At 51.8% G+C, this 461,373-nt stretch carries 407 protein-coding genes, 4 tRNA genes, 1 pseudogene and 1 riboswitch (1 of these 413 cut by a window edge); of the genes and pseudogenes, 240 read left to right on the forward strand and 172 right to left on the reverse strand.

Annotated features, from left to right (window positions below; genetic code table 11):
* Nucleotides 1-56 precede the first annotated feature (56 nt).
* Together ABDW36_RS03275 and ABDW36_RS03280 are read right to left on the reverse strand one after the other, a co-directional pair.
* Entirely contained in the window at nucleotides 57-1,196 is a 1,140-nt protein-coding gene (locus ABDW36_RS03275) for a formimidoylglutamase (RefSeq protein ID WP_343700446.1), read from the reverse strand.
* A gap of 164 nt (nucleotides 1,197-1,360) precedes the next feature.
* Nucleotides 1,361-1,609, reverse strand: a complete 249-nt coding sequence (locus ABDW36_RS03280; protein WP_123864809.1) for a hypothetical protein — start codon at nucleotides 1,607-1,609, stop codon at nucleotides 1,361-1,363.
* Between the two features lie 338 nt (nucleotides 1,610-1,947).
* On the opposite strand from ABDW36_RS03280, the gene ABDW36_RS03285 reads away from it, so the two are divergent.
* Nucleotides 1,948-3,048, forward strand: a complete 1,101-nt coding sequence (locus ABDW36_RS03285) for a glycosyltransferase (RefSeq protein WP_343700447.1) — start codon at nucleotides 1,948-1,950, stop codon at nucleotides 3,046-3,048.
* A 9-nt stretch (nucleotides 3,049-3,057) separates the two neighbouring features.
* Here the strand turns inward: ABDW36_RS03285 and ABDW36_RS03290 are convergent, their stop codons facing one another.
* Nucleotides 3,058-3,423, reverse strand: coding sequence for an ArsC/Spx/MgsR family protein (locus tag ABDW36_RS03290; RefSeq protein WP_343700448.1), 366 nt, complete (start codon nucleotides 3,421-3,423; stop codon nucleotides 3,058-3,060).
* A gap of 58 nt (nucleotides 3,424-3,481) precedes the next feature.
* Between ABDW36_RS03290 and polA the strand changes: the two genes are divergently transcribed.
* The 3 genes from polA to ABDW36_RS03305 all read left to right on the forward strand — a co-directional run bounded on the left by polA (nucleotide 3,482) and on the right by ABDW36_RS03305 (nucleotide 8,157).
* The gene (polA, locus tag ABDW36_RS03295) at nucleotides 3,482-6,304 is read left to right on the forward strand and encodes a DNA polymerase I (protein ID WP_343700449.1); all 2,823 of its coding nucleotides are present in this window, start codon (nucleotides 3,482-3,484) and stop codon (nucleotides 6,302-6,304) included.
* Between the two features lie 99 nt (nucleotides 6,305-6,403).
* The gene (locus ABDW36_RS03300; RefSeq protein ID WP_343700450.1) at nucleotides 6,404-6,958 is read left to right on the forward strand and encodes a GNAT family N-acetyltransferase; all 555 of its coding nucleotides are present in this window, start codon (nucleotides 6,404-6,406) and stop codon (nucleotides 6,956-6,958) included.
* Nucleotides 6,959-7,011: 53 nt separating this feature from the next.
* Complete coding sequence (locus tag ABDW36_RS03305; protein WP_343700451.1) at nucleotides 7,012-8,157, forward strand: C1 family peptidase; 1,146 nt, start codon at nucleotides 7,012-7,014, stop codon at nucleotides 8,155-8,157.
* Between the two features lie 58 nt (nucleotides 8,158-8,215).
* On the opposite strand, the gene ABDW36_RS03310 is transcribed toward ABDW36_RS03305, so the two are convergent.
* Complete coding sequence (locus tag ABDW36_RS03310; protein WP_343700452.1) at nucleotides 8,216-8,833, reverse strand: L-threonylcarbamoyladenylate synthase; 618 nt, start codon at nucleotides 8,831-8,833, stop codon at nucleotides 8,216-8,218.
* Nucleotides 8,834-8,940: 107 nt separating this feature from the next.
* Here ABDW36_RS03310 and mtgA point away from each other — a divergent pair, with 107 nt between their 5' ends.
* A complete protein-coding gene (mtgA, locus tag ABDW36_RS03315) occupies nucleotides 8,941-9,648 on the forward strand; it encodes a monofunctional biosynthetic peptidoglycan transglycosylase (RefSeq protein WP_343700453.1) in 708 nt (235 codons plus the stop codon).
* Nucleotides 9,649-9,655: 7 nt separating this feature from the next.
* On the opposite strand, the gene ABDW36_RS03320 is transcribed toward mtgA, so the two are convergent.
* From ABDW36_RS03320 to ABDW36_RS03335, 4 genes are all read right to left on the reverse strand, one after another.
* A complete protein-coding gene (locus ABDW36_RS03320) occupies nucleotides 9,656-10,174 on the reverse strand; it encodes an ATP-binding protein (RefSeq protein ID WP_343700454.1) in 519 nt (172 codons plus the stop codon).
* The gene (gene pnuC, locus ABDW36_RS03325; protein ID WP_343700455.1) at nucleotides 10,171-10,794 is read right to left on the reverse strand and encodes a nicotinamide riboside transporter PnuC; all 624 of its coding nucleotides are present in this window, start codon (nucleotides 10,792-10,794) and stop codon (nucleotides 10,171-10,173) included. Before pnuC ends, ABDW36_RS03320 begins: the two co-directional genes overlap by 4 nt.
* A gap of 45 nt (nucleotides 10,795-10,839) precedes the next feature.
* Nucleotides 10,840-12,495, reverse strand: a complete 1,656-nt coding sequence (locus tag ABDW36_RS03330; protein WP_343700456.1) for a PNGase F N-terminal domain-containing protein — start codon at nucleotides 12,493-12,495, stop codon at nucleotides 10,840-10,842.
* An 85-nt stretch (nucleotides 12,496-12,580) separates the two neighbouring features.
* The gene (locus ABDW36_RS03335; protein ID WP_343700457.1) at nucleotides 12,581-13,162 is read right to left on the reverse strand and encodes a NifU family protein; all 582 of its coding nucleotides are present in this window, start codon (nucleotides 13,160-13,162) and stop codon (nucleotides 12,581-12,583) included.
* 118 nt (nucleotides 13,163-13,280) lie between these two features.
* Between ABDW36_RS03335 and ABDW36_RS03340 the strand changes: the two genes are divergently transcribed.
* Nucleotides 13,281-13,733, forward strand: a complete 453-nt coding sequence (locus ABDW36_RS03340; protein WP_343700458.1) for a methylglyoxal synthase — start codon at nucleotides 13,281-13,283, stop codon at nucleotides 13,731-13,733.
* A gap of 105 nt (nucleotides 13,734-13,838) precedes the next feature.
* Here ABDW36_RS03340 and ABDW36_RS03345 read toward each other — a convergent pair whose 3' ends face one another.
* On the reverse strand, nucleotides 13,839-14,864 hold the full coding sequence (locus tag ABDW36_RS03345) for a DUF3500 domain-containing protein (protein WP_343700459.1): 1,026 nt from the start codon (nucleotides 14,862-14,864) through the stop codon (nucleotides 13,839-13,841).
* A 449-nt stretch (nucleotides 14,865-15,313) separates the two neighbouring features.
* Between ABDW36_RS03345 and ABDW36_RS03350 the strand changes: the two genes are divergently transcribed.
* The 4 genes from ABDW36_RS03350 to ABDW36_RS03365 all read left to right on the forward strand — a co-directional run bounded on the left by ABDW36_RS03350 (nucleotide 15,314) and on the right by ABDW36_RS03365 (nucleotide 24,572).
* A complete protein-coding gene (locus ABDW36_RS03350) occupies nucleotides 15,314-16,852 on the forward strand; it encodes a family 10 glycosylhydrolase (protein WP_343700460.1) in 1,539 nt (512 codons plus the stop codon).
* A 270-nt stretch (nucleotides 16,853-17,122) separates the two neighbouring features.
* Entirely contained in the window at nucleotides 17,123-21,655 is a 4,533-nt protein-coding gene (gene gltB / locus ABDW36_RS03355; protein ID WP_343700461.1) for a glutamate synthase large subunit, read from the forward strand.
* Nucleotides 21,656-21,690: 35 nt separating this feature from the next.
* A complete protein-coding gene (locus ABDW36_RS03360) occupies nucleotides 21,691-23,166 on the forward strand; it encodes a glutamate synthase subunit beta (protein ID WP_343700462.1) in 1,476 nt (491 codons plus the stop codon).
* A gap of 272 nt (nucleotides 23,167-23,438) precedes the next feature.
* Nucleotides 23,439-24,572: a hypothetical protein gene (locus tag ABDW36_RS03365; RefSeq protein WP_343700463.1), complete on the forward strand. Its 1,134-nt coding sequence runs from the start codon at nucleotides 23,439-23,441 to the stop codon at nucleotides 24,570-24,572.
* Between the two features lie 12 nt (nucleotides 24,573-24,584).
* Here the strand turns inward: ABDW36_RS03365 and ABDW36_RS03370 are convergent, their stop codons facing one another.
* Nucleotides 24,585-26,345, reverse strand: coding sequence for a hybrid sensor histidine kinase/response regulator (locus tag ABDW36_RS03370; protein WP_343700464.1), 1,761 nt, complete (start codon nucleotides 26,343-26,345; stop codon nucleotides 24,585-24,587).
* Nucleotides 26,346-26,523: 178 nt separating this feature from the next.
* Between ABDW36_RS03370 and ABDW36_RS03375 the strand changes: the two genes are divergently transcribed.
* Both ABDW36_RS03375 and ABDW36_RS03380 read left to right on the forward strand, forming a co-directional pair.
* The gene (locus ABDW36_RS03375; protein ID WP_343700465.1) at nucleotides 26,524-27,363 is read left to right on the forward strand and encodes a neutral zinc metallopeptidase; all 840 of its coding nucleotides are present in this window, start codon (nucleotides 26,524-26,526) and stop codon (nucleotides 27,361-27,363) included.
* Nucleotides 27,364-27,369: 6 nt separating this feature from the next.
* The gene (locus ABDW36_RS03380; protein ID WP_343700466.1) at nucleotides 27,370-27,924 is read left to right on the forward strand and encodes a putative glycolipid-binding domain-containing protein; all 555 of its coding nucleotides are present in this window, start codon (nucleotides 27,370-27,372) and stop codon (nucleotides 27,922-27,924) included.
* On the opposite strand, the gene ABDW36_RS03385 is transcribed toward ABDW36_RS03380, so the two are convergent.
* Entirely contained in the window at nucleotides 27,915-28,943 is a 1,029-nt protein-coding gene (locus ABDW36_RS03385; protein ID WP_343700467.1) for a lipase family protein, read from the reverse strand. The genes ABDW36_RS03380 and ABDW36_RS03385 overlap by 10 nt on opposite strands.
* A gap of 101 nt (nucleotides 28,944-29,044) precedes the next feature.
* Here ABDW36_RS03385 and ABDW36_RS03390 point away from each other — a divergent pair, with 101 nt between their 5' ends.
* The 5 genes from ABDW36_RS03390 to corA all read left to right on the forward strand — a co-directional run bounded on the left by ABDW36_RS03390 (nucleotide 29,045) and on the right by corA (nucleotide 33,107).
* A complete protein-coding gene (locus tag ABDW36_RS03390; RefSeq protein ID WP_343700468.1) occupies nucleotides 29,045-29,542 on the forward strand; it encodes a GNAT family N-acetyltransferase in 498 nt (165 codons plus the stop codon).
* Between the two features lie 11 nt (nucleotides 29,543-29,553).
* On the forward strand, nucleotides 29,554-29,934 hold the full coding sequence (locus tag ABDW36_RS03395) for a septal ring lytic transglycosylase RlpA family protein (protein ID WP_343700469.1): 381 nt from the start codon (nucleotides 29,554-29,556) through the stop codon (nucleotides 29,932-29,934).
* Nucleotides 29,935-30,055: 121 nt separating this feature from the next.
* Nucleotides 30,056-30,538: a hypothetical protein gene (locus ABDW36_RS03400; protein ID WP_343700470.1), complete on the forward strand. Its 483-nt coding sequence runs from the start codon at nucleotides 30,056-30,058 to the stop codon at nucleotides 30,536-30,538.
* A 98-nt stretch (nucleotides 30,539-30,636) separates the two neighbouring features.
* Complete coding sequence (locus ABDW36_RS03405) at nucleotides 30,637-31,896, forward strand: DUF3472 domain-containing protein (RefSeq protein WP_343700471.1); 1,260 nt, start codon at nucleotides 30,637-30,639, stop codon at nucleotides 31,894-31,896.
* A 113-nt stretch (nucleotides 31,897-32,009) separates the two neighbouring features.
* Nucleotides 32,010-33,107 (forward strand): magnesium/cobalt transporter CorA, encoded by a 1,098-nt coding sequence (gene corA, locus ABDW36_RS03410; protein ID WP_343700472.1) that lies wholly within the window; start codon nucleotides 32,010-32,012, stop codon nucleotides 33,105-33,107.
* Between the two features lie 3 nt (nucleotides 33,108-33,110).
* On the opposite strand, the gene ABDW36_RS03415 is transcribed toward corA, so the two are convergent.
* Both ABDW36_RS03415 and ABDW36_RS03420 read right to left on the reverse strand, forming a co-directional pair.
* Nucleotides 33,111-33,614, reverse strand: a complete 504-nt coding sequence (locus ABDW36_RS03415; protein ID WP_343700473.1) for a DUF2480 family protein — start codon at nucleotides 33,612-33,614, stop codon at nucleotides 33,111-33,113.
* Nucleotides 33,615-33,754: 140 nt separating this feature from the next.
* Nucleotides 33,755-35,872: a SurA N-terminal domain-containing protein gene (locus tag ABDW36_RS03420; RefSeq protein WP_343700474.1), complete on the reverse strand. Its 2,118-nt coding sequence runs from the start codon at nucleotides 35,870-35,872 to the stop codon at nucleotides 33,755-33,757.
* A gap of 752 nt (nucleotides 35,873-36,624) precedes the next feature.
* Here ABDW36_RS03420 and nadA point away from each other — a divergent pair.
* On the forward strand, nucleotides 36,625-37,632 hold the full coding sequence (gene nadA, locus ABDW36_RS03425; protein ID WP_343700475.1) for a quinolinate synthase NadA: 1,008 nt from the start codon (nucleotides 36,625-36,627) through the stop codon (nucleotides 37,630-37,632).
* A 426-nt stretch (nucleotides 37,633-38,058) separates the two neighbouring features.
* On the opposite strand, the gene ABDW36_RS03430 is transcribed toward nadA, so the two are convergent.
* The gene (locus tag ABDW36_RS03430; protein WP_343700476.1) at nucleotides 38,059-38,289 is read right to left on the reverse strand and encodes a FeoA family protein; all 231 of its coding nucleotides are present in this window, start codon (nucleotides 38,287-38,289) and stop codon (nucleotides 38,059-38,061) included.
* 133 nt (nucleotides 38,290-38,422) lie between these two features.
* Between ABDW36_RS03430 and ybeY the strand changes: the two genes are divergently transcribed.
* The 4 genes from ybeY (at nucleotide 38,423) to ABDW36_RS03450 (ending at nucleotide 44,194) form a co-directional block, all read left to right on the forward strand.
* On the forward strand, nucleotides 38,423-38,848 hold the full coding sequence (gene ybeY, locus ABDW36_RS03435; RefSeq protein ID WP_343700477.1) for an rRNA maturation RNase YbeY: 426 nt from the start codon (nucleotides 38,423-38,425) through the stop codon (nucleotides 38,846-38,848).
* A gap of 1,243 nt (nucleotides 38,849-40,091) precedes the next feature.
* Complete coding sequence (gene mnmG, locus ABDW36_RS03440) at nucleotides 40,092-41,960, forward strand: tRNA uridine-5-carboxymethylaminomethyl(34) synthesis enzyme MnmG (protein WP_343700478.1); 1,869 nt, start codon at nucleotides 40,092-40,094, stop codon at nucleotides 41,958-41,960.
* A gap of 348 nt (nucleotides 41,961-42,308) precedes the next feature.
* Nucleotides 42,309-42,947 (forward strand): RNA polymerase sigma factor, encoded by a 639-nt coding sequence (locus ABDW36_RS03445; RefSeq protein ID WP_343700479.1) that lies wholly within the window; start codon nucleotides 42,309-42,311, stop codon nucleotides 42,945-42,947.
* On the forward strand, nucleotides 42,944-44,194 hold the full coding sequence (locus ABDW36_RS03450; protein ID WP_343700480.1) for a porin family protein: 1,251 nt from the start codon (nucleotides 42,944-42,946) through the stop codon (nucleotides 44,192-44,194). Before ABDW36_RS03445 ends, ABDW36_RS03450 begins: the two co-directional genes overlap by 4 nt.
* A gap of 3 nt (nucleotides 44,195-44,197) precedes the next feature.
* Here ABDW36_RS03450 and ABDW36_RS03455 read toward each other — a convergent pair whose 3' ends face one another.
* From ABDW36_RS03455 to ABDW36_RS03470, 4 genes are read right to left on the reverse strand one after another with little or no spacing between them, the layout of a single operon-like run.
* Complete coding sequence (locus ABDW36_RS03455; RefSeq protein WP_343700481.1) at nucleotides 44,198-44,725, reverse strand: CopD family protein; 528 nt, start codon at nucleotides 44,723-44,725, stop codon at nucleotides 44,198-44,200.
* Between the two features lie 26 nt (nucleotides 44,726-44,751).
* On the reverse strand, nucleotides 44,752-45,705 hold the full coding sequence (locus ABDW36_RS03460; RefSeq protein WP_343700482.1) for a carotenoid biosynthesis protein: 954 nt from the start codon (nucleotides 45,703-45,705) through the stop codon (nucleotides 44,752-44,754).
* A 10-nt stretch (nucleotides 45,706-45,715) separates the two neighbouring features.
* A complete protein-coding gene (locus tag ABDW36_RS03465; protein ID WP_343700483.1) occupies nucleotides 45,716-47,017 on the reverse strand; it encodes an MFS transporter in 1,302 nt (433 codons plus the stop codon).
* A 19-nt stretch (nucleotides 47,018-47,036) separates the two neighbouring features.
* Nucleotides 47,037-48,110, reverse strand: a complete 1,074-nt coding sequence (locus ABDW36_RS03470; protein ID WP_343700484.1) for a winged helix DNA-binding domain-containing protein — start codon at nucleotides 48,108-48,110, stop codon at nucleotides 47,037-47,039.
* Nucleotides 48,111-48,155: 45 nt separating this feature from the next.
* Here ABDW36_RS03470 and ABDW36_RS03475 point away from each other — a divergent pair, with 45 nt between their 5' ends.
* Nucleotides 48,156-49,433, forward strand: a complete 1,278-nt coding sequence (locus tag ABDW36_RS03475; RefSeq protein ID WP_343700485.1) for a hypothetical protein — start codon at nucleotides 48,156-48,158, stop codon at nucleotides 49,431-49,433.
* Nucleotides 49,434-49,489: 56 nt separating this feature from the next.
* Here the strand turns inward: ABDW36_RS03475 and ABDW36_RS03480 are convergent, their stop codons facing one another.
* From ABDW36_RS03480 to ABDW36_RS03495, 4 genes are read right to left on the reverse strand one after another with little or no spacing between them, the layout of a single operon-like run.
* Nucleotides 49,490-50,893 (reverse strand): Gfo/Idh/MocA family oxidoreductase, encoded by a 1,404-nt coding sequence (locus ABDW36_RS03480; protein ID WP_343700486.1) that lies wholly within the window; start codon nucleotides 50,891-50,893, stop codon nucleotides 49,490-49,492.
* A gap of 24 nt (nucleotides 50,894-50,917) precedes the next feature.
* Nucleotides 50,918-51,673, reverse strand: coding sequence for a glucose 1-dehydrogenase (locus ABDW36_RS03485; RefSeq protein WP_343700487.1), 756 nt, complete (start codon nucleotides 51,671-51,673; stop codon nucleotides 50,918-50,920).
* A 4-nt stretch (nucleotides 51,674-51,677) separates the two neighbouring features.
* A complete protein-coding gene (locus ABDW36_RS03490) occupies nucleotides 51,678-53,042 on the reverse strand; it encodes a putative oxidoreductase C-terminal domain-containing protein (protein ID WP_343700488.1) in 1,365 nt (454 codons plus the stop codon).
* Nucleotides 53,043-53,057: 15 nt separating this feature from the next.
* Nucleotides 53,058-53,894: a ThuA domain-containing protein gene (locus tag ABDW36_RS03495; protein ID WP_343700489.1), complete on the reverse strand. Its 837-nt coding sequence runs from the start codon at nucleotides 53,892-53,894 to the stop codon at nucleotides 53,058-53,060.
* Nucleotides 53,895-54,113: 219 nt separating this feature from the next.
* Between ABDW36_RS03495 and ABDW36_RS03500 the strand changes: the two genes are divergently transcribed.
* The 3 genes from ABDW36_RS03500 to ABDW36_RS03510 all read left to right on the forward strand — a co-directional run bounded on the left by ABDW36_RS03500 (nucleotide 54,114) and on the right by ABDW36_RS03510 (nucleotide 59,882).
* On the forward strand, nucleotides 54,114-55,130 hold the full coding sequence (locus ABDW36_RS03500) for a LacI family DNA-binding transcriptional regulator (RefSeq protein WP_343700490.1): 1,017 nt from the start codon (nucleotides 54,114-54,116) through the stop codon (nucleotides 55,128-55,130).
* 221 nt (nucleotides 55,131-55,351) lie between these two features.
* Nucleotides 55,352-58,387: a TonB-dependent receptor gene (locus tag ABDW36_RS03505; RefSeq protein ID WP_343700491.1), complete on the forward strand. Its 3,036-nt coding sequence runs from the start codon at nucleotides 55,352-55,354 to the stop codon at nucleotides 58,385-58,387.
* 10 nt (nucleotides 58,388-58,397) lie between these two features.
* Entirely contained in the window at nucleotides 58,398-59,882 is a 1,485-nt protein-coding gene (locus tag ABDW36_RS03510; protein WP_343700492.1) for a RagB/SusD family nutrient uptake outer membrane protein, read from the forward strand.
* A gap of 38 nt (nucleotides 59,883-59,920) precedes the next feature.
* Here ABDW36_RS03510 and ABDW36_RS03515 read toward each other — a convergent pair whose 3' ends face one another.
* The 3 genes from ABDW36_RS03515 to recQ all read right to left on the reverse strand — a co-directional run bounded on the left by ABDW36_RS03515 (nucleotide 59,921) and on the right by recQ (nucleotide 63,415).
* Nucleotides 59,921-60,928, reverse strand: coding sequence for a hypothetical protein (locus ABDW36_RS03515; protein WP_343700493.1), 1,008 nt, complete (start codon nucleotides 60,926-60,928; stop codon nucleotides 59,921-59,923).
* A 125-nt stretch (nucleotides 60,929-61,053) separates the two neighbouring features.
* Nucleotides 61,054-61,126: transfer RNA gene (locus tag ABDW36_RS03520), tRNA-Phe, on the reverse strand.
* 108 nt (nucleotides 61,127-61,234) lie between these two features.
* Nucleotides 61,235-63,415, reverse strand: coding sequence for a DNA helicase RecQ (recQ, locus tag ABDW36_RS03525; protein WP_343700494.1), 2,181 nt, complete (start codon nucleotides 63,413-63,415; stop codon nucleotides 61,235-61,237).
* 199 nt (nucleotides 63,416-63,614) lie between these two features.
* Between recQ and ABDW36_RS03530 the strand changes: the two genes are divergently transcribed.
* Nucleotides 63,615-64,589, forward strand: a complete 975-nt coding sequence (locus ABDW36_RS03530) for a KpsF/GutQ family sugar-phosphate isomerase (RefSeq protein WP_343700495.1) — start codon at nucleotides 63,615-63,617, stop codon at nucleotides 64,587-64,589.
* 3 nt (nucleotides 64,590-64,592) lie between these two features.
* Nucleotides 64,593-65,684 (forward strand): mannose-1-phosphate guanylyltransferase, encoded by a 1,092-nt coding sequence (locus tag ABDW36_RS03535; RefSeq protein ID WP_343700496.1) that lies wholly within the window; start codon nucleotides 64,593-64,595, stop codon nucleotides 65,682-65,684.
* A gap of 54 nt (nucleotides 65,685-65,738) precedes the next feature.
* Here ABDW36_RS03535 and ABDW36_RS03540 read toward each other — a convergent pair whose 3' ends face one another.
* The 3 genes from ABDW36_RS03540 to ABDW36_RS03550 all read right to left on the reverse strand — a co-directional run bounded on the left by ABDW36_RS03540 (nucleotide 65,739) and on the right by ABDW36_RS03550 (nucleotide 68,568).
* Complete coding sequence (locus tag ABDW36_RS03540) at nucleotides 65,739-66,413, reverse strand: carbonic anhydrase family protein (RefSeq protein ID WP_343700497.1); 675 nt, start codon at nucleotides 66,411-66,413, stop codon at nucleotides 65,739-65,741.
* 24 nt (nucleotides 66,414-66,437) lie between these two features.
* Entirely contained in the window at nucleotides 66,438-68,084 is a 1,647-nt protein-coding gene (locus tag ABDW36_RS03545; protein ID WP_343700498.1) for a SulP family inorganic anion transporter, read from the reverse strand.
* A 214-nt stretch (nucleotides 68,085-68,298) separates the two neighbouring features.
* Nucleotides 68,299-68,568 carry a hypothetical protein gene (locus ABDW36_RS03550; RefSeq protein ID WP_343700499.1) on the reverse strand — a complete coding sequence of 90 codons (270 nt, stop codon included), beginning with the start codon at nucleotides 68,566-68,568 and terminating at the stop codon, nucleotides 68,299-68,301.
* 411 nt (nucleotides 68,569-68,979) lie between these two features.
* Here ABDW36_RS03550 and ABDW36_RS03555 point away from each other — a divergent pair, with 411 nt between their 5' ends.
* From ABDW36_RS03555 to ABDW36_RS03570, 4 genes are all read left to right on the forward strand, one after another.
* On the forward strand, nucleotides 68,980-69,321 hold the full coding sequence (locus tag ABDW36_RS03555; protein WP_119077741.1) for a PadR family transcriptional regulator: 342 nt from the start codon (nucleotides 68,980-68,982) through the stop codon (nucleotides 69,319-69,321).
* Between the two features lie 39 nt (nucleotides 69,322-69,360).
* Nucleotides 69,361-71,142 carry a PspC domain-containing protein gene (locus ABDW36_RS03560; protein ID WP_343700500.1) on the forward strand — a complete coding sequence of 594 codons (1,782 nt, stop codon included), beginning with the start codon at nucleotides 69,361-69,363 and terminating at the stop codon, nucleotides 71,140-71,142.
* A 154-nt stretch (nucleotides 71,143-71,296) separates the two neighbouring features.
* The gene (gene feoB / locus ABDW36_RS03565; protein WP_343700501.1) at nucleotides 71,297-73,423 is read left to right on the forward strand and encodes a ferrous iron transport protein B; all 2,127 of its coding nucleotides are present in this window, start codon (nucleotides 71,297-71,299) and stop codon (nucleotides 73,421-73,423) included.
* Between the two features lie 41 nt (nucleotides 73,424-73,464).
* A complete protein-coding gene (locus ABDW36_RS03570) occupies nucleotides 73,465-74,352 on the forward strand; it encodes a M20/M25/M40 family metallo-hydrolase (protein WP_343700502.1) in 888 nt (295 codons plus the stop codon).
* Nucleotides 74,353-74,405: 53 nt separating this feature from the next.
* Here the strand turns inward: ABDW36_RS03570 and ABDW36_RS03575 are convergent, their stop codons facing one another.
* Genes ABDW36_RS03575 through ABDW36_RS03585 form a run of 3 tightly spaced genes read right to left on the reverse strand, consistent with a single transcriptional unit; the run spans nucleotide 74,406 to nucleotide 76,954 of the window.
* A complete protein-coding gene (locus ABDW36_RS03575; protein ID WP_343700503.1) occupies nucleotides 74,406-75,833 on the reverse strand; it encodes a S41 family peptidase in 1,428 nt (475 codons plus the stop codon).
* 34 nt (nucleotides 75,834-75,867) lie between these two features.
* Complete coding sequence (locus ABDW36_RS03580) at nucleotides 75,868-76,323, reverse strand: carboxypeptidase-like regulatory domain-containing protein (RefSeq protein WP_343700504.1); 456 nt, start codon at nucleotides 76,321-76,323, stop codon at nucleotides 75,868-75,870.
* Between the two features lie 10 nt (nucleotides 76,324-76,333).
* Nucleotides 76,334-76,954 carry a hypothetical protein gene (locus ABDW36_RS03585; RefSeq protein ID WP_343700505.1) on the reverse strand — a complete coding sequence of 207 codons (621 nt, stop codon included), beginning with the start codon at nucleotides 76,952-76,954 and terminating at the stop codon, nucleotides 76,334-76,336.
* A gap of 115 nt (nucleotides 76,955-77,069) precedes the next feature.
* On the opposite strand from ABDW36_RS03585, the gene paaA reads away from it, so the two are divergent.
* From paaA to nadD, 5 genes are read left to right on the forward strand one after another with little or no spacing between them, the layout of a single operon-like run.
* The gene (gene paaA, locus ABDW36_RS03590) at nucleotides 77,070-78,068 is read left to right on the forward strand and encodes a 1,2-phenylacetyl-CoA epoxidase subunit PaaA (protein WP_343700506.1); all 999 of its coding nucleotides are present in this window, start codon (nucleotides 77,070-77,072) and stop codon (nucleotides 78,066-78,068) included.
* A gap of 34 nt (nucleotides 78,069-78,102) precedes the next feature.
* Nucleotides 78,103-78,480: a hypothetical protein gene (locus ABDW36_RS03595; RefSeq protein ID WP_343700507.1), complete on the forward strand. Its 378-nt coding sequence runs from the start codon at nucleotides 78,103-78,105 to the stop codon at nucleotides 78,478-78,480.
* Nucleotides 78,477-79,232, forward strand: a complete 756-nt coding sequence (gene paaC / locus ABDW36_RS03600; RefSeq protein WP_343700508.1) for a 1,2-phenylacetyl-CoA epoxidase subunit PaaC — start codon at nucleotides 78,477-78,479, stop codon at nucleotides 79,230-79,232. The genes ABDW36_RS03595 and paaC overlap by 4 nt, the downstream gene beginning before the upstream one ends.
* Complete coding sequence (gene paaD, locus ABDW36_RS03605) at nucleotides 79,226-79,708, forward strand: 1,2-phenylacetyl-CoA epoxidase subunit PaaD (protein WP_343700509.1); 483 nt, start codon at nucleotides 79,226-79,228, stop codon at nucleotides 79,706-79,708. Before paaC ends, paaD begins: the two co-directional genes overlap by 7 nt.
* A 22-nt stretch (nucleotides 79,709-79,730) precedes the next feature.
* On the forward strand, nucleotides 79,731-80,303 hold the full coding sequence (gene nadD / locus ABDW36_RS03610) for a nicotinate (nicotinamide) nucleotide adenylyltransferase (protein WP_343700510.1): 573 nt from the start codon (nucleotides 79,731-79,733) through the stop codon (nucleotides 80,301-80,303).
* Between the two features lie 16 nt (nucleotides 80,304-80,319).
* Here the strand turns inward: nadD and ABDW36_RS03615 are convergent, their stop codons facing one another.
* Nucleotides 80,320-81,399 (reverse strand): AI-2E family transporter, encoded by a 1,080-nt coding sequence (locus ABDW36_RS03615; RefSeq protein ID WP_343700511.1) that lies wholly within the window; start codon nucleotides 81,397-81,399, stop codon nucleotides 80,320-80,322.
* A 228-nt stretch (nucleotides 81,400-81,627) separates the two neighbouring features.
* On the opposite strand from ABDW36_RS03615, the gene ABDW36_RS03620 reads away from it, so the two are divergent.
* The 3 genes from ABDW36_RS03620 to ABDW36_RS03630 are packed head-to-tail and all read left to right on the forward strand — an operon-like array spanning nucleotide 81,628 to nucleotide 82,707.
* Complete coding sequence (locus ABDW36_RS03620) at nucleotides 81,628-81,822, forward strand: YtxH domain-containing protein (RefSeq protein ID WP_119077728.1); 195 nt, start codon at nucleotides 81,628-81,630, stop codon at nucleotides 81,820-81,822.
* A 41-nt stretch (nucleotides 81,823-81,863) separates the two neighbouring features.
* Complete coding sequence (locus ABDW36_RS03625; RefSeq protein ID WP_343700512.1) at nucleotides 81,864-82,289, forward strand: hypothetical protein; 426 nt, start codon at nucleotides 81,864-81,866, stop codon at nucleotides 82,287-82,289.
* Between the two features lie 55 nt (nucleotides 82,290-82,344).
* Nucleotides 82,345-82,707, forward strand: a complete 363-nt coding sequence (locus tag ABDW36_RS03630) for a hypothetical protein (protein ID WP_343700513.1) — start codon at nucleotides 82,345-82,347, stop codon at nucleotides 82,705-82,707.
* Nucleotides 82,708-82,717: 10 nt separating this feature from the next.
* Here the strand turns inward: ABDW36_RS03630 and ABDW36_RS03635 are convergent, their stop codons facing one another.
* A complete protein-coding gene (locus ABDW36_RS03635; RefSeq protein WP_343700514.1) occupies nucleotides 82,718-83,743 on the reverse strand; it encodes an SPASM domain-containing protein in 1,026 nt (341 codons plus the stop codon).
* Nucleotides 83,744-83,853: 110 nt separating this feature from the next.
* On the opposite strand from ABDW36_RS03635, the gene ABDW36_RS03640 reads away from it, so the two are divergent.
* A complete protein-coding gene (locus ABDW36_RS03640; protein WP_343700515.1) occupies nucleotides 83,854-84,612 on the forward strand; it encodes a glycoside hydrolase family 25 protein in 759 nt (252 codons plus the stop codon).
* A gap of 6 nt (nucleotides 84,613-84,618) precedes the next feature.
* Nucleotides 84,619-84,873 carry a hypothetical protein gene (locus ABDW36_RS03645; protein ID WP_343700516.1) on the forward strand — a complete coding sequence of 85 codons (255 nt, stop codon included), beginning with the start codon at nucleotides 84,619-84,621 and terminating at the stop codon, nucleotides 84,871-84,873.
* Between the two features lie 4 nt (nucleotides 84,874-84,877).
* On the opposite strand, the gene ABDW36_RS03650 is transcribed toward ABDW36_RS03645, so the two are convergent.
* Both ABDW36_RS03650 and ABDW36_RS03655 read right to left on the reverse strand, forming a co-directional pair.
* On the reverse strand, nucleotides 84,878-85,411 hold the full coding sequence (locus ABDW36_RS03650; RefSeq protein ID WP_343700517.1) for a CAP domain-containing protein: 534 nt from the start codon (nucleotides 85,409-85,411) through the stop codon (nucleotides 84,878-84,880).
* A gap of 213 nt (nucleotides 85,412-85,624) precedes the next feature.
* On the reverse strand, nucleotides 85,625-86,173 hold the full coding sequence (locus tag ABDW36_RS03655; protein ID WP_343700518.1) for a CAP domain-containing protein: 549 nt from the start codon (nucleotides 86,171-86,173) through the stop codon (nucleotides 85,625-85,627).
* A gap of 500 nt (nucleotides 86,174-86,673) precedes the next feature.
* Between ABDW36_RS03655 and ABDW36_RS03660 the strand changes: the two genes are divergently transcribed.
* The 3 genes from ABDW36_RS03660 (at nucleotide 86,674) to ABDW36_RS03670 (ending at nucleotide 88,382) form a co-directional block, all read left to right on the forward strand.
* Nucleotides 86,674-87,351 (forward strand): DUF4241 domain-containing protein, encoded by a 678-nt coding sequence (locus tag ABDW36_RS03660; RefSeq protein WP_343700519.1) that lies wholly within the window; start codon nucleotides 86,674-86,676, stop codon nucleotides 87,349-87,351.
* A 69-nt stretch (nucleotides 87,352-87,420) separates the two neighbouring features.
* Complete coding sequence (locus tag ABDW36_RS03665; protein WP_343700520.1) at nucleotides 87,421-88,134, forward strand: DUF4377 domain-containing protein; 714 nt, start codon at nucleotides 87,421-87,423, stop codon at nucleotides 88,132-88,134.
* A 119-nt stretch (nucleotides 88,135-88,253) separates the two neighbouring features.
* The gene (locus ABDW36_RS03670; RefSeq protein ID WP_343700521.1) at nucleotides 88,254-88,382 is read left to right on the forward strand and encodes a hypothetical protein; all 129 of its coding nucleotides are present in this window, start codon (nucleotides 88,254-88,256) and stop codon (nucleotides 88,380-88,382) included.
* 102 nt (nucleotides 88,383-88,484) lie between these two features.
* Here ABDW36_RS03670 and ABDW36_RS03675 read toward each other — a convergent pair whose 3' ends face one another.
* The 4 genes from ABDW36_RS03675 to ABDW36_RS03690 form a co-directional block, all read right to left on the reverse strand.
* Complete coding sequence (locus ABDW36_RS03675; RefSeq protein WP_343700522.1) at nucleotides 88,485-89,666, reverse strand: hypothetical protein; 1,182 nt, start codon at nucleotides 89,664-89,666, stop codon at nucleotides 88,485-88,487.
* 292 nt (nucleotides 89,667-89,958) lie between these two features.
* Entirely contained in the window at nucleotides 89,959-90,651 is a 693-nt protein-coding gene (locus ABDW36_RS03680; protein WP_343700523.1) for an NUDIX domain-containing protein, read from the reverse strand.
* A 19-nt stretch (nucleotides 90,652-90,670) separates the two neighbouring features.
* Nucleotides 90,671-91,054, reverse strand: coding sequence for a hypothetical protein (locus ABDW36_RS03685; RefSeq protein ID WP_343700524.1), 384 nt, complete (start codon nucleotides 91,052-91,054; stop codon nucleotides 90,671-90,673).
* Nucleotides 91,055-91,077: 23 nt separating this feature from the next.
* Nucleotides 91,078-92,691: a M20/M25/M40 family metallo-hydrolase gene (locus ABDW36_RS03690; RefSeq protein WP_343700525.1), complete on the reverse strand. Its 1,614-nt coding sequence runs from the start codon at nucleotides 92,689-92,691 to the stop codon at nucleotides 91,078-91,080.
* A gap of 136 nt (nucleotides 92,692-92,827) precedes the next feature.
* On the opposite strand from ABDW36_RS03690, the gene gcvT reads away from it, so the two are divergent.
* The 3 genes from gcvT to ABDW36_RS03705 all read left to right on the forward strand — a co-directional run bounded on the left by gcvT (nucleotide 92,828) and on the right by ABDW36_RS03705 (nucleotide 95,220).
* Nucleotides 92,828-93,916: a glycine cleavage system aminomethyltransferase GcvT gene (gene gcvT / locus ABDW36_RS03695; protein ID WP_343700526.1), complete on the forward strand. Its 1,089-nt coding sequence runs from the start codon at nucleotides 92,828-92,830 to the stop codon at nucleotides 93,914-93,916.
* A gap of 89 nt (nucleotides 93,917-94,005) precedes the next feature.
* Nucleotides 94,006-94,479 carry an SRPBCC family protein gene (locus tag ABDW36_RS03700; protein WP_343700527.1) on the forward strand — a complete coding sequence of 158 codons (474 nt, stop codon included), beginning with the start codon at nucleotides 94,006-94,008 and terminating at the stop codon, nucleotides 94,477-94,479.
* Nucleotides 94,480-94,494: 15 nt separating this feature from the next.
* The gene (locus ABDW36_RS03705; RefSeq protein WP_343700528.1) at nucleotides 94,495-95,220 is read left to right on the forward strand and encodes a 2-phosphosulfolactate phosphatase; all 726 of its coding nucleotides are present in this window, start codon (nucleotides 94,495-94,497) and stop codon (nucleotides 95,218-95,220) included.
* A 67-nt stretch (nucleotides 95,221-95,287) separates the two neighbouring features.
* Here the strand turns inward: ABDW36_RS03705 and ABDW36_RS03710 are convergent, their stop codons facing one another.
* Nucleotides 95,288-95,728 carry a DoxX family protein gene (locus tag ABDW36_RS03710; RefSeq protein WP_343700529.1) on the reverse strand — a complete coding sequence of 147 codons (441 nt, stop codon included), beginning with the start codon at nucleotides 95,726-95,728 and terminating at the stop codon, nucleotides 95,288-95,290.
* A gap of 295 nt (nucleotides 95,729-96,023) precedes the next feature.
* On the opposite strand from ABDW36_RS03710, the gene ABDW36_RS03715 reads away from it, so the two are divergent.
* Nucleotides 96,024-99,752, forward strand: coding sequence for an SNF2-related protein (locus ABDW36_RS03715; protein ID WP_343700530.1), 3,729 nt, complete (start codon nucleotides 96,024-96,026; stop codon nucleotides 99,750-99,752).
* 4 nt (nucleotides 99,753-99,756) lie between these two features.
* Nucleotides 99,757-101,502 (forward strand): S41 family peptidase, encoded by a 1,746-nt coding sequence (locus ABDW36_RS03720; protein ID WP_343700531.1) that lies wholly within the window; start codon nucleotides 99,757-99,759, stop codon nucleotides 101,500-101,502.
* A gap of 160 nt (nucleotides 101,503-101,662) precedes the next feature.
* On the opposite strand, the gene ABDW36_RS03725 is transcribed toward ABDW36_RS03720, so the two are convergent.
* Together ABDW36_RS03725 and ABDW36_RS03730 are read right to left on the reverse strand one after the other, a co-directional pair.
* Nucleotides 101,663-102,346: a response regulator transcription factor gene (locus tag ABDW36_RS03725; RefSeq protein WP_343700532.1), complete on the reverse strand. Its 684-nt coding sequence runs from the start codon at nucleotides 102,344-102,346 to the stop codon at nucleotides 101,663-101,665.
* 1 nt (nucleotide 102,347) lies between these two features.
* Nucleotides 102,348-103,778 carry a HAMP domain-containing sensor histidine kinase gene (locus tag ABDW36_RS03730; protein ID WP_343700533.1) on the reverse strand — a complete coding sequence of 477 codons (1,431 nt, stop codon included), beginning with the start codon at nucleotides 103,776-103,778 and terminating at the stop codon, nucleotides 102,348-102,350.
* Between the two features lie 128 nt (nucleotides 103,779-103,906).
* Between ABDW36_RS03730 and ABDW36_RS03735 the strand changes: the two genes are divergently transcribed.
* Both ABDW36_RS03735 and ABDW36_RS03740 read left to right on the forward strand, forming a co-directional pair.
* A complete protein-coding gene (locus tag ABDW36_RS03735) occupies nucleotides 103,907-104,752 on the forward strand; it encodes a GLPGLI family protein (RefSeq protein ID WP_343700534.1) in 846 nt (281 codons plus the stop codon).
* A gap of 49 nt (nucleotides 104,753-104,801) precedes the next feature.
* Nucleotides 104,802-107,555 carry a TonB-dependent receptor gene (locus ABDW36_RS03740; RefSeq protein ID WP_343700535.1) on the forward strand — a complete coding sequence of 918 codons (2,754 nt, stop codon included), beginning with the start codon at nucleotides 104,802-104,804 and terminating at the stop codon, nucleotides 107,553-107,555.
* An 8-nt stretch (nucleotides 107,556-107,563) separates the two neighbouring features.
* On the opposite strand, the gene ABDW36_RS03745 is transcribed toward ABDW36_RS03740, so the two are convergent.
* On the reverse strand, nucleotides 107,564-107,884 hold the full coding sequence (locus tag ABDW36_RS03745) for a hypothetical protein (protein WP_343700536.1): 321 nt from the start codon (nucleotides 107,882-107,884) through the stop codon (nucleotides 107,564-107,566).
* A 264-nt stretch (nucleotides 107,885-108,148) separates the two neighbouring features.
* Here ABDW36_RS03745 and ABDW36_RS03750 point away from each other — a divergent pair, with 264 nt between their 5' ends.
* Nucleotides 108,149-109,042, forward strand: coding sequence for a TIM barrel protein (locus tag ABDW36_RS03750; RefSeq protein ID WP_343700537.1), 894 nt, complete (start codon nucleotides 108,149-108,151; stop codon nucleotides 109,040-109,042).
* 63 nt (nucleotides 109,043-109,105) lie between these two features.
* Here the strand turns inward: ABDW36_RS03750 and ABDW36_RS03755 are convergent, their stop codons facing one another.
* The 3 genes from ABDW36_RS03755 to mqnC all read right to left on the reverse strand — a co-directional run bounded on the left by ABDW36_RS03755 (nucleotide 109,106) and on the right by mqnC (nucleotide 111,645).
* Entirely contained in the window at nucleotides 109,106-109,648 is a 543-nt protein-coding gene (locus ABDW36_RS03755; RefSeq protein WP_343700538.1) for a GNAT family protein, read from the reverse strand.
* Between the two features lie 84 nt (nucleotides 109,649-109,732).
* Nucleotides 109,733-110,380, reverse strand: a complete 648-nt coding sequence (locus ABDW36_RS03760; protein WP_343700539.1) for a hypothetical protein — start codon at nucleotides 110,378-110,380, stop codon at nucleotides 109,733-109,735.
* Nucleotides 110,381-110,556: 176 nt separating this feature from the next.
* The gene (gene mqnC / locus ABDW36_RS03765) at nucleotides 110,557-111,645 is read right to left on the reverse strand and encodes a cyclic dehypoxanthinyl futalosine synthase (RefSeq protein ID WP_343700540.1); all 1,089 of its coding nucleotides are present in this window, start codon (nucleotides 111,643-111,645) and stop codon (nucleotides 110,557-110,559) included.
* Between the two features lie 152 nt (nucleotides 111,646-111,797).
* On the opposite strand from mqnC, the gene ABDW36_RS03770 reads away from it, so the two are divergent.
* From ABDW36_RS03770 to ABDW36_RS03785, 4 genes are all read left to right on the forward strand, one after another.
* Nucleotides 111,798-113,009 carry an aspartyl protease family protein gene (locus tag ABDW36_RS03770; protein ID WP_343700541.1) on the forward strand — a complete coding sequence of 404 codons (1,212 nt, stop codon included), beginning with the start codon at nucleotides 111,798-111,800 and terminating at the stop codon, nucleotides 113,007-113,009.
* Between the two features lie 84 nt (nucleotides 113,010-113,093).
* Nucleotides 113,094-114,338 (forward strand): pitrilysin family protein, encoded by a 1,245-nt coding sequence (locus ABDW36_RS03775; protein WP_343700542.1) that lies wholly within the window; start codon nucleotides 113,094-113,096, stop codon nucleotides 114,336-114,338.
* Nucleotides 114,339-114,342: 4 nt separating this feature from the next.
* Nucleotides 114,343-115,626: a pitrilysin family protein gene (locus ABDW36_RS03780; RefSeq protein WP_343700543.1), complete on the forward strand. Its 1,284-nt coding sequence runs from the start codon at nucleotides 114,343-114,345 to the stop codon at nucleotides 115,624-115,626.
* 63 nt (nucleotides 115,627-115,689) lie between these two features.
* Nucleotides 115,690-116,040, forward strand: coding sequence for a phage holin family protein (locus ABDW36_RS03785; protein WP_343700544.1), 351 nt, complete (start codon nucleotides 115,690-115,692; stop codon nucleotides 116,038-116,040).
* A 5-nt stretch (nucleotides 116,041-116,045) separates the two neighbouring features.
* On the opposite strand, the gene ABDW36_RS03790 is transcribed toward ABDW36_RS03785, so the two are convergent.
* Entirely contained in the window at nucleotides 116,046-117,617 is a 1,572-nt protein-coding gene (locus ABDW36_RS03790; protein WP_343700545.1) for a D-aminoacylase, read from the reverse strand.
* Nucleotides 117,618-117,632: 15 nt separating this feature from the next.
* Nucleotides 117,633-118,064 carry a DUF4440 domain-containing protein gene (locus ABDW36_RS03795; protein ID WP_343700546.1) on the reverse strand — a complete coding sequence of 144 codons (432 nt, stop codon included), beginning with the start codon at nucleotides 118,062-118,064 and terminating at the stop codon, nucleotides 117,633-117,635.
* Between the two features lie 97 nt (nucleotides 118,065-118,161).
* On the opposite strand from ABDW36_RS03795, the gene ABDW36_RS03800 reads away from it, so the two are divergent.
* The 5 genes from ABDW36_RS03800 to ABDW36_RS03820 are packed head-to-tail and all read left to right on the forward strand — an operon-like array spanning nucleotide 118,162 to nucleotide 122,217.
* Nucleotides 118,162-119,355: a DegT/DnrJ/EryC1/StrS family aminotransferase gene (locus tag ABDW36_RS03800; protein ID WP_343700547.1), complete on the forward strand. Its 1,194-nt coding sequence runs from the start codon at nucleotides 118,162-118,164 to the stop codon at nucleotides 119,353-119,355.
* Nucleotides 119,356-119,373: 18 nt separating this feature from the next.
* Entirely contained in the window at nucleotides 119,374-120,111 is a 738-nt protein-coding gene (gene kdsB, locus ABDW36_RS03805; RefSeq protein ID WP_343700548.1) for a 3-deoxy-manno-octulosonate cytidylyltransferase, read from the forward strand.
* Between the two features lie 55 nt (nucleotides 120,112-120,166).
* On the forward strand, nucleotides 120,167-121,243 hold the full coding sequence (locus tag ABDW36_RS03810) for an iron-containing alcohol dehydrogenase family protein (protein WP_343700549.1): 1,077 nt from the start codon (nucleotides 120,167-120,169) through the stop codon (nucleotides 121,241-121,243).
* Between the two features lie 53 nt (nucleotides 121,244-121,296).
* Nucleotides 121,297-121,800, forward strand: a complete 504-nt coding sequence (locus ABDW36_RS03815; protein WP_343700550.1) for a hypothetical protein — start codon at nucleotides 121,297-121,299, stop codon at nucleotides 121,798-121,800.
* Nucleotides 121,801-121,833: 33 nt separating this feature from the next.
* Entirely contained in the window at nucleotides 121,834-122,217 is a 384-nt protein-coding gene (locus tag ABDW36_RS03820) for a group III truncated hemoglobin (protein ID WP_343700551.1), read from the forward strand.
* Here the strand turns inward: ABDW36_RS03820 and ABDW36_RS03825 are convergent.
* The 8 genes from ABDW36_RS03825 to thiS form a co-directional block, all read right to left on the reverse strand.
* A complete protein-coding gene (locus ABDW36_RS03825) occupies nucleotides 122,214-123,425 on the reverse strand; it encodes an MFS transporter (protein WP_343700552.1) in 1,212 nt (403 codons plus the stop codon). The genes ABDW36_RS03820 and ABDW36_RS03825 overlap by 4 nt on opposite strands.
* A 25-nt stretch (nucleotides 123,426-123,450) precedes the next feature.
* On the reverse strand, nucleotides 123,451-124,560 hold the full coding sequence (thiH, locus tag ABDW36_RS03830) for a 2-iminoacetate synthase ThiH (RefSeq protein WP_343700553.1): 1,110 nt from the start codon (nucleotides 124,558-124,560) through the stop codon (nucleotides 123,451-123,453).
* Between the two features lie 124 nt (nucleotides 124,561-124,684).
* Nucleotides 124,685-125,458 (reverse strand): thiazole synthase, encoded by a 774-nt coding sequence (locus ABDW36_RS03835; protein WP_343700554.1) that lies wholly within the window; start codon nucleotides 125,456-125,458, stop codon nucleotides 124,685-124,687.
* Nucleotides 125,446-126,066, reverse strand: coding sequence for a thiamine phosphate synthase (locus tag ABDW36_RS03840; RefSeq protein WP_343700555.1), 621 nt, complete (start codon nucleotides 126,064-126,066; stop codon nucleotides 125,446-125,448). The genes ABDW36_RS03835 and ABDW36_RS03840 overlap by 13 nt, the downstream gene beginning before the upstream one ends.
* A 140-nt stretch (nucleotides 126,067-126,206) precedes the next feature.
* On the reverse strand, nucleotides 126,207-126,980 hold the full coding sequence (locus tag ABDW36_RS03845) for a hydroxymethylpyrimidine/phosphomethylpyrimidine kinase (protein ID WP_343700556.1): 774 nt from the start codon (nucleotides 126,978-126,980) through the stop codon (nucleotides 126,207-126,209).
* A complete protein-coding gene (locus tag ABDW36_RS03850) occupies nucleotides 126,962-127,537 on the reverse strand; it encodes a thiamine phosphate synthase (RefSeq protein ID WP_343700557.1) in 576 nt (191 codons plus the stop codon). Before ABDW36_RS03850 ends, ABDW36_RS03845 begins: the two co-directional genes overlap by 19 nt.
* Nucleotides 127,534-129,240, reverse strand: coding sequence for a phosphomethylpyrimidine synthase ThiC (gene thiC / locus ABDW36_RS03855; RefSeq protein WP_343700558.1), 1,707 nt, complete (start codon nucleotides 129,238-129,240; stop codon nucleotides 127,534-127,536). Before thiC ends, ABDW36_RS03850 begins: the two co-directional genes overlap by 4 nt.
* Before the next feature lie 93 nt (nucleotides 129,241-129,333).
* Nucleotides 129,334-129,537, reverse strand: coding sequence for a sulfur carrier protein ThiS (gene thiS / locus ABDW36_RS03860; RefSeq protein ID WP_343700559.1), 204 nt, complete (start codon nucleotides 129,535-129,537; stop codon nucleotides 129,334-129,336).
* Nucleotides 129,538-129,588: 51 nt separating this feature from the next.
* Nucleotides 129,589-129,688, reverse strand: a riboswitch (TPP riboswitch).
* 92 nt (nucleotides 129,689-129,780) lie between these two features.
* On the opposite strand from thiS, the gene ABDW36_RS03865 reads away from it, so the two are divergent.
* Nucleotides 129,781-130,266: a lipocalin family protein gene (locus ABDW36_RS03865; protein WP_343700560.1), complete on the forward strand. Its 486-nt coding sequence runs from the start codon at nucleotides 129,781-129,783 to the stop codon at nucleotides 130,264-130,266.
* Nucleotides 130,267-130,373: 107 nt separating this feature from the next.
* Here ABDW36_RS03865 and ABDW36_RS03870 read toward each other — a convergent pair whose 3' ends face one another.
* The 3 genes from ABDW36_RS03870 to dnaN form a co-directional block, all read right to left on the reverse strand.
* On the reverse strand, nucleotides 130,374-130,610 hold the full coding sequence (locus ABDW36_RS03870) for a hypothetical protein (protein WP_119077684.1): 237 nt from the start codon (nucleotides 130,608-130,610) through the stop codon (nucleotides 130,374-130,376).
* Nucleotides 130,611-130,666: 56 nt separating this feature from the next.
* The gene (locus ABDW36_RS03875) at nucleotides 130,667-131,497 is read right to left on the reverse strand and encodes a sterol desaturase family protein (RefSeq protein ID WP_343700561.1); all 831 of its coding nucleotides are present in this window, start codon (nucleotides 131,495-131,497) and stop codon (nucleotides 130,667-130,669) included.
* Between the two features lie 315 nt (nucleotides 131,498-131,812).
* Nucleotides 131,813-132,931 (reverse strand): DNA polymerase III subunit beta, encoded by a 1,119-nt coding sequence (gene dnaN / locus ABDW36_RS03880; protein ID WP_343700562.1) that lies wholly within the window; start codon nucleotides 132,929-132,931, stop codon nucleotides 131,813-131,815.
* Between the two features lie 288 nt (nucleotides 132,932-133,219).
* Here dnaN and ABDW36_RS03885 point away from each other — a divergent pair, with 288 nt between their 5' ends.
* The 6 genes from ABDW36_RS03885 to ABDW36_RS03910 all read left to right on the forward strand — a co-directional run bounded on the left by ABDW36_RS03885 (nucleotide 133,220) and on the right by ABDW36_RS03910 (nucleotide 142,115).
* Nucleotides 133,220-134,479 carry an aminotransferase class I/II-fold pyridoxal phosphate-dependent enzyme gene (locus ABDW36_RS03885; RefSeq protein ID WP_343700563.1) on the forward strand — a complete coding sequence of 420 codons (1,260 nt, stop codon included), beginning with the start codon at nucleotides 133,220-133,222 and terminating at the stop codon, nucleotides 134,477-134,479.
* Between the two features lie 734 nt (nucleotides 134,480-135,213).
* A complete protein-coding gene (locus ABDW36_RS03890) occupies nucleotides 135,214-135,822 on the forward strand; it encodes a TetR/AcrR family transcriptional regulator (RefSeq protein WP_343700564.1) in 609 nt (202 codons plus the stop codon).
* Between the two features lie 4 nt (nucleotides 135,823-135,826).
* On the forward strand, nucleotides 135,827-136,435 hold the full coding sequence (locus ABDW36_RS03895; protein WP_343700565.1) for a TetR/AcrR family transcriptional regulator: 609 nt from the start codon (nucleotides 135,827-135,829) through the stop codon (nucleotides 136,433-136,435).
* 27 nt (nucleotides 136,436-136,462) lie between these two features.
* On the forward strand, nucleotides 136,463-137,821 hold the full coding sequence (locus ABDW36_RS03900) for a TolC family protein (protein ID WP_343700566.1): 1,359 nt from the start codon (nucleotides 136,463-136,465) through the stop codon (nucleotides 137,819-137,821).
* 8 nt (nucleotides 137,822-137,829) lie between these two features.
* Nucleotides 137,830-138,894: an efflux RND transporter periplasmic adaptor subunit gene (locus ABDW36_RS03905; protein ID WP_343700567.1), complete on the forward strand. Its 1,065-nt coding sequence runs from the start codon at nucleotides 137,830-137,832 to the stop codon at nucleotides 138,892-138,894.
* 26 nt (nucleotides 138,895-138,920) lie between these two features.
* A complete protein-coding gene (locus ABDW36_RS03910; protein ID WP_343700568.1) occupies nucleotides 138,921-142,115 on the forward strand; it encodes an efflux RND transporter permease subunit in 3,195 nt (1,064 codons plus the stop codon).
* Between the two features lie 123 nt (nucleotides 142,116-142,238).
* Here the strand turns inward: ABDW36_RS03910 and ABDW36_RS03915 are convergent, their stop codons facing one another.
* The 5 genes from ABDW36_RS03915 to dusB form a co-directional block, all read right to left on the reverse strand.
* The gene (locus ABDW36_RS03915; protein WP_343700569.1) at nucleotides 142,239-143,201 is read right to left on the reverse strand and encodes a helix-turn-helix domain-containing protein; all 963 of its coding nucleotides are present in this window, start codon (nucleotides 143,199-143,201) and stop codon (nucleotides 142,239-142,241) included.
* Between the two features lie 8 nt (nucleotides 143,202-143,209).
* Nucleotides 143,210-143,566: a hypothetical protein gene (locus ABDW36_RS03920; RefSeq protein WP_343700570.1), complete on the reverse strand. Its 357-nt coding sequence runs from the start codon at nucleotides 143,564-143,566 to the stop codon at nucleotides 143,210-143,212.
* A 103-nt stretch (nucleotides 143,567-143,669) separates the two neighbouring features.
* The gene (gene proC / locus ABDW36_RS03925; RefSeq protein WP_343700571.1) at nucleotides 143,670-144,470 is read right to left on the reverse strand and encodes a pyrroline-5-carboxylate reductase; all 801 of its coding nucleotides are present in this window, start codon (nucleotides 144,468-144,470) and stop codon (nucleotides 143,670-143,672) included.
* A 138-nt stretch (nucleotides 144,471-144,608) separates the two neighbouring features.
* Nucleotides 144,609-145,178: an NUMOD4 domain-containing protein gene (locus tag ABDW36_RS03930; RefSeq protein ID WP_343700572.1), complete on the reverse strand. Its 570-nt coding sequence runs from the start codon at nucleotides 145,176-145,178 to the stop codon at nucleotides 144,609-144,611.
* Nucleotides 145,179-145,210: 32 nt separating this feature from the next.
* Nucleotides 145,211-146,260 (reverse strand): tRNA dihydrouridine synthase DusB, encoded by a 1,050-nt coding sequence (gene dusB / locus ABDW36_RS03935; protein WP_343700573.1) that lies wholly within the window; start codon nucleotides 146,258-146,260, stop codon nucleotides 145,211-145,213.
* Between the two features lie 80 nt (nucleotides 146,261-146,340).
* Between dusB and ABDW36_RS03940 the strand changes: the two genes are divergently transcribed.
* The 5 genes from ABDW36_RS03940 (at nucleotide 146,341) to ABDW36_RS03960 (ending at nucleotide 149,431) form a co-directional block, all read left to right on the forward strand.
* A complete protein-coding gene (locus tag ABDW36_RS03940; RefSeq protein WP_343700574.1) occupies nucleotides 146,341-147,303 on the forward strand; it encodes a CPBP family intramembrane glutamic endopeptidase in 963 nt (320 codons plus the stop codon).
* 1 nt (nucleotide 147,304) lies between these two features.
* Nucleotides 147,305-147,538: a DUF2007 domain-containing protein gene (locus ABDW36_RS03945; protein WP_343700575.1), complete on the forward strand. Its 234-nt coding sequence runs from the start codon at nucleotides 147,305-147,307 to the stop codon at nucleotides 147,536-147,538.
* A gap of 31 nt (nucleotides 147,539-147,569) precedes the next feature.
* Nucleotides 147,570-148,427, forward strand: coding sequence for a phosphatidate cytidylyltransferase (locus ABDW36_RS03950; RefSeq protein WP_343700576.1), 858 nt, complete (start codon nucleotides 147,570-147,572; stop codon nucleotides 148,425-148,427).
* A 67-nt stretch (nucleotides 148,428-148,494) separates the two neighbouring features.
* Nucleotides 148,495-149,151 carry a phosphatidylserine decarboxylase family protein gene (locus tag ABDW36_RS03955; RefSeq protein ID WP_343700577.1) on the forward strand — a complete coding sequence of 219 codons (657 nt, stop codon included), beginning with the start codon at nucleotides 148,495-148,497 and terminating at the stop codon, nucleotides 149,149-149,151.
* Between the two features lie 31 nt (nucleotides 149,152-149,182).
* On the forward strand, nucleotides 149,183-149,431 hold the full coding sequence (locus ABDW36_RS03960; RefSeq protein ID WP_343700578.1) for a hypothetical protein: 249 nt from the start codon (nucleotides 149,183-149,185) through the stop codon (nucleotides 149,429-149,431).
* A gap of 72 nt (nucleotides 149,432-149,503) precedes the next feature.
* Here ABDW36_RS03960 and ABDW36_RS03965 read toward each other — a convergent pair whose 3' ends face one another.
* Nucleotides 149,504-150,202, reverse strand: coding sequence for a YjjG family noncanonical pyrimidine nucleotidase (locus ABDW36_RS03965; RefSeq protein WP_343700579.1), 699 nt, complete (start codon nucleotides 150,200-150,202; stop codon nucleotides 149,504-149,506).
* 141 nt (nucleotides 150,203-150,343) lie between these two features.
* On the opposite strand from ABDW36_RS03965, the gene ABDW36_RS03970 reads away from it, so the two are divergent.
* From ABDW36_RS03970 to ABDW36_RS03980, 3 genes are all read left to right on the forward strand, one after another.
* Nucleotides 150,344-151,051: an SDR family oxidoreductase gene (locus tag ABDW36_RS03970; protein ID WP_343700580.1), complete on the forward strand. Its 708-nt coding sequence runs from the start codon at nucleotides 150,344-150,346 to the stop codon at nucleotides 151,049-151,051.
* Nucleotides 151,052-151,147: 96 nt separating this feature from the next.
* Nucleotides 151,148-153,097 (forward strand): BatD family protein, encoded by a 1,950-nt coding sequence (locus ABDW36_RS03975; protein WP_343700581.1) that lies wholly within the window; start codon nucleotides 151,148-151,150, stop codon nucleotides 153,095-153,097.
* A gap of 30 nt (nucleotides 153,098-153,127) precedes the next feature.
* Nucleotides 153,128-153,856: an SH3 domain-containing protein gene (locus ABDW36_RS03980; RefSeq protein ID WP_343700582.1), complete on the forward strand. Its 729-nt coding sequence runs from the start codon at nucleotides 153,128-153,130 to the stop codon at nucleotides 153,854-153,856.
* A gap of 25 nt (nucleotides 153,857-153,881) precedes the next feature.
* Here ABDW36_RS03980 and ABDW36_RS03985 read toward each other — a convergent pair whose 3' ends face one another.
* From ABDW36_RS03985 to ABDW36_RS04015, 7 genes are all read right to left on the reverse strand, one after another.
* Nucleotides 153,882-154,625, reverse strand: coding sequence for a LytTR family DNA-binding domain-containing protein (locus ABDW36_RS03985; protein WP_343700583.1), 744 nt, complete (start codon nucleotides 154,623-154,625; stop codon nucleotides 153,882-153,884).
* Between the two features lie 39 nt (nucleotides 154,626-154,664).
* On the reverse strand, nucleotides 154,665-155,450 hold the full coding sequence (locus tag ABDW36_RS03990) for a histidine kinase (protein ID WP_343700584.1): 786 nt from the start codon (nucleotides 155,448-155,450) through the stop codon (nucleotides 154,665-154,667).
* Nucleotides 155,451-155,638: 188 nt separating this feature from the next.
* Entirely contained in the window at nucleotides 155,639-156,349 is a 711-nt protein-coding gene (locus tag ABDW36_RS03995) for a response regulator transcription factor (protein ID WP_343700585.1), read from the reverse strand.
* 53 nt (nucleotides 156,350-156,402) lie between these two features.
* Complete coding sequence (locus ABDW36_RS04000; protein WP_343700586.1) at nucleotides 156,403-157,437, reverse strand: ATP-binding protein; 1,035 nt, start codon at nucleotides 157,435-157,437, stop codon at nucleotides 156,403-156,405.
* A 6-nt stretch (nucleotides 157,438-157,443) separates the two neighbouring features.
* The gene (locus tag ABDW36_RS04005; protein ID WP_343700587.1) at nucleotides 157,444-157,953 is read right to left on the reverse strand and encodes a gliding motility lipoprotein GldH; all 510 of its coding nucleotides are present in this window, start codon (nucleotides 157,951-157,953) and stop codon (nucleotides 157,444-157,446) included.
* 66 nt (nucleotides 157,954-158,019) lie between these two features.
* Nucleotides 158,020-158,895 (reverse strand): YicC/YloC family endoribonuclease, encoded by an 876-nt coding sequence (locus tag ABDW36_RS04010; protein ID WP_343700588.1) that lies wholly within the window; start codon nucleotides 158,893-158,895, stop codon nucleotides 158,020-158,022.
* 81 nt (nucleotides 158,896-158,976) lie between these two features.
* Entirely contained in the window at nucleotides 158,977-159,564 is a 588-nt protein-coding gene (locus ABDW36_RS04015; RefSeq protein ID WP_343700589.1) for a pseudouridine synthase, read from the reverse strand.
* A 61-nt stretch (nucleotides 159,565-159,625) separates the two neighbouring features.
* Here ABDW36_RS04015 and ABDW36_RS04020 point away from each other — a divergent pair, with 61 nt between their 5' ends.
* From ABDW36_RS04020 to ABDW36_RS04030, 3 genes are all read left to right on the forward strand, one after another.
* Nucleotides 159,626-160,342: a Crp/Fnr family transcriptional regulator gene (locus tag ABDW36_RS04020; RefSeq protein ID WP_343700590.1), complete on the forward strand. Its 717-nt coding sequence runs from the start codon at nucleotides 159,626-159,628 to the stop codon at nucleotides 160,340-160,342.
* Between the two features lie 389 nt (nucleotides 160,343-160,731).
* Nucleotides 160,732-161,673 (forward strand): UDP-3-O-(3-hydroxymyristoyl)glucosamine N-acyltransferase, encoded by a 942-nt coding sequence (locus ABDW36_RS04025; RefSeq protein WP_343700591.1) that lies wholly within the window; start codon nucleotides 160,732-160,734, stop codon nucleotides 161,671-161,673.
* Nucleotides 161,674-161,685: 12 nt separating this feature from the next.
* Complete coding sequence (locus tag ABDW36_RS04030; protein WP_343700592.1) at nucleotides 161,686-162,405, forward strand: hypothetical protein; 720 nt, start codon at nucleotides 161,686-161,688, stop codon at nucleotides 162,403-162,405.
* On the opposite strand, the gene ABDW36_RS04035 is transcribed toward ABDW36_RS04030, so the two are convergent.
* Genes ABDW36_RS04035 through pheS form a run of 3 tightly spaced genes read right to left on the reverse strand, consistent with a single transcriptional unit; the run spans nucleotide 162,402 to nucleotide 165,323 of the window.
* Nucleotides 162,402-163,385 (reverse strand): NAD-dependent epimerase/dehydratase family protein, encoded by a 984-nt coding sequence (locus ABDW36_RS04035; protein WP_343700593.1) that lies wholly within the window; start codon nucleotides 163,383-163,385, stop codon nucleotides 162,402-162,404. The two genes, ABDW36_RS04030 and ABDW36_RS04035, sit on opposite strands and share 4 nt — an antisense overlap.
* A 34-nt stretch (nucleotides 163,386-163,419) precedes the next feature.
* Nucleotides 163,420-164,265 (reverse strand): 3-hydroxyacyl-CoA dehydrogenase NAD-binding domain-containing protein, encoded by an 846-nt coding sequence (locus tag ABDW36_RS04040; RefSeq protein WP_343700594.1) that lies wholly within the window; start codon nucleotides 164,263-164,265, stop codon nucleotides 163,420-163,422.
* 29 nt (nucleotides 164,266-164,294) lie between these two features.
* The gene (gene pheS, locus ABDW36_RS04045) at nucleotides 164,295-165,323 is read right to left on the reverse strand and encodes a phenylalanine--tRNA ligase subunit alpha (RefSeq protein WP_343700595.1); all 1,029 of its coding nucleotides are present in this window, start codon (nucleotides 165,321-165,323) and stop codon (nucleotides 164,295-164,297) included.
* 65 nt (nucleotides 165,324-165,388) lie between these two features.
* Here pheS and ABDW36_RS04050 point away from each other — a divergent pair, with 65 nt between their 5' ends.
* Both ABDW36_RS04050 and ABDW36_RS04055 read left to right on the forward strand, forming a co-directional pair.
* A complete protein-coding gene (locus ABDW36_RS04050) occupies nucleotides 165,389-166,672 on the forward strand; it encodes a histidine kinase (RefSeq protein ID WP_343700596.1) in 1,284 nt (427 codons plus the stop codon).
* Between the two features lie 51 nt (nucleotides 166,673-166,723).
* Nucleotides 166,724-167,092 (forward strand): hypothetical protein, encoded by a 369-nt coding sequence (locus tag ABDW36_RS04055; protein WP_343700597.1) that lies wholly within the window; start codon nucleotides 166,724-166,726, stop codon nucleotides 167,090-167,092.
* Between the two features lie 37 nt (nucleotides 167,093-167,129).
* Here the strand turns inward: ABDW36_RS04055 and purU are convergent, their stop codons facing one another.
* The 3 genes from purU to ABDW36_RS04070 form a co-directional block, all read right to left on the reverse strand.
* The gene (gene purU / locus ABDW36_RS04060) at nucleotides 167,130-167,957 is read right to left on the reverse strand and encodes a formyltetrahydrofolate deformylase (RefSeq protein ID WP_343700598.1); all 828 of its coding nucleotides are present in this window, start codon (nucleotides 167,955-167,957) and stop codon (nucleotides 167,130-167,132) included.
* 158 nt (nucleotides 167,958-168,115) lie between these two features.
* Nucleotides 168,116-168,502 (reverse strand): lipocalin family protein, encoded by a 387-nt coding sequence (locus ABDW36_RS04065; RefSeq protein ID WP_343700599.1) that lies wholly within the window; start codon nucleotides 168,500-168,502, stop codon nucleotides 168,116-168,118.
* Between the two features lie 52 nt (nucleotides 168,503-168,554).
* Nucleotides 168,555-169,883: a sugar porter family MFS transporter gene (locus ABDW36_RS04070; RefSeq protein WP_343700600.1), complete on the reverse strand. Its 1,329-nt coding sequence runs from the start codon at nucleotides 169,881-169,883 to the stop codon at nucleotides 168,555-168,557.
* Nucleotides 169,884-170,140: 257 nt separating this feature from the next.
* Here ABDW36_RS04070 and ABDW36_RS04075 point away from each other — a divergent pair, with 257 nt between their 5' ends.
* Nucleotides 170,141-170,674: a hypothetical protein gene (locus ABDW36_RS04075; RefSeq protein ID WP_343700601.1), complete on the forward strand. Its 534-nt coding sequence runs from the start codon at nucleotides 170,141-170,143 to the stop codon at nucleotides 170,672-170,674.
* Between the two features lie 62 nt (nucleotides 170,675-170,736).
* Here the strand turns inward: ABDW36_RS04075 and ABDW36_RS04080 are convergent, their stop codons facing one another.
* The 6 genes from ABDW36_RS04080 to ABDW36_RS04105 all read right to left on the reverse strand — a co-directional run bounded on the left by ABDW36_RS04080 (nucleotide 170,737) and on the right by ABDW36_RS04105 (nucleotide 176,846).
* A complete protein-coding gene (locus ABDW36_RS04080) occupies nucleotides 170,737-171,594 on the reverse strand; it encodes a hypothetical protein (RefSeq protein ID WP_343700602.1) in 858 nt (285 codons plus the stop codon).
* Between the two features lie 54 nt (nucleotides 171,595-171,648).
* Entirely contained in the window at nucleotides 171,649-174,273 is a 2,625-nt protein-coding gene (locus tag ABDW36_RS04085) for a hypothetical protein (protein WP_343700603.1), read from the reverse strand.
* 7 nt (nucleotides 174,274-174,280) lie between these two features.
* Nucleotides 174,281-174,766, reverse strand: a complete 486-nt coding sequence (locus ABDW36_RS04090; protein ID WP_343700604.1) for a DUF4402 domain-containing protein — start codon at nucleotides 174,764-174,766, stop codon at nucleotides 174,281-174,283.
* A gap of 3 nt (nucleotides 174,767-174,769) precedes the next feature.
* Complete coding sequence (locus ABDW36_RS04095) at nucleotides 174,770-175,630, reverse strand: hypothetical protein (RefSeq protein WP_343700605.1); 861 nt, start codon at nucleotides 175,628-175,630, stop codon at nucleotides 174,770-174,772.
* 122 nt (nucleotides 175,631-175,752) lie between these two features.
* Nucleotides 175,753-176,259: a DUF4402 domain-containing protein gene (locus ABDW36_RS04100; protein WP_343700606.1), complete on the reverse strand. Its 507-nt coding sequence runs from the start codon at nucleotides 176,257-176,259 to the stop codon at nucleotides 175,753-175,755.
* A 314-nt stretch (nucleotides 176,260-176,573) separates the two neighbouring features.
* Complete coding sequence (locus ABDW36_RS04105) at nucleotides 176,574-176,846, reverse strand: helix-turn-helix transcriptional regulator (protein ID WP_343700607.1); 273 nt, start codon at nucleotides 176,844-176,846, stop codon at nucleotides 176,574-176,576.
* A 124-nt stretch (nucleotides 176,847-176,970) separates the two neighbouring features.
* Between ABDW36_RS04105 and ABDW36_RS04110 the strand changes: the two genes are divergently transcribed.
* The 3 genes from ABDW36_RS04110 (at nucleotide 176,971) to ABDW36_RS04120 (ending at nucleotide 179,409) form a co-directional block, all read left to right on the forward strand.
* Entirely contained in the window at nucleotides 176,971-177,180 is a 210-nt protein-coding gene (locus ABDW36_RS04110; protein ID WP_343700608.1) for a hypothetical protein, read from the forward strand.
* Nucleotides 177,181-177,346: 166 nt separating this feature from the next.
* Nucleotides 177,347-178,741, forward strand: coding sequence for an AAA family ATPase (locus ABDW36_RS04115; RefSeq protein ID WP_343700609.1), 1,395 nt, complete (start codon nucleotides 177,347-177,349; stop codon nucleotides 178,739-178,741).
* Nucleotides 178,741-179,409, forward strand: a complete 669-nt coding sequence (locus ABDW36_RS04120) for a DUF4276 family protein (protein ID WP_343700610.1) — start codon at nucleotides 178,741-178,743, stop codon at nucleotides 179,407-179,409. Before ABDW36_RS04115 ends, ABDW36_RS04120 begins: the two co-directional genes overlap by 1 nt.
* A 142-nt stretch (nucleotides 179,410-179,551) precedes the next feature.
* On the opposite strand, the gene ABDW36_RS04125 is transcribed toward ABDW36_RS04120, so the two are convergent.
* Both ABDW36_RS04125 and ABDW36_RS04130 read right to left on the reverse strand, forming a co-directional pair.
* Nucleotides 179,552-180,241, reverse strand: a complete 690-nt coding sequence (locus ABDW36_RS04125) for a hypothetical protein (protein ID WP_343700611.1) — start codon at nucleotides 180,239-180,241, stop codon at nucleotides 179,552-179,554.
* Between the two features lie 180 nt (nucleotides 180,242-180,421).
* Nucleotides 180,422-180,495: transfer RNA gene (locus ABDW36_RS04130), tRNA-Ile, on the reverse strand.
* A 114-nt stretch (nucleotides 180,496-180,609) separates the two neighbouring features.
* On the opposite strand from ABDW36_RS04130, the gene ABDW36_RS04135 reads away from it, so the two are divergent.
* Nucleotides 180,610-181,227, forward strand: coding sequence for an HAD family phosphatase (locus ABDW36_RS04135; protein ID WP_343700612.1), 618 nt, complete (start codon nucleotides 180,610-180,612; stop codon nucleotides 181,225-181,227).
* Here the strand turns inward: ABDW36_RS04135 and ABDW36_RS04140 are convergent, their stop codons facing one another.
* The 3 genes from ABDW36_RS04140 to ABDW36_RS04150 all read right to left on the reverse strand — a co-directional run bounded on the left by ABDW36_RS04140 (nucleotide 181,228) and on the right by ABDW36_RS04150 (nucleotide 182,164).
* A complete protein-coding gene (locus tag ABDW36_RS04140) occupies nucleotides 181,228-181,470 on the reverse strand; it encodes a hypothetical protein (protein ID WP_343700613.1) in 243 nt (80 codons plus the stop codon).
* Nucleotides 181,471-181,542: 72 nt separating this feature from the next.
* Entirely contained in the window at nucleotides 181,543-181,896 is a 354-nt protein-coding gene (locus ABDW36_RS04145; RefSeq protein ID WP_119077639.1) for a TM2 domain-containing protein, read from the reverse strand.
* Nucleotides 181,889-182,164, reverse strand: coding sequence for a DUF2752 domain-containing protein (locus ABDW36_RS04150; protein ID WP_343700614.1), 276 nt, complete (start codon nucleotides 182,162-182,164; stop codon nucleotides 181,889-181,891). Before ABDW36_RS04150 ends, ABDW36_RS04145 begins: the two co-directional genes overlap by 8 nt.
* A 190-nt stretch (nucleotides 182,165-182,354) precedes the next feature.
* On the opposite strand from ABDW36_RS04150, the gene ABDW36_RS04155 reads away from it, so the two are divergent.
* The 7 genes from ABDW36_RS04155 to ABDW36_RS04185 all read left to right on the forward strand — a co-directional run bounded on the left by ABDW36_RS04155 (nucleotide 182,355) and on the right by ABDW36_RS04185 (nucleotide 193,042).
* Entirely contained in the window at nucleotides 182,355-182,819 is a 465-nt protein-coding gene (locus tag ABDW36_RS04155; RefSeq protein WP_343700615.1) for a ribosome maturation factor, read from the forward strand.
* Between the two features lie 16 nt (nucleotides 182,820-182,835).
* Complete coding sequence (nusA, locus tag ABDW36_RS04160; protein ID WP_343700616.1) at nucleotides 182,836-184,083, forward strand: transcription termination factor NusA; 1,248 nt, start codon at nucleotides 182,836-182,838, stop codon at nucleotides 184,081-184,083.
* Between the two features lie 132 nt (nucleotides 184,084-184,215).
* Nucleotides 184,216-187,506 (forward strand): translation initiation factor IF-2, encoded by a 3,291-nt coding sequence (gene infB, locus ABDW36_RS04165; RefSeq protein ID WP_343700617.1) that lies wholly within the window; start codon nucleotides 184,216-184,218, stop codon nucleotides 187,504-187,506.
* 138 nt (nucleotides 187,507-187,644) lie between these two features.
* Nucleotides 187,645-189,042 (forward strand): peptidylprolyl isomerase, encoded by a 1,398-nt coding sequence (locus ABDW36_RS04170; protein WP_343700618.1) that lies wholly within the window; start codon nucleotides 187,645-187,647, stop codon nucleotides 189,040-189,042.
* Between the two features lie 315 nt (nucleotides 189,043-189,357).
* Entirely contained in the window at nucleotides 189,358-191,085 is a 1,728-nt protein-coding gene (locus tag ABDW36_RS04175; RefSeq protein ID WP_343700619.1) for an amidophosphoribosyltransferase, read from the forward strand.
* A 114-nt stretch (nucleotides 191,086-191,199) separates the two neighbouring features.
* Nucleotides 191,200-191,700 (forward strand): histidine phosphatase family protein, encoded by a 501-nt coding sequence (locus ABDW36_RS04180; RefSeq protein ID WP_343700620.1) that lies wholly within the window; start codon nucleotides 191,200-191,202, stop codon nucleotides 191,698-191,700.
* A 61-nt stretch (nucleotides 191,701-191,761) separates the two neighbouring features.
* Nucleotides 191,762-193,042 (forward strand): alpha/beta hydrolase, encoded by a 1,281-nt coding sequence (locus ABDW36_RS04185; protein WP_343700621.1) that lies wholly within the window; start codon nucleotides 191,762-191,764, stop codon nucleotides 193,040-193,042.
* A gap of 12 nt (nucleotides 193,043-193,054) precedes the next feature.
* Here ABDW36_RS04185 and ABDW36_RS04190 read toward each other — a convergent pair whose 3' ends face one another.
* Nucleotides 193,055-193,954, reverse strand: coding sequence for an S-adenosyl-l-methionine hydroxide adenosyltransferase family protein (locus ABDW36_RS04190; protein WP_343700622.1), 900 nt, complete (start codon nucleotides 193,952-193,954; stop codon nucleotides 193,055-193,057).
* A gap of 334 nt (nucleotides 193,955-194,288) precedes the next feature.
* Here ABDW36_RS04190 and ABDW36_RS04195 point away from each other — a divergent pair, with 334 nt between their 5' ends.
* From ABDW36_RS04195 to ABDW36_RS04210, 4 genes are all read left to right on the forward strand, one after another.
* Nucleotides 194,289-194,780 carry a hypothetical protein gene (locus ABDW36_RS04195; protein WP_343700623.1) on the forward strand — a complete coding sequence of 164 codons (492 nt, stop codon included), beginning with the start codon at nucleotides 194,289-194,291 and terminating at the stop codon, nucleotides 194,778-194,780.
* A 94-nt stretch (nucleotides 194,781-194,874) separates the two neighbouring features.
* On the forward strand, nucleotides 194,875-196,281 hold the full coding sequence (gene aspA / locus ABDW36_RS04200) for an aspartate ammonia-lyase (RefSeq protein WP_343700624.1): 1,407 nt from the start codon (nucleotides 194,875-194,877) through the stop codon (nucleotides 196,279-196,281).
* Nucleotides 196,282-196,410: 129 nt separating this feature from the next.
* A complete protein-coding gene (locus tag ABDW36_RS04205) occupies nucleotides 196,411-197,751 on the forward strand; it encodes an anaerobic C4-dicarboxylate transporter (RefSeq protein WP_343700625.1) in 1,341 nt (446 codons plus the stop codon).
* Nucleotides 197,752-197,941: 190 nt separating this feature from the next.
* The gene (locus tag ABDW36_RS04210) at nucleotides 197,942-198,430 is read left to right on the forward strand and encodes a VOC family protein (protein WP_343700626.1); all 489 of its coding nucleotides are present in this window, start codon (nucleotides 197,942-197,944) and stop codon (nucleotides 198,428-198,430) included.
* Here the strand turns inward: ABDW36_RS04210 and ABDW36_RS04215 are convergent, their stop codons facing one another.
* The 3 genes from ABDW36_RS04215 to ABDW36_RS04225 form a co-directional block, all read right to left on the reverse strand.
* Nucleotides 198,431-198,877, reverse strand: coding sequence for a low affinity iron permease family protein (locus tag ABDW36_RS04215; RefSeq protein ID WP_343700627.1), 447 nt, complete (start codon nucleotides 198,875-198,877; stop codon nucleotides 198,431-198,433).
* 12 nt (nucleotides 198,878-198,889) lie between these two features.
* Nucleotides 198,890-200,332 (reverse strand): sigma-54 dependent transcriptional regulator, encoded by a 1,443-nt coding sequence (locus ABDW36_RS04220; RefSeq protein WP_343700628.1) that lies wholly within the window; start codon nucleotides 200,330-200,332, stop codon nucleotides 198,890-198,892.
* 66 nt (nucleotides 200,333-200,398) lie between these two features.
* A complete protein-coding gene (locus ABDW36_RS04225) occupies nucleotides 200,399-200,863 on the reverse strand; it encodes a response regulator (protein ID WP_343700629.1) in 465 nt (154 codons plus the stop codon).
* Nucleotides 200,864-201,099: 236 nt separating this feature from the next.
* On the opposite strand from ABDW36_RS04225, the gene ABDW36_RS04230 reads away from it, so the two are divergent.
* Nucleotides 201,100-201,297, forward strand: a complete 198-nt coding sequence (locus tag ABDW36_RS04230) for a CsbD family protein (protein WP_343700630.1) — start codon at nucleotides 201,100-201,102, stop codon at nucleotides 201,295-201,297.
* A gap of 257 nt (nucleotides 201,298-201,554) precedes the next feature.
* On the opposite strand, the gene ABDW36_RS04235 is transcribed toward ABDW36_RS04230, so the two are convergent.
* Nucleotides 201,555-202,010, reverse strand: coding sequence for a PA2169 family four-helix-bundle protein (locus tag ABDW36_RS04235; protein ID WP_343700631.1), 456 nt, complete (start codon nucleotides 202,008-202,010; stop codon nucleotides 201,555-201,557).
* A 220-nt stretch (nucleotides 202,011-202,230) separates the two neighbouring features.
* Here ABDW36_RS04235 and ABDW36_RS04240 point away from each other — a divergent pair, with 220 nt between their 5' ends.
* Nucleotides 202,231-202,383, forward strand: coding sequence for a lmo0937 family membrane protein (locus tag ABDW36_RS04240; RefSeq protein ID WP_123845999.1), 153 nt, complete (start codon nucleotides 202,231-202,233; stop codon nucleotides 202,381-202,383).
* A 75-nt stretch (nucleotides 202,384-202,458) separates the two neighbouring features.
* On the opposite strand, the gene ABDW36_RS04245 is transcribed toward ABDW36_RS04240, so the two are convergent.
* Entirely contained in the window at nucleotides 202,459-203,898 is a 1,440-nt protein-coding gene (locus ABDW36_RS04245; protein WP_343700632.1) for an ATP-binding protein, read from the reverse strand.
* A gap of 45 nt (nucleotides 203,899-203,943) precedes the next feature.
* Nucleotides 203,944-205,362, reverse strand: a complete 1,419-nt coding sequence (locus tag ABDW36_RS04250; protein ID WP_343700633.1) for an ATP-binding protein — start codon at nucleotides 205,360-205,362, stop codon at nucleotides 203,944-203,946.
* Between the two features lie 315 nt (nucleotides 205,363-205,677).
* On the opposite strand from ABDW36_RS04250, the gene ABDW36_RS04255 reads away from it, so the two are divergent.
* From ABDW36_RS04255 to ABDW36_RS04270, 4 genes are all read left to right on the forward strand, one after another.
* A complete protein-coding gene (locus ABDW36_RS04255) occupies nucleotides 205,678-206,037 on the forward strand; it encodes a hypothetical protein (RefSeq protein WP_343700634.1) in 360 nt (119 codons plus the stop codon).
* 34 nt (nucleotides 206,038-206,071) lie between these two features.
* Complete coding sequence (locus tag ABDW36_RS04260) at nucleotides 206,072-206,719, forward strand: ferritin-like domain-containing protein (RefSeq protein WP_343700635.1); 648 nt, start codon at nucleotides 206,072-206,074, stop codon at nucleotides 206,717-206,719.
* 80 nt (nucleotides 206,720-206,799) lie between these two features.
* Nucleotides 206,800-207,669, forward strand: a complete 870-nt coding sequence (locus ABDW36_RS04265) for an SDR family oxidoreductase (RefSeq protein ID WP_343700636.1) — start codon at nucleotides 206,800-206,802, stop codon at nucleotides 207,667-207,669.
* Complete coding sequence (locus ABDW36_RS04270) at nucleotides 207,644-208,705, forward strand: DNA topoisomerase IB (protein ID WP_343700637.1); 1,062 nt, start codon at nucleotides 207,644-207,646, stop codon at nucleotides 208,703-208,705. Before ABDW36_RS04265 ends, ABDW36_RS04270 begins: the two co-directional genes overlap by 26 nt.
* Nucleotides 208,706-208,726: 21 nt before the next feature.
* On the opposite strand, the gene ABDW36_RS04275 is transcribed toward ABDW36_RS04270, so the two are convergent.
* Nucleotides 208,727-209,095, reverse strand: a complete 369-nt coding sequence (locus ABDW36_RS04275; protein ID WP_343700638.1) for a hypothetical protein — start codon at nucleotides 209,093-209,095, stop codon at nucleotides 208,727-208,729.
* Between the two features lie 235 nt (nucleotides 209,096-209,330).
* Between ABDW36_RS04275 and ABDW36_RS04280 the strand changes: the two genes are divergently transcribed.
* From ABDW36_RS04280 to ABDW36_RS04335, 12 genes are all read left to right on the forward strand, one after another.
* Complete coding sequence (locus ABDW36_RS04280; protein ID WP_343700639.1) at nucleotides 209,331-210,110, forward strand: Ku protein; 780 nt, start codon at nucleotides 209,331-209,333, stop codon at nucleotides 210,108-210,110.
* On the forward strand, nucleotides 210,107-213,067 hold the full coding sequence (ligD, locus tag ABDW36_RS04285) for a non-homologous end-joining DNA ligase (RefSeq protein WP_343700640.1): 2,961 nt from the start codon (nucleotides 210,107-210,109) through the stop codon (nucleotides 213,065-213,067). Before ABDW36_RS04280 ends, ligD begins: the two co-directional genes overlap by 4 nt.
* Complete coding sequence (locus ABDW36_RS04290) at nucleotides 213,060-213,200, forward strand: hypothetical protein (protein WP_343700641.1); 141 nt, start codon at nucleotides 213,060-213,062, stop codon at nucleotides 213,198-213,200. The genes ligD and ABDW36_RS04290 overlap by 8 nt, the downstream gene beginning before the upstream one ends.
* Nucleotides 213,201-213,233: 33 nt before the next feature.
* Nucleotides 213,234-213,728 carry a hypothetical protein gene (locus tag ABDW36_RS04295; protein WP_343700642.1) on the forward strand — a complete coding sequence of 165 codons (495 nt, stop codon included), beginning with the start codon at nucleotides 213,234-213,236 and terminating at the stop codon, nucleotides 213,726-213,728.
* Nucleotides 213,729-213,755: 27 nt separating this feature from the next.
* A complete protein-coding gene (locus ABDW36_RS04300) occupies nucleotides 213,756-215,099 on the forward strand; it encodes a sigma-54 dependent transcriptional regulator (protein ID WP_343700643.1) in 1,344 nt (447 codons plus the stop codon).
* A 136-nt stretch (nucleotides 215,100-215,235) separates the two neighbouring features.
* Nucleotides 215,236-215,565: a hypothetical protein gene (locus tag ABDW36_RS04305; protein WP_343700644.1), complete on the forward strand. Its 330-nt coding sequence runs from the start codon at nucleotides 215,236-215,238 to the stop codon at nucleotides 215,563-215,565.
* A 192-nt stretch (nucleotides 215,566-215,757) separates the two neighbouring features.
* On the forward strand, nucleotides 215,758-217,455 hold the full coding sequence (gene kdpA / locus ABDW36_RS04310) for a potassium-transporting ATPase subunit KdpA (RefSeq protein WP_343700645.1): 1,698 nt from the start codon (nucleotides 215,758-215,760) through the stop codon (nucleotides 217,453-217,455).
* 19 nt (nucleotides 217,456-217,474) lie between these two features.
* Nucleotides 217,475-219,526, forward strand: coding sequence for a potassium-transporting ATPase subunit KdpB (kdpB, locus tag ABDW36_RS04315; RefSeq protein ID WP_343700646.1), 2,052 nt, complete (start codon nucleotides 217,475-217,477; stop codon nucleotides 219,524-219,526).
* 20 nt (nucleotides 219,527-219,546) lie between these two features.
* Nucleotides 219,547-220,110 carry a potassium-transporting ATPase subunit KdpC gene (gene kdpC, locus ABDW36_RS04320; protein WP_343700647.1) on the forward strand — a complete coding sequence of 188 codons (564 nt, stop codon included), beginning with the start codon at nucleotides 219,547-219,549 and terminating at the stop codon, nucleotides 220,108-220,110.
* Nucleotides 220,111-220,230: 120 nt separating this feature from the next.
* Nucleotides 220,231-221,304, forward strand: coding sequence for a porin (locus tag ABDW36_RS04325; RefSeq protein WP_343700648.1), 1,074 nt, complete (start codon nucleotides 220,231-220,233; stop codon nucleotides 221,302-221,304).
* Nucleotides 221,305-221,390: 86 nt separating this feature from the next.
* Complete coding sequence (locus tag ABDW36_RS04330; protein WP_343700649.1) at nucleotides 221,391-222,497, forward strand: sensor protein KdpD; 1,107 nt, start codon at nucleotides 221,391-221,393, stop codon at nucleotides 222,495-222,497.
* Nucleotides 222,494-224,164, forward strand: a complete 1,671-nt coding sequence (locus tag ABDW36_RS04335) for an ATP-binding protein (protein ID WP_343700650.1) — start codon at nucleotides 222,494-222,496, stop codon at nucleotides 224,162-224,164. The genes ABDW36_RS04330 and ABDW36_RS04335 overlap by 4 nt, the downstream gene beginning before the upstream one ends.
* Here the strand turns inward: ABDW36_RS04335 and ABDW36_RS04340 are convergent.
* Nucleotides 224,161-227,121: a PAS domain S-box protein gene (locus tag ABDW36_RS04340; RefSeq protein WP_343700651.1), complete on the reverse strand. Its 2,961-nt coding sequence runs from the start codon at nucleotides 227,119-227,121 to the stop codon at nucleotides 224,161-224,163. The two genes, ABDW36_RS04335 and ABDW36_RS04340, sit on opposite strands and share 4 nt — an antisense overlap.
* Nucleotides 227,122-227,369: 248 nt before the next feature.
* Here ABDW36_RS04340 and ABDW36_RS04345 point away from each other — a divergent pair, with 248 nt between their 5' ends.
* A complete protein-coding gene (locus tag ABDW36_RS04345; RefSeq protein ID WP_343700652.1) occupies nucleotides 227,370-228,080 on the forward strand; it encodes a porin family protein in 711 nt (236 codons plus the stop codon).
* A 362-nt stretch (nucleotides 228,081-228,442) separates the two neighbouring features.
* Here the strand turns inward: ABDW36_RS04345 and ABDW36_RS04350 are convergent, their stop codons facing one another.
* Complete coding sequence (locus tag ABDW36_RS04350) at nucleotides 228,443-229,219, reverse strand: enoyl-CoA hydratase-related protein (RefSeq protein WP_343700653.1); 777 nt, start codon at nucleotides 229,217-229,219, stop codon at nucleotides 228,443-228,445.
* A gap of 10 nt (nucleotides 229,220-229,229) precedes the next feature.
* Entirely contained in the window at nucleotides 229,230-231,239 is a 2,010-nt protein-coding gene (locus ABDW36_RS04355; RefSeq protein WP_343700654.1) for a S9 family peptidase, read from the reverse strand.
* Between the two features lie 91 nt (nucleotides 231,240-231,330).
* On the opposite strand from ABDW36_RS04355, the gene hflX reads away from it, so the two are divergent.
* The 3 genes from hflX to ABDW36_RS04370 all read left to right on the forward strand — a co-directional run bounded on the left by hflX (nucleotide 231,331) and on the right by ABDW36_RS04370 (nucleotide 233,152).
* A complete protein-coding gene (gene hflX / locus ABDW36_RS04360; protein WP_343700655.1) occupies nucleotides 231,331-232,521 on the forward strand; it encodes a GTPase HflX in 1,191 nt (396 codons plus the stop codon).
* Nucleotides 232,521-232,859, forward strand: a complete 339-nt coding sequence (locus ABDW36_RS04365; RefSeq protein WP_343700656.1) for a Rieske (2Fe-2S) protein — start codon at nucleotides 232,521-232,523, stop codon at nucleotides 232,857-232,859. The genes hflX and ABDW36_RS04365 overlap by 1 nt, the downstream gene beginning before the upstream one ends.
* A gap of 219 nt (nucleotides 232,860-233,078) precedes the next feature.
* Nucleotides 233,079-233,152 (forward strand) — tRNA-Asn (locus tag ABDW36_RS04370).
* 80 nt (nucleotides 233,153-233,232) lie between these two features.
* Here the strand turns inward: ABDW36_RS04370 and ABDW36_RS04375 are convergent.
* The 5 genes from ABDW36_RS04375 to ABDW36_RS04395 all read right to left on the reverse strand — a co-directional run bounded on the left by ABDW36_RS04375 (nucleotide 233,233) and on the right by ABDW36_RS04395 (nucleotide 242,685).
* Entirely contained in the window at nucleotides 233,233-234,963 is a 1,731-nt protein-coding gene (locus ABDW36_RS04375) for a hypothetical protein (RefSeq protein ID WP_343700657.1), read from the reverse strand.
* 157 nt (nucleotides 234,964-235,120) lie between these two features.
* A complete protein-coding gene (locus ABDW36_RS04380) occupies nucleotides 235,121-238,264 on the reverse strand; it encodes an error-prone DNA polymerase (RefSeq protein WP_343700658.1) in 3,144 nt (1,047 codons plus the stop codon).
* 16 nt (nucleotides 238,265-238,280) lie between these two features.
* Nucleotides 238,281-239,783 (reverse strand): DNA polymerase Y family protein, encoded by a 1,503-nt coding sequence (locus ABDW36_RS04385; RefSeq protein ID WP_343700659.1) that lies wholly within the window; start codon nucleotides 239,781-239,783, stop codon nucleotides 238,281-238,283.
* Nucleotides 239,784-239,845: 62 nt separating this feature from the next.
* Nucleotides 239,846-240,547 (reverse strand): Error-prone repair protein ImuA, encoded by a 702-nt coding sequence (locus ABDW36_RS04390; RefSeq protein ID WP_343700660.1) that lies wholly within the window; start codon nucleotides 240,545-240,547, stop codon nucleotides 239,846-239,848.
* Between the two features lie 119 nt (nucleotides 240,548-240,666).
* The gene (locus ABDW36_RS04395) at nucleotides 240,667-242,685 is read right to left on the reverse strand and encodes a copper-translocating P-type ATPase (RefSeq protein WP_343700661.1); all 2,019 of its coding nucleotides are present in this window, start codon (nucleotides 242,683-242,685) and stop codon (nucleotides 240,667-240,669) included.
* A 217-nt stretch (nucleotides 242,686-242,902) separates the two neighbouring features.
* Between ABDW36_RS04395 and ABDW36_RS04400 the strand changes: the two genes are divergently transcribed.
* The 3 genes from ABDW36_RS04400 (at nucleotide 242,903) to ABDW36_RS04410 (ending at nucleotide 244,966) form a co-directional block, all read left to right on the forward strand.
* Complete coding sequence (locus ABDW36_RS04400; protein ID WP_343700662.1) at nucleotides 242,903-243,508, forward strand: Crp/Fnr family transcriptional regulator; 606 nt, start codon at nucleotides 242,903-242,905, stop codon at nucleotides 243,506-243,508.
* Nucleotides 243,509-243,573: 65 nt separating this feature from the next.
* On the forward strand, nucleotides 243,574-243,954 hold the full coding sequence (locus ABDW36_RS04405; RefSeq protein ID WP_343700663.1) for a helix-turn-helix domain-containing protein: 381 nt from the start codon (nucleotides 243,574-243,576) through the stop codon (nucleotides 243,952-243,954).
* A 118-nt stretch (nucleotides 243,955-244,072) separates the two neighbouring features.
* Nucleotides 244,073-244,966 (forward strand): 1-acyl-sn-glycerol-3-phosphate acyltransferase, encoded by an 894-nt coding sequence (locus tag ABDW36_RS04410; protein ID WP_343700664.1) that lies wholly within the window; start codon nucleotides 244,073-244,075, stop codon nucleotides 244,964-244,966.
* On the opposite strand, the gene ABDW36_RS04415 is transcribed toward ABDW36_RS04410, so the two are convergent.
* The 4 genes from ABDW36_RS04415 to ABDW36_RS04430 all read right to left on the reverse strand — a co-directional run bounded on the left by ABDW36_RS04415 (nucleotide 244,959) and on the right by ABDW36_RS04430 (nucleotide 248,750).
* On the reverse strand, nucleotides 244,959-245,936 hold the full coding sequence (locus tag ABDW36_RS04415) for a VOC family protein (protein ID WP_343700665.1): 978 nt from the start codon (nucleotides 245,934-245,936) through the stop codon (nucleotides 244,959-244,961). The genes ABDW36_RS04410 and ABDW36_RS04415 overlap by 8 nt on opposite strands.
* 59 nt (nucleotides 245,937-245,995) lie before the next feature.
* On the reverse strand, nucleotides 245,996-246,784 hold the full coding sequence (locus ABDW36_RS04420; protein ID WP_343700666.1) for an SDR family oxidoreductase: 789 nt from the start codon (nucleotides 246,782-246,784) through the stop codon (nucleotides 245,996-245,998).
* 361 nt (nucleotides 246,785-247,145) lie between these two features.
* Nucleotides 247,146-248,228, reverse strand: coding sequence for a slipin family protein (locus ABDW36_RS04425; RefSeq protein ID WP_343700667.1), 1,083 nt, complete (start codon nucleotides 248,226-248,228; stop codon nucleotides 247,146-247,148).
* A 448-nt stretch (nucleotides 248,229-248,676) separates the two neighbouring features.
* Nucleotides 248,677-248,750, reverse strand: a tRNA-Arg gene (locus tag ABDW36_RS04430).
* 529 nt (nucleotides 248,751-249,279) lie between these two features.
* Here ABDW36_RS04430 and ABDW36_RS04435 point away from each other — a divergent pair.
* From ABDW36_RS04435 to ABDW36_RS04445, 3 genes are all read left to right on the forward strand, one after another.
* Nucleotides 249,280-249,678 (forward strand): hypothetical protein, encoded by a 399-nt coding sequence (locus tag ABDW36_RS04435; protein WP_343700668.1) that lies wholly within the window; start codon nucleotides 249,280-249,282, stop codon nucleotides 249,676-249,678.
* Nucleotides 249,679-249,796: 118 nt separating this feature from the next.
* Nucleotides 249,797-250,573, forward strand: a complete 777-nt coding sequence (locus tag ABDW36_RS04440) for a murein L,D-transpeptidase catalytic domain family protein (RefSeq protein ID WP_343700669.1) — start codon at nucleotides 249,797-249,799, stop codon at nucleotides 250,571-250,573.
* Between the two features lie 48 nt (nucleotides 250,574-250,621).
* Nucleotides 250,622-252,406 carry a glycoside hydrolase family 9 protein gene (locus ABDW36_RS04445; RefSeq protein ID WP_343700670.1) on the forward strand — a complete coding sequence of 595 codons (1,785 nt, stop codon included), beginning with the start codon at nucleotides 250,622-250,624 and terminating at the stop codon, nucleotides 252,404-252,406.
* Here ABDW36_RS04445 and ABDW36_RS04450 read toward each other — a convergent pair.
* Nucleotides 252,396-252,965, reverse strand: a complete 570-nt coding sequence (locus tag ABDW36_RS04450) for an RNA polymerase sigma-70 factor (RefSeq protein WP_343701700.1) — start codon at nucleotides 252,963-252,965, stop codon at nucleotides 252,396-252,398. The genes ABDW36_RS04445 and ABDW36_RS04450 overlap by 11 nt on opposite strands.
* Before the next feature lie 150 nt (nucleotides 252,966-253,115).
* Between ABDW36_RS04450 and ABDW36_RS04455 the strand changes: the two genes are divergently transcribed.
* The 4 genes from ABDW36_RS04455 (at nucleotide 253,116) to nagA (ending at nucleotide 260,838) form a co-directional block, all read left to right on the forward strand.
* Nucleotides 253,116-254,102: a FecR domain-containing protein gene (locus ABDW36_RS04455; protein WP_343700671.1), complete on the forward strand. Its 987-nt coding sequence runs from the start codon at nucleotides 253,116-253,118 to the stop codon at nucleotides 254,100-254,102.
* 278 nt (nucleotides 254,103-254,380) lie between these two features.
* Complete coding sequence (locus ABDW36_RS04460; protein ID WP_343700672.1) at nucleotides 254,381-257,917, forward strand: TonB-dependent receptor; 3,537 nt, start codon at nucleotides 254,381-254,383, stop codon at nucleotides 257,915-257,917.
* 18 nt (nucleotides 257,918-257,935) lie between these two features.
* Nucleotides 257,936-259,717 carry a RagB/SusD family nutrient uptake outer membrane protein gene (locus ABDW36_RS04465; protein ID WP_343700673.1) on the forward strand — a complete coding sequence of 594 codons (1,782 nt, stop codon included), beginning with the start codon at nucleotides 257,936-257,938 and terminating at the stop codon, nucleotides 259,715-259,717.
* 20 nt (nucleotides 259,718-259,737) lie between these two features.
* Nucleotides 259,738-260,838 carry an N-acetylglucosamine-6-phosphate deacetylase gene (nagA, locus tag ABDW36_RS04470; RefSeq protein ID WP_343700674.1) on the forward strand — a complete coding sequence of 367 codons (1,101 nt, stop codon included), beginning with the start codon at nucleotides 259,738-259,740 and terminating at the stop codon, nucleotides 260,836-260,838.
* Nucleotides 260,839-260,845: 7 nt separating this feature from the next.
* Here the strand turns inward: nagA and ABDW36_RS04475 are convergent, their stop codons facing one another.
* On the reverse strand, nucleotides 260,846-261,634 hold the full coding sequence (locus ABDW36_RS04475) for an RDD family protein (protein ID WP_343700675.1): 789 nt from the start codon (nucleotides 261,632-261,634) through the stop codon (nucleotides 260,846-260,848).
* Nucleotides 261,635-261,689: 55 nt separating this feature from the next.
* Here ABDW36_RS04475 and ABDW36_RS04480 point away from each other — a divergent pair, with 55 nt between their 5' ends.
* Genes ABDW36_RS04480 through ABDW36_RS04500 form a run of 5 tightly spaced genes read left to right on the forward strand, consistent with a single transcriptional unit; the run spans nucleotide 261,690 to nucleotide 267,063 of the window.
* Complete coding sequence (locus ABDW36_RS04480; RefSeq protein ID WP_343700676.1) at nucleotides 261,690-262,676, forward strand: stage II sporulation protein M; 987 nt, start codon at nucleotides 261,690-261,692, stop codon at nucleotides 262,674-262,676.
* Complete coding sequence (locus ABDW36_RS04485) at nucleotides 262,673-263,500, forward strand: DUF4129 domain-containing protein (RefSeq protein ID WP_343700677.1); 828 nt, start codon at nucleotides 262,673-262,675, stop codon at nucleotides 263,498-263,500. Before ABDW36_RS04480 ends, ABDW36_RS04485 begins: the two co-directional genes overlap by 4 nt.
* Nucleotides 263,497-264,738, forward strand: a complete 1,242-nt coding sequence (locus ABDW36_RS04490; protein ID WP_343700678.1) for a DUF4350 domain-containing protein — start codon at nucleotides 263,497-263,499, stop codon at nucleotides 264,736-264,738. Before ABDW36_RS04485 ends, ABDW36_RS04490 begins: the two co-directional genes overlap by 4 nt.
* The gene (locus tag ABDW36_RS04495; protein ID WP_343700679.1) at nucleotides 264,738-265,718 is read left to right on the forward strand and encodes a MoxR family ATPase; all 981 of its coding nucleotides are present in this window, start codon (nucleotides 264,738-264,740) and stop codon (nucleotides 265,716-265,718) included. Before ABDW36_RS04490 ends, ABDW36_RS04495 begins: the two co-directional genes overlap by 1 nt.
* A 1-nt stretch (nucleotide 265,719) precedes the next feature.
* A complete protein-coding gene (locus ABDW36_RS04500) occupies nucleotides 265,720-267,063 on the forward strand; it encodes a DUF58 domain-containing protein (RefSeq protein WP_343700680.1) in 1,344 nt (447 codons plus the stop codon).
* Here the strand turns inward: ABDW36_RS04500 and ABDW36_RS04505 are convergent.
* Nucleotides 267,060-269,675, reverse strand: coding sequence for an outer membrane beta-barrel protein (locus ABDW36_RS04505; protein WP_343700681.1), 2,616 nt, complete (start codon nucleotides 269,673-269,675; stop codon nucleotides 267,060-267,062). The genes ABDW36_RS04500 and ABDW36_RS04505 overlap by 4 nt on opposite strands.
* A 161-nt stretch (nucleotides 269,676-269,836) precedes the next feature.
* Between ABDW36_RS04505 and ABDW36_RS04510 the strand changes: the two genes are divergently transcribed.
* The gene (locus ABDW36_RS04510) at nucleotides 269,837-270,145 is read left to right on the forward strand and encodes a hypothetical protein (protein ID WP_343700682.1); all 309 of its coding nucleotides are present in this window, start codon (nucleotides 269,837-269,839) and stop codon (nucleotides 270,143-270,145) included.
* Between the two features lie 336 nt (nucleotides 270,146-270,481).
* On the opposite strand, the gene ABDW36_RS04515 is transcribed toward ABDW36_RS04510, so the two are convergent.
* From ABDW36_RS04515 to ABDW36_RS04525, 3 genes and pseudogenes are all read right to left on the reverse strand, one after another.
* The gene (locus tag ABDW36_RS04515) at nucleotides 270,482-270,661 is read right to left on the reverse strand and encodes a hypothetical protein (protein WP_343700683.1); all 180 of its coding nucleotides are present in this window, start codon (nucleotides 270,659-270,661) and stop codon (nucleotides 270,482-270,484) included.
* A gap of 175 nt (nucleotides 270,662-270,836) precedes the next feature.
* Nucleotides 270,837-271,031, reverse strand: a pseudogene (locus ABDW36_RS04520) (histidine kinase); the annotation flags it as partial.
* A gap of 210 nt (nucleotides 271,032-271,241) precedes the next feature.
* Nucleotides 271,242-271,997 (reverse strand): SDR family oxidoreductase, encoded by a 756-nt coding sequence (locus ABDW36_RS04525; RefSeq protein ID WP_343700684.1) that lies wholly within the window; start codon nucleotides 271,995-271,997, stop codon nucleotides 271,242-271,244.
* Between the two features lie 197 nt (nucleotides 271,998-272,194).
* Between ABDW36_RS04525 and ABDW36_RS04530 the strand changes: the two genes are divergently transcribed.
* Nucleotides 272,195-273,658, forward strand: a complete 1,464-nt coding sequence (locus ABDW36_RS04530) for an OmpA family protein (protein ID WP_343700685.1) — start codon at nucleotides 272,195-272,197, stop codon at nucleotides 273,656-273,658.
* Between the two features lie 108 nt (nucleotides 273,659-273,766).
* On the opposite strand, the gene ABDW36_RS04535 is transcribed toward ABDW36_RS04530, so the two are convergent.
* The 3 genes from ABDW36_RS04535 to ABDW36_RS04545 all read right to left on the reverse strand — a co-directional run bounded on the left by ABDW36_RS04535 (nucleotide 273,767) and on the right by ABDW36_RS04545 (nucleotide 277,805).
* On the reverse strand, nucleotides 273,767-274,240 hold the full coding sequence (locus ABDW36_RS04535; RefSeq protein WP_343700686.1) for a DNA starvation/stationary phase protection protein: 474 nt from the start codon (nucleotides 274,238-274,240) through the stop codon (nucleotides 273,767-273,769).
* 25 nt (nucleotides 274,241-274,265) lie between these two features.
* Nucleotides 274,266-275,174 (reverse strand): transglutaminase domain-containing protein, encoded by a 909-nt coding sequence (locus ABDW36_RS04540; RefSeq protein WP_343700687.1) that lies wholly within the window; start codon nucleotides 275,172-275,174, stop codon nucleotides 274,266-274,268.
* A 63-nt stretch (nucleotides 275,175-275,237) separates the two neighbouring features.
* Nucleotides 275,238-277,805 carry a hypothetical protein gene (locus ABDW36_RS04545; RefSeq protein WP_343700688.1) on the reverse strand — a complete coding sequence of 856 codons (2,568 nt, stop codon included), beginning with the start codon at nucleotides 277,803-277,805 and terminating at the stop codon, nucleotides 275,238-275,240.
* A gap of 667 nt (nucleotides 277,806-278,472) precedes the next feature.
* On the opposite strand from ABDW36_RS04545, the gene ABDW36_RS04550 reads away from it, so the two are divergent.
* The 3 genes from ABDW36_RS04550 to ABDW36_RS04560 all read left to right on the forward strand — a co-directional run bounded on the left by ABDW36_RS04550 (nucleotide 278,473) and on the right by ABDW36_RS04560 (nucleotide 290,057).
* Complete coding sequence (locus ABDW36_RS04550; RefSeq protein WP_343700689.1) at nucleotides 278,473-286,929, forward strand: gliding motility-associated C-terminal domain-containing protein; 8,457 nt, start codon at nucleotides 278,473-278,475, stop codon at nucleotides 286,927-286,929.
* 92 nt (nucleotides 286,930-287,021) lie between these two features.
* On the forward strand, nucleotides 287,022-288,032 hold the full coding sequence (locus tag ABDW36_RS04555) for a PorP/SprF family type IX secretion system membrane protein (RefSeq protein ID WP_343700690.1): 1,011 nt from the start codon (nucleotides 287,022-287,024) through the stop codon (nucleotides 288,030-288,032).
* Between the two features lie 27 nt (nucleotides 288,033-288,059).
* Nucleotides 288,060-290,057 carry an OmpA family protein gene (locus ABDW36_RS04560; protein WP_343700691.1) on the forward strand — a complete coding sequence of 666 codons (1,998 nt, stop codon included), beginning with the start codon at nucleotides 288,060-288,062 and terminating at the stop codon, nucleotides 290,055-290,057.
* Nucleotides 290,058-290,253: 196 nt separating this feature from the next.
* Here ABDW36_RS04560 and ABDW36_RS04565 read toward each other — a convergent pair whose 3' ends face one another.
* Nucleotides 290,254-290,760 (reverse strand): hypothetical protein, encoded by a 507-nt coding sequence (locus ABDW36_RS04565; protein ID WP_343700692.1) that lies wholly within the window; start codon nucleotides 290,758-290,760, stop codon nucleotides 290,254-290,256.
* A 317-nt stretch (nucleotides 290,761-291,077) separates the two neighbouring features.
* Between ABDW36_RS04565 and ABDW36_RS04570 the strand changes: the two genes are divergently transcribed.
* Nucleotides 291,078-292,001, forward strand: coding sequence for a PfkB family carbohydrate kinase (locus tag ABDW36_RS04570; protein ID WP_119077536.1), 924 nt, complete (start codon nucleotides 291,078-291,080; stop codon nucleotides 291,999-292,001).
* A 70-nt stretch (nucleotides 292,002-292,071) separates the two neighbouring features.
* On the opposite strand, the gene ABDW36_RS04575 is transcribed toward ABDW36_RS04570, so the two are convergent.
* Nucleotides 292,072-292,875, reverse strand: coding sequence for a S1/P1 nuclease (locus ABDW36_RS04575; protein WP_343700693.1), 804 nt, complete (start codon nucleotides 292,873-292,875; stop codon nucleotides 292,072-292,074).
* A gap of 96 nt (nucleotides 292,876-292,971) precedes the next feature.
* On the opposite strand from ABDW36_RS04575, the gene uvrB reads away from it, so the two are divergent.
* From uvrB to ABDW36_RS04595, 4 genes are all read left to right on the forward strand, one after another.
* Nucleotides 292,972-295,020: an excinuclease ABC subunit UvrB gene (gene uvrB / locus ABDW36_RS04580; RefSeq protein ID WP_343700694.1), complete on the forward strand. Its 2,049-nt coding sequence runs from the start codon at nucleotides 292,972-292,974 to the stop codon at nucleotides 295,018-295,020.
* Nucleotides 295,021-295,435: 415 nt separating this feature from the next.
* On the forward strand, nucleotides 295,436-296,824 hold the full coding sequence (locus tag ABDW36_RS04585; RefSeq protein WP_343700695.1) for an ammonium transporter: 1,389 nt from the start codon (nucleotides 295,436-295,438) through the stop codon (nucleotides 296,822-296,824).
* A gap of 199 nt (nucleotides 296,825-297,023) precedes the next feature.
* Nucleotides 297,024-298,082 carry a porin gene (locus ABDW36_RS04590; RefSeq protein ID WP_343700696.1) on the forward strand — a complete coding sequence of 353 codons (1,059 nt, stop codon included), beginning with the start codon at nucleotides 297,024-297,026 and terminating at the stop codon, nucleotides 298,080-298,082.
* A gap of 160 nt (nucleotides 298,083-298,242) precedes the next feature.
* Nucleotides 298,243-298,905, forward strand: a complete 663-nt coding sequence (locus tag ABDW36_RS04595; RefSeq protein WP_343700697.1) for a DUF2461 domain-containing protein — start codon at nucleotides 298,243-298,245, stop codon at nucleotides 298,903-298,905.
* A gap of 105 nt (nucleotides 298,906-299,010) precedes the next feature.
* Here ABDW36_RS04595 and ABDW36_RS04600 read toward each other — a convergent pair whose 3' ends face one another.
* Both ABDW36_RS04600 and ABDW36_RS04605 read right to left on the reverse strand, forming a co-directional pair.
* Nucleotides 299,011-299,262 (reverse strand): hypothetical protein, encoded by a 252-nt coding sequence (locus ABDW36_RS04600; protein WP_119077531.1) that lies wholly within the window; start codon nucleotides 299,260-299,262, stop codon nucleotides 299,011-299,013.
* Between the two features lie 479 nt (nucleotides 299,263-299,741).
* Nucleotides 299,742-300,731, reverse strand: coding sequence for an aspartate-semialdehyde dehydrogenase (locus tag ABDW36_RS04605; RefSeq protein ID WP_343700698.1), 990 nt, complete (start codon nucleotides 300,729-300,731; stop codon nucleotides 299,742-299,744).
* Nucleotides 300,732-300,828: 97 nt separating this feature from the next.
* Here ABDW36_RS04605 and ABDW36_RS04610 point away from each other — a divergent pair, with 97 nt between their 5' ends.
* The 4 genes from ABDW36_RS04610 to ABDW36_RS04625 all read left to right on the forward strand — a co-directional run bounded on the left by ABDW36_RS04610 (nucleotide 300,829) and on the right by ABDW36_RS04625 (nucleotide 305,751).
* Nucleotides 300,829-302,511 (forward strand): lamin tail domain-containing protein, encoded by a 1,683-nt coding sequence (locus ABDW36_RS04610; protein ID WP_343700699.1) that lies wholly within the window; start codon nucleotides 300,829-300,831, stop codon nucleotides 302,509-302,511.
* An 88-nt stretch (nucleotides 302,512-302,599) separates the two neighbouring features.
* Nucleotides 302,600-303,223, forward strand: a complete 624-nt coding sequence (locus ABDW36_RS04615; protein ID WP_343700700.1) for a DUF5606 domain-containing protein — start codon at nucleotides 302,600-302,602, stop codon at nucleotides 303,221-303,223.
* 102 nt (nucleotides 303,224-303,325) lie between these two features.
* Nucleotides 303,326-305,053: a M3 family oligoendopeptidase gene (locus tag ABDW36_RS04620; protein ID WP_343700701.1), complete on the forward strand. Its 1,728-nt coding sequence runs from the start codon at nucleotides 303,326-303,328 to the stop codon at nucleotides 305,051-305,053.
* Between the two features lie 35 nt (nucleotides 305,054-305,088).
* Nucleotides 305,089-305,751, forward strand: coding sequence for a DUF6624 domain-containing protein (locus ABDW36_RS04625; RefSeq protein ID WP_343700702.1), 663 nt, complete (start codon nucleotides 305,089-305,091; stop codon nucleotides 305,749-305,751).
* Here ABDW36_RS04625 and ABDW36_RS04630 read toward each other — a convergent pair whose 3' ends face one another.
* The 5 genes from ABDW36_RS04630 to ABDW36_RS04650 are packed head-to-tail and all read right to left on the reverse strand — an operon-like array spanning nucleotide 305,752 to nucleotide 309,391.
* Complete coding sequence (locus tag ABDW36_RS04630) at nucleotides 305,752-306,180, reverse strand: transcriptional repressor (RefSeq protein ID WP_343700703.1); 429 nt, start codon at nucleotides 306,178-306,180, stop codon at nucleotides 305,752-305,754.
* An 11-nt stretch (nucleotides 306,181-306,191) separates the two neighbouring features.
* Nucleotides 306,192-306,818 carry an SCO family protein gene (locus ABDW36_RS04635; RefSeq protein ID WP_343700704.1) on the reverse strand — a complete coding sequence of 209 codons (627 nt, stop codon included), beginning with the start codon at nucleotides 306,816-306,818 and terminating at the stop codon, nucleotides 306,192-306,194.
* Between the two features lie 44 nt (nucleotides 306,819-306,862).
* On the reverse strand, nucleotides 306,863-307,432 hold the full coding sequence (locus tag ABDW36_RS04640; RefSeq protein WP_343700705.1) for a hypothetical protein: 570 nt from the start codon (nucleotides 307,430-307,432) through the stop codon (nucleotides 306,863-306,865).
* The gene (locus tag ABDW36_RS04645) at nucleotides 307,425-308,765 is read right to left on the reverse strand and encodes an FtsX-like permease family protein (protein ID WP_343700706.1); all 1,341 of its coding nucleotides are present in this window, start codon (nucleotides 308,763-308,765) and stop codon (nucleotides 307,425-307,427) included. The genes ABDW36_RS04640 and ABDW36_RS04645 overlap by 8 nt, the downstream gene beginning before the upstream one ends.
* Nucleotides 308,762-309,391: an ATP-binding cassette domain-containing protein gene (locus ABDW36_RS04650; protein ID WP_343700707.1), complete on the reverse strand. Its 630-nt coding sequence runs from the start codon at nucleotides 309,389-309,391 to the stop codon at nucleotides 308,762-308,764. The genes ABDW36_RS04645 and ABDW36_RS04650 overlap by 4 nt, the downstream gene beginning before the upstream one ends.
* A 155-nt stretch (nucleotides 309,392-309,546) precedes the next feature.
* Between ABDW36_RS04650 and ABDW36_RS04655 the strand changes: the two genes are divergently transcribed.
* The 3 genes from ABDW36_RS04655 to ABDW36_RS04665 all read left to right on the forward strand — a co-directional run bounded on the left by ABDW36_RS04655 (nucleotide 309,547) and on the right by ABDW36_RS04665 (nucleotide 313,707).
* Nucleotides 309,547-309,969, forward strand: coding sequence for a MerC domain-containing protein (locus tag ABDW36_RS04655; protein ID WP_343700708.1), 423 nt, complete (start codon nucleotides 309,547-309,549; stop codon nucleotides 309,967-309,969).
* 218 nt (nucleotides 309,970-310,187) lie between these two features.
* Nucleotides 310,188-311,381, forward strand: coding sequence for a GTP-binding protein (locus ABDW36_RS04660; RefSeq protein WP_343700709.1), 1,194 nt, complete (start codon nucleotides 310,188-310,190; stop codon nucleotides 311,379-311,381).
* A gap of 82 nt (nucleotides 311,382-311,463) precedes the next feature.
* Nucleotides 311,464-313,707, forward strand: coding sequence for a TonB-dependent receptor (locus ABDW36_RS04665; RefSeq protein ID WP_343700710.1), 2,244 nt, complete (start codon nucleotides 311,464-311,466; stop codon nucleotides 313,705-313,707).
* Between the two features lies 1 nt (nucleotide 313,708).
* Here ABDW36_RS04665 and ABDW36_RS04670 read toward each other — a convergent pair whose 3' ends face one another.
* Both ABDW36_RS04670 and purN read right to left on the reverse strand, forming a co-directional pair.
* Nucleotides 313,709-314,374, reverse strand: a complete 666-nt coding sequence (locus tag ABDW36_RS04670) for a hypothetical protein (protein WP_343700711.1) — start codon at nucleotides 314,372-314,374, stop codon at nucleotides 313,709-313,711.
* Between the two features lie 20 nt (nucleotides 314,375-314,394).
* On the reverse strand, nucleotides 314,395-314,958 hold the full coding sequence (purN, locus tag ABDW36_RS04675; protein ID WP_343700712.1) for a phosphoribosylglycinamide formyltransferase: 564 nt from the start codon (nucleotides 314,956-314,958) through the stop codon (nucleotides 314,395-314,397).
* Nucleotides 314,959-315,499: 541 nt separating this feature from the next.
* Here purN and ABDW36_RS04680 point away from each other — a divergent pair.
* From ABDW36_RS04680 to ABDW36_RS04750, 15 genes are all read left to right on the forward strand, one after another.
* On the forward strand, nucleotides 315,500-316,732 hold the full coding sequence (locus tag ABDW36_RS04680; RefSeq protein ID WP_343700713.1) for a c-type cytochrome: 1,233 nt from the start codon (nucleotides 315,500-315,502) through the stop codon (nucleotides 316,730-316,732).
* A gap of 75 nt (nucleotides 316,733-316,807) precedes the next feature.
* Nucleotides 316,808-319,909, forward strand: a complete 3,102-nt coding sequence (locus tag ABDW36_RS04685; protein ID WP_343700714.1) for a TAT-variant-translocated molybdopterin oxidoreductase — start codon at nucleotides 316,808-316,810, stop codon at nucleotides 319,907-319,909.
* Between the two features lie 115 nt (nucleotides 319,910-320,024).
* Nucleotides 320,025-321,458: an NrfD/PsrC family molybdoenzyme membrane anchor subunit gene (gene nrfD / locus ABDW36_RS04690; RefSeq protein ID WP_343700715.1), complete on the forward strand. Its 1,434-nt coding sequence runs from the start codon at nucleotides 320,025-320,027 to the stop codon at nucleotides 321,456-321,458.
* A 40-nt stretch (nucleotides 321,459-321,498) separates the two neighbouring features.
* Entirely contained in the window at nucleotides 321,499-322,092 is a 594-nt protein-coding gene (locus ABDW36_RS04695) for a DUF3341 domain-containing protein (protein ID WP_343700716.1), read from the forward strand.
* A gap of 90 nt (nucleotides 322,093-322,182) precedes the next feature.
* Nucleotides 322,183-322,809, forward strand: coding sequence for a c-type cytochrome (locus tag ABDW36_RS04700; protein WP_343700717.1), 627 nt, complete (start codon nucleotides 322,183-322,185; stop codon nucleotides 322,807-322,809).
* A gap of 45 nt (nucleotides 322,810-322,854) precedes the next feature.
* Nucleotides 322,855-324,054: a quinol:cytochrome C oxidoreductase gene (locus ABDW36_RS04705; RefSeq protein WP_343700718.1), complete on the forward strand. Its 1,200-nt coding sequence runs from the start codon at nucleotides 322,855-322,857 to the stop codon at nucleotides 324,052-324,054.
* A 64-nt stretch (nucleotides 324,055-324,118) separates the two neighbouring features.
* Nucleotides 324,119-325,159, forward strand: coding sequence for a cytochrome c oxidase subunit II (locus tag ABDW36_RS04710; protein ID WP_343700719.1), 1,041 nt, complete (start codon nucleotides 324,119-324,121; stop codon nucleotides 325,157-325,159).
* A 91-nt stretch (nucleotides 325,160-325,250) separates the two neighbouring features.
* Nucleotides 325,251-327,080: a cbb3-type cytochrome c oxidase subunit I gene (locus ABDW36_RS04715; RefSeq protein ID WP_343700720.1), complete on the forward strand. Its 1,830-nt coding sequence runs from the start codon at nucleotides 325,251-325,253 to the stop codon at nucleotides 327,078-327,080.
* Nucleotides 327,081-327,179: 99 nt separating this feature from the next.
* Nucleotides 327,180-328,058 (forward strand): heme o synthase, encoded by an 879-nt coding sequence (cyoE, locus tag ABDW36_RS04720; protein WP_343700721.1) that lies wholly within the window; start codon nucleotides 327,180-327,182, stop codon nucleotides 328,056-328,058.
* Nucleotides 328,059-328,065: 7 nt separating this feature from the next.
* A complete protein-coding gene (locus ABDW36_RS04725; protein WP_343700722.1) occupies nucleotides 328,066-328,629 on the forward strand; it encodes a cytochrome c oxidase subunit 3 in 564 nt (187 codons plus the stop codon).
* 50 nt (nucleotides 328,630-328,679) lie between these two features.
* Complete coding sequence (locus ABDW36_RS04730; protein WP_343700723.1) at nucleotides 328,680-329,357, forward strand: cytochrome c oxidase subunit 3; 678 nt, start codon at nucleotides 328,680-328,682, stop codon at nucleotides 329,355-329,357.
* A gap of 49 nt (nucleotides 329,358-329,406) precedes the next feature.
* Nucleotides 329,407-329,793: a cytochrome C oxidase subunit IV family protein gene (locus ABDW36_RS04735; protein WP_343700724.1), complete on the forward strand. Its 387-nt coding sequence runs from the start codon at nucleotides 329,407-329,409 to the stop codon at nucleotides 329,791-329,793.
* Between the two features lie 135 nt (nucleotides 329,794-329,928).
* Nucleotides 329,929-330,612 carry an SCO family protein gene (locus tag ABDW36_RS04740; RefSeq protein WP_343700725.1) on the forward strand — a complete coding sequence of 228 codons (684 nt, stop codon included), beginning with the start codon at nucleotides 329,929-329,931 and terminating at the stop codon, nucleotides 330,610-330,612.
* A gap of 5 nt (nucleotides 330,613-330,617) precedes the next feature.
* Entirely contained in the window at nucleotides 330,618-331,193 is a 576-nt protein-coding gene (locus tag ABDW36_RS04745; RefSeq protein ID WP_343700726.1) for a DUF420 domain-containing protein, read from the forward strand.
* Between the two features lie 49 nt (nucleotides 331,194-331,242).
* Nucleotides 331,243-331,458 carry a hypothetical protein gene (locus ABDW36_RS04750; RefSeq protein ID WP_343700727.1) on the forward strand — a complete coding sequence of 72 codons (216 nt, stop codon included), beginning with the start codon at nucleotides 331,243-331,245 and terminating at the stop codon, nucleotides 331,456-331,458.
* A gap of 2 nt (nucleotides 331,459-331,460) precedes the next feature.
* Here the strand turns inward: ABDW36_RS04750 and ABDW36_RS04755 are convergent, their stop codons facing one another.
* The gene (locus tag ABDW36_RS04755; protein WP_343700728.1) at nucleotides 331,461-332,084 is read right to left on the reverse strand and encodes a MarR family winged helix-turn-helix transcriptional regulator; all 624 of its coding nucleotides are present in this window, start codon (nucleotides 332,082-332,084) and stop codon (nucleotides 331,461-331,463) included.
* A 238-nt stretch (nucleotides 332,085-332,322) separates the two neighbouring features.
* Nucleotides 332,323-333,228: a methylmalonyl Co-A mutase-associated GTPase MeaB gene (gene meaB, locus ABDW36_RS04760; protein ID WP_343700729.1), complete on the reverse strand. Its 906-nt coding sequence runs from the start codon at nucleotides 333,226-333,228 to the stop codon at nucleotides 332,323-332,325.
* Between the two features lie 15 nt (nucleotides 333,229-333,243).
* Between meaB and ABDW36_RS04765 the strand changes: the two genes are divergently transcribed.
* Both ABDW36_RS04765 and ABDW36_RS04770 read left to right on the forward strand, forming a co-directional pair.
* Complete coding sequence (locus ABDW36_RS04765; RefSeq protein WP_343700730.1) at nucleotides 333,244-334,149, forward strand: glycosyltransferase family 2 protein; 906 nt, start codon at nucleotides 333,244-333,246, stop codon at nucleotides 334,147-334,149.
* Between the two features lie 13 nt (nucleotides 334,150-334,162).
* Nucleotides 334,163-334,942, forward strand: coding sequence for a DUF707 domain-containing protein (locus ABDW36_RS04770; RefSeq protein WP_343700731.1), 780 nt, complete (start codon nucleotides 334,163-334,165; stop codon nucleotides 334,940-334,942).
* On the opposite strand, the gene ABDW36_RS04775 is transcribed toward ABDW36_RS04770, so the two are convergent.
* Together ABDW36_RS04775 and ABDW36_RS04780 are read right to left on the reverse strand one after the other, a co-directional pair.
* Nucleotides 334,939-335,733, reverse strand: a complete 795-nt coding sequence (locus ABDW36_RS04775; protein WP_343700732.1) for a glycosyltransferase family 2 protein — start codon at nucleotides 335,731-335,733, stop codon at nucleotides 334,939-334,941. The genes ABDW36_RS04770 and ABDW36_RS04775 overlap by 4 nt on opposite strands.
* A gap of 6 nt (nucleotides 335,734-335,739) precedes the next feature.
* Nucleotides 335,740-336,435, reverse strand: a complete 696-nt coding sequence (locus ABDW36_RS04780) for a class I SAM-dependent methyltransferase (protein WP_343700733.1) — start codon at nucleotides 336,433-336,435, stop codon at nucleotides 335,740-335,742.
* Between the two features lie 114 nt (nucleotides 336,436-336,549).
* On the opposite strand from ABDW36_RS04780, the gene ABDW36_RS04785 reads away from it, so the two are divergent.
* The 6 genes from ABDW36_RS04785 (at nucleotide 336,550) to ABDW36_RS04810 (ending at nucleotide 341,534) form a co-directional block, all read left to right on the forward strand.
* Nucleotides 336,550-337,185, forward strand: a complete 636-nt coding sequence (locus tag ABDW36_RS04785) for an LON peptidase substrate-binding domain-containing protein (protein ID WP_343700734.1) — start codon at nucleotides 336,550-336,552, stop codon at nucleotides 337,183-337,185.
* Between the two features lie 9 nt (nucleotides 337,186-337,194).
* Entirely contained in the window at nucleotides 337,195-337,938 is a 744-nt protein-coding gene (locus ABDW36_RS04790; RefSeq protein ID WP_343700735.1) for a type III pantothenate kinase, read from the forward strand.
* 124 nt (nucleotides 337,939-338,062) lie between these two features.
* Nucleotides 338,063-339,214 carry a hypothetical protein gene (locus tag ABDW36_RS04795; protein ID WP_343700736.1) on the forward strand — a complete coding sequence of 384 codons (1,152 nt, stop codon included), beginning with the start codon at nucleotides 338,063-338,065 and terminating at the stop codon, nucleotides 339,212-339,214.
* A gap of 4 nt (nucleotides 339,215-339,218) precedes the next feature.
* Nucleotides 339,219-339,776, forward strand: coding sequence for an LPS export ABC transporter periplasmic protein LptC (gene lptC, locus ABDW36_RS04800; protein WP_343700737.1), 558 nt, complete (start codon nucleotides 339,219-339,221; stop codon nucleotides 339,774-339,776).
* 188 nt (nucleotides 339,777-339,964) lie between these two features.
* The gene (locus ABDW36_RS04805) at nucleotides 339,965-340,954 is read left to right on the forward strand and encodes an aldo/keto reductase (protein WP_343700738.1); all 990 of its coding nucleotides are present in this window, start codon (nucleotides 339,965-339,967) and stop codon (nucleotides 340,952-340,954) included.
* 241 nt (nucleotides 340,955-341,195) lie between these two features.
* Entirely contained in the window at nucleotides 341,196-341,534 is a 339-nt protein-coding gene (locus ABDW36_RS04810; protein WP_343700739.1) for a tRNA-binding protein, read from the forward strand.
* A 587-nt stretch (nucleotides 341,535-342,121) separates the two neighbouring features.
* Here the strand turns inward: ABDW36_RS04810 and ABDW36_RS04815 are convergent.
* From ABDW36_RS04815 to lysS, 3 genes are all read right to left on the reverse strand, one after another.
* Nucleotides 342,122-344,251 carry a S9 family peptidase gene (locus ABDW36_RS04815; RefSeq protein ID WP_343700740.1) on the reverse strand — a complete coding sequence of 710 codons (2,130 nt, stop codon included), beginning with the start codon at nucleotides 344,249-344,251 and terminating at the stop codon, nucleotides 342,122-342,124.
* A gap of 230 nt (nucleotides 344,252-344,481) precedes the next feature.
* Entirely contained in the window at nucleotides 344,482-344,856 is a 375-nt protein-coding gene (locus ABDW36_RS04820) for a hypothetical protein (RefSeq protein WP_343700741.1), read from the reverse strand.
* A gap of 341 nt (nucleotides 344,857-345,197) precedes the next feature.
* Nucleotides 345,198-346,736: a lysine--tRNA ligase gene (lysS, locus tag ABDW36_RS04825; RefSeq protein WP_343700742.1), complete on the reverse strand. Its 1,539-nt coding sequence runs from the start codon at nucleotides 346,734-346,736 to the stop codon at nucleotides 345,198-345,200.
* A gap of 207 nt (nucleotides 346,737-346,943) precedes the next feature.
* Here lysS and ABDW36_RS04830 point away from each other — a divergent pair, with 207 nt between their 5' ends.
* Both ABDW36_RS04830 and ABDW36_RS04835 read left to right on the forward strand, forming a co-directional pair.
* The gene (locus tag ABDW36_RS04830) at nucleotides 346,944-347,771 is read left to right on the forward strand and encodes a universal stress protein (RefSeq protein ID WP_343700743.1); all 828 of its coding nucleotides are present in this window, start codon (nucleotides 346,944-346,946) and stop codon (nucleotides 347,769-347,771) included.
* 33 nt (nucleotides 347,772-347,804) lie between these two features.
* Entirely contained in the window at nucleotides 347,805-348,539 is a 735-nt protein-coding gene (locus ABDW36_RS04835; protein WP_343700744.1) for a DUF4197 domain-containing protein, read from the forward strand.
* Between the two features lie 102 nt (nucleotides 348,540-348,641).
* Here the strand turns inward: ABDW36_RS04835 and ABDW36_RS04840 are convergent, their stop codons facing one another.
* Together ABDW36_RS04840 and ABDW36_RS04845 are read right to left on the reverse strand one after the other, a co-directional pair.
* A complete protein-coding gene (locus ABDW36_RS04840) occupies nucleotides 348,642-349,523 on the reverse strand; it encodes a flavin reductase family protein (protein ID WP_343700745.1) in 882 nt (293 codons plus the stop codon).
* Complete coding sequence (locus tag ABDW36_RS04845; protein WP_343700746.1) at nucleotides 349,520-350,536, reverse strand: fumarylacetoacetate hydrolase family protein; 1,017 nt, start codon at nucleotides 350,534-350,536, stop codon at nucleotides 349,520-349,522. Before ABDW36_RS04845 ends, ABDW36_RS04840 begins: the two co-directional genes overlap by 4 nt.
* 76 nt (nucleotides 350,537-350,612) lie before the next feature.
* On the opposite strand from ABDW36_RS04845, the gene ABDW36_RS04850 reads away from it, so the two are divergent.
* Together ABDW36_RS04850 and ABDW36_RS04855 are read left to right on the forward strand one after the other, a co-directional pair.
* On the forward strand, nucleotides 350,613-352,553 hold the full coding sequence (locus ABDW36_RS04850) for a serine hydrolase (RefSeq protein WP_343700747.1): 1,941 nt from the start codon (nucleotides 350,613-350,615) through the stop codon (nucleotides 352,551-352,553).
* Between the two features lie 96 nt (nucleotides 352,554-352,649).
* Complete coding sequence (locus ABDW36_RS04855; RefSeq protein WP_343700748.1) at nucleotides 352,650-353,312, forward strand: sterol desaturase family protein; 663 nt, start codon at nucleotides 352,650-352,652, stop codon at nucleotides 353,310-353,312.
* A gap of 160 nt (nucleotides 353,313-353,472) precedes the next feature.
* Here the strand turns inward: ABDW36_RS04855 and ABDW36_RS04860 are convergent, their stop codons facing one another.
* The 7 genes from ABDW36_RS04860 to ABDW36_RS04890 form a co-directional block, all read right to left on the reverse strand.
* The gene (locus ABDW36_RS04860) at nucleotides 353,473-353,808 is read right to left on the reverse strand and encodes a hypothetical protein (protein ID WP_343700749.1); all 336 of its coding nucleotides are present in this window, start codon (nucleotides 353,806-353,808) and stop codon (nucleotides 353,473-353,475) included.
* Nucleotides 353,808-354,746, reverse strand: a complete 939-nt coding sequence (locus ABDW36_RS04865) for a DUF6263 family protein (RefSeq protein ID WP_343700750.1) — start codon at nucleotides 354,744-354,746, stop codon at nucleotides 353,808-353,810. Before ABDW36_RS04865 ends, ABDW36_RS04860 begins: the two co-directional genes overlap by 1 nt.
* Before the next feature lie 17 nt (nucleotides 354,747-354,763).
* Nucleotides 354,764-355,537: a TIGR02757 family protein gene (locus ABDW36_RS04870; protein ID WP_343700751.1), complete on the reverse strand. Its 774-nt coding sequence runs from the start codon at nucleotides 355,535-355,537 to the stop codon at nucleotides 354,764-354,766.
* 97 nt (nucleotides 355,538-355,634) lie between these two features.
* Nucleotides 355,635-356,774 carry a cystathionine gamma-synthase gene (locus tag ABDW36_RS04875; RefSeq protein ID WP_343700752.1) on the reverse strand — a complete coding sequence of 380 codons (1,140 nt, stop codon included), beginning with the start codon at nucleotides 356,772-356,774 and terminating at the stop codon, nucleotides 355,635-355,637.
* Between the two features lie 428 nt (nucleotides 356,775-357,202).
* A complete protein-coding gene (locus ABDW36_RS04880) occupies nucleotides 357,203-357,814 on the reverse strand; it encodes a DUF2911 domain-containing protein (protein WP_343700753.1) in 612 nt (203 codons plus the stop codon).
* A gap of 116 nt (nucleotides 357,815-357,930) precedes the next feature.
* Nucleotides 357,931-359,421: a sulfatase-like hydrolase/transferase gene (locus tag ABDW36_RS04885; RefSeq protein WP_343700754.1), complete on the reverse strand. Its 1,491-nt coding sequence runs from the start codon at nucleotides 359,419-359,421 to the stop codon at nucleotides 357,931-357,933.
* A gap of 36 nt (nucleotides 359,422-359,457) precedes the next feature.
* Nucleotides 359,458-360,036, reverse strand: a complete 579-nt coding sequence (locus ABDW36_RS04890) for an ACP phosphodiesterase (RefSeq protein ID WP_343700755.1) — start codon at nucleotides 360,034-360,036, stop codon at nucleotides 359,458-359,460.
* 409 nt (nucleotides 360,037-360,445) lie between these two features.
* Here ABDW36_RS04890 and ABDW36_RS04895 point away from each other — a divergent pair, with 409 nt between their 5' ends.
* From ABDW36_RS04895 to ABDW36_RS04910, 4 genes are all read left to right on the forward strand, one after another.
* A complete protein-coding gene (locus ABDW36_RS04895; protein ID WP_343700756.1) occupies nucleotides 360,446-360,892 on the forward strand; it encodes a hypothetical protein in 447 nt (148 codons plus the stop codon).
* A 140-nt stretch (nucleotides 360,893-361,032) separates the two neighbouring features.
* Complete coding sequence (locus tag ABDW36_RS04900) at nucleotides 361,033-362,007, forward strand: deoxyhypusine synthase family protein (protein ID WP_343700757.1); 975 nt, start codon at nucleotides 361,033-361,035, stop codon at nucleotides 362,005-362,007.
* Nucleotides 362,008-362,380: 373 nt separating this feature from the next.
* The gene (locus ABDW36_RS04905; protein ID WP_343700758.1) at nucleotides 362,381-362,992 is read left to right on the forward strand and encodes a TetR/AcrR family transcriptional regulator; all 612 of its coding nucleotides are present in this window, start codon (nucleotides 362,381-362,383) and stop codon (nucleotides 362,990-362,992) included.
* A 110-nt stretch (nucleotides 362,993-363,102) separates the two neighbouring features.
* Nucleotides 363,103-363,723, forward strand: a complete 621-nt coding sequence (locus ABDW36_RS04910; protein WP_343700759.1) for an outer membrane beta-barrel protein — start codon at nucleotides 363,103-363,105, stop codon at nucleotides 363,721-363,723.
* A gap of 135 nt (nucleotides 363,724-363,858) precedes the next feature.
* Here the strand turns inward: ABDW36_RS04910 and ABDW36_RS04915 are convergent, their stop codons facing one another.
* A complete protein-coding gene (locus ABDW36_RS04915; RefSeq protein ID WP_343700760.1) occupies nucleotides 363,859-364,278 on the reverse strand; it encodes a hypothetical protein in 420 nt (139 codons plus the stop codon).
* A 98-nt stretch (nucleotides 364,279-364,376) separates the two neighbouring features.
* A complete protein-coding gene (rho, locus tag ABDW36_RS04920) occupies nucleotides 364,377-366,065 on the reverse strand; it encodes a transcription termination factor Rho (protein WP_343700761.1) in 1,689 nt (562 codons plus the stop codon).
* Between the two features lie 375 nt (nucleotides 366,066-366,440).
* Between rho and asnS the strand changes: the two genes are divergently transcribed.
* From asnS to ABDW36_RS04935, 3 genes are all read left to right on the forward strand, one after another.
* Complete coding sequence (asnS, locus tag ABDW36_RS04925; RefSeq protein ID WP_343700762.1) at nucleotides 366,441-367,877, forward strand: asparagine--tRNA ligase; 1,437 nt, start codon at nucleotides 366,441-366,443, stop codon at nucleotides 367,875-367,877.
* 205 nt (nucleotides 367,878-368,082) lie between these two features.
* The gene (locus ABDW36_RS04930; protein ID WP_343700763.1) at nucleotides 368,083-368,613 is read left to right on the forward strand and encodes a biopolymer transporter ExbD; all 531 of its coding nucleotides are present in this window, start codon (nucleotides 368,083-368,085) and stop codon (nucleotides 368,611-368,613) included.
* A gap of 54 nt (nucleotides 368,614-368,667) precedes the next feature.
* A complete protein-coding gene (locus ABDW36_RS04935; RefSeq protein ID WP_343700764.1) occupies nucleotides 368,668-369,624 on the forward strand; it encodes a 2-oxoglutarate and iron-dependent oxygenase domain-containing protein in 957 nt (318 codons plus the stop codon).
* A 9-nt stretch (nucleotides 369,625-369,633) separates the two neighbouring features.
* Here ABDW36_RS04935 and ABDW36_RS04940 read toward each other — a convergent pair whose 3' ends face one another.
* Nucleotides 369,634-370,692 (reverse strand): alpha/beta hydrolase, encoded by a 1,059-nt coding sequence (locus ABDW36_RS04940; RefSeq protein WP_343700765.1) that lies wholly within the window; start codon nucleotides 370,690-370,692, stop codon nucleotides 369,634-369,636.
* A gap of 180 nt (nucleotides 370,693-370,872) precedes the next feature.
* Here ABDW36_RS04940 and chrA point away from each other — a divergent pair, with 180 nt between their 5' ends.
* Nucleotides 370,873-372,066, forward strand: a complete 1,194-nt coding sequence (chrA, locus tag ABDW36_RS04945) for a chromate efflux transporter (protein ID WP_343700766.1) — start codon at nucleotides 370,873-370,875, stop codon at nucleotides 372,064-372,066.
* 3 nt (nucleotides 372,067-372,069) lie between these two features.
* On the opposite strand, the gene ABDW36_RS04950 is transcribed toward chrA, so the two are convergent.
* Genes ABDW36_RS04950 through trmB form a run of 7 tightly spaced genes read right to left on the reverse strand, consistent with a single transcriptional unit; the run spans nucleotide 372,070 to nucleotide 377,232 of the window.
* Nucleotides 372,070-372,816: a LytTR family DNA-binding domain-containing protein gene (locus ABDW36_RS04950; RefSeq protein ID WP_343700767.1), complete on the reverse strand. Its 747-nt coding sequence runs from the start codon at nucleotides 372,814-372,816 to the stop codon at nucleotides 372,070-372,072.
* Between the two features lie 25 nt (nucleotides 372,817-372,841).
* The gene (locus tag ABDW36_RS04955; RefSeq protein WP_343700768.1) at nucleotides 372,842-374,932 is read right to left on the reverse strand and encodes a histidine kinase; all 2,091 of its coding nucleotides are present in this window, start codon (nucleotides 374,930-374,932) and stop codon (nucleotides 372,842-372,844) included.
* Nucleotides 374,919-375,158 carry a 4a-hydroxytetrahydrobiopterin dehydratase gene (locus ABDW36_RS04960; RefSeq protein ID WP_343700769.1) on the reverse strand — a complete coding sequence of 80 codons (240 nt, stop codon included), beginning with the start codon at nucleotides 375,156-375,158 and terminating at the stop codon, nucleotides 374,919-374,921. Before ABDW36_RS04960 ends, ABDW36_RS04955 begins: the two co-directional genes overlap by 14 nt.
* 33 nt (nucleotides 375,159-375,191) lie before the next feature.
* Nucleotides 375,192-375,635 (reverse strand): IPExxxVDY family protein, encoded by a 444-nt coding sequence (locus ABDW36_RS04965; protein ID WP_343700770.1) that lies wholly within the window; start codon nucleotides 375,633-375,635, stop codon nucleotides 375,192-375,194.
* A 47-nt stretch (nucleotides 375,636-375,682) separates the two neighbouring features.
* The gene (locus tag ABDW36_RS04970; protein WP_343700771.1) at nucleotides 375,683-376,420 is read right to left on the reverse strand and encodes an MGMT family protein; all 738 of its coding nucleotides are present in this window, start codon (nucleotides 376,418-376,420) and stop codon (nucleotides 375,683-375,685) included.
* On the reverse strand, nucleotides 376,344-376,550 hold the full coding sequence (locus tag ABDW36_RS04975; protein WP_343700772.1) for a DUF5522 domain-containing protein: 207 nt from the start codon (nucleotides 376,548-376,550) through the stop codon (nucleotides 376,344-376,346). Before ABDW36_RS04975 ends, ABDW36_RS04970 begins: the two co-directional genes overlap by 77 nt.
* Nucleotides 376,522-377,232: a tRNA (guanosine(46)-N7)-methyltransferase TrmB gene (gene trmB / locus ABDW36_RS04980; protein WP_343700773.1), complete on the reverse strand. Its 711-nt coding sequence runs from the start codon at nucleotides 377,230-377,232 to the stop codon at nucleotides 376,522-376,524. The genes ABDW36_RS04975 and trmB overlap by 29 nt, the downstream gene beginning before the upstream one ends.
* A gap of 908 nt (nucleotides 377,233-378,140) precedes the next feature.
* Between trmB and ABDW36_RS04985 the strand changes: the two genes are divergently transcribed.
* Nucleotides 378,141-378,608: an Lrp/AsnC ligand binding domain-containing protein gene (locus tag ABDW36_RS04985; RefSeq protein WP_119077464.1), complete on the forward strand. Its 468-nt coding sequence runs from the start codon at nucleotides 378,141-378,143 to the stop codon at nucleotides 378,606-378,608.
* Between the two features lie 79 nt (nucleotides 378,609-378,687).
* Here the strand turns inward: ABDW36_RS04985 and ABDW36_RS04990 are convergent, their stop codons facing one another.
* On the reverse strand, nucleotides 378,688-379,731 hold the full coding sequence (locus ABDW36_RS04990) for a tryptophan 2,3-dioxygenase family protein (RefSeq protein ID WP_343700774.1): 1,044 nt from the start codon (nucleotides 379,729-379,731) through the stop codon (nucleotides 378,688-378,690).
* A 91-nt stretch (nucleotides 379,732-379,822) separates the two neighbouring features.
* The gene (locus ABDW36_RS04995; protein WP_343700775.1) at nucleotides 379,823-380,608 is read right to left on the reverse strand and encodes an SDR family oxidoreductase; all 786 of its coding nucleotides are present in this window, start codon (nucleotides 380,606-380,608) and stop codon (nucleotides 379,823-379,825) included.
* Nucleotides 380,609-380,779: 171 nt separating this feature from the next.
* Here ABDW36_RS04995 and ABDW36_RS05000 point away from each other — a divergent pair, with 171 nt between their 5' ends.
* From ABDW36_RS05000 to ABDW36_RS05060, 13 genes are all read left to right on the forward strand, one after another.
* Nucleotides 380,780-381,475 (forward strand): DUF4290 domain-containing protein, encoded by a 696-nt coding sequence (locus ABDW36_RS05000; protein ID WP_343700776.1) that lies wholly within the window; start codon nucleotides 380,780-380,782, stop codon nucleotides 381,473-381,475.
* The gene (gene murA, locus ABDW36_RS05005) at nucleotides 381,472-382,782 is read left to right on the forward strand and encodes a UDP-N-acetylglucosamine 1-carboxyvinyltransferase (protein WP_343700777.1); all 1,311 of its coding nucleotides are present in this window, start codon (nucleotides 381,472-381,474) and stop codon (nucleotides 382,780-382,782) included. Before ABDW36_RS05000 ends, murA begins: the two co-directional genes overlap by 4 nt.
* 8 nt (nucleotides 382,783-382,790) lie before the next feature.
* Nucleotides 382,791-383,360, forward strand: coding sequence for a guanylate kinase (gene gmk, locus ABDW36_RS05010; protein WP_343700778.1), 570 nt, complete (start codon nucleotides 382,791-382,793; stop codon nucleotides 383,358-383,360).
* Between the two features lie 54 nt (nucleotides 383,361-383,414).
* Entirely contained in the window at nucleotides 383,415-384,683 is a 1,269-nt protein-coding gene (locus ABDW36_RS05015) for a hemolysin family protein (RefSeq protein WP_343700779.1), read from the forward strand.
* 620 nt (nucleotides 384,684-385,303) lie between these two features.
* Nucleotides 385,304-386,149 (forward strand): twin-arginine translocase subunit TatC, encoded by an 846-nt coding sequence (gene tatC / locus ABDW36_RS05020; protein WP_343700780.1) that lies wholly within the window; start codon nucleotides 385,304-385,306, stop codon nucleotides 386,147-386,149.
* A 44-nt stretch (nucleotides 386,150-386,193) separates the two neighbouring features.
* Entirely contained in the window at nucleotides 386,194-386,652 is a 459-nt protein-coding gene (gene rpiB / locus ABDW36_RS05025; protein ID WP_343700781.1) for a ribose 5-phosphate isomerase B, read from the forward strand.
* Between the two features lie 247 nt (nucleotides 386,653-386,899).
* The gene (locus ABDW36_RS05030; RefSeq protein WP_343700782.1) at nucleotides 386,900-389,944 is read left to right on the forward strand and encodes a PQQ-dependent sugar dehydrogenase; all 3,045 of its coding nucleotides are present in this window, start codon (nucleotides 386,900-386,902) and stop codon (nucleotides 389,942-389,944) included.
* Between the two features lie 87 nt (nucleotides 389,945-390,031).
* Nucleotides 390,032-391,552, forward strand: coding sequence for a M28 family peptidase (locus ABDW36_RS05035; protein WP_343700783.1), 1,521 nt, complete (start codon nucleotides 390,032-390,034; stop codon nucleotides 391,550-391,552).
* Nucleotides 391,553-391,629: 77 nt separating this feature from the next.
* A complete protein-coding gene (locus ABDW36_RS05040; protein WP_343700784.1) occupies nucleotides 391,630-393,954 on the forward strand; it encodes a UvrD-helicase domain-containing protein in 2,325 nt (774 codons plus the stop codon).
* A 12-nt stretch (nucleotides 393,955-393,966) separates the two neighbouring features.
* Entirely contained in the window at nucleotides 393,967-394,425 is a 459-nt protein-coding gene (locus ABDW36_RS05045) for a regulatory protein RecX (RefSeq protein WP_343700785.1), read from the forward strand.
* Nucleotides 394,426-394,500: 75 nt separating this feature from the next.
* A complete protein-coding gene (locus ABDW36_RS05050; RefSeq protein WP_343700786.1) occupies nucleotides 394,501-395,292 on the forward strand; it encodes an amidohydrolase in 792 nt (263 codons plus the stop codon).
* Between the two features lie 15 nt (nucleotides 395,293-395,307).
* The gene (locus ABDW36_RS05055) at nucleotides 395,308-396,978 is read left to right on the forward strand and encodes a glycosyltransferase family 39 protein (RefSeq protein ID WP_343700787.1); all 1,671 of its coding nucleotides are present in this window, start codon (nucleotides 395,308-395,310) and stop codon (nucleotides 396,976-396,978) included.
* A 118-nt stretch (nucleotides 396,979-397,096) separates the two neighbouring features.
* A complete protein-coding gene (locus ABDW36_RS05060) occupies nucleotides 397,097-398,359 on the forward strand; it encodes a hypothetical protein (RefSeq protein WP_343700788.1) in 1,263 nt (420 codons plus the stop codon).
* A gap of 21 nt (nucleotides 398,360-398,380) precedes the next feature.
* On the opposite strand, the gene thiL is transcribed toward ABDW36_RS05060, so the two are convergent.
* On the reverse strand, nucleotides 398,381-399,409 hold the full coding sequence (gene thiL, locus ABDW36_RS05065; protein WP_343700789.1) for a thiamine-phosphate kinase: 1,029 nt from the start codon (nucleotides 399,407-399,409) through the stop codon (nucleotides 398,381-398,383).
* Between the two features lie 4 nt (nucleotides 399,410-399,413).
* Nucleotides 399,414-400,184 (reverse strand): inositol monophosphatase family protein, encoded by a 771-nt coding sequence (locus ABDW36_RS05070; protein ID WP_343700790.1) that lies wholly within the window; start codon nucleotides 400,182-400,184, stop codon nucleotides 399,414-399,416.
* An 86-nt stretch (nucleotides 400,185-400,270) separates the two neighbouring features.
* Here ABDW36_RS05070 and ABDW36_RS05075 point away from each other — a divergent pair, with 86 nt between their 5' ends.
* Nucleotides 400,271-401,809, forward strand: coding sequence for a GH3 auxin-responsive promoter family protein (locus ABDW36_RS05075; RefSeq protein WP_343700791.1), 1,539 nt, complete (start codon nucleotides 400,271-400,273; stop codon nucleotides 401,807-401,809).
* Between the two features lie 15 nt (nucleotides 401,810-401,824).
* Complete coding sequence (locus ABDW36_RS05080) at nucleotides 401,825-402,463, forward strand: LysE family transporter (protein ID WP_343700792.1); 639 nt, start codon at nucleotides 401,825-401,827, stop codon at nucleotides 402,461-402,463.
* A gap of 75 nt (nucleotides 402,464-402,538) precedes the next feature.
* On the opposite strand, the gene ABDW36_RS05085 is transcribed toward ABDW36_RS05080, so the two are convergent.
* The 3 genes from ABDW36_RS05085 to ABDW36_RS05095 form a co-directional block, all read right to left on the reverse strand.
* Nucleotides 402,539-403,576 (reverse strand): 2-oxoacid:ferredoxin oxidoreductase subunit beta, encoded by a 1,038-nt coding sequence (locus ABDW36_RS05085; protein ID WP_343700793.1) that lies wholly within the window; start codon nucleotides 403,574-403,576, stop codon nucleotides 402,539-402,541.
* Nucleotides 403,577-404,119: 543 nt separating this feature from the next.
* Nucleotides 404,120-405,880 (reverse strand): N-acetylmuramoyl-L-alanine amidase, encoded by a 1,761-nt coding sequence (locus tag ABDW36_RS05090; RefSeq protein ID WP_343700794.1) that lies wholly within the window; start codon nucleotides 405,878-405,880, stop codon nucleotides 404,120-404,122.
* 112 nt (nucleotides 405,881-405,992) lie between these two features.
* Nucleotides 405,993-407,786: an acyl-CoA dehydrogenase family protein gene (locus ABDW36_RS05095; protein WP_343700795.1), complete on the reverse strand. Its 1,794-nt coding sequence runs from the start codon at nucleotides 407,784-407,786 to the stop codon at nucleotides 405,993-405,995.
* An 88-nt stretch (nucleotides 407,787-407,874) separates the two neighbouring features.
* Here ABDW36_RS05095 and ABDW36_RS05100 point away from each other — a divergent pair, with 88 nt between their 5' ends.
* Together ABDW36_RS05100 and ABDW36_RS05105 are read left to right on the forward strand one after the other, a co-directional pair.
* Entirely contained in the window at nucleotides 407,875-408,678 is an 804-nt protein-coding gene (locus ABDW36_RS05100) for an alpha/beta hydrolase (RefSeq protein WP_343700796.1), read from the forward strand.
* Between the two features lie 5 nt (nucleotides 408,679-408,683).
* Entirely contained in the window at nucleotides 408,684-409,829 is a 1,146-nt protein-coding gene (locus ABDW36_RS05105) for a glycosyltransferase (protein WP_343700797.1), read from the forward strand.
* Nucleotides 409,830-409,850: 21 nt separating this feature from the next.
* Here ABDW36_RS05105 and ABDW36_RS05110 read toward each other — a convergent pair whose 3' ends face one another.
* Nucleotides 409,851-410,798, reverse strand: a complete 948-nt coding sequence (locus tag ABDW36_RS05110; protein ID WP_343700798.1) for a hypothetical protein — start codon at nucleotides 410,796-410,798, stop codon at nucleotides 409,851-409,853.
* A 330-nt stretch (nucleotides 410,799-411,128) separates the two neighbouring features.
* Here ABDW36_RS05110 and ABDW36_RS05115 point away from each other — a divergent pair, with 330 nt between their 5' ends.
* The 22 genes from ABDW36_RS05115 (at nucleotide 411,129) to ABDW36_RS05220 (ending at nucleotide 431,345) form a co-directional block, all read left to right on the forward strand.
* A complete protein-coding gene (locus ABDW36_RS05115; RefSeq protein ID WP_343700799.1) occupies nucleotides 411,129-412,271 on the forward strand; it encodes an ABC transporter permease in 1,143 nt (380 codons plus the stop codon).
* A gap of 61 nt (nucleotides 412,272-412,332) precedes the next feature.
* A complete protein-coding gene (locus ABDW36_RS05120; RefSeq protein ID WP_343700800.1) occupies nucleotides 412,333-412,770 on the forward strand; it encodes a hypothetical protein in 438 nt (145 codons plus the stop codon).
* A 204-nt stretch (nucleotides 412,771-412,974) separates the two neighbouring features.
* On the forward strand, nucleotides 412,975-414,045 hold the full coding sequence (locus ABDW36_RS05125; protein WP_343700801.1) for a glycosyltransferase: 1,071 nt from the start codon (nucleotides 412,975-412,977) through the stop codon (nucleotides 414,043-414,045).
* A 55-nt stretch (nucleotides 414,046-414,100) separates the two neighbouring features.
* Nucleotides 414,101-414,448 (forward strand): gliding motility protein GldC, encoded by a 348-nt coding sequence (gene gldC, locus ABDW36_RS05130; protein ID WP_343700802.1) that lies wholly within the window; start codon nucleotides 414,101-414,103, stop codon nucleotides 414,446-414,448.
* A gap of 1 nt (nucleotide 414,449) precedes the next feature.
* Nucleotides 414,450-414,902 (forward strand): GatB/YqeY domain-containing protein, encoded by a 453-nt coding sequence (locus ABDW36_RS05135; RefSeq protein WP_343700803.1) that lies wholly within the window; start codon nucleotides 414,450-414,452, stop codon nucleotides 414,900-414,902.
* A 12-nt stretch (nucleotides 414,903-414,914) separates the two neighbouring features.
* Nucleotides 414,915-415,454, forward strand: coding sequence for a CvpA family protein (locus tag ABDW36_RS05140; protein ID WP_343700804.1), 540 nt, complete (start codon nucleotides 414,915-414,917; stop codon nucleotides 415,452-415,454).
* 71 nt (nucleotides 415,455-415,525) lie between these two features.
* Nucleotides 415,526-416,311 (forward strand): alpha/beta hydrolase, encoded by a 786-nt coding sequence (locus ABDW36_RS05145; protein ID WP_343700805.1) that lies wholly within the window; start codon nucleotides 415,526-415,528, stop codon nucleotides 416,309-416,311.
* Nucleotides 416,312-416,421: 110 nt separating this feature from the next.
* Entirely contained in the window at nucleotides 416,422-417,084 is a 663-nt protein-coding gene (locus ABDW36_RS05150) for a CBS domain-containing protein (RefSeq protein ID WP_343700806.1), read from the forward strand.
* Between the two features lie 111 nt (nucleotides 417,085-417,195).
* Nucleotides 417,196-418,704, forward strand: coding sequence for a POTRA domain-containing protein (locus ABDW36_RS05155; RefSeq protein ID WP_343700807.1), 1,509 nt, complete (start codon nucleotides 417,196-417,198; stop codon nucleotides 418,702-418,704).
* Nucleotides 418,705-419,595, forward strand: coding sequence for an NAD kinase (locus ABDW36_RS05160; protein ID WP_343700808.1), 891 nt, complete (start codon nucleotides 418,705-418,707; stop codon nucleotides 419,593-419,595). It begins immediately after the preceding gene.
* A gap of 148 nt (nucleotides 419,596-419,743) precedes the next feature.
* Nucleotides 419,744-420,586 (forward strand): DUF6089 family protein, encoded by an 843-nt coding sequence (locus tag ABDW36_RS05165; RefSeq protein WP_343700809.1) that lies wholly within the window; start codon nucleotides 419,744-419,746, stop codon nucleotides 420,584-420,586.
* A gap of 140 nt (nucleotides 420,587-420,726) precedes the next feature.
* On the forward strand, nucleotides 420,727-421,488 hold the full coding sequence (locus ABDW36_RS05170) for an isoprenyl transferase (protein ID WP_343700810.1): 762 nt from the start codon (nucleotides 420,727-420,729) through the stop codon (nucleotides 421,486-421,488).
* Nucleotides 421,469-424,213, forward strand: a complete 2,745-nt coding sequence (locus ABDW36_RS05175) for a POTRA domain-containing protein (protein WP_343700811.1) — start codon at nucleotides 421,469-421,471, stop codon at nucleotides 424,211-424,213. Before ABDW36_RS05170 ends, ABDW36_RS05175 begins: the two co-directional genes overlap by 20 nt.
* A 69-nt stretch (nucleotides 424,214-424,282) precedes the next feature.
* Nucleotides 424,283-424,798, forward strand: coding sequence for an OmpH family outer membrane protein (locus tag ABDW36_RS05180; protein ID WP_343700812.1), 516 nt, complete (start codon nucleotides 424,283-424,285; stop codon nucleotides 424,796-424,798).
* Nucleotides 424,799-424,860: 62 nt separating this feature from the next.
* A complete protein-coding gene (locus ABDW36_RS05185; RefSeq protein ID WP_343700813.1) occupies nucleotides 424,861-425,406 on the forward strand; it encodes an OmpH family outer membrane protein in 546 nt (181 codons plus the stop codon).
* 287 nt (nucleotides 425,407-425,693) lie between these two features.
* Complete coding sequence (gene rpmH, locus ABDW36_RS05190) at nucleotides 425,694-425,849, forward strand: 50S ribosomal protein L34 (protein ID WP_012788729.1); 156 nt, start codon at nucleotides 425,694-425,696, stop codon at nucleotides 425,847-425,849.
* A gap of 22 nt (nucleotides 425,850-425,871) precedes the next feature.
* Nucleotides 425,872-426,282 carry a ribonuclease P protein component gene (locus tag ABDW36_RS05195; protein WP_343701701.1) on the forward strand — a complete coding sequence of 137 codons (411 nt, stop codon included), beginning with the start codon at nucleotides 425,872-425,874 and terminating at the stop codon, nucleotides 426,280-426,282.
* Entirely contained in the window at nucleotides 426,279-426,509 is a 231-nt protein-coding gene (yidD, locus tag ABDW36_RS05200; protein WP_343700814.1) for a membrane protein insertion efficiency factor YidD, read from the forward strand. The genes ABDW36_RS05195 and yidD overlap by 4 nt, the downstream gene beginning before the upstream one ends.
* Nucleotides 426,510-426,541: 32 nt before the next feature.
* Nucleotides 426,542-428,200, forward strand: coding sequence for a S41 family peptidase (locus ABDW36_RS05205; protein WP_343700815.1), 1,659 nt, complete (start codon nucleotides 426,542-426,544; stop codon nucleotides 428,198-428,200).
* A gap of 106 nt (nucleotides 428,201-428,306) precedes the next feature.
* Nucleotides 428,307-429,104 carry an endonuclease/exonuclease/phosphatase family protein gene (locus tag ABDW36_RS05210; RefSeq protein ID WP_343700816.1) on the forward strand — a complete coding sequence of 266 codons (798 nt, stop codon included), beginning with the start codon at nucleotides 428,307-428,309 and terminating at the stop codon, nucleotides 429,102-429,104.
* A gap of 63 nt (nucleotides 429,105-429,167) precedes the next feature.
* Nucleotides 429,168-430,556 carry a Gfo/Idh/MocA family oxidoreductase gene (locus ABDW36_RS05215; protein ID WP_343700817.1) on the forward strand — a complete coding sequence of 463 codons (1,389 nt, stop codon included), beginning with the start codon at nucleotides 429,168-429,170 and terminating at the stop codon, nucleotides 430,554-430,556.
* A 12-nt stretch (nucleotides 430,557-430,568) separates the two neighbouring features.
* Complete coding sequence (locus tag ABDW36_RS05220; protein WP_343700818.1) at nucleotides 430,569-431,345, forward strand: DUF1080 domain-containing protein; 777 nt, start codon at nucleotides 430,569-430,571, stop codon at nucleotides 431,343-431,345.
* 72 nt (nucleotides 431,346-431,417) lie between these two features.
* Here the strand turns inward: ABDW36_RS05220 and ABDW36_RS05225 are convergent, their stop codons facing one another.
* Entirely contained in the window at nucleotides 431,418-432,014 is a 597-nt protein-coding gene (locus ABDW36_RS05225; RefSeq protein ID WP_343700819.1) for a superoxide dismutase, read from the reverse strand.
* A 257-nt stretch (nucleotides 432,015-432,271) separates the two neighbouring features.
* Here ABDW36_RS05225 and ABDW36_RS05230 point away from each other — a divergent pair, with 257 nt between their 5' ends.
* The 3 genes from ABDW36_RS05230 (at nucleotide 432,272) to ABDW36_RS05240 (ending at nucleotide 434,498) form a co-directional block, all read left to right on the forward strand.
* Nucleotides 432,272-432,964, forward strand: coding sequence for a LuxR C-terminal-related transcriptional regulator (locus ABDW36_RS05230; protein WP_343700820.1), 693 nt, complete (start codon nucleotides 432,272-432,274; stop codon nucleotides 432,962-432,964).
* Between the two features lie 200 nt (nucleotides 432,965-433,164).
* Nucleotides 433,165-433,374 carry a hypothetical protein gene (locus tag ABDW36_RS05235; protein ID WP_119077421.1) on the forward strand — a complete coding sequence of 70 codons (210 nt, stop codon included), beginning with the start codon at nucleotides 433,165-433,167 and terminating at the stop codon, nucleotides 433,372-433,374.
* Nucleotides 433,375-433,556: 182 nt separating this feature from the next.
* Complete coding sequence (locus tag ABDW36_RS05240) at nucleotides 433,557-434,498, forward strand: SPFH domain-containing protein (RefSeq protein ID WP_343700821.1); 942 nt, start codon at nucleotides 433,557-433,559, stop codon at nucleotides 434,496-434,498.
* A gap of 80 nt (nucleotides 434,499-434,578) precedes the next feature.
* On the opposite strand, the gene ABDW36_RS05245 is transcribed toward ABDW36_RS05240, so the two are convergent.
* Entirely contained in the window at nucleotides 434,579-435,019 is a 441-nt protein-coding gene (locus ABDW36_RS05245; RefSeq protein ID WP_343700822.1) for a nucleoside deaminase, read from the reverse strand.
* Between the two features lie 2 nt (nucleotides 435,020-435,021).
* Complete coding sequence (gene ligA, locus ABDW36_RS05250; protein WP_343700823.1) at nucleotides 435,022-437,130, reverse strand: NAD-dependent DNA ligase LigA; 2,109 nt, start codon at nucleotides 437,128-437,130, stop codon at nucleotides 435,022-435,024.
* A gap of 223 nt (nucleotides 437,131-437,353) precedes the next feature.
* On the opposite strand from ligA, the gene ABDW36_RS05255 reads away from it, so the two are divergent.
* From ABDW36_RS05255 to ABDW36_RS05300, 10 genes are all read left to right on the forward strand, one after another.
* Complete coding sequence (locus ABDW36_RS05255) at nucleotides 437,354-438,994, forward strand: amidohydrolase (protein ID WP_343700824.1); 1,641 nt, start codon at nucleotides 437,354-437,356, stop codon at nucleotides 438,992-438,994.
* Between the two features lie 36 nt (nucleotides 438,995-439,030).
* The gene (locus tag ABDW36_RS05260) at nucleotides 439,031-439,735 is read left to right on the forward strand and encodes an NUDIX domain-containing protein (RefSeq protein ID WP_343700825.1); all 705 of its coding nucleotides are present in this window, start codon (nucleotides 439,031-439,033) and stop codon (nucleotides 439,733-439,735) included.
* Between the two features lie 749 nt (nucleotides 439,736-440,484).
* Entirely contained in the window at nucleotides 440,485-443,829 is a 3,345-nt protein-coding gene (locus ABDW36_RS05265) for a methylmalonyl-CoA mutase family protein (protein WP_343700826.1), read from the forward strand.
* Nucleotides 443,830-443,925: 96 nt separating this feature from the next.
* A complete protein-coding gene (locus tag ABDW36_RS05270; RefSeq protein WP_343700827.1) occupies nucleotides 443,926-445,704 on the forward strand; it encodes a hypothetical protein in 1,779 nt (592 codons plus the stop codon).
* 67 nt (nucleotides 445,705-445,771) lie between these two features.
* Nucleotides 445,772-446,854, forward strand: coding sequence for a PA0069 family radical SAM protein (locus tag ABDW36_RS05275; protein WP_343700828.1), 1,083 nt, complete (start codon nucleotides 445,772-445,774; stop codon nucleotides 446,852-446,854).
* A 92-nt stretch (nucleotides 446,855-446,946) separates the two neighbouring features.
* A complete protein-coding gene (locus ABDW36_RS05280) occupies nucleotides 446,947-448,830 on the forward strand; it encodes a transglutaminase domain-containing protein (RefSeq protein ID WP_343700829.1) in 1,884 nt (627 codons plus the stop codon).
* Between the two features lie 9 nt (nucleotides 448,831-448,839).
* Nucleotides 448,840-451,068: a DUF3857 domain-containing protein gene (locus ABDW36_RS05285; RefSeq protein ID WP_343700830.1), complete on the forward strand. Its 2,229-nt coding sequence runs from the start codon at nucleotides 448,840-448,842 to the stop codon at nucleotides 451,066-451,068.
* Between the two features lie 620 nt (nucleotides 451,069-451,688).
* The gene (locus ABDW36_RS05290) at nucleotides 451,689-452,255 is read left to right on the forward strand and encodes a DinB family protein (RefSeq protein ID WP_343700831.1); all 567 of its coding nucleotides are present in this window, start codon (nucleotides 451,689-451,691) and stop codon (nucleotides 452,253-452,255) included.
* A 170-nt stretch (nucleotides 452,256-452,425) separates the two neighbouring features.
* Complete coding sequence (locus ABDW36_RS05295; protein ID WP_343700832.1) at nucleotides 452,426-452,572, forward strand: hypothetical protein; 147 nt, start codon at nucleotides 452,426-452,428, stop codon at nucleotides 452,570-452,572.
* Between the two features lie 98 nt (nucleotides 452,573-452,670).
* The gene (locus tag ABDW36_RS05300; RefSeq protein ID WP_343700833.1) at nucleotides 452,671-454,077 is read left to right on the forward strand and encodes an RtcB family protein; all 1,407 of its coding nucleotides are present in this window, start codon (nucleotides 452,671-452,673) and stop codon (nucleotides 454,075-454,077) included.
* Between the two features lie 82 nt (nucleotides 454,078-454,159).
* Here the strand turns inward: ABDW36_RS05300 and ABDW36_RS05305 are convergent, their stop codons facing one another.
* From ABDW36_RS05305 to ABDW36_RS05330, 6 genes are all read right to left on the reverse strand, one after another.
* A complete protein-coding gene (locus ABDW36_RS05305; RefSeq protein WP_343700834.1) occupies nucleotides 454,160-455,077 on the reverse strand; it encodes a GDP-L-fucose synthase in 918 nt (305 codons plus the stop codon).
* Between the two features lie 40 nt (nucleotides 455,078-455,117).
* Nucleotides 455,118-456,230: a GDP-mannose 4,6-dehydratase gene (gene gmd / locus ABDW36_RS05310; RefSeq protein ID WP_343700835.1), complete on the reverse strand. Its 1,113-nt coding sequence runs from the start codon at nucleotides 456,228-456,230 to the stop codon at nucleotides 455,118-455,120.
* A 41-nt stretch (nucleotides 456,231-456,271) separates the two neighbouring features.
* Nucleotides 456,272-457,399, reverse strand: coding sequence for a heparan-alpha-glucosaminide N-acetyltransferase domain-containing protein (locus tag ABDW36_RS05315; RefSeq protein ID WP_343700836.1), 1,128 nt, complete (start codon nucleotides 457,397-457,399; stop codon nucleotides 456,272-456,274).
* 52 nt (nucleotides 457,400-457,451) lie between these two features.
* Nucleotides 457,452-459,341 (reverse strand): ABC-F family ATP-binding cassette domain-containing protein, encoded by a 1,890-nt coding sequence (locus ABDW36_RS05320; protein WP_343700837.1) that lies wholly within the window; start codon nucleotides 459,339-459,341, stop codon nucleotides 457,452-457,454.
* A 356-nt stretch (nucleotides 459,342-459,697) separates the two neighbouring features.
* The gene (locus tag ABDW36_RS05325; protein ID WP_343700838.1) at nucleotides 459,698-461,284 is read right to left on the reverse strand and encodes a hypothetical protein; all 1,587 of its coding nucleotides are present in this window, start codon (nucleotides 461,282-461,284) and stop codon (nucleotides 459,698-459,700) included.
* Nucleotides 461,285-461,337: 53 nt separating this feature from the next.
* Nucleotides 461,338-461,373: the final stretch of a glycosyltransferase gene (locus ABDW36_RS05330; protein ID WP_343700839.1), read on the reverse strand. It continues 780 nt past the right edge of the window; 36 of the gene's 816 nt are visible here — the last part of the coding sequence; its start codon lies off the right edge, out of view; its stop codon occupies nucleotides 461,338-461,340.

Below are 461,373 nucleotides of genomic sequence, written 5' to 3' on the forward strand. Positions count from 1 at the left end.
CGATATTCTGCGCTTTCTCCGTTGCCGGAAAGGACACAGCCGGCAGGCCTAAGAGCCTACAGCCGCTCCTGACTCCGCAGCCACCTTTCAGGTATCTCGTTGTTGCTGGCCAGCAGGTAATCACTGTAGGCGCAGGGTACAAAAGATTTATCTGGCAGCTGCATCCACCAGCGGCCGGTTTTTTTGCTTTTCAGGAAAACCGTGTCGATGTCCGTGAAGGCGATGTGAAATTCGAGGAACGCTTCGCGGTCTGCCAGCTGCGCTTCCTTGTTCTTTACGGAGCGGCCGTCCATAAAGTACCAGAGCATCTGCGCAATCTGTTTGGCCGTGAGGTTGTCTTTGTCTTTATCAGGATTATAACCATAAATGCCATAAGTGCTGAGCTGCGCGCTCATACCGGCATAACGGGACAGGGCGCAGGCCTCTTCCCCGCTGAACCCGTTGGGTGAAAGGGAGCTGGCGGGCGCGTCCGTATGTTTGATCATGTTGATATCTACACTGAACAGGTCTGTATTCCGGAGCACCGGCTCTATCTCTTCCAGGTTTTCACGCACCTTGCCCAGGCGGAAGCAGTCAAACCGCAGCTTGTCAAGCGTTTCCAGCATGCGCGGCTGCACAAAGTAGCTCTGGAAACCGATGTGGTTATAGTGGCGGATGTAGTTGGGCTGCTCCATGAACATGCTGAACAGGAAGTTCTGAGAGCGAACGGGAGAGTTTTCCTGCAGGTCTATGAGCGCATCTGCTACGGTTACTTCAATGATATATTTTTTCATGGCGTAGGCCTGGTACTGGGCATACGTAAGGTCATGAGAGCCGCCGAGGATGATCACTGTTTTGCCGGCGTCTACCAGCTCTGTTACCACGCTTTTGAGGGCTGCATAGGCATCTGCCAGGGAGCGGCCGGGCAGCAGGTTGCCGGCATCGGCCAGGCGCACATCCTGATGCCAGTGAAACAGGCGGTAAAATTCCCGGCGTACCACGTCAGGCGTATCTGTTCTCCCGTTGGGAAGACCGGTGCCGCGGGTTTCCCCGGCGCCCAGCAATACAATGTCTGCCGCGTCCAGGTCGGGTATATGGTCTTCTTCGTAAAGGTCTATGGAACTGCCTATCTGCAGCGGCTCGTAGGGTTCGTCTTCATTCAGCAGTGTTTTGGAAACAGGAGCCAGGAAGTCCTGCAGATGCGAAAAATCGATCATCACAACGGATTTTGTTTGCCCGCAAACCTACAACAGATTTTATAAAATAAAATACCGGGACGGTGTAACACCGCCGGATTTTTTTTAACAACAACTTGGATGAGAAATGCGCAGTAAGGATCAGGGTAGGATATGACTACCGGAATGACGCTGCAATAAGGGCATCAGTTTTTGTGGACAATGAACTCAAATGCCTTTGGTTCTTTACGGAAGAATGCACGCTCCAGCACACGGCGTTTGCTGCTTACGCGGTGTTTGTTGCAATCCGCTACCTCGGTGGCGGTGGCCAGATAGTCCATGGTTTCAACCAGCGATAACATATCGCTGATCTGCTTCACTTCGTACTGGATTTCCTGCTCGTTGTAACGGTCTTCGTGTAACAAGATGAGTAAATCCCTCTCTACAGGCTTCATGCTAATTACGTTTGATTGTTTTCTCTTTTTGTTGACATCAATTTCAATAACGTGATCCTTCCTCACAGGACAGCTCAAGGTATAGTGCGATAAAATTAATGTTTCATCCTCCCCGTTTTCATGGTCGGGCATCCACAATCGTTTTTCTTCAATACGCTACAGCCCTGACACGCTAAGCTTACCATAACTAAGAAAATAAAAAACCACTTAAACTTTTTCATCGATGCATATTATAAAATCTTCTTCAATATTGCAGCCTGAACGTTGTGAGAGTTTACTGTTTCTTAACAATGGTCATTTCTAAATTAAGCTATTTTCGCAAAAAAAAATCTAAATATTTGTCCACATACGCCCAGGTGCCAAAAAAAGTGCTCATTGTACCCCTGGATTGGGGATTAGGCCACGCCACGCGCGACATTCCGCTGATACACGAACTATTAAACGCTGGTTGTGAAATAGTTATTGCGGCGGAGGGCAAACATGCGGCCCTGCTGGCGGCGGAGTTTCCCCGGCTCACCATTCTTCCCCTGCCCGGCTACCACATCCGGTACTCGCAAAAGGGCCTTTTTTTCGGTCTTAAAATTATCAGGCAGATCCCCCAGATATGGCGCGCCGTGCGGTTTGAGCAGGCCTGGCTGCGTAAAACGGTGGCGGAGCTGGGCATCCATGCCGTTATTTCAGACAACCGCTTCGGCCTCTACCATCCTGATATTCCCTGCGTGTTCATTTCGCACCAGCTCCTCATCAAAACACCCTTCGGCGGCTTTACAGAGCGGCTGTTGCAAAAGATAAACTACCGCTTCATTAACCGCTATACGGCCTGCTGGGTGCCGGATTTTGCCGGGGAGCCCAACCTCAGCGGCGTGCTGGCCCACCCGCCGCAACTACCCGCCAACACCACCTACCTGGGCTGCCTCTCCCGTTTTGAGCCCATGCCCGGCGTAGAAAAGAAATATGACCTGCTGGCCCTTATTTCCGGCCCGGAACCGCAGCGCAGCAACCTGGAAGCACTGGTGCTGGCCCAGTTAAAGCAAATGCCCGGCATCAAAGCCCTTATTGTGAGCGGCCGGCCGGATGAGGCGGCCCGCAAGGAGCCGGGGCCCGGTATTACGCAGGTAAGCCACCTGAATGCCCGTGACCTCAACGAAGCCATGCTGGCAGCAGATATGGTGCTCTGCCGCTCCGGCTACACCACCCTCATGGACCTCGCCAAACTCAATAAAAAAGCCATCCTGGTGCCTACCCCCGGCCAGTCTGAGCAGGAATACCTGGGCAGGTACCTCATGCAGAAAGGATATTTCTACAGCCTACCGCAGCACCAGTTCTCCCTGAAAAAAGCGCTTGAGGCCGCCAAAACCTTCCCCTTTACTACTTTTCAGCATGGGCAGGATATGACGGCCTACAAAGAGGTGGTGCGCAACTTCGTTAAAACACTTTAGAATATTTCGTTATTTAGGATACGTTAACAAAAACTCCTTCAACGCGGCTACGGTCTTCTTTTCGTTCCCTACAAAGATCCTGTTGCCGGCTATCGTAACCGGGCGTTTCAGGAAAGTGTATTCTTCCAGTATCAGTTTCCGGTAGTCTTCTTCCGTCAGTTGTCTACCGGCCAGGCCCATGGGACGGAATTTCATGGAGCGGCGGCTGAAAAGGGCCTCATAGCTGCCGGCCAGCTTGCGCATCTGGTCCAGCTGCGCGGGGGTGATCTTTTGTGTTTTGATGCATTGCAGCTCAAAGCCTTTGGCCGTTATGCCGGTTTCTTCGAGTATCCGGGCGCAGGTGTCGCATGTGGATAAATGATACGTCTTGTTCATCCCGTAAAATTATGAAACAGGAATGTTCCATCTGGCCATTTTGTTTACTTTTACCGCCATGAGCAAGAAACTCTTTTTATTAGACGCCATGGCGCTCATTTACCGCGCCTACTATGCATTGATCAGGAACCCAAGGCTCACCAGCAAAGGGCGCAACACCAACGCCCAGTTCGGCTTTACCACCACCCTGCTGGACCTGCTGAATAAAGAAAAACCTTCCCACATAGCCGTGGCCTTCGATACGCATGCGCCCACGGAACGGCATACGGATTTTGAAGATTATAAAGCCAATCGTGAAGATGCGCCGGAAGACATACTGGCCGCCCTCCCCGACATCAAACGCATCATTGCCGGTTTCAATATTCCCGTGCTGGAGATGGACGGGTATGAGGCGGACGATATCATCGGCACCGTGGCCTGGCAGGCGGCCGCACAAGGTTACACCGTGTACATGGTTACGCCGGATAAAGATTATGGCCAGCTGGTGAAAGACAACGTGTTCATCTGGAAACCGCCTGCCCTTGGCAACAAGGAAGAGATCATGGGCCCGAAGGAAGTGTGCGAGCGCTGGCAGATAAAAGACGTGCACCAGGTGATAGACATTCTGGGTCTGATGGGAGACTCCGTAGACAATATTCCCGGCATACCCGGCGTGGGCGAGAAAACGGCCATGAAGCTGCTGGCGGAATGGGGCTCGCTGGAGAACATCCTGGCCAATGCAGACAAGATCAGCGGCAAGATGGGAGAAAAAATAAGGGCCGGCGCGGAAAGCGCCATCCTCTCCAAGAAGCTGGCCACCATCATCACCAATGTACCGGTAAGTTTCCACGAAGAAGATTTCTGCTGCACGGAGATCAACAAAGAGCAGCTTTCAGAGATCTTTACAGAACTGGAATTCAAGACCCTGGGCAAACGCATACTGGGAGATACTTTCAGCGCCATCAGCGGAGAGGCCGCTCCCGGAAAGCCCGTGCAGCAAGACCTCTTTGGCAACGCCGTGGAAACTACGCCGGCTGAAAACCTGGCGCAGCAGGCGGAAGCCATTGAAAGCACCGGCCTGGTGGCAGACAAGAACATCGAGAACACGCCGCATACCTATTACCTGGCCAGCACGCCGGAAGAGCATGCCGCCGTAGTGGCCACACTGATGGCCGTACCGGAGATCAGCTTTGATACCGAAACTACCGGTACAGACGCCAACGCGGCAGACATTGTGGGCATGAGCTTCTCTATACAGCCCGGCGAAGGCTGGTATATTCCCATGCCGGCAGACCGCGCCGCCGCACTGGAAATACTGGAACGCTTCCGGCCCGTGTTTGAGCGGGAAGACGCCCTGTTCATAGGCCAGAACGCCAAGTACGATCTCATTGTGCTGAAGTGGTACGGCATTGAAGTGAAAGGCGCCATCTTTGACACCATGCTGGCCCACTACCTGATTGAGCCGGAAGGCCGCCGCAGCATGGACCTGCTGAGCGCGCAATACCTGCAGTACGCCCCCGTTTCCATAGAAACGCTCATCGGCAAAAAAGGCAAGGCGCAGGGCAATATGCGGGATGTGGAGCTGGAAAAGATCAAGGAATACGCAGCGGAAGATGCAGACATCACCCTGCAGCTCAAGAGCAAATTTGTGCCGCTGGTTACAGAACGCAAGGTGGAAGATGTGCTCTACCGGATAGAGAACCCGCTGGTGAAAGTGCTTACGGACATGGAGTACGAAGGCATTGCCATTGATACGCAGGCCCTGGCAGATTACTCCCGCTCCCTGGAGGCGGAGATCAAAACAGCGGAAGAAAGCGTGTACCAGCAGGCCGGCGTGCGTTTCAACCTGGCCTCCCCCAAGCAGCTGGGCGAAGTGCTGTTCGAAAAGCTGCAGCTTGACCCCAAAGCCAAAAAGACCCGCACCGGGCAGTACGCCACGGGTGAAGATGTTTTGGCCAAATTGTCTTCCAAACACCCTATTGTGGAAAACATCCTCGTGTTCCGGGAACTGAGCAAGCTGAAATCTACCTACGTAGACGCGTTGCCGTTAATGATCAACCCGCGCACCAACCGCGTGCATACCTCCTACAACCAGGCGGTGGCCGTTACCGGGCGCCTCAGCTCCAACAATCCCAACCTGCAGAACATACCCATCCGCACGGAAAGAGGCCGTGAGGTGCGCAAGGCATTTGTGCCGCGTAACGAAGAATATACCCTGCTCTCTGCAGACTATTCGCAAATTGAGCTGCGCATTATTGCCGCCATCAGCGAAGATGCAAATATGACAGAGGCGTTCAAAAGCGGGCTGGACATTCACACTGCCACCGCGGCAAAGGTCTACGGAGTTGACCTTTCAGACGTAACCCCGGACATGCGCCGCGCCGCCAAGAGCGTAAACTTCGGCATTATTTACGGCCAGAGCGCCTTTGGCCTCAGTGAAAACCTGGGCATATCCCGTACGGAAGCCAAGGGCCTGATCGATAACTATTTTGCGCAATATTCCGGCATCAAGGCCTACATGGAAAACCAGGTGAAATTTGCCAGGGAAAAGGGCTATGTGCAAACCATGATGGGCCGCAAGCGCTGGCTGAAAGACATCAACTCGTCTAATGCCGTGGTACGCGGCTTTGCCGAGCGCAACGCCATCAACATGCCCATCCAGGGTACGGCGGCAGACCTCATCAAGCTGGCCATGATCTCCCTGCACAAAACCTTCCGGGAACATAATTTCCGCTCCCGGATGCTGTTGCAGGTACATGACGAATTGGTGTTTGACGCCCACCTGGATGAGGTGGAGATCATCAAGCCCCTTATCCTGGAAGGCATGCGTAATGCCATGCCCCTGGGAGTGCCTGTGGAGGCCGAACTGGGTACCGGCAAAAACTGGCTGGAAGCGCATTAACCCCGCGCTTCGGGCCCTGTATATTTGTCACCCGAAATCTGTCAATTCTTTGTTGGCATGCCCCTTGCATTTCCGGAAATCCTTTACTAGTTTTCACATATGATCCAAACCACAAGGTTACAGTTGTTGCCCTGCACGTTGAAATATTTTGAAGCGTTGTTGCACGGGAATGAAGCATTAGCCCAAACTTTAGGAGTAGAGGTACCGGAGAACTGGACGGAATTTCCTGAAATGGTGTTGGTTGCTTACGATAAGTTGCGGAATGATCCGGCTTTGCTGGGATGGTTTTTTTATTTGGCCATTCACAAGGCAGACAACCGCCTCATTGGCACCGGTGGCTTTAAAGGCCGCCCCACGCCAGACGGGGTGGTGGAAATCGGGTACGAAGTGTCTGTAGACTACCGGGAGCAGGGATACGCCACTGAAATGGCGGAAGTGCTGATCCGTTTTGCATTTAACCATTCATATGTTCAAAAAGTAATTGCACATACACTGGAAGAATATAACGCAGCCGTAAAAGTGCTGCAGAAATGCGGCATGCGTTTCGGCGGCGCCGTAAACGGCACAGACGAAGACGAGCTGTGGCGTTGGGAAATTACCCGTGAACAATATGAGGCCACACAAACCGCTCATCAAACAACCGGCCTGCCGTAAGAGGGATATCCTTTATTTTTGCCGCTTTAAAACAATATCTAAACCAAGCGAGCATGAGAAAAGCGTTGTTGATGGGCGCCGCCTGCCTGTTAAGCATGGCAACCATGGCCCAGGTACCTCTTACCAACAAGGAGGGCAGCCAATACCAGTTTACCGTACTGAAAAGCCAGGATGCATTTACCGTTCAGAACCAGGGCCAAACCGGCACCTGCTGGTCTTTTTCAGGTCTTTCCTTTTTTGAGTCAGAAATGATGCGCAACGGCAAGGGCAAAAACCTCAACCTGAGCGAAATGTTCGTAGTGCGCAAAATGTACCCGCTGAAAGCGGCCAACTACGTGCGCATGCACGGCAAAGCCAACTTCGGTGAAGGCGGCGGTTTCCCGGATGACCTGCTGTGCCTCCGCAACTACGGCCTCGTGCCACAGGAAGCCTATGACGGCAACCGGCAGAAAACTTACAACCACGCAGAAATGACCAGCCTGCTGGAAGGCATGGTAAAAACACTGGGCGAAGCCAAAACCGTTAACCCCGCCTGGCAGAAAGCGGTAGACGGTGTGCTGGACGCTTACCTGGGCGCTACCCCCGAGAAGTTCACCTACAACGGCAAATCATACACCCCGCAGTCTTTTGCCAAAGAGCTGGGGCTGAACGCGGATGATTACGTGATCGTTTCCTCTTTCAACCATCACCCTTTCTACAGCCAGTTTGTACTGGAAGTGCCGGATAACTGGAACTGGGAAAAGGTGTACAACGTGCCCCTGAACGAGTTTACCGCCATTGCGGAACAGGCCGTGCTGAACGGTTACACCCTGGCATGGGCGGCAGATGTAAGCGAGAAAGGATTTTCTTTTAAAGACGGGCTGGCCATTGTACCGGAAAAAGACTGGGCAGACTATAGCGACAAAGAGCGGCAGGAACTGTTCACTACGCCCGCCAAAGAAAAAGTGATCACGCAGGAAAACCGCCAGCTGGCTTTCGATAATTTTGAAACGCAGGATGACCATGGCATGCACATCACAGGCCTGGCCAAAGACCAGCAGGACAACAAGTTTTTCATTGTTAAAAATTCATGGGGTACCGGCAATTACTGTGGCGGTTATTTCTACGCCTCCATGCCATATTTTGCCTACAAAACCACCTGCTTTATGGTGAATAAAAAGGCCATCCCGAAAGAAATAGCGAAGAAAATGGGGATCTGATTTCTATCTATACAGCAGAGCGGTACTTTCACAAGGCCGCTCTTTTTTTATGCTATCGCTACACCAGCTCTTCCCAGTTGCCGGCCCCTTCCCTCACCAGCTCCGGCTCCGGCCCGGTGCAGTCTACCACGGTAGATGTAACAATGCCGCCCGGCCCGCCGTCAATCACAATATCTACCAGCTTGCCGAATTTGTCGTGAATAATTTCCGGGTCTGTATATTCTTCTACATATTCCTCTATTGGCAGAGACGTGCTCATGATGGGGTTGCCGAGCTCCTTCACCAGCGTGCGGCATATCAGGTTATCAGGCACGCGGATGCCCACCGTGTCCCGTTTTGTTTTCAGCATTTTGGGCACCTGCCTGCTGGCCGGCAGAATGAAGGTGTACGGCCCCGGCAATGCTTTTTTCAGCAACCGGAAAAGCGGCGTGTCTACACTCTTGGTATAGTCGGTAAGATGGCTCAGATCGTAACAGATAAAAGAGAAATGCGACTTTTTGGGGTCAATGCCCTTGATGCGGCAAATGCGCTCTACCGCGCTGTGCTTGAAAATATCGCAGCCCATGCCGTACACCGTATCGGTAGGGTAAATTACCACGCCCCCGTCTTTCAGGCACTCAATAACCGTTTTCAGGTTACGCGGGTTCGGGTTTTGCGGATGCAGTTCCAGTCTCATAATTCCTGTTTGTATAAGATTATAACAATCAACGCTGCGGCAATGTTGCTTTTGAAAAATACGCAATAATCTTGCTAACTTTCCGCCCGATATTGAAAACCACCTGGATGAAATTAAAAGGTATTGTTCCCAGAACCTGGCGACTGTTAAAAAAAATATTCCTCATACTGTTTGTTGCGCAACTGTTGTACATCATTCTGCTACGCTGGGTGAACCCGCCCGTTACGGTTACCATGATCAGCAGCTGGTTCAGCCTTTGGGGCACCGGTAAATCTTTTCAGCGGGACTATGTTGGGCTGCACGAAATGTCCCAACACGTTAAGCTGGCCGCCATAGCCAGTGAAGATCAGCTTTTTCCTGACCACGACGGGTTTGACTTCAAGTCTATCGAAAAGGCCATGAAGCATAATAAAAAGAGCAAAAAGATAAGAGGTGCCAGCACCATCAGCCAGCAGGTAGCTAAAAACGTTTTTCTCTGGCAGGGCCGCAGCTACCTGCGCAAAGGGCTGGAAGTATATTTTACGTTCATGATAGAAAAGATCTGGGGCAAGAAGCGCATACTGGAAGTATACCTGAACGTAGCCGAAACGGGTGAAGGTATTTTTGGCGTAGAAGCCGCTGCACAAGCCTATTACAAAAAACCGGCAGCCAGCCTCAACCGGGAAGAATCTGCCATGATCATCGCCTGCCTTCCCAACCCCGTTTCCTATACCGTAGTACCCCCGGCGCGCATTACTTACAACCGTCAGCGCCGCATCCTGCAGCAAATGCGCAACCTCTCCGGAGACCCTGATGTGGCGGAGCTGGTGAAATAGGTCGCAACTAATCCAGCATCTTGTTCACAGCCGCAATAGCCGTCTGCAACCGTTCTTTCTGCCCGCCGCGGATATCTGCCCAGGGCGCGCCGGTGTTAATCACAATATCCCGGTAAATGTTGTAGAAATACACCCGTTCCTCCGGCCGCGGGTGCTCCCGTTGCGGGTCATCTTCCCAGGGTACGTCAATGTAGGTCAGCAGGTAGCCATCGTATTGCCGGGCGGCAATCATTTGCAGGATGCGGGGATCGCAATCTCCGTATTTAGCCTCGCTCCATACTTTGATCACATACAGGTCTGTATCGCAAACAAGCAGGTTGCCGGCCTTGGCCGCGGCTTCATCTTCCAGCCTGAGCTGCCCTTCCGCCATGGCTACCAGGTCTTCCTTTTCATACGGCCTGTTCAGTGTTTCCAGGTAGCCCCTTGCAAACTCTTTCACCCACACGGTATTAAAATGTTCCGCCAATGCCGCGCTCAGCGTGCTTTTACCGGTAGACTCCGGGCCTATGACCACAATTTTTTTCAATGCTTTTCGTTTGGTTGCAGGCGGTAGAGTTTCAGCCAGTGAAAATAGCCGTTCACCGCCACAATGAACAGGAAGATAGTTAAAAATGCATACAGCGGCTGCGCTTTATAGAACAGCAGCGGCACGGCCACAAAATTGGAAATGTTCAGGAATATCCAGTTCTCCAGCTTGCGTTTGGCCAGCAGCCACATACCGCTCCAGGCGGTAGAAGATACAAAGGCGTCCAGCACCGGTACGTTGGAGTCTGAAAACCGGTGCAGCACCAGGTAAATAATGCCCCAGCCTGCCAGCGCAATGCCCGTGGCAATACCCAGCTCCCGCCGGTTCACGCGGGAAATTTCCACCTCCTGGTTGCGGCGGTCTTTATGCGTCCAGTGATACCAGCCGTAAACGCTCATTACGAAATAATAAACGTTCAGCGCGGCTTCTCCATAGAGGCCTACCGAAGGCTGCAAGTAAGCGTAAACGATCAGCCCGGTGCTGATAATGCCTGTAGGGTACACCCATACGCTGTTCTGCCGGGAGCAGAGCACGCTCAGCACGCCAAAAAACACGGCGGTAACGTCTACCCAGGTCATTTGCTGCAGCCCTGCTGTAATTCCCTGTAAAAGTTGTTGCATATAAAAAAGCAGGAGGCTGCAAAGTACAGCCTCCTTTTAAAAGTTTTATTCTTTGTCACCGATCAGCACGCCGGAAACGTTCCAGGCGCTGAAGCTGCCGCCTTCCGGCTTGCCCAGCGGAATGGCCACCTGCAGGGTATGCGTACCCGCGCCTAACTCCGGCAGCGGAATGTCTACCGGCAGGGTTAAGGTACCGGGACACCAGTTGGAACGGCTCAGGTCTGAAGAAGAAAGGCCGTTGCCAAAATTGCCGGAAGCGGGGTTCAGCAAACGGTAGGTAGCACAATCTTCCCGCCAGGGCGTGAAGTGGTACACCCTTTTGCCGTCAGCAAAGATCTCGTTCTGCTTGGGCACAAACTCGTCTCCGCCGCCCCAGCCGCCGTGGCCCGTGGTAATGTACCGCAGCTTCAGGTTTTTCACGCCTTCGGGAATATTGACGGTTACGGTGAGGGAGTCTGTGTCAAACATCGTCCCGTACTCCTGCCCTGCCATTTCCATCAGGTTGGTGCTGTTGAAAACCGGCATCACCCAGGTTTTGGGAGCGGCATTGTTTTCCCCATCGTAGCCGGGGTAGTATTTGAACCGCAGGCTGGCTTTATGCCCGCCCTTGTCATAGTTGCCGATAAAAATACCGATCCATACTTCTCCCTGCAGGCGGGGCAGCAAGGCGGTAATGTCCTGTTTGTACACGGCGGAATCTGCCCAGTCATATCCCTTGATCTTTGCCTGTGCGTTGAAATGACCAACGCCAAAGGGGGTGAAGAAGCGCATCAGTTCAAGCGGCGGGAGGTAATTGTCTGTTGCCGTTACGCCCTGGTATTTTTTACCGTTACGCGCGGTGTATAACGGCAACGCCTGTACGCCCTTTTCAAGCCCGTCAAGGAAAGACACGGCTTTATCTGTCGGGATCATGAAAACGGAGCCCGTACGGTCGTACGCATCCCCGTTGGAATATTCTACCAGTTCTGCAAACAGGCGCTGGCCAGGCCTTACGGCAGGCAGTTTTACTTTCTTGAGCACCACCGTGCCGCCGGAAAAGCGGTAGGTAGTATTCAGTTGGCCTGGCGCCGGGTTGGGTGTATTGTTACCGAAGGCGATCTGCTCCCGGTCAAAAATGTTCAGCGTGGTATAGCGGCTTTCTATCACCTGGCGTTGATAAGTGGGCTCGTCTACCAGTTTGCCCCAGGAAGCGGGCCAGGCCAGCTCTTCCCTGGTTACAGGTCGCCAGGCAATGTTTTTGGCATAGGTTTCCGTGTTGCCGTTGCGGATGGTTTTCAGCACCAGGCCCAGCCCCGGCGCAATGGAGATGCTGGGGCTGCCTTTGATCTTCAGATCGTTGGTGTACCATACCTCAATGGTGTTGGAGCGGATGAACACCTTTGCTTTTTTGCAGGGGATGCCCAGAACGGTGTCAATGCCCGGCAGCAGCTCCGGTTTGGCATACTCCGAAAAATTCTTTTTGAGGGTGTAGCCGCCCAGTACCTGGTAGCTGGCCTGCTGGCCGGTGTGCAAAAACTGTTGTTCCGTTTGCCTTCCCTGCGGCGCCAGTCTTACCTGGCTGCCTTTGATAAAAATTTGTTGTTCACTGCGGGATTCTTTCCCATTGTTGCGGAAGCCGTATGTAACCACGGCCTCGGCCTGCTGTGCCTCCGCCTGCGCGGCACACAGGCTGAGCACGCATCCTAGTACGATCCATCTCATGGGTGTAAAGCTAATTAATCAGCGCAAGAAAAAAGCGCAACCGGCAAGGCTGCGCTTCTAACACTATCATTCACTCAACTATGGCTTATTCTGCTTCTGCCACCACTTCTTTCACTTCCGGGATCATACGCTTCATCATGCCTTCAATACCGGCTTTCAGCGTGATCATGGAAGAGGGGCAGCCTGAACATGAACCCTGCAGCATGAGGGTCACCACACCTTCATGGTAGTCTTTGAACTGGATGGCGCCGCCGTCCATTTCTACTGCGGGTTTTACATGGTTTTCCAGCAATTCCTTGATGCGTTGCACCACATCGCTCTCATCTCCGCTAAATACGGGCGTGGCCACTATCTTGTCTTCATTGATGACCGGGCGGTTATCTTCCAGGTATTCTTTCAGGAACTGTTTGATGGTGGGGATCACATCCGTCCAGTCCGTATCATTGGTTTTGGTGAGCGTTACAAAGTTGCTGCAGATGAACACTCCCCTGATGAAGGGGAAGGTGAACAGTTCTGCCGCCAGCGGAGAGGGCTCCGTGCTGGCCGCATCAGGGAAATCGATAGATTTATTCGGATACAGGAGCTTGTTCACCACAAACTTCATCGTTTCCGGGTTCGGCGTCATTTCCGTATAGATACTAATAATGGGATTTCCTGTTTTTATCATTATATCAACAATTTTCTCCTGCAAAATTAGCAAAAATTGCCGACACTCCGGCCGTTCTTTTTCCTTTGCGGGGGCAAACGCACTACCTTCAACTCATCTATTTAATTATTTTTGCAATATGCAACTAACTAAAACCCTGCATGCCCGCAAACGGATTGCCTTAATTGCGCATGACCACAAAAAAGCGGAAATGCTGGAATGGGCTGTTTACAACAAAACGGTGCTGGCCCGCCATGAGCTGTACGCTACGGGCACTACCGGCAAACTGATCGAAGAAGCGCTGGACGTGTCTGTGCGCAAGCTGCTGAGCGGCCCGCTGGGCGGGGACCAGCAGATAGGGGCCGCAGTAGCGGAAGGGCGTATTGACGTGATCATCTTTTTCTGGGACCCCATGGAGGCCCTGCCCCATGACCCGGACATCAAGGCCCTGCTGCGGCTGGGCGTGGTGTGGAACATCCCTATGGCCAGCAACCGGGCGTCTGCAGACTTTTTGCTCACTTCGCCCCTGATGCACCAGGAGTACGCGGCCATTCTGCCGGATTACAGCCAGTACCTGGGCCGCAAAGTGTAGCGGGCCGCCACCGGCGGCATTTTTCCGGTTCAATTCCACAAAAAAGTTCATGTTTTACAGAGCGGAGGGAAAGATTTTCATTACTTGAAGGCCTTATGCCCGGTGCTACCGGCTCCCCACATGCGCTTGCCGGTAATGCTGCAGCAGCATGTCCTCCCCGAAATCATTTTTCAGGTCGCGGAACGTGGTGTGCACATGGTTGGCGCTGTTTTGGGTGTTATCGTACTCTATGATGAAGGTAGGCCCCTGGATGCGGTAATAATGGCCCGTTCCCCAGCTTTTCCCTCCGGCCCAGGCAAAGTGCAGCTGCTCCCAGCCGGCCGCTCCTATGTCTTTCCAGAGCAGATCGGCCATCAGCTTGGTATACCGGTCTACATACACCGCCACCAGTTTTTTCAGCACCTGCTGCTGCGCGGCTTTCATTTGCCCGTAACCCAGGCCGGGCGGGTTTTGCAGCCAGGCCTTGCGTTTGTTGCCGGTAATGATGTCTGCCGGGGCCTTTTCTGCAACCAGGGCTTTCTCCAGCTGTGCGGCATCCAGCGTTTTTAACAGCTCGAAGGCCAGGGCGGACTCTTCTTTCAGTATTTGCCGGCCTTTATGCGGGCCTTCCGGCACAATGGCCGGATTTGCGCCCATAAATGCGGGCGTGCCGGCTACCAGGCTATTGGTAACGGCGGAAAAGTTGAGGGAGAGGTGATGGCCTTCCATACGCCAGCCCCAGGGCTTGCCTGCTGCGGGCTCCCCGAAAAAAGAAAAATAGTATTTGCCGGGATGGCGGTACTCATCATCCGGCCCGCGACCTTCCAGGGCGCGCAGCACGTATTCGGTTTCCACAATGGTGGTGGCCTTCCTGTAGCCGTCACTGCTGAGGCAGACTTTGAGCAGGGCGTAGGCGCGGGCGCGCTGGGCATCCGTCATGTCTTTGAGGGCCAGGCCTTTACGGGCGCGGGGCACAAAGTGCCAGTTGAAACGTTCTTCTTCCTCCCATGGAAAACAGGCCAGGCGACGGGCGCCGGTGTCCAGCACAGCCAGGAAGTCTTGCGCGGCCCTTTCAATGGGCTTTGGAGCGGTTTGGGCAAAGGCGCTGCCGTTTGCCAGGAGCGCATATATAATAATGAAGACCTTTTTCATGATGCGTGGAATGAAGCCAGATCAAAATACAACAGTTTTTGCGGGAAAGGAAGTGCAGGCTTTTGAGCGCCCCCTCCGTTAGCCGCACTTATTCTTTTTTATCCGCAGGTAATTCCGGCCTTTATGCACATATATCATGCATTTTTCATACCTAACAGCGGCAGGCCCACTTCATTGCCGCACCAAATCCGTATCATCTCCACATCAAGTCCACCTACCCTTCGCTTACCCTAGCCTTCTCACAGGGTTACAACCCTGTTTTCACTCGTAAATGCAGCACTCTGGCTATTCTCCGGCAAGGTAATAAACTACCAGTGATATAAGTATTCGAACCGTCTTGAAAAAAACCGATCTTCCCTCTATTGCTGAAAATGAGGCAGTTCCGTATTTGGGATTTGACAGCGCGCGCTTTATTTTCGCATTTTTCAGGGATAAACGTTACAGGAAAAATGGTGAAGTACTTACTGGCCGGTTTATTATTGTGCGGCATGGTGCAGCAAAGCAGTGCCCAGCTTCCTCCCAAGCGGGAAATGAGGGCGGTGTGGATTGCCACTATCGAGAACATAGACTGGCCTTCGCGCAAGGGGCTCAGCTCCCGGGAGCAGCAACAGGAGTTCATTACCCTGTTGGAAAAGCACCAGCGCAACGGTATCAACACCATCATTTTCCAGGTACGCCCCGTGAGCGACGCCTTTTATGCCTCCCCTTACGAGCCCTGGAGCCAATACCTTACCGGCCGGCAGGGCCAGCCCCCCATTCCCTACTATGACCCGCTGGAGTTCATGATAACGGAAACGCACAAACGCGGCATAGAGTTCCACGCCTGGTTCAACCCCTACCGCGCCGCAGTCAATATCCGCAGCAACAACACTGCCCCCAACCATATCACCCGCCTCAAGCCGCAGTGGTTCGTAACCTATGGAGACAACAGGTACTTCGACCCCGGCATACCTGAAGCCCGCAGTTATGTAACAGATGTGGTGCGCGACGTGGTGCGCCGCTATGATATTGACGCTGTGCATTTTGATGACTACTTCTACCCTTACCGCATTGCCAACCGCGAGTTCCCGGACGGCAACTCCTACCGCACCTACGGCCGGGGCATGGCCATTGACGACTGGCGGCGCTTCAACGTAGACACCATTATTCAAATGCTGAGCAAGGCCATCAAGGCGGAAAAACCCTGGGTGAAATTCGGTATCAGCCCCTTTGGCGTTTGGCGCAACCGGGATAAAGACCCTGACGGCTCCCCCACCCGCGGCGCCCTCGCCAATTATGACGACCTCTATGCAGACGTGATCAAATGGCAGCGCCTGGGCTGGATAGATTACCTGATGCCGCAGCTGTACTGGGAGTTTGGTCACCGCCTGGTGCCTTTTGACGTGATGGTGAACTGGTGGGCCGCCCATGCCTACGGCCGCCACATGTACATTGGCCACGGCGCTTACCGCATTGGCAGCTCGGCCGCCTGGCGAGACCCGGGAGAAATGCCCCGGCAGGTGCAGGCCACCCGCGCCCTGGCCACCATACAGGGCAGCGCGTTCTACAGCTCCAAGTCTTTTGACGGCAACCCCATGGGCATTGGGGATTCCCTGCGCAACCACTTTTACCGCTACCCCGCCCTGCGGCCAACCATGCCCTGGCTGGACAATACCGCTCCCAAAGCTCCCTATTTCACAGACGCCTTTGAGAAGCCGGACGGGCTGGAAGTACGCTGGGCGGATGATGATACCACCGGACAAACCCGCCAGTACGTGCTGTACCGTTTTGAAGAGGGGCAGGTGGTGAACATAAACGATCCCACGAAGATAATTGGCATAGTGCCCCAGATGCCAGACCCCGTGGTGATAGATCATGGTTACATTAAAGGGCGCAATTATATTTATATTGTTACGGCTCTTGATCGTATGCAGAATGAAAGCATGATCAGCGATCCGCTGCGGGTGGAAATGAGGAATGGCCGCGTGCATTTTGAGTTTGAGCCCTGAGCAGAGAGTTTTACACAAGTTATTACCAGGGCCGGGCACAACCCGGCTTTTTTGATGCCCAAAACCCCGTGCAATTTTCATAATTTTCAAATGGAATAGCTGCCCATTTTAAATATTTCTAAATTTTTACCGTTTAATAGAGTTTTATGTAAAAAATCCCGCGTTCTCTTAGTATCTTTATACCTGTTCCCAAGCAATTACGGTACATCCATTCCGGGGGCTTACCCCACCGGGAGGTGTGTATCTGAAAAGGAAAAAATCTAAACGCCAATGCGAAAAGTGAGCCAAGTGCAAGAAGGTTTGTATCGTCCGGAATTTGAACACGACGCGTGCGGTACCGGCTTTACCGCACATATTAAAGGGCGCAAGTCCCACCAGATCATCCGGGATGCTTTAACCATGTTGGAAAACATGGAACATCGCGGGGCCTGCGGGTGCGAGCGCACTACAGGCGACGGAGCCGGCATCATGATCCAGATGCCGCATGAGTTTTTATATGCAGAATGTCTGAAACTGGGCATCCGCCTGCCTGAACTGGGCAAGTACGGAGTGGGCATGGTATTCTTCCCGAAAGAACCCCGCTGGCGCGAAGAGTGCCGCGAAATTATACAACGCTGCGCCGAAAAGATCGGGCTGGACATACTGGGCTACCGCAAAGTGCCCGTACGCCCTGACGGCATTGGCGAAACAGCGCTTTCCGTAGAACCGGAAATTGAACAGCTGTTCATTGCCTGCCCCTACCAGATCTCCGACCCGGAGGAGTTTGAGCGCAAACTGTTCGTGCTGCGTAATTATATTACCAAAACAGTGCGCAACTCCATTCCGAAAGACAAGGCGGAGATTTATTTCGCGTCCCTCTCCCACAAAACCATCGTATATAAAGGCCAGCTCACCACTTACCAGGTAGGCCACTATTATACAGACCTGCGGGATGAAAGAATGGTATCCGCATTCGGCCTCATTCACAGCCGTTTTGCCACCAACACTTTCCCCAGCTGGAAACTGGCGCACCCCTTCCGTTATATTGCCCACAACGGCGAGATCAACACGCTGAAAGGCAACCTCAACTGGCTGCGCGCCGGCGAAACCAGCTTTGTGACCAAATATTTTACACCGGAAGAGATGGAAATGCTCGCTCCTATTGTAGAAGAAGGTCAGTCAGACTCCGCCAGCCTTGATAATGTGATCGAACTGCTGAACCTCACCGGCCGCTCACTCCCCCATGTAATGATGATGCTCATCCCCGAAGCATGGGACGGCAACAACGACATGGACCCGGTGAAAAAAGCATTCTACGAATACCACGCCTCCCTCATGGAACCCTGGGACGGCCCGGCTTCCATTTCTTTCACAGACGGCAAGATCATTGGCGCCACGCTTGACAGGAACGGCCTCCGCCCCTCCCGCTTTGTGGTAACGAAAGACGACCGGGTGATCATGGCCTCCGAAGCAGGCGTGCTCCCCATCGATCCCAAGAACGTAAAAGAAAAAGGCCGCCTGCAGCCGGGTAAAATGTTTGTGGTAGATATGGAACAGGGCCGCATCATCGGAGATGAGGAACTGAAACAGAACATCTGCTCGCAACAGCCCTATGCAGAATGGCTGAACAAATACAAGATCCGCCTGGATGAGTTGCCGGAACCCCGTGTAACCTTCACCCACCTTGAAAAAGAGCAGATCTTTAAATACCAGCGTGCTTTCGGTTATTCTACGGAAGACCTGGAAACCATCATTGCCCCCATGGCCATTGATGGCAAAGAGCCGGTGGGCTCCATGGGTACAGACGTGCCTCTGGCTATTCTCAGCGATCAGCCGCAGCACATCACCAGCTACTTCAAACAGCTGTTTGCACAGGTAACCAACCCGCCCATTGACCCTATCAGGGAAAGACTGGTAATGTCTCTGGCCACCTTCCTGGGCAACAACGGCAACCTGCTGGATGAAGACCCGCTGCACTGCCACAGCGTGGCACTGCCGCACCCCGTGCTCACCAACTACGAACTGGAAAAGATACGCAGCATAGATACCGGCATCTTCCAGGCTAAAACGCTGCACACCTATTTCAAGGCAGACGGCAAGCCCGGCTCCATGGAAAAAGGCCTGGCGCGCCTGTGCCGCTACGCAGTAGATGCTGTGGAAGACGGCTTCGAAGTGATCATCCTGTCAGACAGGGCCATTGACTCCGAACATGCCGCTATTCCCTCCCTGCTGGCGCTTTCCGCCGTGCATCACCACCTCATCCGCAAAGGTTACCGCGGCCAGGTAGGCCTGGTAGTGGAAGCCGGCGATGTGTGGGAAGTACACCACTTTGCCTGCCTGCTCGGGTTTGGCGCTACCGCCATCAACCCGTACCTGGCCCTCAGCACCATCCGCGATATGCGCCTGAGTGGCAAGCTGCAGACGGAGCTGGATGTAGACAAGCTGAAGAAGAACTATATCAAGGCAGTATGCGAAGGCCTGCTGAAAGTGTTCTCCAAAATGGGCATCTCCACCCTGCAGTCTTACCAGGGCGCGCAGATATTTGAAATACTGGGCATCAACAAAACCGTTGTTGACAAGTACTTCACCGGCGCCGTGTCACGCATACAAGGCATGGGGCTTGACCAGATTGCCCAGGAAACCCTGGCCAAACACTGGACCAGCTACGGCCGCAAGGAAACGCCCGTACAACGCCTCTCTACCGGCGGCGTGTACCAATGGAAACGCAAAGGGGAATTCCACCTGTTTAATCCAACCACCATTCACCTGCTGCAGTATTCCACCAGGATGAATGACTACAATATTTTCAAGAAATATTCCAAAGCCGTTAACGAGCAGAGCGAGAAAGCGGCCACGCTGCGGAGCATGTTCACCTTCAAGCGTAACCGGCCCGCCGTACCGCTGGAAGAAGTAGAACCGGCAGAAAGCATCCTGAAACGCTTTGCCACCGGGGCTATGAGCTTCGGCTCCATCAGCCATGAGGCACACTCCACGCTGGCCATTGCCATGAACCGCATTGGCGCAAAAAGCAATACCGGCGAAGGGGGCGAGGACGAAATGCGTTACGAGCTCCTGCCCAACGGAGACTCTATGCGCTCCGCCATCAAACAGGTGGCCTCCGCCCGCTTTGGGGTAACCAGCTATTACCTCACCAATGCAGACGAGCTGCAGATCAAGATGGCTCAGGGCGCCAAGCCCGGTGAGGGCGGCCAGCTGCCCGGCCATAAGGTAGATGACTGGATCGGCAAGGTGCGCCACGCCACACCCGGCGTAGGCCTGATCTCACCGCCGCCGCACCACGACATTTACTCTATCGAAGACCTGGCGCAACTCATTTTTGATCTGAAGAACGCCAACCGCGCCGCCCGTATCAGCGTAAAACTGGTATCCAAGGCCGGGGTGGGCACCATTGCCGCCGGTGTGGCAAAGGCGCATGCGGATGTGATCCTGGTTTCCGGCCACGACGGCGGTACCGGCGCATCTCCCATCAGCTCTATCAAACACGCCGGCCTGCCCTGGGAGCTGGGCCTGGCAGAAACACATCAAACCCTTGTTCGCAATAAGCTCCGCAGCCGCGTAACCGTGCAAACAGACGGGCAGCTGAAAACCGCCCGTGATATTGCCATTGCCACCCTGCTGGGTGCGGAAGAATGGGGCGTAGCTACCGCTGCCCTGGTGGTGGAAGGCTGCATCATGATGCGTAAATGCCACCTCAACACCTGCCCCGTAGGTGTGGCCACGCAAGATCCCGAACTGCGCAAACGCTTTGCCGGAGACCCGCAGCACGTGGTGAACTTCTTCCACTTCCTGGTGGCGGAACTGCGTGAGATCATGGCTGAACTGGGCTTCCGCACCGTTGAAGAAATGGTGGGCCAGGTAGAAGTGCTGAAAGTGCGTGACAACATCACCCACTGGAAATACAAAAACCTGGACCTGTCTCCCATCCTGTACAGGGAACCGGCCTCCGATGAAACCGGCCTGTATAAAATGGAAGAGCAAGACCATGGCCTGGCGGAGGTGCTTGACTGGCAGCTGCTGAAAGCCGCCAAGCCGGCACTGGAAAATAAAACCCGCGTGTTTGGCCAGTACAAGGTGAAAAATACGGACAGGACCATCGGTACCATCCTTTCCAACGAAATATCAAAGGTTTACAAGAGCGAAGGCCTGCCGGAAGATACCGTGCACTTCAAATTCTCCGGTTCCGCCGGCCAGAGCTTTGGCGCCTTCAATACCAAAGGTGTTACGCTGGAGCTGGAAGGTGAAGCAAATGACTACTTCGGCAAAGGCCTGTCTGGCGCCAAGCTCATACTGTACCCTTCAACGGAAGCAGGCTTCAAGGCAGAAGAAAATATCATTGCCGGCAACGTGGCCCTTTACGGCGCTACTTCCGGTGAGGCATACATCCGCGGTAAAGCCGGCGAACGCTTCTGCGTGCGCAACTCGGGCGCTACCGTGGTAGTGGAAGGCACGGGAGATCACGGCTGCGAGTACATGACGGGCGGTAAGGCCGTCATACTCGGAGAAACCGGCCGCAACTTCGGTGCGGGCATGAGCGGTGGTATCGCTTTTGTATACGACGTGAAAAGCAATTTTGCCGGCCGCTGCAACCTTGACATGATTGACCTGGACCCGGTGGGTGAAGAGGACGCTGCTTTGCTGCACGACCTGGTGACCAAGCACCACGCCTACACAAACAGCACCGTGGCCAGGTTCATTCTGAAAGACTGGGAAAACCAGCTGCGCCACTTTGTGAAAGTATTCCCGAAAGAATACAAGGCGGCACTGAAAGCAGCAGCGTCAAAAGGTGTGAAGAGCAAAGCGTAACAATCAACTTTTAAAGAGATCAAGCAGAGACAGATATGGGTAAACCAACAGGATTTCTGGAATTTACAAGGGAGCTGCCCGGCAAGGCAGACCCCAAGAACCGGGTAAAGCACTACAATGAATTTGTGGAGCGCTTCGCTGAGCCCAAGCTCAACGAACAGGCGGCCCGCTGCATGAACTGCGGCGTGCCCTTCTGCCACAGCGGCTGTCCGCTGGGTAACGTGATACCCGAGTTTAACGACGCGGTGTACCGTAAAGACTGGCAGGAGGCGTATGATGTGCTGACCTCTACCAACAACTTCCCGGAATTTACCGGCCGTATTTGCCCGGCCCCCTGTGAAAGCGCCTGCGTGCTGGGCATTAACCAGCCGCCCGTGGCCATTGAGGAAATTGAGAAACACATTATTGAAATAGCGTTTGACAAAGGGCTGGTGAAAGCCAAAGCCCCCCGTGTGCGCACCGGCAAAAAAGTAGCCGTGATAGGCTCCGGCCCCGCAGGCCTGGCTGCCGCGGCACAGCTGAACTATGCCGGCCATAATGTAACCGTGTTTGAAAGGGACGATAAGCCCGGCGGCCTGCTCCGCTACGGCATCCCCGACTTCAAGCTGGAAAAATGGGTGGTTGAACGCAGGGTGGCGCTCATGGAAGAAGAAGGAATTGTGTTCCAGTGCAATGCGAACGTGGGTGTGAACGTTAGTGTAAATGACATCCTCCGTGAATACAATGCAGTAGTGCTGGCCGGCGGCTCCACCATTCCACGTGACCTCGCCATTCCCGGCCGCGAATTGAAAGGTGTACATTTTGCAATGGACTTCCTCAAACAGCAGAACAAACGCGTAAGCAAACTGCCGGTAGAGGGAGAAGATATACTGGCCACCGGTAAAAATGTGGTAGTGATAGGTGGTGGCGATACCGGTTCAGACTGTGTGGGCACATCCAACCGCCATGGCGCCAAAAGCATCACCCAGCTGGAGCTGATGCCCAAGCCCCCCGGCATGCGTACGGAATTTATGCCCTGGCCTACTTACCCCATGGTGCTGAAAACGTCCACCTCTCACGAGGAAGGGGCAGACCGCCAGTGGGCCATTGCCACCAAAGAATTTGTGGGAGATGGTAAAGGCAACCTGAAAGGCCTGAAGCTGGTGAACCTGGAATGGACAGCCAGCGCAGACGGACGGCCAGCGCGCTTTGTGGAAGTACCGGGCTCGGAAAGAGAAGTTCCCTGTGAGCTGGCATTGCTGGCCATGGGCTTCATACAACCGCAGCATACAGGCATGATAGACGATCTGGGTGTTGAAACAGATGACCGCGGTAATATTAAAGCCACGGAAAAGGCTTATCAGACCTCCATTCCCAAAGTATTTGCAGCAGGTGATATGCGCCGCGGCCAGTCACTGGTGGTATGGGCCATCAGTGAAGGACGGGAATGTGCCAGAAAGGTAGATGAGTTCCTGATGGGCAGTTCCCAGCTGGAGAGCAAAGATCATTCTCTGATGTTCCTCTCCATGTAACAAATGATTTTTAACTCTTCTCATAAGCAGGTTTAGATTTTGTTGTAACCTTCAGCCGGGCCGGGTTTTTACCCGGCCTTTTTTTGTGCCTGCCTATGTGGAAAACTCTTTGTTGATAAATTTCTCCACTGCTGCCAAACAGCAGATCAAATGCATATAATTTAAGCTAAATCAACATATTAGCTGGCCCTGTCACATGCGGATGAAAGTGCGTAACTTTTTAGTGATGAATATCTCTATCACCTTTTTTCTTCACTTTAATTTACCAAGTTATGCCACACAAAGCACTCAGCAACACTACTGCCGCTACCCTAGAGAAAATCAGGAAAGAGTATGCCTTTCTCAGCAGGACCACCACCTTTTCCCTGCAGGAGCTCTTTAACCATGGCGCTTTCCGCCTGGATGAATATTGCCAGGAGTTCAGCCCCCACCCGCAAAGCGACGAACTGCGCAAAACAGCCAAAGCCTTTGGGGAACAATACGGCGTTTGGCTTGACAATGCCAGGCATCACATCACCTGCGCTCTTTTCCTGTATCCCAGTGCGGAGCCTCACCGTATGCTCAACATGATGAAGAACCTGACTATCGATTTTTACCTGAACGATGTGATGGGCCGCGACGTTTTCCACCAGCTTTCCGCAGAGCAACAACGGGAGGCCAAACAGATCATCCAGCGCATGGGCAAGTATGATCCGCACCTGCGCATCCCGGCCTCAGCGCCTGACATGGAAAGGGCCAACATCGAGGTGTTGCGCAATTTCAGGGACACCTCCCCGGCGGAGTGGTTCACAAAATTCCACCGCCTGTACAACTATCACCTGGCCATTACCCACCGGGATAACAACGCCGCGGCCATGGGCCGTATCCAGACGGTAGACGAGTACATAGACCTGCGCTGCCATCTTTCCGGCATGCATCATATTGTGCTCTGGGTAGAGTATGGAGACGGGCTATTTCTTGACTGGAACTGGCTCCGGCAGGCGGGCATAGACCAGGAGCTGGAAAGGCTGCATTGGGTAACGGCCGCTTTCGGCGCGCTTTCCAATGACCTGTTCTCCTTTGAAAAGGAAGTGATACAGAACGGCGCAGATTCCAACCTGCTGATGGTCATTGCCCTGAACGAACCAGAGCTGTCCCTCTTCCAGGTAATTTACCATGCCGCCGCCCTGGTGCGGGAACTGCTGGTAGAATACGTGCAGCTGCTTGATACCGTGCGCAACCGCTGCGCCTCGCTGCAAGGCAGCTTCCCCGAACAGGCCGCGCTCATGGAGGTACACCTGGCCGGACTGGAAAGAGGCGTGCAGGCCAGCTGGATGTGGCAGGTATACACACAACGGTACAAACACCCTGAATCTATCTGGGAAGAAACCCTGCTGACAACTCCGGAAAAAGTACCTGCAGCTTAAGCAAACAAGTCCTTATTCCTGTAACTCCTCATTGTTACGGTGCAAATGTTTTTGCAGCAGCTGCAGCAGCCTTCTGTGGTCTATCGGTTTTTCAATGAAAGCGTCTGCTCCCGCGGCCTCCAGGGCCTCGCGGGAGTCAAGGAAAGCATCGCCGGTGGCGACTATTACAGGAATTTCTCTTAACTGCGGGTCGTTTTTCAGGTAACGGAGCGTTTCTTCGCCATCCATTACGTCCATATGATAATCCAGTATCACCACGTCTGGCGTGTCTTTCTCCGCCAGTTGCAGCAGCTCCAGCCCGTTGTGGGCAACAGATACGTTGCAGCCTATCTGCTTCAGCAGCCGGCTGAGCAGCAGGGCGTTCAGCTCATTGTCTTCCGCAATGAACACGTTGACATCCTGGAGGTCTGATACTTCCGGCTGTCTTTCTTCCGCGGGAATATCTTCTTCCCGCCCTTCCAGCAACGGCAATGTGGCCGTAAAAACAGTCTGTTTCCCCGGCAAGCTTTCCACCCCCACGGTACCGCCCATGGCCTCCACCTTGTTCTTTACAATGTAAAGCCCCAGGCCGGTGCCTTCCGTATATTTCCTTTTGTCTGTTACGAAGGGGTCAAATATCACCGCCAGTTTCTCCGGTGCAATGCCCGGCCCGTCATTAATAACTGAAATGCTCCAGGTCTTTTTATACCCGGTGATCTTTAACAGCACCACACTGCCTTTCTCCCCGTATTTGATGGCGTTGGCCAGCAGGTTGGTAGTTACCTGTATCAGCTTGAGCGAGTCTCCCACAATGATCTCGGGCATATGCTCTATGCTGAGCCGCAGCTGCATATGCCGGCTGCGGGCCACTACCTTGTTCATTTCTATGGCATGCGCAAAGAACAGCTTCAGCCAGAAAACATTTTCGCTTACCTGCTCCGTTTGTCCTGATTCTATCTGCGCCATGTCCATCACGTCATTAATGATGTTCCGCGCGTTATTGCTGGCGGCCAGCAGCTGGTCTGTCAGCGGTTCTACAGGTTTCAGCTCATCGTTCAGCCTGATCTCCTTCTTCAGCAGCTGCGCCACGCCGAAGATGGCGTTCAGCGGCGTGCGCATTTCGTGGATCACCTGGTACACGAACACCCGCTTGAAATCATTGGCCCGCTTCAGTTCGGCGTTAATATCATTGCTTCTCACGTAGGGTTTGCTCACTACTACAATAATATACAGTACGGCCAGCACTACCAGCAGGTGTATAACATAGGCGGTGTTGGTACTGATGGGGATAACTGACTCCGTATCGTGAAAATAATAGGAAGCTTCCAGCAGGGCCAGCACCACCAGCGCGGAAATGAACGCTATTCTGCGCAGCAGGTCTTCTTTAAAAATGAGGTAAATGATGGAGAGCAAAAAAACGATGGTGAACTGCAGCTGCAGCAGCTTGCCTAGCAAAAAGCCGAAATACACAATGGCCATGCATTGCAGGAAATAGAGCACCAGGCTGGCCGCTTTGTACCGGCGCCGGTGGTTGAGATAGATAACGCTGCAGTTGATCACGAACTCTGCCGAAATGGCAATAAAAATAGACGGCATGCCGTTCAGGAACCACAGCATAACCGGGGCAATGATAAGAATAACGCCGCCGAAAGCCAGGCTGAGCTTGTTGACCATCACCACACGGGCAATGGCCTCCTCGTCTTTCAGTTCCGCGGTACCCGCCTTTATGAGCCGCCTGAATAGGGTTTTCAGCTTGCGGACAATAGGGGGATTTCTGTTTTTTACTGATCTCATGTTATCAGTGTCAGGTGTAGGGTTAAGTTGCAGGTGCATATCTTCCTAAGCTAAGGATAGATCAAAAACGAATATAGAACAATACAATTGTTGATCTGCCCGGTAATAAAGTTACAATATTTTCCGGCCAGTATATTTTTATTTAAATTTAGGGTAACTAACTAAAACCTCAAACCTTATGCGTTGGCAAGGACGCCGTGAAAGCGGCAATGTTGAAGATCGCCGTGGAAGCCGTGGCGGGCTTGTTGCCGGAGGCGGCATTGGCGCCATAGTAATTGCGCTGCTTGTCTATTTTCTTGGCGGAGACCCCTCCCAGGTAATGAACACCCAACCCGGCGCGGCCCAGCGGCAAATGTCTCCTGAAGAGCAGGCCCGGGAAGATGAAGCGGCTAAATTTGTGAAGATAGTATTGGCGGAAACTGAAGATGTCTGGAACAAGATATTTTCTGAAAACAACCAGCAGTACAAGGAGCCCCGGCTGGTGCTTTTCACTGAAATGGTACAGTCTGCCTGCGGCAATGCCACCAGCGCCTCTGGCCCTTTTTATTGCCCGGCAGACCAGCAGGTGTACATAGACCTTTCTTTTTACGATGAGCTGAAAAACAACCTCAACGCGCCGGGAGACTTTGCCATGGCGTACGTGATAGCCCATGAAGTGGGTCACCATGTACAGAACCTGCTGGGCATTTCCGAAAAGGTGCAGCGCATGCGTGGCCGCCTTAGTGAAACGGAGTATAACAAGCTGTCTGTCAAGCTGGAGCTGCAGGCAGACTTCCTGGCCGGCGTATGGGCGCACCATACGCAGCAGATGGCCGGCATTATAGAACCGGGAGATATTGAAGAAGCGCTCAATGCCGCCAATGCCATTGGGGATGACCGCCTGCAGCAACAATCACGCGGCTATGTGGTGCCCGATGCCTTTACACACGGTACCTCCGCCCAGCGCGTGTACTGGTTCAAAAAAGGTTTCCAGACGGGAGACATCAACCAGGGAGATACCTTTAACAGCAATCAATAAATGTATATGAGAAAACAGATTGTCTGGAAAGGGCTGTATTACCAGATGATGGAGTACTGCAATATTGAAACAACAGAAACGGATATACGAATAGACGGCACAATTGTAGGCTTCGGGGAAGACGAGCCGTTTTCCGTTAACTACGATATTGTGACAGACAGCGCCTGGCAGGTGGCCGCCCTTGAAATGGCCATAGAAAAAGGCGGCGAATGCACATGGATCTCCATTCAGCGCGACCCTGACGGTAAATGGACACAAAGCGGCCATGCCCGCCCGGAATGGGAACACTGCATAGATATAGACATTTCTCTCACACCGTTCACCAACACCCTGCCTATCAACAGGCTCAAACTGCCAACCGGGGAGAAACACCACCTGGATGTATTGTACATCAACGTACTTAAAAATGAAGTGAAGCCGGTAGAACAGTTTTATACCCGCCTTGCTGAAAACACTTACCTGTACGAAGGAGTGTTCAGGGATTTCAAGGCGGAACTGCTGGTAGATGAAGATGGCGTAGTGATAGAATATCCCTCTCTTTTCTCCCGCATTCAGTCCTGAACCTTGTAGTGCTTCCGCAAAAGGTACAGGTACGGCTCCAGGCCGTGGTGTATAAAAATGTTCTTGCCGTCAAACGTGAAGCGGCGGTAGTATTCTTCATCCGCCAGCAATACTATAGGCGTACCCGCCGTCATGTAATTGTTGCTGAACACATAAGCTGGCTGCTGAAAGCCGGGCAGATGTCTGGAAGACAATTTGTATACAAACCCGCCCAGGTATTTCCGGAACCTTTTCACTGACCGGTTGGTAGTGCGTGTTAACTTGTTGTACAACATTTTGCCGTACAGCCGCACAAAGAATTTTTGTTTGTTCAATTCTCCCTTGATGTTGGTAAACGGGTTCGGGTCATTAAAATCATTCACCGTTTGCAGGGATAAGGGGGTTTCCGGCACCCAGTCACCGCTGTTCACCACACGGAAGCCCCATCCGTTGCGGGTCAGGTTATCAAAGTCGTATGCATAATAAAGGTTACCTGGCTTGGGTGCGGCGCTGCAGTAAGTTTTATAACGGATATCATGCGGCAGCTCTTCACAATATTGCAGGTAAGAGCGGGCCAGGAAGGCAATGGCGCCTCCCTGGCTGTGGCCCATTACTATAAACTCTTTGGTGCCTGCGGCGTACATTTCTTTGATATGCGCCACCATGTCTGCCGCCATATAGCCCAGTGCGGCCGTCCAGCCAACATGTACGTATGCTTTGGCGGTATCTTTTGCCAGCTTGTAGGTAAAAGTGGTGCTGTCTGTCAGCCGCAGCGTACCCTGCGCAGGCACCATGGCGGCGTAGAAGTTGGCCAGCCAGCTTTCCAGCTTGCCCACCGTACCACGTATCCGTATAACACCCACATTGTCACTCCGCTTCCACAAGCTCCAGCGGTTATAAAAACCTACCTCCGGAGAAACGTATAAAAGCGTAAAACCGGGAACTGCCTTTTCTACAGCAGGGCTATCAACATTGTAAGGCAACCGCATCAGCTGGTCATATTCATCTGCATCAAAGCCGGGCTTCAACTGGGCTTGCAAAGGCAGACAAAGGGAAGTCAGTAATACAAAAAGAAGAGACCGCATCCTTTTTTTGTAGAATAACAAACAAGGCACCTCTTTGTTTTTCCGTAAATTGCGGCATGCTGAAAATCATTACCGCCGGGCCGGAGCAGTTGCAGATTGTCCGTGAAATTGCGCTGGTTACCTGGCCGCATACTTTCCGGGAAATTCTGACGGCTTCGCAGATAGAATATATGCTGAGCATGATGTACAGTCCAGCCGCGCTGCAGCAGCAAACCGCAGAGAAAGGCCACGTTTTTCTACTGGCCGATGTAGACGGCACCTTCGGCGGCTTTGCGGCGTATGAGCTGAATTACAAACAGCAGCCGGTTTCCAAGCTGCACAAAATATACATCCTTCCTTCCATGCAGGGCAGGCAAGTGGGCAAAGCCCTTATTAACGAAGTGGCGCGCATTGCCCGCGAAGCTGGCATGCAGCGGCTTTCACTCAATGTGAACCGCCACAACAAAGCCACCGGTTTCTACGAACGCATCGGCTTCTCCAAAACAGGGGAAGAAGATATAGACATTGGCAACGGGTTTTTTATGAACGATGCCATTATGGAAATGCCGCTTTAAGAGATCAGCTTATGACACTACGCAATATGTTCCGTTATGTTCTGCTGGCCGCCACCCTGTTTTGTGCCTCTTCCTGCGCCCGCAAGGTAACGGAAGCCGGCAAGGCCTCTTATTATGCAGACAAATTCCAGGGCCGCAAAACCGCCAACGGCGAAACGTTCCGCCAGCGGAAAATGACGGCCGCCCACCGCACCCTGCCTTTTGGCACCAAAGTGAAAGTTACCAACCTTGACAATGGCCGCACCACCAAGGTAAGGATCAATGACCGCGGCCCCTTCGTAGCAGGGCGTATCATAGATCTTTCCCGCAAGGCCGCCAGCCGCCTGAATATGACCCGCGCCGGTGTGGCCAACGTGAAGATCACCTACAAAAAGGCCAAACGGAAGAAATAAGGCAAATTTTACACGAAAGACCTAAAATTTAACAAAAATTCGTCATATATTCGGGTAAAGTGATGTGTTCCATATGGATACCTGGTTTACCCTACCTACCGTTTCCGATGAACGCCCTCCTATGACCAATTTACCCGCTTACCCGGATTTTACGGTGACCCTTTCCGGGAACGACTGGCGGCAGGCAGAGTTTATCAACATCAGCAAGCTGTGCGCCGTTGGAGAGGAGATGGATGAGATCAAGGATGTACGCATTAACCACAGCAGGGTATTTGCTGAAGGCATGCGGCAATATCACCGTTTATACACCCGCCGGCAGGTGGGCTCTCCGGAGCTTTTCATTCCGCTTTTTGAACTGAAAACCTTCCTCAAAAGCAACATCATTGGCAGCATTGCCATACAGGATCAACCCGGCTTTGTGAAGCACGGCTTTGCCCTTTCTACCGCCGCCGGCTGCTACTACGGGCTGGAAGAGAACGGCGTGGTAAGATCGTTGTGCATACATGACATCACCCATGCGGCGGAAAAAGAAGTGCCCCGCCTGGTAAGGGTGTTCTCTCTTATTTATGTCAACTGGTGCAATTGCACCATTCTCACCCCCTGAAACCAGCCTCTTTCTCAGTAAATTGTCACTTTTTCCGGCGCGGCATTGCATCAACCGCGCCGGAAGATTTTATTTGTGTACTTCAATTTGCAATGTTTATGATAAGATCAGGCTACTCTTTGATGCTGCTGGCTTTGCTGGCAGGCGCGCCCATAACCAAAGCCCAACAGGGGCCAGTGGTTTTACCCGGCTTTACGGCTTACGCCGTGCCGGAAGAAAAAGGGGTGGATGTATCTTCCCGCAACGGTGTAGTGAAATGGACAGATAGCACCAACGCCGTCAACTTCTATTTTCACGCGGCCAATACCGGCTCCCTCAAATTGATGCTGCAGGCCAAAAGTGATGGTCTGTCCAAAATAAGGGTATCTCTCAACGGCACGGAAAAGATCGTTACAGTTCCTAACAGCACCGGCTATACGGAAATTCCGGTGCTGCAAACTAAGCTGAAGAAGCCGGGCTTCTACACCATTTCTCTTAAAGGCCTGGAAAAACAAGGAGCTGTATACGCGGATGTCAAAGGCATCAGCCTTCAAGGTACCGCCACCAAAGACATACAGTTCAATCCCAAACCATGGCGCCGCTCCGCTTCCGTACATCTAAACTATAGCCCGCCGGAAGGCAAAGAAGTAGAATGGTTCTATGGTGAAATAAAAGTGCCCGAAGGGCAAGACAAACTGGGCACCTACTTCATGTCATGCGGCTGGCACCGCGGCTACTTCGGCATGCAGGTAAACGGTCCTAGTGAACGCCGCATCATTTTTTCGGTGTGGGATTCCGGCAAGGAGCCGGATGACAGGGCCAAGGTGCGTTATGAAGACCAGGTAACGCTGCTGGCTAAGGGAGACAGCGTTGTGGCCCACGGTTTTGGCGGCGAAGGCACGGGCGGCCACAGCCATTGGGTGTACAACTGGAAAGCCGGTGAAACTTACCGCTTCCTAATGCATGCGGTGCCTTCCGGCACCAATACACAGTACACTGCCTATTTCTATGTTCCGGAACACAGGGAATGGAAGCTGATAGCCAGCTTCCGCGCGCCGAAAGACGGTAAGTACATGAGCCGCCTCTATTCCTTCCTTGAAAATTTCAGTTTTGAGAACGGCTACCTGTACCGCAAAGGCTACTTCGGCAACCACTGGATCAAAACCAGTACAGGGGAGTGGATAGAGCTGACCAAAGCCCGCTTCAGCAACGATGCTACGGCCCGCGCCAAAGACCGGCTTGACTTTGGCGGCGGTTCGGAAAACGGTATGTTCTATTTATGGACGGCCGGTTTCACGCCTGCAGATGCAAAGGCCGGCGATGTGTTTGAACGTCCCGCCCTGGGCCGGCAACCAGATATAGATCTTCCCAAATTCTGACCACAACCACCATTAAAATAGTACGCCTCCCCTCAGCGGGAGGCTTTTTTTATTGGCAGCGGGCAAAATGGTTCTATGCTGAAATAAAGTTATTTTAGCAAAAAATCACCGGTATGGCCAAACGCCCACTACTGCCCATTCCCGATGCTATCAACCCGTTCAGGGTGAAGAAACAGCGGCTGATGAACTTTAACCCGGTTACAGCCACCACCTCCCGCAAACCGGTAGATCACGTGAAGGTGACCGTGTTTGAATACAATGAAAAAAGCGTGCGGGAAGAAGTAATGCCCGATGTGCAGAGCTGCCTCCGGTTCAGCAAAACAGACTGTGTAAAGTGGATCAATGTAGACGGGGTACGGCGGGAAGATGTGGAAATCATCTGCAACAACTTTAACATACACCCCCTGCTCATGGAAGACATCCTGAGCGAAGGCCAGCGGGCAAAAATGGACGAGATCCGGGAAAACCTTTTCTGCCTGCTGCCTATGGTATATTTCCGGCCGGAAAGCTCATCCGTGGAAATAGAGCAGATCAGCCTGGTGCTGGCTAAAAATGTAGTGATCTCTTTTCAGGACGATCCTGACCGGGACGTGTTTAACCCCATACGGGAGAGGCTGCGCAACGGCGGTACCAAATTGCGCATAAAGGGCGCGGACTATCTGTTGTACACCTTGCTGGATACTATTGTTGATAACTACTTTGTGGTGATGGACCACCTGGGGGAACGTATTGAGATACTGGAAGAGATCATTCCACGCCAGCCCAATAACCGTACGCTGGGCCGCATCAATTTTCTGCGGAAAGAAATGCTGATGTTCAAACGTTCCATTGCACCGGTGCGTGAACTGATGAACGGGTTGATGAAATCGGAGAATGACCTGCTGGTGGAAGATACAGAGAAATATTTCAAGGACGTATATGACCATATTGTGCAGGCCAATGACCTGGCGGAAAGCTACCGTGACCTGGTAATGAACCTGCAGGAGCTGTACCACGCGCAAATGAACCAGAAGCTCAACGAAGTGATGAAGGTACTGGCCATTGTAACCACACTGCTGGCCCCGCTCACCGTTATTACCGGTATTTACGGCATGAACTTCGACGTAATGCCGGAACTGAGAAGCCCCTATGGCTACTTTGTAGTACTGGGAATAATGCTGCTGATCTTTGTTTCCATGATCTTTATATTCCGGAAACGCGGCTGGTTCTGACGCTTATTTTTTCTTGAACACGGGTACTGTAGAACAGGGTTCGCCGTACATGATGCTTTTTACCACGGGGCGCAGCAGGCGGGTAATTTCCACATAGGCTGCTTCTGTAATGGCTTTATCTCCACAACCTTTAATAACCACCCGCTGGTCCTGATACTGCTGAGGGTCAATGGCCGCAATATTTTTAAGGAAGAGTGTTTTATGTATAAACTCTTCATCCCCGAAGGCATAAAAAGCGGCCACAGGCTGCAGGTAGCTGGCCACCAGCATATAAGCCCAGATAGGTACAATAGCATCTGCCGTACAAACAATAGCCACATTTTTATTGCGGTATACTTCCCAGTCAAGCGCCAGCAGGCCCGCCCTGAAGTCTTTTTCTTTCAGGATCAGCTCCATGAATAGATGGTCTTTCAGGTCAAAAACAACCGTTTCTCCGGCGGGGTAGAACTTTTCCAGGTCTATAGTGGCAAGCGCGCTTTGCGCAACTTTATTAACAATCTCGTCCATAATACTGCAAATTTACGGATTCCGGCAGAATCAATAGTAATGGGAGCGTCATGCGGGAGGCGAACAGGCAGCGCCGCAGAAGCGTAAATAAAAAGGCCGGGTTAGTTCCCGGCCTTTTGTTATATGTAATTTCTCTAAAATCAGTTCTGCGTGAAGAACTCCGCGCGGTTGTCTTTCACGTTGCTCTTCTTTTTCAGTACCTGGAACAGTTGCTGGTCTACCACCTGCTTCAGGTTCTGCTCGTAAGCCTGGCGTTGCTGTGCATAATCTGTTCCGGGAGCCGGAGCGGGTGAATAGCTGTTCACCTTCACTACAAACACACCACCGTTACCATGAATAGGCTCGCTCACTTTTGCAGTACCCCATGCCTTGTTGAAAGCAGCGCCAACTACACGGGGCTCAAAGCCCATGGAAGGCACAAAGGGTGTGGAGAAGTTAACACCTTCTGCGGTAAGTACCGGCTGGTTGGTGGCGGCGGCAGCGGCTTCCAGGCTGGCGGGTGATTTGAACTTGGCGGCTATCTGTTCTGCTTTTTTGGTCTTTTTCACTTCAGCTTCCACCTGCGGGCGTACCTCGTCAAGCGGGGCCAGACCCTTATTGCGAACGCCGGTGAGCACTGCTACCACAAATTTATCTTCGAGTGTGAACACGGGGCTCACATCGCCTTTATCTGCCTTATAAGCCCAGCTTACAATTTCGCGGGAAGAACCCAGGCCGGGCAATACAAAGTCCATCGGCTGGATGTTATCTGCAATGCGTTTGTTCAGTCCTTTTTCCTGTACCGTTTTTTCGAAAGTTTTACGGTCGCCGTTCTTGGAAGCAAAATCATTGGCAAGCCCCAGAGCGTCACTGCTGGTAGTAGTGCTGGCATCTACCGGTTTGGCCAGGTAGGCTATTTTCAGCGCAGGGCCAAAGTTCTTCTGTTCGGTGATCTTCACAATAGCATAACCGCCTACTGCCAGCTTAATGGTTTTCAATTGGCCATTGGTACCGCTGAAAACAAAGTCTTTCACTTCTTTCAGCTCGTTGGCAAAGTAGCTGTTGGGGCTGAGCGTGTACTCACCACCGGTTTGTTTGCTGCTGGGATCATCAGAAAACTGGGTAGCCAGCGCTGCAATGTCTGCACCGTTGCGGATGGCGGCTTCCAGGCTGTCTGCACGGTTCTTAACCGCAGAGTCGGCGCCAGGTTGAGCTATCAGCACTATTTGACGGAACTTCACCGTGTCAGGCATGGTTTTACGGTCCAGCATTTTTGCGAACACCAGTACGTTATTATCGCGGTAAGGGCCATAGATGGCGCCTACAGGCAGGTCAATGATAGAATCTTTTGCAGGCACCTGTATGGCATTACGGGAAGCATAGCCATCGTAGAAAGCCAGGTCTGAGTTCAGTTTGATGAAACCGGCAATATCCGGAGTGGTATCCATTTCCGCTTTCAGCTTCAGCAGCTCCGCCATGGCGGCGGCAGTATCCGCGGCGGTGGGAATTACATCGAAAGATACATATTCCACCTTGCGGCTTTCAGGCACTTCAAAGCGGGCTTTGTTGTCCTGTATATACTTATTCAGTTCTGCATCGGTCACTTTAATAGTGCTGTCTGCAATGGTAGCGTAAGGCACCTGTACATACCCGATGGTGGCGTTCTGGCCGTTGTCTGCAGCCTGTTGCGCAGCCAGCCATTTGGGATAGTTCAGGCCCTGGTGTACCAGCGTAATATATTTAAGGTTTTTCTGGTATTCTGCAATGGCATTATCAAAAGCCACCAGTTGTGCACTCACTTCGCCGGTCTGGTCCTGACGTGCATTTTCCCGCACGCGGTCAAAAATGCTGCGGTCAAACTGGCCGGTTTCTGGGTTGGTGAAATTCTGAAGCACCAGGGGATGCGGGTTCTTACCATTAATATGGTCAGCAATTTCCACCGGGGTTACCTCAATGCCCAGCTCTTCATACTGCGCTTTCATAATGTGCTCGCGCAGGAACTGGTCCCAGGCTTCCTCACGGATGTACTGCTGTGTTTCTTCATCGAGGCTGGCGCCCTGCATTTGCTGGCGCATCCGGTTCTGGGAGTTTTCAATACGTTGCATGTACTCCCTGTAATCCAGTTCTTCCCCGTTCACTTTACCTACAGTAGTAGACTGGCCAAACATACGGCTGGAACCAAAGAATACGTCCTGCAACAAGAAGCTCACAATAGCCAGGCATATCAATACGATGATAACAACGGCATACTTGTCCCTGATTTTCTGAATAACTGACATATAATATATTGTCTAAATTTTAGAGGTAGCAAAAATAGAATAAAATAGTTGTAACTGCAAAATCGCTTTTAATTGCTCCAAAGCCAATACAGTAAAGGGTTTACGCGGTATTTGGAGGTCCCGCTTTTTGGCTTCATTCACACTTTTTCCACATATTGGTTTAATTTAATGCACAGGTATTGGTTGTTATAAATCCCGTTTAAAGTCCGTCATTAGGCTGTTTCCGGTGTAGAAACCAGTAAAATGCAGGTCTTGGTTATCCACAAAATAAGGATATAGCACGTATAATCCACAACAATTTGTGAATACCTCCGGCGGAAATGGAAAAATTTTCTCTCGCAGGAGATTTCAGCGAAGTGAGGTGTTTTTTCCACAAATCCTGTTAATAACCATGGGGTAAACCCCGTTTTTTGTGGGAAATGAGAGCACCCGGTGTAGGTAAAACTAAATTTGTTATTCTTCCGGAAGCTGGTCAAGGAATTTCTGAAGTGGATAACCGGCCTGTTTTAACATTTTCTTAATACACACACCCTTAAAAAGTTGTTCACCCGTTTCCCTGTTAACACTGTGGATAAAGCCGCTCAAATTCAGTAGCAGCGCGAAAATGCGCTGTTAATTTCATGTGGATAGCGGCAGAAAAAATAATAACAACTACATTTGTATATGGTCAGGAAAATGAGTTTCCCCCATATTCACACCCCTAGTAGTAGTGGGCTTTTCTTCTTTTTTAAAAAGAAAAAAAATTATAGTGTATGATTACGGCATTAACGGAAGCAAAAAAAAATTTGCAGAAAAAAGGATTTCTGGATATGGAGGTCGATGTTCAGCTAGATCTTTTTGCAGAAATAGAGCGGCTTAAAAAGGAAAAGAACGCCATCATCCTGGCGCATTATTACCAGGAGCCAGATATTCAGGACGTGGCCGATTACATAGGTGACAGCCTGGGCCTCAGCCAGCAGGCTGCGAAAACGGATGCGGACATTATTGTTTTTGCCGGTGTGCACTTCATGGCGGAAACGGCCAAAATTCTTAGTCCCCAGAAAAAGGTGCTGTTGCCGGACCTGAAGGCGGGCTGTTCCCTGGCAGACAGTGCGCCGCCGGAATTGTTCAGGAAGTTCAGGGACCAGTATCCTGATCACATTGTGATTTCCTATATCAACTGTTCAGCTGGCATCAAGGCGCTCAGCGATATTATTTGTACGAGCTCCAATGCGGAAAAAATCATAGAAAGCGTTCCGAAGGACCAGCCTATCATTTTTGCGCCAGACCGCAACCTGGGGTCTTATTTGATCAAGAAAACGGGCCGTGAGATGGTGTTGTGGAACGGGGCATGCATGGTGCACGAAATATTCAGCCTTGAAAAGATCACAAAGCTGAAAGTGCGGCACCCGAAGGCGAAGATCATTGCACATCCAGAATGTGAAGCACCGGTTCTGGCCATTGCTGATTTTATAGGCTCCACCACTGGCTTGCTGAAATTCACGCAGCGTGATGAAGCCCAAGAATATATTGTTGTAACAGAAACAGGCATTTTGCACCAGATGCAGAAGGAGAACCCGGCCAAGACCTTTATACCGGCGCCGCCGAATAATGCCTGCGCCTGCAATGATTGTCCGCATATGAAGTTGAACACGCTGGAAAAATTGTACCTGTGTATGGAATATGAAGAGCCGGAAATTACGATGGAAGAATCTCTGCGGGTGGCAGCCAAAAAACCGATAGACCGTATGCTGGAGATCAGTGCCAAAGCGGGACTTTGATTACATGTTTTTACCTGATTAGGGAAGCTGCTTGCGGGCAGCTTTTTCTTTTGTTGTTTTGATAGATAGTTGGTATTTTATTTATTTAATTTTTTGATATACATTATAATATATATTATAAACTACTTTTTTGCGGTGATAGACACTGGCGAGGCATTACCAAATTTGGCTGTTCATGTGTGCCGGCCAACCTTCTCTCCTACCAGGTTAAGAACTTAAAAATGCTCTTTTCAACAGCCAGAAACTGCTGTAGGCTACCTACGATGAAACTGTTCACAACAAGGAGCCGGTGTTAAATAGAATAGTTGGCAGAGAGATGAAAATATGAGCTTGAGGAGCGGGATCAACAAATAATCAATGGAATTTGCGTAATAAAAAAAGGATACTCAAGAGCATCCTTCTTTATAAAAATCTTGAACGTTGGAACTAGATAGCTACTTCTTCCACCCAGATGTGATCTGCCTCTGTTTTGCGGAGGCTTAAATTGTAGCCGGCTACAATAATGCAGATGGGATCACCGAGGGGGGCAATCTTTTCGATCTTTACTGTTTCTCCCGGTACACATCCCATTTCCATTAATTTTATATGGAGATCGCTTTTCTCAAATTCCCGGATCACTGCGCTTTTGCCAATCGTAAGAGACGAAAGTTTAATCATAAATATTTATTGAGCGAGTTAAAAACCAGTCTGTGACCAAGGCCCCAGCTATTACAATGCAAAGGTATCGTACTAAGGCCAATATGCAAAAAACGGCCGTTGCAGATCGGGATTTTCGCTATAATTTTACATTATGGCTATATATTTCTCCGCACACGAGGTTAAGGTAGGGCTAAAGGACCGTACCCGTTTAAAAGCATTCATCACAGAATTATTTCGCAAAGAAGAACAAGGCCTGGCTAATCTGCAGTATGTATTTTGCACGGACGAATACCTGTTGCAGATCAACCAGGAATTTCTACAGCATGACACCTATACCGATATTGTGACCTTTGAGTTGTCGGCCAATCCTGAAATTACGGAGGGGGAGATCTACATCAGCATAGACCGGGTGAAGGAGAATGCAGAGAATTTTGGGGTAAGTGAAAACTACGAATTGCACCGGGTAATATTTCATGGGGCTTTACATTTGTGTGGGTATAAGGATAAAACGGAAAAGGAGGAAGCACTAATGAGGAAAAAGGAGGATGAATATCTACAATTGTATTTTGAAAGATAGCTAAGGATGTTCCACGTGGAACATCCTTTTTGTTTTAGGGGGCCTTAGCGGGGTCTAATAAATTTGAAGAATTATTAGAGTATGTGCTTTTTGAAGGGAGCCAACAATTTAAGGGTATTAGTGGATGACGTCCGCCAACTGCCAAGGATGTTAGAAGGAGTTTTTCTTGTACTGCCTCTCTCCCATTACGGTAGTTTTTTATGCTGAAGGTTGGATTCCGTTACTCTTATTTCCCTTGACTATACAAGATGAGAAATATGCGCAAGATTAGCCGGCTGAAGATAATTGGGCATATTTGGAGATTTGGTTTCTGGTTGTCTGTTCATAGTTTCAATATTGATTCTGGATAGGGGGAACTGTTGTTGCGAAGAGAATCGGTATGCTGGGTAACATATTGTTCTACCTTTTATGGAGCTTCAGACTGGTATAGCATACTGTTTCAGGCCATCTGATCGGAATGCTGGGCTTTAAACGGAGACCAATATTGCTAATTTGATCCTTATACCTAAGGCCGTCCGTCCCTGGATCGGCCTATTCTTCTTCTACACCAGGCCTATTTGGACTATAATTGAAATGTCTGTGGGGATATTCCCAGGCAGGAACTGAAATATACAGAAGTTTAGCTCTCCAAAAGCGACGGATGGTCTAAGGCGGTCACCGCCCGTTTTACGAGAATGACCGCTATACAAAATTCACCAGGTATGGCTGAAATGAGTAATTGGGTATGCACGAGTCTTTATAACGATATCTTAAGTGAAAGGGTAGTTCAAGAGGGCATTTATTGTGAAAGGAAATCCAAGGTAATCCGGATAGAAGGCTTTGTTTTACAAAGATTGAGAGGGTGAAAAAACACCTTGGTAGCGAAACTGCTATAAAGGACACTTGGAGAACAGTTAACGGACATTGGAAGTAAACCTCTTCATCCTTATAGCATGTAGAGGGAAAAAGGCCCGCTGGTGGAAATCCAGGAAATAGCGTCTTCCTCGTCGTCAGTGTTTTCGCGTTTGATAGACAGTAGAACATTATTGCTGTCATCTTCCTTTTAGTTTTAAGAGTGGTCTTTAGGGTGATTTAATGAATGTTCCACGTGGAACATTGTAAAAAGATCGCATCTGGGTTATTTCTTAAGAGAAAACAATTTTGGGTAGGCCGGCGGCCACTCTATTTGCAGTAGATGTTCCTCACAAAATCCACCCCTCCCATCCATGTTTTATACTTAACTTTGCACTTTCAAAATTCAAGTATGTTTCCTTCTTACGATGTAATTGTTGTCGGTGCCGGGCATGCCGGTTGTGAGGCCGCTGCGGCTGCAGCCAATATGGGTTCACGAGTGTTGCTGGTAACCATGAATATGCAAACAATAGCCCAAATGAGCTGCAACCCCGCCATGGGAGGCATTGCCAAAGGGCAGATTGTGCGCGAAATAGATGCCCTGGGAGGATATTCCGGTATTGTTACAGACCAGTCTATGATACAGTTCAGGATGCTGAACCGGAGTAAAGGCCCCGCCATGTGGAGCCCAAGGGCACAAAGTGACCGCATGTTGTTTGCTGCCAAATGGAGGGAAGCGCTTGAGAATACTTTCAATGTGGATTTTTACCAGGACATGGTGAAGGGCCTCCTTGTAAAAGGTGGCCGCTGCCACGGTGTAATTACCGGTCTTGGGCATCATATAGAGGCCAAAGCGGTAGTGCTTACCAACGGTACCTTTCTGAACGGGGTGATCCACATCGGGGATAAACAATTTGGAGGTGGCCGCGTGGCCGAAAAGGCAGCTACCGGCATCACAGAACAGCTGGTATCCCTGGGTTTTGAAAGTGACCGGCTTAAAACCGGTACCCCTCCCCGCATAGATGGCCGGAGCCTTGACTATTCCAAAATGGAAGAGCAGAAAGGTGATGAGGAAATGACCGGCTTTTCTTATATGGATGTAGAAAAGATCCATCCCAACCAGCAAAGAAGTTGCTGGATTACCTATACCAGCGAAGCTGTGCATGAAGTGTTACGCACGGGTTTTGACCGCTCCCCCATGTTCCAGGGCCGGATACAGGGCGTTGGCCCCCGTTATTGCCCCAGCATTGAAGACAAGATCAATCGTTTTGCGGAGCGGGACCGGCACCAGTTGTTTGTAGAACCGGAAGGTTTTAACACCGTGGAAATCTACGTGAACGGTTTTTCTACGTCACTGCCGGAAGATGTGCAGCAAAAGGCGCTTCGCATGGTGCCGGGATTTGAAAATGCGAGGATGTTCCGCCCGGGATATGCCATAGAATATGACTACTTCCCGCCCACCCAGCTGAAGTTCTCCCTGGAAACAAAACAGGTGGAAAATCTGTTTTTCGCGGGACAAATTAATGGGACCACCGGTTATGAGGAAGCTGCCTGCCAGGGATTGATGGCCGGTATCAATGCTCACCTGAAGGTAAAAGAACAGGAACCCCTGGTGCTCAAACGCAGCGAAGCCTATATTGGTGTGCTGATAGATGACCTGATCAATAAGGGTACTGATGAACCTTACCGCATGTTTACCTCCCGTGCTGAGTTCCGTACGCTGCTCCGGCAGGATAATGCAGACCTTCGTCTTACGGAAAGAAGCTATCGTCTTGGCCTGGCATCTGAAGAAAGGATGGAAAAAACCCGCTCCAAAATTGCCGGTGTTGAACAGGTAAAAAATGTACTGAAAGAGCTGGCGCTTGAGTCGGAAGAAACCAACGCCTGGCTGGAAGCAAATGGTTCTGCCCCGCTCACGCAAAAACAACGGGCTCACCAGGTGCTGCTCCGCCCTGGTCTGGATATTATTTCAATGAAGAACAGTTTGCCGAAAGTAGAAAAAGCACTGAATGGTTATAACCGGGAAGTGCTGGAGCAAGTGGAAATACAGGTGAAATACGATGTGTACATCGAAAAGGAAAATGAACTGGTACAACGAATGAGCCAGCTGGAAGACCTGGTAATACCAGATACTTTTGATTATTCCAAACTGGTTTCACTCTCCAATGAAGCACGACAGAAATTCACGAAAATAAAACCGCGCACTTTAGGTCAAGCCAGTCGCATCAGCGGAGTAAACCCAAGTGATGTTCAGATACTCATGGTTTTTATGGGCCGGTGATTTATTAAAATGGTTAAAAAAAGAGGTGCCGAAGAAAAGCACCTCTTTTTTCATACAGAGAAATGCAGAACAAACGTAAAAACTAATAAAATATTGAAAATCAGTAAGTAATAACCCCAAAAATCACCTCCTCAAATTTCCACGATCTCCCTTGTTCCCAATACTAAGTATCAAAAACGATCTTACGACGAAAAAAGGGCTTTAAAATGCGATTTTCGGACGCAATGTTAAAAAGTCTCTTTTTTAAACCCAAAAAAACACCGAAAGGCAACCAGTACTACTTCCAGCACGTACAAATGTGGAGAAAAGAAAAAGAGCGGACTACAATTAAAAAAAGAAGAGTAACTTTTGGTAGAACAAGTTCCATGTGGAACATTTGTTTGCCAGAGTCAGGATCGTAACAAAAACAGAGTGCACGACATATCAGACATCATTGAAGGTTGCCGGCAATGGAAGCGCGGTAGCCAGGAAGCACTTTACCGGCAGTTCTTCGGATATGCCATGGCCATCTGTTTGCGTTACGCCAGCAACAAAAATGAGGCGATTGAGATACTGAACGATGGCTTCCTGAAAATTTTTAACCACATCAATTCTTACGATACCTCCCGGCCGTTTAAAAGCTGGCTCAGTAAAATAATGGCGAACACTGCCATTGACCATTTACGGAGCCGGAAAAAAATTTCGTTCGCTGAAGACATTTCCCAGGCCTATGACCTGGGAGTTACAGATGATAAAGCCTTGGACAAACTATCCTATGATGAGATACTCCTTCTGGTGCAAAACCTGCCACCTGCTTACAAAACCGTTTTCAACCTGTACGTGATGGAAGGTTTTCAGCACCAGGAAATTGCCGCCATGCTGGGTATTTCAGAAGGCACATCTAAATCCAATTTGTTTAAAGCGAAGAGAATTTTGAAAGAGAAGATAGAAGAATTAACATCCCTAAACAAAGACGCCGACAAAATTGGCGCAAGCATCAGAAAATGAGCGAACAGTTTGAAAATAGCATCCGTAAAAAACTGCAAGATGCAGAAGCACCATTTGATCCCGCCGCGTGGGACCAAATGAAGAAGCGGCTGGACGATGCAGACCGCCGCCGCCCTGCTTTTTGGTGGTGGTCCGGCGGGCTGGGATTGCTTTTTCTTCTGGGTGCCGGCGGCTGGTGGTGGTTTTCCCAACATCCACCATCTACAAGTAATGAACCGAGGAATAGTATAACCGTTACCGATAGTATTTCACAACAGGCTGCAGATAAGCCTGCCAATGAAGAAGCAAGCAGGAGAAACATCAACGGCAATAATACTGCTGTGGATACTGTGGATAAGTCAAGCGCAGACGCTGTGCCCGCCGTCAATACCGCCGGTGTCAGCATCAATAAGCCGGTATTTGCTGCACCTTTAAATAATACAAACAGCAACAGGCCTGGCAAACCCGCGATTGACAATCTGCAAGGAAATGAAAACCTGAATAAACCGGCGGCTGGCAACTATACAAATATCGCAACCAATCAATTGCCTGACACAACAAGGGAACAACAGCGTGAGAATGTGGATAAACCTGCTGTTACCGCAGCCCAACAAGATAAAATTTTGAACGCTATACCTGATACTGCCAGCTCCGCTGCTGCCCCTGAGAAGCCGGCCCCGCCCAGGCAGAAAATTCGTAAACGTGGTTTTGAAGGAGGTATCACACTTGGCCCGGACTATAACACTGTGCCTTCCCTCAAACATGGGCGCATCGGGTTTGGTGGCGGACTGATCATTAAATATCATATCAACAATAGCTTCTACCTGAGCACGGGGGCTTCTTATACCAAAAAACTGTACGGCGCTGAGGATAAAGATTACAGCAGCAACTACCCCACCAACTACAAAATAATTGAAGCGGACTGTAATGTGCTGGATGTACCGCTGAACCTGCACTACACTTTCCTGCACCGGCCCCAGGCCCGTTGGAGCCTAATGGCAGGCGCATCATCCTACTTTATGGTAAAAGAAAAGTACGAATATTACAACTACTCCGGCGGCAAGTATACACGAGAGTACAATAATAATAACCACCATTATTTTTCTGTGCTGAACCTGGGCGTCAATTATGAGCGGGAAACCCGCGGAAGGATCAACTGGGGCATACAGCCCTTTGTGAAAGTACCGTTGGGCGGGGTTGGGCAAGGGAGTGTGAAGTTGTATTCCGCCGGAGCGTCACTCCAGGTTACCGTTGGAAAAAAGAAATAAACGTTACTTTTTTTCGCGGACGGACTTGTACACACGTATGGCCACCAGGAGACAGACCGTAAAAACTACCAGTCCCACTAATGCCCATAGCGTGCTTAGCAGACTTTTCAGGATTACCAGAAATACAATAGCTACCAGGAAGATGGTGGCCACCTCGTTCCAGATGCGCAATTGGGTAGAGCTGTATTTGAACCGCCCGTTTATCAACCCTTTGTAGATGCCATGCAAAAGAAAATGGTAAATATAGAGACCCAGCACAAAAGCAAGTTTCACCCACAGCCAACCGGGAATACTACCCAGCAAAAATACCATCCATGGCCCGAAAATGAAGGTGAGCACGGCAGAGGGCCATGTTATGCCGAACCATAAACGTTTCATCATGATGCCCAGCTGCTCCTGCAGAATGCTGCGGGCCGGCTCCTCTTTTTCCTGCGCTTCTGTGTAGTATATAAAAAGGCGCACAATGTAAAACAACCCGGCAAACCAGGTAACTACAAAAATGATATGCAGCGCCTTGATGTATAAATACATAGAGTGCAAAAATACTGAAATAATGATCACGCCGCCAGCGCCCGCTTTTTTTGATGCAGGTAACGGTACAATAGCCAATGTATCAGCAAACCTGCCGCAAAACTGGTAACGCTCCAGAAAGTCATCCAGCCATTTTCCCTGTAAAAGCCGGCGCCAAAAAACCAGCATATGAAATAAACGTGAAACCAGGCGGGAACCAGCCAGGTTACCAGCGGTAAATGAACAGTAACATTAAGTCTCCGTTTGCGGAAACCAGCTACAGCCATAACGCTGAAAATTATCAGCAGCGCCATAAAACGGTGGGCGCTGGTAACGTTGAACCGCCGGAGCCAGTCAGCCAGCGGAAACAATGAGATATACAATGCTACCTGTGAAAGCAGGATCGATAATAATGGCGTTGAAATGCGCCATACATAAAAGCGGCGCAGCGAAGATCTTTCCAGCCAGCGGGCAAAGGCAGCGTAATAGAATACCACCAGCAGCCAGCCGTAAAAGTTACCGTATGGAACCCCAAACCATTGGCCTGTGAGCGAAAATTCAATGCCCGCACGGTTTTCCCAATCCCAATGCCACATGTGCAGGCGGTAGGCCACCACGTCCATGCTCAGGTCTATATTGATGGCCAGCAGAGTATCTATAGCTGCTGCTGCCCAAATGGGCAGGCCAAAAGCATCTGTTACCAGCCTGGCAGTGTACATGATCACCGCCCAGCCCATGCCTATGCACAAGGGAATGTCGTTAGGCGCCGCGCCTAACATCACCCAAAACTTTCCATATACATAACCTGCGCTGGTGGCTACGTTCACGTATTCCAGCAACAGCCCGAAGCCGAGCCCGCCCAGCAGGTAAGCCACGCTGCCGGGGCCTTTTTTCCATGCATGAATGCAGCATAGGGTAAACAAAATATACATGCACACTTCTGTAAGCGGGTAACAGAAAGCGGGAGGATAGTGGTAGGGCATTCCACGGAAGGGAGGCATATGTATGGCTTTATGATTGTTCTTTGTCTATGTAGGAATTGGCGCAACTGTCTTTGGCAAATACGTACACCAGCAGGGAAATAAAAATACAGCCTGTTACGTACCAGTAGTAATAAGACTCGTGCCCCCAATTCTTGAAGTACAGCGCCAGGTATTCTGCCGTACCGCCAAAAAGCGCCACTGTTAAAGCATACGGCAAGCCAACACCTAGCGCCCGTACTTCGGCGGGGAACAGTTCCGCTTTCACCACGGCATTAATGGCTGTATAGCCGCTCACAATCACCAGGGCGCAGAGTATAAGGAAAAATGCGGTCCACAGCGAAGTGGCATGACTGATAGCAGTGAGGATAGGGACAGTGAACAATGTGCCCATTACTCCAAACCAGACGAGCAAGGGTTTGCGGCCTATTTTGTCAGACAGCCATCCGAATAGCGGCTGCATGCCGGCATAGATCAGCATCAGGGAAAAGGTGATCACTGTAGAATCTTCTTTGGAGAGTTTTACGGTATTCACCAAAAATTTCTGCATGTAGGTAGTATACGTATAGAAAGCAATGGTGCCGCCCAGCGTAAGGCCCACCACGGTAATCACCGCCTTCGGATATTTTTTTACCAGCACCATTACAGAACCACGCTCTTTCTTTTTGCCTTCCAGCGTGGCAGACTCATGCATGTTGGTGCGGAGGTACAGCGCCACCAGCGCCAGTACCGCACCTATCACGAAAGGGATGCGCCATCCCCACTCGCTTAACTGCTCCGGCGTCATGAAAATTTTTTGCAGCACCAGTTGTATGCCCAGTGCCAGCAATTGGCCGCCTATCATGGTCACATATTGAAAACTGGAAAAAAATCCGCGTTTGCCGGCAGTGGCTACCTCGCTGAGATAAGTAGCAGAAGTGCCGTATTCCCCTCCTACGCTGAGGCCTTGCAGCAACCTGGCCAGCAGCAGCAGAATGGGCGCCATCATGCCAATGGAACTATACGCCGGGGTGCAGGCAATAATCATGGAGCCAAAAGACATGAGTAGTACAGACAGCGTCATGGCGGCTTTTCTACCCTGCTTGTCTGCAATGCTGCCGAAGAGCCAGCCACCGATGGGCCGCATCAGAAAACCCACGGCAAAAATGGCGGCGGTATTCAGTAATTGTACGGTGCTGTTGCTTTCAGGAAAAAATACCGGTGCAAAGTACAGGGCAAAGGCGGAATAGGCATACCAGTCATACCACTCCACCAGGTTACCCACAGAACCGGTAAAAATGGCTTTCAGGCGCCATGCTGTAGAAGCATGTTGCGGTAGCGGGTTTTTGGTCATGAAATCAAAAATATAAAAATTATATCCATTCGACCGGCATCCCCATAAAAGCGCCAAATTCCGTAGAACGCTTTGACATCACCTTTTTGCGCGTGTTGCTCAGTGGGGAAAAAGGATTGGCTTCCAGCTGCAGTACATTCTTTTTTACCGTTCTTTTCCAGGTCCCTTCTATTCTTCCGTTCACAACAATGGTAGGCTGCAATATGCCATTGGGGGGTATCAGTTCCTTAAGCGTGGCCGTGTCCGCCAACAGGCCCCGGTCACTGTAACCGATGTAGTATTCATCAAAACCGGGCAGTAAAAACAGTGAGTTGGCAGGGGGCGTTTTGGAAGCGGAAGGCCCCATCCAGTATTCCTGTTCGCCGAACCTGATTTTTTGCAGGCTGTGGCCGGTAGATTGTATAGCGGCTTTCACTGCAGTGAGCGTAAATCCGCTCCACCACGCAAAGTCCTGTGCGGTGGCGGGGCCATGACCAGTAAAATAACGCAGCGCCAGGCGGGCCAGTCCACCCTGCGCTGATTGTTTTTCTGCTTTGGGAGGGAGCCATTCATCCAGCAGGGTGTATGTAAACTCCTTTCCACGCCGCGGTGCGCAGCAAATCACAAGGTCTACCCCAGCCCTGCTGATGAAGTGGTTCATGCGGTGGCCGCTGGTATCTATCTTCTTTTTTTCCAGCGCTTCCTTCAGCTCGTCACGGGAAGCCTGCCTACCACCTTCCAGCGTTTTGCGGATAACGGCATGGCTTTTTGAAAAAAGGGCCTCATTTAACCCGATGCCTGCGTAATAAGAGCTGTAAGCCGCCACCATGCGGGGCTTTATCAATTTGCCGATCCATCTTACATCTTCTGCCGCTATCATATGAATAGTGCCCCGCAAGCTGGAAAGACGAACAATGGATTTGTTGGCAATGGCTTCTTCTACCGCCGCATCTGTAAGGCCGGGCGCCCGCAGGCCAATAGACCATTTGGCGCCGGCAAAGTCTTGCGCCTGTACTGCACATAATTGCGACACCACTTCCGCCGGCGTTTTGGCGGGAGATGCAGCAATGTATTGATGCAGGAGCCGGTGTTGTAAAATTTCTCTGGCTGTCATAACCGAAGGATGCTATCGAAATTAAATCTTTATTTTACAGTATTGATGCAGAAACTGTTCATCATTCTTATTTTTCTGACCGGCACTGTACCGGCGGCTGTTGCCCAAACCGATAAATGGACGGGTACCTGGCAAATGTACAGCAAACTCTGGCCTCACATTCCGCCAATAGTGCTGGAATTGCAAATAGGCGCGCCAGAACAGGGTGTGCTATACCCTGCACAGATCAGGTTGCAGTACGGCAAATTTTCAGGCGTGTACGAAGTGCTGCTGGCAAAGAAGAACGATGCGCAACTGGGCATAGGCCGGGGAAAATATCCCATAGAGGAAAAACCCTTCAAGCTGGGCATCTGGATGTGGTACCTCAACGGTACGCTTGACCAGGATAACGGCCGGCTTACCCTGCATCGCATGTGGATAGACCGTTTCGGCATTTTTATGCGCGGCCTGTATGATGACGGCGATCTTTGGGTGAATACCAAGGTAATGCTCCGCGATTTTCTTTACCGGGACTCCATCAGCTTCAGAAAGATCAATAATACACCCTGGACGCATGCGCACACGCAACGCATCGTAAAACCGGCCCCCGGCAAAGACAGTATTTATTACGGCATTTATGAACGGATAGAAGCGCATAACAATACAGTACAATTGCAGGTGGAAGACCAGGAAAAATATGACCGTGACACGGTGACGCTGCTGCAGAACGGCCGGCCCATTTTCAGCAGGGCAGAGATCAATGACAGCAACCGCCGCCAAACCCTGCAGCTGGATTCCGGCCGCAATGTACTGGCTTTTTTTGCAGACAATTATGGCGGCCTTCCGCCCAACACCGGCAACCTTTACATGCAGATAGACGGAAAGGGATACACTTTTGATTTCCGCCACCGGGCCAACGCCTTTGCCACTTTTTTAATAGCAGATATCTTTTATCATCCAGGTGCAGATAGTAACCGGCAACTTACGGAACGGGCAAAAGAAAGGAGCACTACCCCCGTGGCCACCATACCTGTAGATACTTTAAACGTGACGCTGGAGTTGTGGGATGGGCAGGTGGAAGATGGAGACAGCATTTCCCTGCGCCTCAACGGAGAGTGGATTGCCATTGGTTTTCCCGTGAAAAACAAGTTGCAGAAAATAGCGGTGAAGCTGCGGCCGGGAGAAAACTCTTTGCTGTTCATGGCAGACAACCTGGGCAGTATACCGCCCAACACCGCGGAGCTGCGCATCCGCTACGGCAACAAAACAAAAACGCTGGGCCTGAACACAGACATGAAAAAGAACAACGAGATCAAATTGATATTTGAAGAGCTGAAAAAATAAAGGGCGTACCAGATGATACGCCCTTGTTGAATCTCATTTCTTTATTATTACTGCGTTTATGCCAACACATAAGGCCAGCGTTGCGGCCGTGTGAGCAGGGCATTGGCCTCGTCATCGTTCTTAAATACCTCTTTCACCGGGTCCCAGTAAAGTTTGCGTTTCAGCTTCATGGCGGCATGGTTAAGCAGGCATACAGAGCAGGCACGGTGACCTACTTCTATAGGCGCAATGGGTGGTTTGCGGGAAATAATAGACTCCAGCCAGTTGCCATGGTGGTCTTTACTGTCTATCAGGTGTATTTCGTTCTCCCCGATCACGGAGGTCAAAATTTTCGGATCGCTGGCATCCAGCGCTTTCGAATTTTTTGCCTGGGAAGTAGGATCATTGGCGGTTGCCGAATAATTTCCTCTTGATACAAATATCCAGCCTTCCGACCCCACAAATTTCACCCCGTTGGGATAGCTGTTGCTGGCCAGCACCTTTACGCCGTTGGCGAAGAGGTTCTCTGCCTTGAAGGGCCCATGTACGTCCCACAGGCTGCCTGCCGGCGGAAACTCCGCACTGGCCGTTATTTCAATGGGACCTGTGTATTCGGTACCCATGCCCCAATTCATAATGTCAAAATGGTGAGCACCCCAGCCGGTGATCATGCCTGCGCCAAACTGCTCGCAACGCAGCCATCCCGGCCGCGAAAAATCGTTGGTGGGGTGTACGCGCTTCAGGGTGTAAGGCACGTAGGGTGTTTCGCCCAGCCATTTTTCATAGTTCAGTCCTGCAGGGACAGGCATTTCTTTTTCTACCGTGCTCTGGGAAGGATCATCAGTGGGAAGGCCTACGTAAATGGTATGCAGTTTGCCAATACGCCCGTTCCGCACCAGCTCGCAAGCCCTTTTGAATTGCGGCTGGGAGCGTTGCTGGCTGCCTATCTGCAGGATGCGGCCGGTTTTATGTACTTCATTGCTGAGAAAGCGCCCCTCTGCAATGGTGAGTGAAGCGGGCTTCTGCATGTATACGTCTTTGCCGGCCCTCACAGCGGTTACCGCGGGCAGCACGTGCCAATGGTCTGGCGTGCTGATGATAACGGCATCTATGTCTTTATTATTCAGCAGCTCCTCATAATCTTCATACATCTTCACATCCTGCTTTATATTCTTTTTGGCATAATAATCCTGCACCAGCTTTTGCGCAGACTGCAGGCGGTTCTTGTCCAGATCGCACACCGCCATAATGCGGGCATTATCATGTTTCCATACGCCTGGCATATCATGTTCCCGTGAAATGCGGCCGTTGCCGATGGCGCCTACGTTAATGCGGTTGCTGGGCGCCATGGGGCCTTTCAGCACATGCGCGGGCACAATTGTAGGGATGTTTACCAGCGCCAGCGAGCCTACAGCGCCTTTGATGGAGTTTTTCAGGAATTTCCTGCGGGAAGATTCCGTACCAGTGTTTTTCTTATTCATGTGGAATGCGATTTTAAATGTTCATTAAAAACCGATGGCGTTGCCACCATCTACCGGGAGTACTACGCCGGTAATATATTTGGCTGCCTGAGAACAGAGAAAAACGGCGGCCTGGCCTACGTCTTCAGGTTTACCCAGGTGTTGCATGGGTGTGCGTGCCAGCACGCGGTTTTTTCTTTCCGGGTCGTTGTTCAGCGCTTTGGCAGACATATCCGTTTCTATAAAACCTGGCGCTATGCAATTGATGCGGATGCCCAGCGGAGACCATTCTACGGCCAGCGCTTTGGTAATGCCTTCCACGCCTGATTTTGCGGCCGTGTATGCCACTACTTTGGGAATGCCGTATTGTGAGGCCATAGAGCTGATAAGCAATATGCTGCCTTTGCCACGGGGCGCCATTTTTGCTACCGCTTCGCGGCTCAGGGCAAATACGGCTTGCAGGTTTACCTGCAGTATGTTCTCAAACTCTGCATCGCTTACTTCAAGCGCCGGTTTTTTCAGGTTGATACCGGCATTGTTCACCAGTATGTCTATAGGCCCGAATTCCTGCTCAATGTTTTCGACAAATGCCGCCAGGCCAGACAGCACGGACAGGTCACACACTTTGTAAGATGCGCCGTTTCCCAGTTCTGCTGCAGCTGCCTGCAACACTGCTTCCCGCCGCCCGGCAATTACCACTCTTGCGCCGGCCTCAATGAAAGACCGTGCTATGGCCAGCCCTATGCCGGAGCCGCCGCCCGTTACCAGGGCCAAATTTCCTTTTAAACTAAATGCGTTCATGTGTTTATTTTTCTTTGGCTACGGCCAGGCCTGCTGTGGTGATATAATATTTGGCCAGCATGTTTTTCACTTCCCACTCCGGTACTTTACCTTCTTTCAGGAATTGCAGGTAACGCTGCATTACCTCTGCAAAATGCGCTTCATGGCCGGTTTTCAAGTTGTCCGGGATCACCACCTTCCAGCGGTTGCCCTTGTTTTCAAGGCTGATGCCGGGGTATTTGGCTGCCAGCTGCTGTATAACGGCCTGCAGGTTTTGGGTGTAGGCCGTATCATTCTGCCGGGGCTCAATGTAGAGCTCAGGCTTCCAGTTTTCTTCTTTGCCCTGGTTGATGACCAGGTTGGCTTTGCTGCCGCGCATAATGGCATAGTGACTGTCTCCCCCGCCCGCAGGCGCTTCGTAGTTCCACAACGCGGTGGCGCGGATGTGCACTCCTTTCAGGGAATAATAAATAGTGCCGTTGGCGGGTACGTCCAGGATGGTATCCTGCTTTACGAAACCCTGCAGGAATGAGGGGAATGTTTTTTCACCGGTGATAGCGGAAAACTGGGACAGGCTCAGGGGCGTGCGCCATTTTTCGCCTTTGGATATCTGCACGTCTTGCCGGTAGTCAATGATAGCCGTATCAAAACAGATCCACTGGGCAAGGTCTACCAGGTGGGTGTTTACGTCTACTATTGCGTCACCCTGCTGGGAAGGATCGAAGAACCAGGAAGGGCGTTGCAGGGTTTTGCCGGAAACGGATTTGTAAAAATGATGGATGCTCTCTATTTCCACAGCAGGCTTGTCTGCGGTGCCTTTCTCCAGCTCGCCGAACACGGAGGCTTGATGCAGGAGCTCTTTCTGCAGCATATTGGTGATCTCTGAACGTTCCGTCATGATATCATATACCAGCACCTTTTTCTCGGCCGCTGCGGGGAAGATCTGCTCCAGTTTTTTGAACCCTTCTTCGGAAATCACCATGGGCTTGTCTGCCAGCACGTTCATGCCGGCATTCACAGCTGTACTGATGTAATCCGTTTTTTGCTGATTGTTGCCGGCCAGCACTACTACGGCCCCTTTTGGCTCTGCCGTCATTTTCTGCAGGAAGTCACTACCGGTATACACTTCTTCTTTCCAGTGCGTGGGATTTTCTGCGCGGGTGTTGTATTGCTCTATCAGGCTGAGGTGCGCCTTCACTTCCGGCCCTTCGGGCGCGAAAACTTTAACCACACTGTCCAGCTCCGGGTACATGGACTTTTGCACGAGGGCGGCATGAAAGTGGCCGGGCGCCAGGGTGATAAGGCGTACCATATTGTTGTCTTCTTTCGGCTGGCTGTTGTTGCAGGCCATCATCATCAGCCCTGCGGCCAGTACATAGCTATATTTCATCTGTCAGGTAATTTATTAATAACGTACCGGGGTGCCTGGGCTGGTGGCGTAAGCGCGGGACAGGTCCCGGTCCTTCGTCTGGCTCACTACCCAATGCAGGCCCTGGTAGAGGTGGTGGAGGTAGGTGGGCTCCTGATAGTCTTTTTTGTCGTGGCCGAAGGTAGTGTACCAGATGTGGCCCCCGTCAAAATGCTGGTACCACACGGCCGGGTAATTGTTCCCGAAGGAACCTACATTTTTGACCAGCACAGAGTCATGCGGCCTGATTTTCAGGCTGCTTACATCATGGGCTATCAGTGTTTTGATGCCAGGATACATTTCTTTGGTAAAATAACACTCGTCTTCGCGCATCCATTCCTTTGGTACCCCCTGCATAGAGGGGTGAGCCGGGTCTATCACAACCACCTTAAACGGCTGAAAACGGGCATGCCAGGAGAAGGTGCCGCCCAGCATCATTTTAAACCAGGTCCATTTCCGTTCGGTGCCAATGGCGGAGTGTACCCCCATGAAGCCGCCGCCGGACTGGATGTAACGCATGAACGCCACTTTTTGCGCGTCGGTGTCAAATACGTCGTTATTGGTGCTGGTAAACACCAGGGCATCGTACTTTTTCAGGTTGTCATCTGTAAAAACGGCGGGATTGTCGGATACATCTACAGCAAACCCGTGCTCCTGCCCCATTTTCTGGAAAGCGGCCGAGGCAAAGGGAATGTTGTCATGCACGTAGCCTTTCCCGTTTTTGGTGTACACGAGCACGCGGGTCTTTTTCCAGTTTACTTTCCCGGTATCTATTTTTCCCGTGGTGCTGCAGGCCGAAATGCCGGCAACTCCCAGGAACAGCAATAAAAACATAATTGATCTGGCAAAACAGGTGCTCATCATAAATCAAATTAGAATGAATGTGGAATTAATATCGTCATCTGCAGATGTTTAAAAGTAATCAACAACGGCATGTAAAGCAACAGTAGGGGCTTTGGGTGCGAAAAAGGCAGTTTGTTACAACGATACCGGAATCGTTTGCATTAAATATATTACATTTAATAGCGGGAAAAATTAACAAATCATCATCCGGTGACCAGGAAAAACGCCACAACTATCAAAGACATTGCGCAGCAGCTCAAAATGGCGCCATCTACCGTATCCCGGGCGCTGCGGGACAGCCATGACATTAACCCGGCCACGCGGCTGCTGGTGCAGCAGGTGGCGGCAGACCTGCAGTACACCCCCAACCCGATAGCCCTTTCCCTGAAAGAAAAACGCAGCAAGATCATAGGAGTGGTAGTGCCCGAAATAGCCAATAACTTTTGCGCCGCAACCATAGCCGGTATTGAAGACTATGCCTACCGCAAGGGGTATCATGTTATGATATTCCAAAGCCATGAAGAATATGAGCGGGAAGTGGCCAATGTACGGCTGCTGGCCTCCCGGCGAATAGACGGATTGATTATTTCGCTGGCCAATAACACCCGGCAATTTGACCACCTGGAAGAAATAGACACTCCTGTGGTAATGTTTGACCGCGTGTACGATGGGCTGCAAGGGCCCCGGGTGGTGGTAGATGATTATGCCGGCGCGTTTAAGGGAGTAGAGCACCTGCTGGAACAAGGCTGCCGCAACATAGCCATCTTGTCTATGGCGCCATGGCTTTCCACCTCCCAGAAACGCCTGCAGGGTTACCGGGATGCATTACGGCAGCACAACGTTCCCGTGAGGGAAGAGTGGATTGTGCAGAGCTGCGAAACGGCAGATGCTATTGAACATCTTTTTACCGGTGGCGGCGAACGGCCGGATGCCTTGTTTTTCTCCATGGAGCGGCTGGCTATTATGAGCCTGCAGGTATTAAAGAAACTGCAGCTTCGCATCCCGGAAGAGGTAGCGCTGGCCGGCTTTTCAGATAACCCCGCCAGTGAGCTGCTCTTCCCCGCCCTTACCACCATCCGGCAGCCTACCTTTGAAATAGGCCGGCAGGCGGCGGAGCTGCTGATTGCGCAAATAGAAGGCGTTGCAACGGAGCGGCCGGTGGTACAGCTGTCCACTACACTTGATGTGCAGGCCAGCAGTTTGAGGAGTAGAAAGCGGTCAGATTGAATTTTCACACCCGAGGAACCGCACGTCAAAATGGATTTTGTGGACTGTTATTACTTGAAAACTTCAAAGCAGAATTTAGTTCCTTCAACATCCCATATCAAATAAATATCGTAGCTTGAATTAAGATTGCAATCGATTGTATTTTCTTCGAAAAACCGGTAAAAAACCCAACAGACCGTAGCCCCGTTCTTTTTTATTGATTCCACTTAAAATGAAAACGTATGCAAAAAACTAGCCCCCTGTTTGCATTGCTGGCGTTGTTGTTCATGCAGGCATCAGCGTATGCACAAAACAAACGATTTTCGGGTAAAGTTACCTCCGGCCAGAACACCCCTGTACCTGGCGCCACCGTTCAGATCAAAAACTCCAGGATTGCCACCGCCACAGCGGAAGACGGCACTTTCTCCCTGCAGGCCCCGCAAGACCAGGCGACGCTGGTGGTATCTTCCATCGGTTTCGGCACCCGTGAGGTGTCAGCAACGGCGGGCACGCCGGTAGCCGTGCAACTGCAGGAAGACGCCAGGAGCCTGAGCGATGTGGTGGTGGTAGGGTATGGCGCCGTGCGGAAAATGGACCTTACCGGCTCTGTTACCTCACTGAAGGCCTCGCAATTGCAGGAAATACCGGCCGTAAGCATTGAGCAGGCGGTACAGGGCCGCATGGCCGGCGTGCAGGTGCAGCAAACCTCCGGCCAGCCTGGCGCAGGCATCAGCATGCGTATCAGGGGCGTATCTTCCATTGCGGGGGGCAATGAGCCCTTGTACGTGATAGACGGGCTGCCCCAATTCAACGACGATGTGCGCGGGTCTAACGGTCTTTCCACTATCAACCCGTCAGACATTGAGTCAATCGAAGTATTGAAAGATGCTGCCGCCACGGCCATTTACGGTTCCCGTGGCGCCAACGGCGTGGTGATGATTACCACCAAATCAGGCAAGGCGGGCCCGGCAAAGGTTACCCTTGAAAGCTCGCTGGGCTTCCAGAGCCTGCGCAGAAAGCTAGATCTGATGAACAGCGAGGAATATGTAGATTTTGCGAAGCGGTATTACACCAATTCCAAGCTCAATATGCCGGCAGACCTGGCCAACTTCACACCTACTATCAGTACAGACTGGCAGGATGAAGTATTCCGCACGGCGCTGGTGTCTAACAGCAACCTCAACGTGTCCGGCGGGTCTGAGCGTACACGGTATTTTATATCTGCAGGGTATATAGACCAGCAGGGCATCGTGGAGAACAGCGGCTACAAAAGGGCCTCTGTACGGCTTAACCTTGACGGGAAGATCAGCGAACGCTTCAGTGTGCAAACCCGCCTCATGGCATCGAGAGCAATACAGAACGGCTTCTCCCCTTCCGTGGGTGACAATACCCGTAACTTCGGCAAGTCTGGCATCGGTTCCGTACTGCGCTCGGTTACTACCGTTGGTGTCAAGAACCCGGATGGCAGTTACACGGACACATCTCCTTTCACCTTCAATGGTATTGACGTGGAAAATCCCGTAGCCGTGGCATTGGAGGTGCTGGACCGCAACACCACCACCCGGGTGCAGGGAGGTATTGACTTCAGGGCCGGGCTGGTGAAAGGACTTACCAATACCACAAGGGTATCTGCGGATTTTTACCATATCCGCCGCGACCTGTATTTTCCCCGTATACTGCCTCGCCTGGGCAACAACATAGGATCTGCGGAGCTGGGGGAATATGACAAAACCTCCGTACTGGCAGAAGACTACCTGGAGTACCGTTACGATTTCTCTACCAGCACTTACCTGGAAGCCATTGCCGGCGTTTCTTACCAGAAGGAACGGCTCAACACGCTAGACATTGCGGCCTCCGGCTTCGGTACGGACGCCTTGAAAAGCTATAACTTCAGCTCCGCCAATTCCGTGAGCAAGCCGGTAACAGACATTGTGGAAAACACGCTGGTTTCCGCCTTCGGCCGGGTGCGGCTCAACCTGCTGAACAAATATCTTTTTGCAGTGAGCCTCCGCCGGGACGGTGCTTCCGTGTTTGCTGAAAACAATAAGTATGGTGTATTTCCCTCCGTATCCGCAGGCTGGCGTTTGTCAGAAGAAGAATTCCTGAAAAGCAGGGAGTGGATTTCAAACCTTAAGCTGCGTGCCAGCTGGGGCAAGGCCGGCAACCCGGCCATCAGGCCCTACCAGTCCTTATACCTCGGCCGCACAGTAAATACCGCACAGGGCGCTGGTACGGGGCTGGCTGTTGGCCTGGCGCCCACTTTCCCTAACCCCAACCTGAAATGGGAAACCACCACCCAAACAGACATTGGGTTAGACCTGGGCATAATCAACGAGCGGTACCGCCTCACCTTTGATTATTACATCAAAAAAACTACAGACCTGCTGGCCCTGGTACAACTGCCGCCCTCTGCGGGCGTGAGCGCCGGTATTGGCACAGGTCCGGACCAGATCATAGATAATGTAGGAGAAGTGGAAAACAAAGGTTGGGAGCTTACCCTGGGCGCCAACATCGTAAATAACAGCAACTGGTCTTTCAGCGTAGATGTAAACCTCTCCTCCAACAAAAACAAGGTAACCAAAACCAAAGGTAATAAAGACATTCCCACCATTGCCGGTGGTAACGATGCTTCAGGCTCCAACAGCATCATCCGCGTGGGCCAGCCGTTGTCTGCCTTCTTCGGGCCACGGTTCCTGGGCCTTGATAAAGACGGGGTGCCTATTCACGAAAATCTCAACGGAGACAAGAATGCGCAAGGCGTTGATGTGATCAATGCGGCAGATAACCAGATCATTGGCAGCCCGTATCCAGACCTGTATTATGGTATCAATCCCACGCTCCGTTACAAACGGTTAACGCTCAGCTCCATTTGGGCAGGCGTAAGTGGCGCCACCATTAACAATGCAGGTTTGTTTGAGCTGACATCGCCTACCGTGGCCAACCAGTTCAACAAACTGAAGGTAGCCAACGAGCTTTACCCGGTTCCCAGTCAGGCCGCGGCCAATGCGCATTTCCGTTCATCTCGGTTCATGGAGAACGGTTCTTTTTTCAGGCTCCGGAACGTGCGGCTGGATTATGCCTTTAACCTGCGTAACAGTAAAACCATAAAGAACATTAATGTATATGCAAGCGGGCAAAACCTGCTCACCTGGACGGACTACTCCGGTTACGACCCGGAAGTGAATACTTTCAACGGGAATGACCGCCGGCAGGGTGTAGACCTGGGCGCATACCCCGCTTCCAGAACCTACACTTTTGGTTTCAGCATCACCTTCTAAATTGACGATCATGCAACGCAAATACAGTTATATTATATTTTGTTTCCTGCTGCTTACGGCTGCCGGCAACATGGCCTGCAACAAATTGCTGGAAGAAAAGCCGCGCGCCACGGTGGAACTGGGTGTGCTGGACCCCAATACGCTGGAGCAAACCATTACCGGTATGTATGAACCCTGGACGCGAAGCCGCGGCCGGTTGTGGGAGTCTACCATAGGCCTGGGCTTTGAGCTCATGGCGGAATATGCAGACGGGGGCGCCACACAGCAAAGCTGGAGCAACTACAACAACCTCATGAACAGCAATACAGCGCTTAACCAGCCGTGGACCACCCTGTATGAGGCCATTGGCCGTGCCAACGCCCTGGTTGCCGGTCTTGATGCCAACACTACCCTGCCTGACGATATCAAAAAGAAGGCCTACGGTGAAGCATATTTTGTCAGGGGGGTTAGTTACTTCTTTGCTGTACGCACCTGGGGTAAAGTACCCCTGCGCCTCAAGCCCATTCCCAATGCAGATGATGTGGGCCTGGCCCTTTCCGATGTACCGGCCGTCTACCAGCAGATCATTACAGACCTGAAGTTTGCCGAAACCGCACTGCCAGCCAAAACCGATGCCCCCGGCCGCGCCACATCAGGCGCGGCAAAAGTGGCATTGGCAGACATTTACCTGACGCAGGGAGATTACCAGAATGCTTACAGCAAGGCAAAAGAAGTGATAGACGCAAAAACTACCTACGGCTATGAACTGGAGCCGGATTTTGCCACGATCTTTTCTCCTACCCTGGCCACCAACCGCGAAGATGTTTTTTCGCTGAAGTTTTCGCAAGTGCTTGACAGGGGCGCTTTCCTCGCGTCTTACTGGGCAGACTCCCGCGCCAGGGCCGCAGGTTTTTCCGTAAGCGGCAACAAATTTGGCGGCATTATTTCCCAGGCCCCGCTTATTAAAAACTGGGACAATAACGACCTCCGCAAAAAATTCAGCCTTTACACCTCCTATTTGATCAACGGCGTGGTAACCAATGCCGAAGTAGAGTCTGGCAGCTACGATGTGAGAATGGGCAAGTACCGGGACCCGAATGCACCTATAGATACCGGTAACGGCAACGATTTTTATTTCTGGCGATATGCAGACGTGCTGCTGATATTTGCGGAAGCGGAGAACAAGCTGCACGGCCCAACAGAAGCCGCTTACGGCGCCATCAACCTGGTACGGCGCAGGGCATACGGAGTAAACATGCTGGCACCCAGCCCTCAGGCAGACCTCCCTGCCGGCCTCAACCAGACTGAATTTGACAATATTGTTTTCCGGGAAAGAGGGTATGAGTTTATTGGTGAATGCAAACGCTGGTTTGACCTGGTACGCACCGGCAGGGCAGCAACGGAAATAGCCGCTGTACGGGCTGCTATCCCTAACCCCAACCGCAAACCGGTACCGACCAAACTGATATTTGCACTTCCAGACGTGGAGCTGCAAAATAACCCGCTGGCGCAGTGACTCACCGGGCCGGGCGTTGCATACTTGCGGTGCCCGGCCTATTGGTAGTTCACCAGATGTTTTACCTGGCGCACCCACCGCGCTTTTTGCGAAAAACTGTCCATATCACATACCAAAGCCTTGCGGCCCAGAGCGGCCAGCTCCTCCGGGCGTTGTACGCCGCGGGCATTTTCTTTTAGCTGTTTCAGGGCCATCCAGCCCATAGCGTGCAATGCATGAATAGTAATACTGTATTTGTTTTTGGCGGGTTGCTGAAAAGGAAGCGAAGCAAGGGAAGTATTGAAGAGGGCTACATCTGCAAGGAATTTCTGCATGATCTTGTCAAAGTTCAGGTAACGGTTAGGCACCGTGTATATACCGCTGCCAAGATCTTTGTATACATCAAAAGCATCATTGGTGAGCTGAAGCAGGCCGGCCATAGGATACAGCATGGCCCTCACATTTTCAGGCGGGTAGTAGTTAAGCGTGGAATAATATAAAAGAATGGAGTAATAGCTTTTTTTGTAGGTGATCTCGTACAGCTCTTCTTCCTGTACCTGGGCAGACATTTGTTTCAGCGAAGCCTTCTGCCAGGTAAAAACCTGGTGCATGTGCTCAATAACCGTATTGCGGCAGGGAGACAGGTTGAGTATGCGCAGGTACAATTGCTGCACGGCGTGTTCTGTGAAGCAGGCGGCCTGGTGTTTTTCCGGTTCCAGCGTGAAGGCTTCGAGTTGGTGAAGCTGCAGAATGCGCTCGTCAAACAGGTCGTCATACAACGGCCCAAAAATACTGAGCAGCAGAATGCGCTCATGTTCTTCCTGGCTCAGCTGCCTGTCTACCAGCAGGTACAAGCTGTCACAAACTATATTCAGGCTTAATTCCCAGTATTTTGAAAACCGTTTTATACTGGAGGGAGGAAAGTTTCCGGCTGCCTCTCCGGGGCGTATGGTTTGCAGCAGCGGCGGCAACCGTTGTTTTATATAATGCCGTTGTTTTTTCAGGCGGCAGTGCAGCAGGTACAGGTGCCTGGCGGTGTTATAGGTACTAACGGTGCTCGATGGCATACAGTTACAGGGATGAACGGTGAAAATTAAAAAAAGGGGTGGAATTTTTAAGAGAAATAACAAAAAAATGTATTTGTTTCCGGAAGGACATAAAAAAAGAGGCCACATATTGTGACCTCTTTGTGTGGTGTGGGCCGGGATCGAACCGGCGACACAAGGATTTTCAGTCCTTTGCTCTACCAACTGAGCTACCGCACCAGCGTACCCCTTTTCCGTAAGGGGACTGCAAAAGTAAGACAATCTTTCAAAAAACAAAAAGTTTATACAAGAATTTCTTCCTCGGACAGTTTTTGCCTGGCCTGGCCGTCAATTCCCGTACTCTACCAGGAACTTGATCCGCATCAGCTTTAGCTGCTCAATGGTATAATTGCCTTCCGTGAGCTCGTCTTTGGCTATCTGCAGGCTGGAGGTTTCGCAGCCCTTGAAATATTCAATGATCTCGTCCTGCGCATAGTCATCCAGCTCTTCGTCAATACAATAGTCCAGGTTGAGGCGGGTGCCGCTGGCTACAATGGTCTCCATTTCGTCCAGCAGCTCCGGGATGCTCAGTTCCTTGTTCCTGGCAATGGTTTCCAGGGGCATTTTTTTGTCTATGTTCTGGATGATGAACACTTTCAGACCGCTTTTATTCACCACGCTTTTCATCACAAAATCATCTGGTTTGATGATGTTGTTCTCTTCTACGTAAGCGGCAATTACGTCCACAAATTTTTTACCGTAGCGGATGGCCTTGCCTTTGCTCACGCCCTGTATTTTTTCCAGCTCCTGTACGGTGGTAGGATATTGTGTGGCCATGTCTTCCAGGGAGGTTTCCAGGAAGATAACGAAAGGCGGCAGGTTCTTTTCTTTGGAAACCTTCTTGCGCAGGTCTTTCAGCATTTCAAACAGCACCGGGTCTGCGGAAGGCTGTACTTCGCCGCCACCGCCGTCTTCCTCATCTCCCCCACCCTCTTCGTCAAACTGGTGGTTAAGCGCAACGTAGATGGAATATGGTTTTTTGATGAATTTGCGGCCTTTTTCCGTGATCTTAAGCAAGCCGTACTCTTCAATGTCTTTTTCCAGCAAACCCTCCAGCATCATTTGCCTGATGAGAGAGTTCCAGAAATGAGCATCAAACTCTTTCCCTTCGCCAAACACGTCCAGCTTGTCGTGCCGGAAAGTGGTGATTTGCGGGTTCACCCGGCCTGTAATGATGTTCACCACGTACTCTGTACCAAAGCGTTCTTCCAGGCGCTGTATGGCCTTCAATACAATCACAACGCGGTTCTTCACCTCAATTTTCTCCTTCGGGTTGCGGCAGTTATCACATTTGCCGCAGTTTTCCTCCCCGTATTTCTCTCCGAAATAGTGCAGTATTACCTTGCGGCGGCAAACGGCGCTTTCTGCGTAAGCCACCGTTTCATTAATGAGTTGAGCGCCCATTTCCCGCTCTGAGAGCGGTTTATCCCGCATCAGGTGCTCCAGTTTCTGCACGTCCTGGTAGGAGTAAAAGCATACACAAATGCCTTCCAGCCCGTCACGCCCCGCGCGGCCGGTTTCCTGGTAGTAGTTTTCCAGGCTTTTCGGAATGTTGTAGTGTATTACAAAACGCACGTCAGGTTTGTCTATACCCATACCGAAGGCAATGGTGGCCACTATCACCTCCACTTCTTCCAGCAGGAACATATCCTGCCGCTGGGCGCGGGTGCCGGCGTCAAGCCCGGCGTGGTAGGCAACCGCCTTGATGCCATTGGCCACCAGCATGTCTGCAAGCTCCTCCGTGGTTTTACGGTTCAGCGTATAAATGATGCCGCTTTTGCCTTTATGTTGGTGAATGAATTTGACAATTTCCCGGATGGTTTGTTCCTTTTTGCGCTTGGGCCTGATCTCGTAGTACAGGTTGGGGCGGTTGAAGGAAGACATAAAGATCTCCGGGCTGCGCAGCTCAAGGTTCTTCACAATGTCACTCTGCACCTTGGGCGTAGCAGTGGCCGTAAGGGCTATAACCGGCAACTTGCTGCTGATCATGTCTATCATTTCCTTGAGACGACGGTATTCCGGGCGGAAATCGTGCCCCCACTCGGATATACAGTGCGCCTCATCTACCGCAATGAAGGAGATATTGAGCTCCTTGAAAAAATCAATATTTTCCTGCTTGGTGAGCGTTTCCGGCGCCACGTACAGCATTTTGGTTTTACCAGACAGCAGGTCTGTGCGCACTTTTTTTATTTGCGCCTTGGTGAGCGTGGAGTTGAGAAAATGCGCCACATTGTCCTTGCTGCTATAAGAGCGTACCAGGTCAACCTGGTTTTTCATCAGGGCAATCAGCGGGCTTACAATGAGCGCCACGCCGGGGCTCATTAGTGCGGGCAGCTGGTAACATAAAGATTTACCGCCCCCGGTTGGCATGATCACGAATGTATCTTTTCCGGAAAGTATGCTTTTAATGATCTTCTCCTGGTTCCCCTTAAAGGAATCAAAGCCAAAGTGTTCGTGTAATGCATCCAACAAACTTACCTTTGCAACAGCCATCACATAATTAATTTAACGAATGTAATTCTAGAGCGTAAAAACAGCACAGATAGATGAAAATTTTTCAACATGTTTTTTTGGGGGACACGAAATTACTTAAAAAACCAGTTTGTGTCAATATAAATTATATGGCCGCTTCGCTTATTTAAAAAATGATAAATTTGTGTTTACTGCAATGAAAGAGAAGACTACCGTAAACATCCGGGAAACGGCGAAACGCACAATAAGGCTGGAATCTGCGGCCATTGGGAGTTTGGAGCAATTTATCAATGACGATTTTGAACAAACCGTGGAATTGATTGCCCATTGCCGTGGCCGCGTAGCGATCACCGGCATCGGTAAAAGTGCCATTATTGCCCAAAAAATTGTAGCCACGCTCAATTCTACCGGCACGCCGGCCCTGTTTATGCATGCTGCAGACGCCATTCACGGGGATTTGGGGATGATTACACCGGAAGATGTGGTAATTTGCATTTCCAAAAGCGGAGAATCTCCGGAAATAAAGGTACTGGTGCCGCTGGTAAATAACCTGGGCAACAAGCTGGTGGCCATTGTAGGCAAGCCAGATTCTTACCTTGCGCAGTCGGCACATTTTGTGCTGAACACTTTTGTGACCCAGGAAGCCTGCCCCAATAACCTGGCCCCTACTTCCAGTACTACGGCCCAAATGGTAATGGGTGATGCCCTGGCGGTTTGCCTGATGGAACTGAGAGGCTTTACCGCGGAGGATTTTGCGAAGTTCCACCCGGGTGGAACGCTGGGAAAAAAACTGTACCTGAAGGTGGCAGATCTGAGTCGCCTGCACCAGGTGCCGAAGGTGGTGCTGGAGAGTCCGTTGCGGGAGGTGATCGTGGAAATTTCCTCCAAAATGCTGGGGGTTACCGGTGTGGTAAATGAAAACGGCGGCCTGGAGGGAATCATTACAGACGGCGACCTCAGGAGAATGTTGGAAAAGAATATGGACGCCGCCGGCGTAAAAGCGGCAGACATTATGAGCCGCAATCCTAAAACCATCCAGCACGATGAACTGGCGGTGAATGCGCTGGACCTTATGCGGGAATACGACATTACGCAGCTACTGGTGATGAAAGGTGATCAGTACCATGGAATTATACATTTACACGATTTAATACGAGAAGGAATTATTTGAGCGATGACACCGTTGAATAACCATTTTTATGTGGCCATTATGGCCGGAGGTATCGGTAGCCGTTTCTGGCCTTACAGCCGCACGGACTATCCCAAACAGTTCCTGGACATTCTGAATACAGGAAAAACCCTGTTGCAGTGGACTTATGAACGATTTACACAGTTTATCCCGGAGGAGAACATTTACGTGGTAACGCACCACCAGTACGCCGGTACTGTGGCCAAGCAGTTACCCAATCTCCCGCAGGAAAACATTGTGAGCGAGCCTTCACGGAAAAACACAGCTCCCTGTGTGGCATATATTTCCCACAAGATCCACAAAAAAGACCCCAAGGCCAGCATGATATGCGCCCCGGCAGACCATCTGATCATGGATGCCACGGCGTTTACCAGCACCTGCCTGAATGCTTTGCTGTTTGCCCAGAAGAACAATGCCCTGCTCACCCTTGGTATTAAACCTACCCGGCCTGATACCGGCTATGGTTACATCCAGTATGAAACCCAGCAGGTGGCAGACAATGTATACCAGGTAAAGACGTTTACCGAAAAGCCCAACCTGGAACTGGCAAAAACCTTCCTGAAAAGCGGGGATTTTCTCTGGAATGCCGGCATTTTTGTGTGGAATACCCAGAGCATCCTGAAAGCGTTCAATACGTACCTGCCTGAAATGGACGAGCTGTTTGTGGCGGAAAAAACCGCGCTGAACACACCGCAGGAGAAAGATGTGATAGAAAAGATCTATTCACAGTGTACCAATATTTCCATAGACTATGGTATTATGGAAAAAGCGGACAATGTGTATGTGATACCGGCCAATTTTGGCTGGAGCGACCTGGGTACCTGGGCCAGCGCGTACGAGAACCTCGAAAAGGACTACCTTGGCAACGCCGTACAAGGCAAGAACGTAATGGTGATAGATGCCACCAAATGCATGGTGAAAGCGCCGAATGACAAGCTGGTATTGCTGCAGGGGCTAGACGATATGATTGTGATAGACACCACAGACGTGCTGCTGATCTGTAAAAAAGAAAACGAGCAGCAGATCAAGGAGTACGTTGCCGAAGTGAAGCGGCACAAAGGAGATAAATATATGTAAGCATAAAAAAACCGGAAGTGACTGCTCTTCCGGTTTTTGGTTTATACAGGCATCTTACGCTGATTTTGCCTCAGCCTCCTCAAGCGGCTGTCCGGTCCGCCTGGTATGCTCAAGGAACGTAACAGTGCCCGTTTCTACATCATACACGGCACCAATAATGCCTACCTCTCCCTTCTCGATCATTTCAGCAAGGATCACACTCTGTTCCATAATGGCCTGTACGGAACGTTCTGTGTGTATATAGGTAACCGCGTCCACAAACTCGTGGTTGGAAGACGTGCGGTTCTCTTTCACGGTTTTTTCCTGGAAAATGGCGGGCCGTATTTTGCCCAGCAAACCGGTGAGGTTGCCCATTTCCACATGATCACACGCGCCTTTGATGGCCCCGCAATGCGTATGGTTGAGCACTACAATCACTTTTGAGCCGGCTACCTTACAGGCGTATTCCAGGCTGCCCAGTACGTTATCTGAAATAACGGCCCCGGCCAGTCGGATGCTGAAAATATCTCCCAACCCCTGGTCAAAAATAAGTTCTGCGGAAGTGCGGGAGTCCATGCAGCTCACAATGGCGGCAAAAGGCCACTGGCCGGCCCTGGTCTCGTTTACCTGCTGCAGCAGGTTGCGGTCTGCACGGAGATTGCCTATAAAACGTTCGTTACCCTCGCGCAGCAGTTCCAGCGCGCTTTCAGGTGTGAGGTTTGACTGGGTATATTTATTATGTGCTTTCATGTTTCTTTCAGTTTAGATGGTGATTTAATTCATGGTCAGTTCCTTCAGCAGTTCCTTATGTGTGCCGTTGCTGACAACACTTACCGGCTTCTCTTTTTCCTGCGTTTCCAGAAAGACATGCTCCGTGTTATTGATCTTGTATGCTTCTTTGAATCCTCTGAGCACAACTTTTATGTTCTTTTGCGGGGCCTTGATCTGCGAAAATTCGCGGATAATGTCCAATACATCCTGGTCTATATAGACTGTTTTGGCGGCGTCAATTTCGATGGTGCTGTTTTCCGGCAGGCGGTCAAGCGTGAGCAGGATGTTGGCTTTATTCAGGAAGGATACTTCCTGTGACAGTTCAAGTTTGATCAGGTCTCCCGTACGGTACTTTTCACGGTGAAAGAAATAAGGGCTTTTCATGTTACCCCACATAATGAAGAGTACACTGGTGGCCAGGCCTACGCCTACGCCAATGAGCAGGTCAGTGAAAACAATAACGGCAACGGTTACCACAAAAGGTATCCACTGGTATTTGCCTTTGGCGAACATTTGTTTGAACACCGTGGGTTTACACAGCTTATAACCGGTCACCAGCAGCACAGCGGCCAGTGTGGCCAGCGGAATCATGTTCAGCAGGCCGGGTATAAGCGCTGCGCATACCAGCAGCAAAAGGCCGTGGCTAATAGCGGCCAGCTTGGTACGCCCGCCGGCGTTAATGTTGGCGGAAGAGCGTACAATAACTGATGTGATGGGAATGCCACCTATAAGGCCGCTGACCATGTTGCCGATACCCTGCGCTTTCAGTTCCCTGTTCGGGGGAGAATAGCGTTTCAACGGGTCCAGCTTGTCTGTTGCCTCCAGGTTCAGCAATGTTTCAATAGACGCTACAATGGCAATGGTAGCAGCCACCGTCCACACGTTGCCGTTGGCCAGCTGGCTGAAATCCGGAATGGTGAACTGGCCGAGAAAGTCTCCAAATGAATCCGCTACCGGCAAGGTTACCAGATGGCTTTGCTCAAGCCCCAGCGGGGAGCCCATGGCCAGGAAAAGCTGGTTCAGTCCTACACCCAGCAATACGGCCACCAGTGGCGCCGGAACAGCTTTCAACTTGGGTATTTTAGCCCAGTACAGCAGAATGAGAATAGAAATAATAGTGATAATAACTGCCCCCAGGTGAATATGGTTCAGCATGCTCAGCAAGGCAGAGAAGGTATTCTCGCCGTCTGTCTGAATAAATGCAAAATCTCCTTCAGCGTCCGCATCATACCCGAAAGCGTGCGGTATCTGTTTGAGAATAATGATAAGGCCAATGGCCGTGAGCATGCCAGTGATTACGTTAGACGGAAAGTAGTTGGCTACAGAACCGGCCCTTACCAGTCCCAGCACCAATTGTATTGCCCCCGCCAGCACTACGGCCAGCAAAAACGTTTCAAAAGCGCCAAGAGAAGTAACGGCAGACAGTACAATGGCTGTCAGGCCTGCGGCCGGGCCGCTCACACTCAGGTTTGAGCCGCTTAACGAGCCAATTACAATACCGCCCACAATACCGGCAATCATTCCGGAAAACAGGGGTGCGCCGGAGGCCAATGCGATACCCAGGCATAGCGGTACCGCAATCAGGAACACTACAAGGCCGGCAGAAAGGTCTCCCTTGATATTTGAAAATATAGAAGTTTGCTTGTTCATAATGAACGATAGTTTATGATTACAGACGGGGAATGCAGCAGTCATGATGCATATTGCCAAAGTGCCGGGACCAGCGCATCCGCAGCATCCTTTCAGGAATGCCGCATGGCGCAAATCCGCTGCAATAGCAGAAACCCAGTGCGTAATGCTGATGTAGAATAAAAAAGTAAAATCGGGAACGCGTCAGCTACCGCAAGCAGCTGCGCAGCAGTTATTAACCAAGACGGTTATTGGGAGGCGGGGTCTGTATTTCCTGTATGGGGCTGGCCGGAATGTCTTCGCGGTAGCCATAGGAGAAGTTGGTCAGAAACAGGTCCGGGTTCATTTCCGTTTCGTAATCGGAATAACGGTGACAGTTGATATCACCATTGGAAAGCTTGGCGCCCTTCGACGATGATGAACACCCGTCAACATGCTCCTCTACGATCTGGTTGTTAAACAGTAATTTCCCTACTTCCTTTATAGGAAGTACCTGAATACACATCAGGCTCAAGAGGAATATACTGAGTAACTTTTTCATCCGGTCTGCAATATCCAAATTTTTTCTCAAGCAAAAATAACTACGGGACGCAAAAAATCATATTTCACTACGTCAAAAAAATGTTAAATCGCTTCACATCACATTATAAACCTGTCAGTTACAGCTGTTTGCCTTGCTCATCCTCTCCTGTTACCGCTCATCACAATTTAAAAACAAGCGTTTCAGCTCAAAAGACTGATAACTGGTTAAAATTCAATACAATAACAAGAATTGACGGTAATGTTCAAAGCAAGTTATTTTGCATTGTTTGGTATTGTGTATTGCATAGTAGTAAATTTTCTCTACCTTTGAGTTGTGAAGATGATAAAATGGTCATCAACTGTTATAAAAAGATTTTTTTAAAGCTCACTTGCCATGAATATAGATAACACGCAATCACAGATGAGGAAGGGGGTGCTTGAGTTTTGCATCCTTTCTATCATCAAGCAAGGCGAGGCTTACCCTTCAGACATTATTGAAAAAATGAAAGAAGCAAAGCTGGACATCCTGGAAGGGACATTATACCCCCTGCTGACACGCCTGAAAAACGCGGAACTGCTTACTTACCGCTGGGTGGAGAGCAGTTCAGGGCCCCCGCGCAAATATTTTTCCATGACAGAGAAGGGAGAAGCCTTTTACCTGGACCTGGAAGCTACCTGGAACGAACTGGCCAACGCCGTACACCAGCTCACCCAACAAAACAATACCATCCAATAAAGCCATCCGGTAACCTAAAACCTAAATCAGTATTAGAAGATGAAAAAGATTATCAACATAAACCTGTCCAGTCGCCTGATCCCTATTGAGGACAGCGCCTACGAGATACTGCGGCAGTACCTTGACAGCCTGAAGCGGTATTTTTCGCAGGAGGAAGGCGCGGAAGAAATAGTGGGTGACATAGAGAGCCGTATTGCCGAAGTTTTCCAGGACAAGATCCGCAAGGGCGCGCATTGCATAACCGATGAAGACGTGCTGGCTATCAAAACTTCCATGGGTACGCCTGAGCAGTTTGAAGACGAGCCGCTGAACAGCAACACTGGCAAGAGCGAGCCTTCCGGTGCGGAAAGTTACGCCAGGTACATCCGCCCCCGCAAACGTTTTTACCGTGACGGTGATAATAAAGTGCTTGGCGGCGTATGTAGCGGCCTGGGCGCATATTTTAATGTAGACCCGGTGGTGTTCCGCATTCTCTTTGCCATCATGGCCATTGGCCTCTGGGGCGGCGGCATCCTGCTCTACTTCATTCTCTGGTTTGCTACGCCTGAAGCTTCTACTGCCGCGGAAAAACTGGAAATGCGGGGGGAGCGCGTAGACCTGAACAATATTAAAGCAACGGTTCAGGAGGAAATGAATTCCTTTCGTTCCAGGATGGAAAAGATGGGAGACGATGTAAAAAATTTTTCAGAGGGCCGCGGGAAACAGTTCGGTAAAGATGCCGGATCTGCGATAGAAAGCTTCTTCAGGGGACTGGCCAATGCCATCGCATTCATTGCAAAAGGCTTTTTTGTGTTCCTTGCAGTAGTACTGCTTTTTATATCGGTGGTAGGCCTTATTGTGGCCGCTATCTTTTCCGCGGCCCTTTTCCCGATCAAAGACCTGGTTTTTGACGCCGGTACCCAAAGCATGCTGTTCTGGCCTGCGCTCACCCTGGTGATAGGTATTCCCATCCTCGCGCTTATCATGTTCCTGGTCAGGAAAATGGTAGGCATCCGCCAAACCAATAAATACGCAGGGTACACCCTGGGCTTCCTCTGGTTGCTGGGCGTAATATTCAGCGTTTGGCTGGCAGTGTCTGTTACCCGCGATTTCAGCGCTGGCCGCATATCTGAACATGATGACTTCCGGATCACCCAGCCTACTTCCGGCAAACTGGTGATCCGCAAGGCTGAAGACCTTTTTGAGATGGACGACCTGAATATTTTTGACGGTCACCTCCGCGTGGTAGATGATACGGCCATTATTGGCGATATCAGCCTTGACATCAGGAGAAGCCCTACAGACAGCTTTGCCGTGCGCATAGAAAAAAGCTCCAGGGGCAGAACGGTGGCACAGGCCAAAACGCTGGCCCGCCAGATACAGTACCACCTTCAGCAGCAGGATTCCGTACTGTTCATCCCCTCCGGTTTCTCCATACCCCGCAATTCCCTCTACCGCAACCAGCGCATCGAAATTACCGTGCTGGTGCCTGTAGGCAAAAGCATTGTGGTAGACCGCGAAGCCCGGAACCACTTCCACTTCAGGCGCAACTGGCGTAACGAGTGGTGGGATGACAGGGACAATGAATGGGACAATAATGACCAGATTGACGTGAAAATGAATGAAGACGGCTGGGAAAGAAAAGTGCCGCAGGAAGAGCAGCAGCAAAAATCGCAGCAAGACTCCCTGCACCAGCATTACCGCTACAAAGGCCCGGAGCAGCCGGCCAGTACCCCGGTAGAAGACAGCTCCGAAAAAGAGAAAAAACAAAGCGGCAGCACTACTGCAGTGCGCCTGGCCTCTTTCCTCTTTGAAAGCACCTTTAGCAACATAGCGCAATAAATCGTCACAATAAGTTTAGTTTCAATGTATTATCAGGCCGCGGTCTCCACCGCGGTCTTTTTCATGTTGCAACTTAATTTTCCCGATCCGATCATTCCCGTACCCTTATTATTGCTAGTTTTGCATATTCAAAAATTCAGGAGATCAGATAAGGATGAAGGTACCAATTAATATAGCACTGGTAGGCAATCCGAACAGTGGTAAAAGCTCTCTTTTTAATGCGCTCACGGGTTTAAACCAGAAAGTAAGCAACTTTCCGGGTGTAACGGTAGACAAAAAAACCGGTACCGCCCGAATATCCCCCCAACTGGAAGCCAATATCATTGACCTGCCCGGTACCTACAGCCTGTATCCTAAAAGTGCTGACGAATTTGTGACCTATGATGTGCTCCTGAACCCCTCCGGCGCAGACCGGCCAGACATGGTGCTGATCATTGCCGACGCCTCCAACCTCAAACGCAACCTGCTTTTCTGCTCCCAGATCATAGACCTGAAAATGCCCGTGATCATCGGCCTTACCATGATGGACCTGGCCAAGAAGAAAGGTGTGGAAATAGACCTTGCCGGTCTGGAGCGCGAACTGGGCGTGCCTGTAGTGGCCATCAACCCCCGCAAGAACAAGGGCCTTCCCGCGCTGAAAAAGAACATAGAGCTGATTGCTCAGGAGAAATTTGGTGCGCCCGCCCGTGATTTTATCGAGAACCATGCTCTGGCGCCCGCAGTTGTAGACGACGTGAACCGGGTTTTTCCCGTCAGCAGTGACTATGCTGCCTTGCACGTGGCAGTGAACCATGACGAACTGGGCTTTCTTGGTAAAGAAAAGCAGGCCGCCATCCGCGGCGTGCTGCAACAGCACGGGTTTAACAAAACCAAGGTGCAGGGAGAGGAGATCATGCAGCGCTATGCCCGTATCAAACAGATCATGCATGGCACCGTGGTAGAGACTGACCCTCTGCAAAAACAGCTGCAAACAGAGCGAATAGATAACATACTGTTACACCGTTTCTGGGGCTACGCTATTCTGCTGGCAGTTCTCTTCCTGCTGTTCCAGAGCATTTTCTGGATAGCCTCCTACCCGATGGACCTTATAGACGGGGGCTTTGCCTCCCTCAGCGGCTGGCTCTCGGAAGTACTGCCAGATAACAAGATCAGTGATATTTTCATTAACGGCATCATTGCCGGCCTGGGTGGTATTGCCGTGTTCATTCCGCAGATCGCAATACTGTTCGGCCTCATTACCATCCTGGAAGATACCGGCTATATGGCACGCATCAGCTTTCTTACAGACCGGCTTATGCGCCAGGTGGGCCTCAATGGAAAATCCGTGATGCCGCTCATTAGCGGCGTAGCCTGTGCCGTGCCGGCCATCATGGCGGCGCGCAATATCGAGAACAGGAAAGAGCGGCTCATCACCATTATGATCACGCCGCTCATGAGCTGTTCAGCCCGCCTGCCTGTTTATACGATCATGATAGCCCTGGTCATTCCTGACAAAAACGTGCTGGGCTTCCTCAACCTGCAAGGGCTGGTGATGCTGGCCCTGTACCTCGCAGGCTTTGTGATGGCCGTGCTGATAGCTGCAGTGATGAAGCTGTTTGTGAAGATCAGGGAAAAAAGCTATTTCATTATGGAACTGCCCGTGTACCGTGCCCCGCGCTGGAAAAACGTAGGCACAACCATGGTGGAAAAAGCAAAGATTTTTGTGATGGACGCGGGTAAGGTGATTATGGTAATCTCTATCATACTCTGGTTCCTGGCCTCTTATGGCCCCTCCCGCCAGATGGATGCAGTACACACCAAATATGAACAGTTACAGGCGCAAACTACAGACAGCATACAACTGGCGGAACTGGACAAACAGTTCCAGTCCGAAAAACTCGGCGCTTCTTACGCCGGCATACTGGGCCACACCATTGAACCCGTAGTGAAGCCTTTGGGCTTTGACTGGAAAATAGGCATTGCCCTCATTACCTCCTTTGCAGCCCGCGAAGTGTTTGTTGGTACCATGGCCACCCTCTACAGTGTAGGCGAGGCCGATGAAACAGACGCCACCCTGCGTGAAAAAATGGAGTCTGCAACACGCATAGACGGTACGCCTGTATACACCCTGGCCACCGGTCTTTCCCTCATGATCTTTTATGCCTTTGCCATGCAGTGCATGAGCACCCTGGCCATTGTAAAGCGGGAAACCAAAAGCTGGAAATACCCGGTCATCCAGCTGGTGTACATGACGGCGCTGGCTTACATCTGCAGCCTTATTGTTTATCAGCTGTTCAAATAACCGCTTAAAGGCAGAATGCTTATTTTTGGGGAAAGCCCGTCATGAAAAAACTGCTCTGCGCCATTTGCTGCCTCTTTTCCTTTTCTGCGTTTGCCCAGCTGGATTCCGTTCAATTGATGAAAGATGTGCAAACGCTTTCCGCAAACAACATGGAAGGCCGCAAAACCGGTACCCGCGGCAACCGTATGGCGCAGTTCTACCTCCTTGACCGCTTTTCGAAAATTCCCCTGCAAACATTCAGCAACACATTTGAACAGCCTTTTTATTTTACCCGTAAAGAGCAGCGCATTATGGGCACTAACCTGTACGGCTATGTGAAAGGACAGGTAGACAGTTTTATTGTGATTTCTGCGCATTATGACCATGTGGGCACCGGAAAACCCAATGCGGCAGGGGACAGCATTTACAACGGTGCGGACGACAATGCTTCCGGCGTGGCCGCGCTGCTGGCCATTGCGAAATACTATGCAAGCCATCCTCCGAAATACAACCTCATTTTTGCGGCTTTCGACGCAGAGGAAATGGGCCTGCAGGGCGCCAAAGCTTTTGTGGCCCGGCCTCCTGTACCGTCCGGCCGCATTGTGGCCAACCTGAACATGGATATGATAAGCCATAATGACAAAAACGAGCTGTACGTATGCGGTACCGCCCATTACCCGCAGCTAAAAAAATATATAGCCGCCGCAGCCGCCAAAAGTAGTATCAAGCTACCCCTGGGCCATGATCAGGAGAAAGATGGCAGCCAGAACTGGACCAGCCAGAGTGATCATTATGAGTTTCACAAGGCCAGAATACCTTTCCTGTATTTCGGCGTGGAAGATCACGCTGATTATCACCAGCCTTCAGACGAATTCAGCCGCATTAATCCCCGGTTTTTTTACCAGGCCGCGCAAAGCGTGCTGGAAGTGCTGAAGGCGCTAAATGAATAAAAAAAAGCGGCCCGTGAGCCGCTTTTTGGTGAAATTTTTTACGAGTTCAATGTTCACTGCCCCGGTTTCTGCTCAATCAGCTGGTTGGCATATGCCCGCCGCTGCTGTGAAGCGCCTACCTTCTGCAACGTGCTGCGCGCGGGCGCCACGCTTTGCGCCATGCGTGCAGGGGCTGTGCCCAATATATGAGTAAGCGCCGCATATAGCATAGGCTCTTTGATATCTCCCAGCACGCCCATCTGGAAACCTTCTTCCAGTACCTGTTGGGGAGGGAAGCCATTAGTATAGTCCGATTTGCCTTCGGAGTTGAAGGCTTTGGTAACGATGGGCTGCAGGCCCCAGCTGTTGCGACGGTCGTTCCGTGCACAGATGGTCCAGGAGCCCACGTTTTTGCCGTAAGTGGTATCCCCTATCAGGTATACCGGCATGTACGGCCGCAGGCCATTGACCAGCAGCTCGCTGGCAGAGGCGGTGGTACCGCTGGTGAGCACTACAAAGTGTTGCAGCTGGTTGCCGATATTGTTGCTCTTTTCAGTGAATTTTTCAACAAGGAAATCTGCTCCGTAATCTTTAACAAGCTGGTCTGAGATGGCCTTGTTATACTCCCGCCGGTAAAACACTTTGCCCGGGCTGAACCCTTTAATGATGTTGCTGCCGAGGTTGAGCATGGAGCGCGAGTCTCCGCCGGGGTTGTAACGCAAGTCCAGTATGAGATCTGTGATGCCTCTGGATTTGAAGCGGCCGAAGACGGCATCCATCTGGTTGTCATACAGAAAAGAAGAATCTCCCTTGTCTGGCGTAAAGAAGTTGTACATGAAGTACCCGATTTTTTTGCCGTTGATCTCATACACAGAGTCCAGGTACACAGGGTTTTCCGCGTACTCCAGCACGGTGAGCTGAATAGGATTGCCGGGAGCGGTAGAGCTGTCCCGGCCGTCTGAGCCAGGAATGATCTTCGAAATGCGCAGTGTGTGGTTCTGCTCCAGTGCGCTGAGAAAAGCATCTACGTCCGCGCCGGAAGCGTAGGTATATTCCTTGTCGTTAATGGCCCAAAACACATCGCCCCGCTTCAACCCTGCCGCCTCCGCGGGAGAGTTCCGCTTTACATACTGGATTTGCGCGCCCAGTTTGGACTGGCCAAACAAAAACAGGGTAACGCTGTAGCCGGCTTCCTTGACTACGCCGTTGAGGGAAGACACCAGCGTTCTGTAATCAGGCACAATCCAGGAAAACCGGTCGTCTGGCCGGTTCAGCAGGTCATAGAAAAAAGTTTCCGGGTCTTTGCTGCGGTCAGGGCTGGCGGGGAGCTTGTCTGTCCAGAAGTAATCAGACTTCATGTTCTGATAGATCCAGTCGTTTACATACTGGTTAGTGTCAGGCGTACCCGGGTCGGCAGGCGCATCCTTCTTTTTACAGGAAAAGAGCGCCACTCCTGTGGCGGCGCAAAGCAGGTACCGGAGCGCGGCAGAACTTTTTTTCATACGGTCAGACTATGTTTTTCTGTACTGAGGAGCTTTAATCCTTTTGCAATGTAACGGTTATTACGCCATCCGGGCGTTTAAAAATATTCCTGGTTTCCCGGCGGTAGCCGTTGCGGCTAACGGTAAGGGTGGTGCCGGCTTTGAGCGCGGCCATCCTGAAGCGGCCTTTGCGGTTTGTTTTTACGCCTTTTTGCCTGCCATCAGGCCTTATTTTGACGCGGCGCAGCGGCTGGCCTTTTTCATTGATTACCAAGCCCTGTACATCAAACTGATCATCTGCCAGCGTAACCAGTACGATCCGTTTACCGCCGGCATGCATAATGCCTGCCGCCCTGGCTCCCTGCAACACATCCATCTTTTTGATGTTCAGGCCCGCCATGTCTGCAGAGTCTGCCACTTTACCGTTAATGATGTACAGCGATCTGTTATTGTCCTGCGCCAGGGCCGGACAGCCAGCCAGTAACAGCCATAATATTAAAAACGATTTCATATTTGAATTATTATATGCCGTGGCCGGCGGGCTTTACGCCTTCGGCCAGCAGCGCCTGCCTGATACGGTTGCGCCACTCTGCCTGCCGGGCCGCATTCTGCCCGCTGTGCACTTCCTCATCGAACTGTTCCTGCATGCGGTTCATTTCCCGGAAAGATTCCAGGTATTCATACTGGATGCGGCTATCATGGTCTTCCATGGTTAGCGGGAGCTGCAAGATCTTTTTCCGGAAGCGCTCCGCCACCAGCCGGGTAATGTCAAAGTGGATCTGCTCATGTTCCAGCGTGTGATAGCTGGGGGGCATAATTCGCGTCCAGGAGGCGCTTTTTACCCAGAATACCTGCAATACCAGCCTGATCTCCAGCGTATCTCTGAACCGGCGGGTACCGCCATCAAACGCAAAGCTGGTGAAGCTGACGGCCTCACTTTTGCCGCCGGCGCGGGCCTTTCCACGGTAATCACGCGCTTCCGCAGCCCGCTGGTGATAAAAGAGCGTGTCTGAGCGTTCATTTTCCGGCCTGCTGTCTTCCACAAATATCACTTTCACCACTTCCTGCCCGGTGGCAGAGCGGGCGGTGGTATCTGTGCCGGTGAGGCACAAACAAATCAGTGAAGAAAGCGGGAAAAACATCAATCATAAAGTTCGGAAATTCCCCCCGGAAATAGCGCATCAGCGCGCCCCCGCCCGAATTGGGCAGAAGCGTAAAAAATCCGTAATTTACAGTATTACCAAAACAATCAGTTCCATGTACGGCGGTGGATACATTTTTGACGAGCCTAACAAACGGCAGTTAAAGGACGAGCAGTTGCATGACGACCCGGAGAAGCTGGCGGCATTTGAAGCCCGCATAGCCCGGGGAGAAAAAATTGAGCCTGGAGACTGGATGCCTTCGGAATACCGGCGGCAGCTGATCCGGCTTATAGAACAGCACGCTCATTCCGAAATTATCGGCGCCTTGCCGGAAGGCACGTGGATCACCCGCGCCCCCGGCTTCAAACGCAAGCTGGCGCTGATAGCCAAGGTACAAGATGAAATAGGCCACGGGCAACTGCTGTACAACGCGGCGGAAACACTGGGCAAGAGCCGTGAGGCCATGATCAACGATCTGCTTAGCGGCAAATCCAAATATTCGAACGTATTCAATTACCCGGCTGAAACCTGGGCAGACGTAACAGTGATAGGCTTTTTAATAGACGCCGCGGCTATTGTGAACCAGGTGGCCAACGCCAAAGGTTCTTACGGGCCATATTGCCGGGCCCTGGAGCGCATTTGCTACGAAGAAAGCTTTCACCTCAAGCAGGGGCACGATGCCTTTATAGAACTGGCTACCGGTACGCCGGCGCAGCGCACCATGCTGCAGGATGCCCTCAACCGCTGGTGGCAACCCATCATGCATTTCTTTGGCCCACCCGATAAAAGTTCGGTACACAGTGAAAAACTGATGCAGTGGAAAGTGAAAATGGCCAGCAACGATGATATGCGCAACCAGTTCCTGGACGCTTATGTGCCCAAAATATGGGAGCTGGGCCTCACCCTGCCAGACACCGCCCTGCATAAGAATGAAAGCACCGGCAAATGGGAGTTTTCTGACCCTGACTGGGAGCTGTTCAAAAAAGTGATCAATGGCGGCGGCCCTTGCAACAAAGAGCGGCTGGATGTGCGCAAGTGGGCGGAAGAGCATGGGTGCTGGGTACGCAAGGCGCTGATGGACCCGGGAGACAAAATAACCGCACCTGCCGCCTGACCGGCAATGGTACCGCGCAAAAAATAATTACCGCATGGAAAACAACCAATCATTAGACCCACGGGTAAACCGGCTGCAGCTAAACGTTTCTGGAGAACCCGTAGTAGTGCGGGACGGGGAGAACTGGAACGTGTTCGAAGTATTTCACCAGGAAAAACGGGGCGCCCATCATGAACATGTAGGCTGTGTGCATGCCCCCAATGCCCAGCTGGCGCTGGTGTTTGCCAAGGAGCAATTCGGCCGCCGCAAAAAATGTGTGAACCTCTGGGTGGTGCGCAGCGCAGATATACTGGCCTTCAACACGGAAGATGAAGATATGTTTGCCAATAACCTGGAGAAAACCTACCGGGATGCCAGCGGCTTCAAGGTAATGGAAAAGATCAACCGGTATAAAAAATCAGGAAAGGAATGAACCGTGCTATCAACAACCTGCTTACTGCCATGGCAGACGATGCCCTGATTCAGGGCCACCGCAATTCCGAATGGACGGGCCTGGGGCCGATTATGGAAGAGGACATTGCTTTTTCTTCCATGGCGCAAGACAAGATCGGGCATGCTTGGGCGCTGTACCGCATCTTGCAGGAAGACCTGAACGGCAGCGACCCTGACCGTTTTGCCTTTCTGCGCAATGAAAAAGACTACCGCTGCTGCCACCTGGCAGAGCAGCCCAATGGGGAATATGACTTCAGCCTGGTAAGGCATTTTTTGTTTGACCATGCTGAAGCGGTACGGTACGGCCGTTTGGAACAAAGTTCTTTTGCGCCCCTGCAACCGCTGGCCCGCAAGCTGAAAGGAGAGATCAAGTATCACACCCTGCACGCCAATGCCTGGGTTTCCCAGCTCTGCCGGGCGGGAGAAGACAGTTACATCCGCATGCAGGCGGCGCTGAACCGTTGTTTCCCACTGGCATTGGGGCTGTTTGAGCCACCGGAAGAAGAAGCGGAACTGGTGGCCACTGCCGTATATCCTGGTGAAAAGGCGCTGCAGGAGGAGTGGCTGGACCGTATTTACAATATTCTTTCCCCGGCAGGGCTTAACCTGCCAGCTATGGAAGATGTAACGCCGGCCTATGGCGGCCGCCGGGGGTATCACACGGAATACCTGCAGCCCCTGCTGAATGAGATGGGGGCCGTATTTCGTACAGACCCGGAGGCTATATGGTAAAGAAAGAACAGATATACAAAGCGCTGGAGCAGGTGATGGACCCGGAGATACCGGTGCTGAACGTGCTTGACCTGGGCATGATCACAGCTGTGGAAGTAGAAGGAGATACCGTACTGGTAAAAATGATACCCACTTTTGCCGCGTGCCCCGCTGTAGAGATCATTCGCCGCAACATTGCCACGGTGCTGGAAAAAGAACTGCAAGCCGCTGTTACCGTTGAAATAGACAAGACTGCACACTGGAGCAGCAACCGCATAACGCCCGCTGCGCGGGAGAAGCTGCTGAACTTTGGCATTGCCCCGCCGCAAGTGCATAACGGAGAAGCCTATGCCGAAATTTTACTGCAAACCCCCTGCCCTCACTGCCATAGCGAAAACACCTACCTGCGCTCTCCCTTCGGCTCCACACTTTGCCGTGCCATCCATTACTGTAAGGATTGCGGACAGGTGTTTGAGCATTTCAAACCGCTGGAGTAACATTTTCTTGTATCTTGCCGCCATGAAAATCGGACTATATTTCGGCTCTTTCAACCCTATACATACCGGGCACCTGATCATAGCCAGCTTTATGGCCTATCATACAGACCTGGACAAGGTATGGCTGGTGGTATCACCCCATAACCCGTTGAAAGCCTCTTCCAGCCTGCTTAACGAACACCACCGCTTTCACCTGGCGGAAATGGCTGTACAAGACGAGCCGCGGCTGCGGGTGAGCAACATAGAGTTCTCCCTTCCCCGCCCCTCCTTCACTATAGACACCCTCACGTACATGACGGAGAAATTCCCTACCCAGCAGTTTGTAGTGATCATGGGCAGTGACAGTTTTCAGAACATTCCCCGCTGGAAAAACTATGAGCAGTTGCTGGCCAATTATGAGATCTATATCTATAACCGCCCCGGCCATGAAGTGAAAGACACTTACGGCGGCAAGGTAACGGTGGTAGACGCCCCCATGCTGGACATCTCATCCAGCAACATCCGCAAATGGATACAGGAAGGCAAATCCGTCCGCTACATGGTGCCGGACACGGTATGGAAGTACATGGCGGAGAATAATTATTACAAGGGCTGAGCAACAAATTGTGGAATTATTCCCCCGGTTGTTGCTTCATTTTCTTTTCCTTGGAGTGATGGGTTTTTACGATTTTCACTTCCCGCTTTTTCACCAGGTATTCGTTGGAGTAGATGCGGATGAGCACAATGAAAAGAGAGATGAGCAGGGGCCCGAAAATCAACCCTATGAAGCCGAACAGGCTAACGCCGATGATAACGCCGAAAATGGTGATGAGCGGGTGTACGTCCCCGATCTTCCTGGCCAGCATCATCCGGAAAAGGTTGTCAGACGTGCCTACTACACCAAAGCCATAAGCCAGTACAGCAATGCCCTGCCAGGTTTCTCCGGCGCTCAGCATATAAATGCCCATGGGCACATATACGGCCGCCGCGCCGATAATAGGCAGCATGGCAGTAAATGAGGTTACCACAAACCAGAAAACAGCCTCCGGCACGCCAAAAATGAGATAGCCTATCAGGGAAACAACGCCTTGTATCAGCGCAATGAGCGGTATGCCAATGGCGTTGCTGATCACCATGTTCTTCATTTCCTTCCCGAGCAGCTCTACGTTCTCATCTTTCAGGGGAATGTATTCGTACAGCGCCTCTTCCATTTCCCGGGCGTTAACCAACATAAAGTAAAGAATAAAGTACATGATGGCCACGGCGGTGAGGGTGTTGAAAGTTGCGCCCACAAAGCCCGGCAGCACATTGGTAATATATTCCTGCAGTTTCTGCAGGCGGGCGTCAGACATCAGGTCTATACCCATGCTTTCCTGCAGGCGGGCATTCATGGCCTCAATGCCTTTTATCAGTTCCGAAGAGTGGGTAATGGCATATGTCACCTTGGCCGTAAGCATATTTACCAGCATGCTGATAGGCAGGAGGATGATGAGAAAAGAAAGGACCATGATAAGCGCTGCCGCCCAGTTCTTCCGCCATTTGCGCACTTCTACCAGCCTGAACATGGCCCGGCGCGAAAGCACATACAAGGTTACCGCCCCCAGGAAACCCGGAAAGAAGGCATACAGCTCCTTGAATAGCAGAATACCCAGGAAGGCCAGAATCAGCAGGAAAATAATTTGTTTGAGGCGTTCATTGTCAAGGTAGCTCATAGTGATGATTTGGTAGAGAATTCAAACCTACGTGATTTCTGAAAGATCACAAAGTATGCCATTAGGGCAGGAAAATGAGGCTCACGGGGAATTATATGGCCGTTTTTTTTATTATTCAAGCCATTTGAACAATTATGGAACAAAGTTTGTAACCTTAATTGCGGAGTGGAAGGAAACACCCCGTACTCCCTGGAACCCGAATCTTTCACATTTTAAAAACTCTAAACTATGAGCAGAAGTTCAAAAGCCGTGGTATCTTTTATTGTAGGGGCCGCTGTAGGCGTAGCTGTGGGCTACTTTCTCAATTCAGACAAAAAAGACGAGCTGGTAGAAAAACTGAGGTATCAAACGGGCAAGTTGAAAGATAAATTCCGTGCAAAAAAGCAGCAATTCGAAGATGCTATTGAAAATGAATTAACTTAAAGGTTACATTGTAATTGTAGCATCTTACTAAACTCACTTGCATGGAAGATAATTTTTCCAACTATTTTTCAGAAACGGGCAAGGTGGCCAGGAATTACCTGGAAACCCGCCTTGATCTGATCAAATTACAGGCAGCCGGAAAGCTGTCTAAAGCGCTGGGCTTGTTCTTTTCGCTGATAATGGCTTTCCTGCTGTTCTTCTTTGTGATTGTTTTCCTGGGAATGGTAGTTGGCTTCTGGATCGGGGAAATGACAGACAGTTTTGCCATTGGTTTCTCCTGTGCGGCAGGTTTCTTCGTAATCCTTTTCGTAATCATCATTCTCTTCCGCAAAAGCCTCATACAGCGCCCCCTGGCCAATTTACTGGCGGCAGAGCTGGTAGAGGAAATTGAAGAAATGGAAGAGCGCAGGGAAGAAAAGAAGGAAATGCGGAGAGAGGAAAGAGAAAAACAGCAGGCTGCCGGATAAGGGCTGGCCATAACCGTAAATGATACCTTGATGACCTATTCATACACACCTTCTCATGCCTAAAGTCAAAGTAAAAAATATGGAGCAGCTGGACGTGGAGATCCAGCGCCTGCAGGAAAAAACGCGCCGGCTTGAAAACGAGTTGGGAGAAAGGCTGGATTATCTGAAAGGCAATTACAAATCCATGGCCATGAACAGCGTGGTGCCCGGCATTTCCAAAAGCGGCGTAATGGGCATTGTTGGGGGTATTGCCAAAACCGCCTTGAAAAGCGGTACGGCAAAATCAATGCTTACTTCTGCATTGATGACGGCTGTTGAATTTATTGGCGTACGCCTGGGCATTAAATTGTTCAATAACATCCGCAGCAAGCGCCACCGCAAAAAAGCGGCCCGGCAGCAACAGGAAGACGCGGATTGACGCGTCTTTTTTAACCCCACACTTTTGTTCCCTCACTACAGTTTGCGCAAATATCAATGTGCTTGCGCCCTTTTAATATCTGGCTGCGGAAACGCACATAATTATCGTTATGCCATAAGGTGCTGAAGCTGCTGCTCTTCAGGTCTCCCAGCCGGTGCTGGGCGTCTTTGTCAAAACAGCAGGGTACCACCAGGCCATCCCAGGTAATGACGGGAGAATGCCAAAGCCGCCAGCAGTGGTTGCCCAGCTTGTTCTTGATGGCATAGCTGCCATCTTCGTTCTTTTTGTAACGGGAGTATTTGTCTATAGTGGGTATAAGGCGGTTGCCTTCTTCATAATCATATACCTGCGCGGTTTTGAAACGCACTTCGTCCACCCCTATTTCAGCCGCCAGCTTTTTCACGTCTTCTATCTGGTGCTCGTTGGGTTTTACTACCAGGAACTGGAAGAAAACAAAAGGCTTTTTGGAGTTCAGCTCTTTTTTCCATTTCACAATATTCCGGGCTCCGGCCAGTACTTTTTCCAGCTGGCCGCCCACGCGGTATTGTGTGTACACGTCTTGCGTAGTACCGTCTATGGAAATGATGAGCCTGTCCAGCCCGCTTTCAACCGTTTTACGCGCATTCTCGTCCGTCAGGTAGTGGGCATTGGTAGAAGTGGCGGTGTAAATGCCTTTGTCGGAGGCATACTTCACCATGTCAAGGAACGCCGGGTTAAGATAAGGCTCTCCCTGGAAATAGAAGATGAGGTACAACAGGTCCCGGTGCAGCTCATCAATGGTTTTGCGGAAAAAGTCGTTTTGCAGCATGCCTGTTGGCCGGGTGAACGCTCTCAGGCCACTGGGGCACTCCGGGCAACGCAGGTTGCAGGAGGTGGTGGGCTCAAAGGAAATGGAGATGGGAAAGCCCCACTGCACCGGCTTGTTCGTCCATTTGCTCCAATAGTAGCTGCCCAGCACCTTTCCGGCGTTCCAGCCGCGGCGGAAGGTGAACTTGGAAAGGAAGTTGAGCGCGTCGTTGATGTTCGGTTTGGGCATGTACAGCTTTCTTTAGGAGCATAAATTTACAACAACAATCCGGCCTTTCGTGCATAGCAGAAAAAATTGCCCTATACTTGCTCCTGATTTTCATAGGATATCTATAGAGCATGGCTACACGTAAACGCGTCCGCCCCCTTGTTTATATGATCATATGCCTGGCCCTGGCCGGCGGCGCTGCCTGGTGGTGGCTGCGGCCCGGTACTCCGCTTGAGTTTGTGCGTTATGAGGAGTTCGGTATAGACATACCGGTTAACTATTCCATACACGGCATAGATATTTCCAAATTCCAGGGCAATGTGAACTGGCGCGCGGTAAGGCAGATGCAGGTAGATGATATCCGGATTTCGTTTGCCTTCATCAAAGCTACAGAAGGCATCACCCGGCAGGATGCCACCTTTCAGCGCAACTGGGAAAAAGCCAAAGAGGCCGGCATTGTGAGGGGGGCCTATCATTTTTTCTATTCCACTCGAGACCCCGTGAAGCAGGCCATCAATTTCAAGAACGTAGTACAGCTGGAAAAAGGAGACCTGCCACCTGTGCTGGACATAGAAGTGCATAACAACCAGCCGCCGGCTGTTATCCGCAGCACCGCCCGCATCTGGCTGGAGGAAATGGAAAAGGCCTATGGCGTAAAGCCCATCATTTACACCAATATTCATTTTTACGAAAAATACCTGGGCAAAGAGTTTGAGGATTATCCCCTGTGGGTAGCCCATTATTACCAGAAAGACAGGCCCCGCAGCGCCCGCAACTGGGTATTCTGGCAGCATAGCGACATTGGGCGGGTAAATGGGATCCGCACTACGGTAGATTTTAATGTGTTCCGGGGAGACAGTGCGGCTCTTATGAAGCTGTGTATTCCTTAACTTTACATGATGGAAGAAGAACCCAAAGACAATTTTGACTGGCAGCTGCTGCAGTTTTTTATCAAAATTGTCCGTACCGTGTTTATCGGCATGTTCTGGATGCTGATCAATATGTTTTTCGGGTTGTACCTGGGCTTTGCTGTTCCGGAAGAATCTACGCCCCTCCGGATGTTCCTTTTCTACACCTGGCTGGTGCTAAGCCTGGCGGGTTATATCTACTACGTCTGGCGCCTGTGGCGGCATAAAATGCCACCCCCCTGAGTGGTCATTTGCCGGAGGGTGCGGCAAACACCTGCGTCCACACCCCATTGGCACGGCCGATGCCCATTTCTTTGTAGTTGGCGCTCATCAGGTTTTTGCAATGACCTTCGCTTTTCAGCCAGCCGCTGATCACGTCTGCCTCCCTTGAAAAGCCGGAGGCAATATTTTCACCAGACCAGGAATATTTGTACCCGGCCGCGGTAATGCGTGTTTGTGGCGTGGTGCCATCCGGGCTGTTATGGGAAAAGTACTTACGCTCCACCATGTCTTTACTGTGTTTGGCGGCAGCCAGCTCCAGCAGAATATTCCATGAAACGGGCTGCACAGGCGGCATGACAGTACTGCCGCAGTTGCAGCCTTGCGCGCGCACTTCATTCACCATGTGCAGCAGCAGATCTTTATTTACATTATTTTCAATCACTACTACCGTGCCCGGCTCCTCTGGTTCCGGTTGCGGCTGTACGGGGGCTTCTTTAGTGCAGGCAGTGGCCAGCATTAACAAAGCAAAGGGGGTAAAACGATTCAATTTGTCAAACATCAGAATCCCAGTTAAAACATCAAAACTTTTAGTACCGGGTTCTTGATAGGAAGAGGTTAAAGCACGTTGGCTTTTTCAGAGGAAGAGGGTTAAATATTACAGAAGCATTTTCATGCGGTATAAAGGTAAGGCGCCGGTTTGAATTAACTAGCGCCCACCTGCAAAAAAGATGTTAATGAAAATAACAAATTATAGATCAATGTACTACGAAGGTCATTTTAGGCTTTTGGGGCTGGCCATTTCCTGGCTCCAGAAGTTACCCACTTTTGCTACGCCCATTTCAGAAAAATTGTTATCCATCAGCACTTTACAGTGTGTAACGCTTTTAAACCAGCCTTCTACTACCGTGCGTTCGTTAAGTACGCCCAGCGCAATGTTCTCTCCCCAGGCGCGCCACTGGTAGCCCATGCGGGTAATGCGCTTGCCGGCATTGTTGCCGTCCCTGTCCTGGTGGCTGAAATAATTGTACTCCTTCATATCCGTGCTATGCAGCCAGGCAGCTCTTTCCAGTGCGGTGTTCCAGCGGATAGGAGATACGGGCGGCATCAGTGTGTCCCCGCAGTTGCAGCCTTTGGCGCGTACTTCATTTACAAGCGCCAGCAGTACGTCTTTGTTAACCGGGTTGTTCATGATAAAAGTAGTGTCTTGTATAGGAACGGGCGGAGGCGGCGTTATGGAGGTCAGCGGTTCTTTACTGCAGCCCGATATCAAAGTGCAAACGATTGCAATACCTGCGCAGAGGCGCACGAATCCAGTATTCATGTTCTGAATAATTAAAAAAAGTTAACTAATTGATTTCTGGTGGTTTAGCGGAGGTTACGGTTCAAAATATACCAGATGGGTTTTTCAAAGGGATGGATAAACCGTATTAAATACAGCATATAATAGAGAATGCAAAATTACCGCCGGATTTTGTAAATACGTCCTTAACAAAGTGAAATTTCTGTTAACGCGCTGATTGTTAATCAATTGTAAATTTGACGACATAGGTTTTCCTTCCAGTCCGGCTCCCCTTATGTATCTGTATTTAATACAGGTACAAATATATACAATAAATATAAAATGTAAAAAAATAAATATAAATACTTTGCTGGGAGGATGAGGGTGGTACGGTACTTTTGTGCCCCGTAGCCCCAACCGGATCAACCTCACCGGGCTCCAGAAGAAAGAAGCAGGATGTGAAACCTTTTGCCGGCAAGATGACCTTTTGACTGTTGGAGCATAGCTCCGGAGCAAAAAGGGCCGGCTTCAAATGCGCCCACATGAATTTTTTGAAAGAGTTTTGGAAAAGATACAAAACACGGTATGTGCGTTATGCCCCGCTTGACTACGGCCTCTACTTTGAGCAGCCGATAATACACGGCATGGGCCTGGAGAGTTGCTACCTGGGCAAGCTGGTGATGCCGGGTGGTTTTGTAGTGGCTTGTGATCCTCTGCTGGGCCTGCATAATGCCCAACCTTATACCAGGCGGGTGCCGCCGGGGCAATACCCGGTTACCATGCTGGTGGCGGGCAACAATGGCAGCAAGAGGAACGCGCTGCTCAAAATGAATTTTTCTGAAGAACGGGCCCTACAATGGGAGCTGGCCCTGCTTCCCGGCCAGGCCCTGTCTGCCGCACGCAGCAAAAATGCCTGGTATGGTTTTACGGCAGATGCGGGCATTGGCTGTTTGTGTGACGGGCAGGTGCAGAAACACTTTTTCCGTTACCTGGAGCGTTTTTTCAGGGAGCGGCCGGAAGGTGATGTATATACTTCCTTATTTGCAGAGGCCTTCTCAAGACACGGCGGGTTGGCCGCGGCTTTTCATCTTCCCTCCTCCCCGGCTTCCAATGTGGTGCTGTTTCATACAGGGTATGGAGACGGTATTTATCCCGCCTATTGGGGGCTGGCAGAAAACGGTAATGTATGCAGCCTGGTAATAGACTTCCTGGTATTGTGAGATGGAAGCCGTGATAAAACACTAAACACAATGGCCCCATTGTTGTTGTAATTCCTGTAAACCCATCATATGAAATACATCCGATTGTTAGTGCCTGCAGTTGCCCTGCTTTTGGCTGCGTGTCAGAATAACCGCAAAGCAGGTACGGCAGACAGTTTGCAAACCGTTACCACCGCTGCGTCTACCCCGGAAGGCTATTATGAGGCCAGCCTGCCTGCTGCCTCCAGTCCGGGCCGCCTCATTGCGCTTACGCTCCGCCCGCCGGCAGAAGCCCAAATGACCACAGATTACCTGAACAACACGCCGGAAATTTTGCAAATGGGCAATTGGTCTGTGCAGAACGATGGCAGAATGCTGATAACACTGGTAACCGTGGGCAGTGGTAACCCGCAGAAAGACACACTTTATTTCAGGCAAGAAGGTGAAAGTCTCCGCTATGAGGGGAGCAATTACGGATCAGATGGTTTAACACTGGTGAGAAAAGAACGGCCCGCCCCTGCTGCCAAAGAACTGGTAGTTTGGGTGAAAGGCGAAGGCGAGTGTGACCGCGGCCCCGGCTTCGGGAAAACAAAGTGTTACGACGTGCAGTATGGAGACAAGCCAGCCAGCCCTGTGGCCGACGCCTGGGAAAAACTGATGGAACCAATAGAAGGACTGACCTTTGAAAAAGGGTATGTCTACAAGCTGCGGGTAAACCGTATTCCCCGCGATCCCCGTATACAAGACATTGGGGCTTATGAATACAAGCTGATAGAAGTGGTGTCTAAAGAAAAAGCGCAATAAGATTTTCCAGCGTAAAAAGTGCGCCCGCGGCAGAAAACGCACCTGAAATTACACGGTGTTTTGTCTTTTTGGGTATAAAGCGCTAACTTGCCCCCTGAAAATTCTTAAAACTGTATATCATGTTGTTGAACGTTTTACTCTCTGTTTATGAGATCGGCAATAAAATTGGCCATTTCGGCGCCTGGTTTTTCATCATCCTGTTCAGTCTGATGTTTTTGTACGCCATGGTGAAGTACGTAAAACGTTAATAAATTAAAGACGATATTTTACATAGGAGAGGCTGCCGTAAGGTGGCCTTTCTTTTTTTATTTGAAAGAGCAAGTTGCGGCGGAACGCCATGCCACCGGCTTTTAAAACGCTTCTGAAAGTGAGAGGTAAAACCCTGACTGTCTTTTCTCTCCCGGCCTTTTTTCTCCCCAGCCATAATCCAGCCGCACGGTGATGCGGGCAGACTTGTCATAAAAATAACGGATGCCCAGCCCATAATTGGGTTTGAGGCGGGAGAAAGAAAAGCCGCCGTTCTCGAACACGGTACCCGTGCCCGCAAAACCGGCCAGCGCAAAAGTAGGCCGCAGGTCTACGAACCATAGCTTGATACGCATTTTAGGATCTATGAAGTAGCGGTACTCTGCTTGCGCCGCCAGGTAATTCTGGTCCCGGTAGCGGCCGGTGTAATAGCCGCGCATGATGTTATCATTACCTAACTCCGGCAGCAGGTAAAAAGGAAGCGAGTTTCCCTGCAGGCTGTGTGCATAACCATTGAGGCCCAGTGTGCTTTTGTGCGTAACCGGTATAAACTGGCTGGCTTTCAGCTCAAAGCGCCACAAAGGGTGTTTGCTCAGAAAAGACGGGGCATAGGCTGCATTGAAACGTACATAGGTACCAAACGTGCAATAGTTCTGGTTATCGCGATTGTCATACACACCGGTTACGCCCAGAAAGGTAGCGTAGCCGCCTGTCTTATCTACCAGGTTGCTTTCCGGGAATACGCCTTTGTCATTATCCGCCGTATACACATCGTGCTGGTAGGTGACGGACAAACCTGCGTAAAAGTGGCTGGTAACGCGTTTTTCCGCTTCTACGGCCACTTTGTAACGTTTATTGCCAATGAGCGAGCGGTTGTCATACCAGGTGGTATCTCCCAGCCCGTAATAATACACGGGGAAGTTATGGTAACGAAAGTTCGTCTTGATATGATAATCGTTATTACGCGTCCAGTTGTCTGATTGGAAGTTCAGCTTGAACTGGTTGTTGGTAGTGAAAGTAGCCAGTAATGCCAGGGTAGAGTTGCGGGTATTGGGAGAGGGGTTCCGCTTGTCTCCGTAATAGGAATAAAGCGAGGCCCCGCCAAATTCGAGCCCTTTCTCCGGGGAATACCCCAGTACCGGCACGGTGAAAAAACTGCGCCGCTTCAGGGTGTCTTTTTCAAAAGGAACGGCCGGTGGGCCGTCTTTTAAACGTGCGGAATCCTGGGCCTTCAGGCAAGGGGCCGCCAGCATACAAAAACTAAGCACTGCTATCTCTTTCCGCATAGGTTTGCAATATCCATAAAAAAGCTGAAATACGGAAACGGCCCTGCGAGGGGGCTTTTTGGCGCGGTGAAGCGGGTCAAGGCTTCCGGTTCCTATAATAACGCACGTAATGGGTAATACCCCTATCCGGACGGTACGCATTGGCCAGCCGCCTGAATATAAACGTGTAAGAAATAGGGGTTTACATTAATGTATAGCGTATTTTATGTAAATGGGACACAAAAAAATTACCACTTTTGAAGTGAGCCAAAAAAATTTGTGTAAAAAGGGCTTGAAACTGAGGAACAACGAACTAGGAAAAAATTTCGATATATGATTCCTTCTCTCGCAGTTCTATGAACCGCTCCCGGTTAAAACTATATAATTGGGCGGGGCGGCCTTGGAGGGGGTGCTTCAGTTTCTCCTGCTGGGTGATAAGCAGGCCCAGGTTATGGATCTTTTTCTGGAAGTTACGGCGGTCCACCGAACGGTCATACAGCCATTCGTAGAGTTTTTCCAGTTCAGACACGGGGAATTTGGCATCCAGCAGCTCAAAGGCCAGGGGCTCATTGCGCATCTTAAGACGCAGGTGGTCAAGGGCGGCGGCGATCACTACATCATGATCAAACGCCATTTGGGGCAGCTCCCGCACGGGGTACCAGCGGGCCTCTTTATTGCCGGCGCCTGGAATAAGTTTGGTAGCAGAGGGTTTGATAAGGCCAATATGCGCCACGCACAATACTCTTCCGCGCGGGTCTCTTTCCGGCGCTCCAAAGGTGCGGAACTGCTCCAGGTAGTTGACGCGCAAACCGGTTTCGTCCCGTATTTCGCGGTGTACGGCGTCTTCTACGGCCTCATCGTTGCGGATGAAACCGCCGGGGAGGCCCCATTTGAAAATGTGCGGAGGAATGCTGCGCTTGCTGAGCAGCACTTTCATGCCTTCTTTGGAAGTAAAGCGCAGCACTACGGCGTCTGCCGTCACCCTGATGTGTTGATGAACTGGCAAGGGATAAGAGTTTTCTGGTTTATTGTCCGCTGATGTACTGCTGTATCTGCGAAGTTCCTTTGCGGAGGTTCACGAACAGCGGATTTTTTTGCGGATCAAATACAATAATAGTATTAGACTCCCAGGCATCCTGCGGCGGTGGCAATACAATTTCAACCTGCATGGCGTTGGCGCGGCGGAACATGAGGCTGTCTTTCTGCACATATCTTGCCGGGAAGTTGTTTTGCTGAAGGTAACGGATAATACTGTCACGGCCGGCATTCACGGCGCTGTCTGCCGTGGAGTGTTTTTCACGCAGCACAAAACACTTTTCACTGATCACTTCATAGTGGCTGGTGTCTGTTTTTTCCCGGGTGGGATTACAGGCGGCCAGCATAGCCAGGGAAAGTAAAAGATAACGCATACCGCAAGTTATAAAAACCGTGTCTAAAAATGGATATCAAATACTTTCTCTTCTTTTCCGCGCTTCACTTTCACGGTAGTACTGTCTCCGGCCTTGAATGCAGAAAGCGCGCCCATGTAAGATTCTACGTCGCTCACTAATTTGCTGCCCAGCTGGAAGATAACGTCTCCGGGCGCAATGCCGGCTTTTTGTGCAGGTTTGCCGTCAGACACGGCTTCTACTCTTACGCCGCCCTGGCTGAAAGTGTAGTCAGGCATAATGCCCAGCGTAACAGAAAAACGGGCGCTGCTCATTTGCCGCTCGCGGGTCTTGGTAAAAGCCAGCCGCTCCTGCCCGTTGGTTTTTTCTATAATGTCGTATACCAGCTTTACTATTTTAAGGCTGCCATCGTAGTTGATCTTGCCGGCATCGTCACCGGGTTTGTGATAATCACTATGGGTGCCGGTAAAGAAAAACAGCACGGGCACGTCTTTCCGGTAAAACGAGGTATGATCTGAGGGACCGGTACCGGAAGAGTCATAACTTACCTTGATGGCGGAGGGTACGGTGCTTTTAAGTACAGGGCCCCACGCCGGCGATGTGCCGATGCCGCCTATCTGCAAGCCTTTATCTTCTGTGAGACGGCCCACCATGTCCATATTCACCATATAGTTCATGTCTTTGGCGGCAATACCGCCGTTCTCCACAAAGTACTTGCTGCCAAACAGGCCCAGTTCTTCACCGGAGAAGGCTACCAGCGCATAGTTGTTCTTTTTCGGGCTTGAGCTTTTCAGGAGGCGGCCCAGCTCCAGGAGGGCGGCGGTGCCGCTGGCGTTATCATCTGCGCCGTTGTGAATGGCTTTTTCAGAAGGCGCCATGGAGTTATGGTCTTCTCCATAACCCAGGTGGTCATAGTGCGCACCCAGTACAATGGTGGTGGGCGCCCCGTTATCAATATAGCCAACCACGTTGGTGCCGGTTCTTTTGCTGGGCTTGAAGTCTACTTCAAAGTCTACCATAAAACCATTGGCATCATCCGCGCTCAGCGCCTTGCTTAGTTCCGGCCCGGCCCAGAGGGCAGGAATGGGCAGCGGAGCGGTTTTTTCATCCAGCCAGCGGGTTACATCACGGGTATTTTCGGGGCCATTAAAGAAAATGACGCCGGTGGCGCCGTTCTGTTTGGCTTCCTTTGTTTTTTTGATATAAAACTCAAGCGGGGCGTGAGGGTTCATGTCTTCCGCCGCTTTCACGTCTACCAGCCAAACGTTATCAAGGTCATTCACGCCGGGCAATACTTCTCCTTTTGCGGCTTTTTCGGCGCTGAAAGGCAGTGGCACAAAGCGGTCTGCGGCCTGCGGCTGCTGGTTAACGAGCAACCGTGTTTTGGGCCCGGCCTCTTTTCCTTCCCGCACGGTGAACACCTGCAGGTAACCGTTGCTGCCCCTGGGGCTGAGGCCTGCGGCCTTCATCTGCTCTGCAATATAGGCCGCGGCCATTTCCTCACCGGGGGTGCCGGTACGCCGCCCTTCCAGTTTGTCACTGGCCAGGTAGTTTACATGCAGTTGCAGGTTGCTGATAATTTTGCGGTCTGCCTTCTTTTGAGGATATGCTGCCAGCGTTAAACAAACAAGCGGGCACAAAAGGTAAGTCTTTTTCACTGCCGGGAGTTTTGCCGCAAAAATACGGTTTATCACGGGATTGTCTGGCCCCCGCTCCCGCTTTGTTTAATACTCAAATTAAATACTAAATTTGCCGGGCTTTGAAAAGGGATACAACAAAACAAGCATCAATAACATGAAAAACACACCATTTACACAAAAACACATTGCGCTGGGAGCCAAAATGGCGCCCTTTGCGGGGTATAACATGCCTATTTCCTACACCGGCATTAATGATGAACATGCGGCCGTGCGCAACAGTGTAGGTGTGTTTGACGTGAGCCATATGGGAGAATTTATTCTCAAGGGAGAAAATGCGCTGGACCTTATTCAGCGTGTTACCAGCAACGATGCCTCCAAACTCACGGCCGGCAAGGCTCAGTACAGCTGCCTGCCGAACGAGGAGGGCGGTATTGTGGATGACCTGCTGGTGTATTGCATTGAAGAGAACAAGGTGTACATGCTGGTGGTGAACGCCAGCAATATTGAAAAAGACTGGGAGTGGATCAGCCGGCACAATACCAAAGGCGTGGAAATGCATAATATTTCCGATAAAACCTGCCTGCTCGCCATACAGGGCCCTAACGCCACCAGCGTAATGCAGTCCCTTACAGACCAGGACGTGGTGAACCTTAAATATTACACCTTTGTGAAAGGCACTTTTGCAGGGGTAGACAATGTGCTGATCAGCGCCACCGGCTACACCGGCGCAGGCGGGCTGGAAATATATTTTGAAGACAAGGACGGGGCGGCAGACAAGGTGTGGGATGCTATCTTTGCCGCCGGCGCCTCCAAAGGCATCAAGCCCATAGGCCTGGGCGCGCGGGATACCCTGCGTCTTGAAATGGGCTTCTGCCTCTACGGCAATGACATAGATGACCGCACCAGCCCGCTGGAAGCTGGCCTGGGCTGGATCACCAAGTTCACGAAAGACTTCACCGCCCGCCCCATCCTGGAAAAACAGAAAGCGGATGGCGTGCAGCAGAAACTGGTAGGATTTGAAATGGTAGACAAGGGCATTCCCCGTCATGATTACGAGATCAAAGACGCGGAAGGCAACCTGATAGGCCGTGTGACCTCCGGTACCCAGTCTCCAACGCTGCAAAAGGCCATTGGGCTGGGTTATGTAAAAACAGGCTTTGCAACACTGGATACGGAGATATATATTGCAGTACGGGACAAGCTGCTGAAGGCAAGAGTGGTGAAAGCGCCTTTCCTGGGTTAAACCGGGGTGCTTTTACAATTTGGCGGAAAGGGGCAGCGTTATTGAAAACCGTTCAACCATCGTACCATATCTTAAACTGTATAACTGCTATGCCGCTTATTCATCTCACCACGGTTATTCACGCGCCGCTGCCCCGGGTATTTGACCTGAGCCGGAGCATCACGCTGCACAAGCGCAGTATGGAACATCTGCAAGAAGAGGCCATCAGGGGAAGGACCAGCGGGCTGATTGAATTTAACGAAACGGTAACCTGGCGGGCAAAGCACCTGAGCAAGATGCGGGAGCTCACCACACGGATCACGGCCATGCAAAAGCCGCATTACTTTTGTGATGAAATGGAAAAGGGAGATTTCACTTTTATGAAACACGAACACCATTTCAGGGAGATCGAAAACGGTACCATTGTCATAGACATTATGGAGTTTGGCACACCTTACGGCCGTATGGGCCGGTGGTTTGAAAAGCTCTATCTCAGAAGATACATGAAGCGGCTGCTGCAGCTGCGCAACAACATCATCAAGGAGTACGCGGAGAGCGAAAAGTGGCGGGTGATCCTTGACTAAAATAAAGAAGAAAGAATGAGCGAGATCACTAAACCAAGGCTGGAAGTATGTTTATCACCTGCTCTCCTGCACCTGTTCGACGTGAAGAACAGTATTGTGGTAATTATTGACGTACTGAGGGCTACCTCTACCATTTGCACCGCCCTGCACAACGGCGCCGCCAAGGTAATACCCGTGGCCACCGTGGAAGAATGCGTCAGCATTGGCCGCCAGCTCAACGCCATTACGGCCGGGGAGCGGGATGGGAAAATTGCGGACGGACTGCTGCACGGCAACTCCCCCTTTGAATATCCTGAAGAGTTCATTGCCGGCAAAGTGCTGGTACTCACCACCACCAACGGTACCAAGCTGCTGCACATGGCCAAAGACGCCGTGCAGATCATCACCGGCTCCTTCCCCAATATTTCCGCCGTGTGCGAATACCTCATTTCTCAGGGGCAGCCTGTTATACTGGGTTGCGCGGCCTGGAAAGACCGGGTTAATATGGAAGACACGCTTTTTGCAGGCGCAGTGGTTAGCCGCATCAAGGAGCATTTTGACGTGAACTGCGATTCTGCACTGGCTGCGGAAACCCTCTACGAGAGCGCCAAGAGCGATTTGTTCGGGTTCATGAAAAAAGCCTCCCACTACCAGCGCCTGGCCCGCTATGGCCTGGAAGAAGACATCCGCTTCTGCCTTACGCCAGACGGGGCTAATGTGCTGCCCATACTGCGCAACGGGGAGCTGATAAAAGAAAAGTAAGCTCGTAAAAGCATAAAAAAAGGTGTTCCTTGCGTGGAGCACCTTTTTAATTATCCGGTTTTTGACCTTACGCGGCCAGTTGCCTGCGCTGACGGAAATAATTATCAAGTGAGTAAGCCCCGCCGCCATACAGCAGGAAAAAGATATTGACCAGCAGCATGGTAAGGGGGGAAGAATATTCCACCAATCCGCCGCCAAGGCTCACTTTCAGGATCACGGCCACTATCATGGTAATAACCAGCGAGAGCGCCGCAAAGCGGGTGAACAGCCCGAAAACGAGCAGCAGCCCGCCGGCAAATTCCGCAATGGTGGCCAACAGGCCCCAGAAAGTGGGCCATGCGCTGATGCCTATGAACTTCATGGCGCCGCCTACCCCGGTCCAAACGGGCTCGCCGCCGGCAATTTTTATCCAGCCGAAAATAAAGAACAGTACCCCGATGCCCACTCTCAGCACCAAGAGGCCAAGATTCGCATTTTTAGTGTTGTCAATGTTGAGTGTGTTTCCCATAGAAATATTTTATGACAAAATTAGCACTGCACCACCCCCTGCCGCAATGGATATTTTTTTGTTTCAGTTGCACATTTTTCAAATATATCCATCGTCCATCTCTCTTTCCTCCCCGTTTTCTCCCCTTTGCCGCTGGCTGTTTGAATTTTTATGCTTACTTTTGTGGATTGCCTTTTCATGAGCCGCGAAGCAGGAAAAATGAACAAAACAGACCGGGTAAACGGATGACAGCCTTATTAATATTTGTTTTTATAACCCCGGCTCGTACAAAAAAAGGGCAAAAAGCAGGAAAAGCATGTCGCTTCCCCATTTATTAAAATATGTATATAATAACGGCACCGATGAGGTGATCCGCCGCGGCAAACGCATATTTGCCACGGGAGGGGTAGAGTTGCTGGAAGGAGACCCCGTGCTCCGCTCCGCCACTTTCCGCGTAAAGAGCGACACGCATGCCAACTATTACAAGGTTTCCATCAGCAAATACCACGAGCCCTCTACCATGAGCGTTCGCTGCCAATGCCCCTACAACCTCGGAGATATTTGCCGGCACGAAGCGGCCGCCCTCTTCCAGCTGCAGGAAATGCTGGACCGTAACCATTTCGAATCATTTGAAACACAATACGATCAGCAGCATACGCTGATCAAGATGAAGTCTATAGACCTCAAAACCATCAAACTGCTCACCTCCAGCGCCATGATGGCGGATGCAGAACGCATCCTGCGCAAGTCGCAGGCCGTTATCAAATCTGCCAAAGATGAAAAGGTAGAGGCGGAGCTGAAGGTTGACAATAAAAAGTACCCGCTCATTCTACAGTGGAACGAAGAGCGCAATTTTGATACGCATTGCACCTGCGATGAGCATGAGCACCCGCTCTGCGTGCACAAAACGGCCCTCTTCCTCCAGCTCCTCAACGCGCACGGGCCGTTCTATTTCGATACCCTGCGCAACTGGGACAAGGAAAAGAACAAATTGCTTTCCTCCTACGGGTATTCGCTGAGTGACGACCTGGAAGGGAAGTTCACCTTTTCATACCTCAACGGCAAACCGTTTCTCCGGGTGCTGGATCCCTCTATCAAAAAAGTGGAGGCCCCGGCCGCTGCCAAACCGGAACCGGAAGAGGCACAAACTATTACGGCTACACGCCGTCTCGGCGTGGTGCTGAATGCCAACGAAAAACTGTTCCCTTACTTCCAGACAGAGCTGATCAGCGGGGACGCCAATGAGGAGGAATCCGAATTCGTATCCCTCATAAACCGGATAGACCTGGGCAAGTATGTAGACTTTTACCTGTTCCGGGAAAAAGACCGTGACCTCATCACCCCCATCCGCAAGCTGCAGCAGGCAGAAGTGAGCAAGTTCCTCAACAAGAACTCTCCCTTTGCCGGCATCTGGGAAAACATTATGCACGAAAATGAAGACGGCCTGCCCATGGAAACCATGGAGCTGATCGTTGAATACCTGCATCCCAAGCTGGGCAAGCTGTTCCCTATGCTGGCAGATCACCGGCTGGTGTTTTTGCTGCGGGAAGGGCAGCCGTTCAAAACCAAAAACCTGCAGCCGCTGCAGGTAGATGATACCCCGCTGCAACCTTATTTCAAGGCAGACCAGGTAGACGGGCATGTGGAAGTGACCGCCTGGGTAGATATTGACGGGGAACCGGTGAACGTGTCTGAAAACCAGTGGGGCAGCCCCATGCTGTTCCTTCACAAAGGCACCATGTACCAGTTCAGGAACCCGCAAGACAGTATCAACATCATGCGTTACCAGCAGATGAACGCCCTGCGTGTGCCTTCTGCTGAATGGCAGGACTTCCTGAAAGAAGTGATGCTGCCCCTGGGCAAAACTTACCCCGTACAGTTCGACGCTGCCCTGCTGGCAGAAGTAGACGACGTGGTACCGGAAACCAGGGTATATCTCAAAGAGCTGGGTGAAACTTTTGTGATACAACCGGGTTTTGCTTACCATGGCCACGAAGTGGAATGGAACGAAGAAACCCGTATTACCGTACAGGAGGGCAACAAAGTGCTGGTGATACACCGGAACAAGGAAGCTGAGAACGCATTTGTGGCCAAGCTCCGCACCCTGCACACCAACTTTACCAATCTCAACAACTATAATTACTTTTTCCTGCGCTCCAAAGAAGCCCTGAAGAACAACTGGTTCTTCCTCTTTTTTGATGCGCTGAAGGAAATGAACGTACGCATCTTCGGGTTTGAGCAGCTGCGGAATTTCCGCTTCAACCCGCAAAAGCCCGTTACCAACCTGCAGATCAGCTCCGGTATAGACTGGTTTGATGCGCAGGTGGAGGTGTTGTATGGAGACCAGAAAGTAGGCATCCGCGACATCAAGCGCGCGCTGGCCAACAAACAGAATTACGTACAGCTGGCAGACGGTACCCTGGGCCTGCTGCCGGAAGAATGGCTGAAAAAATATTCTCTCCTGTTTAAGATAGGGGAAGAAAAAGATAAAGGCGCCGGCCTCAAACTGAGCAAGTACAACTTTTCAGTGATTGATGAGCTGTATGAATTTATTGACGATGAAGCCATACTGGTGGAGCTTGACGAGAAACGCCGCAAGCTGCTGCAGTTTGACGAGATCAGGAGCGTGGGCCTCCCCGCCAACCTGCAGGCCAACCTGCGCCCCTACCAGGAAAGCGGCTTCCAATGGCTTAATTACCTGGATGAGGTGAAATGGGGCGGTATTCTGGCAGACGATATGGGTCTTGGTAAGACCGTACAGGCCCTTACCTTCATCCAGCACTACAAAAATGCCAATACCAACTGCCTGGTGCTGGTGGTATGTCCTACCACGCTGATCTATAACTGGGAGAACGAGATCAGGAAGTTTACGCCAGATATCCGCTATCACATCCATCACGGGCCCGCCCGCCTGCGTGATTCTGAAGAGCTGCAAAAATTTGATGTGCTCATCACCACCTACGGCACCCTGCGCAGTGATGTGCAGCTGCTGATGAAAATGGAGTTTGACTACGTGATACTGGACGAGTCCCAGGCCATCAAGAACCCGCAATCCAAAGTAACCAAAGCGGCGCAGCTGCTGCATACCCGCAACCGTATTGCGCTCAGCGGTACGCCCATGCAGAACAACACTTTTGACATCTATGCGCAGATGAACTTCCTCAACCCGGGTATGCTGGGTACGGTAGACTTTTTCAGGAACGAATTTGCCACGCCTATAGATAAATTCCAGGACGAAGAGCGGAAAGAACACCTGAAGAAACTGATCTATCCCTTCATTTTGCGCCGTACCAAAGAACAGGTGGCCAAAGACCTGCCGGAGAAGATCGAAACGGTGATATTCTGCGAAATGGATCCCGAACAGCGGCATATTTACGATGCTTACCGCAATACCTACCGTTCCAAAATATTGGGCGTAATAGAAGACCAGGGCATGGAACGCAGCCAGCTGACCATTCTGCAAGGCCTGATGAAGCTGCGGCAGATATGCGACTCTCCCGCTATTCTGAACGAAACGGAAAAATACCCCAACCACTCCGTGAAGCTGCATGAGCTGACACGGGAGATAGCGGAAAACATAGGTCACCACAAAGTGCTGGTGTTCAGCCAGTTCCTGGGTATGCTGGGCCTCATCCGTGACAGGCTGGCCCATATGAAAATACCCTACGAGTATTTTGACGGCAGCACCTCTACAGTAGACCGGGAAAAGGCGATCCAGAACTTCCAGAACAACGATGACTGCAGGGTATTCCTGATTTCCCTGAAAGCGGGCGGTGTGGGCCTCAACCTCACTGCGGCAGACTATGTGTACATTGTTGACCCCTGGTGGAACCCCGCGGTAGAGCAGCAGGCCATTGACCGCACTCACCGTATTGGCCAGACGAAGAATATTTTTGCCTACCGTATGATCTGTAAAGACACGGTGGAAGAGAAAATACTGGAGCTGCAGGAGCGCAAAAAATCGCTGGTGAAGGAAATCATTGCAGATGACAGCGGGTTTATCAAGAAGCTCACGAAGGAAGACGTGCTATACCTTTTCAGTTAACTATATGAAGAAATTGTTGTTCATCCTGTTGCCGGTTTTGCTGGCAACCAGGGCGCAGGCTTTACCCGGCCCTCTCAACGCCCACACAAAGCTGTACCATTACATCAAGGTATGGGGATTTCTCAAGTATTACCATCCGCGCGTAGCCGCAGGCCAGATAGATGCAGACTCCCTGTTCAGAACAAATTTTCCGGCAGTGGAGCAGGCGGCAGATACCGCGGCCCTGAACACCGTACTTGAAAAGATGGTGGAAAGCCTCGGCGTGGTTGACCTCTGTGGCAAATGCAAGCCGCCTGACGGAAAAGAACTGTTCATCCGCAACCTCAGCAACAGCTGGTTAGAGCAGCCCGGCACGCTGAACGGCCGCCTGCAGGAAAAACTCCGCTACATAGAGCAGAACCGCTTCCAGGGCAAGCCGCACCGGTACATGTTCAACGGTTTTGAAGGAAATATTAACGAACCTTCCTATCCCAACATGGTGTTCCCGGACAAAGCGGGGCAATTGATGGCGCTGGCCCGTGTATGGAACATTGTGAACTACATTTTCCCATATAAATACATGGCCACCGAAAACTGGGACAGCGTGTTACAGCGGTTAGTACCGGTTTTCAGCGAAGCGCGGTCAAGAACGGAATATGAAAAAGGCCTCCTTCATCTCATTGCCGCCACAGATGACTCGCACTGCGGCAGCTTTGCCATTCAAAACAAGAGCGCGGTGTACGGCCAGTACGCACCGCCTTTTACTTTCCGCCTGCTGAAAGACACTGCGGTAGTAACAAGCCTGATAGATTCTGCAGTATGTGCAACCGGAGATATACAGGTAAATGACATGATCGTCCAGCTCAATGGCCGGACGCTTACTGAAGCGGCACTGCCTTTTGACAGCCTGATGCCCGCCTCTAACGCGCCCCGGAAGCGCTTGCAGTTGAGCAGCCCCGAACTGGGCGCGCCTTTCAGAAGCAATGATTCCAGCATGCAGCTGGTACTGCTGCGGAACGGCCAACGTCTGGACCGGCGCATTTCCGGGCTGCGCACAGACAGTGTGTTTGCAGCCAGGGTGAAGCCGCACCAGCTCCGCTACGGCAAAGAGGTTCACGGTCTCCGCAGCGATTACGTCTTTAAAAGCCCTCAGCCCAATGTGGGTATGCTGGCAGCGCTTAGCCTCAGTATGCTGTACCGGAAAGATTCTGCCAAAACCGCGGTAGACTCCGTCATGCAACTGGTGCGTCAGCATGCTGCGGGTTTGATAATTGACCTGCGGGAGTATTGCTACCAGCAGGTGATCTATGACAAGTTGTTGCCCGCGCTGGGCTTGAAAAGGAAGCCCTTTGCCGATTATTTCATTCCCAATATCCACTACCCCGGTACGCTCGTCAACACTTATTTCAGCAAACAACGTGGGCCAAACACAAAGACGGGAGCTAATTATCCCGGCAAGCTGGTGGTGCTGGTCAATGAGAACTCCCTGAGCCAGGCGGAATGGGTGACCATGATTTTGCAGGCTACCGGTAAAGTAACCGTTATCGGCTCGCAGACCGCTGGTGCGGATGGAGACATTGTTATGTTCCAGGTGCCGGGTGGATATAGGGGCGTTATTACCGGGCGCCGCGTTTGTTACCCTGATGGTACGGAATCGCAACGGCAGGGGGTGAAAATAGACATCCCCGTTGCGGCCACAGCAGCGGGCATTGCGGCAGGCAGGGATGAGCAACTGGAAAGGGCTTTGCAGTTCATTGAAAACGGGCGGTAGGTAACGGATCGTTGCCGGGGTGCGTCCGGCAGAAATTGGCTGCGTATCAAAAGGCCATTCAGAAAAAACGGCGCTTGCTGGCGGTGGCAGCCACGAACGCCCGCACGCAATGACCCTAGCCGGAATCAACGTGCCAGTACACCGGATACAGGTAGTACCATCACGAAATCAGCTTGTACCCCACTCCCCTGATGTTCACAATTTGTATCCGCGGGTCGTCCCGCAGGTAGCGACGCAGCCGGGTAATAAATACGTCCATGCTGCGGGCGTTGAAAAAATTATCATCTCCCCAGAGGTCCATGAGTATAGACTTGCGTTCCATTACCTGGTTGCGGTGGCGGCACAGGCGCCAAAGCACCTCTGCCTCCCGGTGAGACAGGAACTCTTTATGGTTGTTGCGGGTGAGGGTCTGTTTGGTGTAGTTGAACGCGTACTGGCCAATTATGATCTCATCAGTTTCCGGTTGAGGCGCGGGCTGGAACCGGCCCAGCAGGGATTTAATGCGTACGATCAGCTCGTCCATGCTGAATGGTTTCTTCAGGTAATCGTTCCCGCCCAGTTCAAAGCCCTTCACCACGTCGGCCGTTTGAGATTTGGCGGTGAGAAAAATGATGGGAATTGATTTATCCGTTTTCCTGACTTCGGTAGCCATGGTGAAGCCGTCCATATCTGGCATCATAATGTCCAGCACCAGTATGTCTGGCTTGTGCTGACGGTACAGCCGCAGGCCTTCCTGGCCGTTATGCGCGCAGAACATGCGGAAGCCCCTCATCTCCAGGCTGTCTTTCACGATCTGTGCCAGTTGTGTTTCGTCTTCTACAAGCAGTACGCCGGGGTTCATCATATCAGTTTAAAGGAATTTCAAGGGTGAACTCACTGCCCTTTTCAGGGAAGCTTTTTACACGGATGGAGCCGCCGTGCATTTCGGCTATTTTCTTCACATAGCTTAATCCCAGCCCAAAACCTTTAACATTATGCAGGTTGCCGTTGGGCACGCGGAAAAACTTCTCAAAAATGCTCTCCTGGTAGTTGGACGGAATGCCCATGCCGTTGTCTTTCACCATGATCTTCAGCCGCTCCGCTTCCTTGCCGATCTGTATGTTGATAACGGCCGGATTGCCGGAGTATTTGATGGCATTGTCTACCAGGTTATTGATGGCGTTGGCCAGGTGTGTACGGTCTGCCATAACCAGCGGGTCAGACAGCATGGTATAGCTGAAGTCTACGTTCTTACCGGCTGAAAGCCGGTGGGTGGCTACTATGCTGCTCACCAGGTCGTTAATATTCACAGGTTCATAATTCAGCTCGAAATTTTCTTTCTCTTCTGCGGCAATGTGCAGCACCTTCTCCACCAGATCACTGAGGCGCTGCAGCTCCTGGCGGGAGATGGAGAGGTACGTTTGCGTTTTCTGCGTATCGTTCAGGGCATTGAAGTTCTGCATGGCCTCTACCGCCGCAGATACTGTGGCAATAGGGGTCTTCAGCTCATGTGTCATGTTGTTAATAAAATCGTTCTTTACTTCGGAGAGTTTTTTCTGCTGCAGGATGGTGCGCAGCATGTAGATGAAACACCCTGTGGTAAGCAGCAGCAGCGCCGCGGAGCCCAGCAGGGAACCCAGCATCTGTTGCAGGATGTGGCGCAGGGGGCTGCTGAAGCTGGCCCTCACGGCCATATCGCTGAAGGGGTTGAAAGGCATCACGTGAGACCGCAGGGGATCTGCTTTGGCCCGGTTAATGATCTTGAGGGCGGGAATGTCCAGCTGAATGGAATCAAGCGTGTAGGGCGTGCTGATACCCCGTGCCGCCAGCTCCACGGCGTAGGCGGAATCAAGGCTTTTGATGGAGAAGCGGTTGTCATAGTACTTGTTCACCATCAGTATGTTCGAAATGTTTTTGGAGAGCGAGTCCGCAAACCGCCTTTTTACGGAATCTCCGGCCATCATCCTGAGGTGTATCTTCCCGTCTACAGACTCTATTACCCTGGTAACAGACACTTCGCCGGAATCTGTCCAGTTAGTGGTAGCATGGAAGTTAAAAATGCGTGGTTTGGCGCCGGGCAGGGGAGCCCTTTCCGCCGGTACGGCACGGCCCACGATGCGGCCCATTTCCGCTACCTGTTTGTTTTGCAGGGCGGTACGCAGCGCATCGTTAATATCCCGGTTAAAATCCTGCAGCCTTACCTGGTAAGCATTGTAAATCCAGTAACCCTGGAAAACAAACACCCCCAGAATACAGGCGCTCATCAGCACCAATATGTTCCTGATCCTGTTCCGCATGGTTGTAAAACTATCCAATCCGCGGCAACTGGCGGCAGGGCTTAACATTAATTAACACTAAATAATACTGGTTAACCATTGCCCTGCCGCAGAAGCGGCAATTTTATGCCGTAAAAAAACAATGTTCCATGAAAATACTGCTTTATGCGCTGCTGGGCGCGGCTTTGCCCGCCACCGCGCAGCAAACGTCAGGGGTAATTGAGTATGAAATGACGGCCCGCGTGGAGCCCGGCCAGATGAAGATAGTACGCTTTGGCCCCGGCGGGGCGCCCCTGCCGGCAGATGCACCTATGCCGGAGCTGCCAGATATCATTACCACCAAACAGACCCTGTTTTTCTCCGGTAGCAAGGCAAAGATCGAGACGGAGGGCATGACCACGAATTTTATGGTCACCAGTCCTGGCGGAGCGCAGGGACAAACTGTATCTGCTGGCGGCGGCACGCCTTCTGTAGCCGTTGGAGCGCCCGGCGTCATGAAAAGACCGGCACTGCGGCCCCCTGTCAGCAACACCATGTATATTGATCTTGCAGAAAAGAAGTATCTGACTGTTACTGAAGAGAAGAAAGACAGCGCCGTAGTGGGCGTTTGGTATACGGAAGAGCCGTATAAACAGCCCGGCGAGTTCAAGACCTCTGGCAAAACCAAAACCATTGCCGGTTACAAATGCCGCCGTGCCACTGTAAAGGTTGGGGATGAAAGTTTTGTGGTATGGTATACGGAGGAGATACCGGTGCTGTTTTCTCCCGTAAACGGTGTTTTGCCGGATAAAGGCGTGGTGCTCTCCATAGAAAGCAGCAAACGCTCCTATGTGGCCAAAAAAGTAACGCTGCAACCCGTGGCAGACACCAGCGTAAGCCTGCCAGCCAACGCGCAGAAGGTAACGCCTGCGGAGCTGAAAGAAAAACGGCGCCAGATCATTGAAAAGTTCCACAACGAACAGCTGAAGCGGCTCCAGGAGGCTGAGGCGCCCTGATGTAAGGCACATAAAGCTTTTGGAGACATTAATGCAAGAAACACCCTGTATGAAGCAACTATTCCTTCCCATACTAACGGCGCTGCTGGCCCTGGTTACCACCGCTTCCGCGCAGCAGGAAGCCGTGCGCATCACCGGTTCACTCACAGACCGGGTGAACAGGGAGCCGCTGCCCAACGCCGCCGTGGCCCTGCTGGCGTCCAAAGATTCCGCGGTGCTCTTCACTACCGTGGCAGACGGCAAAGGCGCGTTTACCTTCAAAGGCACGCCGCCGGGCCGGTATGTGCTTTCGGTAACCTACCTGGGCTATACCCCGCTCACCCGCAACCTTCATGTAACGGATACCACGCGCCTGCTGGCGCTGGGTACGCTGGCGCTGCTGCGGAAAGGGGTAAACCTGCAGGAGGTGGAGATAGTGGAAGCCAAACCGCCTATTACTATCAAGGAAGATACCATTGAGTTCAACGCCGGGTCTTTTAAGGTGCGGGAAAACGCGCTGGTGGAAGATCTGCTTAAAAAGCTGCCAGGCATACAGGTAGAAAAGGACGGCACCATCAAGGCCAACGGCGAAACGGTGAAGCGGGTGCTGGTAGATGGCAAGCCCTTTTTCGGGGATGATCCTAAAATGTCTACCCGCAACCTGCCGGCAGACGTGATAGACAAAATACAGCTGATAGACCGCAAAAGCGACCAGGCGCAATTTACCGGTATTCCTGACGGGGAAACGGAAAAGGCGCTGAACCTCACCATCAAGCCAGACCGGAAGAAGGGCATGTTTGGCCGCGCTTCGGCGGGCTATGGCAGTGACAGTCGCTTTTCCGTAAGCGGCAACGCCAACCGTTTCCGGAATACGCAGCAACTGGCCGTGGTAGCCAGCGGCAACAACGTGAACAACACCGGCTTCGGCGGTTCCGGCGGACGGGGCATGATGATGAACAATGCCAACTCTGAAGGCCTGATGCGCAACTGGATAGGCGGCATCAACTACAGTGATAACCTGGCTAAGGGCTTGCGCCTGAGCAGCAGTTATTTCCTGAATGACCTGCAACGCGAAAACGAAAAGCGGGTGGAGGGCGAAACCCGTCTTTCGGCAGATTCTTCCCGTTTCACCAACAACATCAACGGCTCGCTGAACGGCACCACCAACCACCGCCTCAACGCACGCATGGAATATGACATAGATTCTTTCCATTCCCTGATTGTGACCCCCAATGTTAGCTGGAACACGGGCAACACCTATTCCGAGAACCAGAACACCACGCTCATGAATAAAGACACGCTCAACACGGGCCGCAGCCTCACCCGTTCTTCCAACAGTACGCCCAACCTGAGCGGCTCCGCCCTGTTCCGCAAAAAATTCGATAAAAAAGGCCGCACTTTCAGCACCAACCTGACCTTTGGCGCCGGCGGTTCCGACGTGGAATCCGTCAACCAGTCGCGCACGGCGTATTACAAGCAAAACGCCGTGTCTGAAGTGGATTCCATAGACCAGAAGGTAACGCAGCGCAACCGCTCCAATAACCTGGGCGTGCGTATGAGCTATACGGAACCCCTGTTAAACGACCGTTACCTGGAGCTGAATTACGGGTACAACTACAATTTCAGCTCCTCAGACCGCCGCACCTTCAACCGCAGCAAACCCGGCGAAGGGTATGACGAGCTGGATGACAGCCTGACCAATTCCTTCAGCAACGTGTACAGCAACCACCAGGCCGGCCTCAGCCTTATGACGCAGCGGCTGCGGTATCATTACACGCTGGGCATGAATGTGCAGTTCAACAGCCTCAACAGCGAGAACCTCACCAAAGGCAGCGAAATACGGCAGAGCACCGTCAACGTCTCGCCACTGGCCCATTTCAACTACAATTTTTCCGCGAAAAAAAGACTGCGGGCCTCTTACCGCGGTCAAACCAAACAGCCTACGCTGGAGCAACTGCAGCCGGTGCCAGACAATTCCAACCCGCTTTTTATCAAGGAAGGCAACCCGGACCTGCGCCCTTCTTTCAGCAATAACGTGAACATCAGCTACAATGCTTACAACCAGGAAAGCATGCGCAGCTTTTTTGCGGCCATGAACGGGAGCTTTGTGCTGAACCAGATCGTGAACGCCACTTCGCTCACAGACGATGGCCGGCAGGTAACACGCCCTGTTAACGTAAACGGCAATTATAACTTCAGCGCCTTTGTAGTGAACGGGTTTTCCATGAACCAGCGGCAAGACCGGCGTACGGCCATCAACACAAACACCAATCTTACCTACAGCCGGGAAATAAGTTTCCTGAACGGGCAACAGAACTTCACCAACAACTTCAACATTACGCAGGGCGCCAACTTCAATTACAGCCACGGAGAATTGTTTGATATCTCTGCCGGGGGCAGCGTGAATTACAACCGAGCCCGTTTCAGTGTAGACAAGCGGAATAATACGGACTATTTTAATTTCGGCCTCAGCCTTGATTTCAATGTTAACCTGCCGCTGGGATTCATTATTGGGGCAGATGTGGATTATACAGCCAATACCGGCCGTAGCGAAGGTTACAACCTGCAATACACGCTGATGAACGGGTTTGTGTCCAAATCCCTGTTCTCAAAAAAGCAGGGCCTGCTCCGTTTCCAGGTATATGACCTGCTGAACCAGAACGTAAGCGTAAACCGTACTGTAAGCGGCAATTATATAGAGGATGTGGAGAGCAAGGTGCTGCGGCAATATTTCATGCTGAGCTTTTCTTATTTCCTCAACAGTTTCGGGGGCAAAGCCACCCGCGTGGTGGGCGGCATGCCGCCACCGCCGCCGGCCATGTAGGCCGGTGGTTATGCCCGTTTACCGGCCTGGAAGTCGTTGAGCGCCCGCTTTTTGGGGTTAGCCTGCCACTGCTGGTTGAGATATACTACCAGGCGGGCAATGGTAAAAGTGGGAATAAAATCAAGACCGGGAAACAGTTCCTCAATGAAATTGAATACGCTGCCGAATGCGCCTACGGGCCCGCCGAACATCCTGTAGAAGATGAGGGCAGACAGCGGCGCCCAGATCACGTCACTCACTTCCCCCAGCAACGGCACTGCATAGCTGGCGCAACCTATGAGGTCCATCAGCACGCAAACCAGTAAGCTGGGTGTAGTTCTTCTTTCCATACACACTCGTTTTCTATATATAATCAAATAACCTACCAAAATGTTACAGGCTGCGGGGATGGCCATTGCCGGTATTACTCCTGGAGAACGGAAACCCGCTGCCATACCGGGTTTGTATACGAATGCAGTTCATCACCTGGTTGTACGGAAAATAAAAAAAAGTATTTCTACGCAGGCCGGGGCGGCTTTCTGCCGGGCTGGCGGCGGGAGCCCCTTGCATATGGGCAATAATTCCATTAAATTCATGCCGCAAACCGTCACGTTATGACACATTCTTCCTCCCGCAGAGATGCGATCAAAAAAGTAGCAACTATGGCACTGGCAGGCTCCGCCCTTACATCCTTAACATCCCGTGTGGCAGCCCACGAAGGGGCAGTAGACGAAAAACTGAAGGGAAAGATCAACCACTCCGTGTGCGCATGGTGCTACAACGGCATTCCGCTGGAGGAACTTTGCCGGGCGGCCAAAAGCATGGGCATGGGCTCTATAGACTTGCTCGGCCCCAAAGACTTCGCAACTGCCAAAAAGTATGACCTTACCTGTGCCATGGTGGCACTCAACCATAAAGATTGGGGCATTACCCGCGGATGGAACCGCACGGCCCACCATGAGCCGCTGGTCAAGGTATATGAGCATCTCATAGACGAAACCGCCAAAGCGGGCTTCACCAACCTCATCTGCTTCTCCGGTAACCGGGAAGGCCTGGATGACCAGCAGGGCATTGAAAATTGCGCCGCCGGCCTCAAAAAGCTGATGAGCTACGCGGAAAAAAAGAAAGTGACGCTGGTAATGGAACTGCTGAACAGCAAGGTAGACCATCACGACTACCAGTGCGACCATACCGCCTGGGGCGTTGAGCTTTGCAAAGCCATTGGCTCCGAGCGCTTCAAGCTGTTATACGATATTTACCATATGCAGATCATGGAGGGAGACGTGATCCGCACCATCAGGGAAAACCAGCAGTACATTGCCCACTATCATACCGGCGGCGTGCCCGGCCGCAATGAAATAGACGAAACCCAGGAGCTGTATTACCCGGCCATTATGCAGGCCGTGGCGGATACCGGTTTTAAAGGTTTTGTGGCACAGGAGTTTATTCCGAAACGGCAGGACAAGCTGGCATCCCTGAAGCAGGGCGTGATGATCTGTGATGTTTGAGGTGGGCGGCCTTTGTGAGATTTCCCGCGGCAGGGCATCCCTGTAAGCGGTGAACGCATTCACTCAGTACTTCCAGTCTTTCCGCAACATACCCATTACCACCGTATCCACATATTGCCCGTGCAGCTTGGCGCTCTGGCGCAGCACCCCTTCTTTGGAAAAACCCAGCTTGATGGGTATTTGCGCACTTTTCTCGTTCTGGAGCGCAAAGCGTACTTCCACCTTGTTGAGCCGCATGGCGCTGAAAGCATACCCTACCAGCGCCTTGCAGGAGTCTGTTACCAGGCCTTTGCCCTGGTGTGTTTCCACTATCCAGTAGCCAATTTCCGCCTTTTGCAGGGCATGGTCCCAGCCATGAAGGTCTATTACCCCGCACAGCTCGTCTTTATGCCAGATGCCGAAGGCTACGGCTTCCTGCTCATCTGCCTTGCGCAGCATCAGTTCTATAAAACGGAGGGAATGCTCTTCCGTGGTATTGTAATCTACCCAGGGCAAAAAACGGCGCAGGGATTTACGGGAAGAATTGATCAGCAGGAACAGGGTGGGCGCGTGCTCCGCCTGCAATTGCCGCAAGCTGGTGGTATTGTTGACGGTGAGTTCGAGCATAATAGGCAGGGTAAACTTACAAAAAAACAGGCAACCCGCCTTTGGGCAGGTTACCTGTGGATTGATTATGACGGTACTGTACTACTAGCGTTTTGAAATAAGTTGTTGCTTCGTCATGTCTTTTACCACCTGCTGGCTGTATACCACGGCCATTCTTGCGGCGGAAGACGGGTCAAAGGTTTCCGTTTGCACAGAATAGAGCAGCTGTTTATCCCGCAGGTTGTACAGGTTGCTCTCCAGGAAGTATTTGGTATTGGTAGTATAATACCCCGGCTCGTACACCCTGTCATACATGCTGTTGTAGTACCACCAGAACCTGCCGTAGAACGGCGGGAAGGGGCGGTAAAGCCTGTTGTTGGGCACGTAGTTCTTCTCCTTGCTCTTGTCAAGCATCACAATAGTCATCACCTGGTCAATATCTTTCTGGCGTATTTTGGCGAGCGCCTTTTGTTCGTTCAGGCCTTTAAATGCACCCGGGCCATATTCCTGGAACGCAGACACCGCCTGGTAACCTTTCTGTTTCAGCGCTGCCACCATTTCTTTCTCCATGTTGGCCTTCAACGCACCTTCCTTATCTGTGACCAGCGCCATCACCATAATTTTCTGGCTGGGGTGCAGGGAAATTTCCGGTTCCTTCCATGACGATGTTACCTTGGTGCCGGAGCAGGCTGCCAGGAATAACATAAGCCCTGACAGCACGCCTACAGTTAGAAATCTCATCTTGTTCTTCATAGTGCTGTGTTTTTGTACAGGTATGACGGCAAATGAAGGACAAAAGATACATGGGGTATGGAGGTTTAACATATTTTTCGGGGAACTGTTAAAGAAATGAAAAAGTTGACAGTGATGCACAATAAAAAGACCGCTGCAGATTACGCAGCGGTCTTTTTATATTCTGAAAATATATTTTAGTAGTTGATCACCTGCTCCTCAATAGCCTGTGGTATTTCCCTGAACTCGTACAGCTGCGTGCGCAGTTGCGGTTCAAAGCCCGCTTCGCGGATGGCTTCCTGGATGCTTTTATAGGTGAAGCGGTGAGGGGCGCCGGCGGCGCTTACCACGTTCTCTTCTATCATGATGGAGCCAAAATCGTTGGCGCCGGCGTGCAGGCAGAGCTGAGCCACGGCTTTGCCCACGGTAAGCCAGGAGGCTTGTATGTTTTTGATATTGGGGAGCATGATGCGGCTCAGCGCTATCATGCGGATGTACTCTTCGGAGGTGGTCATGTTGTGCACACCGCGGATACGGGCCAGCAGGGTGTCTACATCCTGGAACGTCCAGGGAATGAAGGCGGTGAAGCCGTAGTGGCCCTCAGGTTTTTCGCTTTGTACCTGCCGGATGGCCGCCAGGTGCTCAAAACGTTCCAGCACGGTTTCCACGTGGCCGAACATCATGGTGCCGGAGGTGGCAATGTTCAGCTTGTGGGCCGCGCGCATCACGTCAAGCCACTCCTGGGCGCCGCACTTGCCTTTGGAAATGAGGCGGCGCACCCTGTCGTTCAGAATTTCCGCTCCGGCGCCGGGCAGGCTGTCCATGCCCGCTTCTTTCAGCGCTTTCAGCACCTCTATGTGCGTGCTTTTTTCCAGCTTGGTGATATGCGCCACTTCCGGGGGGCCCAGTGTATGGAGCCGCAGGGTAGGGTACAGCTGTTTCAACTGCCGGAAAAGCGTAGTGTAGAAGCTGAGGCCCAGTTCGGGGTGGTGACCGCCCTGCAGCAGCAGCTGGTCTCCCCCGTATTTCAGGGTTTCATCTATTTTGCGCTTGTACTCCTCAATATCTGTGATATAGGCCTCCTTATGGCCGGGGATGCGGTAAAAATTGCAGAATTTACAGTTGGCCGTGCACACATTGGTGGTGTTTACGTTACGGTCAATCTGCCAGGTCACTTTGCCGTGCGGCACCTGTTGCTTCCTCAGTTCGTTGGCTATCTGCATCAATTCCGTCAAAGGGGCATGCTCAAACAGGTATACACCCTCTTCTGCCGTCAGGAATTCCAAATGCTGGGCCTTTTTGTATAAATCCTCTAATTGCATCTTGGCAACAAAGTTAGGGCTTCCGGACAACTATTTTGCCACTTGTAACAATTAGATGGGCGGCGAAAGCCCAGAAATGTTAAATTTATAGAACCGCCGTGCGTCACACCAAACTTATGCACATCAAGATATTTCACGTTTTGATCCTTTGCCTGCTGATTTTCAAGGTGGATGTGAGGGCCCAGGAGCAGGAGAGCACAACAGACGAGCCTGAGGCCCGGCTCATTACCCGCTTCCCCTTCAAACAATACTACGGAGGCGTGGTGGTGATCTCTGCCAGGCTCAGCAACTATCCCGATACCCTGCAGTTCCTCCTGGATACGGGCAGCGCCGGCATTTCGCTGGATACGGGCACCTGTCTCAGCCTTGGCATCAAGCTCACCCCGTCAGACAAAATTGTGAGAGGCCTCGGCGCTAGTAAAAACATCTCCTTTGCCACAGATCATACCCTGCACCTGCCGGGGCTGTCCGTAGACAGTCTTGACTTTCACGTGAACAACTACGAGCTGATCAGCCAGGTATACGGCATCCAGATAGACGGCATTGTTGGCTACAGCTTCCTGAGCCGCTATATTGTGCAGGTAGATTATGACAAAGAGGAAATAGTGGTCTACACCCATGGCCGCTTCCGTTACCCGCGCGGCGGGTACATGATGAAGCCCAACCTCACCTTCATACCCGTGGTACCGGCGCCCCTGCGCAGTGGCAAAAGGAATGTGAACCACCGCTACTACTTTGATACCGGCGCCGGCATGTGCCTGCTGCTCAGCACGCAGTTTGTGAAAGACAGCTCGCTGCTGGTAAAGCGCAAGGCCAAGGTAATACCCACGGAGGCACAGGGCCTTGGCGGCAAGATGCAGATGTTCATCACCACCATGAACGAGTTCAGGATAGGCAACTACACCTTCCGCAACGTGCCCACCTACCTGTTTGACGATGTGACCAACATTACCTCCTATCCTTCCCTGGGCGGTATGATCGGGAACGACCTGCTGCGCCGCTTCAACCTCACCCTCAACTATGCCCGCAAGGAAATTCACTTGCTGCCCAATACCCACTTTCGTGACCAGTTCGACTATTCCTACACCGGCCTCATTATTTACCTGATAGACAACCGCATTGAGGTAACAGACGTGATCCGCAACTCCCCCGCGGAAAAGGCCGGCTTCAAGCCCGGAGACCTCATACTGGCCGTCAACAACAACTTCACCAGCAACCTGCAGGTATACCGGGACATTCTGAAGAACATCGGCACCCGCCCCACCCTGCTGCTGATGCGCAACGGGGAGCTGATGCTCAAAAAGCTGCCCATCCGGAGCATATTGTAGCGAATACTGGCATTTGTCGTAAATTTGTATGTTTGGGCTGGCCCGCTCCCCCGCGGAACGGCTTTATTTTTATCAAAATCAATTATGATCCATTTTAACAGGTTTACTTTAGATAACGGGTTAAGGGTAATTGTTCATGAAGACGCCACTACTCCTATGGCAGTGGTGAACGTGCTGTACGACGTAGGCTCCCGTGACGAAAACCCTGACCAGACCGGCTTTGCGCATTTGTTTGAGCACCTTATGTTTGGCGGCTCCATCAATATACCCGAATATGACGAGCCGCTGCAGATGGCCGGCGGGGAAAACAACGCCTATACCACCAGCGACCTTACCAACTACTACATAGAGTTGCCTGCGGAAAACATTGAGACGGCCTTCTGGCTGGAAAGCGACCGCATGCTGTCTCTCGCGTTCTCCGAAAAAAGCCTTGACGTGCAGCGCAAGGTGGTGTGTGAAGAATTTAAAGAACATTACATCAACAAACCCTATGGAGACGTATGGCATAAAATGCGGGAGCTGGCCTACAGCAGCCATCCCTACCGCTGGATGACCATCGGCAAGGAGCTGTCTCACATCGAGAACGCCCGTCTGGACGATGTGAAGTCTTTTTTCTTCCGTCATTACCGCCCCGTAAACGCAATACTGGTGGTGGCTGGCAAGGTAACCACCGCACAGATGAAAGCCCTGGCGGAAAAATGGTTCGGAGACATTCCTTCCGGAGAAAAGTACCTGCGCAAGCTGCCGGAAGAGCCTTTGCAGACCGCGCCCCACCTGCTGGAAGTAACCGGCAAGGTACCGTTAGACGCGCTGTACAAAACCTATCACATATACCCGCGTAAAGACCAGCGGTATTATACGGCAGACCTGGTATCTGACATTCTTGGCGGCGGCGGCTCTTCCCGCCTGCACCAGGCGCTGGTAAAAGAAAAGAAGCTGTTCAGCAATATTGACTGTTACCATTTTGGTACGGTAGATGCAGGGTTGCTTACCATTGAAGGCAAGCTGGTGAAAGGTGTGAAGATGAAAGATGCGGAGAAAGGGATCCAGGAGGAGCTGAACAGGCTGCAGCAAAACGTTACGCCGGAGCGCGAACTGCAGAAGGTAAAGAACCGCGTGGAGAGCATGCTGGCCTTTGAAGACATGAGCCTGTTGAACCGGGCCAACAACCTGGCATTTTATGAGCTGCTGGGCGACGCAGCGCTTATGAACGAAGAATTTGACCGCTACGAGCGGGTAACCACGGCAGACGTGCACCGTGAGGCGCAGATCATCTTCTCCGAAAAGAACTCCAACACCATTCACTATTACGCAGGCAACCAGGCATAAAATTATGATCAACAGAAAACAGGCACCCCCTATAAAAGACGCAGTGGAATTTGACGTGCTGCTGAAACCGTATGAGCTGTTCAGGCTAGACAACGGTATTCCCGTTTACGTGATCCGCTCTGAAGAACAGGAAACGCTGCAGCTGGAACTGGTGTTCCCTGCCGGTACCTGGTACGAGTCAGAGAACATGGTGGCCGCCGCTACCAACTTCCTTATGAAGAACGGCACCAGCAAGCATTCCGCGCTTGAGATCAACGAAATGACGGAGTACTATGGCGCCTACCTCAACCGCAACTGCTTTCATGAAAACGCCACCTATACACTTCACTGCCTGTCCAAACACACGGCGGAACTGCTGCCCGTGCTGCAGGAGGTGATACAGGACCCCGTGTTCCCGGAAGAAGAGCTGGCTATCTATGTGCAGAACATGAAACAGAAACTGGCCGTGAACTTGCAGAAGTGCGAGTTTGTAGCCAACCGGCATATAGACAAGTACCTCTTCGGGGAGTTTCACCCCTACGGCCGCGTGAGCAGCATGATGGCGTACGATGCGCTGCAGACCGAATCTCTGAAGGCGTTCTATAAGAAGCAGTATACTTACAACAACTGCAAAATATTTTTGGCCGGTAATCTGCCGGCGGATGTGATCCCCATGCTGAACCGCTATTTCGGTAGCAGCGAATGGAACGGGCAAAGCCATGTGCTGCGGCCAGACCTGCCTATACTGCCCGCCGAAGAAAAGAAGTACCGCATTTTTAATGATGAGAATGGCGTACAGGGAGCAGTGCGTGTTGCCCGGCCCTTCCCCAACCGCTACCACCCAGATTTTCCGAAGATGCTGGTGCTGAACACCATTTTTGGCGGCTACTTTGGCAGCCGCCTGATGAGCAACATCAGGGAAGAGAAAGGATATACCTACGGCATCAGCTCGCAGATATACAATTTCAGGCAGGCAGGGGGCATTAACATTCATACCGAAGCAGGCCGTGATGTGTGTGAGGCTACGCTTGCAGAGATCTATAAGGAAATGGAACGCCTGCAAACCGAACCGGTGCCTGAAGAAGAACTGGGCCTGGTACGGAATTACATGATTGGCTCCATTCTCGGTGACCTGGACGGCGCCTTCCAGGTGATACAACGCTGGAAGAATCTTATCCTGAATGATCTTGACGAGCATTACTTCTACAACAACGTACGCACCATCAAAACCATTACGGCCGCGGAATTGCAGCAACTGGCCCAGCAGTATTACAACCGGGAAGATTTTTACGAGCTGATAGTGATCTGACAGTGAACATTCTGCACACTTTTTGTGTAATGTATGTAATCTGTACGACCAATTTTCTGCCCTATGGGAATACTCATTCGTATACTCGTTACCGCACTGGCCGCGTTGCTGACGGCTTATCTGCTGCCCGGCGTAAGGCTGCAGGATTTTACGACCGCATTGTTGCTGGCTATAGTGCTGGGTTTGCTCAACCTGATCGTAAAGCCCATCCTGGTAATTCTGACGCTGCCTGTAACCGTTCTTACACTGGGGCTTTTCCTGCTGGTGATCAATGCGCTTATTGTATTGTGGGCCAGTAGCCTGGTGAAAGGATTTAAAGTGGACAACTTCTGGTGGGCGCTTATTTTTAGTGTGGTGCTCTCCGTTATCAGCAGCATCATGATGGCACTAGGGCCTTCCGGCAATAATGAATAGCGGCGCTACTGGTTCAGCCTGAGCACCATGCCGTTCCTTGTACCGTTATGCCGCCCGCCGTCTACCGTTACCACGCCGTTTACCAACACGTACCGGAAACCTGTGCTATACTGGTGCGGTGCTGTGAAAGTAGAGAGGTCTTTGACCACGTCAGGATTGAATACTACCAGGTCTGCCGCATAACCTGGCAGCAGCAGACCCCTGTTTTTGAGGCGGAACTTTTGCGCAGGCAATGAGCTTATTCTGCGAACGGCCTCTTCCAGCCCGATTACTTTTTCTTCCCTTACATATTTTCCCAATACCCTTGCATTGGTGCCATAACCGCGGGGATGCGGCACGCCTACATTAAACTCGCGGATGCTGGCGTCTGAAGCAAACATGTTGAAAGGGTAACGCATAATGTATTTCACATCTTCTTCGCTCATGCCGTGAAAGACCATGCTGGCGCTGCCCTGCGCCGCAAGGTCCAGCACGGTTTGCACTTCTTCTTTCAGGCGTGATTTGCGGCCTTTTATTTTGTTGATCTCCGCAATGTTTTTCCCGTTGAGCGTAGTGTCTTGCCGGAAATAAGCCACCACAGCATAATCCAGGTGTTTTAGCCTGCGCTTTTTATAAAGCGACGTCATCTCGTCTGCTATCTTTTTGCGGATGGCAGGGTTATTCAGGCGGTACTGGATGGAGTCTGTTCCGCCGGAAAGCGCCCAATCAGGCAACATGGTGCGCAGGCTGGTGCTGCTGGCAGTATAGGGGTACTGGTCTATGGTCACCTCCAGCCCTTCCCGGCGCGCTTTTTCCACCATGGCCAGCGTTACTTTGGAGCGGCCCCAGTTCTGTTTACCGCCTATTTTGAAGTGGGATATTTCTACCGGTATATTGGCCTGCCGCCCTATGGTGAGCGCTTCTTCTATAGCCGCCTCTACTGCGTCTGCTTCATTGCGCATATGCGTAGCGTAAAGACCGCCGTATTGCGCGGCCACTTTGGCCAGGCCCACCACTTCCGGCGTGCGCGCATACAGCCCTGGGAGGTAAATAAGACCGGTGGAGAGGCCTACGGCGCCGCTCTGCATGGCTTTAGCCACCAGGGCTTCCATTTGCTGCTGCTCCGCGGCGCTGGGAGCGCGGTCCGAGCTGCCCATTACGGCGCGGCGTACGTCGTTGTGGCCAATGAGAGAGGCTACGTTTACGGAAGTTTTCAAACTGTCCAGCCGGGAAAAATACCTGCCCAGGTCTACATTGGAAGAGCCACAGTTACCGGTTACTACGGTAGTTACCCCGTCGTACAGGAAATTGTCTGCCGTAGGTACTTTAAACTCGTCTCCTTCAATATGCGTATGCACGTCAATGAAGCCCGGGGCCACCACCATGCCGGCCGCGTCTATGGTGCGGGCGGCGGTAATACCCGCCGGCAGGCGGCCTGTTTGCAGCACTTTGCCGTCTTTCACCGCCACATCCCCGTAAAACCAGGAGTTGCCTGTGCCGTCAATGATCCTGGCGTTGCGGATCAGCAGGTCACACTGCTGGGCCTGTGCGCTAAAAGCAGCCAGCAGCAAGGGAAGCAGAAGAAGCCGTTTTGTCATTTTGTTCTCGATTTATTAGCTGGAGTGGTCTGCCACTATTTTCCATTGCCCGTTGATGTTCCGCAGTACAATGGTAAAGTGGCCGGAAAGATCGCCGATGGTACGGGCAAGGTGCCATTTACCAACTACAAAATACACATCCGCCGCCAGTTTTTTAAATTCAATAAGGTTAAAGGAAAGGCGGCCCATGGCCGTCTTGTCCGGGTACGATTTTTTATAATTATCCAGCGTGGCCTGCCAGCCGTAAGTAATACCCTTTTTGCCAATGAACATCAGGGAGTCCGAGGCCCAATAGGTATCCATGAAACCCTCCAGGTTTCCATCGTTCCAGGTTTTGGTCTGCTGTTCCATCAGGGCCTTGATGCGTGTAACGTCCGCCTGTTGCGCATTGGCGGGCATCCGGCCGCAAAAGGCAACTATTGCCATGAGAATGATGCATTGACGCATGGTAAATTTTTAGCAAAAGATAAACAGTTTTTGTCATTTGCGCATTAGCTGATTATACTACCTTTGCACAACCTCGTAAATAAAAAAATTTATCAATATGCCAGGATTCGAATTATTTGGCGAAGAAGAGAAAAAGGAAGTAAATGACGTGCTTGAAACGGGCATTTACATGCGTTATGGATTTGATGGTCCCCGCAAAGGGATCTGGAAAGCAAAGGAGCTGGAGCAGGCGCTCCGTGAGCGTTTCAATGTGCAATATGCACAGCTGACCTCCAGCGGCACCACGGCCCTCACCACCGCCATGGCTGCATTGGGCATTGGCGCGGGAGATGAGGTGATCATGCCCACCTTTACTTTCGTAGCTTCTTTTGAGGCGGTATTGTCTGTAGGCGCCACGCCCGTGCTGGTGGATGTAGACGATACGCTCACCCTGGCCCCGGCTGCTGTAAAGGCAGCCATTACTCCCTGTACCAAAGCCGTAATGCCGGTGCATATGTGCGGCTCCATGGCAGATATGGACGCGCTGGAAGAGATCTGCAGGGAGCACAAGCTGCTGCTGCTGGAAGATGCCTGCCAGTCTACCGGCGCCACCCACAAAGGCCGCGCGCTCGGCTCCATCGGCGACGCGGGCACATTCTCTTTCGACTTTGTAAAAACCATCACCTGCGCTGAAGGCGGCGCCGTGATCACCAACAATAAAGATATCTACACCAAATGTGACGCCTACTCTGACCATGGTCACGATCACCTTGGCGGCGCAGACCGTGGCGCAGACGGCCACCCGCACCTGGGCTACAACTTCCGCATTTCGGAACTGCACGCAGCCGTGGGCCTGGCGCAGATACGCAAGCTGGACAAGTTCCTGGCCATTTTGCGCAACAACAAACAGGTGCTGAAAGAAACGCTGGCAGCAGTGCCGCAGGTTACCTTCCGCCGCCTACCAGATCCGGAGGGAGACAGCGCCACCCATCTGTCTTTCTTTTTACCTGATGAAGAAACCGCCCGCAAAGCCACCGCCGCCATCAAGGCCGCCGGCCTGCCCGCGTTCTACTGGTTCGACAATAACTGGCACTACGTGCGTAAATGGCAGCACTTCAAGGAAAGCGCTACCCTCACGCCTTTTGCAGCCCAGCTGGCCAAAGCCATGGAAGTATACAAAACCAAAACCTTCCCGGCTTCAGATGCGGTGATCAGCCGCTGCATCTCCTTCCCCATCAGCCTGGTGTGGACGGAAGACGAGCTGCGTGACAGGGCCTCCAAACTGGCCACCGCCGTAAAAAGTGTTCTCTAATTCAAGCCTCCACAACGCATGAAAAAAATTGCACTGATCCCTGCAAGATATGCAGCCACCAGGTTTCCCGGCAAAATGCTGGCCGTACTGGCCGGCCAGTCCGTTATCTGGCGTACGTATGAGTCAACCCGCAATACAGGTGTGTTTGATGATGTGATGGTGGTAACAGACAGTGAGGTGATCTACAACGAAATTGTGAGCAACGGCGGCAAGGCCGTTATGAGCAAACGCGAGCATGAAAGCGGCTCAGACCGTATTGCGGAAGCCGTGGAAACAATGGAGGATGTGGAGATAGTAGTAAATGTTCAGGGAGATACACCTTTTACCCAAAAAGAACCGCTTGAAAAGCTGCTGCAGGTGTTCGAAGGCGAGGCGGGCAAAAAGGTGCAGGTGGCCTCTCTCATGCAGGTACTGAAAGACTGGAAAGACATTGAAGACCCCAACTTCGTGAAAGTGGCGGTAGACAAGGATTTTAATGCGCTTTTCTTTTCCCGCTCCGTTATTCCGTATCCGAGAGACAAAGCTGTGCAAACCACCTACTATGAGCACATCGGCATCTACGCTTTCCGCCGCAATGCGCTGCTGCAGTTCACCAAAACGCCCATGAGCCCGCTGGAAGCTGCAGAGAAAATAGAATGTTTGCGCTATCTTGAAAACGGGATACCCATGAAAATGGTGGTAACAGATTACATGGGCGTGGAAATTGATACGCCGGAAGACCTGGAAAGGGCTTCCCGCCTGCTGGAGAATAAATAACACAAACGTTGCCATGCAACCGCCGGCCGGTGAGGCAACAGCTAAATGATAAAGGATGAAATTCAGAAACTTTAAACTGGTAGGGTACGTAATTTTCGGACGCGGCGCGTTTAACCAGTTAGACGAGATCATAGCTCCCCACCGCAAAGGGGATGCGCCCATGATTTTCTTCGTAGACCATTTTTTTGAAAAGAACCAGCCCTTTATTTCCCGCATACCCCTGCGCGGGAAAGACAAAGTGGTGTTTATAGATGTAACGCACGAGCCTAAAACCGTGTATGTAGACCGGCTGCGGGACGAGCTGAAAGCCGAATTCGGCGAAGTGAGCGGCATCATTGGCATAGGCGGCGGCTCCACCATGGACATGGCCAAGGCCGTAAGCCTGATGATGACCAACCCCGGCTCTTCTGCAGACTACCAGGGCTGGGACCTCATTAAAAAACCGGCCGTATACAAAGTGGGCATTCCCACCCTGTCTGGCACCGGCGCGGAAGTGAGCCGTACCACAGTGCTTACCGGCCCCACCAAAAAGCTGGGCCTTAATTCCGACTACACGCCGTTTGACCAGATTGTGCTGGACCCGGAACTGATCAAAAACGCGCCGGTGAACCAGCGTTTCTATACGGCCATGGATTGTTATATTCATTGCATAGAATCACTGGAAGGCACGTACCTCAACGCTTTCAGCCGTTCTTACGGAGAAAAGGCGCTGGAGCTGTGCCAGGAGATCTACCTGAAAAAAGACCGCTGGGACGATGATGCGGACGAAAAGCTGATGATGGCCTCTTACGCCGGCGGCATGAGCATTGCCTACTCACAGGTAGGTGTGGCGCACGCCGTGAGCTACGGCCTCAGTTATCTGCTGGGCACCAAACACGGCATCGGCAACTGTATTGTGTTTGACAAGTTGGAAGAATTTTATCCCGCAGGTGTGAAAGAGTTTAAGCAGATGGTAGACAAACACCAGGTGGAAATTCCCCAGCATATTACCAAAGGCCTTACAGATGAAGATTTTGAGAAGATGATCAATGTGTCTATGGGCCTGGCTCCCCTGTGGGAAAACGCGCTGGGTAAAGACTGGCAGCAGAAAATGACGCGCGAAAGGTTGCGCAAACTGTACGAAAAACTTTAACGCAGAAGGGCGGCACTAATACGGTGCGGCCCTTTTTTACAACCTGTTATAATATGGAAGAAATCGGAAAACTGACGGAAGAGTATATACAGGTGCTGGCCAAAGTAAAGGAGCGGCGGAAACAGTGGCATGACCATGCCAAGCCCTTCCTCAAGCAGCACCTCACGGCGGTATCTGAAAAGTACAAGCTGAACTGGAAGGCTGGCGCCAACGAATCTATGCAGGGCCTGGAAGTGGTGTACCTGGTATTTGACCATGAGCCCAGCGGTATAGTAGAGCAGTCTCCCTTCAGCATTGTGCAAAAAATGAAGGTGGGCGGGTTCCTTTCTTTTTCCCAGACCCGCAACGGGCAGGTGGTGGTATGGATCAGCTTCCCCTTTATTGACGGCATGGAAGAAAAGCCGAAGGTAGAAACGCTTGAAACCATTGAGCCGGAAGAGGTCACCCCGGAAAATGTAAGCCGTTTTATCAGCAAGTTCCTGGACGAAATGATACAGTGGGAAAACGACAGCCGTGACGAGATCGGTTTTGGCAGACAGCACGGGCTGTATAGGTAGTTTTTCCGAATTTTGCAGGAGAAACCTTCAGTGATGCAAGACATAGTTAACAGCCATGACATACAGCAGATGGTAGATACCTTTTACGCAAAGATCCAGCAGGATGAACTGCTGGGGCCTGTCTTTGCCGAACGCATTGCGCCGGAAGCCTGGAGTGCGCACCTGCAGACCATGTACCGCTTCTGGGGCACGCAGCTGCTGGGCGAAAAAGAATATTTTGGCGCCCCTTATGCCAAGCACCGCACGCTGCCGGTAGGCAAAGAGCACTTTGACCGCTGGCTGCTGCTGTTCAATGAAACGGTAGATGAGCTGTTCCGCGGGCCGCGCGCATCCACTGCCAAAGTGAAGGCCGCTTCCATTGGCCAGGTATTTCTCAGCAAAATTTTGTTTGAAAGAGGAATGCGCGGCAATATTTAATGCCCCTTTGATTTCAGGCGGATGGTTTTCCGCATGTACCGCACATATTTGTTCCGGTAGATAAAAAACAGGTAAACAGTGGCCAGCAAGGTGATAACGGCCATGATGTAAAACACCCGCGCAAAATGCTCCGGCCTATTGCCATACCACTGCGCGGAAAAGAACGCCCCTAGCCCGATGCCCGCTTCCAGCGCAATATACATGCTGCCCAGTGCACGGCCCCGGTGTTCCGGCAGGCCCAGGTCAATAGTCCACGCAGTAACGGCGGGCGAGTTGATGCCCAGGGAAACGCCGTATACCAATGCCCCTGCCAGCAACATTTGCGGGCTGGTGGAAATGCCGATGATCAACATGGAAACGGCCATCAGCGCAGAAGCAATTTTCAGCATGGGTACTCTCCCGTACCTGTCAGACGCTTTGCTAGTAAGCAGGCGTATGCCGATGGAGCTGGCCGTGAAGAAGGTAAAGAACAGCCCTTTGTTCTGCAGGCCCAGGTAGTTACTGAAGTCCGGGATAATGGTCAGCAGGGCGCCGTAGCTGAAATAGGTTAAAAAGGTGATCACCACCGGCGCCATTACGAGCGGTTCAAAAATCTCGCTCCGGGAAATTTTCAGCAGCCTTGGCGAAAAGCTCTGCCGGTTGTGGAGCGTTTCTTTCATACCGATCAATATCACTACAGACAGCAAGGCAAATACCGCAGATACCTGGAACATGGTCATAATGCCCCAGGCATTGGCAATGGAGCCGCCAATAGACGGGCCCAGCGAGAGGCCTACGGTGCTGAAGAGCCCCACCATGCCCATGGCCTCCGCGCGGCGGTTAAAAGGCACCATGTCTGCCACATAAGCGGAAGTGCCCGTAGGTTTGAAACCGGTAGAAAAACCATGAAAAAAGCGGAGTAAGAGGAAAGCGGCCACAGAACTGACAAGGGGATATAAAAGACTGCATATGACGCAAATAACGGAGCCGAATACCATTACCGGTACGCGGCCTATGGTGTCTGTCAATTTGCCTGAGAACGGCCGGCTAAGGCCCGCCATCAGGGTAAAAAGGCCAATGATGTACCCCTTGTAGTCTGCCCCGCCCAGGCTGGTGAGGTAAGCCGGCAACTCCGGTATCATCATGTTAAAACTGGCCGAAAAGAGGAGGTTACTGCTGCACAGTAACCAGAACTGCACGGTGTAAATCTTCCCCGACTGGTGGTCCATGACCGCAAAGTTAGGCGAAAAAACATCACGGCTGAAACACTTCCCAGTCTTTCCATACCGGTTCGTAACCCTGCTCCCTGATCATGGCGGCAATGGCAGCCGCGCTCCTTTCATCACTGATCTCGAACTGCTCCAGTGACTGCGGGTCTACGGCATAGCCGCCCGGGTTGGTTTTGGAGCCTGCGCTCATGGTGGTAACGCCCAGTTGCACCAGGTGGTTACGGAACTGCTCCGGTTCCCGGGTGGAAAGGCTCAGCTCCAGGTCTTCATGCAGCAGGCGGTAAGCGCAAATGAGCTGCACCAGCTCCCGGTCACTCATTTCCACTTTGGGGGCCAGGCCGCCGGAAAAAGGCCGCAGCCGCGGGAAGGAGATGCTGTAGCGGGTTTGCCAGTAGGTACGCTGCAGGTACGCAAGATGCAGGGCCGTGAAAAAACTGTCTGTGCGCCAGTCTTCCAGCCCTATCAGCACACCCAACCCTATTTTGTGTATGCCAGCGGCGCCCAGCCGGTCTGGCGTGGCCAGGCGGTACTCAAAATTCGACTTTTTGCCTTTCGGGTGATGCTTGCGGTAATCCGCCTCATGGTACGTTTCCTGGTAAACCAGCACGGAGTGCAGGCCCAAGCCAATAAGTGCGGTGTACTCCGCTTCGCTCATAGGCTGTACTTCCATGGATACCTGGGCAAAGTGCGGGGTGATAAGCGGAAGGGCTTTTTCGAAATAGTCAAGCCCCACTGTTTGCGCGGCTTCTCCCGTTACCAGCAGCACATGTTCAAAGCCCGCCGCCCGTATAGCCTCTACTTCCCGCATAATTTCCGCGCCGGTGAGGGTTTTGCGGCGAATAGGGTTGTTGTAGCTAAAGCCGCAATAGGTGCAGATGTTCTGGCATTCGTTGGAAAGGTAGAGCGGCACGTAGAGCTGCATAGTTTTCCCGAAGCGCCGCTGCGTGATCTGCCGGCTGAGGGCGGCCATTTCTCCAAGGTACGGTGCTGCCGCGGGAGACAGCAGGGCCATAAAATCATCCAGGTTGCGATGCTGCCGGGAAAGGGCACGTGTTACATCTGCGGCGGTTTTGCTGTAGATGGCGGCTTTTATGTTGTTCCAGTTATATTGGCGGAAGGTGGTTTCGAATCCCATGCTTGTTGCTTTAAATGATTTTTAAAGGGCGAAAGCCGCCTGTTTCAAATGGCGTTATTGCGCTTTTTTCAACGAGATGCCGGTGCTCTGCGGACTTTTCATGCGGCAGCCACGCGGGGAATGTCTATTCGTCCAGAAATGCGAGCAACGGGCTGCTGGCATGCGCTTCCCGGCTTTCTCCTGCCAGCCCCGCCTCAAAGGCCATTCTGCCCGCCGCCACCGCATCACGGAAGGCAACGGCCATCTGCACCGGCAGGCCCGCCACGGCAATGGCGGTGTTCACCAATACGGCATCTGCGCCCATTTCCATGGCCATGGCAGCGTGAGAAGGGGCGCCAATGCCCGCGTCTACAATTACAGGCACCTGGCTTTGGGCAATGATGATCTCCAGGAAGTCTTGCGTACGCAGGCCACGGTTGCTGCCTATGGGCGCGCCCAGCGGCATTACGGCGGCGGCGCCAGCTTCTTCCAGGCGTTTGCAAAGCACGGGGTCTGCATGCACGTAGGGCAGCACCACAAAGCCCAGCTTCACCAGCTCTGCCGTAGCCTGTAGTGTTTCCACAGGGTCTGGCAGCAGGTACCTGGGGTCTGGGTGTATTTCCAGCTTGACCCAGTTGGTTTCCATCGCTTCACGCGCCAGCTGTGCCGCAAAAACGGCTTCGCGGGCCGTACGTACGCCAGATGTGTTGGGCAGCAGGCGGATGTGCGGATGGCGCAAGTGCGCCAGCATGTTGTTTTGAACGGGAGCCCTGGTGTCTACCCGTTTGAGGGCCGCCGTTACCAGCTCGGAGCCGGAGGCCAGTATGGCGTCTTCCATTTGCTGTTCACTGCCGAACTTGCCGGTGCCCGTGAACAGGCGGCTCTGGAAAGTAGTACCTGCTATGGTTAGTTGTTGCATGATAAAGCTAGTTTGATTTTCTGCACCATTTCTTTTTTGTCGGCCGCATGCGTGATCAGGCCTGATACCGCTACGCCGTATACGCCGGTAGCCATCAGCGCCGGGATGTCTTCCAGCAAAATGCCGCCAATGGCCAGCACCGGAATAGTAATGCCTTTGCTCTGCAGCACCTGTATTAACTGACTGTAGCCTTCAATGCCCAGCACAGGGCTCAGCTTGTCTTTGGTAGTGGTGAAGCGGTAGGGGCCGTAGCCAATGTAGTTTGCCCCGGCGGCAATGTGGGCCAGCGCTTGTTCAGGCGTATTGGCGGTGCCGCCCAACCAGCAGGCGGCGCCTGCCAGGCGGCGTGCTTCCGGCAGGGGCGCGTCTTCCAGCCCAACGTGACTGCCGTAAGCGCCTATGGCAGCGGCCATGGCAGGATGGTCGTTTACAGACAGCTGCGCGCCGTATTGGTCGCAGACAATTTTTGCGGCGGCGGCCTGGGTGGAAATGTCTCCGCTTTTTATGCGCAGCTGCACCCAGCGGCAGCCGGCCTCGCAGGCCGCGCGGATATTTTCGAGGTGAGAAGCACCGGGCGTTTGCTGTGAGATATATAACAGGCGTTCCATGTGGTTAAAATTGATGATGATCGTTATGATTTCTTAGTTGAATAGTGATTCCATCAGTTTGACTTTTGGAATTTTTCCGTTTAAAACCGGTATGTGATAGTCATTACATTGTGATTTAATTCCTGAATAGTGGTATTCCATCAGTTTGCCTTTCGGATTCTCTCTTCGTTTAAAACAGCTATGTGCCGCCCCAGCAGTGAAATATCACTTTGCAGATAGCGGGCCGTATAGGCCTTGGCCGTTCTGCAGGCTTCTTCCAGCCCAAGGCCCATTGCGAGCGCGGCGGTAATGGCGGCAGAAAGTACGCAGCCGGAGCCATGCTTCGGGTAAACAGGCTGTTGCCCCGGCTCAAATTCCGTATAGCCGGTACTGTTATACAGCGTATCCCATCCTTCTTTGCCCGGCCGGTGTCCTCCTTTCAGCAGTATGGCACAATACGCCGCCATTTGCTGTGCCGCCTGTTCCCCGCTGGAACAGCCGGTGATGGCCATTGCCTCTTCGTAATTAGGCGTGAGCAGCAGCAGCCGGGGCAATACGGCTTCCCAGTATTGCAGCGCAGTGTTATGAAAAACATAACCGGCAGAAGCCTTCAGCACGGGGTCTACCACAAACTGCAAACCCGGCCGCGTTGCCTGTAGCGCAGGCAGTACCTGCAACAGTATGCCGGGGTGCTCTACAATGCCGATCTTGCAGTAGTGCACCGGGAATTTTGAAAGCAGCGGCAGCGCCTGCTCTACGATCTTTTCGGCGGATAGCCATTCCACCGACAGCAGGGCATCGTCTGTTTGTACAGTCAATGCCGTACACACACCGAAGCCGGTAACGCCGTGCGCCTCAAAAGTTTTGATGTCTGCCAGCAGGCCTGCTCCCCCGGAGGGATCGAGACCGGCCAGGCTCATTGCGAATGGTCCCATAGCGTTTGAATGATCCGGTAATTTTTCACCGCCATTGCAGGATTTTGCCAGATGGCGCCCAGCAGGGCCGCCCCGTGAAACCCCATGGCTTTCAGGCGTGTAATGTTGGAGGCATCTATGCCGCCGATGGCAATGCAGTTGGGCGGAACGGCGTTGAATAAATGCGCTTTCCCGCTGTAGCCTTTTTTTGAGATGCTGTCAAACACCGGCCCAAGCAGCAGGTATTGCCATGCCGGGCCGGGGTTTTCCGGCGTATGGACGGAGGTGCTCAGCACCGGGTTACAGTAACGGGCAGGCAGGATTGGCGACGTTGGTTGTTGTTCCCTCATGCTTTCACTCATGTGAAACCCTTTCACGTTGTAACGGCCCAGCAGTTCCGGGTAACCGGTTATCATCACTTTTGAATGATCTTGCAGCCCTTCCAGCAGGGCCGAGTATTCCTGCAGCTCCCAGCCCGGCTTCCGGAGCAGTAACGTTACCGGGCCGGCGGCCGCCAGCTCGTTGAGGTACTTCGTTTCTTCCGGTACCCGCTGCGGAGATGTCACAATCCATATCATGAGTAGATCTCCCCCCCTGTAGTCTGAAAACGTTCTGCCTGTTCCGCAAGCCCTGCCGCCCTTACTTCCTGCGATATTTTCATGGAGCAGAAGTGAGGCCCGCACATGGAGCAGAAGTGCGCAATTTTTGCACCTTCCGCCGGCAGCGTTTCATCATGAAAACTGCGGGCCGTGTCGGGATCAAGCGAAAGGTTGAACTGGTCTTCCCAGCGGAATTCGAAGCGGGCCTTGCTCAGGGCGTCATCCCTGTGTTGCGCGCCGGGGTGGCCTTTGGCCAGGTCTGCCGCATGGGCCGCTATTTTGTAGGTGATCACTCCTGTTTTTACATCTTCACGGTTGGGCAGGCCCAGGTGCTCCTTTGGCGTTACGTAACAGAGCATGGCCGTGCCGAACCAGCCAATCATAGCGGCGCCTATGGCGGAAGTGATATGGTCGTAGCCGGGGGCTATGTCCGTAGTGAGCGGCCCCAGGGTGTAGAAGGGCGCCTCATGGCAGTGCGCCAGCTGTTTGTCCATATTCTCTTTGATGAGGTGCATGGGCACATGGCCCGGCCCTTCTATCATTACCTGCACATCGTGCCGCCAGGCTATTTTGGTCAGCTCTCCCAGCGTTTCCAGTTCCGCAAACTGCGCTTCGTCATTGGCGTCTGCAATGGAACCCGGCCGCAGGCCGTCTCCCAGAGAAAAAGCTACATCGTACGCTTTCATGATCTCGCAGATCTCTTCAAAATGTGTGTACAGGAAATTTTCCCGGTGGTGGGCCAGGCACCATTTGGCCATGATAGAGCCTCCGCGGGAAACGATGCCTGTAGTGCGCTTGGCCGTAAGCGGCACGTAGCGCAGCAGTACGCCGGCGTGAATAGTAAAATAGTCTACTCCCTGCTCCGCCTGCTCTATCAGCGTGTCACGAAACAGCTCCCAGGTAAGGGCTTCCGCCTTGCCGTTCACTTTTTCCAGCGCCTGGTAAATGGGCACGGTACCCACCGGCACCGGGCAGTTGCGGATGATCCACTCCCTTGTTTCGTGAATGTTTTTGCCGGTGCTCAGGTCCATAATCGTATCTGCGCCCCAGCGGCAGGCCCACACCGCTTTTTCCACTTCCTCCTCAATGCCGGAGGTAACGGCAGAATTACCGATGTTGGCATTGATCTTCACCAGGAAGTTGCGCCCGATGATCATGGGCTCTGCTTCCGGGTGGTTGATGTTGGAGGGGATGATGGCGCGGCCCGACGCCACCTCCTGGCGTACAAACTCCGGCGTAATGAGGCGGGAATGGCCGGTGGCCCGCTGGTTTTCACGGATAGCAATGTATTCCATTTCCGGCGTGATGATGCCCTGACGGGCGTAATGCAGCTGCGTAACATTGCGGCCCGGCGCCGCTTTGAGCGGCAGATGGAGGTGATGGAACCCGTTTTGCTGCGGGGCGGAAAAAGCCGGCAGCTGTTCCACATCATTGCGGCCGCGTACCCAGGGCTCCCGCAGGCGCGGCAGGCCCTTATGTACGTCTATGTTCACGGCGGGGTCTGTATAAGGGCCGCTGGTATCATATACGGTTACCGGGGCGTTCGCTTCGCGGGCGCCCTGCAAGCGTGTATCCGTCAGCGTTATTTCGCGCATGGCCACCTGTATGTTGTGCATGGGGCCATGCACATAAATTTTCTGTGATGCCGGCAGCGGCGCACGGCTGATAGTGTTGTTTTGCATAGTACAGTTTTTTGAATGCTCCGGGAACAGGCATGGCAATGCCCTGCTCCCTCCGGGGAGCTGACAGGAAAAATGTTCTTTTTCGAAATGGTCTTAACCGCCCTGTGTGGCCTGAATGATCATGACCTGGTCTGAAGGGCATAGCATAGTGGCCGGCCAGTCCGGCCGCGGTACCACCCTGCGGTTAACGGCAACTGCAATGCCTTTCGTTGTCGGGAGCTGAATAAACTGTAAGAGTGAAGCAACGGTTGTTTCCGGCTGCACAGCATAAAGTTTATTGTTTACAAGCACTTCCATGTTTGCAAGGAGTTTAGGTGAACAATAAACTTTAAGGATGTAGATGAGAAGGAGTTCAGTATTACTTTTCCCTACGGCAGTGCGAACTGCATCAGGTACTGAGGGTATCATCTCAGTTTCTCTGTAAGGAGAAACACCCCTAAAGTGATACAAATGTAGGGCGCAGAACTTCAAATTCCAAATAAGCTGTGTTTAGCATTATCTTTGATAGGAAGAATAATACCCTTTAACAAAAGATCCTGTATGAAGAAATATGGCCTGTTTGCCGGCTGGTTGCTGTTAATGGCAGCATGCCAGGCGCCGGTACCCCGGGAAGCAGAGAAAGACAGTGTAGCCGTTACCGATAGTACCGGGGGAGTAGATACGCTGCCTGCGGATTCTGTAGTTGTAACGGCAGATACTGCTGTGGTGGTAGATTCTACATTGATGCCCGGCAAGTGGCTGCAGCCCGTGCAGGGAATAGACAGCGTAATGCAGGGCTTTACGTTGAAGAAAAACGGCAGGGCGGAATCCGTGAATATGCACAGCCGGTTCTATGACAAGTGGAAGCTGCTGCAGGATACGCTGCTGCTCTGGAGCCATGCGGAAGGAGCGAAAGATACGCTGCCGGTGATAGATACCATGTTGATAAAGGTGTTGAACGATACTTCGCTGGTGGTTTTTCCCACCAGTGCGGCTCCGGGTTACCTGGAAAAATACTCGAGAAAGGTTACAAGGAAAGGGAAATAAGGACATTGCAAGTTCCCCGATCCGGATTTCGGGAGGTTGCTCATCATTGGGTACGGTTATTACACCGGCACCCGAAAAGAGGAACTTGTGAAAGGCGCAATGCGCTGCTATAAATTATACTGCTGCCAGAAACCTATGGCGGTAGCAACAATTGCCAGGAAAAGACCAGCCACGGCCATTTGCAATTCATCAATACTTTTACGGGCAATGATCAGGGAAACGATGCAAACGAAAACGCCCGCGGCGCCAAGGTAAATAGCAGCTTCTGCAGATTTGCTGATAAATGAGAATGCGGCCGTAACCACACCTACAAAGATGGAGGCAAACCCTGCAATTTTGGGCATACTAGTTGGGTGATGCATACTGAATAGAGATTATATAGTGAATAAATAATAAACCGCTATTGTTGCAAGCCAGGCTGCTGGTCACGTTCCGGCACATTTTCCCAGGGAGTCTTCAGCAAGGGGCCAATCTGTTGATAACGCGCATCCTGGTATTCATCCAGCCCATATTGAAGGCTGGTGGTATCTTTCACTGTAACGAACGTACCGAAGAGGCGGTCCCAGATAGAAAATATATTGGCATAATTTGAATCCGTTTCAGGCTGGTACCGGCTGTGATGCACCTTGTGCATGTCAGGCGATACAATGACCCAGCTCAGGCCCTTGTCAAGCCAGCCCGGCAGGCGGATGTTGGCGTGGTTGAACTGGCTCATGAAGGCAGAAAGCGTCTGGTACAGCATCACCATCCAGATGGGCACCCCCATGGCCACAATGGCCGCAAAAAGCGCCACTACCCTGAACACGCTCTCCACCGGGTGATGGCGAAGGGCGGTAGTAGTGTCTACCTCCGTATCTGTATGGTGTATTTTATGAAAATGCCACATCCAGGCAATTTTGTGCTGGATAAGGTGTATCAGGTAAGCGCCGATAAAGTCAAGCATTAGCAGGGCCAGCACGGCATGCAGCCACACAGGCAGGTTCAGCCAGTATAACAGGCCAAACTGTTCCCGGGCCGTCCATTCAGACGCTTTTACGATCAGGAAGGCAAACCCGAGGTTGACTACGGCCGTGGTAACGGTGAAAAAAAGGTTGGTACCTGCATGCTTATATTTATTACCCCTGAAACGGAAGCGGGGAATAACGCCTTCAATGAGCCATAGCAACACCAGGCCGGCCACCAGCATGGCGGTACGGTAGGAAGAAGGTATATGCTCAAAAAAGTCGATCATGCGTGGATGGAATTAGTTCGTATGTACGTTGAGGTTAGTAAGTATCAGTTATGTTCCTAATGAAAATTTACGAATTTTTGCCCAATTGTAGCGGGTTTCAGCGGATTATTTGTGTATGGGAAAACAAGCAATTCATTCAGAGAAAGCTTTATATATGAAGAAATAGTTAATTGTTGAGGCGGTTGACGGGGAATGGCGATGAATGAGCTTTTACTTTAATACATAAGCGGAATTAATATTTGCAAGCTTTAATGTGTGGCAATAAAAAGGGGCCTTGTGACAGGCCCCCTTCCGTTATGCATTGTTTTGATCTGATCAATTGTTCAGCAGCAGCGGCATTACCAGCATCAGCAGGTCTTCAGACTCGCCTTTTTCCACCGGCCGCAGAATGCCGGCTTTGGTGGGTGCGCTAAGGTCAATGGTGATCTCATCACCTTCAGCCGCATGCAGCATTTCTATCAGGAATTTAGCGTTGAAAGCGATCTGCATGTCTTCCCCGCTGTACTGGCAGCTCATGCGCTCATTACCCTCAAAAGAAAAGTCAACGTCTTGCGCGGACAGCTGCAGTTCGGCGCCGCTGATGTTGAGGGCTACCTGGTTGGTGCTTTTATTGGCAAACACGCTAACACGTTTGAGGCCGTTCTGGAAGTCGTTTTTCACCAGGGTGAGGCGGTAGGGGTTTTCCTTCGGGATCACCACCTTGTAGTCAGGAAAACGGGCGTCTATCAGCCGGCAGATCATCTGCGCATTGTCGTGAGACACAAAGAAGTGGTTGCCGCTGTAAGATATTTTGATTTCGCTGTCGTTGTCAGGAATAGCAGCTTTGAGCAGGTTCAGGGGCTTTTTGGGCACAATGAAACTGTCTTGCTGCGGGCATTTCACATCTGTGCGGATGTACTTCACCAGGCGGTGTGCGTCTGTGGCCACAAAGGTGATATTGTCAGGGTGCAGCTCAAAGAACACACCCGTCATTTGCGGGCGGAGATCGTCATTACTTACAGCAAACAATGTTTTGTTGATGGCGGTTACCAGTGCTGTAGCGGTCATGGTGAAGCTGGTAGCGTCTTCCGCGGCGGGCTCTTTCGGGAAGTTCTCCGGGTTCTCGCCCATCACCTTGTATTTACCGTTGTCCGAAGTGATCTCAACGGCAAAGGAGTTGAGGTCTATGTTGAAAGTGAGCGGCTGGTCAGGCAGATTCTTCAGGGAGTCCATCAGTATCTTGGCCGGTATGCAGATGCGCCCGCTTTCTTTTGCTTCTACCTCCAGCTTTACCTTCATAACGGTTTCCAGGTCGGTAGCAATTACGGTGAGCTCGTTCTTGTCTATCATGAAAAGAAAGTCTTCCAGGATGGGCAATACCGTGTTCGAGTTAATCACACCGCTGATCTGTTGTAATTGTTTCAATAAAGTAGAGGAAGAAACGATAAACTTCATAAGGTTACTTAATAATTGTTGCAAATGTAAGGCAAACAAAGATAGAAAGTTTTGTCAATCATCTTCTCCCGCTTTTCCACAACTTACCCGCAAAGCATTCGCATTATCACAAAAGATAATGCTTGTTAAAAATGCAGTATTGACATGTATTTTTGAACAAAATCACAGTATTTGGCGGGAATGTTGAAAATATTGAAAACAATACGGCTATTCTTTTAAATTATTGATAAAACGGTTAGTTTTGCGGGCGCAAAAAACATCATTCATTAAAACAAAAAACTGGGGTTTATGAAACTGTCTCATTTAGCCGAAACGCTGATAGGTTCCGAAATTATCAAATTGGCCGGAGAGATAAAGGAAAAGCAGGCTAAGGGTGAAAAGATCTACAACTTCACCATCGGTGACTTTGACCCCAAGGTGTTCCCTATTCCTGTAGAATTCGAGAACGAGATCATACAGGCCTACCGGGATAAATACACCAACTACCCGCCTGCAGACGGTATTGCAGAATTGCGCAAAGCCGTGGGCGAGTTCATAGCCGAACGCGAAGGCCTGAGCTACGATCCGAACAGCGAGATTGTGATCTCCTGCGGTGGCCGCCCGATCATCTATGCCACTTACCGCACTATTGTAGACCGCGGTGAAAAAGTGATCTACGCTACTCCCTCCTGGAACAATAACCACTACACTCACTTCCTGGAAGGCGAGCACGTGGTGCTGGAAGCAAAGGCGGAAAACGACTTCATGCCTACCGCTGCAGAACTGAAGCCGCTGCTGAAAGGTGCAACCCTGTTGGCGCTCTGCTCTCCGCAGAACCCTACCGGTACCACCTTCGGTAAAAAACAACTGGAAGAGATCTGTGACATGGTGCTGGAAGAGAACAAGAGCCGTGCCGCCGGCGAAAAACCGCTGTACGTGTTGTTTGACCAGATGTACTGGGTGCTCACCTTCGGTGATACGCATCACTACAACCCGGTTTCTCTCCGCCCGGAAATGAAAGATTACACCGTGTTTATTGATGGTATGAGTAAAGCCTTTGCCGGCACCGGTGTGCGTGTAGGCTGGGCGCTGGGCCCCAAACACGTGATGTCTAAAATGAAAGCCATTCTTTCTCACGTAGGCGCATGGAGCCCCATGGCAGAACAGAAAGCTGCCGCCAAATACCTGGTACAGAAAGAAGCTGTAAATAAATACCTGGCCCATTTCAAAGGCGAAGTAGAGGAAAGGCTGGTGAAGATCTACGAAGGTTTTGACGCGCTGAAAAAAGCCGGCCACCAGGTAGACGCCATTGCTCCCCAGGCAGCCATTTATCTCACCATTAAACTGGACCTGGTGGGTAAGAAAACGGCTGACGGCAAGGAACTGGCAGACCAGGCCGCCGTTACCTCCTACATCCTGGATGAGGCAAAGCTGGCCGTGGTGCCCTTTTATGCATTCGGCTCCGCCAAAAACTCTCCCTGGTACCGCCTGAGTGTAGGCACCTGCGTGAAGGAAGAAATTCCGGCTATGCTGGCGGCACTGAAAGCGGCGCTGGAGAAGCTGAAATAATACAGGAAGCTTATCAATATATAGCGGGCTCACATGGTGGGCCCGCTTTTTTATTGCAATGATGCTTTGCTTCAGAGAATGGATTAATCGAGGGCAGAAATATTATGCTGATAAGCGCACCTTCTTTCCAAATTCCTCGTTTTCCGGCCTTCAATATCCCCTTTTTTTAGCGCTGGGGTTCCGGTGGCCGCTCTAAGGGTGGCTTGTTTACAGCCTGATTTGGCGCCTCAGTTATCCTGCTAATAGCCTGACCTCAAACAACCATACATTCGAAGAATGGCGCTAAGAATATATTATTGGTGTTTTTACACATAATAAAAAATGACGAGGTTCGAAATGAATGAATTGTGTCAGATAACCAATAAATTGATAATAAATCTGTTGCGTTTTTTGCGAATTTTGACGCCAATTTGCAAATTCGGCTGTTTTTGAGTCCCTTGAAGCAACGCATAATGGTTGTCTGAAGAGCGTTGAAAAAGAGCCACCTGACCTGCGCAATCATTTGCTGCCATCCTGGAGGCATCCATCCCAAAATACCGGGCCCCAAGAAACCCCTTCCATCCCCCAACTCACCCTGTCCACCAAACTGATTGATTATCAATTCAAGCTTCGGAAACTCCTAAAACCCCCTCCGTCATGGAATCGTTAAAAAACAGTTAAATAGTCAACTCAATTTACCAAAATCAAAAATTCGCTATAATTTTGACTTTGTAACTAAAAAAGTCAGAAAGTTAATGCAAGACAATCATAACAGAGACGAAATGCGTGACCGCATCATTGAAGCGGCTCTGAAAAGGTTTACTCATTATAGTGCCACCAAAACCACTATGAATGAGATAGCCGATGATCTGCATTGCTCCAAGGCCTCATTATACTATTACTTCCCGGACAAAGGCGCGCTGCACCTCGCAGTGCTGGAAAAAGCCGGGGAGGCCTACTTTACTGAACTGCAGAAAGAGGCAGACCGCGCCTCTTCCGCACACCAGGCGCTGCTGGACATGATCTCCGTCCGCCATGCTTTTGTGAAGAAGTTTTGTCGCCTGGAGTTATTCAAAACATTAAAAGACAAACAGTTAGATAGTACAGGAGAAGCCTTCCGGCAGGCCCGTGAGAAGGAAACGGCCCTCATTGCCAAGATCATCAGGGGAGGAGTGGAACGCGGCGAGCTGGCCAATTGTGACGCAGACCGGATGGCCTCCTTGTACATGCTGTCTATGATGGGTCTTCGTTTTGCCCTGTCTGACAGGGCTTTTACAGACGATCTTTCAGACGCGGAATTTGAGGTTGTACGTGAATGGCAGATACAGCTGGCCGAGATTTTCATCAAAGGATTAAAAAAATAAGGTCATGAAGGAGAGAATTCTGGAAACCGCCCTTCGCCTGTTCAGTACCTATGGCATCAAAAGCATCACCATGCAGGAAATAGCCCGCGAGTGCGGCATTTCCAAAAAAACCGTCTATGAGCATTTTGCAGATAAAACAGACCTGGTAGATGAGGTAGTGGCCTTTATGACCCAAACGCATTGTAAAAAACTGGAGGAGTGCATCAGCAGTGGGAGAGACGCAATTGAGGAGCTGGTGCTCTCACTCCGCCAAATAGAATTACAGGTAAAAAGTATCAATCCCATCCTGCTGTTTGAACTGGAAAAATATCATCCCTCCGCCTGGAAAGGCATCCAGGAGTTCAAAGACCGTTTTGTGAGAAAAAGCATCCGGGAAAACCTGGAGCGCGGCATCCGCGAAGGGCTCTTCCGCAGCAATATGAATATAGATATCATTACCCACCTGCGGCTGATGCAGATAGAATCGGCTTATAACCCGCGCTACTTCCCGGCGGCGCAGTTTGACCTTCATGAAGTGATGGTGCAGGTAACACAGCATTATATACACGGGGTGGCCACCCCGGAAGGCCACAGGCGTATTGAACAATACACCGCCGTTAAACAAACCGCATAAAACAATACGATATAACAGCTTTGTAACATGAAAAAATGGATCGTATCCTTCCTGTTCCTTTCAACGGCAGGAATATTTAACGCCAACGCACAAACGAAACAGCTGAGCCTGCAGGAGGCCCTGAAGTTTGCACTGGCCCACAACCAGACCCTGGCCGTGAGCCGGCTGGAAGAAAACATAGGCAGGCTCAAAACGGAAGAAGTACGTGCCCAGGCGCTGCCCCAGCTAAGCGCCAACGGCTCCCTGACCGATAACCTGAAGAAACAGGTAATGGTAGTGCCCGGCGAGCTTACCGGCCAGCCCGGCAAAACTTCCCTGCTGGAAGTAGGTACCACCTGGAACGCAGTGGCAGCCGGGGAAGTGAACCAGCAAATCTACAACCAGAGCGTGTTTACGGGCCTGAAAGCCGCCAAGGCGGGAGAACAGTACTACAGCCTGCAAACACAGCAGACCACGGAAAACGTGATCTACGAAGTGTCCGGCCTGTACTACAGCCTGCTGGTGAAAAAAGAAAAAATGAATGTGCTGCAGTCCAATATTGACAAACTGAAGCGCCTGGTAGAAACCACCCAGAGCCAGTTTGACAACGGGCTGGCCAAGAAAATAGACCTTGACCGCATCAGGGTGAACCTCGTAAACTACCAGACACAGCAAACACAGCTGGAAAACCAGCTGAAGGTAGACGAGAACAAACTCAAACAAAGCATGGGCATGCCTGCAGAAACTGCCGTCAGCCTGCCCCCGCTTTCACTCAGCGAAATTGAACAAAAAGCCGCCGGTATTGCCGACTTCGGAACGTTTAACCTGGCCAACAGAACGGAAACGAAGCTATTAGACAAAACTGAAGAACTGCAGCTGTTCCAGAAGAAGGCATACCTGGCGGAATATTTTCCCAGCCTTTCCTTTAACGGCCGTTATTCCTACAACGGCCTGAGCAACAAGTTCGACCTTTTTAACGGCAGCGGTAGCACCGCCAACTGGTTTGGCATGGCTTCCATCGGCATTACGCTGAAGATACCCATCTTTGACGGCTTTGCCCGCCGCTCCCGCGTACAGCAGTCCAACCAGGTGCTGAAGCAAATAGACCTGCGCCAGGAGCTGAACAAGCTCAACCTCACCACTGCCTACGAAAACTCCAGGCTCATGATGCAAAACAGCCTGAGCACCATTAAAACACAGAAGGAAAACGTAGCCCTCGCAGATGAGGTGTACGCTTCCACTCAAAATAATTACAAACTGGGGCTGGCCAGCCTGACAGACCTGCTGAACGCAGAAACCTCCCTGGCCGAAGCGCAAAACAGCTATAACGAAGCGCTGCTGCAGTATAAACTCGCAGAGCTTGACCTCATCAAATCCAACGGTAACCTGCCATCACTCTTAAACTAATGCAAGCCATGAAGAAAGTTTTAATCTACGGCACTTTAACAATAGCGGCTCTTGCTGCCATTATGTGGAAGCTGAACGCCAACAAAAAAGCGAACACCGAAAAAACGGAATTTGTAAAACAAAGTAACACCGGGGATGTACCGGTGCTGACTGAAAAGGTGGCCCGCATTGAATTTGACCAGAAATTTTCTGTAAACGGGAACTTTGAGCCCGCCCGTGAGCTCACTTTCCTCAGTGAAACCTCCGGCCGGATTACCAGATTGTTGGTGGATGAAGGTAGCTACGTTAAGCAGGGCCAGGTGATGGCGCGTATAGACGATGAGCTGCTGGGAACAGACCTGGCTTCCGCCAGGGTAAACCTGGAGCAGCTGAAAGTAGACAAGGAAAGATATGAAAGCGCATTCAAGACCGGCGGTGTTACCCAAAAGCAGATGGACGATGTGCGGCTGCAGTACGAAATAGCACAAACCCGCTACGACGCCGCATCCCGCCGCATCCGCGATACGCACGTGAAAGCCCCTATTTCCGGCGTCATCAATGCCAAATACGTGGAGCAGGGCGCCTACCTCTCCGCTGGTACCAAGATGTTTGATATTGTAGACGTATCCCGCCTGAAGCTGCGCGTAACGGTACCGGAGCTGCAGGTAATTAACCTGAAGCCGGGAGACAAGGTGAACGTAACCACCAATGTATACCCTGAAACGGCTTACACTGGCAAAATCACCTTCATTGCCGCCAAGGGAGACAATACCCTGAGCTACCCGGTAGAAATGGAAGTGACCAACATCGCCGGCAAACCGCTGAAAGCAGGGATGTACGGCACCGCCAACTTTGAAATGCCGCAGCAGGCCCCGGCTATACTGGTATCCCGCACTGCTTTTGTAGGCGGCGTAAACAGCAACCAGGTATATGTGAAAGACGGCAATACCGCCAAACTGCGCAAGGTAGTGGCCGGCCGCATTTATGGAGATAAAGTGGAGATCAGGGAAGGGCTGACAGAGGGTGAAACCGTGATCACCAGCGGCCAGATCAACCTCACAGACGGCGCCAGGGTGGCAGAACAGGAAAAGTAGGATTGCTTATACAAACTAATTGAATCATGAAGATTACAGAGATTTCTATAAAAAGGCCAACGGTGGTGGTAGTACTGTTCACCATCCTGACCTTGCTTGGTTTCATCAGCTACAAGGCCCTCAACTATGAGCTGCTGCCCAAGTTCTCTTCACCGATAGTAACCATTGCTACGGTGTACCCTGGCGCCTCGCCCCAGGAGGTGGAGAGCACCGTTACCAAAAAAATTGAGGATGCGGTGGCCTCTATGGAGAAGATCAAAAAACTGACCTCCAAATCGTCTGAAAGCTTGTCTGTAGTAACAGTAGAGCTGAATAACGATGCCAACGTGGATATTGGGCTGCAAGACGCGCAGCGGAAGGTGAACGCTATTCTGGCGGATCTGCCGGGAGACGCCAAACCGCCTTCGCTGAACAAGTTCTCGATAGATGACCTGCCCATTATGACCCTCTCCGCTACGGCCAAAATGGACGACCGCCAGTTCTTTGACCTGGTAGACAAAAAGCTGCAGCCCCAGCTCTCCCGCCTGCCCGGCGTAGCCCAGATCACGCTCATCGGCGGCCAGGAAAGGGAGATCAAGATCAATATAGACCCCAAGAAACTGGAAGCATATAAATTATCCATTCTGCAGGTGCGCCAGCTGGTGACCAATGCCAACCTTGACTTCCCTACCGGTAAGGTAAAAACCGTAGACCAGCAGATACTGGTGCGCCTGGCAGGGAAATACAAGAATGTGGAACAGCTCCGCAACCTGGTGCTCACCACTATGGACAATGGTACCCAGGTGAGGTTGCAGGATGTGGCGGATGTGCAGGACGACCAGAAAGACGCCGAAAGGATTGCACGCGTAGACGGCCTGAACGCTATTGCGCTGCAGGTGCAGAAACAGACGGACGCCAATGCGGTGGAAGTGAGCGAACAGATGAAGAAGGCGATAGCTGGGATTGAAAAAGAATATGCCGCCAACAATCTGAAAATCAAGATAGCTAATGACGCGTCTGTGTTCACCCTGGAGTCTGCAGACTCCGTGATACATGACCTTATCATAGCCGTATTGCTGGTGGCCGCAGTAATGATGTTGTTCCTGCACAGCATCAGGAACGCCATTTTTGTGATGATCTCCATCCCCGCCTCCCTGATTGCCACTTTCATAGGCATGAAGCTGTTCGGCTTCTCGCTGAACCTCATGAGCTTGCTGGGTCTTTCCCTGGTGGTAGGTATCCTGGTGGATGACGCCATTGTGGTACTGGAAAATATTTACCGCCACATGGAGATGGGGAAGAACAAGGTGCGTGCTGCGTTTGACGGTGTGAAGGAAATAGGCTTCACCGTTACCTCCATTACCCTTGTAATTGTAGTGGTGTTCCTCCCCATCTCGCTCACCAATGAGCTGGTAAGTAAGATTCTCCGCGAGTTCTGCGTGGTGGTGATGATATCTACCATGCTCAGTTTGCTCACCTCCTTCACCATTGTGCCCCTGCTGGCTTCCCGCTTCGGCAAGCTCACGCACCTGACGGGCAAAAACTTTTTCCAGAAATTCATTCTCTGGTTTGAAAAGCAGCTGGACAAATTCACCGAATGGATGACCAACACCCTGAAATGGGCGCTGGCACATAAAACCATCACCATTGTTGGTTCCCTGGTACTGCTGATCGCTTCTTTCCAGCTGGTAGGCAGGGGCTACATAGGCGGGGAGTTCATTCCCAAAGGTGACCGTGGCCAGTTCATCATTCTGCTGGAAATGCCGAAAGACGCGTCTCTGGAACAAACCAACCAGGCTACGCGCAAGGTAGAGCAGCTGATGGACAAAAAGCAGGAGGTGACCTCACTGGTAACCACCGTTGGCCAGACGTCTGAAGACGGTTTCGGTACTTCCCAGTCTACCGCCTATAAATCAGAGATCACCGTGATGCTGGTAGACCAGCACCTGCGTGAGGCGGCAGACATCTTTGCCGCCAAAGTGAAGAAAGAGCTGAAAGAGCAGATGCCCGGCGTAAAAGTAAAAACCACCCCGGTGAGCATACTGGGTACCGCAGAGCGGGCGCCGGTAGAGCTGGTGGTAATGGGTTCAGACCTCGACAGCGTAATGAGCTTTGCAAAAAAAGCCATGGCCGAACTGCAGACCATTGAAGGCTCCAGTGAAGTGAAACTGTCTGTGGAAGAAGGTAACCCGGAAATCAACGTACAGGTAGACAGGGATAAGATGTCTTCCCTGGGCCTCACGCTTGATAATGTAGGTGGTACCATGCAAACCGCCTTTAGCGGTACGGCAGATGATTCCAAGGTGAAATTCCGCCAGGGCGAATATGAGTATGACATCAACATCCGGTTTGATGACTTCAACCGGAAAAACATACAAGACGTAGCCAATATCGATTTCAAGAATGACAAGGGCGAACTGATCAAACTGTCGCAATTTGCCACTGTTACCGAAGGCTCAGGCCCCAGCCGGCTGGAGCGCCGTGACAAGAACACGTCTGTGTCCGTACAATCTCAGGTAATGGGCCGCCCGTCCGGTACTGTTACGCAGGAGTTTGGCGCCAAAGTGGCCAAGCTGCAGAAACCCGCCGGCGTATCTTACGTATTTGGCGGTGACGCGGAAAACCAGGGAGACTCTTTCTCCACGCTGGGCGTGGCGCTGCTGATCTCCATTGTGATGGTGTACCTCATTATGGTGGCTTTGTACGATAACTACATCTACCCCTTCGTGGTAATGTTCTCCATTCCGTTGTCTATCATCGGCGCCCTGCTGGCGCTGGCGTTAACCAACAATACGCTGAACATCTTTACCATATTGGGTATGATCATGCTGATAGGCCTGGTGGCCAAGAACGCCATTATATTGGTAGACTTTACCAATCAGATGAAGGAGGAAGGGCAAAGCACTTACAATGCCCTGCTGCACGCCAACAGGGCGCGTTTACGCCCCATTCTGATGACCACCATAGCCATGGTGATAGGCATGCTGCCCATTGCATTGGCCACCGGTGGTGTGGCGTCTACCAAGAACGGTCTGGCCTGGGTAATTGTGGGCGGGCTTATCAGCTCCATGTTCCTCACCCTGATAGTGGTGCCTGTGATATACATGGTGGTAGACAAGCTCATGGCCAAGTTTGGTATGGGCAGGATCTCGAAGAAGCGTTACATCCGCCAGCGGATGGTGGCGCCTACCAAGAAGGAGCTGGAGCTGCAGGAGCTGTCTTCCGCTTCCATGATGAACTGATAAAATACTTGCATAAGTGATAATAGTGTTACAAACAGTGTAACAGTTGTAGGTTTAACTAAATGGCCGGGATATTCTTATCCCGGCCTTGATTTTTGCTTAATATAAATAGAGAGAAGAGGGCTAGATATTAAAATCCATGTAGAAGGCGCTGGTATAGTCAATGGCGCTTTTATGGCGGCCTCCGTCAAATTTATCTGCGTTGAACCTGGCAGCGCAGGAAATGGCATCTTGCATGGCCCTGAACTCAGATTCCTCAAATTTTTCCTCGTCAGTTCTGGGCAAGTGGGAGGTGTATTGCTCCATTTCCACGGCTCCTGCATCTACTATGGTAACGTCAATAAATGATTTGCTGAACAGACAGTCATAAATGTAACCGGCGTACCTTGGGGCCGGATGCCGGCAGATAGACTCATAGGCAATACCGCTCACACCAAAGCCGCTGCGGCTGTAGTGAATGAAGTCTGCCAGGAAAAAAAGCTTGTCAAGCCGGGTCTTATTAGGTTTCACCTCCATAGAAAAGAAACTGGCCATGTGCCCTATGCGTTCCATGTCTGCCTGCCTGTAACCGTTGAAAGAGCTGAGGCCTTGCTCTCCCAGCACCCGTTTCTTGATCAGTTCCTCATCGTCATTGCGGGAGTTGAGCCGGCCTTCCAGCTTTTTGTATATTTTATCTACTTCATTCACACTAAGATCATTTTTGCTCAGCTCCAGCAGGTCCATGAATTTTTCCGGGTTTTTGGCCAGTTGTATGAGGCGCCCTACCGAGGGGCTGGGAATTTCCCCCAGTTCATAGTTGCGGTACACATTGGTGCCCAGGCCCAGCACGTCACTCATTTTGGAAGCGCTGAGGCCGTACTGCTCCCGGATGCTCTTGATCTCGTCTACAAAGGGAATGCCGTGCTTGCTGCGGTATTGATTGTATACCTGCGTAAGGTTCAGGTGGTCAATTTCGTCAACAGTAAACCGTTGTCCTGTAGTATTATCAGTGTAATAATGATAAACGATCTCGAAAGATTCCTTCCGGAAATCAAGAGTGTCCCTCTCTTTGTGTAAAGTAGCATTCGCTAATTGTCCCGGTATCATATCAGCACTTATTGGTGTTTAAATGGGTATACCATCGGTTCCTCTGCTGGGTGGAAGGAAATGCAGATCGGGCTGTCGTTTTTCTCGCCAATAGATATTTTTACGCACACTTCATATTCTCTTATCATTTTACCGAACACCCACACTACAGGGGCGTCTACACTTCCCTTGTTTTCAATGGGCCCGCCAATGTAATCTTCCACCTTCAGCTCTTCTATCACTTTCTTACGTTCCCATAAGGGAAGTTCCATTACCAGCAACGCCATTGAATTTTTCTTCTCGTTGTCCACGTATTTGATAATACCTCCAACCTTGATCTTATGGTGCAGCGCTTTCAGGTAATCTTCGATATAAAGTTTCTCCATAGTTGTCGTTTATTCACTTTCAGTGTGAATATCGACACCAAATTATTGTAAATTTCACTTTCAAAGTGATTTACGGTCTTTCATTAACAAACGGTTAGCAAAATTAATCTTTCGCTATCCGGTTATATGACACCGTAATACCCTTGATGAGTGAGGAGCTGAAGCCCTGGTGTTCCATCTCGTTGAGACCCGCAATGGTGCAGCCTTTCGGGGTGGTTACCTTGTCTATTTCTTCTTCAGGGTGGCGGTTTTCGCGGATCAGCAGTTCTGCAGCGCCTTTTACCGTTTGAGCGGCAATGCGGGTGGCGGTGCGGGCATCGAAACCGATTTCAATACCACCCTGGATGCTGGCACGGATGAAGCGCAGGGCGTAGGCAATGCCGCAGGCGCCCAGCACGGTGGCTGCATCCATCAGCTTTTCGTCTATGCTCACGGTTTCTCCCAGCTGGTTAAACATGTCTGTTACAAAGGCCGTTTGGTCTTCCGTAACGTTACGCCCGCAAACGCAGGTGATGGATTCCTGTATGGCAATGGCCGTATTGGGCATGGCGCGGAAAATGGGCATGCCGGGCAGGGTGATCTTTTCCAGCTCGTCCAGCAGCACGCCGGTTACCACGCTGATAAGCATTTGTTTTTTGGCGTCAAAGGACGCGCGCAGCCCGCTCAGCACTTCTTTTACATTGTATGGCTTGAGGGCCACCACCACCACGTCTGCCTGGCCGATGGCTTTGGCATTGTCTGTTTCCACCTGCACGCCTTCACCGGCCAAACCTGCCAGGGTGGCTATATTGCGCTTGGTAATAGTAATATCTGCTGCCTTCGAAAAGCCGCTCTTCAGCAAACCTTGTGCAATGGCTGCACCCAGGTTGCCACCGCCAATAATGGCGATCTTTTTACCGGACATAGTCTATCATTTTAGAAGGGTAAGGTATGACAAAACGGGGAGGCGTGCAAGGGCGGGGCTTTAAAAGGCAATGGTCCCCATTTTCAGGGAACCATTGTCAGACAACATCATTTATGATCATTCCTGATGACTCAGGCATTAATCCAGGGTAACGTGGCTCCAGTTTTCTCCGCTTTTGATACGGTAGAGCTGCATTTCGCTGATGGAGAACTGCTCAGCGATCTGCTTCATGGTTTTTTTGCCGGGCTTGTTCAGCAGGCGCTTGATGCTTTTCACTTTGCCCACGTTCAGCTTCAGCCCTTTCTGGCGGTGGCGCTGCAGTTCCTTGTAAGCAATTTTTGCCGGGCTCTTCTGCTGGTGTTTTTCCATTTCTTCTTTGGTTGCCCAGCGGAGATTGGTGGCTTTATTGTTCTTTTTATCAAAGTCGAGGTGAATCACATATTTCTGGCTGCGGCTGGTTTTCGGGATGAACAGGCGGGCCACTTCGCGGTGCAGGTAAAGAGACTGGTAGGTGTCTGCCGGCTTGATGTTCAGTACCGTATATCCTTCTACGGTAGAGCCGTTCAACAATTTGCCGTCTTCAATGCTTTCGTGGTAACTGATCACTCTTCCCATATTGGACACCGCGTATTTTTTACGCAGGGCAGATTTGTTTTTAATCTGCAAGTCTTTCCAGACTTCGTTTTTCAGATTTTTGATCGTGGCCATTGTGAAGTAATTTTTTTGTGATTCAATTGGGATTAATCCGGAAAACCACACGCCGCTACCATATCTGTTTCAGCCATCGGGGCCATTGTCCTTTCAAATATATGATCTTTGTACTGTAGTGCAACGGCGTCCAGCACTTCTTCTACCGCCGCTGCCGTATTGCAAGTTACTAATTGTGAACGGAATTCTTTGATGTGGGGCAGGCCTTTCAGATAATTTGTGTAGTGCCGCCGCATTTCCAGGATACCTACCACATCTCCTTTCCAGCTGATGGAATGGCGCAGGTGCTGTTTACACACTTTTACCCGTTCTGCCACGGTGGGTGGGGGCAGGTGGCTGCCGGTATGCAGGAAATGCTTGATCTCGTTGAATATCCAGGGGTAGCCAATGGCGGCGCGGCCTATCATTACCCCGTCTATCCCGTACTTTTCCCGGGCGGCCTTGGCTTGTTCCGGGGTGCAGATGTCGCCGTTGCCGAAAATGGGGATGTGGATGCGGGGGTTGTTCTTCACCTTGCCTATGAGTGTCCAGTCTGCATTGCCCTTGTACATCTGCGTGCGGGTGCGGCCGTGAATGGTGAGGGCCTTGATGCCCACGTCCTGCAGCCTTTCCGCCACTTCTTCTATGTTTTGGGTATCATCATCCCAGCCCAGGCGCGTTTTTACCGTTACGGGCAGGCGGGTAGCCTTTACCACGGCTTCCGTGAGGCGCACCATTTTGGGCACGTCTTTCAGAATACCGGCGCCTGCGCCTTTGCAGGTCACCTTTTTTACGGGGCAGCCGAAGTTGATGTCCAGCAGATCGGGCTTGGCCACTTCCACTATCTGAGCGGCCATGGCCATGGGCTCTTCGTCCCCTCCGAAAATCTGTATGCCCACCGGGCGCTCGTAATCGAAAATATCCAGCTTTTGCCGGCTTTTAATGGCATCCCTGATCAAACCCTCAGAAGAAATAAATTCCGAATACATAAGGTCAGCCCCGTTGGCTTTACACACCGCCCTGAACGGCGGGTCGCTCACGTCTTCCATGGGGGCCAGCAATAAAGGGAATTCTCCCAGTTCTATATCTCCTATTTTTACCATATTATTATCGAAAAAAAGTCACGCCGCGGTTAACTGGCAAACACAGTGTAAATTTACGCAAAATTACCACAGCAATATTTATGGGCTACTTACGGCAATACTCTCCTTTTCTGCAACTGATCACGTTTTTGGGGTTGTGGTTCGCGTTCATGTTATTGTATTCCCTGTTTTTGGCAGGCTTTTTTCCTGCTATCAGCGGCGGCTATACGATAGGGCAGATGGAAGATACCAAGGTATGGGGAGATCCTGCTTTCATAAGCGGCCTAAAAATAGTACAGTTCCTCTATACCCTGATCAGCTTCCTGGTACCGGCCCTCATATTTGCCTACCTTGCCCACCCGCGGCCGGCGGTGTATATGGGGCTCGCGCAACGGCCCCGCTCGCTGCAACTGCTGTTGGCGCTGCTGGTAGTATTCTGCTCCCTGCCGCTGGTAAACGTGCTGGGTGAGTGGAACAGCACCTGGCCGGTATCCCAGTCTCTTCGCGACCTGGAAGAACTGGCCACCAAACAAACCAAACTGCTGCTCAACATGCCTGACATAGGGGCCATGCTGTTCAACCTGCTGTTGCTGGCACTGTTACCTGCCATTGCCGAAGAGGTGTTTTTCCGCGGGGTATTGCAAAGGATATTAACAGCATGGGTCAAAAATGGTTGGGTAGCCACCGTTATTGCCGCCGTCATTTTCAGCGCCATTCACATGCAGTTCCTGGGTTTTATGCCCCGCCTGCTGCTGGGCTTCCTCATGGGCGTCATCTACCTGGTAACCGGCAACCTCTGGCTGGCCATTGGGGGGCACTTTTTGAACAACGGCCTGCAGGTGGTGTTAGTGTATCTGTACCAGGCCAAGATGATCAGCTATGATGCCATGAAAGACGAGCACGTGCCAGCCATATACGGCCTGCTGAGCGCGTTGGTGGCCGGCCTCCTCATCTGGCAGCTGTATAAACGGGCCAGGGCCGCGGGGCAAACCTTTGCTTTACCGCCGGAGCCCGGAGATGAAGACGGGGAAACCGAGAACGATTCAATATTTAAAGACTATTAATATGGAAAAAGACTGGATAAAAGTATTTGGCAGCAAGAGCCCCTTTGAGGCGGAAATTATCAAGGGCATGCTGCTGGAAAATGACATAGAAGCGGTGCTCGTTAACCGCCAGGATTCTTCTTTCGGCAGCATGCTGCCGGGTATGGACGAAGTGTACGTACATACCTCCAACGAAAGCAAGGCCAGGGAACTGATTGCCGCCAGCGGGGAGAGGAACGTCGAAAACAATCAGTAGCTTTACGCCCTGACCCAACTTTATAGTTCAGATGAAGACCTTCATTACGCGCACCATTACCGCATTGTTCTTTGTAGCCATTATGCTGGGGGGCATTTTGTGGAATGAGCTGTCTTTTTTCCTGCTTTTTTTCCTTATCAATTTTTTTGCGCTGCAGGAATACTTCAAGCTGGTGCGGAATATAGACGCCGAATACCAGGAAATCTCGCCGTGGCATAAATACGGCGTGCTGGTGGCCGGCTGCGCTATTATGATGGCCGCTACAGATGCCAGCTTTGGCGGCAGTGGTGTTTCCGTAGGGGAAATAGGCTGGGCCATGGCACTTATTTTTGTGCTGATACTGCCGTTGGGAGAAATACTGATGAGCAAGGTGTTTTCCCTCAAAGCCATCGGGTATTCGCTGCTGGGGCTGATCTATGTAACCATGCCGTTGGCTTTGCTGGTGAGCCTGCGCCTGCAGCCCCACACGCCTACGCCTGTTGGTTATCTGATTCCCCTGCTGCTCATCATCTTTATCTGGATCAATGACACCATGGCTTATATCGTAGGCTCCCTCATAGGCCGCACGCCTTTCTTCCCCGCCATTTCCCCAAAGAAAACCATTGAAGGCACTGTAGGCGGCATGGTGCTGGCCATCGCTGCCGCGGGTGTTTTCGGATACTTTTGGGGCAATGAGTGGCTGCACTGGCCGCACTGGATAGGGCTGGCCTGCATAGCCGCCATTTTCGGTACTGCGGGAGACCTGCTGGAATCACGCCTGAAACGCCTGGCCGGCGTAAAAGACTCCGGCAGCATCATGCCCGGCCACGGCGGTTTCCTTGACCGCTTCGATTCCCTGCTGGTGGCCGCACCCTTTGCCTGGATATATGTTAACTTTGTAGTTCTTTAAATAGAATAAATTTTCTTCATACCTTCGTACCGCCGGAAACCGGTTATACCTAAAATCCAATTGAACAATGACAATCCATCGTGAGGGAACAGCTACCATCACCTTAGTATTTGTGCTGCTGGCGCTTATCAACGGCGCCATATTTTACTGGCTTGCCTCCTCTCCGCTGCTGTGCTGGACGGTTTTCGGCATATCCGTAGTATTCTTCCTGTTTATTGTATCCTTCTTCCGCATACCTTCCCGTAACATGGAACAGGGCGAAGGCCTGGTGATTGCCCCGGCAGACGGTAAAGTGGTGGTTATTGAGGAAACTTTTGAGGCGGAATACTTTAAAGACAAGCGCCTGCAGGTGTCTATCTTCATGAGCCCGGCCAACGTGCACGTAAACCGCAACCCCATCAGCGGTGAAGTGAAGCTGAGCCAGTACCATGCCGGTAAATACCTGGTAGCCTGGCACCCGAAATCATCTACCGAAAATGAACGGCATACTGTGGTGATCGGCAATGGCCGCCAGGAAATTCTGGTACGCCAGATAGCCGGGGCCCTGGCCCGCAGAATTGTGAACTACCTGAAGGCGGGCATGCAGGTAAGGCAGAATGAAGAAATGGGCTTCATCAAATTCGGTTCACGCGTGGATATTTACCTGCCTGTAGGCACCAAGGTAGACGTTGCGCTGGAGCAAACCGTGCGGGGCGGCCAAACGGTGATTGCGAAACTGGGTTAAATGCCCTATCTTTAAAACAAATACGTACGCCATGAAGAAACTTTTTTTTGCATTTGCAGCCGTTGCCCTGATGGCTGGCCCCGTGGTAGCACAGGAAAAAGCTGCTGCAGACAAGAAAAAAGCGAAGAAGGAAGCTGCCTGCCAGAAAGGTGCGGACGCGGCCTGCTGCAAAAAGGAGCAAACGGCCCAGAACAAATCCTGCTGCATGCCGTCTAAAGCCGCCGGCCTGAAAACTGCCGCGGCAGCCAAAAAACAAACCAAACCCGCTCCCAAAGGGTAACTATACTTCATTGCATTAAAAAGGGGTTGATGGCAGCATGCTATCAACCCCCTTTCTTTTTACCATGCGTTGTTATAAAATATCTTTCAGCTCTTTCAGGCTGCGGATGGTGTAGGTGGGCGTAACGCCTTCCTGCGTTTGGCCGGGTGCAAAATACACCTGGTCCATACCTGCTTCCTGCGCGCCAAGGATGTCTACGTCAAGCGTATCTCCGATCATGATGCTTTCTGAAGCGCTGGTGGAAGACAATTTCATGGCGTAGTCAAATATATCCCGGTGGGGTTTCAGCGAGCCGGCGGTTTCAGAGGTCACGATGTGCGTGAAGTAATCATGTATGCCGGAATGTTTCATTTTAAGGCGTTGCGTTTCCTCAAAACCGTTGGTGATGAGGTGAATGGGATAGTTTTTATCCTGCAGGTAATCCAGCACCTCTACCGCATGCGGGAACAGCGCGGTTTTGGTGGGCAGCACCTCCAGGAAACGTTTGCCAATGGCATCGCAAAGCTTGTCATCACAGATCTTGAACTCCAGGAAGGTCATGGAGAAACGTTTGGTACGCAGATCGTTACGATTGATGAACCCTTTCCGGAAGCGGTCCCACAGCTTGTCATTGATCACGGAATAGCTGGCATAAAATTCCCCGAAAGAGGGAATGCCCCTTTTCTCAAGCCCGTGTTCCGCGTAAAGCTCCTGTAAAGTAGATACCGCATTGGTTTCAAAATCCCATAGGGTGTGGTCCAGGTCGAAAAAAACGTGTTTATAGCGCATCATAATCCGTGTCGTTGGCAACTGTTGTTCCCTGCAAATTTACGACAACCTGCGGACATGGGTGGTTTTATCATCTTTTCGCGCTTTCATATTTCCAAAAATGGAAAGCATTGTGTAAAATGCAGCCTGAACAAAGGAACAGATATGTATGCAATCATTACCGGGGCCAGCAAGGGCATTGGGCGTGCAGTAGCGGAGCGGCTGGCGGCGGAGGGGTTTGATATAGCCATTTGCGCGCGGCATGCTGACACGCTGGAAACCGCGCGTGCCGCGGTGGCCGCAAAGCGGCCGGGAACAAAAGTACTGGCTGAAGTGGTAGATATGGGCCGCAAGGAAGAAGTGGTGGCCTTCGGAAAAAAGGTAGCGGCCGCCATGGGAGAAGCGCCTGACATTCTGGTAAACAACGCCGGCATTTTTGTGCCCGGCGCGGTACATGAAGAGGAAGAGGGCCACCTGGAAAATATGATGGCCGTAAACCTCTACAGCGCCTACCACCTCACCCGTTTGCTGCTGCCGGGCATGAAAGCGGCGCAGAAAGGCCACATCTTCAACCTCTGCTCTACCGCCAGCCACAAGGCCTACCCCAACGGCGGCTCTTACAGCATCACCAAATTTGCCCTGCTGGGGTTTTCCAAAAACCTGCGGGAAGAAATGAAACCCTTCCGCGTGAAAGTGACCTCCATTAGCCCGGGCCCCACATGGACGGCTTCGTGGCAGGGGTTTGAAGGGCCGGAAGACCGCCTGATGGAACCGGAAGACGTGGCCGCCATGATATGGGCTGCCTACAACCTCAGCGAACAGGCCGTGGTTGAAGACATTCTCATGCGGCCGATGCTGGGCGACATTGAGTAAAATCCTTTACAGTGGCTTATTTAGAGCTTATTTTAACTAACTTTTAACTCGTTTTTGGGATAGGCGCGCAGGGCATTGGTTAAATTTGTTTTCAGGATGAATTTTAAGGCTGCCATTTTAAAAAAATACTGTTTTACGCTGCTCGTTATTTGCGGGGCAGCGCTTTCTGCTTCCGGGCAGGCATTTCGTTTTACCACCAATGTAAACTCCAACAGTATTGCACTGGACGAGATGGTGCAGATACAGTTCATGCTGGAAAACCCGGAAAACCTCAGCGCTTTTGACCCGCCGAAATTTACGGGATTTGACATCGTGCAGGGCCCCAGCCAGATGCAGGGCACCTCCTACATCAATGGTAAAATGACCTCTTACGTAGCTTTCAGTTACATACTGCGGCCGCGGCAGGTGGGCAGCTTCACCATTCCCGGCGCTACTGCGCGGGTAGACGGGCGCGTGGTAAAAAGTCCGCCGGTGAATATTGAGGTGAGCAAAGGCGGTGCGGGTTCCGTGCAGCCCCAGCAACAGCCGCAACAGGCCTTTCCGCCCTCCCAGGGCAGGCCGCGCCTGAATGCAGACCCGGCTATTCTGCGCAGCGGGGAAGATATCAAGGAGAAGCTGCGCAAAAACCTCTTTGTAAAAGTAGATGTAGATAAAACCACTGTGTACGAAGGGCAGCAGCTCACCGCTACTTACAAGCTCTACACCCGCCTGCCCACCAATTCAAGCGTTACTAAAGTACCGGCGTTCAAAGGTTTTTCAGCACGGGACATAGAGTTGCCCAACCCGCCGCAAGCCTACAAGGAAACGGTGAACGGGGTGGAGTACAACGTGTTCATTATCCGGAAAACATTATTGTTCCCCCTGCAGTCGGGCCAATTGGAGCTTGACCCCGCCGAGGTAGACAACCAGGTACACCTGGTGAAGATGCAGAAGGGTAAAAGAAGGAACCCCTTTGCAGACGATCCTTTCTTCCGTGATGCCTTTGGCGGCAGCCCCTTTGATGATTCTTTTTTTGACGATGCCTTTGGCAGCCCTGAATATGAGGTGGTGCCCTATAAAATACAAAGCCCCGTAGTGAAGGTAACGGTGAAACCGCTGCCCACTGAAGGCCGCCCCGCCAGCTTCAACGGCGCCGTGGGCAAATTCAGCATGACGGCCACGGCAGATAAAAAAGAGCTGAGCACGGACGATGCGCTGACGCTCAAAGTCACCATCAGCGGCCAGGGTAATGTAAACTTGCTGAACGCCCCGCCCCTGAGCGTACCACCTGCATTTGAAAAGTATGACCCTACGGTAACAGACAATATTGAAAAGAACAGCAACCCGCTCAGCGGCAGCCGGCAGTTCCAATACGTACTGATGCCACAGGAAAAGGGAGACCACCAGGTGCCGCCGGTTGAGTTCTCTTACTTTGACCCACAGGCCAATGCTTATAAAACGCTTACGTCTGCCGCTTTTCCCCTGCACGTAGTTGCAGGCAAGCAGGTGAAGCGGGAGAAAGAAGATTTTGGCAGCAAAACAGAGCTGGTAGATATCCGCACCTCCGTACCGCAATGGAACAAACGCAGCCCCTTCTTCTTTGGCAAGCCCCTCTTCTGGGTGCTGCTGCTGCTGCCGCTGCTGGCTGTGGGCGGCATGGCCTGGTACCGCCGCAGGGAAAACTTCCGCAACAGCAACGTGGCGCTGCTCCGGCACAAACATGCCAACAAGGTAGCGCTCAAACGGCTTGAACTGGCCGCCCGCTACCTGCGTGAAGGAAAAGACAAGGCGTTTTATGAAGAAACATCCAAAGGGATCTGGGGCTACCTGAGCCACAAGCTGAAAATACCGATGGCCGAACTGAGCAAGCAAATAGTGCAGGAAAAACTGGCGGCCCAGCAACTGAAGGCAGACACCATGCAAAAGCTGTTTGACCTTACAGACCGTTGTGAAATGGCGCTGTACGCGCCTGCCAGCAGCATTGAACACCGGCAGGACGCCTACCAGGAAGCTGTTCAGATCATCACGGATATTGAAGACCAATTAAAGAACAAAGCCGGAAAATAAAGAAGTATGCGATTTTTGTTCACGCTATGTATGCTTGTAATTACTGCGCTGGCAGCGCAGGCGCAGCAAGACCCCGTTTTATTTTCAGAGGGCAACCAGCTATACAGGCAGCAGCAATACAGGGAGGCTGCAGCCAAATACCAGCAACTGATAGACTCGGGCTACCAGGTGGCAGACCTGTACTTTAACGCCGGCAACGCATACCTGAAAAGCAACCAGGTAGGCATGGCCGTGTACAGCTTTGAAAAAGCGCTGCACCTGAAGCCGGGAGATGCGGCTGCTGAACAAAACCTTTACCTGGCCAACCAGCGTGTGAGCAACAATATAGAGGCCTTGCCCCTGCTCTTTTTTGAAAGGTGGTGGCTGCAGTGGCAGCAACTGCATTCTGCCCGCGGCTGGGCTATTGGCAGCATTGTATGGTTCTGGATATTGTGCGGCGGCATCATTTCCTACTTTTTTATGCCCGGTATGCGCCACACCTGGCTTCGTTGGGGCCTTTCCGTTGCAGGCGTTCTGTTCATTGGCTATTTCAGCATGGCCGTATGGATGCAGAACAAAGCCTATCACAACAACACTGCTATTGTAATGCGGGCCGCCGTAAAAGTGAAAGCTGCGCCTGATGAGGGCAGCAAGGATCTGTTCCAGGTAGGTGAAGGTATTAAAGTAGAAGTGCTGGACGGTACCAAGGATTTCAGCAAGGTGCAGCTGGCAGACGGTAAAACCGGCTGGATGCCGGTGGGCAGCTTAAAAAAACTCTAGTCGCCCTTGCCTGGGCGGCGGCAGCTCACAACTTTTCTATCCGCGTCAGAAAATCCTGCTTGCGGTTGCGGGAAACCGGTATGCTCTTGCCGTTGCTCATAATAATTTCCCCGCCATCTCCCTTCATATATTTTTCCATGAAAGAAAGGTTGATGATGAAGCTGTTATGTACCCGGAAAAACCCCTTGTCTCTCAGCACCTCATCCACTTCCTTGAGAGAGCGGCAGATCAGCACCGGCTTTTCATGCTTTTGCAGGAACACGCGGGTGTAGCCTCCTTCCGATTCACAATACAGTATTTCCCGAACGGGCATCATACGCAGGCCATCTACCGTAGGCAGGGCCAGGCGTTCATTGTGCTGTACATGCTGGTGGAGGAACTGCAGCAGCGCATCTACCTTCGGCGCGGCGGAGGTATTCTGCCCCAGCGCTTTTTGTACGCTCAGAATAAGCTCTTCCTTGTCTACCGGCTTCAGCAGAAAATCTAACGCGCTGTGGCGAATGGCTTTGATAGCGTATTGGTCATAAGCGGTGGTGAATATAACGGAGAAGTTGCGGCGGCTGCAGTTTTCCAGCAGGTCAAACCCGTTCATGCCGGGCATTTCCACATCCAGGAAAACAAGGCGCGGCTGGTATTTTTCAATGGCTTTCAGGCCTTCTTCCGGCCCTTCGCAAACGGCATCGAGCGTTATTTCAGGGCAATGGCGTGTGAGCAGCATCTGCAACACGTCCCTGCAATGTTTCTCATCGTCAATAATAATGGTATGCATGCGGCGGGCGTTGATTCCGGGTAACCGGGCATCCCTAAATTACTGAAAAAACACTGTTTCTTCCGGTTTGGACGCGGGGTTTACATCCGGCAGGTGAATGATGGTGTATGTGCCTGTTTTCTGGTGATGTGCGTCATACAGGTGGCCGCTGGTTACGGAGGCCTGTGTTTGATACCGGTCATTGAGCCAGCGCAGTCTTTCCGTAGCCACCCGTGTGTAAGCGGTTTTTTGCTGCAGGCTGTTGAACGTGCTCTGCCGGGCCAGGCCGTTATCTTCCAGGCGAATGTACAACTCCCCGTTTTTGCGCCCTACTTCTATGCTAACGCGGCCCCGGCTTTCCGGCGGGCGTTGCAGCAGGCGGTACCAGATGGCGCTTTGTACAAAGGGCTGTATAATAAAAGGCGGTACCAGCGCATCCCTGCAGGACGGCTGACAGTTCAGGTGGTAGTCAAAGCGGTCGTCAAAACGCATTTGTTCCAGTTGCAGGTACAGCTCCAGCGCTTCCAGCTCTTCTTCCAGGCTTACCCATTCCCTGCTGCTGTTTTCCAGCACCATACGCATGAGGCGGGAAAAACGGGTGAGATATTCAGACGCCTGCTCCGTGCTGGCGGACAGTATGCGGCTGTGAATAGCGTTTAGGCTGTTGAAAATGAAATGCGGGTCCATCTGGCTCTGGAAGGTATGCAGCTCCAGGGTAGCCCTGTTCTTTTGGGTGGTGATGTTGGCCTGCATTTTTTTCCGCAGTTTTCTCTCCCGCCACCAGAAGAACAGGCCCAGCAAAATGATGACTGCCGTAAGAAGTGCCCAGTAAATGAATTTTCCCATAGCTGCCGGTGCCTCCGTTAGCGGAGGCGCCATACAAGTATGCCATATTCCCTGGTCGCTGATGGGGTTATACATAATAGTTTCCTAAGCCGCTCAAAGATACCGCCCCGCCCGCGCCCGGAAAAGGGGGATTGAATAGCTGGCAGCAAGGAACTTACAAATGGCAGCGCAGGGTGGATAGTTGGTGATCAGCCGTCTGTAAACTTGTAACCCACCCCGCGTACGGAATGGAAATACTGGGAGTTGCGGCTGTCTTGCTCAAAATATTTGCGGAAGTTGAGGATGAAGTTGTCTATGGTACGGGTAGTGGGGTATACGTTATAGCCCCATACCACCTGCAGTATTTTTTCACGGGTTACTACTTCGCCCTTGTTCTCTATGAGCAGCTTGAGCAGCATGGTCTCTTTTTTGCTCAGCTCGTGGCGTTTGCCGTCTTTGCCTACACATTCCTGGGCCGCAAAGTCTATCATATTGTTGCCGAAGTGGTATACGTTGGGCACGCTGTCTTTATCCTGTATCTTCTTGTTCTTCACAATGAGCTTTTCTACACGCAGCAGCAGCTCTTCCAGGTTAAAGGGTTTCGTCATATAATCGTCCCCGCCTTTTTTCAGGCCCAATACGCGGTCTGCACTGCTGTTTTTGGCGCTCAGGAACAGGATGGGCACTTCATTGTTCTGGATACGGATGTTTTCACATACCGCCAGGCCGTCCATTTCGGGCAGCATGATATCGAGAATGATCAGGTCAAAATATTCGTTCTTGACAGCTTTCAATGCGCTGGTGCCATTGTCTGCCGTGGTCACTTCATATCCTTCCAGCTCCAGGTTCAGCTTCAAGGCTTCCTGCAGGTTCTCTTCATCTTCTACCAGCAATATTGATGCTTTCGTCGCTTCCTTCATATTGATGTGGTATTTAGCTAATTGTCTATAAAATTACGCACAACCGGTTAATTTTATACAGGTTGGGTAGAATAATCGTCCCAGGTGATCTGGAAGCAGGTGCCTTTGGGCTCATTGTCCATCACCTCGATGGCGCCGCCATGCTGTTCCACTATTTTTTTGGCCAGGTAGAGGCCCAGGCCGGAGCCTTTTGATTTGCGGGTGTTCTCGTTACCGATGCGGTAAAACTTCTCAAAAATACGCTTCCTTTCGGCGGGGGCTATGCCTTCGCCTTCGTCGCATATTTCCAGCTTCAGCACGGGTTCCTCTTCATCTTCTTCCGTGGCCGTAAACAGGCGTACCTGTATTTCCGTGCCTTTGGGCGCATATTTAACGGCATTTTCCACCAGGTTGTTCAGCAGCAGCTGCATCATGAACCTGTCTGCCTGCAGCAGGATGCCGGGTTGAATGAACGCGGTAATGACGTGGCTGGCGGTACGGTCTTTTAATTCGTCTACCCCCTGCTGCAGCACTTCAGAAAAGTTCAGCTCTTCCAGAAAGGGCTGGTATTTCTGATGTTCAAACTGGGAGGCCAGCAGTATGTTGTTGCATAACTGGTCAAGGCGGTTGGTTTCCCGGAGCGTATTGTCCAGCAGCTTGCGTTGTTTTTCTTCATCCAGCCGGTGCTTCCGCAACGTTTCCAGGTTCAGCTTGGCCACAGCAATGGGGCTTTTCAGCTCGTGCGTAACGGCCATCATGAAGTTTTGCTGCTGCTGGGAGAGCTTCATCTGTTTCCATACCGCCCGGTACACCACTGCGGCGCCGGCCAGTATCAGCACCAGGAAGATGATGCCTTCCCCAACGTATTTGAAGGTGCGCATCTGCTGTTCTTTATGGAGCCGCTGCATTTCATACATGAACTCCGCGGGTTGTGACAGCTCATGTACCCGGTGCGTCAGCTCCAGCCGCTCATACCCGGCAATCTGCTTGCTTTGCTGGTGCAACAGCACGCCCCACCACAGCAACTGCAACACTGTGTAGGCCAGCACAAACACATAAATGCCGGTGATCATCTTTTTGCTTTGCAGCCAGGATGCCGTTTTTTTCATGTCTCTTTATTTCCGCGGTGCGGCTTTTTCTATGCGCAGGCCCATGCTCAGGATGTAGGGCAGCGGGTTCTGGCGCATGTTCTGTTCAAAGGTAAAGCGGTACCTGCCGGGTTTGGAGAAAATGGCGTTTTGCTGAATGGGAATGCGGTGCTCGAATATATCATCGTTATTCGTTACTACCATCCCGTTTACGCCGCTTCCCATCCATTTGCCGTATGTATCTGCCAGGGGCAGCTCTACCCGGCGGGTGGTGGCCGCACTGTCTCCCGGCGCCTGCGTACCTATCAGTATCCAGAGGTTGCTATACGGGTAGGCGTCTGTATGACGTACGTTGACGTACATGTTATAGTAGAACGCCGTATCCTCCGGCGCCAGGTCCAGCTCAAACAGCGGTTTGTCTTCAACGGCCCATTCTGAACGGCGGATGTCCCTGTTCTTCTCGAAGGTATCCAGCCGGGGCGGTTTACAGGCAAAAACCAGCATGCCCAGAAGGGCACAGGTAAAATATAGTTTCATAGATTCTTCTCTATTCAGTACACCGGCGCTCGTGACGCCGGCTGCTAATTATCTGTAAAGAGCGGCTTACAGCACGTTCAGCACCTGCTCTTTGGCTTTCTCCAGTTCGTCTTTCATCATTACCACCCACTGCTGAATACCGGCATCGTTGGCTTTGGAGCCGGTGGTGTTGATCTCGCGGCCTATTTCCTGCAATACAAAGCCCAGCTTTTTGCCTTTGGCGGCGTCTGCTTCGTTCAGGATGTCTTTGAAGTACCGGCAGTGGTTCTGCAGGCGGATCAGTTCCTCTGAAATGTCCAGCTTTTCCAGGTAGAAGATGAGTTCCTGTTCCAGGCGGTTGGCGTCCACATTGTCTTTACCCACGTATTCTGCCAGCAGGGTTTCCAGGCGGGTACGCACCTTGTCTTTCCGCAAGGGGTCCAGCTCCTTCACCTTTTCGGTATACAGCAGGATGTTGTCTATCCGCAGCAGCAGGTCCTTTTCCAGCATGGCGCCTTCATCTACCCGGTGGGCATCCATTTCCGCCACGGCGGCGCGTATTATCTTTTCCACTTCCAGCCATTCGGACTCTTCCATTTGTTCAGAGGCGGGCGTAACCACTTCCGGCAGTTTCATAAGCACGTTCAGCATGTCTTCCTGCGGGAGGGCAAGGTCTGTTGCCAGGGATGCAATGGCCTGGTGGTAATACCGGGCCAGTTCGGTGTTGATCACTACGGGGCGGGTGGCGCCGTTCTGCTTGATGTTGATGGTGGCATCCAGCGTGCCGCGCTGCAGCTCCTGCTGCAACAGGTTACGGATGTCAAATTCGTAGGGTTTCAGAAGAGGGGACATTTTGAGGTTTACCTCAAACTGTTTTCCATTCAGTGATTTGATTTCCGCAAGAATGGTTGTTTCCCCCCGGGTAACTTCCGCACGGCCAAAGCCGGTCATGGATTTGAGCATATTATCTGTTTAGTGTGACAAACCTAATTAAATTAAGCCATATTTCGGATTGGGAACCAGGCATTTTGGAGGAGCGGGCGCTTATTTGAACAGCGCTTTATAGATTTCCGGCTGCTTCAGCTCTACCAGGTCTCCGGGCTGCATGCCGTCTATGGTCAGCCGCTCTATGCGGTAACGGATCAGCCTCAACGTGGGAAACCCAACAGCGGCGGTCATTTTACGCACCTGCCTGTTTTTGCCTTCCCGCAGTATCAGCCGCAGCCAGGGGGCGGGTATGTGTTTGCGGAAACGGATGGGCGGGTTGCGTTCCGGCACAAAAGGCTCTTCCGTGAAAATGGCCGCATCACAGCCGCGGGTACGGTAAGGTTTGCCGTCTACATTGATGGTAACCCCTTCCTGCAGCAGGCGAACGGCCTCGTTGGTTACCGCCCCGTCTACCTGCACCCAGTACTCCCGCTCATGCCGTTGCGCAGGGTTGAGCAGGCGGTGGTTCAGGGATTTATCGTTGGAGAGGATAAGCAGGCCTTCACTTTCATAGTCCAGCCGGCCAACCGGGTACACGTCTTTCGGTACGGTAAAATAGTCTGACAATACTGCCTTGTTACCTTCTTTCCCGAAGCGGGTCAATACCTCATAAGGCTTATACACGATAAAATAGTGAAGGCTCACGGCCGGGTGCTTTGGTTAAGGGACTGTAAATTAGTAATTTTGGCCCATCCTTGGAGGTTTTATGACGCAAGACATGTTAAGCGATCACACAGAATGCCGGTTCTGCAACAAATATCCCGGAGAGGTCTTTTCATCGGCATCACCGGCTCACGTAGCCGAGCTTGCCAATGTTAAACAATGCAGGACCTACAAAAAGGGGCAGGAGATTTTCCAGGAAGGAGCACATCCCTACGGCATCTATTGTATCAATACGGGTAAAGTAAAGCTTTCCCACAGCGGGGACGAAGGGCGGGAGCAGATCATCCGCCTGGTGAAACCCGGAGACCTTATCGGGTATAAGGCCCTTATCAGTAACGAACCGTATACCGCAACTGCTACCGTGCTGGAAGACAGCGCGGTATGTTTTATTCCCCGGGACGTGTTTTTACAGATACTCCAGAAAGACACCGCACTTTCCCTCAGAATGATGCAGATACTCACCAGCGAGCTGCGCAGGGCGGAAGTTAAAATCACCCATCTTGCACAGAAACCCGTGCGGGAAAGACTGGCAGAAACCTTGCTTACGCTCAAGGAAACCTATGGCGTGGAAGCAGACGGAGAAACCATCAACGTAACCCTTTCCAGGGAAGAGATAGCCAACCTTGTAGGCACTGCAACGGAGTCTGCCATCCGCCTGCTTTCAGAGTTCAGGAAAGAAAAGGTGATAGACCTGCCGGGTAAAAAGATCAGGATATTGCAGTTACAGAAGCTTATTAACATGGCCAACCTGCAGGATTAAAACCGCCTTGCCGCTTTTTATGCTGAAAAGCGAGGCAAAAGCATCCAAAAGAACAAAAAACGGAAAAAGCCGCTTCCCCGTTTCCCCACCTTTAAAGCGGTGTTGATGAGGTGAAAATATCATACGCTGATCAACAACAAAAAAACATGACAGGCTGGAACTCTTTGTACGTGCGGGTTACAAGGGGAATAAAAAAAGTCTGACCGTGAGAACAATCAGACTTTCTTGTTATGTGAATGGGTTAGTAAGTACAGGGAAACAAATTTCCCTACACAATATTAAAAAGAATTTCATCACAAAAGAAAAATTTTACAAGAAATTTTATTCACAAGCACAAAAAAATTGTGGATAACGCCCCCTAACTTTGCTCTCACTTTAACGAAGTTCATATGAAGTTAGATACACCCGTTGCGGTAAAAGAAATAGCAGCGCTTATAGGCGCAGAACTGGAAGGCAATGATACACTGATGGCTACCGGTATTAACGAGATACACAAGGTAGAACCGGGAGACATTACGTTCGTAGATTTTGAGAAGTATTACAACGCCAGCCTTACATCCGCGGCCAGCATTATCATCATCAACAAGAAGGTAGAAGCGCCGGAAGGCAAGGCCCTGCTGGTAACCGCAGATCCGTTCAGTGCATACGTGAGCCTGGTGAAACGCTACCGCCCCTTTGCGGCCTCGTCCACGCCCGTCAGTGATACGGCCGTAGTGGGAGAAGGCACCGTGCTGTTTCCCGGGGTGTTCATTGGCCACCATGTGCGCATCGGCAAAAACTGCATCATACATCCCAACGTTACCATTTACGACCATAGCGTTATTGGCGATAACGTCATCATCCAGGCAGGCGCCGTGATAGGGGCAGATGCTTTTTACTTCAAGAAAAGGGCAGACCGGGAAGTGATGTATGACAAGCTGGAAAGCTGCGGAAGGGTAGTGATAGAAAACGACGTGGAGATAGGCGCCAGCACAACCATAGACAAGGGCGTGAGCGGAGATACCATCATCGGCCGGGGCTGCAAGTTTGATAACATGGTGCATGTAGGCCACGGCGCCGTGATAGGCAAAAACTGCCTGTTTGCAGCGCAGGTAGGCATAGGCGGTAAAGCCAGGGTGGAAGACAATGTGATCATCTGGGGCCAGGTGGGTATCAACAAAGACATTACTATTGGCAAGGGAGCCGTTATCCTTGCCAAAAGCGGTGTGAGCAATTCCCTGGAAGGCGGCAAGACCTACTTTGGCATTCCCGCAGTAGAGGCCCGCGAAAAGAAAAAAGAACTGGCCTGGGCCAAACGCATCCCTGAAATATGGGCCAAACTTAACAGCTAGCATCTATTACCTATGGCAAGAACGATCTTTGGCAGCGCAATGGCCATCGGCATGCTATGCATGGCCTGCTCTGCACCCAAACCCGCAGTGATAAAAAAAGACCCCGGTCTTTACATTCAGCCGCATGCAGTGGCGGTAACGGTGAAAGACGGATGGTTTACCGCCAAAACGCTCACGCTGGGCGAGTATGCTACCAGCTCCCGCACCAACGGCGTGGCGGCCAACACCCCGCCCAAACAATGGAGAAGCGTGTCAGACGCTTTTTACTTTTCGGTAAAGACGGCGGAAGAACAGTTTCCCGTACAGGTGCTGTCTGCTCCCCGCATTACGTTTTCCAACCGCCCCCTGCCCGCTTCATTAAGCACTTTACCCGGCGATGCTCTGCTCTGGTATGTTACCCTGGGCGCGGTGAGTTCCGCCCCGTTAAAAAACTGGGAGTTTATTTTAAAGCGGAACATTTCCTTTGTTGAGCTGAACGAGAACAAGCAGGTAGGTATTTTGCGCTCCGCTACGGACGAGCTGAAGGTAACGGCACATAACCGCTATGGCACCCGCAACAGTTATGAAAAGACCTGTTACGAGTTCCAGCTGAGAGGCATGCCGGTTGCCGCGGTTATACCGGGCGAAACCCCGCAGGCCTGGATGCACGAGAAAGCCGATGCCGCTTTGCGGCAAACGCTGGCAGGCGCTATGCTGGCATTAGTATTTAATGAGAAGCTGGGAGCGCGTTAATTGTGCTGCCGGTGGGCCAGGTAGGCAGCCGAGATTTCCCGCACGGTATCTTCCAGCGGGCGGAAGCGGAAACCGGGTAATGCTTCCTGTATGCGGGCAGCGTCATAGAAAACTTTCAACTGGGCGGTGCGGGCCGTTTCCCTGGTAATAAGCGGCCGCTTGCCTGTTATCCATCCTTTTACTTTGGCCATGCGCCATACCATCTCCGCCATCCAGGGTTTGGCAGCAATATGGGGCGGCTTTTTGCCCAGGGCTTCCGCCATAGTAGTAAAAAGGCGGCGGTAGGGCCAGTTTTCAGCGGAGAGCACAAACCTTTCCGCGGTAATGGTACTGTCCATCAGCAACATCATCACCTGTACCACGTCTTTCACGTCTACAAACCCGTTGATGCCTTCGGTATAATAGGGAAATTCTTTCCAGGCATTTTTGAGCAGCATGCCAGACCCATCGTGCCAGTAACCGCTGCCCAGTATAATGGAGGGGTTTACAATTACGGCCGGCAAACCTTCCGCTATGCCGCGCCATATTTCCATTTCGCTGAGGTGCTTGCTGATGGCGTAGTAAGAATTATTGCTGCTTTCTTCCCATTGAGACCTTTCGTTGATGGCGGCCTGCTCTCTTGCGCGGCCCAGGGCGGCCACGGAGCTTACATGCACCAGCTTCTTCACGCCGGCGTCAAGCGCTATGTTCACGACGTTGGCGGTGCCTTCCACATTGATCTTGAGCATTTGCGCCCGCCTGTCCGGATGAAAGGATACTATTGCCGCACAGTGGTATACCTGGTCTACACCCTGCATGGCCTCTTCCAGCGAGCCAACATCCAGCACGTCTCCCTGTACCCATTCCACGCGGTCTTTCACATCCAGGAGCTGATCAGGTATATGCCGGCGGTAGAGGGCGCGTACCGGTTTACCGGCCGTTACAAGGGCCCGCAACAAGTAGCTGCCTAAAAAACCAGTGCCACCGGTAACAAGGATCATGGTGTTTTTGAAAGTTGATGAACGCAAATGTAAATCAATAGTTGTAAAAACCTTTGCCGGTTTTGCGGCCCAGTTCTCCCCTGGCCACTTTATCTGCCTGCATGGCCCCGGGCTGGAAGCGGGGTGCGCGGTTGAAGGCTTCATAGAGGGAGGTGGTAACGGCGTAGTTCACATCATTGCCGATGAGGTCCATCAGGGCAAAAGGCCCCATCCTGAAACCTGCCGCTTCCAGCAGACGGTCAATAACGGCCATGTCTGCCACGCCCGCTGCGGCCACCTGCATGGCTTCCAGATAATAGTGGCGGGCAACGCGGTTTACAATAAAACCTGGGGAGTCTTTCACGCTTACCGGCGTTTTGCCCATGGCTTTTGCCAGGTGGAAGAGGGTGTTGAAAGCGGCATCGGCCGTTTGCCGGCCGCGTACAATTTCCACCAGCTGCATCAGGTGGGCGGGATTAAAAAAGTGCATGCCGGCCACCCGTTCAGGATGCGGCATACCGGCTGCTATAGCAGATACGGAAAGGGAGGATGTATTGGTGGCGAAGATTGTGTCAGGGCCATTTACCCGGGAAAGACCGTTGAAAAGGGCGGTTTTGGCAGGTACCTGTTCTACAATGGCTTCTATGACCACATCGGCCACGCAGGCCTCAACGGTGCTGACGGTTTGCAGGTGCAGCAGGGTTGAGGCCATTTTCTCAGGACTGAGCTTGCCTTTGTTTACGCCCTGCTCCAGGTTTTTACGTACCATAGCCAGGCCTTTTTCAAGCGCGGCAGGGCTGGCGTCAAACAACAGGGTGCGGAAGCCGGCAGCGGCAGCTACCTGCGCTATACCGGCACCCATGGTACCGGCCCCGCAAACGGCAATTGTTTTTACATCCATGGAATTGATCGGGAGCAAAATATGTATGGCTACACCGTGCCCTGGAACTGTTTCAGGAAACGGGCATCGTTCTCTGAAAACAGGCGCAGGTCTTTGATCTGGTACTTGAGCATGGTCAGTCTTTCAATACCCATACCGAAGGCAAAGCCGGTGTATTTATTGGAATCTATGCCGCAGTTTTCCAGCACCTGGGGGTGCACCATGCCGCAGCCGAGAATTTCTACCCAGCCGGTATGTTTGCACACGTTACAGCCTTCGCCGCCGCAGATCAGGCAGGAAATATCCATTTCCGCGCTGGGCTCTGTGAACGGGAAGAAGGAGGGGCGGAAGCGTACTTTGAAGTTTTCCCCGAAAAACTCCTGTACAAAGTAATACAGTGTTTGTTTCAGGTCTGCGAAAGACACGTTTTCGGCAATGTACAGCCCTTCTATCTGGTGAAAGAAGCAGTGTGCGCGGGCGCTGATGGTCTCATTGCGGTATACGCGGCCGGGGCAGATGATGCGGATGGGCAGCTTGCCCTGTTCCATGGCCCTTACCTGTACGGAGGAGGTATGGGTGCGCAGCAGCCAGTCGGGGTTGTTATGCACATAGAATGTGTCCTGCATGTCGCGGGCGGGATGGTTTTCCGCCAGGTTCAGCGCGGTAAAGTTGTGCCAGTCGTTCTCAATTTCCGGGCCTTCCGCAATGGTGAAGCCCAGCCGCTCAAATATGCGGATGGCTTTATTGCGTACCAGGCTGATGGGGTGGCGGGTGCCCAGGCGGTGAGGCTCGCCGGGCAGGGTGAGGTCAAGCTGACCCGTGGCGCTGCCGGCTTCGTCTTTCAGCTGCTGAAACTCTTCATACCGGCTTTCCGCCAGCACTTTAAAGGCGTTCAGCACCTGCCCGAACTCCTTTTTCCGGTCGTTAGGCACGTTCTTCATTTCCCCGAACAGGGCCTTTACCAGCCCTTTGGTGCCAAGGAACCTGATGCGGTATTGCTCCAGCTCTTCCGCGTTCTCAGGCTGGAAGGCGGCAATCTCCTGTTTGTATGCTTCTATTTGCTGCACAATCTGCTCCATCCAACAAAGATAACGCCCTGTAAAGAAAAATGAGTAATTTTTGGCGGAAATTGAAAGGCCTCCCCATGCCGGTCACAGCATATATCATTATCATCATACTACTGGCGGTACTTTTGACGGTTTTATACCGCAGAATGGTGTATTACCGCCGCCAATACAAGGCAGAGGCCACCCTCAACTACTTTACCACCTCCCTTTTCGGCAAAAACACGGTAGACGATATACTCTGGGACGTAGCCAAGAACTGCATTTCCCGCCTGCACCTGGAAGATTGCGTGATATACCTGGTAGACGAAGAACGGCGGGTGCTGGTACAAAAAGCGGCTTACGGCCCCAAAAACCCGGTACGCTTTGAAATAAGAGACCCGATAGAGATCCCCCTGGGGCGAGGCATAGTTGGCTCTGTGGCCCTGCACGGCAAGCCGGAGCTGGTGCCCGATACCAGCAAGGACGCGCGGTACATTGTAGATGACGAAAAGCGTTTTTCCGAACTGGCCGTACCCATTTACCTGCACCATAAAGTCATTGGGGTAATAGATTCCGAGCACTCCCGCAAAAACTTCTACCACGCCGGCCATTTATACCTGCTGGAGAAAATAGCCGCCATCTGCTCTTCCAAAATAGGGCGTACACTGATGGAAGAACAGGCCCGCCGGCAGGAGCAGGAGGTGCAGCTGCTGCACAAACAACTGGCGGAGTTCAGGCTGGTAACGCTTAAAAGCCAGATGAACCCCCACTTCCTCTTCAATTGCCTCAACGGCATCTACCATTGCATACTGTCTGCTGACCTAGACAAGGCGGGAGACTATGTATCCAACTTTGCCCGCCTGCTGCGCATGGTGCTGATGCATTCCGAGAAGAACTTCATTTCCCTGCGGGAAGAGGTAGACCTGCTGGGGCATTACCTTAAAATAGAAGCGCTGCGGAGCGACAAGCCTTTTGAGTTCAACATGGAGATAGACGAGAGCATCAACCCCGATGAGTATTTCGTACCAGGCATGCTGATACAGCCTTTCCTGGAAAACGCCATCTGGCATGGGCTCATGAACAAGGAAGGCCAGCGCCGCCTGCAGATACACTGGCGCCGCCAGCGGGAAAACGTGCTGCTCTGTGAGATACAGGACAACGGCATTGGCCGCGTGGAATCTTCCCGGCAGCGCATAGGCAAGCATGTCTCAAAGGGCATGAGCCTTTGCATGGAAAGAGTGGAACTGTACAAGGTTCTTTTTAATACCAGCTTCAACATCAGGGTTACAGACCTGTATGACGAAAATGGCGCTGCCCAGGGCACGCGGGTGAATATTGCTTTTGAAATAGCTCCCGGCGTGGGGGTGGCACACATGGGCTAATTTTTTTATGGAAAATGGTTCGTCCCGCATCTTCCTGAAAAATCCGATGTTATGATCAAACAAACCTCCTGGTTGTTTGCCGCAGCAATGCTGGCCGGCACTTCCGTTCATGCCCAGGTAAAGGAGACTAAAAAACCTGCGCCGCCTGTTATTGAAAAGCATACTTCTCCTTCCGCCAAACCCGAGAAAACACCTGCTTCCAAAACCCCGCTGGTTGAAAAAGATGCCGAACAGCGCCCTTACAAGATAAAGAAGTCTGAGCTGAAGCCCGCAACACGGGCAAAGATTGAGCGGGACGGTAGCTATAAAAACCTTACAGCCGCAGAAAAAGAAGAGATAAGACGTGCCGTAAGGCCGCCCTTAAAGGAAGGAGACGTATTGCCGCCACCGCCACCGGCACTGCCGAAGAAGAAAAATTAACAAAAGCCCATAAGGGCTTTTTATTTGCAGGTATCCGCTATTCAAATACCACCGTTTTGTTCCGGTATACAAACACCCTGTCTGTCAGCACCAGCCGCAGCGCTTTGGCCAGCACGGAGGTTTCAATTTCCTGCCCCGCTTTCATCATATCTCCTGCAGTATAGGAGTGGTTTACGGGGATGACCTGCTGGGCAATGATAGGCCCTTCGTCCAGCTCATTGGTCACAAAGTGGGAGGTGGCGCCAATCAGCTTAACACCCCGTTCAAAGGCCTGCCGGTAGGGATGCGCCCCGGCAAAAGCAGGCAGAAAGGAATGGTGGATGTTGATGATGCGCATGGGGTAGCGGGCCACAAAAGCCGGGCTCAGGATACGCATGAACTTGGCCAGCACAATGTAATCAGGCTGGCAGGCCTCTACATGCTGCTGTATGTTCTCTTCAAAGGCTGTTTTCTCTACTCCTTCATGGCTCACCAGGTGAAAGGGCACGCCAAAACGATCGCAGATATTCTGCAGCACGGGGTAGTTACCGATGACGCACTGCACCGTGGCGCCCAGTGTTTTGAACTGGTGCCGTACCAGTATGTCTGCCAGGCAATGGTATTCTTTGGTAACCATCACCACTATCTTTTTTTCAGGCCGCGGGTTGATGGCAATCAGCGCATCGGCGGGCAATACTTTCCTGATCTCCTGCTCCAGCGCGGCAGGCTCTCCTTCATTTTCAGTTTCTATACGGATGTAAAAACGGTTCTCCACCTTGTCTACATGCTCCCGGAGGGATACAATGTTGAGGCCCGCTGCGGCCATAATGCGGGAAATATCGGCCACGAGGCCTATGCGGTCTTTGGATTGGATAAGGGCAACCATCGTATTGCCAAAGTATAAATTTTAACGGATAGTATTACTGCAGGCAGTAAAAAAACAGCCCGAATACATGGTCCCCGGTCTCGTCAGGCATAATCACAAAGGGCTTCAAAAGCAATTGCTCCTGAAGCCCTTTATTCATCATTCACGTAAAGGGAAGGCTACCGTATAGCCACATATTTTGTATAGCACCCTTCAATACATACGGGATTGACGGGCGTAAGTGTAAGTGTGCTGCCTGAAATGGTGTATTGATAGGTAACTGTGGTGGCATCGGGCCCCGTGGTGGTTACCTTGTTGCCATCCATAGTAAAATGGTTGTACTTGTTACCGGCTGCGGTGCTGGTAAACGTACCATCGGTTTTAAACGTTATGACTACCGGCTTGGACGGGTCTGCAGGGTGCTCCTCAACAGGCCCGCCGGGAGAATAAGCGTTGATGGTCAGTTTCCAGTTACCGATCAGTGATTCGTTTACATACGAAGGTTTATCTTTTTTACCGCAGGCAAACAGCAATGTAAGCAGTGACAGGTAGAGCATGTGTTTCATAAGCGTGTATTTCCTGTTGAACGAACGGTAAACGGCAAAGGTTACACCCCCCTCAGCGGATGCCCAGCTCCTCCTGTATCTGCTCCAGAGACCGGCCTTTTGTTTCCGGCATTACGCGCCAGATGAAGAGGAAAGACAGGAGCATCATGACGCTGTAGAATATGAACGAATAAAAACCGCCCTGCGGGCTGCCCTCCACAATTACCGGGAAGGTCCAGGAGATAATGGCCGCCATGATCCAGTGGGTGAAGCTGCCCAGGGAGCTGCCCTGCGAGCGCACTGCGTTGGGAAATATTTCAGAGATGAACACCCATATTACCGCCCCTTGTGAAAAGGCAAAGCAGGCAATAAAACCGATGAGGTAGAGAATAACCGGTCCCCCGCCTTGTCCCGGTTTGCTGAAAGCAATGGCCGTCAGCGCCAGGAACACGAACATGCCCGCCGCGCCGATGAGCAGCAGCTTCTTTCTGCCAAAACGGTCTATTACGCTCATGGCCAGCAGGGTGAACAGCAGGTTGGCTGCGCCGATGTACACAGATTGCTGGAAGGCGTTGGCCTCATCAAAGCCGGCCATTTCAAATATGCGCGGGGCGTAATAAATAATAGCGTTGATGCCTGAGAGCTGGTTGAACATGGCCAGCAGCATGGCATAGAAAATGGGTTTGTTGTATTTGCCGGAGAACAGCTTTTCTTTGATGCCCTGTGAGGCGAGCGCATGCTCTTCCTTGATGAGCGCCGTAATGCCGGTTTCTCCCGTTCTGGCAAATATCTTTTCAGCTTCCGCGTCTTGCCCGTTGAGCACCAGCCAGCGGGGGCTTTCCGGGATAGTGCGTACCAGCAGGGCAAATACCGCGGCGGGGATGGCCATTACGCCCAGCATCCAGCGCCAGGCATCTTCCCCAATGCCTGACAGCAGGAAGTTGGCAAGGTAGGCCACCAATATGCCGGACACGATGTTGACCTGGAAAGACCCTGCCAGGCGGCCACGGATGGGCGCCGGCGATATTTCTGAAATATACATGGGGCCTACTACGGAAGAAATACCCACCGCCAGCCCGCCAATGAAACGGAACAATACAAACAACAGCCAGGCCGTACTGAGGGCGCAGCCCACCGCGGAAAGCAGGTACATCAGCGCAATGCCCACCAGCACTTTTTTACGGCCATACTTTTGCGCCGGCCAGCCGGCCACCAGGGAGCCTGCTACGGTGCCAATGAGGCTGGAGGCCACGGTGAAGCCCTGCCAGAAAGAGTTGAGGCCCCACAACTGCTGGATGGTTTTTTCGGCGCCGGAAATAACGGCCACTTCAAAGCCGAACAGGAAGCCGCCCAGCGCGGCAATGAGAGATACGCGGATGGCGTAGTTGTAACGTGGAGGCATGTGGTTTTTTTAGGTCAGGATGAATTTACGGGAAATAGCGGTGGATTGCAAACTGTGGGCAGGTTCCTCCCTGATGGCGGGAAACCCTGCCCTGACCCTGTCTACACCCTGCCTACACCCTGTTTACGCAACCAGAACAGGGTGTAAGCAGGGTCAATACAGGGTGATAGCCCGATTTTCTGCACTTGGGCTAAATAATTCTGCACTAATGTCAAATAGAGCAGGCCGGCAGCACTGAACTTTACAGGAAAAAGAAAATGGCAAAATTAGTAGACAACGTTATCACGTACGGCGCCAGCGGCGCTTTTGCCGGGCAGTTCGTTTTCCGGCGGGTAAACGGCAAGGTATTTATCTGCAAGATGCCCGGCCCGCGGAGCAGCGCACCTACCGCCGGGGAGCTTGCCAACAGGGAGCGCTTCGCTTTTGCCAATGCGTACGCTACCGCTGCCGTTAACAACGTGCAGCTAAAGGCTATATACCAGGCCGCCGCCCGGCCGGGGCAATCAGCGCATAACCGCGCTTTCCGGGACGCTTTTAATGCGCCGCGGGTAACACAGCTGCATATTGAGAACGGTATGTTGAAGATCAGGGCGGTGGATGATTTCAGGGTGGTGAAGGTGATGGTGAAAGTGCTGAATGAATACGGGTTTGAGGAAGAAACCGGGGAAGCGGCGCTTTCTTCCGGGAATGTATGGTGGGGGTACCGGCTTCGCGGTGATGTGGCGGGGAAAACTGTGTTGGTTGCGGCGTATGACCTGGCCGGGAATGCAGGGCATATGGACTTTAAATAAAGCGCCGGTTCCACCCAGCGCTTCGATTTTCAGATATGCGAAATTTTTTAGATCAGGATGAGTTACCGGGCAGGTTGTGTACGTTCAGTGAGTTGTTTGATCGTCGCTTTCATTTCCTGTTGCTGTTTTTCCATTTCAATAAGATGCAGGGTGAGCTCTTCCACCTTTTGCAGCAGTTTCCTGTTCATCTCCCCAAGGTCAAGCCCTTCCTGCGCTACCGTGGCGGCTGCCGGCATATCAGGCAAGTGACCGTTTTCCCGGATGAACTTTTCCATTTCCTGCAAAGAAGGAAGGCGGTACCCGGGGAGAAATACAAAATCCGGCCAGTCTTCGGGCTTCACGGATACCTTTACTTTTTCAGCAAGCACGGTCCCTTTCACTGCCAGTTTTGCCTGCGGTGATGCGGTGCCGATGCCTACGTTGCCGTTGGGGAGTATTTTCATGTCAAAACCGTCTGCATCACCGCCAAGCAGGAGGCCCTGCGGATGTATGCCGAACAGGTGCGCATTGTTTTCACGGGTGAAACCAATGCAATAAGCCTCCCCTCCGGTATAACCTGTTACACCCAGCCGGAAGGTGCCATGTACGTCGAGTGCGGCCCCCGGGTTGAGGGTGCCTATCCCTACATTCCCGTTTTGCATGATCGTCATATGGTAGGTGGCCGCCTGGTCTGTGCCGTCTGTTGGTGTGGAAAAGAAATATAGGCCGTTAGGCGTGGAAGCGCCAATGCCAAAATGATGATTGTCTGCAGCGAATTGAATGGTTTGACTGGTTGCCAGTTTCATTCCCTTTATCCAGCCATTGCTGGTCCAGATTGTGGAGGAAGAGATGGTTGCGGGGCCGGAGAGCGTTTCCTGGGCTTTGAGTGTGTGACCGGTTAAACAAATAACGGGTAACATCAGGGTTATGATCTTTTTCATAGATAATGAGGGTTTTACCTGAAGATAATCAATTCTTCGAGGTATGGCTTGTCTTCATTTCATTCCCGCCTCCAGCCTGAACTCCAGCCCATCCGCCACCGCACCCTGCTTGCTGGCTGCTATCGTAAAGGGCACCTCCCTTGTGGCAGACACCATTCCCAGCTTCTCCATCTGCTGCCCGTCAATACGCGCCGAATAGACGCCCGGCGCCAGCCCCAGGTAGCTGAAGAAGCCGTCTGGTTCCGTAACCGTTTTGGCCACCAGTACGGAGTTGCTATTGTAGAAAGACACAATGATGCGCCCCAGCCCTTTTTGCGCTCCGTTTTCCAGGAGGTACACCATGCCGGAGGCTTCGCCTTTTACTGCAATGGGCACTTCTATCTGCTTCACCTGGTTAGGGGCAACGGCTACGTTCAATGTTTTCTTTGTCAGCTGCCAGGCTATGTTTTCCAGGCCGCTATCGTCCAGCTCAATGTAGTAGTTCCGGTAAGCTTCCAGGTCAAATACGCGGGTAACCGTATCACGTGCGCCGGTGGCCATGCGGCCGCCGTTGATGCGCGGCTTGAGGCCGGCTACTTTGGGCTCATCCCGGTCATGGCGGTTGTTGCCGTTGAGGTCAAGATAGGGCACGATGGATATGGCGCCGGTGCCTACGGCAGAACGGTTGCGCAGGGTGAGGTGACTGTTCCTGTTATCGTATATCAGGCTGCCCCCGGCAGATTGCATCAGTGAAATGCTGTTATTGCTGCGGGATGCCGCAAATGCCGTTCTGGCAAAAGAAAGATCAAATGATACGCCCAGCATTATATTGTTGGTCTGTGTGTAAAAGTTCCTTTCATAGGCGAAGTTAATGAAACCCCTGCCCGCCAGCTGCTTTTCCATTTCCAGCCGCATGGTGATGAACCGGCCGTCGTTATACTGGTATTGCGCCTGCGGCTTGAAGGTGAACCTGGCCGGCAGCCGGCAGGCCAGGGAAAGCAGGCTGTATATGTAGGGACCGTTCTCTGCAATGAACAAACCCGAGGTGGTGAAGTTGGCGCCAAAGCGGCGGAAGGTGGCGGAAAACAGCATGTCTGCGGAGGTGTACCTGGTTTTCGGGATGTCCCGGTATTTGGTTTCAGAGGGGTACAGCACCCGCGGAGAAATGATCTCGCTGAAGGTAAACCTGGAGAATACCACGTAGCGCTGTGCACGCACGGGCATAGACACTATCGCTTTTCTTTCTTCCAGCGCGCGGTTGTAAATGGCCTGCTGCGCCCTGGCATACCGGGTATAGTTCAGCTCCGCCTGCAGGTCTGACGGCAGCCGGTAGCTGGCTACCGCCTTTGACCGTACGCCATGCATGTATTCGCCTGATACCAGCATATTCTCTACAGGTTTGAACGTTGTGTTCAGGAAGGGCATGCCTTTATCAGGAAAAACGGAAGACAGGTATTCCATACCCCCGCCCACGGTTATCTGCCGGCCAAGCCCGTAGTTCACAGCGGCCCTGGCAAATATACTGTTGAGCGTGTCTGTTACGATGCCCGCGCTGACGGTGTACTCCAGCTCCCGCTGCGGGATGAGGTTAAAGGGGATCACGATGTTCTGCACGGTAGACCGTTCTTCGCCCCATGGCCCGTAGAACCGTAGCTGGATGAGGGAGTTGCCGTACATGAGCGGGATGTCGAAAGTAAAGAAACCGGTAGCGTCTGCACGGGTGTAGTCTACTATTACGTTGTTCACGTACAGTTCCACCACCCAGTCAGGTTCCGTAAACTGGCTCACCCGGTAAGTGCCGAACGAGCGGCGGTACAAGGTGGGCGCGTTGGTTACCTGTATGCCCACAACGGGGTTGAAGATGGAGGAAACCGCCTGAGGGGTTATATGTCCCGCCCGTACCTGGCGTACAAGCGCATTATCGTTATTGACATACCGCCAGGAGAAATATTGCCTTGCGGGAGAAAAGGAAGTGTTGTTCTGATAATTGAGCGCTACGGTGGCTTCCCCACCGGCCAGTGTGGCCCCAAGAGCCAGGTTGAGCCGGGTGCTGGCCGGGCCCTCTCCCGGCCGGGTCACTACCGCTTCCCAGTCTGCCATGCCGAAGCGGAAAAAAGGATCGTCGCGGTGGATGGTGGTGTCTGCCTGGGGCTCCTGCCTGAGCTGCCGCAGGTTGCGCCGCATCATTTCCTGCTTCATTTCCCGTATCACCGGCAGGTCTGGCGTAGCGTCCATTACAGCCGAGAGGCTTCTGAAGCTGAAAGTGCAGGGCAGCGCGAATATTTTGCCGAAGAATTGCGATTTCAGGTAGAGGTTGTTTTCCACCAGCATCATGCTGCCCGGCGGCAGGTTAAACACCTGTTCCCGGAAAGTGACGCGGCTGCGGGCTTTGTCAATAACAAAGGGAGCGTCTGGCTTTACCCAGAAACCGGTGACCAGGTTTTTGTCTGCGGACGGCGTGTTTTTGATCTTCAGGAAGTTGAAGACATCAGGCACCGGCAGGTACAGTTCCTCCCCTGTTATCACCGCCATCACGTCCATATTGCCTACCTGGCGAACGGTTAGCTGGATGGTGATGGCATCATATGCCGGTTCGTCTTCCGCCCTGCCCGCAAAGGGCAGCAGCAGCGCCAGCAGTACGCCGGCCATCAGGCGGGAGGCGTAAAACCTGGAATGCTGTTTCCTGTATTCACCAGTCATCGAATAGTTACTCCTGTATAAAAGTTATTGTGAAAGTGCCGCTGTAGCTACCGGGCGGATTATTGATACGTGTGCCTACCGTGAGGGTGGCGCCTATTTTTACGGAAGTGCGCGCCGGCGGCACGGCATTGGATACGAAGGGCAAGGTCTGGTCTGAGCTTCCGATGTGCAGCGTCATGCTGCCGCCATTGCTGCCTGTGAGCGGAACGTCTGGCCCGTTCATAATATTGATGACAGTTCCTTGTGGCGCTTCCACTTCAAATATGGCGGGGAAATACAGGAAACCCATGTTGAGCAGTATTACATCTCCCGTTGAAGAACGCGTACCATCTGCCAGAACCTGCACCGTTCCCCCTGCGTTACCCTGCGAGAAGGCGCCGAAGCTCAATTGCCGCGCCGTGGTCACGGAAATCTGCGCATGGGCCGCCGTATTGCCGAGGCAGCAAAAGGGCATTGCGAACATCACCAGCAGAAGGCGTTTGGTTATTCCCATCATCTAGTTTTGAAGTGCGTTGCCGGTTAACGGCAGCTGCGTTTGTGCAAGAGAAGCCGCTCCGGCCTCCGGCGGCTCTTTATATTCTATTCGCAGCTTGCCGCGACTGTAATTCACGCCGGCAGTGTTGGCCAGCGCAATTTTTACATGCCTCACCAGGTTAGGCGTATATACCGCCAGCCCCTGCACGCTGCCCACTTTTGTAACGGCGCCTGCCGGCGAAACATGTTCTATGGTGATGTTCCCGTAAACAGACATGTTGCCTTTACGGTGGAGTGACAGGTTCAGCAGCGGCGTGGCCGGGTCTGCCATTTCCAGGGGGGCTGCGGAGAGGCTCACTTCCGTATTGCGTTCACCTACACGTATAATAACAGGTATGGAAATACCGAAAACCGGCACCAGGCGTACCGCCACACCTGCGTCTGCCCCGGCGGGTTCCTGGCCTAAAGGGCTTTCATTGGGCACGGCCCTGAAATACAGGTGGGAACGGTATTCTCCCGGAAGCAGTTTGCCGGTTTGCGTGAGCTGGATGCGTACAGACTGGGCTTCGCCCGGCCCCAGCACTACATTTCTTGGAAAGAAGCGTACGTATTTATCGGCAAAGCTGGCGTCAGGAGCAGTGGAGTCTATTTCTTCAAACGCACCATCGTCTTTCATACGGTAGTGCGTTAGTGAAATAGCGTAGCGGGCAGTGTCTTGCCCGGTGTTGATGAGATTCAGCTCATGCAGCCTTTTGCCGCCTTCAAAAACCGCTCTCCTGGGCATCACCATCAGGTTGCCCTGGGCCATTGTTTGCAAGGAAGGGAGGATAGAAAAGAGAACGAGTAGCGACAGGCGCCACCGCGTAAATTTTAATTGTTGCATGATAGGTAGCAGGGATTGCGAAAAAGAGGCTGACTAAAAAAGCAGTGCCGACTGCCGTGTACAACAGCATGTCTGCACCGCCTGCGCAGCACAGGGTAACCTTTTTTAGCCAGCTGCTTTTCCTAGTTGTAGTTAACTGTTACGGTAAAGGCAGTGCCGGACACATAAGTACCCGGTACCTGGGAGGCCCCTACGTTCAGTGTGGCTCCAACGGTAAGTGTTTGTGCGCCTGCGGTGAGCGCGCCGGTGGTAGACGGTGTGCTGGTAAAGGTGTTTACCGTCATGGTTTCCGAGCCGCTGTTGCGTGTAATGGTTACACTGCTGGGCAGGGTAATGGAATAGGTATAAGCGCCTTCGCCAGTTACATCGAAAGACGCGGCGCTAACGGTACCCCCTGTTGAAGGAAGGCTTACGCCCCCCGTTGCAGAGCGGGCTCCGGCCGGCGTCAGTACAACTGTACCGGTGCTTGCACCTACGGCAACATTGCCAAAGTTCAGGTCAACAGTTTTGCTGATGCTGATGGGGGTGATGATGGTGGCTGTGGCCGTGGCATCTGCGGAGGACTGGGCAAAGGCATTCATTGAAAAGGCTACCAGCATGCCGGCGATAGCGGTCATTTTTGATTTCATATGGGTATGGTTTGTTTAAACAAAATAGGCGTTCCGAACTAAATGCAGTAGGGCATCTTGCTTGTAAACGGCATAGGGGAGACATAGGTAGCAGGGAGATGCGAAGTTCCGGTAAAGGGGGGCGGGAAAATACTCACAGGGGGTGATTTTTTGCTCAAGGAGGGTTTTTGGGGTTTTCAGGTTCCGTACTCACTTCTGATGACCGGAATGACCTTAATGCAGCCGGGCGGTTACCGTCTTGTAACCACCTGATAGTCAATGTATTCATATCCAGTTACCATAGCCTCAGTTTTCTCCAGGGCGTTTTGCTGTGGTTACTTCTTATCGAAGCCTTTACCAAAAAACTCCTTCGGGGTGATTCCCAGGGAGTCAAGGATTTTAAGGAAGCTGCTCATGCGCATGTCTGAGGCGCCCCGCTCATAGCGGCCAAACTGGCTGCGGGAAATGTCGTTTTCGTAGGCAAAGTCTTCGTAGCTGTTGTGTCCTTTGGCAATCCTCAGCTCTCTGATGCGTTCTCCTATTTTAACAGCAAATTCTTTCTGGCGGTCTGTTAGCTCGCTTTCACGTGTGGGTTTCTTGGTAGCCATAATGTAAATAAGTGAATCCAGTGCAATTAGACCACCTCTATTTGAAGCCACTCTAAAATAAACCGGCCTAATAAGGGACTTTTTTCGAAATGATTTCGTAACTTGACAGAAACAAAAATGAATTATGATAGGACAAGATACAATACCCGGCAAGGAGCAGGTGGAGGCTATACTGGAGCGCTGCCTGTTTGAGGTTTACCAGTTGAAGCTGGATATTAAGCATGTGGAGATTACGTTGCATTGTGGGGGTGGTGAAAGGAAGGGGATTTTGCATGTGGAGGAGGAGCTGGATACGCCGATTGAGAATAGTTTGACGTATTTGGTGAGGGGGTGAAAGCTAAGAAACGAATTAAAGCAAATTTAATTATTTAGATTTGCATAGCTCTGGTCTCGCGCTGATGCTTTGCGAGATGGTTTAATTTTGTTAGGTTGAAGGGTGTGAGATAAAAAAATGTCTCCCTAAATATAGGATCCTATGTTCCAGAGCAAATTTAAATAATATGATTACTAAAATAGAGATTGACGGATTCAAAACCTTTAGCAATTTCCAAATGGAGTTTGCTCCCTTGACCGTAATTGCAGGGACAAATGCATCAGGTAAAAGTAATCTATTCGATGCAATGTCGTTGCTGAGTCGAATTGTCGAGATGGATTTAAAAACAGCGTTCAGTGAACAAAGGGGAGACGCAAGCGAGTTATTTACTCGATATGATGATGGAAATAGCTCAGATATAATATCATTTGCTGTAGAATTATTAACAGATAGAAATATTAAGGATAAGTTTGGAGGAGAAGCAACGTTAAAATATACTCGACTAAGATATGAAATCACAATTAAGCGAATAAAAAATGAACGAGGCATTCAGGATTTAATTGTCCTTTCAGAATCTCTCAATCCTATACGTCATGACGATGACAAATGGGTAAGCATTTATATACCAAAGTCGGTTTTAGAATTGTGGAGGCCAAAAGTAATAAGCGGTAAACGAGGAGTGGCATATATAGATACAGAAGAAAATCGTAGTATTAATTTACGTCAGGATGGCAAAGGAGGAATTAAGAAGGAATTTCCACTAAATAGTATAACACAGGCAATAATAAGTGTTGTAAATTCTGTGGATTTTCCACATGCGCTTGCTGCAAAGGAAGAAATGAAAAGTTGGCGTTTCCTGCAACTTAATCCGGAAGATCTGCGCCGGCCGAGTTCCTATTTAGCAAAGGATGCTTTGACGCATACCGGCGAAAACCTTGCAGCGGTTCTTCACAGAATTGATAGCACTGATCCTTTTTTGCTTAAAGAAATATCTCGTAGACTGAATGATTTACTGCCTGGCATAGTTGACATAAAAGTTTTAGATGACAAAGTTGGAAAACAGTTTGTTATTCAAGTGAGGTCATCGGATGGTAGAGAGTTTACGTCCCGGGTTCTTTCGGAGGGAACTCTTAGACTTCTTACTCTCTGTGTATTTTTATACGACCCCAATCACAGCGGACTTCTATGCTTTGAAGAGCCGGAAAATGGGGTTCATCCAGCAAGAATGAAGTTAACTGCTGAGATACTGATAGATTTAGTTACTAATTTTGAAAATAGAAATGAGGATCAACAAAGGCAGGTGATTGTTAACACCCACTCTCCAATATTGGTTGGGGATATACTCGCAATGAATAGACACAATATTTGCCGCGTTTGGCTTTCTCAAATGGTAACTCAAATAAAAAGCATTGACGGGTTAAAACAAAAGCTACAAGTAACCAAAATATTGCCTGTAGTAAAAGGCAACATTCAATTGGCTATAGAGTTTTCCGAAGAAGAGAAAAAGCTAACTTTAGCCAACGTTAAAAGTTATTTGGAAAGTGCAGATTTCGAAAAATACGATCAAAAGAGCAGTATTTAATGAGTAATATTTTGACGGTGGCTTTTTCAGGAGAGGGGACATCTGACGAAAGATTTATGGTTGGCATTGTCCAACGTACATTTGAAGCATTGGCGGTCGAATGCGAAACTGATATAGAAGTGTTTCCAACCACTTATTTCCCACCACCTCATTTGGGAGATGTCAGAAAGAATTACGAGGATCTTGCCAGGAAAGCTTTTGCAAGTGGAATACAGATTCTTTGCATACATGCTGATGCTGATGGTGAAACAGATGAAAACGTTCTCAAATATAAATTCGCGCCGGCACTTGAGCAAATTAACAAGATAGGGAATGACAAAATTTGTAAAAATCTGGTTGAAGTAATTCCAGTTCACATGACGGAAGCTTGGATGTTAGCGGATAAGGATATACTGAAAGAGGAGATTGGTACAACAAAGCCTAACCAAACGCTAGGCCTTGCTCGCGATCCTGAAACAATTGCTGATCCGAAAGGAGTAATTATCGAAGCATTGCGCGTTGCTCAAGCAGAATATCCAGTCAAGCGAAAAAAGATTGGAATTGGTGCATTGTATCAGCCTTTAGGACAAAAGATATCGCTAACTCGGTTAGATGCATTGTCGTCATATTCAAAATTTAAAGAAAAAGCAAGAGCGGCCCTGGTAAGACTTAACTATTTGCGAAAATAGCATTTCAACCCAGGGAAGCATATTAACAGGCCTCTGCATATTTGACTGGTCAAAGAATGACGATGTCCATTTTGACTGTCACGTATATTCAATGCAAAAGCCTGACTTTTAGCCAGGCTTTTGAAGATTTTTAAGAACCTATCTATTGGCGAAGAGCTATTATTAACTTGTTAGTTGCATCTTTAAAGAATTCTTCGAGCTCTCGTTTGGAAACCACTTGGTAGGGTTGTTTTGCATATTTACCCTCAATTCTAAACCTTGGCCCCCTTTTCCCTTCCACTACTTCACAGCCGCCTAAGCAAGGGGTATAGTTAAAATTGTAGTTGCCGGCATATTCATTGTCTTGAATTACCACTAGTTTGAAGTCGACTTTGGCACCTCTTACCAGTATATCCCCCTTGTCAAACATCGCTTTTTTTCCACTTTTCGTATAATATTGGTTTGTTCGATATTCAACGTCCGTTTGAAGATTTGAAAGTTCCAGGATGATATCAGTATCCGTTTTCTTTTGTAGTTCTGAATATTCTATTTTATCTCCCGACTTTTTTATTATTTCATTGAAGAGAGCTCTATCTCTCACAATGAAATTGTTTCTAAGTAGTTCCTTTTCTATCGTATTATAGATATAGGTATTTGCGTCCTCCTCAGTAGCATTACCCTGCGTATTAGGAACTCTTAGTACTACTTTAGGATTGGGAGTTTTTTTAAGAAAGGCCTTTAGTTTATCTGTCGAAAATGTTTCGGATTGAGGAGGCCGGAACTGCACGTATTTTTGCGTGGAGCAACTGATAACAAAAATCATCACGACAGGTAGTAGATAAATAGTTTTCATGTTTGATAATTTAAATGTGAGGTTACAAGTGGTAGCAATTTTAAGAATTAATGGCGACTTTGACCAAAGAAATAGTACGAAAAACTCCAACTTGTTTGCATGGAGGAAAGCTATATAGCGCAGTAACATGATGTAAAAAAGAAAGGCTTCAAAAGCAATTGCTTCTGAAGCCTTCTTTCGTGGTCCCACCAGGGCATGATCCTGGGACCCCCTGATTATGAGTCAGGTGCTCTAACCAACTGAGCTATAGGACCGATCCTTTCGGATAATAAAATATATAACAAACTTTTTGGGCCCTCTTCTCAAGGGACGGCAAAAGTAAATATTTTTTATACAAAATACCAGAATTTTTTTCAACTTGCCCCGCCATGCAAGGAATCAAAAACATCATCTTCGACCTGGGGGGCGTGCTCCTCAACATCAATTACCAGCTTACCAACAAGGCGTTTACAGACCTGGGCGTAAAAAATTTCACGGAACTCTACTCCCAGTTCCACGCCAATGCCCTCTTTGAAAACCTGGAAACCGGCCGCGTGTCTGATGAAGATTTTGTGGCGCAGCTAAGGCCCCACATTCCCGGCCATGTTACAGACCAGCAGGTCCTGGATGCCTGGAACGCCATGCTGCTTGATTTTCCCCTGGCGCGCCTGCAATTACTGCAGCAGCTGCGGCTTCACTACAACCTCTACCTCCTCAGCAATACCAACGCCATCCATTTAAGAGAGGTTAACAAGATACTGGAGCAAAGCCGCGGCATCCCTTCCCTGGCGGCGTTTTTCGACAAGAGTTATTACTCCCATCTCATTGGCTTCCGCAAGCCGGAAAAGGAGGCCTACCAGGTGATCCTGGACGAGAACAACCTGCGCCCGGAAGAAACCCTGTTCATAGATGACACCCTGCCGAACGTAGACGCGGCCAGCCACCTGGGCATACAGGTCATTCACCTGCAGGCGCCGAAAACCGTACTGGATATATTCAGAAAATAATTATTTCACTTCCTCGAAGTCGATGTACTCGCCTTGTTTGGGAGTGGAGGAAGGCGGCGGTGGAGGGGGAGCTTGTTGTTGCTGTTGTTGTTGCTGCTGGCGGAACTGCTCCTGCATGTGCTGCTGCATATCCCGCACCTGGCGGCGCACTTGTTTGGTGCCGCGGTAAACGGGGATGATGAAGTCAAATATCAGCTTGTACAGTATCCAGCCTATTAGAATATAAAATAGTAACCTTAACATAATCACACAAAGATAACGGTATCTGCCTTTTTACCAGGCATTTTAAGGTTTCTTTAACGTAATGGGAAGGCCTCAAAATTTGCCCAGCATGGCCGCAATTTCCATAGACGCCTGCTTGTTGTACTCCCATGTAAGCTTGCGGTAATTGATGGCGTCTATGATAGTGCCCACCAGGCAAAAGCCGCCGGTAAAAAGGAACAGGAGTCCCCACAGCACCTGGTCCATCAGGAAGCGGTGAATGCCGTTTACCCCCACAAAGCCCAGCAGGCAGGTGATGAGGATGGTTTGCGGGTCTTTCCGCCGGTTCTGGTACAGCATCAGGAAGCGTTTCCGCGTTTCCGGATCATATTTCTTGGTCAGCTCTTCCAGCCATACCAGCTCCTCATGGTCCATACCCGGCAGTGCGGCAAAATAAAAGTCATTCATATCTGAATTGAAGTTTGGTCAGTTTGATAATGCGCGCCACCAGCAGCACCAGCGCCGGCAGTCCCAGCCAGTGGTGGTGCAGGCTCTCGCGCAGCTCCCCATGCAGCAGCAGGCTGATGGAGGTGCCCAGCCCGCAACCGGGGCAGCCGCTGAACCCGGCCAGCTTGAACACACAAAAACTGGGAAGGCCGGCATGCGGGTCTATCGCCGCCAGGTACACCAGGCCCGCCGCCCAGGCGGCCAGTTCCAGATTGATCCGGGGAAACATATTTCTAAGTTAAATCAATATCCGCGCATTGCCTATTTCATTATGCTATTTAATAATATGAGTGGGCGCGGGCTTTCCGCGGTGTTATATTTGGAAGAAATACTTTTTGGAATGAAAATAAATACTAATTTTGTACAGGAAAAATGATTCAAATGAAGGGGACGCGAGTTGTCCCCTTCTTCTTTTTGGTATGGCAAATGAACAAGTGATAGCACGCATCCGGGAAATGCTGGAAGCGTTGCTGGCAGACAAGCCGGAATATTTCCTGGTAGAGGTACGTATTAAACCCACCAATAATGTGAAGGTTTTTGTGGATGCAGATAACGGAGCGTCAATTGACAAGCTGGTATCGCTCAACAGGCAATTATACCCGCAGCTGGAAGCCGCGGCGCTGTTCCCTGATAACGATTTCTCCCTGGAAGTTTCCTCCCCCGGACTGGATGAGCCCTTGAAAACACCGCGGCAGTTCACCAAGAACATCGGCCGCAAGGTGGAGGTGACCCGGCTGGACGGCTCCACCACGGAAGGCAAGCTCCTGGCGGCTACAGACACGGAGCTGCTGCTGGAAGAAACCATTGGTAAAAAGAAAGAAATTAAACAAACAAATATCAATTTATCCGAAATAAAACACACCAAAGTGTGTATCGTGTTTTAAAAAACTATAACAGAACATGGCTAGTATTAACCTGATTGAGTCATTCACCGAGTTTAAGGAGGCGGAAAACATTGACCGCCCTACGTTGATGAAGGTGTTGGAAGATGTGTTCAAGACCCTGCTGCGAAAGAAATATGGCTCAGATGAGAACTTTGACGTGATTGTAAATACCGAGAAAGGTGACCTGGAGATCCTCCGCCGCCGCACCATTGTGGAAGACGGCACCGTGGAAGACGAAAACGCCCAGATCGCCTACTCAGAAGCTATATTGGTGGAGCCTGACTACCAGGTGGGGGAAGATCTGTATGAAGAAGTGGAGATCATGGACTTTGGCCGCCGCGCTATTCTGGCAGCCAAACAGACGCTTACCGCCCGTATTGGCGACCTGAAAAAGAACATCCTGGTGAAAAAATACGCAGACCGTGTAGGCGAGATCGTAACCGGCGAGGTATACCAGGTGTGGAAAAAGGAAGTTTTATTATTGGATGATGAAGGGAATGAGTTAATATTGCCTAAATCCGAGCAAATACCGACGGATTATTTCAAAAAAGGCGAAAATGTGCGCGCGGTAGTGAAAAAAGTGGAGATGAAGAATAACTCCCCGCTGATCATCCTTTCCAGAACGCATCCCTCCTTCCTGGCTAAACTCCTTGAAATTGAGGTGCCGGAGATCTTTGACGGGCTGATCGTGATCAAAAAGATCGTACGCGAGCCCGGCGAAAGAGCCAAAGTGGCCGTGGAATCCTATGACGACCGGATAGACCCTGTAGGCGCCTGCGTAGGCATGAAGGGCTCCCGCATTCACGGCATTGTTCGTGAGCTGCGCAACGAGAACATAGACATTATCAACTATACCGCCAACATCCAGCTGCTGATACAACGCGCGCTCACGCCCGCCCGCATCAGCCGCATGGACGTTGACAACGATAATAAATACGCCTCCGTTTACCTGAAACCTGACCAGGTATCCCTGGCCATCGGGAAAAAAGGCGTAAACATAAAACTGGCCTGCGAATTGACGGGATATGAAATTGACGTGTTCCGCGATGAAGAGCAGGAACAGACAGAGTTCGATATAGACCTGGAAGAATTTGCAGACGAAATAGAGCCCTGGGTGATAGACGAGCTGAAGCGCATCGGTTGCGATACAGCCCGCAGTGTGCTGGACCTGACCGTGGAAGAACTGGTCCGCCGCTCAGACCTCGAAGAAGAAACTGTACAGGATGTGAGAAGGATCCTGCAGGAAGAATTTGAAAAAGAATAATAAAGCCTTCCGCTACCCCTTCCCATGAGGTAGGCTTTTTTGATTGCAGAGATTATTTGAGTTATTGTTAAAATGTTAAAAGAATTACTCCGCCGGTTGGTGGGGATTAAACGGGAAGGACGAGAATACGATATGCCTGAAGTAACAAACAACACACCGCGATTGCTGGCTGCGGCCAAGGAATTCAATATTGGAAAGGACACGCTCGTCGAGTTCCTGACCAATAAGGGCTTCGACATGGGTGAATTCGGTTCTCCTAACGCCCGTCTTACAGCCCAGATGTACAGTTCCTTGCAGCAGGAATTCCAACAGGACAAGGCCAACAAGAAGAAAAGTGACCAGATTGCCCTGCCCAAAGGAACGGTGTTAGACGCAGCTAAAAAGAAGGAGAAAGAGGAGGCAGAGCTGGCGGCAAAGAAGAAAGAGAAAGAAGATGCGGAAGCCGCTGCCAAAAAGAAGGAAGAAGCTGCCCCTGTAAAACCCGAACCGCAACCGGAGCCGGAGGCGCCCAAGCCTGCCCCGCGCCCGGAAGTGAAAGCGGAAAAGCCGGAGCCCAAACCGGAACCCAAACCGGAACCGGTGGCGGAAGCCAAACCCGCGCCCGCGCCTGAAGCGCCCAAAGCAAAAGAAGAAACGCCGGCGGAAGAAGTGGTGAAACCGGAAGCGCCCCGCATCAATGGCCCCAAAGTGATGGGCACCATTGACCTGGAAGCGCTCAACACCGCCAACCGCAATAAAAAAGCGGCCAAAAAAGAACAGCCGGAAGAGAAAGCCGAACAGGCGCCGGCTGAAACTCCCGCTCCCGCCCCGGTAGCTGAAAAAGCTCCCGAAAAAGCGCCGGAGAAAGAAAAAGAAGTGAAGGTGGAGAAAGCGGAACCCGCTCCAGTGGCCAAAACGGAAGAAAAACCCGCGGCCGCCACACCGCCGCCTGCTAAAGAACCGGTAGTGGAAGAAAAGCCTGCCGCCAAAGTGGAAACTCCCCGCACGGCAGAACCTGCTCCCGCAACGGAGGCCAGTGAATCAACAGATGAATCAGGAGACGATAACAGCAACGCAGTGATCGAAAATATCCAGGCCACCAAACTCACCGGCCCCAAGGTAATCGGCAAAATTGACCTGCCTATCTCCCAGGACCGCCGGGACAATAAAGGGTTCAGCAGCAAAGATGAAAAGCGCAAACGCAAGCGCATCGTTATAGAAAAGAAGCCGGAGCCCATTAAACCGGGCGAATTTGCCAAGGAAGGCCAGGGCCCTGCCAGCAGGGATAACCGCGGCCCCGGGCAAGGCCAGGGTCCCAACCGTGGCCCCGGCAACAGGGATAATCGCGGTCCCGGACAAGGCCAGGGCAACCGCCCCGGCGGCGGCCATGGCGGCAACCGCGGCCCCGGCGGCCATCAGGGCAACCGCGGTCCCGGAGGAGCACCCGGCACCGGCCCCAACCGTCCGCATCAGCGGCGCGACCAGCGGCCCGGACAGGGCGGCTACGGCCAGAACGCTCCCCGCAGAACGGAAGACAAAGAAATTGATAAGAACGAGATCCAGAACAAGATCAAGGAAACCATGGCCAAACTGGGCGGCACCGGCCGTACCGGTCGCAACACCAAGGCCTCCCGCAGAAGAGACAAACGCCATGAAGCGGCAGAGCGCGAAGCAGCCCGTGAAGGAGAAGATAACAAGCTGCAGGTAACGGAGTTCGTTTCCGTTAGCGAGCTGGCCAACCTCATGGACGTTAGCTTTGCGGAAGTGATCTCCAAATGTATGGGCCTGGGCATCATGGTATCTATCAACCAGCGCCTGGACGCCGAAGTAATTGAACTGGTAGCCGGCGAGTTTGGCTATGAAGTGGAATTCATCGGTGTGGACGACGCTACGGACGATGAAGAAGAAGAAATTGTGGACGACCCGGCAGACCTGGTGCCCCGTGCGCCCATTGTGACCATCATGGGTCACGTAGACCACGGTAAAACCTCTCTGCTGGACTATATCCGCAACGCCAACGTGGTAGCGGGCGAAGCCGGGGGCATCACCCAGCACATCGGCGCCTACCAGGTAACCACCGCCACCGGCAAAAAACTCACCTTCCTGGATACCCCCGGTCACGAAGCGTTTACCGCCATGCGTGCCCGCGGCGCCAAGGTGGCTGACATTGCCGTAATTGTGGTAGCGGCGGACGACGCCATCATGCCCCAGACGCGTGAGGCCATCTCCCACTCCCAGGCAGCGGGCCTCCCCATGGTATTTGCCATCAACAAGATTGACAAGGACGGCGCCAACCCTGAAAAGATCAAGGAACAGCTGGCCGGCATGAACCTGCTGGTGGAAGACTGGGGCGGTAAATACCAAAGCCAGGAAATTTCCGCCAAAAGCGGCCTGAACATAGACATACTGCTCGAAAAAATACTGCTCGAAGCGGAACTGCTGGAACTGAAGGCCAACCCTGACCGGGAAGCTACCGGCTCCGTGATAGAAGCTACGCTCGATAAAGGTCGCGGTTATGTGACCACCGTGCTGGTACAGAACGGTACCCTGCAGCAGGGAGACACCATCGTATCCGGTCAGCACTTCGGAAAAATCAAAGCCATGTTCAACGAGCGCGGCCAGCGCGTGGAAAAAGCCGGCCCGTCCGCTCCTGTACAGCTCCTCGGCCTCAACGGCGCGCCGCAGGCAGGTGAGAAGTTCAGGATGTATGAAGACGAGTCTGAAGCCAAAGACCTCGCCAACCGCAGGGCACAGATTGTGCGTGAACAAGGTATCCGTACCAAGAAGCACATCACGCTCGACGAGATCGGACGCCGCCTGGCATTGGGCAACTTCAAGCAGCTGAACCTCATCATCAAGGGTGACGTAGACGGCTCCGTGGAAGCATTGAGCGACTCCCTGCAGAAACTCTCCACAGAAGAGATCGTAGTGAGCGTAGTGCTGAAAGGCGTAGGCCAGATCACCGAATCAGACGTACTGCTGGCTACCGCCTCAGACGCCCTGATCATCGGCTTCCAGGTACGCCCCTCCATGAATGCGGCCCGCCTGGCAGAAAAAGAGAACATCGAGATCCGCACCTACTCCATCATCTACGACGCCATAGACGAGCTGAAAAGCGCTATGGAAGGGATGCTGGAGCCGAAGATCGAGAAAAAGGTGGTGTGCAACGTGGAAATCCGCGAAACCTACAAGTTCGACAAGGCCACAGTGGCCGGTTGTTACGTACTGGACGGCAAGCTGGCCCGCAACACGCGCGTGAACCTGGTAAGAGACGGTATTGTGGTATACACCGGCGAGCTGCAGTCTCTCAAACGCTATAAAGACGATGTGAAGGAAGTAGTATCCGGTATGGAATGCGGCCTGAGCATTAAAAACTACAACGACCTCAAAGTGGGAGACATTGTAGAAGGCTTTGAAGAAGTGGAAGTAAAAAGAACGCTCTAAAACAGGGAAAGGCAGCCTTTACCCCTTGCCTGGCAAGGCGTAAAGGCCCGCCCAATCCCGAAATTTTTGTTAAATAGATTAGCCGACTTTGTGCGGCTAATTTTTTATTGGTTATTTTGGGTTCTCAGTAACGTTACTATGAAAAAATTTCTCATATCTTCTTTTGGCGCAATGCTGCTCTTCCAGGCGGCAGTAGCACAACAGGGGCAGAAAATGGTGGCTGACAAGATTGTTGCCAAGGTAGGAGATAAGATCATTCTCCAGTCTGATATTGAGTCTGCCCTGGTAGACATGCAGCAGCGGGCAATGGAAGGGCAACCCCTGCCGCCCAACGCTTCCTGCTTTGCCATTGAAGAAATTATAGCGCAGAAAGTACTGGTGCTGCAGGCCGAAAGAGACAGCTTGCCCATCAGCGAGGCGGACGTGGACGGCCGTATTGAAAGCCAGATCCGCTGGGCGGAACAACGCTACGGCAGCCGGGAAAAAATGACCGAAATAACCGGTTATACCATTTACCAGCTCCGCGAACGTTTCCGTGACGCCATCCGTGAAAGCATGCTGGCCAACGCCATGCGGGATAAAATTGTGAACGCCGTGAAAGTGACCCCCACCGAAGTGAGGACCAACTTTGAACGGATACCCACAGACAGCCTGCCGTTCTATGAATCAGAACTGGAAATAGGCCAGCTCGTACTGCTGCCGAAGGCCAGCCGTGAAATGGACAAATACGCCATAGACCGCCTCCTGGAACTGAAAAAGAAAGTGGAGAACAAGGAAGGGGATTTTGGCACCTATGCCAGCCTCTATTCTGAAGACCCTGCAGTAAAGGAAAACAATGGTGTATATGTGCTGAACAGGAGTGACAAGACCTGGGACCCTGACTTCCTGGCCGCCGCTTTCAGGCTGAAGGAAGGGGAGATTTCCAATCCCGTGAAAACACAGTTCGGCTACCACCTCATCAAAATGAACAAACGCGGAGGAGACAGGGTAACGGTACAACACATCCTGATCGAGCCCAACATTTTAAGCGCAGACCTGGCTGCCGCCACCAGCAAGCTGGACAGTATCCGGAACCTGGTTTTAACGCGTAAAATGAACTTCGGGGAGGCAGTAGCCAAATTCAGTGATGAGCCAATGGCCAAGTTCAACGGCGGTATGCTGCAAAACCCGCAAACGGGCAGCACCTTCCTGACTATTGACCAGCTGGACGACCCCTCCACCAAAGACATTGTAATGATGCTGGATTCCCTGAAGCCCGGTGGCGTTTCCAAACCCATGCCGTTTGAGGATGAAAGGGGCCGCAAAGGCCTGCGCCTGGTGTACCTTAAAACCCGCACCGAACCGCACCGCGAAAACCTGAGTGACGACTATGCCCGCATCCAGTCCCGCACCCTGAAGGAAAAGCAGGCTACCGCCCTGGCCAAATGGCTGGTAGATAAAATGCCCACCTTCTACGTACACATCGAGAACGAATACCGCAATTGTGCCAACATCACCCGGTGGATGGGCCAGAACGATGCTGTAGCAAGCAACTAAAAGCGGTCAGCAAATATATTTTATAGCCATCCCGGTTACTTTGAGGTAACCGGGATTTTTTTATACGGCAACGCTTGGCTGAAGTTTAGCTCCCATGGCCGTTTTACAGCCACGGGCCGCACTTTGCCGGCAGAATCCTGAAGCCGTGGGTGATTTGAATATTTAGGCGTAACTTTGCGACTTCAATTTTACGGCATGAGTGACGCGATAAAGCATGAATGCGGTTTAGCATTCATAAGATTAAGAAAACCATTCTCTTATTACCAACAGCAATATGGATCGGTTTTCTACGGCCTTAACAAGCTGTACCTCCTCATGGAAAAGCAGCATAACCGCGGGCAAGACGGCGCGGGAGTGGCCACTGTAAAATTGCACACCGAGCCCGGGGTGCCCTTCATGCACCGTATCCGGAGCAGCCAGCCCCAGCCCATAGGGGACGTATTCGGCAGGATCAGGGATGAAATATCGGAAATAGAGAAATACCAGCCGGAAATCACCAAATACCCCGGCCTCATGAAAGGCCACGTGCGTTTCCTGGGAGAGCTGCTGATGGGCCACCTCCGCTACGCCACCCAGGGCAAAAACAACGTGGAGCTGTGCCACCCCTTTGTACGGTACAACACCATCCCAGCGCGCAACCTCACCATGGCCGGCAACTTCAACCTGGTAAACGTGGAAGAGCTGTTCAACTTTGTGAAAGTGCAGCCCGGGGAGACCCATAAAAACAGCGACCTGGCCGCCATGCTGGAAGTGGTACACCACTTCCTGGCCAAGGAAGACGAAATACGCCAGAACGGGCTTGATGTAAAGGCCATCCTGCAGCAGGCCTTCTCCATGTTTGACGGCGGTTACCATGTATGCGGCCTCATCGGCTCCGGAGACGCCTTCGTGATCCGGGACCCGCACGGCATCCGCCCTTCTTACTATTATGTCAATGAAGATGTGATAGTGGCCGCCTCCGAAAGGGCCGCCATCCGTACTGCCTTTAACGTGGGAGAAAATGAGGTGATGGAGCTGATGCCCGGCACCGCCCTCATCGTAAAGGAAAACGGCGATTACAGCATAGAAGAGATCATTCCCGCCCGCGAGCGCCGCGCCTGCAGCTTTGAGCGCATCTATTTCTCCCGCGGTAACGACGAAAAGATCTACAAAGAACGGCATGCACTGGGCTACCACCTCTCCGAAACCGTGCTGAAAGCCATAGATAACGACCTGCGCAACACCATCTTCTCCTTCATACCCAATACCGCCGAAGTGGCCTTCTACGGCCTCATCAAAGGCCTGGAAGACTACCTGAACAAGATCAAGGTAGAGCGTATCATGAGCTGGGGGAAAGACTTTGATGAGGAAAAGCTCACCGAAATGGTGAACCGCCGCGTGAGGATAGATAAAATAGCCATCAAGGACGTGAAGATGCGCACCTTCATTACGGAAGACTCCAGCCGTAACGAAATGGTGCAGCACGTATACGATATCACTTACGGCACCGTACGCCCCGGTACAGACACGCTGGTGGTGATAGACGACTCCATTGTACGGGGTACCACCCTCCGCGAGAGCATCATCAAAATGCTGGACCGCCTGGGCCCGAAACGTATTATTGTAATGAGCTCCGCCCCGCAGATCCGCTACCCAGACTGCTACGGCATAGATATGAGCAAAATGGGCGAGTTTGTGGCCTTCCAGGCCGCTATAGCCCTGCTGCGTGAGCAAGGCAAGGAGTACATCCTCCAGGAAGCCTACGGCCTCTGTAAAGAGCTGGAACGCACCAATACGCTCAATGCGCAGAACGTGGTGAAGAACGTCTACAAACCCTTCACCCCCGAAGAAATATCCGCAAAAATTGCAGAGATCATCACGCCGGCGGGCATCAGCGCAAAAGTGGAAGTGATCTATCAGAACATCGAAAGCCTGCACGCCAGCTGCCCCAGCAACCTGGGAGACTGGTACTTTACCGGCAACTACCCCACGCCCGGCGGCAACCGCGTGGTGAACAAAGCCTTTATGAACTATATGGAAGGCAAGAACGAAAGAGGTTATTAATACGCCCCTTTCATCATTGTTAACTTTTCCTTAATTCAGGGCGCGTTTTTCAGCCGTGTATTAACTTACGGTAAAATGCCGTAATTTAGGGGTAGTCAATGGTTTACGATGTGTATGAAAACATTGTTGCTCATTCGCCACGCCAAATCCAGCTGGAACGACCCTGAAATGGACGATTTTGACCGTCCCCTCAATAAACGGGGTAAGGAAAATGCCCCCGAAATGGCCGGCAGGCTGCTTTCCCGCGGTACCGTTCCTGAACTGATCATATCCAGCCCGGCTAAACGCGCGCGGTCTACCGCCCGCATCATGGCCAAAGAATGGAAATACCCCAAAGAAGCCATTCTGCTGGAAGAAGAATTATACCTCTGCTACGCCTCCACCTTTCTGAAAGTGATCACCAAAATAGACGACGACTTCAACGCCGTGGCCATCTTCGCCCACAACCCCGGCATTACAGACTTTGCCAATTACCTCACGGAGGAGATCCGTATAGACAACGTGCCTACGGCAGGCATTTTTGCCATAGAAGCGGAAACAGACCATTGGGAAGAGTTTGACAGGGCAAAGAAACGTTTCCTCTTTTTCGACTATCCCAAAAGTGAAGTTTTCTAGGATGCTCTTTTAACATTCCATTCAGAGTTGCTGCTTTATTTTCATTCACAAATTAACCCGTATGCGTATACTCCTTTTATGCCTGTTATTTCCGTTTGTTGCCCAGGCCCAGGTTGGCGGCCCCGGCTGGGGAGCTTTCAACCGTGCTGTAGCTGTACAAGACGCCTGGAAAGGCCGCCCTTTCCGCCTGACGGCCCGGGTAAGACCCCAGGTGACAAATTCAGTATCCTGGGCGGGCATCTGGGTACGCAACCACGCAGAAGGGGGCGCCGTGAGTTTCTTTGACAACATGCAGGAGAAACCTGTGAGAGAAGATAAATGGACAGACTGCGAAATCAAAAGCATCTTCAATAAGCGTGACAGTGTGATGTACTTCGGTGGCCTGTACATTGGCCCCGGCCGCTATGCTTTCGATGATTTCAGGCTGCAGGTGGAGACCACGGCCGGCAATTGGGAAACCGCCACGCTGGATGGCATGGGAATGGATGATACCACCGCGTTGAGCGCCTGGCATATGCCTGGAAAAAACCGCGGCCTGCAACACGCTTTTGATAATGGCCACCTGGTGATAGATGCCAGCAGCCTTCCGGCATCAACAGAAAAAAAGGACGGACAAAAGTCAATCTACGGCAACAACCCCCAAGCCGGCCACTACGCTAACGTCAACGGCATCAAGGTATATTACGAGGTATATGGCAAAGGTGAACCGGTAGTATTGCTGCATGGCAACAGCCAGGCAATTATTGTATTCACTTATCTCATTCCCGAACTATCCAAAAAATATAAAGTGATAGCGGTAGACACGCGCCTGCAGGGCAAGTCTGGTGACGATGGCAAGCGCCTTACCTATGAGCTCTTTGCAGAAGATGTAAAGGCCCTGCTGGACCATCTCAAGCTGAAAAAGGTGAACCTCTTTGGCTGGAGCGACGGCGGCAACACCGGCCTCATACTGGCCAGCAAATACCCGGACAGGTTTAAGACCCTCATGACCATGGGAGCCAATCTTCAGCCGGACACCAACGCTGTGAAGCCGTTTGTGCTGGAGCAACTGAAAACACAGATAGCCAAACTGCAGCCGGAGGCCACCGTGAACCGGCGTTTGTGGACGCTGTGTCTCGAAGAGCCGCATATTTCACCGGAGCAGCTGAAGGCCATCAAATGCCCCACGCTGGTAATGGCGGGAGATGATGATATGATCAGGGACGAGCATACCCGCTTCATTGCGGCTACCATACCCCAAGGAGAGCTGCTGATCTTTGAGAAGGCCACACACTTTGCGCCGTTTGATGTACCGGAAAAATTCCGGCAGGCGCTGGAAGATTTCCTGGCAAAGCATAAATGACCTTATGTTCATCTATTTTTTCTTCACTTCTACCGTCCATGCCGGGCCGCTGCTCACCTTGAACTTTTCAGCGAAGCTGCCCATGTTGAGTGCAAAGGATAAATTCATCAGGCTGTTCTGGTAAGCCAGCGGCCGGCCCTCCGGCACACTGGCAAAAGTGGCGGCGTATGGCATGGCGCCTTCGTATACCACCTTGTTCCCGTGCAGGATGCGTACCTGCAGCTGGTCTCCGAACCGGGGTTGCAATTGCGCCAGCGTACGCTCGTCAATGTTGGTCCACACGTTCCCGAACTGCACGTCAAGAATGGGGATATTGCCTTTTACAATACCGTTGCTGAAAGCTGCCCGCTGGTAAGGAATGCGCTCCACGCCGGTACCCAGCAACGGCCCCACGGAATCAAACGGTATTACGCCGGCCGCCAGCCTGGCGCCTGTATAGGCATACACGTCGCGGCCATGAAAAGTGTAGGAGCGGGAGGAGCCGGGCAGGCGGTTTACCTGCTCATCTATTTCCCGCACAGCGGTGATGCCCAGGCTTTCCGCAATGAGCGTCAGCGTGCCATTGTCTGGCGTTACGAAATAATGCCCGCTTTTGGTTTGCGCCACTACGGACTTACGTGCGGAGCCCACGCCTGGGTCTATCACGGAAACGAACACCGTGCCTGCCGGCCAGTACGCCGCCGTTTGCTGCAGGCGGTACGCCGCCTCCCAGATGTTATAGGCCGGTATTTCGTGAGTGAGGTCAAATATTTTCAGGTCTGAAGATACGCCAAAGGCTACGCCCTTCATGGCAGACACGGCGCCGTCTTTCAGCCCGAAATCTGTTTGCAGCACCAGGGCGCGGGATTGGGCTTGTGCGGCTGTGCTGATGCAGCAGGTAATAAATAGCAGCAGCGTGCGGAGTGGTTTCATGGGTGAGTATTGAAGAATATAAATGTAAGGAATTAATCCAGGTACAAAACCCATAACCCATTGAAACAGTACATCTTTGACGGCCAAACAAAAAGACCCCGGCCTTTTTATCTGAATTAATACTACCAATACCGGGGAATATCCTTATTTTCGTAACCATGAGATTATAACCGCGAAACAGCCATGAGCGTTCCGGGAATCTGATTAACTGGTAATGATTTTTTTATTTGCAAATGTGGATACTGCTGAACGGCAGCCTCCCTCATTTATGCGTATACCTGAATAAAAGGTATTTCATCCTTAACCGCTATTTGATCTTGAATCCGTTTTGTAATTGAACGTACAGGAATACATAGACAATGGACTGGTTGAAAGTTATGTGCTAGGCATTTCCACTCCGGAGGAGAAGGAAGAGATGGAGCTGTTGCTGAAAGCCTCCCCTGAGCTGCGTACAGAGCTTCAATCAGTAGAGCGCACGCTGCACCGGCTGCTGCAGGAAGACGCCGTGCCGCCTCCCCTTGAGCTACGCGCCCGTACCCTCACCCCCTATAACTGGGCAGATGCCAACCCGCAGGAGCCGCCCGGCGGCAAAAAGGCCAACTACACTTTCATTAACATTGCCCCCAACCAGAACGACTATATTACCGTACACCGCATGTGGAAGTGGATCTTCTTCGCCGCTTTCCTCCTCTTCAAATTCTGCCTCTTCCTGGCCATTTATTTTTACTTTAAATACCGGCAGGTGGAAGACAGGCAGCAGGAAAGGGAAAAAGTACGGAGAGAAATGCAACAACAGTCTGCCGGGCAATACACTCCGGCGCGCTGATACCCTTCCGGGCGCCCGCCCGCAACAAATTTCTGCTCCATTCTGTTTAAATTGAACACCGAAACAACAATTCTAATCCATCAAGCTTTTATCTATGAATCAAAGACGAGAACATGACTTCCTGGGCGAGCGGGAAATTCCGAATGACGTATACTATGGCATTCAGACGCTGCGGGCCATCGAGAATTTCCACATTACCGGCATTCCCCTGAAGGTGGAGCCGCTTTTTGTGCAAGCCCTGGGATACGTGAAGAAAGCCGCCGCCATGGCCAATGCTGACCTGGGCGCCTTGAAAAGGGAGATAGCAGACAGCATTATGAAAGCCAGTGACCGGGTGATCAGCGGGGAATTCAACAACCAGTTCATTACAGACCTTATACAGGGTGGCGCCGGTACTTCCGTGAACATGAACGCCAATGAAGTAATTGCCAATATTGCGCTGGAAATGCAGGGCAAAGAAAAGGGGGATTACCAGTACTGCCATCCCAATAACCATGTGAACTGCTCCCAGTCAACTAACGACGCTTACCCCACCGCCTTCCGCATTGCGCTCATTAACAAGCTGAGCCTGTACAAGGAAAGCCTGCGGGCGCTGGGTGATGCCTTTGAAGCAAAGGGCGAAGAGTTCAGCCAGGTGCTCAAAATGGGCCGCACCCAGTTGCAGGATGCCGTGCCTATGAGCATGGGAGACGAGTTCAAAGCTTTTGCCACCACCATCAGGGAAGAGCTGGCCAGGATAGAAGAAAGCAAAAAGCTGATAGCGGAAGTGAACATGGGCGCCACTGCCATTGGTACCGGCGTAAACGCCCCGGAAGGCTACGCGGAGCTGGTGGTGAAACACCTGCGCACGGTTACCGGCCTTGAGCTGGTGCTGGCTACAGACCTTATTGAGGCTACCAATGACACCGGTGCTTATGTACAGCTTTCCGGCGTGCTGAAACGTACCGCCATCAAGGTCTCCAAGATATGTAACGATCTCCGCCTGCTCTCTTCAGGGCCACGGTGCGGGATAAACGAAATTAACCTGCCGCCGATGCAGCCCGGGTCTTCCATTATGCCGGGCAAGGTAAACCCGGTAATACCGGAAGTGGTGAACCAGACGGCCTTTTACGTAATAGGGGCAGACCTTACCCTCACCCTGGCCGCGGAGGCCGGGCAGTTGCAGCTGAACGTGATGGAACCGGTCATTGCCTTTTCGCTCTTTACTTCCATCACCTACATGACCAATGCCTGCAACACCCTGCGGGAAAAATGTGTGACGGGCATTACGGCCAACGCAGAGCGTACCAGGGACATGGTGATGCAGAGCATCGGCATCGTTACCCAGCTCAACCCCATTATAGGCTACGAAAAATCAGCCGCCATTGCCAGGGAAGCGCTGGAAACCGGCAAGTCTGTGCATGATATTGCCGTGAAGGAAAAGAAACTGGTCACCCAGGAAAAATGGGACGAAATATTTACGTTCGAAAACATGATCCGCCCGAAATTCATTAACAGTTAAAACAAGCGCGCCGGCAGAATTTGCTGCCGGCTATATAAATCTTTGCCAAAAGTGGATATCTTGTACGGCTATGCCTGTATGGGCCCGGAGCAGGGCAGGGCAAACCAAAATGTATAAACAGGAAATTCCATGATCTGGCTTCAATTCGCGATCCTTCTGGCAGCTATTCTCATTGGCGCCCGCTTGAAAGGCATAGGCCTGGGCGTAATGGGCATGGTGGCGCTTGCCATTTACCTCTTTGTATTCCGCATGCGGCCGGGGGAACCGCCTATTGACGTCATGCTGATCATCCTGGCCGTAGTGAGCACTGCCGCCACCATGCAGGCCGCCGGTGGTATGGATTACCTGGTGCGCATTGCGGAAAAAATATTGCGCAGCAAACCTTCCATGATCACGCTCATGGGGCCGCTGGTAACGTTTTTCTTTACCATATTTGCCGGCACGGCCCACATCACTTACTCCCTGCTGCCCATCATTTCCGAAGTGGCTACCCAAAAGCGCATCAGGCCGGAAAGGCCGTTGAGCATTTCCGTAGTAGCAGCTCACCTGGGCATTACCGCCAGTCCCATTTCTGCCGCTACCGCCGCCATGATCACCATCCTGGCGGGACAGGTGGAGCTGATGCAGATATTGCGGGTGTGCATCCCCGCCTGCCTGGTAGGCATACTGGCGGGCGTGGCAGTGGTATGGAAGAAGGGGAAAGACCTGGAAAAAGACCCGGTGTTCCTGGAAAAAATGAAAGACCCCGAGTTTGCGCGGGAGCTGGACGCCTCTACCGCCGGTGAAGCCAAACCGCTGAAACCCGGCGCTAAAACCTCCGTGGTCATTTTTGGCGCGGCGGTTTTGTTAATAGTGCTGGCAGGCTCCTTTCCCGGCCTGCTGCCCCGCTTTGAACCAGGTGCGGCCAGCTTTGCCGTGAATGCCAACGGCAGCATAAAAATGGCGGCGGTCATAGAACTGGTGATGCTGTCTGCCGCGGCGCTGATGCTGCTGTTCACCAAAACCTCCACTACCGAGGTAGCAAAAGCCAGCCTCTTTACTGCCGGCGCGCAGGCGGTGGTGTCTATTTTCGGGGTGGTGTGGATGAGCTCCACTTTCATGCTGGCCAATACGGCGGCCATTGAAGGGGCGCTGGGAGATATGGTGAGGGCCGCCCCCTGGACGTTTGCCATTGCCCTGTTTGTACTGAGCATGCTGCTGTTCAGCCAGGCCGCCACCACCAAGGCACTGATGCCCCTGGGCGTGCTGCTGGGCATTGCGCCTAACAACCTGGTTGCCATGTTCCCGGCTACCAATGGAGACTTTGTATTGCCGGGCTACCCTACGCTGCTGGCCGCCATCAATTTTGACAGAACAGGCAGCACCTACATCGGCAAATACCTGGTAAACCACAGTTTTATGATACCCGGCCTGGTGGCGGTATCCGGATCTGTGGCGGCAGGCTTCCTGTTTTCGCATCTTTTCTGGTAGATGTAAACAGTTTCTGAAAATTATAAAACAAACCGCACCTCTTTTTTGTAGGTATGATAGAGGGTTTTTATCGCCTAAGAAATTGTAGTGTACACGCAATGCGGGTCCCGATTGCGGTTGCATTATTCAGCGGACAAAAAAGCAGCGGCAGGAGGGACTCGCTTATCTTTGTACCTAAATTGCCTGATACATGAGTTATACCGTTCCGGCGCAGACCCGCATTGGACATGTGCACCTGAAAGTTTCAGACCTGAAACGCTCCCTGGATTTTTATTGCGGCCTCCTGGGCTTTGAGCTGATGATGATGTACGGAGAGCAGGCGGCGTTCATTTCTGCCGGCGGCTACCACCACCACATAGGGCTCAATACCTGGCATAGTAAAGGCATGCCGCCGGCGCCGGAAAATACGGCGGGGCTATACCATGTGGCCATTCTTTACCCTGAAAGGAAAGACCTGGCCGCCATTTACAAAAGGCTGAGCGGCGCCGGTATACAGTTTACCGGGTTTGCAGACCATGGCGTAAGTGAGGCGCTGTACCTCAATGACCCGGATGGGAACGGGCTGGAGCTGTATTGGGACCGGCCACGTGAGCAATGGCCCCTGGATGCGGAAGGGAAATTGACCATGTATACCCACCGCATTGACCTGGCGGGGCTGCTGCGGGAGCTGGAAGGCTGATCAGTTCCGCGCTTTCAGCTTGTCTTCCGTATTTTCCATGGCTTCCTCAATGGAGTGAGAATGCTTCAGATCGAGCTTCTGTTTGGTAACAGCGGCCAGCTTGGTATAAAAGTCGTGCAGGATATTCAGCTCCTCTTCAGAAAGCGATTCCACATCAATCAGCCGGTTGCTGGCGGTTTTGGTGGCTGCAATAAGCTCATTCAGCTTCAGCTGGATGGATTTTGAATCTTTATTCTGTGTTTTCTGGATAATGAATACCATCAGGAAGGTGATGATGGTAGTGCCGGTATTGATCACCAGCTGCCAGGTGTCTGAAAACCCGAACAGCGGGCCGGTTACGGCCCAAACGATTATAACGGCAAACGCAATAATGAAAGCCCACGGGCTGCCGGTGGCCGCCGTAACGGTACTGGCCAGGCGTTCAAAAAAGGGGATTTTATTGGCCATATGCCTTGGGTGTTAGTAGTTGATGTTCAGCAGCCGCAGTTTGTTATAGAGGGTTTTGCGGTCAATGTTCAGTAGCTGGGCCGCCTTGGTTTTATTGTATTTGACGGCTTTCAATACATTGATGATCTTGTTGTATTCCGCCTTGAGGGCTACAGACTTCAGGTCATTGGAATCCAGCATGGGCATGTCCGGCATTTCTTCACCGGCGGCATCTCCGTTGGCGGTGGGACTTTTCACGTAAGAGCTGCCGGATTTCATTTCAAGGGGTAGCGCCGCCATGGATATTTCCTTGCCCGCCGGCGTCAGCAGGCTGGCGCGGCGGATCACGTTTTTCAGCTCGCGGATGTTGCCCGGCCAGTCGTACCGCCGGAAACATTCCCACACCTCATCACTCATCATTACCTCTCCCTTGTTCAGCTCCTTGCTCACCTGAGACAGGAAGGAGTCTACAAACAAGTGGAGGTCTTCGATCCTTTCCCGCAGGGGTGGAATGTGTATGGTGAACTCGTTAAAACGGTGAAAGAGGTCTTCCCGGAACTTCCCTTTCTGCACGGATTCAAACAGGTTTTCGTTGGAGGCAACGATCAGCCGCACGTCTACCGCAATTTCTTTCATGCTGCCCACGCGGCGGATCTGTTTTTCCTGTATCACGCGCAGCAGTGCCACTTGTATATCATAAGAAAGGTTGGAGATCTCGTCCAGGAAGAGGGTGCCGCCGTGGGCTTGCTCAAAGGCGCCTATTTTGGTACCGATGGCCCCGGTAAAAGACCCCTTTTCGTGGCCAAACAGCTCGCTGGCCGCCAGCTCACGGGAAAGGCTGCCGCAGTCAAGCGCCACAAAAGGCTGCCCCTTGCGGCTGCTGTGCTCGTGTATAAGGTGGGCAACAGACTCCTTGCCGGTACCTGTTTCCCCGAAAATGATCACGCTGTAATCTGTAGGCGCCACCAGGGTCAGTTCCCGGAAAAGCTCCTGGGAAGGCTCGCTTTCCCCGTATACGTAGCGGCTGCCGTTTTTCTGCTGTTCTGAAACGGGCATGGGCTTTTCTTCATGCGCATGCGGCTCCACCACATTTACCTGGGTAGCGGGCGCAGGGGCCGGCTGGGAAAGGGCCTTGTTCACGAGGCTCAGTATCTCGTCAGGATAGAGGGGTTTGGAAATATAATCGTACGCGCCGTTCTTTACCATGTCTACCGCAATCCGAACATCGGAATATCCCGTAATTATTATTACCACCGTTTGCGGATGCTGCTGGCGGATATTGGTCAGCAGCTGGGCGCCATCCGTATCTTTCAGGCGGTAATCACAAAGCACCAGGTCATACGGGTGGTCCTGCATCATTTTCATGGCCTGCGCCCCGGTCATGGTACTCTCTACCTTGAATCCATGTTTGCTCAGAAATTTGGTGAGCAAAGTACATATGTTTATTTCATCATCTATAATGAGGATACTCTTCATAATAAAGCAGCTATTGGACGGATATTAAATTTACGACTAATTCTACACTTGACGGGCCTTTTCAGGCTAACTCTTTACCTCATAAATGATATCTTGCAACTCCCCGACGTTAAAAGGTTTCGGCAAAAAGCGGGCCGCTCCGGCTGTTAGGGCTTTCTGTTTTTCCATGCCGTTGTCATAGGCGCTAATCGTAATTACCGGTAAATCAGGATATTGTGATTTTATTGCAGGTAAGGCTTCCAGCCCGGAACCGTCGGGCAGATGGATATCGAGAAAAAGGATGTCTGGCTGCTGCCTTTTCAGGAACTGCATTCCTTCCTTCAGCGCGTGCACGTACTTTACCTTATAGCCGTACTTGCTGAGGCTGAGCTGCAGCAGGTGGCATATATCAGGTTCATCGTCTATTATCAGTATTAACGCTCCCATTGTTTGCTTTTGAACTTGACCAGCACCGGGGTTATTTGCATGTCCGGGAGTTAAGTGATCGGCGTGAAACAATTTATTCCAGTATTTATTTAATTGGCTGCTCATATGTCTTTCGCACAAATAACAAATAGTTGAATTTCCTTGTTCCTGGTATTGCAAACATTTTGCCGTACAATAATAACTGTTTAAACAGCCTTTTTTCGTGGAATACTTTCCACACTTTCCCCGCCGGCACCTCCCCATTCTGCGAAACTTCACCCCTAAACCCCGGCCGTTTTGCCGGTATGGCATGGTGGTACAGAAATTGCCCTTTCTATATCAGAAACACCAAAACAGATTTTATGGAATCATTACAACTGAAAGGAGCCTGGAACCAGGTGAAGGGTAAATTGAAGCAGCAGTACGCAGACCTGACGGACGATGACCTGTTGTATACAGAAGGAAAGGAAGACGAGCTGTATGGAAGATTGCAGCAGAAATTAGGCAAATCCAAAGAAGAGGTGAAAAACGAAGTAAAAAGACTGATCAACGATTTATAACCGTTTTTACCGGTTATACTTTTATCATAGCTGTTGTTTTAGTTATTGGCTGCTTTAATAGGTTTTAAAATGCAAGCAGCATTGAGACTTTTATCAAGACAGATAAAATGTTAAATGACCAAGCAAAACATATTTAAAACCTGAAAGCTTGCCAGCGCTGTCCTGCACAATTTGTGCAGGACAGTTTTTTTTTCTCTTTCTGCTCATAAAAAACGGCCGGTGCATGCACCGGCCGTTTTTTATGCTGGATGTTATGGCTATTTGTTGACGGCTTCCACGTCACGGAGGTGCCTTATTTCATCGTGAGAGGCTTTGAGCGCTCTTTGCTGCTGGCTGATGATCTCACGGAGGTCTCCGGGCAGCTCCTGTTCAAGGGCTTCGCGGTACGCACGCTGGGCCGCATCTTCCCCATACTCGCAAGATGCCAGGATGGAATGGCGGTCGTTACCCCCAAAGGATACTTTCACGTCCATCCAGGTGCGGTAGATCTTGCCGGCAAAAGTAGAATCACGCTCCCTGTCCTCTCCTATACCGCGCAGGTATTTGTTCAGCTGTACCACGTACTGCTTGCTGTCTGCCAGCATTCTTTCAAACAGGCTCTTCAGGTCACTGTCATCTGTCTGTGTAATGGCTTTCTGGTATCCTTCAATGCGGTCGTTATTAATTTTAACCAGGTCTTCCAGCACGTCTGCTGTTCTGTGTTGGTGTTCCATAACTTGTTATTTTAAAAGTGATGTAATACGCTTGAAACTTCAAAAACGCTGCCACCGCCAACAGCTTTAGATCCACGGCAACAATGGCGGATATTTACCCCTGTTGGTGGAAAGGCCTCCACAGTGATGCTCCCCAAAGCCGCCTGTAGCGCTGTTTTTGAGACCTTTTTGAATTGGCACAATATTTCTGCTACACTATAGTGAACAAATAACATAAGCCATGAGTAATCTATTGTATCTGATCGCAGTGATCCTTATTATCGGGTGGTTATTGGGGTTCTTTGTATATTCTGCAGGCGGCCTCATACATGCCCTGCTGGTACTGGCAATTATTGCCATATTGGTTAACATTATTCGTGGGCGTGCGGTATAGCACAGATGAACAGGGGTGAAAATTCAATCCATACATGAAAATGGGGAGGGAACATTTTTCCTTCCCCATTTTCTTTTATGATTTGGGAAGGGAAATAATGAATTGTGTGCCCACCCCCACCGTACTGTCAACATCTATGCTGCCGCGGTGGTTGATGATGATATTCTGCGTGGAGGTGAGGCCAAGGCCGGTGCCTTTGTTTTTGCTGGTAAAAAAGGGGTCGAAGAGGCGGGCCTTGTTTTCTTCGGGTATGCCGGCGCCATTGTCTGTAATATAAATATTGATCTTCCCGCCGTTTTCTTCCGTGCTTACCGTGAGCACGCCTTTGCCGGGCTCCATGGCCTCTATGGCATTGATCAGGATGTTAAGCAGCGCAATGTTCATCTTCTCATCGTCTGCCATTACGGTTACCCCATGGTTGCCAAGCCGCGTAATTAACTGTATGCCGTTAAGCTGCAGGCGGTCTTCCGCCAGCGCCAGTGCCTTGTTCACCAGCTGGTTCACCGGTACTTCGTGCAGGTGCAGTTCCATCATGCGGGTAGATTGCAGCAGCTCTGTTACCAGCTGGTTAATGCGGGTGCAGTTGCGTTCAATAATATCGAGATATGACTGGCTGTCTTCCACATCTTTCAGCGCATCTTCCTGCCTGAACTGGCCTACGGCCAGCAGTATATTGGTGAGCGGGTTGCGTACTTCATGGGCTATTACACGGGCAATGCGGCCGCTTACCACAAACTTTTCCTGCTGTCTTTTTTCCTGTTCTTCGCGTTTCTTTTCCGTAATGTCTTCCGCTACGCAAAGAAAGGTGCCCAGCTGCTCATCCAGTTTGCTGGCGTTCACCACTACATCAAGCTTCTGGCCGTGCTTGTTTTTGAAGGCGTATTCCTTCTGCACAATGGCATCGTCCTCGCAAATTTCCAGCAAGAATTGCAGGGCCTGCACTTCCTGCAGGAAGAGATGTTTCAGGTTCATGGTCAGCAGCTCGTCCCGGCTGTATTGCAGCTTCTTTTCGGCAATGGGGTTGGCATCGATAATATTTTTATTACAGTCTGCAAGAATAATAAGGTCGTGGCTCTTTTCGAAAATGCCGAAATATTTTTTCCGGTTCTCGGCAATAGCACGCAGGTGCGCAAATTCCATAATGCCGTAACGGATGGCCCTTTCCAGCTCAGGGCCGGTTATTTCCCCCTTCACCAGGTAGTCAGACGCACCGGCCATCATGGCCTCGTTGTCTATGGCATAGTCTCCCTTGCCGGTGAGCATGATCACAGGCGCTTCGTACTCCATTTCCTTGAAATGGCGCAGAATATCAAGCCCGGTGTATTTGCCCAGCCGGTAATCTACCAGGTACAGTTCGTGTTCCTTCTTTTCAATGGCTTCCAGGCCTTTTTCATAGGTAGATGCCCATTCAATATGGTACTGGCCCGGCGCTACATCTTGCAGCAGGGAGTTGACAAGGAAAAAGTCATCCTCATCGTCATCTATCATGAGTATTTGCTTGTATGTGTCTTTCATTGGCTATATTCCCCCAGGTAGAGATCGCTATGTAGTATACAAAAACTATTCCTCTCTTAACTGTTTAATAGGTAAAATGATCACAAAGGTGGCGCCCTTGCCGGGTTGGCCGTAGGCGGCAATATGGCCATGATGGGCATCCACGATCTTTTTACAGATGGCCAGCCCTATGCCTGTGCCCTTGTATTCGCTTACGCCGTGAAGCCGCTGAAATATGAGGAATATCCTTTCCGCATATGCCTGGTCAAAACCGATGCCGTTATCTTCTATGGTGATGCGGCAGAAGCTGTCTTCCCATTTATCTTCTTTCATCACGCCCGTTTCCCGGCCGCTCAGCAGCTCCCGCCTGATACGGATCTCCAGCGGTTTAGAGGGGGATGCGAATTTGATGGAGTTGGAAAGCAGGTTCTGGAACAATTGATGAAAAGCGGTATCGTTCCCTTCAATTACCGGCAGCTGGTCAAACAGCACGGTGCCTTTTTTTTCCTGCAGGGACACGTCAAGGTCACTGATCACGTCTTGCAGCAGGGCGTTCATGTCTACCGGTGTAACATTTTCCGGCATCATGCGGCCGGCGCGGGAAAATATCAGCAGGTCGTTGATCAGCACGCGCATTCTGGAAACCGCCGCCACCATGCGGTCTATCAACTGCCCTGCTTCATCCGGCAGCTCGTTGCGGTATTTCATCTGCAGGCGGTCAGAGAATGTAGATATCTTCCGCAACGGTTCCTGCAGGTCATGCGAGGCCACGTAGGCAAACTGCTCCAGCTCCTGGTTGGTTTTGTTGAGCAGGGCAATATTTTCCTGCAGCTCCCGCTGGTATACTTTCATGCGGTGCTCAATATGCAGCTGCAGCCTGAACTCTTTGGTAAGCGTCACGTACGCATACACGCCAATGAGGATGGCAATAAGGGAAATGATGAACACCACCGGTATCCACAAGCTGGAGAAGAACTGGAACAGGCGTGATTTTTCATCGAGCTGGGTCTGCTCGATCTTTATCATCTCCGACACTTTTTTGTCTATTTTGTCCATAGACACTTCGCCTTCTCCCACAGAAATTCGGCTGCCTTTCGCGCCCGCCTGCTGCCCGCCTACCAGCTGGCTATACTTCACGTCCAGCAAACGTTTCAGCGTGTCCAGGTTGCGCTGTTGGGCGGGATCGTCCGTGATGCGGCGAAGGGCCCTGTAATCTCTTTCTATCTTGACGGAGCGCTCGTTCATGCTGGGCTGCAGGAACTTTTGCTCTTTGGTAAGGTTGTAACCGCGTATGGCCGCTTCTGCATCTTTCAGCTGTTTGGTGATCTGCTCCAGCCGTTTGGACACTTCAACGGCATGGTTAAGGCGCTCAGCGTTCAGCATCAGGTTTTTGGCTATCAGGTAAGACAGGATGGAGGCGCCCACAATTACGGTGAATGCAATAAAAAATCCTATCCTGATCTTCTTGTGTACGCTGATGTGCATAATTCAAGTAATTTAAAAACAGATACTTAGCCAATGCCTTTGCTGGGCAAGATTTTCTACAGTGTGAAAATCTATTTCTACAAGCACAACGCCATTGCTCTCTGCGGGATGCCTGCATATGGGCCCTCTTTGACCCTATGAAAATACTAAAATGCCATGTAACAGCCATTGAAACCCTGTCTGACCCTAAATTATATTGCTGTTGCCGCTTTTGTGCGCAAAAGTGATACCGGGCTTGTGGAATGTTGTTTGAACTGTATATACGGTAATGTTCAGAAGAAGATCTACATTTTTTACACCTTAAAACAGAGCGTCATGAAAAGCCAAGCTGATCAGAACAAGCAAGCTCCCCAACCACCGGGGCGCGAAGGGGACAAACAAAGAGACCGTGGACAGGGTGGTGGTCAGCCTAAGCCCGGAAACGACCAGGATTACGAAACACCGGATATTCCCAAGGAAATTCCCAAGCGGGAAATAGAACGTAAACCCAGCGACCCGCAATCCGAGCCGGAAAAAGATCCGGATACGGCTCCCCAGCAGGATATTCCTGACCCTGGCGGCAGTGAAGAAAACAACGATGTGCAGGAGAAGTCTCCAGACCTGATGGTGGAAGACGACCGGGACACGGAAAGCCTGGTAGACAAGCGGGACCGCTTCCCCTTCCCAAATAAATGAGTCACCCAATTATTTAACCTGAAAATAATGCAATATGGCAACCCGTAAAACAGCCACGAAAAGCAATGGCAAAAACGGCACATCAAGCCGGAAAACTACTTCCTCCACCAGTGCTGCCCGCGGCAAAAGCAGCGCTACCGCATCCCGCGGCAATTCCACCGCTTCCCGTAAAGGCAATGGAGGCGATATGGAAAACTCCAAATTCCACCAGTTGTTCATAGATGAACTGAAAGACATTTACTGGGCAGAAAAACACCTGGTAAAAGCCCTGCCTAAAATGCAGAAAGCAGCTACTACCATGGAGCTGGTGAATGCCTTTGCAGACCACCTGGCCGCCACCAAGGAGCATGTAAGCCGCGTAGAAGAAATTTTTGAAATGATGGGCATGCGCCCCGTGGCCAAAAAATGTGAAGCCATGGAGGGCCTGGTAGCGGAGGCACAGGAACTGATGGAAGAGGAAGAAGAATCTGTCGTACTGGATGCCGGCCTCATCATAGCCGCCCAGAAAGTGGAGCACTACGAAATTGCCGCATATGGCAGTCTTCGTACCCTGGCTACCCGCATGGGGCATACCGATGCCGCCAACCTGCTGGAGCAGACGCTTGATGAAGAAAAAGAAACAGACAGCCTGCTTACGCAGATTGCGGAAAGCTCTGTGAATGAAGAGGCTTTAGCAGAATAGATCCATATCAGCGCAAAGGGCCGGTGGAAATATCCGAAAGGGATATTTCCCCTGGTCCTTTGCCTGTATAAATAACGTTCATGCAGAAATCACAACCCAAGAAGAACATCCGTCCGGCACAGCACCAGAACCGCCAGCCGGGTATAGAATGGCGCATGCAGCCGCAGCCGGTGGCCCAGAAAGCCACTACCGGTGCGGGCGGCCGCCTGCAGGAAAAGATAGCGGTCATCACCGGGGGAGACAGCGGCATAGGCCGCGCCGTAGCCCTGGCTTTTGCCGCGGAAGGCGCCCACATTGTTATTGCCTACCTGGATGAGCATGAAGATGCCGCCGCTACCGCCACTGAAGTGGAAGCGTACGGGCGGGAGGCGCTGCTGGTTGCCGGAGATGTGGCGCGTGACAAGCATTGTGAAAAGATCATCCGGCAAACCGTCAGGAAATTCGGGCGTGTAGACGTGCTGGTAAACAACGCCGCGGTGCAGTACCCGCAAAAGAAGTTTGAAGACATCACCCCGGAGCAGCTGCTCAAAACTTTTTCCATCAACATCTTTGCACACTTTTACATGGTGCGCCATGCCCTGCCGCATATGCGCAAGGGAAGCTGCATTATCAATACCACTTCTGTAACCGCCTACCGCGGCAGCGGCCACCTGGTAGACTATTCCGCCACCAAGGGCGCCATTGTGAGCTTTACCCGCTCGCTGTCGTCCCTGCTGTCTGAAAAAGGCATCCGGGTGAACGGAGTGGCCCCCGGCCCCATCTGGACGCCGCTGATACCCGCTACCTTTCCCGCCGCGCATGTGGCGGAGTTTGGCTCAGATGTGCCCCTGAAAAGAGCGGGGCAGCCGGTGGAAGTGGCGCCGTGTTACGTGTTCCTGGCCTCAGACGATGCCAGCTATATGACTGGTCAAATATTGCATCCCAATGGAGGAGAAATTGTTAACGGATAAACCCGCGGCCCCGCCCTCAGCCACAGACCCCGCCGCCATGGCACAGGCGGTAAAGCTCCGTTATGTATCTGCCGCCATGCCCGGCTATACGCGGGTAATGAACGGGCACGGGGTGTATTATACAGATGCGGCCGGCAAAAAAATAGAAGACGAAGCGGTGCTGCAGCGCATCCGCGGCCTGGTGCTGCCCCCTGCCTGGAAGCAGGTATGGATATGCCCTTATGCCAACGGCCACCTGCAGGCTACGGGTGTAGACGCGCTGGGCCGCCGCCAGTACCGCTACCATACGCGCTGGGCCACCGCCCGTAGTGAAACCAAATATTCCCGCCTGCTGCAATTCGGGAAATTGCTGCCGGGCATACGCCGCCAGATCAACAAAGACCTGCGCCGCCGCCAGCTTGACAAGCCCCGTGTAATAGCCATTGCCCTGCGGGTAATGGAAGAAACGCTGATGCGCATCGGCAACGCGGAATATGAAAGGAAGTATCATTCCCACGGCCTTACCACCCTGCACAACAATCACGTCAAAATAAACGGCAGCGAAGCCTTTTTCCGCTTCAAAGGCAAAAAGGGCGTGGAGCACAAGATCATACTGCGCCATGCTTCCCTGGCGCGGTTGCTGAAAAAGGTGCGGGACATACCCGGCCAGGAGCTGTTCCAGTATTATGAAAACGGTGAAATAAAAAGCCTTGACTCAGGCGAAGTGAATGAGTACCTGAAGGCTTGCACCAACGAAGAGTTTACCTGTAAAGACTTCCGTACCTGGGCCGGTACCCTGCAGGCGCTTCACCTGCTGGCTACCTGCGGGGCCTATGAAACGCAGGCGGAGTGCAAAAAGAAAATGGTGGAAGTGATAGACGAAGTGGCCAAAAAACTGGGGAATACCCGCGCAGTGTGTAAAAAATACTACATACATCCCCGGCTTTTTTCGATGTATGAATCCGGTACGCTGGAAAAATATACAGCGGGGGGCGTAAATGAAAAAGTGCTGCTGAAGATACTGGCCGCAAGAGAAAAAAAGCAGGAACGCCGGTAGGCCCAACGCTCCTGCTCTTCATCATAAACCTCCGAAAATTACCTGCTCTTCCCGGTCTTCCACGGGTATCTTCTTGAGGAATTCAGCAAACCCGGTCTCGTCATGTGAGGTGTACATGCCGTAAGCGTCAAGAATATAACCTTTACGGCCTTCCTTGTCTTCCAGCAGGTACAGCACCGAACTGTCAGAGGGGTCTGACTCCCCTTCAAAGCGGTAGGTTTTGATAATTTTCAGATCATCAGGATCATAGATCTGATCACCCTCCGCCGGCTGCATTCTGCCGTGGTCACTCATCTTGAACTCATTGTCGTAACCCTTGGAATGAAGCTTGGCCATCACCTGGGAAAGGGTGTTCATCTGGCCTGATTTATCAGGAATGTTTGCAGTCATAAAAAACAGTTTGTTTCTGCTGTTAAAAATTCAAAAGGTATGCCATAGAAAAATGGCCTAATTATTGGCTACATGCCTGAGAAAACAAAACCCATTTTTAGCAGAAGAATGTAAGAAGAATGTATTCCCCCATAGTTATGCATATTTATAGAATGATTTACCGTCCCGGTCCCGGGGCGGTTTTTTTTAGGGTAGTGGTATAATCATTGTTGTATACCTCCTAAATCTTGCAACCATGAGAGCAATATGGAGCGGCAGCATCGGCTTCGGGCTGGTGAACATACCGGTTAAACTGTACAGCGCCACGCAGGAAAGCAGGCTTGACCTGGATATGCTGGACAAAAAAGACCATTCCCACATCCGTTTTCAGCGGATCAACGAGAAGACAGGCAAGGAGGTGACCTGGGAAAACATCGTAAAGGCCTACAACTATAACGATGAATATGTGGTGCTGGAAGATGATGATTTTGCTGCCGTCAGCCCCAAAAAGAGCAAGATCATCGAGATATCGTCTTTTGTAGACGCGGTGGAAATAGACGACATGTATTTTGAAACCCCCTACTATATTGAGCCGGACAAGGGCGGCGGCAAGGCCTACGAGCTGCTGCTGCAAACGCTCACAAAAACAGACAAGGTAGGCATCAGCCTGTTTGTACTGCGCTCTGCGGAGCACCTGTCTATTGTTCGCCCCAAGGAAGACTACCTGGTACTGCACCGCCTCCGCTTTGCCGAAGAGATAAGAGACCCGAAAGACCTTGCGCTGCCTTCCAATGTCAAAATAGCCAAAAAGGAGCTGGACATGGCCGTGAAGCTGGTAGAACAGTATACCGAGCCGTTTGACATTACCCGGTATAAAGATGAATACCGGAAGGAACTGCTGAAGATCATCAAGGCCAAGGCCGCCGGCAAACGCCCGGCCGTGAAGAAGCTGCGGGTAGTGCATACCAAGAGCACAGACCTGTTTGACCAGCTGAAAGCCAGCCTGGGTAGTAGTGGTAAAAAACGGGTATCATGAGTTTAAGCACTTATAAAAAGAAACGGGACTTTAAACAAACCGCAGAGCCGGAGGCCGGCAAATCCAAAGGCGGCAAGCACATTTTTGTAGTGCAGCGCCACCATGCTTCCCGCCTGCATTATGACTTCCGGCTGGAAATGGACGGGGTGCTGAAAAGCTGGGCCGTGCCCAAGGGCCCCTCCCTGAACCCGGAAGACAAGCGGCTGGCCATGGAGGTAGAAGATCATCCATACGATTATAAAGATTTCCAGGGAGAAATACCCGCCGGCAACTACGGGGCGGGTTATGTGTACCTGTGGGACAAAGGCACTTACGAGCTGCTGGAAAGCAACGGCAAAGCGTTTGACAAGGAGGCGCTGCGGGAATGGCATTCCGGCAACCTCAAGGTAGTGCTGCACGGTAAAAAGCTGAAAGGAGAATTTGCACTGGTGAAAATGAAAGGCCGTGATGAAAATGCCTGGCTCCTGATCAAGCATAAAGATAAATACGCTGTTGCCGGCAAGTACGATAGCGAAGACTACACCCCGCAGCGGGTGATAGACAAGAAGCGGGGAAGCGCGGGCGAAAAAGCGGCTTCTGCAAAAGTGGGTGCGGGCGGCAGCTCAAGAAAGGCCGCAAGCAAGGGCAGTTCAGCAAAGGCTGCCGGCAAGGCCGCGGCAAAGGGGGGCAGCCCCGCAAGGGCCACAGGCAAAGCCACCGCAGCAGGCAAGGCATCAAAAGCAACTGCCGCAAAAACGCCGTCTTCAAAAAAAGCTGCCACCAAAACCTCCGCCTCGCCTAAAGCAGTTAAAAAAAAAGCCGCTGAACCGGCAGAGCAGCTTACCCCTATGAAGGAATGGTACAAACCTATGCTCACTACGCTGGTAGACGAGCCTTTTGACCGCGAAGGCTGGGTGTTTGAAACCAAGTGGGATGGCTACCGTACCATTGCCAATGTAGAGAATGGCAAGGCCAACCTTTATTCCCGCAACCAGATATCTTTTAACGCACAATACGAGATTATTAAAAAGGCCGTAGAGGAAATTCCCCACAATGTGGTGCTTGACGGCGAAATTGTTGTTTTGGGGAAGAACGAGCGCTCTGATTTCCAATCCCTTCAAAACTACAAAACCACTAAAAGGGGCAATCTTGTATACGAAGTGTTTGACCTGCTGCATCTCAACGGCCATGACCTGAAGGAATTAACCCTGCTGGAAAGAAAAACGCTGGTAAAAGAGATCATATCGCAGCTGAACAGTCCGGTTGTCCAATACTCAGACCATGTGGCCACCAAAGGCCTCCAGCTGTTTAAAAAGGCCGCTAAAGCCGGTTGGGAAGGTATTATTGCCAAAAACGGCAGCAGCACGTACACAGAGGGTAACCGCAGCCTCAACTGGCTGAAAATAAAAGTGCTGAACCGGCAAGAGGCCGTTATTTGCGGGTTTACGGAACCGCGGGGCAGCCGCAAAAAGATGGGCGCCCTGGTGCTGGGCGTATATGAAGGCAACAAGCTGGAATACATAGGGCACTGCGGCGGCGGGTTTAACGAACAATTGCTGCACGATGTACATGCAAAGCTGCAGCGCTATGTGCAGGCCGATTCTCCTTTTGAAAAGAAAGTACCCACCAACATGCCTATTACCTGGGTAAAACCGGAACTGGTATGCGAGGTGAAGTTTTCTGAATGGACAGGCGGCGGCCACCTGCGGCAACCTATTTTTATTGCTTTGCGCGAAGACAAGCCGGCAAAAGAGGTTAAACGAGAACTACCTAAACATATTACCATGGCAGGCAAAAAAACATCTTCCGGAGAAATAGCCGTAAACGGTACAGCGGTAACGGCTAAAGGCGGCGCCAGGAAGGCGGCCAAAACCGCAAAGAGCACTGCCGGTAAAAAGGCAACCGCAAAAAGAGCGGCCAAAACTTCACCGGCAAAAAAGGCTGCGCCCCAAACCGCCGTTTCACGCCAAAAAAATACTACCGCTAAAAAAGCCTCCGCGAAAAAGGCGGAAAAAGCCACTGCCTCTGCCGTCAAAAAAATGGCCTCTCCCAAAAAATCCGCTGCTGAGAACGACCGTACGCTGACGCTTAACCGCCAGCAGGTAACGCTCACCAACCAGCAAAAGATCTACTGGCCCAATGAGAAGATCACCAAAGGCCAGCTCATAGATTACTACCTGGAAGTAGCAGACTACCTGCTGCCGCACCTCAAAGACCGGCCGCTTTCCCTGCACCGCTTCCCCAACGGCATTAACGGCATGAGCTTTTACCAGAAAGACCTTGACGTGGAAACCATTCCCTCCTGGCTCAAAACCCTGGCGGTACACTCGGCCTCCACCAATAAAATGGTAGACTACCTGATCTGCAATAATGAAGCTACCCTGGCATATATGATCAACCTGGGCTGCATTGAAGTGAACCCCTGGCTGTCAAGAGCGGCCAAACCGGATACGCCGGACTATATTGTGATGGACCTCGACCCCGGTGAAATTGATTTCAAACACGTAGTGACCACAGCCAACACCGTGCGTGCCGTGCTGGACGAATACGGCATCCGCTCTTTCTGTAAAACCTCCGGCGCCACCGGGCTGCACATCTACATACCCACCGGCGGGCGTTACCCGTATGAAACCTGCCGCCTCTTTGCGGAGTTTGTGGCCAGGGAGGTGCATGCCCGGCTGCCTGACATCACCAGCGTAACCCGCGCAAAATCTGCCCGGGTGAAAAAAGTGTATGTAGACTTTTTGCAGAACAGCAAAGGGCAAACCATAGCCGCGCCATATTCTGTACGGCCGAAGCCGGGCGCTACCGTATCAACGCCGCTGCATTGGGAAGAGGTGAATGAAAAGCTCAGTATCCGCAATTTTCATATAGGCAACACCGTGAAGCGCCTTCAGGCCGAAGGCGAGCTGTGGGCGGACATTATAAAGGTGAAAAATGATCTGAAGGCAATACTTAAAACTGCAGAAAATGAATAAATATTTTGTCAAAGGACTGATGATAGGCACGTTTATTGGCTTTGTATTGACATCACCCCGCCGTGACGAGTGGGTGAAAATGCTGGAGTGCAAAATGAAAGCAATGGCAAAACGGGCATTGAAACGGGGGTAGGGAATAATTATTGTTCACTTTAAAAAACAGCATATGGAAACGCGTCTGCATTCACCTCTGAAACTGGCCGTGATATACGGGGTATTGATGTCATTAATAGGTATAGCATTAACAATGGTGTTTTACATGACACAATGGTCTTCAGACCTGTGGACGGGCTACATTGCCAACGGTGTGCTGTTTGTGGGAGTGTTGCTGTTCATTATACATGTCAACAAGGCCATGGGCGGCAGGGCTTCCCTGAGCAACCTGTTTGTGATGGGCCTGCTGGCTTCCGCCATCTTTATTGTGATGGTATCTACCGCACATATTATTTTCCACTTTGCCACAGAGCCGCCGCCGGGCACAACCGGCAACCTGCCTTCTGACGGTACGCGCATGAGCGAGTATAGCAGCTACAAAAGGGAAGGATTCTGGATATTCTTATTGGGCAACCTGTTTGTTACCAATGCCGTACTGGGCGGGCTGGCGTCTATCATAGGAGCCGTTACCGTGAAAAGGAACCAGAAAACGCCTGATGCAAGATAGGCCCTTTCCCCTACCTTTGCATCTGTTATGTTCACAGGTCAAATACTTATCATAGACGATGAAGACCAGCTGCGCAAACTGCTGGGGCGCCTCCTGGGCAGGGAAGGCTATGCCGTACTGGAAGCCAGAGATGCCAAAACAGCGTGGAAGCTGCTGGAGAAAGAAGAAGTGCAGGTAGTGCTGTCTGACGTAAAGCTGCCGGATGCCAACGGCGTAGAGCTCACGCAGGCTATCAAGGCCAGGTATCCCGAAATTGAAATAGTAGTGCTCACCGCCTACGGCAATATTGCAGACGGCGTGCAGGCCATCAAGAACGGTGCCTTCGACTACATCACCAAGGGAGATGACAACAGCCGCATTCTGCCGCTCACCAGCAAGGCTATGGACAAGGCTTTGCTGCAGTTCCGCATCCGCTCGCTGGAAAACCGCATTGGCGGGAAATACGATTTTGACAATATCATTGGACAATCTTCCGAAATCAGGAACGCCATTGCCCTGGCCCGTAAAGTAGCCGCTACCGATGTTACCGTGTTGTTGCTGGGAGAAACCGGCTCCGGCAAGGAAGTGTTTGCCCAGGCCATTCACCGCGCCAGCGCCCGCAAGCTGCAGCCCTTTGTGGCTGTGAATTGCAGTGCCTTCGGAAAAGAGCTGCTGGAAAGTGAGCTGTTCGGCCACAAAGCCGGCGCTTTTACCGGCGCCCTGAAAGACAAAAAAGGTTTCCTGGAAGAAGCGCACAACGGCACCCTCTTCCTGGACGAAATAGGCGAAATGCCGCTGGAGCTGCAGGCCAAGCTGCTGCGGGTGTTGGAAACGCAGGAGTTTTATAAAGTAGGTGATGCCAAACCCCTGAAGGTGAACATCCGCATTATTGCCGCCACCAACCGCACGCCGGAGCGGGAAATAGAAAGCGGCCATTTCAGGGCTGACCTCTATTACCGGCTGTCCGCTTTCCAGATACAGCTGCCCTCCCTGAATGAACGGCGAAAAGACATTCCCCTGCTGGCGGAATATTTCATCCGGCAGCTGGCGCCTAAAAACGGCAAAAGGATAAGCGGCATGAGCCCTGCCTTTGCAAGCGCCCTGCAGGCGCACAACTGGCGCGGCAACATCCGTGAGCTGCGTAATGTTATTGAGCGGGCCGTTATTTTAACTGACACGGCAGAACTGGATGCAAGTACGCTGCCCATTGAATTCCATATGGCCGCACCGGCCGGGGAGCCTTCGGCCATGTCTTTGGCAGAGGTGGAAAAACAGCATATTGCCCGCGTGCTGCAATATGCCAGAAGCAACAAAACCAAAGCCGCTGAAATTCTGCAGATAGGATTGACCACCCTTTATAACAAGATCAAAGAATACAATATCCCCGTCTGAAAGTACCCCGTTTTTGCAGGGTACCATGCAATTCCTGCATGGTGCCTGCGGGTAGTGAAAACAACTAATTAACTAATATACAGCTTGTTAGCTCTTTTGGCATTCCGCTCGTTATTACCCGGGCAAAAACATAGATATGTTACCGGATGCTAAAGTCCCCCTTTTAATTGCCCTGCAAATTCCTGCGTTGAAGTACAGCCTGCCGTCAACGGCAGCGGTTACTACGGCCATTGGCGCCTTTTCCGCTTACACCCGCCAGCTCATCAGGCTGGGGCAATTGCAGGAGGCAAAAAAATGCTTTTCAATGGCCGGCGTGCTGTACAGGAACGGCAGCCAGCTGCTCAAAACCGCCATTGAGGGCGTATTTGTTTACGCCGTATCTCCTTTCCTGGACGCGCAGCCCGTGAAGGACCTGCTGCCGGCTTCCCTGCAGCAGGTGCGCAGCAGGCATTTACAATCCATTTAATAATTAAAACCTGTTCCATATGATGATCGCACTGCTTTTACTGGCCGGGCTCGTTTGCTTCTGGCTGTTCTTCAGATCTGTTGACTTTCTCGAAAAAATCTGATGTTATGATGAACGTATTATTCGTACTGGCCATCCTGGTTTTTTGCTACATGCTGTATGTACTGCTGAAACCGGAAAAATTCTGAAATCATGAATACCGAACTATCAGGCGTTATTGCCACTTATGCCATCACCCTGCTGATTGCCATACCATTGGGCAGGTATATTGCCCGTGTGTTCAAGGGCGAAAGAACATTGCTCGATTTTTTTAGTCCGGCGGAGCGCTTCATTTACCGCATTTGCGGCATCAACCCGCGGGAGGAAATGAACTGGAAGCAGCATCTCAAGGCCTTGCTGACCATCAACATGATCTGGTTCGCATACGCTTTTTTCCTGCTCATTTTCCAGGACAAGCTGCCCCTCAATCCAGACGGCAATGCAGCCCAAACGCCTGACCTTGCTTTTAACACGGCCATCAGCTTCCTGGTGAACTGCAACCTGCAACACTATTCCGGAGAAAGCGGGTTGACCTATTTCACCCAGCTCTTTGTGATCACCTTCCTCCAGTTTGTGAGCGCCGCCACCGGCATTGCCGCGCTGATAGTGGTGTTCAAGGCGCTCAAGGATAAAACCACCACCAAGCTGGGCAACTTCTGGGAAATACTGGTGAAAACAAATACCCGCCTGCTGCTGCCCCTTTGCGTGATCATAGCGCTGGTGCTGGCGTTTAGCGGTACGCCTGCCAGCTACGCGGGGAAAGATACCGTGGTTACCCTCCAGGGAGACACGGTAGGCGTATCCCGCGGGCCCGCCGCCGGTATGATAGCTATTAAACACCTGGGCACGAACGGCGGCGGCTGGTTTGGGGCCAACTCCATTCACCCGCTTGAAAATCCCAGTTACCTCACCAACATGACGGAAGCCATAGCGCAGGTGATCATTCCTGTTGCCATGGTGTTTGCGCTGGGCTTTTTCATCAACCGCAGGAAATTCTCCTATATCATATTCGGGGTAATGACAGCGGGCATGCTGTTGTTGCTCATCCCTTCCATGATGGGCGAAATGAGCGGCAACCCTGCCATTACGCAAATGGGTATTGCCCAGCCAACGGGAGCTATGGAAGGAAAGGAGGTGCGCATCGGGCCTGCGGCAACAGGGTATTGGAGCACTATCACCACCATTATTTCTACCGGCTCCGTGAACGGGTTTCATGACAGCGCCATGCCGCTCACGGGCATGATGCAGCTGGTGGCCATGATGACCAACTGCTTTTACGGCGGTTGCGGGGTGGGCATCCTGAACTACTTCGTTTTTATCATCATTGCCGTGTTCATATCAGGCCTGATGGTAGGCCGTACCCCGGAGTTCATGGGCCACAAGGTAGAGGCGCGGGAGATCAAGATCGCGGCGCTGGTGGCTTTGCTGCACCCGTTCCTCATACTGTCGGGCACTGCCCTGTCATCTTTCCTTATTGCCCGGCAACCTGAGCTTGGCTGGCTGAATAACCCGGGCTACCACGGTTTCTCCGAAATGCTGTATGAGTATACTTCTGCTGCGGCCAACAACGGTTCCGGGTTTGAAGGCCTGGGAGATAACACGCTTTTCTGGAACGTAAGCACCGGTTTTGTGCTGATACTTTCAAGGTTTCTGCCCATACTGGGGCCTGTGGCCATTGCCGGCCTGCTGGCGCAGAAGAAGTACATCCCCGCGTCTGCCGGCACGCTCAGCACAGATACGGTTACGTTTGGTATAATGACCATGGCCGTGATCCTGATCATTGCCGCGCTGGCCTTCTTCCCCGCGCTGGCGTTGGGGCCGGTGGCTGAATATTTTTCCCTGTACCAGTAAAAGATAAAAATAGCAACGGATGAAAAATTCAAATAACAATACACTGTTCCCGGCAGCGCTGGTGAAGGAAAGCCTCCGGCAGTCCTTCGTGAAGCTCAACCCCCGGTTGCTGGTCAAAAACCCCGTGATGTTCACGGTGGAAATAGGCACGCTGGTAATGCTGGCGGTAACATTGATCACCCTGTTCACCGGCAATGCGGAACAAGGCAGCTTTGGCTACAACCTCACCATTTTTATAATACTGCTGCTCACGGTACTGTTCGGCAACTTTGCGGAAGCCATTGCCGAAGCCCGCGGTAAGGCGCAGGCGGAAAGCCTCCGCAAAACCCGTGAAGAAACGCCGGCAAAGAAAATATTGGCGGTGGGTGAGATATTTACGGACGAAGTGAAAGTGGTGCCTTCTTCCCGGTTGAAAAAAGGAGACCTGTTCCTCTGTGAGGCGGGAGACATTATACCGGCAGACGGCGAAATTGTAAAAGGGCTGGCCAGCATAGACGAGTCTGCCATTACCGGCGAAAGCGCCCCCGTAATACGTGAGGCAGGCGGAGACAAAAGCAGCGTGGTAGGCGGTACTAAAGTGCTCAGCGACCGTATTGTGGTGCGCGTTACCACAGATGCAGGCGAGTCTTTCCTTGACAAAATGATTGCGTTGGTAGAAGGCGCCACCCGCCAGAAAACCCCGAATGAAATTGCGCTCACCATTTTGCTGGCCGGCTTTACCCTGGTGTTCATCATTGTATGTGTTACCCTCAAACCGTTTGCAGACTATGCGCAAACGCCCATCACCATTGCCGCGTTCATTTCCCTGTTTGTCTGCCTGATACCTACTACTATTGGCGGCCTGCTGTCTGCCATCGGTATCGCAGGCATGGACAGGGCGCTGCGCGCCAACGTGATCACCAAATCAGGCAAGGCCGTAGAAACGGCCGGAGACGTAGATGTGCTGCTGCTTGACAAAACCGGGACTATTACCATCGGCAACCGCAAGGCCACTAATTTTTATGCCACCAACGGTTATAACAAAGAAGAATTTGTACGCCATTGTGTGTTAAGCTCCCTGGCGGACGATACGCCGGAAGGCAAGTCCATTGTGGAACTGGCAGGCCGCGAAGTAGCTACGGGCCTTTCCACCGCCGGCTCGCACCTCGTAAAGTTCACGGCAGAAACCCGCAGCAGCGGCATAGATCTGCCAGACGGCACGCGTATCCGCAAAGGGGCCTACGATGCCATCCGTGACCTGGCCGCACAAGCAGGCAACAGCTTCCCCGTAGAAACGCTGGCCACCGTGAAAGAGATATCCGGTAACGGCGGCACGCCGCTGGTGGTAGCGGTAAACGGGCGTGTAACGGGTGTTATAGAACTGCAGGATATCATCAAACCCGGCATACAGGAGCGTTTTGAGCGCCTCCGCAAAATGGGCGTCAAAACCGTAATGGTAACGGGAGACAATCCGCTCACCGCCAAATACATTGCCGGCAAGGCCGGGGTAGACGATTTTATTGCGGAAGCGAAGCCGGAAGATAAAATGAGCTACATCCGTAAAGAGCAGCAAAACGGCCGGCTGGTGGCCATGATGGGAGACGGCACCAACGATGCGCCAGCCCTGGCCCAGGCAGACGTAGGCGTGGCCATGAACAGCGGCACGCAGGCCGCCAAGGAAGCAGGCAACATGGTTGACCTGGACAATGACCCTACCAAGCTGATCGAGATCGTTGAGATCGGGAAACAGCTGCTGATGACGCGCGGTACGCTTACCACTTTTTCCATTGCGAACGATGTGGCCAAGTACTTTGCCATTGTGCCCGCGCTGTTTGTTGCTTCCATACCGGCGCTGCAAGGCATCAACATCATGCAGCTGCACAGCCCGGAAACCGCCATTCTCAGCGCCGTTATTTTCAACGCGGTAATTATTCCCCTGCTGATACCGCTGGCACTGCGGGGCGTGGCCTACCGGCCTATTGGCGCCAGCGCGCTGCTGCGCCGTAACCTGCTGGTGTACGGGCTGGGCGGTGTGATTGTACCCTTCATCGGCATCAAGCTGATAGACATGCTGGTGGCTTTATTCTTTTAAATGCATCAAAAACAAAAGAGATGAAACAATATTTTTTCCCCGCTCTCCGGCTTACGCTGGTACTGGTGCTGATCACCGCAGGTTTATACCCTCTCCTGATTGCGGGCCTGGCCAAAGTGGCGCCGGGCGGTGGTGACGGGGTTACCGTAAAGCGGGGAGACACCGTAGTGGGCTACGCCAACATCGGGCAGAAATTTTCTGATGACAGGTATTTCCAGGGCCGCCCTTCCGCCGTGGACTACAACGGGGCCGGCTCCGGCGGCTCCAATAAAGGGCCTTCCAACCCTGATTACCTGAAAACGGTGCGGGAAAGAATAGACACTTTCCTGGCACATAACCCCGGCGTGCAGAAAGCAGACATTCCGGCCGAGCTGGTAACGGCCTCCGGCAGCGGGCTGGATCCTCATCTTTCCCCCGCCGCCGCAAAAATTCAGGTGTTGCGTATTGCAAAGCTGCGCAACCTGCCGGCCCCGAAGCTGACAGCGCTGGTAGACCAGCACACCAAAGGCCCCTTGCTGGGGCTGCTGGGCCCGGCCACGGTAAACGTGCTGGAGCTGAACCTGGCGCTGGACGAGATGAAATGAAAATATTCAGCCTCCCTATATGCATCCTGAGAAAACCCTGTACCCGCTATCTGGCCCGCAGCTTGCTGCGGCCGGGTGCGCGGTGCCCTGAATGAAAACAAACAAAAACAAACAGATCACATGAAAGGAATATTTTTAACGGCAGCCACCATGGCCCTCACCATGCAGGCCATGGCCCAGGAGGGACCGGCCAAAGAAACACCGAAGATCACCTTGTCCGGCTACGTGGAAGCATATTACGGCTTTGACTTCAACGAGCCGGCCAACCATACCCGCCCGTCATTTCTCTACAACCATACTCGGCATAATGAACTGAACGTCAACCTGGCCTACCTTAAGGGCAACTACACGGCAGACCGTGTGCGCGCCAACCTGGCCATTATGGCGGGTACTTATGCACAATACAACCTGGCTGCAGAGCCGGAGCTGCTGCGGCATGTATATGAGGCCAACGCAGGCGTTCGTATAGCCAACAACGTATGGGTAGACGCGGGCATTATGCCTTCCCACATCGGGTTTGAAAGCGCCGTTGGTAAAGACTGCTTTACCCTCACCCGCAGCATCATGGCAGAAAACACGCCCTATTATGAGACGGGGGCCAAAATAACCTGGTCTAACAAAAAATGGACGGTAGCGGCCATGTACCTCAACGGCTGGCAGCGCATCAGGCGGGTAGACGGTAACCAGACGCCGGGCTTCGGCACCCAGGTGGTATTCAGGCCAGGCAGCAAGGTAACGCTTAACTGGAGCACTTTCATCGGGAATGACAAGGCAGACTCCGTTCGGCAAATGCGCTACTTCAACGATGTATATGGTATCTTTAACATCACAGACCGCTTCAGCCTCATAGCCGGCTGCGACTATGGCCTGGAACAAACAGCAAAAGGCAGCGGTGACATGAACTCCTGGTTCAGCCCCATTGCCATAGCCCGTTATGCTTTTTCAGATAAAATTGCACTGGCAGGGCGGTATGAATATTATAACGATGAGAATGGCGTGATCATATCTACCGCTACGCCCAATGGCTTTAAAACCAGCGGCTACTCCCTGAACTTCGACGTGGCGCCCGTCAGCAACGTGCTTTTCAGGGTAGAAGGGAAGCTGTACAACAGCAAAGACGATATTTTTATGAAGAGCGGGGAAGCGAAGAGCAGCAACGTGGCGGTAACAACATCACTGGCGGTTTCATTTTAAATCCATAACAAACCATTTTCACGCGGGGCCGGCCCGGGTTTCTTCAAACCGTGGGCAGGCCCCCGTGGTGGTTGACTCCCCGGCATATGATGCAGGAATTCTTACATCCAGACAACCGGGCCGGCCGCGGCGCTTTCAAGATTTACATTGGTATGAGCGCCGGCGTGGGCAAAAGCTACCGCATGCTGCAGGAAGCGCATGCCCTCATGGGCCAGGGCGTGCAGGTGCAGGTAGGGTATATTGAGACCCATGGCCGCAAAGATACGGCCGCCCTGCTGGAGGGGCTGCCGGTAGTGCCCCGCCGGCAGGTTTTTTACAAGGGCAAGATGCTGGAAGAAATGGACCTCAACGCCATTTTGCTGCTGGCGCCGCAGTGGGTGATCGTAGACGAGCTGGCGCACACCAACATACCCGGTTCCAAAAACGAAAAACGCTGGCAGGATGTAGTAGACCTGCTGCGGGCCGGCATCAGCGTAATTTCAGCCGTCAACATCCAGCATATGGAAAGCATCAACCAGCAGGTGAAAGCCATTACCGGCGTGGAGGTGCAGGAGCGGGTGCCTGACAGTATGCTGCAGCTGGCGGACGAAGTAGTGAACATAGACCTTACGGCAGACGAGCTGATAACCCGGCTTAAAGAAGGCAAAATATATGACCGCAGCAAGGTAGAAACAGCCCTGGAGCACTTCTTTACGCCGGAAAAAATTCTGCAGCTGCGGGAGCTGGCGCTGAAGGAAGTAGCCTCCCAGGTAGAACGCAAGGTAGAAACGGCGGTGCCCCGCAACCGGCAGATGCGTCACGAGCGTTTCCTGGCCTGCGTTTCCAGCAACGATGCGGCGGCCAAAAAAGTGATCAGGAAAACGGCGCGGCTGGCCGCCTACTACTATGGGGAATGGTACGTGCTCTATGTGCAGACCCCGCAGGAAAACGCGGGCCGCATCCCCCTGGCCCAGCAGCGACACCTGATCAATAACCTGAAAATGGCCACTGAGCTGGGCGCGGAGGTACTGCGGGTGCAGGCGGCAGATGTGGCGGCCGCCATTCTGCAGGCAGCGCAGGAAAAAGATATCACCACCGTTTGCATCGGCAAGCCGCATATCAGCCTGTTCGGCATTATCTTGCGAACAAATATCTTTTCGCGGCTGTTGAAAACTTTATCCTCTCACGAAATTGATCTCGTAATACTGTCATGACAAAGCTGAAGCTCAAAACGAAGATCACATTAGGGGTGCTGTTCCTGTTCTTTATGCTCATGCTGGTGAGCATACTGGGATACTATCACATTGACCGGGTAAACCGGGAAGCTGGCTCCATCCTGCAAGACAATTACGAGTCTGTTGAGTACGCCAAAAACATGCTGATGGCCCTGGAGGCAACGCCGGTAGACAGCCTGGGCTTTGTCAAGAACCAGGCCCTGCAGGAAAAGAATGTGACCGAAGCAGGTGAGGCGGCCGCCACCGGGCAGCTGCGCCGCCATTTCCAGGACTCGCTGAACCTGCCGGCCCTGCGGCAAGACCTGTATACCATCATGGAGCTGAACATGAAGGCCATTGTGATGAAGAACGAGCGTACCAAAGCCACGGCAGACAAAGCAGTGCTGTACATTGCCATCATAAGCGGCATTTGTTTCCTGCTGGGTATCTCCTTCGTATACAACTTCCCCGGCTACGTTGCCAACCCCATCCGGGAACTGACGGAAGGCATCAAAGGTATTGCTCAGCGCCGCTATGAACAGCGGCTGTACTTTAAATCAGGAGACGAGTTTGGCGAACTGGCGGAGGCTTTCAACACCATGGCCCGGCAGCTCCATGAGTACGAACACAGTAACCTGGCCCGCATCATGTTTGAAAAGAAACGGGCGGAAGCTGTGATAGGCAGCCTGAAAGACGCTACCATTGGCATAGATAACAAGGGGAATATGCTTTTTGCCAACGCGCAGGCCCTGCAGTTGCTCAACATGCAGGAGGAAGAGGTGGCCGGCCGCCCCGCGGAAGAAATTGCGCAGCGGAATGACCTGATGAAATACCTTATCAGTAAAACGGACAACGGGCATATAAAAATTGTGGTGAACGGCCGGGAGAGCTTTTTTACAAGAGAAACGGCAGACATTCACTATGAACAGGAGAAAATAGGGTATATCGTTATTCTCAAAAATATCACCACCTACCGGGAGATAGACCTGGCCAAAACGCAGTTCATCGCCACCATTTCCCATGAGCTGAAAACGCCGCTGGCCGCCACAGACCTCAGCCTCACCCTGCTGGACGACGAGCGCTCCGGCCCATTGAGCCCGGAACAGAAAGAGCTGGTAGACAGCCTCCGGCAAGATAACCGGCGCATGATTCGCATGGTGAGTGAGCTGCTTGATTTTTCACGTGCGCAAAGCGGCAACATCCAGTTGCAGATACAGGCCGTGGAACCTGCTGAAATTGTACAATACGCTTTGGGTACGGTGAGCAAGGAAGCGGCAGGCCGCAACGTGGCTATCCGGGCCCAGGTGCCGGAAGGCCTGCCCAAAGCGGTGGCGGATGCTGAAAAGAGCGCCTGGGTGCTGGTTAACCTGCTCACCAACGCCATCCGGTATTCACCCGGCGGCACGGCCGTGCAGCTGGCCGTACAGGTAACGGCCACCAATAAACTGTTATTCAGTGTAGAAGATGCCGGCCCGGGCATAGACCCGGCTTTCCGCAACAAGATATTTGAACGTTTCTTCCAGGTGCCCGGCGCTGAAAATACCAAGGGCAGCGGGCTGGGGCTGGCTATTGCAAGAGAGTTCATTGAAGCGCAGGGCGGCACTATTGGCGCGAGCAGCGCGCCGGGTAAAGGCAGCCGCTTCTGGTTTGAATTGCCGCTGGCCTAGTTGTTCCGGATGTCTTCCATTTCCCGCTTTAGTACAGATTGCGCATCGTGGTAAATTTTTATGGCCAGCTCTATGTTGGGGATGATGTTCTCCAGGTTGCTGCGGCTGCGGGCATGCTGTTCTATCTGCTGCATCATGTCAGACAGCGGATGTATCTTAACGATCATGAGGCTGTTGCGCAGCAGGCTGGCATGGCGGCTGGTTTCTTCCCAGGCCTCCTCCCGTGCGCTGTTGAGCAGGTGGGTGAACATGCCGGCCGTGCATTCCACAAAGATGCCCAGCACATCCAGCAGGTAATCTTTATCATCTTCCAGGATATTGCGGAGGTACAGCAGGTCAATAAAAGGGCGGTTTTCAGGCTCGCCGGGAACGGCATTGATGAAGCCCGAAAGTGAGGGTTCTTTTTCTCCCAGTACTTCCTGTATTTTCCTGAAAAGATCTTCGGGCACAAAAGGTTTGGAAATGTATTCGTTCATGCCGGTGAGCAGGCACCGCTCCCGGTCTCCGCGCAGGGCAGATGCCGTCATCGCAATAATGGGAACGCCGGAGCCCATGTCCCGTATTTTACGGGTGGCGCTGAGGCCGTCCATTTCCGGCATCTGGATGTCCATCAGCACGCAGTCAAAAGTGTGTTGCTGCAGCTGCTGCAATGCCGCCACCCCGTTTTCCGCCAGTGTTACGCTGGCGCCGGCCCGCTGCAGCAGGCGGAGCGCTACTTTCTGGTTCAGCAGGTTATCTTCCGCCACCAGTATGTGGCGCCCCTCCAGGGGTGCGTGCTCCGGTACAGGTTCAGCGGGGGCAGCCGTTTGGAAACTGCGGCTGAAGGGGATGGAGAAACTCACAACAGTGCCGCCCGCGGGGTTGTTGCGGATGGTGATGTTGCCGTGTTGCAGCAAAATAAGCTGGCGGGTGAGCGCCAGTCCCAGCCCGGTGCCGCTGTGCTTGCGGTCATTGCCGCCCTGCAGCTGGGAAAAACCCTCGCCAAGGTCGTGCAGCAGGGGCGCCGGTATGCCAACGCCGGTATCCTGCAGCTCAAACAGCAGCATGGTATTTTTTTCGTTGGCCGCCGCTACTTTCACTGTGAGCCGCACTTCGCCCGTTTCCGTGAATTTTACCGCATTGTCCAGCAGGTTTTCCAGTACCTGGTTGAGGCGCGTCGGGTCTCCCAGCACATGGTCTTTCACCGCTTCCGCCAGCTCGCAGTGAAAGGCCAGGCCTTTAGCTTCTGCGCGCTGCCTGTGCTTGCCTGCTGCGCGCAAAATGAGGTGGCGCGGGTCAAAGTCTTCTTTGGCCAGGTGCAGCTGCCCCGTTCTGATGCGGGAAAAATCAAGCAGGTCATCTACCAGCACCAGCAGGTTGCCGGCAGACTCCCGTATGTCACTCACATACTCCCGCAGCTCGGGGCCGCCTTCCAGCTGCTGCAGCAGGTTGGTAACGCCAATGATCCCGTTCAGCGGGGTGCGCAGCTCATGGCTCATATTGGCCATAAACACTTCCTGCGCCTTCTTGGCGTTTTCCGCCTTGCGCCGCGCTTCTATCAGTTTGTGCTCTACTTCTATACGCGGCGTAATGTCTGTGGCAATGCCGCAGAGGCCGTATACGCGCAGGGTATGGTCACGCAGGGGAAACTTGTTGATGAAAAAATAGCGGGTCTCGTTGCCTATCTCAATGCTTTCTTCCATTTCCTGCGGTTTCTCGAAGAGGATCACCGTACGGTCTGTCAAGGCATGTTTGTCAGGGTGGAGAATGTTCGGGAAGTCTTTATCAGAACGGTCCTTGATCTCTTTCAGCGTAACGCCGAACACTTCTTCGAACCGCCTGTTCACATGCAGGTAGCGGCCGTGCACGTCTTTAATGAAAACAATAGACGTGGTGTTTTCCAGTATGGATTGCATTCTGCTGTTGAGAATGTTCATCTCCTTTTTGGCTTCCGCCAGTTGCTCATCCGCCATTCTTTTCTGGTTTACGTCTTTTACCGCGCACTGGTACCCGGCAAAGAAGCCGTTCCGTTCCACCAGCACCACATGCTGTTCCACCCACTTTTTCTCCCCGTTCTTCATGCGGATGGGGAAGGAATAGGTAGATTCAGGCGTGCCGTCAAAAGACTGGTTCTCGTAAAATTCCCGCAATTCCTTTTGCACCGGCGGGTCCAGCAGCATGGTGTATTGTTTGTTGATCAGCTCCTCTGCCGTGTAGCCGGTAAGGTCAAAAGCTTTTTTGTTCACGTAGGTGAAAAAGCCGCCACGGTTAGTGGTAAACAGCGTGGTACCCGCATCTTCTATGAGCTGGCGGTATTTTTCTTCACTGGCCGTGAGCGCTGCTGTAACGGTACGCGCCCGGCGCAGGTTGGCGGCAATGCGGTAGAGGCCGCCCAGCATCACCAGGGCTGCCACTATGCTGCCGATGATAGACAGCAGGAAAGGTTTTCTGTGAAACCACTGGGTGCCCAGGAGGTTATTGAGCCGGGCATGCTCCTGCTCCAGGCAACGGTCAATGAGCAGGGTAAGGTCGTCTTCCGGCGCGGGCGTTTTCCTTGTCTGGATCATGGCGCCGGCCATTACGGGCGCTTCACGGGCGGCGGATACCAGGTAATTGTACAGTACTATCCGTTTCAGCACGGCGGTTTTGAGAGAGTCCATCCGCAGCTCGTCTGCCCGGCTGCCTCCGCTCATGACCTGGAGGTTCAGCACGGGTGTTCGCAGGCGGGTTTCCATCTGGTCTGCCCGTACCAGGAAGCCGGTGTCTCCGGTAATAACGTAACCTCTTACTGCAGATTCCAGGGTTTTGGCCATATATGCCACCTGCTCCAGCTGGCGGACCCTGTCACTGGTGAGCCTCACCCGCTCGTTGATCTTCACTACGGCGGAGTCTGCAGACCAGGCCTGCCAGGCAAACCAGGCAACGGAAACGATGGCAGCAACAAAAACAATGATAACGGGGCCGCTGTTCTTTTTCATGCAACAATAGTTGTCAATCTCGCCATACGTAAGGCTTCACGAGGGCTATGGGGTAAGGGTGGTATTGCGTTCCGTATAACGGGATTGATTTTGGTCTGGCTATTTACTAATCATACAATTTACTTAAAATCCCGTAAAACGGTCCTCTTAATTACCATGTATTATTTTTGCAATATTTTAACCGTTTGATTTATTTGCATTCCATTAAATTTGCCTGATATTCTTTTTGCCAAGCATTTAAACATATTATGAAAAAATTACTTTTTACACTGGGTTTTATCGCGGTTTCAGCGGGTGTTTTTGCACAGGATAATATGGCTGGCGCGGCCATTGGTAAGGCCCGTGAGAAGGCCTCCTTTTCCAGGGACTTCCTGGTGATCGGTTTTTCTTATGACGGCTGGGCCTCCGCTCCGGACAGTGTTAAAACAAAAGGATTATCACGCGGCTTCAACGTAGCCCTGATGTATGATATTCCCATTTCCAAGTCTCACTTCAGCGTGGCGCTGGGTTTGGGCTTCAGCTCCAGCAATATTTTCCTGAACAAGCAGGTAATACCCATGAACAACGGGTCATCCAATGAGGTGCGGTTTGTTTCGTCAGAAACATATAAAAAATACAAGGTATCTACCAATTACCTGGAAATCCCCCTCGAATTCCGCTACCGCCAGGTGTCAGACAATGCCAACAAGGGCTTCAAGGCTTCCATTGGCGCAAAGGTGGGCATGCTGGTAAACGCGCATACCAAGGGTAAAAACACCCTGGGCGGCGAAAAGAATATCATCAAGGAACAAAACAAACGTTTCTTCAACCCCTGGCGCTTTGCAGGCACCGCCCGCATCGGGTACGGTAATTTCTCCGTGTTCGGTACGGTAAACCTGAACCCGCTGTTTAAAGACAACACCGGCGTTGCGTCAGATATCAGGCCTTATTCCGTCGGGATTGCGCTGAGCGGGCTGTAATAAGATAGTGATCAAACTAATGCGGGGCTGACCTTAATGGTCGGCCCTTTTTTATTGTTGTCATCTATTCATCATCCTGGGGTCATCCTAGGGTTTTCCTGGGGTTTTCTTAGGGTATTCTGTATAAAAAACCCCAGGATGACCCTAAGATAACCTTAAGTAGACCTGAAGATAGAAGATCGGCCTGAATAACAACAAGAGGGCTGGAAAGCGTTCATGAAAGTTTGCCGCAGCCGCATAAAACAAACAAGTTTGTGTAAACTACACAAACTTGTTTGGATCAATACCATTAAAAAGCAGGGGTGTGTGCCGGAGAGAAGGAGGCCGGAAAGCCCGGGTCCCGGCCGGGAACAGCGGCCGTTTTATTTCCCGCTGAACGCCGGTTTCCGTTTTTCAAGGAAGGCTTGTATGCCTTCCCGGTTGTCTTCTGTATTACCCGCAATTTCCTGGCACCAGGCCTCATAATCCAGCACCGTGTCAAGATCTTCCGTCATGCCTTTGGTCAGCATTTTTTTCATAAGGGCAATGGCTTTGGTAGGGGCCTGGGCGTAGAAGGCGGCTTCAGCTTCCACAGCGGCATCCAGCTCTTCTGCTTTTACCACTTTGTTGACCAGTCCCATTTGCAGGGCATCTGCGGCAGTGAGTTTGGTGGCTTTGGTGGCCAGCTCAAACGCCCGGTGGTAGCCTATGGTACGGGGCAGAAAATAAGAGGAACCGGAGTCCAGCACCAGGGCTATGTTGATGAAGATCTCAATAAGGGTGGCGTTTTCCGCGGCAACAATCACATCGCAAGCCAGGGCCAGGGAGCAGCCGGCCCCCGCGGCCACGCCGTTCAACCGGCAGATCACCGGTTTGGGCATGTTGCGGATGGCGCGGATGATGGGGTTGTACCGCTTGTGCAGCGAGTCTCCCAGGTTGCGTTTGCCTTCCTGCGCTGCTTTCAGGTCTTGCCCGCTGCAAAAGGCCTTGCCGGCGCCGGTAAGCACCACGGCCCTCACAGCCGCGTCTTTCTCCGCCTGTTTGAGCGCATCCTGCAGCTCATAGCTGAGCGTGTCATTAAAGGCATTGTACACATCGGGCCTGTTGAGCGTGATGGTAGCTACATTGTTTTGCACGTGAAAGAGAAGCGTGGTAAACATGGTCGGTATTTTATAAGGTTTCTTTCAGCCAGCCAAAGAACTCCCGCTGCCAGGCAATGGCGTTTTGCGCGCTCAGCACCCAGTGGTTTTCTTCGGGGAAATATACCAGTTTGCTTTTGATGCCTTTCAGCTGGGCCACCTGGAAGGCCTGCAGCCCCTGCTCTATGCCTACGCGGAAGTCTATGCCGCCCTGCACTATCATAATGGGCGTGTCCCATTGATCTACAAAATTGATGGGGTTGAATTGCTCGTATACCTTGGCGTTTGCCTTGTCCCAGTAGGCGCCGATGTCCCAGTTGGCAAACCACAGTTCTTCGGTGGTGCCGTACCAGCTGCGCAGGTCAAACAGCCCGTCGTGCGCAATAAAACTCTTGAAACGTTTCTGGTGCACGCCGGCCAGCATAAATACGGAATACCCGCCGTAACTGGCGCCTACCGCGCCAAGGCGGCTTTTATCCACGTAAGGTTCCTTGCTTACATCGTCTATGGCGGCCAGGTAGTCTTTGATAGGTTGCCCGCCCCAGTCCTTGCTGATATCTTCATTCCACTTCACGCCATGGCCGGGCATGCCGCGGCGGTTGGGGGCCACTACAATATAGCCCTGCGCCGCTATCAGCTGAAAGTTCCAGCGGAAGCTGTAGAACTGGCTCAGGGCAGATTGCGGGCCGCCCTGGCAGTAGAGCAGCGTGGGGTATTTTTTGGCAGGGTCGAAGTCTGGCGGGTAAATCACCCAGGAGAGCAGGTCTTTGCCGTCCGTGGTTTTCGTCCACCGCTCTTCTACCTTGCTCATTTGCAGGTTATCGTACACGTTGTTGTTTTCCCTGGTGAGCTGCTGCATGGCGCCGGTTTTTATGTCTACTGTATACAGCTCGGCGGCGTGGTTCATATCCGCGCGGGTTACCACCAGGGTGTTGCCCTGCTGGCCTACAAAACCGTTAACGTCAAATTGCCCTTTGGTAACCTGGCGGATGGCGGGTTTCTGCAGGGAGATCTCAAACAGCTGTTCCGTACCTTTTACTACGGCCAGGAAGAAGATGTTTTTGCCGTCTGCACTGAAGCGGGCGGCAGATACGGTACCGTCCCAGTCTTTGGTGAGGTTCAGGGTTTTCCGGGTGTCTGCCTGGTAAAGGATGATGTCATTCTTGTCCGCCTCAAACCCGTCTCTCGCCATGCTGAGCCACAACAATTGCCTGCCGCTTTCATCGAAGGCGGGCGCTACATCGTACCCCATTTTTCCTTCGGAAAGATTTTCTGTAAGGCCGCTGGAGAGGTTGTACCGGTAAATGTCCGTATTGGTGCTGACGGCGTAATCTTTCCCGTGCTTTTTCTTGGATACGTAAATGATGCTGGCGCCGGAGGGATCCCAGATGAAGTCTTCCGCGCCGCCAAAAGGCATTTGCGGGCAATCAAACAATTCGCCTTTCATAATATCTACCGGTTCGCCTACCTGGCCCGTTTGCGCATTGTAGGTGGCGTAGAACACGTGGTTGTATTTGCCGTCTTCCCAGGTATCCCAGTGGCGGTAATTGAGCGTAGTGTACACCTGCACGTTAGACTTGGGCAGGTCAGGGTAACGGTCTGCCCCATTGATCTTTTCCAGCTTCACTTCCCTGGAGAAAAGGATGTGGCTGCCTTTCGGGGAAATGCGGATGTTTTGCATGCCGCCTTCCACATTGGTTTTTTGTATGGCATTTCCGCCATCTTTGTCCATTTCCCACAACTGCCCTTTATAGTTATAGGCGATACGGCCGTTGGGCAATACCTGCGCGCCGGATTCCGACCCCGCGCCCTGCGTAAGCTGTTTGGCCGCGCCGCCCTTGAGGGAAACCGCATACAGGTTGCGCTCGCTTTTATTGTCTGTCAGGCTGTAGCGGGATACCCCGTACAATACTGTTCCATCTTTCATAACGGCTTCGCCGCCTACCCGCCCCAGTTGCCAGAGCAATTGCGGGTTCATTTTCTGTTGTGCCATGCTTTGCTGAATGAATAAAATACCTGCTACCAGGAGTGTTTTACGCATTGGTGTAGATTTTGTTGTGATGAGCCATAAATGTAGGAAAATTTACCCTACCCGCCGGATTCATTAACTTTGCACAAATTCAAAAGACGCTTTGATAGAAAAACAACAAGTAGTAGACCGTGACGAGCGGGCCGTGCTGGTAGGCCTCATTCATAAAGAACAAACGGATGCGCAGGTGCAGGAGTACCTGGACGAGCTGGCCTTTCTGGCAGAAACTGCCGGCGCAGCAGCGGTGAAACGCTTCACGCAGCGGCTGGCTCATCCTGACAGGGCCACCTTTGTAGGCAAGGGAAAGCTGGAAGAGATCAGGCAGTACGTGGTGGGCAAAGACATCAGCCTGGTCATATTTGACGATGAGCTGAGCGGGTCGCAGATAGCCAACATCCAGAAAGAGCTGAAGGTGAAAGTGATTGACCGCAGCGACCTTATTCTCGACATTTTTGCCCGCCGCGCCCGCACGGCGCAGGCCAAGGTGCAGGTAGAGCTGGCGCAATACCAGTACATCCTTCCCCGCCTCCGCGGTATGTGGACGCACCTTGAAAGGCAGAAAGGGGGCATTGGCATGAGAGGCCCCGGTGAAACGGAAATTGAAACAGACCGCCGTATCGTAAAAGACAAGATATCCCTGCTGCGCAAGCGCCTGGCGGAAATAGACAAGCAGGCCCTCACCCAGCGGAAAGACCGTGGCGAGTACATCCGCGTGGCCCTGGTGGGTTATACCAACGTGGGCAAAAGCACCATCATGAACCTTTTGTCTAAAAGCGAAGTATTTGCCGAGAACAAACTTTTTGCCACGCTTGATACCACCACACGTAAAGTAGTGTTTGAGCAAACGCCCTTCCTGCTCAGCGATACGGTAGGTTTCATCCGCAAACTGCCGCACCACCTCGTGGAAAGTTTCAAATCTACATTGGATGAGGTAAGGGAAAGTGACATATTGATGCATGTGGTAGACATTTCCCATCCCAAGTACGAAGACCAGATTGAAGTAGTGAACCGCACGCTGGCAGACCTGAAATCGATGGACAAGCCCACCATTCTCATTTTCAATAAAATGGACCTGTATGAGGCGCAGACCTTTGACGAGTGGCTGACGGACGATGTGAAGCAGGACATTCTGCGGCAGCTCAAGGAAAGCTGGGAGCACCGCACCCACGGTAATTGCGTGTTTATTTCCGCTACGGAAAGGCGCAACATTGACGAGCTGCGCAAAACCATACTGGACAAGGTAGTACAGCTCTACCGCGAGCGCTATCCCTACAAAACCGAATACTTCTTTTAATGGCCAAACAATACAACTGGTACCGCCTCAGTGATGAGCAGGTGGCGGAAGAGAAGACCATTACCGTACATGAAGTGAACGGTAAAAAGATCTGTTTCACCCGCCATGAGGGCCAGCTGTACGCGTTTGCCTATAAATGCCCGCATGCCGGCGGCATTATGGCAGATGGGCATATAGATGACAAGGGCAACGTCATCTGCCCCTTGCACCGCTACCGTTTCAATGTAAAAAACGGCTACAACAGCAGCGGCGAGGGCTTTTACCTCAAAACTTACCCGGTAGAGCTGCGGGAAGAAGGGGTGTTTGTAGGGCTGGAGAAAAGCTGGCTGGGCTGGTAAAAACCTGCAAACAGCGCGACGTCCCTGTCGTATTATTTTTTGATAATATGTATATTGCCTAGGGGGGAATGTTGCGGTTGAGACAGGCGGCGGTACCTGAAGCTACCCGGAACAGGGCTGTTTAGAAAAAAAGTTGAATTAGATTTTGCAGAAATAAAAATTTGCCTATTTTTGCAATCCCAATTTGCGATTGAGATTCAGTTGCTGAGAGGGAAAAATTCCTCCTTAGCTCAGTTGGTTAGAGCATCTGACTGTTAATCAGAGGGTCGCTGGTTCAAGTCCAGCAGGGGGAGCAAAAGCCACGAGATCATCGTGGCTTTTTTGTTGCATCATAGTGATGCCGGTTCCGGCAAGCAGTTAATATTTCAGGTTCTCATTCCACAATACTCGAAGACGATAAAATCCTGAAATCCGCATATTTCCAGGCTTCATCAAAAGCGGATTTAACTTTCTGCGCTTCATCATTTTTTTTCTGCAGTGCCAGCGCATGATGCAACCCTATCAAAGCCCAGCCGTTTTTCCGCCAGGTTTGTAAATCTCTGCTATACACTTTTTCAGCTTCTCCATATTTTTCTGCTTTGAGTAATATAGCGCCCAGATGATGCCGGACGGAGAAAAACCAATCCGGAGGTTCATTGTAATTGAGGCGATCTTCAAGGTCAACCGCTTCCTTCAATAAAGAAATAGATTCAGCGATCTTGTTTTGTTTAAATGCAATTCCGCCTCCCAGCACCTTTGTTGCAATTTGCACCAGGTCTGCAGTGGTATTGATCTCCCAAACGGTCAGGTCCTGAAGTGAAGTGTCGGCCGCCAGTATACGCAGGCTGTCCATTTCTTTTTGTGCGCCAGGGGTATCGTGCTTCCCAAGGTATGCCATGCCCCTGGCGTAGTGGAGGATTGCCCTGGGGTACACCAGGTCTTTTGCGGGAGGGGGGATTGCCATAATCGTATCCCACATGGAAAACTTTACGGCAATGTAATATGGAATGGTATAATAATGTTGCAATGTTCCCCAGCCGGGTGTCCGCATGATATCCGTTGAAGTATGTGACTGCAATTTTTTTGATGCATTCCAGGCTAATTTCGAGTTCCCTTCCAGTGTGGCTGTTGCTGCCAGGAAATGATAGTTGTGTGGATAATACGCTAGAGGATAGGCGCCCTGCGCATGGCAGGCGGTTGTATAAATACTGTCAACCGTTACTGCGCGGATATTTGAAAGCGAGCCCTGGTGGTAATCTCCTGTATTGATGTAAATATGAGAGGGCATATGTACCAGGTGGCCTGAGCCAGGTACCAGCGTATCCAGCAAGTTTGCGCTGGCCAGGGCTTTTTCGGGCGTGGCGGAGGCCTCCAGTGCGTGAACGTAAAAGTGGTGAGCCCCCGGATGCCCGGGGTTTGTTTTGATCAGGTGCTCCAGGATGGCCAGCAGTTCCGGCGTCCAGGCCCTTGGCGCTTTGGTTTCTTTATCGTACAAATCCCAGGGGTGCAGGTCCATCAGCGCTTCAGCATACAAAGCCCCAATGTCAGGGTCTGTTGGATATTGTGTATATACTTTTTTCATAGCGGCGGCATAGGCAATGTCTAACGGACTGCGGTCTGCCGGTGGCTGTGCTGCATAGCGGGTAGCTAATGCCTTGACCAGCGCCGCTTCTTTGGGCGTGCAATTCCTGATAAGTGCGTTGGCTTTTAAGGATGCGTCATACGCACGTTGAAAATTATCTTCTTCCATTCCGCCGTTGTAGTTGGGCCCTAGTACGTACGCAAATCCCCAGTAGGCCATGGCGCAGGTGGAATCCAGCCGGGTTGCTTCATAAAAAGATCTTGCCGCTTCGGCATGGTTGAACCCATATGCCAGCATTAACCCCTGGTTGAAGTACTCCTGAGCCTCCTTGCTGGACGTTGATATTTTGAAATCAATGCCTCCCAGGCCCTCAAATCTGGGCGCTTTTTTTCCGGTGCTGTACCATTCTTTATCGTTTGTTTGGGGTTTACAGCCGATGGTCTGGGAACCTTTATCAACCGACTGTTTTTCTTTGTTACCACTGTGGCTGCCGCAGGCAAAAAGCAGCGTGATGGAGATGATAGGGAAATAACGTTGGCGCATAGAGCAACGATTTAGAGTTTACAAATGGGTTAGCCCAAGCATTCCCAGACTAGCGGTGGAAGGGGTTTACTGTATTGACAAGATGTTGGAGCTAACATTTTAAATTAGGGAAAAAGCATCATATAAGCAAATTAATTAAAGCCGCCATGCGGCTCTTTTACCTGAAATTCCTCCCTTCGGGGAAAATCCTTGTCTGCCCGCTGTCCTGCGGCTTTTCATCTACTGCGGTAAGGTGCAGTAGCAGTTTGTTCAAGTTATAACACCGCTGTACCACTACATGCACCACCTCTCCTTCCCGCTGCAGCTTTCCTTCCACCATCAATAATTTGGACTGGAGGATCTCCCTGCGGTATTTCGTAAAGAGTTTTTCAAAAACCACGAGGTTGCTGCAGCCGGTTTCATCTTCTATGGTAATAAAGCAGATGCCGGAGGCGGTACCAGGCCGCTGCCGTACCAGCACCAGCCCGGCCACTTTTACCGGTGTACCGTCTGCCAGGTTATTCAGCTCCTCCGTGGAAAGGATATGGAGCAGGCGGAGCTTTTCCCGTACAAAGCTGACGGGGTGAGCTTTTAAAGACAGCGAGGTGGCTGCGTAGTCATGCACCACATGTTCCGATTCCCGCATTTCCGGCAGCTGCGCAGGTGTTTCAGGGATTGCCTGGCCGGTGTACAGGCCGGTGGGCCGGTCTTGGAGGGCGGATACCTCCCAGAGGGCGCGGCGGCGGTCAAGGCCTATTGACCTGAATGCATCGGCATCCGCGAGTTTTTCCAGGGTGGTATACGGTACACCGGCATCCCGCAATGCGGGTATGCTGGTATAACCTCCTTCCTTTGCGTTCAAAAGCGTTTGTATATCTTCTTCTTTCAAACCTTTCACCTGCCGGAAACCAAGGCGAAGGGCGTAGTATTGACCGGCTTTTTCTTCTATCGTATTATCCCAGGAAGAATGGTTAACATCTGCAGGCCGCACTTCTACCCCGTGTTTCCTGGCGTCTATCACAATCTGGGCCGGCTGGTAAAAACCCATGGGCATGCTGTTCAGCAGGGCGCAGGCAAAAACTTCAGGGTAGTGGTATTTGATATAGGACGAAACATATACCAACAACGCGAAGCTGGCGGCGTGGCTTTCCGGGAAGCCGTAGCTGCCAAAGCCCTCCAGTTGCCGGAATACGCGTTGGGCAAATTCCCGTTTATAGCCATTTTTCACCATGCCCTCTACCAGTTTCTCTTCAAATTTCGTCACCTGCCCCGGTGCTTTGAAGGTGGCCATGCTCCGGCGAAGCTCGTCTGCTTCAGTAGGTGTAAAATCAGCCGCCTCTATCGCAATTTTCATGGCCTGCTCCTGGAACAAAGGCACGCCTAGTGTTTTATGAAGAATATTTTCCAGCTCCGGTGATGGATACTCTACTTTTTCCTCCCCGTTACGGCGGCGCAAATAAGGATGCACCATATCTCCCTGGATAGGCCCCGGCCGTACAATGGCCACTTCAATCACCAGGTCATAAAAATTCTTCGGCTTCAACCGCGGCAGCATAGACTGTTGCGCCCGGCTTTCTATCTGGAATACGCCGATGGTGTCTGCATGGCCGATCATCTCATATACACCATCATCATTTTCAGGAATGTTGGCAAGCGTATAGGATTTACCATGATGTGTTTCCAAAAGATTAAAAGCTTTCCGGATGCAGGTGAGCATCCCTAGTGCCAATACATCTACTTTTAGAAAACCGAGTGCATCAATGTCATCTTTATTCCATTCAATACAGGTCCTGTCTTCCATCCGTGCATTCAGGATAGGGCATAGATCTGACAGCTTGCCTTGAGTGATCACAAAGCCGCCGGTATGCTGCCCAAGCTGGCGGGGGAAACCGATGAACTGTTCCGTGAGTTGCAATGCTTTGCGCAGATGCGGGTCTCCGGCGTTAAGGCCCTGTTCAGTAAGGCGGTTCTCTTCAAACCATTCCGGGGTAAACTCCCAAATAGACGAAGAAAGCCGGTTAATGGTGTCCACAGACAGGCCCATGGCTTTCCCCACATCCCGGATGGCGCCTTTTTGCCGTTGTTGCGTAACGGTAGCTACAATGGCAGCCCTGTCACGGCCATATTTGTTGTAGATGTATTGTATCACTTCTTCGCGGCGTTCATGCTCAAAATCTACGTCAATGTCTGGCGGTTCGTTGCGGGCGGAGGAAAGGAAACGTTCAAACAGCAGGTCAATTCTGTCCGGGCTTACAGATGTGATACCCAGGCAATAACACACAATGGAATTGGCGGCGGAGCCGCGGCCCTGGCACAGGATCTTTTGCTCCCGTGCATACTGTACAATATCATGCACTGTCAGGAAATATGCAGCATAATCCATCTCTTTAATGAAGTTCAACTCATGGTTAATGGTGTCCACGGTTTTAGATGTAATAGTATCGCCAAAACGTTCCCGTGCGCCCTGCCAGGTAAGTGCCACCAGCTCTTCCTGTGGACTGCGGCCTTTATTAGTGATTTCTTCCGGGTAAACATATTGCAGGCTATCCAGCGAAAACCGGCAGGCATCCGCAATGTCACAGGCGTGGCGGAGGGCGTCTGGATACTGGCGGAAAAGGCGGTGCATTTCTTTTGCGGGTTTGAGGTACCGTTCGCTGTTTTGGTGCAGCCGGAAACCGGCTGTGTAAATGGTGCATTTTTCCCGTACGCAGGTGACCACATCCTGCAGCTCGCGGCGCGTGGGGTGGTGATAATGTACGTCATTGGTGGCTGCCAGCGGAATGTTGAATTGTTTGGACAATTGGGAAAGGCGATACAGTCTTTTCAGGTCGTCTCCCTGGTAAGAGCGGGTAGCTGACAGGTAAAGCTGGTGGCCGAAGGCTTCCCGGTATTCCTGCATGGTTTTCAGGAAGGCGGGGTCAAAGTCAAACGTTTCATTCAGCTGGGCAGGCGGCACGGCTATGAACAGCATACCTTGCGCATGCTGGTATACATCATTCCTGTACAGGTGGCAATCTCCTTTTTCCGCCCGCAGGTTACCGGTAGTGAGCAGGTTGGAGAGCCGGCTGTAGGCTTCCTGGTTGGTGGGGTAAGCAAGCAGGCTGGGGCCATCCTGCAAATCCAGCCGGCAGCCGGGAATGAAACGGATGCCGTGTTTCTTTGCTGCCACATGGGCCCGCACAATGCCGGCCAGGGTATTCCGGTCTGTAACGGCTATTTCAGTATATCCATAAGCAGCGGCCTGTTCTACCAGTTCTTCCGGATGGGAAGCGCCCCGGAGAAAGCTGAAATTGGATGTTACCTGTAATTCTGTGTAGCGCATACTTCACTTGTTTCCTTTACGCAAAAAAACCGTGGATGAACCAGTTGCGGGGCCTGTCCACATCATAGTGGCCAGACCTGAAAAGCCAGTATCTGCGGCCTTCTTCATCTTCCACGCAATAATAATCACGGTGTTCTCCGCCTTCCAGCCACCATTCCCGCTCAATCCGCTCCGGGCCATCGGCTTTTTTGATGGTGTGCAATTGTCCTTTGTAACGAAACAGCATGGGCGGATAGTCAGGTATGGGGGCTGTTACTTCTATGGGTTCCGGCCGCGGCAGCAGCCGGATAGGACGGGGCCTGTCTGTGCGCCAGGCGGCCGTATTTTTTTCATGCAGGTCTGTAGCGGGCCGCATGGAGCGTTCCGGCCAATAGTGTTCCGCGGGTAGATAACGATGGATGATGCCTGCTCCCATTTTGCCCGTCAGGCGGTCCAGCAGCTCCGCCATGTTAGCGTCTTCCAGTCCGCCAGCCTTGTTCCAGAAAACGTTTTGACGGGAAGGGGCTTCTTCCACCTTGGGGGCATGCAGCACAAAAAGTTCAATGCCCAGCGCCGGTTCCATGGAAGGGATTTTCAGCTCGAACAACTTGAACAGGTGGGCAGCGTTGTGGGAAGGGCGGTTGGTACCTATTGTCACCTGCTCCACTTTACCGTCTACCCGGTGCCCTTCGAATACGGCCGTACGCAAACCTTTTTCTTCTTTTTGGAGACGCGCGCATAGCGCTTCCAAAAGCCGCTGAACAGCTATCTCAATGCCTGTGCCGGTCACAATCGGTTCCAGGCAGGGCAGTCTTTCCTGGTAGGCTTCAACAGGTTGTAATGGCAGGAAGGCTTCTATTTCCAGGCCCAGCGCCTGATCAAGCCGCTGCAGCAGGCCGGGGCCAAAGCGCCGCCTCAGGGCGGAGCGTTGCATGCCAATAAAGTTGTGTACCTGGTGCAAGCCCAGTTTGTGCAGGCGCTCTGTAACAGCAGGGTTGAGGCGAAGGGCTGCAGGGGGCAGCGGCATGAGCGCGGCTGCCTGCTCTCCAGGCTCAACAATGGGAGAAAGCTTCCCGAATCTCGCTATGGCCCAGGCGGCGCCCATGGTGTCTGCCATGGCAGCGCGTACTTCATAGCCGTTTTTTTGCAGGCGGGCAACAATGTCTGCCAGATAGGGTGCTTCACCGCCCCAGAGGTGTGCGCAGCCGCTCACGTCAAGCATCAGCCCGTCAGGCGGGTCTATAGCCGTTAAGGGCGTAAAGCGGATGCACCATTCTCCCAATGCGGTCAGTAACCTGATGGGCAGGCCCGGCTGATCGTCCAGCACCTGCAGGTGGGGAACAAGCGCCCGGGCATCGGCTACCGTCATGCCCGCATCAATTCCCTGCTGCTGCGCTGCGGCGTTGGCGGCCGTGACCATCAGGCGCCCATGGTCTGGCGCGCTGAGCACAAATGCCGTATTGCCTAATGCCGGCTGCCGCCGTATGCACCAATCTGTTGTAAGATGCCGAAACCATATGGAAATAAAACGTTGCCTCATGTTGTCCAGTTTCACGTATAGCCACTCCTTGAGGCGGACCAGTGTTATCCCTGTTAAACGGGTTACCCGATTTTACGCGCAGGCTGCTGCGGCACCACCACGGTTTGTTCTGACACTTGCCGGAACCGCCCTGCAAACCATTCAATGGCCCAGGTGCCCGGCTTGCCGTTGCGCACCTTCAGCAGCTCCACCTGCCAGCGTGGGAAACCTACGCCCGGCATGTGTGCTTCCAGCTGGCTGGTCAGCGGGGTAATGCGCCAGCGTGAAGCGCAGGCCGTAGCATGCAAATGGCGCGGCTGATGGCGAAGCACAAACCCTGTAACCCTGCTATGCTCCACGGCAAGCTGCAGCCGCCGGGATGCAGTGAAATCCATCTCCTTTATTTCTCCCACTACCGCCGCCAGCCCCTCACATTTCAAAGCTTCTTCCATAGCCCATAACACATCCTTCTCCCGTTGCAGGGTTATAAAAAACACCCTGTCAGGCTCAATACCGAATGCCTTCAGCGCCGGTGGAAAAATGACGCTGGAAGTACTGATCCATATACAAACATTGCCGTTCTGCATCAGGCTGCCCAGTAAACCGCTAATAAAACCGGCGCTGGCCGCCGCATGTTCTGCCGCCATGCTCAGGAACTCATGGATGGCTCCGGTAGGGAACGTGGCGCCTGGAAATGCGTTTTTCACCGGGCCAAGCCCTACATCTACCTCGGTACCGTTAAATGCCGGCCTGAGCCCCTGTAAATGAAGGATATCCTTTTGCAACTGAGCTATGATATCTGCTTTCCCAACAGGCATTTAAACTAATTATTTTAGCAATGTTACTAAATAATTTAGTAATGAAATGAATATTTTTTTCCTGAATGCAACTGCCAGGAAAAGACCTACCGCACCCGCAGCATTCTGGCATTAATGGCCACCACTATAGTGCTTACACTCATCAGAATGGCTCCCATGGCCGGGCTCAGCATGAATTTGGGATACAGCGCCCCGGCCGCCAGCGGTATGGCAATAACGTTGTAACCAACGGCCCAGATGAGGTTCTGCACCATTTTCCGGTAGGTGGCCCTTCCGAAAGCGATCATCTGCACAACATCCTGCGGATCACTGTTCACCAGAACAATGTCTGCCGTTTCTGCGGCCACATCCGTACCGGAGCCAACTGCAATGCCCACGTCTGCCTGCGCCAGCGCGGGCGCATCGTTCACCCCGTCACCGGTCATGGCTACTATTTCCCCTTTGCCCTGGAACTCTTTTACCTTGTTTTGTTTTTCATGGGGTAATACATTGGCCAGGTAACCGTCCATCTGCAGTTTTTGGGCTACGGCGGCGGCTACTTTTTCATTGTCTCCCGTAAGCAGGAAAGATTTGATATGCATGCTTTTTAACTGCGCAATGGCATCAGCGGCAGATTCCCTGATGCTGTCTGCCAGGGTGATGATGCCGGCGGGCTGATCATCTATCAATACGAAGTTCACGGTGTCTGTAGACTGGTCAATGCTGTCAGGTATGGCGGGCATGGTCAGTTTTTCCTGCTTGAAATAATTGGGCCCTGCTGCAACTACTTTTTTCCCGTTCACCGTTCCTTTTACGCCAATGCCCTGCATGTATTGGAAGTCTGAAGATTTCCACAACTCCAGCTGTTCTTCTTTCAGTTTCCGCATTACCCCATGCGCAATATGATGTTCTGAATTTTGCTGCACTGCTCCTGCATATTGCAGTATTTCGCCGGCGTTAAACTGCCCGTTGAGCGGAATAACCTGTTGTACCTCATGGCTACCCATGGTAAGCGTGCCTGTTTTATCAAATATAATGGTAGTAAGGCGCCGCGCATTTTCAAATGCGGTACGGTTGCGGATCAGCAGGCCATGCGTGGCGGAAAGCGTGGTAGATACAGCTACAACCAGGGGAATGGCCACGCCCAGTGCATGCGGGCAACTGGTTACCATCACTGTTACCATACGTTCCAGCGCGTATGCCAGCTCACGGCCGGCCGTGAGCCAAACAATGAAAGTGATCACGCCAACGCTGATGGAAACAATGGTCAGCCATTTAGCTACTTTATTGGCCAGGTTCTGTGTTTTTGATTTGGCGCCCTGCGCAGACCGTACCATGCCGATCACTTTATTCAGATAACTGCTGCTGCCTGTGCCGGTTACCCGCACGCGCAAAGCGCCGTCTCCGTTCACTGCCCCGCCTATTACCGAAGCGCCGGTTTCTTTTTTTACCGGGGTGCTTTCACCGGTAAGCATGCTTTCATTTACATAGGAGCTGCCTTCAAGAATGATACCGTCTGCCGGTATTTTTTCGCCCGGCTTGATCACTACCACATTATCCTGCTGCAGGTCTTTCAGCGGAATGTCCATTACATGGTCATGATGCTCAACATGCACGGTGGCCGGTAACAATTCCACCAGCGATTCCAGCGCGCGGGAAGCGGCCATCTGCGATCTCATTTCCAGCCAGTGGCCCAGCAGCATAATGTCTATCAGCGTGGCCAGCTCCCAGAAAAAATCCATGCCCGGCAGGCCGAATACCACTGCCACGCTGTACATGTATGCTGTGGTAATGGCAACTGCCACCAGCGTCATCATACCGGGATTGCCATGTTTCAGTTCATTTACCAGTCCCGTGAGAAAAGGCCAGCCTCCATAGAAAAAGATAAAAGTACCGAGCGCCAGCAACAGGTACCGGTCTCCGGGAAAAGTAATATGCAGCCCCAGCCATTGTTGTATCATATGGGAAAGCAGCAGTACGGGAACGGTTACCAGCAGGCAGATCCAGAAGCGCTGCAGGAAGTTGGCGGTATGATGCCCGGCATGTTCGTCATAACCGCCGGTGTGGTCATGATCTTTATGCCCGGCGGCCATGGGTGCATGTTGATGATGTGCATGATGGTCCATAATGTTCGCAGGCTTTTATGGTTATAACATTCGGTGATGGGCTTTGTTCTTGTAATGAAAGGCTCAAACAAAAATAGTCAGCTGCAGCCGGGAGGGTGTTACATAATTTTGCCGTTCTTTTATATTTAACCTATATTTGAAAAGTTGTTCCCCGGTTAACCATCAATGCCCGCCAAGGGCGGCACTCAGCTATGAGAAACCAAAATCAGAGAACTATATGGAACAATTTAGTGAAGGCTGGCATGATGCCATGTATGCAAACATGTTTGCGATGTTTAACCGGTTGTACCCTCTTTCAGCAGAATTACAGGAAACCATCCGCAGGCATTCAAACGTAGTGTCCTTTAAAAAGAAGGCCATCATTCTGGAGCATGGCAAAGTATGCCGCAATTGTTATTTCGCGCTGAAGGGCCTGGTGCGCGCCTATTACATCAAGGACAACGGAAAGGAAGTAACGTCGTGGTTCATGAAAGAGAGCGATATCGTTATTTCTGTACGAAGTTTTTTCATGCAGACTAATAGCCGCGAAGTACTGGAAGCGCTGGAAGAAACCTGGTGTGTTTCTCTGCGGGTAGACCTGCTGGAGGAAATCTATCACGCCTTCCCGGAGTTTAATTTTGTTGGCCGTAAACTGACGCAACACTATTATATCCAGATGGAGGACCGCGCGTTCTCTTTAAGGATGGATGATGCGAAGCAGCGGTATGACAGGCTGATGGCCCAACATCCTGATATTATTACACGCGTGCCGGTGAACTACATAGCATCTTACCTGGGAATATCGGCGGGAACATTAAGCCGTATCCGTTCCGGCAACTACTGATTTCTTGATATTTATCAAGACTTGATAGAATGGATGAATTTAATTTTGGGATAAATCCATTCCATATGAAAGAAATAGGCAGAAAACTCTACCTTCTCCGTATTCTTTACAACTTCACCCAGAGTTACGTTGCGGAGCAGCTGAACATTGCTTGCTCCACCTACGTATCCATGGAGCAGGGGCTTTCCAACATGCACTATGGCCGGCTTGAATCCATCCTGGCCATTTATAACCTCAGCATGCAGAATTTTTTCTCTTTTACGGAAGAAGACCTGCTGAATGTTATCAGGGGGAAATGTGTTATTTTGAAGGATGAGGACACCCCTTTGTACCCTTATGTGATTACAAAGCTGGAGGCCATCATCAAGTTGATGGCCCAGCTGCTGCAAATCGCAACGGGCGGCCAGAACGGGTATAACAAGCCATTGGGCCTGGAACCGAAATAATAAGGGAACAAAATTATTGCCAGGCCTTGTTTTACGCCAGACAATGCACGATATTGTAACGCATCTTTTTTAAATGATGCGGTGAACTAAAATATCTGCCATCGGCTGGCGTAGAAACATGCTGTATAGTCTCCTTAAAATATGGGTCAGGATTGCGTTGCAATTCTATTGCAAACGCATCGTATTTCATTATAAAGAAAACCACGATCCCTGCATCCTGGCTTGTACCCATCCCAATTCCTTCCTGGACGCCATGATCATGGGCGCGCTGATGCCCCGCCGTATCCACTTTCTGGCGCGCGGGGACGCTTTCAGGAAACCTGCGGTGGCGCGGTTGCTGGGCGCCATGCATATGATACCCATTTTCAGGCTGAGCGAAGGGAAGGAGAACCTGGCAAAAAATGAAGAGACGTTTCACCGGTCTGTTGAGATATTGCGGAAGGACGGATGTATCCTGATTTTCCCGGAAGGCGTTTGTGTGAATGAATACAAGGTGAGGCCACTGCGGAAAGGCACGTTCAGGATGGCCATTAATGCCTGGAAGAATGAAGGGCTTGCTTCGTTACACATCCAGCCGGTCTCTATTGTGTATGATTCTTTTGATGCGGCGCCTAAAAGCATTCACGTGCATTTCGGGGAGATCATGCCGGAATCTCATCACAGCAAAACCTTTAATGACACCTTGCATCACCGCCTGGAAGCGGGTATGCAGGCAGGCCTGCAGGATATTGCGCCCGCAAAGCGGAACCGCCTGCTGCTGGCATTGCCGGCAGCTATAGGCTGGTTCACGCAAAGATGGTTCTATGTGCTCTGGCGGAATTTTGCCAGGAAGAAAACGAAGGGCACGGTTTTTTATGATTCCGTTTTGTTTGCCTGTATGTTCCTCACCTACCCGCTCTTGCTGCTGGCAGTGGCGGGCACGGCCGCGGCCTTTTACGGGCCCTGGGCCTGGCTGCTGCTGGCAGTACTGCCCTTTACGGCCTGGTGCTATAAAGAATACAAGTCTATTTAACCTTGCTGAGAGACAGCATCCTGATCATCCAGTCCGGCAAAGGTTTTTCCAGGGAACGTTTTTTCAGGTTGAGGTAAAGGCCCCATTTTTTGTAGAGGGGAACTTTATGGGTTTCCACCAGTTCTATCAGCGTACCGTCAGGGTCTTCCACGTAGCAGAAGCGGCCGGCGGCGCTTTCCATGGCAAAAGAGTCCATGCTGTCAATAGAAAAATGGTAACCGAATTTGGAGGCGTGCTCTTTCAGGGCGCACATGTCTATTACGTCGAAACAGAGATGTATGAACCCGCAGTCTCCCCAGTAGCGGTTATGGTAAATTTTCACAGGCTCACGGTCAAGGCACTGCACCAGCTCAATTTCTACGGAGCCCAGCAGTTTATGGAACGCGCCGATGCTGCCGGGGTGCTTTCTCAGCAGTACCCTGCGGAATTTGGCGTCTGACACATCGTACACCATTTTATCTATTCCCAGAATGTCCCGGTAGAAACCAACGGCCTTTTCCATGTCACGCACGCCAATTACCGCGCCGGTAACGCCGCCGCAGGCATTGCTGTTTTTGTGGAACCAGTGGTTGCCGGTTACTACGTCAAACACGTTTTCATGCGCATCAGTTACATAAAAATGAGGCTGGCCGGCAGGGTCTTTGGTCAGCTCTCCCACTTTCACGGAGCTGCAGCTTTTCAGGTGTTGATGGGCGGCTTCAATGTTACGGCACTTGATCTTGGCGGCATAAATGCCAAGGTCTCCATACTGGGGCACCTGCGCGGGCGCTACAGGCTGCCGGTCCTGGAACTGCCAGATCTCGAACCCGCCGCCGCCTTGCATGTTCAGGGAAAGCACGGCCCGCCTGCGGTGTACGGTGCCGCCGGTATAGGGCGTCATTAGTGTGGCTTCAGAAGTGTCATCAAATATCAGCACATCCATGCCGAAATGTTCCTTGTATCCCAGCATGGACTCTCGGACATTTCTCACACCGATCCCTATTTGCTGAATTCCGGTAATGTAAGTCATAACAGTTGATTTAGGCTTTTTTATTGATTGGCCCCCACTTTGCGGGCAATATAATAATATAAGGGCGGGCAAAATTTGTGAAATGCCCACAGCAGCCGCTCACCCCGGGCCACTATCACCCGCCGTTTTCCCTTCCGCATACCCGCCACAATTTTCCTGACGCAGGTGGCCGCAGGAATACCGTTGGCCTGCCCTTTATCCATTTTGTTATGCGCCTCGCCGCTGCCGGTAAGCGCATGCAGGGAAATGGGGGTGTTGATGCGGCCGGGACTGGCAATCAGGACTGAAAATCCCGGAATGGTATGTTCTACCTGCAAGGTTTCAAAATACCCCTGCAGCGCATGTTTGGCGGCTGCATAGGAGGTGCGCAGGGGAAAACCCATCAGTCCCGCCATGCTGCTCATCACCACCACCTGGCCGGTTTTTCTTTCCCGGAAGTGGGGCAACAGGCTTTTTGTGAGCGCAACGGGTGCAAAAAAATTGATCTCCATCAGCCGCCGGTCTACTTCCAGGCGGGTTTCTTCCGCCACGGCCCGTTGTGTAACACCGGCATTGTTGATCAAGATGTCAATATGGCCGAAGGCTTGTAACGCGGCGGCGCTCAGTTGGTCCAGGTTGTCTTTTTCCAGGTCTGCCGGCAGCAGAAAACATTCCGCGCCGGTTTGCTCCTTTACCCTGGCCAGGGCTTCCGCGTTCCGCGCGGTCAGTATCAGCCGGGCGTTTTCACGGGAGAGCTGCAGGGCCAGTTCTTCTCCCAACCCGGAGGATGCCCCCGTGATCCATATCACCTTGTTCGTAAAAAATCCCATGCTGTTAGTCTTTTGTGGCGCGCCACATCTATACGCCAGTGCCGGGCCACAGGCAGCTTTTTCCCGGCAATCCTCTGCCATGGCTGGTTAAGCAATCGTTTCCGGATTCTTTCCCCGTGAGTTATGTCAGTATCAAGGGATAAATGCGGATGCTGCAACGATGGAATACACCAATGATCTGCAATGCGTACGCGGTTGTTGACTGGTCATGAAGATAAGAAAATTAAAATCTTTTCAAAATCTGAATCCGGATTAACTTTTTTCCTCCTGATGCCGGCCGGGAGCCGGCCCTTAAAAAAACAGGCAGCATGGCATGAGTGATGGGGTTTAAAGGAGCCGACCATTACAGTCAGCTCCTTTTTTATTTCGGGGAAACAAAGATCTGTTTGAGGCCTTCTATTACCCCGTTATTGCCGCTCAGGCTGATGTTGTTGATCTTTTCCGCAATTTTCTCCACGTATTCCATCTCCTTCAGTTTAAACAACATGGGGTTATCTTCCATCAGCCTGGCCGTGTTCAGCAGGCTGCGTGTGCTGGCGGTTTCTTCACGCCTCATGATAATATTTGCTTGTGCTTTTTTCTCCGCCATCAACACCTGGTTCATGATATCTTTCATATCTCCCGGTAGTATTATGTCGCGAATGCCGCAACCCAGCACTGCTACACCCAGCGCCGCCGCATTTACCTGCAGGGAAAGCGTGTCTTTTTTCTCCAGCAGCTCATCAAAGCTGAGCGCCGCCACATATTCACGCAAAGCCAGCTGCACCAGCACGTACAACTGGCGTTCGTAATCCTTGTTCTGCAACAGGGCTTTTTCTACGTCCGTCACTTTGTACTGCGCCCAGGCGTTGATACGCAGGGCGGCTTTATCCCTTGTCAGAATTTCCTGGCCGTTGATCTCCAACTGCAACTGGCGGGTATCCACCTTTCCCACGTGAATGGGCGTGCTGTTCTTCCACCAGGCATAGGTACCGCCGGCCAGCTCTTTCCGGAATTTCCCGTCTGCGAACAGCAGCGCCTTTTCATAGTTCTCTACCACATAGGTACGAACAAAGGGTACCACCAGCTTGTGCTGCAGCACGTGCTGCGGGATGCTTTCATCTATGTCTGCCACGCTGATGTCTGCCCGTACAAACGCATAGTTGATCACGCTTTTCCAGTACGCGTAGCGGCCGGCCGTCAATACTTTCTGCAACAGCCCGTTTTCATACTGGAGCACAATTTCTGTGTCTTTCACTTCCACTACTATCAGCTCGCTGGCCAATGCGGCGTCCTGCAGGTACAGGTTCAGGTCCTGCGGGGGATTGAACGGCTGGAGGGTGTTGTAAATAACCAGGTCTTCTGTAAAATTGAGCCAGTGCTTGCCGGCTTTGAGCAAACGCAGGTAATCTCCCCGTTTGTAAACGAGGCCTACCTGGTGCTTGTTGATAGTGATCCTTTTCATAACTCATAGGTTTTTTAAATAAGCAGGCCGGTGATACTTTCCAATGCAATAAACAACGGAAGCGGACCTCAGGGCGGCTTGTTCATACAGTTGTGCAACTCGGAAAACAAGTGTATGGCATGCATGCCCCTCTGTATCCACCTGCTGGCGCTTACCGGATCATACGGCAAGTTTCCCGGCCTGCAGGCTTATCGCTATTTGTTGGGGAAGCAGCGTACTCCCTTTGTGGTTTCACTCCTTGTGAAAGCTGTTGCTCTACCGTTAAGCTAAGGGCTATGCCCGGGAGGATTCGAACCTCCAACACACAGATACTGATGGAACAGCACACTACACCGGCAACAGCATACGGCCGGCAACTGCCGCCGCACTGCGGGGCTATGCAAAACCCCTGCCCGGGTTGCACAATGAGCATCTGTCCTTTCTTCCATACCGGAAGCTCTTTAAAATGACGGCCGGGTGAGAGTCGAACTCACATCTTCCATATCCGTAATATGGCGCTTTATACGGTTAAGCTACCGGCCAGTTAATAAAAGGAAAGCCCGGCTGCGCAGCGCAACCGGGCTTTCTGTACACCAGTAATTAACTTACGTGCGTACACAAAAAGGTTGTGCAAAATGCTGACAGCGCAGCGTACGGACAAATTGTTCTGCCATCATGACCTTGAAATTAAAAAGGCCCCGCATGTTGTACGGAGCCTCAGTTATATTGAATCTGTTTTTTAAAACCTATTCTGCTGCATAACATGCACCGCATACGGTATAGCCGGTAAAACCGCTATCTCGTTTTATGCTGTTAATATGTGACATGTTGTGTTGCATGATTTTTTTTGTCTTTGACGGTGCAAAGATGGAACTATTTTCCGAATAACAAATGCAACGGCATGCATCTGCGGCGCACGGTCAAAAAGCAGTATGCATTTTGGCAATGCAGTACAAGTGTACAGGATAAACAGCATTGATCATTTTATGAAAAATTACCCCTGCCTGCACCTGAAAAAGTACCGTTTCCCGTAATAAAGCAACCTCCGCCGGCGTTTTATCGTAACGGAATTATGAGAACATTTCTTTTGTTGTTAGGCGCCGCCCTGCTGGGGGCCTGCTCTTCCCGGTCAGACAATAACCCGGGCGCTGTGCCGGCCGGCACCTGGCGTGTAACGCTTTTTTCTGAAAGAGGGGATGATGAAACCGGGGATTTTTCCGGTTATGTTTTCACTTTTTCGTCCGGTGGCGCCGTCACGGCGGTCAGAAGCGGCAGCAGCAAACCGGGCACCTGGTCGTTAAACAGCAATAATACCCGTTTCGATATTGATTTTGGTGAAAAAACTGATGCGAACAAGCCGCTGGGTGAATTGACGGATAACTGGAAGGTGCTGGCCATTACTGGTACCGAGATCAGGCTTACAGATGACAACGCCAGCAGCGAGGAGTTCCTGACCTTCACTAAAAACTGACCAAAACCAGACAATTCTTTCTATTTAACAACAATACAAATAATGAATTTTCGATATCTTTGTAGACTATACCATTCCTGAAAAACCATTTTGTGACATGAAAAAGAAATTGATGCGGATGAATTTACGTATTAGTAAAAAGACTTACATACTTCCCTTTATCGTACTGACCTCCCTTTTCAGCCTGAAAGTATCTTCCATCGGCAAAAAGAGCACGGGGGTTATTGCGCCCGCAGCAGCGGCGCTGGCAACGGTATCAGCGGCAGAAATGCTGTACGGTCAATTGGCGCTGGACTCGCTGGGCCTTTCCCGCGAAGCGTTCCAGTATGCGCTGCAGGGGCATGAAAACCTGCAGAAGGCGGGGAAGTTGGCAAACGAAGACATTCTTTCTATTGTAGACTTCAGTCTCCCCTCTACCAAAAAAAGGCTGTTTGTGATAGACCTGGCCTCCGGCCAGTTGCTTTTTAATACCCTGGTGTCTCACGGGCGCAATTCCGGCCGGGAAATGGCTACCAATTTTTCCAATGCCCCGGAGAGCTTTAAATCCAGTCTTGGTTTTTATATAACGGGCAGCACCTACAGGGGCGCGCACGGTTATTCCCTCAGGCTGGAAGGGGAGGAACAGGGTATTAATGACAATGCTATGGAAAGGGGTATTGTTATGCACGCGGCAGACTATGTAAATGAAAAACTGGGCCGCGTACAAGGTTATATCGGGCGCAGCCTGGGTTGTCCCGCCGTGCCGGTGAGCCTGCACAAAAAGATCATCGGCAAGATCCGGAACGGCTCCTGCCTGTTTATTTACAGTCCCAACCAGCAATACCTTTCCGCTTCCAGAATGATACAACTGCCTGCGCAAAAGCAGTACCTTTCCGGTTCCGGGAACGAGGCGTAACGGTTCATAATATGCAGTTTGTCTCTTAACCGGAACAATGCTGCTATTATGAAACGCTTTGCACTGCTTATTTTACTGTGGCCTTTGCTGCTGGCTGCCCGCGAGGAAGGTTCGAACTACATCCGCATCAACCAGCTGGGCTATTTGCCTGGTGGAGTGAAAGCGGCGGTGTGGGGGAGCCTCAACGGATCAGCGATCAGCGATTTTGAGCTGGTAGATTCCGCCAGCAACAAGGTAGTATTCAAAGCGCCTGCCGGCCAGCCCTTTGGCGCTTACGGCCCTTTCCGGCAAAGTTTCCGGCTCGATTTTTCAAAGTTCAGCAAACCCGGTACCTACTTTCTCAGAGCAGGCAATGCCTCATCTCCCGTCTTTCGTATAGGCGCTGACGTTTATAACGGCGCGGCAGACTTCTGTTTGCGCTATCTCCGTCAGCAACGCTGCGGTTTTAATCCTTTCCTGAAAGACTCCTGCCATACTTTTGACGGGTACACCCTGTATGGCCCCATGCCTGACAGCACGCGTATCAACGCTGTCGGCGGCTGGCACGATGCCAGTGATTACCTGCAATATTCCACCACTTCTGCCAATACCGCCTGGCACCTGCTGGCCGCCTACCGTGATTTTCCGGGGGTATTTACGGACCGGCACACTGCCAGCGGCCTGCCCGGCAGCAATAATACCGCCGACATACTGGATGAAGCGCGCTGGGGGCTTGACTGGCTCATGCGCATGCACCCCCGGAGCGACTGGCTGTTTAACCAGATTGCTGATGACCGTGACCACCGCGGTATGCGCCTGCCCGCGCTGGATTCTTTTTATGGCCGCGGTTTTGAAAGGCCGGTATATTTTTGCTCCGGCCAGCCGCAGGTACAGGGTGTGAAATATAAAAAGATGAACAAAACCACCGGCGTGGCTTCTACCGCCGGGAAATTTGCCAGTGCCTTTGCGCTGGGCCATTCCCTGCTGAAAAAAGAAGACCCTGCCTATGCGGCAGAATTGCTGAAACGCGCCGGCTCTGCCTACCAGCTGGGCCTGCAGAAGCCGGGCGTGCAGCAAACAGCGTCTGTATTGTCTCCTTACATTTATGCGGAAGATAACTGGACGGATGATATGGAGCTGGCCGCCGCGCAGTTATATGGTGTAACACGTAAATCAACACTATTGAGGGAAGGCATGGCGTATGCGCAAAAGGAGCCGGTAACTCCATGGTTGGGTGCAGACACGGCCAGCCATTATCAATGGTACCCTTTCATCAACATCGGGCATTTTGAGTTGGCCAAAGTAGCGGCCACCTCGCAGAAAGCACAACTGGCCGGCTATTACAGAACGGGCATCGAAAAAGTATGGGCCAAGGCAAAGCAGAACGCCTTTTACCGCGGAGTGCCTTTCATCTGGTGCAGCAATAACCTCACCACTGCTTTTGCCATACAGTGCTACTGGTACCAGCAGCTGAGCGGAGACCGTACCTATGCCGCTCTTGCACAGGCTAATGTAGACTGGCTGTTTGGCTGCAACCCCTGGGGTACCAGCATGGTGTATGGCCTGCCGGCCTGGGGAGACACGCCGGCAGACCCGCATTCGGCATTCACCCACCTGAAAAATTACCCGATAGATGGAGGCCTGGTAGACGGCCCTGTGTACGGCAGTATTTACAGCAGCCTCATTGGCATACGCCTGGCGGAGCCGGATGAGTACGCAGCTTTCCAGAGCAGCCTGGTGGTATATCATGACGACTACGGGGATTACAGTACCAATGAGCCCACCATGGACGGCACGGCCTCACTTATCTACCTGCTGGCCCTGAAAGAAAATGAAGGAAGGATCAGAAAATGAAAAAGACGCTGATGCGGTGCAGCCCGTTGCGCAGCAAACGCAGCGCCTTGCGCATGTGTTGCTCCACAGTGTTGACGGAAATGCCGGAGCGCTCCGCAATTTCCTTGTTACTCAGTTCGCCGTTGCGGCTTAATAAAAACACCTGGCGGCATTTTTCCGGAAGCTGCTGAATGGCTTCAGACATCTGCAGCACCAGTTCTTTATGGGAAAGGTAGGATTCCACATCATTGCTGGCAGCGGCCGGCCGGGTTTCCTGGAACAGTTCGTACTTCTGATGAATGGCCTGCCGGTGCAGGAAGTTCAACACCCGGTTGCGCAACGCGGTAAAAATATATGCTTTGAAAGAAGTGTGTATCTCCAACCTGTCTTTCCTTTCCAGCAACTCCAGGAATACTTCCTGCACAAATTCACGGGCAGTCTCTTTATCGCCGGTTTTCTCATATGCTTTTTTCAGCAGCATAACGGCATAACGTTCATAAAGCGCGTCAAACGCACCCTGATCGCCCTTTTTCCAGAATGAGAGGAGCTCTACGTCTGTATGGTGAATGTAATGTGGAATAGACTTTGGTTCTTTTGCGTAAGTTAAATGTAAGCAAAAATAAGCGCTAAATACAAAGTGAAAGCGTTAAAAAAATATTTTTTTTAAGCGCATAACGGTTTCGTTTTTATTGTTTGTCCATATATGTAACCGAAGTTTATTTTTTAGCGTATGAGCCTGTTTGATGTAAAAGAATTACTGGAGAAATACAGGGCCGGAACGTGCAGTCCGGAGGAATTGCAGGCTTTGGAAAGCTGGTATGAATCCTGGAAGCACCCGGCCGCTGAAGCGGTGGAATGGCGTTCTGACGAGGAGCTGGCCAGGGAGCTGCTGCAGGATTTCCGGGAGGTGCGCCGCCGTAAAGACGCACTCTTTAACGGGGAGCGCCGCCATACCTGGTGGAGGGCCGCCGCCGTACTGGTGCCCATTATCGGCATTGGCGCGCTGCTCTGGTTCAGCCGCCCCGCTTCCATGGAAGAAAATACCGGCGCCGGGCCCGTACTGGCCATTGCGGCCAAAAAGCCTGACAGTAAACGTTTCATCCTGCTGCCGGATAGCAGTACCGTGGTATTGCGTGAAGGCAGCAGCCTCAAATATCCTGAAAAGTTTAATGGGACCACCAGGGAGGTTACCCTTGTGGGCGAAGCCTATTTCGACATCAAAAATCAGCCGGGCCAACCCTTCCTCATCCATTCCGGCAAATTGGTAACCACCGTGCTGGGCACGGCTTTTAATATTAAAGCATACCCGGATCAGCCGTCTGTGACCGTGACGGTAACCCGGGGAAAGGTAAAAATAGAGGAAGAAGACGGGCGCAAGCTATTGGGCATATTGCACCCTGATCAACAGATCGTATATAACCCCGGAAAGGTGGAGACTACCCCCGTAAAATCAGCCGAAACGGTAGCCTGGCTGAAAAAAGGGATGGACTTCAACGCCGTACCGTTTGACGACATTGCCCAACAGATCAATGAACAGTATCAGGTAAACATCCGGTTTGCCAACGAAGTAATGAAAAAATGCCGCATCAGGGCCACTTTTGAAGGCACTGAAACGCTTGACAAAGTATTGTTTGTGCTTTGTACAGTGAGCAATGCCTCCTACACCATTTCAGGTAGAGACGTGGTGATCAGTGGAGAAGGATGTTCGGACAATTAAAAGAGAGGATAACTGGTAGCAATCAAGTTCAGTAAACCAAAATCTTATACCATGACACTTATTATGGGTCCGCCGTCCTGAGTGACGCGGGCTACGAAAAACCCCTCCGTCTGTGGTAGGTCGGGAGGGGTATCGCTTAAAACGTAAACAGCCTCAATGGGCTATTTCTTCATCATTTTAAACTATTGCAAATTATGCAAAAATCCGTGGTTTTTGCTAATAGACGGCTATTGCCGGCTTTTACAACAGCAGTTTATTCTACGCAAATGCGTTTTTTTATGAGATTGAGCCTCTCCACCCTCATTTGCATGTTGGCCAGCATCCACCTTTTGTGGGCTATACCCACCAAAGGCCAGGCACTTGACGAGAAGAAAGTGACCATGGAGGCTTCCAATGCTACCCTTGAGAAAGTTCTGGGCCAGCTTGAAAAACTGTCCGGTTTCCGGATTGCTTATGCCTCAAAAAATGTGGCGAAATACGCCAACGTGTCTCTGGACTTTGCTACCAGGAGCGTCAGCGCCACGCTGAAAGCCTTGTTGAACAATACAGACCTGGGCTATAAGTTATCAGACAATACCATCATGATCGTAAGCCGTCATGAGCTGCCCCCGGCTCCGGTAGCAGATAATACGGTGGCAGACACTACGGTAACCCTGAAAGGGAAAGTAACGGACGAAGCCGGCACGCCCATGCCAGGCGTATCTGTAAGGGTGAAAAATACTACCAAAGGCGTTTTCACCGACGCCACCGGCGGATATACCCTCACCGTGAACCGTGGAGATGTGATCATTTTCAGCTCTATTGGCGCGGTAACCCATGAGCATGTAGTAGGGAGAACGGGTGCGGTGAACATTGTGCTGAAGGCAGACAACCGCAAGCTGGACGATGTGGTGGTGATAGGGTACGGCACACAGAGAAAGGCCAACCTCACCGGCGCCGTATCTACCGTAGACGTGAAAAAAACACTGGAATCACGCCCTCTTTCTGACGTAGGCCGCGGCCTGCAGGGCGCGGTGCCTGGTCTTACCATCACCACCGCCAGCGGCGACCTTGGCCGCAACCCCAATATCAGGCTGCGTGGTATAACCGGCTCACTCAACAGCAGCGGCGGCGCCAGGCCCCTGATACTGGTAGACAACGTGGAAATACCCAGCCTGCAAATGGTGAACCCGCAAGACATTGAGACCATTTCTGTGCTGAAAGACGCCGCCTCCACCTCTATTTACGGTACGCGTGCCGCCTGGGGTGTAGTGTTGATCACCACCAAATCCGGCAAAAAAGGCGCACCTACCAGCATCAACTATTCCAATAACTTTTCCTTCAGCAGGCCTACCAAACTGCCCACCATGGCCCCGGCCGCCGAAGGCGCAGAAACCGTGCTGGAAGTGCTCCGCCGCTCCAGCAACAACCCCGCCCAAACCCAGTTTGGCGTGTTAGGGATGTATTTCGATGACATCGGCATCCAGAAAATCAGGGATTGGGAAAAAACCTACGGCGGCCAGAACCTTGGCCCTGAAATGGTAATGGGCCGCGATCTGGAGATCAGGGACGGCAAGCTCTTCTTCTACCGCCCCTGGGACGTAGCCGAAGAGTACATGAAGAAAAACACCATGATGCAGAAGCACGACCTGTCCTTTACCGGCGGAACGGAAAAAACCACCTTTCACGTAGGCCTGGGTTACCTGAATCAGAACGGTGTGCTGAAATTCAAGACAGATAAATTTGACCGGTACAATGCCAATGTGAACGTTACTACCAAGGTGAACGACTGGGTAGATGTTCGCGGTAAAATAATGCTGGCGCAAACCACCTTTGAAACGCCTTTCATTTTCTCCGCAGATACATATGGCCCATGGTACTATCTCTACCGCTGGCCCCGTATCTATCCTTACGGTACGCTTGACGGCAAGTCTTTCCGCAGCGCACTGACAGAAGTGCAGCAGGCTAATATGAACCAGACCAAATCCCGCTTCAACCGCGTACAGGTAGGTACCACCCTGCGGCCGCTGAAAGACCTCACCATAGATGTAGATTATACGTACTCTGCCACTAATACCCGTGAACGGAACGTTGGCGGTGGCACGGCCGGTATAGACTTCTGGGGCGGTTCGCTGAACTATCTCCCCAACTACCAGTCTGCGGCTTATGACTATGTGGCTTATTATTCTTCCTGGAACGATATGAACTCCGGCAGGGCGTATGCTACCTATACCAAAAGTTTCGGTTCCCATAACCTCAAGCTGATGGTAGGTACGGATGTGGATGTGTATACTTATGGCAGCAATAACTCAAAAAGGAATGGATTAATAGACCCGGAAAGAGGAGAACTGTCACTTGCCACCGGAGACCAGTTTGCCACGGGCTCCAGCGGACACTGGGCTACCAATGGTTACTTTGGAAGGATCACTTACGATTACAAGAATAAATTCCTGCTGGAACTGAACGGCCGTTATGACGGTTCTTCCCGTTTCCCCAAAGATGACCAGTATGCTTTCTTCAAATCGGCTTCTGCCGGTTATGTGATATCCGAAGAAAAGTTCATGGAATTTGCCAAACCGGTATTGTCATTCCTGAAAATCCGCGGTTCCTATGGTTCTGTAGGTAACCAGAACGTTGGCCCGCTGGGTGATTATAAATTCATTCCCACTATGAGTGGTTCTGCCTCTGGCTGGCTGATCGGCAACACCAACATGACCACTGTAGGCACGCCGCAGGAGGTATCCCGCTCGCTTACCTGGGAAACCGTGGCCACTACAGATTTCGGTGCGGACATCCGTTTCCTGAACAACGAACTGGGTGTAAGCTTTGACTGGTACCGTAGAAAAACAACGGATATGATCACCCCGGGCATTACGCTGCCCAGCTCTTACGGCGGCACTATCCCCTCCCGCAACTACGGCGCCATGCAGGCTACCGGCTGGGAACTGGCCATTGACTGGAACCATTCGCTTGACAACGGCATCCGTATCAACGCCATGGCCACCCTGTCTGATTTCAGGGAAGAGATCATCCGTTATTCCGGCACAAGGGCCATCAGCGGCTATTACGATGGTAAATTGCTGGGCGAGATATGGGGGTATGAAACAGACCGTCTCTTCCAGGAAAGCGACTTCACCAAGAACGGGAATAACTGGATACCGAAAGAAGGCATCCCCAGCCAGACAAAACTGGCAGGCAATACCAACTGGTTCCAATACGGACCTGGTGACGTGAAGTACAGAGACCTGGACGGTAACGGCGAAGTATTTTCAGGTACCAGCACGCTGGATGACTATGGTGACCTGCGCGTGATAGGTAATTCCACACCCCGTTACCAGTACGGCTTCCGCGCCGGTGCAGACTGGAAAGGGATTGATTTCAGCTTTTACCTGCAGGGCGTGGGCAAACGCGAACTGTGGCCGAGCGGGCCGGTAGTGATACCCGGCTTCAATGCCGCGGAAGGATGGTACACTCACCAGATGGACTACTGGAGGGCAGACCGTACAGACGCTTTTTACCCCCGCCCCACAGACGCCGGCAAATCTAACAACAGCCGTAACTTCTATGTACAATCCCGCTACCTGCTGGATATGTCTTACCTCCGCCTGAAAAATATTTCACTGGGGTATACATTGCCGGCCCATATTACCAACCGGGCGCATATCAGGCAGGCACGCGTATATATCAGCGGTGAGAACCTGCTTACCTGGGACAACCTGAGCGTTCCCATTGACCCTGAAGTGGACCTGACGGCAGAGCAAACGGATGCAACGTCATTCGGCCGTGTTTATCCTTACCGTAAAGAAATTTCTTTCGGCCTTCAAGTCACCTTTTAATATTTAAACCGGATAATTATGAAAGCGAGAATATATTTAGCTCTGATATTGATGGCAGGTTTGATGGCAGGGTGTAAAAAAGACTTCCTGGTAAGAGACCCGCTTGACAAACTGGACGATGATTCTTACTGGGCCAATGAAAAAAATCTGCGCACCTTCGCCTACGGGTTTTATACTACCTACTTTGTTGGCTATGCCAGCGGTTTTACCTTTGGGCCGTACTTCTACCAGGGCCAATCTTTGAATGACGATTTTGGCCCTACCAGTCCCCCGCAGTTCACTAAAATTGTTCCTGCCACAGATGGAGGCTGGAGCTTTACCAACATACGAAAGGCCAATATCTTTATAGACAGGATAGGCACCGTACCCGGGCTTACAGATGAGGCCAGGAACCACTGGTGGGGTGTAGCCCGCTTTTTCCGGGCCCTGGCTTACTCGGAACTGGTGAATACCTATGGGGATGTACCCTGGTTCAGCAAACCCCCGCTTTCAACAGAGAAAGAGCTGATCTACAAACCCCGTGACCCGCGTGCCCAGGTGATGGACAGCGTGCTGGCAGACTTCAAGTTTGCTGCGGAAAACGTGCGTGCAGCAGATGGCGAGAAAGGCCTGAACGTTACCAAATGGGTGGTGATGGCTTACATGTCACGCATCATGCTGTTTGAAGGCACCTGGCAAAAATATCATAACCTGAGCACTGCCAAGGCGGTTGAGTACCTGACGGCCTCCAAATGGGCAGCCAATGAAGTGATCACCAAGGGTGGTTTCAAATTCACGAATGCATACCGCGAATCTTTCAATTCGCTTGATCTGTCCAAGAATGAAGAAATGATCATGTACCGCCGGTATGCCACCGGTTTGCTCACGCACTCCCTCAACAGTTATGTGAACAGGGAAGGCCAGACAGGGCCTAACAAAAACCTGATTGAAACGTACCTCTGCACAAACGGGTTGCCTATAGACCCAGCAGGTGCTGATCCGAATCCGCTATACCAGGGAGACAAGAACATCAACGCAGTAATGGCCAACCGTGATCCGCGCATGTTCGGTACATACAACATGGAAATCCGCCCGAACGGTTCTTATAACAAAACGAACCTGCTGGGAGTGTCTACGTCCGGTTATTGTACGCTCAAGTTCCTGAACGATGAAATTAAAGACCAGTCCATTGGTTTGTCTAACCTCAATCCCACCCACGCGCCCGTGATCCGCTACGGAGAGGTGCTGGTAAGCTACGCCGAAGCAGCTGCCGAGCTGGGTACGCTGGGGCAGCCCGGCATTACGCAGGAAGACCTGGACAAGTCCATTAATGTAATACGCAAACGCCCCACCGGCATCCCTGGCAATAATACCAAACTGCCTGACCTGCAGGTGATTGGCGGCCAGCCTGCGGTGGGCGGCACTGTGTATGACGATGAAAAGCGTGACCCGCTGGTGCCGGCCATGATATGGGAAATCCGCCGGGAACGCCGCCTGGAGCTTGTGATGGAAGGTTTCCGCCTGGATGACCTGCGCCGCTGGAAAAAGCTGGTGTATACAGACACGGAGAAAAACCCCGACATCAACCGCGGTGCCTGGATAGTACGCTCCGAGTGGAACAAACAACCGCCAGCTACCGGCTCCTGGCTGAAAGACGTAACGCTCACGGGCGCCAATGAAGGGTACATCATTCCTTCGCCGGTGGCTAAACGTATTTTTGAAAGCGATAAGGTATACCTGCAACCTATTCCCCTCAACCAGATAAAACTATATGAAGACGAAGGGGCAGAATTGTCCCAAAATCCGGGCTGGACGCAGTAACTTTAAGAAAAAAATTACGTATGCTGACAGCACTTACCGGAGCGGTTATTTACACAGGAAAAGACATTGTAAGAGGAAAGGCCTTATTAATCGAGAACGGAATTGTAAAGGGCCTGGCAGTACCTGACAGCATTCCCACAAAAGCCCGCATCATCAACCATACAGGCCACAGCATTGCGCCAGGCCTGCTTGATCTGCAGATATATGGAGGAGGAGATCATCTGTTTTCGGATGATCCCTCCTTCACTGCTTTAGAGCAAATTGCCGCTGCGCTGGAGGCAAGCGGCACCACCGGCTTTCTGCTCACCCTGGCCACCAACAGCCTGACCATTTTTGAAAAGGCCATAGACACGGTGCGTGACCACCCCGTTTCCTCCGTATTGGGCCTGCACCTGGAAGGCCCTTACATTAACCCTGCAAAGCGCGGCGCGCACATTCCCGAACATATCAGGCGCCCGGAAATGAAAGAAGTGGAGGCGCTGCTGGAACGTGCGCAGGGTGTTGTAAAAATGATGACACTGGCCCCTGAAATGTGCGATCCCGCCATCATAGACCTGCTGCTCCGCCATGGCGTGATCATATCTGCCGGCCATAGCAACGCCACTTTTGCACAAGCCGCTGCAGGCTTCAGGCAGGGCATTCAAACTGCCACCCACCTGTTTAACGCCATGAGCGCCTTTCACCACCGAGATACCGGTCTGCCCGGCGCGGTGTACCAGGCGGAGCATGCCTGCGCCAGCATTATACCAGACGGCATTCATGTAGACTACAACGCCCTGGCCATCAGTAAAAAAGTAATGGGTAACCGCCTTTTCCTGATCACGGACGCTGTGGCGCCCAGCAAAGGAGCCTACCCGCATATCTTCAGGGGAGACAGGTTTACGCTTACGGACGGTACGCTTTCCGGATCTGCCATCACCTTGCTGGAGGGCGTGAGAAACTGCACGCAGCATACAGGAATTCCGCTGGATGAGGCGTTGCGCATGGCATCTACCTACCCCGCCCGCCTGATGGGCATGCCGGAAAGAGGAGAGATCACCCCGGGGCAACCCGCCAACCTCACCATATTTGATGAAGCATTTCATCCGAAAGGCATTTACATAGCGGGAGAAGAGAAATAGGGGAAATTTATTTCCGGGTCACCAGGTAATTATAATCGTTCAGCAGCGTTTCCAGGAAGGCAAGGGCGTCCATGTCGCTCTCTATATGCAGTACAGACTTCACCTTGTCTGCAATACGCACGGCCATTACCGTGTCGCGGGTACGGCCGGCATTGTCCAGCACGGCCTTTATCTTGCTGAGGTCACGGTCTGAAAGGCGGAGTATCTGGGGGAACCGGGGTACATAATCTTCCTGGTCTATTTCACGGAAAATTGTATCATGGATGGAATGGCGTTGTTTGTTCACCACCAGTATGGTGCCGGCGGCAATATCTCCCAGGCGCTGGTTGTAATCAGAGCGCACTACAATAATAATAGGCAAAACGCCCACTGCCAGCCAGATGATAGCCACAAAGGCAGACTCCTGGCTGAGGGTGGCGCTGATAAAGGCCAGGCTGAGCAGGGGAGACTCTACCAGCCTGAACATCCACCGCAGGAGGATCTGGCTCACGCTCGGCGTATTGCCCAGCAGGCTTACCACTTTGATGTTCATGGCCTTTTTGCCGGGGCTTTGCCCTTTCATCAATATTTCAAAAAAGAGATAATACAAAGATACGGGCACCACTACCAGGGCAAACATCATCACGTCACGGTTTTTATAGCTGAGGCCCATTTTGGAAATGAGGTAAATACCCAACAGCAGGAACGCTACCCTGGCCAGCAGGTCTATAAAATAGGCTACGGCCCGCCGCCCCAGGTCAGCCCGCTCAAACTCCAGGTCTATATTAAAAACGGTGGGTATTTTGATAATAGGCATAAACAAATTTAAAATTTATTATATTTCCACTGCGTATTTTTATCCCCGCTACGGAATGAGAGAATCTTCGTTTATTAAAAAGAGCCTGCCCCGTTGGAAGAAAATCCAGGAGGAGCCCACGGAAGATCCGGATGAGATGGCGGAACGTTTTACTTCCCTGCTGGACGATCTGGCTTATGCCAAAACCTTCTACAGCCACAGTAAAGTAACCCAGTTCATCAATGGTCTGGCAGCGGGTATATTTCAGCGCATCTATCGGGACCATCAGGGGGAGAAAGGACGCATTGCCAAATTTCTCTATTACCAGTTACCCCTGCTGATACGCAAACATCACCGTCTCTTCCTGTTCACATTTGCCTACTTCCTGCTGTTTTGCATCATTGGCGCCTTCTCCGCCGCGCACGATGAAACTTTTATACGCGGGGTGCTGGGAGATGAATATGTGAACATGACGGAGCAGAACATAGAGAACGGAGACCCATTTGGTGTATATAAAAACGAGAATGAATGGTCTATGTGGCTGCGTATTGCCTATAACAACATCAGGGTGAGCATGCTTTGTTTTGTGCTGGGCGTCAGTTTTTCTGTTGGCACCATGTGGGTGATGCTGCAAAATGGCATTATGCTGGGCTCTTTCCAGTATTTCTTTTTTTCGAAAGGGCTGGGCTGGGCCTCTGTGCTGGTGATCTGGATACATGGTACGCTGGAGATCTCTTCCATCATCATTGCCGGCACGGCGGGCATGATCATGGGCAACAGCCTGTTGTTTCCCGGCACGCATACCCGCAAGGAATCCCTGAAGCGTGGCGCCATGGAAGGCCTGAAAATTACGGTAGCCCTTGTACCTATCTTCATTGTGGCCGCCTTCCTGGAAAGTTTTATTACCCGCCAAACCTCCATGCCGGTAGCGCTCAGCATTAGCATACTGGCAGGTTCCGCTGCTTTTATTATCTGGTATTTTGTGATTTACCCCATGCGGGTACAACGCGCGGGTTACCGCCTCAGCGAAGACGGCAAGCTGATAAAACCTGAAGGCATATGAGAAGGATGAAGTTATGGATAATGGGGGCATGCCTGTTGTGGGGAGCGTACGCAGCCGGCCAGGATTCGATAGGCGCGGATAATTTCCGGTACGTAGACACGGCCGCCACCACAGAAACGGAAGCCGCAGAAGATAATACAGACCTGGAAGGAAAGATCAGGAACGGCAGTGTAACCCATTCCACTTGGGACAACCAGGTACCCGGTGAGTGGAACGACGGTTCCCAGACCCGCCTCACCATTCGCGAAGTGCCGGATGCTACCTTGAAAAAGCTGCGGGATACCAAAGCCCTGCAATACCAGCGCCCAGGCAAACCTCAGCCGCCCAATTGGGCCGCCCGCACCCTGGTGTGGGTAACTACCCATGCAAAGGTTTTGCAAGGCGCATTGCTGTGGCTGCTGGCCATACTGTTGTTTGCCATTATTGTACTGTTCATTCAGAAAAATGACATTCCCATTTTCCGCTGGGCGCGGCGGGCAAAAACGGAAGAAGATGAGCCGGTGGCTGCCTCCGGGCCCGTGAACTATGATGCGCTGGCACAGGCCGCCATTGGCGCCGGTAATTACCGGGAAGCCGTGCGCATGCGCTACCTGCAAACCTTGCAGGCCCTTCAAAACCGGGAACTGATTGCCCCGGGCAAAGACAAAACCAATATGGACTACCTGCGGGAGCTGGCGCCCACCACATGGCATAAGCCTTTTGCAACACTCACCCTGCATTATGAATATGTTTGGTATGGTAAACTGCCCTTGAGCAACGGACAGTTCTCTCACCTGGAGGAACAATTTTCTTCGTTCAGACAATCTTTAAACCAGCACCGGTGAGAGCAGTCATTATCATCATTGTATCCATTATTACAGCCGGGCTGCTGTTTCTGCTGGTACTGCTTGCCAGCGTAAATAATAACGCGGCCGTGGAAGAAGCGCGTTTCACCCGTCGCAATATCAGCTACAGCAGCCGTGATAAAGCTCCCTATGGGGCTTACGTGGCGCACCGCCTGCTGCAAGACCAGTTCAGTACCAGGCCAAAGACCATTACCAAGTCTTTTGCATCCACCTACCGCAAGAACGCGGCCATGAAAGATTACAACAACCTGTACTTTATTGTGGCCGGCAAGCTGTACGTAACCGAAGATGATGTGAACGCCATGTATAATTACGTGAGCAGCGGCAACCGCCTGTACCTGGTGCTGGAAGAAACAGACTCGCTGCTGGAAGCGGCCTTTAATTTCCAGACAAAATATATCGTTGATTCTACCGTAACGCTGCAGGTTGCCGCCGGTGAGAACAGCCAGTCTTTTACCAATCCTCACCTGGCGCCAGACACTTTGTTTTCCGCCAAAGGCATCCCCATGAATAATGCCCTGGCCCTCACAGACTCTGCAGTTACCACCATACTGGGAACCAATGCCAGCCACGAGCCGAACTTTTTTAGGATCAATGTAGGTAACGGCCAGTTATACGTGCTGCTCAACCCCATGACCTGGACCAACAATTTTCTGCTGGAAAAAAACAATATCAGGGCGCTGGAAACGCAAATGGCCTACCTGCCGCAGTTCCCTAAGAACGTGTACTGGGATGAATTTTACAAACAATTGCATGGCCGGCAGGAGGGCGATTTTTCTAACTGGCAGGTGCTAATGCGTCACCCTTCGCTGCGCTGGGCGCTGTGGCTCACCGTTTTGCTGCTATTGCTTTATGTGCTTTTTGAAGGCAAGCGGCGGCAGCGGCTTATTCCGCCCAAACCCGTGTTGCACAACAGCTCTCTTGATTTTGCGGAAACCCTGGGGCGCCTGTATTACCTGCATCACAACAACAAAAACCTTGCGCAGAAAATGACACAGCACCTGCTGGAGCATATCCGCACCAGTTATTTTATGAATACCAGCCAGCTGAACGCCGAATTTATCAGCAATCTCTCCCGCAAGTCAGGCAAGCCGCCGGAGGTAGTAAATAACATGATCAGCCAGGTACATGCCATCCGCATGGCGGATACGGTAAGTGATGAAGACTTGCAGTATTTTTATGACAGTATCTATCAATTCTATATAAAACAGAACTAATGGAAGTAAATACCTTTGAACCGCGCACAGATCTCTCCGGCCTTCATGAGGCAGTAGCGGCCATCAAAGCCGAGATAGCAAAAGTGATTGTAGGGCAGCACCAGATGGTAGACCTCCTCACGGCAGGCCTGCTGGCCAATGGCCACATTCTGATAGAAGGTGTGCCGGGCGTGGCTAAAACACTGGCGGCCAAGTTGCTGGCGGGCACCCTCGATGCAAAGTTTTCCCGCATTCAGTTTACGCCAGACCTGATGCCGGCCGATGTCTTGGGCACTTCCATTTTCAACCCGCAAAGCAAGGAGTTTGAGTATAAAAAAGGGCCCATCTTCGGGAACATCATCCTGATAGATGAAATTAACCGCGCCCCCGCCAAAACGCAGGCCGCGCTTTTTGAAGTAATGGAAGAGCGGCAGATCACCAATGACGGCATCACCTATCAGCTGGAGCAGCCGTTTATGGTGATAGCCACACAAAACCCGATTGAGCAGGAAGGCACCTACCGCCTGCCGGAAGCGCAGCTGGACAGGTTCCTCTTCAAAATAGAAGTGAAATACCCCGCCCTGCAGGAAGAAATTGCCATTCTGCAGGCCGCCAACCGCCACCAAAATGAACATAACCTGGCCGCCACCGTGAGCAAGGTGGTAGATGCCACGGTTATACAACGCTTGCAGGCGCAGGTGCGGCAGGTGGTGGTGGAAGAAAAACTGTTGCAATACATTGCCACCCTGGTAAATGAAACCCGCCTGAATGCCAGTATCTATCTGGGGGCGTCCCCGCGTGCCTCCATCGCGGTGATGAACTGCGCCAAGGCTATAGCCGTTATGCAAAACAGGGATTTTGTAACGCCAGACGATGTTGTGTTCATTCTTCCTCATGTACTCCGCCACCGCATTATGCTCACGCCGGAGCGGGAAATGGAGGGCATTACGCCAGATGATGTGATTGCCGAAATTTTAAAGGCCGTAGAAGTACCCCGCTGATATGACCCTGCTGAAAAAACTATATCGTTCCCTCTTTTTCCATGTCCGGATGTACCTGGCCCTGGGTGCGGTCATTGTACTGTTCATCGTTGCATTTTTCATACCCCTGTTTATGATGATAGGTACGCTGGCGCTGATGGCCCTGGCCGGCCTTGCCTTGCTGGACTTTATATTGCTCTACCTCAACCGCAACGCATTAAAGGGGGAGCGGCAGGTAGCTGAGCGGTTCAGCAACGGAGATGTTAACCCGGTCAGCATCCGGCTCCGCAGCTATTACCGCTTCCGCATAAAAATTGAGGTGCTGGACGAAATTCCTTTCCAGTTCCAGCAGCGGGATTTTTTGCTGAAGGGGGAATTGAAAAGCCAGGAAGACCAGGAATTGCATTACCAGCTGCGGCCGGTAGAAAGAGGGGAATACGCCTTTGGCAGCGTTCATGTGTTTGTACAGAGCCCCTTTGGGCTGGTGAAGCGTTGTTTCACCTTCCCGCAAAACCAGGTGGTGAAAGTTTATCCCTCCTTTCTGCAATTGCGCAACTACGAACTGTTCTCCATCCGCCACAAGCTGAACGAAATAGGTGTTCACCGCAAGCGCGTGCTGGGCCACAGCATGGAGTTTGACCACATCAAAGAGTATACCCGGGGAGACGATGTGCGCACCCTCAACTGGAAAGCCACCGCCCGCCGAGGCAATCTCATGGTGAACAGCTTTATGGAAGAAAGGAGCCAGCAGGTATACTGCGTGATAGACAAGGGGCGTACCATGAAGATGCCGTTTGACGGGCTTACGCTGCTTGACTATGCCATCAATGCCACACTGGTGTTCAGCAATGTGGCGCTGGGCAAGGGAGATAAGGCGGGGCTGGCCGCCTTTTCAGGACAGCAGACCGAATTTTTGCCGGCCAGCAACAAAAAAGTACAGCTGAACAAAATACTGGATTTACTGTACGCCCAAACCACGCAATGGATGGAAAGCGACTATGAGCGCCTCGGTGTGCACCTGCGCGCCTCTCTTTCCCAGCGCTCCCTGCTCATCCTGTTCACCAACTTTGAATCTGTTTCCGCCCTGCAGCGGCAGCTGCCCTACCTGCGGCAGCTAGCCAAATATCATTTGCTGCTGGTGGTGTTTTTTGAGAATACGGAGATCAAAAAACTCAATGAACGGCATGCCCAGGAGGTGGAAGATATCTACATACAGGTAATAGCGCAGAAGTTTGCGCATGAAAAAAAGCAGATCGTAAAAGAGCTGGCGCAGTACGGCATTATGTCTCTCCTCACCACCCCGGAACACCTGACGGTAGATGTGGTAAATAAATATCTTGAGCTAAAAGCCCGTATGCTGGCTTAATTCAGCGGCTCTTCCTTCTCAAAGTCTTTCGGCCCTTTCTGACCCAGCTTGGTGAACTTGCGGATGTTGTAGGTAACGTTCAGGCTGAGATAACGAACGTTCCTGCGGGCATTAGACGTTTGCTCATAGGTGCTGGTCAGCTCATAGGAGTTGCGCACGGTGGAGCCAAAGAGGTTCTCTATGGTAAACGCCACGTTCAGCTTGCGCTGGAAGAGGTTTACCTGGCTGCGCAACCCGCTGTTGAAACGGGCTTCCTGCTTGCCCTGCGCGTAGTACCGCGGGCCGTTGTACCGCCCGTTCACCGAAACGGAGAACACGCGGATGCGGTAGGAAGCCCACATGGTGAGGTGAGACGTCCACCCTTCTACATGCGCAAATTTTTCGCTCACGGCATCTTTCCCTTCTTCGCCCCCGTCTGTGGTAGTGTTGTAATACCGCACCCCGCCGCTGATATTCATGTTGAAGGAGCCGCGGTTGTTTTGCAGGGCTTTGAAAAAGTGGGAATTGATGGTGATATAGGCATTCCGGTCCCGGCGGGAAGCCAGGTTGGTGTAGGTGATGGTATTCACCACCGTGGTATCATTAATGAAATCTACCTTGGTGTAGCGGGAAATAATATCGTCTGCGTCCTCTTTTTCAATGCCTGCCTTGATCTGATGACGTTTGATCTGCACCAGGTACTCCAGCCGGTAGTCTTTTTTGAAGGAAGGTCGCAGGTTGGGGTTGCCCATCCGGATGTTAAAACTGTCTGCCGTGTTCACAAAGGGGTTCAACTGGTCTGGCGTGGGCCGGTCCATATTACGGTTAAAGTTGAATGTAAGCTGCTGCTGCTTGTAATCATACTGGAAGTTGACGCCCGGTGAAACATTGGTGTATTTGAAAGGCACTCTGCTCCGCAGGGAATCCAGCAGGGCCAGCTGGTTAAAGTATTGCACGCCGGGGTTGAAGCGCAGGTTGGCCATATGGTTTTTCCAGGGGCTGTAGTTGATGCCCATGGAGCTGCGCACTTCATATGTTTCATTATTGAACTGGTTGCCGGCGTACAGCTCCTCAGACTTGGCGCCCGCGTAGCTGAGGCGGCCGGTGAAGTTATAGCCCAGCTTGCGGCTGCGCTTGCCTATGGCGGCATTCACGGCGTAATTCTGGTTGAAGTTGGAATAGTCTGAAGAAAGACGGGGCGAAAAAAGCAGCTCCTTGTCGTTCACGTTCTTGCGGCGGGCCAGGTTTTCACTGGTGCCGGAGGCGAGGTCTACGCTGCTGCTGAGATCATAATACTTGCCGTTTTCCAGCGGTTTGCGGTAGTGGAAGTTGGCGCGCATGCTGTAGTTGCCGTTCTTTCTTTTAGTTCTTTGCAGGGAAGTATCTTCTGTCAGGAGGTAAAAATAATCGTTGTTGCCATAGCCGTTGCCATTGTTTTTGGTGAAGTTGAAACCGGCTTCCATCTTATGGTCGGGCTTTTCATATTCCTTGTAATAAAACCAGTCTGTTACCGCGCGGTAGCCGTTGCGGCGGTTTTTGCTCTCCTGGTCTTTGAGCATGGTGGGTTTGTGGTTCTTGTCGCTGTTGATGCTGTTATTGTAGCCGTTGCTGCCGTCTCCCGTCCAGCCCAGGGTTACAGAGCCGCGGAGTTTTTCTTTCTCCGTTATTTTCAGTTCGTAACGCCCGTTGAGGTTATGCGCAAAGTTATAAGAGGTGCGGAAGTTTTTCTGGTCAAGGAAGGTGGTGTCTTTGCCCGCTTCTTTGGGAAAGTTCTTCCGGCTCAGGTAACTGCTGTCTGAGTTGTATTGCCCGTTGTTGAAATAGGTAACCTGGAAAGGGGCCAGGTTCAGGTTGTACCGCATTTTGGCATTGAGGTTGCGGCGGCTGTCCATGCCCGCTGTAAAGGCCGCGGAATAGCCGCGGAACTGTATTTTACGGGTAATGATGTTGATATAGCGGATGTTGGTGCGGCCCTCCACCAGCGCCTGCTCCCGTTCTGCCGCATCAGGTGGGGCTTTCAGCACTTCAATTCTTTCTATCATGAAAGAGGGCAGGTTGTTCAGGTAGCTGTTGGCGTCCATGCCGGTGAGCGCTATCGGTTTGTCATCCACATAAAACTTCACCTGGTCTTTTCCCTCCATGGTAATATTATTATTAGCGTCTATGGTAACGCCGGGCACGTATTCAAGCAGTTCCATACCGGTACCGCCGGGCAGAAAGTTTTCGTCAGGAGTAAATACAATACTGTCTTTGTTCATGGTGAACATCTGCTTCTGGCCCACCACGTTCACTTCCTTGAGTGCGCGGGCGCCGGTTTCCATGAGTATATTGCCCATTTCCCACATCGGCCTTTCCGCATTGGGCTTCACCTTCAGGAAAACCGGGGTGTAACCCATAGTACCTATCCGCAGCAGGTAGCTGCCATAAGGTATGGGTTTGAGCACAAAGGCGCCCCGCTCGTCAGCGGCCACACCGGTGACAATGGTAGAATCATCTTCATTCAGCAAGGCAACGGTAGCAAAAGGGATAGGCTCTTTATTGGCGGCTTGCATCACTCTCCCGGTAACTGTGCCTGTTTCCGTATCCTTGTTGGATGGGGTTTGCTGGGCCCTGGCTTTGTTTATGAACAACATACATCCCAGCAGACATATACCCATAAGAGCGGGCATGCTGCTGACTAGCTTAATACTCATCTAAAAATACTTCTAGGTTGATGGCCGTAAATTAACACCCTGCTTTTTCCTAATTGTATTATTTACACATATGCATGATATACAGGATAAATGGTAGGGACATGCCGCATATGCCCCGTTTAGCGGGCATTAACCATCCGCAGCAGCAGCAGGGGCGGCCGGGATGGGGGCTGTTGTTTAATGAGACGGCAAAAGCGGGAAAAACCTGTGCCAAGGGCATTATTTCCAATGAGTGGGGCTTATTTTTTAATGAGCCGTTGCTCGATCAGCTTCATTACTTCCAGCCGGTGATTCTTGCTCACGGGCACTTTGTGCGGGCCACAGGTAATCTCCTGGCCGGAGAAGGCCTGTATTTTTCAGGCCGCTACGATGCAAGATTTGTGCATCCGGAGGAACTGGCCGGCGGGTAGCTGGTTTTCAGCAGATTTGATGGTGGAGAGGGTAAGGTATTTACCGTTTGTGGTATGGATGGTGATATAATTCTGGGCGCCTTCTATGAACAGGATGTGGTTGTAGGCAATTTTTTCGAAGCCGCTGCCAAGTTTTGATAAAAAGATGGTCTGGCGCAGCGCCCTGCTGTTGCTGCAGCGCGTCTTTGGTGCGGTTGGCCGCCTGCAGGAAACGTTCGGGGGTGATGGGTTTCAAAAGGTAGTCCAGCACATTTAGCTCAAACCCTTCCAGGGCATAGTTGGGATAGGCGGAGGTGACGATGGTCAGGGGGCGGGTGCAGAGGCTTTTCAGGAAGTCTATACCGCGGATGCGGGCATCTGTATATCAAGGAACATCGGGTGTACCTGCCGCGCCGCCAGTACTTCGTTGGCTTCCATGGCGCTGCTGCAGCAGGCTGCCAATTCCAGGAAACCCACGTCTTCTATCAGCAGCTCCATGCCCTCACGGGCCAGCGGTTCATAGTCCACTATAATCAACGGATGCTCATGATATCTGTATACGTAGTGAAACTACATAATTTTTGCCGTTGTCAGCCAGCAGGGTCTTGAAAGCATTTTCTATAAAGGCGATGAGCAGCAGCGGGGCTATGGAAAAAATGGCCACCTGGCTGGATACGCTGTATTCCAGCCGCAGTGTATTGCCCCCGCGCAGTTACTCCAGAACAAGGCAATGCCCCAGGTAGCTGATCTCCTTTTCTATGGCAATGTATGCTGTATTGCATTCGTATAGCTGGTAGCGCAGCATGTCTGAAAACCGGGCCAACGTTTGGGCGGCGGCTTCCGGGTCTTTCCTGATCAGCACATAAATGTTGTTGATGGCATTGAACAAAAAATGAGGGTTCATCTGGCTGCTGGCTGTGCGGAAAGCTCAGCTCATGCTGCATCTGCTCTTTTCCGCGCTGCCGTGCGCTACCCGGGCCGGCATACATTACCAACTGAAATGTATGAAATGCGGCAGGAAAGGATGAAATTACAGTGGAAGGCATTTTGCCCCGGGGCAGAGACAAAAAAACCGGCCTTGGCGGCCGGTCCCCTCATGGCAAGCATATATATACCCTCATGGCGCAAGATACCCCCCATCTACAGGGTAGTACGCGCCGGTTACAAAAGATGCTTTTTCTGAACTGAGCCAGATCACAATTTCTGCCACCTCTTCCGCTTTGCCAAGGCGGCCTATGGGGTGTTTAGCTACCAGCCCGGCTTTCATTTGCGGGTCGGCTTCTTTCAGCAGGGGCGTGTCAATAAAACCTGGCCCTACGGCGTTCACCCGTATGCCCTGAGCGGAATACTCCAGCCCGGCGTTTTGGGTTAGCCCAACCACCCCGTGTTTGGCCGCTACATAGCCTGCAGAGTAGGCAAAGCCCACCTGCCCGAGTATGGAGGCCATGTTCACAATGGCGCCGCCGCCATTTTTCAGCATGGCGGGTATCTGGTATTTCATACAATAGAATACGCTGCTAAGGTTAATGGCTATCACCTTGTCAAAACCTTCCAGGCTCATGTCTGCTATCAGGTGCTGCTCCCCGCCAATGCCGGCATTGTTGCAGGCCGCGTCCAGGCGGCCGTATGCCTTTACGGTGGCGCTCACCAGCTTTTCGCACTCAGCCGCTTTACTCACATCACAACGTACAAACTGCGCCTCGCCGCCATTTTTACGTATAGCCTCTACCGTTTCATTGCCACCCCGTTCGTTTACATCAGATACGATCACTTTGGCACCATGTGCGGCATACAACAGCGCGGTAGCCTCCCCAATGCCGGAGCCCGCACCGGTTACCAGGGCTACTTTCCCGGTAAATAACGGTTCTTTCATATATCTTTTTTTAGTATAAATAATCCAGTTGAGGGTACAGGGAATATACAATTAACAGCGAACGGCGGGAAAGGGTTGTATTTGCTTAACACATTTGTGTTAATGCGGGCATAAAACATAATAAATTTCAATTATTTCTGTTATAGAAACGGCATTCAGCGTCTATGTTCCTAACGTATAGGCATATATTATTTTCTTTGTCCGCATTGCCGCTGTGGTGGCCTGTGCAGGCGCAAAACCTAGTGGCCAATCCCAGTTTCGAGGATGTGAACATTTGTACGGAGTTCAGCGCGCCATGTGCTCCAGCCGCCTGGGAAAGCGTGTCTCCGGAAAGCGCCAAGCTGGATTATATGTTCCACCAGTACAGCGGCGGGGCGGGCAACAACCTGGTACGGCTGGTACACCGCTCGCAGGATGCGCTGCGCAACTATGCCCAAACCCGTCTGCTATGCCCGCTTGAAAAGGGGCGAAGCTACAGGGTTACGCTCATAGGCTGGCAGGATGGTGACGCGCCTCCGGTCATTGAATTGCGCTTTGACACCACCTGGGTGTTCCGGGAAACCGGCCACCAGCTAACAGACCTTCAGCCCGGCCTGCAGCTGGACGCTGCCAGCGTGGTGGCAACAGATGGAAAAAAGCGGGTATTCACCCTGCAGAGAGAATTTACGGCGGCAGACCATTACACTCATCTTATACTGGGTACTTTTCGAAAGCGTCCCTGGTCTACTGCCAAAATCTACAATTATATAGATAGCATAGCCATTAGCCCCGTTTCCGGCATCGGACCGCTCTGCACGGATGCGGCCGGGCAAAAGGATAGTTTGTACAACCAGCGCCGCCGCCACAGCATTCCTTCCCGGTTTTATGAGAACGGTGAGGCCAGGCGCCGCCGCGCCCTGGAGGGTCAGCTCAAATGCATCACCGTACGGGTAAAAGACCATACCATTTTTACAGCTGCCGGCCGCGCGCAAAACCCGGAGGCCGCAGCCCGCATAGATTCTGTGGTCAAGGTGTACGAGCCTGCCACAGGCATGAAAGTGCGCATCACGGGCCACTCCTTCCGAGAAGGTTCTTTCAGCTATAACAAGATAGTGGGAGAAGTAAACGCCAAAAAAGTGATGGATGTGCTGATATACATGAAGGGCTTCAGCTTTGAAGATATTACAGTAGATAGCAGGGGCAACACCCAGCCCGCTTATGACACGGCTACGGCTGAGGGCAAAGAGCAGAACAACTTTGTAGAACTGGAGTTTTGCATGCCCCGCCCCCTGGAAGAGGCGCCTGTGGCAGTTGCACCGCCCGCGCAGCGGCCGGATACGCTGGTAGTGCCGGATGTGCTCTTCCACTTCAATAGCGCCGTGCTCAATACCAAACTTCACCGGGAGCTTGACAAGCTGCTGCAAAAAATACCTACCGGCAGACCGGTGCAGTTGCAGGTGGTAGGGCATACAGACAACCGTGGGGAAGAGGACTATAATCTTGAGCTGTCCAAACGGCGGGCGTTGGCCGTGGCCGAATATTTAAGGCTGCAAGGCTGGGGTAACTACATCCGCCATGTGTCTGGTGAAGGGGAAAAACACCCCGCCGCGCCTAATGAAACCATGGAAGGCCGCCAGCGTAACCGCCGGGTGGAAATAATTGTGTACCAGGGTATGGATTGAAGCTACGCAGGGGTTGAAAATAAACAAAGTAGCCGCTAAAGATTTTGCTGGCAGGCAACAAAAAGAAGGCCGGTCAACGTCATGTTGATCGGCCTTTCTTATCAGAGTTTATTTGGACAGGTATGACCGCAGCATCCAGGCCATTTTTTCATGCTGGCGCAGCAGGCCGGTCACGAAGTCCGAGGAGCCAAGGTCTTTCTGTTTATCGGAAAATTCTGTGATCAGCTCGCGGAGGGAGCGGATGATGGTCTCATGATCGTCCAGCAGGTACCTGATCTGCTCCGTCTGCTTGCTGGTATACTCCTGCTCCAGCAGGTTGGTCAGTTTCAGAAAGTCTGCCATGCGCCCGGTGCTGTAGTGGCCTATCATGCGGATGCGCTCTGCTATTTCGTCAATAATTTCCGCCAGTTCGCCGTATTGTTTTTCGTAAAAAAGGTGCATTTCCGAAAAGTTGTCCCCTACCACATTCCAGTGGAAATTCCTTGTTTTTGTATACAATACGTGCTCGTCTGCCAGCAACACCTGCAATTTGTTCGCTACTGCCTGTAAATGTTTGTCGGGAATGCCAATATTTACTTTCATGGTTATAATGTTTTGGGTAAAAAATCTATAGTTCTATGAGGGCATACACTTTATCGTTCAGGTACCGGCCACCCGGGTGCCTGGCGGAATAATCCAGGTTGATCCAGTATTCCCCCTTCATCTCATGATAATATAACTCCTTAACAGGCGGATTGTTGAATAAAAGTACAATAGCCTGCTTCAATACCTCAAAATCCTCTTCATTGCCGCAATACAGTTCCGGGTAGGCGTGCCCCCTGATGAGCACTATGCGCGTTCTGGCGCCAATGGCCTGGAGGCAGGAAGCCATGAGAATGGAATGGTCATCACAATCCCCGCCCAGGCCGTTCCGGATGGTTTCCATGGGGGTGGCAAAATACTCGTCCCGCTGGCTGTCATTTACATATTTGAAATTTTCCCTTATGTATTTGAAAAGAGAGAGGTAACGCACAATTTTACCGTATTTGGGCCAGTATTCGTCGAAGTAGGCCAGGGAGTGGGTAACGGCAAAATTGCGGACGGTAGAGTCCTGGTAGTTCGTTTTTTCCCGGATGCCGCGTACCGTTTTGTCTACATAACTTTCCACTTTCCGGGGGTAAAGGCTGAGAATGTCCAGCTGCTTGTTATCACGCGTACCCCAGTTGCCCTGTACCACGCCCTGGTAGTCATTCACCACGTTGGTAAAAGAGTAGCGGCCGATGAGGGAGTTGAACACCAGTATGCCGAATACCAATACAAAAGCCGGGATGATCAGCGGTTTGAATATCCATAGCAGCAGGCGGGTGAACAGGAATGCGATAAGTATTGACAGAAACAGGTCAATATGCCACTGACCAAGCTGCACAATTGGCATGAACCTGTTAATATACGGCGCAAGGGGCAGTATAGTCAACAGGCTCAGCAGGTTCAGCAAAAACTGCTGAAAAGTAGTGTATTTGCTCTGGTCTATAGGCATGCGGTAAATGAATACCGCAAAATTATGCCAATTATACGCAAAGGCTTCGTTAAATGATGGCCGTCAAAGGTGCATCAGGTTAGGCAAAGCCTGGGTAAACGTAGTGCTGTCACGGATCATCTCAATTTTCTGCTGTGCTTCTTTCCGCTGTTTGTCCATTTGCAGGTGATGGTAAATGCGGTTCAGCACACCAAAGTTCAGGAGCACAAAAATTTTGAAGTCCAGCTTCAGCGCTGTTTCCATGGCATACTCCCCTGCCCTGATGGCTTTGTTGTACTCGTTTTCGCGTGAATAGATATCTGCCGCTATTATTTTCTGCAGGGTTTCCACATGCCGGCCATTGAAAAAATCGGTGGAAAAGTGTTTTAATACGAAGTCAACATGCCGGTTGATGCGTTTGGCGGTATCTATTTCATTTAACGCCAGGTGCGCCTGCGCCTTCCAGCAGAGCATCATCAGGCGGAAGGGGTCTGTGCGGTTAAACAGGAAAGAACGGTGTTCCTTAAACAGCCTGTTGCTGAAATCAACCAGGTGCTGATGGTCTCCCAGCAGCAGGAAGATGAAGCTGATGGCGCGGAACACGGCTTCATCCGCCACGGAAATTGTTTTTTGCTTCGGGAAGGTCCAGCAGAGAGCAAAGTGGTAGATCTTTTCCTTGCTGGCCTCGTCCGTCACGCCAAACTTCAGGTATTCGTAAATAAAATAATACGCCTCATAAGGGGTTACCCGCATATCCCGGATGGTATCATCTGCCGCGCATATTTTCCGGATGTTGGACAGCTCTATTTCACACTGCTCCGCATCTAGCTGCATGAGCGCCATAATGTAGAGATTGGAGCGGATCTTCAGCTTGTCTTCTGTAGATTCCGCCAGGCTCAGCAAGGCTTGCAGCAGTTTTCTCTTCTTGAAGTGAACAAAATCGTCGCTGATGAAAGTGCTGATAGGGTTTTTTCTGAAATAGCCGGCGGGAAACACTTGTGCAAAGCGGGGATTGCCTTCCTGCTGGTAGTGCAGTACGAGGTATTCCAGCAGGTGCGCTTTTTCAGGGGTGGCCAGCGGAAGGGTGAAAACGCTTTGTATGCCCGCTGTTTGCTCATGCGTGATGGCATAGCGCAGCAGCCACTTGAATACGTACATGCGGAAGGGTGATTGGGGAAAATCTCCCAGCACGCCCGAAAGCAGGGCGTTGTTGACTTCCTGGCCGTGCGCCTGTATATAATGCATGGCGGTAAAGTATTCCAGCAGGAAGTTATGGGCAAAGCGCACCTTTACATTGAACATGATCTCCTGGCTGAGGTTTTCTTCTACCAGGATGTTGTCTGCCAACAGTTCCCGGTATGCGGGAAACAGCTCCGGGTTTTGCTTCAGCAGCGCCGCCTTGTCTGCATACAGACCCGCCCTGCCCATGTCAAGCAGTTGCAGCAGCTTTTCTATGATGCTTACTTTAAAGGCGTTATTGGGGGAGCTGAAGAGCCTGTTCTGTATGAAATGTGAAATGATCTCGAAAAGGCTCAGGTTTTCGTCAACAAAGGTCTGGCCCCCTGCGCTGTTCAGCTGGCTGAACAGCTGGAGATAATATGGGTGCCGCAGTTTTTGCAGGAAACTATCGGAAAAAAGCCGAACAGTTTCCGGTTCAAAGTCGGCATTGTACAATACGCTTTTTGCTTCCTGTTCCGTCAGCATGGGAATATTGGTGCTGGTGTCATCATCCATTTCAGCGCCCAGGAACCAGAAGCGCCGGAATGCCGGTGATTGCTGGGATTGCTGGAACACCTCACTCCAGGTACTGGAACGGATGGAAAGGATCACCTTTATCCACGGGTGCTGATCATTAGAGTATACAAAGTCTTCCAGCTTGCTGTACAGCAGCTTCAGTTTGTCTGCTCCCATGGCAATTTCATCAAACCCGTCTATGATCAGTACCAGGCGCCCGCTTTTTTCTTCCGGGTGCGCGCTGAAGTATTCCCTGAAGTTGTCTCCGTTGCCAAGGTTGAGCTGGTTGTCAAGCCAGGAAGACAGGGAAAATCCTTTCAGCAGCAGGCTGCCGGCCGCATGGGCGTTGATGAACCAGCAGATGTCTTGCGGGTGAACGGCATTTTTGCCGAACCAGTAATGTTCTGCTGCGTGTACCAGGGCCAGTGATTTGCCCCAGCCTGCAGGCGCAATGAATACCGTAGCGGCATACTGGCTTTCCAGGAAACGGTCAATGTGAGAAAGGCAGTACTGACGTGGGGCGGTATGTTCAAAGGGAATGCCGCTGCGGTTTTTCAGGGTGAGCATGGTGTACTGGGATACCGCGTTGGCTTTCTTTTTCACCTCTCCCCACCGCGAGAGGTCTGCCTGTTGCCGTGGGCGGAACGCTTTTTTGTAGTAGTGGGCCTGGAAGTCGTCCCAGTCTTTGTACCGGCAATACTGGGCCAGTGTGTTCAATGTGTAACGTGAAAAGCTGTGCTGGGTAACTGCAAAGCCAAACACCCGTTTTAATGTGGTTTCACTAACAAGTTTGCCGGTGTGGTTAAGAATGGCCTGGGCAAGCAGTTTACATTGATTCGGTTGAAGATTGTCAACACCAAATTGTCTGAGCACCTCTGACTGTAAGGTGTTAATAAAATCGTAGGACAGGTCGATCATAAGGGTACAATTAATGGATCACAGTGATATAGGACCAAAATGAATAAATACGTAGTACAATGAACGAATGGATTTCAGGTTTTAAAAATGAACAAAATGAACAGGATACATACAAATGAATGACCATGTTTACATTTTTGATTATAAGGAAATTAATAAGATAAAATTGACAAAAAAATTTTTTGTGCGTCTCCCGTGCAAAATATCATAAGTAGGATGCCTAACAGCTTGAGATGGAGTGAATAAGGGTGAGACGAAATAATGGATTTTACAGGAAACTGACAATGCTGGCGGCTTTCGGCGTACGGTACAATTAATCAACACTTTTGTTCTGTTTGCCAGAAAATGAACAGGCAATTTTTAAAATGAACAGAATGGCAAATGCAGGAGGGAATGAATAGGAATGGCCTTTCGTTTCCTGTTACAGGCCAGTTAAATTCGCTGTGAAGAATGCATAACAACCAAAGAAAGTATCCTATCAAAAACATCAACTGAACTGTTAGCTATGGAAGCTTTTTGACAGATATTCTTTCTACAATTCATAACCCTATGCAGAAAATCAAAAGGACAGTTTTTGTTGGAACCATATCCTGTTCATGTGCAGGTGTGATCCCCATAAGCTTATACCATCAATAAAACTTTTTCATTCTTACCCAAACCATTGTATATGAGTCTTAATGTTACTCCTGGGAACTTATTGCGTCTCCTCTGTATCTTTGCGGCCGCGTTGCTCCAGCTTTTGCCGCCGCAGGATGCGCACGCAGCATCACCACAATACTGGTGGTATCCCGCTCACCATGAAAGCAACGCCGGGCAAACAAACCCGCTGCAGCCTTCCTCACAATTTTTTGCCGCGCCAATTATGACGCGCGGAACGTCTTCAAGCCCGGTTACTTTATCCGGCGTATGTTTGCTGTGTTCATTGTCTAGTCCGGGAGCTTCCTGGGACAATGATCCCAACACCGCCACCACCATTAACATGGGGGTGGGCGTGGTAGCCACTTTTGGCCAGCGCATTACCCTGCCGGCCACCTACGAGGCGGGAGACAGCATCCTGGTTGATTTTGAGGTGCCTGATGCAACGCTCAGCCTCGATGTACTGAACGCCATTACGGTAACGCTCCGCATGAATAACGGCGCCGCAGTTACCACGGCAAGCCTGGGCAGCCTGGCCAACCTGCGGTTGCTGGGCGCCGGAGTTGGTTCTACCGGCAAAAGAAGGGCGGCTATTGCGGCCACCGGCGCTTTCAATACTGTAGACGTTACGCAGGGGTCAGTATTAAGTGCATTAGGCGGATTACATATATACGACGTGCGTGCTGTGGTGCCCGTAGTGGTAACACCTTCCCCGGCAGTTACGCCTTATGGCTCTGCGGCCACCCTCAACGCATCTATTCGCGGTACAAGCCCTGTTTTTAACTGGTATGCTTCCCCCACCGGCGGCTCTCCGGTATTTACCGGGCCGGCTTTCACTACGCCCGCGCTTACCAGCAGCACCACTTATTATGTGGAAGCGGTAGACGGTGGTATAACCAGCCCTGACAGGAAAGCGGTAGATGTAAACCTGGGCGGCGGCCCCGGGCCCTTGTGGACATACGGAGACCGGCAGCAAAGCCCCATCGTGTCTGGCCTGGCTTGTCTGGCCTGCGCCGTAACAGATCCTCTCAATGCATCTGACGGTAACCCCGCCACCTCGTCTCTCATCAGCATGGGAGTAGGTGCGGCAGGCAGTGTTGGCCAGCTCATCAAATTCCCCGGCACCTATCAGGCAGGAGACAGTATTGCTATAGACCTGGAGCTACCCAACCAGGCACTCAACCTTTCAGCATTGAGCGGCATTACCCTGCAAACCTATAACGGTGACGTGCCGAATCCCAATCCTGTCAGCCTGAACAGCTCACTGGTACGGTTGCAGGCCCTGGGCCTGGGTATAGGCAGCACCGGCAAGTTCCGGGTAACCATACCTGCAGATGCAGGTTTTGATGGCGTAAGCATCAGCACCGGTGCGGTACTGGCAGCACTTGGCGGTCTTCGCGTATATGAGGCCGCCGCATTTATGCCGGTAGCTGTTACGCCGCCGGCACCCGTTATTACCAATGGAAGTACTGCCAGCATGACGGCCTCCGTAAGAGCGCCCGGTGCAACCTACACCTGGTATGACACTCCCACTGGTGGTACCCCGCTGGGTACAGACGCCGTTTTTACAACATCTCCGCTTAGCAGAAGTAAAACATATTATGTAGAAGCTGCCACGCCAGACGGTAAAACCAGCTTTGTCAGAACAGCCGTGCCTGTAACCGTGAGTGGCGGCCCTGGCCCGTTATGGACGTACGGAGACCGGCAGCAAAGCCCTGTTATTACACCGCTTTGCGTGGGTTGTACGGTTACAAATGGAAATGCTGCCGTAGATGGCGATACCACTACTGCATCTACCGCATCTATTACTATTGGTGCGCTGGGTGCTGTAGGGCAGCGCATTACTTTCCCCGGCACCTACCAGGCAGGGGACAGTATTTCCTTTACGCTCGGCGTGCCCGCACAATTGCTCAGTGCAGACGTGCTCTCCGGTATCAGGGTGCAAACCTACAATGGAGACACGCCAAACGGAGATACCAGGGCGCTTAACAACGCATTGGCCAACCTGCAGTTGCTAGGGCTTGACCCCACCGGCAGTGTAGGGAAATTCCGTGTAACGATTCCCGTTAACACCACTTTTGACGGGGTGCAGGTAGACCTTACGGGAGCTGTATCAGCTCTTTCCAATCTTAATATTTATGAAGCAGCGGCCTTCATCCCCGTGTCTGTTACACCAAACAATCCCTCTGTGCCCTTCGGCAGCAATACCACGCTCACAGCGTCTATCCGCGTGCCGGATGCCACATTCAACTGGTATACAACACCCACCGGCGGCACACCCGTTGCCACCGGGGAAACATTTAACACGCCCATACTGGTACAGGGCACAACATATTATGTAGAGGCTTCCACCCCTGACGGGCTGACGAGCTACATCCGCACGGCCGTGCCCGTAGCGGTAACGGTAGGCCCTAACAGCCCCAACCTGGATTGCGGCGCCGGTGCTTCGCAAACCAACGGTACAACAGGACTTTGTGTATTGTGCCAGGTGAATGAGCCCACGCTGGCTATAGACCAGAACCCGCAAACCGCTACTAATCTGCATGTGCCGGTGGGCTTGCTGGGCGCAGCAGCGTACCAGCGTATTGCATTTGCCAATGAAAGCGCTCCGGGAGACAGCCTCCGTGTAGTGGTAGGCGCTACCACCGGCTTGCTCAATCTGCAGCTGCTGGGTAATGTTACCATCCGTCCCCGCAACAATGGCGTGGAATCAGGCGATGACGTGCGCGCCCTCAATAGCGGCTTGTTAAGCCTGCAACTGCTGGATGGCGGCACCCGCGCTGCCATTACTTATGCGCCTGCCGCTGTGTTTGACGAAGTGGAAATAAATGTAGGCGGTATAGCTACGGCGCTTACACAAATAGATGTATACTACGCTCAACAGATCACTGCCCGCGCTGCCCTGGCAGCAGACACCGTGAATGTATGTACCGGCCAGGCGGCCACGCTCACCGCCAATGCACCGGCGGGAGCTACTTTCAACTGGTACGATGCGCCCACCGGCGGTACACTGCTGCACACCGGCGCTACTTACACCACCGGCCCCGTTACTGCAGATGCCGTGTATTATGCGGAAGCAGTTTCTGCCGGTTCACAATGTAAAAGTGAAGTGCGTACGCCGGCGTTCGTGAAAGTAGGCCTGGCCGCTGTAACGGTTACAGCATCGTCTGTTACCATCGGCAAAGGGCAAACGGCTACCTTCAATGTAAATACGCCAGACCCTGCGCTCACATATAACTGGTACGGCACGCCCACCGGCGGTACGCCGCTGTTCTCCGGGCCCAGCTTCACCACGCCGCCGCTGGATGCTACCACCACTTACTACGTGGAAGCTACTACTTCAACCGGCTGCGCCAGCGCACAACGTGTGCAGGTGATTGCCAATGTACTGGTAGATAATCCTGACGTACCCTGCGATTACGCCAATACACAAACCAGTGCTGCCAATGGTCTTTGCATAGGATGCTATGTAGAAAATCAGCCGTCTGCCGTTGACGCAAGCACCACTACCTTCTCCAGCATGCACGTAATAGCGGGCTTGCTGGGCGGTTATGTTCAGCAAACGCTCATTTTCCCCTCACCATCAGATGCCGGGGACAGTGTTCGGCTGCTGGTATCATTCCCTTCCTCCCTGGCAGACTTAGGGCTGTTGGGCGCCATACAAATAGCCACATATAATGGTACTGCATATAATAATGACCGTACGGCCTTTAACAGTGCCATATTGCACCTGCAGCTCCTGCCAGGCAACCAGCAGGCCATGCTGACCTTTGCTCCGGCCGCCGTGTTCGACAGGGTGGAAGTGCGTATGAACTCTGGTGTGGCCACCGCGCTGAGCGCGCTTAACATCCATTATGCGCAGCGTTTCGTGCCAGTGCCTGTATTGCAACCTGATTCCGTTACCACCTGCGCAGGCGGCACGGCCTCTCTGAGCGTTGCGCCAAGGGCCAATACCACCTTCCGCTGGTACAGCACGCCCACGGGCGGTACGCCGCTCTTCACCGGTGCTACCTTCGAGTCAGGGCCGGTTACAACAGATACGGCGTTTTATGTAGAGGCAGTGAAAACTTCTATAGGCTGCGCCAACCCTGTAAGGGCGCGGGCGGTAGTAACACTGGGTGCTGCACCTGCCGCTCCCACTGTAGATAACAACTCCGTGGCCACCTGTAGCGGTACAAGCGCAGTATTGAAGGCCACAGGCCCGGTTGGTGCTACCTTCCGCTGGTACAGCACGCCCACCGGCGGCACGGCGCTCTTTACGGGAGATACCTTTACCACACCGGTACTTGACAGCTCCGCGGTGTATTATGCGGAAGCAATTTCTTCAGGCGGTTGCGCCAGTGCTACCCGCACTGCCGTGCAGGTAAACATTGCGGCAAAACCCGTAATACCGGTGATTACACCGTCCGAGGCCATCATCTGCGCAGGTTCTACTGCCACCCTCACGGCCAGTTCTACCACGCCCGGCGCTGTGTTCAACTGGTATTCAAGTGCGGCTATGGACAACCTGGTATTTACTGGCCCGGTGTTCGTAACCCCGGCATTGACCGCCAGTACGAGCTACTATGTGGTGGCAGCCAACGGGCAGTGTGCCAGCGCAGCAGCCATTGTGAACGTAACGGTGAACACCACGCCGCTACAACCCACCATTAGCATTTCACCAGCAGGCGGTACAATTGAATACGGCCAAACCGCTACGCTCACGGCATCTTCTGCCACGCCGGGCGCCATCTATAAATGGTACCTGAGCGCCACCGGCGGTACGCCTGAGTTTACCGGCGCAACGTTTACTACGCCACAACTGGCGGCTACTACCAAATATTACGTGGAAGCAGCCAATCCATCAGGCTGCGCAAGCGCCCGCACGGAAGTAACTGTGGTGGTACAACGCAACATCCTTCCTTCGTGCGATATGCCTACCAGGCAAACCAACGGCGTAGACGGCCTTTGCGTACTTTGTGGCGTTCTTGATCCGTTGTTTGCTGTTGACAATGATACCACTACTTTCTCCACCCTGCGGTTAACTGTGGGCTTGCTTGGGGTTTCCGCATATCAAAGGCTTGACTTTGAAACGCCTGCAGCTGCAGGAGATAGTGTAAGGATCCGTCTGCGTGCACCGGTAGGTTTGCTGGATGCACAGGTAGGTTCAGCTATTGAGATCACTTCCTACAACGGTACCGTTTCTAATAATGATACTAAAACGCTGGACGCCGCCGGCCTGCGGATAGACCTGTTGGGCGGCGGAACAGAGGGCATCGTGTACTTTGTGCCTGGTGCTGATTATACGCAGATTGAAATACGTGCAAAGAGCGGTATTGCTTCAGCGCTTACCGGTGTAGACGTCTTCTACGCCTCCCGTGCGTTGGCGCCGCCCGCTGTAACGGCAGACAATGCCATTGTATGCGCCGGCTCTTCCGCTACGTTGACGGCAACAGGTTCTGCCAGTGGCACCATCAGGTGGTACACAACGCCAGTAGGCGGTACGCCTGAATTTACCGGCAATGTCTTTACCACACCGGCGCTGACGGCAACTACCACTTATTACGCAGAGATCACGCGTACGTCTACCGGTTGTGCCAACCCTGTTCGTACCCCGGCTACTTTGCAGGTGCGCCCTGTTCCGGACGCGCCGCAGATACTGAAGGGAGACACTGCAATCTGCGTAGGCAACACCGCTATTCTCATAGCGCACGCCGTAGATCCAACGCACACTATTCGCTGGTTTACAACAGCCTCAGGTGGTACACCGGTATCTACAGACAGCGTGTTCACAACGGGCCCGTTAACGGCCAATATCACTTACTACGCAGAAGCATATAACGGCACCTGTGGTAACGTTAGCCGCGTACCGGTGAACGTAACTGTAACCACAGCGCCGGCAGATCCTGTGGCAGAGTCAAACAATGTAACGGTTTGTACCGGTGCGCCCGCCACGCTGCGTGCTACTTCTTCCACACCGGGAGCCATCATCCGCTGGTACACTGTACAATCTGGTGGTACGCCGGTATTTACAGGCAACGAGTTCATCACCCCGGCCATCAACGCCACCACGCTGTATTATGCAGAAGCAGTAAGCAGCGGCGGCGGATGTCCCAACGGCGGCGGCCGTGTGCTGGTTACGGTTAATGCCGATGCTACACCGTCTGTGCCGGTTGTGGCAGACAATGTTAAAACTTCCTGCGCTAACCAGGCTGTTACCTTTACGGTGCAGAGTCCGGTTGCAGGCATTACCTATCACTGGTACGATGCGGCTACCGGCGGCACTCTGCTGCATACCGGCGCCAGCTATACCACTGCGCCCCTTACTGCAAATGCAACATTTTATGTAGAGGCGGCAGGTGCAGGCAATTGCACCAGCACTACACGCGGTACTGCAACTGTAACGGTGGTGCCCGGGCTTGACGCGCCAACGGTAGAATCCGCCAATGTAACCGTTTGCCGTGGTTCACAGGCTACGTTGAGCGTAACCAACCCGCTGCCTGGCGTTACCTATAACTGGTACAACACACCTGGCGGTACCATTCTGTTCAGCGGTGCAACGTTCGTAACCGGGGTGCAGGTGGCAAATAGCAGCTACTATGTAGAAGCCGTGAGCAGCAGCGGTTGCCGCAGTAATACGCTTACCCAGGTAACCATACAGGTAACAGACGCTCCGTTGCTGCCCGTAATAGCAGGCAATACCACTATATGTGAAGGGGTTACTGCCAACCTGTTTATACAAAACCCGCAGCCAGGCCTTACCTACAGCTGGTACGATGCGGCCACTGGCGGCAACAAGCTGGCAGAAGGCGCAACGTTTGCACCTGCCGGCCTTACCACCACCACTATTTTCTATGCAGAGGCCGTGAGCGGCAACTGTACCAGCGCCGGCAGGACCAGCGTGACCGTAGTGGTGAACCCGGCCCCGGGTGCGGTAACGGTAGACGCTACCAGCAAAACTGTATGCATCGGTAACTCGGCCACGCTCAGGGTAGTAAACCCCATGGCCGGCATCAGCTACCGCTGGTATGACGTGGCCACCGGCGGCACGCCGCTGGCAACTACTGCGGACTTTATAACGCCGGTACTGACAACTGATAAGAACTATTATGTAGCGGCAGTGAATGCAAATGGCTGCTCCGGCATCAGCCGCACACAGGTAAGCGTAACCGTTACCAACGGCCCCGCTGTGCCGGTAGCCCCGGCTGAAATAACCGTGTGCAGGGGGCTGCGCCCGACGGTAAGGGTCACTAATGCACGTGCGGACCTGCAATACCGCTGGTACGATGCGCCGATTAACGGCACACTGCTCTTCATTGGCGAAGCGTACACCACCGCCAGCCCGCTGAATACAAAAGATACCGTGTATGTGGAAGCAACACTGCCTGGCGGTACCTGCGCCAGCAACGGCCGTGCACAGGTGATACTGATTGCGGCAGACGCTCCGGCCACACCGGTGCTGGCTAATGGCGGCGCTGTAACAGTGTGCTCCGGCACAACAGCCACCTTCAATGTACAGAACCCGCTGCCCAACGTAACGTACCGCTGGTATGATGCGGCCGGCAACCTGCTGCAAGACAATGCTTCCGGCAGCTACACCACCGGTCAGTTAACGGCAGACATGGAAGTGTTTGTAGAAGCTGTAATTGGTGGCGGATGCGCCAGTGCAGGCAAGGCCAGGGCTCTTGCAACTGTAGGCGGCGTACCGCAGGCTCCGGCGGTAACGGCCAACGCAAATACGGTTTGTCCTGACAGCACTGCCACCCTCACGGCATCGTCTACACAAGCCGGTGTTGAGTTCAAATGGTACACCTCGGCCACCGGCGGCACGCCTGTATTCACCGGGCCGGTATTCACAACACCGGGTCTCACGGCAGCTACCACTTACTATGTTGAAGCCGCCTACAGCGGGGGATGCGCGAGCGCTACCCGCACGGCCATCACCATCAACGTATATGCTCCGCTGCCGGCGCCTGCAGTAACGGTAGCTTCCAGAACTGCCACCTCCATCACCTTCCAGTGGAACGCCGTAGCCGGCGTACTGGGCTACAGGGTGTCTACAGACGGTGGCACAACATTCACGCAGCCCAGCTCCGGCCTCACAGGTACCACGCATACTGTAAGCAACCTACAGCCGAACCAGACAGTTACCCTCCTGGTAATGTCTGTAGGCGCCAGCGAATGCGCCAATAGCTCATGGTTCCAGGGCGGCGGTGGAACGGAAAACCCGGCGGGTAACACCATATTCGTACCGAATGCCTTTACACCGAACAATGATGGGGTGAATGACATCCTCTACGTATACGGTACCACCATCAATACGATGGAGATCAGAGTATACAATCAGTGGGGACAACTGGTGTTTGAATCAAGAGACAAAGCGCGTGGATGGGATGGCACTATGAGTGGTAAACAGCAGCCCATAGGCGTTTACACCTACGCATTGCGAGCCACCCTGCAAGATGGAACTACTGTACAGAAACGGGGAACAATTACTATTGTAAGATAGCCCCGGACGCAATAGGCAAGCACACTCAAAAAAGGCCGGAGTGAAGACCAGCGCTTCATTCCGGCCCATTCAAAACCCAAAAAGAACTTCTCATGAAACATAAAATTCTTATCACCCTGCTGGCCATCAGCACCTTTTTTACGGGTACGGCGCATGCACAGGTTGATCCGCATTTTTCCCAGTATTATGCCTATCCGCTGTGGCTGAACCCGGCTATGGCAGGGGTGATAGATGGTGATTACCGGCTTACCGGCAACTATCGTAACCAATGGGCCAACTTTGGCTCTCCCTATTCCACTGCCGGCGTATCTTTTGACGCGCCCACGCAAAAGAACCTGGGCCTGGGCATTACGGCATTGAATATGTCTGCGGGTGAGGCCGGGTTCAACTACTTTAATGCAATGGCCACCGTGTCTTACAGTGGTGTGAAAATGGGCAGGAACGGCACCACCCGCCTGGTGGCCGGAGTACAAGCCGGTGTCATCAACCGCCGGGTAGACCAGTCAAAGTTCCAGCTGGGCACTCAGTACAACCCTGTAATGGGCTTTGATCCCAACATCCCCTCCGGCGAAACGTTGCGAGCCACATCATCTACCGTATTTGATGCCAATGCCGGCCTGATGCTATTTGACGGCAACCCTAATCACCAGTTCAACCCTTTTATAGGCATAGCAGGCGCCCACCTCACCCAGCCCGAAGACCCTTTTGTAGCAGATGATACCGAGGCGCGCAAGCTGCCCGTTCGCTACCTGGTACACGGTGGCTCCCGCATCCGCCTTACTGACATCATCGGAATTACACCGCACGGCCTTTACATGCGCCAGGGTAACGCGGAAGAGATTGTAGCGGGCGTATACGGTCAGCTGAAGGTGAATGAAGAATGTGACCTGCTGCTGGGCGCCAATTACAGGATAAATGATGCGGTATCCCCTTTTGCCGGCGTTCACTATAAGAACTTTACGCTGGGCCTGAGCTACGATGCCAATACCTCCAACCTCCGGCGTCTGGCCAGCGGCAGCAATGCATTCGAAATATCGCTGTCTTTCATTGGCCGCAAACGCCGGATTATGCAGCCGGAATATTTTATCTGCCCCAGGTTATAAAAGCTCCAGTAATATCAAACAGAACTTATGAAAAAAGCTACACTCATATTGTTGTTGATTGCAGGATGCTCGCTGAACGCCCTGCAGGCACAATTGATATACGACTATAAACGCACGGCGGATACCTATTTTGAACAGAAGGATTATTATTCCGCGGCGCAGTACTACAACAAGGCACTTACCACCTTTACCGTAAAGCCCGGCGAGTACCGGCCTTACCAGCTGGATAAAGACGGCAAGAGCAAACAGAAAAAGCTGAAGGACTATGAGCAGGTGGTGTACCGCCTGGCCGAGTCTTACAGGATGTATTACGATTACAGCAACGCGGAGAAATGGTACGCGGAGGCCGTTAATTTTGATCCGGTACAGTTTCCCCTGGCCCGCTTCTGGTACGCCACCAGCATCCGCGCTAATGCCAAAACAGCGGCAGATTACGAAAGAGCCCTGGCACAATTCCAGCAGTTCAGACAAAGTTATAAAGGTACAGACGAGTACTCTAACCGGACCAGCCTGGAAATACAGAATTGCGAGTTTGCAGTGGAGGAAATGAAATATCCGCCCCGTTACGAAGTAGTGAAAGTAACCGGCAATATCAACCAGGGTGGCGCCAACTACGCACCGGTTCCCGTAAGCGGCAATACATTTTATTTTACCTCTTCACGGCCTGATTCCGTACTGCTGGAAAAGAAGGCCAATCCTTTTGTAAACACGCTGTATGTGGCAAGAGGCGGCCCCAACAATTTTGAAAGCAACGAGAAACTGTCCATCCCCATGGAAAAAGGCATGGAACAAGGCGCTGCAGCCATTACGCCGGATGGCAATACGATGTACATCACCCGGTGGACGAAAAAGGACGGCGCAAAACAATCTTCCATTTACCGCAGCACACGCAACGGCAGCACCTGGTCAGAACCGCAGCCGCTGGAAGCCGGCATTAACGCGCCGGGCTACAATTCCAAGGAACCATATGTTACGTCTGACGGCAAATATTTTCTTTTTGTATCTGACAGGCCCGGTGGCAAGGGCAAGTTTGACATCTGGTACAGCACCATAGGGGCCGGCGGCGCGCTCAGCGCCCCCAGCAACATGGGCAACACCATCAACACCATTGAGGAAGAAAGCGCCCCGTTCTATGACCCTGTGAAACAGGTGCTGGTGTTCAGCACCAGTGGAAGAACGGGCTTTGGCGGACTGGATTTTTTCAGCAGCAAGGGTGATTTTACGCGCTGGGCCGTACCGGAAAACATGGGTTATCCCCTCAACTCCGCAAAAGATGACCTGTATTTTGCATCGCTGGTTTCCGGCAACGCCTTGCAGAAGGGATTCATCAGCTCAGACAGGGAATCTGTATGCTGCCTGGAGATATTTGCTGTGAAGCGCAAGGCTAAAATGGCCGGAGGCCTGGTATTGGACTGCGATGGCAACAAGCCGCTGGAAGGCGCCAAAATCACCCTGCTTGACAGTACACAGCGCAACGTGCTGGAAACGCAAACCACAGGCCCTGGCGGCAACTACACCTTTGAGGTGGAAATGAACAAAAAATACAAGGTGCTGGTGGAAAAAGAAAACTACTTTTCCAAGAACCTCAACTTCACGTCAGAACAGCTCAGCATGGTAGATTCCATGATGAACCCCACCATTTGCCTGAAACGTTTTGAAATAGACAAGCCTATTGTGATCAATGATATTTTCTATGATTACAATAAAGCTTCGCTGCGTCCGGAATCCAAAGTGGTACTGGATTCCCTGTATTACCTGCTGCTGGACAACCCCAAAATGGAAATAGAACTGGGTGCGCATACAGACAGCAAGGGCACGGACGCCTATAACCTCAAATTGTCTAACGAGCGCGCCAAATCCTGCGTAGACTACCTGGTAGGCAAAGGCATTCCCCAAAACAGGGTGATCAGCAAGGGCTATGGAGAAAGCAGGCCTATTGCGCCCAACACACTGCCTAACGGGAAAGACAATCCTGAAGGCCGGCAATTGAATAGACGTACGGAATTTAAAGTATTAAAAAATTAGGAGCTGAACAGTTAACGCAGTAAAGATGTTCTTAGCGGGAATTCTTTCCCATCATGAACCATATCCTATTCATATACAATGATGGCCGGATGCTTTATCCGGCCATTCCTTTTTAACAAAGCCGGAAAATAAAAGGCTGCTCTGCGGTGCAGAACAGCCTTCTCCATCTATCAACTAAAAAAACTGTACGTTGGGACTATTGTGCATTTTTGCCGATACCGCCAATAGCAACCACACTGTCTACCGGGTTGGCGGGGTCAGCCTTGTGTTTGAAGCTAACACGCGCAAAGCCGTCATATTTCAGCAAGCTGTCGTAAGTGAATTTTTTCTTTACGGTTTCACTGATAACAATGCTGTCAATGCGGTCTATTTTAGCTTGTACAGCAGCACCGGTAGTTTGGCTTTTAATATTGCCCACGGCAAACACAGTGTCAAGAACATTGTGATCATTACCCTTGAAAATGGAAAAGTTGTAGGTAGTGTCTTTGGTGGATTTGTTGAGGTGAATGGTCAGGCGGAAAGTGCTGTCAGAGGTTTCCTGTGCAATCACTTTACCGGCTAAGGCGTTGGCTTTGTCTTTCAGCGTATATTCCTTGGAGCGGTATACTTTGTCCGGCTTCTCGTCTTTTGAGCAGGAGGCAATGGTAACGCCGGACACGGCAATAGCGATCAGGCCCAGTGTACGGGCTTGGTTTTTAAGCATAAGCATGATTTCCGTTTTAATAGCTTAGTTTAAAATAATTAGGTTAAGTGGTTGTACTTTTCGTTTGTGGTACATGTGTTAAACGGAGCTGGTTTTAAAAAGTTACAAACAGAACGCAGGTTTTTTTGAAAATGATACTGGTGATGGCAGGAAAATGCAGTGCGGTGCAGGGTTTCAGATAAAAATGTTTTTTGATGACCGTTATGTTGCGGATTGGTATAGTGGCCTTCCGGAAAGGGAATTGGAAGAAAATAAAGGTTTAGAAGCTAATTTGTTACATTTGCTGCGTTTTTTAAACCTTTAAATCAGCTCATTACATGTCTCTTACCGTAGTAGGTACCATGGCGTTTGACGATATCGAAACGCCCTTTGGTAAATCGGATAAAATCGTAGGCGGCTCCGCTTCATATATTGCCTGGGCAGCTTCCAACTTTATACAGCCTGTAAACCAGGTATCAGTAATAGGCGGGGACTTTCCCCAGGCGGAGCTGGATGCCCTGGTGAAAAGAGGCGTGGCCCTTGATGGTGTGCAGGTGAAAAAAGACGAGAAATCCTTTTACTGGGCGGGCAGATACCATCTGGACATGAACTCCCGGGATACCCTGGCTACAGAACTCAATGTATTGGCAGATTTTCAGCCGGTTATACCGGCCAGCTACCAGGGCAGCGAGTTCCTGATTCTCGGGAACCTCACGCCCCAGGTGCAGATGAGCGTTATCAACCAGATGAACCCGCGCCCCAAGCTCATTGTGATGGACACTATGAACTTCTGGATGGACGTGGCGCTGGAAGACCTGCTCAAAACCCTGAAAATGGTAGATGTGCTGATGGTGAATGATAGCGAGGCCCGCCAGCTTACAGGAGAATATTCCCTGGTAAAAGCGGCTAAAAAGGTGCTTACCATGGGCCCCCGTTTCCTCATTATCAAGAAAGGAGAGCATGGCGCGCTGCTGTTCCACGAAAACCATGTTTTCTTTGCGCCGGCGCTGCCGCTCGACGAAGTGTTTGACCCTACCGGCGCAGGAGATACCTTTGCCGGCGGTTTCATGGGCCACCTTGCCAAAACGAAAGACATCTCTTTCGAGAACATGAAAACGGCCATCATTGTAGGCTCTGCCATGGCTTCCTTCTGCGTGGAAAAATTTGGTGCCGCCCGCCTGCGCGAGATCACCAAAGAAGAGATCAGCGCCCGCCTGGAGCAGTTTGTACAGCTGGTGAATTTTGATATTGACCTGGTATAACAGCAATGATATGCATAAAAAGCGGTTGCCTTCACAACAGAGGGCAACCGCTTTTTTGTTTGTACAGGCGTTATTTAAATATGTCATTCAATACCTTGGCCAGCCTTACGCCGCCTTTCAGCAGCTGGCTGTTGAGGTCTTCCATAAAAAGGTAATTGTACCGGTAGCTCAGCTTCTCACCCGGCCGGGTGCGGTCATATATCTTGTCAGACAGCAGGTGGGATTCCCACATCCAGTCTGCCGGGCTGCCCGCCCGTATGGCTTTGGCCTGGGCCGGGGTCATTACCCGGTTGAGGAGCCCGGCATATTCCGTATAGCTGTACTGCTGGAAGTCTATCAGGTGCTCGTCCCACACCCTGTGCAGATTGGTGGGCCGTTCAAACCAGCTCACCTGTATTTTGTTGCCGCCCTGGTCTTCGTCCCGCCCTACATGCAACGGCATATGCATATCGCCTATCATATGTACCAGGAAGCTGAGCGCGAAACGTTTGCGGGCTTTGGGGGTGGCAGGGCTTTTCAGCTCTTTTATCATGGCCAGCGTCATGGTATAGAGGTTCTCTCCCGTGGAGGCGGCCATAATGCTGTCAAACGTAGCACGGCTGCAATGTCCCGGAAAATCCAGGTAATGCCAGGGGGAGGTATGTTTGTACTGGTCAGTAGTGTCCGACTTGATGAAATCGGGCCAGTTGGCTATCATGGCCAGCGTTTCATTACCTATAATGCCGCTGATGGCCTGGCGCGCCTTCTGGCTCAGGTGGAAGGACGCAATTTCTGCTACTACCCTGTGCCCGATAGGGCCCCAGGCTTTAACCGCGCTGGTGGTTCCCGTCAGCAGCAGCATTGCCAGTGCGGCCGCCCAAAAATGTTGTCTCATGAAACTGTTATTGTAGATATTTTAACGTCCGAATTTCGGTCATTCCCCGGTAAATACCGAAATTCGTTTCCCGATCAAAGAAATCCAGATAAAATTATGCCCTTCAAGCTGCACGCACCATATCAGCCCGCCGGCGACCAGCCGGAGGCCATCAGGCTTTTAACGCAAGGACTCCAGGACGGAGAAGCGGCGCAAACCCTGCTAGGGGTAACCGGCTCCGGAAAAACCTTCACCGTGGCCAATGTAATACAGAACGTACAGAAGCCCACCCTGGTGCTCACCCACAATAAAACCCTTGTAGCTCAGCTCTATGGCGAGTTCAAGCAGTTTTTCCCGGAAAACGCGGTGGAATACTTTGTAAGCTATTACGACTATTACCAGCCGGAAGCGTATATGCCGGTGAGCGATACCTATATAGAGAAAGACCTGGCCATCAATGAAGAGCTGGACAAACTGCGCCTCCGCGCCACCAGCAACCTGCTTTCCGGCCGGCGGGATATTATTGTGGTAGCCAGCGTTTCCTGTATTTACGGCATGGGTAACCCAACAGACTTCGAGAACGGCATTCTCCGTATCCATAAGGGTCTTACCATTGGCCGCAACACTCTGCTGCACGGCCTGGTAAATGCCCTCTACACCCGCACCACGGGAGATTTCAACCGCGGCAATTTCAGGGTGCAGGGAGATACTGTGGATATCAACCTGCCTTATGTGGACTATGGCTACCGTATTACCTTTTTCGGTGACGAAATAGAAGAAATAGAGAGTATAGACGTTACCAATGGCAAACGTATTGCCACGTTGGACAATGCGGCCGTATTCCCGGCCAACCTCTACCTGGCGCCCAAAGACCTAATGGTGCAGATATTGCACGAAATACAGGACGAACTGGCCGCACAGGTGGAATATTTTAAGAGCCAGGGCAAGCTTATTGAAGCACAACGCCTTTCTGAAAGGGTGAATTACGATATTGAAATGATCCGTGAGCTGGGCTATTGCAGCGGTATTGAAAACTATTCCCGCTTTCTTGACCGTCGGAACCCCGGCACCAGGCCATTCTGCCTGCTGGACTATTTCCCGAAAGATTTTCTGCTGGTGATAGACGAAAGCCATGTTACCATTCCCCAGGTAAGCGGCATGTACGGAGGAGACCGCTCCCGCAAGCTCACCCTGGTAGACTTCGGCTTCAGGCTTCCTTCCGCGCTCGATAACCGCCCGCTGAATTTCCATGAATTTGAAAACCTGCTTAACCAGACCATCTTTGTAAGCGCTACCCCCGGAGAATATGAGCTGAAACAGACGGAGGGGGTGGTAGTAGAGCAGATTGTTCGCCCCACGGGCCTGCTGGACCCACCAATAGAGGTACGGCCCAGTAAGAACCAGGTTGATGACCTGCTGGATGAAATAGATAAACGCGTATTGAAGGGAGACCGCGTGCTGGTAACCACCCTCACCAAGCGCATGGCGGAGGAAATGGACAAATACCTGCATCGCATCAACATTAAGAGCCGTTATATCCACTCCGAGGTAGACACTCTGGAGCGGGTGGAAATACTGCGTGACCTGCGCCTGGGCAATATAGACGTGCTGGTAGGCGTAAACCTGCTGAGGGAAGGACTTGACTTGCCTGAAGTGTCTCTGGTGGCCATTTTGGACGCAGACAAGGAAGGATTTTTGAGGGATGAGCGCTCTCTTACGCAAACGGCAGGGCGCGCGGCCAGGAACGTAGACGGGCTGGTGATCTTTTATGCAGACAAGGTGACGGACAGCATGCAGCGTACCATGGACGAAACGGCCCGCCGCCGGGAAAAGCAGCAGAAATACAATGAGGCGCACGGTATTACGCCCAAAACGGTACGGAAATCCAAAGAGCAGATACTGGGTCAAACCTCGGTGCTGGAAATCCGGCATTTTGACGACAGCTCACCCTATGCAGTACATGATGAAATGGCGCTGGTAGCGGATGAAGGCGTAGCTTTCAACCAGAACACCATTACCAGCATTCCGCAAATGGAGAAAACCATACAGCGCGTGCGCAAGGAAATGGAAAAGGCGGCAAAAGACCTCGATTTTATGGAAGCAGCCCGCCTGCGGGACCAGATGTTTGCCATGCAGCAGGAATTGGAGAATATGAAACGGAAATAGGTCTTTAAAACAGAAATATTACATAGAATTTATTTTAATATCAATGAGGGGATAACGTTGTTTTCACACAAACAGCATTATCTCCTTTAATGTTTAAATCCTTTGTAGTCAATTGTTTCAACCGATTTCTGCATTTTTACTGTGATAAACTGTTCTCTTAAAATTAGAATTTCGTAATTCATGTCCGAAGTGACTTTTAACTATTTGATATACAAATGATTGAAGCCAAAAAATAACAGTATTTAGCACTATTGTACCTCACAAAAACAAACATTATATTATTAATAAATAATATTTGATTGCGCTCAGCCCCTCCTGAAACCCCATTTTTTCAAAAATTTCCAATTTTTGCCTCTTCTATTTGACGTTTTAAATCTCGTGCCTACTTTTATTTCGAAATTTAAAATGAAACGCTATGAAGAAAATTTCATTTCAGGACTATCTGCCTTTTATTTTTTTGACTGCCATTGCATTAATTGGCATATTTCTACCTACAATTCCCACATTTGCTGACGCCAGCAAATATAATGTTGCAGATATCGCCTGGATTTTGGTGGCTGCTTCACTGGTGTTTTTAATGACACCCGGTCTTTCCTTTTTCTATGGAGGTATGGTAAACCGCAAAAATGTGATCTCTACCATGATGCAGAGCTTTATTGCTACCGGCCTGATCAGCATTATCTGGGTGGTAGTAGGGTTTAGCCTTGCATTTGGCGAGTCAAAAGGAGGTCTCATTGGTGACCCCACCACTTATTTTTTCTTTAACGGAGTAGCTTCCGGCCAGCCCTGGGGTACTATCCCCCTGATGTTGTTTGCCCTCTTCCAGTTAAAATTTGCCGTAATTACACCGGCGCTGGTAGTTGGGGCCGTAGCTGAACGTATCCGTTTCACTTCTTATGTATTGTTCATGGTACTGTTCAGCCTGTTGGTGTATGCGCCCATTGCGCACTGGACCTGGCATGCAGACGGTATCCTCTTCAAACTGGGTGTGCTGGACTTTGCTGGTGGCACCGTAGTGCATATCTCTGCCGGTTGCGCAGCTCTGGCAGGCGCCCTGGTGTTAAAACGCCGCAAGGCGCATATTGCCAAACAGGAGCTACAGCCTGCCAACATTCCTTTTGTACTGATCGGTACCGGCCTGCTCTGGTTCGGCTGGTTCGGTTTTAACGCCGGTTCCTCCCTGGGCGCCAATGCGCTGGCCGTAACTGCTTTTGCCGCTACCAACACCGCAACTGCCGCCGCCGGCCTTTCCTGGATATTCTTTGATGTGATCCGCGGCAGAAAGCCTTCAGTGCTCGGTTTCTGTATAGGCGCTGTAGTTGGCCTGGTGGCCATCACCCCCGCTGCAGGTTATGTTGGCGTACCGCAGAGCCTTTTCATTGGTTTTGTTGCGGCCATCGTTTCCAATATAGTGGTTCACTATAAAAACAAGTCTTCTGTAGATGATACCCTCGATGTATTCCCCTGCCATGGTGTAGGCGGTATGACGGGTATGCTGCTTACCGGCGTGTTTGCTTCTGCTGCCGTGAACCCCGCTATTTCTGAAAGCGGCTGGGCATATGGCAACTTCAACCTGTTCAAGAACCAGTTCCTGGGCCTGCTGCTGGTAGTAAGCTACAGCTTTGTGGTATCCTGGGCCATCTTCAAGTTCATCAACTTCATTCATCCGCTGCGTGTAACGGAAGAAGAAGAAGAGCTTGGCCTGGACGTTACACAGCACAACGAAATTTACCACCCCACCAATCTCAGCGTGAACGGCCACGGCAAACTGGCAGACGAAGAGGTGGGTGTGCAGCAGTCCTGATAATTCCCTGTCATCTTATCAACCAGTCAAATATCAATATCTAGTTAGTTCTATTGTTTGATCCGGATACATTGTTTACCACCACGGCTTCAACAGCCGTGGTGGTGGGCAGTCCGGCCGGCTCATGCCTTTACTCAGCACCTCAACAACCAGCGGCCTTATCATTTTTATAACCAGTTCAAACCAAATCTCCCGTATAATGAAAAAAAGTTTATTCGCGCTTCTGGCTGTATGCTCTGCTATGTCTGTCTCTGCACAGGATTCAACCCGCCTGCTTCCGGTAGGCTTCAAACTATCCGGATCTGCTGACGTGTATTACAAGTATAACCTCAATGAAAATGATACGGACGGGAAAACCAGCTTCACCAATTCCCACAATTCTTTTGAGCTGAACATGCTTTCACTCAAGCTGGAAAGCTCTTTCAAAAATGTGGGCATGGTGGCAGACATCGGTTTTGGTAAAAGGGCAGAAGATTTTTCTTATAATGACGAAAACACCCGGCTGGCCATCAAACAATTATTTGTTACATATGCGCCCACAGACTGGTTGAAATTCACTTTCGGCAGCTACGGTACCCATGTGGGTTATGAGCTGGTGGATGCGTATGCCAACAGGAACTATAGCATGTCTTATATGTTTTCCTACGGGCCGTTTTTCCATACCGGTGTAAAAGCAGATTTAACTTTCGGATCGCACAGCTTCATGGCCGGAGTGTTCAATCCGACTGATTTCAAGTCTGCCACCTGGGGTGGGATCAAGTTTGTAGGTGCACAATACGGTTTTGCCCCGGCTGAAGTACCGTTCAAGTTTTACCTGAACTACATTGGCGGCCGCGATACTTTCCAGACCCGTAATGACCAGCTGGACGCAGTAATTACCTACCAGGTGGCCCCCAAGTTTGGCCTGGGTTACAATGGCACGGTGAGCATGTACAAAAATAAACCTGCCGACACCAAAGGCAACTGGTTCGGCTCCGCCCTGTATCTGAATTATGACCCGGTAGAGAGCTTTGGCCTCACGCTGCGCGGTGAGTACCTGTCTGATAAAGACGGCCTGAAATTTTACTCGCTGGCGGAATACCCGCAGGGCGGCAGCGTAGTGGCGCTTACCCTTTCCGGTCAGTACAAAATAGGTGGCTTTACCCTCATTCCGGAAGTACGGCTGGATATGGCTTCTGAAGATGCATTCATGAAAAAGGCAGAAACGCCCAAGAGCAATTCAGCCAATGTATTACTGGCCGCCATTTACAAATTCTAAATCTAAACGCTGGCTCATATAAGAAGGTTTAACCAAACCATTATGCTGAGGGGCCGGTTATTTTAGCCGGCCTCTAATTGACCGCTCCGGTTTGCCTGGGAAAAAAACTTCCGGCAAACCGGAGTTTTTGTATCTTTTTGCCCCAAAAGGGGCAAAATATATGCTACAACGTTCCACATTAAAATTCCTGAAAGACCTCCGGCTGCATAACAACAAAGCCTGGTTTGATGATAACAGGGCCCAGTATCATCAGGCAAAAGAGGACTTTGAGAGCCTGGTACAACAGATCATAGACGGCCTTGCAAAAATAGACCCCGCCCTGGGAGGGCTGCAGGTGAAAGACTGTGTATTCCGTATATATAAAGATGTGCGTTTCTCGAAAGATAAAACGCCCTATAAAGCCAATATGGGCGCTTCTTTTTCAAGAGGAGGCAAAAAGAGCCCTTATGCAGGCTATTATTTTCACCTGGAGCCCGGTGGCAGCAGCTTTGCGGGTGGCGGCATCTGGATGCCTGAAGCGCCCGTGCTGAAAAAGATACGGCAGGAAATAGATTACAATTTCCCTGAATTTGAAAGTATAATAGGGCAGAAAGAATTTATACGCCTCTTCGGCAAGGTAAACGGCGATTCCCTGAAAACGGTGCCGCAGGGGTATCATGAAGATAATCCGGCCATAGCCTATATTAAATTGAAAAGCCTGATCGTTAGCCACCATGTATCTGATGACGCGGCCATACAACCTACTATTGTAAGGGACATACTGCGTACGTTTGCTACCATGCAGCCCTTTGTCAACTTCCTCAACAACGCCTTGCACGAGTAATATACCCTTGCTGCACTAGTTACCGGAAGGTACTTGTTTACAAGTGCTGCCGGCAACTAGCATTTCTTCCGGCACCGTTGCCGGCGAATAAGGGAAAACAGTAAATCAATTTTTGTGTATCAAAAACTCAAACGGGCGGGATTTACGGTTTTTCAAGAGATTTTCTTTGTCTGTACGCGTTTGTGCAAAACGTTGATTGTATACGTTCGCTACTTCAATGATAGGCATAATTCCATCGAGGGTGTCTTTCTGATCAACAATGTTCATGATCCGGGAGACCTGTGAGGAAAAATTCGTGCTCCACTCTTCGGTAAACTTGTGCATTAACAGAAGTTCACGGTTAGTGTTGGTTTTCATAGGATAAGGGTGTTTAATTTGATAGTTTAGTAGTTGTCATGCAAAAAAGAGATAAAGAATTTATTAGCATAGGATTGTAATTCAAAGTTGAAGTTTATCCACCACATATCAATACTACTTCTGTGTAGTTTTTATTACTAGTTATTAACAGTTTCTCACGCTAAGAAAAAATAGTAGCCCGCAGGCACTTTGGCAGTAGCTCTTTACAGATTATTCGTATATCCCGCCACGTAATTTTTGCCGGGGAAGTGAATTTACATTTCTTTTTTACAAATTCCAAATGTGCAATTGTGTAATTCATTGAGAATAAAGGAAGCATAACACCCTTTACCGGGAAAGCCATGCCGGTGGGTTTAATAATCGGTTGAAAGTAGCCGCAGGTAAGTGATTGAGATGCAATGGGATATTAAAGAACAGAAAAAGGGCCGAAGCGTGTTGCAACAATCTCCGGCCCTTTGAAATAAATTTTTATAATGGATTTATAACCAGTTTTTTTGCTGCAGGTATTCCGCAATTTGTACCGCGTTGGTAGCAGCGCCTTTGCGTAAATTGTCTGCCACAATCCAGAGGTTAAGTGTGTTAGGCTGTGTTTCATCACGGCGGATGCGGCCCACAAAAACCTCGTCTTTATCATGCGCATCTTTTGGCATGGGGTAGCTTGCCTTTGCGGGTTCATCTACCACTATCACGCCCGGCGTGGCCGCCAGTAACCGGCGCACTTCATCCAGATCAAAATCTTTTTCAAACTCTATGTTCACGCTTTCACTATGCCCGCCCATTACGGGGATACGTACGGTTGTTGCAGTTACTTTTATGCGCTCGTCACCCATGATCTTCACCGTTTCTTTTACCATCTTCATTTCTTCTTTGGTATAGCCGTTATCAAGGAACACATCTATCTGCGGTATTACGTTAAGATCAATTTCGTGTGCATAGGCTTTCTCACCGGCGATGCCCTGGCGCTCGTTCATCAGCTGTGTAACGGCCTTTACACCGGTACCGGTTACAGACTGGTAGGTAGATACCACCACACGGCGGATGCCGTATTGCTTATGCAAGGGGTCCAGCACCAATACCATTTGAATGGTGGAGCAGTTGGGGTTGGCAATAATTTTGTCTTCCGGCGTCAGGGCGGAGGCGTTCACTTCCGGTACTACCAGTTTTTTACCGGGATCCATACGCCAGGCGGAAGAGTTATCAATCACTGTAATACCGGCCGCGGCAAATTTGGGCGCCCACTCCAGCGAAGTGCTGCCGCCCGCAGAAAAAATTGCGACGTTCGGTTTCATGCTGATAGCCGTATCTGCGCTCACCACCTTGTACTGCTTGCCCTTATATTCCACTTCCTTGCCTACAGACTTTTCGGAAGCTACGGGTATCAGTTCTGTTACCGGGAAATTTCTTTCCGCCAATACTTGCAACATTTTGGAGCCTACCAGTCCGGTTGCTCCTACTACGGCTACTTTCATTTTACATATGTGTTTTTAAGAGGCCCCAAAATTAATACAGAAAACCAAGATTTTTTTTATATTCGGTGACTTTGTTAACTCATTAAACTCTTCTTGTATGTATTCCATTGTTTGGGGTCTGCTATTGGCCGCCCTTCCGTTGCTGGCAATTGGCCAGAACGCTTCTTCCCACCGCTACCAGGTGCTGATCCACGAAATTATGGCTGACCCCACGCCTGCGGCCGGCCTGCCGGAACAGGAATTTGTGGAATTGCGCAATGTTGGTCCAACGCCGGTGAACCTTAAAGGCTGGGTATTGAAAGACAGTACCGGCGCTATGAAGTTGCCGGAGTACTGGCTGCAGCCAGACAGCCTGGTGGTGCTGGCCGCCCGGCCGGTATTTTCTCCCGGTATTGCCGGCTCCGGCTTCCCGTCTCTTTCCAATGAAGGTGAAACGCTGGCCCTGTACGACGCGCAGGGGGCACTGGTACATGCGGTGGCTTACCGTAAAAGCTGGTACCATGGCAGCATCAAAGACAATGGCGGCTGGAGCCTTGAAATGAAAGATGCCCGCTGGCCCTGCACAGGGGAGGCCAACTGGGCCGCGTCCACGGCCCCCGCGGGTGGTACGCCGGGTCGGCCAAACTCCGTGGCAGCGGCTATACCCGAGCCGGCGCTGCCGGTATTGGCTCGTATATCCGTTACCGATAGTATGCAGCTGCTGTTGCATTTTTCAGGCGGCGTAGATAGCGCTTCTGCCGCCATAGCGGCTCATTACAGCTTGCCGGGCATAGCGGCTGCAGTACCGAAGCCGCCGCTGTTCACCGCGGTCAGCATACGGCTGACTGAGCCACTGCAAAGAGGGCGCAGCTACAGTCTGCAGATTAGCGGCTTGCTTGACTGTGCCGGCCGTCCACTGGGTACCCTGCCTGAAGCTCTCCTGGCCTTGCCAGAGGCACCCCGGCCGGGGGAGCTGGTCATTAACGAAGTGCTGTTTGACCCGCCGACCGGCGCGCCTGATTTTGTGGAGATCTATAATAACAGTGCCAAAGCGCTGGAACTGTACCCCTTGCATCTGGCAGGCCGCGGTACAGACGGTGCGCTGAGACAGGCCGTGCCGCTGGTAACCGGCCCGTACATGCTGCTGCCGGGAGAATACCTGGCTTTTACAGACGATGCGGCTGCTCTTTGCCGCGCCTACGCTTGTAAAGGCGCATTGCTGCAGGTATCCGCATTGCCTACCCTGCCGCCAGATGCCGGGCATGTTGTATTGCTGCATCCCAACGGCCCCGTGGTAGACGAACTGGCCTATCACCGTTCTTTTCACCTTGCCACCCTGCCCGCCACCCGCGGCGTTTCCCTGGAAAGGCTGGGGCCGTCACAGCCCACGCAGGACCCGCAGAACTGGCATTCAGCTGCAGCCACAGCGGGTTATGCCACCCCCGGATATCAAAATTCCCAGTGGCTGCCGGGTAGCGGCGGGCAGGAAAGCCCATTTTCGGTGAATCCGCCAGCATTCAGCCCAAACAATGATGGGCAAAACGATGTGGCTGCCGTTCAGTGGCAGTTGCAGGAGGCCGGCTACACAGGCACCATACTGGTACTCGACGCCCAGGGCCGGGAATTGCGGACGCTGGCAGGTAATTTGCTGCTGGGAACCAGCGGAAAGGTGTTTTGGGACGGGCTCAACCATCAAAAAATGCCTGCTCCGCCGGGAATCTATGTTATATTTATAAGGATTTTCAACCCGGCCGGCCAGGTAAAAGCGTGGAAACTCCCGCTGGTATTGACGGTGCGCTGATTTCAACAGGGGCGGTTCCCAGGGTGAAAATTTGTCAGAGTTTATCTATTGCTATTTTTTTATATTTGCCGTTCTTAAAAATGAATTCATGCAGTACAGAGAAATTGTTGCAGTAACCGGTTTGGGCGGTTTATTCCAATTGCTGGCCAGCAAGCAGGATGGCGCTATTGTAAGATCGCTGGAAGACAAAAGCACCCGCTTCGTGTCTTCACGGATACATAATTTTACCCCATTGGAAAGCATTGAGGTGTTTACTACGGGCGATAATGTAAACCTGTCAGCGGTATTCAAGGCAATGCAGGAAAAAGAAGCCCAATTCCCCCTTGCAGACGGCAAGGCCGATAATAATGCCATTAAAGCGTACTTCAAAAACGTGTTCCCCGAATTTGATGAGGAGCGTGTGTACGTGAGTGACATGAAAAAAATGGTGAAATGGTACTCCATCCTTAAAAGCAACGATTTGCTGACATTTGAGGAAGAAGCCGAAGAAACGGCACCGGCGGAAGAAGAGGCTGCTGCTGCACCGGCGGAAGAGGCCAAACCCAAAGCCAAGGCAAAAGCGAAAAAAGAAGAAACGCCCACTGAAGAGGCTCCGGAGGCAGAAAAACCCGCTCCCAAAAAGAAAGCGGCTGCTAAAAAGGCGGCGGCTGATACTGCGGAAGGGGAAGAAAAAAAGCCTAAAACAACCCGTAAGAAGAAAACTGAAGAATAAAACCGGCATTTCACCGGTGTTAAAATTCCAAATCCAGCCCGGATTTGGAATTTTTTTTAAAGGGGCTTATCTTTTTACATCTATTACGTCAAAGGAACCATTATGCAAAATGCTCATATAACAGCGCCTCCTAGGCGCTTTTTACCGGAAGATTTTAGTGTTACCACCTGGGAAGTCTTACAGCCGTATTTCGAAACCCTGCAAAACAGGGAGATTAATAACCTGAAAGATATGGAAAAGTGGCTGGCAGATCTCAGCGAGCTGGAGGCCGTGATCAGTGAAGATGCCTGCTGGCGCCAGATACGCATGACGCGTGACACGGCCAGCAAGGAATATGAAGAAGCATTTACCTACTTCTGTATGGAGATACAACCTAAGCTGCAACCCTATGCAGATGCGCTGAACCGCAAGCTGCTGGCTTCTCCCTACAAAAAAGAACTGGACCCGCAGTTGTATTTCACCTACCTGCGCAACGTGGAAAAACAGGTGAAGCTGTTTAACGAGCAAAACATACCCATTCAGGCGGAGTTGAGCGTGCTGGCGCAACAGTATGGCGTTATTTCAGGTAAAATGACGGTGGAAGTGAACGGGCAGGAGTTTACCCTGCAACAGGCAGCCAAGTTCCTGGAAAACCCTGACCGCGGCCTGCGGGAAGAGGTGTTTACCAAAACCGCTGCCCGCCGCCTGCAAGACAAGGATGCGCTGAACGGATTGTATACCACACTGGTAACCAAACGCCACCAGGTGGCCCGCAACGCAGGTTATGAAAATTACAGGGACTACAAGTTTGTTGAACTGGGCCGCTTTGAATACACCAAAGAAGATTGTTTCCAGTTTCATACCGCTATTAAGGAGCACATGCTGCCGCTGGTACGCCAAAACCTGGAGCGCCAGCGCGCCAAGCTGGGCCTTGATGTATTGAAGCCATGGGATACAGAGGCGGAACCTGCCGGCACCAAACCGCTGGAGCCCTTCAAAACCGGCGATGAAATGATTGGCAAGTCTATTGAGTGTTTCACGCGCCTGCGCCCGTTTTTCGGAGAATGCCTGCAGGTAATGAAAGAAATGGGCCGGCTTGATCTTGACAGCCGAAAGAACAAGGCGCCGGGCGGCTACAACTGTCCGCTGGCGGAAACAGGCGTGCCCTTCATTTTTATGAATGCCGCCGGACAAATGAAAGACCTTACTACCATGGTACATGAGGGCGGGCATGCCATCCACTCCTTTCTCAGCCACAACCTGGCGCTCAGCGCCTTTAAGGAATACCCGATGGAAATTGCCGAAGTAGCCAGCATGAGCATGGAACTATTCAGCATGGACCACTGGGATATCTTTTTCAGCAACAAGGACGACTTGCGCAGAGCCAAACTGCAGCAACTGGAACGTACCGTCACCATCTTCCCCTGGATAGCCACTATAGACAAGTTCCAGCATTGGGTATATGAGCATCCGGAACATACCGTAGAAGAGCGTACGGCAGCCTGGGTGGCCATTATGGACGAGTTTAGTCCCGGTAACGTAGACTGGAGCGGTCATGAGAATTACCGCGCCAGCAACTGGCAACGGCAGCTGCACCTTTTTGAAGTGCCCTTCTACTACATTGAATACGGCATTGCACAACTGGGCGCCATAGCCATGTGGAAGCAGTACAAGGAAAATCCCGGCCAGGCGCTGGATAATTATATGAAAGCTCTCAGCCTCGGTTACACCAAAACATTGCGGGAGCTGTACACGGCCGCTGGCATCCGTTTCGATTTCTCTCCTGCTTACGTCAAGGAATTGGCGGGATTTGTGCAGGGAGAAATAGAGCAACTGCTCGCCGGAGCCTGACAATGATAAAGTTCGCGATATATCTGTTTTCGGCCATGACGGCCGCCATACCGCTGCAAGCGCAGGATGCGCCCAATACTGCGCTTGCACGGGCTATGGACAGCATTTACCGCAAAGATCAGCAATACCGCCTGCTGTTACAGGCCGTTCAAACCAATGCTGCCCTTAAAGATTCCCTGGCCCGCGCTGCCCGTATTCCTGCAGATGTTGACACGGTTTATTTTTATTTACTGGATAAGGTGCTGGCGCTGGACTCCTCCAATATCCGGTTTATTGACTCCGTAACCAAAAGGCAGGGCTTTCCAGGCATTAGAGCCCTGGGCGCACAGCGGGCGCACTTTGCCTGGCTTATTATTCAACATTCGGATTCCGCCACGCTCAGCCGTTACCTGCCCGTCATAAAAGCGGCGGCAGACAGGAAGGACCTTCCTTTTTCCAGCTATGCCTATTCGCTTGACAAAGACCTGATGCGCAAAGGCAAACCACAGCGGTACGGATCCCAGATCGTAGAAGGGGTGATGAAAAAAACAGGAAGGACCATGCGGTTAATATGGCCGGTAGAGGAGCCACAGCGGCTGAATGAGCGCAGAAAGGCCGCGGGACTGGCAGATACCATTGAGGAATATTCGCGTAGCAACGGCTTTAATTATCAGGTGGTAAGGCCGGGAGAATTTACGATGATTACGGAGAAAGAATAGTTATTTACACTCTTTGCAAACACCGCTCACCACTACCTCTACATTGTGCGCATCATACCCTTTGGGCAATGAAATAACGGGAATATCCGTTTCTTCCAGGCAGCGGGTACTGCCGCATTCTTCGCAGCGGAAGTGCACATGATGGTCATGATGCTCATGCTCCCTGCAATCTGATTTGCAGATGGCATAGCGCACAGAAGTGTCTGTGGTAGGGATTTTATGTACAATGCCTTTATCCAGGAATGTTTGAAGGGTGCGGTAAATGGTCACCCTGTCAAACGATTTTCCGCTTAACTTTTCAAAATCAGCATGTTCTAGCGCACCGTTACTTTTCAGAAAGAGCTCCAGGATTTTTACACGCGTATCCGTAATACTGAGTTTACTGGAGCGCAACAACTGCACAATGAGTTCTTTTTGTTTTGCGAGCATGTTTATCAGGTTTATTCATGCATGAGCCGGTCAATGTCTGTGATCAGCTTCTCAATATCTTTGTCTTTAGTGCCTTCATACAGGCCCCTGATCTGGCTTTCCCCATCTACCAGCGCAAACCACTGGGTGTGAACAAAATCGTCTTCACCGGTGAAATGGCCGTCATCTACCAGGTAGCTTTCACGGGCCAGTTTGTAGAGGTGCCGCTTGTCACCTGTGAGAAAATACCAGTTTTTTGAATTGGCGCCATGCTTTTCCGCGTATGCTTTCAGTACGGGAATGGAGTCATAGTCGGGGTCTGAGGTATGGGAAAGGATAAGAAAATTGGGCGTACTGCCGTATTTCGCATATACCTTTTCCATGTTTTTGTTCATCACCGGGCAAATGTTGGTGCAGGTGGTAAAAAAATACTCCGCCACGTAAATTTTGCCCTTTACGTTGTTTTGTGTGATGGTATCCCCATCCTGGTTAACCAGGGTAAAGCCCTGTACTTTGTGGCCGGGGGTACCCAGCACCGGCAGTTTCTCTTTGCCGAAAAATTCTCCCGTGCCTTCCTTGATCATCAGGCCGGAATAACCCATGAACCCGATGCTCAGCACCACAAAAAATATGATATAAAAGATCGCTTTCCTAGACATAACCACGCTACTTAAATCCAATATGCAAAGGTAGCACAGTTTGTTTACTTACCCATGAATACGGCATCATCCAAGTTATAGTATAATTCGTATATATTTTTCTCATTGAGCCTTAATCTTCCCTGCATGCTCACATAATCATCTGTTTCAAAAGAGGGCTTGCCGGATTTGAATTTGAGCGCCATAATGGTTTCCGGCCCGGCTCCTCCGCAGAAAAAGCAGGAGCTGTTGGGATTGGAAGAAAGCACGTACATGCCCGCCTGCGCCTCTACCGGAATTACATAGCCGCTGATGCGGATGGTTTTGCCGTTGAGCGCCTTGATATTGCGTGAAAAAGACGGGTAGAGCATAGGCATCTGCATTTTTTCGTCCCATTTACGGTTGAAGATCACGTCAGACAACTGTTTCCAGGTTACTTTTTTAACGGTGGTATCTTCATAGGTAACAGTAGAAACAGGTAGTTCATCTGTATAGCCGGATTGCTGGCGCAGGGCCATCAGCTGGCTCAGGTAGCCTGCGCCGGCGTTGCCATGCTTGCACCATTGGGAAATGTTGGCGCAGGAAACGAAGGTGAATGCCATGGCGGCAATGAATATCTTTTCTATTTTAAGCATTAGCCAGAGTTTTAGAAATGTTCAGCCGGAAAGCCCGGATGGCGGGGAAGCCCGCAGCCAGCAAACAGGCGGCCAATATAGCCGCAGCGGTCAGCATATCTGCCTGCGTCAACCTCCAGGAGCCGGAAAAATTCAAATGGTACCTTGTAAATACCTGCTGTTGCAGGAACCAACCAGCCAGCCTGCCCAGCAAAAAGCCGCCCAGTATACCGGCAATACCCAAAATGGCGGCTTCTGCCAATACCAGCCCAAGCAGCTTGCCGCGGCGGCAGCCCATGCTCCGCAGCAAAGCCAGTTCGTAACGGCGCTCATGGGTGCCCTGCACCAGCATCACAAATATACTGCAGGCAGCGAGCGCTGCCAAAAGCCAGCCCAGTATACGGAGCACTTCCGTGCCGGAACCGAGCAGGGATTGCAGCCGGTTGATCTCTATAGCTGGTACGGCGGCCTGCATATTAGTGTTTTCATTGATCATGCGGGGAAGCTGCAGTTGCGCCAGCGGGTTCTTGAATTTCATGAGCACAGCGGTGATCTGGGTGGTGGGGGAGAGTTGCCCGTTGCTTTCCTGAGAGGCCTGATTAGCGTGCTCATGGCTATGCTCCCCATGTGGGTCTGTGCCGGCTTCACCGTGATCATGATGGTGAGCTGCATGGTAATCATCCTGCTCGTTCCCGGTATTTTCCGCATGTTCATGCTCATCCTCTTCCCGTATCTGCACCTTGGTTTCATGTATGGCCCATACGCTTTCCAGCGGAGTGAGTATAAGTTGGTCAAGCGAAAGCCCGGTAGCAGGTAGAATGCCTTTTACCACGTACTGATGCTCATCATGCACATGCCCTTTTTCTCCCAGTCCGTGGGTACCGGCAAAACTGTCGCCCAGCGCAAGGCCTGCGCGTTTGGCCACTGTAGCTCCGATCACCACTTCCATGGGTTTGTTGAAAACTGTGCCGGCAGCGGGTTTCAGTTTGTATTTATCCAGGTATGCGTGTGTGGTGCCAATGATGCGGTACCCCCGGTAGGAGTCTCCCAATGAAACGGGAATAGCATATTCCACCAGCGGGTGCTGCATGAAACGCTGAGCGTCACGCAGGTAAATGTTGCCGGTGGGCGCATCCAGGTTGTACACGCTGGAAAGAATGAGCTGCAATGGACTGCCTTTGGCGCCCAACACCATATCTACGCCGGCAATCTGTTTTTCCAGTTGTTCTTTTGCCTGCCGGTTGAGGGCTACCAGCAATAGCAGCACCGCGGTGCTGCAGGCCAGCAGCAGCCAGCAAAGGCCGGCGTATAAGGGTTTATGAAGCAGGTTCTTGAAAGCAATACGGAGAATCATGACAAAATAATCTGGTTGGCAAATAGTTCTTTCAGCCGGCTGTCGTGCGTAACGATCAGCAGGGCGGCCTGCTGCTGGTGCGCCTGTTCCGCTAGCAAACTGGCAACGGCCGCGCAGTTCTGATCATCAAGGCTGGCAGTAGGCTCATCTGCCAGCAGCAATTGCGGGCGCTGCATCAGTGCGCGGGCTATAGAAGCTCTTTGTTGTTCGCCCTGGCTGAGGCGGCCCGGTTTTTTATGCAGCAGTGCGGTAATGCCCAGTTTTTCCGCCACCTCCTGCAGGCGTTCCTGCTTTTGCGGGCCATGGCTGAGAACGGTGGCCAGTTGCAGGTTTTCCTCTATGGAAAGGGATGCAATAAAATGAGACTGCTGGTAAATAATGCCGATGTGCCGCCCGCGAAATGCATCCATGGCCGCCGGGCGCAAAGTTTGTATGAAAGTGCCGGCCACGTTTATTTCCCCGCCGCCGGGCTGCAGCAAACCGGCCAGCAAATGCAGCAGGGTGGTTTTACCCGCACCCGAGCGGCCCGTTATCAGCAATACTTCCCCCGCGGCACAGGCCATGTCCGGGAATTGCAATATGCGGCCGTTCGGGTGGGCATAAGCAAGGTTTTTAGTATAGATCATTCCGTTCAGGTATTAAAAGCAACACAGTTGCATTCTGTTGATTTTGCGGCATGAAGATACCCATCCCGCCTGATATTATTTCTTAAATTTAAATAAAATTGCAACAATGTTGCATAAACATCCTACATTTGTTGTCCACAAAAAGAATCAAACCCATGAACCTGTTCTCAAAATGGAGCCTGGATACCCTGGGCATAGGCGCTTCACTGGTATGCGCCATTCACTGCGTACTGTTGCCGCTGGTAATTACCGCCCTGCCGCTGCTGGGCCTGGAGGTACTTGAAAATGAAAACCTGGAGTACGCATTGCTGGTGCTCTCATTTTTGGCAGGCTGTACCGCCCTGTGGCGGGGCTACCTGAAACATCACCACCGCGCTTTGCCGCTGCTGTTGTTTGCGGTAGGCTACGCAGGACTGCTGGCGGGGCATTTTCTCATGCCTGAGGGTTGGGAGCCGTTTGTAATTGCGGCCGGAGCAGGCCTGATCGTGTGGGCGCACTTGAGGAATATTAAAGCGTGCCGGAGCTGCAAGATTTGCAGCAGTGAAAATGCAGCTGAATGTGAAAACGCCGGCGTGTGACTGAAAACCGGCTGCGGAGCGGGCATACTGGATTGAAAGGCCTGTGTCAATTGCCAGGTGCAACGTAAAGTGCCGAACGCTGGTGCGGGGCGCCTCCTTCTTTGTTATATGTGACAATTTTCCGCCCGGCCCTTTGGTATATGAAAGATCTTTCACCGATTAAACTTTTGTATTTGCTCTCCCGAAACGATTCGTAAACGACCACAAGTTTTTAACATATGCAACTTCCCTTCACTGCAGGCACGCCGCGGCGCACGAAACTGCCGGTTACCGTGCTCAGCGGTTTCCTGGGCGCCGGCAAAACCACCCTGCTTAATCATATATTACATAATAAAGAACAGCTACGTGTAGCCGTTATAGTTAATGATATGAGCGAGGTGAATATAGATGCGCAACTGGTGCGGAATGAGAACGTGCTGCACCATACCGAGGAAAAACTGGTAGAAATGAGCAACGGCTGCATTTGCTGCACCCTGCGGGAAGACCTGCTGCAGGAGGTGCAGCGCCTGGCCGCAGAGAACCGGTTTGATTATCTGCTGATTGAGTCAAGCGGCATTTCCGAACCGCTGCCCGTAGCCCAAACCTTCACTTATCGTGATGACCAGCTGGGCATAGACCTGGGCGCCTTCAGCCGGCTGGATACACTGGTAACGGTGGTAGACGCATTCAACTTTCACCGGGACTATGGCAGCAGCGCCCTGCTGGAAGAAGACGGCCGCGCCGTTGCTAACCTGCTTACAGACCAGATAGAGTTTGCCAATGTAATTATACTGAACAAATGTGACCTGGTGAGCAACGGGCAAAAGGACACGCTGAAAGCGTTGTTGCGCAAGCTCAATGCAGATGCGCATATTATTGAGGCCTCTCGGGCAAAGGTGCCGCTGCGGGAAATACTCAACACCGGCCTCTTTGACTTTGAAAAAACGTCACAGAGCGCCGGCTGGATAGCGGAGCTGGAAAAAGAGCATGTGCCGGAAACAGAAGAATATGGTATCAGCTCTTTTGTATACCGCAGCCGCGCCCCCTTCCATCCGCAGCGCTTCTGGCACTTTATCCAGCAGCAATGGCCAAAAGGCATATTGCGCAGTAAAGGCCTTTGCTGGATAGCCTCGCGGCCGGAGGTGGCCATCAATTGGAGTCAGGCGGGCGCTTCGGTAATGGCAGACAAAGCGGGCGTCTGGTGGTGTTCGGTTCCGGAGAAGGAATGGGGGCTGGATGCGGCCGGGGAGCAGGCCGTGCGCAGCCGCTGGCATCCGCTCTTTGCAGACCGGTACAATGAAATTGTCATCATCGGCCGGCAGTTGCAGCAAGCGGAGGTGACCGCCGCGCTGGATGCCTGCCTGTGCAATGAGGCGGAAATTGGCTGGTGGGTAGACCGTGAGGTGTTTACAGACCCGTTCCCGGCATTGTAAGCATAGTAAATTTAGATTAACCTAAAAATAAATTTAGATACATATAGTTTTAGGTTTTAAATTTGCCTTATAAAATTTTACAATGTTCCCTAGAATAGTATGCCTCTTTTTAATGTTGGCCGCAGCCGCTGAAGCCTCCGCCCAGGGGCGGCTCAAAGGAAAGGTAGTGGCGGCAGACAAGCCGGTGCCTTTTGCCAGCGTTGGTTTTAAAGATCTGAAAACCGGCACCGTTACCAACGAAGCCGGTGAGTTTGATATTCCTTCCCTTACCCCAGGCAGGCATACGCTGCAGGTAAGCGCTGTAGGATATGTTACCTATGTACAACCGGTACAGGTGAAAACAACCGGTACCACCACAGTGACTATACGATTGGAGGCTACTTCCTCCAGCCTTAATGAAGTAGTTGTGAGCGGCACCCTGCGCCCGGTTACCAAAATGGAAAGCCCGGTGCCGGTAGAAGTATATTCCCCCGTGTTCTTCAAAAAGAACCCCACCCCCAGCATATTTGATGCGCTTCAAAATGTAAACGGCGTGCGCCCGCAGCTGAACTGCAATGTGTGCAACACCGGAGACATTCATATCAACGGCCTGGAAGGGCCCTACACCATGGTAATGATAGATGGCATGCCCATTGTCAGCGCCCTTTCTACGGTGTACGGGCTTTCCGGTATTCCCAACAGCCTGGTAGAACGGGTGGAAATTGTAAAAGGCCCGGCGTCCACACTCTACGGGTCTGAAGCTGTGGCAGGGCTTATCAATATCATCACCAAATCCCCTGGCACAGCCCCGGCCTTTACCGCAGATGTGATGGCCACCAGTTGGCAGGAATATAACGCAGACCTGGGCATGCGCTTCAATGCGGGTGCAAAGGCGGAGGCGCTGCTGGGCCTCAACTATTTCAATTATCAGCAGCCGTTTGATAAAAATGGGGACGGATTTACAGACGTTACCCTACAGCACCGCATCTCTGTATTCAACAAGTGGAACTTTAAACGCCCGGAAGGCAGGGTGGCCACCATTGCCGCCCGGTATTTTTATGAAGACCGCTGGGGTGGCCAGACACAGTGGAATAAACACTGGCGGGGCACGGACAGTGTTTATGGAGAAAGCATTTTTACCAGTCGCGCGGAAATAATAGGCCAGTACCAGCTTCCCCTCAAGGAACGGGTAATGCTGCAGGCTTCCTTCAATTTTCATGACCAGAACTCCTATTACGGGGTGGTGCCTTTTATGGCCAGGCAGAGCATTTCCTTTGCGCAGCTTACGTGGGACAAAACGGCGGGCAAACACAACCTGCTGGCCGGCCTTCCTTTCCGGTACACGTTTTATGACGATAACACGGTGGCTACAGCCGGTAAAGACAACAATGAGCCACAGCGCACATTCCTGCCGGGAATATTTGTGCAGGATGAATGGAAGTTTGCCGCGCAGCACTCGCTGCTGACCGGCCTCCGGTACGATCATAATTCTATTCACGGCAGTATTTTCACCCCGCGGCTGGCCTACAAATGGTCTCCCAACTATAAGAACGTGCTGCGGCTGAACGCGGGTACCGGCTACCGGGTAGTGTCTATTTTCACGGAAGACCATGCCGCCCTGAGCGGAGCGCGGGAGGTGGTGATCGAAAGCGAGCTGAGGCCGGAGCGCAGCTGGAACGTCAATTTGAACTACACCAAAAAGATACCGCTGAACAATGCTTTCCTCAACCTGGACGCTACAGCCTTTTACACCTATTTTTCAAACAAGATCATGCCTGACTATAGCCGGCCTGACACCATTGCTTATGATAACCTCAGCGGCCACGCCATTTCCAAAGGCCTGAGCCTCAACGCAGATCTGATGTTCTCCTTTCCCCTGAAGGTAATTGCCGGGGTTACATTTATGGACGTGTATGAAAAAGAAGGGAACGGGAAAACACGCCCCATGCTTACGGAAAGATTTTCCGGTACCTGGGCCGTTTCTTACAGCTTTCCGCGGGCGGGCCTGAGTGTAGATTATACGGGGAATGTATATGGGCCCATGCTCTTGCCGGTGCAGCCCAATGACCCGCGGCCTTCACGCTCACCCGTGTGGAGCATCCAAAACGTGCAGCTGACCAGGAAGTTCACCGGCGGCTGGGAACTGTACGGCGGGGTCAAAAACCTGCTGAACTTTCTGCCACCCCGCAATTCCATTGCGCATGCGCATGACCCGTTCGATAAAAATGTAGGGTATAATGCGGATGGGTCAGTAGACCCGTACGGGCTCACGTTTGACCCCAGTTATGTATTTGCGCCCAACCAGGGTATCAGGGGTTTTCTGGGAGTACGGTTCACCCGGCAGTAAATTACAGGCTGAGCCCTACCTTAATGCCCAGGTGCAGGCTGGGCAGTACGTTCACTACTTCTCCCCGGTCTGTATTCACTGCCACGCCGGAAGAGGAGTGGTTGGTATAGCGGTACACCTTGCTCCTGACGCCAATGCCCAGGTAAGGGTCCAGTATCCACTTTCCCCTTGTCATTTGCCTGCCCAGCAGGAATTGAATGCCATATACACTTTTATCGCCATCATCTTTATAGATGGTGTTATTGAGGACTACGTCCTCTTTGGGGTAGAATATCTTTTTATAGAAGAGAACGGGCTGGAAGTAGGTGCCCCTGGCATTAAAGGCGGCAGCCTGCCTGACGAGGTACCACTTCATGCCCACCCTGAAGCCAAGGCCCCGGCCTTCCACAAACTGCTCTGTAGTGATGCCGGGCTTTTCTCTCCCCAGGTCTATGCGTTTAAAGAACACATAATCAGGGTAGTCTGTATAAATACCGGTAATGCCCAGTTCCAGGCTCAGCTTTTCGGAAAGCTCCTGTTCCAGGTAAATATCCAGTTCATTAATAATGGTAGAAGGGTTTACTTTCAGGTACGTGCCCTTGCGGAAGGTGGCCTGGCGGGTTTCCTGGGCAGCGGCCGTCAGGCTGGAAAAGGCGAACAGCAGGAAAAAGGGTAGTAATCTTTTCATACAACTGTAGGTTCTCTGAATTATTTCAATAATCGTTCCACAATTAGGGGGAACCATTGGTGCTCCAGCACCTGTACTTTTTTAGCCAGCGTGTCCGGCGTGTCTTCCGGCAAAACCGCGCAGCGTTCCTGGAGAATCACGCCGCCATCGTCATATTGTTCATTCACGTAGTGAATGGTGATGCCGCTTTCTTTTTCCCCGGCGGCCAGCACCGCTTCATGTACAAAATGCCCGTACATGCCTTTACCCCCGAACTTGGGAAGCAGCGCAGGGTGTATATTAATGATACGGCCGGAGAAAGCCTGCACCAGGTTGGCCGGCACCTTCCATAAAAAGCCTGCCAGCACCACCAGGTCTGTTCCCAGCTCCTGCAGCAGTTTCACATACGTATCTCCCCGGAAAAACTGTTCTTTATCTATTACTACGGCGGGTATCTGTTCCCGTTCGGCTATGGCCAGCACACCGGCATCGGCTTTGTTGGACAGTATGACGGACACCCGGGCCAGCCCGGAATCCCTGAAATGGTCTATGATCTTCTGGGCGTTGCTGCCGGTGCCGGAAGCAAAAATCGCAATATTTTTCAAGCCGCTTGGTTTATTAAGCTGCAAAAATAGGCAGATAAGACTTTATGGTTCAGGTATTTTTTTCCTAAATTTAGGGAAGTGAGCTTCCCCGGTGCTGATATTATGATGATAATCATACCATGTGAATGACCCTGGTCAGGCGGACTCAACCTTTATTATTCTATCTTGTTAAGGATTGGTATCGGCAGGCAGGCTCTTCTCCACCAACAGGCACTCTTCAACTGCAAAAATAGTATCACTCGTGTACCGCAATTTGGACAATTGCGGAAATATGATTTTTATCAGGAATTTATAACAGGATAACGGGAGCGGATAGTGGGTGTACCCTTTAGAATAGCCATGGAATTGAGTTTCGGGAGATGAAGGTCTCGCGGATATTATATAAAAAGCGCTTTCAAAACAAGGACAACTTTTTTTTAATTGTTGGTAAATTGTCAACATTCTGTCTTATTTTTGCTGGCACTTTTAAGAAACCTTAGGTCAAATCTAAACTAAATAGGCTGTGTATCGTCGTGTTTCCATTCGTTTGCGTAAGCAATTTGTGAGTGTTCTTATCCTATGCGCGGGACTGGTTGGTTCTATTTCCGTTGCGCAGGCACAGGATCCTGCTGCCGGTAAGACGCTATTTCAGCAGAAATGTGCCTCCTGCCATAATCCTCATAAGAAATTAACCGGGCCTGCTCTGGCCGGGGTTGAGGACCGGTGGCCGGACAAAAAACTGCTTCATCAGTGGATACGCAACTCCGCATCCGTTCTTGCTACTGGTGACAAGTATGCCAATGATCTGTTCAACGAGTACAGCAAGCTCACCATGACGCCCTTCCCGGAGCTGAAAGACGAGGATATTGATAATATCCTGGCTTACATCAACTCCGTACCGCCTCCGGGCGCTGCCAAGCCGGGCGCTGAGGGTGCTGCGGCCGGTGAGGCAAAAGAAGACTCAGGCAGCAACAGCCTGCTTTTCGGCGTAATCACCCTCATACTGGCTATTGTAGCGGTGATACTGATGCAGATCAACAGCAACCTGAACAAGCTGGCAGCTGAGAAAGAAGGCCATGAGCGCCTGGAGCCCGTTCCTTTCTATAAGAACAAGGCTTACATTGCCCTGGGCATCCTGATCCTCTTTGTGGTAGGCGGTTACTTCACCATTCAGGGCGCTATAGGCCTGGGCCGCCAGCAAAACTACATGCCGGAGCAACCCATCTTCTACTCCCACAAGGTGCACGCCGGCATCAACCAGATCAACTGCCTGTACTGCCACTCTTCTGCAGAAAAGAGCAAGCACGCCATGATACCTTCAGAAAATGTGTGTATGAACTGTCACAAGGCCATTACCGAATATACCGGGCCGGACCTGTTCACCGCGGAAGGCAAAAAAGTAAATGGTACTGCAGAGATCCAGAAATTATTCGACCATGTAGGCTGGGACCCGAAAGCCGGCCGTTATACCAAACCAGGTCAACCCATTGAGTGGACCAAGATCCACAGCCTGCCTGACCACGTTTACTTCAACCACTCCCAGCACGTAGCAGCCGGTAAAGTACAATGCCAGACCTGCCACGGTGATATTCAGCAGATGGATGAAGTAAAACAGTTCGCAGACCTCTCTATGGGCTGGTGCGTGAACTGCCACCGTACTACCAAAGTACAGTTCACCGAAAACAACTACTACAGCATCTTTGAAAAACTGCACAACGATATCAAGGAAAACAAGATTGACAGTGTGACCGTAGAAATGCTGGGTGGTACTGAGTGCCAAAAGTGTCACTATTAATATATAAGGAAGCAACGGCTGTATGCAAACCAGCCGTAACTCAACATTTTTTAAATCGTAACTCGATATAATCACATGGAGCAAAAAAAGTATTGGAAAGGCTTGGAGGAGTTGCACAATACCGCTGCGCATCAGGAAGCTGTGAAGAACGAATTCAGGGAAGATCTGCCGTTCGAAGAGAGTGACAGCTTTCTGGGTGCCACTACCCCCCGCCGGGATTTCTTGAAATACCTGGGGTTCACCACTGCGGCCGCTACCATTGCCGCCAGCTGTGACATCCCTGTTAAGAAGGCCATCCCTTACGTGAATAAACCCCAGGACATTACGCCTGGTGTACCCAACTATTATGCTTCTGCCTATACCATAGACGGTGAATACGTACCCCTGGTGGTGAAAACCCGTGAGGGCCGCCCCATCAAGGTAGAAGGCAACGAAATGTCTACCGTAACCGAAGGCAGCAACACCGCCAGGGTGCAGGCATCTGTACTGGGCCTGTACGACGTGGCGCGCCTCCGTTACCCCGGTATTAACAACGGGCCTGATAAAGAAAGCCTGGAAGAAAGAGTAAAGGAAATAGCCCTGTTCTCCGAGCTGGACAAACAAGTGGTAGCCGCTATCACCGGCAAGCCCGTTGTACTGCTTACCTCCACCATTCTCAGCCCTACCACCAAAAAACTGATCGGTGAGTTCCTGGCCAAATACCCCGGCTCCCGCCATGTAACATACGATGCAGTGTCTTACTCCGGCATGCTGCTGGCCAATGAGCAGTCTTACGGCAAAAGGGCCCTGCCTTCCTATCATTTCGAGAACGCAAAAGTAGTGGTAAGCCTCGGCGCCGATTTCCTTGGTACCTGGCTGAACCCTTCCGAATATTCCCGCCAGTACGGCAAAAACCGTAAGATCGACGCTAAAAGGCCGGAAATGAGCAAACATTTCCACTTTGAAAGCATGATGAGCCTTACCGGCGCCAACGCTGACGAGCGCTATACCCACCGCCCCTCAGAAACCGGCGCGGTAGCAGTTGCCCTGCTGGCTGCCCTGGGCGGCGGCGTTACAGCCCCCGCACTGGCAGACGCCCGTTTGAAAGAAGGCATTGCCAAAGCCGCTAAAGCCATCCAGGCCAACCCAGGCAAAGTACTGGTAGTGTCAGGCTCTAACGACGTGAACGTACAGATCATTGTAAACGCCATCAACAACCTGGCCGGCGCCAACGGTACTACCATAGACTGGGCCGTTACCAGCAACTACCGCCAGGGTATTGACGCGGATATGGAACAGCTGGTGAAAGACATGAACGCAGGCTCCGTAGGCGCGCTGCTGGTTCATGGCGTAAACCCCGCCTATGATTACTACGATGCGAAGAAATTCGTAGACGGTATCAAAAAAGTAGGGGTGACCGTATCTTTCAACGACCGTTACGACGAAACAACACAATACTGCAAATACATCATTCCTGACCATCACTTCCTCGAAAGCTGGGGCGATGCGGAAGGCCGGACCGGCTACTATGCCTTTATTCAGCCTACCATTGCACCGTTGTTCAAAACCCGCGCTTTCCAGGCTTCCCTGCTGAGCTGGAGTGGTAACACCACCACCTGGGAAGATTACCTGAAGAATGAATGGGTAGCCAAACTGGGTTCTCAGGAAGCATGGGACAAAACCCTGCAGGATGGTATCATTGAACCTGCTCCGGGCGCAGCCCTGGCAGGCGCTACTTTTACTGCAGACGCAGCTTCTGCTGCAGCCAGGATCAGCGCTCCCAAAACAGGCGGCCTGGAGCTGGTGCTGTATGAAAAAGTAGCCATCGGTAACGGTAAAGAAGCCAACAACCCCTGGTTGCAGGAAATGCCCGACCCGATCACACGCGCTACCTGGGACAACTACGCTTGTGTATCCAACACAGTGGCCAAAACTTTCAAAACCGAACTGGGAGACAATTACGAGATCAACGCTGAAAAACGTGTACTGAAAATCACTGCCAAAGGCTACTCCGTAGAACTGCCGCTGCTGATCGTACCCGGTATTCACCCCGATGTAATTGCCATTGCAGTAGGTTACGGCCGCGGCAAAAAACAGTTCATCGGCAAGGCCGCCGGTGAAGTAGGCGCCAACGCTTATCCCTTCGCTTCTTTCAACGGTCAGACCTTCAGCTACTTTGCCACAGATGCAAAAGCAGAAGCTACAGGCAGAAAATATCCCGTGGGCCTCACTCAAACGCACAACAGCTATGAGGGCCGCCCCATCATCAAAGAAACTACCCTCGAAGAGTTCATCAAGAACCCGAAAGAGGTGAACCACGACCGGACGCACCTGGCCCATTACGGTGAAGATTTCCGTAACGACGCCACCCTGTATACCGGCGGTACCAAGTTCGAATATCCCGGTATCAAATGGGGCATGTCTATTGACCTGAACTCCTGCTTCGGCTGCGGCGCCTGCGTAGTAGCATGTACTGCGGAGAACAACGTTTCCGTTGTAGGTAAGGAACAGGTGGTACTGGCCCACGAAATGCACTGGCTGCGTATTGACCGCTACTTTGCCGGAGACGAGAACAATCCCGAAGTAGTGTTCCAGCCCATGCTGTGCCAGCACTGTGACAACGCTCCCTGTGAGAACGTTTGTCCGGTAGCCGCTACCAACCACAGCTCTGAAGGTATTAACCAGATGGCTTACAACCGTTGCATCGGTACCCGTTATTGCGCAAACAACTGTCCTTATAAAGTACGCCGCTTCAACTGGAGAGACTGGAACGGAGCAGACAGCTTTGAAGGCAACCTGCACGATACTGCTGATATGAACGACGCTATTACCCGCATGGTGCTGAACCCTGACGTGGTAGTGCGCAGCCGCGGTACCATGGAGAAATGCTCTTTCTGCGTACAACGTTTACAGGACGCGAAACTGGCGGCCAAAAAAGCCGGCCGTCCCCTGAAAGACGGCGAAGCCCGCACCGCCTGCCAGCAGGCCTGCGCTACAGACGCCATCGTGTTCGGTAACATCAACGATAAAGACAGCCGTATAGCCAAAGTTCGTAACGAAGAGCAAGTTGACCGCCTGTACTACGTACTGGAAGAAACGCATACGCTGCCGTCCATCAACTACCTGGCCAAGATCCGTAACAAGGATGCCGCACCGGTAGCTGCAGGAGCGCACAAGGAAGAGAAAGCTCATCACTAAGAGAGCCGCTCCCGGAAGCGGGAAAGGGCAAAGATCGAATTAGAAAAGAATCAGTTTTAAGTTTTGAAACAACGTAGTTCCGGAGAGATCCGGAACGAGCAAAGCTCAAAATACTATGCATTTGAAGTACGAATCCACACTGAGAGAACCTTTAGTAGATGGGGTTAAGGATTATCACCAGGTAACGGAGGATATTATCAGTCCTATTGAGGCCAAGCCTGGAAAGCTGTGGTACATTGGTTTATTTATTTCCATAGCCCTGTTGCTGTTTGGTGTTTTCTCCGTAACCTGGGAAGTTTACTTTGGTACGGGGGTGTGGAACCTGAACAAAACAATCGGCTGGGGTTGGGACATCACCAACTTCGTATGGTGGGTAGGTATCGGTCACGCCGGTACGCTGATCTCCGCCATCCTCCTGCTGTTCCGCCAGGGCTGGCGTACAGGGGTGAACCGCGCCGCAGAGGCCATGACCATCTTTGCCGTAATGTGCGCGGGCCAGTTCCCGATCTGGCACATGGGCCGCGTATGGATGGCTTTCTTCGTAATGCCTTACCCCAACACCCGCGGGCCGCTCTGGGTGAACTTCAACTCCCCCCTGCTGTGGGACGTGTTCGCGATCTCTACGTACTTCACTGTTTCCCTGCTGTTCTGGTACTCAGGCCTGCTGCCTGACTTTGCCACCGTGCGTGACAGGGCTAAAACAAAACTGCGCAAATACTTATATGGTGTAGCTTCTTTCGGCTGGACCGGTTCTACCAAACACTGGCAACGCCACGAAGCGCTGTCTCTCGTGCTGGCCGGCCTGTCCACTCCGCTGGTACTTTCCGTGCACACCATCGTATCTTTTGACTTTGCCACTTCAGTAATTCCCGGATGGCACACCACCATCTTCCCGCCCTACTTCGTTGCGGGCGCTATCTTCTCCGGCTTTGCCATGGTGCAGACGCTGCTGATCATCACCCGTAAAGTACTGAAGCTGGAAGAATACATCACCCTGGGCCACATTGAGGCCATGAACAAGGTGATCGTACTCACCGGTTCCATAGTAGGTGTGGCTTACCTGACAGAATTGTTCATGGCCTGGTATTCAGGCGTACAATATGAATTTGACACCTTCTACAAGTTCCGCGCCGCGGGTCCCCTGGGCTGGAGCTACTGGATCATGATGACCTGTAACGTAATTTCCCCGCAGGTGTTCTGGTTCCGTAAAATGAGAAGGAACATCATGGTGACGTTTATCATGTCTATCATCGTAAACATCGGTATGTGGTTTGAACGTTTTGTGATCATCTGTACTTCTCTGTACCGCGATTACCTGCCGTCCAGCTGGAGCTACTACCGCCCGTCCTGGCCCGAGGTTGGTTTTTACCTGGGTACCTTCGGCCTGTTCTTCACCTGCTACTTCCTGTTCGCTAAATACTTCCCGGTTATTGCAGTGGCGGAAATCAAATCCATCCTGAAAACTTCCGGCGAGAACTTTAAAGAGAAGATGGTGAAGTACGAAGACGAAGACGCGGAAAAATTTGCGCACGATCAGGCACATCACTAAGAATTGAATTTGATTAACGGATTATTGAATATTTATCCATATGGCTGTTAAAAAATTTGTTGTAGGCTGTTTTGACGATGAGGCGGTACTGTTTCCGGCGGTAAAGAAAGTACGCGCGGCCGGTTACAAGATACATGATGTGTACACGCCTTTCCCCGTGCACGGGCTTGACCACGCCCTGGGCCTGCGGGAAACCAGCCTGCACACCGCCGGGTTCATTTATGGTATTACCGGTACCACTACCGCTTTATCTTTCATGAGCTGGGTATTTACAACAGACTGGCCCATGAACATCGGCGGCAAGCCGCACTTTCCGCTGCCTGCCTTCATTCCCATCACCTTTGAGCTGACGGTGCTGTTTTCTGCTGTAGGGATGGTGATGACCTTCATGTACCTCTGCCAGATGGCCCCCTTCGTGAAAAAACACATTTTCCACCCGCGGCAGACAGATGACCTGTTCGTGATGGCCATTGAGGTAACGGAAAAAACACGCCCGGAAGAAGTGAAAGCGTTCCTGGACAGTGTGGGCGCCAAGGAGATCAATGAACAAACTGCAGAGACCGGCTGGTGGTTAGGCCGCTTTGACAGGGAAGACAAACTGTTTTCCAAAAAGATTGAACCGCTGAACGCATAAACAAAACAGAAAGATCAGTTAGAATATAAACGAGATGGGACCGCGCACAGCGGGGTTGCATCCGACCACTGAAAAGACAACTAATTACGGATGAAAAGGACTTCCAACATACTGATTGTAGCAGCCTTGGCCGGCGGGGCTTTACTGTCCGCCTGCGGTAACAAGGGAGCACATAATAGAAAGCCCGGTAAGATCTATATGCCTGACATGTACGAGTCCCGTGCATACGAGTTCTACAGCGGCCGCCTGGCCGGCCTGAAACCGGTGGAAGGTACGGTTAAGAGAGGTGCCCCGCTGCCCTATCACCTGAAAGCGGAAGACACTGCGCAGGCAAACCTGGTGAAGAACCCGCTGGTGTTGGATGAAGCCGGTATCAAGGAAGGCAAGCGCCTTTATGATATCTACTGTGGCGTATGCCATGGCACCAAGCTGGACGGCAACGGCCCCCTGTACAAAGGCGGGGACGGCCCGTACCCCGCAGCCCCTGCTTCTTTCATAGCAGGCAAGGTGCTGGGCTACAGCGAAGGCCGTATTTTTCACGTAATTACCCACGGGTACAACGTGATGGGCAGCTACGCCAGCCAGCTGGATATTGAGCAACGCTGGAAAGTAGTAGCTTATATCAAAAACATACAGGGCGGCGGTAAAGCGCCGGCAGCACCCGCGGCAGACTCAACGGCTGCAGCTGGCGCCCCCGCAGTAGCGCAAGCGCAGTAATTTGTTTTAAACGCATTTCAACTTAGTATTTAATATACAACGGTAATGAAGGACCAATTTGTAGTACCAGCAAGATTAAAAACGACCAGCTACGTGCTTTTGGGTATTGGCTTGCTGACTTTATTGATCGGATTATTTGCATTCCATGGCGAGCATGGTTCCACCCGTTTCTGGGCAGGCTTACTGCAAAACAGCACCTACTTCCTGATGGTGGTGTTGGCCAGTACCTTCTTCATTGCGGCAACCACGCTGGCCCACGGCGGCTGGCAGATAGCGTTCCGCCGCGTGCCTGAAGCAATATCCATGGCTGTTCCCGTGCTGGGCGCAATTTTGCTGGTTGTGCTGGCTTTCCTGATCTTCGGTAACAAGGGGCACATCTACCACTGGATCCACCCGGAAGGAGACAGGATACTGGAGTTCAAGTCTCCTTTCCTGAACCCCGCCATGGTGTCTATCTTTACGGTAGTTACCATTGGCGCCTGGACGGCGCTGACCCTGAAGATCCGCAAAATGTCCCTCGCTGAAGATACCATGAAGCTGGACCAGAGTGGCCGCAAAACCCTCATCTGGAACGGTACCGTTTGGTGCGCCGGCTTCATTGTTGTATATGCGCTCACCATGGGCTCCACCACGCCGTGGATCTGGCTCATGAGCATAGACGCACACTGGTTCTCTACCATGTATAGCTGGTACACCTTTGCCAGCACCTGGGTATCCGGTCTCTCCCTGATCGCGCTGTTCGTGATCTACCTGAAAGGCAACGGCTACCTGCCCTGGGTAAATGAAGAGCACCTGCATGACCTCGGCAAGTTCATATTCGCCTTCAGCATCTTCTGGACATATCTCTGGTTCTCCCAGTACATGCTGATCTGGTACGCCAACATGCCGGAAGAAACCGTTTACTTCCAGCCGCGCGTATGGGGCCCGTTCAGACCCATTTTCTTCCTGAACCTGGTCATCAACTTCATTGTGCCGCTGTTAATTTTCATGAAACGCTCTACCAAGCGTAACTATACTATCATGGCCGTTATGTCTGGAGTAGTTATTTTCGGCCACTGGCTGGATTTCTTCCAGATGGTAATGCCCGCCACCGTAAAAGAGCTGAATTTCCCCTGGTTTGAACTGGGCATCGGCCTTGGATTTGTGGGACTGATCATCTGGATCACGGCCCATCAGCTGGCCAAAGCGCCGCTGACGCCGAAAAACCATCCTTACCTGAAAGAAAGTATTGTACACCACACCTGATGCGTGGCGTAACGACAGGAGAAAAAACGTTTAGCATTAGATAACTTAATTATTATTCATAGCAATGTCAGGATATTTAGCAGTTTTAGTAGTTGTTCTCATATTCGTCGTGATCTTCCAGATTGCGAAGGCAAGCGAATATGTGTCCATTCTGAAAGGTGAAAAGAAATCGCGTGAGCAGTCCAACCGCATCAACGGTTTCCTGATGATCGTATTCCTGGTGTTGGGACTGGTTGGCGTATGGTGGTGCCACGATCTTCTGCAGGACAGGATGCTTGGCGAGTCTGCCTCTGTACAGGGTGAGGATATAGATCAGCTCATTAAAGTAACATTCATTATTACCATGGCGGTATTTGTGGCTACGCAGATACTCCTGTTCTGGTTCTCGTTCAAATACCAGGAAAAAGAAGGCCGCAAAGCCTTTTATTTCCCGCATAACAACAAGCTGGAAGTGATCTGGACGGTAATCCCCGCCATTGTGCTCACCATCCTGGTGGCCTTCGGTATCCGCCACTGGCTGCGCATTACGTCCGAAGCGCCGAAAGATGCCATGGTAGTAGAGGTGATAGGCAAACAGTTTAACTGGATGATGCGCTACCCCGGTAAAGACGGCCAACTGGGCCGCCGCAATTTCAAACAGATCAACGAAAGCAATAACCCGCTGGGTCAGGACTGGGCAGACAAGCTGAACCACGATGACTTCATTTCTTCAGAGCTGCACGTAGTAGTGGGCAAGAATGTGAAGCTGATCATCGGCTCCCGGGACGTGGTGCATGACGTGGGCCTGCCGCACTTCCGCCTGAAAATGGACGCGGTGCCCGGCATCCCCACCACCCTGTGGTTTACGCCCAAGTATACCACGGCTGAAATGAGAAAACGTACCGGCAACCCGGACTTTGTATATGAACTGGCCTGTGACCAGATGTGCGGAAAGGGGCACTACTCCATGAAAGCGAACATCATTGTGGAAACACAGGAAGAATATGACGCATGGCTGGCATCTCAGCCCACGCAGTACTCCCAGGCCCACCCGGCCCCTGAGTCTGCCCCGGCCCAGCCTGCAGCCGACAGTACCAAGGCCGTAGCTGTAGCTACCGCCCATTAATTATAGAAGCAGCGATTTTTGAAGAGAAAACATTAAAGACATAGCCGGCAAGCCCGCCCCGTTTACCGGCTGATCATAAACAGAACTTATTATGAGTAACGAAGCAACATTGCACAGTCAAGATTTAGCGCACCACGGCCACGTGGAGCACGGGCATGGTAATGGCCATGATGGTCACGACCATCATCATGAGGAGACCTTCATTTCGAAGTATGTTTTCAGCATGGACCATAAAATGATTGCCAAGCAGTTCCTCATCACGGGGATCATCTGGGCTATCATTGGGGCGTTCTTCTCTGTACTGTTCCGTTTGCAACTGGGTTATCCTGAAGCTACCTTCCCCTGGCTGGAAAGCATCCTCGGCCACTGGGCAGAGGGTGGAAGGATCACGGCCGAAGCATATTATGCCCTGGTTACCATGCACGGTACCATTCTCGTATTCTTCGTGCTAACAGCCGGTTTGAGCGGTACCTTCTCCAACCTGCTGATCCCCCTGCAGGTAGGTGCGCGTGACATGGCTTCTCCCTTTATGAACATGCTGAGCTACTGGTTCTTCTTCCTGGCCAGCGTGATCATGATGAGCTCCCTGTTTGTGCAGACAGGGCCTGCTTCCGGCGGCTGGACCTCCTACCCCCCGCTGAGCGCTCTGGGAGATGCTTCCATCGGTTCCAAAATCGGTATGGACCTCTGGCTCATCAGTATGGCCATCTTCGTGGTGTCTTCACTGCTGGGTTCACTGAACTATATTTCCACCATCCTGAACATGCGTACCAAGGGTATGAGCATGACGAAGATGCCGCTCACCATCTGGGCCTTCTTCTTCACCGCCGTATTGGGCGTACTGTCTTTCCCCGTACTGCTGAGCGGCTTCGTACTGCTGCTGTTTGACCGCCATGGCGGCACCAGCTTCTACCTGAGTGAAATATTCATTTCCGGTAAAGTACTGCCCAACGAGGGCGGCTCTGCCATCCTCTACCAGCACTTGTTCTGGTTCCTGGGTCACCCTGAGGTGTACATCATCATTCTCCCGGCAATGGGTATGGTGTCTGAAATACTGGCGGTAAGTTCCCGCAAGCCTATTTTCGGCTACCTGGCCATGGTGGGCTCTATCTTTGCCATCACCATCCTGGCCTTCCTGGTGTGGGCGCACCACATGTTCGTGACCGGTCTGAACCCCTTCCTGGGCGCGTTCTTCGTACTGCTCACGCTGCTGATTGCGGTACCCTCCGCCATCAAGGTGTTTAACTGGATCACCACCATCTGGCGCGGTAACATCCGGTTCACCCCGGCTGCGCTGTTCTCTATCGGCTTTGTGAGCACCTTCATTTCCGGTGGTCTTACCGGTATCTGGCTGGGTAACTCTGCAATAGACATCCACCTGCACGATACCTATTTCGTAATTGCGCACTTCCATATCGTAATGGGCGTGTCCGCATTCTTCGGTATGTTTGCCGGTATCTACCACTGGTTCCCGAAAATGTACGGCCGTTATATGAACCAAACGCTGGGCTTCATCCACTTCTGGATCACGCTCATTGGCGCTTACCTCATTTTCTGGCCCATGCACTATGAAGGTATGGCAGGCATGCCCCGCCGTTACTTCGACTACTCAACCTGGGCGTCTTTCAACCAGTTCCAGGAACTGAACGCGTTCATCAGTTTTGTGGTAATTATTGTGTTCGCAACGCAATTACTGTTCGTATTCAACTTCTTCTACAGCATATTCAAAGGCCGCAAGCTTACTACGCCTAACCCGTGGAACGCTACTACCCTTGAATGGACCACCCCCATCAACCCCGGTCACGGTAACTGGCCCGGCGAAATTCCGGAGGTGCACCGCTGGGCTTATGATTACAGCAAAGACGGGAAGGATTTTATTCCGCAAACCGTACCTGTATCGCCTGAGGAGTCCAAACACTAGTTGTAGGAAAGGACGTTGTAACAGGAATTAGCGCGGGAGATCGAAATTGTGGAACAGATTTAGTGAAGAAATTATATGTTGCAAGAAAATTCCATAAAGTTGTCTTTATCATACGCCATTGCAAGCAGGGTGAAGGATTATTTCATGATGATGAAATTCACCCTCACGTTCCTGGTAGTGTTTTCCTGTGTGGTGGCCTACCTGCTGGTGCCCGGCGTGGAATTTGACTTGATAAAAGTTCTTTTATTATTTGCAGGTGGTATACTGGTATCCGGCTCCGCCAATATCATTAACCAGATACTGGAAAAGGAAACAGACAAGCTGATGGCCCGTACGGCCCCCAGGCCTTTACCGGCCGGCCGCCTCTCTGTTTCCGAAGCCAGCGTGGTATCTATAGTGACCGGTGCTGCAGGTATTGCCATCATGGGGTTTGCCTTTAACTGGCTGGCCGCCGGCCTGAGCCTTCTTTCCCTGGTGATATACGGTTTTGTGTATACACCCTGGAAAAAATGGAACTCGCTGGCAGTGCTGGTGGGTGCGTTTCCCGGTGCTTTGCCCCCGCTGATCGGCTGGGCGGCCGGCGCCAACGCCCTGTCCGAAGGAGGCTGGGCCCTGTTTGCCATACAGTTCCTCTGGCAGTTCCCCCACTTCTGGGCCATTGCCTGGGTGGCGCATACAGACTATACCCGCGCGGGTTTCAGGCTGATGCCGTCTGACAGGGGGCCTGGCAAAATGATTGCCCTGCAGAGTGCTATGTACACGCTGCTGCTGATCCCGGCAGGCGTGGCGCCTTACCTGCTGGGCCTTACCGGGTACATTTCAGCCATTGTGGCCATCCTCATAGGCTGTTTTTACCTGTACCGCGCCGTAAACCTGTACCGTAAATGCGATGTGCCCTCGGCCCGCAAGCTGATGTTCGGTTCGTACATTTACCTGGCAGTTATATTCCTGGCATTGTTGTTTGATAAAGTAAAATAGTGAGGAGATGATTACAATGAACGCGCAGAAAAACAAGATACACCCGCATAAATACTCCATGTGGATAGCCATGGCCAGCATCACGATGATGTTCATCGGCTTCACGAGCGCTTATGTGGTAAAACGTGCGCAAGCCAGCTGGCTGAGCTTTGAGCTGCCCACGATTTTCTGGGTATCTACCGGCCTCATTCTGCTGAGCAGCGTTACCATCTATTTTGCGCAGCGCCAGTTCAAGGCCCGCAACATGGGTAGCTACAAGCAGCTCATTACCATTACGGCCCTGCTGGGCCTGGCATTTGCCGTATGCCAGGTAATAGGTTTTTCAGATATGAAGAACCATGGCCTGGCGTTAGACAGCACGGTGTCTGCCTCTTTCATTTACGTGATAGTAGGGGCGCACATCCTGCACGTGCTGGGCGGCGTAGTGGTGCTCATGGTGCTGTTTTTCCGTGCTTACCGTACGCGCATCAGAACGTACAGCGCCGTGCCTATTGAAGTGGCTTCCACCTACTGGCATTTTGTAGACGGGCTGTGGATTTACCTGCTGATATTTTTCAGCCTGGCAAGATAATTTTTAAAGAAGATACTGTTTAGAACCAATAAAATTCATAATTCGTAAAAATGGATAACGCAGTAACAGCGAAGAAAAAATGGTGGAACGGAGGGTATTCCCCCTTCAGCGTGAGCTACGGCAAGTTGATGATGTGGTATTTCCTGATCTCCGACGCCTTCACGTTTGGCGCATTGCTGATAGCTTATGGTACGCAGCGTTTCATGGCAGAAGCCTGGCCTGACCCTAACGTGGTGTTCCACTCCTTCCCGTTCATGGGGCATACCAACCTGCCGCTGGTATTTGTGAGCTTGATGACCTTCATCCTGATCATGAGTTCCGTTACCATGGTACTGGCCGTGCACGCGGGTAAGTATATGGACAAGCAGGCCGTAACCAAATGGCTGATACTTACTATCATAGGCGGCCTGATGTTCCTTGGCTGCCAGGCCTGGGAATGGACGCACCTGCATGAGGTAGGCGCCTGGTGGGGCCGCAATCCCTTCCCGAACGCAGACGGTTCTGCCGCTATCTCTACCAATTTTACCGACTTCTTCTTCACCATTACCGGTTTCCACGGCCTGCACGTAACTTCCGGTGTGATCCTGAATATCATTGTGCTCATCAACGTGCTGAAAGGCACCTACGAGCACCGCGGTCACTACGAAATGGTAGAAAAAGTAGGCTTGTACTGGCACTTTGTAGACCTGGTGTGGGTATTTGTATTCACCTGCTTCTACCTGCTGTAAGCAAAAGAATTGAATTGATTATCATAAAAGAAACTGAATTATTTAGATCATGGCGCATACACATTCAGCACACGATAAAGACGCACAGGTAAAGGTTATCTGGAAAACGTTCTGGATATTGTTAGGCATCACTATCGTGGAAGTAGGTATGGCATTCGTGCACCTCTACACAGGCTTTCCGAGCAAATTGTGGCTGAACTCCCTGTTCATCCTGCTCACTATATTCAAGGCATTTTATATTGTGGCAGAGTTCATGCACCTCAGGCACGAGATCAAGAACCTGATCATGACCATCCTGATGCCGCTGCTGCTCTTCATCTGGTTCATCATTGCCTTCCTGGCCGATGGAGATTCCCAGAAGAACCTGCGCAGAAACCTTTCGCCCGGCACGCCCGCGGCCAAGGAAGCGCCCGCTGCAGCGCCTGCTCATCATTAACACCATTGATCAACGATCATCGCAAAAATGTAAAAGTGATGCCTTCAGGACTGATAGCTTCACTTTTACATTTTTGCATTTATATCACTTTTAAATCTTAACGTCATTTCCAGGAAAGCATTATTAGGAGTTGCATTGGCCATACTGGTACCCATGGCGGGCTACCTGATCGTGGACCACTACGGCAAGAACGTGGTGCATATACCGCCCTATCTCATTGCGGAAAGGGTAGACACCATTGTGAAGGATGGAAAAACCACCTATGATACCGTGTATCACCAGGTGAAAGATTTTACGCTTACCAACCAGCTGGGAGAAGCCGTTCGCCTCAGCGACGCCAAGGGCAGGATATTGGTAGTAGACTTTTTCTTTACCAGCTGCCCCACCATTTGCCCTACCCTTACCCGGCACCTCAAGCGGGTGCAGGATGCATATGAAAAGAACGATACGCTCATACAGATCATCTCCATTACGGTAGACCCTGTGCGCGATACGGTGCAAACGCTCAAACGGTATGCGGACAAGAATAATATTGACCCTAAAAACTGGTGGCTGCTCACCGGGGATAAAAAAGAGATATATGACCTGGCCCGCCATGAATTTTTTGTGAATGCGGTAGAGGGAGACGGTGGCCCGGACGATTTTATTCACACGGAAAAGTTCGTAGTGATAGATAAAGACCGCTACATCCGCGGCTATTACAACGGGCTTGACACCAATGATATCAGCCGCATGGTGAATGACATTGCCGTGCTGCATATTGCCAAAGACAAGAAGAAACCCGGCCTGCTGAAGCGCCTGTTTTCTTCCAAACAATAGTGAACATGAGTAACCTGAAAAACAAAAACCTGAACCTGCCCATAGCGATCATTTCCATCGTTATACCTGTAGTGGTGGCCGTGCTCTTTGTACTGCCCAAGCCTGATATTGAAACCGGTTTTGACGTAAGGGTAATGCCCTTTTTTCATGCCCTGCTCAACTCTGCCACTGCCGTGCTGCTGCTGGCCAGCCTCTATTTCATCAAGAACGGTCATGCCACCGCCCACAAATGGGCCAACCTGACGGCAGTGGTCCTTTCCGTATGCTTCCTCCTGTCTTACGTTACCTATCACTTTCTTACGGAGAGCACCAAGTTTGGGGACATCAATCATGACCAGGTGGTGGATGCTATGGAGATAGCCGCGGCAGGCAACATCCGGTACCTGTATTTCTTTTTCCTGCTTACCCATATTGTGCTGGCCGTGATCATAGTGCCGCTGGTGCTTTTCACGCTGCTGCGCGCGTTCCAGGCAGATAATGCCCGCCACCGCAAAATTGCGCGCATTACCTGGCCCATCTGGTTTTATGTGGCTGTTACCGGCGTAATAGTCTACATCATGATACAGCCGTATTACGGATAAGCTGACGCAAATCAGGCGCGGCTCTTCAAAAATGCCTTAACTTCGTACAGTGAAAAAGCTGTTTTTTATATTGACCATATTGGCGCTGCTGCTGCCCTGCAGTGAATTGCTGGCGCAATGTTCTCTCTGCACCAAAACGGCCCAGCAACTGGGCGAAGGGCCCGCCAAAGGCCTTAACAACGGCATTCTCATGCTGGCATTTACGCCGTTGGCCCTCATTGCTTTCTTAGGCTACCGCTGGTGGAGAAGCCAGAAAGCGCAATAAACTCAAATACTTAAGCCCGCCACCGGCATGGTGAATTCAGGGCAGTCTACCCGCAGGTCTCCCGCTTTCAGGAAAGCTTTAACCAGGTTGCAATAGTGCAATTTGCCTTTCTTTTCATAGAACCGGCAGTTGAGGCACATCCGCTGCGGGGTAATTACCAGGTTGCGGTTCAGGTCTTGTATCATGTTCAGCAGCTGCTCCAGCAGGCCCGCCTGCTTCTCGGCCGTTATAGTATTAACGGAGTGCTGAATGGGGTTGGCAAAATCTTCTATTTTACGGGCAATCAGCTTTCCCTCCCTGGTAAGAATGAGGGTGTGGCTGCGGCTGTCTTTAATATCTTCTTTCCGCTTCAAAAATCCTTTTGATTCTACAGACTTGATGGCATCACTGATGGTAGCCTTGGTCATGTTGAAATGCGAGGCCAGGTGCGTAACGGTCTTAAACCTGTCAGGATAATGCAGCAGGTAAGTGAGTATCTGCACCTGTATAGGGCTGATACCATGTTGTTTGGCCTCCTGCCAGAGCAACACGCGAAATGCTTCTGACAGCCTTTCCAGTGCCGCTACCACTTTGCTTGAGGTATTGCTTGCCTGGTGTTCAGGGTTAAAGGTGGATTCCTTTGCCATGTTTAATTTTATGTAACGGGTTGCTGCGGTGCCCGAAAAGATCCTAAAAATACGAAAATTCAGTAGTGTTCGAATAGCACGTTCATGTTGTTTGAAAAACCGCCTTTAAAACGATGTAAATCAAACAAAATTGTGCCTGGTTGATGTCGATGGTGCAAACGGCCATAACAAAGATAAGCCTGTTGTATGAAATGGCCCGGAGAGCTGTAAAATTTCACTGCCGCTTTTTTGCAGCGGCTTAGCCTGCATATTGATGCACAATACGGTACAGGTTGAATTGCGGATGGTCCAGCAAGGCCCGTACTTCGTTGAAGAGCGCCTGTTTGTCTACCTGCTGCATGCGGCGGTGTTGTATGAGCTGATAGGCTTTTTCTGCCAGCAGCAGGGCTTTTCTTTCCCGGTTGCCATGTACCTGCGCGCGGTGCGCATCCAGCGCGGCCAGCAGCTCAGGAATGCCCTCTGCGGTGGTGGCTACGGTTTTGATCACCGGTGTTTCCCAGTCTGCCGTGCGTTTGGTGTGGGCCAGCAGGCGCAGGTTCTTTACAAACTCGTTTGCGTCAGGACGGTCCGCCTTGTTCACCGCAAAAATATTGGCAATCTCCATCAGTCCCGCTTTCATGGTCTGTATCTCGTCTCCTGCCTCCGGAACCACCACTACTACGGTGGTGTCTGCCACGCCGGCTATTTCCACTTCGCTCTGGCCTACGCCTACGGTTTCAATAAAAAGATAATCGAACCCGGCTGCTTTCACCAGGTCGCTCACCTCCAGTATTTTTGGGCTGAGCCCTCCAAGCGCCCCGCGGCTGGCCATGGAGCGGATGAACACGTTCGGGTCTGAAAAATGGGTGCTCATGCGGATGCGGTCTCCCAGCAAAGCCCCGAAATTAAAAGGGCTGGAAGGGTCAACCGCTATGATGGCCACTTTTTTTCCCTCCGCCGTCAATGCCGTGATGAGCGCATTTACCAGCGTGCTTTTACCCGCGCCGGGAGGACCGGTAATGCCCACCACCTGCGTATGTGCGCCTGGCGGCAAGGCCTCCAGCAAAGCGGTGTAGCCCGGTGCTTCGTTTTCCACCAGCGAGATGCAGCGCGCCAGCGCCCGTACATCGCCCTCCCCTAAACGAGTGAGTAATTGCTGATACATAAAACAAATGTATCAATGATTTTCCACATCTTTGCAGCCATGAAAGTGTCCGGATTTACTTTTGTTCGCAACGCCGTAAAGTACGATTACCCCGTGGTGGAAGCCATCCGCTCCATTTTGCCGCTGTGTGACGAAGTGGTGGTAAGCGTAGGAGATTCGGACGATGGTACGCTGGAACTGATCAGGTCAATCGGCTCACCTAAGCTGCGCATTGTACATTCCACCTGGGACGATTCCCTGAAAGAAGGCGGCCGCATACTGGCCGTTGAAACAGACAAGGCGTTTGACCACGTGAGCGAAGACAGTACCTGGGCGTTTTATATACAGGGAGATGAAGTAGTGCATGAAGATGATTACCCCGCCATTCGCGCGGCCATGGAGCGCTACAAGGATGATCTGCGGGTAGAAGGCCTGCTGTTCAATTACCGCCACTTTTACGGCAGCTATGACTACCTGGGAGATTCCCGTACCTGGTACAACAAGGAAGTACGTATTATCCGCAACAATAAACAGATCCGCTCCTACCGCGATGCGCAGGGCTTCCGCCTGAACGGGGAGAAGCTGCATGTAAAACCGGTAGCGGCCTGGATGCATCACTACGGCTGGGTGAAGCACCCGAAAGAGCAGGCGCAGAAACTGAAAAACTCTATTTCCCTCTATTTTGGAAAAGACGAAGAAAAAGCTATTGAGCGCCATGGCCTCAAAGATGCATTTGACTATTCCGGCATTGACTCACTGCGGCGGTTTACCGGTAAGCACCCTGCGGTTATGCAGGAGCGTATTGCCCGGAAGAACTGGCAGTTCGAATACGATGTGAGCAGGAAGAATTTCAAAGGCCTGAAGCGCAGGGTGCTGTACTGGATAGAACAGAAAACCGGCAAGCGCCTGTTTGACTACAGGAATTATAAACTATTGAAATAGACTGATCCACCATATGTCTTCCAGAAATTTGCTGATCATGCCCTTCGGCAACCAGTCTCCGTTAAGCGGATGGATAACGGATGCCGCCAACCGGCATTTTGAAGTACTGCTCCTGTACTATCATCCGCAGATCACACAACCGGAACTGCTGCAGCCGTCCGCAGCTTTTCGCGTAAGCCACCTGAAAGATTTCAAGTGGTGGATGATCAAAGACCTGTTTGACCAGCAGCCGGAATTACTGAATGGCTATGACCGTTTCTTTTTTCCTGATGATGATATTGTGATGGACAAGGAAAAGATCAACTGCCTGTTCTATTTCTTTGAGAAGGCTGATGTGGAACTGGCCCAGCCCGCTCTCACCCGTAATTCTTTCAAAAGCTGGAAAGCCTTGCTGCAAAAACGTTTATCGGGCATCCGGTATATGAACACGGTGGAGCTGATGTGCCCTATGATGACCAGTGAAGCCATCAGGCAATTGCTGCACACTTTCAAGCTGACGCGCTCCGGTTATGGCATAGACCTGTTGTGGGGGGAAATAATACGCAAGGCCGCCGGCAATAAAAGCATTGCTGTTTTTGATACGCAGCCTGTTTACCACTCCAAGCCCGTGGGCAGGGGCGAGCTGTATAAAAAAGTAGAGGAGCCTGTATTTGCAGAGCGTGACAGGATATTCAACGACTACCATATCACAGACCAGCAGATCCATAGCATGGCGCTGCCCGAAAACAGCTGGTGGCAACAGTGGAAAAGCTACCGGCGGTACCGGCAATACGCTGCCAATTGTAAAGCTTAGTGAGCAATGTGGCGGGAGAGCCCTTCTTCTACGAACGTTCTTCTTTCAAGCCGGGTCTGGGCCAGCAGACGGTCATTTTCCGCTTCCCGGCCCCGGGAGGCTTCCCGGTGGTGAATGTGGTACATGATGCCGCCGCCTTTGAGGAAACGTTTACGAACGCCGGCATTTACCAGGCGGATGGCCAGTTCGCTGTCTTCCCTTCCCCAGCCGGTGAACACTTCATTATAACCGTTTACTTTTTCCAGGTCGGTCTTCCAGAAGGCCATATTACAGCCCTTCACATCAAAGGGATCTTTTTTATAACGGTGGGCCAGAAAACCTGATATCCACGGCATGTGCAGGCTGTTGAAAAAGTTTTTGCTGTTCTTGCGCAGCAGGGTGGCGTTGATGTTTTTGGTGGTCAACACTTCTTTAGACAGGGCTTCTCCCATCAGTACACGGCTGCCGGTAGCAAAACAGCCTGGCCGTGCAAAGCGGATATGGTCTTCCACAAACTGCGGGTGCAATATCACGTCTCCGTCTATCTGAACAATATAAGGCTGCGTGGCCGCCAGTATGGCCTTGTTGCGGATGCCGGCCAGGCGGAAGCCCTCATCTGCCTGCCAGATGTGTTTCAGCGGTACGGGAAACCGTTGCTGGTAAGACAGGATCAGATCACGGGTGGCCGTGCCGGAGCCATCGTCTGCTACCAGCACTTCTGCCGGCAGTACCGTTTGCCCGAGCACGCTCAGCAGGCAAACCTCCAGGGCGGCCGGCCAGTTGTAGGTAGATATGCTGAGAGATACCTGCATGTGTCCTTAATTCGGAATATTAAAATAATCAAAAAAATAATTCGCCGGCTTGAGGTTGAGCAAAGTTTCGCGGTTGCGCTCCAGCTCATCATACCCCATGTTCCGGATCTGCTCCGGGGAATAGGAGAGTTTGTTCTCCGGTTTCCCTTTGGTAACAATGCCCAGCCCTTCGTCGCAATCCAGCACAAATACATTGATATCATCCCGGATGCTGCGCAGATGAACAATTGATTTCCACACGTCCCCGTTCCATTTGCCAATGAATTTTGCCGCCTTCCATTCTTCAAAAGTGGCTGCATGCTGCCGGGTTACGGGGTTGCAGTCATGCATCACGATCACGCCGCCCTCTTCCAGGTACTGCAGGCAGTTCTCCACATCGCGGAGGGCATAGCCATACTCGTGCATGCCGTCTACAAGGCTTACCTGCAACGATTTTTCCGCAAACATCTTCCCGGCGTTCTCACTGAAAAAAAGGTCGCTTTCCTTTTCAAAAAAACGGCTTTCCCAGATATTGGCAGGCCGCCTGATATGCATCCAGGCCTTTTTGTACCATTTCATTTTGAAATAGGGATCTACGGCAATTTTGCGGGGCGCCCTGATAGGGAAAAAATTGTAGCCCTTGAATACTCCGATTTCCAGATAGGTATGGGCATTGATTTTCCGTATAAGCTGTTCAATAACGAACCGGCGGTTGATATCCATGTAACAGTTGTTGTAGTTGTAGTTTTTTTGGCCAGGCTGCTTAAAATTCTCGGGCAAGATATATATAAAATCTTTAGTTTAGACGTGTATTTTCATTGTATTGTTACAGGTATCATGACCAATTTCATACCCATATTTCCGCTGGGCATAGTTGTTTACCCTGGTGAGCAATTGAACCTCCACATATTTGAGCCGCGGTACAAGCAGCTGGTTTCCGAATGTATCCAGAACAACAAACCCTTTGGCATTCCCGCCGTCATTGACAAAAAAGTGAATGAATTTGGCACGCTGGTGGAAATAACGGATGTGGAGAAACGGTACGACAACGGGGAAATGGATATCAAAACGAAGGGGCTCAAGGTGTTCCGCATCCTGGAAATTATCCGGGAAGTGCCTGACAAGCTGTATGCGGGCGCAATTGTGAACTACCCTGAAAACCATCAGCGTACCAACCGCAACCTGCAGAAGCAGGTGCTTACGGCCGTGAGGGAGCTGCACCAGATATTGCAGGTCAGCAAATCTTTTCCCCGGGCAGACGAGCAGCTGCACGCCTATGACATAGCTCACCACGCGGGCCTCTCCCTGCAGGAGGAATATGAGCTGCTCCACCTCTTCCAGGAGCTGCAGCGCCTGGAATACCTGAAGCGCCACCTCAACAAAGTGATTCCCATGATGATGGAAATGGAGCGGCTGAAAGACCGCGTGAAGCTCAACGGCCACTTCAGGAATTTATCCGTGGATAATTTTTAACTTGGCGCCATGATAGGCCCGATTTTTTGCCTGGACCTGGGTAACTCCCGCCTGAAATGCGGTGTTATGCGGGATGGGGAGCTGCAGGAGGAGCTGTTTTTTTCAGCAACCACGTTACTGGAAGAAGTGCGCAATGCGCTGGAACAATTCCGGCCCTCGGCGTCCATTTTATCTTCTGTGGTAGACCACCCGCCGGAACTGGAAACCCTGCTGGCCGCACATACGTCCTTTACCAGGCTGCACCATACCACCCCGCTGCCCATTAGCCTGGCCTATGAAAAGCCGGAAACACTGGGGGTAGACCGTATTGCCCTGGCCGCGGGGGCCTGGCGCCAGTTTCCCGGCCGGCACAGCCTCATCATAGGCACCGGTTCCGCCATTACGTACAATTTTTTGCATAAGTCCGGCCAGTTCATGGGCGGAGGCATCAGCCCTGGTATAGACATGCGTTTCAGGGCGTTGCATACTTTTACGGACAAGCTGCCCCTGGTGGAGCCCTCCTCCCAATACGCTTTTATAGGCTACAACACCCGCCAGAGCATACTGAGCGGCGTACAGGAAGGCGCGTTGGCGGAAGTGGAAGGCATGATAGCGGCGTATACCCGCCGCTACAGGAACTTTAACGTGCTTTTAACAGGGGGGAATTTGGTTTTTTTTGCTTCCCGCCTTAAAAATAAGATATTTGCAAGCCCATATTTAATGTATAAAGGTTTAAACTCAATTGCAGAACTCAATGTATTGGACAAAAGCTAGCTTCTTTTGCCTGTTAGGCGTTATTGTGCTATCGGCAAAAAATGCTGCAGCCCAGGATAATTCTCCGTACTCTCGCTTTGGTTTAGGCGAGCTTTCGCGTTCCGAAAATGCTGTTAACCTGGGTATGGGAGGGGTTGCCCAAGCCTATTCAGACGCTCAGTCCATCAACTTTCTGAACCCGGCCAGCTATTCCAACCTGCAACTGGTTACATTCGATGTGGGCCTCAATGGCGGCGTACGCCGGCTGGCAGGGACGGATATCAGCTCCCGCGCCGGTTTTGGCACATTAAGCTACCTGCAGCTGGGCATGCCTTTGGGCAAAAAATGGGGCCTGAACATCGGTTTGCGCCCCATGACAAAGGTGGGCTACAACATTGCGGAATCTGAAGAAAAAATTTATTTCGATACGCTGAAAGTGCCCGTGGTACACCAGTATGAGGGCAGCGGCGGTACCTACCAGGCCTACGTGGGCACCGGTATCGGTTTTGGCGGCTTCAGCATAGGCGCCAACATCGGTTACCTTTTCGGCAACGTTCAGCACAGCACTAAAGAGCTGTACCCCACCACCTCCAGCATTCTGCCCAGCAAACACAGCCGCCGTATCAGCTACAGCAGCTTCTTTTACTCCGTAGGCCTGCAGCAGTCCATCAGCCTGGGCAAAGACCTTGAGCTGTCACTGGGCGTAAGCGGCAGCCTTGAGCAAAAGCTCAACGCCCGCCGGGAAAGAATGCGTGAAACACTGTATTACGACCCTTCTTCCGCTGAATATGACACGCAAGACACGGTGCTGTACGAAAGAGGCACCAACGGTGATATTGTTTACCCGCAAACCATAGGCGCAGGCATCATGCTCACCAAAACCGATAAGTTCAGCTTCGGAGCAGACTTTACCACCTCCAAGTACAGCAACTTCCGCAGCTTTGGAGATCCTGACTCTACCCAGGATAGCTGGAGGGTGAGCGTAGGCGGCCAGTTTGTGCCCAATGCAAGCTCCTTTACCGGGTACTGGAACAAAGTGGCCTACCGCCTGGGCGGCTTCTTCGGGAAAGATTACGTGAAAGTAGGCAGCAAGGATATGAACATCATGGGTTTCTCCATTGGCGCCGGTTTCCCCGTAAGAAGGATCATGCCGGCTATGAACCAGTTTACCATGATCAATGCAGCATTTGAAGTAGGCCAGCGCGGAGATATCAACCTCGTGAAAGAAACCTACTACCGGCTCACCCTGGGCTTCACCCTCAGTGACCGCTGGTTTATCAAGAGCAAATACGACTAATATCTTGAAACAACTCCTCACATACCTGGCCGTAGCGCTGGTTTGCTGCAGTTGTGAAAACGACATGAGCGCCGTGCGCCGCTTTGATAAAGACAAACTGGGTGTTGAGCAGGCGTATAACGTGGAAGCCATTATGAGCCAAACGGCCCATGTAAAAGGCATCCTCACCTCTCCTTACATGGAAAGGCATACTACCCAGCCCCCCTATACGGAGTTTCCCCGCGGCCTCAAGGTGGTGTTCTATTCGGATTCCCTCACTATTTCAAGCATACTCACCGCCAATTACGGCAAGTTCCTGGACGGTGAAAAGGATATCTACCTGCGTGACAGCGTGGTGTTCGTAAGCCTCAAAGACCCGGCAAACATCAAACGGCTGGATTGTAAAGACCTGCGCTGGGACGCCAAAAAATCCATGTTCACCACAGACAAGTACTGCCGCGTTTCCACCCCTTATGATACGCTGTACGGAACAGGCCTTGATGCCAACCAGGACTTCTCCTGGTCTGAGTTTCACGTAGCGCATGGCTCCTTCATGGCGCCAGACAGCAGCTTTGTAGAATAATCACTAACGTACTTATATAAACGCAGCAAGCCGGTCATATGACCGGCTTGTGCGCTTTAACCTATTTTTTAACCTAAAATTTCCTGTCCTGTAGGTTCAACAACCATGCCAAAGTATTATTTTCCAGGGCTTCCAATTGGGAGAATGAATATTTACTTTTGGTTCCTCACTTTCAAATCAAACACATCATGGAATACAGAAGACTTGGTAAATCAGGCCTGCAGCTCAGTGTGCTGTCTTTCGGCAGTTGGGTCACTTTTCACAAGCAGATAGACGATTCTCTCTCTGACCGCCTCATGGGCCTGGCTTACGATAGCGGTATCAATTTTTTTGACAACGCGGAAATATACGCCCTGGGCGAGTCTGAAAAGATGATGGGGCGGATACTGAAAAAGAAGAACTGGGACAGGACCTCCTATACCCTTTCCAGCAAAGCCTATTTTGGCTGGCGGGGAGATCAGAACAAGCCCAACCAGACGGGTCTCAGCCGCAAGCATCTCGTAGAGGCCTGCCATGAGGCCCTGCAGCGGATGGGGGTAGATTACCTGGACCTGTTTTTCTGCCACCGGCCAGACAAGCACGTGCCTATGGAAGAAGTGGTATGGACAATGAACATTCTTATCCAGCAGGGGAAGATCCTGTATTGGGGCACTTCCGAATGGAGCCCGGCGGAAATTATGGAAGCCCATATGATTGCCCGCCAATATAACCTTATTGGCCCCGTGGTAGAGCAGCCGGAGTACAACCTCTTCCGCCGTGAAAAAATGGAGCATGAATACCTGGACGTTTTCCGCACCGTGGGGCTCGGCACCACCATTTTCAGTCCCCTGGCGTCTGGCCTGCTTACGGGCAAGTATAACAAAGGCATTCCCGAGGGTTCCCGCCTGGGGCTGGAGGGCTTTGAGTGGCTGAAAAACCGCAATCTGCTGGAAGAAAACGTAGCCCGCGTAGTAAAGCTGCAGGCTGTTGCGGAGCAGCTGAATACCAGCCTGGCCACCCTGGCGGTAGCCTGGTGCATCCGTAACCCGAATGTGACCACCGCCATTCTCGGAGCCACCAAAGAAGAGCAGCTGAAGGAAAACCTGAAGGCGCTGGAAGTATACCCCCTGCTGACAGACGCCATATTGCAGGATATTGACGCCATCATGCAAACGAAGCCAAAGGCCCGTACGCACTGACCGCTGGCCTGCTGGTTAAATGGCTGTTAACAGTACGATTTTCAAGACGTTTACGAGATAAAACCTGTCTTTGACGAAAACACCGTTACAGATGTGCGGCACCTGCCTATCTTTGTATTGGTTTTTCATAGGATATGGTTAAAAATATTGAGGGCGGTATTCTTACCGCCCTAATTTTTTCCCCGTTGCCCCGCATTTCCCCTCAAAACTTGCTAATTTCCCTTTATTAAACATTTATAGCATGGAAACCATTACATGGAATGACTTTGAGAAGGTCCGCATTCATGCCGGCACTATTGTGGCGGCAAAAGTGTTTGAAAAGGCCCGTAACCCTGCTTACCAGCTGGAAGTGGATTTTGGCCCGGAAATAGGTACTAAGCGCTCCTCTGCCCAAATCACTAAACTATACAACCCTGAAGAACTGGTGGGCCGCCAGGTGGTAGCCGTAATCAACTTTCCCGTGAAACAAATTGCCAATTTCTTTTCGGAATGCCTGGTGCTGGGCGTAGTGGGGGACGAGCAGGAAATAGTGCTGTTACAGCCCGAAAGGCCAGTTAAAAACGGCCATAGGATTGCATAGTATTAAAATGAATAATTTAAATATTTCCTATATACAACTGCAAAATAGGTGATTTTGGCGCTTCACGAACAATTTTAGCGCGTTCACGGAAATCGGCTTGCGTGGGAGGAGAACCACCTTATCTTTGACTTAGGTTTTTCATAGGATATGGTTAAAATTATTACAAAGGCGGTATTCTTACCGCCTTTTTTAATTTGTACCTCCTCCGCAGACGCCCGCTACACTGCTATCTGCACGTATCTGAACAATTATCATATTTCTTGTTGCAACATGTTTTCCGGGCCTCATAATACAGACTGGAAGCGGCCGTGAAGTTATCTTGAAGGGCCTTTTAGGGTGGTAAAACAGCCATGTAACGAATCGTTTAAAGCAGTTTTCGCTACGTTAACCAGAAAAAATATAGCGTTCACTAGTTTGGGGATTAAGGTTACTTCTAAATTATTGAAATTTGTACTAGGTTTTTCAATAAAGATATGGTTAAAATTTTTCGGGGCTGTATTCTTGCAGCCCTGTTTTTTTGCCCCTAAGTCATTAAAAAAGGTCACTCCCGCGGGAGTGACCTTTTTCTTTTGGTATTGCCTGTTGTTTTAGTTGGAGCCTTTGAACGCGGCCGGCAAAGGTTTGCGCAGCAGGTTCTCGTATACGAACCGGTAGGTTTCGTTCCGCAGGTGTGTTGCTTTGGCGCCGCCCCAGCCGTGGCGCTCGCCGGGGTAAAGCATCAGCTCAAAGTGTTTGCCCAGGTCCTGGAACTTGTTTACCAGCTGTATGGAGTTCTGGAGATGCACATTGTCGTCCATGGTGCCGTGTACAATACGCAGCAGGCCCTTGTATTTGGCCGCATGGGTCAGTACGGAGGTGATCTTGTACCCTTCCGGGTTATCTTGCGGGGTGTCCATAAACCGCTCTGTGTAGTGGCTGTCATACAGGCTCCAGTCTGTTACGGCAAAGTTGGCCATACCATAGGGGAACACGTCTGCGCCGTAGGTAAGGGCCATGCAAGACATATACCCTCCAAAGCTGCCGCCGGTGATGCACACTCTTTCGGCATCCACGCCGGGCTGGCTGGTCAGCCAGCGGGTGGCGTCCATATAATCTTCTATTTCGTATTTGCCCAGCTGGCGGTGAATGTAGTTCATGCCCGTTTTTCCCAGGTGGCCGGCAGCACGGTTATCTATAGCTACCTGTATGAGGCCTTCCTGTGCGTACCACTGTGCCGGCAGCAGGTTAGGCTTCCAGGTATCATATACCGTACCCGCATCCGGCCCGCCGTAAATACTGATGAGCACGGGGTATTTTTTGCCCGGCTCCATATTCAGCGGCCAGATGATGGTGAGCGGCAGCTCAAGCCCGTCCCGCGTTTTGTAGGTCTTTAATTCGGTAGCGGCCAGCTTGTAGGTGTCAAAAGCGGCGCCTTTTGCATTGCCCAGTTCCCGCACTACTTTGCCTTTTTCGTTCACCAGGGCCATACGCGGGGGAGTGCGCAGGTTGCTGTAGGTGGTAATAAAATGGTCGCCTCCCGGCGCCAGCTTCACGTCATGAGAAAATTCCCCGAAGGTGAGGCGTTGCGGCTCGCCGCCGTTGATGCTGATCTTGTAAAGATCGTACCGGGTGGTGGCCTCTTTGCGCGCCGTGAAATAAACGGTTTGTTTCTGCTGGTTGATCTCCAGTACGGCCTTCACGCGCCAGTTGCCGGCAGTGAGCTGCTTTTTCAGGCTTCCGTCCATGTTGTGCAGGTAGAGGTGGTCCCAGCCGGACTTATCGCTTTTTACAATGAAACCCTTGTTGTTGTCAAGGAAGTAGATATCCGTGAACCAGTCTATCCAGGTTTTCTGTGTTTCGTTATAAATAGGCTTTTTAGCGCCGGTGGCGGCGTTGATGGCGTAAATGATGAGGTTGTTCTGGTCACGCGGCATCCATTGCGCCCAAAGGGCACTGCCGTCTGGCGTCCAGAAGGGCTGGCCGAAATACTGGTCGTCTTTCTCGTTAAAGTCCGCCCAGGTAATATTGCCGCCTGCCACGGGCACTATGCCCAGCTTCACTTCCGGGTTGGTATCTCCGGCCTTGGGGTAGCGGGTATTTTCGAGAAAGCCGTGCTGGCCTACTTCACTGTAAATGGGAAATACCGGCACTTTGGAGTCATCAAAGCGCATAAAGGCCAGCCGGCGGCTGTCAGGGCTCCACCAGAAAGCGCGGTAGCGGGACGCGCGGCCCAGGATTTCTTCGTAATACACCCAGGAAGCCCAGCCGTTGTAAATTACGTCAGAGCCGTCTGTAGTATACCTGATCTCTTTTTTAGTAGCCACTTCTATTGCATACAGGTCGTTATTGCGGGTAAAGGCCACATATTTTTCGTCTGGGGAGAGGGTGGGGTTCTTCTCCATAGCACTGTCGCTTGTAAGACGTATTTCCGCGCCTCCGTTGGGCTCCTGTACATACACGTCATTGTTCTTTATGCTCACCGTTCTGCCGGTGGCCGGGGGCGGCGTGTAGGGAGTTGTGTTGCCTGTTTTTACATCTACCGCAAGCGCATTACCGGCACGGGTTTCAATATAGTGCCCTTTATCTGCCCATCCGCGCACTATGGGCAAAGGCTCCGTAATGCTCACCGGGCGGGTAAAAACCTGGTCAAAGGTCAGTTCCTTCTTTTCCTGGGAAAAAGCCGGCAGGGCCACCAGCAGGTATATGCCCGCCAGCCAGGTTGGCATTGGTCTGTACATACTTCTCATAATTTTTACAGGTTGATTGCAGATTAGCGGTGACGAAAATAAAGATCAAATATCAAATATAGCAATGAAATATACCGGCGGTACCGGCTACAGGCAGAAACCGGCCGGTTATGGCGCCAAAGCCGCAAGGCAGCAACTCATGTTACTGCAGCAGGAAAAATCAGCTTACTTTAGAACTGGTTTTTCATAGGATATGGTCGAAAATCAAACAGGGCAGTAATTCAGTTACTGCCTTGTTTGTGAACAGGCCTGATGTTGGCAATGATAATAGCCCCGCAAAGCAGTCCCAGATCTTTCAGAATACTCACCGGCGCCATCATGTTCCCTTTCATCATGCTGGGTATATGTATGGCAAAAATGAACACCAGTAACATAACTGCCAGCAGGTAGCCGGCCAGTTTGGCCTGTATGTTGAAAATAATGGCTGCTGCTGCCAGCAGCATGGCCACGCCCGTCAGGTAAATCCAGAACACACCGCCCGCCAGGGGCACCATGCCCATCATTTCTTTTGCATTAACAAGATGATTGATGCCGAAACAGGCCCATATGAGCGCATAGAGCACTACCGCAGCCTGGGTAGGAATGTTGAATCTCATGGGAAGCTTTTCGTTTATTAACAGGAAAGGATGGGAAGGGTTCAATGGGGCTGTTTCTCCGGAACCGGCCGGGAAAGTTCCCGAGTTGCTGTTCACCTGGGCCTGCTGGTAAAGGCGAATGGGGCCGGTCCGGCAATGCCGTTTTTCGCCCAAAACACTATCATAGGGTATTCTTGAGATTATTTTAGGGTTATGCTAGGGTTTTAGCCAACAAATTACCCAGGAAAACCCTAAGATAACCCTAAGATGACCCCAGGATGATGATTAGCCTGGTCAGCGAACAACCCCCAAAAAAAGGCCGGCCATTTTGTGGCCGGCCTTTTAATTTAAAAGTATGGTGTTTACGCTTCACCCCCGGTCTTTTCCGGGCGCATCTGCGGGAAAAACAACACGTCCTGTATGGATGGCTGGTTGGTCATCAGCATGGTCAGCCGGTCTATACCGATGCCGATGCCTGATGTTGGCGGCATGCCGTATTCGAGTGCGCGCAGGAAGTCATAGTCTATATACATGGCCTCATCATCCCCCCGTTCCATCAGTTGCACCTGCTCTTCAAAGCGCTGGCGCTGATCAATAGGATCATTCAGCTCGGAGTACGCGTTGGCAATTTCCTTCCCGTTCACGATCAGTTCAAAGCGCTCTACCAGTCCTGCTTTGCTGCGGTGTTTCTTGGTAAGGGGGCTCATTTCAACCGGGTAATCTATAATGAAAGTGGGCTGTACGTAATGGTGCTCGCATTTTTCCCCGAAAATCTCATCTATCAGCTTACCCTTGCCGGCGCTGGGTTCTACGGGTATGCCGAGTTGTTTGCACACGTCGCGCAGCTGCGCTTCGTCCATGCCGGTAATATCTACGCCGGTATGTTCTTTAATGGCATCATACATGGATACGCGGCGGTAAGGAGCTTTGAAGCTGATCACCTGCTCCCCGGCCTGCACGTCTGTGCTGCCATTTACGTTGACAGCCACCTTTTCCAGCAGGGCTTCCGTGGTGCGCATCATCCAGTCATAGTCCTTATAGGCGGCATACATTTCCATTACCGTAAACTCAGGGTTGTGCGTACGGTCCATGCCCTCATTGCGGAAGTCTTTGGCAAACTCGTATACGCCTTCAAACCCGCCAACTACCAGCCTTTTCAGGTACAGCTCGTTGGCAATGCGCAGGTACAGCGGCATGTCAAGCGCATTGTGATGGGTAATGAACGGGCGGGCGGTTGCGCCGCCGGGTATGGCCTGCAGAATGGGGGTTTCCACCTCCAGGTAGCCCATTTCGTTATAAAAATCGCGGATGGTCTGCATGAGGCGGGTCCGTTTCTTGAACACCTCCTTCACGTCCGGGTTGATCACCAGGTCTGCATACCGCTGGCGGTATTTGAACTCGGGGTCTGTTACCGCGTCAAAGGTTTCTCCTTCCTTTTCTTTCACCACAGGCAAGGGGCGCAGCGCTTTTGCCAGCACGGTCAGCTCCTTCACGTGTACGGAGGTTTCGCCGGTTTTGGTGATGAATACATAGCCTTTCACGCCTATGAAATCGCCAATGTCCGTGAGTTTTTTCCAAACGGTATCGTACAGGGATTTATCTTCACCGGGACAAATATCGTCCCGCTTGATGTACAGCTGGATGCGGCCCTTGCTGTCTTGCAGCACGGCAAAGTTGGCCTTGCCCATGTCTCGCGTTTGCATGATGCGGCCGGCCAGGCATACGTTCTGGTATTGCTCTTTGGTTTCTTCCGAGTAGCCGGCCTTGATGTCCGCAGAATATGCGTTCACGGGATATTCCGGCGCCGGGTACGGGTCTACGCCCAGTTTTTGCAGCTCCTGCAGTTTTTCCCGGCGGATGATCTCCTGTTCGGAGAGTTGCTGTTGGGTATTTACGCTCATTTGTGTTTATCATATGCAGCCGGCAGATTCAGCTCCGCCGGCCCTAAAAGGAGTGCAAAAATAACGGATTTGCGCAGATTTGTCTATACCGGTGAAAGATAGGCAGGGTGCGGCAGCATCTATATATTTAACTTTTATAATTTATTTATGACTTTACGCCAGCGATTGGTGCGGTTATTGCGTAACTTTATGTAAAATCTCCCAGGCATGAAAACCATCATTGTACCTACCGATTTTTCAGAAACCGCCTATAACGCGGCCCGCTATGCCCTGGGCCTGGCGCAGCAAACGGGCGCTACCCGCGTGCTGCTGTACCATGCCTATGAACTGATAGTTCCCATCCCGGACCTGCCCACGGCAGTGCCTATGGTAAACATGGAAGACCTGAAAGCTTCCAGCCTGGAGGGGCTGCAGCGCATGAAGGCCGAGCTGGCGCCTGCGGTTCCCGCCGGCATCACGGTAGAGTACCGGGCGGACAATCACCTGCTGGCCGCCAATATAGACCAGGTTTGCCGGGAAGAAGGGGCGGACCTTATCATAATGGGCATCACCGGCGGCAGCCAGCTGGAAGAGATACTGGTGGGCTCCAATACGGTAGACGTGGTGAAAAACTCCAGTTTCCCGGTGATAGTAGTGCCTACCCAGGCCGTTTTCAGGCCGGTGAAAAAAATAGTGTTTGCCTGCGATCTCCGGAAGGTAGCCAAAACCACCCGCAAAGAGCTGCTGCATGGCCTGCTGGATGAGTTCAAGCCGGAGCTGCTGGTGCTGAACGTACAGAAAGAAGGTAAAGAGCATATGCACCCTGAAGAAAACCAGGAGCTGGACAATATGCTGCATAACTATAACCCGCAATACCATTTTGTAGACCACCCCAATGTGGTGGAAGGCATTACCGGCTTTGCGGAAAAGGAAGGAGCAGACCTGCTGCTCATTATCCCGAAAAAACACGGGTTGTTTGACAGTATTTTCAAGCGGAGCCATACTTCGCGCATTGCCTTCAATACCCATGTACCGTTATTATCCATACATGAATAATTCCCTTTATTACCATCCAAGAATTTTCAGACTATGCTAAAAAGAACATTGTTATTACTGGCAGGCGTATGCCTGCTGCACACCGCACAGGCGCAGATACTCAAAAAGGCCTCCGGCATCCTGAAATCTGCAGGCGGCAGCACCGCTACCGGTTCCGTAACGGAAAACGAGGCCGGCATGGGCATCAAGGAAGCGCTTGAAAAAGGCGTGAGCGCGGGTATTTCCCTGCTCAACAAACAGAACGGTTTTTTCGGGAATGATCTGTATAAAGTGCTGCTGCCGCCAGATGCGTTGAAGGCCGAGCGTGCCCTGCGCAGTATTGGCCTGGGCAGCCAGGTAGACAAGGCCATCCTCCAGATCAACCGCGCCGCGGAAGAAGCGGTGGGTTTTGCCAAACCTATTTTTGTAAATGCCATCAAACAAATGACCATTACAGATGCGCTGAACCTGCTGCGCGGCGGCCAGCGCTCCGCAACGGACTATTTCCAGAGCAAAACCACCGCATCACTGAAAAACGCTTTTGCACCGGTGATAGACAGCGCGCTCAATAAAACCAGCGCCACCCGGTATTACGGAGACCTGGTTACCAAATACAACAGCCTGCCCACCACTTTCAATAAAATTAACCCTGACCTGAAGGGGTATGTAACGGAAAAGGCCGTGCAGGCGCTGTTTGACCAGATCGCCAAAGAAGAGCTGGCCATCAGGCAGAACCCTGCGGCCCGTACTACGGACCTGCTGAAGAAAGTGTTTGGAGCCAAGAGCTAATTAACAAACGATCTATATTAATAGAAGGGGCTTGCCAAAGATACTGGCAAGTCCCTTCTGTTTTAGACTCATTTTGCGTTCCGTTCGTAATACATGCCGGTGTCAATTCCCCGCCAGCAGCACCTGCCAGGCCTCCGCCACTTTCCCCTGCTCCAGCAACTGTTTGGCATATAGATGCAGCTCCTTCTCCATTTCATCAGGACTGATGCTGTAATACTGGATGATGTTCTTCAGGTGATCATCATGAAAGGAAGCATCAATAGCCGGCATCTCGTGTACATTACCCAATTGGCCCAGGTTGTTGCCGGTGAGTATGCGGCTGTTGCGGATGCCCTTCGGCAGCGCATCCACGCCAATGCCTAGTTGCAGGTTGGGTTTAGCCACTTCAAACACGGCGCTGCCGGACGCCCGGCAATAATAGTCTGCGCCCATGCGGGCTACCAGGTCTATTTTCTGCGGGTCTATACGGCCCTCGGCGTTCAGTATGTTTTCGCTGATGTGGAGCAGCACCGGCTCGCAGATCACCAGGTTGCCCGCGCCGCCGCCGGTGCCGGTCTCAATCACCTGTTTCACGATGCACTCCATCTGCACGGGGCTTTCCTGCACCCTGAAAGGTTTTATTTTCTCGGAAGGCACGGGGGTAAACCCTGCTTTCTCAAACTCGTTCACTCCCCTGGGAAATTCGCAGCTGGACAGGGAAGCCTGCTGCACCATGGCGTAGCTCACTACGTTGATCACCACTTCTTTGGTGGCATAAATATTTTCCAGCGTATGTTTTACCGTATTGTCACGCACGCGGCGCGAGGGGGAGAAAATGAGCGTAGGCGGGTTGGAGCCGAACACATTGAAAAAGCTGAAGGGAGAGAGGTTGGGGCGGCCCTCCGAGTCTACCGTGCTGGCAAAACAAATAGGCCGCGGCGCTATGGCCCCCAGCAGGTAAGCATGCAGCTCCGCCGTTTTTACTTCACCGGGCACTACTCTCATACATTCTTTTTCTGGGCAAGAATGGAAAAATCAGTTTCTTCCGCCACAATGGTATTGGTTAACCGGCCCAGGCCGTCTATTTCCATTTCCACCACATCTCCGGGTTGCAGCCATTGTTCCTGATAGTCGGGGTTATTGAGCTTGCCGGTGCCGTTCAGCTCCAGGAAGCAGCCCGTACCTACGGTGCCGCTGCCTATGATGTCTCCGGGCAGGATGTCTGCACCGTAGGCGCAGCGTTCAATGATCTCGGCAAAGGTCCAGTCCATGTCACCCATATTGCCTTCGCTTACCTGTACGCCGTTTACCCGGCAGCGCATGCCCAGGTTGTAGTTATTGCCGGTGTGGCCGTCTTTGGCGGGTATGCGGTAAGGCTCCAGCTCGTCTGGCGTAACCAGCATGGGGCCTATGATGGTGGCAAAATCTTTTCCTTTGGCGGGGCCCAGGTTCAGCTTCATTTCTTCCATCTGCAGTACGCGGGCGCTCATATCGTTCATGATCATATAGCCGCCGATGTAGCTGTCTGCTTCCGCGGCGGGAATATTGCGGCCCCGCTTGCAGATCACCACAGCGGCTTCCAGCTCAAAGTCAAGGTTACGGAAGTGGTCAGGCATGCACAATACTTCGCCGGGGCCTTGTATGGCATTGTGGTTGGTGAAATAAAAAATGGGGTACTGGTCAAACTCGGGTATCATATCCGCCTTGCGGTTGCGCCGGGCCGCTGCCACATGCTGGCGGAAGGCGTAACCATCCCGGCAGGAGGTGGGGAAGGGCACGGGCGCCAGCAGCTGCGCATTTTCATAAGGCACGCCCCAGGTGGTCATTTTAGGCATGTTGCCGGCCTTGAGCTGCGCATCTACATGTATGGCAAGGTCTATCACCTCTTCCCACATCTGCAAAAACATATGCATGGTGGTAGGCAGGTCAGGGTGCAGCTCCTGCATATTGTACAGCTGGCCGTTTACCAGTATGGCCAGCTGGTCTACATCTTCGCGGATATAGGTAACGAGTTTCATTGATGGTTGAGTTTTGGTGTTTACGGGTCAAATATAGCCCTTTTGGAGAACCATGGGATTTTTATAGCTTTAAGGCATGTCTCGTACCTTGCTCTTCACCCTGTTGTTGCTGAGTGCCGCCATGGCAAAGGCGCAGCAGCGCACGGACGCGTTCCTGGAAAACCTGCTGAACAGGCATGCGTCACCCGCGTTGCGGCATATATTGCAGCACCCGGACTCTTTCCAGGTACAGCTCATCTACACCCAGATCAACCGCGATGCGCAGAACCGCCCCGTGTTCAAACACTATTATTACCATGTAAGCAAGGATACCTATTTCAACCCCGCCTCTACCGTTAAAATGCCGCTGGCCTTCCTGGCGCTGGAAAAGCTGAACAGCCTGGGGATTGACAAGTATACGCCGATGCTGACAGACAGCGCCTACAGCCGGCAAACCCGGGTAATGGCAGACACCTCCGCGGAAAACGGCCTGCCCTCCATAGCGCATTACATCAGGAAGATATTCCTGGTCAGTGATAATGATGCCTATAACCGCCTGTACGAGTTCATAGGCCAGCAGACCATTCATGAAAAGCTGTGGGCGAAGGGGTATAAGGATATGCGCATTGTACGGCGGTTTGTGACGATGAATGAAGACGAGAACCGCCACACCAACCCCGTTTATTTCATCCGCGGCAAAGATACGGTGTACCGCCAGCCTGCTGCCGTGAGCACGCTGCAATATGACTACAGCAAACCTCTTTTTATCGGGCAAAAGCATTATGACCGTGACGATGTGCTGATTGACCGGCCGATGGATTTTACGCGGCATAACAATGCACCCCTGCAAGACCTGCAGCAAATGCTGCAATCCGTACTTTTTCCGGAGTCTGTGCCCGCAGCGCAGCGTTTCCAGCTAACGGCAGACGATTACCGTTTCCTCTACCGGTATATGGCGGCGCTACCTTCCGAGTCTGACCACCCGAAATACGACACGTCGGAGTTTTTTGACAGCTATACCAAGTTTTTCCGCTTCAAGGCCGGCAGAAGTAAAATTCCATCATACATGCGGGTATTCAACAAAACCGGCTGGAGTTACGGGTTTTTAACGGACGTAGCCTACTTCGCGGATTTCAGGAACAAGGTGGAGTTTATGCTGAGCGGCAGCATTTATGTGAACCGTGACGGGGTGCTGAACGATAATAAATACGAGTACGAAGAGGAGGGGTACCCCTTCTTCAGGGAGGTGGGTAACATCGTATATGAGTACGAGTTACAACGGCCCCGCCCCCACGTGCCTGACCTGGGCCGGTTTGAGGAAGCTACCGCGGGGCTGGGCCAGCCGCCCGTGGCCATTACCCGGGGAGACACCACCCGCCGCCGGCTGGCCCTCGTATTTACGGGCCACGAGTTTGCGGACGGGGGCCGGCATATTGCAGAGGTACTGAAAAAATGCAAGGCGCCCGCATCCTTTTTCCTGACCGGCACTTTCTATGACACCCCGGCCTTCAAACCCCTCATCCAGCGCCTTAAAAAAGACGGGCATTACCTGGCCGGCCACTCCGGCAGGCACCTGCTGTACTGCGACTGGACCAAAAGGGACAGCCTGCTGGTAACCCGCCGCCAGTTTGAGGAAGACCTGGCCCTCAACTACCAGGCCATGGCCCGCCACGGCCTGCCTGCCCCTCATTATTTTCTGCCGCCCTATGAATGGTATAACGATTCCATTGTGAAATGGACCGCCGCCCTGGGCCTGCAACTGGTGAATTTCAGCCCCGGCACGCGCAGCACGGCAGATTATACCTACCCTGAAATGGGGAAAAGCTACCGCAACAGCGACGTTATTATGAAGTCCGTTATAGACTTTGAAAACCAGCGCCCTGCGGGACTTAACGGCTTTATACTACTGGTGCATATAGGTACTGATCCACGGCGTGTAGATAAATTTTATTTACAATTGGAGAAATTGATACGATATTTGCAGGGTAAACAATATGAATTGGTTACAATACCCCGGTTGTTGTCCCTTCATCTGTGAGTTGTGCCGGTTGCATCGACAATAACCTGACAATTTTAGTTTCCCTACTCCTGTTATGCTGATGAATTAAAAGGTTTAACCAAAAAATTGGGAGTCATGAAATTCGACAAGATCAAGAATAAAGGACAGGCGCGTTTGTTTGAAAGCCGGTATCTGGAAATGCTGACCAAAACCCATCCCCTCATTATCTGGGGCATGTACTTACCTGTCATCGGGTACATGTTGTATTACAGTCACACTACCCTTGGCTATGGGATCGGGAAACTTTCCCTGATATTCCTGAGCGCTATTTTCTTCTGGTCCTTTTTTGAGTACATCATGCACCGTTTCCTTTTCCACATGGTAACAGACAACAAGCGGCTTTCCCGCTTCGTGTACGTGCTGCATGGCAACCATCACGAATACCCCAGGGACAAGCAGCGTCTTTTTATGCCCCCGGTTCCCAGCCTGATCATTTCTTCCATCATATTCGCCCTCATGTACCTCGTCATGCAGCAGGTCACGTTCATGTTCTGGCCGGGTTTTATACTGGGGTACCTGATCTATGGCAGCATGCACTACGCCATTCACGCCTGGAACCCGCCCTTCAAGTTCATGAAGCCCGTTTGGCGCAACCACCACCTGCATCACTACAAGAATGATGACAAGGGTTTTGGGGTTAGTTCCTCTTTCTGGGACAGGGTGTTCGGTACCTTCTTTGACCTGGAAAAGGAGAAGGAAGACAAAGCGAAAGTAAAAGAACTGATGTTCGATAAGTAATAAAGGGCCGGGATGACCGGCAAAGAGAACGGGGCCGTCTCAAGTTATGAGGCGGCCCCGTTTTTTATATGTTTGTATGTTGGCCGGGATAAGCGGCCCTTCCGTTCATGCAGCATTCCTTTCCCATGCAGGTACAGGCACAGTGTTCAGGGCAACCGGTTCACCATTTCTCCTCGTCATCCGGCAGGCTCTCCGGCGGTTGCCGGTATTTTTCCCGGCTTTTGATCTTTTCCGTTTGCCGGCTGATGATAAGCCTGGCAATGGACAAAAACACGTCAGGATAGTTCTCTGCGGCCAGTATTTCCTTCACTTTCCCCTCCGGTACATCTACCTGGTAAAGCAGCAGCACAAACTGCTGAAAGTCCCGCTCCACCAGCATTTCCAGCTTCCGGGCCAGTATAGCTTCCAGCTCGGCCATGCTGATGGTGGCAGGCAGGCGGATGCCGGCGTTTTCTTCCAGCCAGGCCCCGGTTTGCTGTAAATAACGGTCTTCCATTATTTCACCTGCTTGATCTTGTAAGAGGCGTTGGTCACAATTTTTACCGGTACTTTCAGGTCTTTCTTAAGTTGTTTTTTGCGGTTGGCGAGGTATACATATTCCCCCTTCATTTCCGTGTTCTGCACGCAAATGCTGGGCAGGCCGCTTTCCCGGTTAATGAGGTAGTTGGTGGTTTGTGTTCCGTCTATAGCAGCGGTGGCCTGAATGCCTTCTTCTACGGTGAAGGTTTCCACCTTGTCTGTTTTGATATTGCCTTTACCGTCTATCTTGGCCGTCTGGCTATCCCAGTGCGTCAGGTTCCAGTAAAGGTCTATACGGCCTTTGAGCCCGGTGCGCAGGGGTACGGTCTCTTCCCATTGGGTGCCGTTCTTGATGCCGTGAATGGGGTATACCACCAGCAATTGCTCCAGCCAGGAGCGGAAAGCATCGGTGCCAAACTGGTCTTTCAGCAGTTTTTTATAGGCCGCCTGCTCGTCTGCCTTCAGGCTGGAGAAGGCAGCGGAGGCTTTATCCATCAGCGCATCCAGGTTATTCACGTTTTTGATGAGGCCGTTGGATTGGAGCTCTACCGTGAAAGGCTGGTCGAGAATGAGTTTCAGTGCGCCCTGCAGCGGCTCCTGGTCATTAGCCACCCTGGCGTCTACAAAAATGTTCTGGTTCTTGGCGTTGAAATTGAACTTGATGTCTGAGTAGGACCATTCCAGCAAAAACATGCCGCCGCCGGCCTCAGCCACCTTGATGTTCATTTTGGTGTTGTAGTCTCTCGTGGTGCGTTGTATTACTTCATTCACCGTAATATAGGTTTCGCTGCGGCTCTGTTGTTGCAACTCAAACGCATCACCGGTTTTAAATTTGTAATCAAGCTCCACATAATCCTGCGCGGAGAGCGATAAAACATAGCAGCACATCGCTACCAGTACGGTAATTTTCTTCATTATCTGGTAAAATTGATCTAAACATACTTTTCGATCACCCCCAGCCCGAACAAGGCAAAATCATACTTGACCGGGTCTTCAGGGTCCAGCTCGCGAAGCCTTTCAGTCAGCTCCACGGCGGTGTTCCAGTTGGCATCCGGCTTGCTGATGAGGCCCAGCCTGGTGGCTACCCGGCTTACATGCACGTCCATAGGGCATACAAGCTGGGAGGGCGAAATATATTGCCATAGTCCAAAATCCACGCCATTTTCATCGTTCCTCACCATCCACCGCAGGTACATGTTCAGCCTTTTGCAGGCGGAATTGCGGGCCGGGGTGGAAATGTGCTTGCGCGTTCTTTCCGGGTGCTCCATAGCAAAGAACATATGCTGAAAGCCGGCAAGGGCCTTTTCCACGTCAGTATCTTCCGGGCTAAGATGGCCGCTGAAGGCAAATTCCAGCGAAGTTACATTATTGTAATAATGCTGCAGGAACTCAACAAAGTACAGCAGGTCAAGCCCGTTGAAGGTGCGGTGCTTGAAGCCCATGAGCCGCATGCGGTCCCTGGCCTGGTGGTTGCGGATAAAATCGTACGGCGCGTTATCAAAGAGCTCCATCAGTTCCGTGCACTTGTTAATGATAGTGGTACGGTTGCCCCAGGCAAGGATGGCTGCAAAAAGGCCGGCTATTTCAATGTCCTGCAATTTGCTGTAGCGGTGGGGGATGCATATGGGATCTCCGGCTACAAATGCGGGCTGATTGTAATAAGCTGCCTTGGCATCTAAATATTCTTTCAATTGTTGGGACTTCATGGCTTCTTCGGTATATGGAAACCTCCCGGACAGCCGGGAGGCGTAGGTGTAGCCTTAAAAGTAAGCAGTTTATGCCAACTTTAAAAATCGCTGTTTATCAGCCTATTGCCTGTTCCAGGTCTTTCACCAGGTCTTCCGCGTCTTCAATACCCACGCTGAGGCGGATGAGCGAGTCTACAAGACCGTTTTTCATGCGCTCTTCGCGGGGAATGGAGGCGTGCGTCATGCTGGCAGGGTGGCCTATGAGTGACTCTACTCCTCCCAGTGATTCCGCCAGGGAAAAGAGCCTGGTGCCGCTGAGCACTTTCAGGGCCGCCTCCATGCTGTCATCCTTGAGGGTGAAGGAGATCATGCCGCCGAAGCCGCGCATCTGTTTTTGGGCAATGGCGTGGTTGGGATGGTCTTCAAACCCGCACCAGAACACTTTGCCTACTTTGGGATGCTGGCGCAGGAAACGGGCCACCGTTTCCCCGTTCTCGCAATGGCGCTGCATGCGCACATGCAGGGTTTTCAGCCCGCGCAATACCAGGAAGCAGTCTTGCGGGCCGGGCACCGCCCCGCAGCTGTTCTGTATAAAGGCCAGCTGCTGTGCCAGCGCGTCATCTTTTACGATCACCGCGCCGTGCACCACGTCGCTATGGCCACCCAGGTATTTGGTGGCGGAATGCACCACCAGGTCAGCCCCCAGGTCTAGCGGGTTCTGCAGGTAGGGAGATGCAAAGGTGTTGTCTACCGCCAGCAGAATGTTCCGTTCACGGGCCAGGGCGGCGCAGGCCGCAATGTCTATAATGTTCAGCAGGGGGTTGGTGGGCGTTTCCACCCATATCATTTTCGTACGTTCATTGACGTAACTGAGCAGATTGTCAGCGTTTTGCAGGTCTGCAAAATGGAACTTGATGCCGTAACGGGCAAATACCTTGGTAAAAATGCGGTAGGTGCCGCCGTAGAGGTCTGCGGAAGCAATCACCTCATCTCCCGGCGCCAGCAGCTTGATCACCGCGTCTGTTGCGGCCAGGCCGCTCCCGAAGCAAATGCCATGTTTCCCGTTCTCTATGGCAGCCAGGGCGTTCTGCAGGGCATCCCGCGTGGGGTTTTGCGTACGGGCGTACTCATAGCCTTTATGCTGGCCCGGCGCCTGCTGCACGTAAGTGGAGGTCTGGAAAATAGGTGTCATAATTGCCCCTGTGGAGGGGTCCGGTTCTACACCGGCATGTATGAGTTTGGTGCCTAACTTCATGGTTTGCTATATTTTATGGGAATATCAAAGGTACGGAATTTGAATTTGGCCCCGGTGGCGCCTTCTGGCACGCATATACGTAGTAATAACATCACACGTACGTAGTAGTACGGGCGCTCTGTAGTTCAATTACTACGGGCATTTGCGGGGAATCTGGCGCACTGCTGGCATCATACCTTCCATATCCCGGCACTTACGAGGAAATTTGATGCGTTCACCAGAAACGGGTTTTCCCGTAACAGCTGTTGCCTTAATTTTACCGTAGGTTTTTCATAGGATATGGTTAAAATTTCTGAAGGCGGTATTCTTACCGCCTTTTTTTATTGACTTCAAATGCAGGCCCCGCGTAGATGGGGCGGTATCATCATAAAAAACGGGCAGACCACATGGCGGTCTGCCCGTTTTTTATGACACTGATTTACAGCGTATTATTTCTTTTTCCTGGCGGTGGGCGCCGGGGCGGTCTCAGACCAGCGGATGGGCAGGCTTACCAGCGTTTTGTCCCAACCCATCAGCAGGTTAGCGCCATAGGGGGCCTTTTCAAACACCATGCTGAAGGCTTCCAGCTCTTCACCGCTCGGAGTTACCGGTACGTCAGTACGCAACAGGTCAAGGTTTTGCTCATATTTATAGGAGCCCCAGATGTCTGTTTGTTTGTTGAGGATAACGGTCCATTTTGTTTCATTGGGAATGGCATAGAGGGTGTACCGGCCTTTAGGCACCTGCCTGCCGCCAATGGTCACCGGGCGGAAAAACTCTATTTCCGTAGCCTCGTTGGCGCCCAGGCGCCATACCTTGCCATATTCTACCAGGTTGCCGAAAATAGGCCGGCCCTTTTTCTGCGGGCGGCTGAACACGGCGCGGGCCACCAGGGTGCCGGGCTCTCCTTTTACCTTACATACATAAGGGTACATAACGGGGTAGTAGGCCATATCCATGGGGCTGGGGTCTACCGGCGGTAATTTCTTTTCCTGCGCAACGGCCGCCTGTGTGGCAGCTACCAGGCACACTATTGCAACTAACTTTTTTACTGTATTCATAACTGTCTTTACTTTTTGAATTGCGGGTCCAAATTTGCCCCAAACCTACGCGTTTTTCGGAAAATCCTCAAAATGCGGCCGCTTGTGTAAACAGACGCGCCGGGTGGTTTTTACCCCTATTCTTTTTTATAGAGGTCTACCGCTACATCATTTTTGAGGGCGGGCCCCGGTGTGCTGCGGCCATTGGCCACCAGGGCTTCCAGCCCGGCCAGCAGTTTTTTCACCACCTCCGGGTGCGCTGCCTGCACATTGTTCTTTTCGCCTGGGTCTGCCTGCAGGTCAAACAGCTGGATTTCCGGCAGGTGCTCTTCCCTGGCCGCCTTGTTGCGCGGGGCGCTCCAGCCGCCGGAGCCGGGGCAGAGGGCCAGTTTCCAGTTGCCCTCCCGCAGGGCAAAGTTGCCGTCTATGCTGTGGTGAACGGTGGCGCGCCGTTGATAACCGTCCTTTTGCAGCAGCAGCGGCAAAAGGCTGTAACTGTCCGGTGCGGCGCCGGCCGGCACAGGCCGCTCCAGTATGGCGGCGCAAGTGGCCATCAGGTCTACCTGGCAAATGGTGGCGTTACTCACCGTATTGGGTTTTACTTTTCCCGGCCATTTCACCAGGAAGGGCACACGGTGGCCGCCTTCATAAATATCTGCCTTGGCGCCGCGGTAAATATAGCTGGGCTCGTGGCTGAAAGACCGCAGCTGCTCATACTCCGCGTAGGGCGCATAACCATTGTCACTCGTGAAAATAACGAGGGTATTGCCCGCAATGCCTTCCTGCTCCAGCATCTCCATTACCTGCCCCAGCAGCCAGTCTGTTTCCATCATATAATCTGCGTAATGGCCCATGCCGCTTTTGCCCTGGAAGGCCTTGCCGGCGGCCAGCGGCGTATGCGGGGAAGGCAGGGGTAAATAGAGGAAGAAGGGAGTTGTTTTGCGGGCGTGAATGAACTCGCGGGTTTTGCCCGCCAGGGTTACCAGGGTTTCGTTGAATACAAAGCCAGGCCCCTTGGCCCCGGCGCGCACGTTGGGGTATTTTTTGGGGGGTACGCTGTCTGTAGGCAGCTCTACAGTGCGGTTGTTTTCTATATAAACATACGGCGGCATATCAAGTGAGGCGCTGATGCCATAAAAGTAGTCAAAGCCGTAGCTGGTGGGCGTTTGCATAATAGGCTGGGTAAAATCAGGCCGCCCGCCCGGAGCTGCCCCGCCCTGCCACTGCATGCCCAGATGCCATTTACCAATAATGCCGGTACTATAGCCCGCCCGTTTCAGCAGGGCCGGTGTTGTGAGGAGCGAGGCGTCAATCAGCGGAGGGCTGTACCCGCCCAGCACGCCCTTTTGCAGCTTGCTGCGCCAGGCATAGCGCCCCGTCATGATGGCGTAGCGGGAGGGTGTGCATACCGCTGAGGCGGAGTGGGCGTCTGTAAAGCGCATGCCTTCCGCTGCCATGCGGTCAATATGAGGCGTGGCAATTTTTCCCTCCGGGTTATAGCATTGCGCGTCCCCAATGCCCATATCATCTGCCAGTATAAAAATGATATTAGGCGCTGCCGGCCTGGGCTGGGCCGCCGTTAGCAGCGGCAGGGCCAGCAATAGCAGCATTAACATGCGTTGTATCATAACGTGGTGTGGTTATAAAAAAGGAAAATACGAAAATCAGAACTGGTTTTTCATGAAAGCTTCCGCATCAGGGAAAAACTCCCGGTAACAATCGCCCAACGTAAGGTAATGTTCTTCAAACACGGCAAAAGGCACTGTGGCCGGGCGTTTGAAATATTTGGCGCGGCGTACTATGCCGGAGAAGCTGCTGAATATACCCTCCCGTTCCCGGTAGTGGAGCAGCCAGTTGTTGGTGCGCATGTAGGTAAACACCTGCTGGAACACGGGCGGCAGCAGATGATGCTGCTCTTCCAGCAGGGCGTATACAACACCCGTAAACTGCTCCAGCGTGCCGGAACTGAAGCGGCTCGCGTCGTTAGCCAGGTAATGATCATACACCACGTCCATGAACACGCCGCCGTAGGCGCCGCATTCCGGCTGAAAAATGGCCTTGGCGCGGCGGGTAGCAGGGTGTTTGTCCGTAAACTCATCCAGCGCCCGGTGCATGCGGATGCCTTGCTGAATACGTGCCGGGTAGGTGTACAATTGTTTCCCCTTAACAAAGTCCGCTATCATCTGCCCTACCGTAACAGACGGGTCTTGATAAGAAAAGTATGCATGCGCGAGGTAGTTCATGGGCTGTTGAGCGGTCTTGTTCCTGAATGAGCGGCAATAACCAGATAAACAGGCAGAGCCGGCTTTCCGAAGATAGTGATAAATAATGAGGCTGTTCGTTTTAGGACAGGGTGTCCGCTTTCGTAAAAAGATGTTTGCGTGCTACCGGCCGTCACCAGCATTCCACTTTAACAAAGTCTTAACCTTAGCCCGTGCAACATTTGCCGATTCCGCTCAACCCCTTTGCTGGCAAGCATTGCAGGGGTGTTAACTAGATGCGTTTATATATATGGGGCAACATGCATAACATTGAATTAATCTTGGTAAACCAATCATAACTATTCACTTGCCGCAGGCTGCAACCGTTGGTACTTTTACATCGTCAATCAGACAAAACACTTAACAATAACCTGGATAAAATTTTTCCGCCATGAAAAAACTTATCGCCATTCTGACCATTGCTGCCATTTTGGGCAGTAGTGCAACATTTGCACGTGACGCTACCGTTAACAACAAAAAGGTAATGGAAGCATTCAAGAAAGAATTTGTAGGAGCCTCCGATGTTTCCTGGTACACCACGGCAGACAAGTATGTTGCCAAGTTTACCATCAAAGCATCTAAAGTAACTGCGCATTTTGACAGGGAAGGTAACCTGCTGGCCACTTCCCGGTACATTACAGACAGCGATCTGCCGTTGAACGTAATTACCCGGCTCATGAAGAAGTTCCCCGACCAGAAGATCCACAACGTTGTGGAGTATGAAGCTGAAGGGGCTACTACTTACGTGATCACCCTGGAAAGCGAAACACACTGGACGGTATTGAAGGCCGCTTCTTCAGGAGGTTTGTCAACGCTTAAAAAATTAAGGAAAGCATAACGGCACGCCGTTCGCCAACCTGGTTTTAGTTTTAGTTTTAGATCAGTATAAACCGTTCCGGTTCACCCGGAACGGTTTTCTTTTTGCCCCTTTATCTTGCGCCTTTATTGTACCTTTGCCGTTTGAAACATTTAACTGTTATGAATAAAGGACCGATTTCTCAGTTTATCCAGCACCATTACCGCCACTTCAATGCGGCGGCCCTGGTAGACGCGGCCAAAGGCTACGAAACCCATTTGCTGGAAGGTGGTAAAATGATGGTAACCCTTGCAGGCGCTATGAGTACGGCTGAACTGGGTATCTCTTTCGCGGAAATGATCCGTGCGGGCAAAGTGGACATCATTTCCTGCACCGGCGCCAACCTGGAAGAGGATATCATGAACCTGGTGGCCCATACTCACTACAAGCGTGTGCCTCATTACCGAGATCTGAGCCCGAAAGATGAATGGGAACTGCTGGAAGGCGGTTTTAACCGGGTAACCGATACCTGTATTCCGGAGGAAGAAGCCTTCCGCCGTATACAGCAGCACATCCACAAGATCTGGAAAGACGCTGAAAGCAAAGGTGAACGCTATTTCCCGCATGAATACATGTACAAGCTGCTGCTTAGCGGCGTAATGAAAGAGCATTACGAAATAGACCCGAAGAACAGCTGGATGCTGGCTGCTGCGGAAAAGAACATTCCCATTGTAGTTCCGGGCTGGGAAGATAGTACGATGGGCAACATTTTTGCCTCTTACTGCATCAAGGGAGAGCTGAAAGCTTCTACCATGAAGAGCGGTATTGAGTATATGGTGGAGCTGAGTGACTGGTACCGCAAAAACTCCGGTGGCAAAGGCGTAGGCTTTTTCCAGATTGGCGGCGGTATTGCGGGAGACTTCCCCATTTGCGTGGTGCCCATGATGTACCAGGACCTGGAGTGGACGGACGTACCCTTCTGGAGTTACTTCTGCCAGATTTCTGACTCCACCACCTCTTATGGTTCTTACTCCGGCGCTGTACCCAATGAGAAGATCACCTGGGGCAAGCTGGATATTCACACCCCCAAATTTGTGATTGAGTCTGACGCTACCATTGTAGCGCCGCTGATTTTCGCTTATTTGCTGGGATGGTAAGGTTTTGATAGGTACTGACCGGGTAACCGGCTGATATAAATAAAAGGGCTGCGGATGCGGCCCTTTTTCGTTTTTTGTGACACCGCATCAGCACCCTCATTGTGGCATGCCCGCCGCGCTTTTTTCTTCTCGATAAATTTGAAATACCATGTTGTTCCGGTTAAAACCCCACATCCCGCCGTTTTAACAATTCTTTTTTCATTTACATATATAATTATTGAATATTTCTTTATGTTTGCATTACAATTGTGTTATGCATTACACTTTTAGTAGTTCTTTTCAAATCCGGATAAAAATCTTTTTGCTGTTTCAAAAAAGGGCGTACATTTGACCCGCAAAGTCAAAAAGTCAAACAGTTCTTTGCAATTCCGAAATGGCGGAACAGGATCAAAAAAGGGAAGTGATACTGGAAGCTGCGTTAAAGCGTTTCAAGCGCTTTGGCCTGGCAAAGACCACCATGGAAGAAATTGCCAGAGACCTGGAGATATCAAAGGGCTCTTTGTATTACTATTTTCCTGACAAAGATAGGATCTATGTGGCAGTGATTGAAAGAATTGTGTCGCAATGTTTTACAGATGTCAGCGCAACGCTTGAAAGTGCGTCTTCTGTAAGGGAAGTGATGGAGAAATACCTGTCAGTCAAGGAAAGGATTTTACTGGATTACCATTTTCTGTTCGGCATCCACGAGTGGGTGAGCGACAAACCCAGCAGCCTGATGAGGCAGGTGGGAGATTTGGTACACCAGTCGGAGATCAGCTTTTTATCTGCCTGGATCCGCAAGGGGAAAGCCCTGGGAGAAGTAGCAGAACGGCATGATCCTGAAAAAACGGCCGATCTGCTGGTGCATGTATTGTTTGGTTTGTGGGTGATATGGTGCAAATGGCAGGCCGCAGGTTTTGAACTTCAAAATTCAGATAATATTAAAGAATTCATGAGCCGGGAAAGGGCGGTATTATCCATCTTTTTCCAGGGCTTGAAACAGTAACCCATCATCAGCCATCTTCTTCTTCCCCCAATCGCTTAAGTAGTATTATGTATGTAGAACATAATTAGCAGAATCAATTATTGACATATCAAATTAAAATTGTACGACAGATGAAAAAAATGATCGTTATGGCCGTTTTGGGCCTTGTTGGTACCCAGTTTGCAAAAGCCCAGGTTCAGAAAGGTGATTTTCTGGTTGGTGGTAATGTAGGTGTTACTTCTACTACTCCTAACAAAGTAGATGGTTCTGATGACAAAACCACTACTACTACATTCAACATCAGCCCTAAGGTTGGTTATGCTCTCTCTGACAAATGGATGGTGGGTGTGTTTGTAGACGCAGGTTTCGCCAATATTAAAGACGTAGACGCTGGCACAACTACAAAAATCAAGAGTCACCTGATTGCTCCTGGTATCTTTGTACGCAACTACCACATGCTGGGTGAGTCTAAAGTAGCCATTTTTGGTGAGGCCAATGTATCTTATGGCTTTGGTTCTGTAAAAACTGACGACACAAAAACTTCGTCCCTGAATACCCTGGAAGCTAACGTAGTGCCTGGTATTACTTACTTCGTAACCAAGCGCTTCATGCTGGAAGGCGTATTCGGTGGTATCACTTACCGCAACGAAACTACCAAACCTCAGCCTGCTGGCGCGCCCAAAACTACCAGCAGCACTTTCGATTTCTCTTTCACCAAACAATTCCAGGTTGGCGTTTCCTGGTTGTTCTAATAATATTAGAATTATTTACAAAGGCATTGTCGCTGAGCGGCAATGCCTTTTTTATTTCCGGCACATTTTGGCAAAGTTTTGGATGCTATTGAAACAAACAACCTATTGATGAAAGTAAGCCGGATACACCTGCTGTTAATGCTTGCTCTCGGCGTATTGCTGGGCAGTTGCACCGTATATCATGACGCCTCCGGCAAGCGGATCCCGCCGGGCCAGGCGAAGAAAATATACGGTACAAAATCCGCCAAGCCATTTGCGCCGGGACAGCGCAAGAAGCGGCACTAAAATTTTAACCATGAAAAATTTGAGAAAACTGCAGGGTGCTGCCATTGCACTGTTGTTTGTAGCAGCAAGTTGCGCAGCGCCGAGGAACATGCCGGATGATCCGACAATGCCACCACCGCCGGAGCGGCCAAACATGCCGAATGAACCTTCTACGCCGCCGCCTCCGCCAACACCGCCGGCAGAACAACCTTCTACGCCGCCGCCATCAACGCCGCCGCCGTCTTCACCGCAAACACCGCCGGTGAACGGGCAGCATGTAGATCTGACCATAGCATACCCGCACAGATAACACAGGCACATGAATTGAAGAAAAAAGGGCTGTTACACCATCGCGTAACAGCCCTTTTTATATCACATCGTGGTATAGTTTACCTGTTCATGGTAATGAGGAACTCTTCGTTGTTACGGGTGCCCCTCATATGTTGCAGCATGAAGTTCATGGTTTCTTCCGTATTCATGTCTGCCAGGTGATTGCGCAGGATGTAGATGCGCTGCAGCATTTCTTTTTCCAGCAGCAGATCGTCACGGCGGGTAGAAGAGGCAGTAACGTCAATGGCCGGGAAGATGCGGCGGTTAGCCAGTCTGCGGTCAAGCGCCAGTTCCATGTTACCGGTACCTTTAAATTCTTCGAAGATCACCTCATCCATTTTGGAGCCGGTATCGATCAAAGCGGTGGCCAGTATGGTGAGGGAACCGCCGTTCTCTATCTTGCGGGCGGCGCCGAAGAACTGTTTGGGCTTTTGCATGGCGTTAGCTTCCACACCACCGCTCAGCACTTTACCGGAAGCAGGCGCCACAGTGTTGTGGGCGCGGGCCAGGCGGGTAATGGAGTCGAGCAGTATCACCACATCATGGCCGCATTCTACCAGCCGTTTTGCTTTTTGCAGGGCTATGGCAGATACTTTCACGTGTTTCTCGGCAGGTTCGTCAAACGTAGAAGCAATGACTTCAGCTTTCACGCTGCGTTCCATATCCGTCACCTCCTCAGGGCGCTCGTCTATCAGCACTACCATCAGGTAAATTTCCGGGTGGTTGGTGGCAATAGCGTTGGCCACTTCTTTCAGCAGCATGGTTTTACCTACTTTCGGCTGCGCTACAATGAGGCCGCGCTGACCCTTACCGATGGGCGTAAACATGTCCATGATACGGGTAGAATAGTTGTTGGACGTAGTGGTAAGCGTCAGCTTCTCAAAGGGGAACAGCGGCGTCAGGTAATCGAACGGTACGCGGTCTCGTACCTCTTCGGGAGACTTGCCATTGATGGTTTCCACCTTCAGCAGGGCAAAGTATTTTTCCCCTTCTTTCGGCGGGCGCACGCTGCCGCGCACGGTATCGCCGGTTTTGAGACCAAACAGTTTGATCTGCGAAGGAGATACATAAATATCGTCAGGCGAGCTGAGGTAGTTATAGTCTGAAGAGCGCAGGAAACCATAGCCATCAGGCATCATTTCCAGCACGCCTTCGCTTACTATTACCCCGTCAAACTCGATGTTGAATATGGGCTCTTTTTTGTTCGGATACTTGTTGGCCGGGCCGGCTGCGGCTTTCGGCTGTATCACAGGCTCCTGAACGGTTACGAAATCGTCTTCCGGTTCTTCCTCCGGCAGTACCACTTCTTCTTCCTCTTCCTCATCTGACAAGGCCGGCAATACCAGGTCTTCATCATCGTCAAAAGTAAGTGAGGGGATGTCCAGATCTATATCGAGCTTACGTTTTTTGGGTGCTTCAGGCTCTTGTTCTGGTTTGGAAGTGGCTGTTTTGGTGGCGGCTTTTTTGCCTTTTTTTGCGGAAGGTTTTTCTTCGGAGGGAGTGGGTTCTTCGGGTGCCGGTGCTGGTGGTGCTTCTTCTTTTTTCGAGACCGGTTTCCGTTTTCTTGTTTTCTTTTCGTCTCCGTTGCTTTGTTGGTCTTCTGATGCTATCACGGCTTGTTTATCTAGGATTTTATAAATTAATGCTTGCTTGTCGAGTTTCTTTGGGTTTGAAATATCCAGTTTTTCTGCAATGTCAAGCAGCTCGGGAACGAGCATGTCGTTCAGTTGTAAGATGTCGTACATCATCTGAGTTTGTCAAATTTTAGAATTGTCGTAAGGAGGGTACCACTGCATACCAACATACACCAATTAACAAATAATTGTTTTGAGTCAATAATAAAGCTTTGATCATTAAATTGATAGGGATCGCTTGAGTTAAGGACTGCGCTGATGAAGATGGCAAAATGGAACTTAATCAGACAGATTGTGGGTACAAGATTAAAACAAGTTTTGCTAATCTCCAAAAAAATATTCGCCGGTAAATACCAGCCAGCGGGGGTATCACCGGGTTTGCCCCTGCTCAGCGATGGCTCCCTTACCCTTCCCTGGGCGCAAATTCCCGGCCAGTTTTACGGCCTTTTCTCTATTTTTGCACTCAATTTCAAAAAAAATATCAATGATATGAGCCAAAGAGTAAAGATCAAGCAAATTTTGCTGAACGACAGTACAAACTATGAAGTAACGGTAAAAGGGTGGGTGCGTACCTTCCGGAATAACCAGTTTATAGCTTTGAACGACGGCTCTACCAATAATAACCTGCAGGTGGTGGTAAATGAGGCAGACCTGGACCCCGCCCTCTTTAAACGCATCACCCGCGGCGCCGCTATTGCCGTTACCGGCCAGATCATCCCTTCCCTGGGCAAGGGGCAGCGGATCGAGCTGAAGGCCGCGCAGCTGGAAATTCTGGGAGACTGTGATGCGGAAGCCTATCCCATCCAGCCGCAGAAACAAAGCCTGGAGTTTCTCCGGGAAATTGCCCACCTGCGTTTCCGCACCAACACGTTTGGCGCCGTTTTCCGCCTGCGCCATGCGCTGGCCTTTGCGGTACACCGCTTTTTTAATGAAAAAGGTTTCGTATACCTGCACACCCCCATCATTACCGCTTCAGACGCGGAAGGGGCCGGGGAAATGTTCCGCGTTACCACGCTTGACCTGAAGAACCCGCCGCGTACGGAAAACGGGGAAATAGATTTTAAGGAAGACTTCTTCGGCCGCTCCACCAACCTCACCGTATCCGGCCAGCTGGAAGGCGAGCTGGGCGCTATGGCCTTCGGTGACATTTATACCTTCGGGCCTACCTTCCGCGCGGAAAATTCCAACACCGCCCGCCACCTGGCGGAGTTCTGGATGATTGAGCCGGAAATGGCGTTTTATGATCTGAAAGACAACATGGACCTGGCGGAAGAATTCATCAAATATGTGATCAGGTATGCGCTGGACAATAACCGGGAAGACCTTGAGTTCCTGGCGCAGCGCCTGGCAGATGAGGAGAAGAACAAGCCGCAGGCTGAGCGCAGTGAAATGGGGCTCATTGAAAAGCTGGAGTTTGTGCTGAACAACGAGTTTGTGCGCATCACTTATACGGAAGCGATAGACATCCTGAAAAACAGCAAACCCAACAAGAACAAGAAGTTCCAGTACCTGGTAGAAGAATGGGGTACAGACCTGCAGAGCGAGCATGAGCGCTACCTGGTAGAAAAGCATTTCAAGAAACCAGTAATACTCACAGACTACCCGGCGGCTATCAAGTCTTTCTACATGAAGCAGAATGAAGACGGCAAAACGGTACGCGCCATGGACATCCTGTTCCCCGGCATTGGTGAAATAGTAGGCGGCTCGCAGCGGGAAGAGAACTATGACAAGCTGGTGCGCCGCATGGAAGAATTGAACATACCGGTAGAAGAGCTGTACTGGTACCTGGATACGCGCCGCTTCGGCACCGCGCCGCATGCAGGCTTTGGCCTTGGCTTTGAGCGCCTGGTGCTCTTCGTTAGCGGCATGAGCAACATCCGTGACGTGATCCCCTTCCCCCGTACGCCGAAGAACGCAGAGTTTTAATAACAACGTTTGCTATACACGCAGAAAGCCGGTTCATAAAGAGCCGGCTTTTTTTAGGCATCTACTGAAGGAACAGCCATGCTTTATGGAATTTTCTTCACCCCGCATCTCATACCTGAGCAAACAATGCAAAGTGTGTGTTATCCCAAAACGGCAGCGGGTGTTATACCCGTTGCCGGTTTTACCACCTTTAAAACGTACAGCTATGGCAGAAATGGACACCTCCTCTGAAAGTGGCCGCCAGCGCGGCGGCAGGCGCAGCAAGAAATTATCTACCAGGGTAGATATGACGCCAATGGTAGACCTTGGTTTTTTACTCATCACATTTTTTATGCTGACCACCGTGTTAACCAAACCCGGCGCCATGCCGCTGGTAATGCCGGCAGACGGGCCGCCTACGCCGGTAGGTGACAGCAAGGCCCTCACGCTGCTGATACATGATAACGACCGTATTTCCTGGTATGACGGGCAGGGCCAGGATGCGCAACACCCGCCCGTGCTATATGCCAGCAACTTTGCTGTACACAATGGCATTGGTGAAGTGATACGCGCCAAACAGCAAAAGGTAGCCCGCGCCACAGGGGACGCAGACCAGCTGGTGGTGATGATCAAGGCGGCTAAAAGCGCCCGCTACCGCAGCGTGGTAGATGCGCTTGATGAAATGAAGATTAACCGGGTAGCCCGTTACGCCATTACAGACATCACCCCGGAAGAGCTGGCCTTGTTGGGGGAATAGGCAACGGCAGGAAGGTGTTTTTCCCTTACCTTTAGTATTCCAAAACACCACTATATGGCTACCGTTAATTCCATTCCTTCCGTAGACCTGGCGGAGTTCACCTCCGGCAACCCCGCCCGCAAGGCGGCTTTTGTAGAGCAGCTGGGGAAAGCATATGAAGATGTAGGTTTTGTTGCCGTAAAGAACCACGGCATACCAGATCAGCTGATAGCAGACCTTTACCGGTATGTGCAGGAATTCTTCAAACTGCCGCCGGATGCCAAGCGTAATTACGAAATACCTTCCCTGGCAGGGCAGCGTGGCTACACGTCTTTCGGGAAAGAACATGCCAAGGGTTTTGATGCGCCGGACCTGAAGGAGTTTTTCCAGTTTGGCCAGACGGTGGAAGATGGTGACCCGGTGCGCTCTGAATACCCGGAAAACGTGCAGGTAAAGGAAGTGCCGCAGTTCACGCCCACCCTCTTCCAAGCCTACCGCGCTTTTGAAAAATCAGGCAGCGCCCTGCTGCAGGCCATAGCGCTGTACCTGGGCCTTGACGAGCATTACTTTGACAACAAGATACACAACGGCAATTCTATTCTGAGAGCCATACACTACCCGCCCATTATACAGGAGCCCAAGTCTGCCATACGCGCCGAACAGCATGAAGACATTAACCTCATTACCCTGCTGGTAGGCGCTTCTGCAGACGGTTTGCAGGTGCTGGACAAACAGGGCAACTGGGTGCCGGTTACTTCGTTGCCAGACCAGATCGTGGTGAACGTGGGGGATATGCTGCAGCGCCTGACCAATAACAAACTGAAATCTACCACCCACCGCGTCGTAAACCCTCCGCGGGAAATGTGGGGAACTTCCCGTTTCAGTATCCCTTTTTTCCTGCATCCCAAATCCAGCATGGACCTCACCTGCCTGCCAGCTACGGTAGATGCGCAGCACCCGGCAGACTATCCGCCCATTACGGCCGGAGAGTACCTTGACGAGCGGTTGCGGGAAATAGGCCTGAAAAAATAAAGCTGTTGATCAGAGGTGGGTGTGGCCGGCGGTTTCCCCGCCGGCGTCCAGCAGGCTGATGGCCTCGTTGCGGGTCACTTCCTGCCCGTTGAAAATTCTTGAGAAATAAGCCACCATGGCGGGCGTTAGCCTGAACTCATTTTTGGGGAAGTTCATAAAATAGCTGTGCTGCCAGCCCACCATGTCGTGAAAGTTCACATATACGGCGTTAGACGCACGGTTGCGGCTTTTCACTTTTTCTCCCAGCTGTTTTTTCAGCATCAGCAGGTGGGCGCCTTTCAACTGCAGGTCTGAACGGTTGTAGTGTATGTATACCTGTTTGGCAAAGCCTATCTTTTCTACCCATTCCGCATGCCCCTTCTGTGGTACGCAAGCGGCATTGATCACCAGGTTATCTATGAACGGCATTTCGTTGAGGCTGCTGATGTTGTGATGCTGCACCATTTGTTCGAGTATGATATTACCCATACTGTGGTAAAATGTGGTAAGCCTTGCTCCCTCCATCCATGGCGCATTGGCAGCCCTGGCCTGTTGCAGTTCCTGCATGAGCTGCAGGTACTGCCCGGCGGAAAGCTTGGCATTGTGCCGGGCGAACTTGAAATTTTTGGAGGGTTTATAGGTATTGTTGATGCTGGCATAATCGAACATGATCACGTTCACATTGTATTGTGCGGCCATCAGCTTGGCGCGCACCACGTTGGCCGTAAAAATTTTGCCCATGCCTTCGGCGTACACCACAATGTCTTTTCCATGGGGCATGTGCTCCATGGCTTCCCCCAGTGAGGAAGCCTGGTATACGTTCCATTTGCCGCCGGCTTTCTGCAGAAAAAAATATTTGAGGGAGGTAGTGTCTATGTACTCGTCTACAAACCGGAGACTGTCAGGGTGAATATACCGGTTGCTGACAAAAACGAGGCAGGTATCGCTTTGGGTTTGGGGTTTAATGGTTTCCGGCTGGAGGAGGAATTCCGACCAGTGCTCATTGCTATTGTAGGGAGCAGACTGGCCCTGCGCCTGCGCCACCGTAATACCCGCCATCAGAAAAATGGCCGTCAAAAATCGCTTCATAGAATTTACCGTTGAGCTGTTTTTCTTTAACGCCTAAACGAAGGCGTTTGTTGGTGCCTACCGCTGTTTTTAATGCAAGTTCCATGCCTTGTTGCAAGCGGCTGAAAAACAGGCTATAGGATAGAATTTGAAAATTTCATTACTTTACTGGAAATTGGGCAGCTTTTATCCAGACCTATAGTGTTTTTACGTCACATTTCATTTCTGAGGGCCGTATTGTTGCACAGCATCACCGCTTTTGGTGGACCACAGGGCCACCTGGCCATGATGATGAAAACTTTTGTGCAACAGCGGAAAGACGTAACAGAGCAGGAGCTGATGGAGTATAACGCCTTCTGCCAGTTGCTGCCGGGCGCCTCATCGTCCCAAACGCTCACCCTGATAGGGTATAAACGGGGTGGTGTAATGCTGGCCGTGGCGACCCTCATGATCTGGGTTACGCCTGCCTGCCTGCTCATGGGCTCCCTCAGTTTTTTACTGCAATACTTTGACAAGCGGGCCCTGCAGGTAGACATTTTCAAGTACGTACAGCCGATGGCGGTGGGCTTCCTGGCCTACGGCGGCATCAAGGCCTACCAGATCAGCATCCGCAGCACCGCCACGCTCGTTATTATGCTGGTAGCCATGCTGGCCAGCTATTTCCTCAAGTCTCCGTGGACGTTCCCCGCCCTCATCATCCTGGGCGGCATCATTTCCAACTTCAGTAACAAGCGTATCCCCGATATTGACGAAAAGCCCAAAAAGATACAGTGGGGAAACCTCTGGCTGTTTGCCCTGCTGTTCATACTGGCGGGCTTTTTATCAGAGCTGGCGCGTACCAATAACTGGATCTCGCGGCGGCCATTCAACCTCTTCGAGAACTTTTACCGTTTCGGCAGCCTGGTGTTTGGCGGCGGGGACATTCTGATAGCCATGATGCTGGAGCAGTATGTATTTCGCGCCAAGTCTACTTTCATGACGGCGGAAGAGCTGCTGACCGGGGCGGGCATCATGCGGGCCATGCCCGGCCCCACCTTTTCCGTGTCTGCCTACGTGGGGGGCATGGTCATGCGCAACCTGGGGCCCGGCGCCCAGTTCCTGGGCTGCATCCTGGCGCCTATAGCCATTTTTCTGCCCAGTTTGCTGCTGGTGCTGTTTTTCTTCCCTATCTGGAACAACCTGAAAAAACATGTAATGATCTACCGGGCGCTGGAAGGCATCAACGCCGTAGTGGTGGGCATTATGTGGGCCGCTACATTCATCCTCTTCTTTTCCATACAGGTTACCTGGTACAACGTGCTCATTATGCTGGTTACGCTAAGCCTGCTGTACCTCACACGCCTGCCTTCTCCCTTTATCGTAATTGCCTGCATACTGGCCGGCTGGCTGATGTAGCTCTCAGCCCTGTTTCCACAATGCCAGCAGCTCCCGCATGCGGCGCTCCGTTACATCGAGGCTGTAGTTTTGCATTTGGACCTTATTGCCGGTCGGGTCTATTTGCTGAATATGCGGCACCTGTACCATATGCGTATTATTGATCTGGTAAAAACGCATCGGCGCAAACAACTCTGTGTAGTAGCGGAACGTGCGGGCCGAAGGTAATGTGCGCCCGTCTTGCAGGTAAAACACGGTTTTGTCTGCCTGCCCTTCCAGGTAAAGGATATCTTCCACCCCTACAATTGCTTCGGGCCCGCCGGTTGCGGGCAATACCAGCTGGCGCACTTCACCGGCGGGTTTGCCGAAATTACGGAGCAATACCTCATACCGGTCATGATGGCGCTCCTGCCCTATACGTTGTACCACCGTGCCCACGGCCTGCAGCAGGCTTTCCTTGTCTATGGGCTTCAGTATCAGCTCCACTTCGCTCAGGCGGATGGTATGCAGAAAACGTTTTTCGAAGGCGGTCACAAATATGGCCTCAAAAGACGCGTCATACGCTCCGGCCAGCACGTCAAAGCCGGTGCCGTCAGGCATTTCGAGGTCAAGGAAAACCAGCTGGGGCTGGTGCATGCGGATCTGTTCTATGCCTTCCCTGCAGTTGGCGGCCATGCCTACTGCTTCAATTTCGGGGCAGTACTTGCCCAGCATCAGGGAGATGATATCCCTGCTGTTCCGTTCATCGTCTATAATTACAGCGCGGATCATAAGTGTTTTATAATTGAGCAGGCAACTATAACTGGGGTATAAGTATTCTAATGATGGTTCCGCTATTGTTGGCCTGTTTTCTTGATTTATCTATTATTTCTATCTGGATGTCCGTGTTATACATTTTGTTCAGCAGCTCTGCCCGGTTGAGGCTTATTTCCATGCCGGAAGACTGGTGGTGGGGCGGCAGCGAACGCAGCGCCCTGGAGCGTTCTATACCTATGCCATTGTCTTCTATTACACATTCCAGCATGTCTGAGGCTATCATTCTGAAATTGATGACCAGCAGGCCGGTAACTCTTTCATCATTATTCATGCCATGTTTGACGGCATTCTCCACGTAGGGTTGCAGCAACATGGCCGGTACTTCCAGCTCTGCGGCGGCAATGGTGGGGTCTACCACTATTTCGTAGCTCATCTTCTGCTCAAACCGCATTTTTTCCAATCCAAGATAGGTATTTAAATAGGTAATTTCGTCAGCCAGGGAAATAAAATTCCGCCTGGAAAAGTCCAGCGTTTTCCGGATCAGGTACGAGAAATCTGAAAGGTAGCGCTGTGCATGTTCAAAGTCCCGTTGCATCACAAAAAGCTGGATGGAGTTGAGGCAGTTGAAAATGAAGTGGGGGTTGATCTGGGCGCGGATGGCCTTCAGTTCTATTTCCGCCAGTTTTTTGCCGTACTCTATATCCAGCTGCAGCTTGCGCTGTTCTTCCAGCTCCATTTTTTTCCGCAGTATTTCCGTGGTCTGCTCTTTCACCAGCTCCTCCAGTTGTACATTGAGCTTGCGCTGGAGGTCCTTGTTTTTGTTGAGCTGTTTGATGAGCATTTCCTGCGTTTTGGTTTTTTCCTGGTGTACCAGTTTGTTGCGGTAGCTGAGGCCGGCGGCAAAAAACAGCACGTGCAATAAAACGCCCAGCACCAGCACATTGTACGGCGCCACCAGCTCCGGCAGCGGCGTAAAGCCCACCGGCTCCGTATTGGTCAGGAATGCGTATAGTGAAAGCAGGAAAAGGCAGAGAGAGCCGAACAGGAAAAAGCGCACCAGCGGGTGATGCCGCGTACGGCGGGCCAGGGCAATAAAGGAAATGACGAGCGGGATGAAAGTGGTGTAGTACACCACCGTGTAGATAGTGGCCGGCGCCTGGTAGTGGCCCATGGCAATCAGGGCAATGCAGACCGCTATCAAGATGCCGGTTACCACGGCGCCGTAGCGGTAGATCTTCTCCATCAGCGGGTAACGCTCCCGCAGGCTCAGGAACATGTTGCCGAAAAGCATGTACATCAGGTAGAAACAAAACAGCATGGCCGGCACGTCCCAATAATACTTGAACATGGGGCAGAAATGGAAGAAAGACAGCTGGAAGGGTTTGGTTTCCAGGCGGAGGGCAAAGAAAACGATCAGCCCCAGCAGGTAGCCGGCAAAATAAAGCGAAGAACGGTCTGGCAACTGGGTGTAGTTGATAATGGTGATGGCCAGCAGCACCAGCAGCATGCCCAGCAGCAATTGTATCACCAGCACTTCTGATTTGTAGTGGTCTGCCTGCTGCTGGCGGAACTCTGCGTAGTTCACCGCGTCAAACAGCACGGGCATAAAATTATTTTCCCGGTAAAAGCGGTTTATTACGTGGAGGTAAAAAGTACCTGCCTGGCCGGGCGCCAGCTGGACCGGAAAGGCAAAGTGGTCCCAGCGGTTCACGTTGCCGCGGTCTGTCATCAATCCCGTAGCCACCGGGGCCTGCGGAGCGGGTGGGTACCAGGTCAGCTCATCGTGCCAGCCGGTAAAAAAATAAAGGGTGGCGGTTTTAGGGCCGGTGTTTTTAACGGTAAGGCGCAGCCAGAGATCATTAACGGTGTGCAGGGCTTTTTTGCGGGGGTGAAAAGCGGACGTGTCCTGCCGGAAAGATGCAGCGGGAATATGGGCAGGGGTTTGAATGTGGGGGGAGCCGCGGAATAGCTGCAGGTGCGGGCGAAGGTCCAGCCCGGCCACCGGCGCAGTAAAGTCCAGGGCCAGCGTATCCTGGGCAAACGCTTGGCCGGTGGGGCGCAGGGCACAACAAAACAACAGGAATGTAACAAGGAGACGGTTCACAATTACCTGGTTGTTAAGAAGGTTCATGCAATTTATCGATGGCCGCCGCCAGCCGGTGGTCTTTTTCCGTTACCACATTGCCCGCACTGTGCGTGGAGAGGTAAATATCAACCTGGTTATAGGTATTGGTCCAGGTGGGATGATGGTCCATTTTTTCAGCTACCAGGGCTACCTTGGTCATAAATGCGAAGGCTTCCTTAAAGTCGGCGAAACGGAACGCCCGGTGAAGTTGATGATCTTTTTCCTGCCACATATACAATTAGTTTGAGGGGAATTAAAGCATGGCTTAAAATATCAGGTTGATCTTGTTCCGGATATCTTTCATATCCAGCAAAGATACCAATTGGATAAGTTCTACTTTCCGGCATTGTTCAATCAGGTTCTTCACGTCAGCGTCCTGGTAATAATTGCCTTTGATGAGCCAGATGTAGTCTACATGCTTCAGCTCCGGCAGCAGAAATTCCGCTTTGCAGTGGTTGTTGTACAGGTAGTGCGCGGCGGACTTTGTAAGCTCCTCATATTCGAACACTGTAAAATAGAAAGCGCGGCGCTGTTTGGTGAGATTGATCTCCAGGGAGTTGTTGACCCGGAAATCGTACCCCAGGTGTTTGTTGATCTGCCAGCAAAGCTGGTAATCCTTGGCCTGGGAAATAATACCGGCCAGCCAGGTGTCCTCGAAAAAATCTTCCACCAGTTGTTCCTGGTCCAGCTTGAGCTTTAATACGGACATAACGGAAAGAAAAATGCTTTCGTAAAGGTATTTAAACTATGCGGCTTCTACCGCGGTTTTTTGGTTGGGGGGGATGGGGCAGGTTTTTGTTTTGCAGGGCCGGGTTTGGCGCGCTGCGTGACTTTTGCCGGTTTGGCCGAAGGGGCAGCGGATTTTGACGGGCGTTTTTTGCCGGCGGTTGGTTTCAGGGCTTTCGCTTTTGCAGTGCCGGCGTTGGTTGCGGCCGGTTTTGCGGCGGCTGTCTTTGCGGCATTTGCCTTCAGGGCGGCTTTTGGTTTTGCAATGCCAACCCTGGTTGCGGCCTGTTTGGCGGCAGCTGTTTTTCCGGCATTTGCCTTCGGGGCTTTTGCTTTTGAAGCCGCTTTGCCTGTGGCCGGTTTTACCGCTGTCTTGCTTTGTTTGCCCGCCGGGTCCCAGAACACCTTCTCAAAATCTTCGATCCTGTCATTTTTTACCCTTACCCCTTCCTGCTCCAGCAGTTCCTGCATCAATGTCGGGGTGGCAAAAAATGCTCTTCCGGAAAGCTCGCCTTTGCTGTTTACCACGCGGTGGGCCGGTACCGGCGGTTTGGCGCGGCCGGCGGCGTTCATGGCCCAGCCCACCATGCGGGCGGTAAGCCGTATGCCGGAGGCTTCCGCAATGGCGCCGTAGCTGGTGGCGCGGCCTTTGGGTATACGGCGTACAATGCGGTACACCACTTCCATGAAGTTACTGCCCGCCTTGCTCCCTGCGTTCTTTGCGGGCGCTGAGGAGCTGGTCTCTTTTATTTTCGGGGACGTTCTCATAATCAAAAGGACAGTGCAGGCAACCATTTCCGCAGCAATACCCCCGCTGGCGGTGGTATTTTTCGGTGAGCACAACGTAACCCTGCTCATTGTAATAAAAATCAATGTTCTCCTTCAGCGGCTGCCTCATCTTCCGGTTCCGGTTTAAAAGCCCGCCAGTTGATGGGTTCCGCGGGCAGTGTAAATTTAAGGAAACGGATGGTTCTGCCGTCTGCCAGGTGCATGCCTTCGTAATACGTCTGGATACGCAGCAGGTCTGGCACGGGGTCCAGGGCGTATACGTCAGGAATGTCTTCCAGCAGGGTACAGCCGGTGGCCGCTATTACATATTGCGAAAAATGATACAGCTCCGCGGAGTCCGTTTTCAGGTGAATGGCGCCGCCGGGCGCCAGTATCTGCTGGTAAAGCGCCAGGAACCTGGGGTGAGTGAGGCGTTTGCGGGCTTTGGACTTGCGCAGGAAGGGGTCTGGAAAGGTGATCCAGATGTTGCTCACTTCCTGCGGGGCAAAGTAATCCGTCAGTTTTTCTATCTGGGTGCGCAAAAAGGCAACGTTCGGCAGTTTTTCCGTTAAGGCCGTTTTGGCCCCGCGCCAGATGCGGTTGCCCTTGAGGTCTACTCCCAGGAAGTTGCCTTCAGGGTACCGCCGGGCCAGCCCCAGGGTGTAATCCCCCTTGCCGCAGGCCAGCTCCAGGGTAAGCGGGTGGCTGTTGCCGAAGTGCCTGGCCCAGGCTCCCGGCATGTTCTGCGGGTAGATCAGCACGTTCGGAAAAGTTTCTATCTCTGCAAACCGTTGTAATTTCTTTTGTCCCATGAGGCGGCAAAATTATAAAATTGTTCCCTGCCGGGCTAAAAAAACGTGGTCCGGCACCAGATTCTGGTACTGCCACCTTCGAAGGGCCCTCGTCAAATCGGTTATTCTTCGGTGATCCTTCGGTGGTCCTTCGGTCAACCTTCGGTTAAACACCCTCAAACCCGTACCAGCACCGAACGCAACCGAAGGATCACCGAAGGATTGTCAACAGGATGTCAGTAGCCTACCGGGTAATCAGGCCCTTTTAAACCGGTTTTTACCCTGCCTTGACCCTGTTCTCACCCTGTCTACACCCTGTTTACGCAGTGAAAGCAGGGTGAGAACAGGGTGTAGACAGGGTAAAGGCCCGGGATGCGGGCTATGCAGCTGCAAGTTTGCGTTTGTTTGGGCGTAACTGCCTGTTCCGGAGAAATAAACGGAACAAAACCTGGAGGCAATAGCGAATTACAGGGTAAAGCAGGGCGGTAATGGCCCCGGTGAAGCATGCTTGGCCAGGCATTAACCGGGCTCTTCCGGCCGTCTGAAACGAAAATGGGCTGACCGTTGTAACGGTCAGCCCATTTTAAAGCTGTAGGAGTAGGATTCGAACCTACACGAGGCAGTTAGCCATAGCACAAAGAAGATTAGTGGTCAACCCATTACGCTACGTTTATCCCGTGATCCTCACCCCCGAGACGAGAGGGCATGTCTGCCAATTCCATCACCCCACAAAGTTGGAGCGCCCGGCCAGAAATCTGCTTCTTTCAAGCGTTTGCCTGCTTCCGGGAGCGGCTTGTTTTCAACGATTATGATGCAAATCTAAAGAGAGGGGGTATTTTTTGCAAATATTTTAAGAAGAATTTTGGAAATTTCGATATTTTTTAAATATTTGCATGTAAGTTTAAAACATTCAAAAACAATTTGTCAAAATGAGCCACAATTTGAATATTGACAAACTGGACCTCCAGATCATCAGCGAGATGATGTCTAACGCGGAAATCTCATACGCAGACCTGGGGAAGAAACTCTTTGTTTCAGGGGGAACTATCCACGTTCGTATGAAAAAACTGCAGGAGCTTGGTATTGTTAAAGGTACAAGATTACACGTAGATTTAAAAATGATCGGCTACGATGTCATCGCTTTTATCGGCATTTTCCTCGAAAAAAGCTCCATGTACGATGCTGTAGCCAAAGAATTACGCAAAATGCCAGAGATAGTGCGGCTGAACTATACCACCGGTGGCTGGAGCATGTTTGCCGAAATTATCTGCAAAGACATTTCCTCCCTGCGCCGTGTACTGCACGATGAGCTGCAGAAGATCAAAGGCATAGAACGCACCGAAACATTCATTTCCCTGGAAGAAAGTTTTACCCGCACCATCAACGTGGTAGAGTAAACCTCCCGGTTTTATACGCAATAAAAGCAAAAAGGGCCACGGCGGCCGTAGTCCTTTTTGCTGTTCAACCCGTATCTCATCAGGTAAAGCCCAGCCTTCTTCCCATTTCAGCACTTAAGGCTGGCAGTTTTCTCCGTTCAATCAAAAAACTGGTAAGCCTGGCTACATCCGCAAAGATGTAATGCTTGTCCAGCGCACCTTTCAGGTAATCGCGGCCGGTACTGCCGCCTGTACCTATGCGGGAGCCTATCATCCTGTGTACCATGCTCATATGCCGGTAGCGCCAGGTGCTGAGCTGCTCGTCTGTTTCCAGCAGGCTGTTCAGCAACTGGAAAGGCAGCTGCAGCAAGGGGTAGCCCCTGTAGAGCATAATGAACAGGGCCGCGCGGCAGGCTTTGGGAGAGAGCTGGCGGGAAACAGATGCGCTCGCCTCATCCCCGAACACGGCATCAAATTGCGCCAGGTTGTTTTGTTCCGCTTCGGCCAGGCTGTGCTGGTACACCTGCCGGTAATGGCGCCAGAAAATATGCGTGCCTGACGCATCAGTCTCCAGCTCCGCCTCGTAATTTGCCCAGTTGGCGGGCTCATCGAAGAACGGCATCCTCTCCAGCCATTCATTGACGAGCGTCAGGATAGATTTTTCGTTTTCCGCGCGGCGTATAATGTCTATTTTATCCTGCTGCAATTGAGAGATATAATACTCCTGCCCGAACCGTTGCCCGTATTGCAGGCCCAGCCTGGCTTCCAGCACTTTGAACTGCCAGCTCTGAAACCCGGAGGCGGGCCGCAGCATGTCCCTGAAGTCAAGAAAATCCATGGGCGTCATGGTTTCCATTACGTCTATCTGCTGCACCAGCAGCTTCAGGATGGTCACCATGCGGGAAAGGCGGTGTACAATGGTTTGCAGTTCCGGCGAGTTGTCGTTCACCGGTTTTTTAAGAATGTCTGCTACAGATCCCGTTTCATATAACAGTTGTTTGAACCACAGCTCATAGGCCTGGTGGATCACTATGAACAGCATTTCGTCATGCGCGGGCTGCTGGTGTTTGTCGCTTTCGGGAAACTGCGCATTGAGGATCTTGTCCAATTGCAGGTAATCACCGTATTGCACGTTGGTATTCATCTGAAAAAGAGGTTGGGTAGAGAAAACAATTCATTGTCCGGTACAAGCGGCCGGCCTCAGGTGGGGCTTTTGATGATATTTTTCCAGATGTTCACAAGCTGGGTGTTTTACCGCCGTCTACCGGCAGGTTGATGCCGGTGATGTACCCTGCGGCGGGAGATGCCAGGAAGGCCACGGCGGCGCCAAATTCAGCCGGGTCTCCGAACCGCTGCATCGGTATTTCCTGCCGCCATTCTTCTTCCACCGTTTTTGCCGGTACGCCGCGGGCCTCGGCAGTGGCGCTGAACAGGGCGCTCAGCCGGTCTGTGCTCATGCTGCCGGGCAGCACGTTGTTCACGGTAATGCCGAAGGGCGCCAGTTCGCCCGCCATCGTTTTAGCCCAGTTGGCCACGGCGGCGCGGACGGTATTGGAAACGCCCAGGTTTTTGATGGGCACTTTTACGGAAGTGGAGATGATCTGTATAATACGCCCGTAGCCGCTGGCCTTCATGCCCGGCACTACGGCCTGGGCCAGCAGCTGGTTGCAGATCACATGCATTTCAAAGGCCTTGGCAAACGCGCCGCCTTCAGCCGCCAGTATGGGCCCGGAAGAGGGGCCGCCGGTGTTGTTGACCAGTATGTTCACGATCTGCTCGTCTGTAATGGCGGCTATGGTGGCTTTCACTTTTTCCGGCCGGGTAAAGTCTACCGTGTAGTAGTTATGCTGCTGCCCCTGGCTGGCGTCAAGGGAAGCGGCGGCCGCTTCCAGCGCCTTTTCGTTGCGGGCCAGCAGTATGCAGGAGGCGCCCAGCAGGGCCAGTTCCCGGGCAGACGCCAGGCCCAGCCCCTGGGATGCGCCGCAAACAACGGCGGTTTTGCCTGTCAGTGAAAGGTTCATGCCGTAAAATTAAGGAATCGGGCGCTCACGGGGCGCTGCCATGTTTTATAAATATTTTTCATTAGGTTTGCAGAAGTTGACTTCACCTGAAGCTGTTCCGCACCAAGGCGCCTGGCGTTACTTCGCGTATGAATGGCTGGTAATCAAGCATAATACCTTTAAATTACTACAATGGAATATAATACCGCACGTAACCATTTGATCATGCGGGAGTATGGAAGAAATGTCCAGCGCATGATCGAGTACATATTGACCATCAAAGACCGGGAGCACCGGCAGCAGCAGGTAATGGCCGTTATTGAGCTGATGGGCACCCTGCAGCCGCACCTGCGCAACGTGGAAGATTTCCGCCACAAGCTGTGGGACCACCTGTTCCTGGTGTCTGATTTCAAGCTGGATGTGGATTCCCCGTACCCCATCCCCACGCGGGAAACGCTGCGCAGCAAGCCAGACAGGCTGCCCTACCCTAAAAAATACCCGCGCTACCGCCACTTCGGCAAAAACCTGGAAATGGTGATAGATAAAGCGCTGAAAGAAAAAGACCCTGAAATGAAAGAGGGTTTTACCCAGGTAATAGGCAACTACATGAAGCTGGCTTACGGCAACTGGCACAAGGAAAGTGTGCATGATGATGCCGTAAAATCAGAGCTGGCCATTATTACAGACGGCAAGCTGCAATACATGCCGGGCGCCGGCGCCCCTTCATCTTCCGCCGGTTTTAACCTCCAGGGGGGAGATCAGCAGTTCCGCACCGGCAACGCGGCCGGCAGCGGCAAACGCAAGGCCTATCAGCAAAACAAATTCAAACAGGGCGGCGGCAGCGGCTCCGGGAAAAATAAACACAAATACAAAAACAGGAACAAGTGAGCAGCGTTTTCGAAGTAAGAGGCGGAAACCGTCTGAAAGGAGATATTATACCGCAGGGAGCAAAGAACGAAGCACTACAGATCATCAGCGCGGTATTGCTGACCCCCGGCAAAGTGACCATCAACAATATTCCTGACATAGTGGATGTAAATCTGCTGATTGAACTGATGGGCGATATAGGTGTGAAAGTGAACCGCACCAGTCGCGCCAGCTGCGAGTTTCAGGCAGATGACATAGACATGGCCTACCTGGAAAGCCCCGAATTCAAAAAGAAATCTGGCCGCCTGCGCGGCTCCGTTATGATGGCCGGCCCGCTGCTGGCCCGTTTCGGCAAGGCGTACATTCCCAAGCCGGGTGGCGATAAAATTGGCCGCCGCCGGCTGGATACGCATGTGATAGGTTTTGAGAAACTGGGCGCCACCTTTGTTTACGATACGGACGATAATTATTTCCGCCTTGAATCCAACGGCGGGCTGAAAGGCACCTACATGCTGCTGGACGAGCCTTCCGTAACCGGTACGGCCAATATTGTAATGGCCGCCGTGCTGGCGCAGGGCACTACTACTATTTACAATGCCGCCTGCGAACCTTACCTGCAGCAGCTTTGCAAAATGCTCACCAGCATGGGCGCAAAGATCAGCGGCATTGGTTCCAACCTCTTGACAATAGAAGGCGTGAGCGCCCTGGGCGGCTGCACCCACGCCATGCTGCCTGACATGATAGAGATCGGCTCTTTCATTGGCCTGGCCGCCATGACGCAGAGCGAGATCACCATCAAGAACGCCGGCATACAGCACCTGGGCATCATTCCCGAAAAGTTCCGCCTGCTGGGCATCCAGATGGAGTTCAGGGGAGACGATATTTATATTCCGCAGCAAGACAGCTACGAGATACAGACCTTCATAGACGGCTCTATTTTAACTATTTCAGACCACCCCTGGCCCGGCTTTACGCCAGACCTGCTCAGCATTGTGCTGGTAGTGGCCACGCAGGCCAAAGGCAGTGTGATGGTACACCAGAAAATGTTCGAGAGCCGCCTGTTCTTTGTAGACAAGCTCATAGACATGGGCGCGCAGATCATTCTCTGTGACCCGCACCGCGCGGCCGTAATAGGCCTGGGCCGGCAGCACAAGCTCAGGGGCATTACCATGAGCAGCCCTGACATCCGGGCCGGCGTATCCCTGCTGATTGCCGCGCTGAGCGCAGAGGGCAAAAGCACCATCCATAACATAGACCAGATTGACCGCGGCTATCAGTATATTGACGACCGCCTGCGCAACCTGGGAGCAGACATCAAGCGCGTGTAAATTTTATAATGGCAGCACACAAGATCATTATTGTTACCGCACCCTCCGGGGCCGGTAAAACCACTATTGTTAAAAAACTGCTGGGCGAAATGCCGCAGCTGGCCTTTTCTATTTCCGCCGCCACCCGCAGCCCGCGGGTGGGGGAAACCCACGGAAAAGACTATTACTTCCTCAGCCCGGAAGAATTTCAGCAGCGCATCGAAAACAACGAGTTTGCAGAGTACGAAATGGTGTACGCCGGCAAATACTACGGCACGCTCAAAAGCGAGCTGGAGCGCATCTGGGAGAATGACCAGTACCCCATGGTAGACATTGACGTGAAAGGCGCCCTTTCCATCAAGGAGAAATACCACCAGGAGGCGCTCACCATCTTCATACAACCCCCTTCCCTGGACGCGCTGCGGGTACGCCTCAGCGAAAGAGGCACCGAAACCCAGGCCTCCCTGGAGGAGCGGCTGGGCAAAGCCCGTTACGAACTGTCTTTTGCCCGGCAGTTTGACCACATTGTGGTGAACGAAGAGCTGGAGAAGGCATACGGGGAAGTAAAAGCCCTGGTGGAGAACTTTTTGGCCGGCTGACCGTTATATTACGACGGGGTTGGCGGCTTCCCCGAATTTCATATCTTTGTTTAGATGGATGTTTATACGATTGTTTTACTGGTTATAGTAATCCTTGTGGCGGGCTTCTTTGCCGGCATGGAAACTGCTTTTGCCAATGTGAACAGGTTGAGTATAGAGTTGAAAAAAAAGCAGGGCCGCGCTACGGGCAAAATACTGGCGGGCTTTAACGAGCAGCCGGCCCGTTTCCTGGCCTCCAGCCTCATTGGCCTCACGCTGTCTATTGTGGTGTACAGCATGCTGGTGGCCGGCTGGCTGGATTCCCTCTGGGCATCTGTCTGGACGGAGAACGAAATGGCGCAGTACGTGGCCATCTCCCTGTTTGTGGAGATCATAGCCGCCACGCTTATTATCCTCTTTTTCGGGTTCTTTATTCCCCGCAGCATCTTCCGCTCAAGGCCGGAGGCCATGCTCGGCTTTTTTGCCCTGCCTATTTCCGTACTGTCCAAACCGCTGTACGTGCTGGGCAATATGATGGAATCCATTTCCGAATGGATGCTGAAATATCTTTTTAACGTACGCATCATTGACAATAAAAGCTCTTTTGCCAGGGTAGACGTGGAGCACTTCATCCGCCAGAGCCAGCAGCACCTGGGAGACTCGCAGGAGCTGAACACGGAGCTGTTTGAGAACGCGCTCAGCCTGGTACACGTGAAAATACGCGGCTGCCTCATTCCCAGGAAAGAGATAGAAGCGCTTGACATCGGCAGCACCATTGAACAGGCGCGGGAGAAGTTCATCAGCACCAAGCTGTCCAAGATCATCATTTATGAGCAGAACATAGACAACATCCTGGGTTATGTTCACCAGCTGGACATGTTCAAAAACCCGGCAGACATCCGCTCTGTGATACATCCCATCCTGGCCGTGCCCGAAACCATGAGCGCCATAGACCTGCTCAGCAAGTTCAACAAGGAGCGCCGGAGCATTGCCTGGGTGGTAGACGAGTTCGGGGGAACGGCGGGCATTGTGACCATTGAAGACGTGCTGGAAGAGATCTTCGGGGATATCAAGGATGAGCACGATGTGGAAGAGTTCGTGGAAAAACAGATTGCCGAGAAGGAATACATTTTTTCCGGACGGCTGGAGCTGGACTATCTCAACGAGAAATACGGCTTCGATTTCCCGGAAGATGAAAGCGAGACCCTTTCCGGTTACATCATTTCCCATTACGAGACCATTCCGCGGCTGAAAGAGCGGATCATTATAGATGATTACGAGTTTGACATTCTAAATGTTACGGATACGAGAATAGAAATGGTCAAAATGAAAATATTGAATTAGTGGGTTTCGGCGCGAAAATTGCTGTAAAAGAAGATACGGGGATTTTTTCCCCGGAAAGGCAACCGGGAAAGCCGGTTCAGTTTCAGCCATAAAAACATAATTAAAGGCTGAGATACAATAAATTAAGAATAATTTCGTTTAGTAATTATACAAAAACGTAATACAGCAGTCACAAAATCGTTCTGAAACAGAGTAGTAGTAAATTAACACGAATTGAATTAACAGTGTAGGCTTAACGTAACACAATAATTTGATTTTTGTTAAAAGGTTGTAAAAAACTTTGTTGTAACATTGATAATACGATATTTCTTTCTATTTTTGTTTTAGAAATTTAAAAGCGCTGTGAGGGTTGTAACTTAAATCTGATAGCTTGCCATTAAAAGAGTAAGTTATTGCTTGAACAGTAGCGAAAAAAGACATTCTCGAATTCAACTTTTTTGGGGTTAACAAACAATGGATGAAAGGCCGGCTCTTGATTCTTCTCGGGCTGGCTCTTTTTTTTGCCCTCTACCGCAAATACTCCCCGTTCCTCTTCTTTTTTGTTTTACCTTACACCCGTTTTTTACATTTTCTATTCACTGTGCACGTATTATATTTGTGCTCCTGATTCATCATATAGCATGTTAAAGAAGTTATTCTCGAGCAATGAGGACAAGGCAGAGATGTCGTTTTTTGACCACCTGGAAGAGCTGCGCTGGCACCTGGTAAGGTCTGCCTTCGCAATTGTTGCAGTGAGCATTCTCGGGTTTGTGTTTACGGACTGGATACTGACCAACGTAATTTTCGGTCCCACCCAACCGGATTTTCCTACTTACCGCTGGTTGTGCAGCGCCAGCCATGCGCTGGGGCTGGGAGACAAAATGTGCATCACCCCGCCGGAAATAAAGTTCCAGAACTACAAGATGGCCGGGCAGATCATGCTGCAGTTCAAACTTGCTTTCATATTGGGTATTATAGGCGCCTTCCCTTACGTGATCTACGAATTCTGGCGTTTTATTCGTCCCGCCCTGAAAGAGAACGAAGCCAAGGGCTCCAAAGGCGTTATTTTCTGGGTGAGCCTGCAGTTCCTGATGGGCATCGCTTTCAGCTATTTCCTCATTGCCCCTTTCATGATCAACTTCCTGGCCAGCTACACCGTGTCTGAGGTGATCAAAAACGAATTTTTCATTGACGATTATTTCGGGCTGATGTCCCAGATCATACTGGGCATGGGCGTTCTCTTCGAAATGCCCATCCTGGTTTACTTCCTCACCAAACTTGGCCTGCTCACGCCCATGTTCATGCGTACCTACCGGCGGCATGCGGTAGTGGTGATACTCATACTGGCGGCTGTTATCACCCCGCCGGACGTGTTAGACCAATTGCTGGTTTTCGTACCTTTATACCTGCTGTACGAGATCAGTATCTTTATTTCCGCCAAGGTATACCGCGAGCAGGAAAAAGCGGAAGCGGAAGAATGGTCCTGATAACAGCAAACAGCACATTGCTTAACCAATATAAACTGTAGGGTATGGAACAAACAACTTTTGATCTTGCATTGCCCGTGGCCATCGGATCTGATCACGCAGGGTTTGCGTACAAGGAAGAGGTGATCTCTTACCTGGAAGGGAAAGGACTGCAGGTAGAAGATTTTGGCACCCATTCCGTTGATTCGGTAGATTATCCTGACTTTGCGCATCCCGTAGCCAACGCGGTGGAATCAGGCGGATATGCCTACGGCATTCTCATATGCGGCAGCGCTAACGGTGTGGCCATTACGGCCAACAAACACCAGGGCATCCGCGCCGCCATTTGCTGGGGAGACGAGCTGGCCCGCCTGGCACGCAGCCACAACAACGCCAACGTGCTCTGCATTCCGGCCAGGTTTGTAGATACCGCCACCGCAAAGGAAATGGTAGACATCTTCGGGGAAACGCCCTTTGAAGGTGGCCGCCACATGAACCGCGTAAGCAAAATAGCTTGTAGCTGATACATCAGAAAAAATTACCTGAACGGGCCGCATCGTTTAAGTGATGCGGCCCGTTCTGTTTTTAAAATAAATTAAAATAGAAACTTGCTTTATTAAATTTTAATTCGCATTTTTCGGTTACCCTCCAGTAATATTTACAATAACCAGAAACACGTTCATGTCCGCCTGCCAATGGCCGCAGGCCCACGGGAAAGGCATGTCATTACCTGATGGCTGGACCTGTTCTGGCAAAAGAAAAACAGATAAAATGCTACGGAACTATTTGCTGCCGGTTGTATTGCTGGTGTTACTAGCCTCATGTTCAGGCCCCAAAAAGAAAATGCTGTATTACGCCCATCAGCCGGAAGACACGCTGGCCGCACAGTTGACCCGCATAGCTGCCAGCCACGGTTACACCGCCGTTGTAACAGGCAATGCCGCCTATCTGCAAACAGATTCCCTGGCCATGTTCAACCTGGTATGCATGCCCGTTTCAGCATTGAACGGGCTCAACCATATAGCCGTACCTGAGCTGAAACGCTACCTGGAAGCGGGCGGCGGGCTGCTGGCCATCAAAGACACCGCGCTGGCGCTGCCGGGCTACCCATGGCTGCAGGCGCTGGATACAGTTACCGGCGCCCGCCGGCAAGATAACGGTACCGTATATGTTTTACCGCAACCGGTCAGTGAACAGCAATTGAATGAAGCATGGACGGCCGCCGGCCGGCCGGACATGCGCCGGGCCACAACGCTCCCTGTGCCTGACAGCGCGCGCTACACCCGCACCGTGCTGGCGCAAGGTTTTGACGAGCCCATGGAAATGGCGGTGCTGCCGGGGGGAGACGTGTTGTTCATAGAACGCAAGGGCGCTGTGAAGCTATATGACCATACCTCCGGCCAGGTAAAGACCATTGCCAGCTTCAGCGTATTCAGCGGCATTGAGGACGGGCTGCTGGGCATGACGCCAGACCCCGGTTATGAAAAGAACCACTACATATATTTCTATTACGCCGTGCCCGGTGAGAAAGCCATCAACCGTCTCTCCCGATTTGAGCTGAAAGACGGCAACCTGCAGCAGGCCTCGGAAAAGATATTGCTGGAAGTGCCTACCCAGCGGCGCTATTGCTGCCATTCCGCCGGTTACCTGAAGTTCGATACCAAAGGGCTGCTCTACCTCTCCACCGGAGACAACACCAATGCAGAGGAAACAGACGGTTATACACCGGTAGATGAAAGGCCCGGCCGCCACTTGTCTGACGTGCAGGCCACATCCGCCAATACCGACGACCTGCGCGGAAAAATACTGCGCATCAGGCCGGAGCCCAACGGCACCTACAGCATACCAGACGGCAACCTCTTCCCGAAAGACGGTTCCAAAGGCCGCCCTGAAATTTATGTAATGGGCAGCCGCAACCCTTACCGCTTCAGCATAGACGCAGAAACAGGCTATCTCTATTGGGGAGACGTAGGGCCAGATACCAAAATACGCGGGGAAGACGGAGAGCTGATGAGCTATGATGAAATTAACCAGGCAAAGCAGCCCGGCTTTTACGGCTGGCCCTACTTCCTGGGCAACAACCAGGCCTTCCCGTTGTACAACTACGCCAACAAAGAATTGCGGCCTAAAAAAGATCCCGCGCGCCCGCTGAACGTTTCTCCCAACAATACCGGCCTGCAGGAGCTGCCCCCGGCACAGCCCGCCATGATCTGGTACGGCAAGAGCGCCTCCCGTTATTTTCCGCTGGTGGGCAAAGGCGGGGCCAGCGCCATGGCCGGCCCGGTATTCTACAGCAAAGCGTTTGAAAAGGCGCCCTACCGCCTTTCTCCCTACTACAACGGCAAACTGCTGATCTATGAATGGATACGCGGCTGGATGATGTTCATCACCTTTGATGAGAAAGGTAATTACCTGCGCATGGAGCCGTTTTTGCCGCATATCAAATTTGAAGCGCCCGTAGATGTACAGTTTGCGCCGGATGGCTCCCTGTATGTGCTGGAATACGGTTCCAACTGGTTCTCCAAAAACACCAATTCCAAGCTGGTGCGCATCACCTTCAAGGAAGGCAACCGTGACCCCGTGGCCGCCATCAGCGCAGACCGGCTGAACGGCGCCGCCCCGCTTACGGTGCAGCTTTCCGCGGCCGGCTCGCGTGATTTTGATAAAGGGGACAAACTTTCGTTCCAGTGGAAAATAGGAGAGCAGACGGCAGAAGGAGAAACCGCCACCCATACTTTTGACAAACCTGGCGTGTATGCTGTTGCTCTTGCCGTAAAGGATGGAAAAGGCGGCGAAGGCCGCGCAACGCTCCAGCTGAATGTAGGTAACACCCCGCCGGTAGTGAAAATACAAACACCCGCCAACCGTACTTTTTATTGGGACAATGCTCCGCTTGAATACCAGGTAGCGGTAACAGACGCGGAAGATAAAGTGATCAGTCCTGATCAGCTGCAGATCTCCTTCGGCTTCCTGCCTGACGGTCGTGATGCGGCTGTAGTACTGGCCCAGGGCGGTACCGGAAATGTAAAGCACCTGGCCGGCCAGCAGTTGCTGAACTCCCTTGATTGCAAGGCCTGCCATTCCATGAAAGACGCCTCCATTGGCCCGGCTTACACCGCGGTGGCGGAGCGCTATGCAGGCAAGGGGCATGAAGTGGCGCAAACACTTGCCGGCAAAATCATCAAGGGCGGCAGCGGCAACTGGGGCACACGGGAAATGTCTGCCCACCCAGACATGCAACCGGCAGACGCGCTGGCCATAGTGCAGTACATTCTTTCCCTGTCGGAACAGCCTGCCGCATTGCCCGCCACAGGCACGCTGGTGCTGAAGGAGCACATCGGCAAAAGTCCGGAAGGCCGTTACCTGCTGAACGCACGGTATACAGACAAGGGGGCCAACGGCGTGCCGCCACTCAGCGGCAGTACTTACCTGCTGCTGCGCAACCAGCTGATAGAAGCGGAAGATTTTGACGAAGGCAATGTGAAGACCAGCACCATCACTACTCAATTCCTGACCTTTGCCGCCAACGTGCGCAACAACAGCTACGCCCGGTTTAACGACATTGACCTGAACGGCATCAAACATATAAAGTGCAGGGTGAAAGGGCTGGAAGGCGGCACTATTGCGTTCCATATTGACGCGGCCAACGGCCCGGAGGTGGCCAGGGCAACAGTGCCCGGCGGTATGAAGGAGTGGCAGGAAATAACCGTGCCCGTGAGCAGCTTGCCCGGCATGCACCCGTTATACCTGGTATTTACCGGCGCGGCAGATAAGCCGCTGCTGCACCTTGACCGGCTCTACTTCGACCACCGGTAGCGCACGGCGGCTTTTTTGTTGTTTCCCGGCAGCCGCTGCGCTACGGCAGGCATATTTCTTTATTTTTACCGCCATAAACAACCGTACATGAAAAAACTTGTATTCATGGCCTGCCTGATGGCGGGCGGCACAGTAGCCTGCGCGCAGGTAGCTACCAAGCGCAGCGCGCCCAAAGCCGCTACTCCCTATGCCAAAACCATTACTGCGGCAGATTTGAAAAAGCACCTTTACATTATTGCCGCAGATGACATGGAGGGCCGCGAAACAGGCAAGCCCGGCCAGTACAAGGCGGCGAAATATATTACGGAACAGTTTAAGCGCGCCGGCCTGCAGCCCGGCGCAGGCAACGGTGAATGGGAGCAGCCTTTCAGCCTCTACCAGGATACGCTGGTGAACGCCACCATTACCGCCGGCGGTAAAACCTTCGAGTTCGGAAAAGACTTTTACACCGGCCTCAGGGATGCAAAAAACCTGGAGCTGCAGCAAACCGGGGTGGTATTTGCCGGCTACGGCAATGTGAGCGAAACCTTCAACAGCTACGAAGGCATTGACGCTACAGACAAGGTGGTGGTGCTGGCTGAAACGCCCCGCCAGGCCGCTGCGGAGCAGAAAGACAAACTCCGCGCCGCCGCTGCCAAAGGCGCCCGCACGGTCTTTATCGTATCTTCCAACATGCCCGGCATTACCCGCGCCGGCAGCCGCCTGCGCAGAACAGGCCTGTACTTCGGGGATATGGCCACCACCATGGAGTTTATTCCCAACGTATATTTTATTTCCCCTGAAGTGGCCGCTGCCATATTCGGGAAACCCTACGCCAGCCTGGTGGAGGGCCTGCAGCCCAATAACCCGGTGCCTTCCGCGGCAGGGCAGATTGCCGGCCTCGTATACCAGAAAGACGTGGTGGAGATCAAGTCCAGCAACGTAATGGGCATACTGCCGGGTACGGACAAAAAAGACGAGTATGTTTTTGTGACCGCCCACTATGACCACATCGGCATCATCAACGGCGAAGTGCACAACGGCGCAGATGACGACGGTTCCGGCACGGTAGCGGTGATAGCCATGGCAGAGGCTTTCATGAAAGCCAAAAAAGCCGGCAAAGGCCCCCGCCGCAGCATTGTGTTCATGACGGTGAGCGGTGAGGAAAAAGGGCTGCTGGGCTCCCGCTATTATACGGAGCACCCGGTGTACCCGCTGGCCAATACCGTGGCAGACCTGAACATAGACATGATTGGCCGGATAGACGCAGACCATGCCAAAGACAGCAACTACGTGTACATCATCGGAGACAACAAGCTCAGCTCCGAGCTGCGCCCGGTTAGTGAAGCGGCCAACAGCCTGGTGGGCCTCAAGCTGGATTACAAGTATAACGATCCCAATGACCCCAACCGCTTTTATTACCGTTCAGACCACTACATGTTTGCGCAGCATAAAATTCCCATCATCTTCTATTTCAACGGGGTACACCCGGATTATCACGGCCCGGACGATACGCCTGACAAGATCAGCTATCCCCTGCTGGAAAAACGCGCCCGGCTGGTGTTTTACACCACCTGGGAGGTGGCCAACAGGGAGGGGCGGCTGAAGGTGGACAGGAATGAGAAATAGATGACGCCTAGTTATCCACTTATTTCGTGATCCCACCCTCAAATCGTACTTTTACAGCCGGCAAATTTTTTGAAGTGATGAAGGCAAACTATTTAGACGATCTGAACGAACGGCAGCGCGAAGCGGTAACCTCCCTCAAAGGGCCCCTGATGATCATTGCGGGCGCGGGTTCAGGCAAAACCAAAGTACTGACAACCAGGATAGCCCACCTGATGCGGAACGGGGTGGACGCTTTCAATATACTGGCGCTGACCTTTACCAACAAGGCGGCCAAAGAAATGAAAGAAAGGGTGGAAAAGATCCTGGGCGGCAATGAGGCGCGCAACCTCTACATCGGTACCTTCCACTCCGTATTTGCACGCCTGCTGCGGGCAGATGCCCCCAAGCTGGGCTACCCCGGAGATTTTACCATCTATGATGCAGACGATGCCAAGAGCGTGGTGAAAACCATCATCAACGAGCTGAACCTGGATGACAAGCATTATAAGCCCAACCTGGTGTACAACCGCATTTCCGCGGCCAAAAACAGCCTGATGGGGCCGGAAGAATACCAGCACGACTATTACATTCAGCAGGAAGACCAGCGGGCCAGCCGCCCGCTTACCGGCAAAATATACGATATGTATGCCAAGCGCTGCTTCAAGAACGGCGCTATGGACTTTGACGACCTGCTGTTCAAAATGTACGTGCTGCTGAAAGGCTTCCCGGAAGTGCTGGCCAAGTACCAGCACAAGTTCCAGTACATCATGATTGACGAGTACCAGGATACCAACCCCGCCCAGTATGAAATAGTAAAGCTGCTGGGCGCCGTGCATGAAAATATTTGCGTGGTGGGAGACGATGCGCAGAGCATCTATTCCTTCCGTGGCGCCACCATCCAGAACATATTGCAGTTTGAAAAGGATTATGACGATGTGAAAGTGGTGAAGCTGGAGCAGAACTACCGCAGCACCAAGTCTATTCTTAACGTGGCCAACGAGGTGATCGCCAAAAACAAGGGCCAGATAGAAAAGAACTTGTGGACGGACAATGTGGAGGGAGACAAGATAAAGCTCATCCGCACCAATACGGATAACGAAGAGGGCAAATTTGTGGCAGACACCATTGCTGAACAAAAGCTCCGCAATCACTACAACAACCGCGATTTCTGCATCCTCTACCGCACCAACGCCCAGAGCCGCGCCTTTGAAGAAAGCCTGCGCCGCCTGGCCATTCCCTACCGTATTTTCGGGGGGCTTTCCTTCTACCAGCGTAAAGAGATCAAAGACTTTATTGCCTACCTCCGGGTGATCATGAACTCGCGGGACGAGGAGGCCATCAAGCGCATCATCAACTACCCCGTGCGCGGCATTGGTAAAACAACCATTGAAAAAGTATCTATCTACGCCAATGACCAGAACATCACGTTCTGGCAGGTGCTGGAAAACGCGCGTGATTTCGGCTTCAAGGGCGGCACGCTGGATGCCATAGAGAACTTTGTGACCATGATACAGAGCTTCCGCGTAATGCTGGACAAACATAACGCATACGAAGTAGCTGTACAGGTGGGCAAGTCTACCAACATTGTCAAAGAGCTGTTCAACGATAAAACCACCGAAGGGCTGGCCCGCTACGAAAACGTGCAGGAATTGCTGAACTCCATCAAGGAGTTTACCGAAACGCCTACGGAAGACGGGGAGCTGCTGGACAACAAGAACCTGGGCGTGTACCTGCAGCAGATCACCCTGCTCACAGACGCAGACAACACCAATGATGAGAACAGCGACGTGGTGAAGCTCATGACCATTCACGCCGCCAAGGGGCTGGAGTTCCCGGTGGTGTTTACGGTGGGGCTGGAAGAAAGCCTGTTTCCCAGCGGCATGTCTATCAACTCCCGTGAGGAGCTGGAAGAGGAACGCCGCCTGTTCTACGTGGCCGTTACCCGTGCAAAATCACGCCTGTTCCTCACATACGCCAATAGCCGCTACCGCTTCGGGCAGCTGCAGCAAAATGAGCCCAGCCGTTTCCTTGACGAAATGCCGGAGCGTTTTGTAGACCGCAGCTATGCCGGCGGCGGCCTCCGCAACACCGGCAGCTTTGGCGGCGGCGGTGTTTCCTGGGGCGGCATGTTCGATAAAAAGAAAACCACGCCCGCACCCACGGCCAACCCGCTGGCCAGGACCGCACCCAAACCTGCTACGGCGCCCGTAAGCACGCACGTGCCCTCGCCCGGCTTCACGGCAGACGACCCGGCTACCATGGAAGCCGGCATGGACGTGGAGCACCAGAAGTTCGGCTTCGGCAAGATCCTGAACCTGGAAGGAGCGCCCAACAACCGTATTGCTACGGTAATGTTCCCGCAGGCGGGCGGAGAAAAAAAGATCATGCTCAATTATGCCAAGCTGATGATCGTGAAAAAGTAAATTTTTCCTTTCATGAAAGCCGATCTGCTTAAACTGCGCCACTACTGCGCCTACCAGGAGCGCTGCCATTCCGAAGTGCGGGAAAAGTGCTACGAGCTGGGCCTGCGCGGTGAGGAGATGGAAGAAGCCATTGCCCACCTGGTAGAAGAGAACTTTCTCAACGAAGAGCGTTTTGCCAGGGCCTACGCCGGCGGCAAGTTCAGGATGCAGCAATGGGGCCGCAAAAAGATCAGCATGGTGCTCAAACAGAAACAGGTAAGCCCCTATTGCATCAAAAAAGGGCTGGAAGAAATTGATGAAACGGACTACCGGAACACCCTGCTGGCCCTGGCGGAAAAGAAATACCAGCAGCTGCGCGGGGAACAATACCTGAAAAGGCAATACAAAACCATGCAGTTCCTCCTGCAAAGGGGCTACGAACAGGAGCTGGCAAGGGAGGCCATTGAACAAATCGCAAAAAAGGAAGAATAAACCCGCAATAATTCAAAACTTTCTAAGTTTTACTGCCGTAAATTTGAGGTCGTTTTGTAGTAATTCAACTTTGTTATGTCTGATTTAACGGTCACGCTGATTCAAGCTAATCTGCACTGGGAAAACATTCCGGCCAACCTGGCCATGTTTGATGAGAAAATTGACGCTATCAAGGAGAAAACGGAAGTGATCGTGCTGCCTGAAATGTTCAGCACCGGTTTCAGCATGCAGCCGGAGAAGCTGGCGGAAAGCATGGATGGCAGCGCTGTGCAGTGGATGAAGAAAAAAGCGAAGGAAAAGAACGTGATCATTACCGGCAGCCTTATCATTGAAGAAGGCGGCGCTTACTACAACCGCCTGATCTGGATGCTGCCCAACGGCCAGTACGGCATCTACAACAAACGCCACTGCTTCGGCTTTGCCGGGGAGGATGACCACTATACCGCGGGAGACAAACGGCTGATTGCCCAGGTGAAAGGCTGGAAAATAAACCTCAATATCTGTTATGACCTGCGCTTCCCCGTTTGGGCGCGCAATACCATACAAGACAACGGCGCCCCTGAGTACGATGTGCTGATCAACGTGGCCAACTGGCCCGAACGCCGCAGCACACCCTGGCGCGCCCTGCTGCAGGCCCGCGCCATAGAGAACCAGTGCTACGTAATAGGCGTAAACCGCGTAGGTAATGACGGTAACGATATTTACCACAGCGGAGATTCCAGCATCATAGACCCGGTGGGAGAGATCATCTACCACAAGGCCCATAGCGAAGACGTGTTTACCCACACTTTCTCCCGTGCCCATCTTGACGAAATGCGGGCCAAGTTCCCCTTTATGAAGGATGCGGACAAGTTCATGATCCTTTAACTATCTTCGCGGACTATGATCCGCTTTTTTACCAAAAACCAGTATAAGTACGGGGTTTTTGCCCTTTGGGCCATACTGGCCATTTTGCAGGCTTCCTTCACGGAGCTGATGGATGATGAGGCGTACTACTGGGTGTACTCCCGCCACCTGGACTGGGGGTATTTTGACCACCCGCCCATGATAGCGCTGCTCATCAAGCTGGGCTACGCGCTTTTTCATAGTGAGCTGGGCGTAAGGCTGGGCATGGTAGTACTGAACGTGCTCACGCTGATACTGGTAGACAAGCTGATACCACAGAAAAACAACCTCGTATTTTACCTCATCCTGGCGGGCATGGGCGCCATGCAGCTGGGAGGCATCCTGGCCGTGCCGGATATTCCGCTGATATTTTTCGCCACGCTGTATTTTTATATTTACCGCAACTTCCTGGAGTCTCAAAGCTGGAAAAACACGCTGCTGCTGGCCCTTAGCATGGCGCTGATGTTTTACAGCAAATACCACGGCGTACTGCTTGTGTTTTTTACCGTGCTCTCCAACCTGCATTTGCTGAAACTCTACCGTTTTTACATAGCCGTGATAGTCACCAGCGCATTGTTTTTCCCGCACCTGTACTGGCAGTATACACACGGTTTCCCTTCCCTGCAATACCACCTGGTGGAGCGCAATGCCTCCGCCTACGACATCAGCTTTACGCTGGATTATTTGCTGGGGCAGGTATTGCTGTTTGGCCCGCTGGTAGGCTGGCTGCTCTTGTACTATGCTTTCCGCACGCCGGTGCAAAGCAGCTTTGAACGTGCCCTAAAGTTCAGCCTGGTAGGCGTGCTGGCTTTTTTCCTGCTCAGTACTTTTAAAGGCCGGGTAGAGGCCAACTGGACGGTGATGGTATTTGCCCCGCTGGTGATACTGGCCCATCAGGGCATGGTAAGGCAGGGTTATTCCATGAAGGTGCTGCAAAAAACGTGGTGGGTATCCCTGCTGCTGGTACTGGTGGTGAGGGTGTACATGGTGTGGGACTTTGCGCCCGGCGTAGAGATACGCCCTGAAATACATCACAATAAAACCTGGACGGCCGCACTTTCGCAAAAAGCAGGCGGCAGGCCGGTGGTGTTTGTGAACAGCTACCAGGCGCCGTCCAAATACATGTTTTATACCGGGCAGCCTTCGTACAGCCTCAATAGCGCCTTTGCGCGCAGAAGCCAGTACAATTACTGGCATATGGAAGAGGGCATGTGGGGCAAGGGCGTGCTGCTGGCCTCCGGCTACCGGGGCCATTTCTCCAGCCCCGACAGTCTTTTGCGCACACAGGGTACTATTTACTTCGATACAGTCTCACCCTATTACTCCTACCAGCTTATACAGTTCATGCCGGCCGTTAAAGCATACACCCTGCGGCCCGGGGAAACACTGCAGCTGAAAGTGGGGGTACAGAACGGGTACAACGTGCCGGTGCAAACCAACCCGGCAGCAGCGCCCTTTGTGGAGTATGTTTGCTGGAATGATGAAGGGGTGCGGAACGTGGTGAGATCTGATCTGCCGCTTGCCACTGCTTTGCAGCAAGATAGTGTAGTGATTCCCGTAACCGCTCCTGCTGAAAAAGGAAATTATCATCTGAAGCTCACCTTGCCGGTACCGGCGGGCCTGGAGCCCTCCAATAACAGCCCGCTGATCCGGTTAAAAATAGAATAAGATATTGCCTGGGGCGGATAAAAAGCCTGTTCATTCCGCTTTTTTGACGGCTGGCGAAAAACACAGGTAGGGGCAGCTGGTAAGTGGTATTTTGCAACACATACCTATCTGCTGTAAAATGAAAAAAACAATTGTATACCCCTTTCTGGCCCTGCTGCTGGCAGGCGCAGCCTGTAAAAAAACTGCTGAAAAGCAACCCCTTCCTGAACCGGTACAAACAGAACGCGGTACGGTATTGCACCTGCTGGCAGAAAAAGAGATAGACGCTGCCGGCGGCCACCTGTCTGATGCTGACGGTACCGTTTCCGTTACGGTGCCGCCCGGCGCCGTCAGCGCACCTGCGAGGTTTACCATTCATGCTATTAACAACACGGTCAATACAAGGCGGAAAGCCTACCGCCTTTCACCGGAGGGCGCATTGAAAGCGCCGGTAACGGTTACATTCCATTATACCGCGTCAGATCTGGAGAATACGGCGGAAGAACTGATGACCGTATTTTTTCAACAACAGAACGGCACCTGGAAAGTGGTGCCCGCAGTGCTGGACAAGGCGGAAAGAACGCTTACCGTTACCACCAGCCACTTTAGCGACTGGATGATTAACGGGGCCTTTGAAATGTATACCCCCGCTCCGGTTATTCAGGTGGGCGAAGAGGCGCGGCTGAGGATGATGGGCATTCATGAAGATCTGCTGGCTCCCTTGCTGCCGTGGATGGACTTTGAGCATGTGACGGCAGCGGGAAGATGGAAGATCATCAAGGGGCAGGGCGTGTTAACGCCAGTGCCGGTTGAACATAAGCCCCGCCTGGCAATAGAAGCAGTATACAAAGCAGATGTGTCTGAAAGCCAAACAGTGGAGGTAAGCGCGGAGGTAGAGGGTTTTAACCTGGTGAAAGACCCGGCCGCGCCGGGCGGGTATAGAAGAACAGGCAAGGTCATTATGGTTACGCCCATCATGGTAGTGAACGAAGCATACATGAACGGCGCGCTGGAAGAGCACAGCATCCGGTTTACTGAGGTGGCGGCGGTGGATAACGGCAGAATAGTCATAAATGGCACGCACCAGGGTTTTACGGTGGCCATACTGGTAAACAGCAACAAGGAAGGCAGTTACCCCTGCGGCATGATGGGTGAAGCCGGCAAATCTGCGGTGATGGTGACCAACGGCACGCTGCAGCCTCCGCTGGGTTTCAGTTCCTCCTATACGGAATGCCACCCGCCGTTTGCCACCAAACATTCATCCGGCAATGTTGTGATCAGGAAATGGGGCAAAGTGGGAGAACTGGTAGAAGGAGAGTTTAATGGCACACTCTATGCAGAAGGGTGTAACACCAAACAGAAAAAGTTAACGGTGAGTTTCAGGGCCCGCCGTTCGCTATAGACTGTTACGCCCAACCCCTGGTCATTTGAACGCGTTCCAGCCCTGCGCGGTGATCTGGTGTTTGTTGCCGCTGCGGGTAATAATGTGGCTGCCCTCAGCCGGGTCTGTCATGTAACCGATCACGGCAATTTCTTCGTTCAGCGTGATCTTGTCATAGTCCGCCTGTTTCATGGTGAAAAGCAGCTCATAGTCTTCGCCCCCGCTCAGCGCGCAGGCGGTGGGGTCAAGGCCCAGCTTCATGGCCAGCTGGCGGGCATCGTCTGCCACGGGTATCTTCTCTTCGTACAGCACGCAGCCAACGTTGCTTTGTTTGCAGATGTGCAGTATTTCTGAGCTAAGCCCGTCGCTCACGTCCATCATGGCGGTGGGCATTATTTCCTTGCCGGCCAGGAAAGAGATGATGTCTTGCCGCGCTTCCGGCTTCAGCTGCCGGCCTATCACATAGGTCTGGTTTTCCAGGTCAGGCTGTATCTGCGGGTTTTCGAGGAAGATCTTTTTTTCCCTTTCCAGCAGGGTAAGCCCCAGGAAAGCCGCCCCAAGGTCTCCGGACACGCAGAGCAGGTCTCCCTTCTGGGCAGTGGAGCGTTTCACGAACTGATCTGGCGCCACTTCCCCGATGGCCGTAACGCTGATCACAAAACCCTTCTGGGAGGTGGAGGTATCTCCGCCCACCAGGTCTACCTTGTATCTTTCGCAGGCGGCATACACCCCTTCGTAAAACTCGTTGAGGGCTTCCAGTGAGAAGCGGTTGGAGAAGGCCAGGCTCACGGTAATGTGGGTGGGCGTGGCATTCATGGCGTAAATGTCTGACAGGTTCACCACCACGGATTTATACCCCAGGTGTTTCAGAGGGGTATACATCAGGTCAAAGTGAATGCCTTCCACCAGCATGTCTGTAGACACCACGGTCTGTTTGCCGAAGTGGTCTATAACGGCCGCATCGTCTCCCACGCCTAATACGGTGCCGGCGTTGTATATTTCAATGTTGCGGGTGAGGTAGTCAATCAGCCCGAACTCGCCCAGGTCATTTATTTCAGTTCTTTCTTCCATGTTATTATCTGTTGATCTCCTTCAGCAGGTCGTTATGCAGGTGGCCGTTGGAGGCCAGTATCTGTTTCTGGTAGGGGGAATAGGTGTTGCCGCTGAAATCAGTCACCTTGCCGCCCGCTTCCTGTACAATGAGGTAACCGGCCGCGGAGTCCCAGGCGTTGAGGTGGTGCTCCCAGAAGGCGTCGAAACGGCCGCAGGCCACCCAGCAAAGGTCTATGGCGGCGGAGCCCAGGCGGCGTACCGGCAGGCCCTGTTTAATGAAACGTTCCAGGGTTACCAGGGCGTGGTTGGGCTGCTCCTCTTCCCAAAGGTAGGGGAAACCGGTAACCATAAAGGCGTTGCTCATGCTGGTTTTGGAGGAAACGCTGATGCGCTTGTCATTCAGCGTAGCGCCAAAGCCCTTCTGGGCAAAGAACAGTTCGTTCATAAGGGGATTGTATACCGCGCCCAGTATCATTTCGCCATCCTGCTCCACCCCGATGCTCACGCAGCACAGCGGCACGCCATGGGCAAAGTTCACGGTACCGTCTATAGGGTCTATGATCCACTTTACGGGGGAGTCCATTTTCATCTCCCCGGATTCTTCACTGAGTATCTGATGTTCAGGGTAGTCTTCCCTGATCACGTTTATAATGGCTGTTTCCGCAGCTTTATCGGCTTCCGTTACCAGGTCGTTCACCGTAGATTTATGGCTAACTGTGAAAGTACCGTTAAAATATTCCTGTAAAACTTTTGCACCGGCTTGCGTAGCTTTGAGTAAGGTAGTTTTTAACATGGCGCAAAGGTACGAAGCTTAGCCAACTTACCCCCAATTCCAAACGAATTAACTATTTTTGCTTTTTAAAACCAGAAACGCAATTAATGGCCATCATTGGTAACCTGATTTCCAGATCCCTTCGTATCAGAAAACAGTTCACGTTTAAGTTAGGGACGCCTCGCCAGTACCAGTTGCAGGTATTGCGCCGGCTTATGGAAAAAGCGAAGCATACACAGTTTGGTGAACATTATGAGTACGAGAAGATACTGAACAGCCCCAATTGGGTAAGCCAGTTCAGAACGCGGGTACCCGTGCACAACTACAATAAAATGCACGCCGAATGGTGGTACAAATGCCTGGAGGGGGTGCCCAATGTGAGCTGGCCGGAGAAAGTGAAATACTTCGCCCTCAGCTCCGGTACCTCCGAGTCTGCCAGCAAACACATCCCCGTTACGCGGGACATGCTCAGGACCGTCAAAAAGGTAGGGGTTAAACAGCTATACTCCATGGCCAACTTCAATGTGCCGCCCAAATCTTTTGAAAAAGGCATCCTGATGCTGGGGGGTACTACCTCTTTGTTTGAAAAAGGGGATTATTACGAAGGAGATATGAGCGGCATCCAGGCCAAAAACATTCCGAAATGGTTCCGCCGCTTTTATAAACCCGGCGGCAATATATCCCGCAAGCCCAACTGGGAGCAGCGCATCAAGCTGATAGTACGCAAAGCCCCGCAGTGGGACGTAGGCACTGTCTGCGGCGTACCGGCCTGGGTACAGATCGTATTGGAGGAAATTATTAAATACCATAATGTAAAAAATATCCATGAAATATGGCCCAACCTGGCCATTTACATTCATGGCGGCGTGAGTTTTGAACCCTACCGTGACAGTTTCCAGAAGCTGCTGGGCAAACCCATCACCTTTATTGAGACCTACATGGCATCTGAAGGCTCTTTCGGTTTCCAGGCCCGGCCGGGCGTAAAGGGCATCAAGCTGGTGCTCAACGCGGGTATTTTTTACGAGTTCATCCCTTTTAACGAAGAAAACTTTGATGCAGACGGGGAGGTGAAGCCCAACCCGAAATCTTACATGATACATGAGGTGGTGGAAGATGTGGAATATGCCGTGATGCTCTCCACCTGTGCCGGCGCCTGGCGCTACCTTATTGGAGACGTGGTGAAGTTCACCTCCGTAAAGGAGCATGAGATCACCATTGTTGGGCGCACCAAGCAGTTTCTCAGCCTGGCCGGCGAGCATATGAGCATAGACAATATGAACAAGGCCATAGACATGGTGCAGAAAAAGCTGGGCATTACCATCCGCGAGTTTACCGTGGCCGGCTTCGGGTACGAAAACCTGTTTGCCCACCGTTGGTATATTGGTACGGACGCGCTGAACGTAGATGCGGAGAAGGTGAGGGAGATCATAGACCAGACCCTCTGTGAAGTGAATGACGACTATGCGGTAGAGCGCACCTCCGCACTGAAAGAGATTTTTGTAGAAGTATTACCTAACCAGGTTTTCCTCGATTACCTGCGTTGCAAAGGAAAAGAAGGGGCTATGAACAAGTTCCCCCGCGTATTGAAAGGTGAAAAGCTGAAAGACTGGGAACAGTTTGTGGCCACGAAAGCTGTGAAAGCATAACAAGTAATTGAACACATGATTGCCGCCATCATTGCCGGACTGGGTTTGGGAGTGTTTTTATCCGTGTCTGTGGGGCCCGTTATTTTTGCTATTATCAAATACAGCATTAGCAACGGTTTCCGTGCGGGTATCAGTTTTGCGCTGGGCGTATCTGCCAGTGACATCATGTTTGTGCTGCTGGGTAACCTGGCCTCCTCCTTTGTAGGCTACCTTGGCAATTTTACCACCGCCATCGGCATTGGCGGGGGCATTCTCCTCATCTGCATGGGCGTTTACGGCCTGTTTTTCAAAAAAGTAAGGATCACCACCGGGGATGAGCCCCCTGAAATGTTCAGCACGCGGGACTATGCCAAAATATGGCTGGGCGGCTACCTGATGAACACCCTCAACCCCGGTGTTATCATTTTCTGGCTGGGGGTATGTGTGGCCTATGCCGGCACTTCCGTCAGCTACCGGGTTACCATGTACAGCGTATGCCTGGCGTTTGTGCTGGCTGCGGATATTCTGAAGGTATTTGTATCTGACAAGATCCGCCACAAGCTCACCCTCACCAACGTGGTATGGCTGAACCGGGTGGCGGGCGTATGTATGGTCATTTTCGGGCTGGCGCTGCTGTACCAGGTGTTTTTCGGTGACGGAACGTTTACGCACTAAGGAAGCTCTTCATAATGCAAAGGCCCCTTGTTCATGGAAGAGCAAGGGGCCTTTTTATTTTCTACGGAGGATGGGTTACCGGATGGTCCAGGTTTCATTCCCGGCCAGCAGCTTGTCAAGGTTGCCGGGGCCTCTTTTGGCTACGGCCTCCTGCAGCTGTGCCGTCATAATATCATCATAGGTAGGCCTGAAAACCTGGTAGAACACCCCGAACGGGCGCGGCAGGTGGCCTTCTATGCGCGGATCGTCAAACATGCGGGTCAGTATCTGGGCTTTCCCGAAGTCTTGCTCGTCATGTATCCAAAGGTCTGAAGCGCTGTACTGGCTTTCGCCCAGGTCTACCACCACGGGGCGGTGGCCATCCAGGCGGATGCCTTTGTTTTTCTGGGCGCCGAAGATCAGGGGCTGGCCGTGTTCCACAAAAATGGCTTCCTGCGCCTTGGTAGACTTCTCTGTGAATATCTCGAAAGCGCCATCGTTAAAGATGTTACAGTTCTGGTATATTTCCAGGAAGGAAGCGCCTTTGTGGGCATGGCTGCGTTTCAGCATTTCCTGCAGGTGCTTGGGATCACGGTCCATGCTGCGCGCCAGGAAGGTGGCGTCTGCCCCCATGGCCAGCGCCATGGGATTGAAGGGGTGATCTATACTGCCGTACGGCGTGCTTTTGGTGATCTTGTTCTCTTCAGAGGTAGGAGAGTACTGGCCCTTGGTAAGCCCGTAAATCTGGTTGTTGAACAGCATCAGGTTTACATCAAAGTTGCGGCGCAGCAGGTGAATGGTGTGGTTGCCGCCAATAGACAGCCCGTCACCGTCTCCCGTTACGATCCACACGCTCAGTTCCGGGCGGGTGGCCTTCAGGCCGGAAGCTATGGCCGTGGCGCGGCCATGGATAGAGTGCATGCCGTAGGTGTTCATGTAGTAAGGAAACCTGGATGAGCAGCCTATACCGGATACGATCACTATGTTTTCGCGGGGTATGCCTAACCCCGGCATGATGGTCTGAACCTGTTTCAGTATGGAATAATCCCCGCAACCCGGGCACCAGCGTACTTCCTGGTCCGTTGCAAAGTCCTTGGCCGTCAATGGCTGCGGAGGGATGGTGGTAGTTGACATTATATTTATATAGTTTGAACTTCAAAGTTACGAATTACGCTGCTCATCCCAATACGCCGCCCCCTGGTTGGATCGGGAATTTTTTTGCCTTGTAACTGCGTATTTATCAATGTTTAGCAAGCAGCGAGTGTACCGGGGCCACGCTGTTTACTGCGCTGGCAAAGATAGGTATTAATCTACTAATATGGTAGGATGTTGCGGCGGCTGGGGCGCGGCTGAAAAATACCCATTAATGAGTATTGCGCGGGTGGCGGCGAATGTACAATTTTACAGTACCGCGTATTTTGGGAATCTCACGCACAGGCCCCTGAAACACTGCCGAGACATGACACAAGACTATACCTGGATAAAGCATTATTTTACCTAAAGTAATATATAATAAAGATTCGTTCTGGATATGGAAATACCGTAAACGGTTTACTGTCACGGTTATTTTACATGGCTCCCTCTGCGGGAGCCATTTCTCTTTTTAGCCCCTGTCAGCAGGCGGCATACCATACATTTTGGTTATGACACATAACAAATTGGAATAGAAGAAGGGCTTTATTCCCCCGGTTTTGCGTAAGACGCGGCCACAAAATCCTTAATGCCCAGCACAATTTTATCAGCCATGTTTTTCCGGAAGCCGGCGTCCAGGATCTTCATTTCATCTTCGGGATTGCTGAGAAAAACCGTTTCTACCAGTACGTTGGGATATTCTGTGGGGCTGTTGAGGGCAAAGTTGAAATTGCCGACGTTGCCGAACTCATTCAACCCCAGCTCCAGCAGGTGTTTGTAAATGTACTGGCTGAGAGGGCGGAAGCCCACGTGTTTATAATAGGTGCTGGTGCCTTTGATGCGGATGGGGTCTGAGGAGGAGTTGAGATGAATGCTCACCAGCAGGTCAGGGTCTTTATCCCGGTAAGAAAGAATGCGGTAGTTGTTGTCTACATAGGAATCATTTACACGTGTCATGAGCACCTGTGCCCCTTCCGCCCGCAGGGCTTGCTGCAGCGCAATGGCTACGGCCAGGCTCATTTCTTTTTCATATACCCCGGTGGGGCCGCGGGCGCCGGCATTGCTGCCGCCATGGCCGGCGTCTACCGCAATGGTAAGGTTGCCCAGGCCGGGTTTAACGGGCGGCCTTTTTACTTTAACGGTAAGCGTATTGCCGTTATAATACACCTGGTGGCCCCAATGCTGGTTGTGCTTCAGCTCTATGGTCACACGCAGGATGTCGTCTTCCACCTGGTCATAATACACGTTCTTTATTTCACGGGTGTTTTCCAGCTGTGTGATCCAGTTGGTATTGGCGGTGGCGCCGTAAATGTCTACAATAATTTTGGAGGGCTCCAGTTGCTGGGTGGAGCGGTAGGGCAGTTTCTGGCTCAGGCCTACCGTTACATAATCAAACTTCTCATCTCCCCATACACGCCAGGAGCCGGTAAGAGACGAAGGCGGGAACGTGCCGGCGGGCAGCAGTTTCACCATGTCTTGCGGAATGTAGGCGGTAAAGTTCTTGGCCAGCTTCACCCGGTAGTCTGAACCAACCTTGCCGGTAAGGTGGAGGTACACGCCAGCGTCCAGGTAGCCGGCTTTGGTGCCGCCCAGCCGGTCTTCTCCCAGGCCAAATTTCAGGAAGGGCGCGTCTCCGGTGGTAACGGCCACCTGGGGCTGCAACTGCGGGTCTCTCAGGGTAAAGCTGTAAACAGTGTTGCGCTGTACCTGCTGGCTGCCGTTGCTGAGGGTTACGGGCAGCGCCCGGCCGTTGATCATGGGGTCATTGCATTGCACCGTGTAAGTGCCCTGGTAAATGCCGGGCATGGTCTGGCTGCCGCTCAGGGGCAATTCTGTCAGCGGAAAATTGTTACCGACGGTAACGGTGGCGCCGGGCAGGGCTTTGACCCTTATCTTGATAAGATCGCCAGGTGCTACTATCAGGTTGCCTTCCGGGAAGGTTTGTATGTAGCCGATGTTGAAGGTGTTGATGGGTTTGGGCGCTTCGGGTATACGGTAGGAGAAAGAAACCAGCCGCACCGTAGAATCTCCGGAGGGGCCTTTGGATTTGATCTCGAACTCGTTCTCCCCTTCTTCCAGCGCTACCTCAATGGCAAATGCGCCGGTGGGGTATACCTTCTGCGGCTCATCGTTTACAAATACGCTGCAGCTGGTGCAGGTGCTGCCCACCAGGAACTGGCGGGTGGCGGTTACCGGGTTATGCTGTTTACCGGGCTGGGTGAGGCGTAAAAAACTCTTGTCCTGCGCGGTGGCCTGCAGCGCCAGCACGGCGGCAAGCAGCAGGCTTCCTCCTGTCCTTTTCATCATGACTCTCTGAATTATCCTTAAAAGCAAGGGGTTGTGCCGTTACTGTCAACACACCCCCTTCTATGCAATTGCTGATGCAAAGATCATTATTTGAGATCAACTCCGCAACCCGTTAAAAAGTGTAGCGGTTGTCTGCTATCAGTTTAGCGGCAATGCGCCTGCGCGCTTCTTTTGTATTGAAAGGCGCGGTTTTGGTGAAACGTTTCAGGCCCAGCAACATCATCCGTTGTTCATCACCTTCGGCAAAGCCGTTGATGGCGTCTTTACCGGCCTTGTTTACCCGGTCTGCCGCATCACTCAGGTAAGTGCGCACCATATCTGCCTGCAGGGCCACGGCAGCTTCTCCCTTTTCTTCGGTGAGCCTGATGAGGCGCAGCAGGGCGCTTTCGCTCACAAAGGTCTCTATGGCCATGTCTGCAATGTTCATTAATATTTCCTGTTCGCTGTCCAGCTTCATCTGCAGCTTTTGCACCGCTCCGCCCGCTGCCATCAGTATGGCCTTTTTCATGTTGGCAATGATCTTTTTCTCCGGTGCAAAGGCCCCTTCGTCATCACTGCCGAAATCAGGAATGCTCATCAGCTCCTTCATAACGTTCATGGCGGGCGTCATCAGGTCAAGGCGGCCTTTGAGGGCGCGTTTCAGCGTCATGTCAAGCGTAAGCAGGCGGTTAATTTCGTTGGTGCCTTCAAAGATGCGGTTGATGCGCGAATCACGGTAGGCTTTGGAAATAACGTACTCGTCGCTGAAGCCGTTGCCCCCGTGTACCTGCACGCCTTCGTCCACCACAAAGTCCAGCACTTCGGAGCCGTTCACCTTCAGCATGGCGCATTCCACGGCATATTCTTCCGCGGCGCCCAGGGAAGCTTCTCCGAAAGATTTGCCTTCTGCCAGCAGCTCCTGTTCTTTCTGGTCTATGAGCTGCGCCGTGCGGTACAGGGCGGACTCGCATACCCAGATGCGGGTGGCCATTTCGGCCAGCTTGTGCTGTATGGCGCCAAATTTGGCAATGGGTTGTTTGAACTGCTCCCGTGTGTTGGCGTATTGAATGGTGATATCAAGGCTGCCTTTGGCCCCGCCCAGGGCGGCGGCGCAAAGCTTGAGGCGGCCAATGTTGAGGATGTTGAAAGCAATGAGGTGGCCCTTGCCGATCTCTCCTAGCACATTTTCCACCGGCACCTTTGCGTCCTGGAAATAGATCTGCCGGGTAGAAGAGCCTTTAATGCCCATCTTGTGCTCTTCAACGCCCAGCGTGAAGCCGGGGGTATCTTTTTCTACAATGAAGGCCGTGAACTTCTCGCCGTCTATTTTCGCAAACACGGTAAACACGTCTGCAAAGCCGGAGTTGGTGATCCATATCTTCTGGCCGTTGAGCAGGTAATGTTTGCCGTCTGCCGTCAGTTTGGCGGTGGTTTTGGCGCTCAGGGCGTCAGAGCCGGAGTTGGGCTCGGTAAGGGCGTAGGCGCCTTTCATTTCGCCGGTGGCCAGTTTGGGAATATATTTTTGTTTTTGCGCGTCGTTACCGAAGTACAGGATAGGCAGGGAGCCGATGCCGGTATGGGCGGCCATGGCCACGGAGAAGGAGTGCCCGGCGCCCAGCGCTTCATTGATAAGGGTGGCGGTGATGAAGTCTTTTCCCAGGCCGCCGTACTCTTCCGGGAAGGCGGCGCCCAGCAGCCCCTGTTCCCCGGCTTTTTCCAGCAGGGAAGGCATCAGGCCTTCTTCCAGTTTGTCTAACCGCTCCAGCACGGGCGTTACTTCCTTGGCCACAAATTGTTCTGCCATGTCACGGATCATCCGCTGCTCTTCCGAAAAATTTTCCGGGATGAATATCTCTGCCGGCGAACTCTCTTTCACGAGAAACTCAGCGCCTTTGAGGGCTGCTTTACTGTTTACTGCGGTTTCCATCTTGCATATTTTAGTCTACTCGTAATTTACCTAGATTATAGCAATTGGCAAAAGTTGTTTAAAATTGTTGCCCCGTTGGGAATAGGACATGGATTTTTTTCTTTCATATAAACAAAGCGAGTTTACCGGTATTGTTGCCGGTACTGGCCCTGAATTGCTGATCTGCCTTCACGGGTTTGGAGAGCGCGCGTCGCACTTTCGTTGTATGGAAGCGGGTTTGGGCAATATATTTACGATCATTGCGTTAGATATGCCCTTTCACGGAAATACCTCCTGGCGGGAAAACAGGCCTTTTGAAAAAGAAGACCTGGCAGCGCTAACGGAAAAAATATTGGAAAAGTTCGGCAAACAAACCTTCTCCCTTATGGGTTATAGTATGGGAGGAAGGCTGGCCTTATGCATAATAGAAAAGCTGGCTTCCAGGGTGAAGCACCTGGTACTGGCGGCGCCGGATGGCCTGAAAAATAATCCGTGGCATATGTTTGCCACGCAAACCACCTTGGGCAACCGGCTGTTTTCTTACAATACCCGCCACCCGGCTGTGTTTTTCAGATTGCTTACCTTATGGCGGCGGTGGGGGCTCCTGAATGAAAGTGTGTACAAGTTTGCTTATCACAGAATGGATAGGCCGGAGAAACGCCTGCTTGTATACAACGTATGGACTATTATGAGAAGGATGATGCCTTCCGTGAAACATTGCAAACAACTGCTGGCGCGTTACAGTGTAGACACCATTGCCATCTTCGGGCGGTATGACCGGGTGATCCCTCCTGTAATTGGTGAACGCTTTGCAGACGGCTCGTTCCCCTGCAACATTGTAGTGCTGGAAAGGGGCCACCAGCTGGTGAATGAAGAGCTGGGATTTATTATCAGAAAAAATATCAGGAGCTAGCACGCATGAACGCTTTATTGATCATTACTTTAGGACTCGCTTTTTTATACGGTGTACTCATGCTGTCTTACAGCTACGGCTGGCGGCGGTTGAAAACGTTCCATCCATCCGCACACGCCTATACTTTCAGTACCAAAGTATCTGTGATCATCCCTGCCCGGGATGAAGAGAAGAACCTGCCGCCCCTGCTGGAAGCCCTGCAGCACCAGAGCTACCCTGCCAATCTATTTGAAGTGATAGTGGTAGACGATTTTTCGGAAGACGGCACGGCAGACATTGTCAAATACTTTCCTGCCGCCAACGTGCGCCTCATCCGTATGTGCGATCATATCAGCAAAACGCAGCGGCTGAACTCCTACAAGAAAAAAGCCATAGAGCTGGCCATCGGGCAGGCTACGGGCCATCTCATAGTAACTACTGACGCAGATTGCGTGATGGGCCCCAAGTGGCTGGAAACCATCGTGAAGTTTTACGAAACGTATCACCCGCGCTTCATTGCGGCGCCGGTAGCCTATCATCATGAAGATGATTTTTTCAAAAAGCTGCAGTCGCTTGACTTTATGACCATGCAGGGCATTACCGGTTCCGTGGCTTACCTGCAAACCGGTACCATGTGTAACGGCGCCAACCTGGCCTATGAGAAAACGGCCTTTGAGGAAGTAGGCGGGTTTACCGGTATAGACATGATCGCTTCGGGAGATGATATGCTGCTGATGTACAAAATATATCATGCCTACCCCGATGGGGTGATGTACCTCAAAAGCCGGGATGCCGTTGTGCGCACGCTGCCGGTAGATACGGTGGGCGGCTTCATGCAGCAGCGCATCCGCTGGTCTTCCAAGGCAGACAAGTATGAAGACAAAAGGATCACCCGCGTGCTGGTGCTGGTGTACATATGGAACGTGATACTGGTGTTACTGGCGCTGGTGGCAATTTTCAATCCCGCATTGCGCAGCTGGCTGCTTGGCGTGCTGGTGTACAAGGTGGTGATAGAGCTGATCTTCCTGGTGCCGGTGGCATCTTTCTTCCGCAAGGCAGGCATGCTGGCCTGGTTCATTCCCGGTCAGCCTTTTCATATTATTTACGTGGTGGCCGCGGGCTGGCTTGGCAAGTTCGGGTCTTACGAATGGAAAGGGCGCCAGGTAAAGTAGCGCCCCTTCCACCGGGTTTTTTTACAGGCGGGATATGAGCCAGTTGCCACTGGCCGTTTCTGTAATGTTCATGCGGTACCGCGCCGTGTCTCCGAAGCTCCAGTCAAGGTTAGCCCGCATCCATGCTTTCAGTACGGTAATATAGCGTTGCAATTCATCGTTGGTTTCTTCTCCGAATGCCGGCAGTGACTCGCTGAGGGCTATAAACCGCCTCACCTCCGCATCGTGCATGCGGGCGGCTTCGTTCATGGCCTCTTCCAGGGAAAGGCCTCTTTCCTCTTTCAGCACCAGCACCAGGTTGTGCACGTCACCCTGGCGGCGCTCCTTGTCAAAAGAAAAAAGATCGTTGGCCCAGCACACTACGTTGTTGCAGGCCAGGGAAAGCTGCTCCACGGTTTCATGGGCGCGTACCTCATCTGGCAGATAGATGCTTTCCAGCACTTCTATCAGCTCAATGTCTGCAAACAGCGCGCCGGTGTAAGGGCGCTTTTCGATGTAATCCGCCACGGCAGGGGCTTTGTGGCGCATGCGGTTTTCCACTTCCCAGAGGCAGGCATCCAGGTAGTCCGTCATACTTTTTACAAAACGTTTTTGCCAGGCGGCGCTGCCGATCCTTTTCATGCGTTTCCAGAGGTCTGCAAAGCTGTTTGCCAGCGGCATGCCTTCATCCGGCGCTACCACGGCATTGTTCTGGAGGATCATGGTCACAAATGAATGCACCATTTGCAGGAAGTCCATTTTACCGAACATGGACTCGTCGTTTTTGTCGTCCAGCAAAAAGAGCCAGGTGTTGAACTCTGCGGCAATACAAAGCTCAAAGCGCCCGGCGGTAGGGAACGCGCGGGCAGAGAGCATGGCAAACTTGGCCCGGCGGAAGCGCTCCCAGGCTTTTTCGGACTTTACAAGCTCAAATCGGTTGACCCAGTCTGTGGTGTGCTTTTCAGCTTCTTTTGCGAACGGATTGAGCATAGAAGGGAACGGGCAGTAAATCTGCGGGAGTTGAAGGGATAGCATAAACTGTGTGTTTAATGGTTAATATAAAAATGGTTACGATCTGTCTTTAAGCGTGTTTTAAAACGGTTATTTTGTCTTCAGCATAGTGATAAAAAAAACGGTTACGATCTGTCCTGGACCGTGCTCTGAAGCTGTTACTGTGTCTGCCCATAAATTACATCATTTAAACCGTATGCAAATACTGCATTTTAGCAGCAGCGTTGATATTCGTGTTACTAACGGTAACGGATAGGTGAAAGGGCCGCGTGTTGGAAATTCGGGTCTTTGCTTTAACTTGTACCCCTCATGGGCAAAACCGCATCATCATTTCAGCAACAGGCCTGGAAGCGCCTGCGGCGCAACAAAGGCGCCATGGGCGGCCTGGTGGTTATTGCCATTGCCATACTGGCGGGCGTTTTCGCCTATTTTATAGCGCCAGACCATACGCCTTTTGCCAACGGCATGGTACTGGAGATCAGCGGGCAGAAGCCCGGTTTCCGGATAGACATGCTGGCCCTGCGGAAGCCGCAGCCCGCCCCCCGGCGGAGCTGGTTTCACCACCTGGTGTACGGGCAGGAAAGCCCCGTTACCCTCGTGCCGCTGAAAAACTGGGAACTGGCGGCAGACTCCGTTCGCATACAGAAATATGTAGATGAGGCCACTACACTGGCACAAAGTTACCCGCTGGCGCAGGTATTGTACGGGAAAGATACCCTGCTGGCAGACCTGCCGGCAGCGCAGGAAACCCTCCGCCGCCAGCATATTCAACCCCACCGGTACTGGCTGGGCACAGACAAATTTGGACGGGATATATTGAGCCGCCTGCTGGTAGGTACCCGTGTAAGCCTTAGCGTGGGCTGTATTGCCGTGCTCATTTCGCTCACCATCGGTATTTTCCTGGGCGCAGTGGCCGGTTATTTCAGGGGCGCGGTAGATGAGGCGGTGATGTGGCTCATCAACGTGATCTGGAGCGTGCCTACGCTGTTGCTGGTATTTGCCATCACCCTGGCATTGGGCAAGGGTTTCTGGCAGGTGTTTGTGGCCGTGGGCCTCACCATGTGGGTAAGCGTGGCCCGCATCATACGCGGGCAGGTGCTGGGCCTGCGGGAGCTGCAGTTTGTTGAGGCCACGCGGGCACTGGGCTATGGCCACTTCCGCACCGTAACCCGGCATATTCTCCCCAACATCCTGGGCCCCGTAATGGTAGTGGCCGCCGGCAATTTTGCCACCGCCATTGTGGTAGAGGCCGGCCTCAGCTTCCTGGGCGTGGGCGTACAGCCGCCGCAACCGTCCTGGGGACTGATGATCAAGGAGAACTACAATTTCATCATCACCCATAACCCCCTGCTGGCGCTGGCCCCCGGCTTTGCCATTATGCTGCTGGTATTGGCGTTCAACCTGTTAGGCAACGGGCTCAGAGATGCCATGGACGTCAAAGGTCGCATATAAGAAATAATTTGAATAGAACAATGAATTGTTATAGCTTTATGATCTCGAAACCATATCCTGTATGCCCTACAAGCAATTTTTACTGATCTTTTTCTGCGCCTTTGCCGTGATGGCCGCGGGCTGCAAGAAAAAAAAGAAAGACCTGCCAGACCCCGTAACGCCGCCGGCCCAGGAAGCAGACCTGGTGGTGGTCATTCCCGATATTTATCTGAATGAAGACAGGAATGCCGCGCAGGGCAGTACCCTCGGCATCAAGGTGAACGTCACCTCCACGCCGTTGCCGCCATCAGGTGTTACCATCACCGTTACAGCGCTTGACCCCGCAGGTCAGCCTATTGCGCAGAACCCTGCGTTTGACAGCACTACGCCCAGTACAGACGTAACGCTCATCAACCTGCCCAGCCTGAAAGTGGCCAGCATACTGGTAACCGTCACTTCCAAAACCAAACCTTCCAATAACCGGCAGCTTCGTTTCGGTGTGCTGAATAAAACGCCCTGACCGGTGGTGATGCCGGATGGCGCTTCTTTGCAAATACCGGTTGGAAAAGCGTAATGCCGGCAGCCGTTTGGCGCCCGCACGTGTTGACCAAAACACGCCTGACCGGCAAAGTTCCTGCCCCAGCCTGTTCCCTGCACAGGCGGTGAACAGGCTTTTTTCTGTATTTTTCCCTAGGTTTGTGATCTTTCGAACTGGAAATTTAACATGCGTATTGCCGTCAATGCCGTTCCCATGCTGCAGGATACCCTGTCAGACACCGGGAATGTGCTTACCGAAATATTTTACAACCTCTGCCGCCAGCACCCGGATGCAGAGTTTTTACTGGTCAACAACCGCCCGCTGCGCCCCGCGCGGCCGCTGCCTTCCAACGTGAAACTGGTAGAGCTGAAGCCCCTGGCCGGCGGAAAAGCGGGGCGCTACATCTGGCGCCGCATGCAATGGCCGCGTGCGCTTAAAAAGCTGCAGGCAGACAAGATATTATGTATGGATGACGTACTGCCCGTGCCGGAAGGCATGGAGGCACACCTGCTGCTAAGCCGTGATGCGGCTGTGCTGGACACGGTGAGCGCCTCCCAATACATCCGCCGCTACGCATCCATTTCGCTTTTTTCCGCCTTTATGCAGGAGCAGCTGAACAAGCGTTTCGGTGGGCTGGACACCAGGGTGCGGCAGCTGCAGCCCGGCGCCGCGGATGTGTTCAAGGCGGTGAACTGGGAAGAACGGGAAGACATCAAACGCGAGTTTACCAGCGGCATGGAATATTTTATTGCCCTGGGCAGCATAGACCCATCCAACAACATTATTCCGCTGCTGAAAGCCTTTTCCATGCTGAAAAAGCGCCTGCTCTCCAGCATCAAGCTGGTGCTGGCGGGGCAGCTTACCGGCCCCGGAGAAGATATTGCGCAGGCCCTGAAAACCTACAAGTTCAAAGATGACGTGATATGGCTGCAGCGCACGGATGATGAAACGCTGGCGCGGCTGGTGGCAGCGGCTTATGCCCTGGTGCATACCGCCGGGGCAGACGGGCTGGCGGTACCGGTGTATGCGGCGCTGCGGTGCGATGTGCCCGTGGTAACCCTCTACGCCGGCGCAGCGCCGGAAGCCGGGGGAGACGCGGCGCTCAACGCCCTGCCCGCTGATGTTACCGACCTCTCTGAAAAAATGGGCGCGCTGTACAAAGATGAACTGCTGCGCGGCCGCCTGCTGGCGCATATTACAAGGGTGCCGGGCTGGGAAGAAGCGGCCCGTGCCCTGGGGAATACCATTATTGGCTAAACATGCCCGTACAAAATCTTATTTTTGCCCTCTCAAATCATTTTATAAACAACGTATGACAAAGAAATCTACCATACAGATACAGGTGGGGCTGGACGAGCAGCGGGTGCCCGAATCTATAGAATGGACGGCCACAGACAGCACGGCAGACAGGATGAACAAAGCCAAGGCCATGATGGTGGCTTTCTGGGACGGGGCAGACAAAACCGCCCTGCGCATAGACCTGTGGACGAAAGAAATGATGGTAGATGAAATGGCCGATTTCTTTTACCAGACCATGATGACCATGGCAGATACCTACCAGCGCGCCACGCCCTGGGGAGACCAGGCTGATGACCTGCGTAAGTTTGCCAGTGATTTTTACAAGAAATTTGAAGAAAAACTGAAAAAGGAGAACCCGTAATATGTCATTAGAACAAAATATCAACGGCGCTATCAAAACCGCCATGCTAGCCAAAGCAGAAGCAGAACTGCGTGCCCTGCGCGCCATAAAGGCCGCCGTATTGCTGGCTAAAACCTCAGAAGGCAGCACAGGTGAGCTTTCCGAAGCTGATGAACTGAAGCTGCTGCAAAAGCTGGCCAAACAGCGGAAAGACTCCCTGGAAATTTTCCGGCAGCAAAACCGCCCTGACCTGGCGCAGAAAGAAGAGGAAGAACTGGTGGTGATTGAACGTTACCTGCCCCAACAGATGGATGAGGCTACCCTGCGCGGTGAGCTGACTGCCATCATTGCGGCCGTTGGCGCCACCTCTCCCGCAGATATGGGCAAGGTGATGGGCGCTGCCACCAAACAGCTGGCCGGCAAGGCAGACGGTAAAATGATTGCCGCGCTGGTAAAAGAATTACTGACCAAATAACCTCCCGCGGCCTTGGCCATAGACGTTATTTTTGCCATCATCATGGCCTTTGCCGTGTACCGGGGCTTCACCCGCGGCCTCATTGTAGCCGTGTTCTCCCTGGTGGCTTTTGTGTTGGGCCTGGCCGCCGCGCTCAAATTATCTGCCGTGCTGGCCGCATACCTGGCCCAGTCAGGCATGCAGGGCCGGTGGTGGCCCGTTGTCTGTTTTATTGCGATCTTCCTGGCGGTAGTGATACTGGTACGCCTGGGCGCCGCCGCCCTTGAAAAGGTGGTGCAATGGTCTATGCTGGGCTGGGTAAACCGCCTGGGCGGCATTTTGCTGTACGCGGCCGTGTTCCTGGTAGGCTACAGTGTGCTGCTGTGGCTGGCCAACCAGCTCTATTGGCTTAGCCCCGAAGTGAAGCTCCAGTCTGTTACCTATCCTTACATTGAACATCTTGGGCCCAAAGTGATGGAGCAGATGGGCCGTATTTTGCCTGTTTTCAGGGATGTTTTTGCCGAACTGGAAGCATTCTTCGAAAAAGCGGCCCGCGAAATGCCCGTACAGTAGCGCCGTTTTAGAAATTATTTGAATTAAGAAAAAGAATTATTTTAGCGCAAAATTGACTTCAAGCATAGGTAATGAATTACGAAATCAAAACACAGGGCAAGTTCAAATACGTAGAAGAAGGAGAAGGAGAACCGGTGATCCTGCTGCATGGACTTTTTGGTGCCCTCAGTAATTTCAGCGGCCTCCTGGAGTACTTCAAACAATACAATAAGGTAGTGATCCCTATGCTGCCCTTGTTTGACCTGAATATCCTGGAAACCTCCGTAGGCGGCCTGGCCAAATACGTGCATAAATTCATTGAAACCCGCGGCTATACCAACTTTCACCTGATGGGCAACTCCCTGGGCGGTCATGTGGCCCTGGTATATATTCTCAAGCACCCGGAGCAGGTAAAATCCCTGATACTCACCGGCAGCTCGGGCCTTTTTGAGAACGGCATGGGAGAAACCTATCCCAAACGCGGTGACTACGAGTACATCCGCAAAAAGACGGAGCTTACTTTCTATGATCCCGCTATGGCCACCAAAGAGCTGGTAGATGAAGTGTTCGAGATCACCAGCAACCGCCTGAAAGTGATCAAGATCATAACCCTCGCCAAATCCGCCATCCGCCACAACCTGGGAGATGAACTGAAAACCATACAAACGCCAACCCTGCTCATCTGGGGCAATAACGATACGGTTACGCCGCCCATGGTGGGTGAAGAGTTCCATAAACTGATCCCTAACTCGGAACTGCATTTTATTGACAAATGCGGCCACGCGCCCATGATGGAAGTGCCTGACGAATTTAACGTCATCATGCACGATTACCTGAAAAGGCTCAACAGCGGCGCCATCAAGCCGAAGGCCGTTTAACCGCTCATCCATACTGCATTACCATTGCTCCGCGATTCTGTAATTTTTACAGGTAGTTTCGCGGTATTGGAATATTCTTTGTTATTATTGTAGCAGAAACACGATCTATTATGTTGGCACAGGAACTTATTTCTACCGTGGTGCCGGTTTTGCATCCCATGGATACCGGCGCAAAAGCATTACGATTGATGAATGAATTTCATCTGACGCAATTGCCTATGGTAGTGGATAATAAATACCTGGGGCTGGTGGAGGAAGACCGTGTGATGGACTGGGAAGACCCTGACCTGTTGCTGGAAACCCTTAACGGCAACACCTTCAAGCCCGCCGTTACGGAAGGGGCGCACTTTTACGAAGCCCTCAAGCTGTTTTACGACCAGAAATTGTCAGCCCTGCCTGTTGTGACGCGGGAGAATGACTACCTGGGCATGATCACGAAAGATAACCTGCTGTCCATACTGGCGCAGTATAACGGCGTAAAGGAGCCGGGCGGCCTGCTGGTGCTGGAAGTGGAGCCAAGAGACTACAGTCTCAGCGAAATAGCGCGCATTGCAGAAAGCAATGAGGTCACCATCCTGAGCGTCAATACCATCACCAACCCCAATACCGCCCGCCTCGAAGTGCTGCTGAAGACCAACCGGCAGGAGCTGCAGGGCCTCGTAGCCACCTTCGAGCGCTTCAACTACACCATCAAATACATGTTCAGCGAAGAGCTGGAAGAGGATCTGCTGAAGAAGAACTACGATCTGTTGATGAACTACATCAGCATGTAGTTGCCTTAAAAGCCTTATTTTTAAAGCAGAACCTACAATCCTGCATGCAACTGTTTCAATTACAAAAGCGGAAATGCCAGGCATTCATCATCTTTTTTTTATAATGCAGATATGAATGCGGCCAATCATTTAAAAGTACGAATAACGTGTGCCCGGAGGCTGTTTTACGGCCTTGCGTGCTCCCTGCTGCTGGCAGGCCTGGCCATAGCGGGGCCGGCGGTGGCACAGGTGCGTGATAGTATAGCGCTCGTACCGGATAGCACAGCCGCACCCAGGCCGCTGGCCGTGGTACAGGATTCAGGGTACGTGATCGTTCGCAACATACTGGTGTCTGGCAATAAAAGAACACGTACCTCCATCATTCTCAGGGAGTTGCATGTAAAACGGGGAGACACCGTGTACCTCCGTACCCTGGCGGAAAGCCTGGAAGCCAACCGCAAGCAGCTGCTTAATACATCTTTGTTCCTGAACGCCACCGCCAACGTAAAGAACTGGGAAGGCAACCAGGCAGACTTTGTGTTTGAGGTATGGGAAAGATGGTACCTCTTCGCCTTTCCTATTTTCAAGCTGGCAGACCGCAACTTCAACCAGTGGTGGGTAGAGCAGAAACGCAGCCTCAACCGGGTGAACATTGGCATAAAGGCCTTCCAGGACAACCTTACCGGCCGCGCAGACGATGTATATGCAGACGTGACCGTAGGTTACACCCAGAAGTTCCTGCTCGGCTATAACCTGCCGTACATAGACCGCCAGCTCCGGCAGGGGCTGGGCTTTGTGGTATCGTACAGCCGCAACCGCGAGATCAACTATATTTCCGACCTCAATAAACAGCAGTTTTTCCGGCAAGATGATTTTTTACGGCGCCAGTTTGCGCTGGGCATCAATTATACCTATCGCAAGGCCATCTCCACCCGCCACCAGGTAGGGTTGAACTACTATTTTGAGTCGGTAGACGATTCCGTAGCCATCAAGAACCCTGATTACCTGGGTAACGGGCGCACCAGCATAGGCTACCTGGAACTGGCCTACAAGCTGCACTACATCCAGGCAGACAGCTGGCAATATCCCCTCGTGGGCCAGAGCTTTTACGCAGAGGTGGCCCGCGCGGGCTTCGGCCAGCTGAACGGGCTGGAGTATTTCAAATTCAGGGTAAAAGGCGCCAGATACTGGGAGCTGGCCCGCAAAACCTACGGGGCCGTGAGCCTGATGGGGCAGGCCAAACTCTCTGACAAACAGCCCTATATAGGCATGCGCGCCATGGGGTATACGGATGATTACCTGCGGGGACTGGAATATTATGTGATAGACGCTACCAGCTACTTCATTTTCAAATCCACCCTGCGCCGGGAGCTGCTGAACTTTAAAGTGCACCTGCCCATAGTACCCAAAAAATTCAGTAATCTGCCCATCCGCGTAATGGCAAAAGCTTATGGAGATATGGGCTATGGCTACGCGCGGCAGGGGCTGGTGCTGAACGGCAAGCTGAACAACCGCATGCTGTACACCGCCGGCGTGGGTCTTGACGTGGTTTCCTTCTACGATGCCTGCATCCGTGTGGAATATAGCATCAACCAATTGGGAGAAAAAGGCCTATTTTTACACGCTAAACTGGATATGTAAATGCACGTTGCCCTTTATAGTCGCGGTTTTGTCAAGGAAGACCTGGAAGATATCAGATTGTTGCTGGATGAATTGAACCGCCAGGAAATTACCCCGGTGGTGTACGAGCCTTTTTTCAAGGAATTGCGGCCCCACGTGCAGTTTCCCGCAGATGCAGACACTTTCTCCAAAGCGGCCGACCTGGACGGGCGCATCGAGTTCCTGATCAGTCTTGGGGGAGACGGTACCCTGCTGGATACCGTCAGTTTTATCAGGGACAAGAACATTCCCGTAATAGGCGTCAATTTTGGCCGGCTGGGTTTTCTGGCCAGCATAGGCCGCGGAGAGATCCATGAAGTGGTAGGTTCCCTGGTAAGCCGCAGCTATGTGGTAGACCGCCGTACCCTTATTCACCTGGACGCCAGCTCCCCCCTTTTTGGTGAAGTGCCCTATGCCCTGAACGAGTTTACCATCCATAAAAAGGATACCTCCGCCATGGTGAAGATCCATACCTACCTGAACGGGGAATTTCTCAATACTTACTGGGCAGACGGGCTGATTGTGGCCACCCCCACCGGCTCCACCGGTTACTCCCTGAGCTGCGGAGGGCCCATTGTGTTCCCGGAGGCCGGCAGCTTTGTGATCACCCCGGTGGCGCCCCATAACCTGAACGTAAGGCCCATTGTAGTGCCCGATGACCATGTGATCTCCTTTGAGGTGGAAGGCCGTAGTGACCAGTTCATCTGCACGCTGGACTCGCGTATGGAGGTAATTGACAACCGGGTGCAGCTGGCCGTGAAAAAGGAAGATTTCGGCATTAACCTCCTGCGGCTCAATGAAGGCAATTTCCTGCACACCCTGCGTAACAAGCTGCTTTGGGGTATAGATACCCGTAACGCAGGGAGAAAATAAGTTATACCAAACCGGGGGTATGAAGCGTTTCTAACACCGGGAACGTGAATGCGGGTTGCATCCGGCCACTAAATGGCAATGATTTACAGGTGAAAATGGCTTATTTTACGTCCCTTACTGGTACTTTATGCTGCAATCGCGTATTCATTTGAAGGTTTTGCTGATGGCCGCCCTTGGGCTGGCCTCGCTGCCATTTAACAAGGTGCTGGCCCAGAATGAGGAAAGTTATGTGGGAGAGCTGGGCTTTACGGCCGGCGCGGCCCATTATTTTGGAGACCTGAACACCCATACCGGCCTGCAGGCCATCAAACCCGCCGTGGGCATTTATTACCGCAAGTACTTCAACGGGTACGTGGGGGCCAGGGCCCATTTCCGCTTTATGCAGCTGGGGTATTCAGATGTGTACAACACCAACAGCTTCCAGCGCCAGCGCAACCTGAGCTTCAATACAGCGCTGTATGAGCTGGCCGTACAGGGCGATTTTAATTTTTTCCGCTTTGAGCCCGGCAGTGCTGACTACCGGTTTTCTCCCTATCTCACCCTGGGCGCCTCCTTTTTTCATTTTAACCCTTACGCCTATTACCAGAACAACAAGTACTTTCTGCAGCCTCTGCATACGGAAGGGCAGGGCACCAGCCGCTTCCCTGACCGCAAGCCCTACCAGCTGTATTCCTACGCCTGGCTCATAGGGGGCGGGTTCAAATACAGCCTCAACCGGCGGCTGAACATAGGGGTGGAATGCCTCTTCCGCTTCACCCAAACAGATTACCTGGACGATGTGAGCACCACCTACGCCGGCCTGGACGCCTTTCCCGCCAAACCGGACGGCAGCAACACCATAGCCGCCATCCTGCAGGACCGTTCCGGCGTTATGGGCCCGCCCATAGGGGAAATGGGCCGCCAAAGGGGCAATAGCCGGGATAAAGACCAGTTTGCCACCATTGAGGTGACCCTGGGCATCCTTTTCACCTCCTACCGCTGTAAGTTTTAAGGCCCAAAATGCGCTCCCAGCCGCTATTCCCGTTAAAACTACGTTAAAACCACCCTGCCCCCTTTGCAGGAAAGGGCATAAAGTTATTTTTGTATCTTTGCACACTTTTAGTAAATCTGATTAACACGCCTGAAATAGTCATGAGTTTGAAGGATCAATTAGACCTGCAACGACTGCCCCGACATATTGCCATCATTATGGACGGCAACGGCCGCTGGGCCAAAGAGCGGGGTCAGGACCGGCTTTATGGGCACCATCAGGGAGTGGAAAGTGTGCGGGATATAGTGGAAGGCTGTGCCGAACTGGGCATAGAATACCTGACACTGTATGCATTTTCTACAGAGAACTGGGACCGGCCGGTGTATGAAGTGAATGGTATCATGGAGCTGCTGGTAACTACCATCCGCAAGGAGGTGGATACCCTGAACAAGAACAACATACGCCTGCACGTGATCGGAGATATGAATATGCTGCCTGCCCACTGCCAACGTGAGCTGCAGGAAGCTATGGATATAACGGCGCCAAACAAGGGGTTGAACCTCGTAATGGCACTGAGCTACAGCGCCCGCTGGGAAATAGTGCAGGCCGCCCGCAACGTTGCTAAAGACGCGCAGGCCGGCAAGCTCAACCCGGAGGAGCTGACACCGGAACTATGGGAAAAATACCTATGCACCGCCAAACTGCCAGACCCGGAGCTGATGATCCGGACCAGCGGCGAACATCGTATAAGTAACTTCTTATTGTACCAGCTGGCCTATGCGGAGCTTTATTTTACCAGTACCCGCTGGCCCGATTTCCGCAAAGAAAATCTTTACGAAGCCATCTTAAATTATCAAACCAGAGAACGTCGATTCGGCAAAACAAGCGAACAAATACAGCAGAATGAAGAAATCGTTTCCTAAAAGCCTCCTGGCCGTAGTTTTATGTTGCAGCGCGGGTATATCTGCGCGTGCCCAACAAAGGGATACTGTTCCCCCACCGGCAGAAAGACCGGCGGACATCAGCCCTTTTTCCCTGGGTAACCCGCAGCAATTCGAAATTGCCGACATTGCCGTAACCGGTACAGAATTTCTCGATAAATCATTACTGCTCTCCCTCTCCGGCCTCGCTGTAGGCGACAAGGTGGTGATGCCCGGAGACCACTTTGCCAAAGCCATACAGGCGCTTTGGGGGCAACGCCTGTTCTCTAACATTGCTATTTACATCACTAAAATAGAAGGCAACAAAATATGGCTGGAAATCAACCTGGTGGAAAAGCCGCGTATGTCTTCCTTTGTATTCAGGGGCGTTAAAAAATCCGAATCAGACGAGCTGATTACCAAAGCCGCCCTGCGCAAGGGCAGCGTGGTAACCGAAGCCCTTCAGCAAAATACCCTGGCTGTAGTACGCAAGTACTACGCAGAAAAAGGTTTCCGCAATGTGACCGTGCGCATGGAAGAAAGAAAAGACCCGCCGCCGGCCATCAACTCCGCCTCCGTTATTTTCTGGGTGAACAAGGGGAACAAGGTGAAAGTGAACGATATCAATATTGTGGGCAACGAAAACCTGGGAGACAATACGCTTAAAAAGAAACTGAAAGGCACCAAGGAAATTACCCGCATCACCCTGTACCCTGAAATGGCCAACGCCTGGACAGACAGCATGGCCACTTCAGACAACTACTGGAAAGACATGGGTTTCCTTTCCGCCACCCGCACCCTGCAAAAACTCGATCCGTACTTCCGCTTCCACCTTTTTTCTTCCGCCAAGTTTAACGACGCCAAATACACTGAAGACAAGGAAAAACTCATTGCCTTCTACAACTCCAGGGGTTTCCGTGATGCGCAGATCGTGAAAGATACCACCTACAGCTCCGCCAAAGGGAACCTGAACATTGAGATGCAGGTAGAAGAAGGGAAAAAATACTATTTCGGTAACATCACCTGGAGGGGCAATACCGTGTACAGCGATACCGTGCTCTCCCGCGGCCTTGGCATCAAAAAAGGGGATGTATACAACCTGGAGCTGCTGGGCAAACGCCTGGGCAACCCTCCCGGCCCTGAAGGTGGTGACATTGGCAGCCTTTACATGGACGATGGTTACCTCTTCTTCCAGGTAGACCCGGTGGAAATAGGCATCCGTGGAGATACCATTGACTACGAGATCCGTATCCAGGAAGGCCCGCAGGCCACCATCAAGGATATACGCATTGCCGGTAACGAAAAAACCAATGAGCACGTGGTACGCCGCGAGCTGCGCACCCTGCCCGGTGAAAAATTCAGCCGGCAGAACCTGATACGTTCACAACGTGAAATTTCGCAGCTGGGTTTCTTCAACCCTGAGACCATTGGTATGAACCCTGTGCCGGACGTGCAGAACGGTACCGTAGATATTGACTATAAAGTAGAAGAAAGAGCCAATGACCAGCTGGAGCTTTCCGCGGGCTGGGGCGGCTACATAGGCCTCACCGGTACGCTGGGCGTTACCTTCAACAACTTCTCCCTGCGCAATATCTTCAAAAAAGAAACCTGGGACCCGTTGCCCAGCGGCGATGGCCAGAAGCTGAGCGTAAGAATATCTTCCAACGGTAAAGCATACCGCTCCTACAACTTCTCTTTCACCGAACCCTGGCTGGGCGGCAAAAAGCGGAACCCGTTCTCCGTGAGCTTCTACAGCAGCCACCAGAGCCCGTTTGCCATGGCCAAATATTATGGCCAAACGGTGGAGAACGAAGACGCCTACCTGAAAGTAATGGGTGGGTCCGTTTCCCTAGGCAAGCAGCTGCGCTGGCCTGATGACTGGTTCTCTCTCCAGTACTCCATCCAGTACCAGCGTTATAAACTGTGGGACTATAACTACTTCGGCATGCCCGGCTTTGAAACCGGCACCTCCAACAACCTGAGCTTCCGCCTTACGCTGGCGCGTTCTTCTGTTGACCAGCAGATATTCCCTCGTAGCGGTTCCAGCTTCATGGTGTATGGCCAGTTCACACCGCCCTACTCCGTCTTCAACCCTGAAAAGGATTACAAGGCGGAGCCCATTGCAGAGCAGTTCAAGTTCATTGAATACCAGAAATACCGTATGAGCGCTGAATGGTACGTGCCCCTCAGCCGCCCCCGCGGTACAGACAATAAATCCCTCGTACTGAAAGTAGCCGCCAAGTTCGGTTACCTGGGCCGGTACAACAATCGCACTACCCTTTCTCCTTTCGGGCGCTTTGAGCTGGGGGGCGATGGTTTGAGCAACTTTGCGGTGTATGACAGGGACATCATTTCCCAGCGCGGTTACCCGGTGTATTACACCTCCAACCCGAAGCTGAACCCGGAAAACGGTGGCATACCCGCAGGATACTCCGGTTTCACCATGTTCAACAAATATGTGATGGAACTGCGCTATCCCTTCAGCCTCAACCCAAGCTCCACCATTTTCGGCCTCATATTCATGGAAGCGGCCAACGGTTACCGCGACTTCAAGGAATATGACCCGTTCCGTCTGCGGCGCTCTGTGGGCGTGGGCGCGCGCTTCTATCTGCCTATGTTCGGCCTGCTTGGTTTCGACTATGGCATAGGATTGGATAGGTTAAGGCCGGGGGCAGGAATGAAGGATGCCGCCAAGTTCACCTTCATGCTGGGCTTTGAACCGGAATAAAATATTTATTATATATTGCGAAACCTCCGGAAAACGGGGGAGCAGTATAACCCAACAAACCTTATTCACATGAAAAGATTTTTGATCACAGCGGTTTTGGTAATTGGCTCCGTAATGGGGGCCCTGGCGCAGAAGTATTGTGTGATAGATACCAAATACATTCTTGAAAGCATTCCCGATTACAAGGATGCGCAAAAGAAGCTGGATGCTATTGCGGAACAGTGGCAGAAAGAGATAGATGCCAAGTTCCAGGAAGTAGACAGGATGTATAAATCGTACCAGGCAGAGCAGGTAATGCTGACAGACGAGCTGAAACGGAAAAGAGAAGATGAGATCATTGCCCGCGAAAAAGACGCCAAAGACCTGCAGAAAAAACGCTTCGGATATGAGGGAGACCTGTTCAAGAAGAGGGAAGAGCTGGTGAAGCCCATCCAGGATAAAATTTACAATGCCGTACAGAAGCTGGCGGCTGCCCGTATGTATGATTTTGTGCTGGACAAGTCAGGCGGCATCACCGTTATTTTTTCAGATCCGAAGCTGGACAAGAGCGAGGAAATACTGAAATCACTGGGCGTTAAAAAGTAAGCAGTCAATTATTCTCTACCTATAACTTTTTTATTTTCTTTTAAACACTAGACAACATCATCATGAAGAAGTATGTAATTATTGCAGTTGTTGCACTCACCGGCTTTTGCAGTGTGAAGGCATCCGCACAGTCCAAAATCGCGCATATCAATACGCAGGCTCTGATTGAGGCTATGCCGGAAAGCAAAAAAGCGCAGACAGAAATCGAAACCTTTGCCGGAAATCTCGAAAAAGAAAGCAAAACACTCATAGACGAATATAACAAGAAGATGAAGGCTTTTGACGACGAGCTCGCCAAAACTCCCACCATGAGCGAAACCATGAAGGAAGTAAAAGCCAAGGAGATCCAGGAAGCACAGCAACGCATTCAGCAGTTCCAACAAGTGGCCCAGGAAAAGATCGGCCAGAAACAGAACGAGCTGCTGAGGCCCGTATATGACAAAGCCCGCAAAGCCATTGAAGACGTGGCCAAAGAAAAAGGCTACAACTACGTGCTGGACAGCTCTCAGGGAGGCCTGCTGGTTTCTCCTGCCGGAGATGACATCCTGGCTGCCGTGAAAACCAAACTGGGTATTTCAGCTACCGCTGCCGCGCCTGCTACCAAATAAGGGTGATAACGCATTGAGACCGGGGAACCATGAATATGGCTTCCCCGGTTTTCATTTATAATGAATTGATTATCATCGTATTGGTTTTTGACTCGCTTTTTTGCCTTTTTATTTCCCCGCCCGCTTTTCATTTTAAATATTTTACCCTACCTTTGCCTTCCGTTTTAAACGGGGCTGGTCACAGTCTGCCTGAAACGGATGAGTATCAAAGTTTAAGTGAAAAATTAAAAAAGGATGCAACCGCGCATGCGAGGTTCCATCTGACAAAGCAAAACAAACATTAACAGATGAAACGTACTTTTCAACCGCATAACAGACGCAGAAAGAGCGTACACGGTTTCAGAAAGAGAATGGAAACTGCCAACGGCCGTAAAGTATTGGCATCCCGCCGGGCCAAAGGCAGAAAAAAACTGACTGTATCTGACGAGCGCAAGCTGAAATAATCCGTCATAAACTCATATTGCCATAAAAACTTATTCTTTTAACAAGGAAGAGAAGTTAAAAAGCAGGAAAATGATTGAAACGCTTTTTCGGGACGGAAAAGCGTTTTCTGTTTTCCCTTACCGGGTGATCTTTATGCCGGCCAGGCTCACCACGGAAAAATACCCCGTTCAGGCCGGGTTCAGCGTATCTTCCCGCCGCTTCCCCAGGGCGGTAGACCGCAACCGCATTAAACGCCTGGGCCGGGAATGTTACCGGCTTGAAAAGCAGGCCCTGTATGATGCATTGAAGGCCAGATCCGCCCGGATGGCCGTTTTTTTTATCTATACAGACAAAAAAATACCCGATTTCCCCACGTTGCGCCATAAATTTTCGGTAATTTTAGAGAAGCTGGTAAAGGAAATAAACAAGTGGCCGGCGGATAGTGTGCAATGAAGAAAATACTGCAAATACTCAGCATCCCTTTCATCATACTCATCAAAATATACCAGTGGTTCCTGAGCCCCCTGCTTGGTTCCCGCTGCAGATATACACCTACCTGCTCACAATACGGATTGGAAGCATTCAAAAAGCATGGTATCTTTAAAGGCTTCTGGCTTACCACAAGGCGCATCCTCCGATGCAACCCCTGGGGCGGCCACGGTTACGACCCGGTACCTTAACCTGGCTTCATTCATCTCTACAATTGTACAGCATGCGGATTTCAAAAAAGAAGATCATCCTGTTTTCACTGCTGGGCCTGTGCCTGGTCTTTGCAGCATTCCGCAACAGCGATAAATACTTCCTGATTGCCAAGAACCTCGATATTTTTGCGGCTTTTTACCGGGAGCTGAACACCTACTACGTAGAAGACCTGCCGCCGGAAAAACTCATGCACAAGGGTATAGAGGCCATGCTGGAGGAAACAGACCCTTATACGGACTTTGTGCCCGAAGAGGAGCTGGACGAACTGCGCTTTATGGCCACCGGTAAATACGGCGGCGTAGGCACCTCCATCTATACAGAAGGGGAATGGACCACCATTACAGACGTGTATGAAGGCAGCCCCATGGCCCGCGCCGGTGTTAAAGCGGGAGACATCATTGTGTCTCTTGACGGGAAGAGCGCCAAAAACATGGAGCAGGAAGAAGTGAGCCGCTACCTGAAAGGCAACCCCGGCACGGTGCTCAACATCGTACTGCGCCACCCCATCACCGAAAAAGAAACGCCCTATAAAATAGTGCGGGAAGATATTAACGTGAAACCTGTCAGCTTTGCCGGCCTGGTGCGTAACAACATCGGCTATATCAAAATGACGCAGTTCACGGAAGGCAGCGGCCAGGCAGTGCAGGAAGCATTTGAACGGCTGAAAAAAGACAACCCCGGCATGAAAGGCATCGTGCTCGATCTGCGCGGCAACCCCGGCGGTTTGCTCGAAGAGGCCGTTACCCTGTCTAACATCTTTATAGACAAGAACAAACTGATCGTCTCCACCAAAGGCAAGGTGAAAAGCTGGGACCGTGAGTATAAAACCACGCAAACCGCTATAGACCAGGCTATTCCCCTGGTGGTGCTCACCAGCCGCTCCTCCGCCTCCGCGGCCGAAATAGTGGCCGGCGCCGTGCAAGACCTTGACCGTGGCCTGGTAGTAGGCCAGCGTTCCTACGGCAAAGGCCTGGTGCAAACCACCCGCCCCCTGCCTTACAACGCCAAGCTGAAAGTGACCACCGCCCGCTATTACACACCCAGCGGCCGCTGCATCCAGGCTATAGACTACACCACCCGTAATGAAGAAGGCGAGGCGGATTATGTACCCGATTCCCTGCGCCGCTCCTTTGTGACCGCCGGTGGCCGCCCTGTAAAAGATGGCGGCGGCATTGAGCCAGACGCCAAGGTAGACAACATGGTGTTGAGCCAGGTAGCCATCACCCTGCTGCGCAAACAGTATATTTTCGACTATGCCACCCAGTATTATTATTCCCACCAGCAGGTAAAACCCGCAGCCAGTTTCAATCTTTCCGAAGCCGAGTTTGACGAGTTCGTGAAATTCCTGGACGGGCGTGACTATAGCTACAAAACCCGCAGCGAAGAAGCCCTGGAAAGTTTCCGTACCACCGCGGAAAGGGAAAAGTATTACAGCGGTCTTGCCAAAGAATTTGAGGCCCTGCAGCAGAAAATGAAACATGACAAGAAGCAGGACCTGCTCCGCAACAAAACGGAAATTAAACACCTGCTGGAAGAAGAGATCATGAACCGCTACTATCCCCAGCAGGGCCGTATTGAAAAAGGCCTCAGCTGGGACCGTGATGTAGACCAGGCCGTGGCCCTTCTCACCAACCCCGCCCAATACCAGGAGCTGCTGGGGAAAAAATAATTTCCTCCTTTACCCCTTACATCTTTTACAATTTAGCCGTGTATCCGTTGCACGGTTAAATTGTTTTTTGTTTTTTTATGGTTTCTATTCTCATTAATTGCTGACCATGCGAAACAGCTTACTCCTCTTATTGTCTGTAATACTGGCCTCCTGCGCCGGTTCCCGCCGCGCTGCGGTTGAAACGCCCGGTACCATCAACGTGCTGAGCTACAACATCCACCACGCCAATCCGCCGTCTGAAAAAGACAAGATAGACCTGCCCGCCATTGCCAGAGTGATCAGCAATGCCGCGCCGGATATAGTGGCCCTGCAAGAGGTAGACGTGCATACAGACCGTTCCGGGAAAGACCTGCACCAGGCTGAGGCGCTGGCCAAACAGGCCGGCATGCATTCTTTTTTTGCCAAAGGCATCGACTACGGCGGCGGGGAGTACGGTGTGGCCATCCTTTCAAAGTTCCCCATCCTGGAAACCAAACGTTACCCGCTTACCACCCTGCCCGGTACCAATGGAGAACCACGTGTTCTGGCCACCGCCCTGCTGCAGTTGCCCGGCAACAAACGCCTGCTGATGGCCTGCACCCACCTGGATGCACAACGCAGCGATTCCAACCGCCAGGTGCAGATCAGGGAAGTAACGGAAATACTGCAAAAACAGCCGTACCCCGTAGTGCTGGCCGGAGACCTGAACGCGGCCAACGGCACGCCGGTGATCAATGAGCTGGACAAGCACCTTACCCGCACCTGCGATAATTGCGCACCCACTATTCCCGTGATCAATCCCCGCCGGTGTATAGACTTTATTGCCTTTACGCCCGGTAAATTTGAGGTGCTGAAACACGTGGTAATACCCGAAACCTATGCGTCAGACCATTTGCCCGTGAACGCTGTTTTGCGTTTGCGGTAAATTATTTTTATATTAACATCTTGCACTGATCAAAAGCTCAAAGAACGATAAACGAAAAACAGTATGACAGAACATTTGAAGGGTAATTCCCGCAGGGGGTTTATTACCAGGCTGGCCAAAGGGGTGGTAGGAGCTTCGCTGCTTCCCAACATCATTACCGCTGCAGACCGTAAAAGAAGCCTTCAACAGCTGGCACGTGCAAAAGACCATTACAGCGCCAATGACCAGATACAGATAGCATTGATAGGCGCAGGGGGAATGGGTACAGAAGACGCTAACTCCGCCATCAAGGTGCCCGGTGTGAAGCTGGTTGCTGCCTGCGACCTGTATGACGGCCGCCTGGCGGATGCCAAAAAGAAATGGGGGAACGACATTTATACTACCCGCGATTACAAGGAGATACTGCAAAGAAAAGATATCGACGCCGTGATCATTGCCACGCCCGATAGCTGGCATAAAGATATTTCCGTGGCCGCCATGAACGCCGGCAAAAGCGTGTATTGCGAAAAGCCGATGGTGCATGACGTAACCGAAGGCCCCGCGGTAGTGGAAGCGCAGAATCGCAATAAAGGCGTGGTTTTCCAGGTGGGCAGCCAGGGCGTAAGTTCCCTGGGTAATGAAAAAGCCCGCGAGCTGCTGAAAGACGGCGCCATTGGGGAGCTGAACTATGCAGAAGGTTTCTGGGCAAGGATGTCTCCCACCGGTGCATGGCAATACCCCATTCCGGCAGACGCATCTCCCGCTACTGTAGGTTGGGACGCCTTTCTCTCCAACAATAAAAAACGTGCCTTTGACCCGCTGCGCTTTTTCCGCTGGAGAAATTACCGGGACTATGGTACCGGCGTATCCGGAGACCTGTTTGTACACCTCTTCAGCAGCCTCCACCTGGTGACCGGCTCTATTGGCCCCAACAAGATCATGGCTACCGGCGGCCTCCGCTACTGGAAAGACGGCCGTGAAGTGCCGGACGTGATGCTGGGTATGTTCGATTACCCGCAAACGGAAGTGCACCCCGCTTTCAATCTTTCGCTGCGCGTGAACTTTGTAGACGGCACCGGTGGTACCAACTACCTCCGCATGGTAGGCAGTGAAGGTTCCATGACCGTTGAGTGGGACCGTGTAACCGTGCTCCGCAACAAAAACACCGTAGACGCTTCTGACCCGCTGGCACAAGGCAAGCAGGCCAAGGAGAACGGCAAGCAGTATGTGTATGAAAGAAAGCACATGCTTGACCCGGACAAACTGGTGTATGCAGCGGAAGAAGGCTATAAAGGCGCGCATTTCGATCACTTTTACAATCTTTTCAACGCCATGCGTACCAAAGGGAAAGTGGCGGAAGACGCACTGTTCGGCTACCGCGCCGCGGCGCCTGCGCTGCTGTGTAACGACAGCTACTTCGAAAACAGGATCATGCACTGGGATCCTAAAAATCTCAAAACGGTTAACAAATAAATGATTGACAATATGAAAAAACTGGTTCTCCCCGCGTTCTGCGCAGCCGCCCTGGCGGTGGCCTCCTGCAACAATGCGGCCAAGGAAGAGAAAAAAGATTCCGTAACAGCAGGCAGCGAAAACATGGCCACCGCCGAACCGCCTGCCAACGTGCTCACCGAAGCTGAAAAAGCAGAAGGGTGGACGCTGCTGTTCAACGGTACCAGCCTGGACGGCTGGCGCATTTACAAAGGCAAGGAGTCCAACACCTGGGGTGTGCAGGACGGCCTGCTGCATTGCATAGGCAGCGCTACAGACAAGAGTGACATGCGCGGAGACCTCATCACCAACAACCAGTACGATAACTTTGAGCTGGTGGCAGACTGGAAAATTGCGCCCCAGGGCAACAGCGGCATCCTTTACCTGGTAACGGAAGAGTTTGAAGCGCCTTACATGAGCGGCCCTGAATACCAGCTGATAGATGATGAAAACTTTCCTGAAAAGCTGGAAGACTGGCAGAAATCAGGCGCCAACTACGCTATGAACCCGCCTTCCAAGCTGGCTGCCAGGCCCGTGGGCGATTGGAACCATACCCGGATTGTAGTGAACAAGGGTAAGGTAGAACACTGGCTGAACGGAGAAAAGGTGGTAGATACCGAGATGTGGACAGACGAGTGGCAGAAAGCCAAAACCACCGGTAAATGGAAAGACTACAAGGGTTACGGCACGGCCAAAAAAGGCCACATCTGCCTGCAAGACCATGGTAGCGAAGTGTGGTTCAAGAACATGAAGATCAGGGAGCTGAAATAAGCGCCCCGCTTATAACGGAAAAGGGTTGCATCCATGCGGATGCAACCCTTTTTTAATGTAAGAAGGTGTTGACTAGGCGAAGCGTTTGCTCACCGCGTCCCAGTTTACCACGTTCCAGAAAGCGGCCAGGTATTCTGCGCGGCGGTTCTGGTACTTCAGGTAATAGGCATGCTCCCATACGTCTACGCCCAGCAGCGGAGTGCCTTTTACTTCAGCAACGTCCATCAGGGGATTGTCCTGGTTGGGGGTGGAAGTGATCTCCAGCTTGCCGTCTTTTGCGATCAGCCAGGCCCAGCCGGAGCCGAAGCGGGTCATGCCGGCATTGTTGAATTTTTCTTTAAAGGCATCAAAAGAGCCGAAAGCGCTGTTGATAGCATCTGCCAGCTTGCCGCTGGGAGCGCCGCCTGCGTTGGGGGCCAGGCTGGTCCAGAAGAAGCTGTGGTTCCAGTGGCCGCCGCCGTTGTTACGCACGGCAGGGCTGATGGCGCCTGCTTTGGCTACCAGCTCTTCCAGTGTTTTATTCTCGTTCTCGGTACCGGCTATAGCCTTGTTCAGGTTGTCTACATAAGCCTGGTGGTGCTTGCCATGATGTATTTCCATCGTAAGCTTGTCAAAATGCGGTTCCAGCGCATCTGAAGCGTACGGCAAAGCAGGAAGTGTAAATGCCATAATCCAATTTTTATGGGTTAAAAATTATATTAAGATACAATGAGCACCAAATTTACTGCCTAATGCGGTAATTGTCAAACCCTTTCTCCAGACGGCCGTTATGGCGGGAACCGGGTGTTAATGACGTTTGGATATATGGCTTTTTCTTTTATATTTACATAAAGGTGTTATAACGGATGTTTCACATTTAATTATATTCGTATAGTATTCATCGTTAGTTTTCACTATTGTTTGTTTAAAATATAAATATGCAGGACATGGGCACAGAAAACCGCGATTCTCAGGATGCGCTGATATCGGAGAATGCAAAATTGCGGAGCCAGCTGGAAAGATTGGAAGCAATCATAGATCAGGTGCCGGCAATGCTTTATACGTCCAACAACTCCAGGAAGGCAGTTAACTGGTGTAACAAAAGGCTTACAGACACATTAGGGTATTCACAGGAAGAAATTCTCTCACTGGGCACAGAATTTTTCAGGCAAATACTTCATCCGGACGATACGAGCATTCTGGCCATCTCCCAACAATCTTTCCGGGAAAAGAAATCTATGTATGGCGGCGTGCTGCGCGTACGCCGGCGCAACAGCCCGGACTGGTTCTGGGTGGTAGGGCTGGGCATTCCCTTTACTTTTGACAAGCAGGGCAACGTAGTAGACGTGATCTGCGTGTTCCTCGATTTTACCAATGCCATAGACACGGGCAACCAGATCAGCGAAGCCCTGCGGGAGGTATTGCGCCGCCGCAATGAAGACGCGTTGAACAAGCTTACCGCACGGGAAAAAGATATTTTTATGCTGGCCGCCAGCGGGCATAACAATAAGGAAATTGCAGAGAACTTAAATTTAAGCCGCTATACCGTTGAAACCCACCGCAAAAACATCCGCCTGAAATTAAAGGTCAGAAATACGTCTGAACTGGTGGCGCTCGCCAAACAGATCGGCATGCAATAAACCCCTTCCTGCGGACAGTTGATAATCAGTTTGTATATGTTCATTTTTAATCTGTAAATCGGCTACAACGCACGTGTGATGTGGGATTGGCGCGAAAAAATACCCAAGCTTGGGTATTTTCCGGCGTCCCAAACTCCAGTATTTTAGTAGCTGAATAGGAACGGAGTTCATTTGGATAGTTTAGCGTAATACTTATCACTATGATAACCGAAGACAAGGCGTATGATATCCTGGCGTTAGATCAGTCAGCTACACCCGAAGAAATAGTTCGCCGGTATCAGACATTAAAAGACCAGTATAAAAAAATAAAGGAAGAGGCAGATGACCTTAAAACCCAGTTGGCTTATCAATTGAAACAAATTGAACTAGACGACGTGTTCATCTACTTCCGTAAATGCCAGAAGATATAGCAAATGTTTATTCTTTCATGCGTTGTTTCGTGTTAACCCGTGCGCGAACGGTTCATTCATTGTTTGTTATTGTTCCCTTTTGCCATGCAATCCCGGTCTTGCATCCACGTTTGGAAACCTGCTGCTGCCGTAGTGAAGGATTTTGATTACATTTGAAAGTAATCCTTAAAATCCGCTACGCTATGGATAATATTGTTTTGTATGTTGTTCTGGCCCTCCTGCTGCTGATTGTGCTGACCTCTTTCGTCACGGTACAGCAGGGCACCATCGGGGTCACCACCATTTTCGGGAAATACAACCGCATCCTCTTTCCCGGTCTCAATTTCAAAATACCCCTCATAGAAAAAGTATTCAAACGCATTTCCATACAGAACCGCTCCGTGGAGCTGGAGTTCCAGGCCATTACGGTAGACCAGGCCAATGTATACTTCAAGGCCATGCTCCTGTATTCCGTGCTGAACCAGGCAGAGGAAACCATCAAGAACGTAGCCTTCAAGTTCATGGACGAGCGCAGTTTCATGCAGGCGCTGGTGCGTACCATAGAAGGCTCCATCCGCGGCTTTGTGGCCACTAAAAGGCAGGCGGAAGTGCTGGCGCTGCGCAAAGACATTACGGAACATGTGAAGGAGCAGATAGACCTGACGCTGGAGCAGTGGGGTTTTCACCTGCAAGACCTCCAGTTGAACGATATTACGTTTGACGAAGCCATCATGCGCTCCATGGCGCAGGTGGTGGCTTCCAACAACCTGAAGGCCGCCGCGGAAAACGAAGGCCAGGCATTGCTCATCACCAAAACGAAGGCCGCCGAGGCAGACGGCAACGCCATTAAAATTGCCGCGGAAGCAGAACGGCAAGCGGCCCAGCTGCGCGGCCAGGGCGTAGCCCTTTTCCGTGAAGAAGTAGCCAAGGGCATGACCATGGCTGCAAAAGAAATGCAGCAGGCTAACCTTGACACGTCTGTGATACTCTTTTCCATGTGGGTGGAAGGGATCAAACACTTCTCCGAAAACTCCAAGGGCAATGTGATTTTCCTGGATGGTTCTTCTGAAGGTATGGAAAAGACCATGAAACAGCTGATGAGCCTGAACCAGCTGATGGAGGTGAAGAAAGAGGGCGGGAAATAGAACGTTATTTGAATATAACAAAGAGGCCCGCAAGCATTGCTTCGGGCCTCTTTGCGTTAGTTAAAACGGCATGCCAGGCTCTATTTCCGCCTTGCCGCAAAAAACGCTTTCACCATGCTTAAACTTTCCTCCCCGCGCAGGCCGCTTTCAATTTTCGTTTTCGGATGAAAGGGAGATTTTTCTCCGGTGACGCGGCGGTAGCCGTTCTTTTCATCAGCGGCGGCGTACACAATGCGGCCTATTTTGCTCCAGTATAGCGCGCCGGCACACATTACGCAGGGCTCCAGCGTTACGTACAGTGTGGCATCCGGCAGGTATTTGGCGCCCATGTAGTTGAAGGCGGCCGTGAGCGCTATCATCTCGGCGTGGGCCGTACAGTCGTTGAGCATTTCCACCTGGTTATGCCCGCGGCCGATTATCTGCCCGTTTGCCACCACCACCGCGCCTATCGGCACTTCTCCCTTTTCCTGTGCTTTGCGGGCTTCGTTGAGCGCCTGCTGCATAAAATGTTCGTCACTCATTGTTAGGGCGCGGTTACCATTTTTATAAAATCGTCTTCCGAAAGGATCTTGACGGTGTTGATCTTCTTGGCTTTTTCCAGCTTGCTGCCGGCGTCTTCTCCCACCACCAGGTAGTTGAGCTTGCTGCTTACACCGCTCAGTATTTTACCGCCGTGCTGCTCCACCATTTCTTCCGCTTCGCTGCGTTTGAGTTTGTTGAGCGTGCCGGTAAACAGGAAGGTTTGCCCGCTGAGCGTGCCCTCCGCGGAGAGGGCGCCTTTGGTGCTGTGCAGGTTGAGGCCCAGCTCTTCCAGCTTTTGCAGCATGTGCAGATTGTCCTGGTTGCTGAAGAACTGGCGTACAGAACCGGCCACCTTGGGGCCAATATCTTCCAGCGCCAGTAATTGCTCTTCGGAGAACTGCGCCAGGTCAAGCAAATGATCTACCGCGTTGGCCAGGGTTTTGGCGGTAGTTTCACCCACGTACCGTATGCCCAGCCCGAATATCAGGCGGTGCAGCGGCTGGGTGCGGCTGTTGTCAATGGCCGTGCGCAGGTTGGTGATGGATTTGGCGCCGAAACCTTCCAGTTTGGCAATGGCATCAAAATCGAGCGTATAAATACCGGGCACTTCTTTCAGCAGGCCCAGCGTGTAGAATTTCCGCACGTTGCTTTCACCCAGGCTGCGGATGTCCATGGCGTCTTTGCTTACAAAGTGGATCATGCGCTCCACCACTTGCGCTTCACAGCTGATGTTCACACAGCGCCAAACGCTTTCACCTTCCGGCCGTACCAGCTTGTCTTTACAGACAGGGCATTCGGTGGGAAATACAATATCCCGCTCAGACCCGTCCCGCAGGTCTGCCATGGATTTTACAATGTAGGGTATCACATCGCCCGCCCTTTCCACCAGCACCGTATCTCCGATTTTCAGGTCTTTTTCCCTGATCACGTCTTCATTGAAGAGGGAAATAGAACCTACCGTTACGCCGCCGATGGGTACGGGGTCTATTTTGGCAACGGGGGTGATGGAGCCCGTGCGGCCCACCTGGAATTCCACGTTACGCAGCCTGCTGGTGCCCTGCCGGGCTTTGAACTTGTAGGCCATGGCCCAGCGCGGGTGATGGGTGGTCATGCCCATTTTGTCCTGCAAGGCATAGTCGTTCACCTTGATCACCATGCCGTCTATTTCATAAGGCAGATCATCCCGGCGGGCTTCAAATTCATTACAATAATCTATCACCGCCTGTATGCCGCGTACCACTTTCTTTTCCTTGTTAGGGCTTCTGAAACCAAGGTCCCACAACATTTGCAGCGTATTGCTGTGCGTTTGTATGGCTTCCGGCTCAGCCATGCCGGGTTGCATGGTATGGTAGCTCATATTGTAGAGGAAAGCTTCCAGGCCGCGTTTGGCTACTTCTCCGGGATCTACAATGCGCAGGGAGCCGGAGGCGGCGTTGCGCGGGTTGGCCAGCGGGGGCAGGTTTTCAGCCACCCGTTGTTCGTTTAGCTTTTTGAACGTGTTTTTGTTGATCAGCACTTCGCCCCGAAGCTCTATCTGCTGGATGCCGTATGCAGAGAAGTTGGCAGACAGCGGAATGGTGCGTATCTGCCGGATGTTGACGGTAATTTCATCTCCCTGCACGCCGTCTCCGCGCGTAGCGCCGCGGGAGAGCATATCGTTTTCGTAAATAAGGGAAATGCTGGCGCCGTCAAACTTCGGCTCTATGCAGTACTCAATTTCCGGGAGCTTGGCCAGCTCGCGCGCCTTGCGGTCCCAGTCTACCAGGTCTTCCGCATTGTAAGAGTTTTCCAGGCTCAGCATGGGCACCAGGTGCTGCACAGTAGGGAACAGTTTGGTAAGCCCCTGTGCCACGCGCTGGGTAGGCGAGTCCGGAGACACCAGGTTGGGGTTATCTTTTTCCAGCTGCTTGAGCCAGGAAAACAGCTGGTCATATTCCTGGTCGCTGAGCACGGGGTCATCCTGGATGTAATACCGCCAGTCACTATACCGGATCACCTGCCTCAATGAATCCGCCAGCTCTTCCGCGGTGTCTTTGGAAGGTTTTGCCGCCTGGGCCAGCAAGGTTTTGCCAAGGCGCGCCAGGGTTATTTCTGTTTCTTTCGTGTACATGATGAACTTGATAAGTCAAAAACTCTGGCGTAAATTTAATCTTTACCCTGCAATAAATTTCCGGCAGGCGGTATCTGTCGGGTAAAAGCGGTGTATGTGAATAGCCGGTGGGCATCGGTAGATTTTACCGGTGCGGAACCCTTCCAGGAGGCCGGTGATGTGAGCCGGACGAGTTGACCCGGCAGGGCCTGTAAATACCAACGCCAGATTTAAAAAGAATCGTATGCCTAAAAACTACCCCCTTTGCCTTGCGGCGTTGCTGGCGCTTGCCGCCTGCAGCCGGCAGGAAAAAGCAGACCTCATCGTTCATCATGCCCATATTTACACCCTTGATCCCGCCAACACGGTGGTGCAGGCCATGGCCGTGAAAGACGGCAAGGTGCTGGCCGTGGGCACCAATGAATTTATACAAGGCCGCTTTACGGCCGCGGAGGAGAAAAACGCCGGAGGCGCCGCCATATATCCCGGTTTTAACGATGCGCATGCCCACTTCATGGGGTATGCCGCTTCCCTGCGTACGGTAGACCTGCGGGACACCAAAAGCTGGCCCGAAGCGCTTGACCGGGTGAAGGCCTTTGCCGCCGCTCACCCCTCTGCCTGGGTGCTGGGCGGCGGCTGGGACCAGAATGACTGGGAGCAGAAAGCCTTTCCTGACAAAACCGGGCTTGACAGCCTTTTCCCGACTACGCCGGTGTTACTGCGGCGTATAGACGGCCACGCCGCCATGGCCAACCAGGCGGCCCTGAACGCAGCCGGCATCAAACCGGGGCAAACTATTACAGGAGGCAGCTTTGAAACAAAAAACGGGCAGCTGACGGGCCTGTTGATAGATAATGCCATAGACCCTGTGGCAGATAAAGTACCCGCACCTTCCCTGGCGGAGCTGGAAGCATCCCTGCTGCAGGCTGAGGCCAACTGCCTGGCCGCGGGTATCACCAGCTTAACGGACTGCGGCCTTTCCGTTCCCGACATGCAGCTGCTTGACAGCCTGCTGCAAAAAGGCCGGCTGCACCTGGGGCTGAACATCATGTTAAGCGACAATGAGCAGAACATCAGCTGGCTGGTAAAGAACAATCCCTACCGGAGCGGGCGGCTGCAGGTACGGAGCGTGAAGTTTTATGGAGACGGGGCGCTGGGCTCCCGTGGCGCCTGCCTGCTGCACGATTATTCAGACAAGCCCGGCTGGAAAGGGTTTATGCTGAAAGACCGCGCCTATTTTGAACAACAGGCTGCCCGGCTGGCTGGCGCCGGTATACAGATGTGCACCCATGCCATTGGAGATTCCGCCAACCGGGAAATACTTCGTATATACGCCGCCGTGCTAAAGGGCAGGAATGACCGCCGCTGGCGTATAGAGCACGCGCAGGTGGTAGATTCGGCAGACTTCAGGTGGTTTGGCGAAAACAACATTGTGCCCTCTGTACAGCCCACCCATGCCACCTCAGATATGTACTGGGCAGGAGAGCGGCTGGGCCCGCAGCGTTTGCGGCATGCCTATGCCTACCGCCGGCTGCTGGAACAAAACGGCTGGCTGCCCCTGGGTACGGATTTCCCGGTAGAGCACATCAACCCCCTGCTCACCTTTTACGCCGCCGTGGCCCGGAAAGACAATAGCGGCTACCCGCAGGGCGGTTTTCAGCCTGAAAATGCCCTCTCCCGCGAGGCCGCACTGCGGGGTATTACCCTTTGGCCCGCTCATGCCGCTTTTGAAGAAACAGAGAAAGGGAGCCTTGAACCAGGCAAGGCGGCAGATTTTGTGATAACCAGTGATGACCTGATGCTGGCGCCGGAAGATAAAATTCCTGCAATTAAGATTTTAGCTACTTATATTTACGGAAAGGCCCTCTATGAAGCAGGCCGTTAGCTACTACGTTTTATTGACATTCCACGATTATGTAATATGTCCGCCAAGAACATTAACACCCACCTTATTGAGATCCAGGATTACTTCAAAGCCGCTATATCAGTGGATTGTGTGATATTCGGCTTTGATGAGAACGAGCTGAAAGTATTGCTGATAGAGTCTGACCTGAAAGAATTCAAAGGCAAATGGTCTTTGCTGGGAGATATTATGCACCCTGATGAAGATATTGAAACGGCCGCCTACCGCGTACTGCGGGAGCGCACGGGGCTGGAAGACGTGTATATGGAGCAGGTGCAGGCTTTTGGCGGCGTTAACCGCCACCCCGCGGGCCGCGTGATCACCATTGCCTACTACTCCCTGGTGAATATTGAGCATGTGGAGCTGAAAACCCACTCCAATGAGCTGCACTGGCATGCCGTGAAAGATATCCGGCAAATGGCCTTTGACCACCGTGAGATACTGGCCACCTGCCTGGAAAGGCTGCAGCGCAAGGTGATAGACCAGCCCGTAGGGTTTAACCTGCTGCCCAAGAAATTCTCGCTGCGGGAGCTGCAGAACCTCTATGAGGCTATACTTGACGTGAAGCTGGACAGGCGTAATTTCCGCAAGAAGTTCTTTGCTATGGACTACCTGATAGATCTCAATGAAGAAGAGCAGGAAGTACGCCACCGCCCCGCCAGGCTGTACAAGTTCAACCAGGAAAAGTATAACCAGCGCCAGAAGAAAAACCTCGGTTTTTGATATTATTTTAACCTTTCCCTAAATTTTTATTTCTTTCTGAAACCTCTACCCTAAGGGAGTTCAGCGTGCGGGCACGTCCGGCAACGGCTGTATATTTTCTGCAAGAACGCCGTAAAAATTGTTTTTTAACAAAATTTTAATTAAGATTGTGTAAAATATACACACTAGCGATTTACCGGGGTATATTTATAGTAGTAGCCAGAGACCAAACATCTAAATCGATCAAGGTAAAATTTTGTTGGAACAGAAAACCCGATACTGAAACACTTCAGCCAGCAATGGCTTTTCATATTATTCTATTGCGTTTTATCAATTCCACGTTATGTTCTACAATTAGATAGATCACCTTTTGAGAAAATGGGGTTGGTCGGGATTTTTTCCGGCCGCCCCTTTTTCGTTTTTACATTTTGCATCCTTCAAATCCTTTATCATAGCGGCTTCTAGAATATTGCTCCACTGCCACAGCGGGTTTCGGCCGTTTTGAACGAAGGAGTAACGAAGGAGTAACGAACAAGTAACGAACGATCAGACTTTCTTTACTTGTTCGTTCATCTCCCTGGGTAGCTTCGTTATTCCTTCGTTCGCCACCGTATTTTCTCCATTCGGGCTAAATAAATCTGCAGAAATGCTAAATGCTGCTGGCCGGAATACCTGAATTTTGCATTACAGGGATTTGCAAGCATGTTTGTGCAAGACTAATTCTGCATCTCAACGTGCTGCAGCCCCTATTTTCGTAAATTGCATGCCTTATGTCATACACACCACAACACAAGGTCCGTATTGTTACGGCAGCCGCATTATTTGACGGGCATGATGCTGCCATCAACATCATGCGCAGGATCATGCAAAGCACAGGAGCGGAAGTGATACACCTGGGCCATAACCGCTCAGCGGCGGAAATAGTGGATTGCGCCATACAGGAAGACGCGCAGGGCATTGCCGTCACCTCTTACCAGGGCGGGCACATCGAGTTTTTTAAATACATGTATGACCTGCTGAAGGAAAAAGGCTGCAGCCATATCCGCATCTTCGGCGGGGGCGGCGGCACCATATTGCCTGCTGAAATTGAGGAACTGCATGCCTATGGCATTACGCGCATCTACTCCCCTGACGACGGCCGCAAGTTTGGCCTGGGCGGCATGATAGAAGACGTGATACAACAATGCGATTTTGAAACGGTGAAACAGGGAGAGTGGACACTGCAACAGGAAAAGCTCACAAAGAACGACGCCCCTGAAATTGCCAGGGCCATCACCTACGCGGAAAACTTTGCCATGAACGGGCAACAGGCAGACCTGGAAGTAATGGCCGCCCGCAAGGCGCCCGTGCTGGGTATTACCGGCACAGGCGGCGCAGGTAAAAGCAGTGTAACAGATGAGTTGGTGAGGCGCTTCCTGCATGAATATGACAACCGTACTATTGCCGTCATATCCGTAGACCCCTCCAAGAAAAAAACCGGCGGCGCCCTGCTGGGAGACCGCATCCGGATGAACAGCATCCATCACCCCCGTGCATACATGCGCTCCCTGGCCACCAGGGAAAGCGACAAGGCCATCAGCCTGCACATACAAGAGGCTATCGACATCTGCAAGGCAGCGGGCTTCGACTTCATCATTCTCGAAACCTCCGGCATAGGCCAAAGCGACACGGCTATTGTAGATTACTGTGATGTGGCCCTTTACGTGATGACGCCGGAGTACGGCGCCGCCTCCCAGCTGGAGAAGATCAATATGCTGGATTATGCAGACGTGATTGCCATCAATAAATTTGACAAAGCCGGCGCGCTGGATGCCCTGCACGATGTGCGCAAGCAATACAAACGCAACAACGGGTTGTGGGAATCCAAGGATGACGAGCTGCCGGTAGTGGGCACCATTGCCTCCCAGTTTAACGACGCCGGCGTGAACCAGCTTTTCTGGCGCCTGATGCACCGTATTGCCGAGAAAACCGGCGTGTATTTCGGGGAAGACCATCCTGACAAACCCATCCTCACCACTTCCACCAAATCCCAGATCATACCGCCCGCGCGCGTGCGCTACCTGGCTGAAATAGTAAGCAGCATTGAAGAATACGGCGCCTGGGTAAATGAACAATGCGCCCTGGCCACGCAATGGTACCAGGTGGAAGGCGTGCTTAAAACGCCCGGTCTGCAGCATGCAGACGAGCTTCGGCGTATCAGCGAGCATGTACAGTCCCAGCTGCATGCAGACTGCAGGCAGCTGATTGCCGCCTGGCCGGCACTGCAGGAAAAATACAGGGCGGATTATTACGCCTTCCAGGTAAGGGACAGGGAGATCAGGCTGCCGCTTTTTTCCGACAGCCTTTCGCATTCCCGCATTCCCAAAGTGAGCCTGCCGCAGTATAAAGACTGGGGAGACATTCTCCGCTGGCAGCTCACGGAAAACCTGCCGGGAGAGTTCCCCTACGCCGCCGGCGTATTTCCCCTGAAAAGGGAAGGGGAAGACCCTACCCGTATGTTTGCCGGCGAAGGAGGCCCGGAACGCACCAACAAACGGTTCCACTACGTATCTGTAGACCAGCCCGCCAAACGCCTTTCCACCGCGTTCGACAGCGTTACCCTCTACGGTGAAGACCCCGCCTACCGGCCGGATATTTACGGCAAGATCGGTAACTCCGGCGTAAGCATTGCCACCGTAGATGATGCCAAAAAACTTTACAGCGGCTTTGATCTCTGCGATCCGAAAACCTCCGTGTCTATGACCATCAACGGGCCCGCGCCCATTCTGCTGGCCTTTTTCATGAACGCGGCCATTGACCAGGAATGTGAAAAATACATTGCCGCCAACGGTTTAACGGAGCAGGTGGAAGCTACCATTAAAAAGAAATTCTCCGACCATCCGCTTCCGCATTACGCGGGCAGCCTGCCCCATGGCAACAACGGGCTGGGCTTGCAGCTGCTGGGCATTTCAGGCAGCGATGTACTGGAAGCGGACGTGTACCGGAAAATAAAGGCCCATGCCCTCAGCACCGTGCGCGGCACCGTGCAGGCAGACATCCTGAAAGAAGACCAGGCGCAGAACACCTGCATCTTCTCTACGGAGTTTGCGCTGAAGCTGATGGGAGACGTACAGGAATATTTTATCAGCGAAAAAGTACGCAACTTTTATTCCGTAAGTATTTCCGGCTACCACATTGCAGAAGCGGGCGCCAACCCCATTACACAGCTCGCCTTTACGCTGGCTAATGGCTTCACCTATGTGGAGTATTACCTGAGCCGCGGCATGCATATAGATGATTTTGCGCCCAACCTGTCATTCTTCTTCAGTAACGGCATGGACCCTGAATACGCCGTTATTGGTCGCGTAGCCCGCCGCATCTGGGCCAAGGCCATCAAATACAAATACAAAGGCAATGAGCGCTCGCAGAAACTGAAATACCACATTCAGACCTCCGGTCGCAGCCTGCATGCGCAGGAAATTGACTTTAACGACATCCGCACCACCCTGCAGGCGCTCTATGCCATTTACGACAATTGCAATTCCCTGCACACCAACGCGTATGATGAAGCCATTACCACGCCCACGGAAGAAAGCGTGCGCCGCGCCATGGCCATACAGCTCATCATCAACCGGGAGCTGGGCACCGCCAAGAACGAGAACCCCAACCAGGGCAGCTTCTTTATAGAAGAGCTGACAGACCTGGTAGAAGAGGCCGTGCTGGCGGAGTTTAACAGGATAACCGAGAGAGGCGGCGTGCTGGGCGCCATGGAAAGGATGTACCAGCGTAACAAGATACAGGAAGAAAGCCTGTATTACGAATCGCTGAAGCATTCCGGCGAGTTCCCGATCATTGGCGTGAACACCTTCCTGAATAAGAACGGGTCTCCCACTATTATCCCGGCGGAAGTGATCCGTTCCACGCAGGAGGAAAAAGAATTCCAGATAAAGGCACTGAACGCTTTCCAGGAAAGGCATGCCAGCCTGGGCGCTGAAAAGCTGAAGCAGCTGCAGGCTGTAGCGGTGCAGAACGGCAACCTGTTTGCGGAGTTGATGGAGACGGTGAAGTATTGCTCCCTGGGGCAGATCACGCATGCGTTGTATGAAGTGGGCGGGCAGTACCGGCGGAATATGTAATATAATTGGCAGGGCTGGTCAATGTAGTGACCGGCCCTGTTTCCTTTGCAGGCATCCTGCTTTTATTACTCCTCAATTTTGGCTTATCTTTCCGGTATGCAACCGGCAACCATCTATCAGCAACAAATAGGCAATTTCAAAGCCCAGCTATCCCAAACGGCCGCCCGGCTTACCAATCTCAGCATGGCGCGGCTCATCTGTTTTATTGGCGCCCTGTACTTCGGCTACCGGTATTTCGCCACTGATTTTGCTGCGTTATGGCTGCTGCTCATGCTGGCGGCGCTGGCCGGCTTTGTGGTGAGCCTGGTGTTCTATCAGCGGGCTAAAGATCGGCAGGCCTTGCTGGAAGCGTTGTTGCAGCTGAATGAAAAAGAGCTGAAAGTGGTAACGGAACATGTGGCAGACTTTGATAACGGCGAAGAATTTGTTAATGACCAGCATGATTTTTCAGGGGACCTGGACGTTTTTGGCCCCTCTTCCCTTTTTCAATACCTGAACCGTACCGGTACGCTTACGGGCAAACAGCACCTGGCCAATGCGCTGCAGCAGCCATTGCAGGATGTAAAGCAAATTCAGGCCATGCAGGAGGCCGTACGTACCCTTAGCGGGCAGCTGGAGTTCAGGCAGTTGTACGCGGCACATGCGCGGCTGTCTAAAGAAGAGCCGAAAGACGTAAGGGAGATCGGGCTGTGGCTGGATGCCCCTATGGATTTTTTACACCGCCGCGGCTTGTATGTGCTCAGCTGGCTGATGCCGGTCCTGGTGCTGCTGGCGGTAGCTTATTACATAGGCAGCGGTAATTACGTGCCCATGCTGGGTTTGCTGTTTGTTAACTGGGGCGTGCTGCTGCTGAACGTGAAAAAGGTGAACGCGCAGCACCAGTTGCTATCCAATAAAGAAAAGCTGCTCCACAAATTTGCCACCCTGCTGCAGCTGATCAAGCAAGGCAACTGGCAGGGCGTGGCCTGGCTGCAGGCCCGGCAGGCCAAAGCAGCGGAGGCAGACAAAGACCTGAAAAAGCTGGCCCGCATCAGTAATGTGCTTGACCAGCGGCTGAACCTGCTGGTGGGCGTTGTGCTCAATTCTTTCCTGCTGTACGAGCTGCATTGTGCCTTTGCCCTGGAGAGATGGAAAGCCAGGCATAAAAAGGATGTGCGGGACTGGCTGCAGGTGATTGCCGAAATGGAAACAGCTAACAGTCTTGCTACCTTTGCCTATAACCACCCCGCCTATACGTACCCTGAAATGGTGACCACTCCCGGCGTAACAGGCACGGCCGTTGGCCATCCCCTTATTCCTGCCGGGGAGTGTGTGGTGAATGACTGCAGCATCGGGGAGCAGGAGCAGTTCCATATCATCACCGGCTCCAACATGTCCGGCAAAAGCACCTTCCTGCGGAGCGTAGGTGTAAACTGGTTGCTGGCCATGACGGGCGCCCCGGTATGCGCTGCCAGCTTTACCTGCAACCCGTTGCGCATCATGACCTCCATGCGCATCAAAGATTCCATTGCCCGCCATACTTCTTACTTCCAGGCTGAGCTGCTGCGCCTGCAGCATATTATACAGGTGCTCAAAACCGGGCAGCAGGTATTTATCATCCTGGATGAAATACTGAAAGGCACCAATTCGGAAGACAAACTGACCGGCTCCCGTGAGCTGATCCGCCACTTTCTCCGCTTCCGCTGCCTGGGCATGATTGCCACGCATGACCTGGAGCTGGGCTCCCTGGAAACTGAATACCCGCAGCAGATCCGCAACTATTGTTTCGAAAGCAGCCTGAGCAACGGCCAGCTGCTGTTTGACTACCGCATGCGGCCGGGCATTGCGCGGAACAAGAACGCCACTTTCCTGATGCAGCAGATGGAGATCATCTAGCACCCGCCGTATATTAAATTTGGAATGCTAATATAATTAGTATAAATTTACTAAAAATATTAGCGTAATGACGCTCCCTTTTAGCGATACACCGTCAGAGAACCCTTACTATAAAGGTCGAGGCGCCCAGGTAAACCCGAAGAACCGGTTCCTGGAGCAGGAATATGCCCAGGAGCATGCGGAGGGCATTGATGAATGGTGGCAGGCAGACGTGCCCACCCAGATATTTGAAGAGCATGCAAAATCCGTAGTGAACAAGGTAGACAGCCCGGATGTGGGCATGTGGTATTCCATGAACCCTTACCAGGGCTGCGAGCACGGCTGTATCTACTGTTATGCCCGGAATTCGCACCAATACTGGGGCTTCAGCGCAGGGCTTGATTTTGAAAGGAAAATAGTGGCCAAACGCAATGCGCCTGAGCTGCTTAAAAAATTTCTCAACAACAAGAACTGGACGCCCAAGCCCATTTCCATTTCCGGCAATACAGACTGTTACCAACCGCTGGAGCGAAAGCTCTGGCTTACCCGCCAGCTGCTGGAAGTAGCCTGGGAGTACCGGCAGCCGGTGGGCATCATCACCAAAAATTCACTGGTGCTGCGTGACAAGTACATCCTCCAGAAAATGGCGGAGCATAACCTGGTATGTGTATTTGTATCTATCACTACCCTGCAGGAAGAGCTGCGTCAGAAAATGGAGCCGCGCACGGCCACGGCTGCGCAGCGCCTGAAGGTGGTCCGGGAATTGTCTGAACTGGGCATCCCCGTGGGGGTGATGACGGCCCCTCTCATTCCCGGCCTCAATGATCATGAGGTGCCCCGCCTGCTGGAACAGGCTTCCGACAACGGGGCAAAGTATGCCGGTTACACCGTGGTGCGCCTTAATGATGCAGTGAAGATCATTTTTAACGACTGGCTGTACAAAAACTTTCCCGACAGGGCAGACAAGGTCTGGCATATGATAGAAAGCATGCACGGCGGGAAGGTGAATGACAGTGATTTCGGACGCCGCATGCGGGGAGACGGCAACCTCGCGGAAATGATCCGGCAGCAGTTTAAGGTGCACACCAAACGGCTGGGGATGAATGCGGAACGCTTTGAATTTAATACTTCGCTTTTTCAGCGGCCTAACAGCCAGTTAAGTTTGTTTTAGGAAATTTCGTTATTCGTTTGAAGGTAAACGCATAAGGGTATATTATATATTAAACTATTTTGTATTTTTATGTCCCTTATACCTATACCTTTATGCGAATTGCGCGCAACTGCCTGTACCTGAGTGTTTTACTGCTCAGCCTGTTGCCGGCGGCACCCCTTCGGGCCGGCACAGACAAGAATATTGTGATCAGGGAAAGAAAAGAACGGTACGAGTTCACCAAAGGCGATGCAAAAAATCCCGTCTGGGTGAAACAGTATTTCTCCACCACCTACCGCTGCAACGAGTTTCGCAGCACCATTCCGTACAGCACCTTTTATGATGATTACAGTCGCGTAGACGATGTAAAAGCCTATGTGAACGGAGACCGTGTAAAGGGCCTGCGGCCGCAGCATGGCTATTACGCCGTAGAAGGCTTTTTTTATTCAGACGCCAGGGTATGCGGCTTTATGCTCGATCTTGAAAAGAAAGGGAGCGAAAGTCGTGTGGAGCTGGAAAAAACTATGCTGGACCCGCGCTACTTCACGACTGTATACTTCAATGAAGACTTTTTTCTGCACCGCAAAGAAATAACGTTGGTGGTACCCCGCTGGATGCAGCTTGAAATAAAGGAAATGAATTTCGGCGCCGCCGGCATCAGCAAGAGCAAGGTGTTTGATGAAAAGGCCAATGCGGACGTATATACCTACACCGTCGTTGACCAGCCCGCTGCCAAAAAAGAGGCGCTGGCTCCCGGCCCTTCCTACCTGTACCCTCACCTGCTGATATGCAGCCATTATGCTGAAACACCCGGCGGCCGCGTTACTTACTTCGGCAGCGTGAAAGATCTGTACGGCTGGTATCATAGCCTGGTAAAAGAAACAGGGAATGATGCAGCGGCCGTTAAGGAAGCTGCGCAGCAGATAGCCGCGGGTAAAAACAGTGATCTGGAGAAAGTTGCCGCCGTGTATGCCTGGGTGCAGGAGAACATCCGCTACATTGCTTTTGAAGACGGCATAGCCGGTTTCAGGCCGGCCCCGGCGCAAGACGTGCTGCAGAAAAAGTACGGGGATTGCAAGGGAATGGCCAACCTGCTGAAGGAAATGCTCGTATCCCTGGGCCTTGACGCCCGCCTTTGCTGGATAGGCACACGGCATATTGCCTATGATTATTCCATGCCCACACTGTCTGTAGACAACCACATGATCTGCGCCGTGAATCTCCAGGGCAAGCAGTATTTCCTGGATGCCACTGAAACCTATATTGGCCTGGACGAGTATGCAGAACGCATCCAGGGCCGGCAGGTGCTCGTAGAAAATGGCGAGCAATATACCCTTACCCGCGTTCCGGAGCGTACGTATGAGCAAAACCGGCAGCAGGAGCAACGCCGCCTGCGCATAGAAGGCAGTACCCTTACCGGTACCACTCTCCACAATATTACCGGCGAGTGTACGGAATACCTGCTAACACAGGCCCATGCTATAAAAAAGGAAAAGCTCGAGGAAGCCCTGCAGCAATACCTCACTGCCGAGGACCGTCTCTACGCCATCTCCGGTATTCAGACCAAGGGCCTTCATCAGCGCGGGCCTGAGCTGACCATCCAGTATAATATAGAGCATAAAGAGGCCGTAAACAGCTTCGGGGATGAAATGTACATAGACCTGGATTTCCGGAAAGAAATGGACGACGCGGCCATTGACACGCTTACCCGTGTGCACGATCTGTGGCTGCATTTCAAAAGGCAGGTGCTGCAGGAAACTTCCCTGGCCATACCCGCAGGGTATAAAGTGAAAACCTTACCGGAGCCGCTCATCGTTAACCAGCCTAAATATGCTTTCAGTGCTGCTTATGAGATAAAAGGCAACGAAGTGATTTACCGGAAGGAGATCATCATCAAAAACACCCGCCTGCTGAAAAGTGAGTTTGGCCAGTGGAATGCAGACATCCGCCGGCTGAAACAGGCCTACCAGGAGCAATTGACCCTTACCAAAAAATAAGACCGTTCTATGAGGACCTTCATAATTGTATTAGTCAGCCTGCTGCTGCTGGTGATGGGCATGGTAGCGCAGGATAAAAAAGCAGAGCCCTGGGATGTAAAGGCGGAAGTCAAATATAAAAAGCGGCTGGCGGAGGTGAAGGAGGAAATATGGAGCCGGGAGCATGCCGGTTTCAGTAACCGCAACGTGCCCGCAGAGTATGCCGGCGAATCAGCCGTGATACTGGCCAAACGCCAGGAGCTGACCACGCCTGACAAAGACCGGGAATTGCATCAGACCACCCGGATGCTGGTAAAGATCAACGATAAAGCCGCGCTGGAAGAATATTCCGAATTTTCTTTCAATCAATACGAACTGTATGCCACCGGCGGGTTCAACACGCTTGACCCGTTCAGCAAAACCACGGCAGTTACCTATGTGGGCGTAAAAGTGTACAAACAGGATGGCAGCTTGAAAGAGATCTATTCAGATGAGGCCGTGGTAACAGACCTGAACCGCTGGAAGCGCAAGCAGCGCAAGCTGGCTATTCCCGGCCTGCAGGTGGGAGACTGTATAGATTATTTCATCCGCACGGAGCGGTTCATCAACCACCAGAACGCCTATACAGAAGAGGTATTTGTGCTGGGAGATGAACATCCCATACTGGAATATGCAATTCACGTGGCGGCCTGGGAGGAGGTGTTTGCCCTTGAATATCGTGCTATGAACGGTGCGCCGGACTTTAAGCAAAAGGTAGGGGGCAGGATGATGGAGCTGGACATGCTGGTGCGCAACGTGCCTGCCCAGCCCCTGAACCTCTGGATGAACCCCTTCCGCCAGATACCCCTGGTGCGCCTGCACCTCCGCATAGGCGGCCGCCGGGAAGGGCTGGGCCGCCGCAAGGAAGGTACCGTGTACAGCAACCCCAATGCCATCAAAATCAGGGACGAAAGCGTGGCGCAGCTGGTGGCCATGCGTGACCTCACCTCCCGGCAAACCCTGCCGTTCCTTGGTGAAGTATGGGAGCATGTTAAACGTTTCAAGCGGGAGCACCGCCATGCCACAGATGAAGAGCTGGCCGCGCATATTTATTACCTGGTGCGGTACATGGGCCTTTACCGCGTGAAGCCGGGAGACGAGATAGTGGTAGACCAGCGGCGCAACTACGCCGGTCTCAGTGAGCACAATTTTCTCCGGTATGTCAACTACATGCTGGTTAAAAATGATATTGAGGCAGACTACGTGCTGGTTACCCCCCGCTACGGCCCGGCCCAGAACGAAGTATTTGAAACGGACGATTACCGGCTGATGCTGAAAACCAGAGGGAAAAAACCGGTATACATGAGCGCGGAGGGCATTTTTTCCAGTTCCCACTACGTGCCGGGCGCATTCGAAGGCCAGCATGCCCCGCTGGTGCCCGGCGGCTCAAAAGGGTCTTCTATCAGCGGGCAGGTGGAAGTGCCGGTAAGCGCCGCGGCAGACAACCGCCAGGTGGAGCACCTGCAGCTGAGCTTTGGCGAAACGGACATGCAGCAGCTTAACATTGGCCGTACCACCACCGTTACCGGGCATTTCAAAAAAGCGCAGCAGCAGCAATTGCTCCTGTTCGAGGACTATTATGAGGCTGAGCGCAAGGCCCTGGGTATTCCCCGGTCTTTTATGGAAGAGTTTGCAGACAGCCGCCGCAACAAAATACTGGCGGAAGAATATCAGCATGCCTTTAACAAGGCGCGGGAAGAGCGGCGGGAGTACTTCCTGTCAGAGATCAAAGACCAGTTTGAAAGGTCCCCCGACGCGCTGGAAACATTTGACATCGTGAAGATGGGCCTTCGCCATTCTGCCCCGGAAATGGTGTACACCACCTGCTTTTCAATGAACGGGTATGTAAAAAAGGCCGGGAACAATTACATCCTGGAGGCCGGCCGCCTCATTGGCCCGCAAATAACCATCAAACCTTCACAGCGGGAGCGGAAGGCCGACGTGTACATGCCTTTTGCCCGCAGTTTTGAGTATAACATGGAGTTTGCCATACCCGCCGGGTATACGGTAGAGGGGGCAGACAAGCTGGCCAGGAATATTGATAATGAATGCGGCAGCTTTATAGTGACCACGCAAAGCACCGCCGGCAAGCTGGTGGTGCAGGTGAAGAAGGTGTATAAAAATGCCTTTGCCCCCGCCTCCAAATGGCCGCTGCTGCTGCAAATGGTAGATGCCGCTGAAGAATTTCAGCAGCAGAAGCTTTTGTTGAAGAAGGCATAAACCGGGTATGCGGTTTAAAATCTGTTGAAATCAATTGCTCCTGAAATCCTTTACAGGCAGGCATTTTAAGAGATGGCTCCCGGCTGGTAAGTGTGTTTTGCAGCGGGGAAACAATTTTTTAATAAAAAGAATTTCCAGATAAACAAAATAAATTTTATCTTTGTTACGTAACAAATCAAACTTAACAGTGTCACGCAATTGTACATATAAGATGAAGGTCTCAAAGCGCATGCTGAAGAAGCAGGCGGATGAGAGCATGCGGGCATGTTATAGCTGGTACTAACGAATACAAAGTTATCCAACAGAGATATAACAAGAAGGTCCCGCAGGAAAAATGCGGGGCCTTTTTTTATAAGTGATGAAGAACGATTTGATTATCAGACTGTCTGTAGAGCGAAGCATGGCAAAGGCGCCAGGGGCATTGTGTGTCATACAATGCAGGCGGAGAAGGTATGTTAAAATGTAAACGAATACTACGTTAACGTTATTAATAGCCCGGTCCGCCGTAATGCGGGCCGGGCTTCTTTTTTAAAGGCATATGGAAAATAAAACAATTGAACATCTATATATAACATGGTAAGCGCTTTTACGGAAAAGCGGTTGCCCCAAAAACAAGAGCAATGAGAAACGTAGTACAATTCGTAAGAGAGGCCCTGATCAACAATTTCCGGGAACTGGACAAATGGTTTCAGAAAGAGGAAGCATTGCTGGATTACAAACCTTCCATGGACCAGTGGAACATCCGCGAGGTACTGGAACACGTTAGTCTGACTAATTATTTCCTGCTGCTCACCATCAACAAAAGTACCCGCAGGGCACTGGAGCGCAAGCTGGACGGGCTGATCATCATGCCCCCGCATGATTACGAAGAAAAGTTCAGGCAGATTGAAATTGTGAGCAGCAAATCCTTTGGCTGGGTAAACCCTGCCCACCTGGAACCTTCTGGCGACCGGGATTTGCATGAAGTGAGGATGTTGCTCAAACAACAGTTTGCACAATGCATGTACAACCTGAGCCTGCTCAAGAACGGGGAAGGCAGGCTGGTAAAAACCATGATGACCGTCAATAACCTGGGGAAGCTGGATATTTATCAATATATCTTTTTCCTCACCAAACATATAGAACGCCACCAGGCGCAGATGCAGGAGCTGCGTGAACAGTATGAAGACAGCGCGGTGGCCGTTTAAATGAGTTACGCAAAAGGTAAAGAGTCAACCCCCGGCTCCCGCCCTTGGCGGGAGCTTTTTTTATCCCTGATTTTTAAAAACGAACAAAATGAGAAAGAGTAACAAGTCCACATACAACCCGATTCAAAACAACCGCCTGGCGGTATTATCCATGAATTATAACATCAGGTATGATGGGCAGTATGACGATGGCGGAGGAAAGCTGCTCCTTGCGCTCCTGCCGCATGCGGTACCCGCCGGCAAAAAAACGCGTGCTGCGGGAAGGCCAGGAAAAGCAGTTACGGAAACTTGACCGCGAAACTGCCTGCGCCTCCTGACTACGGGGCACTGTATTTGCAGTTCTTCCTGTAGCCATAAAATTTCAACACCCCTGGCGCGGCCAGAGGCCTTTGGCCGCGCCTCAACTAAAACATAGATGGCCAAGTTAAAACTAAGGGGGAAAGACCTCCGCAACATAGGGTACCCTGAAGGGCCCGTCATCAGCGTAGCAATTACGGTGATGGAACAACATTACAAACACCACAGGCAGGAAGATGCCCTGGGCCTGTTGCAGCAGGTGCTGCAAAACCCGGAATCTTTCAGGAATGAAGACCACCTGGGCCGTATTGCTGAAAAGCTGATCGTGGAAGAGCCAACGGAAATTCCGCTCAATGAGACCCCGCTGCCGTACGAAGTGTACGGTCGTGAGTTCATAGACGAAGGCGCCATCCGCCAGATGGATTACGCCATGCGGCTGCCTGTAACCGCCGCCGGCGCATTGATGCCGGACGCGCACCAAGGCTACGGCCTGCCCATTGGCGGTGTGCTGGCCGCAAAAAACGCTGTGATCCCATATGGGGTTGGCGTAGACATCGGCTGCCGCATGTGTTTGAGTATTATAGACATCCCGGCTGATGAACTGGAGAAAAAAGCATCGGTTTTCAAGAGAGAACTGATTGCCGGTACCGTATTTGGTGCGGGAGCCTCATGGAAACCCGGTGTGGAAGATGCTGTGCTGGAGAATCCGCTGTTTTCCGAAATAGGCCTGCTGAAGCATCTGCAGGCCAAAGCGGCCGCACAACTGAGCACCTCCGGCTCCGGTAACCACTTTGTGGAATGGGGACTGGTAGACATGCTGGAGCCCTGGGAGGGCCTGGCGCCCGGCCGTTACCTGGCCCTGCTGTCTCATTCCGGTTCCCGCGGCCTGGGAGCGCAGATAGCAGGCCACTATACCAAGCTGGCCCGGGAAATCTGCCAGCTGCCGCGTGAAGTGCAGCACCTGGCCTGGCTGGATCTGGATACAGCAGAAGGGCAGGAATACTGGCAGGCCATGAACCTGGCCGGTAACTATGCCTCCGCCTGCCACCACCATATTCACCGCCGGTTGATAAAAGCAGTAGGCGGCGCCTTGCTGGCACGGGTGGAAAACCACCACAACTTTGCCTGGAAGGAAAAGCATAACGGGGAAGAACTGGTGGTACACCGCAAAGGTGCTACGCCGGCAGGCAAAGGCGTGATGGGCGTAATACCCGGCTCTATGACCGCGCCCGGTTTTATTGTGCGCGGGCGGGGCGAAGCGGCCTCCCTGCATTCCGCCAGCCACGGCGCAGGCCGGCAGATGAGCCGTTCTAAAGCCACGCAGTCTTTTACCGGTCATGAACTGGCTAAAATACTGGCGGAGCATAAGGTAAAACTGATTGGCGGCGGGCTGGATGAGGCGCCCGGGGCGTACAAGAACATTGAGACGGTGATGGCCGCGCAGACCTCACTGGTAGATGTGGTGGGCAAGTTTTACCCGAAAATTGTGCGGATGGCGGAGAGTGGGGAGCCGAGGGAGGATTGAGGTGGTTGTTCCTTGTGCAGCATTGCCTCTGCGCGATACAAAGATTAAGGGCAGACCTTTTACTGGTCTGCCCTTAGCATTATTAGAATTTCTCTTTATAAACGCTGCGTATCCCTTCCTCCAGCTGGATAGACGCCTTCCAGCCAAGGCCGTTCAGCTTGGATACGTCCATCAGTTTGCGGGGAGTGCCGTCAGGTTTGGAAGTATCAAATTGCAGTTCACCTTCATAGCCCACAATTTTTTGCACCAGCCGTGCCAGATCAGCAATGCTGATATCTTTTCCCACACCTATGTTGATGGGGCCGGGCTCGCTGTATTGCTGCATGAGAAAAAAGCAGGCGTCAGCCATATCATCTGCATGCAGAAACTCCCGCAAAGGTGTACCGGTGCCCCAGATAGTCACCGCCGGGTCTCCGTTCTCTTTGGCGTCATGGAACTTTCTTAACAACGCCGGCAGCACGTGGGAGTTCTGCAGGTCATAGTTATCATTGGGACCGTAAAGGTTGGTGGGCATTACGGAAATGAAATCTGCGCCGTACTGTGAGCGGTATGCATCACACAGCTTGATGCCGGCAATTTTGGCAATGGCGTAAGGTTCGTTGGTAGGTTCCAGCAAGCCCGTGAGCAGGTATTCTTCTTTCAGCGGCTGCGGCGCCAGTTTCGGGTAAATACAGGAAGAACCCAGGAACATCAGTTTTTTTACGCCGTGCACGTAGGCCTGGTGTATCACATTGTTCTGGATCATGAGATTATCATAGATAAACTCCGCCCGGTAGGTATTGTTGGCCACAATGCCGCCTACCTTGGCGGCGGCCAGGAACACATAATCCGGCTTTTCCTGCGCAAAAAACGCCTCTACGGCCGCCTGGTTGCGCAAATCCAGCTCTGCGGATGTACGGGTCACAAAGTTGCTGAAACCGGCCTTTTCCAGCCGCCTCTTGATGGCGGAGCCTACCATGCCGCGGTGGCCTGCTATGTATATTTTGTCGTTTGTCTGCATGTTATTGAATGTTTGCACGGATTCTTCCGGCGGGTCGGCCTTATTCGAACTGGTTTAATACCTTGAACCCGGCATCTTTCAGCAGCTTTTCCCGCTGGAACAGCTCTATGTCTGCCGCTACCATTTCTTTTACCAGGGCCTGCAGATCGTATTCGGGCTGCCAGCCTAATTGTTTATTGGCTTTTGTGGGGTCTCCTATCAGCAGCTCAACTTCGGTAGGCCTGAAATAGCGCGGGTCTATGGCTACCACTTCCTGGCCGGGTTGCAGTGCATAGGAGGGGTTGGTGGTTTGTTTCACAATGCCTTTTTCGTTCACACCTTCCCCTTTGAACTCCAGTTCCACCCCAATTTCAGCGAAGCTCAGGCGGATGAAGTCACGCACGGTATTGGTGACGCCGGTGGCTATCACGTAATCTTCCGGCTTGTCCTGCTGGAGAATGAGCCACATGGCTTTCACGTAATCCCTGGCATGGCCCCAGTCCCGCTTGGCATCCAGGTTGCCCATGTAGAGCTTCTCCTGCATGCCCAACGCTATTTTAGCCACACCGCGGGTGATTTTGCGGGTCACGAAGGTTTCCCCGCGCAGGGGGCTTTCATGGTTAAAGAGAATGCCGTTGCAGGCAAACATCTTGTAAGCTTCCCGGTAGTTCACCGTGATCCAGTAGGCGTACATTTTAGCTACGGCGTAGGGGGAGCGGGGATAGAACGGGGTCTTTTCCGATTGGGGTACTTCCTGCACCAGGCCGTACAGCTCTGAGGTGGAGGCCTGGTAGATGCGGGTTTTTTGGGTGAGGCCCAGCAGGCGTACCGCTTCGAGGATGCGGAGCGTGCCGATGCCGTCTACGTCTGCAGCGTATTCAGGTGTTTCAAAGCTCACCTGTACATGGCTCATGGCGCCCAGGTTGTATATTTCATCGGGCTGTACTTCCTGGATGATTCGGATGATATTGGTGGAGTCTGCCAGGTCTCCATAATGGAGCGTCATCTGCACGTTTTTCTCGTGAGGGTCCTGGTAGAGATGGTCTATCCTGTCTGTATTAAAAAGCGAAGTGCGGCGCTTGATACCATGCACTTCGTAGTTCTTTTTCAGCAGTAATTCTGTTAAATACGCGCCGTCCTGGCCCGTAATACCGGTGATTAATGCTTTTTTCATTGAGCGGGATGGTTTGATCCCGGCAAAAATAGCATTTCGTTTTATACCCTGATATAAATCTTCTTCCTGTCCATCCACCAGCCCAGCAGCCACAGAAGTACTACATGAAAAATACCAAACAGCAGGGAACCCGGATAATCCCCGAAAGCCGGGCGGAATACATGGTTATAGAGCCAGGAATACATGTTCTCGTTCTTTTCCCCCAGCCGGAACAGGAAGTACAGCTTTACCACCACGCCAGACATCACGTAGATGAACAGCGGGTTTTTGCCGAAAACCTCAAAGAAGTAGGTACCCCATCGCCAGTTCCTCATCTCTATCAGGTAAATGAGGATGGAAAGCAGCAGGGTGGCAATACCTACGGTATAGAGGGTATATGAGCTGGTCCAGATCTTTTTGTTGATGGGGAATACGGTGCCCCATAGTATGCCCAGTACTATCAGGATGCTGCCGGCCATTACCAGCTTCAGCAACATGCCTTTGGCATGGCGGTTCTGCTGCACATAACGCCCCACCAGGTAACCGAATACCACATTGCCTACTGCAGGGAGGGTGCTCAGGAGACCTTCCGGCTCAAAAGGAATGCCTTCGCCTTTATACATATGGTTTTCGCCTATAATGGCCAGGTCTATCTGAAGACCGATATGCCCCTCCAGGCTGTAAGGGTCGTTGCCGCCAAAGAACCACAGGATGGCCCAGTAACCCAGCAACAGTATGCAGGTGGCAATAAAAGCGCCTTTCGGTTTGAGGTAATGCACCATCAGGGCGCCGATACCGTAACAAAGGGCAATGCGCTGCAACACCCCGAAGATGCGCAGGGTATCCAGGCTTTTCATCACAAAATTGCCTTCGGCATTGTATTTTATGAAGGGGAACCAGTTCAGCAGCAGGCCTATGGCGAAAATGAGCGCAGTACGTTTGAATATCTTGCCCAGTACGGCCGCATTGCTCATGGTGTTGAACTTCTTCATGGCAAAGCTCATGGCGTTACCTACGGCAAACAGGAAGAAGGGGAACACCAGGTCTGTAGGGGTGCAGCCGTGCCATTTGGCATGGAGGAAAGGGGAGTACACGTGGCTCCAGCTTCCGGGAGTGTTCACCAGAATCATGCAGGCTACAGTGAGGCCGCGGAAAACGTCCAGGGAAAGGAAACGTTGATTTTGGTTCATAGTCAGGTCCTATAGGTTTAGTCAATAAAGCTAATATAAAAAACGGGATTCCCTAGGCGGACAGCTCACTTAGTTCCAGCCAGCGCATGCCCTTTTCATCCAGCAGTTGCATCACCTCGCCAATGCGCAGGGAGGCCTGGTTCAACTGCTCGAAGGGCAGGTTGCCGGCGGCCAGCTGCTCATCCAGCAGCTTCTTTTCCTGCTCCAGCGCCTCTATTTCTTTTTCCAGCAGCTCCATTTCCCGTTTTTCCTTGAAAGACATTTTACGGGCTTTCTGCTCCTGCTGGGCGGCAGGTGCACTTTCGGCCACGGGTTTGGGTGGTTCTGCCTTGATCTTTTCCTGGTCTTTTTCCCACTCCCGGTACTGGGTGTAGTTGCCGGGGAAATCCCGCACTTCACCATCGCCTTCAAATACAAAGAGGTGATCTACCAGTTTGTCCATAAAATACCGGTCGTGGCTCACTATGATGATGCAGCCCTGGTAGTTTTGCAAGAAATCTTCCAGGATGCTCAGAGTGGGCAGGTCGAGGTCATTGGTGGGCTCGTCCAGCACCAGGAAGTTCGGGTTACGGAACAGGATGGCCAGCAGGTGGAGGCGGCGTTTTTCCCCGCCGCTCAGCTTGGAGATATAGGTGTATTGTTTCTCAGGGGGGAAAAGAAAGAGATTCAGGAATTGGGCGGCGCTGACCTTGGTGCCATCTGCCAGGGGGAAGTTTTCCGCAATGCTTTTAACGAACTCAATGAGGCGCATATCTTCCTTTACTATCAACCCTTCCTGTGAATAGTTGCCGAAAACAACCGTGTCTCCCACGTTGATTTTGCCGGAATCCGCCTTTTCCGTTCCCAGCAAGAGATTCAGGAAGGTGGATTTACCCACGCCATTCTTGCCCACTACGCCTACGCGCTCCCCTTTCTTGAAAGTATAGTCAAAGCCTTTGAGTATCTGGAGCTTGCCGTAGGCTTTGTACACCTTTTTCAATTCCAGCACTTTGCCGCCCAGGCGGGTCATTTTAACGTTCAGTTCCAGTTGCTGCTGCTCTATGCGTTTGGCAGCGCGTTCTTTTACGTCATAAAACGCGTCTATCCGGGATTTTGCCTTGGTGGTACGGGCTTTGGGTTGTTTGCGCATCCATTCCAGCTCTTTGCGGTAGAGGTTACGGGCTTTTTCGGTGCTGGCTTTGTCTGCTTCTTCGCGGGCGGCCTTTTTTTCAAGGTAGTTCTCGTAATCTCCTTTGTAGATATAGAGCTGCCCGTTGTCTATTTCCATGATCTCGTTGCAGACGCTGTCCAGGAAATACCGGTCGTGCGTAACCAGCAGCAGGGTTACATTTTCCTGATCGAGGTAGTTTTCCAGCCACTCAATCATACCGACATCGAGGTGGTTGGTGGGCTCGTCCATAATAAGCAGGGTATGTTTGTGTTCAAACCCTATGTCTATCAATACTTTAGCAAGCGCCACCCGTTTCTGCTGGCCACCGGAAAGGGTGCCTACCGGCTGCTCCAGGTGGTGGATGTTGAGCTTGCCCAGTATCTGCTTCACTTTGGCATCAAAATGCCAGGCGTTGAGCTCGTCCATTTTTGCGATGGCGGCGGTGAGGGCCTGGGCATCCGGCTCGCCCTCCTGGTCTGTGAGCTGCTCGTATTCCTTGATGGCGTTGAGAATGGGATGGTCGTGGTCAAAGATGTTTTCCAGTACCGATTGATTTTCACGGAAGTTGGTAGCCTGTTCCAGCATTACTACCGTTACGCCTTTATGTATCCATACCTTGCCTTCATCCGGGTGCTCTTTACCTGTGAGTATCTTGAGCAGGGTGGATTTACCCGTGCCATTGAGCGCCACCAGGGCTATTTTATCGCCTTCTTCAATATGAAAAGAAATATCCTGAAAGAGGGGCTTTTCCCCGTACGACTTGGAAAGCCCTTCTACCGTTACATAATGCATGGTGCGAAGTTAATTGGGTTTTTCCAGATTTATTTCGTATATTCATTTAAGCTATTATATGATGACCTGTAGATACGGAGACCTTATTTTAACCATCCAGTCAATTTAAAGAATCAGCAGCCATAAATACTAAATGCTTCCTGTGAAAATGATGCAGCCGGGGAGAGACGGGAGGTTGCATTTCATTCAGTGCGGGCGCCCCATTGGATAACGGCCTATCTTTTGTTTGTCTCCCCTGGTTACGAAAGATAAAAAGCCCCCTGAGGAGTCAGGGGGCTTTTGGTTTTTATAGTTATTGCCTTAATTATTGAAGCCCGGTAATTTGGAATGTCGCGGGCTTCGGGGGCAAATATAAGTTAGAAATCGTAATAGAATTGGCGGAATGTGGAGCGGAGGCCGAAGGAGAAGATGAACTCGCGGTTGGTGCCAAGAGAGTTTTTTTCCTGGCGGGCGGCGGCGGAGGCTTCCAGGCGGAGGTTGTATTTGGGGTTGAGGACGAAGGCGATGGAGCCTTGGCCGTAGAAGAAGTCCGTTTTCAGGCCCTGGCCTATTTTGTTGTTATACTCCTGTGCTCTTGTTTCATAAGATTTAAAAATATCGCCTCCGTAATTTATTGCTGCATCAGGATCCAGGCCATACTGCGCAAAAGTGAGCTGGCCACGAATGTACCAGCGCTTATAAGTATAGGAAGCGATACCTAATACTTCTTTGAAATTTGCACCCATAGGGTGAGCGAGTGACTGGTTGTAGTGAGCATAATTTCCTTGGCCATTCCTGAAGGAGTAAGTATAGGGGCGGGCAATATTCAATTCCCCCTGGAGGTCAAGTTTGGGGACTTTAAATAGATCAAAAGAACGGAAGCCTATTTGTGTAGACCATTTATTTGCCCACCAGCCTTTGTTACGGGTAAACTCTTTCAGTTTGAACTCGTCAAGTACAAATTGACCATAGGCGGTGAACTTAGGGAAGAATTTGTATTTGATATTCATGCCAACCATGGCGTTGTCTGAGGAGCCTACGGAATATTCGGCAGGGCGGAGGAAAATGATTGGATTCAAGTAGGTCCAATCGAAACCTCGTTTGCGTCCCGAAGTATCGCTGTCTGGCCAGATAATGGCATCAAATAGGCCGATTGTCAACTTTTTAGTTGCATTCCAGTCAAGGAAGTGGAATACCCCCCATTTTTTATTATATCCGAGGTCTTCATATGCTTGGCTGTATGATTTGCTGGAAAGGTCCATAAACTGGGTCCACATTGATGTGTACTGAAACTGCCCAAGCGTACCAGTGATTTTAAGATATGGGTAACTGAAACCAATATCAGACAAGACGAGCGATCTGTAGCCATCCCCCAACGAATTATTGCCATACCCAAGTGTAAGGTTCAAATATTCAGAGGGTGTATAGGAAAGTAAGGCATTTACGTAGGAAAAATCATATCGCTTGCCTATTTGATCGCTGTATTTGATTTGTCCCTGTCCTGGAATTACCCGCTTTTTTTGCACGAAGCTGTCAAGATATACGGGGAAAAGCCCCTGATTTTCAAAAAAAGAGGATTCGAAATAAAATTTTCTGCCGACATTTCCCTGAACGATCAAACCACGCGTATTAAGCCATGTTGTTTTATTCTGGCTACTTCGCCCTACCTGAAAATCCGGCAGGAAGTCCACGAAAATATTGTAATCAGGTTTGCAGAGCTCTAAAAGATGCTCCTGGAATAGTTTTCGATATAACCAACTGTGCTTTTTCTGAGTTGAAATGTTGTCAGTTTCTAGACTGTCTTCGCGAAGGATCTGCTTTAACGCAGTGTGATGATTCACCGTGTCAAGGTAGAGCTCTCTGATGTTTTGCGAATTGTACGGCACCATAGCCGGCAATTTTTCCTGCGCGTATGCCGAGACAGAGATTAGTATCAGAAGTGCTATTCCAGCATAATGTTTCATGAAAAAGGGAATTTGATTGCAAGTATTTTCAAAAATCATGCCCTATAAGGGTCTTATTTCCTAAGTACTCTTTTATAAACTATTTCAAG

It is taken from the genome of Chitinophaga sp., assembly GCF_039596455.1.
GTDB lineage: Bacteria > Bacteroidota > Bacteroidia > Chitinophagales > Chitinophagaceae > Chitinophaga.

What these genes read in the sequence shown, in the direction of transcription:
- ABDW36_RS03715 (WP_343700530.1), top strand. Translation starts at nt 96,024, where the DNA reads ATGTCGCTTCCCCATTTATTAAAATATGTATATAATAACGGCACCGAT.
- ABDW36_RS03980 (WP_343700582.1), top strand. Translation starts at nt 153,128, where the DNA reads ATGCTTGTAATTACTGCGCTGGCAGCGCAGGCGCAGCAAGACCCCGTT.
- ABDW36_RS04465 (WP_343700673.1), top strand. Translation starts at nt 257,936, where the DNA reads ATGAAAGCGAGAATATATTTAGCTCTGATATTGATGGCAGGTTTGATG.
- ABDW36_RS03985 (WP_343700583.1), bottom strand. Translation starts at nt 154,625, where the DNA reads ATGCATACCATTATTATTGACGATGAGAAACATTGCAGGGACGTGTTG.
- ABDW36_RS04665 (WP_343700710.1), top strand. Translation starts at nt 311,464, where the DNA reads ATGTTCCCTAGAATAGTATGCCTCTTTTTAATGTTGGCCGCAGCCGCT.
- ABDW36_RS05210 (WP_343700816.1), top strand. Translation starts at nt 428,307, where the DNA reads ATGCGAAACAGCTTACTCCTCTTATTGTCTGTAATACTGGCCTCCTGC.
- paaC (WP_343700508.1), top strand. Translation starts at nt 78,477, where the DNA reads ATGAACCGTGCTATCAACAACCTGCTTACTGCCATGGCAGACGATGCC.
- ABDW36_RS04255 (WP_343700634.1), top strand. Translation starts at nt 205,678, where the DNA reads ATGAAAAGCCAAGCTGATCAGAACAAGCAAGCTCCCCAACCACCGGGG.
- ABDW36_RS04565 (WP_343700692.1), bottom strand. Translation starts at nt 290,760, where the DNA reads ATGCTTAAAAACCAAGCCCGTACACTGGGCCTGATCGCTATTGCCGTG.
- ABDW36_RS04655 (WP_343700708.1), top strand. Translation starts at nt 309,547, where the DNA reads ATGAACCTGTTCTCAAAATGGAGCCTGGATACCCTGGGCATAGGCGCT.
- ABDW36_RS05015 (WP_343700779.1), top strand. Translation starts at nt 383,415, where the DNA reads ATGGATGTTTATACGATTGTTTTACTGGTTATAGTAATCCTTGTGGCG.
- ABDW36_RS03760 (WP_343700539.1), bottom strand. Translation starts at nt 110,380, where the DNA reads ATGAAGAACAAGATGAGATTTCTAACTGTAGGCGTGCTGTCAGGGCTT.
- ABDW36_RS05185 (WP_343700813.1), top strand. Translation starts at nt 424,861, where the DNA reads ATGAAGAAGTATGTAATTATTGCAGTTGTTGCACTCACCGGCTTTTGC.
- ABDW36_RS04505 (WP_343700681.1), bottom strand. Translation starts at nt 269,675, where the DNA reads ATGTTGTTCATAAACAAAGCCAGGGCCCAGCAAACCCCATCCAACAAG.
- ABDW36_RS03470 (WP_343700484.1), bottom strand. Translation starts at nt 48,110, where the DNA reads ATGACAGCCAGAGAAATTTTACAACACCGGCTCCTGCATCAATACATT.
- ABDW36_RS03790 (WP_343700545.1), bottom strand. Translation starts at nt 117,617, where the DNA reads ATGACAAAACGGCTTCTTCTGCTTCCCTTGCTGCTGGCTGCTTTTAGC.
- ABDW36_RS04220 (WP_343700628.1), bottom strand. Translation starts at nt 200,332, where the DNA reads ATGAAGAGTATCCTCATTATAGATGATGAAATAAACATATGTACTTTG.
- ABDW36_RS04815 (WP_343700740.1), bottom strand. Translation starts at nt 344,251, where the DNA reads ATGTACAGACCAATGCCAACCTGGCTGGCGGGCATATACCTGCTGGTG.
- ABDW36_RS04905 (WP_343700758.1), top strand. Translation starts at nt 362,381, where the DNA reads ATGGCGGAACAGGATCAAAAAAGGGAAGTGATACTGGAAGCTGCGTTA.
- ABDW36_RS04650 (WP_343700707.1), bottom strand. Translation starts at nt 309,391, where the DNA reads ATGATCTATACTAAAAACCTTGCTTATGCCCACCCGAACGGCCGCATA.
- ABDW36_RS03865 (WP_343700560.1), top strand. Translation starts at nt 129,781, where the DNA reads ATGAAGAAATATGGCCTGTTTGCCGGCTGGTTGCTGTTAATGGCAGCA.
- ABDW36_RS03360 (WP_343700462.1), top strand. Translation starts at nt 21,691, where the DNA reads ATGGGTAAACCAACAGGATTTCTGGAATTTACAAGGGAGCTGCCCGGC.
- ABDW36_RS03350 (WP_343700460.1), top strand. Translation starts at nt 15,314, where the DNA reads ATGGTGAAGTACTTACTGGCCGGTTTATTATTGTGCGGCATGGTGCAG.
- ABDW36_RS05030 (WP_343700782.1), top strand. Translation starts at nt 386,900, where the DNA reads ATGCTACGGAACTATTTGCTGCCGGTTGTATTGCTGGTGTTACTAGCC.
- ABDW36_RS03775 (WP_343700542.1), top strand. Translation starts at nt 113,094, where the DNA reads ATGATCCATTTTAACAGGTTTACTTTAGATAACGGGTTAAGGGTAATT.
- ABDW36_RS05285 (WP_343700830.1), top strand. Translation starts at nt 448,840, where the DNA reads ATGAGGACCTTCATAATTGTATTAGTCAGCCTGCTGCTGCTGGTGATG.
- ABDW36_RS05115 (WP_343700799.1), top strand. Translation starts at nt 411,129, where the DNA reads ATGGGCAAAACCGCATCATCATTTCAGCAACAGGCCTGGAAGCGCCTG.
- ABDW36_RS04635 (WP_343700704.1), bottom strand. Translation starts at nt 306,818, where the DNA reads ATGTCTAGGAAAGCGATCTTTTATATCATATTTTTTGTGGTGCTGAGC.
- ABDW36_RS04820 (WP_343700741.1), bottom strand. Translation starts at nt 344,856, where the DNA reads ATGAGATTCAACATTCCTACCCAGGCTGCGGTAGTGCTCTATGCGCTC.
- ABDW36_RS04180 (WP_343700620.1), top strand. Translation starts at nt 191,200, where the DNA reads ATGAAAACATTGTTGCTCATTCGCCACGCCAAATCCAGCTGGAACGAC.
- kdsB (WP_343700548.1), top strand. Translation starts at nt 119,374, where the DNA reads ATGAAAAAAATTGCACTGATCCCTGCAAGATATGCAGCCACCAGGTTT.
- ABDW36_RS04475 (WP_343700675.1), bottom strand. Translation starts at nt 261,634, where the DNA reads ATGCCTATTATCAAAATACCCACCGTTTTTAATATAGACCTGGAGTTT.
- ABDW36_RS04245 (WP_343700632.1), bottom strand. Translation starts at nt 203,898, where the DNA reads ATGAAAGACACATACAAGCAAATACTCATGATAGATGACGATGAGGAT.
- ABDW36_RS03280 (WP_123864809.1), bottom strand. Translation starts at nt 1,609, where the DNA reads ATGAAGCCTGTAGAGAGGGATTTACTCATCTTGTTACACGAAGACCGT.
- ABDW36_RS04270 (WP_343700637.1), top strand. Translation starts at nt 207,644, where the DNA reads ATGGAGGAGAAATTGTTAACGGATAAACCCGCGGCCCCGCCCTCAGCC.
- nadD (WP_343700510.1), top strand. Translation starts at nt 79,731, where the DNA reads ATGAAAATCGGACTATATTTCGGCTCTTTCAACCCTATACATACCGGG.
- ABDW36_RS04695 (WP_343700716.1), top strand. Translation starts at nt 321,499, where the DNA reads ATGGCTGTTAAAAAATTTGTTGTAGGCTGTTTTGACGATGAGGCGGTA.
- ABDW36_RS04040 (WP_343700594.1), bottom strand. Translation starts at nt 164,265, where the DNA reads ATGGATGTAAAAACAATTGCCGTTTGCGGGGCCGGTACCATGGGTGCC.
- ABDW36_RS03940 (WP_343700574.1), top strand. Translation starts at nt 146,341, where the DNA reads ATGGGCTACTTACGGCAATACTCTCCTTTTCTGCAACTGATCACGTTT.
- ABDW36_RS05300 (WP_343700833.1), top strand. Translation starts at nt 452,671, where the DNA reads ATGGCCAAGTTAAAACTAAGGGGGAAAGACCTCCGCAACATAGGGTAC.
- ABDW36_RS05230 (WP_343700820.1), top strand. Translation starts at nt 432,272, where the DNA reads ATGGGCACAGAAAACCGCGATTCTCAGGATGCGCTGATATCGGAGAAT.
- ABDW36_RS04930 (WP_343700763.1), top strand. Translation starts at nt 368,083, where the DNA reads ATGGCAGAAATGGACACCTCCTCTGAAAGTGGCCGCCAGCGCGGCGGC.
- ABDW36_RS05255 (WP_343700824.1), top strand. Translation starts at nt 437,354, where the DNA reads ATGCCTAAAAACTACCCCCTTTGCCTTGCGGCGTTGCTGGCGCTTGCC.
- ABDW36_RS04280 (WP_343700639.1), top strand. Translation starts at nt 209,331, where the DNA reads ATGAGAGCAATATGGAGCGGCAGCATCGGCTTCGGGCTGGTGAACATA.
- ABDW36_RS03370 (WP_343700464.1), bottom strand. Translation starts at nt 26,345, where the DNA reads ATGAGATCAGTAAAAAACAGAAATCCCCCTATTGTCCGCAAGCTGAAA.
- ABDW36_RS03415 (WP_343700473.1), bottom strand. Translation starts at nt 33,614, where the DNA reads ATGGACGAGATTGTTAATAAAGTTGCGCAAAGCGCGCTTGCCACTATA.
- ABDW36_RS05050 (WP_343700786.1), top strand. Translation starts at nt 394,501, where the DNA reads ATGTCTGATTTAACGGTCACGCTGATTCAAGCTAATCTGCACTGGGAA.
- ABDW36_RS05095 (WP_343700795.1), bottom strand. Translation starts at nt 407,786, where the DNA reads ATGGAAACCGCAGTAAACAGTAAAGCAGCCCTCAAAGGCGCTGAGTTT.
- ABDW36_RS04660 (WP_343700709.1), top strand. Translation starts at nt 310,188, where the DNA reads ATGCAACTTCCCTTCACTGCAGGCACGCCGCGGCGCACGAAACTGCCG.
- ABDW36_RS03645 (WP_343700516.1), top strand. Translation starts at nt 84,619, where the DNA reads ATGATGGAAGAAGAACCCAAAGACAATTTTGACTGGCAGCTGCTGCAG.
- mtgA (WP_343700453.1), top strand. Translation starts at nt 8,941, where the DNA reads ATGAAATTAAAAGGTATTGTTCCCAGAACCTGGCGACTGTTAAAAAAA.
- ABDW36_RS04260 (WP_343700635.1), top strand. Translation starts at nt 206,072, where the DNA reads ATGGCAACCCGTAAAACAGCCACGAAAAGCAATGGCAAAAACGGCACA.
- ABDW36_RS03905 (WP_343700567.1), top strand. Translation starts at nt 137,830, where the DNA reads ATGAAGAAAGTTTTAATCTACGGCACTTTAACAATAGCGGCTCTTGCT.
- ABDW36_RS03955 (WP_343700577.1), top strand. Translation starts at nt 148,495, where the DNA reads ATGACAATCCATCGTGAGGGAACAGCTACCATCACCTTAGTATTTGTG.
- paaD (WP_343700509.1), top strand. Translation starts at nt 79,226, where the DNA reads ATGGTAAAGAAAGAACAGATATACAAAGCGCTGGAGCAGGTGATGGAC.
- ABDW36_RS04335 (WP_343700650.1), top strand. Translation starts at nt 222,494, where the DNA reads ATGACAAAGCTGAAGCTCAAAACGAAGATCACATTAGGGGTGCTGTTC.
- ABDW36_RS04770 (WP_343700731.1), top strand. Translation starts at nt 334,163, where the DNA reads ATGTCTTCCAGAAATTTGCTGATCATGCCCTTCGGCAACCAGTCTCCG.
- ABDW36_RS04050 (WP_343700596.1), top strand. Translation starts at nt 165,389, where the DNA reads ATGCCGGTCACAGCATATATCATTATCATCATACTACTGGCGGTACTT.
- ABDW36_RS04055 (WP_343700597.1), top strand. Translation starts at nt 166,724, where the DNA reads ATGATCAAACAAACCTCCTGGTTGTTTGCCGCAGCAATGCTGGCCGGC.
- ABDW36_RS04150 (WP_343700614.1), bottom strand. Translation starts at nt 182,164, where the DNA reads ATGTTTCCCCGGATCAATCTGGAACTGGCCGCCTGGGCGGCGGGCCTG.
- ABDW36_RS05215 (WP_343700817.1), top strand. Translation starts at nt 429,168, where the DNA reads ATGACAGAACATTTGAAGGGTAATTCCCGCAGGGGGTTTATTACCAGG.
- ABDW36_RS03620 (WP_119077728.1), top strand. Translation starts at nt 81,628, where the DNA reads ATGAGCAGAAGTTCAAAAGCCGTGGTATCTTTTATTGTAGGGGCCGCT.
- ABDW36_RS04835 (WP_343700744.1), top strand. Translation starts at nt 347,805, where the DNA reads ATGCTAAAAAGAACATTGTTATTACTGGCAGGCGTATGCCTGCTGCAC.
- ABDW36_RS05075 (WP_343700791.1), top strand. Translation starts at nt 400,271, where the DNA reads ATGGCCATCATTGGTAACCTGATTTCCAGATCCCTTCGTATCAGAAAA.
- thiC (WP_343700558.1), bottom strand. Translation starts at nt 129,240, where the DNA reads ATGCAAAACAACACTATCAGCCGTGCGCCGCTGCCGGCATCACAGAAA.
- ABDW36_RS04880 (WP_343700753.1), bottom strand. Translation starts at nt 357,814, where the DNA reads ATGAATACAGTAAAAAAGTTAGTTGCAATAGTGTGCCTGGTAGCTGCC.
- ABDW36_RS03290 (WP_343700448.1), bottom strand. Translation starts at nt 3,423, where the DNA reads ATGAACAAGACGTATCATTTATCCACATGCGACACCTGCGCCCGGATA.
- ABDW36_RS04445 (WP_343700670.1), top strand. Translation starts at nt 250,622, where the DNA reads ATGAAACGCTTTGCACTGCTTATTTTACTGTGGCCTTTGCTGCTGGCT.
- ABDW36_RS03870 (WP_119077684.1), bottom strand. Translation starts at nt 130,610, where the DNA reads ATGCCCAAAATTGCAGGGTTTGCCTCCATCTTTGTAGGTGTGGTTACG.
- ABDW36_RS03335 (WP_343700457.1), bottom strand. Translation starts at nt 13,162, where the DNA reads ATGATAAAAACAGGAAATCCCATTATTAGTATCTATACGGAAATGACG.
- ABDW36_RS05170 (WP_343700810.1), top strand. Translation starts at nt 420,727, where the DNA reads ATGAGTTTGAAGGATCAATTAGACCTGCAACGACTGCCCCGACATATT.
- gmd (WP_343700835.1), bottom strand. Translation starts at nt 456,230, where the DNA reads ATGAAAAAAGCATTAATCACCGGTATTACGGGCCAGGACGGCGCGTAT.
- ABDW36_RS04395 (WP_343700661.1), bottom strand. Translation starts at nt 242,685, where the DNA reads ATGGACCATCATGCACATCATCAACATGCACCCATGGCCGCCGGGCAT.
- ABDW36_RS04975 (WP_343700772.1), bottom strand. Translation starts at nt 376,550, where the DNA reads ATGAGGCAGCCGCTGAAGGAGAACATTGATTTTTATTACAATGAGCAG.
- ABDW36_RS04625 (WP_343700702.1), top strand. Translation starts at nt 305,089, where the DNA reads ATGACGGCCGCCATACCGCTGCAAGCGCAGGATGCGCCCAATACTGCG.
- ABDW36_RS03685 (WP_343700524.1), bottom strand. Translation starts at nt 91,054, where the DNA reads ATGCGTTATCTTTTACTTTCCCTGGCTATGCTGGCCGCCTGTAATCCC.
- ABDW36_RS05235 (WP_119077421.1), top strand. Translation starts at nt 433,165, where the DNA reads ATGATAACCGAAGACAAGGCGTATGATATCCTGGCGTTAGATCAGTCA.
- ABDW36_RS03675 (WP_343700522.1), bottom strand. Translation starts at nt 89,666, where the DNA reads ATGCGGAAAGAGATAGCAGTGCTTAGTTTTTGTATGCTGGCGGCCCCT.
- ABDW36_RS04175 (WP_343700619.1), top strand. Translation starts at nt 189,358, where the DNA reads ATGGAAAAGCAGCATAACCGCGGGCAAGACGGCGCGGGAGTGGCCACT.
- ABDW36_RS04105 (WP_343700607.1), bottom strand. Translation starts at nt 176,846, where the DNA reads ATGGCTACCAAGAAACCCACACGTGAAAGCGAGCTAACAGACCGCCAG.
- ABDW36_RS04700 (WP_343700717.1), top strand. Translation starts at nt 322,183, where the DNA reads ATGAAAAGGACTTCCAACATACTGATTGTAGCAGCCTTGGCCGGCGGG.
- ABDW36_RS04705 (WP_343700718.1), top strand. Translation starts at nt 322,855, where the DNA reads ATGAAGGACCAATTTGTAGTACCAGCAAGATTAAAAACGACCAGCTAC.
- ABDW36_RS04710 (WP_343700719.1), top strand. Translation starts at nt 324,119, where the DNA reads ATGTCAGGATATTTAGCAGTTTTAGTAGTTGTTCTCATATTCGTCGTG.
- ABDW36_RS03785 (WP_343700544.1), top strand. Translation starts at nt 115,690, where the DNA reads ATGGGAATACTCATTCGTATACTCGTTACCGCACTGGCCGCGTTGCTG.
- ABDW36_RS04070 (WP_343700600.1), bottom strand. Translation starts at nt 169,883, where the DNA reads ATGCCTCCACGTTACAACTACGCCATCCGCGTATCTCTCATTGCCGCG.
- ABDW36_RS03990 (WP_343700584.1), bottom strand. Translation starts at nt 155,450, where the DNA reads ATGGGAAAATTCATTTACTGGGCACTTCTTACGGCAGTCATCATTTTG.
- ABDW36_RS05085 (WP_343700793.1), bottom strand. Translation starts at nt 403,576, where the DNA reads ATGTCAACTACCACCATCCCTCCGCAGCCATTGACGGCCAAGGACTTT.
- infB (WP_343700617.1), top strand. Translation starts at nt 184,216, where the DNA reads ATGCCTGAAGTAACAAACAACACACCGCGATTGCTGGCTGCGGCCAAG.
- ABDW36_RS03725 (WP_343700532.1), bottom strand. Translation starts at nt 102,346, where the DNA reads ATGATGAACCCCGGCGTACTGCTTGTAGAAGACGAAACACAACTGGCA.
- ABDW36_RS04325 (WP_343700648.1), top strand. Translation starts at nt 220,231, where the DNA reads ATGAAAGGAATATTTTTAACGGCAGCCACCATGGCCCTCACCATGCAG.
- ABDW36_RS04075 (WP_343700601.1), top strand. Translation starts at nt 170,141, where the DNA reads ATGGCAAAATTAGTAGACAACGTTATCACGTACGGCGCCAGCGGCGCT.
- ABDW36_RS04670 (WP_343700711.1), bottom strand. Translation starts at nt 314,374, where the DNA reads ATGAAAAGATTACTACCCTTTTTCCTGCTGTTCGCCTTTTCCAGCCTG.
- ABDW36_RS04410 (WP_343700664.1), top strand. Translation starts at nt 244,073, where the DNA reads ATGCTGTATAGTCTCCTTAAAATATGGGTCAGGATTGCGTTGCAATTC.
- feoB (WP_343700501.1), top strand. Translation starts at nt 71,297, where the DNA reads ATGAAGGTACCAATTAATATAGCACTGGTAGGCAATCCGAACAGTGGT.
- paaA (WP_343700506.1), top strand. Translation starts at nt 77,070, where the DNA reads ATGTACGGCGGTGGATACATTTTTGACGAGCCTAACAAACGGCAGTTA.
- ABDW36_RS03595 (WP_343700507.1), top strand. Translation starts at nt 78,103, where the DNA reads ATGGAAAACAACCAATCATTAGACCCACGGGTAAACCGGCTGCAGCTA.
- ABDW36_RS04250 (WP_343700633.1), bottom strand. Translation starts at nt 205,362, where the DNA reads ATGCACATCAGCGTACACAAGAAGATCAGGATAGGATTTTTTATTGCA.
- ABDW36_RS04330 (WP_343700649.1), top strand. Translation starts at nt 221,391, where the DNA reads ATGATGCAGGAATTCTTACATCCAGACAACCGGGCCGGCCGCGGCGCT.
- kdpA (WP_343700645.1), top strand. Translation starts at nt 215,758, where the DNA reads ATGAATACCGAACTATCAGGCGTTATTGCCACTTATGCCATCACCCTG.
- ABDW36_RS04910 (WP_343700759.1), top strand. Translation starts at nt 363,103, where the DNA reads ATGAAAAAAATGATCGTTATGGCCGTTTTGGGCCTTGTTGGTACCCAG.
- ABDW36_RS03480 (WP_343700486.1), bottom strand. Translation starts at nt 50,893, where the DNA reads ATGAATAAGAAAAACACTGGTACGGAATCTTCCCGCAGGAAATTCCTG.
- ABDW36_RS03305 (WP_343700451.1), top strand. Translation starts at nt 7,012, where the DNA reads ATGAGAAAAGCGTTGTTGATGGGCGCCGCCTGCCTGTTAAGCATGGCA.
- ABDW36_RS04420 (WP_343700666.1), bottom strand. Translation starts at nt 246,784, where the DNA reads ATGGGATTTTTTACGAACAAGGTGATATGGATCACGGGGGCATCCTCC.
- ABDW36_RS03400 (WP_343700470.1), top strand. Translation starts at nt 30,056, where the DNA reads ATGACCAATTTACCCGCTTACCCGGATTTTACGGTGACCCTTTCCGGG.
- ABDW36_RS05090 (WP_343700794.1), bottom strand. Translation starts at nt 405,880, where the DNA reads ATGATGAAAAGGACAGGAGGAAGCCTGCTGCTTGCCGCCGTGCTGGCG.
- ABDW36_RS03275 (WP_343700446.1), bottom strand. Translation starts at nt 1,196, where the DNA reads ATGATCGATTTTTCGCATCTGCAGGACTTCCTGGCTCCTGTTTCCAAA.
- ABDW36_RS05155 (WP_343700807.1), top strand. Translation starts at nt 417,196, where the DNA reads ATGAATGCGGCCAATCATTTAAAAGTACGAATAACGTGTGCCCGGAGG.
- ABDW36_RS04080 (WP_343700602.1), bottom strand. Translation starts at nt 171,594, where the DNA reads ATGAAAAAGATCATAACCCTGATGTTACCCGTTATTTGTTTAACCGGT.
- ABDW36_RS04085 (WP_343700603.1), bottom strand. Translation starts at nt 174,273, where the DNA reads ATGACTGGTGAATACAGGAAACAGCATTCCAGGTTTTACGCCTCCCGC.
- ABDW36_RS03485 (WP_343700487.1), bottom strand. Translation starts at nt 51,673, where the DNA reads ATGAACGCATTTAGTTTAAAAGGAAATTTGGCCCTGGTAACGGGCGGC.
- ABDW36_RS04955 (WP_343700768.1), bottom strand. Translation starts at nt 374,932, where the DNA reads ATGAACCTTCTTAACAACCAGGTAATTGTGAACCGTCTCCTTGTTACA.
- ABDW36_RS04950 (WP_343700767.1), bottom strand. Translation starts at nt 372,816, where the DNA reads ATGATCCGCGCTGTAATTATAGACGATGAACGGAACAGCAGGGATATC.
- ABDW36_RS04560 (WP_343700691.1), top strand. Translation starts at nt 288,060, where the DNA reads ATGAAAAAAGCTACACTCATATTGTTGTTGATTGCAGGATGCTCGCTG.
- ABDW36_RS04035 (WP_343700593.1), bottom strand. Translation starts at nt 163,385, where the DNA reads ATGATCCTTGTTACCGGTGGCACTGGTTTTTTAGGCAGCTACTTGTTG.
- ABDW36_RS03515 (WP_343700493.1), bottom strand. Translation starts at nt 60,928, where the DNA reads ATGCCATCGAGCACCGTTAGTACCTATAACACCGCCAGGCACCTGTAC.
- ABDW36_RS04275 (WP_343700638.1), bottom strand. Translation starts at nt 209,095, where the DNA reads ATGACTGCAAACATTCCTGATAAATCAGGCCAGATGAACACCCTTTCC.
- ABDW36_RS04235 (WP_343700631.1), bottom strand. Translation starts at nt 202,010, where the DNA reads ATGGAACACCAACACAGAACAGCAGACGTGCTGGAAGACCTGGTTAAA.
- ABDW36_RS03550 (WP_343700499.1), bottom strand. Translation starts at nt 68,568, where the DNA reads ATGTGTATTCAGGTACTTCCTATAAAGGAAGTAGGGAAATTACTGTTT.
- thiH (WP_343700553.1), bottom strand. Translation starts at nt 124,560, where the DNA reads ATGGGATTCGAAACCACCTTCCGCCAATATAACTGGAACAACATAAAA.
- ABDW36_RS04190 (WP_343700622.1), bottom strand. Translation starts at nt 193,954, where the DNA reads ATGAAACCACTCCGCACGCTGCTGCTATTTATTACCTGCTGCATCAGC.
- ABDW36_RS04895 (WP_343700756.1), top strand. Translation starts at nt 360,446, where the DNA reads ATGAAAAAACTTATCGCCATTCTGACCATTGCTGCCATTTTGGGCAGT.
- ABDW36_RS04295 (WP_343700642.1), top strand. Translation starts at nt 213,234, where the DNA reads ATGGAAACGCGTCTGCATTCACCTCTGAAACTGGCCGTGATATACGGG.
- ABDW36_RS04500 (WP_343700680.1), top strand. Translation starts at nt 265,720, where the DNA reads ATGACCCTGCTGAAAAAACTATATCGTTCCCTCTTTTTCCATGTCCGG.
- ABDW36_RS04795 (WP_343700736.1), top strand. Translation starts at nt 338,063, where the DNA reads ATGGGAGGGGTTGCCCAAGCCTATTCAGACGCTCAGTCCATCAACTTT.
- ABDW36_RS04345 (WP_343700652.1), top strand. Translation starts at nt 227,370, where the DNA reads ATGAAAAAATTACTTTTTACACTGGGTTTTATCGCGGTTTCAGCGGGT.
- yidD (WP_343700814.1), top strand. Translation starts at nt 426,279, where the DNA reads ATGAAGAAAATACTGCAAATACTCAGCATCCCTTTCATCATACTCATC.
- ABDW36_RS05035 (WP_343700783.1), top strand. Translation starts at nt 390,032, where the DNA reads ATGAAAAAACTTGTATTCATGGCCTGCCTGATGGCGGGCGGCACAGTA.
- nusA (WP_343700616.1), top strand. Translation starts at nt 182,836, where the DNA reads ATGGCTAGTATTAACCTGATTGAGTCATTCACCGAGTTTAAGGAGGCG.
- ABDW36_RS03780 (WP_343700543.1), top strand. Translation starts at nt 114,343, where the DNA reads ATGATCAACAGAAAACAGGCACCCCCTATAAAAGACGCAGTGGAATTT.
- ABDW36_RS03340 (WP_343700458.1), top strand. Translation starts at nt 13,281, where the DNA reads ATGCAACTAACTAAAACCCTGCATGCCCGCAAACGGATTGCCTTAATT.
- ABDW36_RS04860 (WP_343700749.1), bottom strand. Translation starts at nt 353,808, where the DNA reads ATGGAAGACCGTTATTTACAGCAAACCGGGGCCTGGCTGGAAGAAAAC.
- ABDW36_RS03740 (WP_343700535.1), top strand. Translation starts at nt 104,802, where the DNA reads ATGAAGCAACTATTCCTTCCCATACTAACGGCGCTGCTGGCCCTGGTT.
- ABDW36_RS04855 (WP_343700748.1), top strand. Translation starts at nt 352,650, where the DNA reads ATGAAATTCGACAAGATCAAGAATAAAGGACAGGCGCGTTTGTTTGAA.
- ABDW36_RS04610 (WP_343700699.1), top strand. Translation starts at nt 300,829, where the DNA reads ATGTATTCCATTGTTTGGGGTCTGCTATTGGCCGCCCTTCCGTTGCTG.
- polA (WP_343700449.1), top strand. Translation starts at nt 3,482, where the DNA reads ATGAGCAAGAAACTCTTTTTATTAGACGCCATGGCGCTCATTTACCGC.
- ABDW36_RS03665 (WP_343700520.1), top strand. Translation starts at nt 87,421, where the DNA reads ATGAAATACATCCGATTGTTAGTGCCTGCAGTTGCCCTGCTTTTGGCT.
- ABDW36_RS04900 (WP_343700757.1), top strand. Translation starts at nt 361,033, where the DNA reads ATGAATAAAGGACCGATTTCTCAGTTTATCCAGCACCATTACCGCCAC.
- ABDW36_RS03365 (WP_343700463.1), top strand. Translation starts at nt 23,439, where the DNA reads ATGCCACACAAAGCACTCAGCAACACTACTGCCGCTACCCTAGAGAAA.
- ABDW36_RS04725 (WP_343700722.1), top strand. Translation starts at nt 328,066, where the DNA reads ATGATTACAATGAACGCGCAGAAAAACAAGATACACCCGCATAAATAC.
- ABDW36_RS03900 (WP_343700566.1), top strand. Translation starts at nt 136,463, where the DNA reads ATGAAAAAATGGATCGTATCCTTCCTGTTCCTTTCAACGGCAGGAATA.
- ABDW36_RS04790 (WP_343700735.1), top strand. Translation starts at nt 337,195, where the DNA reads ATGATAGGCCCGATTTTTTGCCTGGACCTGGGTAACTCCCGCCTGAAA.
- ABDW36_RS05135 (WP_343700803.1), top strand. Translation starts at nt 414,450, where the DNA reads ATGTCATTAGAACAAAATATCAACGGCGCTATCAAAACCGCCATGCTA.
- ABDW36_RS04970 (WP_343700771.1), bottom strand. Translation starts at nt 376,420, where the DNA reads ATGAGAACGTCCCCGAAAATAAAAGAGACCAGCTCCTCAGCGCCCGCA.
- ABDW36_RS04230 (WP_343700630.1), top strand. Translation starts at nt 201,100, where the DNA reads ATGGAATCATTACAACTGAAAGGAGCCTGGAACCAGGTGAAGGGTAAA.
- ABDW36_RS04355 (WP_343700654.1), bottom strand. Translation starts at nt 231,239, where the DNA reads ATGCGTAAAACACTCCTGGTAGCAGGTATTTTATTCATTCAGCAAAGC.
- ABDW36_RS04935 (WP_343700764.1), top strand. Translation starts at nt 368,668, where the DNA reads ATGGCTACCGTTAATTCCATTCCTTCCGTAGACCTGGCGGAGTTCACC.
- ABDW36_RS04480 (WP_343700676.1), top strand. Translation starts at nt 261,690, where the DNA reads ATGAGAGAATCTTCGTTTATTAAAAAGAGCCTGCCCCGTTGGAAGAAA.
- gcvT (WP_343700526.1), top strand. Translation starts at nt 92,828, where the DNA reads ATGAAAAACACACCATTTACACAAAAACACATTGCGCTGGGAGCCAAA.
- ABDW36_RS03460 (WP_343700482.1), bottom strand. Translation starts at nt 45,705, where the DNA reads ATGCCTCCCTTCCGTGGAATGCCCTACCACTATCCTCCCGCTTTCTGT.
- ABDW36_RS04775 (WP_343700732.1), bottom strand. Translation starts at nt 335,733, where the DNA reads ATGCAGGTATCTCTCAGCATATCTACCTACAACTGGCCGGCCGCCCTG.
- ABDW36_RS03770 (WP_343700541.1), top strand. Translation starts at nt 111,798, where the DNA reads ATGCACATCAAGATATTTCACGTTTTGATCCTTTGCCTGCTGATTTTC.
- kdpC (WP_343700647.1), top strand. Translation starts at nt 219,547, where the DNA reads ATGAAACAATATTTTTTCCCCGCTCTCCGGCTTACGCTGGTACTGGTG.
- ABDW36_RS05145 (WP_343700805.1), top strand. Translation starts at nt 415,526, where the DNA reads ATGAATTACGAAATCAAAACACAGGGCAAGTTCAAATACGTAGAAGAA.
- ABDW36_RS03635 (WP_343700514.1), bottom strand. Translation starts at nt 83,743, where the DNA reads ATGCCCAAACCGAACATCAACGACGCGCTCAACTTCCTTTCCAAGTTC.
- ABDW36_RS03455 (WP_343700481.1), bottom strand. Translation starts at nt 44,725, where the DNA reads ATGTATTTATACATCAAGGCGCTGCATATCATTTTTGTAGTTACCTGG.
- ABDW36_RS04780 (WP_343700733.1), bottom strand. Translation starts at nt 336,435, where the DNA reads ATGGATATCAACCGCCGGTTCGTTATTGAACAGCTTATACGGAAAATC.
- ABDW36_RS04630 (WP_343700703.1), bottom strand. Translation starts at nt 306,180, where the DNA reads ATGCTCGCAAAACAAAAAGAACTCATTGTGCAGTTGTTGCGCTCCAGT.
- ABDW36_RS03430 (WP_343700476.1), bottom strand. Translation starts at nt 38,289, where the DNA reads ATGATTAAACTTTCGTCTCTTACGATTGGCAAAAGCGCAGTGATCCGG.
- ABDW36_RS03510 (WP_343700492.1), top strand. Translation starts at nt 58,398, where the DNA reads ATGCAACGCAAATACAGTTATATTATATTTTGTTTCCTGCTGCTTACG.
- ABDW36_RS03910 (WP_343700568.1), top strand. Translation starts at nt 138,921, where the DNA reads ATGAAGATTACAGAGATTTCTATAAAAAGGCCAACGGTGGTGGTAGTA.
- ABDW36_RS04115 (WP_343700609.1), top strand. Translation starts at nt 177,347, where the DNA reads ATGATTACTAAAATAGAGATTGACGGATTCAAAACCTTTAGCAATTTC.
- ABDW36_RS03345 (WP_343700459.1), bottom strand. Translation starts at nt 14,864, where the DNA reads ATGAAAAAGGTCTTCATTATTATATATGCGCTCCTGGCAAACGGCAGC.
- ABDW36_RS04745 (WP_343700726.1), top strand. Translation starts at nt 330,618, where the DNA reads ATGAGTAACCTGAAAAACAAAAACCTGAACCTGCCCATAGCGATCATT.
- ABDW36_RS03300 (WP_343700450.1), top strand. Translation starts at nt 6,404, where the DNA reads ATGATCCAAACCACAAGGTTACAGTTGTTGCCCTGCACGTTGAAATAT.
- ABDW36_RS04375 (WP_343700657.1), bottom strand. Translation starts at nt 234,963, where the DNA reads ATGCGCCAACGTTATTTCCCTATCATCTCCATCACGCTGCTTTTTGCC.
- ABDW36_RS05220 (WP_343700818.1), top strand. Translation starts at nt 430,569, where the DNA reads ATGAAAAAACTGGTTCTCCCCGCGTTCTGCGCAGCCGCCCTGGCGGTG.
- ABDW36_RS03895 (WP_343700565.1), top strand. Translation starts at nt 135,827, where the DNA reads ATGAAGGAGAGAATTCTGGAAACCGCCCTTCGCCTGTTCAGTACCTAT.
- pheS (WP_343700595.1), bottom strand. Translation starts at nt 165,323, where the DNA reads ATGGAGCAGATTGTGCAGCAAATAGAAGCATACAAACAGGAGATTGCC.
- ABDW36_RS03845 (WP_343700556.1), bottom strand. Translation starts at nt 126,980, where the DNA reads ATGGGACCATTCGCAATGAGCCTGGCCGGTCTCGATCCCTCCGGGGGA.
- ABDW36_RS04830 (WP_343700743.1), top strand. Translation starts at nt 346,944, where the DNA reads ATGAAAACCATCATTGTACCTACCGATTTTTCAGAAACCGCCTATAAC.
- ABDW36_RS05320 (WP_343700837.1), bottom strand. Translation starts at nt 459,341, where the DNA reads ATGCATTATGTAACGGTAGAAGGGCTTTCCAAGTCGTACGGGGAAAAG.
- ABDW36_RS05290 (WP_343700831.1), top strand. Translation starts at nt 451,689, where the DNA reads ATGAGAAACGTAGTACAATTCGTAAGAGAGGCCCTGATCAACAATTTC.
- ABDW36_RS05240 (WP_343700821.1), top strand. Translation starts at nt 433,557, where the DNA reads ATGGATAATATTGTTTTGTATGTTGTTCTGGCCCTCCTGCTGCTGATT.
- ABDW36_RS03630 (WP_343700513.1), top strand. Translation starts at nt 82,345, where the DNA reads ATGCCTAAAGTCAAAGTAAAAAATATGGAGCAGCTGGACGTGGAGATC.
- ABDW36_RS05295 (WP_343700832.1), top strand. Translation starts at nt 452,426, where the DNA reads ATGATGGGCAGTATGACGATGGCGGAGGAAAGCTGCTCCTTGCGCTCC.
- ABDW36_RS03995 (WP_343700585.1), bottom strand. Translation starts at nt 156,349, where the DNA reads ATGAAGGAAGCGACGAAAGCATCAATATTGCTGGTAGAAGATGAAGAG.
- ABDW36_RS04140 (WP_343700613.1), bottom strand. Translation starts at nt 181,470, where the DNA reads ATGTTAAGGTTACTATTTTATATTCTAATAGGCTGGATACTGTACAAG.
- ABDW36_RS04110 (WP_343700608.1), top strand. Translation starts at nt 176,971, where the DNA reads ATGATAGGACAAGATACAATACCCGGCAAGGAGCAGGTGGAGGCTATA.
- ABDW36_RS04435 (WP_343700668.1), top strand. Translation starts at nt 249,280, where the DNA reads ATGAGAACATTTCTTTTGTTGTTAGGCGCCGCCCTGCTGGGGGCCTGC.
- ABDW36_RS04485 (WP_343700677.1), top strand. Translation starts at nt 262,673, where the DNA reads ATGAGAAGGATGAAGTTATGGATAATGGGGGCATGCCTGTTGTGGGGA.
- dusB (WP_343700573.1), bottom strand. Translation starts at nt 146,260, where the DNA reads ATGGTAAAAATAGGAGATATAGAACTGGGAGAATTCCCTTTATTGCTG.
- ABDW36_RS03915 (WP_343700569.1), bottom strand. Translation starts at nt 143,201, where the DNA reads ATGATACCGGGACAATTAGCGAATGCTACTTTACACAAAGAGAGGGAC.
- nrfD (WP_343700715.1), top strand. Translation starts at nt 320,025, where the DNA reads ATGCATTTGAAGTACGAATCCACACTGAGAGAACCTTTAGTAGATGGG.
- ABDW36_RS04755 (WP_343700728.1), bottom strand. Translation starts at nt 332,084, where the DNA reads ATGGCAAAGGAATCCACCTTTAACCCTGAACACCAGGCAAGCAATACC.
- aspA (WP_343700624.1), top strand. Translation starts at nt 194,875, where the DNA reads ATGAATCAAAGACGAGAACATGACTTCCTGGGCGAGCGGGAAATTCCG.
- ABDW36_RS04620 (WP_343700701.1), top strand. Translation starts at nt 303,326, where the DNA reads ATGCAAAATGCTCATATAACAGCGCCTCCTAGGCGCTTTTTACCGGAA.
- ABDW36_RS03380 (WP_343700466.1), top strand. Translation starts at nt 27,370, where the DNA reads ATGAGAAAACAGATTGTCTGGAAAGGGCTGTATTACCAGATGATGGAG.
- ABDW36_RS03540 (WP_343700497.1), bottom strand. Translation starts at nt 66,413, where the DNA reads ATGAAAGCACATAATAAATATACCCAGTCAAACCTCACACCTGAAAGC.
- ABDW36_RS04000 (WP_343700586.1), bottom strand. Translation starts at nt 157,437, where the DNA reads ATGAAAAAAACGGCATCCTGGCTGCAAAGCAAAAAGATGATCACCGGC.
- ABDW36_RS04305 (WP_343700644.1), top strand. Translation starts at nt 215,236, where the DNA reads ATGTTACCGGATGCTAAAGTCCCCCTTTTAATTGCCCTGCAAATTCCT.
- thiS (WP_343700559.1), bottom strand. Translation starts at nt 129,537, where the DNA reads ATGGAAGTGCTTGTAAACAATAAACTTTATGCTGTGCAGCCGGAAACA.
- ABDW36_RS03815 (WP_343700550.1), top strand. Translation starts at nt 121,297, where the DNA reads ATGGAAGAAATCGGAAAACTGACGGAAGAGTATATACAGGTGCTGGCC.
- ABDW36_RS03820 (WP_343700551.1), top strand. Translation starts at nt 121,834, where the DNA reads ATGCAAGACATAGTTAACAGCCATGACATACAGCAGATGGTAGATACC.
- ABDW36_RS04210 (WP_343700626.1), top strand. Translation starts at nt 197,942, where the DNA reads ATGAGTTATACCGTTCCGGCGCAGACCCGCATTGGACATGTGCACCTG.
- ABDW36_RS04185 (WP_343700621.1), top strand. Translation starts at nt 191,762, where the DNA reads ATGCGTATACTCCTTTTATGCCTGTTATTTCCGTTTGTTGCCCAGGCC.
- ABDW36_RS03850 (WP_343700557.1), bottom strand. Translation starts at nt 127,537, where the DNA reads ATGATATGGATTGTGACATCTCCGCAGCGGGTACCGGAAGAAACGAAG.
- ABDW36_RS03560 (WP_343700500.1), top strand. Translation starts at nt 69,361, where the DNA reads ATGAAAAAGATTATCAACATAAACCTGTCCAGTCGCCTGATCCCTATT.
- ABDW36_RS05180 (WP_343700812.1), top strand. Translation starts at nt 424,283, where the DNA reads ATGAAAAGATTTTTGATCACAGCGGTTTTGGTAATTGGCTCCGTAATG.
- ABDW36_RS03875 (WP_343700561.1), bottom strand. Translation starts at nt 131,497, where the DNA reads ATGATCGACTTTTTTGAGCATATACCTTCTTCCTACCGTACCGCCATG.
- ABDW36_RS04845 (WP_343700746.1), bottom strand. Translation starts at nt 350,536, where the DNA reads ATGAAACTCGTTACCTATATCCGCGAAGATGTAGACCAGCTGGCCATA.
- ABDW36_RS04990 (WP_343700774.1), bottom strand. Translation starts at nt 379,731, where the DNA reads ATGAATACCAACGTGCAATACGGTGATTACCTGCAATTGGACAAGATC.
- ABDW36_RS04440 (WP_343700669.1), top strand. Translation starts at nt 249,797, where the DNA reads ATGAATTTACGTATTAGTAAAAAGACTTACATACTTCCCTTTATCGTA.
- ligD (WP_343700640.1), top strand. Translation starts at nt 210,107, where the DNA reads ATGAGTTTAAGCACTTATAAAAAGAAACGGGACTTTAAACAAACCGCA.
- ABDW36_RS04145 (WP_119077639.1), bottom strand. Translation starts at nt 181,896, where the DNA reads ATGAATGACTTTTATTTTGCCGCACTGCCGGGTATGGACCATGAGGAG.
- ABDW36_RS04585 (WP_343700695.1), top strand. Translation starts at nt 295,436, where the DNA reads ATGAAGAAAATTTCATTTCAGGACTATCTGCCTTTTATTTTTTTGACT.
- purU (WP_343700598.1), bottom strand. Translation starts at nt 167,957, where the DNA reads ATGGTTGCCCTTATCCAATCCAAAGACCGCATAGGCCTCGTGGCCGAT.
- nagA (WP_343700674.1), top strand. Translation starts at nt 259,738, where the DNA reads ATGCTGACAGCACTTACCGGAGCGGTTATTTACACAGGAAAAGACATT.
- ABDW36_RS05270 (WP_343700827.1), top strand. Translation starts at nt 443,926, where the DNA reads ATGCAACCGGCAACCATCTATCAGCAACAAATAGGCAATTTCAAAGCC.
- ABDW36_RS03735 (WP_343700534.1), top strand. Translation starts at nt 103,907, where the DNA reads ATGAAAATACTGCTTTATGCGCTGCTGGGCGCGGCTTTGCCCGCCACC.
- gltB (WP_343700461.1), top strand. Translation starts at nt 17,123, where the DNA reads ATGCGAAAAGTGAGCCAAGTGCAAGAAGGTTTGTATCGTCCGGAATTT.
- ABDW36_RS04765 (WP_343700730.1), top strand. Translation starts at nt 333,244, where the DNA reads ATGATTTTCCACATCTTTGCAGCCATGAAAGTGTCCGGATTTACTTTT.
- ABDW36_RS03755 (WP_343700538.1), bottom strand. Translation starts at nt 109,648, where the DNA reads ATGCTCGAACTCACCGTCAACAATACCACCAGCTTGCGGCAATTGCAG.
- ABDW36_RS03310 (WP_343700452.1), bottom strand. Translation starts at nt 8,833, where the DNA reads ATGAGACTGGAACTGCATCCGCAAAACCCGAACCCGCGTAACCTGAAA.
- ABDW36_RS04495 (WP_343700679.1), top strand. Translation starts at nt 264,738, where the DNA reads ATGGAAGTAAATACCTTTGAACCGCGCACAGATCTCTCCGGCCTTCAT.
- ABDW36_RS03950 (WP_343700576.1), top strand. Translation starts at nt 147,570, where the DNA reads ATGAAGACCTTCATTACGCGCACCATTACCGCATTGTTCTTTGTAGCC.
- ABDW36_RS04290 (WP_343700641.1), top strand. Translation starts at nt 213,060, where the DNA reads ATGAATAAATATTTTGTCAAAGGACTGATGATAGGCACGTTTATTGGC.
- ABDW36_RS05260 (WP_343700825.1), top strand. Translation starts at nt 439,031, where the DNA reads ATGTCCGCCAAGAACATTAACACCCACCTTATTGAGATCCAGGATTAC.
- ABDW36_RS04685 (WP_343700714.1), top strand. Translation starts at nt 316,808, where the DNA reads ATGGAGCAAAAAAAGTATTGGAAAGGCTTGGAGGAGTTGCACAATACC.
- ABDW36_RS04225 (WP_343700629.1), bottom strand. Translation starts at nt 200,863, where the DNA reads ATGAGCAGCCAATTAAATAAATACTGGAATAAATTGTTTCACGCCGAT.
- ABDW36_RS04840 (WP_343700745.1), bottom strand. Translation starts at nt 349,523, where the DNA reads ATGAGAGTAGTGCCCGGTGAAGTAAAAACGGCGGAGCTGCATGCTTAC.
- ABDW36_RS05205 (WP_343700815.1), top strand. Translation starts at nt 426,542, where the DNA reads ATGCGGATTTCAAAAAAGAAGATCATCCTGTTTTCACTGCTGGGCCTG.
- ABDW36_RS04810 (WP_343700739.1), top strand. Translation starts at nt 341,196, where the DNA reads ATGGAAACCATTACATGGAATGACTTTGAGAAGGTCCGCATTCATGCC.
- ABDW36_RS04550 (WP_343700689.1), top strand. Translation starts at nt 278,473, where the DNA reads ATGAGTCTTAATGTTACTCCTGGGAACTTATTGCGTCTCCTCTGTATC.
- ABDW36_RS04590 (WP_343700696.1), top strand. Translation starts at nt 297,024, where the DNA reads ATGAAAAAAAGTTTATTCGCGCTTCTGGCTGTATGCTCTGCTATGTCT.
- ABDW36_RS05225 (WP_343700819.1), bottom strand. Translation starts at nt 432,014, where the DNA reads ATGGCATTTACACTTCCTGCTTTGCCGTACGCTTCAGATGCGCTGGAA.
- ABDW36_RS03330 (WP_343700456.1), bottom strand. Translation starts at nt 12,495, where the DNA reads ATGAGATGGATCGTACTAGGATGCGTGCTCAGCCTGTGTGCCGCGCAG.
- ABDW36_RS03710 (WP_343700529.1), bottom strand. Translation starts at nt 95,728, where the DNA reads ATGGGAAACACACTCAACATTGACAACACTAAAAATGCGAATCTTGGC.
- ABDW36_RS05265 (WP_343700826.1), top strand. Translation starts at nt 440,485, where the DNA reads ATGTCATACACACCACAACACAAGGTCCGTATTGTTACGGCAGCCGCA.
- ABDW36_RS03575 (WP_343700503.1), bottom strand. Translation starts at nt 75,833, where the DNA reads ATGAAAAAAAGTTCTGCCGCGCTCCGGTACCTGCTTTGCGCCGCCACA.
- ABDW36_RS03960 (WP_343700578.1), top strand. Translation starts at nt 149,183, where the DNA reads ATGAAGAAACTTTTTTTTGCATTTGCAGCCGTTGCCCTGATGGCTGGC.
- rpiB (WP_343700781.1), top strand. Translation starts at nt 386,194, where the DNA reads ATGGAACAAACAACTTTTGATCTTGCATTGCCCGTGGCCATCGGATCT.
- ABDW36_RS04865 (WP_343700750.1), bottom strand. Translation starts at nt 354,746, where the DNA reads ATGAAGAAAATTACCGTACTGGTAGCGATGTGCTGCTATGTTTTATCG.
- ABDW36_RS04120 (WP_343700610.1), top strand. Translation starts at nt 178,741, where the DNA reads ATGAGTAATATTTTGACGGTGGCTTTTTCAGGAGAGGGGACATCTGAC.
- ABDW36_RS03395 (WP_343700469.1), top strand. Translation starts at nt 29,554, where the DNA reads ATGACACTACGCAATATGTTCCGTTATGTTCTGCTGGCCGCCACCCTG.
- ABDW36_RS03810 (WP_343700549.1), top strand. Translation starts at nt 120,167, where the DNA reads ATGAAATTCAGAAACTTTAAACTGGTAGGGTACGTAATTTTCGGACGC.
- ABDW36_RS03570 (WP_343700502.1), top strand. Translation starts at nt 73,465, where the DNA reads ATGAAAAAACTGCTCTGCGCCATTTGCTGCCTCTTTTCCTTTTCTGCG.
- ABDW36_RS05120 (WP_343700800.1), top strand. Translation starts at nt 412,333, where the DNA reads ATGCCCTACAAGCAATTTTTACTGATCTTTTTCTGCGCCTTTGCCGTG.
- ABDW36_RS03555 (WP_119077741.1), top strand. Translation starts at nt 68,980, where the DNA reads ATGAATATAGATAACACGCAATCACAGATGAGGAAGGGGGTGCTTGAG.
- ABDW36_RS03825 (WP_343700552.1), bottom strand. Translation starts at nt 123,425, where the DNA reads ATGGACCACCAGTCGGGGAAGATTTACACCGTGCAGTTCTGGTTACTG.
- gldC (WP_343700802.1), top strand. Translation starts at nt 414,101, where the DNA reads ATGACAAAGAAATCTACCATACAGATACAGGTGGGGCTGGACGAGCAG.
- ABDW36_RS03475 (WP_343700485.1), top strand. Translation starts at nt 48,156, where the DNA reads ATGCAGAAACTGTTCATCATTCTTATTTTTCTGACCGGCACTGTACCG.
- ABDW36_RS04125 (WP_343700611.1), bottom strand. Translation starts at nt 180,241, where the DNA reads ATGAAAACTATTTATCTACTACCTGTCGTGATGATTTTTGTTATCAGT.
- ABDW36_RS05080 (WP_343700792.1), top strand. Translation starts at nt 401,825, where the DNA reads ATGATTGCCGCCATCATTGCCGGACTGGGTTTGGGAGTGTTTTTATCC.
- ABDW36_RS04595 (WP_343700697.1), top strand. Translation starts at nt 298,243, where the DNA reads ATGCTACAACGTTCCACATTAAAATTCCTGAAAGACCTCCGGCTGCAT.
- tatC (WP_343700780.1), top strand. Translation starts at nt 385,304, where the DNA reads ATGTTAAAGAAGTTATTCTCGAGCAATGAGGACAAGGCAGAGATGTCG.
- ABDW36_RS03730 (WP_343700533.1), bottom strand. Translation starts at nt 103,778, where the DNA reads ATGCGGAACAGGATCAGGAACATATTGGTGCTGATGAGCGCCTGTATT.
- ABDW36_RS04405 (WP_343700663.1), top strand. Translation starts at nt 243,574, where the DNA reads ATGAAAGAAATAGGCAGAAAACTCTACCTTCTCCGTATTCTTTACAAC.
- proC (WP_343700571.1), bottom strand. Translation starts at nt 144,470, where the DNA reads ATGTCCGGTAAAAAGATCGCCATTATTGGCGGTGGCAACCTGGGTGCA.
- ABDW36_RS05160 (WP_343700808.1), top strand. Translation starts at nt 418,705, where the DNA reads ATGCACGTTGCCCTTTATAGTCGCGGTTTTGTCAAGGAAGACCTGGAA.
- ABDW36_RS03545 (WP_343700498.1), bottom strand. Translation starts at nt 68,084, where the DNA reads ATGAACAAGCAAACTTCTATATTTTCAAATATCAAGGGAGACCTTTCT.
- ABDW36_RS04350 (WP_343700653.1), bottom strand. Translation starts at nt 229,219, where the DNA reads ATGTTTACCACGCTTCTCTTTCACGTGCAAAACAATGTAGCTACCATC.
- ABDW36_RS04380 (WP_343700658.1), bottom strand. Translation starts at nt 238,264, where the DNA reads ATGCGCTACACAGAATTACAGGTAACATCCAATTTCAGCTTTCTCCGG.
- ABDW36_RS04940 (WP_343700765.1), bottom strand. Translation starts at nt 370,692, where the DNA reads ATGAAGCGATTTTTGACGGCCATTTTTCTGATGGCGGGTATTACGGTG.
- ABDW36_RS04170 (WP_343700618.1), top strand. Translation starts at nt 187,645, where the DNA reads ATGAAAAAATTTCTCATATCTTCTTTTGGCGCAATGCTGCTCTTCCAG.
- ligA (WP_343700823.1), bottom strand. Translation starts at nt 437,130, where the DNA reads ATGTACACGAAAGAAACAGAAATAACCCTGGCGCGCCTTGGCAAAACC.
- ABDW36_RS04215 (WP_343700627.1), bottom strand. Translation starts at nt 198,877, where the DNA reads ATGGCCAATAAAATCCCCTTTTTTGAACGCCTGGCCAGTACCGTTACG.
- thiL (WP_343700789.1), bottom strand. Translation starts at nt 399,409, where the DNA reads ATGGAAGAAAGAACTGAAATAAATGACCTGGGCGAGTTCGGGCTGATT.
- mnmG (WP_343700478.1), top strand. Translation starts at nt 40,092, where the DNA reads ATGTTTCCTTCTTACGATGTAATTGTTGTCGGTGCCGGGCATGCCGGT.
- ABDW36_RS03530 (WP_343700495.1), top strand. Translation starts at nt 63,615, where the DNA reads ATGAAAGAGAAGACTACCGTAAACATCCGGGAAACGGCGAAACGCACA.
- ABDW36_RS04090 (WP_343700604.1), bottom strand. Translation starts at nt 174,766, where the DNA reads ATGGGAATAACCAAACGCCTTCTGCTGGTGATGTTCGCAATGCCCTTT.
- ABDW36_RS03930 (WP_343700572.1), bottom strand. Translation starts at nt 145,178, where the DNA reads ATGGCCACGATCAAAAATCTGAAAAACGAAGTCTGGAAAGACTTGCAG.
- ABDW36_RS03965 (WP_343700579.1), bottom strand. Translation starts at nt 150,202, where the DNA reads ATGATGCGCTATAAACACGTTTTTTTCGACCTGGACCACACCCTATGG.
- ABDW36_RS03535 (WP_343700496.1), top strand. Translation starts at nt 64,593, where the DNA reads ATGACACCGTTGAATAACCATTTTTATGTGGCCATTATGGCCGGAGGT.
- ABDW36_RS04640 (WP_343700705.1), bottom strand. Translation starts at nt 307,432, where the DNA reads ATGCTTAAAATAGAAAAGATATTCATTGCCGCCATGGCATTCACCTTC.
- ABDW36_RS04510 (WP_343700682.1), top strand. Translation starts at nt 269,837, where the DNA reads ATGCCGCATATGCCCCGTTTAGCGGGCATTAACCATCCGCAGCAGCAG.
- ABDW36_RS03640 (WP_343700515.1), top strand. Translation starts at nt 83,854, where the DNA reads ATGGCTACACGTAAACGCGTCCGCCCCCTTGTTTATATGATCATATGC.
- ABDW36_RS03390 (WP_343700468.1), top strand. Translation starts at nt 29,045, where the DNA reads ATGCTGAAAATCATTACCGCCGGGCCGGAGCAGTTGCAGATTGTCCGT.
- ABDW36_RS03420 (WP_343700474.1), bottom strand. Translation starts at nt 35,872, where the DNA reads ATGTCAGTTATTCAGAAAATCAGGGACAAGTATGCCGTTGTTATCATC.
- ABDW36_RS04575 (WP_343700693.1), bottom strand. Translation starts at nt 292,875, where the DNA reads ATGAGACAACATTTTTGGGCGGCCGCACTGGCAATGCTGCTGCTGACG.
- ABDW36_RS04995 (WP_343700775.1), bottom strand. Translation starts at nt 380,608, where the DNA reads ATGAACCTTTCACTGACAGGCAAAACCGCCGTTGTTTGCGGCGCATCC.
- ABDW36_RS03890 (WP_343700564.1), top strand. Translation starts at nt 135,214, where the DNA reads ATGCAAGACAATCATAACAGAGACGAAATGCGTGACCGCATCATTGAA.
- ABDW36_RS03840 (WP_343700555.1), bottom strand. Translation starts at nt 126,066, where the DNA reads ATGGAACGCCTGTTATATATCTCACAGCAAACGCCCGGTGCTTCTCAC.
- ABDW36_RS04030 (WP_343700592.1), top strand. Translation starts at nt 161,686, where the DNA reads ATGGCAAGAACGATCTTTGGCAGCGCAATGGCCATCGGCATGCTATGC.
- ABDW36_RS03705 (WP_343700528.1), top strand. Translation starts at nt 94,495, where the DNA reads ATGAGCGAGATCACTAAACCAAGGCTGGAAGTATGTTTATCACCTGCT.
- ABDW36_RS04300 (WP_343700643.1), top strand. Translation starts at nt 213,756, where the DNA reads ATGTTCACAGGTCAAATACTTATCATAGACGATGAAGACCAGCTGCGC.
- ABDW36_RS04885 (WP_343700754.1), bottom strand. Translation starts at nt 359,421, where the DNA reads ATGATACAACGCATGTTAATGCTGCTATTGCTGGCCCTGCCGCTGCTA.
- ABDW36_RS05315 (WP_343700836.1), bottom strand. Translation starts at nt 457,399, where the DNA reads ATGAACCAAAATCAACGTTTCCTTTCCCTGGACGTTTTCCGCGGCCTC.
- meaB (WP_343700729.1), bottom strand. Translation starts at nt 333,228, where the DNA reads ATGTATCAGCAATTACTCACTCGTTTAGGGGAGGGCGATGTACGGGCG.
- ABDW36_RS03405 (WP_343700471.1), top strand. Translation starts at nt 30,637, where the DNA reads ATGATAAGATCAGGCTACTCTTTGATGCTGCTGGCTTTGCTGGCAGGC.
- ABDW36_RS03505 (WP_343700491.1), top strand. Translation starts at nt 55,352, where the DNA reads ATGCAAAAAACTAGCCCCCTGTTTGCATTGCTGGCGTTGTTGTTCATG.
- ABDW36_RS03800 (WP_343700547.1), top strand. Translation starts at nt 118,162, where the DNA reads ATGCCAGGATTCGAATTATTTGGCGAAGAAGAGAAAAAGGAAGTAAAT.
- ABDW36_RS03580 (WP_343700504.1), bottom strand. Translation starts at nt 76,323, where the DNA reads ATGAAATCGTTTTTAATATTATGGCTGTTACTGGCTGGCTGTCCGGCC.
- ABDW36_RS04555 (WP_343700690.1), top strand. Translation starts at nt 287,022, where the DNA reads ATGAAACATAAAATTCTTATCACCCTGCTGGCCATCAGCACCTTTTTT.
- ABDW36_RS03750 (WP_343700537.1), top strand. Translation starts at nt 108,149, where the DNA reads ATGACACATTCTTCCTCCCGCAGAGATGCGATCAAAAAAGTAGCAACT.
- rpmH (WP_012788729.1), top strand. Translation starts at nt 425,694, where the DNA reads ATGAAACGTACTTTTCAACCGCATAACAGACGCAGAAAGAGCGTACAC.
- ABDW36_RS03495 (WP_343700489.1), bottom strand. Translation starts at nt 53,894, where the DNA reads ATGTTTTTATTGCTGTTCCTGGGAGTTGCCGGCATTTCGGCCTGCAGC.
- ABDW36_RS04385 (WP_343700659.1), bottom strand. Translation starts at nt 239,783, where the DNA reads ATGAGGCAACGTTTTATTTCCATATGGTTTCGGCATCTTACAACAGAT.
- ABDW36_RS03970 (WP_343700580.1), top strand. Translation starts at nt 150,344, where the DNA reads ATGTATGCAATCATTACCGGGGCCAGCAAGGGCATTGGGCGTGCAGTA.
- ABDW36_RS04025 (WP_343700591.1), top strand. Translation starts at nt 160,732, where the DNA reads ATGAAGTTAGATACACCCGTTGCGGTAAAAGAAATAGCAGCGCTTATA.
- ABDW36_RS03450 (WP_343700480.1), top strand. Translation starts at nt 42,944, where the DNA reads ATGAGCGAACAGTTTGAAAATAGCATCCGTAAAAAACTGCAAGATGCA.
- ABDW36_RS03920 (WP_343700570.1), bottom strand. Translation starts at nt 143,566, where the DNA reads ATGGAGAAACTTTATATCGAAGATTACCTGAAAGCGCTGCACCATAAG.
- ABDW36_RS04890 (WP_343700755.1), bottom strand. Translation starts at nt 360,036, where the DNA reads ATGAACTACCTCGCGCATGCATACTTTTCTTATCAAGACCCGTCTGTT.
- asnS (WP_343700762.1), top strand. Translation starts at nt 366,441, where the DNA reads ATGAGCCAAAGAGTAAAGATCAAGCAAATTTTGCTGAACGACAGTACA.
- ABDW36_RS04100 (WP_343700606.1), bottom strand. Translation starts at nt 176,259, where the DNA reads ATGAAATCAAAAATGACCGCTATCGCCGGCATGCTGGTAGCCTTTTCA.
- ABDW36_RS03795 (WP_343700546.1), bottom strand. Translation starts at nt 118,064, where the DNA reads ATGCGTCAATGCATCATTCTCATGGCAATAGTTGCCTTTTGCGGCCGG.
- ABDW36_RS04600 (WP_119077531.1), bottom strand. Translation starts at nt 299,262, where the DNA reads ATGAAAACCAACACTAACCGTGAACTTCTGTTAATGCACAAGTTTACC.
- ABDW36_RS04965 (WP_343700770.1), bottom strand. Translation starts at nt 375,635, where the DNA reads ATGTCCGTATTAAAGCTCAAGCTGGACCAGGAACAACTGGTGGAAGAT.
- ABDW36_RS04985 (WP_119077464.1), top strand. Translation starts at nt 378,141, where the DNA reads ATGAGCCACAATTTGAATATTGACAAACTGGACCTCCAGATCATCAGC.
- ABDW36_RS05000 (WP_343700776.1), top strand. Translation starts at nt 380,780, where the DNA reads ATGGAATATAATACCGCACGTAACCATTTGATCATGCGGGAGTATGGA.
- ABDW36_RS05060 (WP_343700788.1), top strand. Translation starts at nt 397,097, where the DNA reads ATGAAAAAAACAATTGTATACCCCTTTCTGGCCCTGCTGCTGGCAGGC.
- ABDW36_RS05100 (WP_343700796.1), top strand. Translation starts at nt 407,875, where the DNA reads ATGGATTTTTTTCTTTCATATAAACAAAGCGAGTTTACCGGTATTGTT.
- ABDW36_RS04205 (WP_343700625.1), top strand. Translation starts at nt 196,411, where the DNA reads ATGATCTGGCTTCAATTCGCGATCCTTCTGGCAGCTATTCTCATTGGC.
- ABDW36_RS04805 (WP_343700738.1), top strand. Translation starts at nt 339,965, where the DNA reads ATGGAATACAGAAGACTTGGTAAATCAGGCCTGCAGCTCAGTGTGCTG.
- ABDW36_RS03375 (WP_343700465.1), top strand. Translation starts at nt 26,524, where the DNA reads ATGCGTTGGCAAGGACGCCGTGAAAGCGGCAATGTTGAAGATCGCCGT.
- ABDW36_RS04155 (WP_343700615.1), top strand. Translation starts at nt 182,355, where the DNA reads ATGGCAAATGAACAAGTGATAGCACGCATCCGGGAAATGCTGGAAGCG.
- ABDW36_RS05275 (WP_343700828.1), top strand. Translation starts at nt 445,772, where the DNA reads ATGACGCTCCCTTTTAGCGATACACCGTCAGAGAACCCTTACTATAAA.
- dnaN (WP_343700562.1), bottom strand. Translation starts at nt 132,931, where the DNA reads ATGAAGTTTATCGTTTCTTCCTCTACTTTATTGAAACAATTACAACAG.
- ABDW36_RS05280 (WP_343700829.1), top strand. Translation starts at nt 446,947, where the DNA reads ATGCGAATTGCGCGCAACTGCCTGTACCTGAGTGTTTTACTGCTCAGC.
- ABDW36_RS04730 (WP_343700723.1), top strand. Translation starts at nt 328,680, where the DNA reads ATGGATAACGCAGTAACAGCGAAGAAAAAATGGTGGAACGGAGGGTAT.
- ABDW36_RS04605 (WP_343700698.1), bottom strand. Translation starts at nt 300,731, where the DNA reads ATGAAAGTAGCCGTAGTAGGAGCAACCGGACTGGTAGGCTCCAAAATG.
- ABDW36_RS05125 (WP_343700801.1), top strand. Translation starts at nt 412,975, where the DNA reads ATGCGTATTGCCGTCAATGCCGTTCCCATGCTGCAGGATACCCTGTCA.
- ABDW36_RS04240 (WP_123845999.1), top strand. Translation starts at nt 202,231, where the DNA reads ATGAGTAATCTATTGTATCTGATCGCAGTGATCCTTATTATCGGGTGG.
- ybeY (WP_343700477.1), top strand. Translation starts at nt 38,423, where the DNA reads ATGGCTATATATTTCTCCGCACACGAGGTTAAGGTAGGGCTAAAGGAC.
- ABDW36_RS04340 (WP_343700651.1), bottom strand. Translation starts at nt 227,121, where the DNA reads ATGAAAAAGAACAGCGGCCCCGTTATCATTGTTTTTGTTGCTGCCATC.
- ABDW36_RS03655 (WP_343700518.1), bottom strand. Translation starts at nt 86,173, where the DNA reads ATGAATACTGGATTCGTGCGCCTCTGCGCAGGTATTGCAATCGTTTGC.
- trmB (WP_343700773.1), bottom strand. Translation starts at nt 377,232, where the DNA reads ATGGGACAAAAGAAATTACAACGGTTTGCAGAGATAGAAACTTTTCCG.
- ABDW36_RS05045 (WP_343700785.1), top strand. Translation starts at nt 393,967, where the DNA reads ATGAAAGCCGATCTGCTTAAACTGCGCCACTACTGCGCCTACCAGGAG.
- ABDW36_RS04010 (WP_343700588.1), bottom strand. Translation starts at nt 158,895, where the DNA reads ATGCTCAAATCCATGACCGGCTTTGGCCGTGCGGAAGTTACCCGGGGG.
- ABDW36_RS03625 (WP_343700512.1), top strand. Translation starts at nt 81,864, where the DNA reads ATGGAAGATAATTTTTCCAACTATTTTTCAGAAACGGGCAAGGTGGCC.
- corA (WP_343700472.1), top strand. Translation starts at nt 32,010, where the DNA reads ATGGCCAAACGCCCACTACTGCCCATTCCCGATGCTATCAACCCGTTC.
- ABDW36_RS04875 (WP_343700752.1), bottom strand. Translation starts at nt 356,774, where the DNA reads ATGAAGTTAGGCACCAAACTCATACATGCCGGTGTAGAACCGGACCCC.
- pnuC (WP_343700455.1), bottom strand. Translation starts at nt 10,794, where the DNA reads ATGCAACAACTTTTACAGGGAATTACAGCAGGGCTGCAGCAAATGACC.
- ABDW36_RS05245 (WP_343700822.1), bottom strand. Translation starts at nt 435,019, where the DNA reads ATGAGTGACGAACATTTTATGCAGCAGGCGCTCAACGAAGCCCGCAAA.
- ABDW36_RS04870 (WP_343700751.1), bottom strand. Translation starts at nt 355,537, where the DNA reads ATGAAGTCCCAACAATTGAAAGAATATTTAGATGCCAAGGCAGCTTAT.
- ABDW36_RS05325 (WP_343700838.1), bottom strand. Translation starts at nt 461,284, where the DNA reads ATGAAACATTATGCTGGAATAGCACTTCTGATACTAATCTCTGTCTCG.
- ABDW36_RS03670 (WP_343700521.1), top strand. Translation starts at nt 88,254, where the DNA reads ATGTTGTTGAACGTTTTACTCTCTGTTTATGAGATCGGCAATAAAATT.
- ABDW36_RS05055 (WP_343700787.1), top strand. Translation starts at nt 395,308, where the DNA reads ATGATCCGCTTTTTTACCAAAAACCAGTATAAGTACGGGGTTTTTGCC.
- ABDW36_RS04365 (WP_343700656.1), top strand. Translation starts at nt 232,521, where the DNA reads ATGGCCAAACAATACAACTGGTACCGCCTCAGTGATGAGCAGGTGGCG.
- ABDW36_RS04615 (WP_343700700.1), top strand. Translation starts at nt 302,600, where the DNA reads ATGCAGTACAGAGAAATTGTTGCAGTAACCGGTTTGGGCGGTTTATTC.
- ABDW36_RS05175 (WP_343700811.1), top strand. Translation starts at nt 421,469, where the DNA reads ATGAAGAAATCGTTTCCTAAAAGCCTCCTGGCCGTAGTTTTATGTTGC.
- ABDW36_RS05110 (WP_343700798.1), bottom strand. Translation starts at nt 410,798, where the DNA reads ATGCTCAATCCGTTCGCAAAAGAAGCTGAAAAGCACACCACAGACTGG.
- ABDW36_RS04570 (WP_119077536.1), top strand. Translation starts at nt 291,078, where the DNA reads ATGTCTCTTACCGTAGTAGGTACCATGGCGTTTGACGATATCGAAACG.
- ABDW36_RS04535 (WP_343700686.1), bottom strand. Translation starts at nt 274,240, where the DNA reads ATGAAAGTAAATATTGGCATTCCCGACAAACATTTACAGGCAGTAGCG.
- ABDW36_RS04020 (WP_343700590.1), top strand. Translation starts at nt 159,626, where the DNA reads ATGACGCAAGACATGTTAAGCGATCACACAGAATGCCGGTTCTGCAAC.
- ABDW36_RS05070 (WP_343700790.1), bottom strand. Translation starts at nt 400,184, where the DNA reads ATGTTAAAAACTACCTTACTCAAAGCTACGCAAGCCGGTGCAAAAGTT.
- ABDW36_RS04005 (WP_343700587.1), bottom strand. Translation starts at nt 157,953, where the DNA reads ATGAAACTATATTTTACCTGTGCCCTTCTGGGCATGCTGGTTTTTGCC.
- ABDW36_RS03835 (WP_343700554.1), bottom strand. Translation starts at nt 125,458, where the DNA reads ATGCAACAACTAACCATAGCAGGTACTACTTTCCAGAGCCGCCTGTTC.
- uvrB (WP_343700694.1), top strand. Translation starts at nt 292,972, where the DNA reads ATGCCCTTCAAGCTGCACGCACCATATCAGCCCGCCGGCGACCAGCCG.
- ABDW36_RS04540 (WP_343700687.1), bottom strand. Translation starts at nt 275,174, where the DNA reads ATGCCTATAGACCAGAGCAAATACACTACTTTTCAGCAGTTTTTGCTG.
- ABDW36_RS03720 (WP_343700531.1), top strand. Translation starts at nt 99,757, where the DNA reads ATGAAGAAATTGTTGTTCATCCTGTTGCCGGTTTTGCTGGCAACCAGG.
- nadA (WP_343700475.1), top strand. Translation starts at nt 36,625, where the DNA reads ATGATTACGGCATTAACGGAAGCAAAAAAAAATTTGCAGAAAAAAGGA.
- ABDW36_RS03660 (WP_343700519.1), top strand. Translation starts at nt 86,674, where the DNA reads ATGAATTTTTTGAAAGAGTTTTGGAAAAGATACAAAACACGGTATGTG.
- ABDW36_RS04425 (WP_343700667.1), bottom strand. Translation starts at nt 248,228, where the DNA reads ATGAAAAGGATCACTATCAACAAGCACCAGGTAGGCCTCGTTTACAAA.
- ABDW36_RS03700 (WP_343700527.1), top strand. Translation starts at nt 94,006, where the DNA reads ATGCCGCTTATTCATCTCACCACGGTTATTCACGCGCCGCTGCCCCGG.
- ABDW36_RS03745 (WP_343700536.1), bottom strand. Translation starts at nt 107,884, where the DNA reads ATGGAAAGAAGAACTACACCCAGCTTACTGGTTTGCGTGCTGATGGAC.
- ABDW36_RS05040 (WP_343700784.1), top strand. Translation starts at nt 391,630, where the DNA reads ATGAAGGCAAACTATTTAGACGATCTGAACGAACGGCAGCGCGAAGCG.
- ABDW36_RS05105 (WP_343700797.1), top strand. Translation starts at nt 408,684, where the DNA reads ATGAACGCTTTATTGATCATTACTTTAGGACTCGCTTTTTTATACGGT.
- ABDW36_RS04915 (WP_343700760.1), bottom strand. Translation starts at nt 364,278, where the DNA reads ATGGTCAGATCTACATGCTGCCCGTTCACCGGCGGTGTTTGCGGTGAA.
- ABDW36_RS04455 (WP_343700671.1), top strand. Translation starts at nt 253,116, where the DNA reads ATGAGCCTGTTTGATGTAAAAGAATTACTGGAGAAATACAGGGCCGGA.
- rho (WP_343700761.1), bottom strand. Translation starts at nt 366,065, where the DNA reads ATGATGTACGACATCTTACAACTGAACGACATGCTCGTTCCCGAGCTG.
- ABDW36_RS03975 (WP_343700581.1), top strand. Translation starts at nt 151,148, where the DNA reads ATGAATTTTAAGGCTGCCATTTTAAAAAAATACTGTTTTACGCTGCTC.
- ABDW36_RS03490 (WP_343700488.1), bottom strand. Translation starts at nt 53,042, where the DNA reads ATGAAATATAGCTATGTACTGGCCGCAGGGCTGATGATGATGGCCTGC.
- ABDW36_RS04735 (WP_343700724.1), top strand. Translation starts at nt 329,407, where the DNA reads ATGGCGCATACACATTCAGCACACGATAAAGACGCACAGGTAAAGGTT.
- ABDW36_RS04095 (WP_343700605.1), bottom strand. Translation starts at nt 175,630, where the DNA reads ATGCAACAATTAAAATTTACGCGGTGGCGCCTGTCGCTACTCGTTCTC.
- ABDW36_RS03615 (WP_343700511.1), bottom strand. Translation starts at nt 81,399, where the DNA reads ATGAGCTACCTTGACAATGAACGCCTCAAACAAATTATTTTCCTGCTG.
- ABDW36_RS03650 (WP_343700517.1), bottom strand. Translation starts at nt 85,411, where the DNA reads ATGTTTGACAAATTGAATCGTTTTACCCCCTTTGCTTTGTTAATGCTG.
- ABDW36_RS04460 (WP_343700672.1), top strand. Translation starts at nt 254,381, where the DNA reads ATGAGATTGAGCCTCTCCACCCTCATTTGCATGTTGGCCAGCATCCAC.
- ABDW36_RS03885 (WP_343700563.1), top strand. Translation starts at nt 133,220, where the DNA reads ATGAAACTGTCTCATTTAGCCGAAACGCTGATAGGTTCCGAAATTATC.
- ABDW36_RS03465 (WP_343700483.1), bottom strand. Translation starts at nt 47,017, where the DNA reads ATGACCAAAAACCCGCTACCGCAACATGCTTCTACAGCATGGCGCCTG.
- ABDW36_RS04850 (WP_343700747.1), top strand. Translation starts at nt 350,613, where the DNA reads ATGTCTCGTACCTTGCTCTTCACCCTGTTGTTGCTGAGTGCCGCCATG.
- ABDW36_RS04960 (WP_343700769.1), bottom strand. Translation starts at nt 375,158, where the DNA reads ATGTGGCAGGAAAAAGATCATCAACTTCACCGGGCGTTCCGTTTCGCC.
- ABDW36_RS04715 (WP_343700720.1), top strand. Translation starts at nt 325,251, where the DNA reads ATGAGTAACGAAGCAACATTGCACAGTCAAGATTTAGCGCACCACGGC.
- ABDW36_RS04645 (WP_343700706.1), bottom strand. Translation starts at nt 308,765, where the DNA reads ATGATTCTCCGTATTGCTTTCAAGAACCTGCTTCATAAACCCTTATAC.
- ABDW36_RS03945 (WP_343700575.1), top strand. Translation starts at nt 147,305, where the DNA reads ATGGAAAAAGACTGGATAAAAGTATTTGGCAGCAAGAGCCCCTTTGAG.
- ABDW36_RS03585 (WP_343700505.1), bottom strand. Translation starts at nt 76,954, where the DNA reads ATGTTTTTCCCGCTTTCTTCACTGATTTGTTTGTGCCTCACCGGCACA.
- ABDW36_RS04065 (WP_343700599.1), bottom strand. Translation starts at nt 168,502, where the DNA reads ATGAAACACATGCTCTACCTGTCACTGCTTACATTGCTGTTTGCCTGC.
- ABDW36_RS04400 (WP_343700662.1), top strand. Translation starts at nt 242,903, where the DNA reads ATGGAACAATTTAGTGAAGGCTGGCATGATGCCATGTATGCAAACATG.
- kdpB (WP_343700646.1), top strand. Translation starts at nt 217,475, where the DNA reads ATGAAAAATTCAAATAACAATACACTGTTCCCGGCAGCGCTGGTGAAG.
- ABDW36_RS04525 (WP_343700684.1), bottom strand. Translation starts at nt 271,997, where the DNA reads ATGAAAGAACCGTTATTTACCGGGAAAGTAGCCCTGGTAACCGGTGCG.
- ABDW36_RS04265 (WP_343700636.1), top strand. Translation starts at nt 206,800, where the DNA reads ATGCAGAAATCACAACCCAAGAAGAACATCCGTCCGGCACAGCACCAG.
- gmk (WP_343700778.1), top strand. Translation starts at nt 382,791, where the DNA reads ATGGCAGCACACAAGATCATTATTGTTACCGCACCCTCCGGGGCCGGT.
- ABDW36_RS05150 (WP_343700806.1), top strand. Translation starts at nt 416,422, where the DNA reads ATGTTGGCACAGGAACTTATTTCTACCGTGGTGCCGGTTTTGCATCCC.
- ABDW36_RS04545 (WP_343700688.1), bottom strand. Translation starts at nt 277,805, where the DNA reads ATGATCGACCTGTCCTACGATTTTATTAACACCTTACAGTCAGAGGTG.
- ABDW36_RS05305 (WP_343700834.1), bottom strand. Translation starts at nt 455,077, where the DNA reads ATGCAGACAAACGACAAAATATACATAGCAGGCCACCGCGGCATGGTA.
- ABDW36_RS04785 (WP_343700734.1), top strand. Translation starts at nt 336,550, where the DNA reads ATGACCAATTTCATACCCATATTTCCGCTGGGCATAGTTGTTTACCCT.
- lysS (WP_343700742.1), bottom strand. Translation starts at nt 346,736, where the DNA reads ATGAGCGTAAATACCCAACAGCAACTCTCCGAACAGGAGATCATCCGC.
- ABDW36_RS04135 (WP_343700612.1), top strand. Translation starts at nt 180,610, where the DNA reads ATGCAAGGAATCAAAAACATCATCTTCGACCTGGGGGGCGTGCTCCTC.